This is a genomic window from Chitinophaga sp. YR627 (assembly GCF_900114995.1).
In the GTDB taxonomy this organism is placed as follows: domain Bacteria; phylum Bacteroidota; class Bacteroidia; order Chitinophagales; family Chitinophagaceae; genus Chitinophaga.
The window spans coordinates 633,278-1,016,911 of the sequence record NZ_FOUX01000005.1 but is presented as its reverse complement, the minus strand read 5'-3'; the positions used below and the strand labels follow the sequence as shown (position 1 = coordinate 1,016,911).

The window sequence follows — 383,634 nt, the reverse complement described above, 5'->3', positions numbered from 1 at the left end:
TTGGAACTGTAAAGCGCTCACTGAAACAATCTCCAATCTGTAAAGTCAATTCTGCATTCAATACATCCACTGTAAGGTTTTTCTGTACTAAGACAAATAATCTGTGTATAGTAGATATTCCATAGGGAAGTTATAGATAAGCCGTATATAATCCGTAGATAACCCGTATCTATAAGAATGGGTCATATACGGCTTATCTACGGATTATATACGGCTTATCTACCAATTATCGTAAATATCTCTACCTGTTATAGCGCTTATAGCGCCACCTCCCTCATATCAGGAAGGAAACTGGTCTAACTGATAGTAAATCAGCCTAAATATTCCACTGAAAAGTAACATATGGTAAAAAAGTACCTTAATAGGGTAATTTAACATGCCTTTTAAAGAGCAGCATATCCTAATTTCGGTTAACACGTTTTCGAAAACCAAAACAGCACTACCAAGAGGGGACAGATTTGTGTTAACGCATTTTATCAATAACGACCAACGGCTGGCAGCACGCCTGCGCAATAGTGATCATACCGCTTTTGAGGAATTATACGCTACCTATCACCAGTTACTGTATGGTACTGCCTATAAATACCTGAAAAGCGATACGGCTGCTGAAGATGCTGTGCATGAAGCTTTTGTTAAGGTCTGGGTACACCGGGAAGAGCTCGATCCTGTACAGGGGGTACGTAATTTCCTGTTTAAATGCCTGAAATTTCATGTACTGAACCTTATCAGGGACCACAAACGCAGCCTTTCCAAACAATACGAAATATTATACAACGCCTCTGCTGATCACCGCGACGCAGAATCCACGGTTATCCTGAATGATTATAAAAAGGTGGTGGAGCGTGCCGTTGAAAGTTTGTCTGCCCAAAAGAAAAAGATCTTCCGTCTTCGCTCCTATGAGGGCCTGAGTAATGAAGAAGTGGCGGAAAAACTGGGTTTGTCCATCAATACCGTCAAATTCCAATATGCCCAGGCCAGCAAAGCCCTGCGCCAGGTCCTCAAGATCATGATGAGTACCTTCTTCTGCCTGGTTCTTCTCCTTGTTATCTTTTTTTAAATTTTTTTCTGCAGGTATAATACTTTTCATTTTCCCAGGTGTAGTATTATACAGAACGTAACTATTTACTCGTTGATTTTATCACTGTAATCCACATTATGGAGCTATTCGACCAAAGTCTGCTACATAAGTATGAGCATAACCAGTGTACTCCCGAAGAATACGAAAGAGTACTGGAATGGTTTACCACGCCCGAAGGACGGGAATATCTGGAAACTGCTATGACGCGGGAACTGGATGGTGAAAAACCAGACATGCTGATGTCTACATCACAGGCGGCAGACCTCTACCAGCGCATACTGGATACTACAGGTCAGGAACAGTTACGGCATCGCCGGAACCGCCGGTTTACAGGTCTCAAAGTGGCAGCCATATTATCGGGCTCGATCCTGCTCGCCTATGGCGGATGGAGAATGTTCGGTAGTCAGCGCGCTACTGTTTTTCAAACAGCTTACGGAGAAGTACGTACTGTGGTATTGCCCGATCAGTCGGTCGTGACACTGAATGGCAACAGTACCTTACGCTATGCCGGCAAATGGGATGGTAACAGCAATCGCGAAGTATGGGTAGAAGGAGAGGCTTTTTTCTCTATCAAACCATCCGCTGTTCCCCGCTCATTCATGGTACACACCGCCAGTAAAATGGATGTGGAAGTACTCGGCACCAGCTTTAATCTCGTCGATCGTCATGGTCGTATGCAGGTTGTACTGAACAGCGGAAAGGTAAAATTGCACAGCAGCAGAACGCCGGAAGAAGCGATCATTATGCAACCGGGAGATCTTGTTGAATACAAAGAACAGGTGCGCACAAAAGTCAGGAAGAACACCAACGCACAGAGTTATTCATCCTGGAAAACTAACAATCTTCATTTTGAAAACGCCAGCTTCGCAGAACTGGCACAATTGTTAGAAGACACCTATGGCGTAACTGTAGAGATCAAAGATTCTGCTTTGTTACAGCAACAATTCACAGGAACTGTACCGGGACAACAGATCGATATGTTGCTGGAAGGGCTTTCGCAACTATTTCACCTGAAGGTGAGCCATGTTGACAACAGTGTTATTATTGAGAAGGAAAACTAAATAGTAAAAACAAAATGCAGTAAAAACTGCAGGCTGGTGTACAACGGCAGGCAGTGACCGCAGCAGAGGTAATCACTCAAATTTAAATCTCATGAACAAGTTCATTAGTGCCTTTATGGCTGCTATGGGCATGGCATGCTATTGCCATATGCCAGCAGAAGGGCAGGACCTGGCCTCGCTGGGAAAACCCCTACGCCCTCTTGAAAGATCACAGACAAAGTCATTGAAAAATGTGCTGGATGGGCTTGAAGTAAAATATAATGTGCACTTCATGTACAAAAGCAATCTTGCAAAATTGCAGTTGTCACATGTGGAGAACACAAAAAAATCTTCTCTGGAAGAAGAACTGAAAAATATCACCAGTCCTAATAAGCTTCGCTATAAGAAGATGGGTGATAGTTTCTATATCGTATTTTCTGAGGATGATGAACCTGCCGATGCCCCGGCTCCTTCCGGTGAAAATGCGCCTGCTCAGCTGGCGGAAACACTGGCTGTAGCAGCATCGGCAGCGATCCCGGTAAAAGGTATAGTAACCGACGATAAAGGACAGCCAATACCAGGTGCGACCGTACTCGTAAAAGGTACTTCCAATGGAACAAGCACTGGTACTGATGGCTCCTGGTCTTTACAGGTGCCTGATGAAAATGCGATACTGGAATTCTCCTTCATTGGTTATACCAAACAGGAATTGAAAGTTGGTAGCCGTACTTCTTTTAGTGTAAAATTGACAGCTGATGTTACCGCCATGAATGAAGTGGTAGTAGTCGCTTATGGTACACAAAAGAAAATAAATGTTACCGGCGCTATTGCTGCGGTGGATGGAAAAGACCTGAACTGGAAACCTGTAGGACAGGTATCTTCTGCACTCCAGGGGGTTGCTTCCGGTGTAACTGTTACGACTACCAGTGGTCAGCCGGGTGTGGACCAGGGTACAGTACGTATCCGTGGTGTCGGTACGATGAACAGTACAGATCCATTGGTACTGGTAGATGGTGTGCAGATGAATATGAACGATATTGATGCAAATGATATCGCTTCCATGTCCGTCCTGAAAGACGCTGCTTCTTCTGCTATCTATGGTGTAAGAGCTGCTAATGGCGTGATTCTGATCACCACAAAAAGAGGTGCTTCCGGTAAACCGAAGATCACCTATTCCAACTACTTCGCATGGCAGACACCTGCACGTCTGGCAAAATATGTAGGTGCGAAAGATTTTATGAATCTGGCGAACCTGACTGCATCCAATTCCGGTGGTTCTGCTTCCTATACAGCTGCGCAGATCGCTGCATATGACAATCCTAATCGTGATAATTTCGTTAATCCGGATAACTACTGGCTGGATGCCATTCTTACCGGTAGCGGTTTCCAACAGGAGCATAGTCTTGGTATCAGCGGTGGTACTGAAGATGTGAAATACCGTTTCTCCACCAACTATTTCGATCAGACAGGTCTGATCAAAAACATGGACTTCAATCGTATCACAGTACGTTTGAATACAGATATCAATGTTTCAAAGAAACTGACCTTCAACGCTGATATCGCTGCACGTCTTGGTGACAGACAGGAACCACAGGGTGCTTCCGGTTCGGCATGGTATCAGTTCGGACAGGCAGCTATTATTAATCCGCTGTACCCGATCAAATATGCAGATGGTACCTGGCCGGTGATCAGAGGGGGACAGAACCCGATCCGTCTGCAGGAAGAAGGTGGTCTGTATCAATACAAAAGCAATCTGTTTACTGGTAACTTCAAAGCCACTTATAACCTGGTAAAAGGTTTAAAACTGACCGGTCTTACATCCGTTAACTACAGATCCGATTATAACAGTACCCGTGAGAAAACACTGATCTATTTCAAAGATCCGGGAACAAACCAGGATCCGCTGCCACTCGGACAAAACTCTGTGAAGAAATCTTATCAGGGATATTGGTTCCGTAACTATCAGGGATTAGCTGAATACACCCACAACTTTGGTAAACACAACTTTACTTTATTAGGCGGTGCTTCCCGTCTCACAGAAACTACTGATGACCTCAGCGGTTACAGGGTAAATCTGGCTGGTGGTCTGAATCAGATCGATGCCGGTGAACAGAACGGACAGATCACAGAAGGTAATGCAGTAGCCTACTCGCTGGTGTCTTTCTTCGGCAGATTAAACTACTCTTTTGATGATAAATACCTGTTTGAAGCAAACCTCCGTCGTGATGGTTCTTCCCGCTTCTCTGACGGACAGAAATGGGGTATATTCCCTTCTTTCTCCGCAGGATGGCGTATCTCCGGTGAAGAGTTTATGAAAGAAGTATCCTTCATCAATAACCTGAAACTGCGTGGTTCATGGGGTAAACTGGGTAATGACGTGATCCTGGACAGAGATAAACAGACCACTAACTACCCTTACCAGTCACAATATTATTACAATAGCTATCCTTTCGGTGGTGTGCTGAAACCAGCTGCTGGTATTACGATCTATCCTAACTCCGGACTGACCTGGGAAACCACTGTGATGACCGATGTAGGTGTTGATGGTACCATCTTCAAAAACCTGGATTTCACCTTTGACTATTATGTAAAAAATACCAACGATATCCTGTTGTTCCTGCCGATCGCTCCTTCCATTGGTCTGGATCCTTCCGCACAGAATGCAGGTAAAGTGAGAAACAAAGGATGGGAATTTGCACTGAACTACCGGGGTAAGATCGGTGAACTGAATTACAATGTAGGCGCTAACTTATCAGATGTACGTAACAGGATCATTGATATTAAGAATACAGACGCTATTTCAAGGGACAACAATTACATCTACACCGGACTTGTAACCGGCAATTCTATCGGTAGTTTCTATGGCTACCAGGTAGAAGGGATCTTCCAGAACGCAGCGCAGGTAGCAGGACATGCAACACAGCCATTCCCGACCACAGGTGCAGGCGATCTGATTTACAAAGACCAGAATGGTGACAAACAGGTAAAAGAAGGTGCTGTCGATAAAGGTGGCGACATGGTATACCTGGGTAGCAATATTCCAAGATATACTTATGGTATTAATCTGGGGGCAGACTATAAGAATTTTGACTTTACCGCCTTCTTCCAGGGAGTAGGTAAAGTGGATATCCACACCTTACCAATAGAAAGAGCACCTACCAATACCGATGGTAATTTCAGAGAAGAACACCTGAACAGCTGGACGACGACTAATACCGGTGCTGATTTCCCAAGACTGGTGAGCACACTGCAAAACTATCAGTCTTCTTCCTACTGGGTAAAAAGTGGTGCGTATGTACGTCTGAAAAGTGTACAGCTGGGTTATACACTGCCTTCTAACCTCATGAAACGCGCAGGCTTTGACAGATGCCGTCTTTATGTGAGTGGCCAGAACCTGCTGACCTTCTCTTCTCTTGCAAGTGATATCGATCCGGAATCTCCGAATGATAGCAGGTACTACCCGCAGGTGAAGACCTTCACTTTTGGATTAAATGTGCAATTCTAAACTAAGCAGTCATGAAGAAATTATCAATAATACTCGCACTGGCAGGTCTGGCATCGGTGTCAGCCTGTAAAAAAGTACTGGATGAACAGCCGCAGGATGCTGTCAGCCGGGAAACGTTTTGGTTGACGGAAGATGATGCGGTTAACGCAGTTAATAACTGCTACCGTCGTCTGGGAGATGTGGATAACCGCATGTTTATTTCCTGTGTTACAGATGATAGCTATGCCTGGAGTAACTGGCCCAGCGATGCGATCTATGTGGGAAATGGTAGTGCTTCTATCAGTACCGGCATGTTCGACAACTTCTGGAGCAACTTCTATAAGATGATCGCTTCCTGTAATGATGTGCTGGAAAATATCGACAGGGATAAAGCATTATCTGAAACAATGCTGGCCCGTCTGAAAGGAGAGGCCCGTTTTATCCGGGCGTATGCTTATCAGCAGCTCATCGGACTATACGGAGATGTGGTATTAAGAACCACTATTCCGCCTACCAGTGAATTCGTGATGAAGCGTACTCCCCGTGCAGAAGTAGCTGCATTTATCGTAAAAGAACTGGATGAGATCAGTGCTGATTTACCTGTGTCATATGAGTCTGGTGATGAAGGTCGCGCAACCCGTGGTGCTGCGCTGGCCCTGAAATCCCGCGTATTGCTCTATGAAGGCCAATATGCAGAAGCAGCTACAGCGGCGCAGGCTGCTATGACCCTGGGTGCTTACACTATTGATCCTAACTATCTGAGTCTTTTCGATGGTACCAATAAGAACAGCAAGGAGATCATCTTCTCTGCCCGTTATGTGAAAAACACACAGCCTAATGCCATGGCAACATGGGTAGGCGGTCCTTCACTGGGTGGCTGGTCTGAGATCACACCACTGCAATCTCTGGTAGATGCATATGAGTGTACAGATGGTCTGACAATAGACAAGTCAACTACCTATGACCCGGCACATCCGTTTGATAACCGTGATCCACGTCTGAAAATGACAGTGGTGGTGCCAGGTGTACAGGTGAATGGTGTAACAATCGATGTGACCAGGCTGAATAGTCTGGATGCATTGGGTAAAGGAAACGCGTCTTTCACCGGTTATTATTATAAAAAGTATATCCCCCGCGATATCCAGGGTAACTGGGATAATAACTCCTACAATGATGTGGTGTTAATGCGTTATGCAGAAGTATTGCTCAATTATGCAGAAGCTAAAATTGAGGCAAACCAGATCGATCAGTCTGTATATGACGCGATCAATCAGGTAAGACAAAGAGCTGATGTTATGATGCCATTGCTGACAACAGCCAATGCTAACGGACAGGTAGCCCTTCGGGAAGCGGTAAGAAGAGAAAGAAGAGTGGAGTTCCCGGTAGAAGACAACCGTCTGTTTGATATCCGTCGCTGGAAGATCGCAGAAACGGTGATGAAAGGCCCGGCATATGGTATCCTGAACAACTTTGATCCTAACAGGACAGATGATTATGGCAAACATATACTGGCGGAACAGCGTAGTTTCCAGGTGCCACGTGATTACCTGTGGCCGGTACCGCAGCGTGAAGTATCCCTGAATGCTGCTGTATTGCCTAATAATCCGGGCTGGTAAAAATAGTGGCCGTTTCCGGCGGAAGGAGCGGTTATGTTCAGAGAATGGAGGCCGTTCGTCTTTTGACGGACGGCTTTTTTATTGGTACCAGGGCCTTAACTTTTTTTTAACCCTTTGCGTGTAACTTCCGGTTATCTTTGTCCGCTTAATTGTAAAATACCTATAATGGCCCGCCTATTACTGACCTATGTACTGTTAATTACCTGTTTTTTGTTGGGGGGATGTTTTGACGATCGCTGGGAACGTGGTTACATCGATGCTTATGTACCCGTATACAGCAACAATCCTACCCTGCGACAGATCAGTTATCTTCCCGCCCGTGCATTCCGTACTCTTGGTAAGTTGTATACTTATGACGTGTATATCTTACAGGAAGAAGCTGATTCCGGATTACATATTATCTCTTACCAGGACCCTGCACATCCGGTTAAATCTGCTTTCCTGCGTATTCCCGGGTTTAAAAAAGCTTTGATAGAGGGGGATTACCTCTATGCAGATAACTACAATGACCTGGTGATCATTCCGCTGAAGGAACTGCCTTCCCTTACGCATGTGGGCCGTGTACCCGGTGCCTGGTCGCGTAAGGATTTCCCGCCTTTCCGTAGTGCGTATTTCGAGTGTCCCGACCCATCAAAGGGCACCGTGATCGGATGGACACTGACGAAAGTAGACAATCCGAAATGCCGCACGAACTATGCTTATTACGATGACTTTGGTGAAGCCAGACCTTATCCGAATGCAGGTATCGTGGCCAATGACAAAAATCTTTATTTCGCAGATAACCTTGATCTGGTATCTTATTCTATCGAACAACCACTTGCACCTGTGTTTAAAACCAGGTATGAGACGGGTAACTTCATGGATAGCCTCTGTGTGATCGGCAATAAGCTGATAGCGACGAATATTAAAGGCGGTAACGGTTCCTGGTATGATATTACAGATCCAACGCAGGTCGTATTTAAAAACTATCTGGACGCTTTTGGTTCCTGTCATTTGTTTTTACCTACGAGTAATTATATCTATGCCATCTCGAATCCACTCAGAAGAGATTGTTATCCACAGACGTCCATACTGACAGCATATGCAATAGAAGATGGTTATGATCTCAAGGCGATGAACTCATTTCCTTTTGATACGACCTATGCATTGGCCTTATCTGGCACTAATCTTTATGCAGCAACAAACAAGGGCGTGAGTATACTGGATGTTTCAGCACCGCCGGCATTGAGTCGTCTGGTAGATAAAGCGGCTGTCCCTTATACAGACGTGGTGATCAGGGGAACGGAATTGTTCTGTCGTGGTAGAGCTACGCTGGACTGTTACGACATATCTTCTCCGGCCGCTATTAAGCTCATCTCAAAACTTGTTTATTAATGAAGCACCTATACACTGCATTTGTCTGTCTGTTAATGGCGGTACCCGCCTTCGCGCAACGTAAACCCAAACCTGATGAAAAGAATGGTGAACCCGGCATCACTACACATCTGGTGTCTTATGCACATAGAAAACATAATGATGCAAAAGCGGAAAAGAAGGCCCGGCCCTTACCTGATTCTATTTTGACAGGATGGAGAGTGAGCAGCAACCTGCTGACCCTGCACCATCCTGATGGCGGTATCTCTGCTGCAGTTGAATATCGTTTTCGTCCATCGTGGGGTGTGTTGTTAGAAGGTGGATGGATCTTCATCGATGAAAAGAAATTATACAACATGCGGGGAAAGTTCACCCCGAAAGCCAAAGGCTATTATGTACGTCCGGAAATCAGGTATTATATGCCCGGAAGACATGGGAAGTACCGTTTGTTCTTTAGTCAGGATTTCTTTTACAGGAAGGTCAGTTTCTATGAAGAACGTATCGAAAGGATCAATGCCGACCCTACCGGTGGAATGTATAACTATGAGAAGTTATCTACTTATGGAAAGACGAAGGAGACTTTTGGTACAGATACCAAATTCGGCTTCCAGACTTACTTTGGTAATGATCACAGGGTGATGTTCGAAGTATATGTCGGACTGGGCGTGAAGTACAGGAAGTTTACCTATGACAGGCCGGTGCCTGTGAACAGTTACGTGGAAGACAGGAATTATAATTTTGATGATGCACCTGACAGGAATAATATATGGGACGGCGCTTTTCCAGTGGGGCTGAAATTAGGCTACCGCTTCTGATTAAATATCCGTTAAAAACTCCATTATGAAAAAAACTGTACTGTTAGCAATTTCTATACTGTTTATATCTGGCGCGGCATTCGCGCAGGAGGAAAAGGAAGCCGCTGAAAAAAAGCTACCCAACCGGAAAGGACTGATCCTGAATACCACGCTTAGCTCATTGACAGAGCCGGAAGGCGGTCCTTCTGTGGGACTGGAATACCGCCTGTCTGAGAGCGTGGCTATTGGTGTGGACGCTACGGCTATTTTATACACTTTGCCTGAAACCTATGAAGGTGAAAACGGGCGACGGGGTTTTCGCATCAGGCCTGAGATAAAACTCTTTCCTTCCTGGTGGAGCAACCAGCACCGTAGTTTTTATCTGAGTCTGATGGGGACTTATAGACAGACCAGTTATGAAGACATCCACTATCGGATGCCGGATGCAGTCGAATATCTGGTAAAATATAAAAAACGGGTTTACGCCGGGTCTGCCAATCTGGGTTTACAGCGTTATTTCGGGGCAGAGGGACGTTTTATAATGGATATGTACGTAGGTGTCGGATTACGGCATCGTCGTACTACACCAAACGATTCGTATTATTCTGAATCCTGGGAAACGCCGTTTTTCCGTATTGATGAAGATGGATTCAATCCGCAGTTCGCATTTGGGTTTAAGCTGGGCTACCGTTTCTGAAATTCCGTTATATTTGGTGAAAACCAAACAATCTTAACAGCCCCGCCACCTGGCGAGACTTAAATTTCTACGGATGAAAGAAGTATTTATAGTTTCAGCAGTGCGTACCCCCATTGGTTCTTTTAATGGCGCACTGTCAGCCCTGTCTGCGACACAACTGGGATCCATCGTCATGAAAGCTGCTCTTGAAAAAGCGGGTGTACCGGCAACTGCGGTTAATGAAGTATACATGGGTAATGTGCTTAGTGCCAATCTGGGGCAGGCTCCTGCCAATCAGGCGAGTATTTATGCGGGCATTCCGAACAATGTACCTTGTACTACTATTAATAAAGTTTGTGCTTCCGGTATGAAAGCCATTATGTTGGGTGCGCAAAGCATTCTCTCCGGTGATAATGATGTAGTGGTAGCCGGCGGTATGGAAAGCATGAGTAACGTACCCTACTATCTGGATAAAGCCCGTAATGGCTACAGACTGGGACACGGCGCTGTGACCGATGGTATTATCAGAGATGGTCTGTGGGACCCTTATAAAGATTTCCACATGGGCAACGCGGCAGAGCTTTGTGTAACGGAATATAAGATCACCCGCGAAGAACAGGATGCCTACGCTATCCAGAGCTATAAAAGATCAGCCGAGGCTACAGAGAAGGGATATTTTAAAAATGAGATCATCCCTGTTGATGTGCCTGGGAAACAGGTGGTTACTGTGGCGGAAGACGAAGATTATAAAAAGGTGAACTTTGATAAGATCCCAACATTGAAGCCTACTTTCCAGAAAGATGGTACGATCACGGCTGCCAATGCGTCTAACCTAAACGATGGTGCCGCCGCCGTATTACTGGTAAGTGGGGAGAAGCTGAAAGAACTGGGTCTGAAGCCATTGGCTAAGATCATCAGTTTTGCGGATGCTTCTCAGGCGCCTGAATGGTTTACCACCACACCGGTAAAAGCAGTGACCAAAGCGCTGGAAAAGGCAAAACTGACCGTTGCGGATATGGACTTTGTGGAAATCAATGAAGCATTCTCCTGCGTACCGATTGCAAATGAGCGTGATCTGGGTATTCCGGAGGAAAAGGTAAATGTATGGGGAGGAGCCGTTTCTTTGGGTCACCCTATCGGTTGTAGCGGCGCCCGTATCGTGGTGACCTTGAGTTCTATCCTCAGTCAGCATAACGCCCGTTATGGCGTGGCAGGTATTTGTAATGGAGGAGGAGGGGCGAGTGCGATTGTGATTGAAGCGGTAAAGAATTAGGATCAGCAGGATATTGTCAACAGATTCTTAAAGTCTATAAAAAGAGAAAGGCGTCTACCACTGGTGACGCCTTTCTCTTTTATATGATCGGGTTTGTTATTGAATATCAATGTCTTAATCTTACAGATCTTCGCTTTAATTCCTTAGTGAGATCGTTGTATCCAATTTCTTTCTATTGTCTACCTCATCTACTAAATTGATATAGAGCCTTACGCTATCTGTCCCTGCTCTTTCTGATTTAAAAGCAGCCGGCTGTCCTTCCGGTTTGATCACGTCACCTGAAATCTTCTCAAACAACCAGTATTTATCTTCAATCAGGCTATAGCTTGGATAGCGGGATACGATATCGATGGATTTGGTCTGTATGGCATAGTCGTCGTCAATCTGGTAGCGTTTCAGGTCTCCGTCAGACAGTAATCCCATACCTGTGATCATGGTAATGATCCGTAACGGGGGGAGCAGGAGGCCGAAGAGCAGCGCAAAAGGGAAGCCATAAAAGGAGCAGAGGTAAACCCATTTTCCCGATACTTCTTTTGGCGTCAATCCATATAAAAGAATACCGGAGCCGGCGTATAAAGTGAAAAATACTCTTTCCGTATAGGTGCCCTTGAATCCATAACCGCTGATCAGCAGGAGGATGCACAGGATGGAAAATACACACATGGCCAGGTGAAAATACCAGATCAGACCGGTGATCAGAGGTGCTTTTACCTTTTTGATCTTACACGAGATGGCCGCCAGAAAACAGATACAAAGGACTGTGATCGTAAACATAGGATAGGATATTAACTTATAACAGGCAGTGTTTGTGCTAATATATGTAATATTTTATATATAGTATTTAAAATCTGAAAGGGCTTCCTTTGAAGTTTCCTTTGCTTTTTCAGCAACAAAACAATAATTTTGCCCCTGCCTTAATATAAATGAGGCAATTAACTTTCAAACTTTAAGAGTAACAGCATGCGTCAGATAGCTTTCAGACAAGCCTTACGAGAAGCCATGCAGGAAGAAATGCGCCGTGACGATCGCGTTTTCCTGATGGGAGAGGAAGTAGCAGAATACAATGGAGCCTACAAAGTTAGCCAGGGAATGCTGGATGAGTTTGGCCCTAAGAGAGTAATAGATACTCCCATCGCCGAGCTGGGTTTCACTGCTATCGCTGTTGGTGCAGCACAGAATGGTCTTCGCCCGATCGTTGAATTTATGACCTGGAACTTCGCCGTACTGGCACTGGACCAGATCCTGAATACAGCTTCTAAAATGCTGGCAATGAGTGGTGGACAGGTAGGTTGTCCTATCGTTTTCCGTGGACCTAACGGTTCCGCAGGTCAGCTGGGTGCACAGCACTCCACTGCCTTCGAAAGCTACTACGCGAACATACCGGGTTTAAAAGTTATATCAGTATCTAACCCATATGATGGTAAAGGTCTGCTGAAAGCAGCTATCCGTGATAACGACCCGGTTGTTTTCATGGAAAGTGAAGTAGGTTATGGCGATATGGGTGATGTTCCTGAAGAAGAATACATCATTGAAATCGGTAAAGCAGATATCAAACGTGCTGGTAAAGACGTAACCATCGTTTCTTTCAACAAAATGATGAAAGTTGCCCTGGCTGCTGCTGAAGAACTGGCGAAAGAAGGTATCGAGGCTGAAGTGATCGATCTGCGTACTATCCGTCCGCTGGACTGGTTCACTATCCTCCAGTCTGTTAAGAAAACTAACCGTCTGGTGATCGTTGAAGAACAGTGGCCATTTGCCAGCGTTTCTTCTGAGATCTCTTACCGTATCCAGAAGGAAGGTTTCGACTACCTGGATGCTCCGATCCGTCGTATCACTGCTGCTGATGCGCCAATGCACTATGCGCCTAACCTGGTGAAGGGTTACCTGCCAGACGTTGAACGCACTGTGAAACTGGTGAAAGAAGTAATGTACATGAAGAAGTAAGTAATTACTATAAATAGAAATGCCGGCCTGGTTATCAGGCCGGCATTTCTATTTTATAGTAATTCAATTAAGAATTAAAAATTAAGAATTGCTCCAGGAGTCTTTAGCAAAAGGAAAGCGGCATTTCATTGAAATGCCACTTTCCTTTTGTTTTTTATGATGATCCGCGGCGATCTCCGCAGCATTCCAATTCTTAATTCTTAATTTCTAATTCTTAATTTCTACTCTCTGTTCAGCTTCCAAATAGGTCAGACGACAAATACCTGTCTCCTCTGTCACAAATAATACACACCAGTACCCCTTTTTCCAGTTCTCCTGAAATCCGGGCTGCTGCTGATACCGCACCTCCGCTGCTCATTCCGCAGAAGATACCTTCATCCTTTGCCAGCCGGCGGGTCATGGCTTTTGCTTCTTCCTCGGAAATATCCATGATACGGTCTACTCTGGAGCGGTCAAAGATCTTGGGCAGATAGGCTTCCGGCCATTTCCGGATACCAGGGATCTTACTGCCGTCAGTCGGCTGACAGCCCACGATCTGTACGTCGCTGTTTTGCTCTTTCAGGTATTGGGAGACACCCATGATCGTGCCGGTAGTGCCCATTGCACTCACAAAATGTGTCACGCCATGGTGGGTGTCACGCCATATTTCCGGACCGGTGGTTTTATAGTGCATGCCGTAGTTGTCGGGATTGGCGAACTGATTCAGCATATGATAACCGCCCTTCGCTAGCTGCTCATTGGCATAATCAATAGAGCCTTCCATGGAGGCTTCCTTTGGCGTCAGTACGACTTTCGCCCCAAAGGCTTCCATGGTCAATACCCGTTCCCGCGTAGCATCTTCCGGCATGACCAGTTCTATTTCCACACCAAACAGACTGGCGATCATGGCCAGGGCAATACCTGTATTACCGCTGGTTGCTTCGATCAGTTTGATACCCGGTTTGATCTCCCCTCTGTCCAGTGCCCCCTTGATCATTCCATAGGCGGCTCTGTCCTTCACACTTCCTCCCGGATTATTTCCTTCCAGCTTTGCATAAATAGTAACGTCCGGATTGGCGCTGATACTTTTAAGCGCGACCATCGGGGTGTTACCAACAAGATCTAATATCGAATGCATTTAATAACTATTTTCTACTACGTTAACACTGCCGTCAGCCCGGTAATAGATCCGGCTGAAGGGGGCAGTACTTTTAATAAGCCATACATTACCACCGATGATGCTATGGTGTCCTACCACGGTATCGCCTCCCAGGATGGTAGCTCCGGCATATATAATGACATGATCTTCAATGGTAGGATGGCGTTTACTGCGGGCCATATCCTTGTCCACACTCAGTGCTCCCAGTGTAACACCCTGGTATAGCTTGACATTGGAGCCGATAACGGTCGTTTCTCCAATGACGATGCCGGTGCCATGATCGATGCAGAAATATGGTGCGATCACTGCTGCAGGGTGGATATCGATGCCGGTACAGCTATGCGCCCGTTCTGTGATCATACGGGGCAGCAGCGGTATCTTCAGCTGATGAAGCGCGTGTGCGATACGGTAAAATGCGATGGCGTAGAAGCCGGGATAAGCCCGGATGACCTCATACATGCAGGTGGCGGCAGGATCGCCTTTATAAATGGCTTCTGCGTCTTTCTGTAAGGCGTCATAGATGACAGCTGCCTGGTCCATGAACTGGCGACTCAGGTCTTCTGCAGCAGCAGGCAGTTGCTGTTGCATGGGCGACAGCAATTGCTGCAGTTCGCTCTGCAGCATGTGTGCGTATTCTTCCAGTAACACAATATCAGATATCACCTTTCCGGTATATTCAGGAAAGAGCCAGTTTATAAAGTTGTTGGCAAAGTCGTTCACCGCACTGGTAGGAGGATAAGCAGTAGCCGCAGCCAACTGGTGTCTCCGCCTTAATTCTTCTAAAAGTTGTTGCATATCCAAGTGAATTACAGGATTGAGGGAAAACGATCATTGAAATTACGTATTAATGTCGAAAGTCCATAAGGACTGTAGACAAATAACCGGGTTTAACAGCATTTGTTATCTTGTCTACGATCAAGTATTTTGCCGTAATTTTGTTCGTTGTTCACTAAAATAATGATATGGCCAGCATTCTGATAATTGATGATGAGAAAAGCATACGTAAAACGCTATCCGAAATCCTGAGTTATGAAGGGTACAAAGTAGAAGAGGCAGCAGATGGTGCTGAAGGCTTCAAAATGTTCAGGGATAAGCAGTACGATGCCGTACTCTGTGATATAAAAATGCCCAAAATGGACGGGCTGGAATTCCTGGAAAAAGCCAGGGAAATCAATACGGATGTACCCATTATCATGGTATCAGGTCACGGTAATATCGATACGGCCGTAGAAGCAGTAAAAAAAGGTGCATACGACTATATCTCCAAACCGCCGGATCTTAACAGGTTGCTGATCACCCTGCGTAATGCAATGGATAAGACAAACCTGGTGACAGAAACCAAGACCCTGCGCCGTAAAGTGAACAAAACCCAGGAAATGATCGGGACTTCTGCGCCCATCCTGAAAATAAAGGAAACGATTGAAAAGGTAGCGCCAACTGATGCCCGCGTACTGGTAACCGGTGAAAACGGGGTGGGTAAGGAACTGGTAGCCCGCTGGCTCCATGAGCTGAGCAACCGTGCTTCCGGACCAATTGTGGAAGTGAATTGCGCTGCTATTCCAAGTGAACTGATTGAAAGTGAACTGTTTGGTCATGAAAAAGGCTCCTTTACATCTGCTGTAAAACAGCGTATCGGTAAGTTTGAACAGGCGAGTGGTGGTACACTGTTCCTTGACGAGATTGGCGATATGAGCCTCAGTGCACAGGCAAAAGTACTGAGAGCACTGCAGGAAGGGAAGATCACCCGTGTAGGTGGCGACAAAGAGATCAGCGTTGATGTACGTGTGGTGGCAGCGACCAATAAGGACCTGCTGAAAGAAGTGGAAGACAAAAACTTCCGTCTGGATCTTTACCATCGTCTGAGTGTGATCCTGATCCATGTACCTTCCCTGAATGAGCGTCGTGAGGATATTCCGGCATTGGTAGAGCATTTTCTGGATAGCGCCTGTCAGGAATACGGTATGGCAAGAAAATCGATCGATAAGGAAGCTATGAAGGCTTTACAGCAGCATAACTGGTCCGGAAATATCCGTGAGCTGGGTAACGTGGTAGCCCGTCTGGTGATCCTTTCCGGAAAAACCATTATGCCGGAAGACGTATATGACTATGTATTGCCGGCAAGAGACAAGAAGAAAGTAAACGCATAATATATAAAGGCTGTTCTGCAAGGGACAGCCTTTGTTTTTCCCCGTCCATTTTTCGTAAACTATCATGGAAAGACACCTGTACCTGCTCAGTGGCATGGGAGCAGACGAAAGAATCTTCAAAAACCTGCATTATCCCGCAGGATATACTGTCCACTATCTTGAGTGGCTGACACCCTCGCCAGAAGAAAGTTTTCCCGAATATGCGGCCCGTATGGCAGAAAGGATCGAACACGAAAATGTGACCCTGATGGGGGTGTCATTTGGTGGTATGCTGGCGGTGGAAATTGCCCGTCAGCGTCCTGTCAGTAAAGTGATCCTGATCAGTAGTATCAAACAGACCAGTGAAAGACCGCCATATCTGAGCTGGGTGAAGAAGACAGGGCTGCTGGCATTGCTCCGTCTGCCCGATTCCATCATTTTTACCCGCAGGAAAGGGGTGGTGAAGCTGTTCCTGAATGCCGAGACGGAGGAGGAGTTCGCGCTGTTGTCAGACTACATGAAGAAGACCTCCTATGGTTATCTGCGCTGGGGGATCCGGGCGATCGTGCACTGGACCAATGACTTTATTCCCTCCTCCATTGTGCATATCCATGGTGGCCGGGACAAGGCTTTTCCACTCCGGTTTATCAAAGCCGATTATACGATCCCGGATGGCGGGCATTTCATGGTATATAACCGGGCGGCCGAAATCAGCCGGATATTGAGCCAGGAACTGGTCTGAAGCCCTCCTGTATTGTCTTGCGGGGGATGAGGCGCTGCAATATCACAACCCTGGCCCATACAGAAAGGTATCGATTTCAAGGGCCTTACATGTAAAAAAGTTTATTAAATCAACCTAATCCACTTATTTTAGCAAAACTTTTGATTACTATTATTTAGCTTGCAGCACACAGTATCTTATATTTGATCTTTAAAATATCTTAAACGAATCTTAATGAACCTGGCTTTTTGGAGAAGAAATAAAGAGGGTCAGCCAAAGAAGAAGAAATCTGCCGTAAGAGAGTGGTTTGATGCTGCGATTTTCGCGATCATCGCCGCTACCCTGATACGCACTTTTATTTTTGAGGCGTACACAATCCCAACCCCATCTATGGAAAAGACCTTACTGGTAAACGACTTTCTGTTTGTCAGCAAGATCAGTTACGGTCCACGTATTCCTATGACGCCGCTGGCTGTTCCGTTTACCCACCACACGCTGCCATTTACCAAGTACAGCAAAGCTTATTCTGAAGCAGTACAATGGAAATACAGACGTCTGCCAGGTTTCTCAGATGTTGAGCGTTACGATGTCGTTGTATTTAACTTCCCTGAAGGTGATACCGTGGCCCTGGAACAACAGGAACAGAGCTACTATCAGCTGATAAGATATTACGGACGTGATAATGTATGGGAACAGAACCATGTTACTTCCCGTCCTGTCGATAAACGTGAAAACTACATCAAGCGTTGTATGGGTGTACCTGGTGACACGTTATCCATCAAAGAAGGTGTTGTTTATATCAATGGCGTACAGGCGCCTATCCCACCTGAAAGTGAGCGTCGTTACTGGGTGAAAACCACCGGCGATCCGCTGAATCCAACCCGCCTGGATGAACTGGACATCGATCCTAATCCGGCTGGTGTGTTTGATTCTGCACTCTTCCGTTATGACCTGACTCCTGGCATGGCTAACATGCTGAGCACATGGCCGGTTGTAAAAGAAGTAAAACCTTACGTAAGAGCAGCTACGCAGGAGATCCAGGTTTTCCCGCATGATACCGCTCACTACAAATGGACAGAACATAATTTCGGTCCGATGTACATTCCGAAGAAAGGCGTAACTGTTCAAATCGACAGTACTAACATCGCTTTCTACGATCGTATCATCAGCGTATACGAAGGCAATAAACTGGAGGCTAAAAACGGCCAGTTCTATATCAACGATAAACCAGCTAATAGCTATACCTTCAAGATGAACTACTACTGGATGATGGGTGATAACCGTGATAACTCACTGGATTCCCGCTTCTGGGGTTTTGTTCCTGAAGATCACATTGTTGGTAAGGCATGGCTGATATGGATGAGCTATGGACATGGCAGCATCCGTTGGAACAGATTGTTCAAAACAATTAAGTAATGACGGTTACGAATCAGATCTGATACACATCGGGTCTTAAAATAATAAAGAAAAAGGCGTTTCATTGAAACGCCTTTTTCTTTATATTACTGAACACGGAGATCTTCGCGACATCCTATTTTTAATTCGTAACTCCTAATTCATCGTTTCACTTATGGACATCCGCAAACACTCTTTCGAATATCATACTTTTCCTGATAGTGCAGCTTTACCCACTGCTGATCTGCGTTTACTGGAAGAAGCCCGTGAAGTGACCGCCCAGGCTTATGCCCCATATTCTAATTTCTATGTAGGTGCTGCTATATTACTGGCCAATGGCATTGTAGTAAGGGGGACCAATCAGGAAAACGCCTCTTTCCCTGCCGGTATCTGTGCGGAGAGAGTGGCACTTTCTACAGCGGCTTCGCTGTACCCTGGGGTACCTATCCTGACAATCGCTGTCAGTTATCACAATCCAAATGGCAGCAATGACGCCCCGATCTCTCCCTGTGGCATCTGCCGCCAGACCCTTCTGGAGTATGAAGGCCGTCAGCAACAGGCTATCAGGATCATTATGGGCGGGCAGACCGGAAAAATATTTGTTATTCCTACAAGCAGACATCTTCTTCCCCTGGCATTCACAGCAGAGGATATGCAATAAATTTACTATATTTGTTGTAGTCCGTACGATGCCCTATGCTGAATATCCGTATCTTATGTCCTTTGTTATGGGCTATCCTATTTGCGCAAGTTGTTATGGCTTTTCCTGGAAATAAATTAAAGAGTCTTTACAAAGAAGGTATCAGTTACCGGCATGCCGGCGAGCTTGATGCTGCAAAGAAGTGCTTTAAAGAAATTTTACGTCGTGACAGTGGGTATGCGTTAGCTTACCTGCAACTGGCAGAGATTTCTGTGCTGGAAGAGGTCTATCCGGAAAGTATTACCTGGTACAGGGAATACCTGCGGCTGGAAGATGACCAGCCTGTAGCCTGGTATGCCATAGGCGTACTTTATTTCAATACAAAAGACTTTCCCGCTGCCGTTCATGCATTTGAAATAGCCATGAAGAAGGGGCGACGGCAGGACGCGGATTATTGTCTGACACTCGGTACAGCATATTTGCACATCAAAGACACGGTCAAAGGGATACAACACCTGCAGACCTGTCTTGAACTACGTCAGGACGATCCCCGGGCTTTACAGGCACTGGCACATCATTATTATCTGGCGGGTGAATATGTGGCGGCTGTCACTTACTGGGACCGTTTACTGCGGATACAGCCTGAGAATGCATTTGCCATGTTCCTGTTGGGTAAATCGTATATCGGTAAAGGAGAGATAGCGAAAGGAGAGGCCTTGTGTGATAAGGCGTTACTGGTTGTTCAATAGATAGCTATTATAAAAGCAAAAGGGTTCACCATTGGTGAACCCTTTTGCTTTTATAACAAGCTGTGGATTACATTCTTTCCGGCACTTCGATACCCAGCAACTTCATGCTCTTCGCAATAGTGTTTGCAGTCAGCTTGATGATCTGCAAACGCAACTTTTGCTTTTCAGGTGTTTCTGCCTGTCTTACGGAATGAACAGGTATACCATCTTTCTTCTCCGCATAGAAAGAGTTGAAAGTCTGTGCCAGTTGATAAGCATAGTTGGCAATCACAGACGGACTCATTTCTTTGGCTGCTTCTTCCAACACATTGTCATACTGTTCGTTGAGTACGATCAGGGCCTTCTCCAATGTTGTAAGGCTGCCCTTATGACAGTAACCTTCCAGTTTATCTATATCTGGCGCTACTTCACGGAGAATGGATTTAATACGTGCATATGCGTATTGTACAAATGCACTGGTGAATCCCTGCAGACTGATAGACTCTCTCGGATCGAAGACCATCTTCTTTTTCGGGTCCACACGTAACAGGAAGAATTTAAGACCACCGAGACCGATCATGTTATACAGTAATCCTTGTGCATCCTCGGTCATATCATCGAGTTTACCGGATTCTTTGGTCTGTTCAGCTGCTGTCGCGATCATCTCATCTATCAGGTCGTCTGCATCGACAACGGTACCTTCACGGCTTTTCATACGGCCGCTTGGCAGTTCCACCATACCATAAGACAGGTGGTAGATACCGTCAGCGCAAGGCTCCTGTAACTTCTGGAGAATCAGCTGCAGTACTTTAAAGTGGTAGTTCTGTTCATCCGCCACTACATACAGACTTTGATCCATCTGATAGTCAGCGTATTTCAGACGGGCAGTACCGAGGTCCTGTGTCATATATACGGAGGTACCATCGCCACGCAGTAACAGCTTTTCATCCAGGCCGTCGGCAGTGAGGTCAATCCATACGGAGTTGTCCTCTTTTTTGAATAATATCCCTTTTGCCAGCCCTTCTTCTACCAGGTCTTTACCCAGAAGATAGGTCTCGCTTTCATAGTACATTTTGTCAAAGTCAATGCCCAGCCGCTTGTAAGTCTGATTAAAACCTTTGTATACCCAGCCGTTCATGGTCGCCCAGAGCGCTCTTACTTCAGGGTTACCGGCTTCCCACTGCTGCAGCATGATTTTCGCTTGCTGCATGATTTCTGTCTGCTTACGTGCCAGTTCCCTGATCTCGTCATTCAGCTTATCCAGTTTCTCCTCGTCAGCCTGAATTTCAGGTTTATGGAAAACAGTCACCAGTTTCTCCATGCGTTCTTTATCAGCCCCTTCAAAGTCTTTATAATCATGCTCTAACGCACGGGCAATAATAGGTTCTGTCTGTTCTTTCAGAATAGATTCAAACTTCACATAGTAGTCGCCCACCAGGTGATCGCCTTTGATACCGGTTGATTCAGGGGTATCACCATGGGCGAACAGCTGCCATGCGAGCATGGACTTACAGATGTGAATACCTCTGTCATTTACCAGGTTGGCTTTGATCACCTCATAACCATTGGCTTTCAGGATCTCAGATACGGCATAACCCAGGAAGTTATTACGCAGGTGACCCAGGTGCAAAGGTTTGTTGGTATTGGGAGAAGAGTACTCCACCATCACTTTCTTACCATTGGCTGGTTTCTTACCGATATTGCGGTTATTGAAGTGTTGCTGGAGGTATTGTGCCCAGTATTGTTCATTCACCTGGATATTCAGAAAACCTTTGATCACATTGTATCCTGCCACGAGGTCAGGATTGTGTTCCTGCAGGTATTTACCCAGTCGATCAGCAGTTTCTTCGGGTTTTAAGCGGCTGAATTTAGTGAAAGGGAACACCAGGATGGTGTATTCACCTTCGAATTCAGGTTTCGTAGTATTGATGGCAATATCCTTTGCAGGAATTGTCTGGTCAAAAAGCGCCTTAATTGCTGCGGCAGCAGCAGATTTTATGGATTGTACAACACTCATGCTGATAAACGGTTAATGCAAAAAGTAACGTCAAAGGTATAAAAAATCTGGCGGGGGAGAGGAAGGAGGCAATAATATAATAAAGAAAAAGGGCCGGCTTTATAAAGCCGGCCCTTTTTGGAGAGATTATCTTTTACGCTTTCCGGAAGCCGTATGCTGATGTTTGAATGTGTAGAACATACCGATCTGTGCGACGGAGTTCTTGTAGCTTTCATTACTGTTTTCGGCTGTATTGGTCAATCCGAACATATAACGGGCGGCCACACCCACTCCTACCGGAAACTGATATCCCAGACCAAAACCAAGTCCGAAATCTACGCCTTTGGTAGCATCGCCAACGTCTATAGTCACCTTACCGGCATGTGTTTTAGCCGAAACAAGGAAACCTGCCTGCGGTCCTGCTTCCAGATAAAATTCCGGTACAATACGGTACTGGAACATCACCGGTACGTTGATGTAATTAAAGCGATAAGTGATTGTCTGGGTCAGGAGCTCGTACTTCGTTCCCTGGCCGGAATATAGTAATTCAGGTTGCACTGACATGCTCTCATTGAAAGCGATGTTAGCGAAGCCACCCGCGAAAATAGACGGACGGACTTTGCTGTCGTCAAAATTGGTCAGTTTAGAAAGGGTCAGACCGCCTTTAACACCAAAAGAGAGTGTCTGGGCATTGGCTGTAAATGCCGCACAAGCTGCCAGCATTACAGAAAGGATGAGTTTTTTCATATTAGTTTCATAGAGAATTTGCCAGTTTGCGCAAAATCTATGCCTATATTCTTTAATATATGGTGAATTCCACCCTTCTGTTTTTCTGTCTGCCTGCAGCTGTCTTATTGCTGGCGATCGGCTGATTGGCGCCATAGCCTACGGCTTCAATCTTCGATGGATTCGCCCCATGCTCAACAAGGTACTGTTTAACAGATTCAGCTCTGTCTTTTGACAATGCCATGTTTTTGGTGGCATTACCTACATTGTCGGTATGACCGCCCAGTTTCAGGCTGAAGCCTTTAGTGCGCAACATTTCTGCCACCTTATCCAGTGACGGGTAGGAGTTGGCTTTGATGCTGGATTTAGCCGTTTCAAATTCCAGGTTCTGGATCGCATCCTTGATCAGTCGGCGGTCATCTTCTGTGATGGTGACTTTAGTAATGATCTGTTTAGGCGTCGTATCTTTTGGTAATTCACAGCCACTGCCATCTACCTTGGTACCGGCAGCCGTACCCGGACATTTATCAAAATAGTCAGATACGCCATCCCCATCAGCATCTGCCATCAACTTATCCACATCAGCGGTTAGTTTGGTGTTAAGTGCGCGGGAGGCTTCCAGTTCGGACTGCAGATTGGCTTTCTGTTGTGCCATTTCATCGTACATGACCCTGGCCGGGTTTTGCCAGTTAAGGGCTGGTTTAGTTCTTTTACCCAGCGGAAATTCGAGACCTGCGTAACCGTAAGAGAATTTATCCCTGTTGGGACCATAATTAAAACCATCCAGGTTATCACCATCCACATAGTGCATGGTATATCCCAGATCCAGGTTGACAGATTCTGAGAGTTTGAACTTCAGACCTGCACCGATTGGCACATAGAATTCTTTAATAATGCCTTCCTTTTTATATTCTTCCATGGTGCCGCCTTCTACCTGTGAACTGATCCTGGGAGAATAGCCTGCCAGACCACCACCCGCAGATACATATATCTGTACGGCATTCTTTTTATACATCCAGTTAATAGTTGCCACATTGACAACCGCACTCAGACCGGCAGACCACTTCAGACTGGTTTCAAATGAGTTAACATCCCGGTCGGGCATCTTACCATTCCCCAACTTGCGGTCATTATTGCCTGCCAGCTTGCCACCTGTATAGTTGGCCTGGATGCCCAGCGAATGTAAAATCTGGTACTTTACGTAGGCGCCATAACCGGCCTGAGCTTTCCATTTTGTGAAATCGTTGCTGCCACCCGTTGGTGCTACCGGAGCCAGCAATCCCCCGTTTACACCTACCGAAAAGCGGCGGTAACCAGGGCCATCAGTAAAAATAGGACCAGTAACAGAAGTCTGGGCTATACTGCATAAGGGGGTAAAAAGGGCTACCATACAGGCTGCCCGGAAAAAGGAGGAGTTTTTCATAATTTGTTCAGGGTTAGATATAAAATTGAATTTGCATTACTCGCCCGGGCATGGTTGGTGCCGTGGGTTACCTTACAAACCTTTTTTCATGAAAATTGTTCAGTCGCCTGGTCGCTTTTGCCAGTATTTGGCGGTTAACTGACATTGGAAACTGACATAATTGCATGACGGCTCCATTGGCATAATCATTGACATTTGCTAGTTCGGAGACAAAAAATCTATCTACAACTACAAGCGAGAATATTTATAATTATGGGAAAGATAATAGGTATTGACTTAGGTACTACCAACTCATGCGTTGCCGTTATGGAAGGTAACGAACCGGTAGTAATTGCCAATGATGAAGGACGCAGAACTACGCCCTCCGTTGTGGGTTTCTTAAAAAATGGTGAAAGAAAGGTAGGTGATCCTGCAAAACGTCAGGCAATCACTAACCCGGTAAACACTATCATGTCAGTGAAACGTTTCATGGGTCGTCATTTTGACGAATTATCCAATGAAATTCCTCACTGGAGCTACAAAGTAGCACGTGGCGAAAACAACACTACACGTATCGATATTGACGGGAGATTATATACTCCACAGGAAATCTCTGCAATGATCCTTCAGAAAATGAAGAAAACTGCGGAAGATTATCTGGGTCAGGAAGTAACAGAAGCGGTTATCACTGTACCTGCTTACTTCAATGACGCACAGCGTCAGGCTACTAAAGAAGCTGGTGAGATCGCTGGTCTGACAGTACGCCGTATCATTAACGAGCCAACTGCTGCGGCACTGGCTTACGGTCTGGATAAAAAACATGCTGACAGCAAGATCGCTGTATTCGACTTAGGTGGTGGTACATTCGATATCTCCGTGCTTGAACTGGGTGATGGTGTATTTGAAGTAAAATCTACCAATGGTGATACACACTTAGGTGGTGATGACTTCGATAAAGTGATCATGGACTGGCTGGCTGAAGAATTCAAGAAAGATGAAGCGGTTGACCTGCACAAAGATCCAATGGCATGGCAGCGTCTGAAAGAAGCAGCAGAGAAAGCAAAGATCGAACTGTCTTCTTCTCAGGAAACTGAAATCAACCTGCCTTATATCACCGCTGTTGATGGCGTGCCTAAACACCTGGTGAAAAAACTGAGCCGTCCTAAATTCGAACAACTGGCAGATAACCTGGTTGAAAGAACACTGGAGCCTTGCCGTAAAGCGCTGAAAGACGCTGGCATGAACCCTTCTGAAATCGACGAAGTGATCCTGGTAGGTGGTTCTACCCGTATCCCTAAGATCCAGGAAGTGGTAGAAAAATTCTTCGGTAAAAAACCGAACAGAAGTGTAAACCCGGATGAAGTAGTTGCAATCGGTGCTGCTATCCAGGGTGGTGTACTGACTGGTGAAGTAAAAGACGTATTGCTGCTGGACGTTACCCCGCTTTCTCTGGGTATCGAAACCATGGGTGGTGTGTTCACTAAACTGATCGAGTCTAACACAACAATTCCAAGCAAAAAATCAGAAACATTCTCTACTGCTGCTGATAACCAGCCAAGCGTTGAGATCCACGTACTGCAGGGTGAGCGTCCTTTAGCAAGCCAGAACCGTACACTGGGTCGCTTCATCCTGGATGGTATCCCACCAGCACCACGCGGTGTACCTCAGGTAGAAGTTATCTTCGATATCGATGCGAATGGTATCCTGCACGTAACTGCAAAAGATAAAGGAACTGGTAAAACACAGAACATCCGTATCGAAGCAGGTAGTGGTCTGAGCAAAGAAGAGATCGAAAAAATGAAGGCTGAAGCGAAAGCGAACGAGTCTTCAGATAAAGAAGCACGCGAAAAGATCGAGAAACTGAACCAGGCAGATAGCCTGATCTTCCAGACTGAAAAACAGCTGAAAGAATACGGTGACAAGATCCCTGCGGATAAGAAGAGCACGATCGAAACTGCGCTGAACAAACTGAAAGAAGCACAGAAGAGCGGTGATGTCGCTCAGGTAGATGCAGCTGTTACAGAAATGAACAACGCATGGACCGCTGCTTCTGAAGAACTGTACAAAGCAACACAGGAAGCACAGGCTAACGGTGGTGCAGGTGCAGAAGGTCAGCCACAGGGTAGCGCTGCCGGCAACGAAGGCGTAACCGATGCTGAATTCGAAGAAGTAAAATAAGCAAATAGCTTAGGGATATTTAGGATAGAGAAGCCGTTCACCTTTGGTGGACGGCTTCCTGCATTATAGGCGTTTCATAAAAGAAACAGCCGCCCACCAAAGGCGAAACGGCTGTTGAACGGTTGGTTTATGACTGTATATAAGAAACGGTGATTAATGCAGGATCTCCGATAGCTTGTTCATCAGCTCTTCATCTCTCAGGCTTTTAGCAATGATCTTACCATCCGGGCCTACCAATATATTCCATGGAATACCACGCACGCCATAATACTGGGCAACCTCGTTTTTCCAGCCTTTCAGGTCAGATAACTGTGTCCATGGCATATGATCATCATGGATGGCTTTTTTCCATTTAAAGGCATCCGTATCAAGGGAAATGCCTACTACGGTAAATCCTTTGGCCTTGAAGGCATCGTATGCTTTCAATACGTTCGGGTTTTCTGCACGACAGGGACCGCACCAGCTGGCCCAGAAATCCACCAGTACATATTTGCCTTTGAAATCAGCCATAGAGATGTTCTTACCGGTACTGTCAGACTGAGAGAAATTGGTCACTGCTTCACCAATAGCCTGTCTTTTTATAACCGGCATCTTTTCAGCTACCATTTTTCCGGTAGGCGTTCCGCGAATCACTTCCGGTAACCGCATAAAGAGCGGATTGACTTCTCCATATTCCGGTCCGGTCAGATCTTCCGCCATATCTTTCACCATCTGCAACGCATACAGGCTGTAGAAATTCTCCTGAATGTATTTCCTGACACGACCGTTATATTCATCCTGTAAGGTCTTCATTTGTGCTTTATAAGGACGCTGTGCCTCTTTACTGTTTGCAGCGTAATATTTCGTTACTACTTCTGTCTGCTGATCAGTGATTGTCTTTACAGAGGCCTTGAAGAAGTTCGCTTCATCCTGCAATGCGGAGCCTTTCAGGGTAAATGCTGCCAATGAATCGGCTTTTGCAGAGAATTGCAGGTACCCGATATCAGAATAGAAACGGAGCATGTGATGATTGGGCAGACTGATCGCCTGTACCGCCTGTGGTTCCTTCATTAAAGCCAGCCAGTTGAACTGTCCGTTCTGAATGGAAACCGTATCATGTATCTGTGCATTATCCCTGTTATAGGTAAAGATAATGATGCTGTCCTTAAAGCCTTTGATATCGCCTTCCATACGCATGTTATAGCCCTTATCGAAGATTTCAATCAGTTTGTTCATCAGTTCCTTATCCCGCAGGTTCTTGCCTACTATAACGCCATTAGGATCTATCAGCACGTTTTGCGGAATCCCCCTGATGCCATACTGTATAGCCGCCATATTATTCCTGCCTTTCAGGTCTGATACCTGTTGCCAGGGCATGTTATCTTCTTCGATCGCCTTCAGCCATTTCTGGTGCTGGGTAGAGTCGTCGAGGGATACGCCCAGTACGGTGAAACCTCGGTCTTTAAAAACATTATAGGCACGCAGTACATTCGGGTTCTCCATGCGGCAAACGCCACACCAGCTGGCCCAGAAGTCTACCAGTACATATTTACCACGGAAAGAAGACAGGCTGATCTGATTCCCTTTTACATCTGACTGTGTAAAATCAGGCGCCGGAGCACCCTCCATGACTTTTCTGACATTGGCGATCTGCGTAGCCAGCTCTTTGCCTTCCGGCGCATTTTTTAGTCTCGGACTCAATGCATCAAACAGCGGTGTTATAAAGTCCGGGTCCATCCCTATACGGCAGTTATAAACGATATCCCATGAAGCATAAGCATCTGCATTTTCCCTGATCAGATCTGCCAGTTCACTGACGTATTGCTTTTGCGCTACCGCCGTCTCCGCTTTTACAGCATCCAGGGTATCCTGATTACCCCGGTTGAAAAAGGACCTGTTACGTAATCTGGCGAAGACACCGGCATAACTTTCCCGGAACGCAGAGAACCTGTCCTGTATGCCTGTATTCGGGCTACCGCTGACAATAGCGCTATCCAGTGAACCGGTGGTATTTACTTCTATGGTACCCGGTTGCAGATAAAAATGCCTGTAGCCTGGTTGATTTTTGAATATCAGTCTGGCGGCCAGCGGTCTTTTAAGGTTGCCCTTAAATTTGAAATGTCCATTTTTCAGAATAACAGAATCTTTTATCCAGTTCTTGCTGTTCAGGTCATAATCAAGATAGAGTACTGCCGGATAACTATCGGCTACTACCTGTCCTTTTAAGATAAATGAACCTCCTCCTGACTGTGCTTTCACGGAGGCTGATCCTATCAGCATTGAGATAAGAGGGAGTGTATGTTTGAATAAGTGACAACGCATGGTAAACAATTGAATTTTTTTAATGATCAGTATCCAGGGTTTTGATGAAGGTTTAAATTGGCATTGATCTGTGATTGTGGAATAGGGTAAAACGCATCGGTTGCCTGCCACTGATCGCCTTTTAGTGCTGACAACACTTCGTCTGCACGTTTAATCGCAGGATTCGCTACACCCGGCCAGCGTTTCAGGTCAAGCCAGCGTTGTCCCCATTCGCAGAAAAATTCTGTTCTGCGTTCCTTTTCAATGGCAGTTGCCAATGAAGACGCGTCTGTTGCTGTTGTTTGTGAGAGGCCTGCTCTTGCACGCACAATGTTGATATCTGCTGCTGCGTCGCTAAATTTCTGTTGTTGCATCCTGGCTTCCGCACGGATCAGGTATTGTTCTGATAAACGCAATACCTGCATGTATTCTACTGCACCAACACCTGACATATACCGGTATTTAGCAGGATACGGGTAATCAACACCGCCATATGTTTTGATGCCGATCCAGTTGTTTTTACGTTTATCGCCGGTTTCGAAGGAATTATACAATCCATCTTTCAGTACGAATTTTGGCGTCGGACTGGCGGGAAATGGCACAAAGTTGTTGGCCAGCCAGGAGCTGGTGATCCCATTTACAAATTGCAGGATACCTTCTTCATTATTCGCCAGAAAGACCTGACTCAGGTCTTCTTTCATATGGAACAAGCCGGGGTTATTGATGACGGTAGTGGCCATGTTTTCCGCCTGCTGCCATTTGCCTCTGTAGAGATATACTCTCGCCAGCAGGGCAGTAGCCGCCCAGGTAGTGGCGCGTATCCTTTTACCGCCATATAGGTCCAGTGTAGCAGGAAGCGCCTGGTTTGCTTCAGTAAGGTCCTTTTCTATCTGATCGTATACAACATTGGCGCTGTCGCGTGGCTGCCGGGTAGTATTGTGTACATCTGTAGACATGACCAATGGGGCTGCGCCAAACTCATTTACCAGATAGAAATAACTCAATGCACGCATGAACTTTGCTTCAGCAGTACAACGTGTTTTATATCCCTCCGGAAGTGGAGAACCACTGAGTCCTGCGATGACCGAATTAGCCGTGAAGATGTTATTGTACAAAGTACCCCATAATGCATCCACATAATAGATCTGTGGTGTCAGGGCATTATTGGTAAAATCATCATAGAAGTTATAAATGTAGCAGTAGGTTTCATCGGCAGACATGCTATTGAACATACTGGTCGCTGTCCCCATATCTGTACCCGGATTAGGATTGGCTGCTCTGGAATACATGCCTGTCATCGCTGCATCTGCTGTTAGTGTATCCAGAAATACACTGCTGGTCACCAGCTGATCGGCGGGTGCGTCTATCTCGATCAGTTTTTTACAACTGGTCATGACAGTTCCGGTGAGGAGTAAAATGTAAGTATATATAGAAAGCTGTTTTTTCATTCCCGGATGTTTAAAGTGAGCAATGAATACCGGCTGCTATCTGTTTCAGCGGAGGCAATACGGAACCTCCTGTCTCAGGATCAAAGCCGAAATAACTGGTGATGGTAAAGAGATTCTGCGCCCTGATAAAAGCGCCTGCTGATTTCAGCCTGGCAGCTGCTGCCCATGATGCTGGTAACTCGTAGCTGAGATTGACATTTTTCAGTCGTATAAAAGCGGCATTTGAATATACCCCATCAGAATAGAGATAATAATTCTGATATGCATTTGCTGCCGGACCACCCACTGTTACAGTTGGTTTGAATCCGTCCTTAATAATATCTGCGTCCTGGTTAGCCAGTGCGCCAGGGAATCCTCTGGTTGCACTACGGAAGTCAGGTTTAGTCTGTTTGGCGAACTGCATAAAAACATCCAGCTGGAACTTTCCATACCGGAATGTATTACTGAATCCTCCATAAAAGTCAGGGCTGGCGCGTGCAATGATATTGTAGTCTCCATTCATGGTCTGATGCAGACCTTGTGTGAACTTACCATCCTTATTCAGGTCTTCCACGGTCGCTATGCCATCCTGCAGTCCTGTGTAATGAAAGCCATTATCATTGCCAATAGGTTCTCCGACAATAAAGACGTAAGCGTACGCGGTACTGGACAGTCCGGGAAATGAGAGCAGCTTATTGCGCGGAAAGGTGATGTTAAAGGAGCTGTTCCAGGAGAATTGCTGCAGATTGATATTGGTCGTCTTCAGTTCGAATTCCCATCCTGAACTTTGCAACAGCGCAGGCATATTACCGGTATAAGAAGAGAAACCAGATTGAGAAGACAGTGGGATATTCACCAGCTGATTGCCGGTACGGCTGGAGAACCAGGAAGCTGTAAACAGGATATGATCTTTCAGCAGACCTGTTTCCAGTGCGATATCCACTTTTCTGCTGGATTCCCATCCATAATCCGGATTAGCACTTCGTACCGGATAGATACCGGAGCCATTATAGGAATAAAACGTGTTGCCATAGGTGGACAGATAACCATAGTCCTGGATCTGGTCATTACCAATGGTACCATAGCTACCCCTGATCTTACCATAGCTTAACCAAGGTAGGGATGTTTTCATCCAGGGCTCGCTGCTGAATATCCAGCCTGCACCAACGGAGCCAAAGTTACCGAACTGACGTCCCGGACCGAATCTGGAAGAACCGTCCCTGCGACCGGTGAAGTTGAACAGATAACGGTCGCTCAGTACATAGTTCAGACGGCCAAATGCGGATACATATTTGTATTCTGTAAAGCTGCTGCTTTTGAAGAGGATCGTAGATGCAGCCACCCAGGAGCTCATTAGTTTGTCATTGGAGAAACCGCTTGCGGTGATATAGTAAGGCTGTGCATAGTTGGATTGTTGCCAGGTGCCACCCAGCAGTACATTCAACCGGCCACGTCCCAGCGCTCTTGTATAGTCCAGTTGCGGTTCAACGATATAACTTTCTATGTAGTTGGATGAATAGGAGGCCATTGACTGTCCTGAACCACTGTTAGGGTTGAGGGACGCTTTAGGCTGATAGTTTTCGGTGGATTGTGAGATCTTATTATAACCTACGCTGACCTTTGCATTTAATCCCGGAATGATCGTGTAACGTAAGGCTGCATTCGCCAGTAAGTTATCCGATTTGAATTTAGAGGATTGTATCAGATAGGACTCCGGATTGGTAAAACCACCAGCCCAGTTTAATGTACCATCGTTGTTATACAGCGGATAGTTAGGCGACAGTTTTACAACTGTGGATGTAAGATCTGTAGCTGCCTGATTGTTGGATTCCTTGGTGTACAATGCGGTTGCGGTTACAGAAAACTTACCATTACGCGAGGTGTTATCTACACTGAGATGCGATGCATAACGGTTGTAGCCCCAGTCGCCCGGAAATACGGTCGACTCATGCCGCCAGGTATTTGAAAAACGATATCGCAGATAAGGGCTACCACCCGAAAGTGCGCCGGTGACCTCTGTCTGATGTGCTGTATTCCCTAAATATTTTTTCAGAAAATCTGTTTCCTGATTCGTATCCCAAACTGTAAGGTCCGGAGCATTGGATGGACCAGGTTGTACATTATCGTTAACAAATGCTGCACGCCGCATAGCCAGGTAATCCTGCAGATGCATCATTGGCATCAGTTTAGTTACCCTGCCCGCGCCGGTATACGCATTCACATCAAATCTTGTATCGCCTGCTTTCCCCTTTTTGGTAGTGATCAGCACGACACCATTGGCTCCTCTTGAACCATAGATAGCGGTTGCGTCGCCATCTTTCAGTACAGAGATGCTTTCGATGTCAGCCGGATTGATGGAGTTCATCGGATCGACATATCCTGTAGCACCGTTTGCCTGAGAAGTAGAACCACCCACCAGGTTGATCGGCGTTTCTACAAAAGGGACACCATCGATGATAAATAAGGGGAGTTTACCACTGGTGATAGATTGTTGCTCACGGATAGATATTTTCATCTGACTGCCAGGTGCGCCATTGGACTGAGAAATAAACAGTCCCGCTACATGCCCTTCCAATGCTGCCAGTACATTGCTGACAGGTTGTTTTTCTATTTCTTCTGCCTTCACACTTACCACACTGCCGGTATTGAAACGCTGTGTAGTGGTGCCATATGCGACTACCACACTTTCATCCAGGTTGCTGGTACTTCTGGCAAGATAGATGATGATACCGCCTGTATTCAGTTTGAAGATCCTGATGCCATTCGCTGCATAAGTATCTCCCGCCGGTAAAGCGGCCACTTTTTTATAAGGAACTTCCAGCGGCGCATAACCGACTGAAGAGATACTTAGTACGGCTTCCTCTGTGAGATCGCGCAGAAAGAAACGTCCTGATGCATCTGATGTAGTACCCTGCCCGGAATGTTTCATGCGGATCGTTACACCGATGACCGGTTCCCTGGTTTTCTCATCCAGTAACTGACCGGAAAGCGAAGGTTTCTCCGGCGCTAAGATCATGATTGTGGGTGTGTTTGGCGAAGGAGAGGTGTTGCGGGATAGCACGATGGTCTTATCCTGGATAATGTATTTCAGTGACTGATCGCTGGATAGCTTGTCAAGAAATGTTTTCAGGGGCATGTCAGTAGCAGACACGGAAAAGGTCTTGCTTTGTGCAGACAATTCATTGTTGGTGAGGACCACATACCCTGTTTGTTTTTCGATGACGGTAAATACCTGTTTTAATGTGAAGGCTTTGCCGGAAATAGTAACACGCTGTGCAACCCCGTTCCCATAAGCAGTGATAAAAGCTACAAAAAGCAGCATGCCGGTTAATCTCATGACCCTCCTGATTTGGTTGATGTTAATACCCCGCCATCCCCCCGGACGCGCAGACGGGCAATAGCTCCGCGGTATGCGGAACACACATTTTTTTTGCATAAATTGCAACGATTTGGTTGTTAAAAAAGTGGTTAGTGAACCGTTTTTTGAATCAACTGAATACCTGACCGTCGCGGTTGCCCCCGTGACGGTTTTTCTATTAAAGGTTGATCCTTGTTTATATAAAAGCGGTCAGTATACTACCTGCTTTGATCCTGATTCTGGCATTGTCCGTTATGTCGCTGTTCACTGCAGGGATGGCCTGTTTACGACAATTGGTGCATATCATTTTGCTGTTATCGTCAGCGTATTAGCTTCCAGTTTGCAATGTACGCCCAGTTCTTCCAGCACGATCAGTAATCCACTGAGCGTTACCTGTTTAGTCATTTTTCCTGCGAGCTTAATATCCGGTACGTCTTTTTCATATACGATGCGGATGTCATACCAGCGTTCTAACTGACGCATAGCTTCCTGTAATGGCACATTGTCGAAATTGAATAAACCATCTTTCCAGGCGACTGCTTTTTCCACATCTGTATTAACTACTTCTATTCCTGTATTGTGCTGATTGCCCTGTCTGGCAGCTGCATTGGCGATCTGTGCCTGCTGGCCGGGTTTGATAATTACCCCCTTATTCCTGTCTGATACTACACGTACGGAGCCTGTTAATAAGGTCGTACTGATCGTCTCTTCATTATTGTAAGCATTCACATTGAAATTTGTACCAAGCACTTCTATTTCGGCTTTATCACTAACCTTTACCCGAAAAGGCATATCTGCATTGGCGGCTACTTCAAAGTAGGCTTCTCCTGTTACCATTACGAGACGTTCCTTCCCTGAAAACAGGGTGGGATAGCGGATAGAACTGGCTGCATTCAGCCAGACTTTTGTTCCGTCCGGCAGTACCAGCTGAAACTGTCTGCCGTTCGGCGTGCTCATGGTATTATAAACGTTCTCCCGTCCGTTTTTGTCGTATACCAGACTATTACCTGATATACTGGCGGTAGCGCCACCCTGTTGGGTGATCTGTCCGATGTGCGCACTATCCAGTGTAATGACTGAACCATCGGCCAGTGTGAGTAAGGCACCTTCTTTACCCGGGGCGATATCTGTTGTTTGCACTGCCAACCGGGCCTCTGCCGGTTGCGGCTGGCGTGCTTTCCAGAAATAGATGCCAGCTCCTAACAATAGAGCTACGGCTGCCACCTGGCTCCATCTGCTCCGGTATATACGTCGTATCAGCGGTGTTGGCTGATCCACTTCCTGTGTTGATATTTCCCGGTGGATAGCAGCTAAAAGGGCTTCATCCGCAGGTGCAGTCGCCGGATCTATATGGACAAGCATTTCTCCATATTCATCCATCAGCGCTTCTACTTCCGCAGGTGGAAGTGTCTGCAACCATGCATAGAAGGCTGCGCGCTCTTCTGCGCTTACCTCATTACGGGCAAATCTGGCTAATATCTCCGATTTGTTGATCATATACACTATATAAGACGAATGTCGAAAAGTAAAAGGGATGGGGGGACGAAAAAAAATTAAAAAGCTGGCAGCAACAGTATAGCAAGACAGATAGCACCGGGAAGATCCCCGTTTTTTGATATATAATCTCTGACGAATGTTTTGGCCAGCTGCAGCTGTTTTTTAACCACATCTTTTGATACCTGTAGCTGAGTGGCAATCTCATCGATGGACCATCCTTCCAATACATTCATAGAGAAGATGATACGACGGCGTAAGGGAAGCCGGGCAATGCCCTCTCTGGCGATGTTCAGATATTCCTTTAGTTGAAGCTGTTCGCTGATATGATCTCCCGCATCGGTCTGGAGATCGGCATAGGTCCTGGCGTGTTTTTCCCTGATATCGCGGAGCTTCAGGTGATCCAGCAGCCTGTTTTTGGCCATGCGTTGCAGGTAATATTCCAATACTGCTACTCCGCCGAGCTCTTTCCTTTTCAGCCACAGCTTTACAAACACGTCCTGGAGTACGGTGTCAACGAGGTTACTATCCCCTCCCGTAAAAGGGGACAGATATAGTTTTAGCTTTTGCTCGTAACGATAATAGATCGTGTCGAATGCTGATTTGTCGTCAGCTTCCAGACGTAGAAGCAGCTCTCTCTCGTCGTATGGTTGGTTGATCGGCAAATGACGATTTTATATAACACCTGAAAAACGTAAGCTGATACAATGATAATAAACGTCCGGGAAGTTTTAGCCCCTTTTTTTATGACGCTTTATTTTTATTTTGTGGTATGCAATTGACACTATACCCATTTGAACTAAAGTTTAAACATACATTCACTATTTCGCGTAAATCCAAAGATGTACAGCCATTACTGGTGGTCAGACTGGAGCAGGATGGTCTTAGCGGACTGGGGGAAACAGCCGACAACTCATACTATAATATGACGGTGCCGCGTCTGATGGAAGATATCAATGCACACAGAGATCTGATAGAAGGATATACCCTTGATACACCGGAGGAACTGTGGAATACGCTGTTCCCTTTATTTAAAGACAATCTGTTCGCCCTTTGCGCGATCGATCTGGCAGCGCATGATCTTTATGCCAAAAAGCAGGGTAAGAAGTTGTATGAAGTGTGGGACCTGGATATCTCTCATAACCCTATGACGGATTATACCATCGGTATAGATACGGTGGAGAATATGGTCAGCAAACTGAAAGAGTTTCCCTGGCCCATTTATAAGATCAAACTGGGTACAAAAGAGGATATTGCTATTATTGAAGAACTGAGGAAGCATACTAATGCTATCTTTCGTGTAGACGCCAATTGTGCCTGGGGAGTGGAAGAAACCCTGCGAAATGCAGCCGCGTTTAAGTCACTGGGTGTCGAGTTTATCGAACAACCCATGCCGGCAGCGGATATCGATGGAATGAAACGGGTGTATGAACAATCAGCCTTACCGCTTATTGCGGATGAGAGCTGTATCACGGAAGCAGATGTCGCCTTGTGTAAAGGACTGTTTCACGGCATTAATATCAAACTCACCAAATGTGGTGGTATTACGCCTGCCCGTCGTATGATCGCGGAAGCCAAACAACTGGGTATGCAGGTCATGACCGGTAGTATGAATGAAAGTACGGTGGGTACTTCTGCGGTAGCGCACCTGTTGCCGTATCTGGATTATGTTGATATGGATGGTCCGCTTTTGCTGGCAGAAGACACTGCGGATGGTGTAAAGATCGTAGACGGCCGTATTATATATGCTGACAGGCCCGGTACCGGCGCCTTATTGAGATAAAAACCCATTACCCTCAAACAATCACTGTTATGAAAAACGAATGTAAGTGGCGTACACTGACGCTCCTGCTATTGCTTGCAACCCTGTCCACCCATGCACAGGTCATGGCACGTATCAGCGTAAAAGCAGGTGCTTCCAGGCGGCTCAATACCGCTGTGTACACCGCTCTGAAAAATGCCAACCAGCCTGGTCTGGATTCCCTTCAATTATTGGAAATACGTGGTAATAAGCGTTCCCCTGTGCCTTTTCAGCTACTGAACGATAACCTGTACTGGATCATGGAGGGAATTACGCCGGCAGGCAGTACCCGTGTATACGAACTGGTAAAAGGCCCATCTGTTGCCAGGGATAATGTCATGCAGTTAAAGGATACTGCGGGCGCCTTTTTACTTCGTCAGGGCAGCAGGAAGCTGCTACAGTACAATTACGCCATCGTAGCGCCTCCGGCCGGATTAGATACCGTATACCGTCGTAGCGGCTTTATTCATCCCCTTTGGGCGCCTGACGGACAGGTCATCACCAATATCCATCCCCAGGGACACTGGCACCATGTAGGTATCTGGAATCCCTGGACACATACTTCTTTTAAAGGTAAGGAGACGGACTTCTGGAACCTGCAAAAAAAGGAGGGTACGGTACGCTTTAAAGGAGTGGCTGGCAGAGTACAGGGCCCGGTGGCCTGTGGTTTTACTGTTTTACAGGATCACATTGCTTTTACAGGCGGGAAGGAAGTGACCGCCATCAATGAGGAATGGGTGGTAAAAGCCCTTAACTGCGGAACAGATACTTCGCGTTTTGTATGGGACTTTGCCAGTACGCTGAACTGTGCGGATCCTGCGGGTATTACTTTACTCCAATACCGTTATGGCGGTGGTTTTGGATTGCGTACAATGGAAGCATGGACCGCAGCTACGAGTGCTGTACTGACCTCTGAAGGCAAGACAAGGAAAGACGCGGACAGTACACGTGCCCGCTGGGTCAAGATAACCGGACGTACAGAAAAAGGACAGGCTGGTATCCTCATAATGAATCATCCCGGCAATTTTGACTCTCCGCAGCCGCTAAGGGTATGGCCGGAGAATTCAGAAAGAGGGGAGATCATGATGAATTTCAGTCCGACGAAAATGAAGGAGTGGATCCTGCAATACGGCAGATATTACGCCCAGCGTTACCGGGTAGTGACCTTCATAAAAGATCTCAGCAAGGAAGAAATAGAGAACTATTACCAGGACTATGTAAAACCGCCGGAAGTTACTGTTGCCTGGAACGGAGCGATCTAAAGGCTTTAATGGCATTATAAAGCCCGAAAATGCCCATAATGATGAAAATGATGACAACACCCCACTGTCCGGTAGCACGGTAAATATAAAGCTCTATACGGGTCAGGCGGAGGCCTCTTAAAGGATGTTCCAGTTGTGTGAACTGAATAAAACGGGTGATCGCAAAGCCGAAGCCGATCAGGGAGATAACAAGCATCCAGATAACGGTGGACCAGGAAGCGGGTTCTTTTTCGTCAGACGTGGGTTGTTCCGGGTTAGTGTACATGCTTCAAGATACAAATAAAAAAGCGAAGGCCCTTTCTCTGTAAAGAGGACGGGCCTTCGCTTTTTTATTTGCTCAATATTTTAGATCGCAATACCATGTGAGTCCTGGTGACTCGCATCATATACTGCAGATAATACCTCTCTTTTGTTCAGTGATTGCTCCATGTACAGGTCCACTGAGCTGTAAGCTATTTTCAGTGATGGCGTCAGTACATAAACAGCCGGTGTTGGTACATCTTCGTTTACTCCGGATAATCTGTCCCAGATCGGATCAGAAGGAGAATAGTTACCCGCTTTACGTGCTATCTGGAACTGCTGGTCCCAGATGCTGGCGAAAGGCAGTTGTAATGAAGCTGTCGCATAGTCAAAGTATTTCTTTTCTTCTGCGGTTACCAGTAACAGCTGTCCGCCCATTACGCGGATATCTGCATAGATATCTTTCAGGTCTTCCAGCAGTTTTTCACCGTAACCATTCCAGTGAATGGAGTGAAAAACAAGTACCAGCGGACGGTCCAGCAACTGCTCTACAGGCTGTGCACCATTCACTGATTTTAATATATCGGAAGTGGCAATGATATTTTTTCTGTTGATGTTAAAAGAAGGCAGTCTGTCTCCAGCATGTAAAGGGCTGATCGGGGTTCTGTCCTTGTAAGACTTTTTCACATACTCAAGTTCATATTCGGGGAAGAAATCTGCGTATCTGTTGATGTTGTTAGACATAAAATAATTTTTAAGGGATGGTTGGTGGACAGTGATTAATGAATGGTTGTAATGATTTTTAGAAACGTTGCCGGTTTAAAAGGCCAGCCGGGAATCAGTTACAGCAGCAACAGACGTTCAGCGCTACAGTCATTGTACATTCAATCGTTCTCTTGATAGCATTAGGCATATAAACTTGATTTATTTATGTGATTGCCTGTTATTAACAACACAAATATAGTGATATTTTCTTAATACCCTACAGGTTTTGTAGGGTATTTATTAAGTTGTTGATTATCATGGCTGATATTTTATAAAATTTGAAAAGTTCTATATTTGATGCTTCTTTGTTTATTAAATAAATACCACATGAAAGGAATGTATACAAAAATCATCGCTGCTGTCAGCTTCCTGGCCCTGACCACAGCGGGATGCAACAGCAGTAATGCCGGTAAGGAGGAAAAAAAGGAACAGACAGTAGCCGCTGCAGAAACAGTGACCATTAAGAATGATGAACTGTATCCGTTTATGCTGGCAGGTGTTTATTTTGTGCATGGTTACGGCGGACCTACCCATACCTTCGATGGTCTGATCAGGCCAGCTGTAAAGAGTGAACCGGGAACACCGGATTTCTCAAAAGAAATGCAGGCGGCCTATAGCCGTTATTTCATTTTCCCTTTTAAACCGGGAGACGCTGCAGGCGAGAAAGATGCAAAAGCCACACTGGCGCAGTACTGGGATATTCACAATGTAGCCGGACTGGAAAAATCCCTGACCTGGTTACTGGATGAAGGTCATCAGGCACAATATGCCCAATACCGTAAAGTCCTGGATGAAAACGGTGGCGCTACTGCCGACCTTAGTACGATCGATCTTAATAAATATAAACTGACAAAGGAAGACCTGGGCGGTATCCAGTTCATTAAAGATCACTATACAGCATTCAGCAGTGCCGGTATCAAGGCATGGGATCTTGCACGCTATATTAATAATATATGTGTAGCCTATCAGGCAGGTTATTTTAACAGGGGAGAAGCAATGGCATGGCTGATGAAAGCACCACAGGTCGCACAGGCCCGCTATAGTGACTGGAAAGCCTATTTTAATGACTTCCTGCTCGGACGTGAGTTCTGGGGTGGCGGAGAGGCTGATAATGCCAGATTTAAAGAAGAAGTGGCAGGTATGCTGGAAGGAAAGTACAGCATCTATAGCTATATGCCGGTGAAATAATTAAACCTGACTTTATAGCAAACGCCCGTTGCAGCTTTTCTGCAACGGGCGTTTTATTTATACATCGCTTGCCATCGCGGTTTTATATAATTGTGTTGTGCCGGATCGTTATAGCTGGCAGACGGCATATACCTGCACTGGTATGCTATCAGGAATATTTGATGTCTAACAGTTCAAAATTCTCCGGCAGGAACTGATCCCTGATCTTCTTAAACGGCTGACCGCAATTGAGGAAGAATAAACTCTTCAGTTTTTTGCAGTCCAGCAGTGCTTCCAGATGTTCTATTTTTTTGGAATTGAGTACGTTGACTTCCAGTAGCGCCGGTAAGGTGGTAAATACTGTACAGTCAATCGGTGCTTTGATACTGTTCAGCCATACCATCTGCAATTGTGGTAATTTACTGAGATCATTCACCTCGAAATTCTTCTCTGCACCGAGGATAGATAACGCTTTTAATGGGCTGTTGATGTGAGCAATAAGATCTGTATTCCAGGCAAACTCCACTTCCAGATGCTGTAAACTGGAAAACTTAGCCAGATCATTCAATATGTTTCCTTTTTTGTCCATCCGGAAGTCAAGGTATTCCAGGGCAGGAAAGTGCTCCTGGGATATATTCAGTAAAGAAGGAAGTTCTTTAGATGTAAAAGAGTTAAAAAATGTGAGTGCTTTTAGTGCTGGTAATACAATATCTGGCCATAATGGTAATTTTTTTGTAACCCATTCCCCATGTTCTTCATCATTGGTAATCATCAGTGCTTTTAGGCCCACAGGAAGATCTTCCTGTTTGATTATGGAAAGATATGGTAATGGTATTTCCAGGAAATGTAATTGCTTTAAGTCTTTCACAAATTCCGGAAACTTAAGTTTACTGAGCTGTGCTTTAGTAGGCAATAATCTCAATTCACCAATTTTGTCATAAACAGATGGATCAGGTACCTCATTCCAGGAAAGAACAGTAGCACCATCTTCTTTAAAGACCGATGCTTTTTCCTTACTGCCTATACAATAGACCTCTCTTCCCGAAATAAAATATTCAGCTTTACTTTTTACAATAATGCTCTCTTTTTTTTGCATGTGTCGATGATTATTTACACTTAACAGTTACTCTTCGTTTAGATGCTTTTACATTATATTTTTTAATAAGTTCTTCCGCTGGTACCTTTTTATTACGCGCCTGTATACGTTTGGTAAGGTCATTCAGCATGGTAAGATGTTTATTCTTGGCCTGTTTATCAAACTCCCGCTGTTCATAGTATCTCAATATGTTATTTCGTTCGCTGGGGTCGGTACAGTCTCCAAGGTCTACTTTAACGTACTGCACTTTAGTACCATCCATGTCAAGCAATCGCTGCGCATTCGAATGCCCAAGATCTGAAATACGGGACCTCATACCCTGTTCACCAATCCCCGAACTACCTACATAAGATACATTACCATTGGTGAGAATATAAATACCGGGTGAGTCTGGCAATCCGGCAGGACCAGCCACTAATCCCAGCAGGTCAACCCATGCATTAGGGTCTTTGACATAACTATAGAACTGTAAACCAGCCAGCGGCGCTATGGGGTCCTGACTGATATAAATACCTTCTTCGGGGCTGTAATACCGGTATCTGTTATAATATAGTCCGGTTTCTACATCTTCATACTGTCCCTGATAACGGAATGGTATGAAATCGATAGGCCCTGCTAACTTACGTACCTTTCCATAAATATCCAATTCGCAGGACCAGACCATGTTTCCTTCATCATCATATGCCTGACAGGGCGTACCTAGATGATCTGTGATGACGGAATAGCTGGCGCCTCTACAGATCTTTGCCAGCAGCAGATGTGATTCCGGGTCAAATACCCATGTGGTCAGGTTTTCCGCAGGCACCGGTTCAGGGTCTCTGTACACATTTCCGGTGTCATCGATCACGGTCAGTGGGCGTTCTGCTACATTATAATGCCATTCGTGCAAAGGTTTACCGCCATTCCATACCCAACGTGTGATCTGTTGTCCGAATATTTTGGCCGTTCTTCTTCCCAATGCATCATATTCAAACTGTACCTCCCGCCGGTCAGGACGTATCACTTTTTTCAACATGCCATTACCATACCACTCATATTTCCACAAGGAAAGGTCACGCATCAGTTTTTCTGTAAGATTCCCTTCTGCGTCATAGGAATACCTGGCATCGGCCGTTTCTTTCAGTTGACCACCGCTGGTGTATTTGCGGTCTTTTCTTTCTGTGCTCTTATATAGATTCCCTGTCTTATCAGGCAGGCGATAATCAAACTGTCCGTCTTCATATTGTGCCCAGGCCAGGTTGCCAAAATCATCATGCCCGTATTTGATGCCGTTGCCGCTTTCCAGCGCATTGACAATACTTTTAAGTCTGTCGTTCACATCCCAGCGATAATGCCGGCTACGGGTAATATTTGCGCCGCTGCTTACGGTATGTGTAGCGATCAATCCGGACTGATGATAGGACCGCTTGCTTTTTACGCCACCCGGCAGGGTCCTTTCAATCTCCAGACCCATCAGGTTACGCTCGATATGCATAACCCAGGGATTGATATTACCAGCTGTCTCTGCATGTATACCGGTCAGGTAGCCCGTCTGATCCCTTTGTACTTTGATATCTGCGCCAATAGAACTGCTCACGGCAGTACGCCGGCCCTGTTTATCATATATACTCATGACCTGGTGGCCATCCTGCCATTCTTCTACAATCCTGCCCAGCGCATCTCTTACAAATTTTACGGTGCTGTTTTCGTTCGTTGCTTCTGTAACATGACCATTTCGGTCGTAGCTGTAGATCTCCCAACTGCCATCACTTTGCTCAATGCGGGTCAACAGGCCGATCGCATTGTATTCATAATCGGTATGTTTTCCGCTGTCATAATGGGAATGTATCAGTTTTCCTGTTGCATCACGTTTATAGTGTTTATTCAGACCATCAAAACGTGTTTCTCCGATAATATCTCCCCGCATATCACGTTTGAACCGGAACGTCTCTCCATGCTCGTTTACAATGGAGCTGAGCAGGTCTTCCGTATCATGGATGAAACGAATGGCGGTATTGTTTTCCTCTTTTGATTGCAGATTGCCCAGGGGAGTATAAGTGTACCTGATATCCCGCTGTTTGTCTGTCAATCTGGTCACGTCATCGTATGCATCGTATTGTAAATTGGTACGATTGCCGTCAGCTGCCAGTACTTCAATTATGCGGCCCAGGTTGTCATAACGAAACAACTGTTCCTGTTCTAAAGGATTCACCGTTTTAATACACTGTCCCCATGCATCATATGCCCAGATGGTAGCGCCTCCTTCCGGTAAGGTAAGCGTTGTGAGGTTACAATCTTCGTCATATGCAAATAAGGTAGAGCCGCCCCTGAAGTCTGTTACCTTACTGAGCAGGTTCCGTTCGTTGTATTCAAATAGTTCCAGTGAACCATCTGCGGAAGTCAGCGAGTGCAGCAAGCCATTATGCTGATAATACACATAAGAAGTGCTATTCCCCTGCGCATCTGTTGATACGGCCATATAGCCGTTTTCATCATAGCTGTAGGTGGAAGTACTGGCATCAGGTTGAACGACCGCTGTGAGACGTCCATGTTCATCATAGGTGTATCCTGTCATATCACCTTCTTCATCTATCTCTCTGTATATTTCGAAGTCAGGCGTATACTCTGTGAAAGTGGAATAGCCTAATGGGTCTTTGATCTGATGTACGACATGATCAGGCGTGTAGTAATAGGTTGTTTGCTGATCGAGTGAATTCGTTACAATGTTAAAACCATCTTCAGGATAGTATTCGATATAGCCTTCCAGTAAACCACCATCTCCCCAGGTATGAATACAGCGGTGTTTTTTATCATATGCCCAGTAAAAAGACTGTCCGTTACGGTCTGTCTTTTTAATCATCAGGTGATTGGCGTAAGTAATATGCATGGTTTGTTCCAGTGCGTCTGTTACGGCGATCAGATCACCTTCTTCATTATATGCATAAGAGACCAGGCGTTTTTCCTGTCCTTGATGATGTACGCTGACACTGATGATACGTCCTTCCGCATCACTGCTTATGTGCAGATGTCTGCCGACGCTGTCTATTACCCGTACAAGACTTCCCCGATGGTTATAATGAAAGCTGATGATAAACTGTGCTTTATTATGGATAGCGGACAGGTGATACTGGCGTGCGCCTTCATGTGTCTTACGGAAGGTATAATACAGCCCGTTCTCATGATTGTATACCTGGTATTCGTCAATGTCTGTCCGTTTGAGCGTTAGCCGCTCATGGCGGTTATAATCGCTGTTGCCCACCGCGATCAGCAGATCGAATACAGCGCTTCTGCCATCGCCAAGTAATACGACTGCTGCATCTTCCTGTATAAACTCTTCAACACGCATGTCATAGCTCAGATGTGTGGCATGGCCCAGCAGCCCTTTATGTGGACTATCACTATTCCAGGATCTTTCCCATTTCAATGGAATAGGACCGGGCAATTCAAAGTCCACGCCTTCATTGACCACAATACCCTGTACCAGGTCAACCGGTTCAAACCCCATTTTACAGAGATTCTTACTGAGTTTATTACTACCTATTTTACCTTTTAAGGCATGATTGAATTTAGTAACGGCTTTCCTGCCTAATTTCCCCAGACCTTTCATCAGTGCACCAAATCCGAAGGAAGTGATCAGGTTCATGAGTACACCTGCCCAGTCAGGGATGTATGGTCCGCCGACCATCACTGGTTTCCCGAAGGATAAGGGGATTGAAAATGAAGTAGGCAGATACATGCTGGGGATCGGCTTCAGTTTCTTGCCTGGCTGTAAGGACAGCGGAATACCGATATCGTTGCAGGTCATCAGCATATGTCCGGTAGGACTTAATAGCCTGCCTTCTGCTTTTACTGTTTTACTGCCAAAGAAGTTTACGGAGTCATGTCCGATCATGGGCGCCAGCAGCCAGGGACCACCCATTGGAATATGAAAGAGGATAACAATGATACCACTGGTATCGCTGACACCACGCGGTACATGATTTACTTTTGTGGTCGCACCAAGGAAAGGAATGTAGTCCATGGGATCGATGACGAACCCGATGTAGGGGTGGGGTAGTGGAATGGGAAATCCCAGCAGGATAACAATGTGGATATCAAGCCCGATGACGGGTATGAAATGTTTATTGCTGACCAGCATATGTAATTATTTTTGAGAGGCTACAATGCCTCGGGTTCTTCCATTTCTAATGGCAGGATCAATGGTTCTTTTTTCTTGCGGATATTGTCTACGTCGGCTTTCCAGTCTTCGCCGAAGAGTCGGCCCATTCTTTCGTCTATGTCCCTTATGATATCTTGTTTCCTGTTTACATGTGCATAATCATAGTAGTCCCGCAACAGATAGATGTAGATGGAGGCAGTGATCTCGTCATCCGGCAGATGCCATCCTGCCAGGTAGCCTTTTTCCAGTACATCATAATAACGGCTGCTGTCCTTTCTTCTGCACAATTCAGCAGCCTGGTACCAGGCATTCAGTGCCTGTTGTGAAAATTTATGTTGTTCAGCCAGTTCGGCCTGTTGTATAAACCAGTTGATCGCTTCTGTGAAGCGGCGGCGTATCTGTGCATAAGCGCCATGATAGCCGTAGAACTGTACCATCAGCGGCAGACAGGCTCCGTCTCCCTGCTGGACACCCTGTTTGGAAATGCGTTGACCGCGTTCCAGCAGTTCGGGTATTTTGGGGTCTTTTTTAAAGTGAAACAGCATCCCTGCATACATGATGTGCGCGGTGGCAAACAGTCCTTTGTTCCCGCTGCGTTGCGTGGAGTCCAGTGCCTGTTGTCCCCAGCGATGCAGACGTTGCACGTCCTTATCTTTCATGGCTGCACCCATTTCAAATACACATTTGCGCAGCATGATCTCCGGATCATTTGGATTGCCGGCGGCGGAGAGTTTTTTTATGGCACTGTGCAGGTCTATCGGTACATGGATGCTCAGGAGCATATCCGGAAAATACCTGTCCTGCAGGGCAAAATGATCAGCACCCACGTGATCGATAACCAGTAATTTTACCCCTGCCGGAATTCCTTTTTTAAGCAGGTTACTGATCCAGTTCTTCATGTCTTTTGTACTGCTGACCTGCCGGGGGATCAGTGCCAGTACCAGCTCTTTCCGTTCCTGTGGTAATGCCTGTTTAAAGCTTTGCAGCAGGGATAACAGGGTGTCATCCATCTGGAAGCCCTGTTGCTTTTTCAATGCTTCTCTGTAGGGATCCGGGGCCCATTGAAAAGAAGCTTGTTGCTGTACCTGTGCCAGCAGTTCGGTACTTTTATCGTAAGTATCCAGCCAGTCGCTGATCAGGGCTGCGCTGAAAGTATCTTCATCTTCGAAGGAAGTGAGGTGTGTAACAAACACTTCCGGCAGACTTCCGTGTTCAGAAGATTCCAGTTTGCAGAAACCTTCATAGACACGTGCTTCTTCCGGTTTAATAATGAACCGTACAAATCGCAGGGATGGTTTACCTGCTGTTTTCTCCCGCCATTGCTGCTGTATCTTATTGACCAGTTGCGCTATAGGATTGTGTTCATTCATAGTGATTAATTAACAGTTCAGGTTCAGCATACCGCCAACGATATCCGTGGTCACTTTTCCGTTTACTTTGACGTTGCCTTTGCTACTGTCAATATTCACCACATTTTCACCTGCAGCATAAAAGTTTTTAGTGTCGATATAGAGATTAGAACCACTGGAAACAGTGTTGGCTGATTCTGCCGCAGATGTAATGGTCTTGGCGCCGCTTTCAATATTGTTGGCTGCGTTATCCACCAGGATACTGGCATTCTCTTCACCAATGAATACTTTCTCTGTACCGACGATATGGATTTCTTTGGATTTGAATTCAATTTTATTCGGTGCTTCTACTACGATATGATCTTCCGTTTTCACCGTGATCAGTGTCTGGGAACTGACAGTGATATTGCCTGCACCATCCATGGCCATGCTACTGCCGTTTTTATCCGTTACTGTAATACTTCCGGCTGCATCATTCAGCAGGATGGTATTGCCACTTCTGGTCTTCAGGGCTTTCATATCATTCCCTGAGTTACCATAACTGCTTTTAGCGCCGCCATTATAGGTAGCACCAATGACGAATGGTTGTTCCGGATTACCGCCTTCAAATTCGGTGATAACTTCTTCCCCTACTTCCGGCATGATGAACATACCCTTATCGCCACCCCCTGAAGCGGAGACAACTCTTATCCATGGCGTTGATCCCTGTTGCATCCAGCGGAAACGAACACGTATACGGCCAAGTCCTTTCGGATCGTTGTTTTCAGTCACAACGGCGGATTGGGGTTCTGTGTAAGGAATATTTCCGAGATTGATATGTGGTGTGGCCACATCCGCAGGAATACCCTCAAACATGTTATGGTAGCTACCATTGGCGCCGCAGTAGTGTCTGATATTGGTGATCATGAATTCGCCATGGTGTTGTTCTGTGCCCATGGCAGCTTCTTTGATGCTGACAGTATCACCTATGCGGAAGGATGGATTGGTGCTGCTGCCTTTGATGGTTACCATCTTGGCGAGTTTACCCTTTTTCTGCAGGGTGGTCAGTTTATCCAGCTGCGCTTTGGCACTGCTGTTAAAAGGGTAGTTCATTTTATACAGACCTTCACGACTGTATAACTTGCTGCTCACATCACTCGCGTGTTGTGAGTAAGCATTGAGTTTACCGGTTTCCTTTGATTGTGTGGTATCTTCCACCACTTTATCCTGCCGGTAATCATAGCCATTCAGTTTGGCGTTATTAGGCTTTACAGACAGGGCGATATTGAATTCCAGCAGATCTACCTGATGGGTCAATGTTGCTTTCTGCGGAGCGTATTTACCAAATACTACTTGCTGGCCATCATAGAAGAACCATTCTCCATGGCGTTCAGACAGGCGGCGAATGAATTCGTAGGAAGTTTCCTTGTACTGGACCACGTATTTCTGCGTCTCTTTGGTCTCCGGATTGATAGCTGTTTTCAGCACATTCGGCGGATAACTTTTTACAGTTGCAGATACGATGTCAGACACTGATTTATTTTCGTAGAAGGTGATATGTGGATCATCATCCAGGAGGATACTCGGACTATGTCCACGGATGATACAATGGCCATGCGTGCCATCGCCCATTTTTCCTGTGGTGATGTTGGTAACGACACCTTTAAAGATCAGGTCTTTCACACCAGGCAATTGCTCTGCGGGCGCCACGGTGATCTCGATTTCTTCTCCCAGGAATTTATTCGCAGCGCCGGAGATGCCGCCGCCCAGTTTTTCAAACCAGTCATAGCTCACATATATTTCAAACTCATGATGGTCGTCCAGATACTGTCTCAGTTCGATCGTGTTGAAGGTCTGAAACTGTTGTCCGGCTATGGAGAATGAGGTACTTGTATTCAGTGCCATAATATAAAAATTTGGAATGCAGCGTTGATATCAGATGACTGTGAAAGGTGTGCATCAGCTATCAGCGCCTTAATTTTTATTATGTTTTTCCTTTAGTAACAATGGTCTGTTTAGTTCGCCTTCTACCTGTTGTGGTTGAAGGGCGATATTTTCTCCTTTGAAACTGACATTAAAACTGGAAATGCTGGTGGTTCCCTGTTTATCGGCTGTGACCTGGAACATATTGGATGAGGTGATATTCCATGATCTATAACCGGGTAATCCGTTAATAATGCCATTGGTATCAGTTACTACATCATTGTACAGTAAGGCGCCTTTATCATCATACACGTCAAACTGTTTGCCTTTGAAATAGTAGGAGAGGTAATTATTGGAATGCATCCATAAGGGCGCATTTTTTTCTTCTTTGGGGACAGTAGCCATCTGTATGGAATCTCTTCTGCCATCCGGATAAGCAAGACCTACCCAGAGATCCTGCGGATCGTTATTATGACTGATCAGACTGAAATGTACACTGTCGTATAGTGTTGATTGTCCGCCGGTAAAAATAGGCTTATCCAGCAGCCATTCTTTTCGCTGTCCGGCGTGACTGGTTCCCTTTACAGCAATGGGGAAATTTTCTGCACCATAGGTATAAACGCTGACTTCCTGTTGCTGATTGATCGTCCTGGTACGCAGTGCACTGACCGGACTGAGGTATTTTGTAAAGTCGACTGTTTTCCAGAATGTATCCTGCGGAGGATGTGCTTTACGTGCATCCAGGTATTGTCTGGGCATCCACACGGCGTCTTTCACCGCCACTTTTCCGGTCTGGTTTTGTGCGCAGACGCTGGCGGCTGTGTAGAATAGTGAAAGACATATCAGATAGCATATTTTCATACAGTATTAGTTTACTTCCCAGAACCAGATTTCTTTTACGCGGCTGTCATTGGTATAATCGCCGGTGGCGGTCATGATCTGTGTGTTGACATGATACAGGAGATCGATGTGGTCGCCTGTATTATTGGTACCATAGAAGTCTTTAAAAAAAATGATGCCATTTTTTGACCAGTACTGGTTGGTGAGAAAAGCATTCTTCTGTGTTGCATTGCTGCTCACTACCTGCACTGGTTTACCAAAGTTGCGCCATAGCCAGGTGGCCAGACTTTCTGCTCCTCTGGCGTATCCATGTTTACATTTTGGATCTGTATAGTTTGACAGGGTGATACCGGCTTTGATGAGGCAATAAGACATACGGATGGCGCACTGATTTTCATAGTGATAGAATCCGTTCTTATCCTTTTCATCACATGGCATGGCATGTGCACTTCCGGCCGGTGCCTGGGAATCGTGTGGATAACTGCTCCATAATGTACTGAAAGCAGGGAATTTTTTCAGGGCCATGAGTACAATGTTTTAATCAGTGATCACATGATATATCGGGGTAACAAAACAGCCGGCAGGATCCTTATCAGGACTGCGGCCAGGGGTTTTTAAACACGGAACTGCCCAGCTGTACTTCTCTGGCTGACAGTACCATTTTGATCTGCATCGGAACGTCGCCTGCTGCTTTGAAATGCTCTTCATATTCTACACAGTAGGCATCAGTGAATTTTAATTCCTTCATTTTTGACATGGCGTCACGGCGATAAAAAACAATGCTGCCACTTTTGGTCTGCGTGTTGGATACCATCCAGTCGAAGAGGTTTGTATTACCATCTGATTCAACCAACACGGTTACAGCGCCTCCTGTCGGACGGGCAGCGGGTTTTCCGTTGTGGTCTGTGTGTTGTGCAAAAGAAAAGTGGCAATCCAAAACATTGAGTTCTTCTCCGTCTATACGCATAACTGCTTTAAATGACATATCCTTGAGGTTTTGCTTGATTAATATGGTATTAGTAATGAAATTTTTATGGGCAGCAAATGAAAGTGTACATGGAAATTGGGGACCGGATTAACTGCTTCAGCAAGCGGCAGGTTTTTCCATAGTTACTAAAATTCAAGTGCCGGATTAACGTTTATAACTATTCAATTAAAGATACATGGTCAATGCGAAAATAAATATTCCGGGACATATTGTGAATTATTTTATCAAAAAAAACAGATTAAAAAAGATGTTACTGTTCTGTTTGCTGAGGTTGTGGAAGTTCGCGTACCGGGATTTTTACTAAGCAGAAACTATAGGGTGAGTGTGTTGGGGAAACATGTAATTTAGTCTATATTGGGTAAGGATTCGGTTTGATATTGTTTAGATATTTATTATCCTTCGTTAATCCTTCGTTCCATGAACGAAGGATTAACGAAGGATAATAAAACATAAAAGAAGATCAGGCCATTATCCGGCTATCGGAAAAGAGTATCCGGGCGATCTCTCCGCCCACCAGGTCTGCCATTGTTTCATTACCAGCCAGTATACCTGTGTCCGTTTGCAGAGAATAGGGAAACCCTTCCATAGTTCTGACAACTCCACCGGCCTCTTCCACCATCAATGCGCCAGCCAGCCAGTCATAGGCATCATCTCCCAGTTCCCAGAAAGCATCTATCCGGCCTGCGGCAACATAAGCCAGTTGCAAAGAGGAGGGACCCATCATCCGCACAGCCCCTGCCCGCGGTAACAGGGTTTCCAGTGTATAAAGGAGCTGTCGCACTTCTTTTTCGGCTTTATCCGGTTGATTGGGATGGGCAGTTACCAGGATCGCATCGCTGAGTCTGTTACGTATATTCACAGACAGCTTTTCTCCATTCATCCAGGCGCCCTGCCCCCGGAGCGCAGTAAATAATTCATCTCTTACGGCATCGTAGATCACAGAGAATACTGCCAGTCCGTTTTCAATCAATGCAAGGGAGATACACCAGGGAGAGAATCCCTGCAGGAAATGAATGGCTCCGTCCAGCGGGTCGGATACCCAGTAACGGTCACCCAGGGCAGGATCTTTTTGCTGATGGGGATCAAACTCCGCCTCTGACCAGGGGATATCCGGTGCGATGGCCAGTAAGCCCTCCCGGATGATGTTGGTGCAAAGGGTGTTCACTTTCTTAAACTGGAGCAGCATTTCCTGTTTATTCCATGCCTTCACGGAGGGGACCTCCTTTTTTATGCTGTTTCCGGCCTTTTTAATGACCTCACTGCTTTGTATAAGTAAAGTATTCATCTTTCTTTTTAACAGCAAAGAAAGGCAGGAAAAAAGGGTAGGAATTGGAGTTGGGAAGGAAGGTATTGGACTATTCGTGGAATTTGCTCCTGAAGTTGCCCGGGGTATCACCGGTCAGTTTTCGGAAGAGGCGGGAAAAATAGGTATGGTCCTCATATCCCAGTTCCCAGGCGATGGTCTTGACAGGTTTGTCCGTATAGTACAGGAGGCGTTTGGCCGCATTTAACATGGCGTACTGTCGCCAGTAGGTCAGTGGATAACCGGTGGTTTCTCTGACACAATCATTCAGATGGGCAGGCGTAATATGCATCTGCTGGGCAAAGAAAGCGGGTGTCTGCGCCGCATTTTCCTGTTGCAGCAGTTGCATGAACTGACGGGTGATGGCGGCAGCCTGACGGATGTTTGGTGCCCCGTTTTCCAGGATACATTCAAATTCGGGCAATATCCGGTGAAAAAGCGCATCGCTCAGCCCTTTCATAATAGCTGGCTTATAACGGGCAGGACAGGCGGTAGTATTAAAAGCAGCCTGTAACGTGATCAACATCTGTATCAGATCCCCGGCATCATGGAGCGGTGCATATTGCTGCTTTATCTGCAGGCTCTGAAAAGCAACTGCCAGTGTATCCGGTATCAGAAAGGGCGCGGTAGAAACGATCCATCCTTTTGCCTCATGCACTTCATGTGCAAAATGCACCTGTAAGGGTTTGATCACCATCATGGCCGGGGCCGTGCAGTGAAATACTTCGCCCTCCAGCTCCATTGTGCCGAATCCTTCCGTCAGGATCATTACCAGGTAATGATCATCCTGATGGGGCATCGTGGCATAGGAAATATCCTCCGGGATATCTTCGATGACCAGACCGCCAATATTGGATGGCTCCAGTGAATAGAAAGGAAGCTGATTTTTCATGCCTGGTAAAAATAGGCATATTCATCGGGGAATCGGGGTCGGATCGGGAAAAAGAAAAGCCGGACCATGAAGATCCGGCTCTTTTCAGTTGCTATGTTGTGTTATTACGGTACGATAATCGTCTTCGTTTCCTGGGTATGCGCACTGAAATAACCAATCGCATTTCCCTTGATATTGCTCACAGGATTCGCTGGTGTAGCGGAATTGCTTTCACCGGTTGCACTGTTGCTCAGACTGAAGAAATATTTATAAACATCCGCATCAATGTTCATCATGTCCACGGTCACTTCATCTTTAGAATGGATCTTCAGCGTTTCGTCATCATCATCCTGGCCCAGGATGTAAAGACGTGCGTTGATCTCATTGCCATTGGTCAGATCATCATTTCTCACCCAGTAACTCTTGATCATTTTGCCATTGATATACTGACGGAAACGGTAATAGTTAGTCTCCGCTGCGGGATCTCTGAAGTTGACATTGGCGATCTTTGTCATATCGCCAAAGAGGTCTTCTTCAACAATTGATAATGCATCAAAAGGGACTTTTGAAGGCATCTTTGAAGTAGCCGTATATTGTTCTCCATCCACCGTAACCAGCAGTCCGTAGGTAGTACCGCTTACGCCTGACAGCTCAGAGGCAATGTAAACACCTGTTTCTGCCGTCTCTGTCAGCAGGGTGGTATCTGTACCACTCCAGATCTGTACTCTGGCGCCGGATACACCGTTGAAGTCATTATTTGAATCGAACGTTTTTGTACGACTGATCTTTACGCTGCATGCGCCTTTGCTGTCAGTCAGCACACCTTCGATCACCAGCTTGTTGTCATTACCGTTCAGGTTGAGATCGATCTCTTTTTCACAGGCTGTGCCCAACAACAGCGCCGAGCCTAGTAAAGTATATATTAAACTGTTACGCATGGTTATTAGAACTTAAAGTTGTAAGAGATAGAAGGAATGAATTTGAATAATGCGGTCTGTTTAGCCACCGTCTTGGTCGGATCATCCTTGCTGTCTTCAAATGTGATGGTATATGCATTCTCTCTGCCATAAGCATTATAGAGACTGAAAGCGAGTTCAGAAGACCAGCGTTTACGTTTCTTCAGCTGTAAGGTAGCGCCGAGGTCCAGACGGTGATAGTTTGGCATACGGTAAGCATTACGGCCGGTATAGTAGTAAACTGTTTGTCCGTCTACATTGTATTTACCGGAAGGATAGGTCACTGCATCACCGGTATAATAGATCCAGTTAGCAGAGAGTGTCCATTTAGGGCTCAGCTGATAGATCGCAACGATCGCAACGTCATGCGTTCTGTCCTGACGGGCATTGTACCATTCGTTGTTATTGATACCGTCGATCTTTCTTTCGGTTTTTGACAGCGTATAGCTCACCCAACCATTGAACTTGCCCACTCTCTTTTTGAACAACCACTCAATACCATAAGCGCGTCCTTTACCAAACAAAAGTTCAGATTCGATCGCATTGCTGACAGAGTTTACATTAGCACCATCACGGTAATCTATCTGGTTCTGCAATGATTTGTAATAGGTCTCAACTGTCAGTTCATAGTCGCCACCAAAGAGGTCTTTGTAGTAACCGATGGAGAACTGGTCAGAGATTTCCGGTTTGATAATATTGGTGCTGGCCACCCATTTATCGGTCGGACTGCTGGTGGTACTGTTGGAGATCAGGTGCAGGTTCTGTGTATTACGTACATAGGAACCTTTCACAGAAGAGGTCGCATTCAGTTTATAGCTGATTGCCAGTCTCGGTTCCAGGTTGACATAAGTTTTTACGAAATCACCTTTCTTATAGTGCAGGGTATCCAGGATCTTACCATCCTGGTCGATATTGAAGAAATCACCTTTACCCAGGACACTGAAAGAAGATACGCGCAGGCCGTAGGTCATGCTAAGCGCTTCAGACATTTTCCAGCTGTCAGTTGCATATACGGCATTCTCCCAGGAGTAGCGGTCTTCCAGAGATCTGGCGTTGATCTGAGAGGTCTCAGAGGTTGTTACCTGACCTGGAGTGATCGTATGATAGATGGTGTTGAAACCAAAACGGATGTTATGACTGGAAGAAGGATACCACTGGAACTCCTGTTTCAGGTTATAATCCCTGATCTTGGAATAGATATCTGCATTTACCGAACCACTGTTGATAGATACTGTATAGTCGTAGTTACTGTATATCAGGGAGGTGTTGGAGAATAACTTGTTACTGAAAATGTGGTTCCAGCGGAGAGTACCGGTGGTATTACCCCATGACAGACCGAAGAGGTCACCTACACCCAGTTTATCCTTTCCGAAATAACCGGAGAGATACAGTTTATCCTTATCGCCCAGTTCATAGTTCATCTTGGCGTTGATATCGTAGAAGTAGAGCTTATTGTTATTGATACTGGAGTCGTTTGACAATTTCAGGAACACGTCCGCATACGTTCTGCGGCCGGTTACCAGGAAAGAGGATTTATCCTTCTGGATAGGACCTTCTACGTTCAGTTTAGCGGAGATGAGGCCGATACCGCCACTTACGCCAAAATCCTGGTTATTACCATCATTCATCTTGATATCCAGTACGGAAGACAGTCGGCCGCCATATTGTGCAGGCATACCACCTTTATACACAGCGATATCCTTGATAGCGTCTGAGTTGAATGTGGAAAAGAAGCCCAGCAGGTGAGAGGCGTTATATACGGGTGCTTCATCCAGCAGGATCAGGTTCTGGTCGGCAGCGCCACCACGAACGTACATACCTGCGTTACCATCACCGGCTGATTTGATACCGGGTAGTAACTGGATAACTTTAATCGCGTCTCTTTCACCGAGGAGAACGGGTACATTCTTCATCTCCTTGGCAGTCAGCTTCTCCAGACCCATCTGTGGGGCGGCGAGGCTTCTTTTGGTGCTGGTGCCGGTAATGGTTACAGCGCCCAGGGCAACGGATTCATCTTCCAGAGATATGTTAATGATGGTGTCTTTCCGCAGGGTAAACTCCAGGCTGTTTGTCTGAAGGCCCATAGAAGTAAATTCGAGCTTGTGTTTGCCATCTGTGATGGTGATGGAATAGAACCCATATTCGTTTGTGGTGGTTCCTCCGCCACCGCTGACTCTTACGGTAGCGCCGATCAGGGTTTCTCCTTTGGCTTTGGATTTAATGGTTCCGCTAATTGTGTGTTTCTGCTGTGCCGTGGCTTGCAGGGCCATCAGCGAGACAGCAATCAGCAACAATTTTGATTTCATCCGGTTTAAAATTTAGTGCGAAACAAATAATAATTATCTGATATGCAAAAAGTAGTCGGGCTGAAACAGACAAATTTACCGCTGAATCGGACAGGGAAAAGTTGAGCCGTCCGGTTTGTAGTGTGTAATTTGCAGTCTGAAGCACATGAAAAATATACCTGTCAGAAGCCTTGTACGCGTGAGCCTGATCGCACCTTTATGTATTGCCATTCTGGTGGGGCTAACTTCGTCTGCCAAAGAATACGCCCTTAACACTGTTCTGCTTAAGTCTGCATTGATGTACATCGTGATTTTTTTTATGGGGATGTACAATTTAGGGCTTATGTTATGGCTGGCTTCCCGTTTACAATATGGTTCCCGTAACTACAAGATAATCAGAATCATCCTGAGTTTCACCGGAGCAGCATTATTTAATTATTTGTTGTTCAGAGGAATACTGTATTCGAGCCTGCATACCTACCTGATACCGGACTGGTACGATCAGGTCAAAAATAAGATGATCTGGCCGATGTTGTTCCTGTTACATGGCCTGGTAGTGAACGTGCTGGTATTCATTCTCCATAATTATATCACCTTACTACATGCCAAGAACCATACAGAACTGGAAAATGCCCGTCTGAAGTTTGCTAATACGGAGGCGATCAACCAGTTATTACGGCAGCAGATACACCCGCATTTTCTGTTTAACGCATTAAATACGTTGAAGTCGCTGATCCGCCGTCATCCGGAAAAGGCGGAAGAATACCTGATCCACCTGTCTGATTTTTTAAGGGCGAGTATTTCCAAGGGGCAGCGGGATATTATTTCATTAAAGGATGAGCTGAAACTCAGCTCTGATTACCTGGAAATGCAGAAGATGAGGGTGGGAGAGGCGTTGCGGTTTGAGATAAGAGTAGATCAGCAGTCATTATCCAACAAATGGCTACCGGCGTTCTCATTACAACCTTTACTGGAAAATGCGATCAAACATAATGTACTGACAGCGGAAGATCCGCTTTATCTTTCGGTGATACAGGAAGGAGAATATCTGAAAGTGGTGAATAATCTACAGGTCAAGCACCAGACGGAGGCATCAACAGGCAGTGGACTGATGAATCTGACAGAACGTTACCGGATGCTGGCAGGAGAGGATATCATGATTGAGGATGACGGGAAAACATTCACCGTAAAAATTAAAATTTTGCAACATGCAGGTAGTCATCATAGAGGATGAGGAGTTGACAGCAGAGGACCTGCGGGAGAGTATCCAGAAACTGGATGATACGGTACAGGTAACAGCTATGCTGAAATCAGTCAAGGAGGCGGTCGCATATTTCAGAACGCACGAAATGCCCGATCTGATATTCAGTGATATCCAGTTGGGCGACGGGGAGAGTTTTGATATTTACAGGAATGTGGAGGTAACGGCGCCGATCATCTTTTGCACAGCGTATGATGAATATGCGTTGCAGGCATTTAAAGCGAATGGTATTGAATATATTCTGAAACCATTTACGGATGCTACTATTGCGGATGCACTCAGAAAATACAATACCCTGCGTCGTAGTTTTACCATAAAAGAAACCGGCGCCGGCAATGCGCTTGACGTTGTATATGAGCATGCGCCCAAACCAGCAGCAATACTTGTCCACTACAAGGATAAGATCGTCCCTGTAAGACTGGATAGTATAGCGTTGTTTTATATCGAAAGGGAGACTTTATGTCTGATGACTTTCGATCGTCAGCACTATTATCTCAAGAAATCACTGGAGGAGGCTGAGCAGCTGTGCGGAGATATTTTCTTCCGTGTGAACAGGCAGTTTCTTGTGAACCGTAAAGCCATAAAAGATGCGTCACATTACCTGTCGCGCAAGTTATGTGTTAATCTGAACGTGTCTTTTAGGGAAGTGATTACGGTCAGCAAGGAAAAGACCCCTCAGTTTTTATCCTGGCTGGGAGAGCGTTGATATTATTTCTTAGCGGCTCTTTTCTTTGGCGTTGCTTTTTTAGCAGCGGCCTTTTTCTTAGGAGCAGCTTTTTTAGCAGCGGCCTTTTTAGGAGTAGCTTTTTTAGCGGCGGCTTTTTTAGGAGCCGCTTTTTTGGCAGCCGCCTTCTTAGGAGTAGCTTTCCTGGCAGCGGCCTTTTTAGGTGTTGCTTTTTTAGCAGCAGCTTTCTTAGGAGTAGCCTTTTTAGCAGCGGCCTTTTTAGGCGTTGCTTTCTTAGCGGCAGCCTTCTTAGGAGTGGCTTTTTTAGCAGCAGCTTTCTTAGGCACCTTTGCACCGGCTTTGCGGGCTTCAGATAAACCTATGGCGATGGCTTGTTTGGGGTTGGTTACTTTCTTACCGCTTCTGCCACTTTTCAGTTTACCCTGTTTCATTTCTTTCATGTTCTCTTCTACCTTGTCCTGGCTCTTTTTTGAATACTTTGCCATGGTGTGGAATTTAAAGGTTAATAAATAAAAAATAAATGATCACGGCTGTATAGACCGTAGTATCTTTTTGATGTCAATGCCTTTGCCGAGTACCGGTTTAAAGATGTCCCCCATTTCGTTGATACGGGCGATGGCATTGGTAATATTGAAGTCTTTCATTTTAAGACCTTTCTTCACTTCGTCCCAGTGTAGCGGCATTGAGACCGTTGCACCTGGTTTCGGACGCAGGGAATAAGGGGCTGCCAGTGTAGCCTTTGGCCTGTTCTGCAGATAATCAACATATATTTTCCCCTTTCTGTTCTGCGTCATGCGTTCAATACTTGTAAAAGAAGGAAGCTGATGATGTACCTGAGAGGCAATCCATTTGCCGAATAACTGACAATCTTCGTATGTATATTTTGCGTTTAAAGGAATGTAGATATGTATGCCGGTAGAGCCGGATGTTTTACAATAGCCTGGAACTTTAATGCTGTCTAATACCTCTTTTGTAATCTGTGCGGTTTTGATTACCTGCTCAAAGGTATTCTTTTCTGTTGGATCCAGATCAATAATACACCAGTCAGGATGATCAGGTTTGCTGATCTTACTGTTCCAGGGGTTCATTTCAATGGCGCCCAGATTGGCCATATACAGCAGACTGGCTTCATCAGTGGATACCATAAAGTTTTTGTCTTCCCCTTCGCTGGTGTGATAAGGAAAAGTTTTGATCCAGTCAGGCGCTTTACCCGTTACGTCTTTCTGATAAAAGCTTTTGCCTTTAATACCATTGGGAAATCTGTTGAGTGATTGTGGGCGGTCTTTCAGATAGGGCAGTATGTAAGGCGCTACCTGATAGTAGTAATTCAGCATATCCCGTTTGGTGTACTTTTCTTCCGGCCAGAAGATTTTATTAAGATTAGTGAATTTCAGTTCGTGTTTACTGACCTTTCGTACCTGTGTCGCTTCAGAAGGATTCAGTAGGGTTTTACGATCACCACCGACGACAGGTGTCAGCATTTGTTGCGTAATAGAGCCGGCAGCTTCTTTTACCGCTTTGGCTACGGGTATGGCTTCTTCTTTTCCAACGTCCTTTGCTGCCTTGTCGATGCGCATGCCTTCAAAAGCAGGATGACGCATGACACCATCAGCAGTGATCTCCGCATAACTCACCTCACATACGAGCTTAGGACTTAACCAGACGGCTGTCGCCTTGGGTGGATTGGGGCGGAAACGGGAAGGTTTGTTGATATCAGGCACAGTATTGAAGGGAGATGTTTTTCTGATGAGTGGTTTGAATGCCTGCATCATCTCTTTTTGTTGCGCACTGGTAAAACCGGTGCCTATCTTTCCCGTGTATTGTAGTTTTCCTTTTTCGAATACGCCCACCAGCAGAGAACTGAATGTTTTGGAGGAGTTTTCATTACGCGTATAACCACCAATGACCACTTCATGTCGTTTATTGATCTTGATCTTTAGCCAGTCCCTGCTACGGGTGCCGGTATGGTAGCTACTGTCTTCTTTCTTGGCGATGATACCTTCCAGTCCGAGTGACCTGGCTGCAGAAAGAAATTCTGCGGAGGAGGTATCTTTGAAAGCTGTGCTGAGCCGGATGATATCAGGGGCGGGGAATAGTCGTTCCAGTAACTCCCGTCGCTGAATGAGGGGAAGTTGTGTAAGATCATACCCATTCAGCCACAAAAGATCGAATACATAGTAAATCAGTTCACCGTCAGCTTCACTACGCCAGTTCTGCAGATCAGCGAAGCTGGAGATACCGTTGGGCGACAGTACGACAATTTCGCCATCTGTGACGGCATTGATCTTCCAGGCTTCCAGCGCGTGGAAGACCGGGTAGAATTTATCGTCGAATGATTTGTTATTACGGGAGATCAGTTGGACGGCGCCTTTGTTTAGGAAGGCGATTGCGCGATAGCCATCCCATTTTACTTCATACAGCCAGCCAGGTGTATCAACAGGATGATCGACCAGTGTGGCCAGCATGGGAGACAGGGTAGTGGGGAATTTGGTCCGCTTACCTGTCGAAGGCTTTATATCCGAAGACTTTCGGGGCATGTTGATATCAGAGCAAAGACCTTACCAGTCAGCGAAGCAGTCTCATGTAAAATGTTTTAGCCTGAAATTTGAATAGGATTTTTAAAAGCTTTAAGAGACATGGTGAAACCGGATTTTTTTATAGCAGGACTGGGGTGTTCTGCGGGATGTCTGGATGTATTGAAGACATTTTTTGCGCATGTGCCGGAGCGGACGGGGATCGCTTTTGTGGTGGTGCAGCATTTATCGAGGAATTATGTGAGTATACTTGACAAGTTATTGCAATCGCATACGAAGCTGCCGATTATAAGGGTATTGCAGGATATGGAGATCAAACCTGATCATATTTATCTGCTGCCGGAGGGAAAGTTTTTGTTGATCAGGGATGGGATTTTACGTTTGATACCACGTACCACGACACAGGTGGTCAATTATGCGGTAGATATATTTTTTACGTCACTGGCGGCATATGCCGGTAATAAGGCGATTGGTATTATTCTGACGGGTATGGGGACAGATGGCCTGGAAGGGGCGAAGGCGATAGAGGGTGTGGGAGGGATTGTGTTTGTACAGGATCCAGCGTCGGCGGTGTTCAAGGGGATGCCGGTATCGGTGATTACGGGGGATGAACCGGATGTGATATTGCCACCAGCGGAGTTGGCGCAGTCGCTTGCGAAGTATTACAAAAACGGTGAGATGCAGGATGATGAAGGGTTTGAGGCCGCGGGGTAGTATTTAGTTCAGTTTATTCACTGTCTTTTTATCTTTATTCACATTGTTCAATGTCATTCATTTTATGTTGGCTGTATGAAGATCTGGGGAAAGTGATATTTTTGTGGTGAGCAGTTGAGGAAGTGGTTATAGGGTATCTGTGTTACGTTCTTTAATACCTGCTTTTCTGGCGATGCGATAGTAGGCAGCGGGGAATAATATCCTTAACCAGTAGAGGTAGCGCTCCTTTCTGGCGATGAAGATGTGTTTCTTTTTGCGGATGATAGCATCACAGATTTTCTCTGCACAAACTTCCACAGGTATACCATTGAGTTGTGCATGATCCATTTTATTGTAAGGCTGACCATCTGCCGTGAGGGCGGATAATGGGAGTGGGGTATTGATTCTGCCGGGGCTTATAATTGTTATATAAAAGTCAGGGATGTCATGTTCTACCTGCAAAGTTTCAAAGTATCCTTTTAATGCGTGTTTGGAGGCCACATATCCACTGCGGCCGGGGAATCCCATTAGTCCGGACATGCTGCTGACAGCGACTATATGTCCTTTGCCGCTTTGTTTAAAGTGAGGGAGGAGGTATTGTGTGATTGTTAGTGGGGCAAAGAAATTGACTGCCATTAGCTGGTCATAAACGGCCAGACTGGTATCGGCTGCCATTGACCGTTGTCCGATGCCAGCTGAGTGAATGAGGATGTCAATATGCCCGAATTGCCGGAGAGAGTCTTCCACTATACTGTGTAGCGTGTCCCGGCGGGCTATGTCCGCCGGAAGCACTACGCAGGTCGTCAGCTGCGTCAGTTCGTTAGCCAGTGATTGCAGTTTGTCGGTATTCCGTGCTGTGATGATGAGTAATGCTTTTTCTCTGGCGAATTGTTTCGCCAGTGCGGCGCCTATGCCAGAAGATGCGCCTATGATCCAGACTACTTTATTTTCAAAATGCATGTTAGTGATAATGGTGTGCAAAGCTACGGTTTATGATGCTGGCAGGGGATGCTAATTTATAAATTGGTAATTATTATTTATTCATTGATATAATACGATGTTATATGGATGCTATAATTGAAAGCAAGAATGCTTTAATTAAAGGTAAAGATGTCATAATTGACACCAAACGTGCTGTAACAGGGGCTGAGCATGTCATCATGGAAATGAAGAAACAGCAAATGCTGGAGCTGTTTGAGGAAAGTGGGGCATATTTTTGGAAAACCTCGCGGGAGATCGCTGCGGAAACCCAGATTCAGCTGGATGATGTGGTAAAGATCCTTACTGCTTCCTGGGAATTTGTAGAATCCCGTTCGAAGCGTAAACAGGGAGACCTTGTTTTTACATCGCGTAAGGTGTATGAGAAGAGGACACCTTACTGGCGCCTGGTACTTGGCATACTAGCTGATCGGATTGATTAGGTCAGTCTGATATGGAGCATAAGCACAAGGTTCTGCGCTATAAAGCGTGGAAGATATTTATGTGAAAGTGGCCATTTTTATAGCTGTCGCATTCGTATTGTAATGGGGCAGAGTTGATTTATTTATTGATACAAAACCATTGTTTGTCATGCATTTTCTTCAGTCGCCGGTATACTTTTGTATGCTGGGTGCGCTTGCAGTACAATTACTGCAGATCGGGGAGTATTCCGGTATAACGGGATCCAGACGGGTTAACTACCAAACCTTACAGTTTTATATCTTTTCCTTTGTGTCAGTGCTGATGGCATTGATAGTAGGGTATGTTTATTTTGGAGATGAGCTGGTCGTACATAGCCGGATGCTTTATTTCCAGACAGGGGCGTCTTCTCCAATTATAATAAGATCATTGGCAGAAAGTGTAGCGGCGGGTGTTATATCAAATAGGGTCAGGGGAAAGCCTGAGATAGGTTGAGGAGAGGGCTGTTGTTAATCAGGGTTGGGTGATATTGTTTTTAGGGGAATGATTGCAGATGATGATTGTAGGATGACAGCGGATAATTGATGATAAAGGGAGAATGATAAAGAATAGTGGTAGGGCAGAGCGGTAAGTATTGGTAATGGGTAGCTAGATGATAAGGGGAGAATGATAAAGAATAGTGGGAGGGCGGAGCGATAGTAAGTATTGGTAATGGGTAGTTAGATGATAAAGGAGAATGATAAAGAATAGTGAGAAGGCAGAGTGATAGTAGATATTGGTAATGGGTCGCTTTGGGTGATGGTTTTACTGTTGATGATAACGATATGCTTTTGAAAGATTACCCTTACAGAACTGTATTAACAATAGACAATTAAGGATGATAGCGTGATTTTGACCGGCTGGTATATATTTCGTATATTCCTTTTAAGATCATCCGCGTTATGCAGGAGATAAACTATCATGATACAGAACTGCTGCAAAGCATTGCCGATGGCAATGAAAGTTCGTTTGCCCGTTTCTTCAGGGCAGTGGCGCCAATAGTGCAGGCTGACATTGCAATTATACTGAAAGGGGATAGCCATTGTATTCAGGCAGTATTACAGGAAACTTTTATCATTATCTGGTTACACAGAGACAAGCTGCCTCATGTAAAGGACATGGATGCCTATCTGCGCTCTGTGTCATTACATGAATGTTACAGCTATTTGCAGGATACGGCAGCAGATGAGCTATTGCCGGTGCCGCAATATGAGGAAGAACTGCCCCCGGAAGTACAACACTATAAGGCCTACCAGACGCTGATACATGATACGATCATGTCTTTACCTGAACAGCGGAGACTGATTTATGAGATGCATCGACTCAAAGCTATGCCACCTGCCCGGATAGCAGCTGCCATGAACCTGTCTGTAGATACAGTAACTGGTGCGATTAACGCGGTACACCAGTCGGTCAGGCAATGCCTTAAGGATGTTGCGCATAGCAGTGTATCGTCCCGCCATAATAACTGGGTAGTGGAAAAGACAAGGTTGCTGGATGGAAATCCTCCGGTTGTCAGACCTTATGACGAACACTGGACGCCCATGATATCCAGGGCGACGGCAATAGACCGGCCCATACCGGCAGACAGTACGCCTGCCATCCGGAAGATCTATTCAGAAAGGCTGAATTATCTCTATGCCGTCGCTGCATTGGTATTCCTGATAGTCGGGCCGGGCATCTATCTGATCTTTATGCGTTCAGAAAAGTCTGCTTCCTTCCGCATGTTGTCAGCAGCTTCAGATCATAAATCAAAAGATACCTTACCTGACGGTACACAGGTCTGGCTGAATAAAGGTAGTGCGGTAAAATATCCCGCTTCCTATACCGTGACAGACAGAGACGTCGAGGTAAACGGCGAAGCAAGTTTCCGGGTAAACAGCGATAGTGACCGTCCTTTCCATATCCGTGCACACCAGCTCTCTGCGGATGTGACCGGTGCTTCATTTAATATACAGACCTTTCCTACGCCAGCCCGATTGATCATCACAGCTATTGGAGCAACTATCCATCTCCAGGCAGGGAGTAAAAGGTTATCTATTCCCGCTGGGCAGCAGGCAGAACTGTCCCACGAAGGGAAAGTCTCTGTTAGTAAAGCCGATACGGCTACTATCGGCGCCTGGAAACAGCAGGTAGAATAGGAATAAGCTTATTTTTGCGGGGAAATGTAAGAAAAGGAAATCCGGGGATTTTCGGGGGAAAGCGTGTGTGTCTTGTACCTGAGAAGGGGGCATGGAAGGTTATTGTAGCATTTGAAGAGAACTATACCAGAAGGGAAGGAAGAGTGTCAGTTGAGGTCAATAAAGGTCAATAAAGGTCAATAAAGGTCAATAAAGGTCAATAAAGGTCAATAAAGGTCAATAAAGCAGTATCAGCAGATCGCTTACATGCTGCTGAGGGACCTATATCGGAAATTAAGCATGTGTGTGATTTCGATGCATATAGGCCTGTCTGTGGCCTTTATTTACCCTGGAAAGCCCTCTGCCGACCAGCTAACTTAATTGCTTTCAGGGAAATTGTTCTTTCAAATTAATTGATTATTAATATTTTACGTACCTGTGAAATCTTATTTGAAAAATATTTTTCACCCGAGGCAACCTTTCTCTACAGCTTCCGTATTTATAAGGTAAGGACATATGTGAGCCTATTGAAAAAACATTGGAACAACTTTCTACCATAATACAGGGGTGCATTAATAAACAGCCCAGATGCCAGAAGTTATTGTATGAGCAATACTATGGCTATGCTTTTAAAATTGTGTTCCGGTATATTTACAGGTACGAAAATGCCGCAGACGTTGTAAATGATGGTTTTGTGAAGGTATTTACCCGTTTTGATAAATTCAGTTGCGAGGATACCGAAGACCAGGAAAAAGTGCTGATGGGGTGGATCAAGCGTATTATGGTGAATACGGCAATTGATGAACTCAGGCGGAAAAATATGATACCGGAGATCGGCGGTATACCGGAGGAAGTATGGGAAGTACCGGACGTGGGACAAACAGCAGAACAGAAACTATACTATAAGGAGTTAATCATACTGGTAAAGGAACTGCCACCGTCCTATCAGGTGGTGTTCAATATGTATGTAATAGACGGATTCTCCCACCAGGAAATTGCTGATAGACTGAATATCAGTATCGGCACTTCCAAGTCCAACCTGGCAAAGGCAAGAGCTTATTTGCAAAAAAAATTAAACACAGATATACCTGAAATTGACGTATGCAGCTCCTAGATGACGATATGGACGAACTATTCCGCAATGCGGCCTCAGACTATCCCCTGAATACGGGTGGTGGTGACTGGGAAGCTATGCAGAATAAGTTGCAGCAGGCTGATAGCAATCAGCAGGGGACCGCTACACGCAGGTTAAAGGATCGCTGGTGGTTCAAACGTGGGTTATGGGTGCTGGTAACCATCCTTTTTTTAACAGTAGCTATAAGCGGATTATTTACCGGTAACCGTAAGGATACCGGGAGGAAGGGTATTACAGAAGACAATACGGCAGCAATAAAAGCAGCGGATAATAAGATATTAGCTAAGAATAGACAGGGAATTCATAACGAAAAGGATATAGTTACTTCTGATCACACAACAGGAAAGAATGAAGATGCCGGTATCGCATCAACAGATGATGAGAAGTATACAAGGGAAGGCACCGCCGTTCCTGATAAATCAGATAGCAGAAAAGGATCATCTTCAGCAACAGCAGACAACACGGATAAGACCAATACGCCTGCTACCGGTAATACTGGTAGAATAAATGAAGGCATTACTAAACCTGCAACTGTTGCGGCTGAAAATATAAATAAAGGAAATACGGACAAAGCTGTTACAGCTTTAGATGCTACGGCAGGGAGAAGAACCGGTGAAAATGCAAATAGTACCAGCGGCGCAGGTGTTGTTCCAGGAGCAGTGGCAGGAAAGAAAAATGCAGGAACTACTAATAGTGCAGTAACAGCTGATAATGCTGCCGGAATTGCGGGAGGAAAGAAGAATACAGGGAATACTGTTGGTAATGTGCCGGTAGTGAAGGCTGAGACGAAAGGAAAAGGCAACAATAATAACGTGCTGACAGCTGGTAGTTCTTCAGTAGTTGCAGCAGGAAAGGTAAACACTGACCGAACAGCAATCGGAGTCGCTAAACCGTCAGCAAACAACAAGCCATCAACAATCAACAACATTAGTATTATAAAAGGAGGCAGATCTACTATTGACGAAGATGATCAACTAAACACGCGTGAACGTGTAGCTTCGCAGAAAGGCCGGAAGGTTGCAGCAAATGTTGCAGAACGCGATGAACGTTCGTCCGCGGCGGACAGTGAACAATCCATCGTGAACAGGAAGAAAGGGAATATACCTGTACGCACGGGCGAAACACAGGATATCCCCAACAACAGCAGTTATCCTGCTGCGAGGCCGGGGATAACTGCTGTCATTGTAAGTCCGCTGAGTATTGAACATATTGACGGAGCCACAGTAAAGAATACACCACCGCAGACAAGTCTCTTACATGTGGATAGAAAGCGCAATATACCGGTCGTTGCATTGGCAGACAGCAGTGCGGCGAGTGCGACAAAAGTTAAACGGGAACCTGCTTCATTGAAAAAAGGACTGTATTATGGTCTGGTCTTTAGTCCGGACCTTACAACGGTAAAGTTCCAGCGTACCTCCAATGTCGGATATAATGTGGGACTACTTGCCGGATATCGTTTTGGTAAAAAACTGGCAGTAGAAACAGGGGTGTTGTACGAACGTAAATTCTATTATTCTACCGGAGAATACTTTAATACAAAGAAAACACCATGGCCTGCGGACATGGACCTTATCAATGTGGATGGATGGTGTAATATGTATGAAATACCTGTGAATGTGCGGTTCACTTTTGCGACAGGTGAAAAAAGCAGCTGGTATGCAAATGCAGGGATGTCATCGTACATTATGAAAAAGCAGAAGTACGATTATAGTTATAAATACTATGGCCAGTATGGAGAAAGGAACTGGACCTACAGGAAAACGACTGCGGACTGGTTCTCTATTATACATCTGGGCGTTGGTTACGAACGGCCAGTAGGCGTGTTAGGTACACTGCGGGTAGAACCATATGTTAAGATACCTTCCAGAGGTATCGGCATTGGTGATCTGCCTGTGACAAGTGTGGGTATGAATATAGGCCTGACCCGGCCTTTACGCCTGAGATAAAAACAGCATTTTAATAAGCAACGACATGACGCGAAGAAAATTGATCATTCTCGCAGGGGCATTGCTTTGCCTCATAGCAGCGGGAACAGGATATTACCTGTATAACAAACCGAGAACTTCCGCCGCAGCCGCGCACACAGATAAGCATATCTCCGCGCTGAAACTGTATGAGGAGTTTTCAAAGAATGAGCAACTCGCAAATACGAACTATGTGAATAAAGTGGTAGAAGTAGCCGGTACAGTCACAGATGTGCAAAAGACAGGAACGGCCGTTTCTGTTTTGCTGGCCGGACAGGTAGATGGTATGGGCGGTGTGAATTGCAGCATCGCACCGGGAGAAGAGATACAACTGCCGAAAGTTGGACAATCAGTATTGATCAAAGGGATGTGCACAGGGCTACTGATGGATGTAAGCATTGTTGACGCAACTATTATAAATAACAAGTAACAACTCAGACTATGAAAAAAGTGTTTTTCTCTTTAATAGCAGTAGCTATTGCATGCAGCACCATCATTGTGTCCTGTTCCAAAAGTAATGAACAGGATATCACTAATCCTCCTGGTAATGGCGGCGGCGGTGGTGGCGGCAATACCTGTGATACAGTTAATATGAAATATGCAACTGACGTACTGCCAATCCTCCAGTCTAGCTGTTACAGCTGTCATGGTAACGGTAACGTTAGTGGTGGTGTTTCCCTGGGTAGTTATGCTTCTGTAAAAACACAGGCAGACAATGGCAACCTGGTAGGCGTAATCACACATGCTGCCGGATATCCTGCAATGCCACAGGGTGGAGCTAAACTGTCAGATTGTAATATCAATAAGATCAAAGCGTGGATTGCACGTGGAGCACTGAACAATTAAAAATACGGATATGAAAACCATATGCTTTATTGTGCTGGCCTGTCTGATGTATCTGCCGATGAAAGCACAGACATATATGACCAGAAACGGGAATGTTAGTTTTTATTCCAAGACACCACTGGAAGATATTAAAGCACAAAATAATCAGGCGTTTGCAGCTGTCGATCTCACGAAAAAGTCGCTTGCATTTACACTCCTGCAGCGCAATTTCCTGTTTGCCAAAGAGCTGATGCAGGAACACTATAACGAGAATTATGTAGAGAGCGAAAAGTTTCCTAAAGCACAGTTCACAGGCACCTTTACCGGTGATGTGGCAAATAAACCGGGTACTTATAAGGTACAGGTAAACGGACAGCTGACTATTCACGGCGTGACTCAGCAGGTGCAGAATCTGCCCGCTGAATTACAGGTCGAGGAAGGTAAAATGACAGCTAAAGCTGCTTTTGCAGTGAAACCTTCTGATTATAACATTAAAATACCATCGCTGGTTAAAGACAAAATTGCGTCACAAATCAACATACAGATCGTAGCGGTATGTCAGCCGGCAAAATAGTTTGAATATGCAAAAGATCGCCTGTTATATCATATTGTGTTTATTACTTGGAAATGTAGCTGCCATGGCGCAGGATACCAGTCTGCTGAAAATGCTGGATGAATCCCAGAACTCTTCGGATCAATCCCATGTAGTGACGGGTACGTTCAAAGCTACTCAGCTGATCAATGTTCCTACTGTAGAATCGCCTGGTAAACAAAGCTTACAATTCCTGATCATGCACCGTTTCGGAAAACTGAATGAAGGTGCGTATGAACTGTTTGGACTGGATAATGCCTCTATCCGCTTTGGTCTGGACTACGGCTTTACCGACAGGTTATCTGCAGGTGTGGGCAGAAGTTCTGTAGACAAGGCATTTGATGGAAATATCAAGTATAAGATATTGCAACAATCCACAGGTAAGGGCGCAGTGCCCATTTCACTTAGTCTGTATGAACTCGTGACTCACTATACACAGCGATATACGGATAAACCTTATCTCAATTCCCGTTTCCGTACCAGTTATACTTCCCAGTTACTCATAGCCCGGAAGTTTTCACGGAACCTGTCGCTGCAACTGGCGCCATCCTGGACACATTACAACCTGGTAGCTACACCGGAAGATAATAACGACTTGTTTGCCATTACGGCAGGAGGCAGGATGAAGTTTACAAAGAGAATGAGTGTTACTGCAGAATACAGTTATCTGTTGCCTGACCAGGTAGTTTCAACAAAAGTGTATAATTCACTTTCACTCGGAGTAGACATCGAAACGGGAGGACACGTGTTCCAGCTGGTCTTTACTAATTCAAATGGTATGATCGGGCCTTATTATCTGTCCAGGACAAATGGTAGTTGGGGTAAAGGAGATATCTTTTTCGGATTCAATATCTCAAGATCATTCAATTTCAGGAAGTAAGCATAAGGACACAACGCTTTTATCAACAAACCTACGCCAACAGGGTTTGAACCGGCGGGTTGTGGAAAGTGGCTTTGGATAAAACCGCTTTCCGCAATCTGTCCGGTTTATCATTTATTTTTTATCCACGGGTCCATATTGTTGTACGACCAAGCATGGAAATACCTATATATCCTCTGATCTGTAAGGACGCACCTTTGAATTTCATGACGCAACTATATGTTTTTCCGCTCTTTGGATCATAGATCTTTCCGCCTTCCCACTCCTCATCGTCATAGGTGAAATTTGTGAGTATCACGAGGTCCTGCAACTTACGACTGCGTAACTTAGTATCAGGATTCTTGATATCTGTACGGGAACTTCCATCCGGCTCATACATGTTTTTACCCCATACGAGCTTGCCAAAGTATTTATTACCAGATTTATAGATCTCTATCTTACCGTCTTTTTCCTCATTCAGCCAGGTACCCAGTATCTTATCTGCCGTATTGTTTTGAGCTAACAGACTGCCAGTGGCAATGATCATTGAAAAGAAAAGAAGCATGAGCGTTTTCATCATGGAATGTTTAAAGTGTTTGTGTCCATAAATCAGGACCTATAATTAGCGTGCAATATTCAGGCCGGTCCGTTTATAAGGCCTGTCCCTTAATTTACATTTTTTTTGAATCCGGTTGTCAACTGACTGCAAAAACGGAACACAATAAAAGTCAATGATTTCGTGTATACCGTAACGATGGAAGGCATATTATTTTACCTTCATATTATATTTATATCATAAATATATCTAAATTACGTACCGGATTGATGTATAATAAGTGGATTACCACCTACAGTTACCTGTAGTTCCCAAAGAACCTATGAACCGAATTGCCATTAGATTATTGAAAATCTTACTGATCGTACTATCTTTTGTCTCATCAGCCACAGCACAAAACGGATACATCTACGTACATCTCAGCACGTTAAATGAAGCCTCGTCTCCTGATTTTCAATTCTCTGTAAACGGAGGTCCGACTACCATACCCGATTATTACCTGAATGATCAACCCTTTGCCACAGACGCTATCAGTGATATCGGCGCAAGTCATGGTATAACTGCTACCGGTCTGGGGGACGGAGAGTTATGGGTCGCATTGATCAATACACAGATCTATCATCGTCTGGCCGGCAGCAGCGAATGGATATTGACCGCATGGAACGGTATCGCATTAGACGGCGCAGGCCCCGGACAGTTTGTCAGTATCGATGCTAACGGTGATGGATACTTTATGGATGGTAGTAATCAACAACTTATTTATTCATCTGCTGCACATGGAGGAATAAAAGCAACTGATATCAGTTATGGTGATGGTCGCATTGCGATCGTTGCAGCAGATGGTACCATCTGGAAGAATAACGGAATATCAGCACCTTATACAGATGACTGGAGTATGTTGGCAGGGCCAGGTACCAATGCCGGCCGCTTAGACATATTGCCTTCTTCCGGAGACATCGTTTATTATAATGCCGGCAGTGGTAAGGTATTCACACTTCCTTTTGCCGGAGGTACGACACTTGATCTGGGTGCACCTGGTACAACAGATGTTGCTTTTGGTGATAATGGTACTATCTATGCAAATGGTTATAGCTGGAATGGTAGTAACTGGATTGCCGATATCACACGCTATACGATGTTTAATCGTATAACAGCAGCACAACAGGTATGGTGTGCAACCAATGTTCCTGCTGGTAGTGGTATACTTTTCACCCGCACGGAAAACGGGATCTGGATAGATGATGAAAGAATTACTGCAAAAGGAAATGCCATTGTATTACCTGTAAATGCAGGTGCTTATAACTTATCATCTGTTGTACCTGCGGGCTGGAACCTTGTAGGATTCACCATATATGATCCAGGGGCAAATTCCACTAATACAGCTGGTCAGACAAACGCAACAATCGACGTTTCAGCGGGAGAAACTGTACATGTGATTGCGCATCTGGCATTACTGGATCCTCTGGCTATATCGCAGGCGTGTGGTGTGATATCGACGGAAGATTTTGGTGTAGCGGCACCTTTCACCGGTACTTCTTATCACTATCACAATAGCAACGATATCAGTGATGGGTATTATGCTATTCAGGCTGCTGATAAAAATGGTCTGCTGACAGATCATACCACAGGCACAGGTAATATGATGTTGGTAAAAGGAGGTTTTCACCCGGAATATTTTTACTGGAAACGCCTGACAAATTTATTGATCGGACAACCTTATAAACTGAGATTCTGGGCAGCCAACACCAATCCTGCCGCTCCTGTGAAACCGGATATACTGGCAGGCATGGTGGCCACTGACCGAAGTAGTGTCGTGACATTCAGCACCGGTGCAATCAACAGTAGCAGCTGGACGGAGTATACATTTACTTTTATTGCACCTGCCAATACCGCTGATATCTTCCTGCAAAATAATGCTACCGGCATCAACGGGAACGATCTCGCACTGGATGATATCGCGGTCGTTCCAATGGCTGGTATATTGCCTGCCAGTACCATGATTCCTGCTACAACGGGCATCTGTGAGGGAACATCAGCTACTATTTCAAATGGTACGCCGGCCGGTGTATGGACGACCAGTAATGCTGTTGCTGCAACAGTCGATACAGATGGTAAGATCAGGGCCTTGAGTGCAGGATATACTGACATTACCTATACTGTAACTGATGCAACGGGCTGCAATGCAACGGCTATTAAAACACTGCAGGTATATGCATTGCCCGATATGATCGCTTTGGCAGACAGCAAAACTGTTTGTCCTGGTACAACACTGAATTTATCTGCCACCGCCAGTAATACGCCCGGTCCGTATATTTTTAAATGGACCGCTATTCCGCAGATAGGTAGTGCTATTGCAGATGATCAGTTACAACAAACAACAGCTGCACCCAGATTAGAAGGCAGTAGTTTTGTGTATATCGCTACAGCGATAGATGCACGTGGCTGTACGGCGTCAGGGATGACAGATACCATCACCGTAAATAAACTACCGGAAGCGGTAATTAATTATGCGGCTGATCTCTGTAAATCAGGAACAGCGACAGTTAATCAGACAGGTACCACAGGTGGCACTTATGCCGGAGGTAGTGGTCTGGTGATCGATGCCGTAACAGGGACAATTGATCTGGAAAACAGTACAGCAGGTACACACACGATCACCTATACTTTCAGCAACGGACAATGTACGAATACAATTACTACCAGCGTAAATATTCATGAACTGCCGGTAGTACCTGCTATCAGCGGTGCTTCAGCAGTTTGTGAGGGAGAACAGCTGTTATTGCAGAATACAGTTGCCGGTGGCATCTGGACGACCGGTAATTCATCTGTCGCTACGATAGACACCAGTGGTTTATTAAAAGGAATTGCTGCTGATACGGTTGAGGTGTTGTATGCGATCAGAGACAATTATGGTTGTGAGAATACGATCAGCAGAAATGTCATCGTCAATCCTTTACCACAGGCGGGCATAACATATAATAAGCCGGTATTTTGTACAGTAGGTACAGCCAATGTTGCTGTTACTGGTACAGCAGGTGGTACATTCTCAGCAGGTGCGGGATTAACGATCGATAACCATTCTGGTGTGATCGATCTGGCTGCAAGTCTGCCAGGCAATTATACAGTCACTTATAGCTTTAACAATGGCAAATGCGCTAATACTGTTACGACGCCGGTTATTGTGGAAGGTCCTCCTGTAGTAGCGCCGATAAGCGGTAAGAACATGGTATGTATCGACAGTCAGGGAACTGATCTGCAGTGTATGACTCCCGGAGGCGTTTGGAGCAGCAATGATGTGAATACGCTGGAGGTAGGCACCGCAGGACATATCAATGGTATCAGACCAGGTACAGCGGTCATTACCTATGAGGTAACAACAGCAAATGGTTGCCGTAACCAGAGAGACTTTACAGTAGATGTGCCACCAATGCCGGTATTTACCACAACAACAAAAAGTGCTACCTGTAACAGCAGCAGCGATGGCAGTATTACGATACCAGTGCCAGGCACAGGTTATAAATATAGCCTGAATGGTGGCGCCTGGGTAGATGAGAATATATTCACCAATCTGAGAGGTGGTGATTACAGTGTGCAGGTGATGAATGAAAAGAACTGTGTATCTGCTGTATCGATAGTAAAAGTACCTGCTCCACTGGATATCGCATTGATCATTCTTCCAAAAGATATTACCTGTCACGGTGATAATTCAGGTTCATTGACGTTATCAGCGACAGGCGGTACGCCGCCTTACCGTGTGGCATGGAGTACAGGTGCTACAGGTAATAAGATCACGAATCTGCCGGCAGGCAATTATTCCGTTACCGTAACAGACCAGAATGGGTGTTTCTCGACAATGAGAATGCCGCTGACAGAATTATTCCCGGTGTTTCTGGTGAATGATCCTGTAAAGCAGGAGGGCGGTTTATTGAGAATTACCGGTACTGCTATGTCAGGGGCGGATATCCTGGTGACCTATCCGGATGGGAGTATCACAACAACACATACCGATGGAAAAGGCGACTTCAGTACGTTGTCATCTCGTGTAGTGGGAACAGGCAGGATCATGGTGACAGTAACTGATCCTTCCAGTAAAGGGAATTGTGTGAAATACATCGACTACAACAACAGTACTTCTGCCGACCTTTCTATTATCAAGAGTGTAACGATCGCGAAAGCGCCTACTGTAGGTGATCCGGTGACCTTTACGCTGACGGTTAACAATAAAGGTCTGGACCATGCTTCACAGGTAATAGTGACGGATGATATTTCAGATATGCTGGATGAGATCACGGACATGACGACAACAGGTGGACGTGCTTTCTTCAACACACGTACGCATCAGGTAGTGTGGAATATCGATACGCTTTATGTGAATAAGCCGATGCAATTATCATTTACCACACGTATTATCTATGGTGGTATGCTGGAGAATTCGGCTACTGTTTCCGGTCGTGAAACAGATCCTGATCTCAGTAATAACGAAGCTGCTATCCAGCCTTTGGAAATCTCGCCCGATCTGTTTATTCCGAATGTGGTGACAGCTAATGGAGATGGTAAGAATGATTATTTCGTAGTGAGAGGTATTGAGCAATATCCTGGTTCTGTGCTGGAGATATTTAATCGCTGGGGTAGTGTGGTGTACCATGCGGTCAACTATTCCAATAACTGGGGCGGTGTGGGGCTTTCTTCCGGCATCTATTACTATGTGCTGAAGATTAACATGTCACGTACCGTAAAAGTATATAAAGGATACATAGAACTGATCCAAAAATAGTGTTATGAAGAATGGCCTTTTACTGTTCATCTTTTTGATGCTGATAACCTGCTCGATGCAGGCGCAGCAGGATGTGCAGTTCAGTCAGTATGTGTTTAACGGCTTAAGTGTAAATCCTGCTTATGCAGGGTATAGGGAGGAGTTGTATCTGCACAGCGCTTATCGTCAGCAATGGGCAGGTTTTCAGGGAGCGCCGCAGACGGGCGCGATTGCGTTAGACGGTGTGACGGATGTATATAGCAAGAGAGTAGGTCTTGGCGCACAGATCACCTGGGACCGCCTGGGACCACAGGAGTCATTATCGTTGTATGGCTTTTATGCCTATCGTATTCCGTTGGAGAATGACCGCCGTTTATGTTTTGGTCTGGGTATCGGCGCTACGCAGTATGCGGTGGATGGTAGTTCACGGAAATATGTAGATGCGGATGATCCTGCCCTGATCCTTGGTAAACAAAGTACGCTGGCACCGGATGCACGATTTGGTATTTACTATAATACTTACAGAACATTTATCGGTTTTTCTGTCATGGACCTCTTTTCTGCGTATACAGGCGGAAAGATCTATTTTGGGAATGGTACTTTGTATTCCACTTTACGTAAATCCCGTCATTTTTATCTCAGTGGCGGAACGGTGGTGTATCTGTCTAACGATGTTAAGCTGAAGCCTTCAGTGATGATCAAAGAGGACCTGAAAGGACCGACGAACATAGACTTCAATGTATTTATGCTGTTACAGGAACGGTTGTGGATCGGTGCTTCATACCGGGCGGGTTTCAACCTCTGGGGAAAGCCGGCTTTACCGGATGAGCTGTATAAGGGAAGCGCGATCAGTGCAATGGCGGAGATCTTTGTGTCCGACAATATGCGCCTGGGGTATTCTTATGATCTTACAACAAATGGCATGTCCAGGTACCAACGGGGCTCACATGAGCTGTCCATCGGTATTTTATTTCCTCATAATAATAAAGTGGATAACACACGCTGCGCGCGGTATTTCTAAAGCATTTAACAGAGTTTTCCCTGTTATAACCCATTATATCCCAGATTAAAGGACTGAAAAATAGTTGTATGTTTAACTAATATCCTTATTTTAGCATAGTGAAATCATCCGACAATATCATTCATATCAAGGCACTGGGCGAAGTTGTATCGAATCTCAGGGATGCTATGCGCCATTTTGTACAGCGCAGACTCCGGGAACAAAACATCGATCTGACCTTTGAAATGTTGCAGGTGATCAATACACTGTCGGAAAAAGGAGAGATCAATCAGCAGGAAATTGCCAATCTGCTGAATAAAGACAAAACAAGTATTACCTATCTGCTGGATAACCTTTCCAAAAGAGGATTAGTGCGCAGGGTAGAAGATCCGGGAGACAGAAGGAATAAGATCATTCATCTGACAGAAGCAGGCCGTAAGATCACTGATCTGCTGGCTCCAATAGTAGAGGAATTGCATGAGAAAGCCAGCAAGGGACTGTCAGTTGATTACCTGAAAAACGTCACCAGGTCTTTGCAGGTGATCAAAGGAAATCTTGAAGTAGAATAGCTTTTTTTTGTCCTAATAGTTAAATGTTTAACTGTTTTGGACAATATTCATAAACGCTTTGTTACTAACAGTGTAACAGTTGTAGGTTTATAAGCCGCCGGCCTAATCTTAGGCCGGTGTTTTTATTTAAAAAAGCCTCATAATACCTCTGAAAAACACCCCAAAAAGAAAAAACCGTGATTTGTCCAATAAATTCCAGACTTCGTACAGCAGCGGTGCAAAAATGCTCCCGTACTTTTGTTGCAGTAAAAATATTTGATTACAGATAATGTAACAGTTGTAGGTTTAAGCAGCACACCGGAATAGTCCTATTCCGGTGTTATTTTTTTTAGTACAGTCCACTTCATTCATCACTCCATTTCCAGTTACTGATATCAGGCATATCTTCAAGGCACTCCCTGATGTAGATGTTATGCATACTCAGTTTATCTTCAAAATATCCGATCACTTCTTCCGCTTTTTCCAGCGGCCTTTCTGTACGCTGGATCGCCGCAATGGCCAGATGGAATCTGCTCATTTTATTGAGTACAACCATATCAAACGGGGTAGTGGTAGTTCCCTCTTCCATGAATCCCCTGAGGTGGAATCTTGCCGGATGCGGACGTCCATGTACCAGATCATGTACAATTCTTACATAACCATGAAAGGCGAATACAACAGGCACATCATCCGTAAAAAGTGACGTAAATAATGTCGATTCCAATCCATGTGGATGGTAATCTTTCGGAGAAAGCGACATCAGATCCACTACATTCACGACCCTTACTTTTAAGTCGGGTAAATGCTTCCTAAGTAACCATGCTGCTGCAATAATTTCAAGTGTAGGCACATCTCCTGCACAGGCGAGCACCACATCAGGTTGCTGACCATTGTCGTTACTGGCCCATTCCCACACAGAAGCACCCTGTGCACAATGTCTGGCAGCATCATCCACACTGAGCCATTGTAAGGCTGGTTGTTTACCGGCTACCACGAGGTTAACATAGTTTCTGCTTTTCAGACAGTGATCCATGACAGAGAGCAGACAGTTTGCGTCAGGCGGCAGATAAATGCGGATCACGTTACTTTTCTTATTGGCAACGGTATCAATAAAACCTGGTCCCTGGTGACTATATCCATTGTGATCCTGTCGCCAGCTATGAGAAGTAAGCAGGTAATTCAGGGAAGGCAGGTCCTTTCTCCATGGAATTTCCCTGCATGTTTTTAACCATTTTGCATGCTGGTTGAACATAGAATCGATAATGGTAATAAAGGCTTCATAGCAGGGAAAAACGCCATGTCTGCCGGTCAGCAGATACCCTTCCAGCCAGCCCTGACAGAGATGTTCGCTCAGCACTTCCATCACCCTGCCGTCAGGTGATAAATGATCGTCTATGTCAATCAGGTGCTCCATGAAGCAGCGTTTGGTGACTTCAAAAACAGCGTTCAGTCTATTGGACGTTGTTTCATCAGGACAGAACAGGCGAAAGTTCTGTTGTCGTTCATTCAATTCGAAAATATCGCGTAGCATCTTTCCGAGTTCACGTGTGCTCTCGGCGATCGTAACACCAGGTGTATCGACGGCAACCGCATAGTTTTTGAAGTCCGGCATTACCAGTGCCTGAATATCTTTACCACCATTGGCATAGGGTGTTGCGCTCATTCGTTTATCACCGGCAGGCGCGAGTGCAGTGAGTGCCGCCAGTGGTGCACCATTTTCTGTAAAGTGTTTTGCCGGTGTATAACTGCGGAGCCATTGTTCCAGCAGTGCCAGCTGGTCCTGATCTTCCCGGACGTCGGGTAATGGTACCTGGTGGGAACGGAAAGTGCCTTCTACGGGTTTACCTTTCCACATGACAGGCCCCGTCCAGCCTTTAGGCGAACGTAGTATAATGAGTGGCCACAAAGTACGCTCATCTGTTTTCTTTCCTTCCCTGGCATATAGTTGTATTTCTCTGATCTGTTCATAAGCCGTATCGAGTGCCATCGCCATTTCCTGATGTGTGCTGATCGTATCCGCTGCGCGTACAAATAGCGGTGAATAGCCGTATCCGTTAAACAGGGTAGCCAGTGCATCATCTGGCATACGGCCCATTACTGTAGGACCAGATATTTTATAGCCATTGAGATGTAGTATCGGCAATACAGCGCCGTCGCGTGCAGGGTTGAGGAAGCAGTTTAATTTCCAGCTACCTGCCAGCGGACCGGTTTCTGCTTCTCCATCGCCGACCACGCAGGCAGCAATAAGATGAGGATTATCCATTACAGCGCCTGCTGCATGTGCCAGTGAATAACCCAATTCGCCGCCTTCGTGAATAGAGCCGGGCGTATGTGCACTCACATGACTGGGAATACCTCCGGGTGTGGAGAACTGCCGGAAGAACTGTCGCATACCTTTTTCATCCTGTGTAATGTCAGGATAGGTCTCGGTATACGTACCTTCCAGCCAGGTCTGTGCAAGAACGGCAGGTGCGCCATGACCGGGACCACAGATGAACAGGATATCGGCATCGCTTGATCTTATCAACCTGTTAAGATGCACATAAATGAAATTCAGGCCCGGGGAAGTGCCCCAATGACCCAGGAGTCTCGGTTTGATATGATCGGTCAGCAATGGGTCTTTCAGCAGCGGATTATCCTGCAGATAAATCTGTGCTGCTGCGAGATAGTTAGATGCTTCCCAGTAAGCCTGTATGTCGTGTAATTGTTCGTTGGTGAGTGTTGCCATGTCGTCTGATTTAATGTGTCTGCAGGCATTGCTGCGTGTGTTGTGCAATAATGATCTCTTCATTTGTTGCCATCACCCTGACCTTCACAGCTGCGCTTTCCGGAGAGATGATGTCACGGTTGTCATTGTTCAATTCAGGTTCTGTTTGTATGCCGAGGTAAGTGAGACCATCACAGATTCTTTCTCTTATCTGTGGGGCATGTAAGCCGATGCCACCAGTGAATATCAAAGTGTCAATACCACCTGTGGCGGCTGTTAAAGCACCGATATATTTTTTAGCCTGATAGCAGAATAGTTGTACGGCCTCTGCTGCTTTAGGATCGGTTTTCTCTTTTTCTAGCAGGGTCTGGATATCACTTACAGTACCGGAAACGCCTTTTAAACCTGATTGTTTGTTAAGCAGCTCATTTAATGCTCTTTCGCTGATGAATTGTTTTTCTTTTAATAGGTAGAGTATGACACCCGGATCGAGGTCGCCGGAGCGGGTACTCATGACGAGTCCGCCTGTGGGCGTTAGTCCCATAGTGGTATCGATACTTTTACCATCGCGTATAGCGGCCATGCTGGCTCCATTGCCCAGATGAGCGATGATGATCTTTCCCCGGGCTTCCTGTGGTGACGATTGCTGTAGTTGTTGATAAATATACTCATACGAAAGACCATGAAAACCGTATCGGATGATGCCATCGTCCCACAGGTGCCGGGGAATGGCAAAATATTTTGCAGTGAATGGCATGTCTTTGTGAAAGGCAGTATCAAAACAGGCTATTTGCGGAATAACCGGATAAGCCTCCTCAAATGCGCGTATCGCGGTGATTTCAGCCGGCAGATGTCCCGGAGCAAGTGGTATCAGTGATTCGAATGCATCAAGTAATGCAGGCGTGATTAACTCAGGTAAGTAGTGTTCTTTACCACCCTGTACAATCCGGTGTCCGATCGCCTGTATTGTGTAAGGCGCATAACTGTCTTTGAGTAGTCCGGTAAGTAGTTGTATAGCAGCTTTCAGGTCAGGAACAGGTTGTGCAGCCCGTTCTTCATGGCCGGCAGCATCTTCTATGTGAACGCTGCTGTCTGCACCGATGTTCTGTATATTTCCTTTGCTGATCAGCGTTAAGGAGATGGCGTCGAACAGGGCAAATTTTAAACTGGAGGAACCGCAGTTAATGGTTAAAATGACGGTATTTTTTTTATCCATATCAGCTGTGTTTGTTCTGGCATAAAATTTTACAGTTATCTTATATAAATTCAATTGTATGCCAGATCATATTTCAGCACCCTTTATCCCCGTGCAGTATACGGGAGAAGAAACGGAAACATCAGCAGAAAAAGAGAATGGCAATGAACAGGCCGCTATTGCTGTTTTTCAGCGTGCCGTAAAGAGATTGCGACACGTGAATGAATGGGGAAAATTGTGTGGAGCTTTATCTTCATCATTTCAACTGGTGGACAAGCTGGGAGAGGAAATTGATGAAACTGCCAATGCGGGTTTGTTCATACGTATTGATATACCCGGACCCGGCAATAGTGCAGGAAAAGGTTATGACTGGGTATCGATAGAACAGGTGGAAGAGATACAGCTGAGTGAACACCAGCAATTGTTTTTTATACGGGCCCGTCCTTCAGGTCATCCGCAGCAAAAACATGCCGGAACAGCACATTTCCTCAAAGAAGAAGCGACCAGTTCTTTTGTGGTGACGAGAGATGAAACCCTCGTAACTGCCACTGTTTATGGCAGAAATGAAATGCCCAATATGGAAGCGGAAGAGACGATGGATAAGATGCGTAACGCTGTTATCGGGGCAGCTGGGGCGATAGGTATTTCGAAGCTTCAGTGGAAAGCACTGGTGAATGCATTGTTAGAAGATGAGTAATAAAAAAGGTACTGTCAGACGACAGTACCTTTTTTATTACTCATAATAAGATGATTAGTCTTTGTATCCAGGAATATAAACCTCACCTGTGGTTTTATCCATATATCCTCTTGTACCACTGGCAGTTTGTACCAGTAATGCCTTACGGTTGACGTCTTCATCGATCACCTGTGCCAATACCGGCTTTTTCAGTTCTTTCATGGTTTCGATAGGAATGATCCCTACACGGTTACCTACTCTTGTTTCAATGAAGGCATAGTGACCGAAGTTATCTTCTCTGTATTTCACATCATCGTAGATCAACGGAACGATCACATTACCTTTCAGGTCGATCACTCCCGTATTGTTATCTTTCACCGCTTTGATCATACCCGGGATGCGTTGTGCTTCACGATAAGAGAGGTATTCCAGTGTTGAGTATCCGGAAAATTCAATGCTATCCAGTGCTCTGCCCGGACGCTGGAATTCACCAATTTCGAGCACGACCCTCCATCTGCCACCAGGGATCTTGTAGATACGCATATCTTTTTTCTCTCCGGATTCGTCAAGGGCAGCAGCATCATGGTTACTGCTTTCTTCCACCTTTTGGGCCGCTTTGGCTACAGCCGCAGGAGCGACTTTACCACTGGCGTCAAAGTATACCACACGTTCGTCATCGGTAATGGCTTTGATCAGGTCCTGTGAGCCATCGGAGGCGCTTTTGATCTCGCCGTAGGTAGCAGGGATCACTTCTTTACCGGTGGATGCTTCTATTACACCGTATTTACCATCCAGTGCAACGATCAGGAAATTTTTAAGAGATGGTTCCTCAAAGAATTCACCATCGTCAAATTTGAGTGTTTTATTGACCAGGTTACCGGTATTCATATCTACGAGACCGATAGTACCTTCTTTTTTTACAACAAGCAGATTGGTCGCTTTGGAAAGCGGATTGATACCAGGTATCTCATCAAATACCAGGGAGCCTTTCTGTTTACCGGTCGCAGGGTCCAGCAGGATATAACCTTTGATGGTTTTTGCGACAGCCATACCATTGGGTGCAACGATCGGCATATCACTGTATGTACAAGGATAGATGACTTTGCCGGAGCCATTGATCAATCCTACCCTTCTGTTATTTTCCACACGTGCATAGTCACCCTGGAACAGCTGGATACTGTCAAACTGTGGTTCGAGTACGACTGCATGTTTCTTGTTGGTAAGTCCCCATTTTCCTTTTTCAGCATAAGGATAAAGACCGTCCTGAGCCTTGCACCATAAGCTGATCAGCAGGACCGGGAGAAAATATACGGTTTTCATAGAGTACAGGATTGATGTGTTAGCAAATATAACGTTTTTAATAAATATATCGATCTTCTCCACAATATGTTGGAAGGTTAGAGAGGGAACGGTATATTTGCGGCGAAAATGTATCGACAAATATGAGAACAAGTGAACAGGCTTTGTCCATCATTGAACAGGTAAAGCAGGCGATTAACGACACAGCAGTAGAGGCGATAGTATTTGCAGCAGCAGAAATAGCGTCCAACAAAAAGGCACTCTTTGAGCAACTGGAAGCGCTCATTGGTAAGATCTCTCCTCTGGAATGTACCAGCCAGGAATGGCGTAATTTCCGGATTGCCCGTATCAATTTCAGTAAATTACTGATGCGGGAAGCAGCGACCTGTTAAACCAGGTCTACCGCGGGATGGCAGCCAGTATGTGCCTGACCATCTCGTCCATCGATTTATTTTCTATCCATCTCACCACTGCAACGAGATCATGACCCGGATCTACGTAGATGAAATTTGTGCCATTACCTATATGCACAAACGCATCTGCGGGGGCGCCGGGCAATAATTCTTTTCCTGTATTCAGGAACCAGTTCATATATCCATAGGTCGGTTTGGCTGTAGTGGGTGTAAGGGATTGTTTCACCCACTGTTCGGAGATCAGCTGTTTTCCGTTCCAGTTACCTCTGTGTAATGTCAGCAGGCCAAAACGCGCCATGTCATAGGCATGGATGAACATTCCACCTCCCCAATGTCCGCCACCGCTCACAGACTGTACAGGACTACCATCCAGTACGATCCAGGAATTGCGGTAGCCGTTCCATCTCCAGGTATCTGAAGCACCTATTTCGTCCATAATATTCGTTTTGAGTATCTGCGGTAATGGTTTGCGCCAAACACTGGTAGCAGCCAGCGCAAGGGCATTTACCCGTACGTCATTATATTTCCATACCGTACCGGGTTTGTTTCGTTTTCTGGTCATCCAGTCGGCAGCATTCCCCTCCGGTCTGTCAGCCCAATCAGGTTTTCCCCATAAGGTGCCTTCCCAGTCGCTCGTTTGCCGCAACATGACATCCCATGTCAGGGTACTATTGTGTGCGCCTGCGAAAGGGTAGAGTAACTGTGGCTGTCCCAGTTGCTCTGCGCCGGGTCCGATCGCCGCAGGATTATATACTTCTATGGGTGGTACATAGCTGGCCACTGTATCCTGTACACTGTGAATAAGGCCTTTGTCCACCGCCAGTCCTACGACAACTGACAGAAAGCTTTTTGTCACACTGTGTGTCATATCCACTCTGAATGTCTCTCCCCATTCCGCCACGATATATCCTTTATAAATAATTACACCGGTGGCATCGCCACGTGTGGAAAAGGGGCCAACACCATTGCTGAAAGGCTCTTTTCCGAAGCTGAGTGCCTGTGCTACTTCCATGTTGCGGGGCGCTTTTGTTTCATTGTCTTTTGCAAACTGTATGGCAGCTGCCAGTTTTGCAGCGTCCAGGCCGAGTGTTGCCGGCGCACGATGCTGCCAGTTATCTTTTGCAGGAAAATAGACAGTGTTCTTAGTGTTTTTGGATTGCGCGAAAACCACTGTGGCAGCGCTCAGGAATATGATGCAGGAGAGCAGGCGTTTCATGCAGGTAAGATAGTCATCTTTTCTATATGTTATATATCGCGAAATTGTCAGAAATGCACGAAATATAGCCAGAATGTCAACTTGACGTTTTGAAAATGTATTGTTTGTCAGTGATTTGCAAAATGGAACACTTTTAGCATAGGCAAAATCTATTAGGAAGCTGACAGTTTAATATTGCCTGGCGGGCAACATCATTTGCCCATTTAGCCAATGACTGTGAATATTTCGTCGTGTGTCCTTTACTATTAAGATAATAAACAGCACAATAAAAGATTAACCGACTAACTATGAGTAGTGAGCACATGCGTGCGCTAATCCTGGAGGATTATGGCGCTCCGTTCGTATATCGCGTAATAGACAGGCCAAGACCGGATTTTGGAGAGGTTCTGATAAGAGTAAAGGCGAGTGGTGTAAATCCACTGGATGCAAAAATTAAAGCTGGAGAAGCGGAGCACGCAAAGCAACCATTACCGGCTGTACTGGGCATTGATATGGCAGGTATCGTGGTAGAAGTGGGAGAGGGCGTAACAAGTTATGCACCCGGTGATAAGGTATATGGTATGACAGGTGGCGTGGCTGGTTTACAGGGCTCTCTGGCAGAGTATGTAGCTGTAGACGCAGAACTCATCGCACGCAAACCAGCCAATCTGACCATGCGTGAAGCAGCAGCCATACCCTTTGGTTTTGTTACCGCATGGGAAGGCCTGGTAGATAAAGCAAGGATCGAAGAGGGACAGAAAGTACTGATACATGGTGGTTCCGGTGGTATCGGACAAATGGCCATTCAGATCGCCCGTGCATTCGGTGCGGATGTTTATGCCACTGATACAGATGATAAACAGGCGATCATCGAGTGGTTTGGCGCCACATATATCGACGCAGATACAGTTAGTGTTGCGGATTATGTGAACAAATACACCCGTGGTGCTGGTTTTGATATCGTTTTTGATACTGTAGGTGGCGCAACGCTGGACGCTTCATTTGAGGCTGTAAAGCAGTTTAATGGCCATGTGATCAGTTCCCTGGGATGGGGCTCTCACAGTCTGGCTCCATTATCCTCCAAAGCGGCTACTTATTCCGGCGTCTTCACCTTACTGCCCATGCTGACAGGAATGGGCAGAGAGCACCACGGTGCGATCTTAAGAGAAGCAACAAGAATGGCAGAAGCAGGACAGATACTGCCACTGCTGGACCCGCGCCATTTTCATCTGCAGACAGCAGATCAGGCACTGACCCTGATCGTACGTAGAGGCGAAACGGGTAATATCGTCGTTGAGATTTAAAAGATTACTCCATATGGAGAATAAGCAAAGGGACTTCAGAATGAAGTCCCTTTCTGTTGCGGGAAGATAATCGATGCGGCAGCTGTACTCAGGTCTGCGCATCATGAAAAATGATACCCAGGGTATGCCTGTTCCCACTATGTAAAGGACTGACTCCATGTTTCATATTCACCCTGTAATACCCCCTCGTACCTTTTACAGGCCGGAAGTTGGTCGTAAATAATAACATATCGCCTTTATGGGCGGATATCACGCTGGCTTTGGACTGTGCACGGGGAATCTGTTCTGTCAGTACAAATTCACCTCCATTATAGTCCTCGCCAGGTTCATTCAGGAAGAGGACGGCCTGCATGGGAAACCATATGTCGCCGTATAGATCCTGGTGCAGGGTATTGAAACCACCGGCGCCATATTTCAGGATGAGGACGGTTGGTTTGTCCTGTCCCTTTTCGCTGCATTGTTCTCTTAACGTGGAATGGGCGGAAGGAAAGCGGTGATCAGACTGCAGGACCTCCATCCATTTATTGGCGATCGTTGCCAGATAAGGATAGACCGTTTCCCTGACAGTCGTGATCAGATCCGGTAGCGGGTACCGGAAGTATTTATATTCTCCTGATCCGAAACGGTATCGTTCCATGGAGATCGTTTTTCGGTAAGACGCTTTGTCATTATACAATTCAATCAGTTCCTGGCATTCCTGAGCGGTCAGCAGTTCCTGTATCAGGGCATAACCGCGCTCATGCATATTATCGCTGATCTGCTGCCAATCCTTGCTATGCAGGCGTTCCGCGATATTTTTCATCATCTTTTTTTTGTAAAAGTAGGGAAGGGGGGAGGGCCGGAAAACCCGAAACTTGCTATTCCGGGAAAGTGAATTGTTTGAATTTTATAAGTAATCCTTTGTTTATCGTAATGAATGACCCGATACATCGCCTTAATTTTGCAGGGTATGAAAAAGTATGGGCGTTTTTAAGACAGGTATTTCCCCGCAAGATCATATCTCCAATTTAAAATATCGCATTTAACAATAGCACGCATGCTAACAGAAACACTCGAAGATTTTTATCAGAATAAGATCAAAGAAGTGCCGGCCAACCTGAGTAAGGAAACAGGGCATTTCAATGTATTCAGTCTGGAAGGTCATGTGGGAACCACGCCGCCCCGTTACAGCCGTAAGACCTTTTATAAAATAGGCTTGTCCAGGGGACATGGTTTCTATCATTATGCAGATAAAAGCATAGAAGTATCAGGTACTACCCTGATGTTCTTTAATCCGAATGTACCCTATACCTGGCAGTCGCTTGCCCCCGATCTGAGTGGCTTTTTCTGTATTTTCAGAGAAGGCTTTTTTACAGAAAGGATCCGCGGCAGCATGACCGATTTTCCCATGTTTGCACAGGGTGGAAAACCAGCCTATTTCCTGAATGATATACAGGACCAGCAGGTGACGAACATCTTTGAAAAGATGATGGAAGAGATCCGGTCAGACTATGTATATAAATATGATCTGCTGAACAACTATGTGATGGAGATCATTCACTATGCATTGAAACTATCTCCCTCAGAAAAACTGTATCAGCATAGTGATGCAAAGACACGTATTACTTCTGTCTTTACAGAACTGCTCGAACGCCAGTTTCCTATCGAATCACCACATCAGCGTTTTGAGCTGCGTTCTGCCAATGATTTTGCACGACAGTTGTCTGTGCATGTGAATCATTTGAACCGTGCGATCAAGGAAACAACCGGACGTACTACTACGGAACATATATTTGAAAGACTGGCCAGCGAAGCAAAGTCCTTATTGAAACATACAGACTGGAATATCTCTGAGATCAGCTATGCACTTGGGTTTGAAGAGCCCGCGCATTTTAATAAGTTCTTCCGCAGACAGGTAGATACAACGCCTACTGCCTTCAGAAATATCTAAAAAAAGGGCGCTGTTTGAAAGATACAAGTATCGCTTTGAATGGTGTAATGACGAGGGGCTTTTGTTGCCGTAGCTTTGTATCAACAACAAAAGAAACAAATTATGAAACAACAAAAAGTCTGGTTTGTAACCGGCGCCTCAAAAGGATTTGGGCTCTCTATAGTAAAGCAATTACTCGCGAAAGGTATTCCTGTAGCAGCTACCACAAGAAACCTTTCAGAACTGAATAAAGCAGTAGGTGAAGATGATAATTTTCTGCCGCTGGCAGTAGATCTTACTTCCGAGAAAAGTGTGGAAGATGCGATCGCTGCAACTGTCAGTAAATTTGGACGTATCGATATAGTAGTGAACAATGCAGGATACGGACTGGTAGGCGGTCTGGAAGAACTGTCAGATGCAGAAGGCCGTCAGAATTTTGATGTGAATGTCTTCGGTTTATTACATGTGATAAGGAAAGCATTGCCTTATCTTAGAACACAGGGTGCCGGCCATATTATTAACTTCTCTTCTATCGGCGGACTGGTAGGTGATTTCCCTGGATTTGGTATTTACTGTGCTACGAAGTTTGCTGTAAACGGACTGACAGAAGCATTAGCTGCTGAAGTAAAACCTTTTGGTATTCATGCTACCATCGTTTCTCCTGGTTATTTCAGGACAAACTTCCTGGCTTCCGATTCACTGGTGATACCAAAGCATCCGATCGATGCATATACCAACGTGCGTGACTCACAACGTGCACACCAGCAATCAATAGATGGCAATCAGCCAGGCGATCCTGAGAAAGCAGCAACCGCGGTAATTAAGATCACGGAAGTGGAAAACCCGCCTTTACACTTTTTCCTGGGTACTGATGCGTATGAGCTTGCGGGTAAGAAACTGGATTCATTGAGAAATGAACTGGAGACCTGGAAAGAACTAACTGTTTCTACAGCGATTGAAGCGTAGCATATGGGCTTCCTTTTATCAATCGTGATAGTGGTTTGTCTGACGACGAATATCAAACGGATAACGACGTACTGCCATCGTTTGTTTAAAAAACAACAGGAGCATCCGGAGCAACAGACAGGACTTTTCGGCGTATTCAGGCTGGAGGATGTATGGCAGTACAAGACAGGATGGACGAAACAATGCATGGATTATTATAAGATAGGACTGATAAGAGGAAGCAACCGCTCTCACTATGCTGACAACAGTATAGCGGGATCAGCAACCACACTGGTGTTTTTCAATCCACATGCGCCATATACATGGGAATCATTGGAAGCGGATAAAACGGGGTTCTGCTGTGTATTCAGCGCTCCATTCTTTACGACACAGATGCAGGAGAAGATCAATGCACTTCCCATGTTTATGGCCGGTGGAAAACCCGTGCAGGCACTAACAAAAGAGCAGGATAAAGCAGTGGCGGATATATTCGTTCGCATGCTGGAAGAATGGCCATCTGATTACAGATATAAGTATGATCTGTTAAGGAATTATGTTACACAGCTCATTCATCTTGCATTAAAAATGCAGATGAGTGAAGGGGCCGGTAAGAAAGGCGAAAGTTACAACAACAGGGAAATTCACAATTAATCTACAAAGTATGGACAACGTAAATAAATATCTGGGTATGTGGGTGACGAAGGACGGTTATATCCGGCATGAACTGTTACCCGACGGACGTTATGACGAAGCAAGAGGCAATAAGAAAAGCGCGTATCAGGGAAGCTATATTATCACCGGCGATCACATTGATTATAAAGACGATACCGGTTTCACCGCTGACGGCGATTTCAGGGATGGTATCCTGTATCATGCGGGCATGGTGCTGTACCGGGAGGATTAACAGGCCGATCTCTTTTTGACTTAAATTTGTAAGGTCTAAAAGAGCGAATCATGGAATGGAAAAATGAATTGTCGACCTTACTACATATTGACTACCCCATTATCCAGGCCCCGATGCTGGGCATTACGACTCCGGAGATGGTGGCAGCCGTTTCAGAAAAAGGCGGCCTCGGTTCTCTACCCGTAGGAGGCTTGTCTCCCGAAAGAACAAGGGAACTTATCCGCAAAACAAAATCACTGACAAATAAGCCGTTTGCTGTTAATCTCTTTACGAACGGCGTACCTGATTACAATCGTGCAGATGCAGAAGCAATGCAGGATTTCCTGGAAACATTTTCAAAGGAGAACCAGCTGGTCTTTGAGCGTTTGTCACTGGATGCATTAAGGTTTTATAGTTACAAAGAACAGATAGAGATCCTGATAGAAGAAGCGATACCGGTAGTCAGTTTTACCTTTGGTATTCCTGATGCGGAAAGCATGACCGCATTAAAGCAAAAAGGTATTGTGCTGGTGGGTACCGCTACTTCTGTACAGGAGGCGGTGCTGGTGGAAAAGGCAGGTGCAGACGCCGTCGCAGCACAGGGTATTGAAGCCGGTGGACACAGGGGGAGTTTCCTGGATGAAGAACCCTTACCAATGGTAGGTACATTCGTGCTGGTACCGGAAGTAGGGGCTCATGTCCGTATCCCTGTTATTGCAGCAGGCGGGATCAAAGGAGGTAGTACCATCAGGGCTGCATTCCAGTTGGGTGCAAAGGCGGTACAGATCGGAACGGCTTTTATTGCCAGTCTGGAGAGTCTGGCCATTGCTTCCTATAAAACGGCCCTCCCCAAAGCACAGGTGACCGATAGCGCCCTGACCCGGGCTTTCTCAGGTCGTTGGGCCAGAGGTATCAGAAATCAGTTTATGGACGCAATAGAGGCCTCCGGATTGGCGATCCCACCTTATCCTATCCAAAACATCATAACAGCCGGTTTAAGGGCTAAAGCGCAGCAGGCTGACCGGAAGGAGTTCACCAATATGTGGGCAGGTCAGGCGTCAGCGGGAACTGAGAACAGGTCTTCAGCGGATATTTTCCTGCAGCTGGTTGCCCAGACAGAAGGAATATGAGGTTTTAATCAGCGCAATATTGCATTTATAAGCCATAGATGATGCCTGGATCATCCATATACAAGCTATTGCTACAGATATGGATGATTTAGGCATTGCTTATGGCTTATGCATTCTCTAACAGTGAGTTGTGTCAGGTTTGTGGCTGTTGTTGAGGTGGACTTGATGTGGACATGACGTGGACTTGATCTGGATCTCGTGCGAAGTGGTGCTACACTTCGTCTACTATTGGGTTTGTCCTGAATGCCCCCTATAATACCAAAATATAGTCTTGACACGACGCATACACGACGCATATACGACGCATCTATACCTGAGCTCATGAAGTATCTCCGTATCAGCGTCTTTTTTGGACGGTTATGTTTTACGTCAGGCCGGTGCTGATTTGCCCCCAGGGGGATGATTATGGGCGCCTGATGCCTCATTTTAGTGACAATGCAACATCTCTTCCATTTGTATAATAAGTAAGAAAAATCCTTCAAAGAAAAAAGCAAAAGATATTTTGTACTGTATAGTACAAATTTGTACCTTCACATCGTAAACAATAGGAAACATGGCAGGCAGACCAAAAATATTTGATGAGAAAGAGGTAGTGGAGAAGGCGGTCGACGTATTCTGGAAGAAAGGATATGAGGCAGCGTCTGCAGATGAATTACTGGCTGCAATGGGTATCGGAAAGGGGAGCTTTTACCTGGCCTTCAAAGGTGGTAAAAAGGAGTTGTACGAGAAGTCCCTGAAGCAGTTTTCCGACACTTACGACAAACAGTTATCCCGCGATCTGGCGGCAAGTAAAGACCAGGTACAGTTCATCAGAGATTTCTTTATGTCGCTGGCAGATGATCCAACAGCGAAGATCATGAAAGGTTGTTATCTGGGCAATGCGCTGGTGCAATTATCAGATGGTGATAAGGATACAAAACTTGTGGCAGCACAGCTGCTGACAAGAACGGAGCACATCTTCACCGCTGTGATCAGAAAAGCACAGGAGGAGCAGGCAATCACAAACAAGGCAAGACCCGAGGTGATCGGTAAATACCTGATCAATCTCTGGAATGGTGTGAATATCACCAGAAGAAGCAACCCGGATCATGAAGACCTGAGAGAGATGCTTGAAATGAGTCTCCGGGTACTGGATTAAATTTTTTTACCCAATATTGTACTGAATAGTACATAATATTATAAGCAACATTACATTCAACTTAATACCTTATCAAAATGGCACAAGCAACAACTACACAGCCTGTTACAAAAGGCGTAGACATCAGCAACGTGGAATATAAAACGCTGACTATTGAAGGACAGGAAATCTTCTATCGTGAGGCAGGTTCTCCGGATAATCCAACCGTTCTGCTGCTGCATGGTTATCCGACTTCTTCCTTCATGTTCCGTAACCTGATTACAGCATTGTCCGGCAAGTATCACCTGATCGCTCCTGACTATCCGGGTTTTGGTAATAGCAGTATGCCACTGGTGACTGAATTCGAATATACTTTCGATCACCTGGCAGATATCGTAGATCAGTTTATCACCGCAAAAGGATTAACAAAATATAGTCTGTATGTAATGGACTACGGCGCTCCGGTAGGTTATCGTATCGCGACCAGACACCCTGAAAGAGTACAGGCTTTACTGGTGCAGAATGGTAATGCATATGAAGAAGGTTTATCTCCTTTCTGGGACCCAATCAGAGCTTTCTGGGCTGATCCGCAGAATGAAGAGCATATCAAAGGCATGAAAGCAACTTCACAGCTGGACTTTACAAAATGGCAGTACCTGACAGGAGTAAGAGACGTGACTAAGATCAGTCCTGATACCTGGGTACACGATCAGAGTAAACTGGACCGTCCTGGTAACGTGGATATACAAGTGGCTTTATTCTACTCCTACAGCAGCAATCCTAAACGTTATCCTGAATGGCAGGAATTCTTCCGCAAATATCAGCCGCCAACCCTGATCACCTGGGGTGCTAATGATGAGATCTTCCCGGCGAGTGGTGCGAAAGCTTATCTGAAAGATCTACCAGATGCAGAATTACATTTACTGGATACCGGTCACTTTGCACTGGAAGAAGATGGTACCGTGATCACTTCGCTTATCGATGATTTTCTGACAAGGAACGTAAAATAGTTTTTTAGTATACAATATTGTACCGTGTAGTACATTAATCGGGTGTCATAGCTAAAGGCGTCGGATCATTCCGGCGCCTTTTTGTGATTTGTACAATTCTGTCATTTATGTTAACTTTAAGGTATGATCAGAGAACAATTGTACGAGCCATACGCGATCTCCGTACAGACGATGAACGAATATCCGAAAGGAGCCAGACAAACGGCTTTTTTTGAACTGGTATATGTGCTGGGTGGAGAGGGCAGGCATTGTGTGAATGACAATCGTTTTGCCTATAAGCAGGGAGATATGTTCCTCCTGACACCCAATGATTTGCATGATTTTGCGATAGATACCACCACGGAGTTCTTTTTCCTGCGCTTCAATGATGTGTACCTGAAATCCAACGGTATTGTCAAGGACAATATCCAGCGGCTTGAATATCTGTTATACAACGCCAAACAGGTACCAGGTTCCATTCTTCAGCATGAATCTGACAAACCATTGGTCAAAGCCATGATAGAAGCCATTATCCGTGCACAGATCAACCGTGATTCCTGCTGGGATAAACTGATCCTCTCACTGGTGAATACCCTGGTAGTGGTCCTCGCGCGTAATATCGAAAAGAACCTGCCGCAGGTCTATGAAGATAATAAGGAAGAAAAGGCACAGGACATTATTCAGTATATACAAGCCAACATCTATGATCCGCAGCTGATAAAAGCCGAACATGTGAGTCATGAATTCGGTATTTCACTGGCTTATCTGGGCCGTTATTTTAAGAAACATACCGGCAAGACAATGCAGGACTACATTGCTTCCTATAAGACTAAACTCATTGAGAACAGACTTCGTTACAGCACGATGCGCCTGTCAGAAATAGTAGATGAGCTGGGGTTTGCTGATGAGAGCCATTTCAACAAGTTCTTTAAGAAGCAAAAGGGCATGAATCCATCAGAATATCGTAAGAACCTGGCAGTTTCTTAAAAAAGGGTTATGGTAAAAATGTACAAATTAACTATGTTAGATGTACAAAATTTACTGGCAAGTCCAATCCGGAAAAATATAAAGTCACTGGTTGCGACAATGACAGCTATTATATAAACGGTTTTTAGCCCGCTTTATCTGGTAAATTATCATTTTCTGATACAGAATTGATAAAAGACAATACCTGAATTCAATATTCTCTCATATTTAAAAATTCCCGAATCGATTACCTTCCCGCTACGACTGCCGTTACCTTTGCGGAAATCTTTGTCATGTCATCAATATTCAGACGTATTGTCCTGTTGGTAATGATCTGTTTACCAATAATAGCGCTTGGACAATCGGGAGAGCATACTACAAATGGCGGAGGTGTCGCCGGAAGGATCACTTCCAAAACAGGAGAGCCGTTGGAGCTTGTCTCCGTTTCCCTTATCCAGCTTAATAAAAGTACACTGACGGATAATGATGGCCGTTATCAGTTACAGGATATCGCTCCTGGCAAATATACCCTGCGTATCCAGTTGCTGGGTGCTGCTGAGAAGGATTTCCAGCTGGAGATCGTCAATGGTGAAGTAGCGACACTGGATTATCAGTTACCCAAAGAAAACATCCAGGCTTTGCAGGAAGTAAGGGTACTCGGTACGGTGAATAAGTTCTCTAAAAAGGAGAGTGTGTATGTGAGCCGTCTGCCGTTGAAAAACCTGGAGAATCCGCAGGTCTATAATATCGTACCAAAAGAATTGATACAGGAACAGATGGCACTGGACCTGGGGAGTATTTCCAAGAACGTTCCTGGCGCTGGTATTCCCATGCTGGCGAATCAGGGCAGGGTTACTTTCCGTTCCCGTGGATTTGAAACAGAGCCAAATGCGCGTAATGGTGTAGCGGGTGCTGCCTTCTCTTCTATCGATCCGGTGAATCTGGAAAGAGTGGAGGCTATTAAAGGTCCTTCTGCTACTTTATTTGGTACCAACGTTTCCAGCAGTTATGGTGGTCTTTATAACAGGGTTACCAAGAAACCATTCAATGGTTTTGGTGGTGAAGTGGCGTACTATGGCGGCAGCTGGAACTATAACCGTCTGACAGTAGATGTGAACACACCTGTGAATAAAGAGAAAACAATGTTGTTCCGTCTGAATGGCGCTACTACTTTTGAAAAGAGCTTCCAGGATATGGGCTTCACGAAGAATATCAGTCTGGCGCCTGGTTTCTCCTACCAGATTACTGACAGACTTGCCTTGTTACTGGACGTAGAATTTGGTCAGGCGAAAGGTACTTCTGTTGTACGCTTCAACCCTGATGCACGTACTGCCAGAAATGTCTCTATTGCTGATATGAAGTTCCCTTATGACAAGATGTTCCTCGGCAATGATATGCCTTACACCACACAGATGCTGAACATTTTCGCGCAGATGAACTATAAGATCTCTGAGCATTGGACTTCCCAGACGATTGTTTCCCGTGCAAGATCTTCCATCGATGGTTATATCACTGCACTGAACGGTGTGCGTGGCGACTCTACTTTACGTCCGAATGTGATGGTGGGTTATACAGCGTTTATCGCCACTGATATCCAGCAGAACTTTATCGGTGATTTTAAAATAGGTCAATTCCGTAACCGCCTGGTAGTAGGCCTGGATTACTATAATAACTCAAACTCATTTGACAGGATCTCTGTTACCGGTCCGACCGTTAATTTTGTTAACCTGGGCAGGACGAACAACGTAAGTCGTTATAAAATTGATTCTCTGTTGCCAACAGGTACGCCACGCAGAGAGAACAATGGTGACAACAGTTATGCGGCTTACGCATCTGATGTATTCAATGTTACGGATAATCTGATGGCGATGCTGAGTCTGCGTGTAGATCATTATCGTAACGAGGGTGTGTATAACATTGGTAGCGGTATCACAACCGGCCAGTACAACCAGACAGCATTATCACCTAAACTGGGACTGGTATATGAATTAGTAAAAGACAGGTTATCCGTGTTTGGTAGCTACATGAATGGTTTCTTCAACAGAGCTGGTTCTGATGCTGCTGGTAATCCATTCAAACCAGAACGTGGTAATCAGCTGGAATATGGTGTAAAAGCCGATGTATGGCAGCATAAATTAGTGGGTACGGTTAGCTACTATAACATTAAGATCAAAGATGTGTTACGTACAGATCCTAATGATCAGAACTATTCTATCCAGGATGGTACACAACGCAGCCAGGGGCTGGAAGCGGAGTTAACCGCAAACCCGGTAGAAGGATTGAATATCGTAGCAGGTTATGCACATAATGACAGCAAATACCTGAAATCCGATTCAACTGTACTGGGTCTGCGACCAGCATTGTCTGGTCCGGAAGATATGGTGAACTTCTGGGTAAGTTATCACCTGACGAAAGGGCCGTTAAAAGGTTTAGGTTTTGGATTTGGTGGTAACGCAGGTAGTTCTTCCTTCCAGACCAACACACAGACCGTGAAGATCACTATTCCTTCCTATATGATGTTGGATGCTTCTATCTTCTATGAGCAACGTAAGTTCAGAGTAGGTGTGAAGGTAGATAACCTGACAAGTGAAAAAGCCTGGTCTGTGCGTTTAACGCCACAGGCGCCGGCACGTTTCGTGGGTAGTTTTGCACTGAGATTTTAGTCGTTTTGTCTTTCTTTTAAAAAAGCCACCGGAGTACGGTGGCTTTTTTGTTTTTAATCTATTTTCAGACAGTAGTTACAGCGGTATCGCGTGGCGGAGTAGCTGGTCCCATTGAATGTCCCTGCCTGCTTATCATACCAGTCCAGGCGGATAATGTAAAGACCTTTTCTGTTGGGATAGAATTCTGTATTACCTTTGATAAACGCAGTGGTTGTTGTTGACTATCAGGATAGACGATAGACACGCTGAATACATCTGCTGCCGGCGTTTCCGTAAATGCCTCACGTTGTCGTACGCCGTATTTATCAATTTCTCCGAAGTAGATGCTGATCTTAACAGGAGTACCTGGTTTGCCGGTGCCGGTGATATCGAGCCAGTAACCGTGGCTGAAGGCCAATACAGGCATTAACAGCAAAAATAGGAGGAGGGTGTTGCGATACTTCATGATCGCGCGAAAATACGTATCGAATCTGTAAAAGTTCTGAAGTCAGGAAACACGTTTTGGAGGCTTAGTGGCCTCCTGATTTTGGTGCTATCCTGTAATCTTCATCTCTGATCCCCTTTACACCCCTGGCCTTCTTTTTAGGTATAGTATCTGGTGGTGGCGGTGTGGGAGGGACAACGGATGGTGTAATGATTTGTTCAGGCGGCGCTGTTGCAATACTATCCACCTCAGGTGTTATTACAACCGGATGAAACGCATTTACTGTATCCGGTTGTGTGGGTGTCTTCTTCTCAACAGCTTGTTTATCCGGTGGCGGTGGTTGGATCAGTGCCGGCGGTAGTTCATGCCATACGCTGTCTTTTGTGATTGTTTGTGGTGCGATTGCAGGCGGCGGTGTTACCTGTACAGGTGTTTGATGGAAGAATTCAATAAACAGGTAACAGGAGAGTGCGGTAAGCAGTACAAAAAGTGTGGCAATATTCAGCAATGCGCTGTTATCAGGAGGGGTATTATCAGGTGGTGTGGTCTGGGGCATTTCAATGTCCAGCTGTGCGCTTATCCGGTTCCAGATAGCGTCTTCCATAGCAGGAACAGGCAGCTGTTCCAGCTTTTGGGCGATGATGATCTCATATGTTTCTTTTTGGTTCATCCAGTTTGTAACTGTAATGTTTGTTTAAGGATTTTTCTTGCTTCGCTCAGGTGCCATTTACTGGTGCCTTCACTGATGTTGAGTTTGACGGCTATTTCTTTGTGGGTATGCCCCTCCATGACATATAGTATAAACACCGCGTGAGTGGCGGGTGGTAGTTTTTTAATGGTAGCCATAATATCTTCTGCTTCCAGTCTGGCGATAACGGAGTTATCGATAGACGGCGCCATTGCTTCTTCCAGTTCGGTGGGGTTGAACTTGCTCTGGCTTTTAATATAATCTATGCCTTCATTGGCGACAATCCTTTTAATCCATGCATACATTGTTCCTTTACTGGCATCGTAGGTATGCATGCTTTTAAAGATCTTCACAAATGCATGGCTCATAATATCCGCTGCATCTGCTTCACTTCTTGCATAGCGCATAGCGATAGACATAGCAAAGCTATAGAACAGCCGGTACAGCTGTTCCTGCGCCTTGCGGTTATTGGCAAGGCAGCCTTCAATAAGGAGTGATATGTCCTGCTCCTGGCTCTGCAATGTGGATCAGATATATTGATTATTGCTTTTCTATTTGTTTCAACAGGATAGCAGTACCCATGGCGGAGAGGATGAACTTGAGCTTTTCTTCCTGGTCATTGTACAGCCAGATCGCCTTATCCATTGAATCGATGATGCCGACAACGCCGTCCGTAGTACTCAGTTCATAACCGGAAAGTATTCTGGCACCCAGCAGGGTATTGGAGACTTTCCCGTTCTTGTTCATAAAGGTATTGAGATTGAGCGTTCTGATCTTAACAGTATCCCGGCCATTGGTCGCATAACCTTCCTCTTTCACATAAGGCGCATCGAAAATACGATGTGAGGTATCTTTGCTGATATCATAGTCCCGGGCCATCAGTAATGACCATAGTCCAGTACCGCTGGTGTCGTTGGGTACGATGGCAGCGGTATAGATATAACTGGAATTAAGCAGGGTAGAATATTCTCCTCCGATGACAGGGATACGACCTGCGTTCAATACCACATCATGGCTGTTATAGAACTCTGACCCAAAGATCTCTGCGCTGTTATGGGGATTGGTCAGGGTATACCTGATCTTGGCTTTTTCATTCTTTCCCTCTTCCATCACTTCCGCGCTGAATATATTTCCCAGTACTTCCGGAGCAGGGATCCAGATGTTATTATAACGTACGCTGGATTTGATATGCCAGCCCCTTTTGATCCTGGAGGTAGTGTAATCCCCGAAGCTCAGGTGCTGATTGATCATCCAGCCCTGTGCACCTTTTACAGGATAACGGGTGGATACGCTGCTGAACTGGTCGGGTACGGCCAGCTTTGCGGTGCTACAGGAGACTGTTACAGCGAATAATATAGGTAAGAGTATGCGTCTCATTCGTCTCATTTATCAATATTAATTAGTTTCAGTGATATAGGTAATACCCTGGGAGAGGGGGAAAGGGTTGGGTAAGATGGGAAATTTTTTTTGAAGCCGAAAACAGACTTTTGGAAATGGCGTATAAACACACAAAAAAGCCTCCCATATATGATCCAAAAAGCTTATTTTTAGTATAACACGCTGAGTCGTATTCCATGTTAATGAAAAAATTGCTGCTTCCACTATTATTGCTGGTAAGCTATGCCTATGCACAGCCATCCTACCAGTTCTCTTCTTTAGATGTGAATAACGGTTTATCCAATAACCAGGTGAATTCCATTTATAAAGATGCCAGGGGATTTATGTGGTTTGGTACCATGAGCGGATTGAACCGCTATGACGGATATGCGTTTAAAACATTCCGGCATAGTGCAGACCCAGGCGCTATTAACGACGACTACATCACCGGTATCTATCCTGCGCCTGATAATCAGCTTTTTATCAGAACAAGGAATGGGGATAATTTCTATAATCCGGTGACGGAACAATTCTCTGATGCCACCGTCTGGCTGAAGAAAAAAGGCCTGTCAGAATACGGTATCACCAGTGTCGCGCAAACAGGCCGCAACTGGTGGATCGCTTATAATGCCGCCGGCCTGTACAAGATAGATAGTGCCGGACGTACCACTAAGATATTACTGCCGGACAGGGCCAGTGCAGCTATAGCAGATCTCCAGCGTGAAGGAGAAAATCAGCTGGTGATCCTTTATCTGAATGGAGATGTGGAAAAGCTGGACATTGCCCGCAATAAGATCATCTACCGGAATACCAGCATCCGGAAATATATCGGTAAAACTCCCTTAGCCCTGCGCATCTTTATAGACGCCGCAAAAGACATGTGGGTGTATATGCCGGGAAGTGATTTTGGGGTGGCTTATCTCAGCCGGAAGGATGGTACAGTGAAAATGCTGTCCAGTAAAACCGGGGCTTTGAACAATGATATCGTCAATAGTATTGTAGAGGATGATAAGCATGTCATCTGGATCGGCACCGATCACGGAGGCATTAACCTGATCGATAAAAATAACAATTTTAAGTCGCGTTTTTTAGTGAATAAAGAAGGCGATCTGAAGACCATCGCAGAGAATGCCGTCTACGCTCTTTACAAAGATAATTTCGGTATCATCTGGTGCGGGACCTATAAAAGAGGGCTTAGCTATTTCACAGAGAATATGGTGAAATTCCCTTTGTATAAACACAGTCATGCGGATAATAACAGCCTCAGTTATAATGATGTCAACTGCTTCGAAGAAGATAAAAAAGGGAATATCTGGATCGGCACCAATGGCGGCGGACTGATTTACTTCGACCGCCTAAACCAGACCTTCAAACGCTTCCAGCATGATCCCTCCAACGACAACAGCATCAGCAAAGATGTGATCGTCAGTCTTTATGTGAATAACTATAATGATCTCTGGATCGGATACTATTTCGGTGGAATGGACTTCTACAGTAACGGGCGTTTTAACCATTACCGTCACGAGGATGACGATCCGAATAGTCTGGCGAATAAATCCGTCTGGAAGATCTACCGCGACCAGCGGAACAATTTCTGGGTAGGTACCCTGGGCGGAGGACTGGACCGATTTGATCCCGGTAATGGCATCTTTTATCACAACAATGTGAATATGCCGGCTTCTGTTCATTCCAATTATATTTCCGGATTCGCAGAAGACAACCGGGGTAATCTGTGGATCGCAACCGCCTATGGTATCGACGTACTGGATAATTCTAAAGGTGTCTTTGTACACTATCTCAGTTCCACACACCAGTTGAGCAATGACAATGTCAGTTCGCTGCTCTATGACAAAAGAGGGCATATGTGGGCAGGTACCCGTGCCGGTCTGAATGTCTTTGACGAAAAAGTACAGCAGTTCAGGTCATTTACAGTAAAGGACGGTTTGCCGGATAATAACATTATCACCATGCTGGAAGATAATGAAGGTTATCTATGGGTCAGTACTTCCAACGGACTTAGCCGGATTGCGGTGAAAGATGGTCCGGAAGGACTCAGCATCAGTTGTCGTAATTACGATGATAAAGACGGTTTGCAAAGCAAGGCGTTTAATGTGAATGCTGCCTTTAAACTCAGTACCGGCGAACTGATCTTCGGTGGCGCTGATGGATTTAACCTGTTTGATCCTTCTTCGTTACCACGGAATAATACGCGTCCTGATGTGGTATTCACCGGACTCCGCTTATTCGACCGTAATATTGAAGTCAATGCGAAAGTGCACGACAGGGTCCTGTTGCCGGAAGCCTTATCCGTCACCAAAGAAATTGTGCTTAAACACAATGAAAATGATTTCTCTGTCGAATTTGCCGCACTGAATTTTATCAATACCGAAAAGAATAAATATGCCTATCGCCTGGACCAGTTCAATGATAACTGGTTAATAGCAGATGGTAGCACACGCCGTATTACCTATACCAATATCAGCCCCGGTACTTACACCTTACAGGTAAAAGCCGCCAATGAAGATGGTTTCTGGAATGATGAAGGTATATCGCTGAAGATCGTTGTGAAACCTCCATTCTGGAAAACGCCGCTGGCCTATGTTATCTATGTACTCTTAACAATTGCTATATTATTATTGCTTCGCCGCAGTGTGATCAGAAGGGCGCATAAGCGCTTTACGCTGGAACAGGAAAGACAGGAAGCCAGACGTATGCATGAAATGGATATGATGAAGATCCGTTTGTTTACGAATCTCAGTCATGAGTTCAGAACACCCGTTTCCCTGATCCTGTCACCATTGGAAGAGATCATGCAGCAAAGCGGTGAACAAAAAGATAAAGGCAAATTCCAGCTGATCTACCGGAATGCGAAACGCCTGTTGATACTGGTGAATCAGCTAATGGATTTCCGGAAAATGGAAATGCAGGAACTGCGTTTAAATCCGACCTGGGGCGATATGGCGGTGTTTATCCGGGAAGTGACCTTTTCATTTGCGGACCTGGCAGAAAGGAAACAGATCCTATTCTCCTATAAAAGCAATACCCCGCATATCTATACCTATTTTGACAATGATAAAATAGAGCGGATCCTGTTCAACCTCTTATCAAATGCCTTTAAGTTCACCCCCAGTGGTGGAGCCGTACATGTGGAAGTAAACAGTAATAAGGACGAAGATGGGAAGACCTGGCTGGAAATGAAAGTAAGAGATACCGGTATTGGTATTCCGGTGGAGAGACATGAAAAGGTATTCGAGCAGTTTTTCCAGAGTGATATGCCGGGAGGACTGATGAACAGAGGGAGCGGTATCGGACTGGCCATTACCCGTGAATTTGTCAAACTGAATAATGGAACCATTACGGTGGAGAGTGAAGTGAATAAAGGCAGCTGTTTTACGGTAATATTGCCATTAGAGACCTGTGAGCAACCCGAGGTGGCCAATGAACCGGAGGAAGAGACAGAAGAGTCATTATTGACCAACGAAGCCCTGTTAGCGGAAGAGCAGCCGGAAGAATTGTCAGAGGAGCTGATGGAGGCTGATGCCCAACGGCAAACCATCCTCCTGATAGAAGACAATGAAGACTTCCGTTTTTACCTGAAAGAGAACCTGAAGGACTGTTACCATATTTTAGAAGGAGCAGACGGTCTCTCCGGTTGGCAGAAAACCCTGTCAGGGCATCCGGACCTCGTCATGAGTGACGTGAATATGTCAGGAATGAACGGGATTGACCTCTGCCGGAAGATCAAAAGCGATGCCCGTACCAAACATATCCCTGTCATCCTGGTAACGGCAGCAGCCGGAGAACAGGAGCAGCTCCGCGGACTGGAAGCCGGAGCAGCCGATTACCTGGTCAAACCTTTCAATTTTGAGATCATGCTGTCCCGGGTACGCAATCTGCTGGCCAGACCATTGCCGGCGAAACACCAGGTTACACTGCCGGAATTACAAAGTGCTGAAAATGAAGTGTCTCCTAATGAAAAGTTCCTCCGCCGGGTATTGGAAATAGTAGAACAGAATCTGTCCAATGCCGGGTTCTCTGTAGAAGAACTCAGCCGGGAGCTGTTTATGAACCGGGTTTCCCTTTACCGCCGTATTTTCAACCTGACCGGTCAGACGCCGGTAGAGTTTATACGCATGATCCGTATTAAAAGGGCTGCACAGTTATTATCCAAGACCGAAATGAACGTTACCGAGGTCGCTTATGAGGTAGGTTTTAATAACCCGAAATACTTCGCCAAGTACTTCAAAATGGCTTATAATATGCTGCCCTCTGCCTATGCAACTGCGGCCCGCAAGTAGCTATTGCAATAAATGATGCCGGTAAAGCAACATTTGATACCCCTCCTGCAACATTTTATCCTATTTAATAAACATTCGACAGCCCTCTTTCTCAGGGAGGGATGATACTTTTATCATACAAGGGGAACACGATATGAGCAATGATGACCAAAATCAAACGAATCGCGCATTAATCTAAAAACTTAATTCTTCCACGCTATGAAACGAGCCAGTATTACTGGAAAATCGTACCTGACGGTATGGGTAATGATTTTCTTTTGGGCTGTCACTATGCCTGCGCAAGCACAAACCCAGTCTGACCCGGGACGAAAGATCTCCGGCAGCGTTACCGCCGGAGAAACAGGCACGCCTGTTCCGGGGGCTTCAATTACTATTAAAGGGACAAAAAAAATGACCACTACTGACGGAGCAGGGAATTTCAGCATTCCTGCTAATCAGGGTGAGGTCATTAACATTGCCTCTATGGGCTTCATCACCCGGGAATTCAAGGTAGGTACTTCCACCACTATTAATATAGTGATGCAGGAAGATTACCGGAAACTGAATGACGTGGTAGTGGTAGGGTATGGTAAAATGAAGAAAACAGACCAGAGCAGTGCGCAGGTCTCCATTACCTCCACAGAAGTCAACCGTACCATCAATACCACCATCGACCAGGCCATACAGGGCCGTGCCGCCGGTGTGTATGTTACACAGAACTCCGGGCAACCGGGGGGTGGTATTTCCGTGAACATCCGCGGCGTCAATACCCTCAGCGGTACCAATGAACCGCTGTATGTCATCGATGGGGTGCAGATGCAACCAGCCACTGTTTCTTATGGGGCTACCAGTTCTGTCAATCCGCTGGCAGGGATCAACCCCTCTGACATCGAGTCATTAGAGATCCTGCAGGGCCCTTCTGCAACCGCTGTATATGGTTCCAGGGCGACCAACGGGGTGATCCTGGTGACTACGAAGAGAGGGAAGTCCGGACAGATGAAACTGTCTTATAACTACCTCTATTCGCTGCAGGACAAACCGGAAGCAGTAAACACTATGACCTTGCAGCAGTTCGCCATCATGAACAATGAAATCGCCCAGTTGCTGAACCGTACGCCTACGCCGGAATTTCAGAATCCCAGTGTATTAGGTAAGGGAACGAACTGGCAGGATGGCCTGTTCCGTACCGCGTCATTACAGAAGCACCAGGTGAATATCAGCGGTGGCGCCAGCAATACGACCTATTATATGTCAGGTGAGTATTTTGACCAGGAAGGGGTGGCCATCGGTTCCGATTTCAACCGTTATTCCTTCCGTCTTAACCTGGATAACCAGGCCTTCAAATGGCTTAAACTGAGTACTTCCCTGAATTTCTATCAGACAAAGGAAAAGCTGGCTTCTACCAGTGAAGACGTGATCAGAAATGCCATCAACCTGGCGCCTAATATTCCGGTGAAAAATGCCGACGGCAGCTGGGGGGGCGCTACGGAGAATGAATATGGATCCAACGCAAAATATGCCCCGCTAAATCCGGTTGCGATCGCCAGTCTCGTAAGCAATGATTATAAACGTACCGGCGGCCTGGGAGGTGCTACTGCCGAGATATCGATCATCAGGGGACTGACCTTCCGTACCAGCTTCAATGGGAACTTTGAATACACTGATGGCAGTAAGTTTATTCCTACCTATCAGTTAGGCTATAACGTCAATGAAAAAGCATCACTCGCCGTTTCCAACGGTAAGAACTTCTACTGGAACCTGAACGAGTTGTTACAATACTCCAGGGATATCGGTAAGCATAGTTTCAGTGTGATGGTCAGCCATGAAGCGCAGGCCTGGAACTACCAGGGTTTCTCTGCACAACGTGTAGGATTCGCCAGCAACAGCATTCCTTCTCTCAACCTGGGTAATGCATTAGGACAGACAACCGGTAGCTACAAAGGATCGGGTGCACTGGAGTCTTATCTCGGTCGTGTGAACTACACCTACGATAACAAGTATATCGTTCAACTGGCTGGTAGGGCAGATGGTTCGTCCAATTTTGGTGCAGATGACAGATGGGGTTATTTCCCTTCTGTATCGGTAGCATGGCGGCTGACAGGAGAAGAGTTCATGAAATCATTACCCTTTATCAACGAACTGAAGATCCGTGCGGAATATGGTACGACCGGTAACAATGGTAGCGGTGGGGCACAGTTCTCCTCCCTGACATCTGTGACTACGCCATGGGGTGCAGGTTTCCGTACCGGACAGTATGGTAACTCCGGACTCAAATGGGAATCTACCGAAACAAAGAACATCGGTTTTAACATGAGCGTGTTAAAAGACCGGATACAACTGGAAGGAGATTTCTATATCAAGAAGACAGATAACCTGCTGATGCCAAATCCGCTGCCTGCCTATATGGGTACACAGGGCGAAGGTGCGATCAATGCACCGATCGTAAACATCGGAGCGATGCAGAACAAAGGTTTTGGTATTACACTGAATACGGTGAATATAGATAACAGACAGGGTTTCAGCTGGAAAACCAATTTTAATATCTCTTCTTTCAAAACAAAGATCACGAAGTTCTATTCTGATGCTGCTTTCCTGTCAAGGTCTGCCTGGTTCATGAATAACTTTACTTCCCGTTCTGTGATCGGTGATGCGCCGTGGCAGTTCTATGGTTATGTCGCAGAAGGATTGTTCCAGTCTGTCGATGAGATCAACAGCAGCGCCATTCCCGCACAAGCTGACGGTACCCGTTTACCTGTTGCAAAAGATGGTGGTGTATGGGTTGGCGATATCAAATATAAAGACCTGAATGGTGATAATATCATCGATTCACGCGATCAGACATTTATCGGAAATCCATGGCCGAAGCTGACCTTTGGTTTGACCAATACTTTCTCCTGGAAAGGATTTGACCTGAGTGTACTGGTGACAGGTGCACAGGGTAATGACATCTTCAATTATCTCCGTTTTGAGAATACGAATCCCAACAATATCAATCTCGGCCGGAACTTGTTACAGGAATCATTCAATTATGCACGCGTCGGTGATGTAGGTGGAAAGACCATTTTAGAGAATCCCGGCGCCAATGTACCCAGGATCGTTGGTACAGATGTAAACGGTAATGGTAACCGTTTTACAAACCTCTATGTAGAAGACGGATCTTATATCCGCATCAAGAATGTACAGCTGGGATATAATATTCCGCATGCATTGCTGAGACAACAGTCTGTCGTTAAAAACATCCGCCTGATCGCAGGTGTGCAGAACCTGGCCACTTTCACCAAATACAAGGGATATGATCCTGAAGTCGGTTCTTATCTCGGTAAGGAAGTACAGCTGAGCAGTCAGCTGATCGGTGTGGATGCAGGTCGCTATCCGTTGACCCGCCTGTATAGTGCAAGTGTAGCGGTTGATTTTTAATGCCCTTTAAAACTGACAGTATGAAAAAGACAAATTATCATATATATCTGATCGCCCTTGCCTGTACGCTTTTTGCATCAGGCTGTAGTAAAGACTTCCTGAACAGACCACCGGAAGACGCTATCGTAGATGTGAATTTCTATCAGACCACTGATCAGATCCTCGCAGGAACGGCGCCACTGTACAACATTGTATGGTTTGCCTACAACGATAAAGCCTCTCATGGTATCGGAGATGGAAGAGCGGGCGTACTAATGTCTGGTTCTTACCAGGTGGATAATATCCGTATGCAGACGACAGACGTTACACCGGAAGTATACAGTTCCTGGACGTCCTTCTTCAATGTAGTGGCACAGGCCAATCAGATCATCAGTAATCTGGTGACCTATACGGCATCAACAGTACCTGAGAATGTGAAACAGGCAGGTATTGCAGAAGGCCGTTTTATGAGAGGCGTGGCTTATTCTTACCTGGTGCAGAACTGGGGAGCAGTGCCGATCATTGCAGATAACAAAGTATTGCTGACAGATACTTCTATCAGCCGTAATACAATAGCATCTGTATGGGAATTTATCATCCGTGATATCCGTTTTGCCGCAGAAAATCTTCCCGCTGCACCGATGCAGAAAGGCCGTTTGACCAAATGGGCGGCGGAAGGTATGCTGGCGAAAATGTACCTGACACGCGCCGGTATCTCCGGTTCAAAGAATCAGATAGACCTGGATAGCGCCGCCTGGTATGCCAATGATGTGATCATGAACAGTGGCGCCGCTCTGATGGATAATTATGAAGATCTCTTCCTGATGAAGAATAACAATAATCCGGAGAGCCTGTTTGCCTTACAGTGGAAGTATGATGGCGACTGGGGTACACAGAACAGTGTGCAGGCATTCCTTGCCTATGGTTCTGAAATAACAGGTTTTGGTGATGGCTGGGGTGGTGATCTAGGTGCTTCACTGGATCAGCTGAAATTATACCGGATAGATGATAAACGTCGTAAAGGAACGTTTATGTTCCCCGGTGATCATTATTCCTATATCCATCAGTCAGTAGATGATCCTAATAATCCGGGCAAGAAGATCGTACAGGAATTACAGGTACCATGGAACTATGTGGGTACTGAACGTTATAATGCCAGGGCATGGGTGAAGAAGTATGTGGTGGGTCGTCCGGAAGATAACGATGGTAAAGTGACACAACAGCATACTGAGATCAATACCTATATGCTGCGGCTTGCAGATGTATACCTGATCTATGCAGAAGCATTGCTGGGTAAATCCACTTCTACTACCAATGCGCAGGCATTGTTATACTTCAACAAGGTCAGGAAAAGAGCGGGTGTACCTGAAAAGACAGTGCTTACCTGGGATGATATCTATATCGAAAGAAGACTGGAGTTAGCGATGGAAGGACAGGCCTGGTATGATCTTGTAAGGTTGTATTACTATGATCCGGCGAAAGCGATCGCATTGATCAATGCACAGGACAGAGGGACTTATCGTATTGCGGCGAATGCGGCTACGAATGCCACTTCCTGGACGATCACTTCTGATGTGCCGGCATTCTATACCGTGACACAGAGCAATTTCCTTTTACCGCTGCCTGCCGCTGAACTGACTGCTGCGCCTAATCTGAGGAAGCCCCCGGTACCTTATCAATTCTAATTAAAACTGACTGATCATGACCCGTAATATATTCACGTTTATCCGTTATATGAACAGGTTGCCGTTGTATCTACTGATCCTGTTCACCGTGTGCTGTGCTGCCTGTTCCAAAGACGACAGCACCAGTGGTGCGCCGCCTGTCGTGACAGGTGTCAGTCTGCTGGACCCTACTAAGACAGACAGTGCCTTTACCGGGACATTGCCCGGTACCTTAATCCTGATCACAGGACAAAACCTGGATGGTATCGTTAAAATAGCTTTTAACGGACAGTCAGCGTACTTTAATCCGACTTACAACACCAGTACGCACCTGATCGTCACCATCCCGGATAATGCGCCTACAGAGGCGACAGATCCGGATGTGCCTAATACCATCCATATTATCACCAGTCATGGTGAAACAAGTTATTCATTCACCCTGGAAATTCCTCCTCCATCGATCGCCGCCATATCGAATGAAAATGCGCTGGCAGGAGATTCCCTTATCATTTATGGTTCCAGCTTATGGCTGATCGATAAGATCGTGTTCCCTGGAGGTAGAGAAGTGACCGATTTTATCGCAGACGATGCAGGCACCAGAGTAGGGATGATCATGCCAGCGCTGGGGGATGATACCGGCAGACTGGTCATACATGCGAAATATGGTAACGCGGTATCAGATGGTCCGCTGAATGATCACCAGAGCGGGAATGTGATCAGTAATCTGACGGCTGACGGGGAGACTGGTGAGAAGGCTGTTTTCAACTGGGCCTGGTGGGGCGCTAACAGAACGACGGATGCGACCTTGTTCCCGGGTACACGAGGTGCATATCTGCAGAACATTTTCGGCGGAGTGGGCATCAATGATGGCGCGTGGTGGAATGGCAACCGTTCGGGTAACTTCAATGACGTACCGATGTTCACAGCTGCGATCATGACAGAGCAGGCAGCCAGTTATGCGCTGAAGTTTGAGATCAATACTAAAGAACCCTGGACGGCTGGTATAAACGTGTTGCGTTTCGGAGATAACTATGCTTATCGTTATATGCCATGGTCGGGTGCTGCCGGTGCAAAGTTTGAAACGAAAGGCGCATGGCAGACCGTAACTGTTCCTTTATCTGCTTTCAAAACAGTGGCTGATGGTAAAGAGGGGACCGGTGCAGGCGCCCAGACAATGGGAGACCTGCTGAAAGCGGGTGGTGTGGTAGCCTTTGGTTATCGCTTCATTACAGAAGATGCACCTGTAGATGTCTACAATGCTGCATATGACAATTTCAGGATAGTGAAGATCAGATAGAAATATCAATGATAGGTCCGCAGTAGTTTTACTGCGGACCTGTTATAGCACAAACTTATTAATACGTATTTAAGAATGAAGCGCATATTGGTCCTGTTTTTTTTATGTTCGGAAATATTGTTGTGCACGGCCTGCAACAAAAACAGCGGTGAGCCATACGAAGAAGAAGAGACGGATACTTCCGGTACTACGGTGATAGTACCTGAAGACCCGGCGCTGTCTTCCAGTATAGGTTTCTTTATGTCGTCATGGGCGCCAAAGACCTTTAAGGCAGGTACTTTTACAGAAGCGACACTGCCAGCATCTGCACCTTATAGTGTTACAGTGGATGCATCTACGATCACCACCAAGATCTCTCCCGCACTGTTTGGTAATAACAGTAATCCCTATATGAGTCAGATGGTGAATCAGCCAAAACTGATGGGACACCTGACGAATCTGCGTCCGGGTATTATCCGCTTCCCCGGAGGGAATATCAGCAGTATCTATTTCTGGAACGGACAGGTAGGCGTGCCCCCTGCGGATGCGCCTGCACAGCTGACAGATGCAGATGGGAATAAGATCGATCCGGGATATTGGTATGGGAACAATACGGCTGACTGGACATTGTCTCTGAACAACTATTATAGCATGTTACAGCAGACAGGTAATGAGGGGATGATTACAGTAAATTATGGCTACGCCAGATATAGTACTGCTGCGAATCCGGTGGCGGCTGCGGCACACCTGGCGGCAGACTGGGTTCGATATGATAACGGACGTACCCGTTACTGGGAGATCGGTAATGAAAGTAATGGCACCTGGCAGGCCGGCTACCGGATAGATGTAACACAGAATAAGGACGGGCAGCCACAGGTGATCAGCGGAGAGTTATATGGCCGTCATTACAAGGTATTTGCTGACTCCATGCGGAAGGCAGCAGCAGAAACAGGAAAGACAATTCACATCGGCGCTCAGTTGCTGGAGCATGAGCCGGCAATCTGGGCGACCGATACAGATAAAAAGTGGAATGCCGGTGTATTACAACAGGTCGGCGCTACAGCTGATTTTTATATTGTACATAGTTATTTTACGCCTTACAATACGAATTCAAATCCGCAGGAAATACTGGCATCTGCTGCTACTGTGACAAGAGCGATCTATGATCATGTGCATAGTTCTTTTACTGCGAATAGCGTGGCGGCGAAGCCTATTGCGCTGACCGAGTGGAATATATTCGCTGTAGGTTCTCAGCAGATGATATCGCAGGTGGCAGGTATGCATGCGGTGATGGTATGGGGAGAACTGATCAGTAATAAGTTTGGTATGTCCAGTCGCTGGGATCTGGCGAATGCATGGGAGAACGGGAATGACCACGGTCTGTTCAGTCAGGGCGAATCGCTTTCCGGTGAGACAAAATGGACACCACGGCCGGCGTTTTATTACCAGTATTTCTTTCAGAAATTCCTGGGCGACCGGGGCATCAATGCGATTGTGACAGATAGTAATTCGAGTATCAGTGCCTATGCTTCGACATTCAGTTCCGGAGAAGTGGGGTTGACCCTGGTGAACAGGGCTAATATGACACGTAGTGTAACAGTGAACTTTAAGAATTTTAATCCAGGTACGCGTTTTTACTGGTTTGTGCTGACAGGAGGAGAGGGCGTGACCGGCTTTTCCCGGAAGGTATTTGTGAATGGTGCAGGACCGGCAGGCGTATCCGGAGGCCCTGATAACTATGCTGCACTGACCCCCTATGGCGCAAATGCGGCAGCCGGAGTGAAGGTCTCCTTACCGCCAATGGCAGTAGTGAATATGGTGATAGAAAAGAAATAGAGTTATATTTGAGAAATCAATAATATAACTCTATGCCATGAAATGGATAAAAAATGTCAACATATTTATCCTGAGCACTTTAGGTGCGTTTGCAGCTGCCGGTTGTATCTCCCAGGCAAGCAGTCCGCCTCCGGCCGATAGCATAATGACTGACAGTGCCGTCGTGGCTGTTGACAGTATGATTGCTACAGCCGATATGATGGAGGAGCCTGATTCTTTACAGCGGGAAATGTATGTTATCGATGGGCTGATCGCATTGATCTCTGAGCCGTCCTTACAGCTGACAAATGCGAGTTTGCTGCCTGTAGCCGGGAGAGATACCCTGAACGCAACGCTTTATCATGATAACGGGATTCCGGTTGAAATGAGTTATACGCTTTTTGAAGATGGCGGTGCTGCCGCCGGGATAGGTAACATGTATTTCTTTGCCGACTATCCGATCGTTAGTGAACTGGCGTATGGAGATACACATATCTACAATGTGCTGAGAAAGGATAGTACTTTCTTTTCCTATAGCAGAAGCGGACAGGATCATTTTAAACTGATCGCATTGCCGGAAGGGGCAGAAGATTCACGCATAGCGCATCTTATCAGGGAGGCGAGTGATCTGCTGCAATTATATCCGCGGAACAAGATCAGGTTTAATGTGCCTTCCGTCCCTTTAAAAGGCGATCTGCAATTACTGGCAGTGTCGGATGTGCCGATGTTTGAAGCACCGGATTCCACGTTGCGGCCGATCCTGATGATCCCTGAAAAAGCAGTGCTGGGATTTATGGGAGCGAACATGCAACAGGTAATTACAGACGGTAAGCAGTGGATCTGGTACGAGGTGATGTATGATGGCGTACGTGGGTGGATCAATGGACATCCTGCATTTGTGCAGGAGCGTAATGATGAAGTTTATTAGTTGGTTGTGTATATAAAAATAAAAGCCTTTCAGTGTAATGCTGAAAGGCTTTTTTAATGTGATTAGAAGTCAACGTCGTCAGCGATATTGCCGCCATTCTCATCGGCAAATTTTCTGGCGTATTCCTGTCTTTTCGCGTCCATGTAGTTGGTGTACTCCAGGATTTCTTCATCGCTTAAAGACGATTGTATCTGCATCCACTGCATAGCTACTTCCTGGAAGTCGCCCAGAGAGATACCGTAGTTCGTCTGTATCCATTGTGCGCCGTCCATACCTGCTTCATATGCAGCGGTACGTGCACCACACAGTTCTTCGTAGAAGTAACGGTCTGAAGCCAGTCTTTGCAGATTAGCTGCGTTACCCGCACCACCTGCAGCCTGCAGGCCACCTAATTTAGGGTGTTCTCCAGCCTGTGCAAAGTAGGTACCCATCTGCGTGATCACGATGAAGTCGGAATCTTCCTGCATACGCTGTGTCCATCCCTGGCTTGCGTCTTCCCATACCGGAATTTCTACTCCGAGAGCAGCACAGATCGTATCAACACCTACACCGTTTGCCAGTTTTGCGTTGGCTGCGGAATAATCAAATAAGCTGATACCGTGAATAGGTTCGAAAAGGGGGTTGTTCTGACTCATGGTTCTGTTGTTTTTTATATTATACTAAAGGTTTATGCTACGTTTACTGTCATGTCGCTGGTAGTTATTCTGGAGCGATATGAAGAATTTTTCGTGATGTTCTTTCAGATCGGGGAGTAAGCCGTTCAGTTCATCGAAGATGTTCCTGTAATATTTATCCAGCTGTACCGGTATCTCGTCTTCTGCTGCCACGCGTTGCTGATTCAGTGCGAGCAGTTGTGTATATAGCGGACCACTTTTTGCCTGCAGTTCCTGGAAACTCATTTTCAGTTGCAGGGTATGCATCTGTTGATAGAGTTCTTCTTCTTCCGCTCTTTTCTGCTCGTGAGCATCCATGAAATGTTTGCTACGCTGTTCTGCGAGTTTACGGGCGTTTTGCTCGAGATCACGTGCGATAACACCAGGTTCAAAGATGTTCTGTGTATTACAGGAAGGACAGTTAACATAGGCACTATGATAATAGACCTGTGCGATCTGCAGATTGTCTCCGCATTGTGTACAATGAACTGATTTACATTGCTGCATGTATTGATTCACCATGTCCTGAAAGATCGGTTCATAGTCCTTTCTTTCTACCTGTTCGGTGGCAGTGTCCATCCGGTGTTGCAGCTGGTCTTCCCAGTCATTGGCTTTCTCAGCGCAACGATGACGCCAGTCGTGTACGAGGCGGTATGCGTCTGTACCAGCAGACAGGATATCAGCATAACGGCTGTAAGCAGGCTCTATCTGTGTTTCCATTACTTCTCTTACTTTCTCCCGCATGTTGGTGGCCTGTCCTTTAATGCCGGAAGAGAAGCGGTAATAGGCTTGTCCGAAACGGTCATCAGTCGCCATCACAGCAGGCGCTTCAGCAATGAATCCGGCGATCAGGAGGTCAACCCGATCATTCAGTTTTGCAAGGAAATTGTCCAGCCTTGATTCGAGGGCTGCCAGTTCACTTTTAATTGTTTCGGTCTGGAGTTTGTCTTCCTGTGATTGTCCGCGGTTAAATAAACCCATAACTAAATTGTAGAATTATCAGATCCTTTGATGTAATGTCCGTCGCTGAGCGTTGTGTTAATGAAGGTATGTCCGCAGTAGGCGCAATGTGTCAGTCCGTCCTGTCTGGCACGTCCTGCACCACAGTTGGGGCAGGCGGATTGATTAGTGCCGGGGTTAAAGTCTTCGGCTTTTCCACTGTAAGGTTCCTGTGATACGGCGCGCTGCTTCATACGTTCTATGAACGACAGCTTTTTATTGTCATTCTCCATCCGCTTATAGTTTGGATAAGATGTCGGCTTTTTTTGCTTTGTATTCTTCAGCATCGATCAGTCCGTTGTCATGCAGTGTTTTAAGCTGTTTCAACCTAGACTCCAGATCATCTGCGGGTTTTTGTTCCGTCTTCTGTGCATGCTGTGCATTCATGGCATTCATCATATAGGCCATGGCAGCACCCTGCTGAGCGGCATCGTTGAGGGCGGTTCCCGTTTGACCAACAGCGTTAGCCTGATTGAATTTAAGATAAGCGTCCATGTCCTTCACCATGTTCATGTTGGTCATGGTGTCGAAATGTTTGGCCACTTCATCAGGCAGGTTGACACTGCTGACAACAAACTCCGTTACTTCGATGCCGAAGGCTTCAAAATAAGGCTGAATGAGTGGTCTTATCTTATTGTTCAGGAGAGACAGATTACCTGCAATATCGAGTACCTGAATGTTGGCGGAAGCTAATGCTTCACCGAATTTCGGCGCGATGAAATCTCTCAGTTTGTTTTGCAGGTCCATTACAGATAACCAGGGTAGCGTGCCGGCGTATTCCCGGAAGAACTTCGCTGTATCAGCAATACGTACGTTATAGCTACCGAAGGCTCTTACACGTACCTGGCCGAACTGTGCGTCAGACAACATGATCGGAGCAGGGGTACCCCACTTGAGGTTGACAAATTGTTTGGCGGAAAGATAATAGACATCTACTTTAAACGGTGCCTGAAAGCCATACTTCCATCCTTTTAACCTGCTTAACAGGGGGATGTTTTCTGTACTCAGTGTATGCGTGCCGGCTTCAAATACGTCTGCCAGTTTACCTTCACTTAACAGGAGTGCTTTTTCGGATTCACGTACAATCAGTTTTGCGCCGTTTTTAATGTCTGCATCCCGGTGAGGGAATTTCCACATGAGCAGATTTGGGTCTTTCTCGGTCCACTCAATGATTTCAATAAATGGTAAGTTCATGGTTTTCAGTTATAACTAATAAATGCTGGGGCATCGGTTTATTAATTATGCTACAAAGATATATAGATAACGGGCCGAAAGATATAACTGAAAATCGGGATTTTCTATATAAAAAATGTTAATAATGATTTAAGTCTCTCCGGATAAAATCAACCCATTCAGTATGAGGTATTTTGCTTAAATCTTTTTCTGGTTGCAAACCGGTGGCGTCAATCGGAGCGGTATCTGTCCAGCTGGATTTTGTATCCGGTATTATCTCAGCAATAGCCCGTGGCGTGTTTTCGGGACAGAGCCGCAGGTAATTATTCCCCTGATCGATCGGCTGTGTCATCAGGTAGGGCAAAAGATATACCCATCCCGTGTTACCGCCACCGTTACTTCTCAGGTCAACGATCAGGTATTCCTCCGGATATACTTTTCCCCATAGTTTGGTGTTCCAGAGTCTTAATCAATAGGGTGCGGGTATGTTGTTGTTCCCATTACAACGGTATTATACCTTAATTACGCCGTTAGTGCTTCGTTCATACACGGAGCATTAACGGCGTAGTTGCGGTATAGTAACGATATAATACGAAGCGTGAGTCGATTTGCTGTTTACCCATGCACATGTTTTTGCGTCCTGTGCACACGAAAATGCGTCCTGTGCACATTGTGCTGATTTGCCTTAAAACAGGTCGTAAATTACAGTTGAAACAAAATAAAAATAGCATGTCAGTAACAAACAGCGATACATTTATCAGTGTGTGGTGGCGTTTTCAACGCTCACTTTTGCGTAGCAGCAGGCGCACGCACTGCTTCCATTTTTATATTAAATATTTTGCTTGCGCCTTTGTCATTGTCTGCCACAAGATGGAGGTACCATTCATTGTTGTTCACTGCAGAGATGCAGATGCCTTCCATCTTTTCACCTTTGAAAGCCGGATCGACTTCCGACAGATTAGTGATGCCATCCAGAGATATATCTCTGATGCTTAGTTTTTCATTGAAACGGGTCACCCATCCAATATAACTGTCGCCGATAGTACCGTCGTCATAGGCATTCCCGGTAGCCTCGCTGGACAGCAGGACTAACAGCATGTCTTCCTGTTCGATATAGCATAATTCTGATATGCCGGCAAATCCTGCCAGAACAAAAGGAATGTTGATGCTGGAAATATTGATAGGTACTTTTTCGGGATGTTGCCAGAAATCGGGTGTAGTGATGATGAGGTGGTTGATGGGGTTGCTTTCATTACCGCGGTTGCTCAGGATGAGGTGTTTGCCTGCCAGTGTTGCGCCTTCAATATTGATTTCAGGTATTTGTTGCAGGCGCCGGATAAAGGAAGTGGAGGAAATATAGTCTGGCTGGGCATTCGCAGTATCAAGTGGATATAGTATGATCTGTTCTCTTTCTCTGGTGGCTGCAGAGCCCAAAGCAAGCAGATTTTTGTGGCCATCTTTGTCGATGATGACTGCGGTTTCAAGATCCGCTTTTTGCGCCTTTGGAATCCGTTTTTCACTATAATTAAAGAAACGCACGGTACGTACCTCGTGATAGTTACTATCGAGCACCAGGAGTGTGCTGGCGTCATCACCGATAATATACAGCTGATCGTTATAGTAACTGATGGCAGAGCCGGAGGGGTATTCGCTCAGCAGCAGGAATTTTAGTAAGGTGATAATGGTTTTCAAGATGATCTTATTTTCAACTAAACTACAAAGGTTTCGGGGAATAATGGTAAGCCTGCCTCATCGGTATCTGCAATATGACCTATGTTGGCAAATTGGGTTAAGCGCATGGCATCGTTGTTGTGACTGATAGGGTTATAAACTGATGCTTACTCATGATGATTTACCGGACAAAAGCTATTGATGCAGCTGCTATTCTGATGATATTAGCACTGATCGTACTGATCCTTGTTTATGGAAAACCCTTCTTTGTGCCTATCGCATTTGCAGGCCTTTTAGCGATGTTGTTACTGCCTGTGAGCAGGTGGCTCCATGCAAAAGGCATTAACAACGCAGTGGCTATTCTATTGTCTATACTGCTTTTTGTGGGATTTCTGGCTTTGGTCGTGTTGTTTGTAAGTTGGCAGATATCGGACATTGCAGAGAATGCATCACAACTGGAGCAACAATTGATGGAAAAGTATCAGCAGTTGCAGGCATGGTTAAGTACAGAATATGGGATCAGCCAGGAGAAGCAGGCGCAGGTGCTTAAAGAGCAGCAGGAATCTTCTTCAGGTAAGGCCAGTGCGGTGGTGACGGGTATTATCAGTGGATTTGGCGGCTTTCTGACTGATTTGTTGCTGGTGCTGGTATATGTGTTTCTATTTACTTTTTTCAGAAGCCGTATCAAAGGGTTTATAGTGCGGTTGGTGCCGCATAGTGAGAAAGAAAAGGCAATAGCCTGTATTCATAAAACACAGGAGACTGCACAGAAATATCTGAAAGGCTTGTTGCTGATGATCATTTTTTTGTGGGTGATGTATGGTATTGGATTTTCTGTTGTTGGTGTGAAAAATGCTTTCTTTTTTGCAATCCTGTGTGGTTTGCTGGAGATTATTCCATTTGTGGGTAATCTTACAGGAACAGCACTGACCTTGTTAATGTCTCTTGTGCAGGGCGGAGACATGACGCTGGTAGTAGGTATACTTGTAACATACGGGCTGGTGCAGTTTATCCAGTCTTACCTTTTAGAACCTCTGGTAGTAGGTTCAGGTGTAGATATCAATCCAATGGCGACCATTGTGGGACTGGTAGCGGGGGAATTATTGTGGGGCATTCCAGGTATGGTGATGGCTATTCCATTGATGGGAATGATGAAGGTGGTTTTTGACCATATTCCAGTGATGCAGCCATATGCTTATCTGCTGGGACAGGATAAAAAGGACAGCGGCGGCTGGAAGAAATTCCTGAAGATCTTTAAAAAGGGATCCTGACGAGTTGATACCGGCTAAATGGGTGGCCACAAATTTCCTTACTTTTGATGTGTAATACTCAGCAATGAAATTTGACGCCTACATTCCCTGTGAAATGTTGCAGCCATATATCAGAAAATTTGTTGTTTCTGAGGCGGAGGTGTCATCGGTGTACAAGGTGTTTCCTGATACCAGTCTGGTGATCGGTTTTCAATATAAAGGGCATTTGTCGGCGATTGCGGGCGATACATCGACGCCCCTGGCCAAAGCAGGTATTACCGGATTACAGGATGGATACCGGCTTTTTAAGAACACGCCGCATATCGGTACGATACTGGTGTATTTCAAAGAGGCGGGTTTACCGGCTTTCTTTAAAGCGCCGGTGCATGATTTGTTCAGGCAGTCGGTATCCCTGGATAATTTTGTCACACAATCAGCGCTGGCTGTCCTGGAAGAGCAGCTGGCAGCAGCAGCAGGGGATGTGCAGCGGGTGAAACTGGTGGAACAGTTTTTTGTGGCACGTTTACAACAGACCAGTCCTGATCCATTGGTAAGCGCAGCCTTGAGTCTGATATACAGTTATAAAGGCAATATCCGGATCGCAGACCTGGCAAAGGCGTTACATACGAGTGCGAGTCCGCTGGAAAAGAGATTCCGTAAAATAGTAGGCGCTTCCCCGAAAAAGTTTGCATCCCTGGTACGTCTCAAAACGACCATTCAGCAATATTCACCGGATACCTCTCTCACAACCCTGGGATATGATGCCGGTTTCTTTGACCAGGCGCATTTTATCAAAGAGTTTAAACGTTTCACGGGAGAGACCCCCGATCAGTTTTTCCTGCATCACCCCGATGTGCCGGTTTCCTGAAATAAACGGTTTTTTACAATTCTCCAGCTGGTGATGTGGATATTTTTGCAGCATAATCATTCACATATGTTCACATTACAACAATTGAAAGCAGCACATGCAAAAGTTAAAACAGGCGCAGATTTCCCCAGCTATGTACAGGAGATCAAAGGACTGGGTTTACGGCGTTATGAATACCTGGTACAGGACGGGACCACTGTATATTACGGCGACAATGCCCACCAGGTAAAGAGTTTACCGATCTATGCGGATAAAGAGATCAATACGACTTCTTCAGCGGCAGCTTTACGACACACAATCGTTATTCATCAGCAGGGGCAGACGGATTTTCTTACTTTTTGTCAGCAGGCAGCCGAAGCCGGCGTAGAAAAATGGGTGATCGATACGGAGCGGATGGTTTGTACTTATCTGGATAAAAACGGCGTTGTACTGGTAGAAGAGCCTATTCCTCAGGGTGATTATGCCTGAGTGGCGATATAGGTGTTAAGCCCTATTTACGCTATCGTTATCCCCTGCAACAGATATTTTATTATATTGTAATAAAATATATACCAGATGCACCTTTGGAAGGAAATTTACCGGGATGCGTACACCTCTGCCCAAAAAGAAATATTCTACAATGAGCAAAAGCAGATCATTGGCATATTAGAAAAGATCAAAAGTGAGGAGAATGATGGGGGAACCTTACAGGTTTACGATTATGCGGGAGATGGTCTGCGGATCGCGAGATACCAGCATGGGACAAACACTTACAATACTTTTCTTTTAAAGGGAAAACAGTTGCTGGGCACAGCGAACTGGCACAGGCTGGATGAGGCGTGGCATATCCGTGAAGAGAAATATGAAAACGGGGAATTAATATATGAGCAATCACATAACGTCCTGCATAAGATCACAACGAGTGCCAGTTATGAGTACCGTGACGGACGCAAAGTGGCTGAGAAAAGCGTAACAGAAGACGGTACGGTGCTTAAGAGTGTGTTTACTTATCAGCAGGGTATACTGGCATCAAAGACCTCATTCACTGATGAGCAATTTACTGAACAGGTGATCTATGTCTATGGAGAGAACAAACTGTTGGCAGAAGAGCAGATCATACATAAGTATAAGGACACGCAATACCTTTCCCAGCAACGGAAATACTTTTACAATAATGATAAAAAGTTGCGGAAGACGGAACATTATGGACGGTATGATGGTCGTATGATCCTGTATAAGGTGGATGAAAATATCTGGGAGGGAAATGTGGTGACAGAGCTGGGAGCATTTACTTCGAATGCGGATTTTCTCATCGGATATTATGATATGGAGGCATTATATGCTATGCTCAGGGATGCACAGATGGAATACGAGATTCCTCACTTTGATAAGCAATATCTGGATAGATTAGGTCTGGATATTAAGACAAAGACAGTGAAGGGCTATGATCATATGAATAAGGAAGTGGCAGTGGAGTATTGGCATGCTGAGTTTAATGAGTTGTTGAGTAAAATGGTCTATCGTAATGAATACAATGAACAGTCAGAACTGGAATTTGTGATCAGTTACAGGGTGGAGGAGGGAATATTCGAAGAGCGGGATATCCGGAAATATTATTACGCATAAGTTGCGATAATCATTATAGCCTGCTGGTAATCAATACCGGCAGGCTATTTTATTTGTGTTACTATTTGTAAAGTTTGGTAACTTTAGGATAGATGGACTTTTAGTTTCCCCCAAAATAAAACCCCAGTCTATGGTCCGCATATCCTGTACAGCGCATGTACCACGTTATCTCCTGTTTGTCATTGCTGTTTGTTTACTGCAATTTTCCTGTACACCTGACGAACCCGACAATCCGGATGATCCGACGGAAGAAGATACGCCATTGCTGAAACATATTGGTTCCGCCCGTTTAAGTAATGACAGGGCTGGGGTACAAGGCATTGGGTTAGGGAATAAGGCATTTTTTGCGGGAGGGCAGGACTTTATATTTGTAAACGTACCAACTGTTTCTCCGCCTGAAAATCATGTTGATACTGTAGATATTTATGATGATCAGTCTGGTAGCTGGAGCAGGACTAACTTAAGTATCGGCAGGTCGCAGATGGGTTTGATCGCCGCGGGAAACAGGGTCTGGTTTGCCGGTGGAAGATACTGGACTTACAATGAAGATCTTCAATGTACGCAGGTTATCGATATATACAATACTACTACCAATACATGGAGTCATGATTCCTTAAGTGAGCCGAAGTATGACTTTTCTGCAGTGATGTATGGCAGTAAGATATTTTTTGTGGGTGGTTTGTCTTATGAATCTGATCAGTTTTGCCGGACGGCTGATGTGTATGATACACTGACCAATAGCTGGGAGCACCGGGTACTTGACAGACCTTTGTTCGGGCAAGGCGCTGTATCCGGCAATGAATTGTTTGTTCCCCGTTGGAATACAGATATCGTCGATGTATATAATCTGACAGACAATAGTTTCAGAACGCTCCAGTTAGGACAAGCCAGGGTACAGATAGCGACGGCTGCAGCAGGAAACCTGGTATTGTTTGCCGGAGGGTCGAGCTACATGGCGCCTGGCTATCATAGACGGGTTGATATTTTTGATACGCAAAGTGGTACCTGGAGTGCAGATTCGCTGAGTGAAGGAAGATATGAGCCGACGCCGGTCGTGATTGGGAATAAAATAGTATTTGTGGGAGGAACAAATACTAAAGGTCCGTTTGATGCAAGCAAAAGGATCGATATCTATGACGTCAGTACACGGAAGTGGAGTATAGACTCTCTGACATTTGGAACGAAGAAGCCAGCGGTAGCAGTTGTGGGTGATAAGATGATCGTGGCCAGTGCTATGCAGGGTATAGAACTGGGAGGAGAGGTGGATATTTTTGAGATATTGAGATAGATGGTTAATGGGATTTGCCTGGAAGGGAAGCATTGATGATCTCAGCGTTTGAAGACAAGCGCACAATATTTTCAATAGTGCCTCCGAACAGTTCTCTGTGTCCTTTGGAGGATGCATTGAATGTACCCTTGATAGTAACATACTTATTATTAAATGATTTGGGGTTCAATTCACTCATTAATTGTGGAGAGAATGCTACCCAAAAGCCATTTTCGGGAATAAAATTTTTGCAATCATCCTCATGCAGATAAATGGCATTCCCTTCAAATTCCAGGTGTAGATAGCCGGTTACATGTATTTTTTTGCCGTCGTACTTTTGCGGATTGGCGATCAGGTTGACAAGGGATACCCTTTGCAGGAGGCCTCGTTGCTGGCGTATTTCTTCCCGTTTGTTCGTGTTGCTGGTCTGGGAGCATGCCTGTGTAGAGAACAGGAGAAAGATGAGTGCGAAGGTGCTCGGATGCATAAATGAGGTATATAGGTTTGGGAGGTAAATGTAATGCAGAGAATGTTAAAGAAATGGTAAGTCATTGAAGGGCTTATTGAAACTAAAAAGGCATCGGTTTAACCGATGCCTTTTTAGTTATATTGATGAAGTAGGAAATGATGTTCTCTGATACGTCCAGTTGACTGACGCGGGACGAATGATATCCACTATCTGATAACTAAAGACATACACGGAATACCTATTTGAGTAATTTTTAACAAAGGGACTTAAAAATTAACAATGTTGCTTTTGCTAAAGCATGATTTTTCATACAAATCATATATTTTCACTTCCTGAATATGCCATTATAAAACCCTATATTCATTAAGTACATAAAACAATGATAGACAACGATAAGTTAAAGGTCATAGCTTACAAGGACCTAAAAGAAATGTTGCCAGCAGGTAATAAACTGGAAGCACTCTACGAAAAATCAAAAGACAAGGCGCTGTTTGATGAAAGCCTCTTCCCCGTTTACGATGGAGATATCGTAACAGATACCCTCGGGCTGCATGATGAAATTTACTGGGGTGTTTATTACAAATATATTGCTGAAAGGGATAACCTCCTTTTATCTTCGCCGGTAGTGCTGGGAAATGTGACATGTAAGGTGTTGAGTTTTTATGAAGGGCTGATCGCAGGTAATGTGGAGACGAAAAATATGTGGACACGACACCCTGATCATAAAGACAACCTGGCGCAGATCAGTGGTAGTCTGAAAGTGGAGGAAGTATTTTTTATACGGGGAAAAGGGATGAAAAAGAGTACCTGTCTGTCGGTGTTGGGAGAAGCAACTATTCACACCCTCATCAATGACTCGGAAGCGGAGATAAAGGCTGGTAAGCTGTTAATACAAAAGGAATTTTCGTTTCCGTTTATTTATGCCACGGAAGACAGGGGCAAACATGCACTTAAGAAAACAGACTGGAGCAGACATACACGGGAGGAGCTGACTGGTTATTTTAATGAGGCTGTGTTGAATATGGAATATGAGAACGAGGACGTGGGGATTTATTTTAAAGTTGGGACGATATTATCAAAGAAATATCAAAATTATCTCAGGACCAGTTAGTATCTGGATGGTCCGGAAATGTAGCCGTTTATGACAAACCAGGAGATGATCGCTTTTAAAAATGATTTAAAGAAAGCAGGAGAGTTGCTGATCACGGAGCGCATTGCAATGACCAAAGCGGCCATTGACAATGCGCAGGCGGCAGCTAACGGAGAGGAGAAAAGCTCGGCGGGCGATAAGTATGAAACAGGCAGAGCGATGGGGCATCTGGAAAAGGATATGTATTCCCGGCAACAGGCGGAGAATATGAAAGATCTGGATCAGCTGCAGAAGATCAATACGAATGTCGTGTATACGACCGCTCAGGCGGGCGCTTTTGTAAAGTGTTCGGAGTATTCATTTTTTATAGCGACGGGCTTGGGTAAACAGGAAGTAAATGGAGCCCTGGTGTTTTTTCTTTCACCACAGGCGCCGCTGGCAAAGTTGCTGCTGAATAAAGGAGTTGGGGAGCGGTTTATGTTTAATAAAAAAGAGACGGTGATCCTGGAAGTGTATTAAAGTTGCGTCATTAAGTACCGATAACACATTTTACAGCAATGGATGGGCATATGTTGATGGTTAAACATCCACCAGTTTATTTCTGATGGCAAACATCACCAGACCCACCCTTGTTGTTACTTCCAGCTTTTTAAAAAGGGCATCCCTGTATCCATCTACTGTACGTTCGCTTACAAACATTTCCTTTGCGATCTGCTGATAGGTTTTTTCGCTGCAGGCCAGTTTAAGAAACTGGATCTCTCTGTCTGTGAGTTTAGCAAAAACGGGCAAAGGATTCCTATCATCTACCAGTTGATGGATAGACTGCATCACTTTCCTGGTGATAAGTTCATTGTAATAATACCCTTTGCTCAGGATTTCGTCGAAAGCGATCTTTAGTTCGGATGGATCAGCATCTTTCAGTACATAACCTCTTGCGCCATGTTTGATCATTTTAATGATCGCGGCTTCCGATTCCAGGGTACTTACCGCCAATACGTTAATCTCAGGATAATGTTCTTTCAGGTATTCAGTGGTCTGGTAGCCGTCTTTTCCTGGCATGCTGATGTCCATTAACACGATGTCCGGAAGTTGATTGGGATCAAGCTGTTTAATGAGGTCATCACCATCTGAAGCTGTAAAGAGTACCTGATGGTTTGGGAACATATTAATTACCACTTCCAATCCTTTTCTAAGCATAGCGTGATCATCAGCTATAGCGATGAATCTGGTATCTCTCATACTGAAATTGAGTTTTTAAATTAGCTTGTTAACAGTAAACAATTTATAAAGATCAGTTGTCCGAATTGGGGATCAACTGAAGATATGGTAAATAAAGCAGATTACGGTCTTTTTGCCGCAATCTGCTTTTGTCTGATAGGTTGTTAGTTGCCAATATTGGCGGTGATGGCAAACATCCCCAGAAAGTTGCTGTTTTCAGGGTCATACCGTAGAGTAAGCGGCAGCCATAAAGATTTAAATACATTAATTCTTATTGTTGAGTTGAAGGTAAAGAGATGGTCTGGTGTATCCGGAGGCACATCTCCGAGCTGTCTGTCGTATTGTGTGAATAACTTGAATTCCATCTTAGAGACTTTCTGTTCATCCTGTAACAGTATTTTATTGACGCCCAGACTGGCAGAAAACAGTTTGTTATTGTAATTGCTCCCTTTGAAGGAGGAGTCTCTGCCAATCTTAAAAGAGGCATTTGCTTCCAGCTCCCACGGTCTGCGTCCGATCGTATTACCGATACCTCTGATGAAATAGGTGGAGAATTCGTACTCGGCCTGTTTATCTACCCTGTCATAGGAGACATTACCGGTGGCTGTCCAGAGTGGTTTTTGCCGGTAGTTTTCGGCAATGTCTGAGTAAACAGTCTGAAAGGCATCTTCACCTCTTTTAATGCGCCCTACGTAGGTGGTAATCTCTGTTTCATCCATTGTGAAAGAAGCGTTCTTCTGAGCAATAATGTCAGTTATGAATGCGGGATCGTTCATCGCTTCTGCGATCAGTGGATGTACGTTTGTATAATCGTTGGCAGCATCTGCTGCCTTCAATGATGCGGTAACGGCCTTGTTGAGGGTTGTATCATCAAAAAATCCGGCGTGATGCTGTGTAATGACGTTTTTGATGCTTCTTTTAAATGCGCTCATAAAGAAGCTCAGTTGTTGCAGTTTCGTCTGATCAGCTGTCGCCATTTTTGTTAACATGACATCTTTTTTGTTGAGGATGGTTACACTGAGTCCGCCGCCATATCGGGTGATATTATTGGCACTGTCACCCGCAATATTGAGGTTGACAGAAGTGCCTCTCAGTCGTTTTTCTGTACCGTAACTATGAGGAGGTACGCCTCTGCGGCGGAAAATCGAATCAATACCATAGAGGGAAGAATTGAATGTAAAGCTTCTGTCGCTACCCAGCAGGTTATCTATACTGGCACGAAAGAAGCTGGTGAGTACGTCTTTGGAGTTTGCACTTCTTTGTTTGTTTATTTCCTCACTAATTTCTTTTGTTTGTCCTACGGTAATGATCGTGCAGGACAGGAAAAGGATTGTTGCGCAAAGAAACTTTTTCATATAGCTGGTTTTAGTCGTTAGTGTGGATAACATAACCGGGGGTGAAACTGCTGTCTTCAAACGAGTCGGTTATTGGATTTTCTCCTACGAAATCGCCACTGATCTCGAGGTCAAATGTGCCTGGAGTAAAACCTGAGAAGTCGATACTATAGGTGGTATCTGGTTCCAGGTCAGATAAAGTTTCAGTGAATGACCTGGTATAGGTCTTTTTGAAATCATAAGGATGATGGAGCGTGTTGGGACGGAACACGTCCAGTACAACGAAGTCGTTTGGGGTACCGCTGAATATGCCGTTGATAGTGATCGTTTTCATAAAAGTGAACGTTTATGGGATTATTAAAACAGATGTCGAAGAGTGATTGGATAATGCTTACCTATAGAGGAGAGGTAGCGACCAGGCTGTCTTTTTTTGGGTTGTCGTTTTGAGGATGGCTCTACCAGCCAGTTGTATTTTAGTGATATAAGTCCCGATCTGTTCATCTATACGGGAGGTCACAAAAGACCGGGGAGAATATTCAATTTCATGAAAGATGGAGTGTGGGGAGGCAACAGAGTGGCAGTTGCCGCAAAAAACGATGAGAAAGCCGGTAATAAAGCCGATCAGGCCTATAATGGACAGGTAGCCTAACCTATAGTCAGATGTGTTGTGATTATCAGAATTTGGTGTCATGGGGCGCTATTTAGGCCCCTAAGTTCCCTCATGAGGCATGCGCCCACAAGCGGTAAAAGACCCAAAATAACGGGGGGATTTCCCCCTTCAGTCTATTTACGGCGCATGGCATACGGATACGGAGGATTTACAATCGTCCGGAAAGACCTGTTGTGAGTTACAGTTTATCTTTTTTTCGTTGTTGTTCATCGATCTCACCCTCTACCGGATCATCTTTTAACAGCTTTTTTCTGTCTTTCCGGTTCCGGATAATCACAAAAGCGATTAACGCAATGGCAAAGAGGATGACAATAAACACCTGGGTGACGTTAATATGCTGCATAAGCGGGAACAGTTGTTTCAGACAATTTACCTGATAGGCGTGTGATAACAATATTATGCTTATATGACCAACTGCAGGCCCTGCTACTTGTTTTTCCCTGTCTCCTATGTAAAATGGGGCGTCTGTCATGTAACTTCATAACAGACCCTCATTAATACCTTATGCCATGTATTCATTCATTGTTAGCCTCTGTTGTCTGCTGAGTATTTCAGCTTTTGCACAACCTTCCAGAGATACCCTTCATGAACAGCAAATGAACAAGATCTTCCATGGAGAGGTCATTCCTTATCTTAACGGTTGTGACAGCACACCCGACTGGAGCACATTGGGAAAACGTCTGATCAGCCTGTACGGTGATGCCGGTGAGGAGGTGTTATTGCTCAGTCAGACGATATACAGCATGCAGCAGGATGACTGGGCTAATTTCTCCATTTCAATCATCCCTTATGCAAAGAAATTTGGTCCTGGTATTCCGGCGAAGCAGCGATATGCATTTAGTGATTATATGAGCAGGAATGCGCAGTTATTATATCAGTCCGGCCATAAAGAGGAGGGAATTCGCTGGCAGATCCTTGCTTTACCGCTGGCAAGAGAAGCGGATCATCCCGAGATGCTGGAGACGATAGAAAGGATGAAAAAGGGTGATTAGAAACTCGGTACTGACAATATGTAAGTTCTGACAAAAAAAATGACAGGATTTCTGAAAAAATTTCAGTGTAAATAGCAGTGGCATTGGGTTTGAAGACTTTTGTACAAAGGTTGGCCAAACCTGAAACTTAAGTTTTTAACTGTTATTTGTTAACTTATTAAAAGGAGGTTAATTATGTCACTCGTTAAAAAAACAACAAACGCTTTTCCTGTGTTCCCATCTCTGTTTGATGACTTTTTCAGCCGTGAATTCTTTAACTGGGGCAACAACAATTATTCGTCCACCAGCACCACCGTGCCGTCTGTGAACATAAAGGAAACTGCGGACAGCTATGAAGTGGAGGTTGCTGCTCCAGGTATGGACAAAAAAGATTTCAACATTACGCTTGATGGCAATACCCTTACCATCTCTTCGTCTAAACAGCAGGCACAGGAGAAAAAAGAATCTAATTATACCAGACGCGAATTCAGCTACCAATCTTTCCAGCGTAGTTTTGAATTGCCGAAGAATGTGGTTGACGAGGATAAAATAAATGCCCGCTATGATAACGGCCTGTTACATCTGATAATTCCTAAAAAGGAAGATGCTAAACAAAAAGCGCCCAGAATGATTGAAATTGGTTGATTTAGACATGGGTTATAATTTTAGGCTGCCCGCTATCGGGCAGCCTTTATTTACGATCGCCTATTATTTTAAAAATTAATTCAAAAAAATTGGATAACTATTTGGTTAATTAGAAACAATCCTTATCTTTGCAATCCCAACGAAAAAACAATGGTTCTTTTGAAGGGACGAAGTTCTTAAAATAAGCGGAAGTAGCTCATTTGGTAGAGCACGACCTTGCCAAGGTCGGGGTGGCCGGTTCGAGCCCGGTCTTCCGCTCAGTACAAGATTTCCAAATTGCGGAGCAGTTTGGATTTTTTGTTTACAGGATACCTAGGTGGTGGAATTGGTAGACACGCCGGACTTAAAATCCTGTGAGCCGCAACGCTCGTACGGGTTCAACTCCCGTCCTGGGTACGAATTATAAAAGCCTTTCAAGTGTGAACTTGGAAGGCTTTTATATTTTATATCGTTCCAGATTGCTTACTTTTCAATTTGTGGAACAGTGTCCCATAAATTGAAATTTACCATACAATCAATTTAGCCGTAATTTCTTTTCCAACGCTTCAAACAGCTCACGATGTTTATTGGGATTGTTCTCTTTGAGACTTTGTAAATTCCGTAGCTTCCAACGGATTGCCGGAAACTTCTCAAAGTTATAAATACTCCAATCTGGAGTTCCATTTTTGATGCTTAATAGAAATTTCTTATCACCCTCCGTTAGGTTACTATGTATGGTTTGAACTAAATTTTCGCGTATGCTTTCATACTCCTCATAACCGAATGCATCGACTGTCATTCCTGTAAATTGATTATCCATTGTTGCCCGATGATCTTGAAAATTAGGAACAATGATTTCATTGATCGGTCTATCACTACAAAGTAAATAGTGTAGAAAGCCTTCTTTTATTTCTTCAGTGAAACCTTCCATTTCCAGCAAATATTTCACATCAAATAGATCCCTAGGATGTTGTCTATCCAAAGCAGCAATAATTTTACCGCCGAAAAGCTGTCCATTTGTAACAACAGGCATAACACAAAAGACTTCAAATTCATTCTGAGCTTTTTCGCACAATTCCATTACCCTTGGAGCTGCTAAAGCGCCACGATTAACCAAATTGACTTCCAGCTTTATATCAACTTTGTATGCTGATATCTGGAGTTTAGCTGCATCCCGCCGATGGGCCACTTTAACACCAGGGATAACTTTTTCAATGTTTGCTCTTATTCTTTCCAAGGCCTCTTCAATGCTTTTGAGTGAGGCCGCTCTATCTTCTATCGGTAAATAAGTTAGATCAATATCAACGGACAAACGAGGCATATTCCGCACAAAAAGATTGATCGCTGTGCCACCATGAAGGGCAAAGCATTGTTCCTTTGCCACTTCTGGCAATACTGACAATAAAAGCGATACCTGCTTTTTATATATTTCTTCCATGTTGCTTCAACTCCGGGGGGACTGTGATTTTGTATTTATCGATGTAAACCCCATTACTGACAATGCTGCGTTTGCCAGAGCCTAGCTTAATATGGTTTAAGTTCAAATAGTTAAACCAGCTATGACCCGCCTTTTCAGCCATGTAAAGGAACAAGCGATTTACTTTGATTGAATTACAATTCTCAAGCAAAGTCTGAACTTGCCTGGGAGGAAGGTTATTCAGTCCTTCCATTAGTTCGAAGCATTCAATGAGTTCTTGGTTTTGGGGAGCCAAATATAAGCATTCCAGCATTGCGCGGATGGCACCTGATATTTTTATGGAGAAATTTTTTGTCTCGATTTCCGTAAGCCCTAAGTCGGGAGGTAAAAAAGATGTTTCATGATAATCAATATGACAATCCCACTCATATTGTTTAAACCATGCAGGAAGATTGTCTTTTGTGGCACTAAATAAGATGATTCGTTTTGTAGCCAATTCCAGATAATGAGCCTTACCTAAAAGAGATAAGGCTGTCCGGCCTCCTGGATGAATAAACGAACCAGTTTGTCGTTGTAATGCATATATGGCACCTTCGTATGTGACTTGCTCACCCATACGGATAAAAGCGCCTATACCGATTGGCTTTAGCCATTTACTCTTCTTGTAACGCTGCTGCAAGTCATGGCTATAGCCTTGTTTTACAAGCCATGAAGATTGAAGAACAACCCCTGATGGTTGCAGCGAGGCCAGTCGGTTTATTTTTCTTTCAATTTCCGTACTCATAGTACTAATATAAGATATTATCTAAACCAAAGCAGTAAGAAAGTTTATTAAATATCAAATTTAAGTACTTATAGTACGACAATAGTATATTTTTTAAACCAAGTATGAGTAAGATTGACATTTTAAGCCGCAATGGTACATATTGGAACTATTCACAGAACCATTAAATCCTGTTAGCAACTGGTTCGCTAATTGTCCCGTCCTGGGTACAGACAAGAGCAGACGCTCTAAAATTAGTAAAGGCATCGACGCAAGTCGGTGCCTTTTTTGTTATAGGTATATTATTTAGTAACTTCAGTAAGTGAATAAGGCAATTAAAATATCATCTATTTTTCCAAAACACCTGTTTTGGGATGTTAAATTGGATCAATTAGATGCTGAAGCTGATCAGGATTTAATTATTCCAAGAGCCTTATTTATGACTAACGAAAAAACGTTTTCTGAGGATATTGAGAAATTAGAACTTATTTATTCAAGCACTGAAATTATCGGCATCCTAAAGACCACCAAAGAGCGAATTAGTAACAAAGTTTGTGAAATGGTTGCCAACAGATACCACATGCCAGCATTTCATAGATATTCCCGTTAATATATGTCTGATGAATCTATGGAGAAAGCTGTTACACCAGCGCTAATCCATTCCATTGTTGAACTTCAATCTATCGCCTGCCTTTCTTCTTTTGCATTAGCAGGAGGTACTAATCTCGCCTTTCGTTTTAATCACCGGAGGTCCATAGATATAGATCTATTTTCAAGTCAAGTTATAGGAAAAACTGGCTTTGAATATATCCAATCTGAATTAGAGACATTTTATGGCAAGCGCCTGATAAATTGTGAAATTATTGACCCTGAAATGGGAGAACAATATTGCTTTTTAAGAGCATTCATTCTTAAAAAAAAAGATGACCTCATCATCAAAGTAGAAATTATTCAAAATATTCCTCTGATTGACCCAATCGAATATAAGGATGGCATCAGGATGCTTTCACTAAGAGATATTGGTCTTCTGAAGCTAATGAGTGCAAGTAGCCGGAAAGCTAAAAAAGATATTTACGATCTGGATTTTATTACTGACCACATTCCATTACCTAAACTTTTTGACATGTTATCCGATAAACTCAATAAGTTTAGCGGACAAAAGTTTGAATCATTGTTTGATCTGGATAAAGACCAAAATCCCATTGAAAATATCTACCTGCTACTTGCATTTGATGAGATAAAATATAATGCGCTACCATCTAGGCCTAATTATTCTCATGATAGTATTGATATCTTGCCTTCTGGTAAAAACTGGCCATCTGCGAGAGCAGGATGGCGCAGAAAAGTAATTGACTTACTTCGCTCTCGCGGGCTTAAACCTCCTCCTGTAAAACCCATAAATTAATAAATAACTATAATTTCTTCCACCTGTATTAGAGCCTTCTTCTTTTATAATGATATCCTGCCCAATAAACTCCTTATTCCCTAACCTATACAGAAACTTTTATATAATAAATATTATATTTATTTTTACTTAATTTAATACTTATTGGGACTTCTGTATTCCTTTTATACCTATTGAAATATTAAACAAAAACACCAATGAACACCACCCCGTCGTTGTCAATTATTACGACCGTTTATAATGGGTTGCCATATCTGAAAGAATGTATAGAATCTGTATTAAAGCAGGATTTCCAGGATTGGGAATTATTAATAAGTGATGATTGTTCTAAAGATGGATCCCGTGATTATTTAGATAGCCTTAACGATAGCAGGATAAAGCTATACAAACAGGAAAAGAACCTTGGTATTTTCGACAATCTGAATTTCCTTTTTTCGAAAGCTGGCGCGGATGTTAGTCTGATACTGTGTCAGGATGATTATCTGGTGGATAATTCTTCCCTGGACAGAGTCGTTGCTTATTGGAAAAATGCAAGAAAGGAAGTTGGATTCGTTAAATTCAATCATGCGCCTAAACGACACATTATCCCTACGAAAATCAAAGCGGGAGAGGCGGATGTATGGTTTTACAGTTTCGGTAACTTCCCGGGGAATTTATCGAACGTTTCTCTGAGAACGAATATAGTGGAAGCCAGCGGCTGGTTTAATCAGCAATTTCCCTATGCGGGAGATTTCGAATTCTGGAGCAGGGCTGCCCGTATTTATGATGTCGAAATTGAGAGCACAAGTGTAACATATGTCAGAAGACACGAAGGTGTGGCTTCTAATTTTCTGAATAAAAAAGGTGAACTGCTTTCACAAAGGGACTTTATAGCTTCTGACCTGTATGAAAGACTTTTGAAGCAGTATCCTGGTACGAACTTTTATCTGAAACTCCATGGTACATTAAATTATGATGTACTGCATAGGGATTCTGCCATGAGGGCGTTGCTTCATAAGAACAAGCAGTTTTATAATGAGTTTAAGATGGTGTCTGAAAAGTCAAAATATACGTTTTCCGGTTTAGTGAACTGGATGCTTTTTGTTTTGTCTGTTGGTGGCCGTTATGGTAGAATTACAACTACTAAAATGCTATTAAAAACATGTCGTTTATTACCTGCCTGATCAAGATAGCGCAGACGTCCTAAAATTAGTAAAGGCATCGACGACGGTCGGTGCCTTTTTTCTTCCCCTCGCAAAATTCAGATAGCTGGGACTGGCTCCTGTCTAAAGGCTTCACGGTTATTCAGACAGACAGGCCGGCTATGCTGTTGGCCTATCTTAAGAAAAAAAGGTTGCACAAATAGTGCAACCTTTTTTTGTAATATCAGACGACCCCTGATTCCTAAAACTTAAGGCCCTTTATCGTTTTCGCCAATATCTCAGCGATAATAGCACATCCTTTATCTGAAGGGTGTATACCATCATAAGTCACATCCATTGCTTTGATAGGGTAAGGATATTTATCCCCGACAGTATATGGTATGTTTATATAATCAGGGTAAGTGTATTCTTTGTATTCGCGTGTCTGAGGATCTCTGAGGTATTTAAACTTTACAGCCTTGCTGATCTCCAGTCTGGGCTCACTATAGAGGTCCACTATCTCGAAGTTTTCTGCCTTACCTATTGCTTTTACGATATTTACAAAAGCTTCCAGACTTTGTCCTTCCTGATCTTTATACGATCCCCAGCTATTCACCTTGTTATTGAGAAGGTATACAAAGTCGCCGCGCTGCATAGGTGTCATCAGTATAATATGCGCCTTCGGATTAAGGCTGCGTAATTTATCAATGATCACCCTGAAAGAACCGCTCACGGTATTAATACCAGTGTTGTTAGTGTAGTCTTCCAATGTACCTGGTTTCACACCCAGCCACCAGTCATTGGTGCCCAGAAATATCGTATAGACATCTGAAGGCTTCAGGTCAAATTGATCTATTTTGTAGGCAATTTCAACACTTGTCCAGTAATTATGTCCGTGGTTGATATACGTCAGGCCAGGCACCAGCTCAGTAGTTCTTGTTATCCAGCCTTTTTCAACCCGGTTGTCAGTTTCCTCGAGATGGTCATTAAAATAGGTAAAGGAATCGCCAATTGCAGTCCAGGTAATCCCTTTCATTGGCATAAAGGAGCCTAGTACCACTGGTAACAGCAGTAATAATAGTCTACGAACTTTCATATCTATGTTTATAAATATATACGAAAAACAAAGAATATGGTTTCCAGGTTCGTTCTGCTAACTATTGTCTAAGATTATCTGCTATATGATGAATGCTTTATGCGTTATGTTGGTGATAAAAGCAGCTGAAATATCGCTCAGATATTATATGTGCCAGATCTATTAAATTATGTTAATTCTGGACTTTTTTTATGATCTTATCATGTGCCTGTTACAACAGGGAGGGGTGTGATTTTAGTAAAACAGCGACTCCTTGGCCAGGAACCGCATTGATCTGTACTTCATAGTTGATCTGCTTTGCGCGATAGTGTATATTTTTGATGCCGTTGCCCCTGATAATGTTATCTGACGAATAGCCTTGGCCGTTATCCTGTATTAATACGGTAATATTGGCGCCTGATATATGGAATTCAATGATGATTTTGTTACACCTGGCGTATTTCAGACTGTTATTGACCGCTTCCTTGGTGATCATAAGGAGATTTCTCTTTTCCTTTTTACCCAGCTTAACCGGCTGCGTATAATTTTTTATGATGAGTAGCTCTACTGCACTTGCATTGGCTACTGGTAACAGCAGGTATTGTAGTCTGTTGAGTAATTCGTCTACAGAGTCATTGTTGTCATCCAATACCCATATCATATCTCTCAGCCCTTCAGACGCCTGTTTGAGTGAATCTTTGATATTCAGAAAATACGGTTGTTTTTCCTGTGCATGTTCTGCCATATGGGCAAATAGCTTTATGGCATTTAATACGCTGCCGATATCATCATGCAGGTCTCCGGCAATTTCCTGCCGCATTTCCCTCAATGCTTCCTGTTGCCGTTTTAATTGTCTGATACGCCAGGCGTAAAGGCTGTAGGTGATCCCGATGATCAGCAGCGCTACTGCCAGGTAGAACCACCAGGTCTGAAACCATCTGGGCTGTACCGTCAATGCCAGTGTCCTGGATATACTCAGGTAGCCGTCTTCGTTGGCGGCTCTGGCTTCGAGATGATAGGTGCCTGGTCCCATACCTATCAGGTTGATGAAGTCCTGGTTACCTAATGCAATCCAGTTGGTATCCCGTTCTTTGATGCGATATGCATAGGTGAGTCTGTCAGCGTTGCTATAGTTAATACCCCTGAAAGAAAGTCTTGCCTGGAGCCAGTTATCAGGGATGCTGATCTTGTTTAGAAAGAGATTGCCCGAGTCTATTTGTCTCGTTTTGTCTTTCGTCTGAATAGCTGCATGCAGGATATAAAAACGCGGCTGGAACGGATTTTTCTGCACGAGTGCAGGCGTGATCTTCGTAAAGCCATTGGCGCCACCGAAATAGATGTAGCCATTCGCATGCAGACCACTATATTCTTCAAATTCATTTGCCTGTAAACCTTCTTTTTTTGTGAATAAACGCATGCTTTTCTCATCTGTATCAAACAGGATAATTCCTTTGTTACTTGATACAAACAGACGTTTGTCAATGGGAATGATCTTATAGATCTCAGCAGTGGGAAGTCCTTCTTTTAATCCATATATTTTTACAATCCTGAACTGCCGGTCTATTTGCACGATCCCTGTTCCATAGACAGCCGCCCAGAAATAGCCACCCGATTCACAGATATCCAGTATGATATTAAGCGGGAGGGTGGTAATAGGGTTTAGGAGTGTAGGGTGTGTGATCGTCCCTGTTTTGATATGGTAGACAGAAAGCTGGTTGTCGCATAATATGATAATCTGTTCCCCATTACTGGCAGGGTATAGTGTATTGAGTGTATTGGATTTCAGTGAGGGTGATTTTGATCCGGAGTTAATAATCACCAGCTTTTTCTTTTGTGGATACCAGCAATAGATACCATTTGCATTGTCACTGGCAAAAAGATACAGACTATCACCAATATTCGTGCTGCTGATAATAAGATCATGTGCAAGACCTGATAACTCAGGGAATCTTTTCGTAATACTGATTTCCCGGAAGTTCTGGTCGAGCAGGAATGTTTTACCTGATTGTGAGGCGATCTGCAGATCGTCCATAAAGGGAGCTATGAAATTCACATTCTGTCCTGTATACACCTTCGATAAATCATCATGATACTCCCTGTAAATGCCATCTGTGGCTGCAATCATGATGGAGGAATCACTACGACTGCACATCGCATAAGCAAGCGGAATCTTTACTTTGCCATCAGAAGATTTATAATAGGCGGTGAATGGACAGTCAATATTTGCAATGGTTGATAATCCTTTCCCGGAAATGATATATAAGCTGTTTTCTGTCTGAAGCGTGCCTTTTGCTTCGCTTATCCAGGACTGCATCTCCGGATCTCTGGCCGCATTATATGCGGTGATCTCTCCTTTGCTGATAGTATATCGCCATAAATGATTATCACAGATCAGCCAGAGATTATCACCATAAAGCTGAATATCCCTGCAATTGCTATTTTGAAAGGAGAGGGGCAGTGGTTTATAAAAAGAAGGCGCTTTGGTAGCCTCGTTGCTAAGTACATTGTAGTAGCGCAAGCCTTTGTTGGTTGCCAGTACACAGATGCTATCGTTTATTGGAAGGATCTTATTTACGTCAACCCCCTGAACCGCATCTGCCTGTATATTTAAATGTCCTTTGCTAAGTAGTTTGAGGTCGGTTGAACAGTTATAAACATCTCCGGATGATAGAAATATACTGAGTCTTCCATTGAGGAATGTATAGTTGGATATAATGTAGGCGAGTTTTCCATAAGTTTTAAAAAAGACCTGTCTGACTATTTTTTGCTTCCGGGTGTCGTATTTCAGGAAATGTCCTTCATCCGTACTTATATACAGGAAATCACCATCGGCAATACATTTTGTTACCGTGACAGGTCTGCCATCCGGCAGACTGGCTAAGGGACATTGTTGCCTGACCAGCCCTGTTTGCAGGTCTATGATGGAGATACCACCATAGGGTGTTACTGCAAACAGACTGAGACTGTCTTTAGAGAATGAGATGTCAGCAACATCATTATTCAAAATACTGTATCTGCTATCGGGGCTGAGTGGACGGTAGTTTGTAAAGTTATGTCCATCGAAGCGGCTTAAGCCTCCTTGTGTTGCCAGCCATATAAAACCGAATTGATCCTGAATAATTTTTCTTATATTTAGTGACGCCAGGCCATCATCCTGGTTGAATGTATTTAGCGGGACAATTTCTTTTGACTGACCACACATTTCTTTTACACAACCCAGCAACACAAACAATAAAAAAAGTCTGATTATGGCTCGTTTTGATGTGACCATTGTGGTAATAGTTCAATTTGTAGGGGATGGGGCGGACGTATTTACTAAAGAAATTTTTGATGCTATTGATCTTTCCTCAAATATCAGATACGCTTTCTTATGTATAGATAAGGATAATTCCTGTAAAATAGAAATATTCCACAACAGGAAGAAGCAGAAAGAAGTTGAACTGGAGGATAAAGATTTTTATGATACTGACCCTGAAAAAGGCGCACTTCCTATCTTTTTAAGAGAATATGTACTTACTGATGACAAGGAACCTGTCATTTCTGATCGCTATATGATGTTTACTATTGGTCACGGCGCTGGTTTTGGTATTATGACCAAACCTGGAGTAATAAACAAGATCAATATGGCAGCGGCCAGGAATGGTTTCGTTAAAAGTAATTTATTTATCGAAGAAATAGCATCTGTTCAGGAAGATCAGAATCATCTGCTTGAGATTCTGGCTAACAGTTTTAAGAGCAATAAATACAAAATTAAGCGACTAACTTCATATGATTTTCTAAAAAGAAGTAATACCGGATTTGCAAGAAAAAATAGGCATCTGATAGCTGAAAAGAAAAAAGACAATTTAAGTTCGCCTGACGTCAACTACTTAACCAGTTTTCAGTTTGCTTTAATAATAGAGCGTGAATTTAGTGAAGCAAAGCGAAAATATAATTTCGCATATAATGATAATATTCCTTTTGACCTGATTCTGCATGTTAATTGTTATATGCAGACGATTGAAAATGGTTATGCATTGAGAAAGGTTGCAAAGTATCTTTGTGCTACAGAAGTTGGCTTTCCAACATATGGGATCTCATATAAGATGGTTTTTAAGGCAATTGCGGGAAATCCGACGCTCGATATTGAAACTACGTGTTTTGATGTAATAAAGGAGGCTTTTTATACACGCAGGCAGACGGCGATCACCTCTGCATATGGAGATCGTGGGAAAGTGGCTTTGTCCTTGAATAGACTATCAGAGTATAAATTAGTGTACGACCAGCTTTCCAAGATGTCTGTAGTATTCGACAAAGCGTTTGAAAACAAACTGGGTAAAAGATCCTTATGCTGCCATGTCTATCAGGTACGTGAGGATGGGAGATTTGGAAATTTTAAAGGCCCGCAACTTGATGACAAACTTTCATTTCTTGATATAACAAATTTTTTGTCAGATCTGGTTGATGACATTAAAGATTATTGGACACCGGAACTTCAGATCGCTATAGAGGAGTTGATGAAGTTGTGTAAACGTGCAAAAGCTGCTATCCCTTTCGCTACTTATGAAGTGGGGTCGCCATTTTATCCGACATCGCTTGCTATTTTCTTTCCACGAAGAAACCGCTCATTGCCAGAAGATGATGAATTTCAGTTACAGCAGATTTTGAAATTTTATTCAGACAATGAATTTTCAAAATGTCAATTCTGGGATGAATTTCTCAAAAGGTATCTTGATGAGAAATTATCTTTAGACAAAAAATGCAATCAAAAAGTAAAAGACGCTGATACTTTTTGATTGCATCCCTGTTTTAATTGGGAATATTATATTCCCCACCTTGTTTTTCCAATATCGGGAACCCCCATTGTAAATAACACTGCGTTACTTCCTTCAGAGCGGCTTACTTGTATCATTTTGTTAAAAACTTTATTAGTAAAAGATTTTTTGTCGACGTTGTCGAATTTTATGTAGACTACTTCATCTCCCATAGGATTGTGAGTCTCTTCTGGCTTAAAGTTGCTGGTTTTGATGATTCCTTCTACTTCAATTTCGAATTCTACTTTTAACCTAATTTTTCCTTCACCATTTTCTAAACAAGTTGCGTTAAAACCAAGCGTCTTACTGGGAATTATACTGGTGGTGTCAGATAGGGGAATGACGTCTATAATAACGCCTGGATTCATTTCAATACCAGCAAGATCTTTCTGGAGGAAAGTTGATGGTCTTGCGGGCGTTATTGGGGTTGCAGTAGTTACAGTAGTTATAGTAGTTACAGTAGTGACGGAAGTTGCAGGCGTTGTAGTAGTTTCGTGAGTTACATTTTCTTTCATAAAATATATTTTTGGTTGAAAATATCGTGAGGACTATCATTTAATTGAGGTAAGTAAAGAGCGTAACAGCACGTGTTGATAACAAATTTCCTAAAACAGGCCTCCATCCACAATGTGTAAAACACGTCATTCCGGGAGGGGGATTTCCCCGGGGGATGTAGCATTGTGCTATCAGCCGTTGCCCACCAGGCAGCCCCCCAATCATTCCCCACCGCTTTTGAAGGGACACAATTTAATATACGCTTAGTGTGTTTTGAGGAATGCTTCTTCATATTGTGGGATTAATGGTGGAATAATGACGTCCATATGTTGCTCCGGACGATCAGGATTGACTTAAAAGTAAGCATTACGCATCCTTTCAAAAATACCAACTACTTTGTATTTTTTGGAAGGATGCGTAATAGCGTTGTTATAAAGGGGATGGAAATACAGGGGACATGACAATCCCTTTACCTGTTAGCACAGGTACCTGACATGCATACAGATGGAGACATTGAAAGTTGGTTGGCTACAGAGAAAGAACGTTGTGCTTATCAGGCTGCGGCTTTTTTGCCAGCTATTTTCTTTCTGGTTTTAGTTGTCTTCGTAACGGGAGCCACAGTTGCCTGTGCCGGGATATGTTCTTTTACATACGCTTCCAGCGTAGTCTTCAGTTCAACCTGCACGGTGCCTTTCTTTTCAGGTGCTGCCTTACCGGAGATGACAGCCTGTGTCATTTCAACGAAGTTTCTGATCGCGTCCGGCGTAAAGCCGATACCATGTAAAGTGCTTTCCCAGTCTTCTCTGCGGATCTGTACTGCCTTCACCTCCTTACCCAATACGGCTGAAAATGCTGCTGCCACATCATTGCTGCTGTACATTGCGGGACCGGTGAGTTCATATATTTTGCCATCTTCTTCCTCTTTTTGTATAACATTGGCAACAAATGCAGCCACTTCTTCAGGTGATACCATCGGAAGCGCTAAATCTACCGGGAAGAATGTTGGTAAAATTCCTTTCTCCTGTACTGATTCCAGGTACATCATCCAGTTGCTGAAATAGTATGAAGGACGTACAAATGTCTGTTTGACAGGCATAGCAGTAAATGCATGTTCCAGCAGATAGGACATTACCAGGTTACCGGTACCTGTTTCATATTGCGCACCGATGGAGGATAAACCCACAAGTCTCTTGATAGGGGAGTTGGCCAGAGCCTTTCTATAGTTATCGAGAATGTCGATTGTTTCTCCTATCACATTACGTTCATGATGTGTCTCGGGAGTAATGGCAAACAGGGTACTGCCATCCTGAAAGGCTTTTACCAGTGCGGGAAGATCATTGGCGTCAGCTATGGCTACGTCTGCGCCGAGTGCTTTCAATTGGGGAGCCTTCTTTTCGTCTCTGATAATACCTTTAACGTGTTCTCTGCGTTGGATAAGATGGGATACTATGCCAGAACCGACCCGTCCTGACGCGCCTAATATAATATGCATAAAACTTTGGGTTTTTTGGAGATACACCAAAAATTAGTCCATACATAACAAAACAGGCTACTGTTTTTACAGATAGCCTGTTCCCGGATAGGAATAGGGCATCTTATTTTTAGTTCTGGTTAAAGGTCAGGTATTCTCCGCTGTCGTCGTTATCGTCCTTCAGCTTGATTTCAGTAGCACTCAGAGAAATAATTTCCCAATCATCTGTCAATTCTCCGAGGGGTTTATTGGCGTCTGATTTTATTCCAAAATTTAAGTTAAATTTTTTCGAACTGCTGCTGGCACTCCAACTGCCATTTTTGCTTGTCCCTGATTTTGTTGCCACGGCCGTTCCATTACTGTCAAAAGTGAAGGTATAACCACTGAAATCGCTGGTTTCATCTTTACCGCTGTCGGTAAACAATGTCACCCGCCATGTGCCCGTTGTAGGGGCATCCGGATTGATTGAAGGCGTCGGATTATTATCATCATTGTTACTGCATGACATGACACATGCACAAAAGAACATAGCTAGTATCCAGCTGCTTCTCTTCATATACGTGAGTTTTATTGGTTTCGATGGGGCTTCTAACTTATTAATACGGATATATCAGACATTTGGTTGCCTTGGGGAATAATAATTTAATTTGGCACTGTCCGCCGGTATGACGAACTTTTATACAACAATATCATTGTATGAAAAATCTCCACACTTTATGGACCACGGCCATACTTAATGTTATTGCTGTGAATGCTTTCGGGCAGACTATCAAAGGCACTTATGCCATTCAAAATGTTCAGACCGGCATCTATCTGCGGATAAAAGATGCAGATACAAGAAATGGAACGCCTATCGTTGCTTACACGCCGGTGAACTGGAAATGTGTCACCTGGGACTTCCAGCAGGTAAATGGGGATACCTATGAGCTTAAAAACCTCTTCTCCGGTAAAACCATGCAACCTGTTGATGAAAAACCATCCGCAGGTACTACCCTCGAAGAACAACCCGTGGCAGCAGGGAAATCCAGTCAGCAGTATGAATTTATACCTGTTGACAAAGGTACCTATCTCATTCGCCTGAAAGGGTCAGAACTGTACCTCACGCCTGCCGACGACAATGGGACTGTCAACGCAAAAGTCCTCCTCGCAAAGAAGAATAACTCAAAACTACAGCACTGGACGATCCACGAACAGCAGCCTACCATGTAATAATGTCATTCCTGCCGGTTCTGGTGCGCTTACAAGCCTGCCTGAGCTGGCAGGGATGTTATGCTATTGTCCGGCTTTCGCGTATTTCCTGGTTGTCTGATCCGAGGTCGCTTTAACCCCATTCTGTTTTCTGTTGTAGCAGGCTTCCCATATCTGCCACCTGATTCCCATTCGCCCAGACTATTTTCCAGATACCCTTCCAGGGCGCTATAAACCCAGGAACCCTCCCTCATTTACATCATCAACTAAATTTTTCTTTTTAAAACTAAATATTTAGTTTTAGCCTCAAATGCTATAAGATGAATTACCTGCAATCTTTACTATGCCTGCTTTTCTTATGCACAATGACAGACAGACTGGCGGCACAATCCACCCTGGACAGGAACCGCGTAATGGAATACCTCCAGGACCTGCAGTACGACGAAGCCATTGCCTACCTTCAACCCACTATTGACAGTAATAATGCGCAGCACGTTTCCCTGCTCGCCTATACCTACTACCAGGCCGGAAAGGTCTCAGATGCCATTAATCAGTATCAGCGGGTATTACAGCTCGATAGTAATCATATCACTGCCCATCAGTATATCGCCTCTATGAACATGCAGCAGGAGCAGCCGTTTTCTGCTATTGCACACTATAAACGGATCGTTCAGCTGCGTCCGCAGAACGCAGCCGCATGGAAACAACTGGGGATGGCAGGCTTTACTGCCAGACAGTCCGACTCTGCTTTTATATGGCTGACAAAGGCCTATGAACTCAATCCCACAGATGCCAGAGTAGTATCCAGACTGGCGGAAGAATGGATCGACAGAAAGCGCCTGGGTATGTCAGATACGCTGATCAATACCTACCTCGCCAAAGACTCCGGCAGTGCTTTCGTACTGATGACAGGCGCCCGGGTATCTTTCCTGCTAAAGGATTATAAACGCACGTTGACAATGGGAGATAAGCTGAAAACGTTCAATGTTGCCTCTCCTAATGCATTTCTTTATGTCGCCGCAGCAGCATTCAACCTTAACAGATTTAAGGACTGTATTGCCGTGCATGATTATCTCGCCGCCCGCATGTCCAGTTCGGAAAATATCATGTACTACGCTGCCATGTCCTATACACAGCTGGGGAAATACCAGGAAAGTAACGACCTGTTGCAGACCTGTATTGATATGGCAAAATCGGCCAGTCTGGATAACTATTATACCGGTATGTCCATCAACTATGAAGCCATGAAACAATATAAGCCGGCCATTGCCAGTCTGGATACCGCCTATTACATGTTCCATCAGCCTTTGAAACAGTATAGTATCGGTCGTATCTATGATGCGCATCTGAAAAATGAAGCAATGGCTACCCGCTACTATAAACGATATATTCAGCTCTATAAAGGAGAAAGTACCGAAGAAAAACAGATCTACGATTACCTTAAAACCCGCTTCCAGAAATAACCTGACATTCTGTACGGGGCATAATCTTTGTGCGGTTCAGGCATGTCAGATAAATCTTTACAGCCTGACCGCTCTCCCATGAGTGGTTTTGTACAGGTAAGGGGTGCAAGGGAACATAATCTCAAAAATGTAGACCTCCTTATCCCCAGAGATGCCCTTGTGGTATTTACTGGTGTATCCGGCTCGGGTAAGTCTTCACTGGCTTTCGGTACCCTGTATGCGGAAGCCCAGCGCCGTTACCTGGAATCCGTTTCACCCTATGCCCGCAGACTGTTTCACCAGATGCCTGTTCCGGAAGTGGATGAAATTGATGGTCTGCCGCCGGCGGTTGCCCTGCAACAGCAACGGGGTACACCAACTACCCGCTCTTCTGTAGGTAGCGTAACCACCTTATCCAACCTGCTGCGTATGTTATACTCCCGCGCAGGAGATTACCCACGCGGACAAGCTATCATCTACGCAGAAGCTTTTTCTCCCAATACTGCCGAAGGGGCCTGTCCGCAATGTCATGGACTGGGTCGTATCTATGACGTCACAGAGCAATCTATGGTGCCGGATGATACACTGACCATCCGGGAAAGGGCAGTTGCGGCATGGCCTACTGCCTGGCAGGGCCAAAATCTGCGGGATATCCTCACCACCCTTGGTTATGATGTGGACACCCCGTGGAAAGACCTGTCGAAAAAAGACCGTAACTGGATCCTTTTCACCGACGATCAGCCTGTCGTTCCTGTTTATCCGGGATACTCGCCTGAAGAGGTTAAACGTGCCCTCAAAAGAAAAGAAGAGCCGAATTATATGGGCACCTTTATGAGTGCCAAGAGATATGTCATGCACACCTTTGCCAATACGCAGAGTGCTATGATGAAAAAGCGTGTCACGCAGTACATGCTCAGTACTGCATGCCCTACCTGCGATGGTAAAAGGCTGCGGAAGGAGTCACTTTCCGTCAAATTCGCGGGTCTCGATATTACCGAAATGTCAAGACTGCCATTAGCGCGTCTGTATAGTACGGTAAAGCCTTATGCAACCAGTAAGACACCATTGAGCGCAGATCATGATCACCCGGAAAAAGCGATCGTGACACAGCGTATTGCCGTAGATCTGGCAGCTCGCCTGGAAGTATTGATGGAACTGGGATTAGGATATCTCACGCTGGAACGCAGCACGCCTACTTTATCTCCTGGTGAATTGCAACGTCTCCGGCTGGCTACACAGGTCCGCTCTAATCTTTTCGGAGTAGTGTATGTACTGGATGAACCCTCTGCTGGTTTGCACCCTGCCGATACGGAGGCTTTATTAAAAGCGCTCGACCGCCTGAAAGTTGCCGGTAACTCGCTCTTTGTGGTAGAACACCAATTGGATGTAATCAGACATGCAGACTGGATCGTGGATGTTGGTCCGGCAGCCGGAGAGCACGGCGGACAAATACTCTATAGTGGTCCGCCGGCAGGACTGGCAGAAGCTAAAGAATCTGTTACCCGCAAATACCTCTTCGAAGAAAATACAGGGATCTCTCACAAACCGCGTACGCCTAAAGCGACGTTGCAACTGAAGGATATTACCCGTAATAACCTGCATCAGTTGTCAGTGGATTTCCCATTGGGTGTATTCACTACAGTCACCGGTATATCCGGTTCGGGCAAATCCAGTCTGGTGAGTCAGGCACTCGTAGAACTGGTGCTGGAAAAATTAGGGCAGCAGCATGCTACAGAAGAAGAAAACGCCGACCTGCTGGAACAGGAAGCCCCTGCCACTCTTGAAGGCTATATCGCAGGCGGAATGGAACATATCAAACGACTGGTGCTGGTGGATCAGCAGCCCATCGGGCGTACACCAAGATCCAACCTGGCGACTTACACCGGATTGTTTGATCATGTACGTAAACTTTTTGCTTCCACTAAGGAGGCTAAAGCCCGTCGTTATGATGCAGGCAGGTTCTCTTTCAATATCGCTAAAGGGCGTTGTGAAAACTGTAACGGGGAAGGTTTCGTTATGGTCGAGCTGTTATTCCTGCCCAGTGTATATGCGCCCTGTCCTGTTTGTGAAGGATCGAGATATAATGCCAAAACACTGGAGATTAAATACCGGAAGAAATCCATCGCCGATGTGTTGCAGATGACCGTGAATGATGCCTGGGACTTCTTTAGTGATGAAGCGACTGTCCATCATTCGCTACACGTATTGCGGGAAGTGGGATTAGGTTATCTCCGGCTGGGGCAACCGGCAACCGAGTTATCAGGAGGAGAGGCGCAACGTATCAAACTGGCGACAGAACTGCAACGTATGGGCCGTGGTAATGCACTCTACATACTGGATGAACCTACTACCGGTTTACATCCTGCGGATGTGGAAAAACTGATGTCACAGCTGAATCGTCTTGTAGATGCCGGTAACACGGTTATTGCGGTAGAGCATAATATGCGCGTACTGGCAGGCAGTGACTGGGTCATTGATATCGGACCCGGTGCAGGAGAGGAGGGCGGTAAAGTGGTGGCCAGCGGAACACCGGCAACCGTAGCCAGAGACCGCAACAGCCGTACCGCCGCATATCTTGCACGTCATCTTAAATAGGCTTAATTTCACGCCACTTTGATAACCGGCAGGATCAATGACTGCCGGTTGCCATTTGTATAAATAATGAATCAATGAGTATTAAACAACCCGACCTGAGAACGGTCAATGTGACCAGGTATGTGACGCCTCTGCGTGAAGGAGGTTCCCTGCCGGCCATTGCCGAAGCGGATGATGGATTCCTGTATGTACTGAAATTTCGTGGCGCCGGCCAGGGTATTAAAGCCCTGATCGCAGAACTGATAGGAGGAGAAGTAGCCCGTACCCTGGGCATGAAGATACCGGAGATCGTATTCGCTAACCTTGATACCGCCTTCGGACGTACAGAGCCGGACGAAGAAATACAGGACCTGCTGAAGGCCAGTGTAGGCTTAAACCTGGCGCTGCATTATCTCTCAGGCGCCATTACCTACGATCCTACTGTCGCCGTAATAGACCCGCTGACGGCCTCTCAGATCGTATGGATGGATTGCCTGCTGACCAACGTAGACCGTACGCCCCGTAATACAAATATGCTGATGTGGCACAGGGAACTGTGGCTGATCGATCATGGCGCATCCCTGTATTTCCATCATTCCTGGGATAACTGGGAAGAACAGGCCAAACGTCCTTTTGTGCAGGTAAAAGATCATGTGCTGCTGCCACAGGCATCAGAACTGGAAAAAGCAGACGCTGCCTTCCGTGCTATACTGACAGAAGAACAGATCCGTGCTATCGTTGCCGTAGTGCCGGACGAATGGCTGCTGACCTTATCGCATCATGGTACACCGGAAGAGATCAGAGAGGTATATGCCCGTTTTTTAATCACCCGGATAGCCAATGCCGGAACATTCGTAAATGAAGCGCAAAATGCAAGAAAAACACTTATTTGAGTACGCCGTGATCCGCGTTATGCCGAGAGTGGAACGGGAAGAGTTTCTCAATGCCGGTGTCATTCTCTATTCCAAACAACAGAGATTCTTACAGGCGATCATTACGCTGAATGAAGAACGGCTCCGGGCTTTCTCTCCTGAAACAGATATAGAAGAGGTAAAATCCTACCTTGAGGCATTTGCCTGCATATGTAAGGGTGGTAAAGAGGCAGGACCTATCGGACAACTGGATCTGGCTTCCCGCTTCCGCTGGCTGACAGCTACCCGTAGTACGGTGGTACAGGCAGGGAAGGTACATCCCGGCTTCTGTAGTGATCTGCCGCAGGCACTGGCCAGATTACATGAACAGCTGGTGTTATAACTGGTGATATATAGCAGTTTTCTACCTGCTGATCGCTTCTAAAGACATCCTTTTAGGTATAACTTCACTTTTGTACTATATCCGGCTATTTATTAGTTAAACTATAGTCATCTATCATTCATCCTTGGTTGCTGATCGAAGCATGAACGATGGATGACTATAGCCTGAGTATGATCAGGATAATGCAGGCAGACAGGCTTTCAACACACCAAAGGTCGTTCATAATACTGCACATATACGTCTCCGGAATGCTTATGTTAAGTTTTTTGTATGCTCTTTTTTGTATGTACTTTTTGGTTAGATTTACAACAAACAACCCCGTAGCCCGATGTCTTTACACGTAAGCACCTTACAACTGTTCCGCCGGAAAGAAGCAGATTCCCTGCCTCGTTTTCTTGATCTTGTACAGACTTGTAATGATCATAGTGAAGCCACCAGGCTCCAATACATCTATGATGGGAACGCTTACAATGCTTATACTTCCCCTGCTGCGCTGGAAAAGGCTTTTGCCGATCTGGAGCAATACTGGGATAAAGGCGATTATGATAAAGACGTGATCCTGTTCACCGACAGAGAGCATCCATTATTCTCTCTCGTACATACGGACCCGTTTGAATATACACATGAAGATACAGCTGCCTTTACCTTTAATGGTGGCAGACCATTATTACAACCACAGGGACATTTCTCCTACTATACCTTCCATGACTTCTTTGTGGCTGTTATAGCCGCCTATAAGGCGACCTATGCTGCCGTATATGATACGGACCTTGAAACGCTTATTTCCTTTGCTTCTTTTTATGGTGAAGTGGAAATAGATGAAGAGATCTCCACACCGGAAATTGTATTGGAAACACCGGAACACCTGACTGCCCGTATCGGCCGTGTCATCTCACCGGAATTGTTTAATCCGCTGGAAATTCCACCGGCTATCTATTGGTTCAACTATTGGAATGAGGCGCAGGTAAGAGCAGTGGGAGAAGAGAAGATAAAACAGGCGCCATTCGAAGTGATAGAAAAAAGAGCAGATGGTGGTTATATCCTTGTTGTACAGAAAGAGAACTTTGATACCCATAATACAGCACACCTGGAAAGATTAGCGGCTCTTTACGATCACTTTGATCTGTATAGCCTGCAACAGGGAGGGGACTGACCGATTCGCTGGCGCAGATCTTGTATACTGTTATCTATAATAGTATCATATGCCAGAAGGTCCATCCATTGTTATACTAAAAGAAGAAGTACAATCTTTCAGGGGAAAGGAGGTCATTGATGTGGCCGGATATGCAAAGATCGACCTGGAAAGACTCCGCAATAAAAAGATCATTGCCTTCAAAAGCTGGGGCAAACACTTCCTGATCTGTTTTAAAGGATTTACTGTGAGGATTCACCTGCTGATGTTCGGCACCTACAGGATCAATGAGCAAAAGAACAGTAATCCGGTATTACATCTGCAATTTGCGAAAGGCGAACTGAATTTCTACACCTGCGCTGTCAGGATCATAGATGAACCGCTGGATGAGGTCTATGACTGGAGCGGCGATATCATGAATGAAGCCTGGGACCCCGGAAAAGCCATGAAAAAACTGAAGGAGGTACCTGACATGCTGGTAGCTGATGCCCTCCTGAATCAGGATATTTTTGCCGGTTCCGGTAATATTATCAAGAATGAGGTCCTGTTCCGTATCAGGGTACATCCGGAGACCAGCGTCGGGGAGCTGCCGCTAAAAAAGAAACGTGAATTAGTGAAGGAAGTGGTGAACTACAGCTTTGATTTCCTGCACTGGAAGAAGGAATATAAGCTCAGGGACCACTGGCTGGCACATACAAAGAAGATCTGTCCCCGTTGTCATATTCCCTTTCACAAAGCATATATAGGCAAGACAAAGCGACGTACCTTTTATTGTACCAATTGTCAGATCAGGTATTACGATACTAAATAAAACGGCCGCATCCTGTAATGATGCGGCCGTTTTATTTAGTATTTACGGTACTTATACCGGACTGTTCCCAATAGTTCTTTTTTCTTTCCGTAACATTCTTCCTGTGTAGGCAGACCTTTCTCATCATAGCTATATCTCCAGATGGTATAGGTTGCCGTTTCTCCGTTTACTGTGGTCATTGCCCCAAGACGGTTCTGCGCGTCATAATCGAAGATATAATCAGGCAGCATCTTTTTACGGGTAGGCGAGTAACGCACGATGTCGCTCAACAGGCCCTGGTCATTGTATTTGTAGTAAATACGGCGGCCTTTAGAGCCTTTTCCGGTTTCAATCTCTTCGGATACCTGTCCGAGAGAGTCCAGCGTAAAGGTGACCGTTGTAGAGTCTTCTATTCTATCTCCATGAAAATGAATCATTTGAGATAAACGACCCTGTTGGTCGTATGAATAGCGGCGGGTCTCCGTGAATTTATACTTAGTCTTGGGCTCGTATGAAGTCAGGTATACCTCCTGGATCTTACCGCTCGTATCGTTGGTATTACGCATGTAGATCACGGTGGTAATGATACTCCTGGTGCTATCTATGGTCTTGGTCAGCTTTCCCTTTGTGTTGAAATAAGAGGTCATTGCTGAATACCCTGTGGACCGGGATACCGTTACAGATCGGATCTGGCGAAAGTTAGGTGATAGCTCCCGCGTACAACGGAAATCATTGTCGCTATTGCGATCCTCATCAAAACTTTGCACAACCTGGGCTACTATCTTATTGTCCTTCAGCAGGGCCATATTTGCCTCGGTACGGGCAGTATTAACAATGTCCTGGTAGTAAAATTGGGCGGAAACAGACAAGTTTAACCCAAAAAATGCCATAACAAGCAAAAAAATGGTTCTTCTCGTGTACATATTAGATACAAAAATAATGATTCAGGAACATTCAGCAGTTCATTTCTGTAAAGATAATTTTTATATTTACCTTCTATAACCTATCAACCACCCATCAACCAGTCAACCGCTTTGAAAACACAGCCACTCAGAATAGAAACGAACTGTCTGAATTGCGGGACGGATGTACCCGGCAGATATTGTACGAACTGCGGCCAGGAAAACATTATCCCCCATGAAACTTTTGGTCATCTGGTAAAGGAATTTGCGGCCGATATCGTCCACTATGATTCTAAAACCACATTGACTTTCAAGTATTTATTTACCCGTCCCGGACATATTACCAAAGAATATACAGCCGGTAAGCGCGTCAAATTTGTACAGCCCATTAAGTTGTATATTTTTTCCTCATTTCTGTTCTTCCTGTTATATTTCGCGCTGACGCCGAAAGAAGATAAGGTGAAAATTGACCAGGAAACAAAAGTGCAACTGGACGCCAACCGGGAGAAAGCAAAGGAGTCTTTTGCCAGTCTGCCGGATTCCTTGAAAGCCGGCGACCTTTCTACAGAAAACTGGTTCAGAAGGTTATATACCTTTGAGGCCAGGGAAAAATATGACTCCTTTCAGTCTACATTACCCGATGAGTACAGGGACGGTCTCTTAGAACGTAAAATGGCCAAATATTATTTTAGTGCAGCCAATAGAGTGGATGATAATGATGAAGAAAGTCAACATGCGGAGGAGGCAGAGGAGGAGGTGTTCCATCACAATTATCCTAAAATGATGTTTGTGCTGTTACCACTTTTTGCACTCTATCTCCGATGGATGTACGACAAAAAGAAATGGTTCTATGCCGATCATGCCATTTTCTCCATTCACATCCATGTGTTCTTCTTTATCTTTTACCTTTTCTGTGCTGCAATGGACCGCCTGTTCGATACAGAGGCGGTCACAAGTACAGGGCTGTTGGTTATATTTGCATATCTGATCATTGCGTTGAAAAATACCTATGGTCAGTCATGGGGAAAATCGGTGCTGAAAGGCTTCCTGCTGACGCTTACCTATCTGGTGACATTGCTGATCGTTTTTATCGGATTTATGGCAACTATGACGCTATTAAATACGTAAATTAGGGAATGCAACCACAATTTATAATCATACACCAGCAGGTAGCCCCGTATGTGGCTCATATACAGTTGAACCGCCCCAAAGAACTCAATGCACTGAACCTCGAACTGATGATGGAGCTCAGAGATGCATTAAAGCTATTAGATGCGGATGACAATGTTCGTGCAATCGTCATCAGCGGTAATGAAAAAGCATTCGCCGCAGGCGCCGATATCAAACAGATGGCAGGGAAAACTGCCATGGATATGTATAACATTGATCAGTTCAGCACCTGGGACACAATAAAAAAAACTAAAAAGCCGTTGATTGCGGCAGTAAGCGGCTTCGCGCTGGGAGGGGGATGTGAGCTGGTGATGCTATGCGATATGATAGTAGCCAGCGAAACAGCGCGGTTCGGACAGCCGGAAATAAAAATTGGCGTCATGCCCGGCGCAGGTGGTACACAACGCCTGACCCGCGCCGTAGGTAAAGCCCTGGCCATGGAAATGGTACTGACGGGTCGCTTTATCACCGCAGAAGAAGCTGCGCGTGCAGGTCTTATCAACCGGGTCGTACCGGTGGAACTTTTCCTGAATGAAGCCGTCAAACTGGCGACTGAAGTAGCTGCTCTGAGCCCGCTGGCGGTAAGAATGGCGAAAGAATCTGTACTGAAAGCATTTGATAGCTCCCTTGAGGAAGGGCTGCATTTTGAACGTAAAAACTTTTATCTGCTGTTTGCCTCTGAAGATCAGAAAGAAGGCATGCAGGCTTTTGTTGATAAGAGAACACCTGTTTTTAAAGGAAAATAAAGCTGCGTATTACGAGCCGAAGCATGCTCAGGAAGTTTCTTCGTAATGCGCAGCAGCAATTCGTAATTGAGACCATGACCATGAACAAAAATCTGGCAGCAGTATACGTCGTAGCTGCCTGTATGCTAGGATGCAAAGAACCGGCTGCTAATAAAGACAGTCAGCAAACAGGAGCTAACCCTCCGCCCACCACAGACACCATGATGACCATCGCAGATACGATTGAACCCACGCAGGTCGCTTCATGGCACTCATTTGAAGCGTTTGAAGGGAAATATATTGCTGAGACAGGCATGCTGCAGAAAGAGCCGCTGAGATCGCGTATTAAGGCACTGTTGGAGAACGAAAAACAGGACCCCCTGTTTGCTGAACGCTTTGATGTGACGCCGCCTGTAGAACTTGAAAATGAGATACTGTATAACCAGGGTTGCCGCCGCCACTATTGTGGTGTGGACGAAGCAGCACTGGCTGTTGATATGCGCCGGGATGTGATCTATATCGGTATTGCCGTAAACGGCGTCGTAAAACTGTTCAGCGAACGGGGAGATTCCACTTTCCCGGAAAAGCTGAGACGCTGGAAACTGAAATTTCCTTCCATGAACTGATACAGAGACGTTATTGACCTGCTCACATAAAAAAAGCTGTCCACCTTCGGCGGACAGCTTTTTTATATTATTGCTTCAAACGTTTAGTTGAACTTCTTCTTCAGCTCAGCCAGTTTCGCCTGGAAATCATTCAGCGGCGCTGGTGCACCCTGTTTTGCATTCCTGTTACCGCTGTTGTTGCTGTTATTGTTTCCACCACCTTCTCTTCTTTCTCTGCGCTGTCCGCCGCCTGCCTGTGGCGCTTCATTGTCTTTCATAGACAGGGAAATACGCTTACGGGAAGGATCTACCTCGAGTACGGTTACAGTCACTTTCTGGTTCAGTTTTACCGCTTCATTAGGATTGCTGATAAAACGGTTGCTCAGGTGAGAAATGTGTACCAGACCATCCTGTTTTACCCCGATATCCACAAAAGCACCAAAGTTGGTAATGTTGGTCACCACGCCTGGCAGTGTCATCCCTACTTTCAGGTCTTCCATTTTGTGAATGCCTTCCGCATATTCGAAGATAGCGATCTCGTCACGAGGGTCACGGCTTGGTTTGTCCAGCTCTTTCAGGATGTCCTCCAGGGTCAGCAGACCAACCTCTTCGCTTACATATTCCTTCGCATTGATTTTCTTACGCAGGTCCTCTTTCGCCATCAGGTCCTGAACGGTACAGGACTGTTTGGCAGCCATATTTTCGATCAGGGAATAACGCTCAGGGTGTACTGCGGAGTTATCCAGCGGGTTATCGCCATTTTCGATACGTAAGAAGCCCGCACACTGTTCGAATGCTTTATCACCCAGACGGGTTACTTTCTTCAGCTGTGTACGGTTTTTGAATGCGCCGTTTTCCTTGCGGTATTTTACGATGTTTTCCGCCAGGGAAGGTCCCAGACCGGATACATATGCCAGCAGATGTTTGGAAGCTGTATTCAGGTTTACGCCCACGTTGTTCACGCAGCTGATCACAACCCTGTCCAGGCTCTGTTTCAGGCTGGATTGGTTCACATCGTGCTGGTATTGACCCACACCGATCGCTTTAGGATCGATCTTTACCAGCTCTGCCAGTGGGTCGATCAGTCGGCGGCCGATGGATACAGCGCCACGAACGGTCACATCGAAATCAGGGAATTCCTCTCTTGCTACTTCGGATGCAGAGTAAACGGAAGCACCGCTTTCGTTCACCATGAACACGTTCACTTTCTTACCGAAGTCCAGTTTCTTTACAAACTCTTCGGTTTCACGACCTGCGGTACCATTACCCACGGCAATAGCGGCAGTGTCATATTTCTCAGCCCATTTTTTCAGCAGGGCTTCAGCATCATCTCTTTTGTAGTTCTTTTCCAGCGGGTAAATAACGTCATTGTCCAGCATGTTACCCTGGTTATCCAGCGCTACCACTTTACAACCTGTTCTGTAACCCGGATCGATCGCAATAACTGCTTTTGGACCCAGTGGAGCTGCCAGCAGTAACTGACGGAGGTTTTCTGCGAATACCTCGATCGCCTCTGCATCTGACTTTTCTTTGGTCAGGGCACGGAATTCGTTTTCCAGGGATGGACGCAGCAGGCGTTTGTAGGAATCAGCTGCTGCCTTTTCTACCTGTTTACTGCTTTCGTTATTACCGGTTACGAATTGTTTGTTGATGATCTCAGCTGCGTCTTCTTCTGCCGGATTGATCGTTGCATACAGGAAGCCTTCAGATTCTCCACGGAGGATCGCCAAAGCTCTGTGAGAAGGGATCGCGTGAATTTCTTCGCTGAAATCGAAATAGTCTTTGTATTTGGCGCCTTCTTCTTCTTTTCCTTCTATCACTTTGGATGTCAGTACGGAAGTATGGGTGAAGAGCTTACGCAGTTTGTCACGTACCTCTGCATTTTCATTGATCCATTCTGCCATGATATCACGGGCGCCTTTCAGAGCCTCGTCGGTAGAAGCTACCTGTTCGTTCAGGAATCCTTCCGCAGCGGTCAGCGGAGCAGCTTCCTGCTGTTCGAAGAGCAGTTTGGCCAGTGGTTCCAGACCTTTTTCGATTGCCTGTGTACCTCTGGTCTTACGTTTCGGTTTATAAGGCAGATAAATATCTTCCAGTTCGGTGAGTGCCCAGGTGCCTTCAATTTTCCCCAGCAGCTCAGGTGTCATTTTCTCCTGATCTGTAATGGTTTTGATAATGAAAGCGCGGCGTTCATCCACTTCCTTGTAGCGTTTTTGCAGGTCCTCGATCTTTCCGATCTGTACCTCATCCAGACTACCGGTTACTTCTTTACGGTAGCGGCTGATGAACGGAACAGTGGACCCTTCCGCCAGCAAATTCATGGTGTTCTCCGCTTGTCGCGCTGAGATGTTCAGCTCCGCTGAAATTAGCGCAATGTGTTTGCTATTCATGAACTAAAAATTAATCGTTTTCCGGTTAACCAAAACCGGCGGCAAATGTAACTAAAATGCCCTATCTGTCAACAAAAAGAAATTAACATAAATCCCATACAAACGTCCCCCCTGCGGGAATTCTTTATATTTGACAGATGGAAAATAATTCGGCCTTTAACCGCCTGCTGGAAATCATGGACGATCTGCGTGAAAAATGCCCCTGGGACAGGAAGCAAACCATTCAGACACTTCGTCAGCAGACTATCGAAGAATTGTACGAACTCACAGACGCAATCACTGACCAGGACTGGAAATCAATCAAAGAAGAACTAGGCGACCTGCTGCTGCATATCGTTTTCTATGCCAAAATCGGTAAGGAACAACAACAATTTACCATAGATGACGTCATCAACGGCGTCTGCGAAAAGCTCATTTACCGGCACCCGCACATCTACGGTGATGTGAAAGTGGAAACCGAAGAAGAGGTAAAGCAGAACTGGGAAAAGCTGAAACTGAAGGAGGGTAAGACCTCAGTACTCAGCGGTGTACCCGTATCCCTGCCCGCCCTGGTAAAAGCTATGCGCCTGCAGTCCAAAGCACGGAAGGTGGGATTTGAGTGGGACGACGCTGAACAGGTATGGGATAAGCTGAAGGAGGAGATGGATGAGCTGCATGAAGTGGTACAGCTGGGGCAGCCGGACAGAATGGAGGACGAATTCGGGGATGTGATGTTCTCCCTGGTCAATTATTCCCGCTTCCTGAAAGTCGATGCGGAGAACGCACTGGAACGCACGAACAAGAAATTCATCCGCCGTTTTCAGCAGATGGAACAGATGGCGACCGCACAGGGCAAAGCCCTCGATGAAATGTCTCTCACAGAGATGGATGCGCTCTGGAATGAAGTGAAAAAATCAGAAAAATAAAGAACTTGCTGGATATCAAAGAAATAAGGATTTTTTTCATCCGCCACGGCTATCTCCTGATCATCGCTGCCTGGTTATTCACTTTTTCTTTCCTTTTCAGCAATTACTGGTCTTACTATTCCTCTCCGCAGGGGGTAAAACGCAGTCTGGAGAAAAGTATCAAAGAAAGGGAACTGGCCTTTCAGGAACTGTCAACAGATACCACGCTGATAGAGCATATTTTCGCACGGGACCATGATGAGAAAGAGGAAAAACTGCTCTCCAAACAGGGTTTCTATGTCTTTGCATACGATAGCAGTACCGCCAGCCGCTGGCTGGTATACTGGAGCACCAACCTCGTATTGCCGGACGAATGGCAGGCGCCCCTGCAACCCGGTATCCGTTTTCTCAAACTGAAAAACGGATACTATGAGGTGATCTGTAAAAAGGTCCCGCAGCAACAGGCCGGGCACGAACGTTATCTGATGGCGGCCATCCCCGTCATGATGGAATACAACCTCAGTAACAACTATCTTGTCGATCATTTCTTTGATAAACCCGCCCTGGGGATGGAATATACCATCCACCTGAAACCGCCGGGCATACCGGTATTGAATGGACAAAATCTGATCCTTTTCTATCTCTATTACGATCGTGCGCTGGATACCGGACCGCCAAATCTGCTCAGTGTTATACTGCGTGTACTCGGTTGTATCTGTGTGCTGATATTCGTCAATCTCTTTGCCACCACACTGGCCAGGCAGAAGAACCCACTATATGGCTTCTTTTTTCTATTTACCATCATCATCGTCTGTCGTACGCTGAGTTATCTCTATCCTTTTCCATTCAACCTGCGTTCGCTCAACATATTCACACCGCTGATCTACGCAAAGGATGAGGTGTTCCGCTCATTGGGTGACCTCCTGCTCAACGTATTACTTGGCTTCTGGTTGTTGCTGTTCTTCCGTGAACACGTAAAGACCATTAAAGCGCCACGGGTAACCAACCGCGGGCAACAACGTGTCGTGATCATCCTGGCCAGCTTCATCATGTACCTTGTAGGGGAGTTCCTTTCCCAACTCATTCAGAGTCTGGTAATTGACTCCAGGATCTCATTTGACGTAGCGAACCCCTTCAGTCTCAATGAATACAGTATTATCGGCTTTATCATACTCGGATTTATCTCATTCAGTTTTCTGTTTTTCTCACAGATCATCAACTACCTGCTGAATGAACTGACCAACTTCCGCCACCGTACCAAATATCTGTTCCTGGGCATTGTCGGCATCATCTGGCTGGCTTTCCGCGTACAGAATCCGGATATCTACTACTCGGTGGCCATGGTCATCTGGCTGATCATTTATGTGGTGCTGCTGGATGCATTATCCTATCGCTTTGAGAATAGTCTGGCCACTGTTCCATTCCTGTTCTGGCTCTTCCTGCTGACGATCACCACGTCTGCTGTACTCGTGTATTATAACGACAAAAAAGAGGTCAGTCTGCGGGAACGTATGGCCGTTGAATTGTCCAAACAAAAAGACCCTTACGTGGAAATGCTGCTCACCGATGTGACGCGGCAGATGGAAGAAGACGAACTTTTACAAACCTTCTTCCAGCAAAGCAGCGGCGGGAGATCGACACAAAGAGGTATCCTGGATGAACTGAAACAGAAATATTTCAAAGGATACCTTGCCAGATTTAACGTTAATTTTTATCCCTTTAACGAGTATTTCGAGCCGCTGTACGGCGGTGATACTTCCTCATTTCCGACGCTTAGCCGGCGTATGCTGATGGGCTCAGAACTGATAGGAAATGAGCTGTATTACAATGAGCGCAGTTATAACGATTACAGCTATATCGGACGTAAAGATTTCTACAGGAATAATGCGCCTGCGGGCTATCTCATCTACGAACTTACGCCTGCGGTGGTCAATACCCAGCGTTTATACCCGGAACTGCTGGTAGACGGGGATATCTACGACCCGGAGAAAGAGTCTTCCACTGCTTATTCCTACGCGATTTATGACCAGGGAGAACTGGTGAGTAATAACAACGATTATGCTTTCCCGGTCAAATTATACGCGTCAGATATACCCAGAGATGAGATCACACTGGACTATCATAAAGGCTTCTCCCGTCTGATCTACAAGGCTTCGAAAGACAAGGTTGTAATAGTGGTGAAGGAGAGCAGGAGTTTCGTGGAATTCATCACCCTGTTTGCGTGGATGTTCTGTCTGTTCCTGCTGATCATCGCGATCTACAGGGTACTGGATCTGATGGTAAAAGCGAGGATGCGTATCGGTAATCTGAAAACACTGATCAACATCAGCATCCGTAAAAAGGTGCATGGTACGATCATCTTTATCGTTGTCTTTGCGTTTATCATCCTGGGTCTGACAACGATCCTCTTCTTTATCGACCGTTCGGAAAGAGAAAATAAAGAAAGACTGAGCCGTACGATCAATGAGGTGTCCAGAGATGTGGAAAAGGTCTTCGAAAACCAGCGTATGTTCGATGACCTGGAAGACCTGTACGATCCGATATTCCAGGCGGGGCTGACAACCGAGATGGCGGAAATAGCAGATGAAAGGGCACTGGATATCAATATCTATGACCGGGACGGCAATCTGCAGGTTACCACACAGCCATTGATCACGGAGAAGGGGCTGTTATCCAGGAAGATCAATCCGGATGCCTTTCTGCAACTCTACCGCGAACCCAAAATCCAGTGGATCCAGAAGGAGAAGATTGGCGGCATGAAATATCTTTCCGGCTATAAACCTTTACGGAGCAGTACCGGAGAGATCTTTGCCTATCTGAATGTGCCTTATTTCGCGACCCAGACGGAGCTGAATCAACAGATCTCCAACTTCCTGGTAGCCCTGATCAACTTCAATGCCTTTATCTTCCTGATCGCAGGTTTGCTGGCATTGCTGATTACGAATTCTATCACCAAATCCTTCTCGCTGGTAACAGAAAAGCTACGGCACGTGAACCTCGGTCAGCAGAATGATGAGATTGAATGGGAAAAGGATGACGAAATTGGCGCACTGGTAAGGGAGTACAATAAAATGGTACGTAAACTGGAAGTCAGTGCCGCCAGGCTGGCAAAGAGTGAAAGGGAAGGGGCCTGGAGAGAAATGGCCAGACAGGTGGCCCATGAGATCAAGAACCCGCTGACGCCCATGAAGCTTAGTATACAATACCTGCAACGGGCGATCGACAATGATGCGCCAAACGTAAAACAGCTGTCTAAAAACGTGGCGCATACACTGGTAGAGCAGATAGAACACCTGGCGAATATCGCTTCTGATTTCTCGGCGTTCTCGCGTATTGACGAGGCTAACAGTGAGGTATTGTTACTGAATGAGGTGTTGCATTCCCTGAAGGACCTTTACCAGATGCACGACAATTTCAGCATGCATTTCCCGCCACCGGGAAAGGCCTTTTATGTCTTTGCAGATAAAACGCAGATGAACCGCCTGTTTACCAATCTTTTGCAAAACGCAGTACAGGCATTGCCGGAAGGACGGGAGGGGAATGTGACGATCGCGATGACAGAGCAGGAGGAAGGCTGGGTTGTGGTGAGTGTGGAAGACAATGGAGAAGGTATTCCGCCGGAAATACAGCCAAAGATCTTTGTACCGAATTTTACCACTAAAAACTCTGGTACGGGCCTGGGACTGGCAATGTGTAAAAACATTGTAGAGCAGGCGAGGGGAGAGATCTGGTTTGAGACACAGCTGACAGTGGGAACGACTTTCTATGTACGGCTGCCATTGGAAAAGGTATAAGTCAGTTAAGAACACTGTCGATTGATATGCTTCAGACTAACATATTGACTAACTAATATTTACATCATAAAGTAAAAGGGCTCTTCCGGTTAGCGGAAGAGCCCTTTTACTTTATGATCGTTTCTGTAATATTTCAGTTCGTCCTTCTTAAATAAAAAAATACCGTCTCAAAGAAGAGACGGTATCAATACCTTTCATTTTCGATAGGATGTAAATTATTTTACAAAGCTTTCGCGGATCTTATCCAGCAGCTTCGTTTGAATCATCTGTTGAGCCAGTGAGATCATGTTCTTAAAGGCAACGCCTTTAGAGATACCATGACCAATGATTACCGGTCTTGACACGCCCAATACAGGGGTACCACCATAGCTTTCGAAATCGAACTTTTTCATGTAATCATCGTTGATGTTGCGTCTTAACGCAATATCGTGGAATGATTCAGCCATTTTCAAAACTACGTTTCCGGTAAAACCTTCACACACAATCACATCTGCTTTGTTGGTGAGGACATCACGTCCTTCCACATTGCCGACGAAGTTCAGTTGCTGATGTTCCTTGAGTAAGGGGTAAGTTGCCTGCGCCAGGAGATTTCCTTTTCCTTCTTCTTCACCGATATTCAACAGACCCACGGTTGGATCGTTGATTCCCAGGATGTGTTTGGAATAAAGGGAGCCAAGGACAGCAAACTGTACCAGATTCTCTGGTTTACAATCAGCGTTGATACCAACATCCAGCAGGAGCCCGTAAGATCCATCTTCCCTTGGAACGGGAGTGGATATAGTTGGCCGTTGTACACCTTCTATTGCTTTGATGGAGTAGAAAGTACCAACCATCATAGCGCCGGTGTTACCGGCACTGATAAATGCATCGATTTTGCCACTCTGTAACAGATGGAAGCCAATGCCAATAGAGGACTGCGGTTTTTCCTTCAGTGCCCTGGTAGGATGTTCATTCATCCCAATTACCTGAGATGAATGAACAACTGAATATTTTGATTGGTCTAACTGTGCGTCTGCTAACAAGGGCGCCAGAGCTGCCTCGTCACCGATCATCACCAGGTGTGCATCAGTAGCAACAGTGTCGAAAAATAATTTTACTCCTTTTACTGCTTCGAGAGGGGCGAAGTCGCCACCCATCATATCAAGCCCGATTCTCATGAACGTTTAGGTTTGTCTGTTTGGTCGGGGGTAAAAATAGTAAAATTATTTAGTGCTGCTTTGTTTTTCCAATACTACTTTTCCTCTGTAGTACAGTTTGTTCTCTACCCAGTGAGCACGATGTCTCAGGTGCACTTCACCAGTTGCGCTATCAGTGCTTAAAGTATCCGCAAAGGCCTTGTAATGCGTCCTTCTCTTAGCTGATCTTTGCTGAGAATGTCTGCGTTTCGGATTTGGCATTTTATTTAAGTTTTAATTGTCCGTGTTTAAGTTTAATAAAGTTAGTATCAATCTCCGCCTTCGACGTACACTGAATGTTTAGTTCTCACGAAATTTATCCAGACCTTTCCAGATCGGATTCTCTTTTTCGTTAGCCTGCCGGTTCATTTGGTCCAGCATCTCAAGGATCTTTGGATCACAGCCGCTTTTTCCTGTACTGTCTGCCGGGTGAATACGCTGCATAGGGATGCTGAGATTTATAAACTCATAGATCCAGTCAGCCACATTCAGATGTGATTCCGTTAAAGATATAAAGGAAACATCTGTATCATCCTCCTCATTTAGCTCGTCCGGATTGTTCACCAGTTTTACAACATGTTCAAAATCATCCCATAGTTGTAATTCGTATGGCTGTCCGCAACGATCGCAATTCACAGTAACAGTTCCGCCGATCTCAAACTTCAACAGGAAAAAATTATTTTTCTTGTTTAACAGCAACCTGACAGTTGCGTTGCAGTTGCTGAAATCCTGCGGGCCGTAGTTTTCAAAGAAACTATCCGTAATTTGGTACTCAAATGTATGCTCTCCGGGCTTCAGTCCCACAAAGGCAATATCAAATTGACGGAGTGCTTTCATAATAAAATCCTCACTTTTAGAGGGATGCAAAGGTAACCAAATATTTGCAATTGCAAAAATTTCCTAATTTTGTGATTCCCAACATAATATTTATATATTGTATACTGTATAAAATTATGTACAGGAGCGCCAACTTACGCGCCAACTTCCAACCAGTCCTATAAAGAATGGCCAAAGCCCGGATCAAAGGTACGAGAAAACATCCCACAGCCCGTAGTTTATCTGCGGACAATCTCGCTATATTTTCACTTCCCATCAGCGTATTACTGCAAAATAGTAATGCTGGTGTACTCGTAACCGATGGAAATCACCGGGTTATCTGGGTCAATACTGTCTTCGAACAGAATGCCGGTCCGGAGGCCATGCACATTTTCGGCATGTCCTACACTGCTATCATCCGCTATTTCAGCCGGATGGTCGAGCATGTGGAAGACTTTGAGCTGAAAATGAGGGACCTCCGCCTGAAAAAGAAACCTTATTTCGGCTGGGAGATCATTCTCCGGGATGGACGCATATATGAAGTCAGCTACAATCCTTTAATAGAAAAACGTCGTTTTATGGGCAGCGTCTGGCAGATCGTCGACGTTTCCCGCCATAAAATGCCACGTTCACAGCTGGACCTGGCCCGCCGGCAGGCAGAAGAAGCCAGGGGCGCCCAGAAGGAATTCCTGGCCAGTATGAGCCATGAGATCCGGACACCCCTGAACGTCATCGTCGGGATGACCCACCTGCTGGAAGAAACGAACCTCGATACCAAGCAACGGGACTATATTAATATACTGAAACACTCTTCGGGCATCCTTATGGGCCTGATTTCCGATATTCTGGACCTTTCAAAGATCGAAGCCGGCGAATTGCAGGTCAACCAGCGGGAGTTCAATCTCACCGAACTGGTCCAGTCGCTCCGCCATACCTTCGAACTGAAAATAGGCCAGCGGCCGGTCAGCATTACAGCGGTGATCGATCCCCAGATAAAGACCTGGCTGGTAGGAGATGATATGCTGCTGAACCAAATACTTATGAACTTGTTAGGTAATGCAGAGAAATTCACACGCGAAGGTGAAATAGCCATCAACGTGAAACTGGATTCCTGGCAGGAAGATAAATGCTGGGTTACTTTTCAGGTATGCGATACCGGTATTGGCATTCAGAAAGATAAACTGGAACTGATCTTCCAGAACTATAAACAGGCAGAACAGGAGATCCGGGAAAATTATGGTGGCACAGGATTAGGATTAGCCATATCCAAACAGTTGGTCGAACTACAGGGCGGCAGCATCGTTGTCGAAGAAGCCGACGGCTTCAGCACCTGTTTTTCTTTTACACTGCCCTTTATTGATACCCGCAAACCCTTTGTTTCTAATGCAAGGTCAGGACATATGAAAAGGCAACCCAACTTTTCAGCAGCCAAAGTACTGGTGATTGAGGATAATCCCATGAATCTCCGGTATATTATCAGTCTGCTGGAAAAATATAATATCCAGCACCAGCTCGCGACCAACGGGCCGGATGCATGCTATTTTCTGGATTCCCGTTTATATGACCTGATTTTACTCGATATTCGTATTCCGGGTCTCAATGGACTCGAACTGGCTGTAAAGATCAGACAGGACGAATCTAAACCCAACGTAGCCACGCCGCTCGTTGCGACCACCGCCCTGGCTATGGAGAGCACTTTTACACAGGCCAGGCAGGCAGGGATCACGGATATATTAACGAAACCTTATACACCAGACCAATTATTGCAGGTGTTGAATAAATACCTGAATGATGACGAAACAGAATTAATAATGGAAGAGCCTACAAACATTTCCGGATTTGAGTTCCATAACGAGCTGGATGTAAAGTACCTGAATACTTTATACGAAAACAATATTTCTTACGCGGCCGACCTCTTTGAGATCTTTCTCAAAACGATCCTGGACGAAGTCGTGAAGATCAAAAAACTGGTCGAAGACCGTGACTGGGAACAGCTCAAATTCCAGGTACATAAGCTGAAGCCTAACTTCGCTATGGTGGGTCTTACCTGGATCACCAGCAAAATGCAGCAGCTGGAGAATACCCTGAACAGTAATACAACTACGCCGCCGGAAGAAGTAGAAGCTGTATTTGCAGGCATCTCGCGTGACCTGGACAAGTTCTATCCGATTATAGAACAGGAATACGAAAGGATGAAGCACATGCAGTAGAAAGAAATTAAGAATTAAGAATTAAAAGTTAAGAATTGAGTGCATAGTGCCGTACAATGGCTTAATAAATGGTCATTTCATATTGACTGATTAATTCTTTCTCCTGATAAAAAGGGCGTCTACCTAATGGTGGACGCCCTTTTACTATCATTTAATCCGGAATATGCTTCACCGAAACAACATTCCTTCCAATTCTTACTTCTTAATTTTTAATTCTTAATTGAAATTGTCCAGTATGTCCTTCACACTATTATAATAGCTTCCGCCAAATAACAGCAAATGCACCAGTAACGGGTACAGCTGACAGATCCCTATACGTTGCTGCCAGCCTTCTGCCAGCGGATACATCGTCTGATAACTGAAGAAGAAACGGGTATCAAATCCGCCAAACAGTCTCGCCGTAGCCAGATCCATCTCCCGGTTGCCGTAATACACCGCCGGATCATACACACAGGCCCTGCCATCACTACCTACCATATAGTTACCCGACCAGAAATCTCCGTGTAACAGGGACGGCTGTTCATCCGGGAAGATCTGTGGCAGATGTTTCCACAAATTCTCCATCTGCATCACCATTTGTTTATCGATCACCTGACGATCATATGCTTCTTTTGTCACCGGTTGCAGACGGTTGAATGCATAGAAAACAGACCAGCTGCTGTAAGGTGTATTATATTGTTTGATATTGCCTATATAGTTTGCCTGCGGTAAACCGAAATGCTGCTGCGTATGACGATGCATACGTGACAGATTCGCACCAAAGTTCTCCCAGAAATCCGGATTGATACGGCCTTTCTCCATAAATTCCGTTACCAGGAATACTTTACCTCCCGAACGGCCGGTAGCCAGCGGGCGCGGTACAGACAGGGTATTGGTCGCGGATAAGGTCTCCAGGCCCATGAACTCACGTTCAAACATATCTGGATAGTTATGCGCGTCATTCATTTTAAGGAATAGCAGACCGTTGTCCGTATTCAGCTTAAAAACTTCATTTATATCTCCTCCGGGTATTTTTTCTGCGTAATTAATGTGTATTTTCATTCCCGACTGACAGGAAAGTGCAGATGTCAGCTCACCCATTAATATTTCATCGGTCATTCTTTAGCAGGTTGATATGGATTTTAAAATAAAGGTAAAGGGCATTGGTATACGTATACTGATCACCGTGGTTTGCATCTTGTTGCTGCACACTCTTTTCGCATTCAGCCATAGGTTTGCTGAGTTTTACTTTCATAGGTTATACGTTTGGATCAGTTTACTACTCCGAAAGGTACTGGGGAAAGTTCCTTTCAGTATCGGCGACGTAATTTATGCCGCCTGGATTATTACTTCTTTCATTTATCTGTTAAAGATATGTTATAAAATTTTAAAAAAGCAATGGAAGCTTTTAGGAATCCAGTTCCTACAGGGAATTCAGGCATTATTATCTGTCTATCTGATATTTATGTTGTTCTGGGGATACAACTACGACCGGAACTCCCTCGAAAGCGACCTCTCCCTGGAAGTCAATGACTATAATACCGACCAGCTCTACCGGCTGACCGATACTTTGTTGCAACAGGTAAATCAGTATAAGATCGCCCTGGGCGATACTATCCACGCTACTCACCCCGGTACAGACAGTGCTGCTATGTTCAGTCAGGCAGTAAAAGCCTATGATGCCGCTGTGGAAAAATGGCCGGGGCTCCGCTATAACAGCCCCTGTATCAAACCTTCTTTATATGGTCACTGGATCAATTATATGGGTGTCGGCGGCTATCTGAACCCCTTTACCGGGGAAGCCCATGTCAATGTCACCACGCCCGGATTCCTCCAGCCCTTCACCATTTGTCATGAAGTGGCACACCAGCTGGGATATGCCCCGGAGGAAGAAGCAAACTTTGTTGGCTATCTTGTGGCCGGGAATTCTCCCGATATTCGTTTCAGATATGCCGCTAACTTTGAGATGTTTATGTATAGCGTCAGACAATTGCGCCGGCAGGATACTACCCGTGCCGGGGAACTCTGGCGGAAGGCTGTGCCAGGCATAAAGGCCGATATGCGGCAGATCAGGGACTTCTATGACCAATACCGCAGTCCTGTGGATGATTATACTGCCATGATCTATGATCAGTATCTTAAGGCGAACAATCAGGAAAAAGGCATCCGCAGCTACAGTGAAGTAGTCGGCTGGCTAATTGCTTATTTCAAGATCAGATAAATTATGAACAAGGAACAACAGAGATTACAGCAGAATGGATGGAAGAAATGGGGATCTTATGTGAGTGATCGTCAATGGGGGACCGTCAGGGAAGATTATAGCGCTGACGGTAATTCCTGGGACTATACTACGCACGATATGGCCCGTAGTAAAGCCTGGAGATGGGGTGAAGATGGTATCGCCGGTATATCTGATGAAAAGCAGTTGTTGTGTTTCTCGCTCGGACTCTGGAACGGGAAAGACCCCATTCTGAAAGAGCGTTTCTTTGGCCTCACCAACGCCCAGGGCAATCATGGAGAAGACGTAAAAGAACTGTACTATTACCTCGACGCCACGCCCACACACTCCTATATGAAAATGCTGTATAAGTACCCCCAGCGGGAATATCCTTATCAGCGCCTAATCGATGAAAATGCCCGCAGAAGCAAACAGGAAGAAGAATTTGAACTGCTCGATACCGGCATCTTCAATGACGACAAATACTTTGACGTCGTTGTTGAGTACGCCAAAGCGGGTCCGGATGATATCCTGATCAGCATTACTGCCCATAACCGGGGCCACGAAGCGGCCGACCTCCACCTGCTCCCTACCATATGGTTCAGAAATACCTGGGTATGGGGCAGACATCCCTATAAACCGGCGCTCTGGGCAGAAGGGGATAAGGCAGTGCGCATCTCGCACGAAAAAATAGACATTCAATACCTCTACCAGGAAGGGGAAGGTGATATCTTCTACTGTGAAAATGAAACCAACAACCGCCGCCTGTATAATGTAGACAGCAATACGCTCTACCCGAAAGATGGGATCAACGACTATCTGTTGCATGATGCCAATACCATCAACCCGGAAAAGAAAGGCACCAAAGCCGCTGTACACTATAACTTCTTTGTACCGGCTAAAAGTCTGGCTACCGTACGTCTGCGGCTGACCAACAAAAAATCAGACGCCCCTTTTGCCGACTTTGACAGCATTTTCCAGACCCGCCTGGCCGAAGCAGACGAGTTCTATAACGATCTGCAGACAACTATCACAAGTACGGACGAAAAAATGGTACAGCGCCAGGCGCTGGCCGGTATGTTGTGGAATAAACAGTTTTACTCCTATAAAGTGCAGCAATGGATGGATGGCGACCCTGCCGGTCCGCCGCCACCGCCGGAAAGACTCAACGGGCGTAATAAGAACTGGAAGCAGCTCAACAACGAAGACATCATCTCCGTGCCCGATAAATGGGAATTCCCCTGGTACGCTGCCTGGGACCTCGCATTCCATTGCGTGACCCTGGCGATGGTCGATCCGGATTTCGCCAAGCAACAATTACGCCTCCTGACAGAGGAATGGTATATGAACCCCTCCGGGGAGTTTCCGGCCTATGAATGGGCTTTCGGGGATGTCAACCCGCCCGTACATGCGGGAGCTACCTACAGGGTGTTCAAACAGGACGCCGCTATCACCGGACGAAAGGACTATGAGTTCCTGGAAACGGTCTTTCATAAACTGATGATCAACTTTACATGGTGGGTCAACAGGAAGGACAGCAGTGGCAGTAATATATTTGAGGGAGGTTTCCTCGGACTGGATAATGTCGGCGCCTTTGACCGTAGTATGCCGCTCCCCAGTGGTATCCGGCAGGAACAGGCCGATGCAACCAGCTGGATGGCCATCTATGCCCTCAATATGCTGCATATCGCCCTGGAACTGGCCAGCTATAACAAGGTCTATACCGGGATGGCCACCAAGTTCTTTGAACATTTCCTTTACATCGCCGGTGCAATGGCCAGCATGGGGGATGTGGAAAACGGCCTGTGGGACGACAAGGACGAATTCTATTATGACCAGATCCGTACCGCCGATAACAAGGTGGAGCGCCTCCGGCTCAGAAGTATGGTCGGTCTGATACCACTGTTCGCCGTAGAGGTGATCTCCACGGAGACCCTCAAAAACAACCCGGCATTCGAAAAACGGATGTCCTGGTTCCTGCGCCACAGACCTGATCTCGCACAACTGGTGTCCCGCTGGAATGAAGAAGGTCAGGGCAATAAACACCTGCTCAGTCTTCTCCGTGGTCATCGTATGAAAAGACTGCTCAGCAGAATGCTGGATGAAACGGAGTTTCTCAGTGAATACGGGGTACGCTCCCTCTCCAAACAATACGAACATGATCCTTTTGTGTTCTGTAAGGATGGGGTGGAACTGCGTGTGAATTATCTGCCTGGTGAAAGCGACAGCTATACCTACGGCGGTAACTCTAACTGGAGAGGGCCGGTATGGATGCAGATGAACTTCCTGATGATCGAGAGTCTGCGCAAATTCCATTATTTCTATTCAGATGATTTCCGGATAGAATATCCTACCCGCAGTGGTGAATACTATTCTCTGAAAGAAGTAGGAACCAAACTGGCGGAAAGGTTACTGAAAATATTCCTGAAAGATGAAAATGGCAGAAGGGCCGTATTTGGGGCGAATGAAAAGCTGCAGACAGACCCTTATTTCAATGATCTGATACAATTTCATGAATATTTCCATGGCGATAACGGGAAAGGACTGGGGGCTGCCCATCAGACAGGATGGACAGGGCTGGTAGCAAACCTGATCAAGATGAAGAATAATCCATGATCAAAAGGGGATCAAGTCCACCTTTTCCCCGGGATAAATGAATAAAAAAGACCTGTTTCGGCAAGAACTTACTGTTCTCCTGAAACAGGTTTTTTTTATGTAAGAAGGTCTTAGTTCAGCAATAATACATTGACGCTGCGCTGTAATATGTTAAAGGCGATTTCCGCCATTAAATTCTCTTTATCAAGCGTAGGATTTACCTCTGTAATCTCAAAACAGCAGACTTTCCGGTGCTGCATGAATTTAGAGATCAGGTCTTCCACCTCACGTTCCCGCAGGCCGTTGGTCACCGGAGTACCGGTTCCTTTGGATATAGAGGCATCCAGGCTGTCCACATCAAAAGAAACATAGATGTATTCACAGTCGCTGAGATAACGGAATACAGAACGGGCAATCTGTTCAGGACCTTTACGGCGTACCTCATTGGTGGAGATCACTTTCATACCGTATGATTTGATCAGGTGCTCTTCTTCTTTCTCGTAATCCCTTAAGGAGATGAAGACAATATCTTCAGGTAAGATCTTAGGGGCAATACCGCCAAGATTCTTCAAGGCATCCCAGGTTTTGATGGTATTGGCATCTACATCATGCACCTTGCATTCCAGGTTGTCCTCCGCGATGGAGATGGCGACAGGCATACCATGCATATTACCGGAAGGCGTTGTAAAAGGGGTGTGCAGATCGGCGTGGGCATCGATCCAGATAGCGCCCAGTTTAGCTTTCGGACGGGCCATTTTCAGTCCCGCGATAGTAGCGCCGGCTGTACTGTGGTCGCCCGACAATACCACCGGGAACCAGTTCGTTTTTACCGTCTCGCAAATGCTCTTGCTGATCCTTTCATATAAGGTCAGGGTACCTTTAATACGTTTGGCATAGGGAGATTCAATCGGTTCAAACAGCAGCTTATTTTCTGTCTCTATGGCCTCGGTAGGGAAGTGTACAAAGAAGTTGCTCATAAAGTCCAGGGCAGCTATTTTGATGGCTTCTACTCCCAGACTGGCCCCGCGGGTACCAGCCCCAATCTCCGATTTCACCTCAATGATCTTGATATTTTTCATAAAAGAAAGTTATCCTGCTACAAGCTACACGATTTTAACAGAACGGATACCGCACCTTATTGTCGAGGCGTATATCCACTTGCGGTAAAACCTAAAACAATTGCAATAAGGACGCTGTATCTTCAAATAATCTTTAATGTTTTGCATAGAATGATGGATAACAATGAATTTTAAAGCACCCATTTTTTTACATGATTATTAAAAAATAGCTTTGAAAGACTGATAAGTCATAAAACCCGTAAAACACGTAAAAAACACGATTCCATGGATTTTCAACTTACTGAAGAACACCTCATGATACAAAAGGCGGCCCGTGATTTCGCCGTGAATGAATTGCTCCCCGGCGTAATAGAGCGTGACGAAAAGCAGATCTACCCCGCAGAACAGATCAAAAAACTAGGCGAATTAGGGTTTCTTGGCATGATGGTAGACCCCAAATATGGTGGCGCCGGACTGGATACCGTCTCCTATGTACTGGCCATGGAAGAGATCTCCAAAATAGATGCCTCTACCTCCGTATGTATGAGTGTGAACAACTCCCTGGTATGCTGGGGACTGGAAACCTACGGTACAGAAGAACAAAAGCAGAAATATCTCGTTCCCCTGGCCAAAGGTGAAATCACCGGTGCATTTCTGCTGAGTGAACCGGAAGCAGGTTCTGATGCGACTTCTCAACGCACCAAAGCAGAAGACAAAGGAGATCATTACCTGGTGAATGGTACCAAAAACTGGATCACCAACGGTAGCAGCGCCAGCGTATACCTGGTCATCGCACAGACCCACGTTGAGAAAGGCAGCAAAGGTATCAATGCCCTGATCATCGAAAAGAATTCTCCGGGTGTGGTAGTAGGCGCTAAAGAGAATAAAATGGGTATCCGCGGTAGTGATACACACAGTGTCATGTTCCAGGATGTGAAAGTGCCAAAAGAGAACAGGATAGGAGAGGACGGTTTTGGTTTCAAATTCGCCATGAAAACACTGGCAGGCGGCCGTATCGGTATCGCTTCCCAGGCACTGGGCATCGCCAGCGGCGCTTATGAACTGGCCGTTAAATACGCGAAGGAAAGAAAAGCCTTTGGTAAAGAGATCAGTCAGCACCAGGCCATTCAGTTCAAACTGGCTGATATGGCCACCCGTATAGAAGCTTCCAGACTGTTATGCCTGAAAGCAGCCAGAGAGAAAGATCTGCATCTGGACTATACACTCAGCGGTTCTATGGCAAAAGTATTTTCATCGGAAACTGCCATGTGGGTAACCACAGAAGCGGTACAGGTACACGGTGGTTACGGTTATGTGAAAGAGTATCATGTGGAACGCCTCATGCGTGACGCTAAGATCACACAGATCTATGAAGGCACCAGCGAAGTACAGCGTATCGTGATCGGCAGAGCGATTTTAGGTTAATTACTTACACCAGAACAATCTTAACGTCCCGGGGCATCGCTTCCCGGGATGTTTTTTTGTATACATGAGCCACTCAGTCTCCTTTCCGGCTATAGCGTCTGTCTCGCGATACCGTCCGGCACTCCATCTTTTCACCGGTTACATCCTCGCCAACTTATTTGCAATTCGCTCCTGATTGCGATACTTTTGCAACTATGTCAGTTAATTTACCCGCTTTTCAGAAAATAAACGAACAGCTAAAGCCTTACAATGCAAAGCTGGTAGCTGTTTCCAAGATCAAACCAGCCTCAGATATACAGGCACTTTATGATGCCGGTCAGCGTATCTTCGGAGAGAACTATGTACAGGAATTGCAGGAGAAACAACCCTTACTGCCTGCTGATATCGAATGGCATTTCATCGGACATCTGCAATCCAATAAAGTAAAATACATCGCGCCTTTTGTTAGTATGGTGCATGCGGTGGACAGTCTGAAACTACTGGAAGAGATCAGTAAACAGGCAGCTAAACATAACCGTATTATCCGTTGTCTTTTGCAGGTGCATATCGCTGCAGAAGAAACAAAATTTGGTCTGGATGAGAAGGAGCTGCTGGAACTGCTGGAAGCATATAAGCAACAGGAAACACGTTTCGCAAATATTCAGATCGCGGGGCTGATGGGGATGGCAACGAATACAGATGATATGCAGCAGGTACGGAATGAGTTCCGCCATCTGCATGAACTGCAGCAAAACATGCAACAACGCTTTTTCGCTGGTACGGATGCATTGACTGAATTATCGGTCGGTATGAGCGGCGACTACACCATCGCCCTGGAAGAAGGCAGTACGATGGTACGTATCGGGAGTATGCTTTTCGGCGCAAGATATTGATCAGTATTTCCTTCGGGAGTCCTATAAACAGCGGGTGTCCACCATATGGTGGACACCCGCTGTTGTATTAATAAATGGCAGAAGAAAAGTGAACCTTATTTTCCTATGTTTTTTAACTTATCCGGATCCAGTACCGTGGAGATCTGCAGGATCTTATTATCCTCCGGAGAAATAGTGAATACCTGGCAACCATACAGCTTTTCGCCAAGATAGAACAACAGGGCCGGTTGGTGATTGATCATGGTAAATTCAAATTCAAACTCGCGTTGGTACTTATTGTATGTAAATACGAGCAGTTCGGATACATCCTGTAAACCAGTACAGATCTTCCTGGCTACATTCAGATTCTTGCCGCCATCCGCATAGAAGACAATATCCTGTGACAGCATATTCTCCAGTCTTTGCGTATCTCCTTTACGGATCGCATGGAGGTACTGATCGAGTAAGGCAGCAGAGACGGTCTTGTTGTTCATCGGTGCTCCCTGTTTGCGCGCATCCAGTTTTGCCTTTGCACGGCTGAGCAGCTTACGGGATTGTTCCACCGAACCGGAAAGTACGTCCGCTATCTCGTCATGAGAATAACCAAAACCTTCCTTCAGTATAAAGACAGCCCTTTCTTTGGGGTTGAGTTCTTCCATCAGTATAAGCATTGTGTAGGAACCGATATCTTTCAGATGCAGCGCTTTGTCTGCCTCCTCCGTAGCTACCGGTTCCGGTAACCATACGTCTTCGTAATAGACAGTTTTACGCTTATTCTTTGCATTGATCGACTGGTTAATAACACTGCGTACCAGGTACGCTTTTTCATTCCCGATGTCTTCTCTGTTTGCGGTAACATAATTGGATAATACATCCTGTATGGTGTCTTTTGCATCCTCTACAGAACCAAGAATATTATATGCGTATGGAAACAGTGTGTATTGATAATCTTTCAACATAATATACCGTGTGATCGTTGCTGAAAATAAACAGTTTTATTAAGCGTACTGGCCTACTTTATAATGACCGGGTGTCGTTCTGAAGGTTTTATTCAGTCTGTTCCAGGTATTGACAGTTGCAATGGCCATGGTTAGTTCTGTGATTTCCTCCGGAGTGAAATGCTCAGTCAATGCATCGAAGATGCTGTCGTCAATATCCTGCTGATTGGCATTGGTAAGCGCTTCTGTGAATGCCAGTGCCGCACGTTCCTTTGCATCATAATAAGGGGATTCCCTCCAGGCGATCACGCCATGCAGGCGTACCTGTGTATCGCCAAGATGGATGGACTCTTTATGATGAATATCCAGGCAACAGGCGCAGCCATTGATCTGTGATGCCCTGTAATACAACAATGATAACAGCTTCTGATCAATATTACAGGTTTTCAGATAAGCGCCGATCTTTCCTAATGAGGTCATCAGTGCTGCGGGCATTTCCTGGAGAGAGATTCTCTGTGTCATATTCGTTTGTTTTTTTGTGATTAAGATCGTGTACGGTAATATGACAAGCTGGAAAATCAAAACGTGACAGAAATGCTAGAATATTTTTTTTGGACGGTCAAGATGAACGATTATGGTGTCCCAGTCTGCATCTTTATTAATGTAAATCAATTCAATATGCTTCTTGCCGAGTTTACGCACCAATCCTTTGAAATGCCGGAGACTATCCTCATGCGGATAAGGTAACTGTAATTCGCTTATCGGGAAGCTATATAACTCCCTCCATTGATGCTGCTGCCAGGTCATGATGTACCAGCGATTAATGGCCGAATAATCTGCTAATGCAGGTACATAAGATAATTCGTCCTTTCCATCTCCGTTCAGATCGCCTTCATTTTTCATAAATTCAATTCCCATACAGGGAGCAGCCATTCGTAAGGTGTCTATTGCGGGGTTGTCACTGCTGATGAACGAAGCCGTTTTACCTGACCATATTTCTTTAGAGATGCTGTCAAATGAATCGTCTACCCAGTTTTTCCTTGCTTCCTGCTGACTATCCTTATACAGGAAATGTTCAGTCAGCGTCTCTTCCCGTCCGTCGCCATCAAAATCGCCTTTTACGCTAAACCGGTGTGTGGCAACCAGATCATCCGTCGCAACTAAAGCAGTGGGTGAATCTATCGCTGTGCCTGTACTGTCTTTTTGAGTACGCATGTTTGCGGGGCCGCAACTGGAGAACAATGTGGCCATACAGGCAAGGGAGATATAAAGTTTCATATGTTTTGAAAGAATAGCAGCTTATTTATTCAGATAGTCAATGATCTTTTCCAGTACCCGCGGATCCCTGATGATCCTGTAATGTCCTTCACCCTTTATTTTGAATCCTTCTACATCCGGATGTTTTGTCAGAAAATACCGGGATTGCTCCGGAGAAATGATCTCATCATTTTCATCATAGATGAATAACATGCCATCGGTCTTTACAGCAGAGAACTGCTGGTGCATATCCATGGTAGAGATATCATCCTGTAAAGTCTTCTGTACAATATCGGGGATGGCTTTCCTCACTTTCTGACCCAGTCCCATCTGGTCATATGCATCATCAAAAATGGCCGGCGCCGAAATAGACGCTGCGATGATGATCAGTTTAGGCATATGTACCTGTTCTCTGGCGAGTGTCAGGGTTGCGGCCAAACCGCCGAAAGAATGTCCGATAATGCCATAAATATCAGGATGTAATTCCAGGAAGGCCCTGATCACATGCATCCACTGGATCAGATTGCTGTTTTTGCCTGTGGAAAATCCATGTGCGGGTTGATCAAATGAGATCACCTGATAGCCGTTTGCAACCAGTGTGTTGACAATATGCCCGAAATCCAGCGCACTGCCTCCCCAACCGTGTAACAACAGGATTTTAGGCCCGCTGTTGCCCCAGGTATATGTTTTCACATTGATCTGTTGTTTGCTGAATGCATAGGCTGTCAGTGCAGTATTACTTTCCGTTGCTGCCTGTCTGAGGTTCAGATGGTGAGAGCGGAAGGTTCTCCTGGGCGGTTTACTGAAAAAATGAAGGAAAGTTTTGGCCGCCATCTGTGGAGATATACTGCCGATAATAGAAAAGGCTAACTTATATTTTTTCATGACCTTGCTTTAAAGGCTTGATAACTATGTAAAAATCCGCTTTATCCGCCATCTCAAAGGTAAATCTATGTGGGCATAGTTTGCATTTACTGAATATGTTTTTTACTTTAGGAAGGCACATTAAGGAAGTTTAGGAATTATGATACAATTAAACCTGGTAGTTATTAAGACCAGCAGACAGGAAGAACAGGTCAGATTCTACAGCACAATAGGCATTACATTTGAATCGCATCGCCATGGCAACGGACCTTATCATTACGCAGCCACGCTGGACGGCCTGACCTTTGAGATCTACCCTTTACCAAAAGGCACAACTGAACCCGATACCACTACCCGACTGGGATTTACTGTGGAAAATCTGAATAACACCCTTCAGCGTCTGGAAGAACTGGGCGTGGAAACGGTGCAGGCGCCTGCCAGTACCGAATGGGGATATGCCGCTGTGGTAAAGGATCCGGACGGTCGCCGGATCGAGCTGGTGGAGAAATTAATAAAATAACTTTTGTTAATTCTAACATACTCTACTAATATTGTAGGATATTTGACGAGTACCACAATTGACGTAAACTTTAATATGAAGAAAATTTGGCTTTTATTATGCCTCCCGGCATTTATCTTCGGCACACAACTGGAAAAATGGGATCTGGAGCCAGGCGTCTGGCAAGCCAGTCTGCATAGAAAAGACGGTGCGGATATCGTTTTCAACTTCGAAGTAAAGGATAGCGCACGCAAAAAACTGATCTACGTACTGAACGCCAACGACCGCCTGCTGGTGGACGACGTGAAAGTCCAGGGAGATTCTGTATTTATCAAAATGCCTTTCTTTGATTCTGAGTTCAGGGCTTCTTTCACCAAAGGAGGTAAGATCGAAGGTAACTGGATCCGTCACCTGGCTGACAGGGATGTGAGCATTCCATTTACTGCAGCACACAACGTAAAACAACGTTTCGAACAACATACGCCTGCAAAGGGCAATGTAACCGGCCGCTGGTCTACCTGGTTCACTTCTCCCGGAAAGAGTGATTCTTCCTTTGCAGTAGGTGAATTCAAACAACAGGGTAATATTGTACACGGTACTTTCCTGACATCTACGGGCGATTATCGTTTTCTGGAAGGGATTGTAGACGGTGATACACTGAAACTCTCCACTTTTGACGGTTCTCACGCGTACTATTTCACCGCTCTGGTAAAAGATAATGCACTGGAAAACGGGGTGTTTTATGCTGGTATCGGTGATGGAAAAGAAGACTGGACCGCTGTGAAAGATGATAAAGCGGCGCTGCCGGATGAAACTTCCCTGGCTTCTGCAAAACCAGGAAGCGGCCGTCCGACTTTCTCTTTCCCTGATATTAATGGTAAAAAAGTAAGTTTCAGCGATAAACGCTTTGAGAATAAAGTGGTAGTGATCACGATCATGGGTTCCTGGTGTCCGAACTGTATGGACGAAACCGGTTTCCTGTCAGAATGGTACAAAGCGAATAAGGCACGTGGGGTAGAAGTGATCGGCCTGGCTTATGAGCGCACGACTGATTTCGGAAAATCGCAGAAAGCCCTGCAGGGTTTCCTGAAAAGGTTTGACGTGAATTATCCTGTACTGATCACTGGCGTGACTGTCAGCGATCCGGAAAGAACAGAGAAAACAATTCCGCAGATCACCAAGATCAAAGGCTTCCCTACGACTATCTTCATCGATAGAAAAGGAAATGTAAGAGAAGTACATACCGGCTTCTCCGGTCCGGGTACAGGCGAACACTATGAAACCTTCAAGAAAGATTTCAATAGCCTGGTAAACGGTCTGCTGGAAGAAAAATCATAAACCGGCTACTTACTAACCCGGTAAAAGAAAAGAGGCGGTAGCAGCTATAGCTGTACCGCCTCTTTTCTTTTATTGCTGGTCATCCGTTGTCAGTTATTTCATACAGCTTCTTTCGCATCTTTCTTAAAGCTGTTGAACGTTTCAATAGATTCGTCCAGTAATGTCAGGATACGCTCCTTGACATCGTCTTTGAGACCTGTTACCTCATGTTCGAAAATATATTTTAACTCGGTCAATCCATCTGCACCTCTGCCTAATATTTTCTTCACGCGGCCCTGTAACTGATGGGCGGATTTTCTGATCTTTCTTCTTGTTTCTTCACCGCTATCAGGAGCAGTTAATAATCCGATAGCCAATCCTGCAGCGACACCAGCCAATGCTCCACATAAAATTTTCGCAGTGCTCATAAAAAATGATTTTTAAGGTGTAACAAATACTTGTACTTAATTTTTTCAAATATCAGGCCAGTCAGGCGGTAATCTCTCCGGTTTCTACATAATGTTTGAAACGCATTACATCTTTTTCTACCATCCTGTGGAAAGCACTGTTCAGTAACCAGGCGAGTCCGGTACCGACATATCCTGCCGGCGGACGATAAGCGATCACCACCTCTATTTCTGTACCACCGCCCAATGCATCTGAGAACGTTACCTTACCTGCTGTGGCAATATTTGAGCCTGGTGCAGAACGCCAGCCGATGAGGGCTCCTTCTTCATCTTTGATGATTTCGGCGTCCCATTCCAGCGTCCCGATACCACCAGGACCTTTCACGATCCAGTGGGAGTGATGGTCATCATGTTCTGTGATAGACGCCAGATGACGCATGAAATGAGGTAGATTTTCCAGTCTGCGCCAGAAACTATACACCTCATCCCGCGGTTTATCTACGATGAATTTAGCCCGTACATTGACGGTACTGTTGTGTCTGTCACTCATTCTTCTGCCGGCATAGGCAGATACCGGACAATTCCCGGATATACCTCTATATAACAGGTAACCACCTGCTATCAGTCTCAGCAGACTTCTGATAGGATGTTTTGTAACATTGTTGATACCGGAATTTGTCAGCAGCGCGCCGCCGACGATAGACGCAATACGCCCCTGCTTGCTTACATTCAGGACATTCGACTGTTCATAGAGCCAGGTAGCGCGGGGCTCGCCGTGTCCGTTTAAACTTCTATATGTACTCATAAACAATGGGTTTTAAATCAGATAAAGCGAAAATCTTGCTTGAATATAAATGTATTGAAAATCAGTTATTTATAATACTATGCGATTGTAGAACTGCGTATAAAATTTCCCACCTGAGCACCTGGTTTCCATGTGCCTTGTATTATCCTATATTATTTATTCTCTTTCTCATTTTCCTTGCCCAGCATCCGCTCTTCCAGCTCATGAAAGATCTCCTTTCCCCATCTGGGAGAAAGCTCATCTTTGGGCTTAAAAGCGGCAAAACGCTGTCCCGCTTCTTCCGCAATAGGGGCAGCCTTCTTTTTGCCGCCGCCAAACAGGGCAGGCGTATGGTAAATGATAAGGGCTTTCATCAGATAAGCTCTGGGATTGGCGCTGTCGGCCGCAATGGCCTTATCAGAGTAATTACGGCTGTCTCCGCCCAGTGTTACCCCTCTGGAATTGTTGGCATTGATACGGGCGGACAACCAGTAGGCCATCAGTGTCAGTGTTTCTGTATTGTCAGGTTGCAGGTCCAGTGCTTTCTTTACAAAAGGTTCCGCTTTCTCCGTACTTGGATCTGCCTGTCCCTTTGGAGCCCGGAAGGACGATTGCGTATATGCCCAGCCGGTGTAATATTGTAACAGCCATTCCTCCGGATGTGCCGCTGCCAGTTTGCCCAGTTTCTCTGCACCCTGTTGCCAGGTGTCAAAATCACCGGTAGCTTCCAGTTGTCTGATCTCCGCTTTTAACGGCTGGTGCCAGTCCTCCGTCTGCGCTTTTGCCATAAAGCCTGTGAGTAACAGCAGTGTAGTAAATAATTTCATAAATATGCTTTGGAGTGAGTAATCCTAATTACATGCCAACTAGTTACACTGCACGACTCAGCATAATAACAGCTAACTGAGCATACTGGTTCTGTAATATTTGCATTTTACTCCCTATCTTAAGGCGATAAATAAACTGACGTATGAAAAAACTATTCACGTGCGGGCTGCTGCTGCTCTCACTCTCAGGAATGGCGCAAAAGAAGGCGAATAAGGGTTGGGTTCAGCTTTTCAATGGTAAAGACCTGACAGGCTGGGATATCAAGATTAAAGGCCATGATCTGAATGACAACTTTGGAAACACCTTCCGCGTAGAAGACGGACTTCTGAAAGTACGTTATGACCAGTACACCAACTTTGATGAACAATACGGTCATATCTTTTATAATAAGAACTATTCCGCTTATGTGGTCATAGCGGAATACCGTTTTGTCGGCGAACAGGTAGCCGGTGGTCCCGGATGGGCACTGCGCAACAGTGGTATCATGCTGCACGGACAATCAGCTGCCAGCATGGGTAAAAACCAGGATTTTCCGATCTCCCTTGAGGAACAGTTATTAGGTGGAAATGGTACTGATCCCCGCTCTACGTCTAACCTCTGTACACCAGGTACAAACGTAGTCATGAACGGTAAACTGATCACCGAGCATTGTATCTCCTCGACTTCAAAAACCTATCATGGCGAACAGTGGGTGAGAGCCGGTGCGCTGGTACTGGGCGATTCCGTGATTAAACATTTCGTGTTCAATGATACAGTAATCGTGTATAATAAACCGCAAACCGGCGGTGGTAATGTGGAAGCTGCAGATAGTACGCTGGTAGCAGCAGGCCGTCTGCTGAAAGAAGGCTCCATCTCATTGCAGAGCGAAAGCCATCCCGTTGATTTCAGGAAAGTAGAATTGTATGACCTGTCTCCTTATGTAAACGATCCGGTAAAACTGGAAGCCGTTTTAAGACAACTCCAGAAACAGGGTGTGAAGAAGAAAAAATAAAAAAGCCGGACACCACGGCTCAGGCCATAACGGTTCTCTGGAACGTGGTGTCCGGAATATTGAATTGAACAGCGCCATGTGGCGGCTTCGGAGGTCTCGGTGGTTTTGGTGGACGCGGAGGAGCATGATGGGGTGGAACACAACTAGCACCAGCCAACAATAAGCCCACTACCACAGTAAATAGTCTTTTCCGTTTCATGTTGTATTATTTGGATACGTTATAGCAGAAACAAAATACATGCCGTAACGCCCTCAGCATTCCTACTGAACATTGACCGCATTCCACGCTTTTATAACCACTCATAAAGGGACTTTTTGCAGATGTGCAGAACTGCGTAATTTTATATCCCTGCCGCCCAAAATCCGCAGCCACTCATTTTAATGTCACAAGTATCCGCCCCTGGTAAACACTTTACCGGATTAGACCATTTGCGCGCCTTCGCAATCGCCTTCGTATTTCTGTACCATTACCGTATTTTCAAACATCCCGACTGGATAGATACCATCGGCGGCTTCGGATGGACAGGCGTTGACCTGTTCTTCGTACTCAGTGGTTATCTCATCTCTTCACAGTTATTTGCACAGATCAACCGTAATGAAAAGATCTCCTTCCGGGAATTTTTCCTCAAACGTTTTTTCAGGATCATTCCTGCCTATCTCACTGTACTGTCTTTGTATGTGTTCCTGCCGGTATTCCGCGAGAAAGAAGCCATGGCGCCGCTCTGGAAGTACCTCACCTTTACGCAGAATATTGGTCTGCACCTGAAGGATAGAGGCACCTTCTCGCATGCCTGGTCGCTCTGTATTGAAGAACAGTTCTATTTTGTCCTGCCCTTATTACTGATCATGTTAGTGCGTTGGAAAGCACTGAAAGCAGGTCCCTGGCTGATAGGGCTGATCTTTATCGGTGGATTTGCCATCCGTCTGTTCTCCTGGCATACGATTGTTGAACCGGTACTGGAAAGAGATGACTCCTGGGTCACCTGGTATATGTGGATGTATTATCCCACTTTTACCCGTCTCGATGGCTTGTTAACGGGCGTCGCTATAGCAGCGGTATTCACCTTCCTGCCTGCGTTGAAACAGCAAATCACTTCGCTCGGAAATAAACTGTTACTGATCGGATTGATCCTGCTCACAGGGGCATGGTTCCTTTGTGAAGATCCCATGAGCTTTGGGGCTTCCATTTTTGGCTTCCCGCTGATCGCGTTGGGTTATGGTTGTATGGTGGCCGGAGCAGTCAGTGAAAGCAGTTTCCTGTATAAAAGAAAACTGGCTTTCACCGCCACATTAGCAATGTTATCGTATGGTATTTACCTTTCTCATAAAGGTATTATCCATCTCACACAGCTGGCGCTGGAAAAGATGGGTATAGCACCTGATGGTAATCTCTCTCTTGTGATCTGTATCACAACATGTGTGTTAGCTGCATTCCTGTTGAATATCATCGTGGAGAAACCTTTCCTGAAACTGCGTGAGCGTGTTTTATCCAGACTCACTTCAGGTAAGGGCTCTGGAAATCAAGTTTCTTCAAACCAGCCTGTACTTCAGGACAACTCATGAACAGTTTCCACAGCAAACCACTACGATAGTTCTCTATCATCACAACGATAGGACCCTGATCTATTGCCAGGTATTGCTGTGGATACCAGTTCTCCGTTTCACTAAACGCATCATAAAAGCCATATTTTCCAAAGATCTTCGTCCGCATATCATTGTACCAGTGTACCATGGCCTGTTTGGAATACTCCGGTGTATAAGGCATTGAAGACAGTGCCGCCGTCGGGGATATAACACCCAGGTCATTGTGTTCACCGGGTGCATGTGCTGCATATCCTTTTACAGAATAACTGGCTGTCAGTCCCCAGCTATCAGGACCATAGCCCTTATAATGTTTCGGGTTCTGTATACACCACTCTCTGTTGATCAGTACATGATTGAGGTTATTTTCCCAGTAATCCGCATAGCGGTCTTTTAATCCATGCGGGTCGAGTCCGAGATAAGAATAGTGTGACCAGAATAAGGGACCGCCGTATGCTTTCGCAAAGTTGTGCGACAACCTCAACGTATGTCCATAGGCGTTGATGCTGTCCTTTATTGCCCCGCTTTTTGCCCATCCTTCGTGATATACTTCCGCAGGAATACCATGCGTAGGAGAGGAGGCTGCCAGGATATACATGATCAGGCACTCATTGTAACCGGTCACAGGGAAGTTCATTTCCCATTTATACTCAGGAGACCAGTGCCAGTAGAGCACATTCTTACCGTTTCTGTACCAGCTGAATTCTACGGCTTTCCATAGCTGATCGATCTTTGCCGCCAGCGCTTTTTCGGCTTCGTTTCCATTCGCAAAATATTGCCTCACACATAACAAGCCCTGTATCATAAAAGAGGTCTCTACGAGATCTCCGCCATTGTCTTTTTGTCCGAAAGGCTTCACTTTCCCTGTTTCTCCATATAACCAGTGTGGCCATGCGCCATGGAATCTGTCCGCCTTCTCCAGGAAGGAAACGATCTTCGTCAGTCGTTCCAGTCCCTGTTCCCTGCTGATATATCCTCTTTCAATACCTGCCAGTAAAGCCATCACGCCAAAACCACTACCTCCGGATGTCACCACGTTCATGTCATTTTCCGGATAATTACCATCTACATGATAACGTTCCCTTGCCATACCACTACTGGGTTCTGCGCCATCCCAGAAGTACTGGAAGGTATGTTCTTCCACAATATTTAAAATGGAATCTGCTGATAAAGCCAGGGTATCTGTGGCCGTGCTGTCTTTGGTAGACTGGTGGGAGGAGGAACCTCCACATGACATCATCGCTGGTATGCTTATCACCAGCAAACTGAAGAATAGTGAGTTTCTCATAAATGTAATTTAACAAAAATACTTACCTTCGCATCCAATTATAAAAAACAGACAAACCTTGCGTCATGTAATATCACAGGCATATTAAACCTTGAATCCGCCACCTGCGTTCTGCAGGACTGGCCTGTGAATCTTTTTGCTTATTAAACCACCCCGATATGGCTATTTCTGAGAAATATGGCCGTACCTATCATTTTCCGTTCTCGCCGGGTACTACCAGCGATGACCGTATTCAGCATGATTACTGGCAGCACGTCACCGCCATACCACAGCTGATACACACGGAAAAACTGGACGGCGAAAATAATTGCCTGTCCCGCTATGGTGTATTTGCGCGCTCACATGTAGCGCCCACAACATCTCCGTGGACAGAGAGCCTGCGCCGTTACTGGCAACTGATAAAAAATGACCTGGGCAGTCTGGAAATATTTCTGGAAAACCTGTATGCGGTACACTCTATCACTTACGGTCAACTGGACCATCATTTTTATGTATTCGCAGTGAGAGAGAACGGTCACTGGCTCAGCTGGGAAGAAACCTGCTTTTACGCAGCCATGCTTGACCTGCCGACAGTACCTGTTATCAGACAGTTGACAGTGCCACAGCACAAAGCAGACTTCGAAAATGAGATCCTGCATATTGTAAAAGGACCCGGCAGCTTCGATGCACATGATGCTGCCACGGGTGCGCCCGCTACGATGGAAGGAATCGTCACGCGTAATGCCGCAGGCTTCCCTGTGTCTGCATTCGCAGAAAATGTATTTAAATATGTAAGAAAAGGGCACGTGAAAACAGATGTGCACTGGACGCGCAACTGGCACAGAGCAGCCCTTAAATATGAAGGAGGTAATTATGTGGACCATCACCGATAATAAATCATGGGCACACCTGGAAGAGCGTTACGACTGGGTCCGCGACATGCAGCATGTTCCCCAGGACCCTATACACCATGCAGAAGGCAATGTGGCCATACACACGCAGCTGGTGCTGGAGGCATTGCAGGAACAGGCAGCTTATCAGGCATTGTCTGCACAGGACCAGGAAATACTCTGGGCAGCGGCATTGCTGCACGATGTGGAGAAACGCAGTACTACGATCATTGAGCCCGACGGCCGTATCACTTCTGCTGGTCATGCCCGCAGGGGAGAAGGTACCGCACGACAGATCCTGTACGGCGAAATAGCAACGCCTTTCCACATCCGCGAACAGATCGCTAAACTGGTAAGGTTTCATAGTCTGCCGTTATGGCTACTGGAAAGAAGGGATCCTTTGCATACCATTATCAATGCAGCATTACAGGTAAACACTGCCCATCTGGCATTGCTGGCCCGCGCCGATATGCTGGGCCGTATTGCTGCTGATAAAGAAGACATGCTATATCGTATCGATTGCTTTGAGGAATATTGTAAAGAGCATCAATGCCGGGGCACAAGCTGGCCATTTGAAAACGCAGCAGCGCGGATGCACTACCTGCAGAAAGGCGACGATGCGCCCGGTTATGTACCTTATCATTCACCAGCTGTGAAAGTGGTGATCATGAGTGGTCTGCCCGGAGCGGGTAAGGATACATATGTACAGCAACACTTTAAACAACCGGATTGGGAGATCGTTTCGCTGGATGAGATCCGTGTGAAAATGAAGATCAGTCCGACGGATAAAAGCGGGAACGGCACCGTTGTACAGGTTGCCAAAGAACAGGCAAGAGTATGCCTGCGCAACAAGCGTTCTTTCGTATGGAATGCTACTAATACCACGCACCAGATGCGGGAACAACTGATCGCACTCTGTCTGCAATATGACGCACACGTCACGGTAGTATACGTTGAAGTACCCTATAAAGAACTATTCCGGCAGAACGGCGGGAGAGAGGCGATTGTCCCTGCTCCGGTCATGCATAAGCTTATAGGGAAACTCGAAATTCCTGATCTTACAGAAGCGCACGAGGTAGTGTACCACGTACGCTAAAAATAAACAAAGGGCCGGTATAACTTTACCGGCCTTTTTATTGTTATCTATCATATACGGTAACAATGAAAGGTCTGATATTCCTGCTGATCGTTGCCTTCATCTGGATCGGCAGTATCGTCTGTACAGCATGGCGTCCTCCTGCTGTATCACAGGAAATGCCCGCATTCGCCGGTTCGGAAGCCTGTAGATCCTGTCATCGCGATATCTTCAATGATACACGCCATACGGCCCACTATCTCAGTTCTGCCTTACCGGATGATGCACATATTAAAGGGAGCTTTGCACCCGGCAAAAATGAGTTTGTGTATAACCAGTGGATGGTATTGGTACTGGAAAAGAAGAAAGACCTTTTTCTGCAGACAGCCTACATGAATGGTATTCCTACCGAACAACGCAGTTTCGGCATGGTGATCGGTTCGGGTCGGAAAGGGCAGACCTATCTTTATTGGGATAAGAATAACCTGTATCAGTTGCCCGTCTCTTATTACGCCCCTGCTGATGACTGGTGTAATAGTCCAGGATACCCGCTGAATTATATTCGTTTCGACAGACCAATTCCCGCCGCTTGCTTAGAGTGTCACGCCAGTTATGCAGCAGCGCATGTAAAGAAAGACGGTAGTACGAACTTCGACAGGAAATCCATCATCTATGGCATAGACTGTGAAAGATGCCATGGTCCGGCGGCTGCTCACGTAGCTTTTCACATACAGCATCCGAATGAAAAAACACCTAATAGCATCATCAGTACCAGACACCTCACAAGACAGCAACGCCTTGATGCATGTGCCTTATGTCACTCCGGACTCAGAAAACAATTACAACCCGCTTTTTCATTTACAGTCGGACAAAGACTGGATGACTTTTCAGTTCCTAACTATGATGTAGATACTGCCGGCGGACTTGATGTACACGGTAATCAATACGGTCTGCTGACTGCCAGCAAATGTTTTAAAATGTCCGCGGAACTTGATTGTGGTTCCTGTCACAAAGTACATGTCAACGAAAGACATGAGATGGCGACTTTCTCGCAACGTTGTCTTAATTGTCATGGTACGCATGATACCTGTACGGTCAAAGCACGGGCGGGTGTAATGTTAAAAGATAATTGCATAGACTGCCATATGCCGCAGTTACCGTCAAAGAAGATCACATTGAAGCTAGCCAGCGCAACTACGGTTACGCCGGATCTCGTGCGTACGCACCGTGTAGGGATCTATCCATGATCCCGGAAATAAATATAACTGCTGCTCAACTATTATCATGTATTTGCTGTTGTTTCAAAAAGTCCTTTTCATGGATAATGATCTACTCTATCTGACAGCCAAACTTGATAAAAATCCCCCGATAGATAAGGATAGCTTCGACAAAGCTCTGGAGCTGATCGATTGTAGTTTCCCACCAGATTATTTATCATTTATGCGTAAACACAACGGATGTGAAGGTGCTGTACTCAATGGGCAGTGGCTGGTACTTTGGCCCATACAGGAATTGTTGCAATACAATGAAATGTACGGAGCTTCAGTATTTGCTCCCGGGCTTTTTCTGATCGGGTCTAATGGGGGAGCGATCGCATACGGCATAAAAAAAGAACAGGGCATTTTCTTCGAAGTAGAATTCGTTTACATGGAAGAAAAAGAAAGCATAGTGATCGCAAAAGATTTTGAAAGCTTTTTATGGAGCCTGGCTGAATTCACAGAAGGCTCCTGCCAATATTCCCTTGCGAGGGTTGCTTCAGATAAGGATAACAGGAAACGACATGAACAGGACCCTTCATTAAAAGGAATGCATCTGCATGAAGTACATCCTATCTTACTCGGAGGTGATCCAATAGCAGCAGCTAACAAAGTACCGTTGAAAAGTGATGCGCATAGCCAGTACACCCGCTGGTGGAAAAAGAAAATTGAGGAGATCAGTAATTAACTGGCGCTAGCGCGGTTTGTTATGACTTGCTGTATTTGTTTCATTTTTTATGAAATAAAAGGATTTATTTCATAAAAAATGAAACAAATTAAACTCTTTCCTTATGAAATAAGATCAGCCGATGCGTTAATATAAGCAGGTATGCAAAAAGGCGATTCTTAAGAACCGCCCTTTTTTATATCAATTACCTGATGAATTAAAACCTGTAACTCAGCGTCGCCCTCACATTAAACGGCGTCCTTGGTGTAAAATGTATCTCCGTCACCGGCGCAGCTTCATCCTTCAACCTGCTTTCTGTCGCAAACTGTGTCTCATTCCACGCCGTATTAAAGATATTCTCCGTGATCACGCCAATCGTAAACTGTTTATACTGATAACTAACATTCGCATCAGTTACACAATATCCTTTTGCCACAATGCTGTTATCTTCATTCGCAGGGCGATGTCCCAGATAACGGGTATTGATCCCTGCATTGATGCCGGAAGGATGATGCAGACTAACACCACCTGCTGCAGTTACCACCGGTGCTAAAGGAATATAGTTTTCTCCTTTTGCTTCCTCTGTCGCACGACCATGTGTATAAGTAAAGTCGCCATTGATAAAGATCCATTTACCCAGCTGATAACGTGCGCCAACATCAATCCCTTTACGACTGGTCTTTCCACTGGGTTCTACGATACCTGCATCTCCCACATAGACAAACTCCTGTTGCAGATAAAGGTACCATACAGCAGTATTCACCACGAGTTTAGATAATGGTTTCCAGATCATACCCAGATCAGCGCCATACGCAGCCGGTAATGTGGATAACCCTTTTTGTTCAACCACTACACGGGTATCATTGCTATGAAATCCTTTACCCAATTTCAGGAAGTACTGAATTTTATTATTCGGATTAAACAGGAAGTTCAGCTTCGGACTCACGATCGACTTTCCCTGTGACTGCGTGGTATATGTAGCCGCGAGTTTATCCACATAATCAAATTTGAAATGATCAACACGCACAGCCGGATTGATCAACCATTTACCTAATTTATAATCCGCGCTGACATACGCATACAGGTTTGTTTCATTTACATCGCCCAGTTTCAGCTGCTCCAGCGTCGTTTTTCTGTTGACGGTGTGTGACAGTTCAATATCATTGACATCGTCATTACGTAGGCCGACAGCGCCTTTCAGTTCGATGGTATTGTTACCTGCATAAAGGGTTTTGTTCAGTTCAGATTCAAATCCGAAAATGCTTCTGTTCTCTTTCTGCCTGATCTGATCACCGTTTACCGGGTCTTCCAGGAAGAAGGTAAAGTTGGAATACAGCTCAAAATTATAACGGCTGTAGAAGGCGGTATTTTTGATAAATGTATTGGCGTCGATATGTTTCAGGTATTGCAGATTCACATTGGTACGTCCGGTGTTACCACCTTCTGTGTTGTCGATGGCACCAAAACGGGTGATGATACCTGCATCTACCGCCCGCTGTGGGATTTGTCCGCTGGCATCCCATTTACTGTTGAAGTGAGAGACTGCTACAGATACTTTATCATTGTTATCAAGATAAGCAGTGTACTTTCCGATCAGATTAATACGGTTAAAGTTCTGCGGCGTGATAAAATACCCGTCAGTCATCTGGTAATCAGCTGCCACATAGGCGGACTGCTTACTGTCATTGACAAGATTGAACATACCCATTGTACGGTAGGTATTGAACTTACCACCTTCAACGGTGATACTGCTGTTGTCCAGTCTTTCTCTTGTTTTGAAAGCAACATAACCTGCGGTGGCGAGGTTGCCCTTATCTGCGTGATAAGGTCCTTTATCAAAGTCGATATTCTCGATCGTCTCCGGTATCAGGAAGTGCAGGTCTGCATAACCCTGACCATGTGCATGGCTGACCATATTCACCGGCATACCATCCACACTGATGTTGATATCGGTGCCGTGGTCAATGTCAAAGCCGCGGAGGAAGATCTGTTCTGCTTTACCACCACCGGCGTGCTGACCGATGAACAGGCCCGGTACTTTGCGCAGCAGCTCCTGTGAAGACTTCACAGGGTTGGTTTTCAGATCGATGTCTGAAATGATGTTCAGGTGTTTCAGCGAAGTAGTGATAGCCACTTCGTTCAGTTGCAGGTCGGACGGCGCCATGATAATACGCTGGTTCGCATCTTTTAAAACGACCATTTCTGTTTTAAAAGCCATCCGCGAAACTTTCAGCGAGTCGCCGGTTTGCGCGTCCTTCAAACGGAATACGCCTACCTCGTTGGTGTGCGTATGGGTACCGGTACGCTGATTGTAAATAGTGACGTCCTGTAAAGGGTTTCTCTCCCGGTCATAAACGGTTCCGCTGAATTGTTGTGCGGACACGCCAAGCGTTAACAGACAAAGCGCTGATGTAAAGATCTTGTGCATATAGTTGTGTGATTTTGGAGGCGCCTGGGAGGAACAGCGCCTTTGAACGCGCGAAGATATGAAAAGAGTTAACAATCCGTTAAAGATTTCAGCCATAAAATATTTCCGTTCATCCCATTTTCTTAGCATTTGGTTTGTGTTCGCGATAAACTATCTCTATATTAGCGCCTCGTCAAAAGGTCTCAACATTCTATTATTTCCTCTTTTGACTTAATTTATTATAACGTTATGTTACTTAGATCGAAGAATCATGCAAGCCGGTCTCTGATGGGCATCCTGTGTCTCTGTGGTGTGGGTATGACTGTAGCCCATTCTGCTGCTGCGCAGACAGGCAAACTGCCATTGCAGGACCTATCCGCTTTCCGCGAGCCCGGCCAGAGCTGGAGTATCACCAGTGATGCCTCCGCAAAACTGGACAATCCGCACGTACTGGACGCTGTAGCTGGTACAGGAGTATTATTCAACATGCCGGATAAAAAACGTCCGGGAAAAGACCTTTTCTCCAGCGCCGAATTTGGCGATGCAGATATTGAACTGGACTACATGATGGCGCCCGGTTCAAACTCTGGTATTTATCTGCAGGGCAGGTACGAGATCCAGCTGCTGGACAGCTGGGGTACCAAAGCCCCTAAAGCAGGCGACAATGGTGGTATCTACGAACGTTGGGACGATAGCCGTCCGAATGGTCTGCAGGGATACGATGGCCATGCGCCCCGCGTAAATGCCAGCAAAGCGCCAGGTACATGGCAGCACATTAAGATCTCCTTTATTGCTCCCCGTTTTGATGCTGCCGGCAAAAAGATCGCGAATGCGCGTATGCTGCTGGTAGAACTGAATGGTGTGACCATCCAGGAGAACGTAGAACTGATGGGCCCAACCCGTGGCGCTATCGGTGGTGGCGATGAAAAAGCGACTGGTCCTTTACGCCTCCAGGGCGATCATGGCGCTGTTGCTTTCCGCAATATCGTTATCAATAAACCAGACGTTTCCCGTCCGTCTAATGAAAGAGACAGAGGGGTAGACCCTATCCTGGTAGATGCACCAGTAAACACTTTACTGCGCAGCTTCATGGATGTAAAAGATAACTACCGTGTCGTTCACGCGATCTCTGTAGGCTCTCCTGAAAAAGTACATTACACTTACGACCTGGATAAAGGTATGATCGCGCAGGTATGGCGTGGCGAATTCCTCGATGCTACCCCAATGTGGCATGAAAGAGGTAATGGCTGCTCCCGTCCGCGTGGCGCCGTACAGTTCCTGGGTAAATCTTACTTCACACTGGGTAAACTCGCTTCTCCGCAGGCTGCCTGGACGACCGATACCACCGGTTCCGGTTTCCGTCCTAAAGGATATGTCCTGGATGAGAATGATCTGCCTACTTTCCGCTACCAGGTATACGGTACTTCCGTATCTGATGTGGTACGTGTAGTAAGCGAAGGACGTGGTATTCACCGTGAACTGTCAGTAGCTGCTCCTGTTGAAGGACTGTACGCTAAACTGGCGGAAGGTGCTGCGATAGAAAATCCTTCCAAAGATTTGTATGTAATAGATGGTAAATCGTATTACCTGCAACTCGAAGATGCAGGTGGTGAGAAACCTGTGATCCGTGACGGTGCAGGCGTAAAAGAACTCATCATCCCTGTTCGCAGTAAACTGAGTTATTCCATCCTTTTCTAATTCCTTTCGACTATTACAATGAAAAACATTTATAAGGCAATCATAAAAAAGACCACCCTGTATTCGCTGCTGATAGCTGCGGCGACGGGTGTTACTTCCGGGGTACGTGCCCAGGAAACGCCTAAAGAAGAAGACTTTTATAAGATCCTGAAGGTTTCTTCTCCGGAAGGTACCCTGCTGGAAGTAGGCGGTCTGACTGTATTACCTAACGGTAACTTAGGTGTATCTACCCGCCGTGGTGAGGTATATATCGTGGAAAATCCGACCAGCCGCAAACCTTACTTCCGTAAGTTTGCCACCGGTCTGCACGAGATCCTCGGTCTGGTATGGAAAGATGGTGCTTTTTACTGCGCACAGCGTGGTGAACTGACCAAACTGGAAGATACCAACATGGATGGTAAAGCAGATGTATACGAAACAGTATTCGCATGGCCGCTGTCTGGTCACTACCATGAGTACAGCTTTGGTCCGAAACTGGCGCCTGATGGCTCCTTCTTCGTATCCGGAAACGTAGCTTTCGGTAACCAGGAATGGTGGAGAGGTGAAAGCCGCGTTCCATGGAGAGGCTGGATGATGCACATCTTCCCTGATGGTCATATGGAACCATATGCAACAGGTTTCCGTTCTCCTTGTGGTCTGGGTATGATCAATGGTGAATTGTTCTATACCGATAACCAGGGTGACTGGTTCGGTTCCGGTGGTGTATGGCAGGTAAAACAAGGTGATTTCATCGGTCACCCTGCTGGTTTACGCTGGACAAATCAGCCTAACTCTCCGGTGAAGCTGACTGCTGAGAAATTCTACTCTTTTGTAGATGAAGGTCGTCCGAAAGACGCAAACGGTAACTATACCAAACCTGAAAACAGCACAACCGCTCCATTCGTAACACTGATGGATGTGAAAAAGAATATCCCTGAACTGCGTCTGCCGGCAGTAGTACTGCCTCACGGTATCCAGGGTATCTCTAACTCTGAGATCGTACAGATCCCTGAAGGTTCTTTCGGTCCTTTCGCTGGCCAGTTACTGGTAGGCGATCAGGGTCAGAGTAAGATCATGCGCGTCGTGATGGAAAAAGTAAAAGGTGAATACCAGGGTGTATCTTTCGATCTGCGTAACGGTTTCCAGTCTGGTGTACTGCGTATGGCATGGTCTAAAGACGGTTCTACTTTATTCGTAGGTGAAACCAACCGTGGCTGGGGTTCTGCCGGTGAAGCAAACGAAGGTCTGCAACGCCTGGTATGGAACGAGAAAATGCCTTTCGAAATGAAAACGATCAAGGCAATGCCGGACGGTTTTGAGATCGAGTTTACCTTACCGGTAAATAAGAAATCAGCAGAAGACCTGGCTTCTTACTCCGTAGAAAGCTTCACTTATAAATACCACTCCGTTTACGGTAGCCCTATGGTGAATATTGCTAAATGTCCGGTAAAAGGTGTGAAAGTATCTGAAGACGGATTGAAAGCAAGGATCATTGTAGATAGCCTGCGTAAGGATTATGTGCATAATATCACCCTGGAAGGTGTACGTGAAAAAGACAATTCTTATTCACTGGTTCACCCAACCGGTTACTATACTATCCACAACTTCCCTGACGGTGACAAACTGCCTTTAAGTCAGGCAAGTACTTTCAACTCTGCGAAAGTACAGGCTGCTGCTGCCGCTGAAAAAGCAAAAGCAACTGCAAAAGATGCTGCTAAAGGAACGACCGCTGCTGCAAAAACAGCTGCTGCTGCCGCTCCTGCTGTTGCCAAAGTGCCTACTTACGATGAAGTGAAACCACTGCTGGCCAAATATACCTGCGTGGCTTGTCATACTGCAAACAAACGCCAGGTAGGCCCGGCTTTCGTAGATGTAGCGAAACGTAAATATACTGGTGAACAGATCCTGAAACTGCTCGCTAATCCTAAGCCACAGAACTGGCCTGATTACGCGACTGAAATGCCGCCAATGCCACAGGTACCTCGTGCCGATGGTCTGAAGATCGCTGCCTGGATCAATTCATTGAAATAATCAGGGGGACTATACTCCGGTTGCAAGCGCCGGGTAATTTAACCTTTAAAAGGGCCGTCGCATTCAGCGTACGGCCCTTTTACATTTCCAGGGGGATAATAAAGTATTAGTGGGCAAAGGGTGTTCCGGCAGAGATGAAGCATGTATGCGTCGTGTATACGCCCTGTATGCGTCGTGTATGAAGTATGAAACCACTTCCGGGGATATAGACTTGATTCGTAAGTGATTGTTATTCAGTTAATAGAATAAAAAATAAAAGGCCTCACGGATGCTCCGTGAGGCCTTTTACCATTATTTTCTGATACTATATTAACAGTATAGTCTTAGAACTGATTCTTCCACATCATACTCTCCACCGGCTTGATCGTGCGGCCATTATATTTGGCGTTGCCTTTCTTGTTGTAGAGCGTTTCCACATCGCCTTCCACCACAAAATAGATCAGCTGTCCGATCGGCATACCCGCATACACACGTACCGGCTGCGCACAGGAGATTTCCAGTGTCCAGGTGTTACAGAAACCTACATCGCCTTTACCGGCAGTAGCGTGAATGTCGATACCCAGACGGCCGGTGCTGGATTTACCCTCCAGGAATGGCACATGGGCGTGAGTTTCGGTGTATTCGAGGGTTACACCAAGATAAAGCGTACCGGGCTGCAGCACATACCCTTCTTCCGGTATTTCGAAATGCTCGATCTCGTTGTGTGCGCGGGCATCCAGTATTCTGTCCTTGTAAGTTGCCAGGTATTTGCCCAGATGTACGTCGTAAGAGTTGGTGCCGAGATATTTCCGGTCATAAGGCGAAATAACAATAGTGCCTTTTTCAATTTCCTCCAATATCCTTTTGTCTGACAGGATCATAGATCGGGTGTAATTAGTTTTGTTGTCTTAATGAGTTGTAAGGTTAATGCATTCTGCATTCAGCTTTTTGCATTAATTTGGCAAGATATGCCATTAATACGTACCATACAAATAAACCCCGGCTGCCGGCTGGGGGTGTGGAGAATAGAAGAGGATGAGGCTTTTTTCCGGGAGAAGGTGAATATCTCTTCCGCAATACATCATCCGCACAAGCGATTACAGCACTTTGCAGGCCGCTACCTGCTGCAGGAATTATTCCCGGGTTTTCCGCTTTCAAACATACAGATCATGAAAAGCCGGAAACCTTACCTGGAATGCGACAGCCTGCATTTTTCGATCTCCCACTGCGGGGATAATATCGCTGCCATCGTCAGCAGCAACGGTGCTGTAGGGATTGATATTGAAGATGTAAAACCTAAAATAGAAGCAGTCTCTCATAAGTTCCTGTCACCGGAAGAGCGTGCTTTTATTGATCCTGTGAACGCCCTGCCCCATAAGACGATCTGCTGGAGCGCTAAAGAGGCCGTTTACAAGTGGTACGGGCTGGGAGGGGTTGATTTTAAAGAAAATATGCAACTTGCACCCTTTATTTTTCAGCCAAAGGGCTTTCTAACGTGCAATTTTAACAAAGCGGATAAAAATGCACGGTTATATTTGCAATATCTGATGGAAAATGAACTGTGTCTGACCTGGACAAACGACGTCGAAGATCTCACAGTTCCCACCATAGCAGAGAACACAGCTTCAGGACATTAATGTTTAAAAACTGGTATTTTGAAAATCTTCCTACTCGGCTTTATGGGCGCCGGCAAAACTTACTGGGGAAAACAGCTGGCAGAACATCTGTCGCTGCCCTTCTATGATCTGGATGATGTAATCGTCGAATCAGAAGCAATGTCCATCAGCGATATCTTTGCGACTAAAGGAGAAGACTATTTTCGTCAGCAGGAAAACTACTGGCTGAAAGAACTATCCCGCAATGAAAGCTTCGTAATTTCCTGTGGCGGCGGAGCTCCCTGCTTCCAGGATAATATGGACATCATGAACGACAACGGCGCAACCATCTGGCTCAATCCCAAATTATCCCTGATCGTGGACCGCCTCAAACGTAAAAAGTCCAAACGTCCCCTGATCCAGGATCTCGACGATGATGAACTGCTCGCTTTCGTTGAAAAGAAGCTCGCAGAACGTGTTCCGTTCTACGAACAGGCACAGATCACCATCGCAGAATCTGAAACGATCAACCTCGACTCTTTCACACAAAGACTTGCTGATATCAAAGCATAAGTGAAAGCAGTTCCCAGGTCTGGTCAGTTTCCTGCAAAGCCTTTGCTATGCACATCCGTAGCGCTCCTGAAGCTATGTTTGTAAGTACGGAAAAGGTTGCAGATCACTGCGGACCAACGGGTGCAGTAACATAACAGTATAGCCGGGACCGGCAAGACAGGATACCATACAGTTTCAAAATACCACAACCGTAATTTCTAGTAGTCCCATTGCAGTGAGCCTTACCGGATATCCTGACTAATGTCATAGTCCCCCTGCCCGGAAAGCACTAATATCGCGTTGCTTTCAGCAATGAAAACAACATTGTAAAAGCGGCACAACACCAGGCAATACTATTATCACATAACAAACATCAATCTATCAATGCATAAGGGATTTCTCATCATCGCATCGGTATTAGGCGCGCTGGCCGTAACATTGGGCGCTTTTGGCGCACATAAGCTGAAAGAGCTTGTACCACCGGAAACAGTCGGCACATTCCAGACAGGCGTTACTTATCAGTTCTATCATACCTTCGCCCTCCTGGCAGTAGGTATCCTCTTTGCACACCTGTCGCCTGCAGCATCAGGTTTGCTCGAATGGGCAGGCCGCTGCTTCTTCATCGGTGTAATACTGTTCTCCGGTTCACTTTACATCCTGACCATGCTGAAAGCCACAGAAACCGTAGGTCTCAGCAAGATCGGTATTGTGACGCCTATCGGTGGACTCTTCTTTATCGCCGGTTGGGTTTGTCTCATCCTGGCCTTACTGAAGAAGTAAGTATCGTTGATACAACACCACATATTCAGCATAAACGACACTATCCAGGGGCTGGCCGCAAAGGCTTAGCCCCTGTAATTTTAACATCCGCTCTACACTTGACAGCACGATAATTGCTGCATACCGGATCATCAAAAACACAAAGCTCAAACCATGCTCAGATATCTGATTATCATTTGCCTTTTTATTACAGGAACAGTGACAGCACAGGACATGAATGGCAACTGGTACGGCGTTTTTACCACTCCTCAGGGTCAGAAACAACGTTTGCAGCTACAGCTGACGCGTGGTGTCGGTTATCAGCTGAAAGGCATGCTGAAAAGCCCCGACATTGCAAAGGATGGCATCGAACTGGACACCATCTGGTACAAAAACGGATACCTGAATTTCACGATCAATAAGATCAGTCTTAAATACAGCGGTAACTGGAATTCCATCAGAAGCCGCTTTGAAGGCGCCTTCGAACAGGTGGGTAATAAAACCTCCCTCAACTTCTCCCGTGATGATGTGAAAGACCTGACCGTTACCCGTTTCCAGGATCCTTCTGTTAATACCGTCTATGATGTGGAAGAGGTAAAATTCGTCGATCCGGTGGATAAGGTCTTACTCTCCGGTAGCTTCAGCCATCCCGGCGTAAACGGACCGTTCCCGGTGATCATTCTGATCTCCGGCGCCGGACAGCAAAACCGTAACAACGAAATGCTGGACCATCGTCCTTTCGCCGTACTGGCAGACTACCTGGCAAAACGTGGCATCGCCACGCTACGTCTCGATGACCGTGGGGTAGGAGAAAGCACCGGCAATTATGACTCCTCCGGTATCTTCAACTTCGCAGAAGATGTAAAAGCTGCCGTTTCCTGGTTACGTAAGAACAAACTTGCTGATACTGCCGCTATCGGATTACTCGGTTATGCAGAAGGTGGCGCTGTCGCACAGATCGTTGCCGCAGCAGATTCGAATATCGCGTTCATTATCAATATGGCGTCTCCGGGGCTGGATGGCCGGGAAGCATATAACCGCCGCCTTGTACAAACCGCCCTGGCATACGGTGAAAAAGAAGCTTATGTGGAAGGATATGTCAGCAGTTATCAACGCTACCTGAACGTGCTCGCACTGACCAATGATCCTGCCGAAAGACAACGTAAAGCCTTTGCCGAACTTACCGCCATCTATAACCACTTCGGAGATAGTACCAATACCTCTGGCAGACAACACTTTATAGAAACGACCTACGCGGTGGACACAAAAGCGGAAGCTTTGTCCCTCTTACAATACGATCCCGCTGCTTATCTCTCAAAAATAAAATGTCCTGTCCTGGCCATTAACGGTTCAGAAGACATCTTCAATGAAGCAACCTCCAACCTGAAAGGCATCGAAAGCGGTCTGGTAAAAGGTGGTAATCAATTCGTTACTATACGCACATTCGCAGGTCTTAATCACCTGTTTCAGCGTTGTAACACCTGTAGCACGGAAGAATATGCCACCCTGGACGAGACAATAAACCCCGCTGTATTGGAGTTTATCACAAGATGGGTACAGTTGTTGTACTAACGGCGCCTGTATGCTAATTCCTAACCAAGAATTAATTTCTTAAATATGATTAAGCGTCCGTAATTTTGGGACGGCTATAACGTATGTCAAAAAATAAACTGAAAACAGAAAAACCGGAGAGTAAGAAACCTCGAAGCAGTGACCCCAACGTACTAAAGCAGGACAAAGAAGCAGAGGTAAAAGTAAAAGAATTAGTCAAGGACGAGAGAACCCATAAAGTTTTAGGGGTGATCTGCTTGTTGTTATCGCTCTACTGTTTTATCGCATTTACATCTTATCTCTTTACCTGGGAAGAAGACCAGGATAAGGTATTTCGCTATTCCGCCAGCATCCTGCTGATGGATCTGGATAGCGTAAGGGTGGAAAACCTCCTGGGGAGGTTAGGGGCCTTCGTCTCTCATTGGTTCTTCTACAAAGGTTTCGGTATCGCATCTTACCTGTTTTGCTACCTGTTCTTCATGCTCGGCGTCAACTTCGTAGTTGGTCGCAGGGTATTCCGTGTGTGGCGAAACCTCAAATACATTCTTTTCGGTCTGCTGTTTATCAGCACGACCGCCGCTTTCGTATCCTCCTTTTCTGACTTCCCATGGGGAGGCGCGATGGGGGATGCTGTCAATCACTGGATGATCGGTTTCCTCGGAAGGGCAGGAGCTGCTTTGTTGTTACTGGTGGCCGGACTGTCCTGGCTGATCTGGAAATACAACCTCGACTTCAAATGGCTGGAGCAAAAGTTAAAAGCAAAACCTAAGCCTGCTGTAGCGCCAACGGCTACGCCGGAACCTGCGGTGATAGCGGTGACGCCGATGGCGAATAATGCTGCTGCCGCTAAAAACAACGCAAAAGAGAAGGAGAAAGAGAAGGAAAAAGAAACCAGACGTACGAATACACTGAAGGAGTCAAATGTAGCAGTGATCCCTCCTCCGGATGAAGATGATGAACTGCCGGAAATGCAGCTCATTGAACGGGGCAGTGCTTCCATCACCCTGATCCCGCCGGCACATGCGCATATACCGGAAGAAGTGGAAGAAGAAGAGATCGAAGAGGAACTGGAAGAGGAAGAAGATCCGGGGCCATTGTTGTATATCGAAGAAACGGTTGAACAGACAAACGCACGCCGTAACAAGAAACCAAATGCAGAAGATGTTGCCTGGGAAATCAAACCTTCTGTAGAAGAAAATGAAGATGAAGCAGAAGAGGCGCCTGTAAGACCACCTGTACAGCTGGACCCTTACGAACCGACCCTCGATCTGCGCGATTATAAATATCCTACACTGGAATTGCTGGATAGCCATAACACCGAAAAGATCGTACAGGATGCCGGAGAACTGGACAGAAACAAAGACCAGATCATCAATACCCTGAAGAACTACGATATCGCTATCCAGAAGATCAGCGCTACTGTAGGGCCGACCGTAACCCTGTACGAAATCGTACCGGCCGCCGGGGTGCGTATCTCCCGTATCAAAAACCTGGAAGATGATATCGCCCTCAGCTTGTCAGCACTGGGTATCCGCATCATCGCGCCAATCCCGGGTAAAGGTACCATTGGTATCGAGGTGCCTAACGTGAAGAAAAGTATGGTGTCGCTGAGAAACCTGATCGCTTCCGAGAAGTTCCAGCAAAGTACCATGGACCTGCCGATCGCTATCGGTAAAAAGATTGATAATGAGAACTTTATAGCCGATCTGGCCAAAATGCCGCACTTGCTCATGGCGGGTGCTACCGGTCAGGGTAAATCGGTGGGTATCAATACATTATTGGTGTCTCTGCTCTATAAAAAGCATCCTTCCCAGCTGAAGTTTGTACTGGTCGATCCGAAGAAAGTGGAACTTTCCCTGTACAAACTGATTGAAAAGCACTTCCTGGCCAAATTACCGGGTGAAGAGGATGCCATCATTACAGATACCAAAAAAGTGATCCATACCCTCAATGCCCTCTGTATTGAGATGGACCTTCGTTACGACCTCCTGAAAGAAGCAGGTACCCGTAACATCAAGGAATACAATAATAAATTCGTTCAGCGCAGACTGAACCCACAGCGTGGACACCGTTATCTGCCATTTGTCGTACTGGTGGTGGACGAGTTCGCCGATCTGATCATGACAGCAGGTAAAGAGGTGGAAATGCCGATCGCCCGTCTGGCACAGCTGGCCCGTGCGGTAGGTATCCACCTGATCATTGCGACACAGCGTCCTTCTGTAAATATCATCACCGGTACTATCAAGGCCAACTTCCCGGCCCGTATCGCGTTTAAGGTATCTTCCAAGATCGACTCCCGTACCATCCTCGATACTGGCGGCGCCGAACAGCTGATCGGTCAGGGTGACATGCTGGTGTCTTTCAACGGCGAACTGGTACGTCTCCAGTGTGCCTTTGTAGATACACCGGAAGTGGAAAGAGTGGCAGAGTATATCGGTGAACAGCGTTCCTATCCGGAAGCCTACCTGCTGCCGGAATATGTGGATGACAAGGATATGGAAGGAAAAGAGATCAGTCTGCAGGATAGGGATCCGCTCTTTGAAGAGGCTGCCCGTGTCATCGTTCAGAACCAGCAGGGGTCTACATCACTTTTGCAACGCCGTATGAAACTGGGGTACAACCGTGCAGGCCGTCTGATGGACCAGCTGGAAGCAGCAGGCATCGTCGGACCGAACCTGGGTAGCAAAGCGAGAGAGGTGAATGTGAAAACAGAGGCTGATTTAGAGGAGATTCTGAACGATCTCGGCTGATAGTCGTACTTTTGGCTTTATATTAACTTTAGAAATAAACCTATCGGCACAACATTTGTCAAACTAACAGCAAGAAACAAAACTTACGAAAAATGAAGAGAATTTTATTACTGGCCATGTTGACGGGCGGAATTGTAGTGAATGGCATGGCTCAGACCAAGACGCCAGTGGGTAGTCTGGGTAAAAACGATCCTAAAGCAAAAGCAATACTCGACGGGGTGAGCAAGAAGTTTTCCCAGTTGAAATCAGTAGTCGCTAACTTTGTTTTGAAAGTAGAAGGCGCTAATAATAGTGTAACTGACTCTAAGAAAGGTACCGTTTACCTGAAAGGAGCCAAATATAAAGTGAACCTGGATGGTCAGGAGCTGATCAGTGATAACAAAACGACCTGGACATACACAAAAGATGCTAACGAGGTAACAATCAACAATGTAGACCCTAATAGCACCTCCCTGTCGCCAGCTAAACTGTTCACCAATTTCTACGATAAAGATTATCTGTACCGTCTGGATGGAGAAACTACCGAGAAAGGTAAAGTGCTCCAGAACATCGAAATGACACCTACAGATAAGTCAAAGAACGTTTTCAAAGTGATGGTTTCTATCGATAAGAAAGGCCAGAACATCGCTAAGATGAAGGTTTACGAGAAAAACGGCAATCATTATACATATGAGATCACTAACTTCACACCAAACGGAAGTGTGACCGATGCTACCTTTAGCTTCGATCCTAAAAAATACCCTGGTGTAGAGGTGGTTGACCTCCGTTAAAATATTGATGGGTCTTCGCGACCGAAGACGAGAAAAGCCTGGCTATTTTTGGCCGGGCTTTTTCCATTTTATTGTTACCTTTGGCAAGTTTAAATTAAAATTAAGCAATATGGCATACGACGTAATCGTAATTGGTAGTGGCCCTGGTGGATATGTGGCTGCTATCCGTGCTTCTCAGCTGGGATTTAAGACGGCAATCGTTGAAAGAGAGAGCCTGGGCGGTATTTGTTTGAACTGGGGCTGTATTCCCACTAAAGCATTATTGAAGTCCGCACAGGTGATGGAATATATACAGCACGCCAAAAATTATGGAATTAACGCAGGCGAAAGTACTGCTGACTTTGATGCCGTAATTAAACGTAGTCGTGGTGTGGCTGATAAGATGAGTAAGGGCGTTCAGTTCCTGATGAAGAAAAACAAGATCGACGTACTGGTAGGTAACGGTAAGCTGAAATCCAAAACGCAGGTAGAAGTAACTGATAAGGATGGTAAGGCTTCTGTACATGATGCGAAATACATTATCCTGGCAACCGGTGCTCGTGCCCGCGAACTGCCTAACCTGAAAATAGACGGTAAAATGGTAATTGGCTACCGTGAAGCAATGGTACTGCCAAAACAGCCTAAATCCATGATCGTTGTAGGTTCTGGCGCAATCGGCGTTGAATTCGCTTATTTCTACGCAACCCTGGGTACTAAAGTAACCATCGTTGAGTTCATGCCGCGTATCGTTCCGGTTGAAGATGAGGATATCTCTAAAGAACTGGAGAAGATCTACAAGAAGAAAGGTATCGAAATCATGACCAATGCATCCGTTGAAGCTGTTGAAGCAAACGGTGAAGGCGTGAAAGCGAAAGTAAAAACTGCAACCGGTGAAGTATTCCTGGAAGCTGACGTTGTACTGAGCGCTGTAGGTATCGCTGCTAATATCGAAAACCTGGGCCTTGAAGCACTGGGTATCAAAACTGACAAAGGCAGAGTAACTGTAGATAAATACTACCAGACAAATGTTCCTGGCGTTTTCGCTATCGGTGACATGGTTCCTGGTCAGGCACTCGCACACGTTGCTTCTAAAGAAGGTATCATTTGCGTAGAAGCAATTGCTTACGGAGAGAAGAAATATGCGCACAAACCTGAGCCTATCGACTACATGAACATTCCTGGCTGTACTTATTGTGCACCTGAAATCGCTTCTGTAGGTTACACTGAGAAAGCAGCAAAAGAAGCTGGTTACGAAGTGAAAGTAGGTAAATTCCCATTCTCTGCTTCCGGTAAAGCAACTGCTGCAGGTGCTACTGAAGGTTTCGTAAAAGTGATCTTCGACGCTAAATACGGCGAGTGGTTAGGTACCCACATGATCGGTGCGAACGTTACAGAGATCATCGCGCAGACAGTAACTGCACGTAAACTGGAAACTACTTACCAGGAAGTACTGGATTCAATTCACCCGCACCCAACTATGAGCGAATCTGTAAAAGACGCGATAGAAGTGGCTTACGGCGAAGCGATCCACCTGTAATCTGCAGTATTGAAATAAGTTTATAGAAAGAAAGAGCGTGCCATGAGGTACGCTCTTTCTTTTTCAATCAACAATCAAGAATCAACAATCAAGAATTAACAATTAACAATTACGTTTCAAAGTGCATGCTATACATATACATCCTATAACTCAACAACACCTAAACCCAAAGAAACGCAGGAATAAAGAGCAGGCTTTCAGATGGTAAAGCGGACCTTAGCCCGTCCCCTGCACACAGCTAAAGCGCACCCAAGCCCCCAACCCATAGCCCATTACCAACGCTCAATCATGTACTTAACGGGCACCAGTCCGCGACACCATCTGAAACCGCAGCGTATCCCCCTGCCTTCAACTCACCAACCCAATAAATAACTAATAAACTTAAAGCTCTGATAACAATTTGTCCATCCTATCTCTCATTTCGCCTTTATTCACCTCATTTTGCATAAACCTCCAAGCCCCTCTCTGCGTCATTCTCTGTTCTTTTTTTAACCCCCGACTTTTTTTTTCTGAGAATCATGGAATGTTGTAATATTGAACGTCGAGCAACTGAAATCTAAACAAACGAGCACTAAGTCACCAGAAAATCTACTTCCGGAACACCCGGAGTTAACCAGAATTATTTATTAATTGAAAATCCGGCAATGACGCGATAAACCGCTAGTATCTGCGTGTCTTGCAATGACAAAAAACCAAAGCATGAGTTAAGTAATTATCTGTCAGGTTAGCTATATCTACTGATGAACAATGTAATTATTCCAACGGAATAACTCGCTGCGTTTGCCTGCTGTAACGGCGGGTAAAAAGGGTGCAGTCTGCCACGAGCTGTTATACAGCTATGCCCATTGCAGACGCAGGTACCACAACATCTGTCATCAGCTGATCAGCTAATAATATCTTCATTTTATCAGAACCCAAATCTTAAAATGTATGAGCAAACACACATTAACAGCACTCGCATGCCTGCTGGCAGGAGCTGCTATCTGCATTGTTTCCTGTAAAAAGGATACCACTCCGGCTGCATCGGTTAATCAGGCCGGTGTATCACAAGCCACATTGGATAAGATCAGTGCACTCGGTTTCAGCACTGCTGACGTCCGCAAATTCGATGGTAAATATCTCGTGGAAGGAGATATCCTGTTGAGTGATGCAGACCTGAACACCAAAGCAAACAGTCCTTTTCTGACCACTGCCAAAGAAGAGCAATACCGCACCAATTACGTGGTGACCGGCCTCCCGCGTCAAATAACTGTAAGAGTTGCATCCAGCCTCGGTAGCGCTTTCGTCGCCGGTACGGATACCGCTATTGCACGTTACAACAGACTGGGTCTTACACTGACTTTCAGACGTATTACCAGCGGTACAGCCAACATCACGATCTCCGGCTTTAACCAGGGTCCAAGTGGTGGCTTTATCACGCTCGGTTCTTCCGGCTTCCCAACCAGCTCCGGTAATCCGTACAACTCTATTCTCATGAATACCAACTCCGCAGCATACGGCAGCAATCCGAATGTGCTGTATGTAGGTTCTGTTATTCAGCACGAGATCGGTCACTGTATCGGCTTCCGTCATACTGACTACTTCAACCGTGCGCTCAGCTGTGGTGGTACTGCTACCAACGAAGGTTCAGCAGGTATCGGTGCTATCCTGATCCCGGGTACACCAAGCGGTAACAGCGCTAACTCCTGGATGCTGGCCTGTTCTAATGGCGGCAACCGCACCTTCAACGCAAATGATATCGTAGCACTGAACTATCTGTATTAATCGTCTGAGTAAATAAGCAACTACCGGCGGCATTCTCTGTCAGTCGCCGGTTTTGCATGAGCACTATCTGTAACCCAAAATCAAACACACATGCGTAAGCACGTATTATTTGCCCTATGTTGCCTTTTTGCCGGCGCCCTTATCACTTCCTGTAGAAAAGAAGCAGTAAAGTCAACAACTGCTGACAGCGAAATCTCTGATGAAACCAAAGCAAAGATCTATGCACTCGGTTTTGGTACTGACAATGTCAGAAAAGTAGCTGGCGGATATCTGGTAGAAAATGATATCGTACTGACTGAAGAAAACCTGAACACCAAAATCAACAGTCCTTTCTTACGGATTGCGGGTGACGAACAGTATCGCACGACCAACGTCGTGTCTGTATCTGGTACACGTAATATCACCGTATTGGTAACCGGACTGGATACTCCTTACATCAGGGGTACAGATACTGCTATCGCCCGTTATAATGCCCAGGGCCTGAGTCTGACCTTCTCCCGCATTACCAGCGGTACGGCTGACATCACTATCCAGGGCTTCTATCAGGGTCCAAGTGGTGGATTCATCACACTGGGATCTGCCGGTTTCCCGACTGCTGCCGGCAATCCGTACAACAGTATCCTGATGAACACCCATCCACAGGCGTATGGCGCCAATCCGAATGTACTGTACATCGGTTCTGTTATCCAGCATGAGATCGGCCACTGTATCGGCTTCCGCCATACAGACTATGCAACCCGTTCCAGCTGCGGACAAAACGTGAACGAAGGACAGGTAACAACCGGTGTGGGCGCTATCCAGATTCCAGGTACACCATCAGGCGCTGATCCGAATTCATGGATGCTGGCCTGCTCGAACGGTGGTAACCGCACCTTTAACGCAAACGACGTTATCGCACTCACCTATTTGTATTAATTAATAAGATCCCTTATTAGCTGATGCATGAGCAAATGACGATAGCCCGCTGACAGCATCCCTGTTATGGCTATCGTCCCTAAAGAAAAAAAGCAGCGATAATAACACTACGTTATTATCGCTGCTTTCTATTTTGAGTGAGCATGTCTGTCTTTAATCTGCCTTACATTCGTAGACTACAGAGCTGCATCTGTCTACATTTTTCAGTCCTTTTCTGTAAGACCTGAATCCGTTCCAGAAGCCCTTGATCAGGCCATTTCCACCTGTTTTGTATTTCTCGCTCAGCAGACTCACATAAAATCCGTCAAACACCATCGGATGTTTCCGTACGATCCTGATCTTGTGTTGTTTCAGCAACTCTTCCATAGAAGAAGGAGAGAAGTGATACAGGTGACGTGGTACATCATAGGCTGCCCACAACTCTTTGTAATGCTCTGCATCAGGAGAGGTGTAGTTAGGCACAGCAATGATCAGCGCACCTTCCGGTTTCAGTAATGTTCTGATCTGTCGCAGATAGTCATGCAGTGAATGTACATGTTCCAGTACATGCCACATGGTGATCGCATCATATTGTTGTGCCGGGAGATGGAACAGTTCTGAAGATGGCAGCGGTTCGATACCATAGAGTGTCTTTGCATTACTCCTTGCCGTATCATCCGGTTCAAGTCCTGTTACGTCCCAGTTTAACTGTTTCATATAGTGGAGGAAAGCACCTGTGCCACAGCCAATATCCAGCAAAGAACCCTGTTTCAGACCGGTGGCAGCCTTTACCCAGTTTTGCTTGGAGCGCATGGTGATTTTCCTCACGCTGTGATATAAACGATTGATTAAGCCCTTTTTAGTCTCGGAATGTGAAATGTATTCCTGTGATTGATAATAACGGCCAATCTCTGCACTGCCCGGTACATGCTGCGTAAAACGTCCGCTGCAATGTCCGCAATGAAAAATGTCAAATGTTTCGCCCGATACTGTATGATCTTTGGCCGCAAGTACTTTGTGTATATTGCCTGATCCGCATATCGGACAGGCTTTATAATAAATCGAAGACATGGCCCGAAAATACAATACAATTACGAATTACGGATGACAATTGAGAATGAATTGATAATTAGCGCACTATATGCCCTTATGCTCTCCCCATACCTTTCTCAGGGTATCTGCGATCTCTCCGAGTGTGCAATACTGTTCGACTGCTTCCACTACGATCGGCATCAGGTTTTCTGTAGTATGTGCCGCTGTTTCCAGTCGTTGCAACAGGGCTGCTACTGCCGCATTGTCCCTTTTGGCCCGTAAGGCCTGCAGGCGATCTGTCTGTACCTGTCTGATACTATCATCGATACGGAATACTTCTTCTGTTGTACTTTCTTTGACGGCGAACTTATTCACACCAACGATCACTTTTTCTCCTGACTCAATTTCCTGTTGATAACGGTACGCACTACGTGCAATCTCGTCCTGCATGAATCCCTGTTCGATAGCAGCTACAGCACCGCCCATCACATCGATCCTTTCTATCAGTTCCCAGGCCCTGGATTCCACTTCATTGGTCAGTGCTTCCACATAGAAGGAACCTGCCAGCGGATCCACTGTATCGGCAATACCACTCTCATATCCTACGATCTGTTGTGTACGTAATGCAATACGCGCCGCTGCTTCTGTTGGCAGAGACAGGGCTTCATCATAGCCATTGGTATGCAGCGATTGTGTGCCGCCCAAAGTGGCTGCGAGCGTCTGTACAGTCACCCGTACGATATTGTTGTGTGGTTGTTGTGCGGTAAGCGTACTACCGCCGGTCTGTGTATGAAAACGCAGCATCTGTGCTTTGGGATCTGTAGCACCCATCCCTTTGGTGATATGCGCCCACATCCTTCTGGCAGCACGGAATTTAGCTACTTCCTCAAACAGGTGGTTGTGTGCATTGAAGAAGAAAGAAAGACGGCGTGCAAATACATTGATGTCCAGTCCGCGGTCCAGCGCTGCCTGTAAGTAGGCTTTTCCGTTGGCAAGGGTAAAGGCCAGTTCCTGTACGGCATTGGCGCCCGCTTCGCGGATATGATAACCGGAGATGGAGATCGTGTTCCATTTAGGCACTTCCCGGCTGCAGTAATCAAAGATATCGGTGATCAGCCGCATGGAAGGTTTGGGCGGATAGATAAAGGTGCCACGCGCAGCATATTCCTTGAGAATATCATTCTGGATAGTGCCGGACAGTTTTTTCAGATCGGCGCCCTGTCTTTTGGCCAGTGCGATATATAAAGCGAGTAGTATAAATCCGGTAGCGTTGATGGTCATGGAGGTGGAGATCTCCTCCAGTTTGATGCCTTTGAAGAGGCGCTCCATATCCTCGATACTGTCGATGGCGACACCTACTTTACCGACTTCCCCCTCTGACATGGGGTGGTCGGAGTCATAGCCGATCTGGGTAGGCAGATCAAACGCCACGCTGAGGCCCATTACGCCCTGTTGCAGGAGATAGTGGTAACGTTCGTTGGAAGCTTCTGCCGTGCTAAAACCTGCATACTGCCGCATCGTCCACAGTTTATCCCTGTACATAGAAGCATGAACGCCTCTTGTAAATGGGAATTCGCCGGGCAACTCCTGCATGGGTACAGTTTCCGTATATACTGATGCAATTGGGATACCGGCATCTGTTTTGATGATATTTTCCATAATGTGTTTTTCGTGGAATAAATGTAGTAGTAAGAGCAATGTTACATAATTATTACGTTATTGCCGTTGAGCTCAAATTATTGATAATTTGCAAAAAGTTTTTTCTGATAAGCTATGTTTATTTACGTATTGTTATTACTCACATTTGCCCTGGCCTTGCTCAGTATCTTCTTTGTTTTCAGGGCCTCCGGAAGGGGGCTGCAGCATAGCTGGTCAGTGCTGCTCTTAGGTTTATCCCTCGGTGTATTTATTTATCTCTATGGAACCTGGATTTACCTTACTGTGGATGCCAAATGGGGTTTTGGTATCTGTTTATTGTTAACCCTGCTGGGGGTGCTTTTCCGCAAAAAGAAAAACAAACCGGCCCCCCGTACATGGCGATATGTTGGCAATGTGTTCTTTTCTGCCCTTTTTATCACCTTATCCATCCTTTATTTTACCGGTACGACCGGGAAGGCAAGAGCGATCGATCTGGCATTTCCGCTGAAGACAGGGCGTTATTTTGTCTTACAGGGAGGGAAAGGTCTGCCAACAAACCTGTTTCATTTTAGTCTGCGTGGCGCGATCTACGCCATGGATATTGTGAAATTAAAACCGGATGGCAGCAGGGCGAATAAGATCTTCAGTCCGAAGCTGGAGGATTATGAAATATTCGGCGATACCTTATACAGTCCGTGTGACGGCCGTATCGCAAAAGCGGTGGGAGATGACCCGGACAATATCCCGCCAAATATGGCCAGAGGTCCGCACAATACCAATCAGGTGCTGATCGAAACAGCAAATAGCTACGTGTTCCTGGCGCATCTGAAGCAGGGAAGTGTGGTCGTAAAAGAAGGGGATATTGTAAAACAGGGAGACCCTTTGGGATGTGTGGGGAATTCGGGGTTCAGTTCAGAGCCGCACCTGCATATACAGGCGCATGTGAAGGTACCGGGGGAGCCCTGGTTCCGTTCTCCGCCAAGATATATTCATTTCAATGGCAGAGGATATCTGCTGTATGAGGTGATCCGGCCACAACGGGTGGAAATGGTACAGAAGTAAACGGTTAAAATAACCGTTTAGCTTCTGCATTTAATATCTGTGAGGTCAGTTCGGAAGGAGATGTTTCCGCCTGTAAGAATACTTCTAATATTTGTTTGTTCAGATCCATCGCGGTCGCGTCCGGAGGCAGTTGACTGGCTACCTGGTTAACGATGGTGATGGTCTGTTCTTTCAGCGTTTTTACAGCTTCCCAGGCTGTAGGAGATACGTAGATCTGCTGCGCTATATTATGTTCAAATTCTGCTTTAATGGTCTGTATGAGTCCTACCTGCATATCTACAGCGGTTAAGCCCGGCTGAAAAATGCGGCTGATCATGTTTTGCAGATTGATACGTTCTACCAGCAACACGAGGCGCTCGTAAGCCGCCAGTTGTAAGGGCCGGATGCTTTTGTCAACAGGCGTCTGTGCCGCAGCATCGGGGGCAGGTGTGGCGTCTTTTGGTTTACGGATGGTGTCTTTTACCATGGTATACGCGATGTAAATAGCGCCGGCCGCCAGCAGAATAAAGAGTAAGGTACGATTTGAGAAGTCCATTCGGATTGATTATTACTGACGCAAATATATGAAAATGAATTAATATGCAAAGGTGCATCTAAAATAGTAGTGGGCAAAAAAAGAGTCAGGCTATACTTATCTTACGTTGATGCTTCGTTTATAAAGGGAGCACTAACATAAGATAAGTATAGCCTGACTATAGTTATATACCGGCAGCATTAGCTGAGTTGCGCTAATCCTGCTTTCAGGCGCTTCATACCTTCTTCCAGTTTTGCCATGGAAGTCGCGTAGGAGAGGCGGATACAGTTCGGCTGTTCAAATGCAGCGCCGGTTACGGTAGATACGTGCACTTTGTGCAGCAGGTACATACACATATCGTCTGCATTACTGATAACGTTTCCTTCGTAAGACTTACCGAAGAAGGCGCTTACATCCGGGAACATATAGAAAGCGCCATCCGGTTCGATCAGTTGCAGACCCGGTGTGCTGCTCAGTTGTTCAAATACAAAGGCACGTCTTTTTCTGAATTCTTCCAGCATGGCGTGCGCAGTGCTCAGATCACCTGTCAGTGCGGCTACGCCGGCTTTCTGGGTAATAGAGCTGGTGGCAGATGTGAACTGGCTCTGGATATTTTCAGCTGCTTTTGCTACTGCTTTAGGAGCTGCCAGATAACCAAGACGCCATCCGGTCATAGCAAAACCTTTACTCAGACCGTTGATAATGATGGTGCGTTCCTGCATGCCTTCAAACTGGGCGATGCTTTCATGCTTACCAACATAGTTGATATATTCATAGATCTCATCCGCCATGATGTAGATCTGTGGATGTTTTGCGAATACGTCTGCCAGTGCTTTCAGTTCTTCTTTACTGTACACTGAACCGGTAGGGTTGCAGGGAGAGGAGAACATGAACAGTTTGGTTTTCGGCGTGATAGCCGCTTCCAGCTGTGCAGGTGTGATCTTATATTTGTTTTCGATGCTGCATGGAACGAATACCACCTCACCCTGACACAGTTTTACCAGTTCAGAATAAGTCACCCAGTAAGGAGTAGGGATAATGACTTCATCGCCCGGATTGATTACACTTAATACAGTGTTGGCAATGCTCTGTTTCGCGCCTGTGGATACGATGATCTGTTCGGGCGTGTATTCCAGTCCGTTATCACGCTTCAGCTTATGCACAACCGCCTGGCGCAGGTCAGGAATACCCGCAACAGGTGTATAATGTGTAAAGCCATCGTCGATAGCTTTCTTAGCAGCCTCCCTGATGTGGGCAGGTGTATCAAAGTCAGGTTCTCCTATGCTCAGATCTACAATGTCTATACCCTGGGCTTTCAGCTCACGGCTTAATTTAGCCATCTTAATCGTTTGAGGCTCGGATATCCTCGACAGCCTTTCGGCGAGTTCCATTTGCATCATAAACAATAACAGTTTTATAGGGTTAACTGGGACAAACCTACAATAAATTTGCAAGTGTTATAGCACAAATAATGGAAAGCTATAATGGAGAAGCCAGGTTTACGGGAATACACTGCATTAAAAAAGCAGCCGGGGTCAATTTGAACATTGACCCCGGCTGCTGCTATGTGGATAAACGTAATTATTAATTAATACAGGCTGTACATGTTATTCACGCGCAGTTTCTTCACATCTGTGAATGACTTGTCGCCTGACAGAACGATCGTGTACACTTTATTAGCCGAGAAGCTCAGGGTAGGAGCAGTATTTTCAACCAATACAGAATCCGTACCTGCCAGTTTTACTTTGATATTGTTAGAGAACAGAGCGTTCTTAGGTTGTCTGAAAGAGAAGTCAAATCCGCCATTGCCAACATATACACGGTTGCTGTCCACCTTCTGGTTGTCGAGGTACAGGTCAACTGCCGGAATATTTGGGCTCAGGTGGAAGAAACGGAAGTTTACGAAGTTTTCCTTTGCAGTGGTGAAGTCATCTTCAACTGCTCTCATGATAGGAGCGGTTGAATCACCGTAAGCGATAATGGTATTGTAGGTCAGTGAATCGAATACGTTCACCACTTTTGCGTAATCATCGGTCTGACCGGTCTTTTTGAAACTGAAGGTACGCGGACCGCCATAGATCACATAACCGGCGAACAGGAAACCTGTGGTCAATGGATTCTGATTCACTTTCTGTGAATTGTCATAAAAGTCCATATTGGCGGTGGTCAGGATACCATTAATAATAGAAACACCAGCCTGGGGTCTTGAAGGAGTAACCGGATCAGTCTTCAGACAGGAGCTTAAACCTGTTACCAAGGTCACAAGGGCGAGTAATGCCCACACACGGATTTTTTTAGTTGTCATTGTGCTATCTTTTAGTGCAATTGAGTTTTTATAAAGATTATTCGATTCTGGTGTAATCAGACCTGAATCTGGACAGGTCCGGAAGATGTTTTCTGGTACGTTGCAGTTCATATTCATATATAACCTGTCCTAACGCTTTTAAAAATGGTTTCCCTGTTTCTTCAAACTGATAATGCTCGTCGTTTAAAATACCGTCCTTATTAACATATACAGTGGCTGACAACATGAATTCTACCTGATGTGTGAAATCCGCAATATAGGCCGCATCAGTCAGAAATCCGTATGCCCAGCCGGGTTTATTAAAACTTCGCAGGTCTGCATCCGGTCTGTTATGTGGCTGTCCCCCGAATAAAAGGAATTTCACATAATTGTGGTGGAATTCCGTGGTATCGTAGGGGGGATGCGCTGATTCTTCCGGCTGCGCTGACATGCAATGATATAAAAAACTGTAATCTTCTTCCTTTAAACGGAAACGTCCGGATTTTGTTACAGCTTCCGGAAAAATTATGCGGCGCAGTATTTCATGGAGGTCGGCCAGGGGAAGCCTGTTCTTCTGAGAGGCATCCATAGGGGTATGCACAAGTTGATTGTCCTTATTATAATAGGCCTTCCCGATGCTGTCATGCCTTGGAGAGAACTGCAGCTGGCTGTAAGCTGCCGGTTGGTGGTACAGGACCTTTCCATCCCTGCGGAAGGTAATGGCATTGGTATGCCGGTTCTGTTCCGGACTGATGCCGCTGACACCCACCCGATGCAGTATTTGCGTATTGTGGAAACCATTCTCCCACAATCGTTTATTAAAGGTCTCCTGTCCAATAAACTCATATAAACGATTAAATGCATCATTATCACTCACCAATAGTATTTTTTTAATATATTGCTCAACAGAAGGCCGGCCATCAGCAGCTGAGCTGTCGCTCAGTACGGCAGGGCTGATCCCTTCCAGGCTGTCGGTATACATAGGTGTATGCCGATCGAGGCCTGCGATGGCGAGGTCGTTCAGTTTTTCGAGTGCGAGTGCGGTGGCGGGTAGTTTTACAGTGGAGGCAGGGTAGAAGTAGCTGTTGGTATCGGTGTGATAATAATAATGAGTGAAGTGCGGTTGGTTATCAGCGTCTCTGTCTATTCTTGTGTAAATGATCTGTAAACCAAATGCCTGTGGATGCTGGTATATCGGCCCCAGCTGTGCGGAATGGGATGCTAAAAGAGTATCCAGAAAAGAGTCCTGAGATTGATAATGCCTTGTTCCCATATTTTTATTAGTATTGCAGGCTGCAAAGAGTAGCATCAACCATAGATAAATACACCGGAGCATAGTTAAAGAATAGTTTTTTGAAGAAAAAGTAAGGGTTTATTAACTGAATATCAATTATTTCCACCTTTTTCCTTTTCTACCTTTGATCGGCTTTAATATATCAATTTAAATTCTATCTTTGCAACTCTTAAAAAATTTTTATAAACCCGAAACAATATGCAACTTAAAGGACTGGTTAGATTTTTTGCCGGTGCATTGATCCTTATCTCTGTGTATTATTTGTCGTTTACGTTCCTGGTACGTAATTACGAGAAAAAAGTTGCTGCGCAAGCCCAGAGTGACGTTACGAAATCACTTCCATCTGCGGAGCAGCAGTATCCTGGAAATAAAGAGCTGCAGGCTGTTTATTCGGATTCACTGGCTGAACTGGTGAAAGAGAGAAGACAAAGGATCCTGGATAGCACCAGCAACAAAGAAATGGCGGGTTTTCCTTGGTACGTAACCTATGACAAAGCCAAAGAAAAAGAGCTGAACCTGGGGCTTGACCTTCAGGGTGGTATGAACGTCGTTCTTGACGTGAGTGTGGAGGATGTGATCCGTGCATTAAGCGGTCAATCCCGTGACGCGGCTTTCAACAAAGCCCTGGAACTTGCAGTACAGCGTAAGAAAACCAGTCAGTCAGATTTTGTAACATTGTTCGGGCAGGCATATGAAGAAGTACAGCCACAGGGCCGTCTTTCTACCATCTTTGCCAATGCTTATCAGAAAGATATCGACTTCAATACAACAAATGCGAAAGTATTAGATGTGATCCGTCGTGAGGCAGGTGCAGCTATCAAAAATACTTACCTCGTATTGCAGAAACGTATCGATAAATTCGGTGTGGCTTCTCCAAACATCAGCCTGGATGAAAACAAAGGTATCATCTCTGTAGAGCTGGCCGGTGTTGACAATCCTGAGCGTGTTAGAAAATACCTGCAGGCCAGTGCAAACCTGGAATTCCGTGAGGTATATAAAAATGATGAGCAGTTCATCGCTGGTGTTATTCAGCCAATGAACGAAGCTATCAAAGCTGCTGTAGGTGTTGCGCCGAAAGCTGCAGCTGACAGCACTAAAAAAGATTCTGCTGCTGTAGCAAAAACTGGTGCTGATTCTTCTTCTACAGGTAGCCTTGCTGCTATCCTGGATGGTAAAGACAGTGCTAAGTCCGGCAAACCTGATTCCCTGAAATCAGACGCTGAGCGCAGAGCTGAGCTGGCGAAAGCTGAGCCTTTCTTCAGCATCTTCTTCCCAAGATATGATCCAAGACAAGGTGTTGCTTTCGGTCCGATCGTAGGCCACATCCTGCCTTCAGATACTGCAACCTTCAGACGTTACACCGAGATCCCTTCAGTGAGAAATGTACTGCCTAAAGATCTGGTGTTCGTATACGGTGCAGAAGATAAAGAAAACAAGCGTGCTCCACTGCCGGTTTACGCAATCAGAGTAAACCCGATCAACCCTACTCCACGTGTAAGTGGCGAAAGAGTGATCGACGCTAAACAGGATTATGACCAGAGCGGCCGCCCTGAAATTTCTATGACGATGGACCAGGTTGGTGCCAAAGAATGGAAAAAACTGACCGGCGAACTGGCTCCTACTGATCCTTCTAATATTGCTTCCCTGAACTACGTTGCCGTTGTACTGGATAACATCGTTTACTCTGCTCCATCCATCCAGGGTGAGATCGCAGGTGGCCGTTCTTCTATCTCCGGTAGCTTTACCCTGGAAGAAGCAAATGACCTGGCAAACATCCTGAAATCAGGTAAAATGCCGGCTCCTGCCAAGATCGTTCAGGAACAGATCGTCGGACCAACCCTGGGTGCTGAATCCATCGCTGCAGGTGCTAAATCTTTCGCGATCTCCTTCGTTGTGATCTTCGTACTGATGCTGGTATATTATAATACAGCTGGTTGGGTTGCGAACATCGCCCTGATCCTGAACCTGCTGTTCACCTTCGGTATCCTCGCTTCCCTCGGCGCTACGCTGACAATGCCTGGTATCGCAGGTCTGGTACTCACCATCGGTATGGCTGTGGATACGAACGTAATCATATTTGAACGTATCAAAGATGAACTGAGCCGCGGTAAGACCTACCAGCAGGCAGTAGAAGACGGTTACAAACGTTCCTACGCTCCTGTACTGGATGGTCACATCACCTCCCTGCTCACAGCGATCATCCTGTTCTACTTCGGTCTTGGTCCGGTACTGGGCTTCGCTACCACTCAGATCCTCGGCTTGCTGCTGTCTCTGTTCTGTGGTATCATGATCTCCCGTATCGTTACTGACTGGTGGACTAACAAGAAAAGACACTTCGAATACTTTACACCGGTTTCCCGTAAAATATTCAAACACGCTGCTTTCGACTTCGTAGGTAAAAGAAAATACGCTTACATCGTATCATTCGTAATGATCGCTTTAGGTGCATCTTCCTTCTTCCACGGTTTCCGTCACGGTGTTGACTTCGACGGTGGTCGTAACTACACTATCCGTTTCGAACAGCCAATGAAAGCGGACGATGTACGTGATGCACTCGAGCATGAATTCGGTACTGAGCCTTATGTGAAAACAATCGGTAACAGTAACCAGCTGAGCATCACTACCAACTATAAGATCGAAGAACAAAGCGAAGCGGTAGACAGAGAAGTAACACAGAAAATGTTCGACGGACTGAAGAAATTCTACGAACCAGGCCTGACTTTAGAAGCTTTCGCTTCTCCAAGGTTCATCGTAGCATCTCAGACAGTATCTCCGACCATCTCTGATGACTTACGTGCAGGTGCGATTAAAGCAACTGTATTGTCCCTGATCGTGATCTTCCTGTATATCCTGCTGCGTTTCAGCAAATGGCAATACTCTATCGGTACTATCTTCTCCCTGTTGCATGACGTGATGGTAACACTGGCTGTATTCTCTTACTGCCGCGATATCGTTCCGTTCGCACTGGAAGTTGACCAGCACTTCATTGCGGCTATTCTGACCGTGATCGGTTTCTCGATGAACGATACCGTGATCGTGTTTGACCGTATCCGTGAATACTTCCGTACAGGTTCTATGAAGGGTGCAAGCAGAGACCAGGTGATCAACAAAGCGATCAATGATACATTGAGCCGTACTGTAATGACTTCCCTGACTGTGTTCCTGACCATCCTGATCCTGTTCATCTTCGGTGGTGAAGTAACCCGCGGTTTCGCATTCGCGATGCTGATCGGTGTGATCACTGGTACTTACTCATCTATCTTCGTAGCAGCTCCAGTCTTGGTTGACTTCGATAAGAACAACCAGCTGGCTAACGAAAGCGAAGCACTTCCTGTAAAAGAAGCTGCTGCTCCGGCTAGTAAATAAGTGTTCAACTAAAATGTTTGATATGAAGAGCCCTTCGGTTTAACCGAGGGGCTTTTTCTTTTGGGACTATTAACCCCCCAAGGACATCCTAAAATGACCAGAAAGCAGCTTTACAGCCCAAAATCTGACATTTCTGGTGGGAAATGTATCGTTAACCAGGTAGATATGCTGATCGAAAAATCGGGTTAAAAAGAGAGTTTAGAGGGATGAAGTGAGCTAAGGAAGAAAAAAAGTGAAGAAAAGGATAGCGATACTGACGGATGCATAAATCACGTGCTGTAACGTGGAATTTTAGTACTTCTCGGTTATAAGCCCAAAAAGAACCGGGACTATCTGCAGGCCCTGAGCTTACTGATAGTCCCGGAACCGGGTTTGGGTTAGTTATGCTAATTAATCTCTTGTCAGCAACTTGATCAGCTTATCATCTTCTTCACCATTGTCCTGAATAATACCAAAGCTGCCTTTGTAATCCCATACGCTCCAGGAGATATTGTTTTTATCCAGCGCTTTCTTCACGTCTTTATACCAGTGCAAACGGTCTTTACGGTACACACTGCTCAGACAACCGAATTCCCCGCAATACAATGGTAACTTCAGTTTCTGTGCCACTTTAACAGCCGTCATGATCTGCTGCTCGATCACATCGGCATTATACTCCTCAGTGGCACCAGCCAGTATATTGCGGATGGTAGCCGGTTGCTGTGCCATCTCTTTCTGGGAGATTGTCGCGCCGGGATAATGTACCGGTCCGCTGAAGTCCTTATGAGCCGTCCAGCTGGCCTTATAATGTGTAAAGAAGAACGGATTATAGTAATGGAAGCTCAGGATGATCCTTTTGTCATTCGCCGGTATTTTCAGCAACGGAAAGGTCGCGTAAGACTGATAGCGGTTGCTGCCTACAATGATCACGCGTTTGGGCTCCAGTTCCCTGATCAGACCAACACCACGGGCCAGCAGATCATTCCATTGGGAAGCACTGTCAGCCACTGGCTCATTCAGTAATTCATAAGCTACCAGGTCAGTCGGATACTTTTTCAGTTCTCCACTCAGTTCTCTCCAGCATTGCAGGAAACGTTCCTGTGAAGCAGATTCTTCCCAGAGGCGGTTCTTTTTGCCATCAAAATGATGGCTACGGAGGATGTGCATGTCTACAATCGCCCGTATATGGTATTGTTTACACCATCCTATTGCTTTGTGCAGCAGGACGAATGCGTCTTTGTATTTTTCTTCTTTGTAGTCCCATAATTCTGCTTCTTCAACCGGGATACGGATATGGTCAAATCCTTTGGAGGCCAGCAGGGCTACGTCTTTTTCTGTGAAATACTCATTCTGGGCTACTCCATTGCGGCCACCAGACTGGGACAACCAGTGGCTGATGTTCACTCCCTTATGGATGTCAAATCCTTCAGGCATTCTCTGGGTCTGGGCAAACACCGCTGACGAGGGAATAGCCAGCAGACTCACGATCAATGTGATAATAGGTAGTTTGTAGATATTTAACATGACGCAAATATTCAAAAATTAGTCTATAAGGGCAAACCTCTTCGCCGGAAATGAACCGTCTTTGATTGAACAGGCAATGTCTGTGGCCGAACAGTCTGTTAGCTGAACAGGAAAGCGACGTCGTCTTCTGTCAGCTTTTTCACGAAGCCGGTATCCTCACTGATCAGGTCATCCGCAATCATCTTTTTCCTTTCCTGGAGTGCCAGTATTTTTTCTTCTACACTGTCTTTACAGATCATTTTGTAGGCAAAAACTTTATTCTGCTGACCGATACGGTGTGTACGGTCAATCGCCTGTTGCTCTGCGGCCGGGTTCCACCATGGGTCTACCAGGTAGACATAGTCAGCGGCGGTTAATGTCAGTCCGACACCTCCCGCTTTCAGACTGATCAGAAAAACCCGCACTTTCTCGTCTGTCTGGAACTGCTGTACCAGTTGCTGTCTGTTTTCTGCTTTGGTACTACCATCCAGGTAAAGGAAAGGAAGACCTTCGCTTTCCATGGACTTCGCAATCAGCTGCAACATGCCGGTGAACTGTGAAAAGACGAGCACTTTGTGCGCGCCGGTGTTTTCGCTGATCTCGCGCATCAGTTCATCCAGTTTGACAGAACTGGTTACATGTGATTCCTGTTCTACCAGTTGGGGCGCATTACAGATCTGCCGTAGCCTGGTCAGACCTTCCAGCACGTAAATCGTACTGGCAGCCATTCCTGCCTCGTTGATCTGTTTGAGCAGCTTTTCTTTGTACATATCGCGTATGCGATTGTATGATTTCCGCTGTTCTTCGCCCATCTCACACCACATGATGATCTCTGTCTTATCCGGCAAATCCTGTGCAATTTGTTCTTTGGTACGTCGCAGCAGGAAGGGATATATTAATCTGCGCAGCCGGCCGGCCTTTTCTGCGTCGGCATATTTGTCAATTGGCATGGCAAATTCTGACTTAAAGAACGCCTGATTACCTAACAGTCCGGGGTTCGCAAAGTTCATTTGCGCATAAAGATCCATGGTATTATTTTGGATAGGCGTACCGCTCAATATAAGTCTGTTGCGGCATTGCAGTACCTGTAGTGCTTTGGTGGTCTGCGAAGAAGGGTTCTTGATCACCTGACTTTCATCCAGTACCACATAACCGAATACATGATTGTTGAAGATCGCAGCATCACTGCGCACGGTACCATAACTGGTGATGATCAGTTGCTGTTGTTTCCAGGCAGCTGCGTCATATTGTCTGTTACCTCCATGGTACACTGTGTAGCGCAGACCGGGTGCAAATTTCTGCAATTCGGCCTCCCAGTTATAGATCAGTGAGGTTGGACATATGACAAGGTGTGTCTCACCCGGATACTTCTCTGCGAGGTGTTGCAGAAAGGTGATCGTCTGTAAGGTTTTACCAAGACCCATATCATCTGCCAGGCATCCACCCCAGCGCATCGCATCCAGAAGGCACATCCATTCAAATCCTGCCTGCTGATAATTACGAAGTGTGGCCTGTACGGCGCTGGGAACAGGGAATTGTCCGGCGGCGTGTGCCTGTAAGCGGCGCAGTTTCTCCAGCGTATTTTCCTGTACTGGCGTTTCCCTGGTTTCCAGCATTTCCTGGGCTACGGTAAAATGCAGTCGTGATAGTTTCAGTCTGTCTTTATTGACCTGTCCGAGTTTCCACAACAGATCATGTTTATGCAGCCATTCATCAGGAATGACGCCGATGGTCCCGTCTTTCAGCAGGAGGTGTGGTTGCCGGTGTTGTAAGGCTTTCTGTATATCGGTGAGGGCAACGGGAATATCGCCGTAGTGTATATCTATTTCGAGATCAAAAGTGTCCTTGTCATCACTGTGCCAGCGCACATCCATTACAGGGATATTGGTGTTATAACGGAAGTGTTTCAGCTGATCCATTCCATATACGCCAATGTTCTTATCTGTCAGTTTGCGATAACATTTCACCAGCCACTGGCTTTTCTCTGCATCTGCGAAAGGCAGATAGAAATACCCGTTACGCTGTTGAGTAAAACGTGCATGCAGACTACGGATGAAGGTGATCATTTCTTTTTCCGCGTCCATATGCCGGCGTATCTCATACTGGATATCACCTTCTGCTCTGAGCACAACAGGTTCGCTGCTGTCTTCAATGGAGAAGTTACCGTATTGCCATTGCGGCGTCAGTACCAGAAAGGCCTTATTCAGTTCGCTCAGCCAGATGTTGCATTCCGGCGGTGTATCGATCACTTCTTTTTGTAACAGGATGCTTTTGTCTACAGTGTATTGTTCACTTAAGACAGGCAGTTCATCCTGAATAAACGCGGCTTCTTCTGCAGCAGGGATCTCCTTTACACCAGCGGGAAACTGTTCCAGCGTAGCCGCAGCAGCAGGAGCGAGGATAAATAATTCACCTTCTCTGCGCAACAGAAATCCGTAGTGTTCAAAACCGGAAAGCGGTGCTATCTGTCCGTTGATCGTCACGATGGCGACCATGCGTAAGGCGCCGGTAGTCGTACGTTTCAGTTCGAAGGAGAGGATAGGTGTGAAGTTGCTGACGGTCACCGGACGTGTATGTTTCATCAGCATACTGTCGTCCGTGATCATGGTATACCAGGGCAATACAGGCGTCAGTGGCCGTAATTGCTGTAGTGTATGATAGAGGTATTGTTGCAGGCCTTCCTGTATAAACTGCTGCTGGGTGAGTTCTTTCACGGGATTGTCGCGAAACTTCTCTTTCAGCTGCAGTTCTTTATAGACCATAGCTTCCTGCGTACAGGGCTGCAGCAGGTGTTGTACGCCTGCTGGTAATGTGTTGAAGATAGATAATGATTTTTTATCACTCAGGGGGACACGCTGACAGGTACGTCCGGCCGCATCTTCTTTTAACATTCCTGCACTGATCTTCACCGGTTCGGGGTGATTGGATTGTAACTCCAGCAATAATACGGGAGTTACTTTATTCTTATTGTTACTGCCTTGTGTAATGGTTTTACCCATGTAATAGAATGGTTATAATAAATCGGGTTACTTATTGCTGATCTATAGTAATCTTGTTCAGATTTTCGCTTCTGAAAATCCAGTTCAAACATAAAATCGTTCGGACTCAAAAGTATTGTATATGTGTTAATTCAAACACGCTTTATCATTATTTCTTTGTTCAACATCTTTCGGATGCTTTTCATTATTCAGCGTTAATATGTTTCTTTTCTTTTGCTCAGACTTCTTCACAATTCCTCTCTTCATTCATTCCTCCTCATGATTCTTTTATCATTCAACTCCATTTCAACTTTTCTCTCTTGTTCAGACCTTTTCACAGCTCCTCTCTTCGTCCAATCCTCCTCGCGATTCATTCCACCATTCAGCACCACCACAACTTTTCTCTCTTGTTGAGACTTCTTCACAGCTCCTCCCTTCTTTCAATCCTCCTCACGATTCATTCCACCATTCAGCACCACCACAACTTTTCTCTCTTGTTCAGACTTCTTCACAGCTCCTCTCTTCATTCAATCTTTCTGACAACTCGCTTCTTCTTCCAGACACATAACGCTCCGCTATATTGCTAATTCTTACTTTCTGTTGCGCCGGCCAATTGCAACAGTTGTTCATGTAAGGCCAGCACCTGCGGAATGACCATTTCCTGTTCATCATTTTTGATAACATAGTCGCACAGTTTCATCTTAATACTATCATCGATCTGTTTATACATCCGGGCCAGCACATCAGCGCGGCCGATATTGTCCCGTTTCATGACACGATGTATACGTAGAGGCTGAGGGGCGGATACGCCGATGCATTTATCGAGAAACTGAAAGGAACCTGATTCGAAGAGGAGGGCAGCTTCTTTCAGTACGTAAGGGGCGGTCTGGCGGTTGGCCCATTCGTCGCTGTGACGGATGGTGGCGGGGTGTACCAGGGAGTTGAGCAGTTCCAGTTTATCTTTATCGTTAAAGACGATTTTACCCAGGGTTGCTCTGTCGAGGACGTTTCCGGCGCTGTAGATCTGTGGTCCGAAATGTTCTTTCACCTGTTGTATCAGCAGTTCATCTGTCTGCATAATAGTTTTGGCCGCATCATCTGCATAGTAAACAGGAACGCCCAGCAGGGCAAAGATCCTGGCAACTGTACTTTTTCCCGAGCCTATTCCGCCTGTAATACCGATTTTTAACATAGCACCAAATTCCAAAAAAAATCCCAAACTCCGCGGGGGAATTTGGGACTTACTGTCGGAAGACAGCAAATTATTTTGCAGGTGTCTCGGCAGCTTTCTGCTGAGCAGAGGTATACTCCATGCTGATCGCAGAGCGTTCAACTGTAAAGTATGTACCTGGGCTTACCTCGATCTGGAGGGTGTTATTATCGTTGATCTTTTTAACCTTGCCATGGATACCTGCGATAGTAACGATTTTATCGCCTTCACGCAGATTGCTGATAAAGTCTTTCTGCAGTTTTGCTTTCTTGGTCTGAGGGCGGATCATGAATAACCACATTACCAGGATCATACCCCCGATAAATATAAACTGGAAGCCAGCGCCACCCTGAGCACCAGCTGCACCACCACCCATCAGTAGAACGTTCAGCATGTTAGTGTACATCGTATTAAGTTGTTATTTGTTGTTTAGTTGTTATGATTTCTGCTTCATTATCGTACACTGGATCTTTGGTCCCTGCACCTGTTCAGGCTTTGTATTGGCCCTGATAATGATTTCTTTTTCAGTATATCCGTCTTTTCCTGCGCTGTTGAAAACCACTTTCATGTAGCTGCTCTTTCCTGGCTTGATTGGTTCCTTCGGCCAGTCCGGAACGGTACAACCGCAACTGGAGGTTGCATCTGTTATCAGCAGGTCTCCGTTTCCGGTATTTGTGAACTTGAAGGAATATTCCACTCTTTCGCCTTCAGTGATGTTACCGAAGTTGTGGACCATTTCATCAAAGGCGATCACAGGTGTACCTTTTGAAGTGTCTGCGGCAGCGCTTGTCTCCTGAGCTGCTTTTTTGCCGGCATCTGAGCTATTACAGGCGCCTGCCAAAAGGCTGCCGGCGATCAGGTAGAAGAATATCTTTTTCATAATTGTATCGGGTTCGATCCAAAAATAGCTATTTTTTTGTACGATCGACCTTCTTTATCTGATTGGCCTGGTCCAGGTCTTTCAGGATATTATCCAGAATACCATTTACGAACTGACCACTCTGAGGAGTACTGTAAGCCTTCGCCAGATCAATGTATTCATTGATTGTCACCTTGGTAGGTATGGTCGGGAAATACAGGAACTCGCATACGCCCATCTCCATTAACAGCATATCCACTGCGGCGATACGTTCAGGGTCCCAGTTCTGCAATTTTGGCTTGATCAGCTCCAGGCAGTATTCTTTCTTATCAAGTACGGTCAGCAGCAGTTCACGTGCATACTCCAGTTTCTCCCGGCTGATCAGCTGAAGGAAATTGAAGAGGTGCGGTTTGTGCATGTAATTGGCTACCAGGAGGTCCATCATTTCGGCGTCATCGCTCCAGTGCAGGAAGCTGTCTTCCATGTGCTGCAGGAAAAGCTCATTTTTAATGAGGATCTCTTTGTATACATACTCCATGATCTCCTTTTCGGCCGCTTTATTGCGGCCTGGCTCCTGAATGTATTTCTGGTAAATGTCTGTGGCTGTGAGCGTGTTGTACAGTTTTCTGATCAGGTCTGGTTCCGGAAGGTATTTGAGCTTCCATTGTTCCAGGTTCACCTGAAAACCTTTGTCATTGATTATCTGGAAAATGAACTCATTTCCCGCTATTTTAGTGTTTACCTGCAGGTCGGCTGCTGAGGGAAGGTGTTTGGAAGCACGGGTCTGAGCGTCAATTTCTGCATATTGTGCTACCTGCGTGAGGCAGTATAACATGTATGTAAAGAGCTGACTTGTCTGGTCCAGTTTTTCGTTCAGCAAACTGGTAGCCGTGCCCGGCTTAATAGCACCCGGTTCCATCGTTTCGAGCGCATAAAGGGTCTGCATGACCTTCACCCGGATATTTCTTCTGCTAATCATCTTATAATCAAGAACTGTATGAGGGCGCAAAGCTATGGAAAATTGACCAATTAGGCATTGGCAATTCATAATTAAGCAGCATTTACAGCTGTGTTTATTTCTATCTTATTGATATTCATATGATAATGATATTTTTATAGAGAGGGGACCAGGGAAATATGACAATTTGCTGCGTTAATGCGTCAGACAATAAGGAAGATATGTCGGTATTTTAGGATTTGCACATTGATTCTGTCAGGTTTTTTCTGAAAAAATGGCATTTTTGTCAGTGTAGGCAATATGCCTATCTTCGGTGACTGAAAATTTGACCAGAAAAATGCCTTGGCACAATTATCGAAGTGCCAAGAGCACAATAAACCTTCATATTACCTTTTTAAAAAGTATAATTATATGGCACAAGATTTAAGTATTAAACCCTTAGCTGACAGGGTGATCGTAAAACCCGCAGCAGCTGAAGAGAAAACAGCTGGTGGTATCATCATCCCAGATACTGCAAAAGAAAAACCACAGAGAGGTACTGTAGTTGCAGCAGGTCCTGGTAAGAAAGACGAGCCGGTAACTGTAAAGGTTGGAGATACTGTATTATATGGTAAATACTCCGGTACTGAGATCAGCATTGAAGGTGGCGACTACTTAATCATGCGTGAATCTGACATTTTAGCGATTGTTTAATCGATCCAGCTGAACTGACGGACAAAACCAAAACACTCAACAGAAAAACACAAAGCTATTATGGCAAAACAGATATTTTTTAGTACAGACGCCCGTAACAAAATGAAGAAAGGCGTGGATACCCTGGCAGATGCAGTGAAAGTAACCCTGGGTCCTAAAGGTCGTAACGTTGTAATCGAGAAAAAATTCGGTGCTCCTTCTTTAACTAAAGATGGTGTTAGCGTTGCTAAAGAAATCGAACTGGAAGATCCAATTGAAAATATGGGTGCTCAGATGGTGAAAGAAGTTGCTTCTAAAACCGCTGACATCGCAGGTGACGGTACAACTACTGCTACCGTTCTGGCGCAGTCTATCATCGGCGAAGGCCTGAAAAACGTTGCCGCTGGTGCAAACCCAATGGACCTGAAACGTGGTATCGATAAAGCTGTTAAAGTAGTTATCGAAAACCTGGCTAAACAGGCTGAAACTGTTGGTAACGACAACAAAAAAATCGAACAGGTTGCTGCTATCTCCGCTAACAACGACTTCGAGATCGGTAAACTGATCGCTGAAGCGATGAATAAAGTAACCAAAGATGGTGTTATCACCGTTGAAGAAGCGAAAGGTACTGATACTACTGTTGAAGTAGTAGAAGGTATGCAGTTCGATCGCGGTTACCTGTCTCCGTACTTCATCACCAACAGCGAAAAAATGCACGCTGAGCTGCAGAATCCTTACATCCTGATCTACGACAAAAAGATCAGCACCCTGAAGGATATCCTGCACATCCTGGAAAAAATCGTTCAGAACGGCCAGCAGCTGCTGATCATCTCTGAAGATCTGGAAGGTGAAGCACTGGCTACACTGGTAGTGAACAAACTGCGTGGTCAGCTGAAAGTTGCTGCAGTGAAAGCTCCAGGTTTCGGTGACAGAAGAAAAGAAATGCTGCAGGATATCGCAACCCTGACAGGTGGCGTTGTAATCAGCGAAGAACAAGGTTACAAACTGGAGAATGCTGACCTGAGCTACCTCGGTCGCGCTGAATCCGTAACTATCGATAAAGACAACACGACTGTTGTTGGTGGCAGAGGCGAGAAAGAAGCAATTCAGGCTCGTATCAACCAGATCAAAGCACAGATCGAAGTAACGACTTCTGACTACGATCGCGAAAAACTGCAGGAACGTCTTGCTAAACTGAGCGGTGGTGTTGCTGTACTGTACGTAGGTGCTGCTACTGAAGTAGAAATGAAAGAAAAGAAAGATCGCGTTGATGATGCCCTGCACGCTACCCGCGCTGCTGTTGAAGAAGGTATCGTTCCTGGTGGTGGTGTAGCTTACATCCGCGCTATCGAAAGCCTGGATTCACTGAAAGGTGAAAACGCTGACGAGCAGACTGGTGTTGCTATCGTTAAACGCGCTATCGAAGAGCCACTGCGTCAGATCACTGCTAACGCTGGTATCGAAGGTTCTATCGTAGTACAGAAAGTAAAAGAAGGTAAAGGTGATTTCGGCTTCAACGCCCGCACTGAAGTATACGAAAACCTGCTGGCTGCTGGTGTTATCGACCCGGCTAAGGTTACCCGTATCGCACTGGAAAACGCTGCCTCTATCGCAGGTATGCTGTTAACCACTGAGTGTGTAATCGCTGATAAACCAGAACCTAAATCTGCTGCACCAGCTCCTCACGGCGGTCACGGAATGGGTATGGACTATTAATATAGTATCCAAAAATATAAGTGAAAGGGTATCTGTCTTCTGGCAGATACCCTTTCCTTTTTTGTGCGCTTCCTGTAACTTTAGGGAATTATCTCCGTTATAACTGTATGAACGCATATTTACGCGCCGCTTTTAGTCTTTTATTATCACTTGTCCTGATGACCGGTTGTTCAAAAAGTGAACAGTCCGAAACCTACAACGATGTCACCGACTACGAACGAACAATGAGAGAACAGGATATTGCCATTCAGCAATATATCAGTGCCAATAACCTGAGACTGGAGCATGACTTCAGTGGTATCTATTATAAAATAGAAACTCCGGGCGACCAGCGCGCCTTTATGAACCTGAATTCTGTCCCTACACTGAGTTATGTACGCCGTAACCTGAAAGATTCTATCCTGGATGCCTCTTTCGGCAGTACGAACTTTGATGGCCGTGCCCTTAAAGACCATATCGTGGGCTGGCAGGTAGGATTACAGAAAATAGGAAAAGGAGGGAAAATATTCCTGATCATTCCTTCTCCGTTGGGCTTTGGTAATATCGCCGTAGGTAATATTATACCGGCAAATACCGTTCTTGTCTGTGATATGGAACTGGTAGACTTTAAATAACCCACCCGTAATCAATTATTCAATATTATAAATTAGAGCACTTCATGAAAAGATTTCGCATGAGACACCTGCTTTTTATCGGAGCAGCGATGATGATGGTTTTTTTTGCAGCTTGTAGCAAGGACAATACTGAACCTTACGACCCGACTCCTCAGTTCAATAAGGATGTTGACTCTATTAAGGCTTATCTGAAAGCTAAGAACCTGACCGCTATACAAGATAGTGTCAGCGGTATTTTTTACAACATTTCTGCACCAGGTAATGGCGTGGATAGCGTGAAATACAATACCACAAAAGTAAATGTTTTGTATACCGGTAAACTGTTGAACGACATGGTGTTTGACTCTACCACAGGTACTACCACACGTGAGTTCTATGCAGGACAGGTAATTGTGGGCTGGCAGTTCGCACTAACCAGGATCTCCAAAGGTGGTAAGATCAGGGTATATATCCCTTCTTACTACGGATATGGTAATCAGGCGAAAGGTAATATTCCGGCAAACTCTCCGTTGATCTTTGATATCGAACTGGTAAATCTGACCAACCCAATACAATAGTATCGTACTTTACACTTTATACTGAGGGCCTGTTCCGTAATGGAGCAGGCTTTTTTTATTAGTGAAACCGGATAAGCTAAATTGATAATCAGGTACTGAAGAAGAGAAGGATTACAATTTTATTACACGAGTTTGCTACAGGCGTGCTATGCAGGAAAGCCCTGTAATGATATTGTAATACGCCTATATATAACAAGGCGGTATGCAAAATCCGCTTACATTTGTTCAAATTCTATGTCGTGGCACACGAATGTATATCGGTTTTTGATATTTTTAAGATAGGCGTAGGTCCTTCCAGCTCACACACGTTAGGCCCATGGCGGGCAGCCCTGCAGTTCCTGAATGAAATTCAGGCTACAGGACGAAAACTCAGCTCCATCGAACATGTCAGCGTTTTGTTATACGGTTCATTAGCCAAGACCGGTCATGGACACGGTACGGATATCGCGGTGCAATTAGGTCTTTGTGGTGATGATCCCGTTACATTTGACGTGAATCAGATCAATAGTAAAATGGATGATATCCGCAGAAGTAAGGAAATGATGATTGGTGGTACCCACCGTATTGCATTTGATCCCCTGCAGGATATCTCTTTCCTGTTTGAAGAATCACTGCCTTTCCATCCCAATGCACTGACCTTCCTGGTTACATTTGCAGACGGTGAACAACAGGCTGCTACCTATTACTCTATCGGTGGCGGATTTGTCGTAAAAGAAGGTGAAGCATCCGGTGGCGGCGCCGCACAGGTAGACCTGCCTTTTCCGATAGATACCGCCCGTCAGTTACTGCAATGGTGCATCAAAACAGGCTATTCCATCTCCGAACTGGTAATGGAAAATGAACAGGCCTGGAGACCGGAAGCAGCGACCAAAGCAGGTGTTATGAATATCTGGCGGGTCATGAAAGAATGTATCTATCGTGGTTCGCATACAGCAGGTGAACTGCCCGGCGGACTCCGTGTCGCCAGACGTGCCGCCGCCCTGAACAAGAAATTATTAAAAGGACGTACCTATAACGATTATGACTCCTGGATCGCAGCGATCAGAGAAGGTGGTAACCACTTCGCTTATACGCTGGACTGGGTAAGCTGTTTCGCACTGGCTGTTAATGAGGAAAATGCCTCTTTCGGTCGTGTTGTAACCGCTCCTACCAATGGCGCCGCTGGTGTCATCCCCGCTGTACTGCAATACTTTATTGCCTTCTGCGATGGCTACCAGGAAGAGAAGATCATGCAGTTTATACTCACGGCTTCCGAAATCGGCAGCATCTTCAAAAAACGCTCTACCATCTCCGCAGCTATGGGTGGTTGCCAGGCAGAGATCGGCGTATCTTCCGCAATGGCGGCAGCTGCACTCACCGAATGTCTGGGTGGCTCTCAGCGGCAGGTGCTCATGGCGGCAGAAATCGCAATGGAACATCACCTCGGATTGACCTGTGATCCTATCGGCGGACTCGTACAGGTGCCCTGCATAGAAAGGAATACGATGGGTGCTATCAAGGCCATCACCGCTTCACAGCTGGCCTTACAGAGTAACCCCGAACTGGCGAAAGTATCGCTCGATGCAGTCGTGAAAACCATGTGGGATACCGCACTGGATATGAATAGTAAGTACAAGGAAACTTCTGACGGCGGATTAGCCGTAAATATACCTATCAGCCTTCCGGAATGCTGATTCAATTAAGGATTAAAAATTAAGAATTAAGAATTATGCCTTTATTAAAGGCTCGATTCTTAATTCTTAATTTTTAATCCTTAATTTGTTTGATATACCTGCAATTGATATGAAAACTATCTCGTGCCTCCTGATATCCATTCTGTTCCCCTTTGCCTTAATGGCACAATCATTTGGAGGTAATCCACCTTCCGTGAAATGGCGCCAGATCAATACTGATACTGCCCGAATAATATTCCCTGCCGGTCTGGAGCAGCAGGGACAACGTCTAGCTAACCTTATTCACTATATTGACAGGTATACCCGTTCCTCTATTGGAGACAGGAATAAGAAGGTCAGTATCGTACTGCAGAACCAGACGCTGGAGTCCAATGGTTATGTTGCCATGGGACCTTTCCGTTCTGAATTTTATCTCACACCGCCGCCGGCTTCCGCTGATCTCGGATCACTGAAATGGGAAGACCAGCTGGCGATCCATGAATATCGTCACGTATTACAATACCGCAATTTCAACCAGGGGCTGACCCGTGTTGCCTATTATGTAATGGGTGAGTTGGGAATGGCTGGTCTTTCCAGTATTGCGGTACCCAACTGGTTCTGGGAAGGAGACGCTGTTACCATGGAAACAGCGTTGAGTTTGCAGGGCAGGGGCCGTCTGCCGGCTTTCTTTGATGGATTCAGGGCCTTATCCCTGGAACATCGTGACTACAGTTATATGAAGATCAGGAATGGTTCTTATGTTGACTTCACACCGAACCATTACCCGCTGGGATATCTTATGAGTATGTATGGCCGTGAACATTATGGCCGTACTTTCTGGAAAGACGTAACGACTGACGCCGTACGTTACAGAGGATTGTTCTATCCTTTGTCTCATAGTCTGAAAAAACGCACAGGCTACAATACCGAGGGTTTCTATCATGCCATGCTGAAGGAATATCAGCCGCTATGGAATAACTATGCAAAGGAGCAGAGCAAACCAGGGAAAGCCTTACTGGAAGCGCCCCATACTGTTACCAATTATAAATACATTTATCCGGTGAAGCCTGGCGAATGGCTGATCTATAAAGATTCCTATCAAAAGTTAGCAGGTTTTTATCTGCTGGATAGCAGTGGGCATCAAACGCTGGTGACCCGTCCGGGTATGAACTTCGACGACTATTTCAGTTATCGCAATGGCCGCCTGGTGTGGACAGAAGCCCGCTTCCATCCACGTTGGTCCTGGAAAGATTATTCCGTCGTAAAGACATATGATATGTCCACCGGAAAGACGTCGACCGTCACGCATACAACAAGGTATTTCTCTCCTGATATTTCTGCTGATGGTAAGCGCATTGTGGTGGTCTCCACATTGACTTCACAGCGATATGGTTTGCAGATACTGGATGCGCAGACAGGCGCATTGATCGATTCATTACCCAATCCTGATAACTGGTATTATACTTACCCTAAATTCTCTGCTGATGAACAATGGGTGATCAGTAATGTGCGTAATAACCGGGGCGAGATGGCCATGTTACGGCAGTCACTGAAGACAGGAGAGCGGGAACTCCTGACGCCTTTCTCATTCACTGTATTGGGTATTCCGTCTGTCAGTCAGGATACGGTGTATTACACAGCTGCCTATAAAGATGTGGATAACGTGTACGCACTGACGCTATCGGATAAAAAGATCTGGCAGGTGACAGCGCATTCCAATGGTGTGTTACATGCAGCTGTTGATAATAGTTCGCAGCAGGTGATCTACAGCGCATTCGGTGCAAAAGGATATGCGCTTTATGCAACTCCGCTGGCACCGCAAGAATGGCAGCAGATAGATACCGGACGTAGTTACCATAGCGCCTGGTTACGGCCGGATTTTCAGGAAGGTGGCAGCATCCTGGACAAAGCTCCACATGAGCAGTATGCTGTAACAAAATATGAGAAGAGCAGCCGTCTGTTTAACTTCCATAGCTGGCTGCCTACATTTGATGATCCTGATTATAGTGTGACCTTATATGGAGACAATATTCTGAACACAGCTACTACAGCCATTGGATATACCTACAACCGTAATGAGGGAAGCTCTGGTTTTACCGGCGATTTCATTTATGGCGCCTTGTTTCCGTACCTGCAGGCAGGAGCGAAGTATACCTTTAACCGTTCGGACTTCTTTACCGGTAAGGGACGTCTATACTGGAAGGAAATGGATGTACACGGCGGTTTTACAATTCCGCTGAATCTCTCTTCCGGTTTGTATAGCCGTAGTTTATCTGTGTCTTCCATGTATCATTATCTGGAGCGGATCCCACAGGGTAATTTCCGTTTTACACATCCAAGTGTGCAGTATATTGGTAATACCCTGGTGTTTAACAACCAGCGCCTCAGAGCCAGACAGCATATTTATTCTCATTTCGGACAATACATCGCTTTACAGTATAACCGCTCGCTCACCAATGTATTTGCAGAGCAGTTGTTCGCCCGACTGGACCTGTATCTGCCGGGTATCCTGCCGAGTCATAGTCTTGTCTTACAGGGTGCATGGCAGCAGAGAGATACGATGCGTAATTACTCCTTCACGGACAACTTCGCCTATTCCAGGGGATACAATGAGCCATTCTATGAGCACGTGTATAAACTGGGTGCGAACTATCATTTCCCGATCATCTATCCGGACTGGGGATTTGCACAGATCCTTTATCTGATGCGTGTCAGAGGTAATGTCTTTTATGATTACAGCAGGGCCTATAATTTTATCAGCAAGGTAAACAGGGAATATAAATCTACCGGTGGGGAGCTGTTCTTTGACACGAAGATAGGCAATGAAATACCTTTCACCTTTGGTTTGCGGTATAGTCACCTGTTTGACAAGGATCCTATTGATAACGCAACACAAAGGTTCTCATTCATTCTGCCATTACAGCAGTTATTTAATTATTAGTATTCCATCAGCGCGGTGATGCGCCCGGTCATTTATGTAGTTACATCAATATCAGGCTATTAACGAACGTTGAAACGGAGTTTAGGAGCTCTGTACAGTTTATTGCCGGTATAGTTGATGATGATGTTATCGAAGTAAAACACTTCATTTCTCTCAAGCATTTCCTTAATACGCTCCACCCAGAAGGCAGGGAGTCTGTCGCCTTTGAAGTCGTCTCCTACAAATTCGGAATAGAAGCCGGGTTTACCGGTAGTATCATTCAGATAGGGTTCCTTTCTTTCGTAGGTGAACTGGAAAGATACCACAGGGTATTTGTTATTCTTTTCGTCCCTTACTACGAGCGGAGAATCAAGCAGTTTGATGATTTCCGGACGGGGGAGGGTATCCGGCAGGAAAATGCCCCAGGTGCTACGGAAGCGGGTGGTAGTCGTGGTCGTTTTACCAGTAGCAGTAGCAGCAGTTGCAGGTTTCTTAACGGCAGGTTTCGCCGGCTTTGCAGTTTGCGCCAATACTGGCATGCTGGCCATGAATAAAAGGATTCCCGAAATCAAATAACATTTACGCATAGTATAAACAGGGATATAAGCAATCGCCCGGAGTAGTTAACGTCCGGGCGATATTGAAAATTATAGTGATTTCAAACTTTCCGTAATGGCGGCAATTTTTGCCTCAGCGTCTTTCTTCTTATTCCGCTCTATCTCTACCGCTTCCGGTTTTGCATTCTGGACAAACTTTTCGTTGCTCAGCTTTTTCTCAACTGACGCCAGGAAGCCCTGCAGATAAGCCAGGTCTTTTTCCAGTTCTTCTTTCTGTGCCGTAACGTTTACTACTGTTTCGGTACCCAGGTAGAATTTGTCTTTCTGTACTACCAGTGTGATACAGCCAGCTACCGGTTCTTTGGTATAGTTGATCTCTTTTGCATTCACCTGTTTGGAGAGCATGCCTTCGATCTGTTTGAAAGCGGCTTCCTGCAGGGTATCAATATGCAATACTATTGGATCTTTAGGCTTGATCTGATGTTTGTTACGTGAGTCACGGATGCTGGAAATTACTTCTTTAGCCAGTTCGCCTTCTGCCAGCATATTGGCATCAACAGCGCCTGGAGCAGTATACTGTCTGATGATCAGGTCATCTCCAGCTTCACGGTCTTTCAATAACTGGTAAACTTCTTCTGTCAGGAATGGCATGAACGGATGTAACAGTTGCATCAGTTCTTCGAAGAAGTAAACAGTTTTTGCATAGATGCCAGCATCGCAAGGTTGCTCAAAATCAGGTTTTACCCATTCTAAGTACCAGCTACAGAAGTCGGTCCAGATCAGGCTATATAATGCTTTCAATGCTTCGCTCAGCTTGAAATCGGTAAACTGGCCAGCTATCTGTGTTTTAACCTCATTGAGTCGGCTTTCAAACCATCTTACTGCGAAGTGATCTACAGGTGCATTTGCATCTCCAACGTTATTGGCCTGCCACATTTTCACCAGTTTCAGGGCGTTCCAGATCTTGTTGTTGAACTTACTACCCTGTTCCAGTGCAGCTTCGTCAAACAGCAGGTCATTACCCGCCGGGGAGGAGATCATGATACCGAAACGAACGGCATCAGCACCAAAACGTTCGATGAGTTCCAGCAGGTCCGGGGAGTTACCCAGCTGCTTACTCATTTTACGGCCCTGTTTATCTCTTACCATACCAGTGAAGTATACATCACTGAATGGTTTTTCGTTTCTGTATTCCTCACCGGCCATGATCATACGGGCCACCCAGAAGAAGATGATATCCTGTCCGGTTACCAGTACGTTGGTTGGGTAGTAGTAGTTGATCTCTTCGTTATTTGGCTGAGAGATACCATTGAATACTTCCATTGGCCATAACCAGGAAGAGAACCAGGTATCCAGACAATCTTCGTCCTGACGGAGGTCGGCGGCAGTGTAGGTTGCACCTTTTGCCTTGAACTGGGCGATAGCGGCATCAGCGTTCTGTGCTACTTCGAATGTGCCATCAGGCGCATAGAAGGCAGGGATCTGCTGTCCCCACCAGAGCTGACGGGAGATACACCAGTCTTTTACGTTCTCCATCCAGTATTTGTAGGTAGCGAGGAAACGATCGCCCGGGTGGATCTTTACGTCTCCGTCTACTACTGCATTCAGGGCAGGTACAGCCAGTTCGGACATCTTTACGAACCACTGGGTGCTGATACGTGGTTCTACCACGGTATCAGGGTTACGTTCGCTGTAGCCGAGACGGGTGGTGTATTCCTGTTCTTTTACCAGGAGGCCCTGTTCGTCGAGCGCAGCGATCACCTTTTTACGGGCTTTGAAGCGGTCTTCGCCGATGAATACGCCTGCAGCAGGACTGAGGGTACCGTCATCGTTCAGGGTATCTACTACTTCCAGGTTGTGTTTCAGACCCAGGTTATAGTCATTGATATCGTGTGCTGGCGTCACTTTCAGGGCGCCGGTACCGAATTCTTTATCTACGTAGGTATCGAAGATGATAGGTACTCTGCGGTTTACCAGTGGTACGATCGCGTAGTGACCTGCCAGGTGTTTATAGCGTTCATCATCAGGGTTTACGCAGATAGCGGTATCGCCCATGATGGTTTCAGGACGCTGTGTAGCGATGGTGATGCTTTCGCCGGTAAGATTATTTTCAGAATCGGTGATAGCGTATTGAACGTGGTACAGTTTACCGTTAATGTCTTTGTACTGTACTTCCTCGTCACTCAGGGCCGTTTTTGCTTTCGGGTCCCAGTTGATCATACGCGCGCCGCGATAGATCAGTCCTTTACCGTACAGGTCAACGAATACTTTGATAACTGCCTGATAGTAATGGTCATCCATGGTAAAGGTTACCCTATCCCAGTCGCAGGAGCAGCCAAGCTTTTTGATCTGGCTATAAATGATGCCACCATATTTATCTTTCCACTCAAACGCGTATTTGAGGAACTCTTCACGGGTAAGCTGTGATTTCTCAATACCTTTTTCGGTTTTGAGCATGTTCACCACTTTTGCCTCTGTTGCGATGGATGCATGGTCAGAACCAGGGACCCAGCAGGTATTATATCCGCTCATACGTGCACGGCGCACCAGGATATCCTGGACGGTCTCGTTCAGGGTATGTCCCATGTGCAGCACACCGGTGACGTTAGGAGGAGGGATCACAATGGTAAAGGGGGGACGGTTGTCCGGTTTACTACGGAAATAACCTTTGTCCATCCAGTGCTGGTACCATTTGCCTTCAGCAGCAGCAGGCGTAAAATTTTTAGAAAGTTCCATGCTTGCGATATATCATTTATATAAGTGTGCAAAAATAAGAGAATAACCGATTAGAATCATCTCCGTTTTAGGGAGGAGAGTCACCTTTCCTCACTTTTCAGCGTAAAATGACCGGTTACAAAAAAAATGCGGCCGGGTATACAATCCCGGTTGTGCCTGCCGGCGGGTCGGGCTAGTTTTGACCAGTTTTAGAGACGATTGCCAACAGATACTCCAGTAATATATTGTATTAACCGAATCACCTTTGCCGGCTTATCTCCGAAAGATAGTACTGAAAATTCAAAGTCATTTGCCGTATCTGGACAATTGGTTAACGGCGCGTGCCGCAAAGAGACCAATCTCCCTGATCCCGGTAGGTAACAGAGTGGCTGAATTAAGAATAAGGAGAAAGGGCTGTTCGCCGTAAAGCGGACAGCCCTCTTATTCTGTTATCCGGAAATAATTCCATTCTCCGGAATCAGTTTATTCCATGTGAGCAATAACAGCACAGGTTTTTTCCACCATTTCGGCTGTAATATCCAGGTGTAGTACCATCCGGATCTGTGTATCGGAGATGGGGGTAACCAGAATGCCTTCCTGTTTCATATAGTCGGTAAACAGTTTAGGCGTCCAGTTGTCCTGTACATCAAAGATGAGGATATTAGTTTCTACCGGCAGCATGTGTCCGACGAAGGTTTTCTGTAACAGGTATTTAGCGATCTGCTTGGCATTCAGGTGATCTTCTGCCAATCTGGCAATATGGTGTTCCATGGCATAAAGTCCGGTTGCTGCCATATAGCCAGCCTGTCGTAAACCACCACCTAATTTTTTTCTTACCCGGCGGGCAGATTTAATAAATGCAGCGCTCCCCAGCAGCACAGAGCCCATAGGACAGCCCATACCTTTGTTGAGGCAGACAGAAATGGTATCGAACAGCTCCCCGAATGTTTTCGGATTTTCCCCGGTCGCCACGAGCGCATTGAACAGTCTTGCGCCGTCCAGGTGAAGTTTCAGCTGATTGTCGCGGCATACGTTCTTTATCCTGGTGATCTCTTCCACATCATAACAACAGCCGCCTCCGCGATTGGAGGTGTTTTCCAGGCAAACCAGGCTGGTAGTGGCTTTGTGCACGTCGTCAGGATTGATGGCAGCGGCTACCTGTGCAGCGGTGATCATACCACGGTCGCCTTCGAGTGCACGTACCTGTGCGCCTGCATTAAAGGCGATACCGCCGCCTTCATATATATATACATGGGCTAAATCACTGCAAATCACTTCATCACCCGGCTGGGTATGTACTTTGATCGCAATCTGGTTGCTCATTGTGCCGGAAGGGCAGTACATGGCAGCTTCTTTGCCAAAATATGCTGCCATCATGGCTTCAAGCTGGTTTACGCTGGGGTCTTCGCCAAATACATCATCACCGGTGGCTGCTTCAGTCATCGCTTTAAGCATTCCGGGAGTTGGCTTTGTGAAAGTATCGCTCCTGAAATCAATTATCATCATTGAAGAATTTGCAATGTATCGAATAATAAATTAGTGAAGTTAATAATCTGAAGTTGATTATTTTTCAATTGTTAAAATTTAACTAAAGCCGTGAAAATACCTAATAAAGGGTTATTAAATATCGTTTATATAGAGTACTTTGTTATAGCAAATTGAAGGCTTGAAAAGTATTTGGCGGTGTGGGGTATTAGCACGATCTTTGCAGGCTAATTTGTTAAAACGATAATGTTAGAGGAGTGGAATAGGTTGTAAGATAATTATTTAAAATATCTCAACAAAAAAATTCTTTTGATGTTATTCAATTTATAAACTAATAAACTTTCAATATGAGGCAACTTAAAATTGCCACCCAGATCACAAACCGTGATTCGCAGGCGGTAGAAAAATACCTGCAGGAGATTTCAAAGATCCCTTTGTTAACACCTGAGGAAGAGACCGTTTTGGCGCAGCGCATTAAGATGGGTGACCAGAAGGCTCTTGAACGTTTAACTACAGGAAACCTTCGTTTCGTAGTATCAGTTGCAAAGCAATATCAACACCAGGGCTTAAGCCTCAGCGACCTCATTAATGAGGGCAATTTAGGGTTGATCAAGGCTGCGCAGAGATTCGATGAAACGAAAGGGTTCAAATTCATTTCTTATGCTGTTTGGTGGATTCGTCAATCCATACTACAGGCTTTAGCAGAACAGGGCCGTCTGGTTCGTCTGCCGCAGAATAAAATCGGCACTTACAATAAAGCTAACAAAGCCTACATGGCATTTGAACAGGAGAATGAAAGAGAGCCTTCAACAGAAGAGTTAGCAGAGATCCTGGAAATGTCTGAATCAGAGATTAACAATATCTTCCAAAGCAATACCCGTCACATGTCACTGGATGCTCCGGTTCACGAAGCTGAAGATGTGGCAATGGGGGACCTGCTGGAAGGTGGCGATATCACTGATGATGATGTGATGCGTGATTCATTGCGTGAAGAGATCCGTCGTGTGCTGAAATCACTCAGCCCTCGTGAAGCGGAAATCGTAAACGCATACTTTGGTCTGGATGGAGAGAATGGAGCAACGATCGAACAAATCGGTCAGAAGTACGACCTGACAAAAGAAAGAATTCGTCAAATCAAGGAACGCGCCATCAAAAGGCTGCAAAAAGCCCGCTACAGCGGAGCACTGAAATCTTACCTGGGTTAATCCCCTTGTTAAGATGGAGGAGAAGAGGATAAGCATTTAGTTGCTATTCAAATCATAGATCTATAACTTTTATATAGACGCACCGGCTGTAATTTTATAGCCGGTGTTTTTTATTTTATGGGGATACGTATTTTTGCAGGCCATATGGTTGGGCGTCGTTCGTCTACTTGTCATGTGAGCCGGTAGCGAATACGGACATTCATACGATCATTATACCTTATTAATATTACATAGTAAGCATGGAAACTAACCAACAGGAACATGTACATTTATTGATAATAGGTTCCGGACCGGCAGGCTACACTGCCGCTATATATGCCGCAAGAGCAAATCTTAAACCTGTACTTTACCAGGGCATTCAGCCAGGTGGTCAGCTGACCATCACAACAGAAGTAGAAAACTATCCAGGTTACCCGGAAGGTATTCAGGGGCCTGAAATGATGGTAGACTTTGAAAAGCAGGCTGCCCGCATGGGTGCTGATATCCGTTTCGGTCTGGCTACATCCGTAGATTTCAGCAGCAAACCATATAAAGTAACGATCGACGAATCCAAAGTGATGACAGCTGACGCTATCATCATCGCGACAGGTGCTTCCGCCAAATGGCTGGGAATGCCTTCCGAGCAGCGTCTGAACGGTAGCGGCGTATCTGCCTGTGCTGTTTGTGACGGATTCTTCTTCCGTGGTAAAGAAGTGGCTATCGTAGGTGCTGGTGATACAGCTGCCGAAGAAGCACTGTACCTGTCTAAAATGTGCAGCAACGTTCACATGATCGTTCGCCGTCACGAAATGCGTGCTTCCAAAGTAATGCAGGATCGTGTACTGAAAACTTCCAACATCATCGTATACTGGAATACTGAAACCCAGGAAGTACTGGGTGAAAATAAAGTGGAAGCAGTAAGACTGCTGAACACTGCCAAAAATGAAGAAACCACCGTTCCGGTGAGCGCCTTTTTTGTGGCGATCGGTCACCAGCCAAACTCCGCTATCTTCAAAGATTACCTGGAGCTGGACGAACAGGATTACATCAAAACTGTACCTGGTTCTTCCCGTACTAATCTGGAAGGTATCTTCGCTTGTGGCGATGTACAGGACAAGATCTATCGTCAGGCAGTAACGGCTGCGGGTAGTGGTTGTATGGCCGCATTAGATGCAGAACGTTATTTATCTGCTCAGGGCTTCTAAGAACTGGCAATTAAGAATTAGGAATTAAGAATTAAGAATTGAAAAGTCAATTGCTTGATTCTTAATTCCTTTTTCCTTTCATAAGCTATCATGGCATGTTTGGGTCGTCATGCCTGCACATTATTTTAAGAGGCGCTCAACTCTTATCCTTAATTTTTAATTCTTAATTTCTTCTCATGCTTACCGTTGGATTAGAACAAGCTACCTTTCGCGCATTTCATGGTTTATATCCGGAAGAGCGGGTAATAGGCAATGAATTTGTAGTAGACATCTTTGTGACTATTCCCGGCACACATCATATTGACAGCATTGCTGAAACAGTTAATTATCAGGGACTTTATAATATCGTGAAGAAGATCATGGCCGTCCCGCAACCCCTGCTGGAACAGGTTGTATATAATATCAGCGACGCTGTGAAGGAGAAGTATCCTGAAGTCCAGCGCTCTGTTATCTCCCTTAAGAAAATGAATCCTCCTATGGGAGCTCCTATACGTAACTCCATCGTAACGCTCGAAAAGAATTACTAAAACAGGGACATTTCCCTGCGTTCACAGATAAATACATATACGGTATGGGTTATCTGTCGATAAAGCGTTAAATTTAGTTAAATTAATATGTGTAAAATTCCGCCCTATGTTTTATAAGGTATTTACATCTGCTGCTTTATTCCTGGTATCTGCATTCACGTATGCGCAAACTGCTGATGAGATGGTTGACCAGGCCAGACAACTGGAGAAACAAATGAAAGAACCAGCTGCCCTGTCCCTTTACAAAGATGCACTCAAAGTTCAACCTGAGAACATTGCTGCACTGACAGGCGCCAGCGAACTCAGTGCCCGCGAAGGCAGCAGGTCCGCTGACAAGGATGAGAAGACACGTAACTATACCGAAGCAAAAAATTATGCGGATCAGGCAATCAAACTCGCGCCTGAGAATGCGGAAGCTAACTATGCAATGGCTGTAGCGCTGGGCCGTGTTGCCACTACCCAGGGTGCGAAGGAAAAAGTTGCTGCCTATAAAGAAGTAAAAAGATTCGCCGAACTGGCTATCAAGTTTAACCCAACCTATGCTAAAGCCTATTACGTACTCGGCAAACTCAATTACGACATGGCGAATATGAACACCCTGGAAAAAGCGGCAGCAAAAATGCTGTTTGGCGGTTTACCGGAAGGTTCGCTGGACAATGCTATCACCAGCTTTGAAAAATGTCGTAAACTGGATCCATCTCTGCTGGTCAACTACCAGGATCTGGCGAAAGCCTATAAAGACAAAGAGGAACTGGAAAAGTCCATCGAAGTGCTGCGGAAGGCGGTAACCCTGCGTCCGGTATATCAGGATGATCCGGGTATCAAATCCAACTGTAAAAAGATGCTGGAGAGCATGGAGTGATCTCAGATAGACTTAGCTTTCCATTTTCCGCTTCGCAGATAGAAGAAGCAAAGCACGAAAATGATGGTCCAGTAGAAGAAATCGGCCAGCCAGGCTACATACAGGGGGCTGCGCCATTGTTCCACTACAATACTGCAATATAACAGATAACCCACTACTGCGGCGAATTCAATGCCGAGGTTGATCTTTGTATTGCCGGTACCCGTTACGGCGCTCAGTACTACCCCGGATATTGCCATCAGCAGGGTACTCAGTGTAATAATGCGGACAGACGGAATGGCTTCTCTTATCAGCGCCATATCTGTTGTGTAGATCCGCAGAATATTATAGGGGAACAGATTCACCAGTATACACACTGTCACTGCACACAATAAACTGATCATGACGATTTTACGGATCACCCCAAATACCTGTTCCGTTTTACCCTGACCAATGATATTGCTGACCATCGTGTTGCAGGTAGCCGCCAGGGACCAGGTGAAGACGCCAAAGAATCCGAAGATACTTCTAAGCATATTGGAGATGGCGAGGGGCCGTTCACCCAGGTGTTCGATAAAAATGAAGAAGATAAACCAGCTGCCGATACTGAACAGAAACTGTACGATGAGCGGGGCCGAAATGGTCAGGATGCTGCGCATAATAGACCAGGAGGGGCGGAGGTATTTAAATAGCAGGAAGCGCTTGTGAAACCTCAGGCCAAAGAGAATGGTATATGCAACGGTCATACCTGTGCCTTCTGCAATGACAGAAGCAACGGCAGCACCGTTTAACCCCAGGGCAGGCAGTCCCAGTTTGCCGAATATCAGGGTATAATCAAAGAAAATATTGATCACTTCCTGACATAAAGAAGTCACTGCCAGTACTTTGGAATTACCGCTGCCAATGTAGAAGGCATTGGCCATACTCAGCATCATGAGGAAGGGGAGTCCCCAGATACGGATGCGGATAAAGGATAATGCAGCTTCGTATATCTGTTGATTATGAAGGCTTTTGGAGAAGAACCAGGGTGCTAAAAGCAATGTAATGGCGATCACCAGAAAGGAGGAACATAAGCCAAGCAACAGGCCATTGGAGAAGAGGCGGCCGATTCCTTCAGTGTTCAGCTGACCTGCCCGGCGGGCGATCAGGACCTGCAGACCGTTATTCAGACCATAGGCTACCATGTACATCACGAGATAATAAATACCGGCAATACCGTTGGCTGCCAGCTGAAACTCCCCCAGGCGGCCCAGGAAAGCTGTATTTGTCATGTGATTTATCTGTGGAATAATGAGAGCCAGGCATATAGGGGCGGCAATTTTTATTATTTGCCGCGTATTTACTTCGAACTGCATAGCTGCAAAAGTCACGTTTTTTGAGTATTATTGTGCCATATCTAATGTATTAATAATGTCTGTGTCCTATAAAATTCATCCTGCCTTTGCTGCGGATGATGCATCTCTGCTCGAGACGGATCTTACTTCCTGCCAGCTGCTTGTTCTAATCGGAAAAGGAACCTTCAGTTACGTAGTGTATAATCCGGCCGCGAAAAAGTTCCTGGCATTGAAATCCTATCATTTTCTGCCGCAGAAGACTGCTACCGCAGATCTGCAGATGATTGAACAGATATTCGATGCAGACAAGCTGTTATTCACCAACTTCAACCTGGTGCAGCTGGCCTTTGATGGCGTAAACAGTACATTGGTGCCCGAACAGCACTACAATCCATCCCTGAAGAAGGACTATCTGCATGTCATTTACCCTGAACAGACCCAGGAACTGGTGCTGGCAGATGTATTGACAGATCAGCAGCTGGTCAATATCTACTCAGTGGATAAAGATGTGATGGGCTTTTTAAGAAAAGAATTTTCGACAGATAAAGTGATCCATGCTAATTCAGGATTGCTGAAGTCTTACCGTTTTGATAATGATTTCCTGGAACTGAATGGTGTGGCCTATGTTGATATTCAGCAACATAAGTTCTCACTGACCATTTTCAGGTTTGGCAAACTGCTGATTCAGCAGGATGTGTCCAGTCAGACAGGCCTGGATGTAGTGTATCACCTGGTGAATATACTGCGTCAGACGGGTCTTGATGAACAACTGGTGAAGGTGAAAGTAGGAGGGGCGGTAACATCTGATTCTCAGATACATGAGGAGTTACGCCGTTTCATTCCCAAGCTGGAATGGATGCCTCGCCTGCCGGGTTTCTGGTACATCCCGAAAATGGAGGAGATCCCAGGCTATTATTTTAACAATCTTTATGCGATGGCATTATGCGTATAATCGGAGGAGAGAAGGGAGGATTGCGGTTCCAGCCGCCAGCAAACATGCCGCATACCCGTCCCACAACAGACATTGCGAAGGGCGGGCTATTTAACATCCTTGAGAATAATCTGGAGTTCAGCGGGCTGAAAACACTGGATATTTTCGGAGGAACAGGCAGTATCAGTTATGAGCTGGCGTCCAGGGGCGTGACCGACCTGACCATTGTGGAGAGAGATCCGAATATGGCGGACTTCATACAGAAGACGGCCAAATCACTGGAAGTGCCCGTGAAGTTGCAGCGTATGGACGTGTTCAAATATCTGGAACAGTGTACAGAAAAATTCAACTTCATTTTTGCTGGTCCGCCGTACGCGCTGACGACCATTGACCAGTTACCATTGATCGTCTTTGAAAGACAGTTGCTGGAACCGGAAGGTTGGTTTGTACTGGAACATACCCCTCGCAATAACTACAAGAATTATTCATACTACCGTAGTGAACGTAACTATGGTACCACCATCTTTTCGATCTTCATTAACAGGGAGGAGTTGAAAAAATAAACAGGCATGAAACGTATTTGCTTATTCCCGGGCACTTTTGATCCGATCACGCTTGGGCATACTGATGTTATAGACCGTTCGCTGGACCTTTTCGATGAAATAGTAGTAGGTGTTGGCGTGAATGCAGCCAAGACGCCGATGTTCCCTCTTGAGCAGCGTATACAGTGGATCCGTGAGATCTACAGTGACAGGCCGAAAGTAAGGGTAATCTCTTACGAAGGACTGACAGTGAATACCTGTAAAGAGATCGGTGCGCAGTTCATTTTGCGCGGCATCCGCAGCATTGGTGATTTCGAATATGAAAAAGCGATCGCTGATGTAAACAGGATGATGGATGAAAATATCGAAACTATTTTTCTGAGCTGTTCGCCCCGTTATTCCACACTGGCTTCTTCGCTGGTGAGGGATGTGCTGCGTTATGGTGGCGACGCTTCTCAGTTGTTGCCGGCAAATATCATCAGGCAACTCAAAGCATAATCTTTTTTCACTTTTAATGCGTCTTTACCCATGAAACCAATATGGCATTCTCTGGATATATCCCTCGACCAGCTGAACGAATATGGTAACAATACTTTGTCGGGCCATCTGGGCATGGAATTCACGGAGATCGGCCCTGATTATCTGCGGATGATCATGCCGGTGAATGCACAGACGAAGCAGCCGTTCGGGCTTTTACATGGCGGGGCCTCTGCGGCGCTGGCGGAAACGGTGGGTAGTGTAGCTTCTTCATTGATCATCGATCCGAAGAAACAGATCTGTGTCGGACTGGATATCAACGCTAATCATCTCAAGGGCGTATCTGAAGGGTATGTACATGCGATCGCAAAACCATTACATATCGGGTCAACAACGCATGTATGGGATATCCGGATCTGTGATGATGATAATAAACTGGTATGTATCAGCCGCTTAACGGTGGCTGTAAGAGATAAAAAAGCATAATGCCTGTACAGGCATTATGCTTTAAATATTATACTGCGTAACCATCTTTTGCGAAGACGTCAATAATATTCTGATAGGAGAACTTCAGGTATTTACCCAGGTGCTCCGGTTTAATCCACTGTATATCTACAATATCTTCTTCTATCTGCGGAATAGTCAGTTCTGTACCGGTGAATTTCATTTTATACCAGTAAGTGTGCTTCAGCGTTCTCTTTTCTTTCCAGGTATAGAAATGGAAGGTTTCCCCGATCTTATGCTCCAGTGTGACATTATGCAGGCCGGTTTCTTCTGCAACTTCCCTGAGGGCAGCTGTTTCCAGGTTTTCTCCCGGGTCCTGTTTACCTTTTGGCAGGTCCCATTTACCACGACGGAACATCAGTAATACTTCTTCTTCCTGATTGGTGATCAGACCGCCGGCAGCTACCAGCACATGAAAGTATCCTTTTACCTGTTCCAGCAGGGCAGGCGCGTCCGGATGGATGAAAATGGCAGATTCAGATTTGCCGGTCTCGAGGGCCTGTAATACCGATTCTATAGTAGCAGCGTCCGGCTCTGTATACAAAGTTGCATCCCTGTATATTTCGGGGATTCCCTGATGGGTAGCCGTGATCAGCAGTGGACGTTCATTGAGATAAATAACTGTATCTGTTTGCATGGCGCAAATGTAATCTGTAATTAACTATTTTTGCTTACTATGAGTAAGATCAGCGAAAAACAGGTGGCAGAGAAACTGCTACAGATACAGGCGGTAAAATTGCGTCCGTCAGAGCCATTTACATGGGCATCTGGCTGGAAATCTCCTATTTACTGCGACAACCGTAAGATATTGTCTTATCCTTATGTGCGCGACTATGTAAAGTCTGAGTTGTGCAATGTGGTATTTGAAACATTCCAGGATGCGGCGGTACTGGCCGGCGTGGCTACCGGTGGTATTCCATTGGGCGCATTGGTGGCAGATCAGCTGAAGCTGCCGTTCATATATGTGAGAGCAAAGGCAAAAGAACACGGTATGGGTAACCTGATCGAGGGTGTATTACAGCCGGGTCAGCCAGTGGTGGTAGTAGAAGACCTGATCTCTACCGGTAAGAGCAGTCTGGAGGCAGTGAATGCGATCCGTGCAGCCGGTGGTGAAGTGATCGGTATGGTTTCTATCTTCAACTATGGATTTGATATTGCGGTGAAAGCATTCGAAGATGCGAAGGTGCCATACTATTCACTGAGCAACTACAGCGCGTTGATCGAGCTGGCTGTTGAAAAGGGAATGGTATCTGCTGACGAGCAGGCTACACTGGAAGCCTGGAGGAGTGCACCGGATAAATGGAATGCGGCGCCAGCTCTTTAAACCGTTCTTCCCAAATCAACTTTTCAGTTAATAAGTATTCGTTATATTAGGGTCTGTAAAAAGAAAATTATGCGTATCATCAAATTAGTATTGGTATTATTATTTACGGGTATCGGTGTTACAATGGCCCAGACTAAAAAAGGTACATTGGTAACTGCCAAGGTGAATACCCCTACGGTGCAGTGCGAGCAATGTAAAAATCGCATAGAAAGATACCTGTCAAGAGAAGAAGGCGTTCAGTCTTCCAAAGTAGACTTCAAAAAAGGCATCACTACTGTAAAATTCTTCAGTGATCGTACTAATATAGAGAACGTTAAAACTGCTATTGCGAATGCAGGGTACGATGCGGACAACGTGACTGCAAATGAAGAAGCTTACACTAAGCTGCCAACCTGCTGTAAGAAGCCGGAAGATGGTGGTCACAGTGATAAAAAGCACTAAGTGCGCAGACAAAACGTATTTTAAAAGAAAAGGCCTCGGTTGCATCGCAACGAGGCCTTTTTAGTTTTTACACGGTTATGATCAGAAAAACTTGATTGGCTGTTTTGTTTCGCATTTGATAGGGAATGGGAGGTATACGCCGCCTTTACCTACTTTACAATTGCCGGTTGCTTTGATGGTCACCTCTTTATTCATGAGGGCGCCTAAAGCATTTTTGAAGACGTTTTCCATATTTACTTCCAGTTTTACGGGAAAGTAGAAGGTGTCTTTTGCCGGGATCGCGATCATAGTGTCCTGTAGAGAATGGCCGACCAGGTTGTCATCCATAAAAAGATCAAAAGATGCGTCCTTCAATTTGAGTTTAAAATTGTTAGGATTGTAATAAGCCAGGGTCAACCGTACAATACTCTTAGAAAAGCCGAGGTTGTCGAAATTGATGCCCGCCACTCTTACAAATTCAAGATCTTTAGCTTTCTCACATGAACTCGCTACGCCCCAGATCGCTAAGATGATAATGCCGAGTCTGAAAAACTTCATGAAAGATTTTTGGCAAACCTACGCCAAAGGGTAGAGATGTCAAAAGTGATGGTCAGGAATTAGGAAAGTTTTAACCTCTTTAAAACCATAGGTTAATATTTTACTTGAAGTAAAACGATCCGTAAAAAATGAACAAAGAAAGCTACTAAATAGTTTAGTAAATTTGCGCCTTCCTGAAGAAGGAGTTAAAAGGCAGCAATACTAAAGGGACTAGCATATATATAATGCTTCTATGAACTGTGGGTCAGTTATTTAGCATAGTTTATCAGAGAATTTAGAACAAGCCTTTTAACTGATTGAAACATACTGGTTTAGCTATTAAATACCAATTTTGACGACATGGCAGCTGATGCAAACAAGAAGACACTACTCATTGAATCACAGTATTTTCCGAATATTTCCTTTTACAGAACTTTAATTAACCACGATAACCTACTGCTGGAAAGGCATGAACACTACCAGAAGTTAAGTTTTCGTAACCGTTGTTATATTGCCGGACCAAACGGACGTATTTTATTAAGTGTGCCGTTAGCCCGTGGAAAAAATCAGCGGACGGTAATGAAGGATGTGCGGATCAGCAATGACGAGCGCTGGCAGGCTTTACACTGGAAAACCCTTGTGTCTGCTTACCGTCGTTCTCCATGGTTTGAATATTATGAAGACGAAATGGGCCTTTTATATAAAAAACCGGTATTATTTCTGCTGGATTGGAACATGCTATGTTTTGAGTTGGCCAACAAGATCACCGGCGTGAGTATGCCATTTGCATTTACAGATGAGTATCATAAAACATATGAGGCGCCAGGCATCAATGATATGAGGGACATTATCCGGCCGGAAGAGAAGGAAGTGGAGGAAGACACGGTACGGTATACCCAGGTGTTCCAGGATCGCGTTGGTTTCCTGCCTGATCTGAGTATTCTGGACCTGATTTTCTGTGAGGGAAAACGTAGTCTGGAGCTGATTAAATAGGGATAAAATATTACATACATTACGTGATAAAAAGTTGAAACGTAATGTTTTAGCGTAATATTTAACCGTTTAAAAAAAAAAGAAACTTTTTACCCAGCCAATAACACAAAATATTTAGCTTTGCAACCAATTTTGCTGGGCTTCGAACTGACGTAGGTGCATAAACCAGGAGTTTTCCAGCGAGGGTTGTGATAGCTTTTACTAATCCTTAAAATGTCTTATAGGTTTAAATGAACAGTACCTACACAGATCTCGTGCACCAAACCTTCGAATTCCCACAGGAAGGTTTTGACGTTCAGGATAATTACCTGGAGTTTAATGGAGTGGATATCAAGGCTTTGATAGACAAGTATGGGACACCCTTCAAGTTGACTTATCTGCCGAAGATCGGTATGCAGATAAACAAGGCGAAGAAAATGTTCCAGGATGCAATTAAGAAGAACAGGTACGACGGGAACTATTACTACTGTTATTGCACCAAGAGTTCGCATTTCTCCTTCATTATGGAGGAAACGCTTAAGCATGGTATTCATATCGAGACTTCCTTTGCGTATGACATCGACATCGTTACGAAGTTGTATGAAAGGAAAAAGATCAACAAGGATACTTTTGTGATATGCAACGGTTACAAGACCAAGCCATATACAAAAGCTATTTCCCGTCTGATCAACTCAGGTTTCCGCAATGTGATTCCAGTATTGGATAACAAAGAGGAGCTGGAGGATTACAAAAAATTCATTCGTACAAAGGATAAGGTGAAGCTGGGGCTGCGTATTGCGGCTGAAGAGGAACCTACCTTTGACTTTTACACATCCAGATTAGGTATCCGCTCCCGTGACGTACTGGAGTTTTATGTAGATAAGCTGAAGGGGAATGAAAAATTTGAGCTGAAAATGCTGCACTTTTTCATGAACAAGGGTATTAAAGATGATATCTATTACTGGAGCCAGTTCAACCGTGTGGTGAACCTGTACTGTCAGTTAAAGAAGATCTGCCCTGAGCTGGATAGCATTAACGTAGGTGGTGGATTCCCGATCAAACACTCCCTTGGTTTCGATTATGACTACAATTACATTGTAAATGAGATCGTTGCCAACATTAAGAGCATCTGTAAAAAGAACAAGGTACCAGTTCCGGATATCTACACTGAATTTGGTTCTTTCACAGTAGGAGAGAGCGGCGCTGTGATCTATAGCGTTGTAGGTGAGAAGATGCAGAACGACAGAGAGAACTGGTATATGATTGACAGTTCCTTTATCACCACCCTGCCTGATACCTGGGGTATCGGGGAAAAGTTCCTGATGCTACCCATCAATAAATGGGATCAGGAATACCAGGAGGTCCATCTTGGAGGGCTGACCTGTGATGGATATGACTTTTACACTTCAGAAGAGCACATCAATGCGGTGTTCCTGCCGAAGCTTGCCGGAGAAGAGCCTTTATACATTGGCTTCTTCCATACAGGCGCTTACCAGGACCAGTTGAGTGGATATGGCGGTATCAAACACTGTCTGATCCCTTCGCCGAAACATGTGATCGTTGGATATGACAAAAACGGGCAGCTGAAAGACTGGCTGTATGCCAAGGAACAGACGGCTCAGAGTATGTTAAAGATTTTGGGTTATTAAAAAAATGGGTTAGTAATCCACTGAAATGCCCCGCGATTTCTCGCGGGGTTTCTTTTTTTATGATTATCCGTTTTATGAAAAAAAAAGGCTCCCCTTATGCAGAAGAGCCGTTCACGGCATAGGTTTACCATCTAAGCATAAAGGAAAATAAGAACAAGAAGGGATAAAAGGTTGTGGTGTATAGGGAGAAAGTGGACTCAGTCGGTGTATAGGGAGAATAGGACCCTGTTTGTTTACATTGCAAAGATAGGGCGCGGCTGAAAGGTGGGAAATACCCGAAAGTTGTAATTTTTTTAACAGTTATTTACCATTTCAGAAAAGGTCTCACACAGAAGTGTAGGCGGCGAGCATGGCCGTTTTAATTTTCTGTATGGGTTCCATTGTCGAGGTAGCTGATAGCAGTTTCACATTGTTTTTCGATCTCTCCCAGGCAGGCTTCCAGTAATTCCTTGTTGCCATCCAGGTATTTGGATTTCCCTGAGCGGGACAGTCCTTTCAGTATAATGAATTGTTTTGTAAGATGTTGACTCAGCAGAGAGGAGTGTTGCTTCTGTTTCTGCAGGGTACGTTCATGTTCAGTAATGAAGATGTTCTTATAATGAGCGCCCAGCACCCTGATCAGGAATAGTATATAGAATGCGGTGAGGATCGGATTAAAGATCAGGCTTTGCTCCGGACTAAAGCCTGCTGTGCTGAATACGGGGATGTGATTCATCTGGATCCAGGCTACCAGACTGAGGTATCCGCATAATACGGCACCCAATGTCAGGGTAGCTGTGATATTGGTAGCGATATAACAGAACAGGATACTCACGATCCAGACCATAGAATATCTGGGAGAAAGGTCCTGATTGTTTAGGAAAGAGCAGGCCGCCGGGAGTATTAAGGTGAGGAAGGCTGCCAGAATACTGATCGATTTTACGGGAGTGCCTTTTCTTACTAATAACATACAAGTTACCAGGGTGATCAGGAATGCAGTGCTTAATAACAGTTCCGTTGTATTATGTGTGTAAAGACCGATCAGGTATTTTGGTATTAATAACAGTAAATGGAAGAACAGATAATCAAAAAGCAGCCGCGCATTACAACGGTCCTTCGAGTCCGTCGTAATGTGTAAGACATTGCCAATCACCGCATTTTCCAGGTTTTGGTACGTCTTAAGAGCAACTTTGTATATTTTTTTGATCAACTGCGGCATAGCCATACGGTTATATGAGCAAATTATCTTTAAAAAATATTTCTGCCCTTAAACGTTTGTGTGAATTATTGGGTAGCTATGCCATAGAATTATAAAAAAAATCCCCTCCGGGAGGGAGGGGATCTTCACACGTTATCCAACCTTTCTACTTATTCAACTACAATTGCTTTTGCTGCATCCTGCACTTTTTCTTTCTTCGCCAGCTGCAATTTCAGTATACCGTTTTCATATTTCGCCTGGATCTTTTCAGCATCCACCTGTTCATTCAGGGTAAAGGAACGTTTGAATGAACGGAAGCTGAACTCTCTGCGTAATTGTTTCTGATTTTCATCCTTGCTCTCAGGAGCTTTTTCTGCGCTGATAGTCAATACTTTGTTTTCAAGATTGATCTTGAAGTCTTCTTTTGCCAAACCTGGTACGAGCAGATCTACCTGGTAGCCTTCTTTGTTTTCTGTGATGTTCACTGGTGGATAAGCACCGTAGAAGTCGTTGGTGTGAACGTCATCTTTTAAAAATCTGTTAAAGCCATTGTGGTTAAAGATATCTTCTACTAAACCACCGAAAGATTTTACTGCTGGAGCCTGGTTGAATTTTACGAATGTCATGATTATAAATTTTTTGAGTTTGTTTTAAAATTTGAACGATTAGGTATAAGCAAACAGAATACCATGGCATAAAACCTGCTAAAATGCTATGAAACACTGTTATTGATCAGACTTTTTGTCTGTTTACATTGTTTTACTGTGACATATAGTCATATTCATTCAAGTTTTTCTATTTAATCTGCTGAATCATTAACTTTGTGGAAAGTATCGAACAAAAAAAATTGTAGTTATATGTATCCAGCAGAACTAGTAATGCCCATGAAGGCAGAATTGACAGATAATGGTTTTCAGGAACTGCTTACACCTGATAAAGTGGATGAGATATTAAAGCAAGAGGGAACAACCCTTGTGATGATCAATTCAGTTTGCGGTTGCTCTGCAGGTAGTGCACGTCCTGGTGTACTGATGGCCGTTGCGCACAGTGAAAAGAAACCAGACAGATTAACAACCAGCTTTGCGGGTTTTGATCTGGCAGCGGTTCAGCAGCTTCGTTCTCACCTGCTACCTTATCCTCCATCTTCTCCTGCGATCGCTTTATTTAAAGACGGTCAGCTGGTGCATTTCATTGAGCGTCACATGATTGAAGGTCGTCCTGCACAGATGATTGCAGCGAACCTGGTTGACGCATTTGCGCAATACTGCTAAAAACTTATTCCGGATCGTAATCCTTTCTGCTGTTGCTTGTTAATATATTATTTACACAATAGAAAAAGGGATTATGATTTGGAATTTGTAATTTTTACAGCTTACTTTGGTGGTTTGATTTTCCATTTGACTAATTCGGCTTTGTTCATAGGAAAATTCAGATCACCAATTTTTTTTGGCTATGTATCCTAATCTATATTACGCTTTTAAAGACCTTTTTGGTCTGGATTTCCGGCTGCTAAAGCTTTTACAAACCTTCGGTTTCTTTGTTGCCATCGCTTTTCTTGTGGCGGCGTATGTGTTGACCATAGAATTGAAAAGACGGGAGAAGCTCGGCTTACTGACTGGTGTAAAAGGGAAAGCAATTGTTGCGAAGCCTTTTAATATGACTGAGGTGCTTGTGCACGCATTGCTTGGTTTTGTGTTAGGATATAAGATCCTTGGTTTAGCCATTGAATGGGATGAAACGGTGCAGGATGTACAGGCATATGTATTTTCCATGCAGGGAAACCTCCTGGGCGGTGTCGTACTGGGTGCTATTCTGGGGTATTTTAAATATAAGGATGCCAGGAAAAATCATGCACCTGAAATAAAAGAGGAGATCGTTACGATCATGCCGCACCAGCGTGTACCCGACATTATTGTAATGGCTGCTGTTGCCGGATTACTGGGCGCCAAAATATTTCACAACCTGGAAAACTGGAGCGATTTCGCCCATGATCCTATTGGTGCTTTGTTTTCCTTTAGTGGTCTTACCTTCTATGGTGGTCTGATCGTTGCTTCCTATGTTATTATACGCTATGCAATAAAGAAGAACATCAACGTATGGCAGCTGATTGATAGTGCAGCTCCTTCACTGATGCTGGCTTATGGTGTTGGCCGTATGGGATGTCATTTCTCCGGAGATGGTGACTGGGGTATATATAATAGTGCTTATGTCACCGATGCGGCGGGTAAGATTGTACCAGCTGATCCGGCGAAGTTCCAGGAAATGGTCAAGGCGAGTGAACAGTTTTTTGTAAGACAATATGGTAGTCTTGAACATATTCCGCATGCCGCTTTTACAAAACCTTCCGGTCTGAGTTTCCTGCCTGACTGGTTCTTTGCATACGGTTATCCACATAACGTTATCAATGAAGGTGTACAGATGGCTGGTTGCGCTGGTAAATATTGCAGTGTATTGCCGGTATCTGTCTATCCTACCGCTTTATATGAGATCATCACCTGTCTGATCCTGTTCGCCGTGTTATTTGCGTTGCGTAAAAAGGTGACTGTACCAGGTGTTCTCTTTGGTATCTATTTGATAATGAACGGCATTGAGCGTTTCTTTATTGAGAAAATCAGGGTAAATACGAAATACGATATTTTTGGTTTCCATCCTACACAGGCTGAAATCATCTCTTCATTAATGGTAATCGGTGGCGCAGTGTTGATCTGGTATTGCCGCAAAATACATAAAGCAGCAAAACCAGCTATCTGATAATATGCAACGTCATCCGGTCCTGATTCCATTATCACAGGAACATCAACGTTTACTGTTCGTTTGCCGGTATCTGAAAAATGATGCCGCCGCTTATGAAGGTTTTCCTCTTGAAACAAATGCCAAGCTGGCCTATATTGTAAAAGTATTCCAGGAGGTGATGGTACCACACATCCAGAAAGAAGAATATCTCTTTGAAATGTGTACGGGACAGCACCCAGAGATCGATCAGCTGATACAGGAGCTGATACTGGAACATCAGCAGATCTCCCGTATGTACAGCGCCCTGGCGGAAAATACTGATATGATCGCCGCCATGGATCTCCTGGCCCGCAGCCTGGAAGAACATATCAGAAAAGAAGAGCGGGTATTATTTCAAAAGATCCAGGAGCAACTGCCCGATGTACTTGAGCGCATCAAGTGGGCATCAGAATGATTATCATTACTTTATTATAAAGGCGTTGCCGGCAGGCAACGCCTTTTTTTGTGAATATATCGCTCCACTGCAACGAAACCATCACTGAGTCGTCTTTATTATAGGTTCCTGATCCTTTTATTGAACTTTTACCAATCATCCCTAACTGGATACCGTTTGTGTAAAACTATGTACTATGCAATGCAAACTACCTATCTTTGCACTGTAGTTGTTTAAGAAAGGAACTGTACTAAGAACGGTTCTATAAAAATAAACAGTTAGAATAAAGCCTATAATAAATTTAAATCCTCCTTATATGAAATCGACCACTACATTGTTGGCCTCTTTTTTAACTATTTGTAGCATCAATACCATCCAGGCACAGCAAATAGAAACAGCCCGGATCTCTGGCCGGGTATTACAAACAGGTGCAAAGCCTGTGGAATTTGCCACTATTACTTTACTGAAAGCAAAAGATTCATCCCTGGTAAAAGGTGCTATTGCAGATATCAATGGCCAGTATGAATTTGAACAGATAAAACAAGGTAAGTATCTGATCGCTGCTGCTTATGTGGGCATGACGAAGGCTTACAGTAAACCTTTTGAAGTAAAAGGCAGTGCGCCGGTATCCATGGAAACATTGACACTGGGTGCAGATGCTAAGAATCTGAAAGAAGTGAATGTCACCGCTAAGAAGCCTTTCATTGAGCAGCGGGCTGATAAAATGATCGTAAATGTTGAAAACAGCATTATCGGCGCCGGTGGTACCGCTATGGAAGCACTGGAAAAATCGCCTGGCGTATCTATTGATAAAGACGATAATATTAGTTTAAAAGGTAAGAGTGGTGTTGTTATCATGATTGATGGCAAGCTTACAAATATGAGTTCCCAGGACGTTGCGCAGCTGCTTAAAAGTATGCCCAGTAGCAATATTGAGCAAATCGAACTAATCACCAATCCTTCCGCCAAATACGACGCGGCTGGCAACTCCGGGATCATCAACATTAAACTGAAAAAGAATAGAATGGTGGGTTCCAATGGTAACGTATCACTGTTTGGCGCTTATGGTCTGACACCAAAATATGGTGGTGCACTGAACCTGAACCATCGTAATGAAAAGTTCAACCTTTTTGGTTCTTATAACTACAATCACCGTGAAAACCAGCAGCACCTTGGTTTATACCGTACCGGTACTACTGAAGGAAGACCTACTGTTTTTGATCAGGACAACGAAAGGAAAAGAAAGTCCGACTACCATGGTGTTAAAGTGGGTATGGACTACTTTATCAACAAGAACAATACAATCGGTGTCATGGTAGATGCAGGGTTCAGAAGCAATACAGAGCCTGCTGATGCGCTCACTAAGATCGGTGACGGACAGCGTGTGGATTCTACCCTGAAAACACATACCAATGCTGATGGTACCTGGAGAAGATGGGCATACAATGTGAATTATAAAGCTATCCTCGACACGACAGGTAAAGAACTGAATATCGATCTGGATTATGCGCGTAACAGTGAAGAGCGTGGTAATGATATCTTCTCTACTATCTGGGATTCTGCGGGTAAAAACTACATGCGTGGCGATACCTCCCGTAACAGTCAGCCAAACAGCATTGACATCAAAACCATCAAAGCCGACTACGTACATCCGCTGCGTAACCAGGCTAAGCTGGAAGCCGGTTTTAAACTGAGTTTTGTAAAGACAGACAATGACGCAAAGTTTGATTCACTGCGTAGTGGTAACTGGGTATATGATAAGAACCGTTCTAACCACTTTATCTATAAAGAGAATGTGAACGCTGCCTATATCAATTTCCAGAAGCAGTTCAAAAAGCTGAATGTACAGTTAGGTCTGCGTGCTGAGCAGAGCAATATAGAGGGTAATTCTATCACGATGAATCAGGTGACAGATACCAGTTATTTCAACCTGTTCCCAAGTGTGTTTGTAAGCTATGATGTGCATAAGAACCATCAGCTGGGATTGTCTTACAGCCGCCGTTTGCAGCGTCCTGACTACGAAGACCTGAACCCGTTTCAGATCTATCTGGACAGATATACGCTGATCTCAGGTAACCCTTATCTGAAACCATCATATGCAAACAGTGTTGAATTCACCCATACATTCAAACATTTCCTGACCACATCTGTCGGTTATACGCATACGAAAGACAAGATCACGCAGATCGTGGAAGCTGACAAGGATGTAGTATCCGGAGATACATTGAATATCCGCTACAAATACCTGAACGTTGCAAAATCTGATATCGTCAATCTGAATATCTCTTTCCCTGTTACGATCACCAAATGGTGGAGCAGCTTTACTTATCTGTCTGCTTACTACAACAAATTCCAGACGATCGTGGATAATCAGTCAGTGAATATCTCAAGCGGTGGATTCATGGGACGTACGCAGCAGACGTTCACTTTACCGAAAGACCTGAGTGCTGAAGTAAGTGTATTCTATCTGTCTCCGCAGATCGCCGATGAAGGACTGTTCAGAATGAAACATATGTGTGCGGTTGATCTGGGTGTATCCAAACAGATCCTGCACAAGAAGGGAAGTCTGAAACTGAATGTGAATGATGTATTCAATATTCAGCGCTTCCGTGGAAGCTTTGAAAATGGTGGCCGTTACACTGGTGTAACCAGTAAATGGGAAAGCCGTCAGGTACGCCTGACCTTTAACTACCGCTTTGGTAACACCAATATCAAAGGTGCCCGCAACCGTAAAACCGGCCTGGAAGACGAACAGGGCCGCGTGAAAGACGGTAACTAATCTGACCTGTTTTTAGGTATATATAAGGATGGAAGGGACGCGACCTATTCTTGGGTTGCGTCCTTTTTTAAAATGTTAAATATTGATTGTTAGCTTATTGTGAATCCTGAGAATGGTTGTTACCCCTTATCTGCAAAAATTATTCTCTTTCCGTGCAACCTTTTTCTAAAATATTGTCTTTATAATGCAAGCATCAGCCAACAACTTGAACAATACATCCATAACAGACCACCTGGTGTCCCGGTGTAAGAAAGGTGACACACTCGCATTTCGTGAGTTATACAATGCATATTCTGCTGCAATGTATAATATCTGTCTGCGTATGACGGGGAATCCGGCGGATGCCGAAGATACCTTGCAGGAGGCTTTTATGCAGGTGTTTAAAAACATCGAACGGCTGGAAAATGCGGGCAGCGTAACAGCATGGATCAAACGAATCGTTGTGAACCATTGCCTGAGCCACCTGCGTAGAAAGAAAGTATATTTTGAAGAAGTAGACAATATAGACGTAGAAGAAGAGACAATCGTAGACGAATCGGATTTTGCCTGGACGGTAGCTGCTATAAAAGAGGCGATACATGTGTTGCCACACGGCTATCGTACCGTTCTTAACTTGTACATATTTGAAGAGTACTCACATAAAGAAATTGCTTCCATGCTGGACATTTCTGAGTCAACAGTGAAAACACAGTATATGCGTGCAAAAGATAAAGTGAGACAGATCATAAAACAGAGAAAATCAATACGCTGATGTCAGAAAGTAGTTTTGAAGATTTTGTCCGACAGCATCGTCAGGAATTTGAAGCACCCGGTCCTGGTCCGCGGGTATGGGCCAACCTGGAACAGCAGCTTAATCCACCCCGTAAAAACAGGGTCATTCAGATGATCGGCCGTCACTGGCTGAAAGCAGCTGCTATCCTGGTATTGCTGGTGAACAGTGTCATGATCTATCAGTTCCTGCAAATGAAACAATCGCAGCACCTGATCAACGTGGCTCCTGAAATGCAGGAAGCGAAGATGTATTATACTTCGCAGATAGAGCAGCGCCTGGAGACGATTAAAAAGTATCCGAACTCCGTATTAGGACTGGATAGCGTAGGTCGTAAGGAACTGGAGCTGCGTAATGAGACCTACCAGATGCTGGAAGCGGAACTGGTCCAGAATCCAGGCAATGAAAGAATTAAAGCAGCGATGGTCCGCTACTACCAGATGAAGCTGGACCTGCTTGATAAAATATTAGAAGAGCTGAGAGAAAAACAGCCCGTAAGCCAAAAGCAATCTAATTATGAAAGAGAGATTTAGTATCCTGTTATTGTTATTGCTACCTATACTCACCTATGGTAAGAAAGGAGACAGTGAATTTAAAAAGGTTATCGTAAAGGAATTCAGTACGAATCCTGGTACAACGCTGAGCGTTAGCAATAAGTACGGTAAGATCATCGTACATACCTGGAATAAAAATGAAGTAAAGGCAACTATTACTATTACAGGTTTCGGCAAAAGCGTGGAGGAAGCCACCTCCATCGTAAATATGGTGGATATTGCGCAGAATAATTCCGGTAATAGCGCCAGTCTGCAAACGGTGTATAATCCATCATCATCCGGCAGCAAATGGTTCTCCTGGGGCGGCAAAAAAGATTCAAAGGATTATGTGAACATCGACTATGAAATGTATGTTCCTGAAAGACTGGCGCAACTGGTGCTGGACAATAACTTCGGGGATGTGATCACAGATGTGCTGTCGTTCCCTGCGTCCATCAAAATGAACTATTGCAATTACGATATCAAGGAAGCGGAGAGAACGCTGGAACTGAATATGAATTACTGTGACCGCGGCCGTATCGGTAAAGCGGAGACGGTAAATATCAGGGCTAACTATTCCAATCTTAAAAGCGATGCGATCGCTTCACTGACCACGCGTTCCAATTACTGCGAATACAACCTGGGGACAGTTACCCGTCTGGCCACAAACGGAAACTATGATGAATACAACATCAACAAGGTGGGTTCATTCAATGGCAGAAATACTTATACCGATTTTCGTTTTGCGGAGGTGCAGTCAGATATCAATTCAAAACTGGTTTATGGCGATCTGTCTGTAAAAGCGCTGGGTACAGGTTTTAAGAGCGCTGAACTGCAACTGACATATACCGATGTAAAACTGGGTGTACCACAACGACTCGGTCTGCAGATAAAAGCACAGCTGAACAACGGGGATGTCAGGACCGGCGAAATTTCCCTGAAGAATGTTTCCAGCATTAAGAAGAATTCACAATTAATATACTCGGCTTCCACGTCTGCTGCAGATGACAGATCTGCCACCGTTACGGTGAACGGCGTGTACAGTGATATCAGCTTTGAAAGCCGTTAATTAAAAGCATCTGCAAAAAATCCTTCACCGTTAAATCTCATGTATGAAAACATTACGTTTAAACTGGGTACTGCCAGTAGCACTATTGCTGTTCACTATCACCGCGTCTGCCTTTAAAGTCCTCAATGAAAAAGTAAAGGGCAGTGGCAACATTAAATCAGAATCCCGTACGGAAGGACCGTTCAGGAGTATCAGCACTTCAGGTTCCTATAATGTGTATATCACGCCGGGTGCTAAAAACGATATCAGGATCGAGGCAGATGATAACCTGCTGCCGTATATTGAGACAAAGCTGAGGGGGAACGATCTGGAAATCGGTACAAAAAGAGGATATGATATCAAGCCATCTAAAACCATCAACATATATGTGACCATGGATCAGCTGGAAGAGTTGAGTGCCAGTGGTAGCGGCGGATTCTACAGCAAGGGCAAACTGAAGGGAAATAATGTGAAATTCTCTTTCAGTGGTTCTACCAACACAGAACTTGAGCTGGACGCCAGCAACCTGGAAGTGGAAGTATCCGGTTCCGGTCACCTGAATCTGAAAGGAAATATTCCATCTACTAAATATGAGATCTCAGGTACTGCGGATGTGGAAGCGCTGGATTTACAGTCTTCCGATGCGAAGATCGCTATCTCCGGTACCGGTAAACTGGATATTGCCGTGGAAAAGAAGCTGGATGTAAGTGTTTCCGGTATGGGTAAGATCCGTTACAAAGGAACACCGGTGATCAACCAGTCTTCTTCAGGCATGGCCAAGATCACTAAAGTGGACTAAAGATAGTTGTTGGCTGCTTGTAGCAGATACAATGCAGCCTGTTACCGGAAGGCATTCCGTTAACACACCCCGGGTATGGTCCCGGGGTTTTTTTTATATAAGGTAGTATTCATTTATATTTGTAGCCCTTAAGTAATTAGTAGATAATTAAAATATTTCAGCATGCCATCCTTTGATATTGTTAGCAAAGTGGATACACAGACACTTGACAATGCGATAAACACCGTTAAAAAGGAGATTACCAACAGGTACGACTTTAAAGATTCGCATGTAAGTATTGAATTGAATAAGAAAGAACTGGGCCTGACCATAGAGGTAGGCAGCGAGATGCAGCTGGGCCAGCTAATTGACGTTCTGATCAGCCGTACGATGCGTCAGGGGCTGGACGGTAACATTTTCGACCTGAGTAAGGAACATTACCAGAGCGGAAAGGTGGTTAAAAAAGAAGTTCCTATCAGAAATGGTATCAAGCAGGAAGATGCCAAGAAAATTGTCAAGTTGATCAAGGATTCCGGCGCAAAGGTACAGGCAGCTATTATGGACGATATTGTAAGGGTGACCGGTAAGAAGATCGATGATTTACAGGAAGTTATACAGAAGACGAAAGAAGCGAACTTAGGTATTCCTTTACAATATATAAATATGAAGAGCTAAAATTTAGTCTTCAGTTGGTATTTTTAGAAAAATTATTTTACCTTTGCACCCTGTCTAATAATATTGGTATGAAACCAAGCATGGCATTCATCATGCATCAGAAGAATGAATATGCGGGGTTGCATCTGGTAACAAAAAGAAAATTAACATTCAGATGAAACAGGGAATCCATCCAGAAAGCTACAGATTTGTAGTATTCAAAGATATGTCAAACGGTACTAGCTTTTTAAGCCGTTCTACTGCTCCTTCCAAAGAAACTATCACCTGGGAAGATGGTAACGAGTACCCGGTAATTAAGCTGGAAATTTCTAATACTTCTCACCCTTTCTATACTGGTAAGAACGTATTGGTGGATACAGCAGGACGTATCGACAAATTCAACAAACGTTACGCTAAGAAAGCCTAATCAGGCCTCTAAAATATTTTCAAGAATCCCATCGGCATTTTCGATGGGATTTTTTATTTTTATCCCCTATGAAGCGGAATTACATTCTTTTAGACACGCCCGCGCGAGAGTTGTTATATCCCTTCACTCATACAAGACCGGTGGCAGCCTGCCGTATAGGTATTCTGACGATCCGGGAGAAATGGGAGCATTGGCTGAATACCGCTATCAGTCACTACACTGTCCCTTACTTACAACAAAAATACCCGCTTAAAAAAGATGAGACTGTGCCGGCCGTCCTTATTGCAGGAAATGTGCTGCCGGATAAGGCATTGGTGCAGGCTATAACTGCGTTAGAGCCTGGTCAGGGGCTTTTTAGGTCGCATGAATTAATTGCTAAGGTGACGCCGGGAGACCAACCCGATGCAGCACCTATAGAACGAAAAGAGTATCTTGGCGAAATATCGGTAGTGAGGAAGCCCTGGGATTTCTTTTTACTGAATGACAGGGCGCTTCGCAGCGATTTTTCCCTACTGACAGCGGGAAGGGTATCAGCGCCTATCAGTGATACCAATAAGGTGAGTGGCGAGGAGCAGATCTTCCTGGAGGAAGGAGCGGTGGTCGAGCATAGTATATTAAATGCGCTTACCGGACCTATCTATATTGGCAGGAATGCGGAGATCATGGAAGGTTGTCTGGTAAGAGGGCCGCTGGCGATGGGAGAGAAGGCGGTACTGAAAATGGGTACCAAAGTATATGGAGCGACCACCCTGGGACCTGGCAGTGTAGGCGGCGGAGAGATCAAGAATGTGGTGATGTTCGGCTATTCCAATAAAGGACATGACGGTTATCTGGGAGATGCAGTGATCGGGGAGTGGTGTAACCTGGGTGCTAATGCGACCTGTTCAAATCTGAAGAACAACGGGAGTGTGGTAAGAGTATGGGTGGAAGCTTTGCAGCGGGCGGAGCCGGCAGGGACCAAATGTGGATTGCTGATGGGGGATTACAGCCGTTGTGGTATTGGTACGATGCTGAATACCGGTACGGTGATCGGGGCCTCCTGTAATATATTCGGCGCGGATTTTCCGCCTAAATTTGTGCCTTCCTTTTCATGGGGTGGTGCAGGAAAGATGGAACGTTACCGTATTGAGCAGGCGTTACGCGATATAGAGACCTGGATGCGCTTTAAGGGACAGGAGATGACTGAAACAGACAAACAGGTACTGGAAGTTTTGTTTACGAAGCTTTCAGATGATTAATAAACCTTTTTAAAAATCAATATAGCGATAGACATGAGAAAAAAAATCGTTGCTGGAAACTGGAAAATGAACCTGACCATCGGACAGGCAGAACAGCTGATCAATGACATTCTGCAGGGTGGCATGCGTTTGACAGAAGGACAGGAAGTGGTAGTTGCCACCCCTTTTCCATACTTGTTGAAAGCAAAGGCATTATTGAAAAATACGCCTGGTTTTTACGTGGCAGCTCAGAACTGTGCATCTGAGAAATCTGGTGCATATACCGGTGAGGTATCTGCAGAAATGCTGGCTTCTATTGGTGTTGACTATGTAATACTGGGTCACTCTGAGAGAAGAGAATATTTCCAGGAAAGCAATGCTGTACTGGCAAAGAAAATTGATCTGGCGCTGGCAAACGGCATCAAACCAATCTTCTGTTGCGGTGAGCCACTGGAGGTTAGAAAGGCTGAAACACAGAACGAATATGTTGCAAAACAACTGGAAGAGAGTCTGTATCACCTGACTGAAGAGCAGCTGAAAAATGTCGTTATCGCTTATGAGCCAATCTGGGCAATTGGTACTGGTCTGACAGCCAGCGCTGCGCAGGCACAGGATATGCATGCTTTTATCAGAGGACAGATCGCTGCTAAATATGGCAGAGAAGCGGCTTTACGCCTGACTATCCAGTATGGAGGCAGTGCAAAACCTTCTAATGCAGGTGAACTGTTTGCTTGTCCTGATGTGGATGGTGGTCTGATCGGCGGTGCTTCACTGGTAGCTGCTGATTTCCTGGCTATCGTTAGTCATCTGGGATAATCTATTCAGAAAATATATTGGGGAAGCGGGCCGGAAGGTCCGCTTTTTTTATGGGGGTACTATGCTGGCTTTTAGGTGAAAAAGGTGTGTTTTGACGCTTTATACTAAAAAAATAAGCAGCTTGTTTTTTATTTAAGTTGTTTATAATCAGTTTTATATATTGAGAAGCAAAATTAATTAGTATAAAATGCTAAAAATATTAGTATTTCAGTGAAAGATCAGTATATTTGTATTGTCAATATTCAAGTAACCAGTACATCTTAATTAAAAAACTACTTGGTTATGCATACAGATAACACACTTGCATTTGAACAGGAACCATTGTTTGATTACTTGTTGGTAGTAAGTCCAGGTACTAGTATTGCCAATGATGTAACCGCATTAAAGCAGTTAGTAGCCCAGGAACTGGGAATGTACGGTAGTCGCTTTTCAAAGGCGCATATCAGTCTTTTCAGATCTGTATTCCCTGAGAGATTCCAGGAAGATTTCGTTCATATGCTGGATGATATCGCCAGAAAACAATCAGGCTTCACGTTATATACCTCAAAGTTTGACCATTTTGAACACGGACCGGACAAGCGAACCATCTATGTCAATGTAGCAAATCCCAAACCACTTGTTGAGCTACATAAGAAAATACTACATGAGTTTGATATAAAGCCGGGATCATTCAAGCCGCATATCACTATTGCCAGGGCTATCAGTACACCTGAATTTGATAAAGTGTATGATCATTTTTATAATCAGGTTTTTGTACGGAGTTTTCAGTGTAAAAGCTTTATGCTATTACGTAAGCCTGCAAGTGGTGGTCACTACGAGCCTGTAAAAGAATTCATATTCGGAGATGAGGCGGTTCAGCAGGATATTAACCTGTTTAATTACGCAGCATAACCTATGCAACTTTACTTTTCCTTATTGGCTTTTATTCGCTGTTTGTTAACCTGATTTTCGTTGTTTTATTGCGTGTATTCCATTATTCCATTGTGCTGGCAGGAGGCGATGCTGGTAGCGTGTCTGCTTGTTGGTCTTGCGAGGTGAAGTGAGTGCCGATTATAGTCTTCCTTATGTTTTATGTTGTTAGAGATGATACTTGTATACCTTATGGGGTATACCGGACGGGGGAATGCTGTTTGGTGTTTTCCGGTTGTTTGGAGAAGGGTTGAGGGACTATTTGCTTGTGATGATATGGAAAGAACCAGATCTGAATGTATGCCTGTAAGCCTTTTAGCTGCTCAGCTGATTTTAATTTTTCCTTTTACCGGGCTGTTTGTAGTTTTGGATAGTAAGTTCATTACTCATCCACTATTAAGCCGCTTATATGGAAAAGATACATAAGGAAATCCTGGTGAAAGGCAGGGTACAGGGCGTATATTTCAGAGCCAGTGCCAAGCATACTGCCGATGATCTTGGTATTACGGGCGAGGTAAAGAATTTACCTGACGGAAATGTGTTTATTACCGCGGAAGGAGATGAACACAAGATGGAGTCATTTATCGCCTGGTGCCGGCAGGGGCCGCCTTTTGCAAAGGTGACTGAACTGGTGATCACAGTTGCGCCTTTGCAAAATTATAAAGCGTTTGAGGTGGTGAGGTAAAGCAACTTTGGGTTCAGTCCCATTGTTGTTAAAGAAGTAGGGATGGTATGGCTGCCTCAGGCCCATTGAAATAATAATGATCTGCACCGGCAGTGAGTGATCATCAATCACTGTTGTGAGCAGACACGATATAAAGGATTTTCCCCGATAGCAATATTGTAAGTAGCATTTTTAATACGCTGTTTCCCTCAAACAAATGACCATTAAAAAGGGCAGTCTTGTGATTTCACAAGGCTGCCCTTTTTAATATATACGATCTGTATCGATCGGTTACGTGTATGTTATCTGAAGCGGTCCGGCAGCTTTTCACTGCGTTCCCGGCTTACTTACTTTACTGCCAGTTTACCACTCAGGGCCTTTTCCAGCGCGGCTTTCGGAACAATGATCGTAATCGTATTGATCGCGAAATACGGTACTGATACCTTGATGAAACCATCAAAAGGGCCTGACTTGCTGCCGTATGAGTTTTTCACGATAAAGAATTCCTTGCCTTTCCCTGTTTTACCGATGCCGGTAATGTGCATCAGGTGGTCATCTTCTGTAACGAGTTCGTCGAATAACTGCTGACGCTCTTCCTGTGAATACGCTTTCTCTTCCACATCAGGGTTGATCATGGCGCCATGGGTGAGTGAATCAGCCACAGGCCTTAATGCATATCCTTTTCCTACCATGAAACCACGATTGCTTACATCAGCGTCCCATAGTACGGTATATCCTTTTTCTACAGCAGTTTTAGCGATGTCGATCAGTTCTTTCAGGGGGATGTTATAGTAAGCGCCGTTGGAAACGTTGTCAGGTACTTCGATAACGAAGGAACTGTAGAAGGGGTGGTGCGTAAAGGAGGTCAGACTGACATAGTCATCCGCATTGAACTTTACGACCTCTTTTGCAAAGGTTTTAGGCGTGTAGGAGCGGCCCTTGTAGGTGAAGCTGGCAGGTACAGCACCGAGGTATTTATCCATAATAGCACTGAAGCCATCTTCCCAATTCGTTGGAATAGGCCTTTTAAGCTTCAGGATGCTGTCAAGGTAAGTACGCAGCTGTCCGACCATCTCAGCATGATCATGCCATTCCTGACCTTCTTTTAGTCCACTGTAGGCATCTTCCGGAACGATACCGTAGGTGGCGATGGCATGCAGCACATCGTGTCCCAGTCCGCCTTCATCAAAACGGGTAAAGCCCTGTCTGTGGATATAATTTTCTGCCTTTTCGCGATAGATGTTGCGTACGGTGAACATTTCGGAAAGGTCCAGGGCCTGTTGTCCTTCGTGCAGGCAGGCTGATTCGATCATCGAAGTGGTGGAGAAACACCAGCAGGTGCCGGTGTTGGCCTGGTTTTTTACAGGCGTGTAGGGGTTGTTCCTGATGATCTTAATTTCTTCCAGAGACCTGTTTGTCTCCTGTGCCTGGCTTTGTATGGTAAAGACCAATGCCAGCACTGTAACAGCTATTCTCATATGTAAAGTGAGGTTTGATACCTAAAGATACGGGGGAATAGCATAAAAAAAGCGCTACTGCTATATGAACGGCAGTAGCGCATGTAATGGCGGAAAAAAGTATGTTTAGTGTTCGTTCACGTTGATTGACAGGTTACCTTTTTTGCCTTTGATGGTCAGTTCGTCAGCACTGCCGATCAGGTCAGCGTATTTTTTCAGTACATCGTCTGACTGGCGTACGCCGTTGATGGTTAATACGTCGTCATTCTTTTCGATGCTGAATTCTCCGTCGGCGTTGATGAGTTTATCATCTGCCATACGTTTGATCAGCTTTTTGTATTTATCGGAAAGGGTCTGATCAACTGTTACTTTTGAGTCATCCATGTTTATTTCTTTGATGACGCCATTGCTGTTTTTGATGATGATCTGTTTTTTGATCTGTTGCTGGGACTGCTCGATTTCTTTCTGTGCATTGATGATTTCCTGACGGGTCTTTTCCATCATTTCTTTCATTTCTTTGCTGTTGAGCATCTTCTGAGATTCGTCGATACTTTTCTGTATCGTCTGACGCATCTCGTCGGAGGTAGCCATGGCCAGTGCCAGCTTAGCGCTTTCCATGCTTTTGCGAACCTCTTCCTGTATCATGTCCGGATCTATCTTCACACCCTGCGCTGCTGCTTCTTTCATGCTGCTTCTGATTGACTGGCGCATTTCATCCCAGTCGATGTTTTTTATTGCGTCTGTTGCATCTTTGTTGACCTGTTTCCAGTCAATATTTTTCATGGCCTGTGATACTTCTTTGTTGATCTGATCCCAGTCAATATTCTTCATCGCCTGTTTTACCTCTTTGTTGATCTGATCCCAGTCAACGTTTTTCATGGCATTGGCTACTTCACTATTCATCTTGCTCCAGTCAATGTTTTCCATGGCTTTTTTGGCGGCTTCCATGCTGGTGTTATAGTTTTCCATCAATATCCTGTCACGTTCCTTTTCACGTTCTTCCTTAGTGGCATTAGCAGGAACGGTGTCGGTCAGGATCGTGTTGATATTGGCGGCATGGAACACGATCGGTTGACCAGTAGTTGGTGCCAGGGGAGCCGGTATGATATTGTTGTCAGCGGCTTTCTGCTTGTCAGCCTGTTTTTCTTTACGCGGAGGGTTTAACCAGGCAATGGATACAAGGCCGACGGCGATGATCATGACAGCTAATAACTTTTGCGTATAGTTAATATTTTTAGTTTTCATTTCCATTATGCGTTTGATACGGTGAAATAAATGTTGTTTGTTGTCGGCTGCTGCCATGGCGAGCGAGTTGACTGTTAACCGGTATTCTTCTAACGCGACCAGGGCTTTAGCATAATGCAGCGGCTGTACCTGATTTTTTAGTACAAGATCATCGCAGCAGTGTTCCCTTTCCAGGCGGATGTTTTTAGAGATCCACCATACAAAAGGATTAAAAAACAGAATGGTTTCAACGATTGATTGGAAGATATTCAGTAGATAATCATTGCGTTTGATGTGTGCCAGTTCGTGCAGCAGGATGGCTTCGAGCTGTTCTGCCGTCAGATTGCTGAACATGGCGATTGGTAGCAGGATAACAGGTTTCAGGAAACCTATCATCACGGGTACCTGGATGTACTGCGAGATCAGCAGCTTCACCCTGCGGGGAATACGGAGCTGATTTTTCAGTTTGGTCAGGTGTTTTTCCCATACTTCATCAATGGGGAACACCTGTTTTTTTCTGATCTGTTGCAGCTGAACAAGATCAACTGATAATTTGATGGTCATGACTGCCACGCCGGCCACGTAAATGGCGACCAGTACGGGAAACCACATTTCCAGTGTGGGAAACAGCGTAGTAAGTTGTGACTGACTTTTATAGATGACCGGAACGTCCACAGCGGAAGGCTGTCTGATGCCGGTTTCTATCATGAACTGAGCGGCTGCATGTACCCTTCTCACTCCTTCTATCTGTTGCCAGAGGGTAACGGAAAACCAGGTAAAAATGCCTGCCAGTGAAATGTATGACAGGTTGTATTTTATGCTGGAGCCCGCCTGAGGCCAGAGATACAGTACAAGACGTAAACAGGCAAAAATGAAGAAGGCCTGCCAGAATGAGTGCAGTAGTGCCCAGCCGAAAGCCTGGATCACATCTGCAGTGAAGGGGAGTTGTGCAGTCATGATAGTGGTATTAGATGCGCCAGGAGCGCCGGGTTTACTTTTTCTGTTGTTGCTCTATGTCATTCAGGTACTGTTTGATCTTATCCAGCTCCTCCTGTGAAGAACGGTGATTACCCAGTGCCTGCATCACCAGCTGCGTGGCTGATCCGTTAAACACTGTATCGATCATTTTATTCAGTAACTGTTGCTGTGTACTTTCCTGGGAAATCGCCGCTTCATAGACATGCGTCCTGCTGCTGGTATCCCTTTTGAGCAACCCTTTCTCATGCATGATCTGCATCAGTTTAAGGGTAGTTGTATAACCGGCGTCTTTGCTTTTTTCTAATACCTCATGCACTTCCCTCACAGTACCTGTGCCTTTTTCCCATAATATCCCCAGGATCTCCAGTTCACTTTCTGTAGGCTTGTAATTTTTTGCGGTACTCATTTGTTTTCAATGATTATATGATCTACGAATATCTTCGTAAACAAATGTACGACAAGTTTCGTAATTGCCAAATCCGGAGGGAAGTTTTTTTGAAAAATTAGGGATTATGAGAGCGTGGAGGTGCTTAAATGATTGTAAATGATAGCGTTGGGAGAAGATGATTGCGAATTGCGAATTTTGGGGACTGGTTTGCCCTGGGGGAGTGAGATCCTAATTAAAAAAGGCATGTTGCTCATTTCTGCATGAATCGTTCAGCGAAATGGGCAACAATGCCTTGTAGAAAACATATCGGGAAGCAATGTTAGAACTTACCTGCTTTCAGACCGATATTTAAAGATGGACCGCCTATCTTACCATCTGTAATACCGGCTGTGCTGGAACCGGCGATGTAACGGTAGGATGCTCCGACATCCAGACGCAGGAATTTGGTGATGTTGACTTCCAGATTAGCGAAAGGTTCAGCCACGAAGAAACCACTCTGATCATATACACTGTTGTGATCCCAATCGTCATTTTCCCATCTGTTTTTGTCCCGGCGACCTACACCGCCTCCACCTAATAATGCACCTGCTGTCCAGTGTACCAGTTTGTCTGAATTGTGGATATATTCAGCTACAAAACCGGTGTACCAGAGGTTTACATATTCCTTGTATCCTGCGGTATTCATTGTTGGCGTTTCCACGTTGTTCACCAGTGAGTAAGCACCCGCGCCCAGCATGATCTTACCGTTCAGTAATACACCACCGTAACCGCCTGTCAGCAATCCAAATTTACCATCAATGGGTGTAAATTTGGCTGCAGGCACCCCATATGCCCCTATAGTTGTTTTTTTACCATTTTTTTTCGCAGAAAATAATGTTTCCTGATTGGATTGTGCAAACGTCTGCTGTGCCGCGAGCACCAGGAGTGCTGCCAGAATCTTTTTCATAAAATTGTATTAGTGTTGTTGGGAAGAATGCCGGCTAAGAGACAGGCTCTTAGCCAGCTATTATAATAGTGAGAGATTTACTCTATTGTACGCTCTTTGCTGCTTACTGCGGAAGTACCGAACCAACCGAGGATCCTTGTTTTGCCCCCGCTTGTTTTATTGATAACATTACTCTTTACATTTTCCAGCACCTTTGCAAACAGACCGCCTGAGTTGATCTGCTCATCTACCTGTGTCAGGAAGAAATGGCTCTGATAGGTGAGTGAGCGCAGCTTTACGATCACTTTTTCATTTTTCTGGAAAGGTTTGTCAAAGTCGGTCACCGCTTCCTGTATCGGCAGAATGAAAGAAGAACCATCTTTTACGCTCTGGTCGAAATAACCATCCACAGAGAAAGCATCGCCTACCTTATGCTGCAGATCATTTCTGTAGGAACGCATCCAGTAGTAGTCCACACCGCCTTCGATATCTTTTGCATGGAACTTTGCTACATAACCATCTTCAGAGACAAAGTTTTCTTCTTTCGTCTGGAACTTGTAGGAAATAGAATCGATCACCGTATTTCTTTTGATCGTATCTATCGCTTCAAATACTTCTGTTCCGTATTCCACTTTCAGTCTGTATGCATGTCCTATGATGCCGATGGTTTCATTGTCTCCCGGATCGTAGGTATAACTACCATCTTTAAAAGTGAATGGATACGATTTATTCGCTGTTTCATCGAAGAGGGTGATCACAGCATCTCCAATGATCGGAGAGGGCGTCTGATCTGTATATGGAACTGATTTTGTAAATCTGATCTTCTGTACACCTGGCTCTGTCGTGATCCATGCATCCAGTACCGGATAAGAAGTACCTTTTGCCACATCAATATCCACTACATCCTCGCAGGCTGTAAAAGCGGCTGCTATCACGAGTAATATGCTGAGTCTGATCTTTTTCATCTGTATTGTGTTTTGCGGCTATTTTTAGAATTTGAAGTTATAGGTGATACCAGGGATGATAGAACCTATGATGGAAAGACGAACAGCTTCTTTTTTGGATGGATCGTCTTCGTTCTGTCTGAAGTACACGGTGTAGGCATTTCTGCGGCCGTATACATTGTACAGGGAGAATACCCATTCACCTTTCCAGCGGTGCAGCTGTTTTCCTTTCAGCGTTAATGACATATCCAGACGGTGGAAAGAAGGCAGTCTGTAGTTGTTACGTTTGTCAGTGCTGTTGTAAGGAATATCCCAGTCCTGGAATTCCAGACGGCTGTCAGCAAAAGTGGCTGGTGTTCCTGACGCATATACCCAGTTGGCGGAAAGAGAGGTGCGTTTTGATAACTCGTGTGTAATAACCAGGTTCAGGTTATGTGTACGGTCGTAACGGTTCAGGAACCATTCATCTTTGCTGATACCGGTTGTTTGTCTTTCGGAACGGGACAGTGTATAACTCACCCATCCTGTCGTCTTACCTACTTCTTTTTTCGCCATCAGTTCCAGACCATAAGAGCGGCTGTGTGACTGCAGGAGGTCTGCTTCGATCTGCTGGTTCAGTTCCAGGTTGGCGTTGTCGATATAATCCAGCTGGTTTTCCATGTTCTTATAGAACGCTTCACCAGAGAGTTCAAAAGCGCCGGAAGGTGCATCGTATACATATCCGATAGTGTACTGATCAGCCACCTGTGGTTTAATATTGTTGGTGCTTGGCGTCCAGATATCCAGTGGTGTCGGAGATGCGGTGTTGGACAACTGGTGCATGAACTGTGTAGTGCGTGCATAAGATGCTTTCACGGCATGATTCGGCGTCAGCGCATAACGGGCAGTGATCCTTGGTTCCAGGAAATTGTATGCTTTGATCAGTTCATTAGCGCCATATTCTTTTGTACCGGTCAGTGTTCTGCGGATGCCTGGTGTGGTATCATTGTAGTAGTAAGCGGTTCCTTTACCGAGATATTGGTAGGAAGAAAGACGCACGCCATACTGTACACCGAATTTATCGCTTGGTTTCCACTCGTGATCCAGGTAAGCCGCTGCTTCCAGACCATGCTGCTGTGTCAGTTGTTTTACAGAGGTTTCATCGCCTTCCACACCGGTACCTGTACCTGGTTTGAAGGTGTAATAAAGACCCTGCAGACCGAAGTGTACGCTATTGTGTGTATTGATGTAGTAAGTAAAGGCTGGTTTCACACCATAGTTGATGATGTTGGAGGTCCATTTGTAACGCTGTGAATCTTCTCCTGCGCCTTTCTGACTTTCATTGTTGAAATCCAGGGTATAGTCGTAGTTACTATAGAAGGTGGTCAGGTTCAGGAATGTTTTGTTGGTGAACACATGGTTCCAGCGTACGGTCGCTGTTTTATTTCCCCAGTTCATATTCACCTGTGTACCGAATCCGAATACATCGCGGCCAAGGTAACCACTGGCGAAGAGCGTATTGTTCTTGTTGAGTTTGTAGTTCACCTTTGCGGTCAGATCGTAGAAATTCAGCTTGGTATCTTTCATGTCACCTTTCAGGAAAGGTTTCATGAGGATATCGATATAAGAACGACGGGCAGCAATAATAAAAGATGATTCATCCTTCTTCAGCGGACCTTCTACCGCGACTCTGCTGAATACATTGCTTATACCGCCATTTACGTTGAATTTCTGGTTGTTTCCATCCTTCATGCGTATATCAAGTACAGAAGAGGTACGACCGCCGTATTCAGCCGGAAAACCGCCTTTAATGAGATTGATAGTTTTTACTGCATCCGGGTTGAATACTGAGAAGAACCCGAGCATATGTGTGGAGTTATATACAGGGGCTTCATCCAGCAGGATGAGGTTTTCGTCAGCCGCACCACCGCGTACGTTAAAACCGTTGGCGCCTTCGCCTACCGTATTTACACCCGGCAGTGTCTGGATAGAGCGCAGTACATCAACTTCTCCCATGAAAGTGGGCATCTTTTTCATCTGGGCGATGTCCAGTCTGTTCAGACTTGTTGTTAGTGTATTAACTGCTTTCTCCTGTTTATTACCGGTTACGGTGATGGTGCTTAACTGAGAGCTGGATTTCTCCAGTTTCATATCCAGTGTTTTGTTGGCTTTCAGCGAAACATTCATTTTGATCGTTCCATAACCAATATAAGAGAACTGGATCTCATGATCACCTGCGGGGAGTGTCAGGGAATAGAATCCATATTCATTGGTCACGGTACCCAGGCTGGTGCCTGCTTTTGCTACAGTGATGCCGATAAGGCTTTCACCATTCTGCTGGTCTTTTACATAACCACTGATCGTGTATCGTTGTTGTGCATGTACATAGCTTACCTGCATAAGCAGCAGGCATATGCCCAGCAGCATAAGTAATCTTGTCTTCATATAAGGTACTTGTGTTGTTTAGTAGCGGATAGCTGGCTATAACATTTTTGTTACGCATATATGACGTGGAGTGATGAGATTACCCCTAGAAGTGCCCTTAAATTTTTTTAAAATATATAAATTAATCGAGTAGCTCGCAGCGAAAGCCCATGTTTCCGACAAATTGTATAATGTCGTTTTCGGCCACAGGTAAGGATCCGGGTACAATGCGCATTACTTTATCGCAATCTTCAATGTCGATGGTGCAGTCACTGTCAAACTGGGTACGTATCGCGTTAATTATTGCAAGCTTATCCTGTTGGGTACATATATTTGTACGGAATATTCCGACCACCATGACTATAATTATTGAACGTTATGGAATATTTTTGTGCAAAATTGCAGGTCTTTGTCCGTATAGCTGTTACACGAAAAGGATTAAAATTTATATTTAAAGGATTTTTATGGACATCCAGATCAGAAATGACGCCAGTGAGCTAATCTATAATGACCAGCAGGAGTTTCCGCTGGAAAAGTTGCGTTCTGCCTCCCTGATAGAAGATAAGCAGCGGGTCGATCTGGAATTTGTCGAAGCCGATTTCCAGGAAATATACTTTGACGGGTATCATATAGCTATCGGAGGCGCGAATGTTCATCAGAACCTGCATATCACTGCTACTGAACACATTTCCACTATATCGCTGATGTTTGTGCTGAACGGAGAATTTGAGTCCGGTCCGGGACAGGATGGGGATTATGCTAAACGTAGGTATAAGTCGCTGGAACACAATCTTTTTTATAATCCTACGGATGAAGAAAATATTGATGTGGAGAAACAGCGGGATTTTGAAATGATGGGGCTGAGTTTTTCCAAGGAACGGTTTCTGGAACTGGCGGTGAACAATGGCAGGGTGCTGGAGCAGCTGGCGGATAAAGTAGCAGGGGGGAAGATGATCTACCTGAACAGAAAGAAGAATCCGCCGATCACGACGCGGATGATGATGGTGCTGGAGGAGATCCGTCAGTGTAAATTCAATGGTGGGATCAAGAAGCTTTATTTACAGTCTAAAGTGCTGGAGTTGCTGGCACTGCAATGTGAACAGTATGAGCGGGTGGAGAATGTGCGGAGTACTTCTTTGGGACTGACGCCGTCAGACAGGGAGAAATTGCATTATGCGAGAGAATTGTTACTGAAGAATATACAGCATCCGCCATCTTTGCCTGAGTTGTCCAGGATGGCAGGGTTGAATGAGTTTAAACTGAAGAATGGTTTTCGTCAGTTGTTTGATAATTCGGTGTTTGGTTATCTGAATGACCACCGGATGGAATATGCGAGGAATATGATCACCCGGCAACAGTCTTCTATGACTGAAATTGCGGAAGAACTGGGCTTTTCTTCTGTCCAGCATTTTAGTGTAGCTTTCAAAAAGAAATTTGGGGTGAGTCCTAGTAAGATCAGGGTTGTGTAATAGTTATCCTACGTTCGTGTTTCGTTTTTTAATGAAGGATGAGTGAAAGATGGTTATTGTGTGACTATGGGTGAAGAGGGTGTGGCTGCTTCTGCTGTGGTTTCAGATACCTGGCGGACTGACGCCCGTTTTTAAGATGATGGGGCGGTGGGTGGTAGGCTGTGCGGTGGGAGCTTTGGGGGAGGGTAGCTGGATGCAGGGGACGGGCTAAGGTCCGCGCAGGCATCTGAAACCTCCGCTGTAAGCACCTGATGAGAGGAGAATGAGGTGGTGGTGGGTATTGTGATACTGTTTTGTGATATTGTTTGTGAGGTTATTGGGGGATATAATTAAAAATGGGGACCGGTAATGTACTGGTCCCCATTCTTATATGGGTGGAAATAGGTTTGTTTATCCTATTTCTGTTGTTTGTGCTGTATTACTATTGTGTTTTATTGGTTGTTCGCTAATACGGGTGTTTTAGCGGTTTCCTGTGTCTCTGTCTGTGCCTGTGTATGTGTGTGCGCTACCTGTTCGGTGGGGGTTGCTTTTTTTGCTGCAACGACAGTTGTTTTACCATGGATCTCAGCGAGGGTAGGAGCGATCACCAGGGATACAATGGACATCAGTTTGATCAGGATGTTCATGGATGGACCGGAGGTATCTTTGAACGGATCGCCTACGGTGTCTCCGGTAACGGATGCTTTGTGTGGTTCTGATTTTTTGTAGTAGATCTCTCCTTTGATCTCAACGCCTTTTTCAAATGATTTTTTAGCGTTATCCCAGGCGCCACCGGCATTGTTCTGGAACATACCCATCAGTACACCGCTTACGGTTGCACCGGCGAGGAAGCCGCCCAATACTTCGGGGCCGAAGATGAATCCAACAAGGATAGGGCTGAGGATCGCGATACTACCTGGCAGCATCATCTTTTTAATGGATGCCTGGGTGGAGATCGCCACACATTTATCGTATTCAGGTTTGCCCGTACCTTCCATGATACCTGGAATTTCTTTGAACTGACGGCGTACTTCTTCTACCATGCTCATAGCAGCTTCACCTACTGCGCGGATGGCGAGGGAGGAGAAGATGAAAGGGATCATGGCGCCGATAAAGAGGCCGGCCAGTACGTCGGCATGATAAATATCGATACCACTGATGCGGGCCACGCCTACGAATGCGGCAAAGAGGGCCAGTGCGGTCAGTGCTGCGGAAGCGATCGCAAAGCCTTTTCCGGTAGCGGCAGTGGTGTTACCTACTGCATCGAGGATGTCTGTTTTTTCACGTACTTCTTTTGGCAGTTCGCTCATTTCAGCGATACCACCTGCGTTATCGGCAATAGGGCCGAAAGCGTCAATGGCCAGCTGCATCGCCGTAGTCGCCATCATACCGGCTGCTGCGATAGCAACACCATAGAGACCTGCACAGGCATAAGAACCATAGATACCGGCTGCGAGTACGATGATCGGCAGCAGGGTGGATTCCATACCAACCGCCAGACCAGCAATTACGTTCGTCGCATGACCGGTGGAAGACTGACGGATGATAGACAGCACCGGACGTTTGCCCATTGCGGTATAATATTCCGTGATGATACTCATCAGGGTACCTACTGCCAGACCCACGAAGATGGCGCCTACAACACCGTTTTGTGTGATCGCTTTTACGTTTTCCCTCAGGGCGCCGGTACCATCTTCCACGTAATCACGTTTCAGGTAGATGGCTTCAGCAGGAAGGATATAATATACGAGTGCTGCACTGGCGATCGCTGAAAGCACAATAGAGCCCCAGTTACCCATATTCAGCGCTTTTTGTACCACGCTGGTATTCAGTGCTGCACTTTCTGATATTCTGACAAAGAAGGTGGCTATAATGGAGAATACGATACCAATACCGGCGATCAGCATCGGTAAGATGATAGGAGCAACACCGCCGAAATTATCGTGGGAGGTTACTTCACTGCCTAATACCATGGTAGCGAGCACGGTGGCTACATAAGACCCGAAAAGGTCAGCGCCCATACCGGCTACGTCACCCACGTTATCGCCAACGTTATCGGCAATGGTAGCAGGGTTGCGCGGATCATCCTCCGGGATGCCTGCTTCCACTTTACCTACGAGGTCAGCGCCTACGTCGGCTGCTTTTGTATAGATACCACCACCTACGCGTGCAAACAGGGCGATACTTTCCGCACCCAGCGAGAAGCCCGTCAGTACTTCAATGGTTTTGATCATTTCTTCTGAATTGGCGCTTGCGCCGAAATATGCTCTGAGGAGAATAAAGAGTCCGCCGAGACCTAACACGGCCAGACCGGCTACGCCCATTCCCATCACCGAACCTCCTGTAAAGGATACTTTCAGTGCATTGGACAGACTGGTACGTGCTGCCTGTGCAGTGCGTACGTTTGCCTTGGTTGCTATCTTCATTCCAATGAAACCTGCGGTAGCAGAGAATACGGCGCCGATAACAAAGGCAATGGAGATAATCCAGTCAGAATTGTGGTTTGTGGCGCCCATATAACCGAGGAGGAGAGCGGCAATAATTACAAAGTAAGTAAGGATCTTGTATTCAGCTTTCAAAAATGCCATCGCTCCTTCTGCAATGTGCTGGGCGATTTCTTTCATTTTTTCATTGCCGGCGTCCTGGCGGGATACCCAGGCACTTCGGATAGCAGTAAATAACAAGGCTAGTAATCCAAAACATGGAACGAGGTAAACGATATTCATATACGTGATTTTAACAATTCCTATAAATATAACCTTTTATCGAGTATTTATCATGGGGTTTTGGCGCCGGAAAAAGGGCAAAAAAGGGGTTAACAGGACAGCTGTCTGCGCAGCTCCAGGAAGCTCTTTCCAAGGAACTCAACAATATCTTCCGCTATCATGGCTTCTTCTGAATGTGCTGCTGCGGCGTGGTCGCCGGAGAGTCCGTGCAGCCAGACGCCCATGAGCATCGCATCCCTGGGTGTATAGCCCTGCGCCAGCAGGGAGGTGAGTATTCCGGTGAGTACATCACCGCTGCCGCCGGTAGCCATACCAGGATTACCGGTGGTATTGAACCAGATGGAGCCATCCGGAAATGCCATGGCTGTGTAACGGCCTTTCAGTAGGATGTTCAGTTTTCTTTTAACGGCATTTTCTGAGAGTACTTCAAGTCGTTCCACATCATTGGCCGTTTTACCGAACAGCCTTTCAAATTCCTTCGGATGTGGCGTCAAAAGTGATCCTGCGGGTACTTTATCCAGCATTGCGGGGGAGGATCCTAATATATTCAATGCGTCGGCATCGATGACCATTGGCTGATGAAAGTGCTCCAGTAGTTTTTCGAAGGCCCAGCAGGTACCTGCGGCTGTGCCGAGTCCGGGGCCGATACCTATTGTTTTATATTTAGCGGCGGCTTCTGCATCAGGTAAATGCGTGTGGAAGCTGGAGCTATGGTCTTTCTGTTCGTCAGTAAAACACATGGCGCCGGGGGCGGATATTTGTATGATATCATATCCACATCTGGGTACGTGACAGGAGAGCAGTCCTACGCCTGTACGGAGACAGGCTTTAGCGCTAAGCACGGCGGCGCCCATTTTCCCTTCGCTGCCTGCGATCAGCAGGGCATGACCGAATGTGCCTTTATGGGAGAAGGGTTTCCGGGGACGGTAGATATTCTTTATCTGAAATCCATCCGTAATATGGAAACGGGAGGGCGTCTGCGCAATATAATCGGGTGAAAGATCTATTGGAAGAATGCAGGTCTCTCCTACAAATGTTGCGTTTTCCGGCAGGAGGAAGGCCAGTTTATAGAATTCAAAGCTAAGTGTATGATCTGCCCGGATAACGGTGGTGTGGAGTGAAGAAGCATCTGCCTGCAAACCGGAAGGAATGTCTATAGCGACTACTTCATGCGCTGCCTTCAGGTCATTGATCTGTCCGATCACGGTGGCGGTCCAGCCTTCGACCGGACGACTCAATCCTGTACCCAGTATAGCGTCTACGATAAGGGCGTTCGCATCTGGCTGGGGCAGCAGGCCATTCTCGGGAATATCATGTATAGCCGGCGGATATTGCTGTTGTAACGCATTCCGGTTGGCCGTATGATCGGCAGAGGCTTTGGAACTGTGATGCAGTATGTAAGCATGTGCGTCATAACCACGGTTGCGGAGCAGGCGGGTGATAGCGAGACCGTCGCCACCGTTGTTGCCCAGTCCGCAGAAGACATACACAGGGGTATACTCGCTGTAATGCCGGCAGATCCAGGCAGTGCAGGCGATGGCCGCTTTTTCCATGAGATCCAGGCTGCTGATGGGGGTTTGCCGGATCGTGTAAGCATCTGCTTCGCGAATCTGTTGTGCTGTGAATATTTTCATGGGTTATTATCTGCCGTAAGGCATAGCTTATAAATATAAGCAAAAAAAAACGACCACACCGCACTGCGGTATGGTCGCCTGATATTGGTACTGTAAAGTGAGCGATTAGAAAGTGTATCTAACTGATGCACCACCGATCTCTTCTCCTACGAAGTGAGTACCACCGTTGAAGTTGAAATATGGTTTCAGGTCAGCACTCACCACCAGCGGAATGTTTTTGAATTTGTATTCCAGACCTACGATACCGTCCAGACCAGCGCTTACATAAGTACCGTCGCCATGTCTCCAGTAATTGTCATAGTCGTAATCGCGGCGATCGTAAACACCTACGTGCGCACCACCACCAAAGTACAGGTGAAATTCTGGTTTAGGGAATGGGGCGATATGGTATTCATACAGACCGGTGAAGGTTACGTTCCTTCTGTTGCTTACGTTGGTAGTTACCAGACCTTCAATGGCGTGAGGACCAGTGAAGAAGTGTTTAATGGTTCCACCTACCAGCCATGGGTTAACTCTTAAGCCCACTGCGTTGTCGTAGCCAAAATCTCCGGAGCTGCTGCGTCTCTTTTGTGCATTTGCTGTCACTGCCATCAATGTGATCAAGCCAAATAGTAACACAATTTGTTTCATAATTATAACTGTTTAAAAGAATGCTTAATCAGGTTTTTCCTCTCTTACCTTCCGAAGGTATATCGTACGGATAACGCAAAATCCGTGAGATCGGAAGAGGTGTTGAAGTGAATAGCCGGTTTCCAGTCAAGACTCAGGTTCAACGGCAGCGAAGGGAAGGTGTAATCCATGCCTCCTATGCCATCCACGCCTGCTATAAATTTCATATTCCCATCCGTTTTGCGGGAGCCCAGATGTGCACCACCTCCGATAAACCATCCCAGTCCTGCCGTCGTTTGCGGCGAGAGATCGAAATGGCGTTCATAGAGACCGGTCACAGTAAAAGTCCCGGAATAAACGCCGGCTATACCTTCGACGGCATTGGCATCGCTAAAATAATAACGTGCGGTAGCGCCGAATGGCAGGCCAAGACGTAATCCTAATTGCGGATTACCTTTTGTTTGTGCATTCACTGTTTGAATACACACTCCAAGTAGCAGGGTTATGAACAGACGCTTCATAAATTATTGCATTGCTTTGCAATAACGGTGCCAAGATACAGATTATTATTTTTGCTATAGTAAATTAAGGTTACACCGCCCGTTTGAGAAAGATATAACCGATCAATCCCGATAAGAGGGAAGCCGCTATGATGGCTATTTTAGAGGTGATCTGCCAATCGGCTGCCGTATAAGCCAGGGTCGCAATAAATATAGACATGGTAAATCCGATCCCCGCGATCATGCCTATACCGAGCATCTGACCCCAGTGTGCGCCATCGGGCAGTGTGGCCAGTCGCAGACGGGTAGCCACGAATGAAAACAGGCAAATCCCTAATGGTTTCCCGATTATCAACCCGGCCAGTATCCCATAACTGATGCTGGTATTGAGGGATTGCCAGATATCCGCCGGAAAAATAATAGCCGTATTTGAGAGGGCAAAGATGGGCATAATGACAAAGTTCACCGGATCATGCAGCTGATGTATCAGACGGGAAATCTTTGGTAGCGGAATACAGGTCGCCAGCAATACACCGGCGATCGTCGCGTGAATGCCTGAATTATAGATACAATACCATAAGAGTATACCAGGGATAAAGTAGCACCATAAGGGGCGTACTTTAGTCCTGTTCAGGATAATGAGCAGGATCAATATAGCCGCAGCAGCCAGCAGATAACCCAACTGTAAACCAGCTGTATAAAAGATGGCGATGGTGATAATAGCACCCAGGTCATCGATGATGGCCAGGGCGGTGAGGAAGATCTTTAAGGAGAGTGGGACCCTGTTCCCCAGCAAAGAAAGAATACCGAGTGAAAAGGCGATATCAGTAGCCATCGGAATGCCCCAGCCATTGGTGTAGGGGGTATGTCCGTTGAACAGGGAGAAGATCAGCGCGGGGCAGATCATACCTCCCAGGGCGGCGAATACGGGCAGTAAGGACTGGCCGATGGAGGATAATTCACCGATAGTGACCTCCCTTTTAATTTCCATACCGACCAGGAAAAAGAAGGGCACCATCAATCCGTCGTTGATCCAGTGTAAGACGGTATGCGGCAGGTGCAGGGCTGGTACAGGTATATGTACAACCGTGTCCCAGCAGGCAAGATAGGCTTGCTGCCATGCTGAATTAGCCAGTATTAAAGATAAAGCCGTGCAGATGATCAAAATGATACCTACTGCACGGCTATCCTGTAAGAACTGGTAGATCGGTGATAATAGTTTTCTTATCAAAACTCGTCTTCCTCTTTTTTAGGCGCCTCCTCTTCCTTCTTCTTAACTTCTCCGGCAGTACCAAACAGTTCATACTTACTCTTCGGTCTGCGTTTGATATCCCAGTGGAAGTTTTCCAGTTTCATCTGGTCCATCGGGCGCTGTCCGAACGGATACATTGTTCCCTCCGGATCTTTGATAAATGAAATAGTATGCAGTTGTCCTTCTCTGAAATAAATATTGATCACACCACTCAGGGTCCTGTTCACACTCACATATGCACTGTCATCGTCCTGGACGTAGTAGATACTTTCGGCGTTACCGTCGACGTGCATCCAGTCAATGGCCTGTCCGGTAAAGTAGCCGGTGATCTGGTTACCCTTGATCTGGTTGTACATATTTCGTCCTGCTTCTTTTACGAGCAGTCCGTTTTGATCCAGCAGCAGTTTGTCTGCTTTCTGGTTTTTGGTATACATAAAGATGGTATCTCCGCTCAACTGTGTTTCATTGGCCCATAATACCGGGTTTCTGTAGAAGCGGAAGATGGAATCTTTGCCGGAGTAGTACAGGCTATCTGCAACACCCTGGAGAGAGTCAGAATAGATACGCACATTGTGCCATGCACGGATAAACCTGATTTCGGTAGTATCCTGTTTCTGTGCGCTGGTATCGGCAGGCAGTGTCAGGGCTTTGGCCATACCGCTGGTATCAGTTGGCAGCGACAAGGCTTTTGCTTTCAGGATGCCGAGCGAATCTTTTGCCAGTACGATGCCTGCCGGGTGAGGCAGTTTGCTGGTATCGTTTGCCAGTGCGGCTGCTTTTTCTTTGAAGGCCAGCAGAACTGAGTCTTTTGATAATACGATACTATCCGGTTTGAGCGCTTTGGTACTGTCGATCAGTTTCGCCAGTGCGTTTGGTAGTTTCGGGATGGTATCAGGTCCTGGTGGCGCGACCATGACTGGTTTCCCTTTGGTACTGTCCGGATTTATAGCGTTCTGCAGTCTTTTGGCGAATGCGGAAGTATCGGATGGAATGTCTGGTATTGAATCTGGCAGTGCTGTTTTGACCGTGTCCGGGACGACTGGCGGACTCACTTTCTGCACTGGCAGGGAGCGGCGGCCACGGGTTACGGGTTTTACGGTATCAGCAGCTACTTTCACCGCAGGTGCAGCGGTATCTTTCTTTACGATACCGGAGTAGAGGCTATCTGCGGCGAGGAACAGGGTATCTTTTTCCCTTTCCAGGATCATCAGCGGGTGCTGGGTGGCCAGTACGGTTTTCTCGATCTGATTAACGGTGCCATAGTTGGAGAGCAGGGTCATTTTCTGCGCGGTATCGCGGTAGACCATGTTCCCTACAGCGTAGGCCAGACCGGTCCGTTTATCCATCGTGATCCTGTCGGCGGTAATGGTCGCCGTGCTATCCTCGATGGTCGGGCGGCTGTCGAAATTACCTTCGCCGGTTTCGGTATTGTATTCACCGGAAGTCGTATACATGACGCTTTTACCATCATTGATGGTAGTAGGCGCGAGGATCGTGGCTATTTTAGTGCCGGTGTTATATAATAAAGTATCGGTGGTGAGGGTGTATTGCGGATCGACCAGTAATACGTTGTAATTGAAGTAGACGTCTTTGGTATCCGCGTAATAATAACCTTCCTGGCTGGTGAGTACACTTTTGCCGTTGACCAGTTTTCCTCCTTTTACATAAGTACCGATACGGGCATTCATGTCATAGAGGAGTTCCGGACCGGAGAGGGTGACCTTCCCATCGGTGAGCCGGGCGTTATCACGCAGGGTGGCCAGGCGGGTATTTCCTTCATAGTGAAGGTATTCACCATAGATATGAATACTATCGGCCTGGTTAATATGTATATGACCATAGGCATCCAGTACGTTGGCTGCCCTGTTGATCAATGCACTGTCACAATAAAATAAAGTATTGCCCTGACGGAAAATGGCATTACCGATAAATCTGTTCAGCTGTAAGCTGTCTTTTGTGAGCACATTCAGTTTATCAGACTGAATGATGTGAATAACCTGTGTGGTGTCTTTCTGCGAAGGTTCTGCTTCCTGCGCCCTGGCAGTGAAGATACCTCCCAGAAATAGTCCGGCAAGGAGAAGCCCGCATTTTGCTAAGTGCTGCATTTTCAAGATTATAGTGCCTTCGCGGTGTCAGATGGTATGGGCTGTACTTTCGCTTTTTTACCGAACAGGGAGAAGTGTACGTAACGTTTTGGATTCACGCGCAGATCTTCCAGCAGTTTGTTCAGGTTACTGAGTGAGTTTTGCAGGTTATTATATACCTGTTTGTCGTTCAGCATGAGGCCTACGGAACCGTCGGTACTATTTAATTTGGTAATTGTTTCGTTCAGGCGTGTGGACAACTGGTGTAATTGTACCAGTGTTTTATCGAGTTCACCATTTGCGAGGGCAGCAGTTGTTTTTTCTGCGTTACCAAGTATGGCGGTGATCTTATCGTTATTATTCTTAAGATTAGCGGTCAGTGCTTCCAGGTTATCGAACGTCGCTTTTACATTTCCGTGCTGAGGATCCAGCATACCATTTAAAGAAGCGGAGGTACGGGTAAAGTTGTTCATGGTGGTATTCAGGTGAGCGATGGCTTCACGCAGGTTACCTTTTGTAGACGGATCGAAGATGGAATTGACAGTCAGCAGCACGGAGTCTACGGAACCCAGGGTACCCTCGAGTTTTTTCACGAGTGGGTTCAGTTGTTCTTTCAGTGCGTCGGTGATGGAACCATCGACGGCGGCGTAGATAGTATCGCCACTTTGCAGATAGGCATTGGCGTTACCGAAGTCGATCTGTACGGTTTTGGTACCTAACAGGTCGCTGGAGATGCGCGCTACTGAGTTTTGCGGAATTTCGATCTTTTTGGTGATACGCAGTTCCACCAGGATCCTTCCGGCATTCTTATCCATGATTTCCAGGTTAGACACACTACCTACCACGAGTCCGTTCACCTGAACGGTCGCGGATGGTTGAAGGCCATTTACCTGGGTATATACGGCGTAAATTTTCTTACTGGTTGAAAAAAGGCTTTTTCCCTTTAACAAATTAAAACCCAAAATCAGCAATGCAATTGATACAGCTGCAAGGACGCCTACTTTGGTTTCGTTAGATACTTTAAGCATAGAATACGTTATACGTTGCTACAAAAATAATCAAAAAAGGTTGCGGGCAATCACAATCGGGATGCCGGGCGTCTATACCAAATCTGATACCGTTTTCGATGACGGCAGGCAAATATGCAGCTTTTCGGGAGAAATTAGTCTAATATATTGTTAAAGGAGATCTTGGGGCGGGTCAGGTAACGGGAATGTGTGTGGTGTATTGGCCAGGTCGGAGTGGTTTATCTGCTGGCGATACGGTTATTATCTGCGGTTACTACGGTGGCATTCCAGAAGCCTGCTTTTTTTGCTTTGCTGAGTGCGACGTTGGCTTCTTTTTCGGTTTTGAAGTTCACCCAGGTATATTTATTTAATGTTTTGCGGTTAATAACGACTGATTCCCGGACGATTGTTCCGCGTAAGTCTTTGAAGACAGGAGCACCGCGGGTATATTTTTTATCGGTAACGACCAGTTGGATATCATATTGAAGGGTGACTTTGGGAACAGAACGGGGGGCAGCAGGAGCAGATTCGGCTGCTGCCAGCTGGCCTTTTGTATTACCCTGTCCCATCAGTACCGCTTTCCGGAAGCCAAGCTGCTTTGCCTGACGCAAAGCAGCATTGACTTCTGCCTGGGACCGGAAACTGCCCCATATATATTTATACTTATTGATCTTTTTACTGTTGGTGACCATCTGTTCTTTCCGGATGGTCCCCCTTAATTTATTAAAGATGGCAGCGTCGCGGGTGTACTTTTTGTCACTTACGAGCAACTGGATATCATATTTATAGGCAGGCGCTTCAGGTTCTTTCCGCGCAGCAGCTACCTGGCGGGTAGCTGTTTTTGTCTTTGAGCTGGAAGAAACTGCAGCAGGCGCTGGTGTTTTTGTCTTTGCCGCAGCAACCGCATTCCGGGAATCGTTGTTCCGGGATTTAGGAGAACGGTAGCTGACAGGAGTGGACTGTTCGCTGGAAGCGGGAGCGGCAGACTGTCTGTCTTCCGGCGCACTGTAACGGCCCAGTTCATCTTTATAACGTTTGATGGCTTTGAAGATACAGTTGGCGGCTTCCTGCTGACCCTTATCGGAGTTCAGGTAGTCTTCTTCTTCCGGGTTGCTGATAAAGCCCAGTTCCACCAGTACGCTTGGCATGGCGGTGGCCTGGAGTACCCAGATACCTTTTTCATCACGCTGACGGGCGCCACGGCTGATACGGCCTACATTGGTGAATTCGTCTTCAATGAGGGTGGACAGGCGAAGGCTCTGATCGAAATAGGCGTTACGAAGGGTATTTAATAATATAAAGGTTTCAGGATCAGACATATCCAATACGGAATTTGCATCTTCCGAGTTGGCGTCCAGCATGATTACTGAGCTTTCTTTCAGGGATTCGGTTTTGGCATTGTTCTTACCGGTCGCCCATACATAGGTCTCGGTACCCTGAGCGGTGCTTGGGGAGGTAGCATAGATGGCTCTTTTTACAGGCACCTTCTTTTTACCTTTTTTAATATAGACTGTTTTGTAGCCGGTTACCTTACGGGTAGGACCTGCTGAGTTACAGTGAATTGAAATAAAAAGGTCCCCTTTTTCCCTGTTGGCGATGATCGCTCTTTCATTCAGATCGGCACGGAGGGTAGAGCCCAGGGCATTCCTCGTTTTACGCGTATACACTACACGTACATCCTTCATGTTTTCCTCGATGATCTTCCCCAGTTTCAGGGCCACGTCCAGCACGACACCCTCTTCGGTAGAAAACTTACCACGGGCGCCAGGTGTCTGCGCACTATGGCCTGGATCGATAACGATGGTCCGGAGCGGAGGATTTTGTTTTTTGCCAATAAGAGGTCGGTTCGTCGCGTAAAGTAGGATAGTCCCCAGGAAGATGGCACATCCGAAAAATATCCAAAATCGGTTCCAGCGCATGATTCAGTTTTTATATAATTTAATGGGCGTTAGTATTCTGTTAAATTGTTTAGGGAGCGCAGCGTTCGCTTTGTTCCTTGAATTGTCGTTCGTATTTTGTCGTCCGATAAATGACTGGATGCTTTGTTTGGCCTGGTGCTCATTTTCGTTTTACAATTGATAATAATTTGTATAAAATCTTGTAGGTTTGTGCCCGCTTAACACATGCACCTGAATTACAAAAATAATTATAAAAAGTTTTTGCGACAGATATACCTGACTTTTGCAGGTATATTAATTGTCATTCCTTTTATAATAAACGCAGTAGCAACTCCCGCGCCAAATGCCGGAGGACGTTTTAACAAAAGTTTCACAGATACCGTACCAAAACCTGTTACGCAACCTGCTGTTCCCGATACTAACAAACTGCCAAAGAAAGCAGCGCCGGTAATTACGGAGGAACCTAAGGTGAACGAAGAAGGTTTCCCTGAAGAAAACACCGGTACGGATAGTCTGGATTTGCCAAAGGTATCGAAAGATAGTCTGGAAGCGCCTATTACCTATAAGGCAAAAGACTCTATCGTGCTCCTCGTGCCGGATAAACGTTTCTATTTCTATGGTACCGCAAATACCAAATATCAGAAAACGACACTGAATGCGGAGCGTATGACCTATAACCAGGCTACGGGTATTATGGAAGCTACCACAGCAACCGATACCTCCGGAAAACCTTATGGCCGCCCGCAGCTGGAAGATAATGGACAGGCTTTCGACTCAGACACACTGAGAGTGAATATCGCAACACATCGTGCAAAGATCATACATACCCGTTCCCAGTATGGGGAAGGATATGTGTTGAGTGAGCAGACCAAACGCGAACCTGACAACAGCATCTTTGGTTATAAAAATGGCTACACTACCTGTAACCTGGATACGCCTCACTTTCAGTTCAGGGCCAATAAGATCAAGGTAATTCCTGATAAACTGGTCATATCCGGTCCTGCAAACCTTGAGATCGAAGGTGTACCAACACCATTATTTATACCTTTTGCAATATTCCCGATCACGCACGGCCAACAATCAGGGATCCTGGTACCGAGTTATATCGTGAATGCGCAAAAAGGGATGGGTTTACAGAATGGTGGTTATTATATAGGTCTCGGAGATAATTTTGATATGACCCTGCGTGGTGAGATCTATTCTTATGGTAGCTGGCAGCTGATGGTCAGTCCTACTTACCGCAAGCGTTATCATTACAATGGTGGTTTCACCCTGAGTATTGCCAATACCCGTTTCGGGGATCCGGCAGTAAAAACAGAGTTTACCAAATCCCGCGACTTCCGTCTGACCTGGAACCACAGCATGGACAGTAAGGCCCGTCCGGGTGTTACTTTCGGTGCAAGTGTGAACTTCGGTACAGCAAAGTTCAATACCTATAACGTATTTGACTATGCTTCCCGTGTGACCAATACCTTGTCATCTTCCATTAACTTTTCAAAGACCTGGCAGGGTAAGCCTTTCAACTTTACTTCCAGCCTTTCTCACTCACAGAACCTGACCACGCGTGATGTGAACATCGCATTCCCGTCAGCGACATTCACAGTGAATACGATCTATCCTTTCCAGCCAAAAGAAGTGGTGGGTAAGGCGAAATGGTATCATAAACTGGGGGTAGGTTATAATGGTACATTGAATAACAGTGTGACCTTTAAGGATTCTGTGTTTGGTAAGTCGAAGATGTTTGACGCGTTACAATCCGGTGTAAAACATTCCGTACCTATTTCGTTCTCTATTCCGGTGTTCAAGAACTTTACCCTGTCACCGGGTGTGAGTTATTCAGAATACTGGTTCACCAAGAAGACGATAAGAAAATGGAATGCTAATAAGCGTATCAGCATTGACTCCCTTGGTGGTATTGATACCACTTATGAATCCGGATTCTATAGTGCCAGACAGGCCAGCGCCAGTATTTCACTGTCTACCGCCGTGTATGGTATGTACCAGTTCAGCAAGACTTCCAAGATCAAAGCCATCAGACACGTGATGCGTCCGACGATCAGTATGAGTTACCAGCCTGACCTCGCGAGAAACGCTTATTATTATCTGCAGTATAACAGGGACGGGGATAGCTTAAGACAGTCTTACTTCCTCAGTTCTTCGGTGGGTGTGCCTTCGGATGGGCGGGCCGGATCGATCTCCTTTGGATTGGATAACAACCTCGAAATGAAGGTCTTCTCGAAAAAGGATACCTCGGCCAATCATGAGAAAAAGATCAAGCTGCTGGATGGTTTTGGTATCAATACATCGTATAACCTGCTGGCAGACAGCTTCAAACTGGCGCCGTTCAGTATCTATGCGCGTACCAACCTGTTTGATAAACTGAACATTACCGCCAGCGGTAGCATAGACCCATATGAGGTTAACTCCCGTGGCCGGAGACTGGATAAATATGTATGGAATGCCGGTAAACTGAGCCTTGGCCGTTTGACAAATGCGAGCATTGCGATGAGTACCTCTTTCCAGTCACAGGACAAGAAAGCAAAAGATAAAGAACAGCAGATCAATAACATAGAAAACGAACAGAGTACGGATGCGGCTTTCCAGGCACAACAGCGTCAGCTGGAGCAGGTAAGAAGAAATCCGGGTGAGTATGTGGATTTTGATATTCCGTGGAAACTCGATCTGTCTTATAGTATGACCTATTCCAAACAGATCCTTGTTGACTCGGGTGGGGTAGTAAATACTTTCAACCAGTACCTGAGTTTTAACGGTGATTTCAGTCTGACGCCAAAATGGAAGATCGGTGTAACCAGTGGTTACAACTTCAACGAGCAGAAACTGGCCTATACAAACATGTATATTTCCCGTGACCTGCACTGCTGGCAGATGTCGATCAACCTGGTGCCGATCGGTACCTACCGTCAGTTCAGTATTACGATCAGTCCGAAGTCCGGTATTTTAAGAGATCTCAGGATCAACCGATCGCGAACGTTCTACGATTTGTAGCTACGCGGTTAGTAAAAGATATAAAAACGAAGAAGGCGCATATGATATGCGCCTTCTTCGTTTTTATATGGTCTGGTATAATCGTATTGTCTATTTCTTCCAGTATTGTTCGATATGCTCCCACATCGTTTTAAACACCCTTTCTTTCAATGATTCCAGGTCGGCGGGAGTTAGTGCTGTTGTATCTATTGGCGCCAGAAAATGGATATCTATTGCGTGTGGAAGGGCATAAAATACCTTACCCGGCGGCATGATCTTACGCGTATTAAAAATAACGGTGGGCAGGATTGGTTTGTGGGTTTCGATGGCCAGCGTAAATGCGCCATCGTAGAAAGATTTCAGCGGATCGTCCGTTTTGTTGCGGGTACCTTCGGGGTATAGCAGCATATGTACGCCCTCACTCAGTACTTCTTTCATTTCTGCTACACTCCGTTTGCGGCTTTCCGGGTCATGTCTGTTCACCAGCACGGAACCTACTTTATACATGATACCGAAGATCGGCGCTTTCTTCATTTCTTCCTTGGCGAGGCTCTTGCTGGCGGCTGGAATGGCGTAGGTAGTGGTGGGCACGTCCATCATGGAATTGTGGTTACACACGATGATGTAGGGCTGGTCAGCATCGAAGTACGCCCTGCCTTTCACCCTTACCGGACAAAAGATCAGGGGCATATATACATGCATCCAGGCACGCCCGAGGGCCATAAAGTAACGGATGTTCCCCGGAGCAGGAAGTAATGAGACCAGCCACATAGGCAGCAGCATGATCAGCATAGTGCAGATAAAGGCGATCAATGCATAGGTAGCGTATAACCTGGCCAGGAGGTTCGTAAGCCATTTCATATCTGTCGGAGTTATTCTTGAGACCCTGTATTTACTATATAAATATAGGGACTATCTCCTATATATGCGTACATGCCTGCAGGGACGTACTAAAAAAAGCTTATTTGCTCTCAGGGTGCTCGCGTTTCCAGTCATACCGGAAATAACGGCCAAGGTCTTTGATGTATCTGAAGTAATCGTATTCGGTGTCGTATTCCAGGATCTGGTAGTAGCTGGGGCGGTAGCGTTGCATGAAGGCTTCCAGGGCAGTGGAATCGCTGATGCCGGTCAGTTTCTTTACGAGTGCTTTATTGAAACGGTGGTTGACATAATTTTCCTGTTCGAGGTCTATCAGATGATCTCTGAACCGTTCCATTCTTTTGATCTTCCGCATGGAGAGCAGGGCGTCGAGATTGAAGCCTACGACCGTACTACCGGTACTGATATATTCAGGACTGTAGTTAAATACTTTCTGGTATTCCATACGGTTAGCGATGGAGTCCATCTGGTAGGTCCTCCTTTTTTCTTCCACGACAACAGTAGGCAAGGTCGTAACGTCCACATGAATTTTCGTATCAAAAGGACGGTTACGCGGGATCTCTGCTACCGGGATCTTCATGGTCGCTTTTCCCTGGTAGGAGAAGCTGAGGGAATCTGCAGGTGCCATATTGAGACTGTAGCGGCCAAGGGAGTCGGTGACAGTCCCACCGCCGCCGGAATTCATAACGCTGACATAGGGCATACCAAAACGGCCGGACCGATCGTATACTGTACCGTATACCCGTACCTGCGCTGTGGCGATTCCGCCTGCCAGCACCAGTATAAGAAACAGGACCGTTTTTAGTATAAGGGTAGAATTACTCATTATGGGCTAAGCTAAGGCAGCTGAAAAAGATAATCAAGAATACCGTAAATATTAACATTTCATTTTAGATGAACGGTCGTCTGCCGGGGATGGACAGCTAAAAAGCCTTGTTTCGTCTGATCCTGCTGAGAGATTGCGGGGTGATGCCCAGATAGGAGGCAACATCAGCTAATTGCACCCTTCTGGCAATGTCGGTTTGTTTTTCCAGGAAGACCTGATAGCGGGCTGTGGAATCGAGACCCAGGTAGGCATTACGTATATTGATCTTTTCCAGCAAGGCCTGTTGTATACGTTCGTCTATCATGGGTTTTAACAGTGGATATGTCTTGTAGAGATCCTGTAGTGCGGCTCTGTCAATGATCAGTACTTCCAGTTCGCAGGCGGCTACGATTGATTCGTGTGCGAGCGTCTGTGTGGTGAAGCTTTTCAGGATCGTACAAAAGTGATTTTCATTGACGAAAAAGTAGGTCACGTCATTACCATTCTCTCCCTGTACCAGTATTCTGATCACGCCTTTACAGATAAAAAACAGCTGGCGGCAGACATTCCCGGAATGGAACAGGGTCTCTCCTTCTTTGAAGGTCTTACGGCTAAAAGCCTGCAGGATCTCTGCCTGTTCTGCTGCAGAAAAGGTATTCCCTGGCTGGAGATAATTGAATAGCTGGCTGTCCATACCGCAAATATCCGCAATTTGATGCAGTTATTCCGTTTTTACCATTTGTTCAGTGCCATGAATCCGGCCGGGGCGACCTTTGACATATCAAACGAATAATCATGGAAAAACAGATTAAGAAACAAACGTTGGAAGGTCAGCGGGTGATTGTACTGGGAGCAAGTTCCGGTCTGGGATTGGCAACAGCTATTGCCGCTGCGGAAGAGGGTGCAAAGGTAGTTATTGTGTCAGGCAATCAGCAGCGTATTAACGAGGCGCTGAAATTACTGCCGGCTGACAGTGAAGGCTACGCGGTTGACCTCTCACACGAAGAGAACATCCGTTCTTTCTTTGAAGGTGCGGGTAGTTTTGATCACCTGATCTATACGGCAGGAGAGAACCTCACTTTACAGGAAATCAGTAAGACCAACATCGCAGATGCACAGCGTTTTTTTAACGTGCGTTACTGGGGGGCTTTTGCCGCTGTAAAATATGCCGCTCCGCATATCAGAAAAGGAGGCTCTATTAATCTTACCGGTGGTAATGCGGGCCAGCGTCCAAATGCAGGATGGGGTGTAGCATCCAGCATCTGTATGGCGATGGAAGGATTTACCCGTGCCATGGCAGTGGAACTGGCGCCTGTGAGAGTGAACCTGGTTGCACCTGGTGTAGTGAGGACCAATTTGTGGAATGGCATGCCGGAAGCAGACAGAGAGAATATCTTCACAACGCTGGGAAATGCATTGCTGGTGAAGAGAGTGGGTGTATCGGAAGATATTGCGCAGACCTTTGTGTATATGATGAAGCAGGAATTTGCCACAGGACAGGTATTGACCGTTGATGGTGGTGGTGTGCTTATTTAATTAAGAATTAAGAATAAGAATTAAGCAGTAATGTGTTGCTGTGGAATAAAAGCGGACGATTCTTCCTGTTGAAAGGGTTGTCCGCTTTTTAATTAATAGCGGGAGGATGTAGTTGGTTTGGTATTATAATATTTGTGTATATTTAGTGCTTCCCAAATGGCAGCAAGTGGCCGAAAAACCAAACTGATCTTATTCCATGAAGACTAATTACAAACTATCAACTGCGGACAAAGAATTCATTGAAGGACATCTAAACGGGGATCTTTATAGTAAAACCGACCCGGAAGATCAGATCCGGCCAGAGATATCCCCGATTGACTATTACAGATTACATAATATGGATTTTAACTGGGCTGTATTGAGTCCGTTGTCGAAAATGGTTGCTGTACATCTGGAGAAAAAACAACAGGACCTGACTGAAGCGATCGCAGTCACATCACCCGAACAAAAGTTACTATTCTTCTGGTGGTATCTGGATGGTCAGGTTACAAATGGAGGTTTCAGCCAATTCATTGACAATGGCTATGATAAATACTTCCCACCGGTTTTAAATGGTTTAAAGCGATTACCTAATAAAAAATATTATGAGCTGGTTGAAAAGGTGTATTTCCTTTATCTGAAGGATAAACACGACATTATTAACAAAAACAACATTCCTTATTTCAAGATAAACGCACAGTTATATAAGGACGTTGAAGCTTTTATCAGAGCGCATCAGGAACAATTTATTAAACCGATAGATAAAAAGTATACCGGCCGGGTAGAACATAGGACCAATAATGTTTTAGAAGTCTTAGAAGTAAAGAAAGGAGTGCCGGAAGGAAAATATGAAAAATATGTGGACGATGTTCAGGTGGAGGAAATAGTCTATCGCAAGGGTAAGCAGGTTGCTGAAAAGAAATTTAAAGAAGGACAGCCATACGAGGAGAAAAGAAGTGACGACAGTATCAGGAACATGGAACATATACTGAAATACTATCCTAACGGGCAATTGGAATCGCACACAAAAAGAATAGTAAAAGACAGCTATAATTCGAATATGGTGTTCAGGGATAGATTTTACGATACCGGCACTATAAAAGCGCAATACTGGGAGGACGAAACAGAAAAGATTCACATCAGGAGATATTTTGATGATGGACAGATAAGAAGTTACCACACGCTTAAAAAAATTGAGAATGAACGCTTCAATAAATTGAGTGAATACCTGATTTGTTTTGACGAGAATAAAAAGGAAACATTAATTAATGGGAATGGTGTTTTTTATGATTATGATTTTGAAGAAGAAAACAGCAGGTTTTCATTTTATAATTACGTGGTGAATTGTGAAAATTATTTATCTAATGGTGAATCAATTGGTTACAAGGATGGAAAATTGTGGCTTAAAAGGACCTATGTTAATGGGGTGGAGCACGGTTTGAATATTGAATATGATGACAGTGGTAATGAAGAAGCTGTAAGGGAATATGAAAATGGAAAGTTTGTGCGGGTGGTAAAACAAAAATAAAATCAATAAACTGTATGATAATAATGGGCCGGTCTCTTCATTTGTGAGGCATGGCCCATTTTAGATAATTTGACTGACATCTCTTCTCAGCCGCCGAATTAAATCGCTTTCTTTGCTGAATAAATAGTTGTAACATTGATGAAACCCGAATCTAAATCTGTCAGCCTGAACTAAATCGTATCAATCAAATTCGCAGAACTTTTTTTGAGAGCCTAATGTATACCGACGTTTAAAGTGAACGCTGTAGCTATTGAATAACTTTTCCTGTGGTATCCTATGTAGCAAGCATGCATGGTGATGATGTTCTGCGCCCGGATAATGCTTTTTTATTACCCTAATCTTCACTTTTAAAACCTAAATGCAACAACATGAAAAACATGTTTCTTCCGCTGCTGCTCCTCCTGACCATTTGTTTTGCAGCCTGTAAAAAGTCAGCCGAAGGTCCCGGTGAGACGCCACAAACAGAGTATGATAATGCAGCAAAAGTACGCGCTTACATTCGCGACCTGGGATTCCCTGACAATGCGGTTGTCGAAAATGCAAAAGAGTTTATTGCTGAAGGCGATATCGTCTTCCCTAAAGACATGGAAGTGCCTTCCGGCAAGCCAAAGACAGAACAGTATTATACGGGTAGTCTGGTGTCTTCGACCAATGTGACAAACATTCGTCTGCGTATCGATGCTTCCATGACTTCCATGACATCAGAGATCAATTCTGCTATCAGCCAGTGGAATGCTATTTCCGGTTGTTCTATCAACTGGACAGTGACCACAGGCTCCTCCTATGATGTGATCATCATTGACAGCAATCTGGGCAGTGGTGTATGCGGTTCCGGTACATTCCCTTCCGGTGGCCGTGCAGGGGGTACTATCCGTATCAACAAAGCCTATATCGCTGGTAATAGCTTTGCACAGCGTGCACGTACCATCTGTCATGAGATGGGACATAATGTGTCTTTCAGACATACGAACTGGTCTTCTATCGGTGAATCAAGCGCTACTGCTGTTCCTGGTGTAGGTGGTACTGATGCCTCTTCATTGATGAATGGTGGTCAGTGTGGTAGTGGTGCGACCGTATTGTCTACAAAAGACAAACAGGCTGCACAGGTATTGTACCCGTGATAGAAATTAAGAATTAAGAATTGAATTATTATTGGCTTCATGTGGTATCAAATGAGGTGTCTTCTAATTGGGAACGAACTTCGCTTGTACAGATGACCAGCTATAATTGATAATTGTCTTAATACTATTTAAAAGAGCGACTTTCCTTATGAGAAGAGTCGCTCTTTTTGTATAACTAAGTGTTTTATTATTTGGCTATGAATAATAGTCTGTTTATTGATTTATGACAGGATGTTGCTGCAATTCTTAATTCTTAATTTCTAATTGTTCTGAACGCTTTCGGCGACTGTCCAGTTTTGTTCTTAAAGATCTTTGTAAAATGCGATGGATGTTCAAATCCCAGATCGTAGGCGATTTCGCTGATCGGTTTATCGGAACTCCAGAGTAAGGTTTTAGCCCGGTCTACCAGTTGCAGGTGAATGTGTTCCTGCGTTGTTTTACCTGTGTATTTATTGAGCAGGTCGGAGAGGTAGTTAGGCGAAAGGTGTAAGCGGGTTGCAAAGTATTTTACATCCGGCAGACCTGTTTCGATCAGTGAGTCCTGTGAGAAATAATCTTTCAGGAGGTGTTCGAAACGTTCTACGGTATCATTGCTGATATGGGCCCGTGTGAAGAACTGACGATCATAGAACCTGTTGCAGTAGTTCAGCAGCAATTCCAGATTGCTCTGGATGAGTCCCTGGGTATGTTTGTCGATGTTCTGTGCATATTCTTTTCTGATGTTATTGACGCACTCACCAATTGTACGTTTTTCCTCTTCTGATAAATGCAGTGCTTCGTTTACATCATAGTGAAAGAAGCTATACTCATTGATCTTTCTGCCAAGGGTGGTGTTGTTAATAAGATCGGGATGGAAGAACAATCCCCAGCCTTCTTCTATCTGTATGTCTCTGCTGGAGGCGGTTACCTGGTGGGGCGCTGTGAACATCAGGGAGCCTTCGCTGAAGTCGTAATGGGACCTGCCATACTTCAGGAGTCCTTTGAACTGCTTGCAAAAAATACTGTAAAAGCCCAGGCGATAGAATGATCCATCTGCGGGAATGTGCTCCCTGTTTACCGCCAGCAGGTCGATAACAGTGATCAGCGGATGCTGAGGTTTGCCGCATCCGTAGAATGCGTGCAATTCACTGATCGTGTTGATATCTACATATCTGTTCTGCATAACCTAAAGATACGGCGGAGAATTATAAACCAAAGTGTCCTGGTACCAGCTGTTTAAAGGCTACATCACCTTTTTCCAGTTTGTAGCTGATCATATTTGCAGCATCGGCGCCTACTACATAGCGTAACTGTTCCGCATTATCCGTCGCTGCCAGATAGATGGCGTCGCTGACTTCTGTGATATTGGTATTACCTCTGCCTGGGCTTTTGGCGATGGTGGTGAATTTCTCAAACATCGCCTGATAGTCTGCTATATCTCCTGTGCCAAAGAAGTCCATGGAACTGCCATTGAAGTTTGTGCGGTAACTGCCGGGTTCAATGAGTTTCAATTTTATACCAAGTGGATTCAGTTCATACTGCATGGCTTCTGTCAGTCCTTCCAGCGCAAATTTGGTTGCGTTATAGAGTGCGCCGAAAGGAATGGTGATACGGCCCCCCATGGAAGAGATATTAATAATAATGCCCTGTTGTTGTTTACGCATGGCAGGTAATACTGCTTTGGTAACAGCTATTACGCCGAAAAGGTTGACTTCAAACTGGCGACGGATGATTTCATCTGAAGCGGCTTCAATCGTTCCGATAGCGCCATAACCGGCGTTATTGACGAGTACGTCGATACGGCCGAATTTTTCGAGTCCGCCGGCAACAGCCTGTGTAATACTTGTTTTATCTGTAACATCCAGACGAGTGATCCATACATTCTCCAGCGCTGAAAATGTGCGCTCTTTTTCCGGGTTGCGCATGGTCGCAATAACGTTCCATCCTTCGTTGTGAAATCGTAACACTGTTTCTTTTCCAAAACCAGATGAGGCACCGGTGATTAATACTGTCTTTTTCATTTGTGATTGATTTAATTACAACACAAATTTCCGGCGTTGGGAAGGCCCGGACTTATACATATCTACGCTTGATTTGTACAATTTCCGGATTGATTGGTTATGCGATCTTTAATAGGTAAATTTGTGTATATAAAAACAATCACCATGGACAAGAAAGATACGATTCCGGTTGGCGGTACGTTTTATCCATATGTAGTGGAGCTTTTCGAGAGCAAACAGAAGGTAGGGATTTTATACGAAGATAACGGTGTTACCCGTGCCAACGGTCTTATTGAAAGCGTTTTTGAGCGGGACGGATTTCAATGGCTGAAGCTGGAAGACCAGACAGAGATCAGGATTGATAAGCTGTATGCTATTAACGGAAAGTTCTCTTCTGATTATTCAGAGTGTTGATCAGTATTATATGTATTATAACAGGCATAGTCGGATGTAGTCAGTCAATGACCACAGGGCTATGCCTGTAGTTTTTTCAGGAGGTCACGGGCATAGGAGGCCCCTATAGGGATACTGTGCGGGCCTATTTCTATCTGTGTGGCAGAGTAGGAGCTGATGTGGTCAAATGAGATAATAAAAGAACGGTGTACGCGTGCGAAATGATTGGCAGAGAGTTTTTCTTCAAAATAAGTCAGCGTCTGGTAGGTGGTAATGGTTTTGTCTGTTGTATGCAGCTGAACATAGTCTTTCAGTCCTTCAATGTACAGAATATCCCTGAGCAGTACCCTGACCATTTTCTTATCTGATTTCACATAGATAAAAGCGGGTGTTTCGTTTTTAAGTTGTTCTTTTAAAGAAGGCATTGGTGTTTTACCGGTTATGCCTGTTAGTGTTTCGTACTTGCTGATCGCTTTCAGAAAACGTTCAAAAGAAACTGGTTTTACGAGATAGTCGATCACGTTCAGTTCATAGGCTTCCAGTGCGTATTCTTTATAAGCGGTGGTCATAATGACGACTGGGGGTTGCTTAAGTGTACGCAGTAGTTCAATCCCGCTGAGTTGCGGCATTTTGATATCCAGAAACAGGATATCGGCCCTTTTTTCTCTCAATACATTATACACTTCCATTCCATTCGTGCAGGAGGCGATCAGTTCCAGCTGAGGTAGCCGGGAAAGGTAGTTTTCTATAATTTCCCTTGCCAGTTCTTCGTCATCAGCGACAATACAGGTGATATTGCTCATAGATCTATCTTTAAATCAGCTTCAAAAGATTCTGTTGTTTTATGCAGCAGTAGTGTGTGGCGTCCGGGATAGGTCAGTTCCAGTCTGCGCTGTACGTTCCGGAGTCCGAGACCGCCGCCGTTTGCTTTATAATGTTTCGGATAGCTGTTTTCCACTTTGAGAAACAGCCGGTCTTCACTGACTTTCAGGTTGATGGTGATCCAGCCGGCATCTTCCTCTATACCGTGTTTAAAAGCATTTTCTATAAAGGGTAACAGCAGCAGTGGCGCGATCATTTTACCGGAGATATCGCCGGAGTATTCGAAGCTCAGGTCCAGTCGGTCGGCGAATCGCATCTGTTCTATGCTGATGTAGTTTTCCAGGTGATCGATATCGTCCTGTAACAACACTTTCTCCGCTCCGGTTTCATAGAGCATATAGCGCATCAGATGCGAAAGTCTGAATACTACTTTGGCTGCCAGGGCGGAACCTTTCAGGGTGAGTGCGTACACACTGTTGAGCGTATTGAAGAAGAAGTGCGGATTGATCTGTGCCTTCAATAAAGCTATTTCCGCGGAGAATTTTTCTTTCTCCAATGCCCGGAGGTGTTTTTCCTGTATGTAGGCTTTGCGCATTAGTTCCAGCAGAGAAGCGGCTGCGATAACCGGATAGGTTTGTAGCGACATCCGGAATATGCGAACGGGTATCCAGAAGTTTTTATTCTCTCTTGCATAACGTAGCGGATCGTGTACCTTTTCCCAGGGTAGTATGAAGGTATGCGTCAGCAATCTGATGGAAAGGCCGCTTAACAGGAGGGTCAGCAGGAGCATCCCGCCGTATGCAATATACTTCCGCCGGTAGTAAAACAGCGGCATCGTAATATATAGATTGACATAGGTCATGACAATGGTGACAGGGATGGATACATATATCACCTGTGGCACCAGTTTGAAGCCCAGTTGATCGGTGTTTTCCCAGTCGTAACTCACCGCCTGATACAGTATCAGCAGCGACCAGAACAGCAGGTGCATAGAGATCGTCTGCCACGGTATTTTCCCTATCAGTTTCATCCCGCTAAGGTGCATATTCTTTTGCTGTTTTTATTATTTCCCGATAAACAGGTAATCTGTTGCCGTCAACGCTCTTTTCTAAACCGCGTAACTGTGCAGCGTGCAAAAACAGCTATCTGCGGTATCGCTCGTCGTGCTGGTCTAAAATACAGTCGCCCGTTTTTCCCGTTTGATATATTTGCGGGTATGAGATATACCATAACGATCCTTTTGCTGATGTGTATGGCCGCATCAGTAAGCTTCGGACAGAAAGCCGATAAGGAGCAGCTTTTACAAATAAACCATTTGAAAAAGACGCCGCCCTATGACACTACGCAGCAACAGACATTTCCGGTCTTTACTTATCAGTCTCCGGATGATTCTGCGCTGGTAACATTGCGTGAGATCTATCACCTGGATAGTATTGCGGGGCAGGGTTCCGAGACGGAACGCGCGATCCGTTTACTGGAATGGTTTCATAACCAGGTACCGCATGAAGATGTACGGTCGCTGCCAGTGCTGACAGCCCGGTACATTATTGACAGTTACAGAGAGAAGAAGGTAGGCCAGGGATGTTATCCCTTGTCCATTGCTATGAATGAGATCTTTCTTTCGATGGGGTTCAAATCCCGTTCTGTGATCTGTTTTTCCGGCAAATACCCGGAGCCTAACGGCGGACATGTGATCAATGCTGTTTATATGCCATCACTCCGGAAATGGATCTATATGGACCCGCAGGATAATGCTTATGTGAAAGATGAGAAGGGTAATTTCCTGAGTGTGGAAGAAGTGCGGGAGCGGCTGGTGAATGGAAAACCGATGTACCTGAATGCAGGCGCTAATTATCATCAGGTGCCGACAAAGAAAGAACAATACCTGTATACATTTATGGCGGAGCATATGTACCGGTTGATATGTCCGGTAAACAGCACCTATGATTCACAGACACGCTCAGCTGGAAAGGTGTTGCAGTATGTGGAATTACTGCCTGCAGGTAGTAAGGACCCTGCGGTGGATATGTTTGAGACTTCTGTAAGCCGTAATACGAATGTCATCAGTTACCATACCAATAACAACCGCGCTTTCTGGCAACTACCTTCAGACAGGTGAGCCATACAGGCAAATAAATTGAGCCATTGGGGCAATCGGGTGGGGCGTATAAAGCCTCACCTTTGTAGCTCTAAATCAATCGACAATGGCAACAATAACAACAATGGCATTGGGGAAAAATGGTCCGCTTGTGTCTAAACTCGGATTAGGCTGTATGCGTATGTCTTCCACCTGGGGAGGACGTACAAATGATGAAGCAGAAAGTATTGCCACCATTCAGGAGGCATTGGACAATGGTATTAACTTTTTAAATACCGGTGACTTCTATGGTAGCGGTCATAATGAGCTATTAGTGGGAAAAGCGATCAAAGGCAGACGGGATGATGCTTTCATCAGTGTGAAGTTTGGCGCTATATTCCATAACGGACAGCTGCTGGGACTGGACATACGTCCTGTAGCGATTAAAAACTTTATAAATTATTCACTGGTGCGTTTAGGGGTGGATACTATCGATCTTTACCAGCCCTGCAGACTCAATGACAGTGTGCCGGTGGAAGATGTTATCGGTACTGTGGCAGATCTGATAAAGGAAGGCAAAGTGCGTCACCTGGGTGTTTCTGAGATCACAGCAGATCAGCTGAAGCAGGCACATGCTGTTTATCCGGTAACTGCGCTGGAAATAGGTTATTCACTGGCGGACCGCCAGATAGAAAGTGCGCTTCTTCCAACGGCGAAGGAACTGGGTATCGGTGTCGTTGCTTTTGCAAATACGGCCGAAGGTCTGCTGACAGGAGAAATGAAGGCGCCGGTTGCAGCGGAAGATTACCGGTCACACTTTTCGCGTTTTCAGGAGGATAACCTGATCAAAAACCTGGAGAAGGTCGAACTGTTGAAACAGCTGGCCAGGGAGAAAGGTTGTACGCCGACGCAACTGGCTATTGCCTGGGTAAACAGACAGGGTGAGCATATTATGCCTTTGGTGAGTATGAGCCGGAGGTCCAGACTGCCTGAAAACATGCAGGCGATGGATATTTCCTTTACCGCGGCAGAGATCGATCGGTTAAATACAGACTTCGCCCCCGGAGCGATTCTTGGCAGTACTTATCTGCAACGTTAACTGATTGTAGCAGCAAACGTTCAGCTTTCATAACTTTATGTAAATGGAGAATCCAGTCGTTATCATTCCCGGGGTATTATTTTACTCTTATCTTTCCAGTCAGCGTAAGGATGATGTTGCCTTTCTGGAGCATAATGTACTGGTACTACAGGTGTCCGGGCAATTTACATTGGAGACTGCCCGTCAGAAAATTTCATTGCAGAAAGGGCAGATGTTACTGATCGGTAAAAATCAGCTGGGGCAGATCACAAAAATGCCATTACCGGGTGAAAACTATCAGACGATCGTTATTACGCTACAGGAAGATCTGTTGAGGAAAGTAGCGCTGGAGGAAAAAATAGTTGTGAATAAGCCTTATGCTGGTCCGCGTAATATTCTTGTGCCGGTCAATGATTTTCTGAAGGGGTATTTTGAATCGGTGATACCTTATGCGCGTAACCGGGAAGCGAACATTCCTCCGGCGATCGGGATATTAAAGGTAAAGGAGGCGGTGGCATTGCTTTTACATGCGATGCCTGCACTCAGTGATCTTTTATTTGATTTTTCGGCACCTCATAAGATTGACCTGAAAAAGTTCATGCTTAGTAACTTTTACTTCAATGTTCCGGTTACCAAGTTTGCGGAGCTGACAGGGAGAAGTCTCGCTGCCTTTAAACGCGATTTTAAGACCGCATTTGGCATGGCGCCCAGGCATTGGTTACAGGATAAGCGATTGACAGAAGCACGTCATCTGATAGAAAAAAAGAACAGGAAACCTTCTGCTATTTATCTTGATCTGGGCTTTGAGAGCCTGGCGCATTTTTCAAATTCTTTCAAAAAGAAATTTGGTAGGTCACCTACTGACTGGCACTGATCCGGTTGGTAAATGATTTCTGTTGGATATAGCTCCCTTATTATGATAGGGGGCTATTCCTTTTTTATGCGTTTCTTTTTACCGGTGTGTTCGTAATGTTCCCAGAGATAAGCGGAGACTTTTCTGATCAGGTTTTCAGCTTCGTTTTCATTGGTCCAGCGTTGGTCTTTGTTGTTTTTAGTACCGACGTAGAACACGTATTCACCGTGTGGCGCATTGACCAGAATGACCTCCGACCTGGATGCATCTACGGAGCCTGATTTATGGGCTGCCTGTGTATAGGGTGGGATCTGCGACAATCCAACTTCATCATAATAACCGTGTGTCATTAGTCTGTACATCCGGGAAGAAGCGTTCTCACTGATCACTTCTCCCTTACGGATCTTTACCAGCAGTTCTGACATTTCACGCGGCGTGGTCATTCCCCAGCCATATACATTTCTTATTGCTTCCCGGCCCGGTGTGCGGGAGTTCACGCGGGTGTTATTCAGTCCGTATTGGGTCATGAGTTCATTGATGCGTTGTCCGCCGCCTGCAAGGGCCTGATTCCAGAGCGAGGTGGTGTTATCGCTGTAGGCCATCATTAAGGCGACTAATACGCTCAGGTCAGTCTCTGTGCTGTCTTTGAAGAACTGCATTAGTCCGGAACCGCCGTATTTAATAGAATCGCGGTACATGAGCGGTTGATGGTAGCTGAGTTCTCCTTTTTCGATCTTATCGAATACACCGACCAGAATAGGGATCTTCACGATACTGGCGGTAGGGAAGATAGTATCGGCATTGATATCCACATAACGACCTGTTTTCAGGTTCCTGACGTAAATACCCACTTCACCCTGAAAGCCGGTAATGATCTCTTTTAGCCCTTTTTCCAGTTTGCGGTCCTGTTGTGCAAATACAAGAGAGGGCAGCAGCAGGAATAAAAGCAGGTATCGTTTCATGATAAGTAACCGTTTTTACCAAGATAAAAAACGATGACGAGATTTTCAGCATATTGGTAAAGCGGTTGCTTTGTATTACTTTGTATAGTACAAAATATACCCCAGCCATGAAGACAACTTTCACGTTTTTGCTTTTACTCTGTTGTAATGTGTTATTTGCGCAGCAGACGGACGCCGAATTATCCGCTTTGATCATCCGCCAGGATAGTCTGTTCTGGGATGCATATAACCGTTGTGATACCAGCGCGATGGGCTCCTTCTTTACCCCGGATGTGGAATTTTATCATGATAAGGGAGGGCCGACTATTGGGTTGCCTGCGCTTGTCAGATCATTCAGTAAGAATCTGTGCAGTAACAGTAACTGGCACCTTAAAAGGGAGCCGGTACCCGGATCGTATAAAGTGTTTCCATTGAGGAAAGACAATGCGATCTATGGGGCTATATTATCGGGAGAACATGTATTTTATATTTTGGAAACAGGAAAGGGGCCAATGCTGGATGGACATGCCTCATTTACCCATCTATGGTTGAAACAGGCGGGTGTATGGAAGATGAAGAACTTATTGAGTTATGACCATGGTCCTGCTACTTATCAGAACAAACGGCAGGAAATATCATTACCGGAAAAGGTATTGTCCGCCTATGTGGGAACGTATCAGGGACCGAATGTAGGAGAGGTGCAGATTACAATAGAGAAAGGAGTCCTGGTGATGAAGGTCAAAGGCAAATTATATCGGCTGTATGCGGAGAAAGAGGATGTTTTCTTTGATAAAGACCGTGATCTGGTGTTTGAGTTTGAGAAGGATCGGAAGATGACGGTGAAGGAAAATGGTGTGGTTGCAGAGGTGCTGCCGAAGATAAAATAAAAACGATAGCTGGAAGACCAGAGATGAATTGTTAATGGAATTTAAATAGAACTACCTGTGTTTCAGTGACTAGTACTTTTTAAAACATTTGATTAAATTTAGCCTCTACAATCTATCATGTATGAAAAAACTAGTATCCTGTCTGCTGTCATCTGTGTGTCTCGCTACGGCAGCAAATGCCCAGCAGCAACAGTGGCATCTGATCAAAGACAGAATTGTAACCCAATGGGCTGAGAAGGTAGATCCTAAAGCACCTTTGCCCGAGTATCCACGTCCGATGCTGGTTAGAAGTAATAACTGGCAAAATCTCAATGGTCTCTGGAGTTATGCAATTACAGGTAAGTCTCAACCGCAACCATCCACTTATGATGGAAGCATCCTTGTTCCTTTTGCTGTGGAATCAGCATTGTCAGGCGTAGGCCGCAATGTTGGAAAAGACAGCTTGTTGTGGTATAAAACCACTATCAGTATTCCTGCTTCGATGAAGAACAAGGAAGTACTGCTGCATTTCGGTGCTGTAGACTGGCAAACAGAAGTTTTTGTGAATGGTGCCAGCGTGGGTAAACACGAAGGTGGTTACGATCCTTTCAGCTTCAATATTACGTCTTTCCTGAAGAAGGGGGGTAAACAGGAAGTAGCTGTACGCGTGTGGGATCCAACGGATGATGGTCCGCAACCCGCAGGTAAACAGGTCGTAAAACCGGAAGGTATCTGGTACACACCTGTGACAGGTATCTGGCAGACAGTATGGCTGGAAGCCGTTCCGAAGACATACATCGCTTCTACCAAACAAACGCCTGATGTGGATAAACACACGCTCACGCTTTCTGCGGATGTGCAGAACGTGCAGGATGGCGATAAGCTGAAAATCGAAGTGCTGGAAGGCGATAAGGTGATTGCACAGCAGGAAGCGAATGCAAAGGAAGCAGCCGTTATTTCTATGTCCAACGAGAAGCTATGGTCTCCTTCCAATCCTTATCTGTATGATCTGAAAGTGACACTGGTGCGTAATAACAAACCTGTAGATGAGATCAGAAGCTATTTTGCAATGCGTAAGATCTCCATGGCGAAGGACGCGAAAGGGGTACAGCGTATGATGCTGAATAATGAGTTCTTATTCCAGTATGGTCCGCTGGATCAGGGCTGGTGGCCTGACGGTCTGTATACACCACCTACACATGAAGCGATGGTGTACGACATCGATCAGCTGAAGAAAATGGGCTTTAATATGATCCGTAAACACATTAAAGTGGAGCCGGCAACGTATTATACCTATTGTGATAAAGCAGGTATCCTGTTGTGGCAGGATATGCCAAGCGGTGACAGAGGCAACGGATGGGAAAACCGTCCTGGGATCTACGATCATCAGACTGACAAAGACCGTACTGCTGCATCAGAAGGCTACTATCGTAAAGAGTGGAATGCTATCATGGATGCTTTACATAACTATCCAAGTATCGTTGTATGGATTCCATTCAACGAAGCATGGGGTCAGTTCAAAACTGTTGAGATCACAGAGTGGACGATGAAGAAAGATCCATCCAGACTGGTAAACAGTGCAAGTGGTGGTAACTTCTACATCACCGGTCATATCCTGGATCTGCATAACTATCCGCATCCTGCGATGCCAAGTCCGGAGCTGTTTGGCGAAAAACAGATCCTGGTATTGGGAGAGTTCGGCGGATTAGGTTTACCTGTAGATGGACATACCTGGCAGCAGAACAAGAACTGGGGTTATCAGTCATTCAAGACCTCAGAGGATATGTTCAAACGTTACAATGAATTTACACAAAGGATCGCGCAGCTGATCCCATTGGGGTTATCTGCAGCGGTGTATACACAGACGACCGATGTGGAAGGTGAGATCAATGGTTTTATGACGTATGATCGTAAGGTGGATAAGTTCCCTGTGGATAAGATGAAAGAAGCGAATACGAAACTGTATAATCCGGCACTGGCGAAGTAAGTTGTGTGGAAGGAATAATATTAAATTAAAGCCGTCTCAGGTAACTGAGGCGGTTTTTTTATTAAATTTAGTGAGAGAAACCGTGAGAATGCAGTAACCCCGATTTGTTTTACCCCGTCATTTAAAAACCCTCAAATATAATTGCTATGAAAAAAGCCAGCTTTCTGTACGCATGCTATGTCATGATGTTCTTTTCATTTTATGCATGTACCAAGCCTGAAACAACCCCCGGCCCCCTTTTAAATAAAAACACACTGGGGATTAATCAAAACCCTTCTGCAGACTCTGTAGGGTTAAACGGTATTTATGTACTCTGCATGGACCAGGCTACCGACTTCAGCGGGACCATCGCTTATTATGATTTCAATACCGGTACTTTTGACAGGAACCGCTTCCTAAGCGCGAACGGATATAACCTGGGGTTCTATCCTTATGATATGAAACGCTATGGCAATAAGATCTATGTTACCGTAAGAGGTACAGGCACCAGTGATGCGTATGTGGAGGTACTGGACGCATTTACATTGGTCTCGCAGGAGCGTATCCCATTTTTTGCCAGTGGCCAGGACCCGGTATATCCGACATATATAGCCGCGGCAGCGGGGAAAGTCTTTGTCTCCTGCGGGGATGGTTATGTCCGTCGTATAGATACCACATCCCTTTCTATCGATGGTAGTTTATTCACAGGAGGGGAACATTTACAGATAGCTGCCAGCGGCAATAAATTGTATGTAACAGGTTATCAGAGTTACGGTGAGCCGGCAGATACTTTCAGATTGCCGGTAATAGATATGCCTACATTCTCTCTTGATACAACATACAAATTTCTGAATCAGCCTATTCTTGCTAAGACAGGCAACGATGGTAATGTATACTTTCACCTCACGTCATACTGGGGAGTGGGAGGCGCCAGGCCGGCACGTTTTATAAAAATCGATCCTGCAACCGATATTGTCACTGATCTTGGATATAGTGCAGGTATGTATGATATGGCAACCAGGGGTGATTCATTGTGGATAATTGATCCCTATGAACCGTTGAGAGTCTACAACACGGTCACTGCGTCATGGCAGGCGATCAGTTATAATACGCCATCGGATATGAAATTTACACCAGTAAGTGTAGAGGTGAACAGGAATAATGGTGATTTTGCCATCCTTGATTCACAGGAAATGAATGTATGGGATGAGACGAAGTTTTACTATTATGATCATAGTGGCAGCTTGTTATTCTGGTATTGGATAGACAAGTACCCGATGGAGATGATATTTATGTATAAGTAACAGCAACAACAGGGCTGCTCAATGTACAGAGCGGCCCTGTTGTTTATTTAACATGAATAGTATGACTGGCTGGTTGCAGCCCATCAGCTTTTACAAGCGCTTTCACATCGCCTGCTTTTTCACCTGATTGCACAATGAACACCAGTTTACCACTAAACGCTTTCATCTGTGGTAAATGAAACGCTTCCAGACAGGTAGGATCACCATTGGCGACTGCCTTAAACCTACCCGCACCTGTCACTTCAAATTGCAGGAGGTTCGTAGCCGCAGGACAAAGATTCCCTTTTGCATCTACTACACTGGCGGTAATATAGGACAAGTCTTTACCATCGGCGGATAAAGCATCGTTATCCGCTTCCAGCCGGATGTGATGTGGCGTGCCTGCTGTTGATACACTATCTTCCGCAACGGCTCTGCCGGTGTGATCATAAGCCACTACGCGGATGGTTCCCGGTTGATAAACCACATCATTCCACATCAGGCGGTAACGGCTTTGATGTGTGGTGGTGTCTTTGTTCAATCTGCCCATGCTTTTACCATTGACAAAGAGTTCTGCTGAAGGATAACTGGTGTAGCAGAATACAGGCGTTATCTGTCCCTCTCTGCCCGGCCAGGTCCAGTGGGGCAGGAGGTGTAGCGTGGGCTGTTGTTTATTCCAGTGACTTCTGTACAGGTAGAACCGGTCTTTAGGAATACCCGCCAGATCGAAGATGCCGAAATAGGAGCTATGGGAAGGCCATCTGGAATCGTAGGGGGTGGGTTCGCCAAGATAGTCAAAACCGGTCCAGACGAATTCACCGATGGTATAATCCAGGTCTTCCTGTTGTACGAATTCGTCATCAGGCACCTGCGACCAGGAGCAGACTTCGAAGTCATAGGAAGAGCATTGGTTATCGTCGTACATTTTTCCTTTGTAGAAGCCTGCCGGGAATTTGTAAATTCCTCTGGAACTTACCGTAGACGCTGTTTCTGAGCCCATGAGAAAGCCCTGTGGTAATTTACTGTGTGCTTCCGCGTAACGGGCGGGTTTATAGTTAAAACCAGGTATATCCAGCACAGCAGCGAAGCCTTTGTTGATGGCATCGTCAAAACGGTCCATACCCGCCGTTACCGGACGCGTAGGATCTTCCCGGTGACAGATATCCTGGAGGCGACGTGCGATGTCTTTGCCATTGGCAGAGCTCTGGTCCGGCACTTCATTGCCAATGCTCCACATGATATTGGAAGGATTGTTCCGGTAGTGATGCAACATGTTCAGCAGATCCTTTTCCACCCATTCATCGAAATAGAGGCTGTAACCATTTTTTACTTTTGGCGCTTTCCATTCGTCAAAAGATTCTACCATCATTAGGATACCCATTTCATCGCAAAGCGTTACCAGTTCCGGAGCTGGCATGTTATGCGAAGTACGGATCGCATCGCAGCCCATGTCTTTGAGCAGACGGATCTGCCGGCGTAAGGCGGCGGTATTGATAGCAGCCCCCAGCGGACCGAGGTCATGGTGATTACAGACACCTCTGAATTTTCTCGGCTGACCATTCAGCAGGAAGCCTTTGCCAGCCTTGTATTCAATGGTACGGATACCGAACGGTGTTTCGTATTGGTCTTTTAACTGTGTGCCTTCATATATCTGTGTGATGGCTTTGTACATGACGGGCGTTTCCGGGGACCATAGTACAGGTCGTGCGATGGAGAACTGTTGCGTGACAGTGCTACTGTCTGCTTTCAGCGGCGTGGAAGCAGTAGCGACCACTTTACCGGCTGCATCGAGCAGATCGGTCTTTACGCTGAGCGTGGCCTTTTTATTACTTCGGTCGATAGTGGTCTGAAGTTGTACCGCCGCGTTTTCTTTTGTGACTATAGGCGTGGTGAGGTAGGTACCCCAGACAGGTACATGTGCATCGTTGGTGACGATCAGGTGTACGTTGCGGTAGAGTCCTGCACCGGGATACCAGCGCGATGCCTGTTCGAAGTTCTCCAGCCTTACAGCAAGCGTATTTTGTCCTTTTGCATGCAGGAAGGAGGTGATATCAAAGGAAAATGAATTATAGCCATAGGGCCAGGCGCCTACTTTTTTACCATTGACATATACTACTGCGTTGCTCATCGCGCCGTCGAAGAGGAGGACGGCTTTTTTGCCTGTGCGGAATTCCGGAACGGAGAAAGACAAACGGTACCAGCCGGCGCCAATGAATGGCAGACCACCTGTACGGCCTGCCTTCATTGTTGCTTCCTGTTCATTGTTCTGTACGATCTGTACTTTCTGTAAATCGTTATTGCCGTCAAAGGGGCCTTTTATGGCCCAATCGTGCGGTATGCGGACTGTCTCCCAGCTTTTATCATTAAACGCCTCTTTTAAGGCCTCGGGATGGTCGCCTTTGGCAAACTTCCAGTTCTTCTCCAGCAGATACTCCTGACGTGCCTGGGACATCCCTTTTACACTCATGAGTACCATGGCCAGTAATGCTATTTTACACTTGTTCATACGCTATTTAACTTTTAACCAGACGGATTCTACTTCTATGGTATATGGTGTGGTGTCCGCAGTGGGTATGTTGGTGAGTTCTATTTTATCGAGCTGGCTGATATCGAAAGGCGTAGCCGTTGCTGCTTTGAACCATAAAGGCATGAAGCTGGGATAAGGTCCTGGCAGCAACAGGGCCTTATCCGCAGATAAACTACTCAAGGGGACTTCGATATCGCTGTATGTTTCTTTAAGTGCGAATGCTGCAGCAAAAGCATTCGCATCAGCAGTGACCAGTGCAATCCTGGCCTGTGCGTTTGCAATGCCCTTCACCCTTGCACGGATCACGATGGTGTTGTATGCTTTCAGTTCGGATGCCCTGTTTTTGAGATCTGCAGCGACTCCTCTGCTCACCCCTGTGATGGTGTCTGATCCTTTACCATGTCCGGCGATGCGGAGTGCCAGTTGACCAGCGCTGCTACCGGTGGTATAAGCGCCCTGTGTATAAGCAGGGATGGTGATGAGATCCTTATGATCAGTTATGTTGAGCAGGGATAGCATGGTATTGGGAGCAGCGATAAAGGTCTGCCAGGTATCCCGCTGATAGTTATCCCATGCATAAGGATCACCTTCATGTCCGCCCGGGAAGCTGGTGTAATGATCTCCCTGTTGTATGATCAGTCTGTATTGCAGCAAGCCTGGTTGCAGTATTTCCGTTGAGAGCGTAGCGGTATAGGTGGCTACTCCTGTCAGATGCATGTCTGCTTTGAACCATTGTCCGCCGAGACGATTCCCTTCCAGCCATACACGCGCATTTGTATCGATGCCTGCGATAGTGGCGGTGACAGTTGCCGGTTGATCAGCGGATATTGCCGTCAGTGGCTGGTGATAGACCGCCAGTGTCGTATGTACCGGTTGCGGTGCGGCAAACTCCTGTAAAGCGATAACACCATTGATATGACTGGTGCCTGCCGCCGCGGTTTTTCCCTTTCTGGTCAGTAAATAGGTACCAGGGTACAGTGTGCAGGACTTACCTGATACCTGTGGCTGGTGATGATTACCGGCGTTCACTGGTGTGATGCTGAATGTTTCACCCAGGTCAGGTAAGTTGATGCTGATAGATTGATTATTCCATTGTACCCGGCGGACTTCTTTTGCCAGCGAGGCTTTTTCAAAAGGATCATTCAGTGCAATGACGTCGGGCATAATTTCCAGTCGCCAGTTACCTTCCGATATTTTATCCAGGAAGTAGGCGCCTGTACCACTGTATTGTACAGCAGGAGAATTGCCGGTACCTGCCAGGTGTTCCAGTTGCGTATTGTTCAGCGGTTCGGTGGAGGTGTGACTGGTATAATAAAATTCCGTCGCGGTATTCCACTCACTGAGTTGTTGTGCATAACTTAGTCGTGTGTTGCCGAAAAGTGTATCCGCAGGATAAGTACCATAGTTTTTATTACGCGGTAACTGATGGAATGCTTTGTTTGCTATCAGGAAACTGATTGCCTTTTCGGGCGTATAGATCATGTTCAGGTAATGCGTCTGGTATTCTGTATTGGCATACGCTGTCGCCATCGGGTCATAGGCAAACTGTGTTGCCCATTGAAAACCGGCGCTTCTGAAGCTTCGGGCCATAGCGGGGTACATGACAGGTTGCAGCACATCTCCGGCATCAAATTCATATACCATCCTGGCTTTGTTATGAAAGGCAGGAATGGTATCGAATGGTATCCGGTAGTAATCAACATTCGGCAGGAGGTTGCCCTGTAAGGTACGATTGGCCACCAGTCCTGTTGGGTACCATTGAAAACTTACCCCATCGATATTTGTTTTTGCGACAGCAGCGGCATAATAAGGGGACTCACTGATATTATAGAAGACGGGCTTTTTCCAGCCGGTGCTCCTGATCGCAGCTGCGAGTCTGTTGACGTAGTTTGTTGCGCCCTCCAGCGGTCCGCTATGGTGTGGCTCATTGTTGATCTCCGTTGCAATGATATCAGGATCGTTCCTGTAGGTCAGGCCAGTATATGGATTGACATGTACGAAGAACTGTTTTACATAGTTCTCCTGTGCGCGGATCGCTGTATCATTCACCAATGCTTTTTCCTTTCCATAGATGTAAGAAAAGCTGCCGGTATTTTCATCTTTCTCCGGATACCCATTTCCCCAGAAGGCAATGGGCGTCAACAGTATTCTGATCTTCCGTTCTTTTAGTTTGCTGATGAGATAGTCAAAGAGGTCGAGATGTTCGTTTGTCAGCAGATTGCCTTGTGCGTCTGTGATCTCTGTATCCCATACATGTACCCGGAAAGCATCTACACCCAGGCGGGCCAGGTGGTAAACATCATCGTCTATCGCCTTTTTCAGATCTGCGCCTACTGCTTTATGCGAACGGTATCCATATGCGAAGGGCGCTGTGTAATTGACGCCAAAGAAAACGGCTTCTTGCCGGTCTTTTGTATAACGTAATACGCCTGTTTTGTCCACATAGACCAGTGGACGCTGGGCCAGGGCCTGACAGGTTAGCAGGAGTGTTAGTAGTAAAAGGGTAGTTCTTTTCATTATCCCGAAATTGAGTGGAATTAAGAATTAAAAATTAAGCGTAGTATAGATGCGCCTTAATCCTGTTAATGCGTTCAGGTTTACAAGTTGTAATAAGACAGTAAACAATTTTTTGCTGAAGTCTCCATTCTTAATCTTTAATTCTTAATTGTTAATTATCTGAAGGCGTCTATCGCGAATGTAGGCTTACCGGTATTATCAAATGCGCCGAGCAGATAGTTCTGCCATCTGTTGTATGCCTGTGGTTCCCAATAAAAGATTCCGAGGCCTTTGCCACCCGGTAAGTTATGGATTCTTGTGTAAAGGTCACGGATAAAGTAATTTGTGGCAACCGGTGATGTGGCCGGCATGCCTATTTCGCAGAGCAGAATTTCTTTATTATAACGGGATACCATGTCGCGCATATTAGCTTCGCATTGCTGATTGGGTGTCTGCCATTCCACGGTAGAAGGGTAGAGCGACATACCGATGATATCAAAATTGGCTTTGTTGGCAACCAGACCATCGAATATCCATTTATAGAGTGCATTGTCGTATCCGTTTGAAAGATGGACAATGACTTTGATGTTGCTGTCGATTTCCTTTACTGCTTTATAGCCTGCGTTGATCAGCAGGGCGAAATTATCCATGTGTTCGGATGCTTTGCCTAAAGGCCATAACATACCGTTGTTGGTTTCGTTGCCGATTTGTACCCATGCAGGGATGATGTCTTTTGCTTTCAGGGCGGTCAGGACTTCATGTGTATGATTATAGACGGATGTTTGTAAGCCCGCGATATCCTGGTTGCTCCAGGCAGCCGGGGGATTTTGTTGTCCGGGATCCGCCCATGAATCGCTGTAGTGGAAATCTATCAGCAATTGCATGCCGAGTGCATGTGCGCGTTCTGCTTTGGTTAATACATCAGCGAGGTTGTTGTACCCATTGGAAGGGTTCACCCATACACGCAGCCGGATGGCGTTCATGTTGACATTTTTCATCAGCTGCATACCATCCGTTTGTTTACCGGTGGTATCATAAAATTTCATGCCTGCTGCTTCCATTTCGGTGAGCCAGCTGACGTCAGCGCCGCGTATCATCTTCTCAAGGATCGGATTTGTGGCAGGCGTGTTGCCCGGCATTTCATATTTTTTGCAACCTATCGCTGCCACTAAGAGCAGACTGGTTGCTATGATCAGTTTTTTCATTTCCAGTGTTTGATTTACAACTTCGTGAGCGTATAGGTGTAATTGCCCGCCTGACTCAGGTTCAGTACCACTTTGTAATTGCCTGCCACACCACCTGGTGCAGAGATATTACCACCATCCTGTACCAGTTTGCCGTCTGTCGGACCGTAGTTGAGTGTCCAGCCTTTATTGGCCCTGAACTTGAATCCACCGGCTCCTTTGATCGCCACTGAATTGGCAATCCATGTACCGGAGGCAACGTCGAATGTCATGGGGATATCTGTCTCCCAGTCACTGGCGACTGCATCACCTACAAGCGCCCAGGTGGTGAGTGTGGTACTCCAGTCCCTTGAATTGACATTCGCTTTTACCAGGAAATAGCCTTCACCAGGTGTATAGAGATTCCCTCCGCCTTTTACCATTTTAGTGGTGCTTTCATAGCCCCATGCAGGATCATTCCAGTTAGGTGCTGTTGTGATCTTGAAGGTGTAGTTGCCACCGGCATTGTTGGGAAAATAAATATAGCCTTCGTAAGCTCCTTTACCTGCTACGTCTGCAATGGTAGGAGCGGTGGCTGCATTCCATCCCTGGTATTCACCCGGTACCCACAGGAGGGCTATATTACCCGGTGCATAAGCTGTGACGGTGATGGTCAGGATATCAGAATAAGTAACCGGAATAGTGGATGGGTTGGTAGCAGTACCATTCTGGCGGACTTCCCCTTTCATGCGTACATAGAGCGGAGCGGCCTTGTTGCCTTCCAGTCCTGTTTGTAATGCGATGGCATTCAGTTCTGTTACCGTGTAATGTTTAGCAGTATCTGCATTCATTACAAATGTAACCGCATGGCTCATGGTGCTGCTGGTGTCAAATTCAAGTGAATAAGTGACGTCTGCGTTGATGCCATAGCTAAGTGCGGACCATTTTAAGTTTACCGCTACATCATCACGGTGCGTACTATCCAGTACGATGGATGTAATGCTGCTGGTAAAGGATGGTGTACCTGCCGGAAGCGTGTACACAGATTTTATTTCGTCCTTTTTACAGGAAGTAAAAAGGAGGGTGAGCAGGAGATAAGCAAAGATTCTTTTCATACAATCATTTTACAGTTGGACATATTAGTAGCCATCATTCTGGACAAGGTTAGGATTGGCGATCCTGTCTGTCGTGGGAATCGGAAAGACATTGTATTTGTCCTGTACAGCTGTACCCGCGGCAACGCCACCTTTGAACGGCCACAGATAACTGCCGCTGGTCAGTTTACCAAAGCGGACCAGGTCAGTCCTTCTTTTCGCTTCCCAGTACAGTTCCCTGCCTCTTTCTGCGAGTATGAAATCCAGTGTGAGCTGTGTTGCACTGATGTCACCATTGTTATTGCCGTATGCTCTGCGGCGTAACAGATTGACATAATTCACTGCTTCTGCGATAGAGCCGCCACTACCTCCGCGTACAACTGCTTCAGCATACATCAGATATGCATCACCTAAACGGAACATCGGAAAGTCTGTGTCCGTGAATCTCCTGGTAGGATCGGAACCTGGCTGACCGGTAGAGCTGATGTTCTTAAACTTTGGTACTGCATAGCCATCATTGAAACTGGCGATATCGGTGATGTCGAGGTTTTGTCCGGTAGCATAAAACATCGCGCGTTTATCTGTTGTACCAAAAGGATCAGGGAAGAGGTCTACAATGGCTCTTGTCGTTCTCATACCGCCCCAGGCAGTAGATACGCCATAGTCAGCCACATTCATAGAACCGCCAATGGAGCCTAATACGATGAAGGTGGTATTACCATAAGACTGTGAGGTTACACCGTCAGCCATGACAGGAAAGATGATCTCCGCTGTTTTATCATTATCTGTTTTGAATAATTGTGAGTAGTCTGCTGCCAGTGAATACGGACTATTCGTCATCAATTTGTTACAGTAGGTGATCGTCTCGCTATTCTTCTCAGTGCCGGTATAGACTCTTGCGTTGAGATAGAGTTTTGCGAGCAGCATCCAGGCAGCGCCTTTGTCTACGCGACCGTATTCATTGGTGCGTGGTTCAGGCAGGAGTTGTTCCAGTGCTTTTAATTCTGTTTCCAGGTAAGTGAACAGGTCTGCTCTTGAGATCTGTTTTGGCTGGAAGGCGCCTACAGGATCGGCTTCTGTTACGAAAGGTACTTTGCCATACATATCGATCGCTGTCCAGTAATAAAAGGCACGCAGGAAACGTGCTTCGTTACGATATTCCTGAATATCGGCTGCCACATCCGCGGGAAAACTGCTCATTTTCTCTTCTGTAGTCTGCCGCAGGAATTCATTGCAGGCTGCGACGCCGAAGAAAATACGGTCATAGAGCACTTTTACATACTTACCATCAGGTGTGAAGTTGAGGTTGTGAAAACTCAGCAGGTCGCCGTCATTCCAGCCGATGACTGCTTCGTCAGTTGTGAGTTCCTGTAGTTGCCAGTAGTTACGGAGAAACACATTTGTACCGGTGTTGTCGGTAACGATATCGGAAAGACTGTTGTCTTCGTAGTGTTGTCCGCTGAGACAAAGACTGCCATATAGTTTTGCCAGTACGCCTTTGATCTTTACGGGATCTTTATATACAGTTTCGGATGTTTCCTGTACATAAGGCAACCGGTTCAGGTCTTTGGTACAGGAGGCTGTGGTCGCCATTATAGCGGCACAGGCAGTTATGATTGATAGTGATTTGATAGTCATGTTCCTTCTTTTCAAGGTTAATAAGCGATGTTGATACCGAGAGAATAGATGCGTGGTTTTGGATAAGGATTGTTGTCAATACCACTGAAGATCTCCGGATCGAGTCCGCTGTATTTTGTAACGACAAATACATTCTGCACGATGGCATTCACACGCAGGGAGGCGGTATTCCGCAGGATCTTTCCGAAGTTGTAACCCAGGGAAAGGTTATCCATCCGCAGGAAAGAAGCGTTTTCCACGTAGTAGTCGGAAGAATACTGGCTGTTACTAAACCCTGAATTCAGATAGTCCCTGTTCACGTTACCCATGTAGCCCATGGATGTTCTGATACTGTTGTAGGCGCCGCCGGCAGAACGGATGTTGTTGTATACATAGTTGCCGATATTGCTGCGCAATACGAAAGACAGGTCCCAGTTGTCGTAATTGAACTGAGAGGTAAAGCCCATGGTCAGTTTAGGGTTTGCAGATTTATATCTGTAGAACATATTGCTGCCTTCACCTGGTTTGTCATATACGCCTTCGACAGGACGGCCATCCGGGCCATACACCTGTTTGTATACATAGAAGGTTTGTGGTGCATAACCTACGGTGTTGATCTGGATACTGTTGCCTGTGCCACCGGAGATACCACCTGTGAGAATACCTTCAGAGCTGGAGTCGGAGACATTAGACAGTTTCAGGATCTTGTTCTGGTTGTAGCTGATATTGAAACCCGCTTTCCAGTTCAGTTTTTGTTTTTCGATGATGGTGGCATTGATGGCCAGTTCAACACCTTTACTTTCGATATTACCGACGTTGGTCAGCACGTGGTTACTGAGATTCGCACCGGCGGCGGTAGGAATATCAGCCAGCAGGTCTTTGGTCTTTTTATAGTAGAAGTCGAGCGTACCGGTGATCCTGTTATTGAGGAAGCCATAGTCCAGTCCTGCGTTCCAGGCAGCCGTCTGTTCCCATCTGATATTCGGGTCATAGGCTTCTGCACGGTAGGTGTAATAAGCGCCGTTGCCGAAAGGATATTGCACGTTATTGGCGCCCTGGGTATAGATCGGGAGGAACGGATATGCCAGACCAATATCCTGATTACCTGTGACGCCGTAGCCTACGCGTACTTTCAGATCAGAGAAGAGATTGACATTTTTCAGGAAGCTTTCTTCCTTGATCCGCCAGGCCAGTGCGATGGAGGAGAAGTCTCCCCAGTGATTGGCCGGGCCGAAACGGGAAGAACCATCCCGACGGAAGGAGGCCGTCAGCAGGTAACGGTCCAGTAAGGTATAGTTGGCACGGGCGAAGAATGATACCAGTGTATTGCGGCTGGAATCTGCCACCGGGATGTTGATCACGTCTCCGTTGGCGTTTCTTACGGGGTAGGCAGGGCTACCTCTGAAGAAATCCTGGTAGGAGTAACCGGCAGTGACGTCGAACTTACTGGCCAGTTCTTTCAGTTCCCTGTTATAAGTCAGGTAGAAGTCAAAGAGTTTGTCTTTTCTACGCTGGGAGTATTCCGTTATGGAACCACCCCGCTGATAGGAGAGGGCAGCATAGGCTGGCACAAAGCCGTTTCCTTCCGTTTTAGAGATATCATAACCGGCGTTGGCGGTTGCGGTCAGCGCAGGCAGGAAAGGCAGTTTGTAATCTACTTTGATATTACCGATACTCCTGTATACATCGCTGAGGCTGGAATTTAACAGCAGCTGGCCCAGTGGATTTTTGGTGGCCAGTTCGATAGGAATGCCGGTAGAAGCATTCAGCCATTCGAAGAAATTACCATACTTATTGCTGGCGTATACCGGCTGGGTAGGGTCAAAGCCAATGGCTGCCCCTATAGCGCCTTCGTTGGCAAAACGGGATTTCTGATAAACGCCTTTCAGGTTGATGGTGACTTTTAAGGTGTTGTCGAAGAAGGACGGATTCAGGTTCAGGGAAGCGGAAGTCCGTTTAATGTTGCTGGTTTTCAGGATACCGTCCTGGTAGGTATGGCCGATAGACAGGCGGTAAGGTAGTTTTTTAATACCACCGGAGAGCCCAAGGTTATAGTCCCCTCCAAAGGCTTTCTGGAAGATCTGGTCCTGCCAGTCGGTATTGGCGGTGCCTACAAGTGCTTTTTCTTCGTCGTTACCCTTTTGGGCGATCAGGTTACGGAATTCGTCGCCGTTCAGGACGCCGATCTCGTTCCTTCTGACAGATTCTGACAGGACGGTATTGAAAGTGACTTTCAGTTTACCGGAGGAGCCGCTTTTAGTGGTAATGATGATCACCCCGTTGGAAGCCCTGTTACCATAGATGGCGGTAGCGGAGGCGTCTTTCAGGATATTGAAGGACTCAATATCGTTTGGGTTGATCAGACTAAGCGGATTGGCAACGCCAGATACCCCTTCGCTGGTCAGCGGTACCCCATCTACCACGATCAGTGGGTTGTTACTGGCGTTGAGGGAGGTACCTCCCCTGATACGGATGGTACCACCTGCACCCGGAGCGCCGCTATTGGGTGTGATGACCACGCCGGCTACTTTACCGGTTACCAGTTGGTCGGGTGTGGTGATGGCACCCTGCTGGAAGTCTTTCGAACTGACGGTAGCAATGGAGCCGGTCAGGTCTTTCTGTGCCCGGGTACCATACCCGATCACTACAACGTCACTGAGCGTTGATACGGATTCCTGGAGAATGATGTTTAATGAACCGGCGGAAGGTACCCTGACCTCCTGCCTTTTAAAACCCACAAAGCTCACGACAAGGGTATCGCCTGTCAATGCTTTGATGGAAAAATGGCCTGCCGAATCGGCAATGGCGACAGTGCCTGCTTTTTTAACTGCAATAGTTGCCCCCGGAATAGCTTCTCCGGTGGCAGACCGGAGTGTCCCCCTGACAGTTTGCTGGGCTGATGCTGAAAGTCCGGCAAGCAAGGCAACAATAAGATAGATGATACCGTGGAATCCCCGTTTTGTAATTTTCATCGTGGCATTTTTTATTTTGGCCGTATTTTAGGTTCGCAAAGTAAAATAGATGGCCTCGGGGCTGTTATTCTATCGGACATTTTTTTGGTTCTATTGATCTAATTTTGACGCTGTGTGTATGTTCCACGCTTTATCCCGGGCGTATTTCCGCTTTTCCGTTCATTGCCTGACACGTTATGCAGTGTACTTTCGCTACGCCTTTTTGGGTTGCTTATTGTTGTCTGTTGCGCCGGTATTTTCACAGGCGCCGGTTCTGCATTTTCGTCACCTGACCAATGAACAGGGGCTGTCAAATAGTACGATTGAGACCATTTTTCAGGACAGCAGGGGTTTTATGTGGTTTGGTACCCGGGATGGTCTGAATAAATATGATGGTTATCAGATCGTTGTGTATAGATATAGTGCTACGGATAGCACCAGCATCAGTGATAACTACATCCGGTGTATCTATGAGGATAGGGATGGCGTCATTTGGGTAGGGACTCAGAATGGGTTGAACAGGTTTGACGCCGGGAAGAATAGTTTTACCCGCTTTCGTACCCGGTCGGGCGAACCGGGAGTGTTGAGCAATAACCAGGTAACCTGTATCTATGAAGATGCACAGCGCCGTTTATGGATCGGCACCTATGGAGGTGGGCTGAATTTGTATAAGCGGGAGTCAGGTACCTTTTCCAGTTTCCGGCGCAGCGGGGATGAAGCAGGGCAATTTTCTGACGATAGAATAAATGCCTTTTGTGAGGATGCCAAAGGCCGTTTCTGGCTGGCAACAGGGACCGGATTGGTGGAATTTGACCGTGCTAAGCATCAATTGATCGAACCGCCGTCTTACGACGGAAAAAAGCGGGCTATCCGGACCATCCGGAATGATCATCAGGGAAATCTGTGGTTAGGTACGGAGGAAGATGGCCTACTCTGTTATCACCCCGACAACGGTACCTACCAGTTGTATAGTCACCGGGAACAGGAACAAAGCAGTATTTCCACTAATCAGATCCGGGCGATCCTGCCTGACCGCCAGGGGAATATCTGGATAGGGGGCGTCAACGGCGGACTGAACCTGCTGAATACGGAAAGCAATACCTTTTATCATTATCAGAATGAACCGGAATATCCCAGGAGTTTGTCACAACGTACGGTGTCAGCCCTGTTTGAAGACAAACAGGGGATCATATGGATCGGGACCCACCGGGGAGGTATTAATATATATGTGCCCGGTGCAGAGAAATTCAGACTGTACCAGCAGCAGGTGAAACAGAACAGTCTGAGTTACAATGATGTGAAAGCTTTTTGTGAGGATAGGAAGGGGCGGATCTGGATAGGAACGGATGGCGGCGGACTGAATCTGATGGATCGTAACAGTCAGACATTCCGGCATTATCAGTACGACGCATTTAATAAGCATACGATCGGGTCAAATGAGGTGTTGAGTATTACAGAAGACAGGGCGGGTAATCTCTGGGTTGGTACCTGGGGCGGTGGACTCAACCTGTATCATCCCGGCGAAGAAAACTTCACCCGTTTTGTCAATAATCCGGCAGACCCGCAAAGTATTTCTTCCAATTATGTGCAAAAGATACTGGAGGATAGCAGGGGGCAGTTATGGATAGCAACCTATTATGGCGGCGTGAGTATTTATGATCGCAGCCGTCAGCAGTTTACCCGTTTTACCGGAACGGGGAAGACGCGTGTGTCAGGTAATAATGCGGTGTCCATGACAGAGGATAAAAAAGGGCGGATCTGGATCGGTACAGATGATGGAGGACTGAATTGTTATGATCCCGCCAGCGGAAAGATATCCTGGTATTTTACTTCGGGTGAGAAAAAGCCGGATCTGCGGGTGTTGTTTACAGACTCCCGTGGCCGATTGTGGGCCGGACAATCAGGATTATACCTGTATAATGAGGCAGCGGATAGTTTCGCCTTATATACCAGTGAAGCCGGCCTGGGGACTGCCTTTATCAAAGGCATGACTGAGGATAAGGCAGGTAATTTCTGGATTGCTACTTCGGATGGGATCACCTGTTATCATCCGGATCAGCATCAATATAAACAGTATAATACAGGGGATGGCTTACAGGGACTGGAATTTGAAGCGAATGCCTATTTGCAGACCAGGGACGGTCTGATGTTATTTGGCGGTATTAATGGTTTTAACGCGTTCTATCCGGGGGAGATCCGCACCAATACCTATATGCCACCTGTCTATCTGACCGACTTACAGGTGGCCAATCAGCGAATGTTGCCAGGTATGAAGGGCTCACCACTCTTACAGGATGTGAGTGTGACAGATAAGATCCGGTTTGATTACCGGCAGTCTTCTTTCTCGTTTAGCTTCGCCGCATTGGATTATACAGCGCCGGGTAACAATCAGTATGCCTATAAGCTGGATGGCTGGGATAAGGACTGGAATTATGTAGGTAATGAGCGTAAGGCGGCTTATACGAATCTTAATCCGGGTACCTATGTATTTCATGTAAAAGCCTCGAATAGTGATGGGGTATGGAATGAGAAAGATACGTCGGTGATAGTGGTTATTGAACCGCCGTTCTGGCGAACCTGGTGGTTCATTTTACTGCTCTCTGCTGCCATTCTGTATGCAGTATACCGCATACTGGCTTTTAGAAGAGCGTCTGAATTAAAGAAGATCAGCGAGAAGAAAAAGGAAGAAGTGCACCAGCTGAAGCTCCAGTTCTTCACGAATATATCCCATGAGTTCCGCACACCCCTGACATTGATACTGGGGCCGCTGGAGAAGATGATCAGGGATGCGAAGGACAATGGTCAGCTGCATTATTTCAAACTGATGCAGAAAAATGCTTATCGTTTGCTGGATCTGGTAAATGAGGTGATGGATTTCAGGAAAGCGGAATCCGGTGTATTGCAGTTGAAAGTGATGCCGGCTAATCCGGTATTGTTCCTGGAAGAGATCGCAGAGGAGTTCAGGGAATGGGCGGTTGAAAAACAGATCAGCTTTACAATGAATACGGTACAAGCGCCGGAAGAGGCCTGGTTTGATAATCAGGTACTGGAGAAGATCATTTACAATCTCCTGAGTAATGCATTTAAATACACGCCTGCGGGCGGAGCGATCACCCTGGAGATGCGCAGTTCGCTGGAAGAGCTGAAACCTTCTTTCCCACATGAACTGGTGGTGCAAAATGACTACAAAGCAAGTGCATATTTACATATCAGGGTGGTGGATAATGGTATCGGTATTTCAAAAGAGTCGATCGCGCATTTGTTTGAAAGATACTTCAGGGTAAATGAAAATCATCTGGGGTCAGGTATCGGACTGGCATTTGTAAAGAGTCTCACTTTTCTGCATAAAGGCAGTATACGTGTATACAGTGAACGGAAGCAGGGAACGGAATTTATCATATCGATCCCTTATCAGAAGGTGGATTACGCTGAAGGAGAAAGATGGATGGGGGATCCGGCAAAGACTGCGCGGCAACTGGAAAGTCTGATCTCCAATCAAAGATATACGCTGACATCACCAGTGGTGAATGGCGCCAGCGAAGTACAGGAGGAGGGCGGTCATTCGCAGTCATCACTGGCCACTATACTTGTGGTAGATGATAATAGTGAGTTAAGGGAATTCCTGAAAGGTGCGTTATTGCCGACATATAGTATCATAGAAGCCTCCGACGGGCAAATGGGTTTTGAAAAAGCGAAATCGGAGATGCCGGATATTATCATCAGTGATGTGATGATGCCGGTACTGGATGGTATTGCTTTTTGTAAACTGGTAAAGGATAATCTGGAGACAAGTCATATTCCGTTTATCATGCTGACGGCGAAGACGGCATTGTCTTCTAATATAGAAGGAGCTGCTTCAGGTGCTGATTTTTATTTCGGTAAACCGCTGAGTATTGAATTGTTACTGATCACGATCAGGAATACCCTGGAGCAACGCAGAAAGTCCAGAGAAAGATTCCTGAAAGATTATTACTATGAAGCAAAGGAACTGGTGACATCTGCAAAGGATAAAGAGTTTATGGATATGCTGCTGGAAAAGATAGAAGAGCATCTGATGGACCCGGATTTTGATATCAGCGTGTTGTGCAGCAGTATGGGGATGAGCAAAACGAATCTGTATCAGAAGATCAAGCAGCTGACGGGGCAGTCCACTGGTGATTTCGTACGTACTATCCGTCTGAAGAAAGCGGCGCATATCATGTCGCATGAAGATGTACCCTTATCAGAGGTGATCTTACGGATAGGGATACAGACGCAGTCTTATTTCACGAAAGCGTTTAAGAAGGAATTCGGGAAGACGCCTACGCAGTTTCTGCAGGAATTGAAGCAATAGAGGGAGGGTTAAAAAAGTATCACTTCTGAGGATTGTCTGTGGTTGTAACTGCTTGATAATTATATGTTGTTAATCTGGGTGAAGCTGGTCCGGATAATGGACGAACAAGTGACGGTATAGCGACGAATCTGCGACGAACAAGCGCAGGCATTAATACATATAAAGTTGGTAGTATTTTAACTGCTTATCCACGAACTTATCTATTCCAAAATAGAGAGGATAAACGGCACTTGCTGGCAATAAATTTGATGCCTGTAGGGTGAACTAAAACCATTGTTATGGAGTCCATTCTGAAACCATTGTTAGATTTACTACACGAACTGTATATCGGCACAAGCGGTGAGCAATCCTGGGTTATTGATCGGAAGCCAGGTCAGGGCTTTACAGCTGCTATTAAAACCATTAGTGCTCAACAGGCGTCTACACCTATTGTGGAAGGTGGCTCTACCATTGCAGCACATACGGAGCACCTGAGATGGAGTATCTATTTCGCCCTGGAATTTTTTAAAGGAAAGAAGCCCGAAGGGAACTGGGAGGAAAGCTGGAAGATACGTCAGGTAGATGAAGCACAGTGGACGAAGTTACAGCAGGACCTGCTGGATGCATATGAAAAGCTGGTAGTGGCCATAAAGGGCGTGACAGATTGGTCTAATCCTTTTTTCGTACAGGGGGTGTTGGCATTGGTGCCACATGCGGCTTATCATCTGGGTGCAGTGAAACAGCAACTAACAGTTGTGCAGGCTTAATAAATAAAGGTCTTAAATACGGGTATTGTGTTTAAGACCTTTATTTATGTGGGCCGGAGATCTTTGGCGAAGTCAGCATAATGTTTTGAAATGCGGTTTAAAGTGGTTAAGTTTGGTATTATTCCCTATCTATGCTTAAATCCTTATTCCTTGTATTGTTAGCTGTTTGTTTATTCCCGGTATCCTTGTTTGGACGGACGGATTCGCTACCCGGAAAATACCTTAGTCTGGGAACCAGAACAGCAGGTATCTGTTTTGGTAATGCACCTGTTTATACCGGTTTCAAATTTAATCTCATCAACAGATATACAAAGAGAACGAATATCCTGGATGTCTGCTTCTTCAGCCTGGGCAAGGATAGTTTGTATACCACCAATGGGCTTTCGCTGATGCTTACAGCCGGGGCACAGCATAAAAGTAACGGGATGATTATTACTCCCATTGGCAGTCTGACAGATATAGAAAATGGTATCGCGCTGAATGGACTGGTAAACATATTTGATAAGCTGAATGGTTACGGATTTAGCTATGTAATGCTTGGAGATACAATTAACGGGTTGGCTACATCATTTATACTCTTCTCGCGAAAACGCAGCGATATTCAGCGTAGCAGGATCAATGGTGTCGCGATTGGTGTGTGGGTGATCTCTTTCGGAGAAGTAAGAGGACTGTCTGTTTCCATGCAGAATAGCACGAAAGTACATAAAGGTCTTTCTGTCGGAGTGTATAATAAAACAGAAAAGCTTAAAGGGATACAAGTAGGTTTATATAATGTAGCGATGAATAATCCCAGGGGCCTGAGGCGATTACCTTTGCTGAATATGCATTTTGGAAAATGAACGTACTAATATTCATTAGTCTGAATACGGGACTGGTGTCAGTGAGCATTAAGGGGTGAATGCTGCTAGCGAGTGTATTAAAGGAGGCATTCACAACTCGTGGATGCCTCCTTTATGTATAGGAATACCTTACTTACTTCTCCAACAGATTCGCTGGTATCTTACCATCGGTCTTCATTGACAGTTGCAGTAATTTCGCCAGCGCCGGCGTAATATCCCTCAGGTTCATTTCTGCAATCACACCACCTTTTTTAATACCAGATCCACATGCCACAAAGCCGGTACGTATTTCCTGGAAATCAGGATAGTAACCATGTGAACCACCATGACCAGGTTTCACCGCGTCTCCTTTCATTGCATTCCCGAAGGAAGCACCATTCTCACCGCTCAGCGCTAATGCTACTTCCGGATTACCACCTACTTTGTCGATCTGTTTACGATCAATGATGCGGAAGAGCTTTTTCTCTTCCGGAGATAAGTCCGCCAGCAGATCGGTTACCTGTTTCAGTGTTTTAGTATCGTTTTTATCTTTCAGGTAGAGGTAGCTGGAACCGCCTACTGAACAGAATTGCGCTTTCCAGTCATCCGTTTTTACATCATTGATCAGTCCTGCTTTAGCCAGCCATACATTGGGGTTCACGCTTGTTTTTACATCCAGGAAGCCGTGATCGCCGGTAACGATAAGTACTGTGTTTTCCCAGATGCCTGCTTCTTTCAATGCATCAATAATGATACCTACGCTGCTGTCTGCGTCTGCAATGGCGGCACGTACTTTGTCGCCTTCACGTCCCTGCTCATGCTGATAATGATCCACAGAAAAGAAGTGAATGGTCATCAGGTTAGGTTGATCTTTTTTAATCACATAAGAGGCGATCTTAGCGATATTATGATCTTTTCCCCATTCGATGCGGTCTGTATTGTCAAATACATTCTTTTTCAGATCAGCGATGAAACCAGCCGGTTTTGAATAGACCTCACGCACACTGTCGCCCATTCCACCGATATCAGGAATATTATACATCACCGGTGCATCCGCAGATACGGGCCACAGGAGGGCCGCTACTTTCAGTCCTTTCTCCTGTGCCACGCTCCATACGGTAGGCACTTTAATGGAACTGTACTGCCAGTACGACTCATTGGAAGGGCCATTCGGATTGAATTGATTGTTGTAGTAGATACCATGTTTTACTGGCTGCACACCACTAACGATGGCAGTGTGGGAAGGGTAGGTCATGGACGGGAATACGCTGTTAACACCTTTTGCATAAACGCCGTTTTTAGCTATTTCACGCAAATGAGGTGTCTTCCAGGTGCTATCCATATAGAAGTTAGGACGGAAGCCGTCAATTGTAATCAAAACCACATGTTGTGCCTGTTGGGCAAAGATGCTGTGTGTCAACAGCAATAACATCATAAATACAAATCCCTTTTTCATTATTTCTGATTTACTGACAGGAGTATAATACCGGCATAAAGATATTCAGCACCACCATGGAGGTGTGTTAATTATTTATTACCTGGGATGAGCGGTTATTCGGCTGTATCAGCGATAAAATACCTGGTTCCGGGTATTTCCTGAAAGCTGCTGCTATGTTACTTTTGAATTCGCTTATAGCGATTCTGACCAAAAAGTTTAACTATGTCTTTTAGAAAAATTACGGACCTGTTTGGGGTGCTCGTAGGTGTATTTGTTGCCCTCGTTTCTTTTTCTGCGTGTTCTAAAGATGATGATGGAGGACCAGGTAAAAGCAACGACTATTATTTCAAAGCCACTTTCAATGGAAAGGCGTTTGATTTCACACATACTGCAAAGTTTCAGGGCGGTGGTAATGATGGCCGCTGGGAACATATCGTACTGGGTGGTTATGAAGCGAAATTTCCGACAGATGGGAGTCAGTTGCCACCATCATATGACATTGAACTGTGGAGAGTAGGAGGAAATATTGGAGTGGGTAAGTATGAAAGCGCTTTAGAAAAGGAGATGATCTCCCGTTATGCTATACAAACGAATAATGGCACATTGTTGTACAATACTTTACAGGACGGCGATAATTTTATTTTAAATATTGAATCAATAAGTGATAAAGGTATCAGGGGTACTTTCGGGGGCACAATCAGAAATTACGCCGGTGCGGCGATAGAAGTGAAAGATGGCAGTTTTAATCTGCCGTATGATGAGTTAGTAAATCCATAGGGGAAAGTAAGAAACCGGGCTTATAAGGTCCGGTTTCTTAATTGAAGACGGGTACTATTGATGATTCCCCGCATCCATTCATATTCAGGTAAAGCCTGCAACTGTTTTCTCAGAACCGAAGGAATACCGTTTAACCCGACTAAAGCCCCTGCTATCTGACCCGCAATAGCTGCATTGGTATCAGTATCTCCACCTGCATTGATGATTGCCGTAAACATGCTATTTATCCCGATCTCCATTGAGTGGGACGCTGCGAAGATGGCAAAGGGCACTGAGTTCACAACATATCCATTCACGCCCAGCCGGGCAATGTCCTGTATAGTAAGATTTCCACTATATTGATCGATTTGAATCATCCTGTCCCGGACGTTAGTATCGGGTAACTGCTGTATGATAATATCCAGTAGATTTTGAGTACCTGTCCAGCTGCCGTTTAGTATCGCTCTGATCGCTAATACGACTGCGAGTGCTCCGGCATAGGCTTCATCATTTCTGTGTGTGATCCTGCTGATCTCCCTGATATCATCCCTTGTGTAATTTTCAAAGAAAGCAAAAGGCGCTATTCGCATAGCAGCTCCATTACCGGCAGCATAATCGCCACTTCGGCCTACCTGACTCCAATGACCGCCTGCTTCAAGCTCTCGTATGGCTTTTAGCGTGCTGGCGCCAATACCGCTAAGTCGTTGCTGATGATAGTATTTTACAAAATAGGTAGATAAGGCATCCGGACGGCAATGTGGGTTTTCTGCCAGTGCTTCACAGGAAGCCAGCGTCAGCTGGGTATCGTCTGTCAGCGACCATATACGGACCGGCTCTTTAACAGGATGGAGATAGAATGTTTTTGGCTGTATCGGAGATACGTAATTTTCATAGCTGCTACCCCATGCATCGCCTATGGCGCCGCCGATAATACAGGCTTCAAATCTGTCACCGATGGACAGGATAGATGGATCGTCAGTAGTCTGCACCTTATCAGTTTAGTGAGGTCAATTTAGTAAAGGCAACGCATAATACATGATAATTTTAATATGAACATTTGTTCATGTTATAGCTATTGCTGACCAAAGATTGACATTCTTCATCGATAAACATAAAATGTCAGAAATTGCTGTTATTTTCACACGTATTACCGTCACACATTTCCGCTCTCCTTACAAACAAGACCCGTTATCAGCAGGAAGATCCCTGCTGACGTGCATTTAGTGTCCGTTTCCACGTTATTTTTTAACAACCATATATAAACCCTCAAATTAGCGAAGATGAAAAAACTTCATTTGTTATGCCTTTCCGCGTTTATGCTGTTATTACCAGGTCTGGGTTGTAAAAAAGCAGCAGACAAACAAGACCCACTGAATGGTGCTGCAGCTTTCAAAGGAGTGACCGCCCTCGCCGCATCTCCCATTTTTACTAATGCACTACCCTCCAGTGACAACGGCAGCTATTATGATCCATGGGTCATCCGTGTAGGTGGTTATTATTACTATTGCGGCTCTGACGGCGGTCGCTTGTGGATTACGAAATCTGCTACCCTGCAGAACTTATTACAGCAGACTAAAAGCTACATCTTTACGCCTCCCGGAGGGACGTTTTATTCCTCTAATCTATGGGCGCCTGAGCTTCATTACCGCAGCGGAAGATGGTATGTTTATTTCGCTGCTGACAATGGCGACAATGCTAACCACCGTATGCACGTACTGGAAGGTGGTACTGATGCTAATGACCCTTTAAACGGCAGTTATGCGTACAAAGCGAAATTGACCCCTACTACCGATCGCTGGGCAATAGACGGTTCTCCTTTCGATTTTAACGGCCAGCAATACTTTGTCTGGTCTGGCTGGGAAGGTACCTCTAATGTCTCCCAGTACATCTACATCGCCAGAATGAGTAATCCTTATACAATTTCAGGCGAGAGGGTAGAGATCTCAAGACCTGACTATGGTTGGGAGCAGGTCGGTTCACCAACTGTCAATGAAGGTCCTACACCATTGATCAGCGGCAGTACGGTGAATATTATCTACTCCGCAAGTGGTAGCTGGACCAACGATTATTGCCTGGGCCGCCTTACCTGTACAAACGGCAACCTGATGTCCAAGTCCTCCTGGAATAAACCATCTTCTGCCGCCTTCTCAAGATTCGGGAACGTATTTGGCCCGGGTCACGCTTCATTTGTTAAATCACCTGATGGTATACAGTCCTGGATCGTTTACCATGCTGCCAACTATGATGGCGCTGGTTGGGACAGAAGAGTGATGGCACAGCAGTTCTCCTGGGATGGAGATATTCCTTTCTTCGGATATCCGATTGAAAAAGGAATTCCGATACCTTCTCCTTCAATTGGCCCTGAATATGCCATGCCTGTCGCGAATGGTACATACAGGATCAAATCCAAAGTCACCTCACAATGCATCGATGTACCCAACGCTGCTAATACTGCCGGATTGCAAATACAACAATGGACAGACAACAATACAAACGCACAGAAGTGGACATTTACCAGCCTGGGGAATGGCTATTATAAGATCACCAATGTGGCTTCAGGCTTAAACCTTGATAATGCTGGTGGTTCTACAAGTGCAGGCAATATCCTTATTCAGTGGACAGACAATGGCAACATCGCGCAGCACTGGCGGGTACAGGATATGGGCAATGGTTATTTCAAACTGATCAATCGCAGAAGCCTGCTCGCAATTGATGTGCCCAACAGTAATCAGACGCCTGGAACGAAACTACAGCAATGGTACGAGAACCAGTATGACGCAGAGTTGTGGCAGATTATACCTTAGATAAACAAAAAAGCTGCGAATGATCTTCGCAGCTTTTTTATTATTGTCAAATAACAGATTAATGTTTAGTATCCGGTTGATATACCGCTACCGCTACTCTTGAATCAGCACAGCCGTAATACAGGAAATATTGTCCCTTATAATATACCAGGCCCTCAATAAACACCGTCCCCGCCGGATACTGTCCGCTCTTCTCAAATGACTCGGTTGGCACCATAAATGGCTTATCCAGTCTGCTGATCAGTTTGGAGGGATCAGCTGCACTAAACAACATTTGCCCTGCGCAATACGAGTTAGCCGTATAATTAAGATCACCATCTGCGCCGGAGCGGTTCTTACCATTATAGAGGAGTACAATGCCCTTGCTGGTCAGTATAGCCGGAGGACCGCATTCCGTCAGGTGACTATCAAAATATCCTTTTCGTGGAGAGGCCAGTTCCTGTAATGCGCCATTGGCGTCCACCAATGGTGTCCAGTCGACAAGATTATCGGAGGTAGCAGCATACACGTGGTTCTCTCCCCAGTACATCCAGTATTTCCCCTTGTATTTTGTGATCCGCAACTGGCCGTTTTTGAGTGTGGTCAGTACAGAAGCTGACTTGGAAGCAATATCATGGAATTGACCATTGTAGGCATCCTGGAAGATAGGACCATGCTTTTTCCAGTGTATCAGGTCTTTAGAAGTAGCAGCGCCCAGGCGTGGTACTTTCTTGTTCCATTGTGTGTATAACATCAGATAAGTGCCATCTTCGGTCACTGCTACCCGTGGATCCTCACAACCGCCTGTCCATTCAAATGCCTGCTGATCGTCCGTGTCGGGGAATAATACCGGTTTACCGGTACGCCTCATGGTGATCCCATTGGCGCTTTCTGCCAGTCCGATACGAGAGGTACGGGCGCCTATTCCTACACCGGATTTGTCTTCCGCCCTGTACATGACATAGACTTTGTTATCCTTTACGGCAGCGGCCGGATTGAAGGTGTCATTGCTTTCCCAGTCCAGTAGTTTTTTCTGCATAGGATCGTAAAAATGGGTCGTAGAATCGGGTGAGATGATCGGGTTGACACCTGCGGGTCTGACAAAGGGACCTATCGCCCAGTCCGGGTATTTGTTGATGGACTGCTGCCCATAGCTGCAAAGGGCGCCTGATAGGAGCATGGTAAATAAGAGACCTGATTTTTGCATATAACGAGGATTTGTAGAATATGACTGGTATAATACAACATTTCCTGCGGAAGGCAGTGCTATAATTTTCCCATGAAAACAATTACTTTTATGCAGTCATGGTTCCTCCATTAGATAATGAAATTTTATTATTCAGGCAGATTGGGGAAGGAAATGAGATTGCATTCCGTAAGGTTTATTACCACTATTACAGGCAATTATATGGTTTCGTGCTCAAGACTGTAAAGTCCGACCCTGTCACAGAAGAAATTGTGCAGGAGACGTTTGCCCGTTTGTGGGAAAACCGGGCTGCTCTTGGAGAAAAAGGATATTCCGCCCCCTGGCTTTTTCGTGTTGCAGCTAATCTGTCCTTTGATTATATGAGGAAAGCCGCTCATGAAGCAAAATATTTTAATCTGTTGTCATCCTCTCCGGGTGAACCTTCCGCTAATAATGTATCCGACTATATAGAGGGTGTCCAAAGTAACCATCTTTTACACGAGGCCATCGACCGCTTACCTCCACAGCGCCGTACTATTTTCCAGTTATCAAGATTAAAAGGGCTCAGTCACCAGGAAATTTCCCAGTACCTCAATATCTCCGAAAATACCGTCAAAAACCAGCTGGTTACTGCTTTGAAGGCCGTTCGTCAGTTCATGAACGATGCCACCCGACTCTTTTTTTAAGTTTTTTTCCAACCGGATAGTCCCTCGTCTTTCTTCAAACGTTATTAAATGTAAAGGGGACCTTTACCTCCTTTCAACCACAACCGAAATATGGCAGAAGATACACGCGAAGAGCGGATCAAATATCTTATCAATCAATACTATGCAGGCACGGCAACTGTTGCAGAGTCCAGCGAACTGAGATCATTTCTCCTGCAGGGAGATGATAGGGAGCTGATAGTGGCGCAACTGGAAGAACTGGCGGGTACAGCACCTGAAGCTACGCACATCAGTGACGAACGACTGGATACCGTATTTGGTTCGATCGTATCATCGCGTACCAGACAAATGCCTGTCCGCCGCTATGTATATGGCGCAGCCGCTGCTGTACTGGCATTGGTAGTGGCAGGTAGTATTTACTTCTTTACGGGTGAACAACAGGGGGTACCGACACAACAGGTCGCTGTGGCAGAAATACTGCCGGGACACGATGGGGCAGTGCTCACACTTGCCAACGGAAAACAGGTCGTACTGGATAACCAGGCCGATGGCGTTATCGGAAATACAGAAGAGAATATCAGCAAAAAAGGGGGAGAGCTGATCGTCGATGCAGATGCACAGCCACATAATAATACAGCATTAAATACGCTTACTACGCCTCGTGGAAGACAATTTGCACTGGCATTGCCCGATGGTAGTAAGGTATGGTTGAATGCCGCTTCAGCTATTAAATTTCCTGCTGCTTTTGCACAGGAAGAACGCACTGTTTATCTCTCCGGAGAAGGCTATTTCGAGATCGCTAAAAAAACAGATGCCAAAGGAAAGAGAGTACCGTTCAGGGTTGTGGTCAACCAGAAAAGCACCATAGAAGTGCTTGGAACACATTTTAATATTAATGCTTATGAAGATGAAGAAAGTATCCGTACTACCTTAATTGAGGGTGCTGTAAAGGTCAGCGCAAGCACAAACAATGTAACACTGGTACCCGGTCAGCAGGCAGCTGTTACCGCAGATCACATCACTGTTGATAAACATGCCGACCTGGAGGAAGCTACCTCCTGGAAGAACGGACTATTTGTTTTCAACGGCAGAGCTGATCTGCGCGAAGTTATGCGCCAGTTGTCAAGATGGTACGATGTGGAAATCATTTATAAAGGAGAAGTGCCGGATATTGCCTTTACCGGTGAAATGCAAAGAAATCTAAACTTACAGCAGGTGACCAAAGGACTTGCTGCGATGGGGGTCAATTTTAAAATAGAGGGACGAAAAATTATCATCTATCCTTAATGTCAAAGGACTAAAAGAAAAAACCGGAAGTGTTCCAGCACTCCCGGCAAAGTCTCAGGTCCGAGTAATTTAACAGCAAGTAGGTCCGATACCACTTATTTGTCATTATCAACCAGAAACCGTTACAAAAGTATGTTTTTTTACGCTTTATGTAACCGGAAGGGGCATGCTATGTCCAGTGCCAGACGGCAGTCTTTCCGGTTATCACCACAAACAGTGAAGACAGTGAAACTGAATGTTCTATTCATGTTTGCATTTCTGATGCAAGTTAGTGCCAGCGGCTGGTCACAGGTCATCAACTATTCCGGGAACAATGTTCCGCTTACGACGATCTTCAGCATTGTTAAACAGCAAACCGGCTACGTAGTACTCTACAATCCGGACCTGGTAAAGAAGACCACACCTGTAACGGTGCATGCCAGCAATATGCCGCTGACCACCTTCCTGGACAGAGTCCTGGCAGAACGGTCACTGGGCTATTCCCTGGAAGATAAGACCATCTTTATTACCAGGCGCGCTATGCCTGCGCGCCCGGCAGTCAGTGAAGCTGCCGTTGAGAAAGCGGAAGTCATTCTGCCGGTAGTAAGTGGTTTCATTAAAGATGACAAAGGACAGCTCCTGCCGGGTGTCTCTGTAAAAGTGAAAGGTTCAGTTTTCGGCACGACCAGCAGTGAATCAGGTTACTTTAAGCTGAGCGGCGTCCCTGCTGACGCTATCCTGCTCGTTTCCAGTGTCGGTTTCGAATCTGTCATGGTTCCTTTGCAGATGTGCTGTAACAAGGTCATGGTGAAGAACGTCAATTCGACGATGGGCGATGATGGAAGTCTCGCATTGACCATTACCCTCAAACTCGCCGTGAAATCACTCGAAGAAATTGCTGTCACTAATACGGGTTATCAGGAGCTGGTGAAAGAACAGTCTACCGGAGCAACCTCAAACGTCAGCAACAAAGAACTGAACGCACAACTGAATACCGACCTTTCTGCTGCGCTTGAAGCAAAAGTGCCAGGTCTCAGCCTGTACCAGGGCGAACCAATGGTAAGAGGGCTCAGTACCTTCTCTACTGCGGTAGGTACCTATCCGCTTATTGTACTGGATGGATTACTGACAGAGACGACACTGGATATGATCAACCCTTACGACGTTGAATCTGTAACCGTACTGAAAGATGCGGCCGCAGCTTCTATATACGGCGCAAGAGCAGCCAACGGTGTGATCGTTATCAATACAAAAAAAGGGAAAAGAGGACAGGTGAGCCTGACCGTTAACGCTGATTACTTTATCACAGAAAAGCCGGACCTGAGCAAAATGCACTACGCTACCAGCGCCCAGATGGTAGACTATGAAAAGGACATTTACGCAAGTGAATTAAGCCGTTTTGCCAACGCGACAGAATTGTTCAATTCATATGGTAGTGTGGGTGGTAACTCCATCAAATATTTCTCTCCCTTATACAACCTTTACAGAAAGGAGAATATTGGGGCCATTACCGCTCATGAAAGAGATGCGGCTATCGAGCAACTAAAGAACTATGATTACTATCAACAGTTCAGCGATAATGTCTGGCGTAACGAAGCGCGTAAGCGTTTCAATATTGCCCTGAGCAGCGGATCTGAGAAGAGTAATACTTACTTCTCCATCAACTACGACGGAAACAATGAACTGGTAAGAACAAATACAAACGAAAATCTGAATGTCTATCTGAAAAGCGCCTTTACGCCACGTCCATGGCTGACAGCTACTTTCGGTGCAAACGGCGCCTATTCAAAAGCAATGACTTCAGAAGGCACTTATTCCGATTACCTGAATCAACCGCGTTATGCACGTATTGTGGATGAAAATGGTAACCGTGTATATGCTGACTATACCTCCTTCAAAGATGGATTCAGCTCTTCTGATAATGTGAACGGGACCGTGATCGATCAGCTGGCTGGCAATACTCAGTTTAAGTCATTCCGTTTCAACCTGCTGGATGAACTGGAAAACAGCAGAACAAAAGACCAGGAAATGAGACTGCGCACCTTCGCGGATGTCGGTATAAAACTGATCGATGGATTGAAATACGGTCTGAAATTTCAATACGAGACGGCTAAAAAAGAAACAGAGAGTTTCTCTGATAAGAATGATTACAGCATGAGGTATCTGTACAATGCGATGACCAGTTACAACCCGACAACTGGTATCTACACGCATGAGATCCCTTATAATGGCCGTCTCTATCAGCTGAACCGTTCTTCTGATAACTTTACCTTCAGACAACAACTCGATTACAATAAATCATTCAGCATATCCGGCAGACAACATGACGTATCAGCGATCGGTGGTTTTGAAATGAGACAGTCACGTACGCCGGTAAGTGTAGGCGACCTGAGATATGGTTATGATCCGGTGACATTGACTTCTTCACAAACTGACTGGTACCGTCTGGGTGACGCCGGCATAGACAGTTACCTGTTTGGTTACACCAGCCTGGGTTACCAGCCGGGTAAGACTAAAACTGAAGTACGTCATCGCTTTGTATCCTACTATGCTAACGTCAACTATACATTCGACCGTCGTTATAACCTGTCAGGTAGTGCGAGAGTAGACCAGACAGACCTCTTTGGTACAGACCCGAAATACCGTAACCGCCCGCTGTGGTCAATTGGCGCCGGCTGGAACGCTACCAATGAAGCATTCCTGAAAGATGTTGCCTGGCTGGACTTCCTGAAAGCGCGTGTGACCTACGGTGTGAATGGTAACGTGGATCAGTCTTCCTCTCCGTATATCACCGCAAAACTGAAAAGCGATAACCTCTTTACAGAGCTGCAATATATTGATATCTCCACTTTGCCTAACCCTAAACTGCGCTGGGAGAAAACAGCTACCACCAACTTTGGTATTGATTTCGCTGTGCTGCACGGTCTGCTGAATGGTAGTCTGGACCTCTATCGTAAATACAGCTCTGATCTGATCGTTAAAACAGACCTCGATCCAACAGTAGGTACTGCGTCACTCACTATCAATAACGGTGCGATGAGCAATAAAGGTATCGAACTGGGCCTCTCTTCAGATTGGGTGAGAAAGAAAGACTTCGGTATAACCTCCGCTGTCGTGTTCGCATACAATAAAAACCGTATTGAAAAGATCAATAGCGGCGCTACGGATGCTTACTCTTATATCGGTTCTCCTTCTTACTATTATTACGCGAATACACCTTTTAACTCCCTGTATGCTTACCAGTATGGTGGCACTATCAATGGATATCCATATATCCTCGATGAAAAAGGACAGCCAAATGTCACCTTTGATGCAGATGGTAATCTGACTGCTATCAGACAGGTTAACAGCCCTTCCGCTATCAAGAGAGTTGGTACGATGCTGCCTAAATTCAACGGATCCTTCCGCCAGAGCTTCCGTTATAAAGGAGCAGAACTGGGTGCTATGTTCGCCTTCTATGGTGGGCACCAGATGAGACGTGATCGTATGGATTTTGCTGGTACCACGCAGAACAACCGTGCACTGGCTGATCGTTATACAGACGCACACCCGAATAGTAATCCGAGAATGGAAATAGACTATCCTGATGCGTTAAAGAGCAATGCATACATCCTGTCTTCTTATTGGAGATATGCTGACATACAGGTCGTAAGCGCTACCAGTGTACGCCTCCGCAATCTGTATCTGTCATATGTACTGCCAAAGCATTTATGTAATCTGATCGCTGCTAAGCAGGTGAAATTCACCGCACAGGCGAATAACCTGTGGATGTGGAGTAAGGCCGGTGATGATCTGGACCCTGAAACCTCCAGTCTGAACGGCGGTACAAGGAACCTGCCATTGCAACGTTCCTTCCTCTTTGGCGCAGCAGTTAGTTTCTAATTCTTAAAACATCAGCTCATGAAATCTATTCATCACTTCGCATATATCTTCCTGGTTGCCGCGCTTATGTCGTGCAACAAATACCTGGACCTCGTACCAAAAGGACAGCAGGTAGTAGAAACAACGGATGACTTCTACAAAATGGTTAGCTATCCCAACAGGGCTTATCCGATCAATAACTTCCAGTACCTCGTGGATGATCAGTGGATCAAAGAATCCTACGTGATCGGTGTACTGAAGGACATCAATGTGATCAACTTTACTTTTGATACAACGGAGAACCGTGTCAGCAAAATGGGCTCTTCCACCCTCTATAACCGTACCTACGAGTATATCAACCGTTGGAATATGATCATCACGCTGGTTGACCAGAGTAAAGGGGATGAGCATATAAAGCAACTGGCAAAGGCAGAAGCGAGAGTACTGCGTGCTTTTGACTACTTTGTATTACTGAATACTTTCGGCAGACCATACGTGCCAGAGACCGCTGCTACCGATGGCGGTATCTGTATCATGGATAAATACGACCTGGAAGCTACGCCTAAGAAATCATCTGTAGCAGAAGTATATGCCTTCATCGAAAAAGACCTCGACGAATCCATGCAATACCTGCAGGCGAAGCCAATTGATGTGTACCATCCTTCCCTGGCTTTCGCATGGGCATTAAAAGCGAAAGTACACCTGTTTAAAAGAGAGTTTGATAAGTGTATCAATGCTGCGCAGCAGTCATTAGCCTATAATGATCAGATCTTTGACCTGGTGACTTATGCTGCCAATGGAGGTCCTTCCAGACTGCCTATCACTGCAGGGAACAATCCGGAAGTATTGAGTTACCAGTACATGACCGGCCGTAATGAACTGAGTATCGGTTATACTTTCTGCATCAGCCCGGAGCTGAGACAGTTGTTCACACCTCATGACGCCCGCTTCAACCTGTTCTTTAATACAACCAACGCATCCTTCCTCGATATTGGTGCAGGTACTGCCTACTGGGGAACTAAATACACCAGTTTCTTTACGGTAACGGTAGGAATGAAAAGCACGGAGACCCTGCTGATGCTGGCAGAGTGTTATGCGCGTAAGAACAATATCGGAGGCGCCATGGACCTGATCAATAAACTGCGCGCCAAACGTATCACTGACGCTACAGAAGCAAAGCTGGAAACACCTGCTACTGTAAAGGAAACCATGGATATCATCATCAGCGAAAGAAGAAAAGAACTGTTGTTCGGCTTCAACCGCTTCTGGGACCTGCGCCGTCTGAATACAGAACCTGAGTACGCAAAAACAGTGGTGCATAAATTCCCGCTGGTCAATACATCAGTACCACAGGTGGAATATAAACTGCCGCCAAACTCAAACCTGTACATTATTCCTTTTGCACAGGATGTATTGAAGAAAAATCCTTCGCTGACATTAAACACGAATGAACCACTTCCCTGGTAAGGAGATCTAACCTAATTATATCAATTCCAACATGAAGAGAATTACGATGGGGCTGTCATTACTCACGATGGTAATGGCGGCCCATGCTCAGGACAAAAGCAAACCGGCCGGAGATTCTGCAAAGGTGAGCAAAAGCATGCCTTATGAGAAAGTTATTACCAAAGACGCTGTTACCCGTCAGGGTATGTTTACTGTTCACCTGGTAGATAACAAGTACTACTTTGAAATACCTGATTCCCTCCTTAAAAGAGATATCCTGGTAGTGACCCGTTTTGTCGGTACACCGGAACTCTCTGGTGTATATGCTGGTGAAAAGGCTAATGAACGTACGATCTATTTCGAAAAAGGACAAGGCAACAAACTCCTGATGCGTGTGGATGTGTTTTCTGTGAGGGTGAAAGATGAAAATCAGGCTTTAGCGAAAGCAGTACAGTCATCCGCCATAAAACCTATTGCAGCAGCCTTCGATATCAAAACTGTCAATAGCGCTAATGGTAATATGGTGATCGATGTCACTGATTTCCTTAAAAAGGATAACAATGCATTATCCATCGATGCAGAAGTAAAGAACGATATGAAGCTGGGTAGTATCGCGGATGATCGTTCCTTTATCACCAGTGTGAATGCATATCCGATCAATATCGAGGTACGTACTACGCGTACCTACACGACTTCAGGCGCTGCTATTCCGGCTGCGGCTTTGTCAGGTGCTGTTACCCTGGAGATGAACGTATCTATGGTACTGTTGCCGAAAGAGCCGATGCGTAAGCGCTTATTCGATGAAAGGGTAGGCTTTATGGCCAATAAATACATCCTGTTTGATGAAGACGCACAGGTGTCGCAGGAGAAATACCTGATCCAGCGTTATCGCCTGGAACCTAAACCGGAAGATCTGGAAAAATACAAACGTGGAGAACTGGTAGAACCTGCTAAACAGATCGTGTACTATATCGATCCGGCTACACCAAAGAAATGGCGTCCGTATCTGATCGCTGGTGTAAACGACTGGCAGAAGGCATTCGAACAGGCGGGTTTCAAAAACGCCATCGTTGCAAAGGAATGGCCGGAAGGAGATACTACCATGAGCCTGGAAGATGCGCGGTTCTCTGTAATACGTTACCTGGCGTCTCCGATTCCAAATGCGTATGGTCCGAGGATCAGTGATCCCCGTAGCGGTGAGATCATAGAAAGCCATGTAGGATGGTACCACAACGTCATGAAACTGATCCATGACTGGTATATGATACAGGTAGGTCCGAATGATCCGCGTGCCCGTAAGATGGTATTTGACGACGAACTGATGGGAGACCTGATCCGCTTTGTATCCTCTCATGAAATAGGACATACGATTGGTCTGCGTCATAACATGGGCGCCAGCAGTCAGACGCCGGTGGAGAAACTCCGTGATAAAGCCTGGGTGGAAGCCAATGGTCATACCGTATCTATCATGGATTATGCACGTTTCAACTACGTGGCCCAGCCGGAAGATAATATCGGTAAAGCCGGTCTGTATCCGCGTATCGGCGCTTATGATAAATGGGCGATACAGTGGGGGTACAAACAGCTCTTCAACACCAGCGATGAGTATGAGGATAGCAAAATACTGAACAAATGGATCGTAGACAGTCTGGCGGCTAACCCACGTCTGTGGTTTGGTGGTGAAGGTAAAGGAGAAGATCCGAGAAGTCAGACAGAAGACCTGGGTGATGATGTGATGGTGGCTAACGAATATGGTATCAAGAACCTGAAAAGGGTGGTACCCGAACTGGTGAAGTGGACAGCGGAAGAAGGGGATATGGATGATAACCTGGAGCGTATCTATAAAGGCGTGGTAAAACAGTATACTAAATACCTGTACCATGTCATGAAGTATATCGGCGGACAATACGTTACGCGTAAGAGTACCGAGCAATCAGGTGATGTATACGAGAAACTGCCAAAGGCGAAAGTAAAGGAAGCGATCAGCTTCATCGGCCGTAACCTGATGGAACCGCCATTGTGGTTATATGACAAGAGCATTACTACCCGTCTGAACATATTTGAGATGGATGAGATCATGACCATGCAGAATAACATGATGACCACCATCCTCAATGCAGGAATGATGTACAACCTGGTACAGCGCTATACCAATGGTAAGGAGCAGTACACAGTGACAGAATACCTGAACGATGTGAAAAAAGCGATCTGGAAACCGTTGACAGGCGACCAGGTGAAAGATACGTACTACAGAGGAGTACAACGGATGTATGTTGAAAAACTCGTAATGGCGATCAATACCTCCAAATTAAAAGAAGGCAAGCTGTTGAACAATCTGGAAAGGAGTGATGCGAGTCTGTATGCCAGGACCCATCTGCAGACTATCAAAAATGAACTCATGATCAGCAATGTGCCGGGAGCACTAAATCAGGCGCATAAAGCGATTCTGATCAGGGAGATAGACAAGGCCCTGAAGGGAGATGATAAATAAAGGTTTTGAGTGATGAATGCAAATCGCCGGTGCTGGTTTTCCAGCCCGGCCTTTTTTATGCGCATCCGGCACCGCTATATCCGGCTTCTTTTTTTGCTGCGGATCCTTTGTTACCTGTATATCTGCCTTATTTAAGGAGAAATCTCCATAAGGCCGGCAGGGCCCGTGAAATGTTGCATAGTATTGGGTAACTTTGCACTACGTATGAAGCTGATTAAAAAACTAAAAGCACTTTTTTCCACGAAAGAAAAGACAATCGGAAGCTATGCTGATTTCTGGAAATGGTTCCTGCCAAAGGAAAAAGGATTTCATAATGCCATCAGGACCGGTCAGCGGGTGGATGAAGATTTCCTTGATCCCATCTTTTCCAAATTGCAGGAACTGAGAAGCGGCGTCTATCTGCTGGCAGGTATGACGGATAACAATACCGTCGAACTGGTCTTCACCGCAGAAGGTAATTTCCGGAACATCTATTTTGTGGAAGAACTGACCGCTGCCGCACCAACCATAGCCGGCTGGAAATTTACTGCTTCCAAACCACCGACAGATATCACCAACTTTGTGATCGAAATGGGTGGATATAAATATGATAAAGGCAGTCTTTCCTTTTATCCGGAGGAAGACGCCGATTATCCTGATGAGATCCAGATCACTATCATTCATAAGGATTTTAACAACGAAAACAGCCGCGATATCACCCTGGGGGTATATAACTATCTCGATAACTATCTGGGCGAATTAAACGCCATTACAATCATTGATTCACTCGCCGTAAAAGGTCCCGCTGAAGCTGAGCAGGAACTGATAGCCATTGAGAAACTGGAAGGGTACCTGAAATGGCGGCAGAAGGAATTTGTGGAAAAGTACGACGCTGTACGCCATAATGTGAAAGAAGATATGTATGCTTCCCTTAACGGTGAACTGGAAGATGGCCGGCCACTGGTGATGATCGTTAACAGCACCCTGCTGGAATGGGAAGGCAAGGCTTCTCATCCCTGGATCATCGATTTTACCATGGAATATAATGGGGAGCAGACCAATGGCATGCCCGATAAGCCTACCTATCAGCTGATGGATACGATCGAGGATGAAATGACGGTTAAACTGCCCGACCTGGAAGGGTATTTAAATATCGGCAGACAAACCGGTGGCAGTAAACGCAAGGTCTATATGGCCTGTCGTGATTTCCGTAAGACATGCAAAGTCTTTGATCAGCTGAAAGAACAATATGGGAGTAACATTAGCATGAACTTAACGGTTTTCAAAGACAAATACTGGCGGTCTTTTGATAAATTCAGGGTTTAAAATCACCACATCGTCCTGCTGCAGGAAGGAATCTATAAATAGTACACAATGATCAGACACGTTGATATCCTGGATACAAAGATCCTCTCAGATAACTGGTATATACTCAAGAAAGTTACCTATGAATACACCATGGCCGATGGACGGAAAGAAACGCAATCCCGTGAAGCCTATGACAGAGGTAACGGCGCCACCATACTACTGTATAATAAGGAACGTAAAACCATTATTCTCACCCGTCAGTTCAGGCTCCCGACTTATATCAACGGTAATCCGGACGGTATGTTGATAGAAGCCTGTGCCGGTTTGCTGGACAAGGACAATGCGGAAGACTGTATCCGCAGAGAAACAGAAGAGGAGACAGGCTACAGGATCGAAAATGTGCAGAAGGTATTTGAAGCATATATGTCCCCGGGTTCAGTAACGGAGATCCTTTATTTCTTCGTGGCGGAGTATAAACCGCATATGAAAATAGGTGATGGCGGCGGACTGGAGCACGAGCAGGAAAACATCGAGGTGCTGGAGCTACCATTCGAAAAGGTCCTGGAAATGGTGCGTTCCGGGGAAATCAAGGACGCCAAAACCATCATGCTGATTCAATATCTGCAGATCCAACAGCTGTTATCCTGAGCTTCCTGAAAGGGTATTGGTCACCTGACAGCCGGAATACGTTCCGGCTTTACTCACTTTGGTAATATCTGATATGTATAGTACATTTATACGTCAGGGTACTGTAAATTTAAAAACTGTACGGTTTGTCAGGTGAACAATTATTATGGGATGCGGTCAGAAATAGTGATGTAAAAGGCCTTGAAGCATTATATAAAAAGTATAATGAAGCTTTATACAGCTATGGTAAGAAGTTTACCGGGGATACCCACCTGGTAGAAGACGCCGTACAGGAAACATTCATCTCTATCTGGAAATACCGGGAACGTCTCTCCGTGACGTCCATGTTTAACCTCTATATCTTCAAATCTTTCCGTAACCACCTGTTTCGTCTTATTAAAGAACAACAAAACACCTCCTACCAGGAAGATGACCTTTCCTTCTCATTTGAACTGGGTTTTGACGCCCGCTTTATCGAAGGAGAGGAGGCCGCTATATTGTCTGCCCAGATCCGGCAGGCGCTTTCCAGACTGACCAGCCGTCAGCGGGAGATCATCTGGTTCCGTTTCTTTGAAGGCCGCTCTTTCGAAGAGATCGCAGAGATCATGGATATGCAGGTAAGGGCCACCTATAAACTCTCCGCCCGTGCCCTGGCTTCCCTGAAAGAAATTATGGAGGGGCCCGCCCTTCTACTGCTGCTTTCTTTTCTAAGAAATTGATAATTAATGTAGTATATCCTCTTTTCTACCTGCCCGTTTGACGTTTCTCTGCCTGTTTTAAAAAAAACTGAAAAAAAGTTAAAAAACGTGGGGCACTTTTAATGTAATATCTTCTTTTATATACAAACGCTTACCAAAATCGAATCTTAAAGGATGAAACGCTCCGTTCATTACTATGCCAGCTTTACTGCCATCCAACTGGCCGCAGATCCTTACTTCCTGGAATGGGTAAGGTTCCCTGATGCAGCTGGTAACCAGTTCTGGGAGCAATTCCTGTTGACTTATCCGCATAAAGCTGCCGATATCGCCCGTGCCGGTGAGATCGCACGTAGTATGTATGTATTGGCTGACAAGCCTTCCACGCAACAGCAGCAAGATAACTGGAAGCGTATCCTGGCAGCCTTACCGGATACACAACTGGGCCTGCCACGTCGTTCTATACTGCGCACGATACGTCCGGTATGGACAGCCGCCGCCGCTGTAGCTGTAGCCGCTATTGCTGTATGGCTGATATTCCGTCAGGAAACTAAAGAGATCAGTATCGCCTCCGGTTATGGTGAGGTAAAAGGTGTATTGCTGCCAGATGGCACACAGGTAAAACTGAATGGTAATTCAAGCTTACGATATAGTGAACAATGGAAAGCCGGATCACCCAGGGAAGTCTGGGTAGAAGGGGAAGCCTTCTTTGACGTAAAACCGGTAGCCAGTAACGATGCTTCCCAACGCTTTGAAGTGCACAGTGGCGATATCGATGTACAGGTCCTTGGTACATCATTCAATGTGCGCAGCCGCAGAGGGATCAGCGATGTTATGCTGACTACAGGAAAGGTCATGGTGGCGGCCGACGGGAAACAGCAACTCCTGTCCAGCCCCGGAGAACTGGCCACATTCAATCAGAAAAAACTGGAGAAAAAAGTAGTACCGGTCTCTAATTACACCAGCTGGCAGGAACAGAAACTGCAACTGGAACAAACCAGCGTAGCCGATCTCTTCGCAAGGCTGGAAGATGACTGGGGATATAATATCCAGTTGAACGACACTTCTCTGCTTCATAAGAAGATCAGCGGAGAAATAGACATGAAGGATAAACAGGTATTAATTAATGCGCTTGCTTTGATACTACATGCAGATGTATCACAACAGGGAGAATCAACCATCATAATCACACCCAACTAACATTCTGACAAGAAAGGGGACAAGTTTTTAATTCAAAATCACAACAGGCATGATCAATCTGAAAAAGGTTGCGGCCTTCTGCTGTCTGCTCTTATGCAGCTTGCAGATATTTGCTGCCGTAACCCGCCAAAATCAACCGGGAATTTCGCTGAAAGAAGCGCTTAAAAACGCCTCTTCCAGGTTCCATGTATCCTTTATCTATGAAGATGAACTGGTAGCCAATAAGACCGCTAAGGTGCTGCCGGACGCCAGTTTTAAGAACGTGGAAGGATATCTTGCTATTATTCTGAAACCTTACCACCTGCAATTCAGGAAACTCAGCAATACACAGTACGCCGTATTCGCTAAACAACCGGATGCAGCTGCAAAAGACAAAGAAAGATCAAAAACCAACCAGATGGCTCCGGAAGAAGCTGCCCCATCACAGGCAGCTCCCGGTCAGCCTGTCCGGACAATACAGATTGAGATCAATAACGGTGACAGTGAGCAGGATAATGCACGCTTCCTGTTTGGTATCGTTACTGATGAGAATGTGGCGCCTATTACCTCCGCTACTGTAAGAGTGCCTGGTACAAATACGATGACGCTGACCAACGCGCAGGGTGAATTCAAAATAAAAGTGCCTTTGAATACACGTAGTCTGCAGATCTCCTGCGTAGCTTATGAAACACAGGATGTCCAGCTCTCCAGAACTACCTATTACGATGTAAAACTAAAAGACAAAACCGGTTACCTGAAGCCTGTTGAAGTGGTATCCACCGGTTATGTCAACCTGCCTAAAGAACGTGCAACCGGCTCTTTCGGTGTCGTGACGGCAAAAGAACTGGAGAAAGTACCTACAGCCAACGTATTACAACGTCTCGAAGGACAGGTGCCCGGTTTACAGTTGCAGGTTACCGCTGGCGATAACAGTTTTGTATATGATAATGTAACCCCGGCTATTAATAGTAATACAAGGACTATCGGCCGGAATGACTATGGGGTGAATATCCGTGGTACGACCACTATCCGCAGTGAAAGTATGCCATTGGTGGTAATAGACGGTTTCCCTACCGAAATGGACCTGAAAACGCTTAATCCGAATGATATTGAGCAGATCACTTTTCTGCGAGACGCGGCTGCTGCTTCTATATGGGGCGCCCGCGCAGCCAATGGTGTGATCGTAGTGACCACCAAGAAAGGCAGAATGCGTACACCGGCGGTCAACTTCTCAGCAGGTTTCGGTACACAGGCCAGACCATCCGTAAACTATTTGCCATTAATGAACTCCAGCCAGGTACTGGCCTATGAGAAAGAACTCGTAGACAAAGGAGTGATACTGGCTTCTACCTATAATCCCTATACCTCCGGTATTAAGTATTTCGTCAATGAAGGCACAGATCTGGCCTATCAGCTGCGTAGCGGCAGGATCACCCAGGCAGAATATGACGCAGCTGCTGCCCGCCTGGGAGCCATTAATAACTATGGTCAGATAGAAGACTATTTGTTACAGCGTGCCACCAGTCAGAATTATAATCTGTCTGTCAGCGGTGGTTCCGATGTACATACCTACTTCGTATCAGGGTCCTATGCGAAAGAAAGTCCCAGTAACGTAGGTAACGTGGGTGAAAGAATTACCCTGACAGCCAACCAGGAACTGAAGATCATTAAAAAGATCACATTGTCATTGAGTCTCAAGGGATCCTTCTTTAATTATAAACAGAATGGAAAAGGCGCCAGCGCATTACTGAACGGCGGCAATACATTCCTGCCATATAATTCGATCGTTGATGCCAATGGTAATCCCACAAGGTATTACTATGGTATAGGACAACACTATGCTGATTCCCTGACGGCATTGGGATATAAAGACTGGTCATATAACTATATCGATGAAATGAAGCTGGTGAATAACAGCGCGTCAGATAATAATTATTCCGGTAACCTGAGCCTTAATATACCGATCTATAAGGGCCTTACTTTTAATGGTTCCTATGCGGTAGAACGTGTAAACTTCAAAAATGAGATCCTGAATGATGTGAATTCATTTTATACACGTAATTTTTATAATCAGGGCACAGTCATGCAGAACGGTCAGCTTATTAAGAATGTACCGGACGGGGCCATCTTTTCCAATAACTATACAACACAGGATAACCATAGCCTCAGAGGCCAGTTTTCCTTTAATAGGGGCTTTGGCGGCATTCACGAACTGAATGCGCTTGCAGGTGCTGAAATACGCGAAACCAATGCAGGTTCCTCCACATTCACATTATACGGTTACAACCCTGAAACAGGGATATCCCAGAATGTGGATTATAACACACCTCATGCGACTATTCTGTATAACACTGCATTCTCGGGAGCACCTGCACAAACAGATCGCAGGAACCGTTTTCTGTCTTACTTCGGTAATGCAGCTTATACACTCATGAGCCGGTATACTCTTTCTGCCAGCGTACGTTACGATGATTATAACAACTTTGGGCTCGACAGAAAGTTCAGAGCAAAGCCTTTCTGGTCTGCCGGCGCCAGCTGGAACGTCACCCGGGAAGACTTCATGAAAGACCTGTCCTGGATCAGTAACCTTACTTTCCGTGCAACCTATGGTGTGAATGGTAACATCAACCGTGAACTGCGTCCTTTCACCAATATCGGACTGGGTACCTCCGACTTCCAGACAGGGCTGCCATATGCTACGATCATTGCTTACGCCAATCCTGCGCTTCGCTGGGAAAGTACCTATGTTACCAACATTGGTATCGACTACTCCCTGTTCAACGGAAGACTGAGCGGTATGTTTGAAGTATATAACAAGAAAGGAAAAGACATCATCTATCCGCTGGAGATCAATCCGACCTATGTAGGTAGCAATAATACACTCAGCAGGAATGGTGTGAGTATGTCTAACAGAGGTATAGATGTCGCTGTAAATGGCGCTGTAATAGATACTAAACACTTCGGATGGAGTGTTGGTGTGAACTTCTCTTACAATAGCAATAAAGTGACAGATAACCGTTTCGGCCCAACCACTTCTTTGTATTCCAGTCTGTCTAATACCGTACTGAATGGTTATCCACCGGATGGTGTATGGGTGTATAAAAATGCTGGTCTGAGTAGCACTGGTCTGACGCAGATTTACAATGAAAAAGGAGAGAAATTACTCCCTTCTCAGAACGTAACAAGTGTGGATGCATTAAAATATGCGGGTCGCCGTTCCGCACCATACTATGGTTCAGTAAATAACACCTTCCGTTATAAGAACTGGTCATTATACGCGCTGATCACTTATAATTTCGGTAGTGTGTTCCTGAAACCAGCAGTGTCTAATTATCCAAGCACAAGGGTATTCTCCTATAGCCTGCTCTCTGATATTGCTGATCGCTGGCAAAAACCTGGTGATGAGGAAAAGACAGTCGTACCTGTTGTCGGCAATGCTTATTCACCATTAGCAGCCTTCCGTTATGCTTTTTCAGATGTGAATGTGCAGCCGGGTGACTACATCCGTTTCCGTGAACTGTCTTTAGGTTATCAGTTACCTGAAGCCTTTGCCGGAAAAGTATTTGCAAAGAACATCAAGGTAAGTGGTGTGGTACGTAATCTCGGTCTGATATGGAAAAAGAATGACGTCGGACTGGATCCTGACTTTGTTCCGGCGCTGAGCAGCACTGTTCTGCATCTGCCGCCTACTACGAACTACAGTCTGATGATCAACATTGGTTTATAACAACTGAAAAAACGGGATGATGAAAAAGATCAATATAGCAGCAGCGGTACTGGGCACAATGCTCCTGGCCGCAGGTTGTACAAAATATACAGATATCAAAACCCAGGGGTCACTGATTCCTGGTCAGATAAGCAACTACCGTTATCTGCTGAACTATACAAATACTTATGAGTATGGGGGATATCTGCCGGATATTGCTGCCGCAGATATAGACATCACAGACAGCGTACAACAGGTATCTATCAATAATACGATCAGCAGTGCTTTCTTCAGAAATACCTATACCTGGCGCACACCGATCTATGAAAATACGCTGGACAGAGACCGCGACTGGGATACTTACTATGGCTGTATCTATAACTGTAACGTGATCATAGATGAAGTACCCGGTGTTACCGATGGTACCGCCGCTGAAAAAGATGAACTGATAGCGGAAGCACTGACACATCGTGCAGATGCATATCTGAACCTGGTGAACGAATACGGGAAGCCGTATAATGCAGGCACCGCTGCATCTGATCTGGGGGTGCCATTACTGGTAACGCCTTCCCTTGACCAGTCACTGAGCCGTGCAACAGTTGCCGCCGTATACAACCGTATAGAAGCGGACCTGAAAGCGGCTATAGTGTCATTACCGCGTACTACCCAGTATAATACACTCCCGGGTAAAGCAGCGGCTTTTTCTCTCCTCGCCAGAATGTACCTGTTGATGGGTAATTATCCCGCAGCAGGATCCTATGCAGACAGCGCTTTATCCATCAAATCCACATTGCTTGACCTGGCAACTGGCGTAGTGCCTTTGCGCAGAGACAATCCGGAAACCATACTGGGTAAAATAGCAGGTACTTCTTTTGCCTGGGCGCCTACTACAATGCGCTTAAGTCAGGAACTACTTGATCTGTTGGGTACAAAGGATATGCGCTACCAGCTGTTTACTGCTGATGCACCGTCTATGCTGGGTGCCGGTTACACAGGTCGTTTCTTTTCTTATGAAAGGATCAACTATGAGAACCGCAGTATCGGGACTTCAGTACCCGAAATGATGCTCATCAAAGCAGAAAGTTTGGCAAGAAATAATAATACGGGTGGGGCGATGGAACTGGTCAATAAACTGAGAGAAAAGCGTTTCCAGGCAGCTGACTATACAGCACTTTCCGCTGCAGATGCAAACGATGCTATTGTAAAAGTAGTACAGGAACGCCGCCGCGAATTCTTCTGCCGCATGTTACCATGGTTTGATCAGCGTCGTCTGAAAGATGATCCACTGTTCAGAAAGACATATACCCGCACCTGGCAGGGAACTACTTATACGCTGGAGCCAGGTAGTAACAGGTATGTGTTCCCGATCGGACAATACTATGTTAACCTGAATCCGGAAATTCAGCAGAACCCATAATTAAAATATCTGGAGTAGTAGCGTTGACTATTAGAAAGATCGCCAATGATGATGATGGGCTTAGGTGCATACAATAGCTGACTTTATAAGAAATAGATTTTATCATAAAAAGAGGATCAATGAAATTATTCGGAAATGCACTGGTACTGCTGGCATCCATAATGGCTGCAGGAGCAAGTGCACAGAAGAGATGGGAACTATCACCAGAGAGACCTGCACTGGGAGATAAGGTACATATAACCTACCGGCCCGACAGTACCCTGCTGAGAACTGGCAAAGAGGTGAAAGCGGTCGCTTACTACTTCGATACATTATATCGCTGGTCAGCAGTTGATCTGCCGCTTAAACAGACTGCAAAAGGAGTTTATGAGGCTGATGTGAAACAGGATTCCAGCTGGGGCTTGCTTGCCTTTAAATTCAGAGCAGGTGAAATAACCGACAGCAATGCAGATACCGGTTATATCATTATGAATGCAGTACCAGGCAGACAGTATAAAGGCGCTTATGCAGGTTATGGTATGTTGCGTGCCGAGCGATATGGTATGGGAATACCGGGGTATTACAAAAATTTTCAGATCAGCGATACTGCCTATTATTTCTGGTTGAATCAGGAGATCAGCTATCATCGTGGCGCCTCCCGTGCGCTGGCATATCCTTTCATCATATCTTATGCCAACATGACGATGCCTGAAGGCGGACCTACTGATACCTTACCACGCATACAGCGTGCGGCTGCTTATCTCATGAGTCTTCCCGATCAGACAGAGAAGGAAATGTATGAGATTGCTGTTATTGCCGAACGGTATCTGAAAAACAAAGGGAAAGCTGACTCTGTCCGTAATGTCATGCGTCAGCGTTATCCCAAAGGTATCCTCACTAAACAGGATGCTTTCCAGGCTTTCATTCGCGAACGCGATCCAAAGAAAAGCTTTGAGCTGGCAGAACAGTTTGTAAAAGATTACACGCCGGATGCAGAGATGGACAAGCTGGCAGATGTTAGTTTTGACCGCGTATACAGAAGCATCTTTGCCAACTATATTGCTAAAAACGACAGCACCTTACTATCCCGTTATGGTGCCAAAGCACCGCTGAGCGCATTGGCCCTGGCTTACTACAAACTGGTTGAAATACCATACGAGGACTGGAAAAGTCTGACAGCAAAACAGGTATATCCTGTCGCCGCTACCATTATGGAACGGGTGGCTTATATGAAAACACACCGTCCGGACGAATACTGGTACTACTCTCCTGAACAATGGGCAGAAGAATGTGACAGGATGTTTGCGAATGACAACATCACACAGGCCCAGATCCTGTATGAAACGGGTCGTGATAAGGAAGCGCTGCAACTGGCGAACCATGCACAGGATCGTTATCAGTACAGCAGGGCAAAACTGAACGAACTACAGGCAGAACTTTTCCTCAAGGCAGGTAAGAAGAAAGAACTCTCTGACGTACTGCACAATAGTGTACGGCTGAATCAGGCTTCAGCACGCATCTTTGAACTCCTGAAAAAAGAATACCTGAGCACACATAAAAATACCGATGGATTTGATGCATGGTTGTCTGCTATGAAAGATGCACATACCATGGAACTGTTGGTAGAAGATGTGAAAAAAGCAATGATCGATCGTCCTGCTATTCCTTTCACACTTGATCTCATGGATGGGAAACCTGTATCCCTGTCTTCACTTGCAGGAAAGGTAGTTATACTTGACTTCTGGGCTACCTGGTGTGGTCCCTGTAAGGCGGCTATGCCAGCCATGCAGATGGCGCAGGAACGTTTTAAGAACGACACCTCTGTTGTGTTTTTATTTGTAGATACACAGGAGAGAGACCCTGACTACAGAGCAAAAGTGAAATCTTTTATCGCACAGAAAAAGTATCCGTTCAAAGTGCTGTTTGACAAAGGCGAAGAGGCGTATGCCGGTTATGCCAAAGCCATCCAGACCTCCGGTATACCTTTCAAGGTAGTGATCGATGGAAAGGGTAACATCCGCTTTGCACAGGTGGGCTATTATGGTAGTCCGAGTGCTTTGGCTGATGAGATCAGCACCATGGTTTCACTGGCACGCGAAGTAAAATAACGGTTGATAATAACAAAGTAAAGAGATATGATGGAGAGTAGTTTACTGCACTCCTGCAATTTTAACACCATGAGTTTCTTACATACATTACTACTGACGCTGCCTTCCTTTTTTCATCCAGGTACGCAGGCGGTTGCCATAGATACACCTTATCAGTCCGTAAATGTCGATTATTACAATGCCGACAGTACCATTCATTTTGGTGCGACACTGACGATGCCGCATACAAGAAAGCCTTGTCCGGCAGTCGTATTGTTATCCGGTACAGGTAAACAGGACAGAGATGGTACAATGGCAGGGCATAAGATGTTTCTGGTCATTGCAGATTATCTGTCCAGAAATGGTATCGCTGTGCTGAGAGTAGATGACAGAGGAGTAGGAGCTACCAGTGGTAAATATGAAGATGCCACTACAGCTGATTTTGCAAATGATGCACTGACTGGTCTGCACTGGCTGATGGCGCATAAAGGGATCAATCCGCATAAAACAGGATTGATCGGTCATAGTGAAGGCGGTGCAGCGGCCTATATCGCAGCTGCTGAGAGCCGGGACGTGGCGTTTATTATCTCGCTGGCAGGATTGGCTACACCCGGATTACAGGCGCTGAAAAAGCAGAATGAAATGATCGTAAATACAGCGCCTATATCCGAACAAAAGAAATATCGCTATAACAGTGTCAATGAAGTGATGTTTGACACTGTATATGCATATGCGCAGTCGCCAACCCTGGAAACGCACATGCGGAACGCCTATAAGATCTGGCAGACTGCAGATAGTGCGTATATGGTGGCGCATCCACAGGACCCGTCGGATAAAGGCCGTTTCTTCTTCCCAATGGAATCATATGTGATGATGGCAACCGGTCCCTGGTATCGTTATCATATACGTTTTGATCCGGCGCCTTTTCTTGAAAAAGTAGAAGTGCCTTTCCTGGCCATCAACGGCGAGAGGGATATTATGGTCGATGCAACAAGCAGTCTGGCTTATATCACGCAACATACTACTGACAATAAGAACGTCACAACGCTGAAAGCGCCGGGATTAAATCACCTGTTTCAGCATTGTACAACATGTACGAACAGTGAACCATCGCAGCTAAAAGAAGACTTCGCTCCTGAAGTCCTGCAAACCATATCCGAATGGATCAAAAAAAATACCGGCACGCATTAAGCGGCCGGTATTTTCCCTTTAGTCGATAGCTTATATTGTTATCTTCAGCCATTTCCGGGCTTCTGCAATATCAACGACTTCTGTACCAAAACTGGAACGTATTTCCATTCTTTTCAGATTCGGCCGGTTAAGGATCTCCTGCTGCAAGGTGGAATCATCAATAGACCCCTGCACACTCAATACGGACCATTGCGGCGCCTCCAGCAATTCAAGGAAACGCTTACGTGACGTATGACTGGCATACCGTACATTCACTGTTTTCAGCTTTGGCAATGTGGCCAGCACTTTCACATTCTGAAATCCCTCATGCAGATTGAAGGTGATTTCTTCCAGTTGCTGGAAGACGGACAGATCATCCGGGAATCCCGCCAGACTACCCGCATTGGCAATATCCAGTTTCTTCAGCTTTTTACAACCCATGACTGCCTCCGGTAATTCCCTTGTACCAAAGCCGGCTATAACCAGTTGCTCCAGTTTAGGGAGTACTGTCAGTAACTTTCCTCTCAGGCGTAATTCCTTCAGTGACTGGAAGCCACTTTCCAGGGTCAATAGGGCGTCTTCCTGCTGATAGTCGACATCAAGTACTTCCAGGGCTGGAAGGTCCTTTAAAAAGGCTGGAATGGCTGTTAACTGACAGTTGAACAGCGACAGCTTCTTAAGACCCTGCAGTGAAGCAAATGCATCCGGAATAGTGCTGATGTTATTATAGGAAAGATTCAGTGACTCCAGTTTGGGCATCCGGGATAATACTTCCGGGACCTCCTGCAGGTAACAGTTCGACAATTCGACGGTAGTCAGCTGTTCCATCGCAGCCAGTTCTTCACCAAGACCTTCCAATGGATTATCCGAGAGATTCAGCTGCTGGATCTCCTTCAGTTCGAACAACTCTTTTGGTAGTCTTTTGAGTTTCATCTTCGACAGATCGGCCCGTTTGTTCTTTGACAACAGGGCTTTTTCCAGTCTTTTCAACACCGGTGAAGCAGCGGAGTTGGGCTTCAGGATAGAAGTTCCTTTTGCCATCGCCTTCAGTATATTGCCAGTCTGAACACTCTCTTCTGATTTGCTCCAGTAGCCTTTATTCAGCACGTCCTCAGCTTCATGCGCTGGTGCATCCTTCAGTTCAATATCCGACAACCAGACACCTTTTTTCACCTTGTCTGAGTGGAAGTTGAAACTATGATCGGAAGAAAGGATCACTTCTGCAGAGATATTCCCGTTGATGTCTGACATACCATGGTTATAGCAGCCTGCATATAAGGTCTGTGCAACGGTAACATCCCCCTCAATGCGTATATAGCCACCACCCATGAAGATGTTTTGTGCTGAGACGTTACCCAGTACCAGTGTAAATGGACCATAGTCCGTTTCCGGTTGCGTCAGTAAGCCATCAACCGTAAGGTTTCCACGGAAAAGCACGCCACAGCGATCTTGGGTATAGAACATTTTGTCAAGGTCCAGGCTCCCGAAATGTGCATCATTGTCAAAGACATAAAAGTTCCCTGTTAAGCCTTCGAGCATCAATGTTGACACTCCAGGTGTTTTGTATTGTTCCAGGGCTTCCTGCAGCGTCATGATACGTGCATCGTCAATGGTTGTGTAGGATTTGGGATGATCCATAAAGGTTTTTTCAATCAGTGTTTTTAAAAATCGGGATAAATATACAATCCCAGATGCAATTATTTAATATATGTTGATGGGAGGCGTCTCATCCCTGGATACCGGAAAACGTACACAATGCATTGGGAGCTCAGTGTGAAAGGGTGGTGAGTGATTGATAGTCATGTTGTTATGGGGGTTCTACGCTCAAAAATAGCTTAAGTGTATGGATATCAGTAGCTTATTGGCCTGTTCTTCGATGTACAACGAAGGTATACCGTCATTATACCGCTATTGCTACGCTTATGAGTGTAGCAATAGCGGTGTAATGACGGCGTAATGGCGGTATAGTACGAAGAAGTATTGATAAGATGCCCATTAAACAGCGGTTTCCGGGGAATCTAACAATTGTCAGGAAATAGGTGGAGATAAGTGGATATTTTTATGCATATGAATCAGCGTTCGATATTCCTGTACCTTCTTTTATTAATGTCTTTTCCTGCATTTTCCCAGCAACAGGATTTTACCCGTGTGGATAGTTTCGCCAGGAAGGTGGCATACCATAAAGATATCTTCCGGCTTACTAACGAACTTACGGCTCCCTATTCTACACAGATGGAAAAGACCCGCGCGATCTTTATCTGGATCACGGAAAACATCAGATATGATGATAAGCTGGCTAATCAGGATGATCGCAAGATACCAGATAACCTATATGATTATCTGAAGAAAATACTGAGAAAGAAAAAGGCGATCTGTGATGGTTATGCCAAACTGTTTACAGAGATGTGTAAAATAGCGGGTGTCCGTTGTGATAAAATATCAGGAAATGTTAAAAAGGAACCCTATCAGATAGGGAGTGCGGCGGGCCCTTCGCACGCCTGGAATGCAGTTTGGATCGATAGTACCTATTACCTGATGGATGCTACCTGGGCAGCGGGTTTTGGCGAAAAAGATGAGAATACAGGAAAAGTCGGGCGCTTTCAGAAAAGGTTCAATGACTATTATTGGTGTACCCTGCCGGAGGACTTCTACCGGAACCATTATCCGAAAGATACCAATTGGGTGGTGAGTGCAAATGTGCCAAAGGAGAAGTATATCAACACACCTTATATCGAGTCTGGTCATATGAGCACCCTGCATATAATTGCGCCGGAAACCGGCTTTATACAGCCCTGTAAGGGAGACACCATCCGCTTTGATATCAGATATACGGAGGGCGCAGAAAAGCTACAGATCAACACGAACATCCGCCGTAACATACCGTTGGGCTATTGGAAGAAAAAGAAATGGATAGAGAATCCGAATGCACTGCTTAAACAGCGTTATATACCATTTACCCGGGTAGGAGACGACTATTTATTTGAATATGTCGTGGCAGACAACGGGCTTGCCTATATTGATATATTGTTTGATTATAACCGTTTAGTCCGCTTTAAGGTCCGTATCCGGGAAGACTGATCACCCGTAACTACTGTTGTATAATGAAAATCTCCTGTGCACTATTTGCCATTTGGCAAATGATATGAAAGGGAAGAGTCCCACCTTTGAATCGTCGGAAATGAATGACGACATACAAATTTCTAAAGCACAAAAATTATTGAGATGAAAATAGCATTAGTTACAGGAGCAAATAAAAGTATCGGTTTTGAAACAGTCCGCGTACTGGCAGGACAAGGTTACCATGTTTACCTCGGTAGCCGGGATTTAGAGAATGGAAAAGCGGCAGTAGCGAGCTTAAACGCACAGGGATTACAATCCATTACCCCGGTGCAGATAGACGTAACAGACCCTGCTTCTGTTGAGCAGGCAAAAGCATTCATCGCAGAACAGTCTGGTCACCTGGACATCCTGGTGAATAACGCCGGTATCCTGGGTGATTTTCCACAGACAGCCGTATCTGCTCCGATAGAAAGTATCCGGAAAGTATTTGATACCAACTTCTTCGGTACCATCAACGTTATACAGACCTTCCTGGAACTGATGTACAAAAGTCAGTCACCTGTTATTGTGAATGTGACCTCCGGACTGGCTTCACTGACATTACACAAAGATCCGGACTGGATTTACTATAAATATAAGACGGCCAGCTATGGTCCTTCCAAAACAGCGTTGAATGCCTATACGATCACACTGGCTGCCGAGTTGCAGGAAAAAGGATTTAAAGTGAATGTGGTAGATCCGGGTCATACCGCGACAGATTTTAATCACCATACAGGTACCGGTACCGTAACAAGCGCAGCTGAATTCGTGGCACAATATGCGATGCTGGATAACGATGGCCCGACCGGTCAGTACTTTAGCAAGGATATTCAGGATGAGAGTAAGGTAAGTCCGTGGTAACTGATTTAGTGTAGACATCACAGAGAGCTGAGGGAGTAAGTATCCTCAGCTCTTTTTATTTATTGCCCGATCCAAAGAAGGGGATTTTTCCTGTTTTTTACTCATAGAATCTCTGCTACTTTTGACAGCAGATAAAATGACCACAGTAAATATCCCCCCATGAATAAAGAAAAGTTTGGTTTCCACGCCCTCATCAAAAAAAGTCTTGCTGTTATCACAGCTGCTATTGGTACATTGACGACGACGACAACCGTAGCAAACAATAACAGTTATGAGCTGGAAAATGATAATAATATCAGCTTTGAAGCACACCGGAATGTGCTAAAGCCTAAGCTGGTATTAAAACTGAATATGGCGAACCCGGAAAATAGTTTCGTTTTAATGCATCGTTCCCATAGCTCACACCGCTCGCATTCTTCACACAGATCACATTCATCTCATTATTCTTCTTCGTATAGTTCCGGACGCAGTTACACGCCATCGTCTACTCCTTCATATAGTTCCTCGCCTTCTTATTCTTCCGGCAGCTCACATAGTTCCACCACCAGATCATCTTCTGCAAATAACTCACTGTATAAGTCTTCTCCAACAACTTACAAAACAGCTGTTGCAGATTCCAGCACGCTTGAACTGGGGGATCGCATATTGAAATGGGGTTGTAACGGAAGCGATGTTACAGCGTTACAACAATTGCTCACCCGGTATAACAGTGAGTTGTCTGTTACAGGACACTTCAGGAATCAGACCAAAAGAACGGTGAAGAAATTCCAGCAGGAGCATCATCTTGCGGCAACCGGTATAGTAGATGCACAAACATTAACAGCCATAAGAAACAGATAAGATGGACGTACAGGTTACAAATAATGTTTTGACAGTTACTGTTGATGAAAGTATTTATCCGGAGAAGGTCCTGCTAAAGTGTCTGTATTGGTATAGTGATACCTGGCAGCTGGAAATAGACCGGGTACATCAGGGAAGGCTGCAAATAACCATACATGCAAAAGATGACGCCATTGTTGCATGGGAACCTGTGTCCGCCAGACTGAAACGGGACCTCATCGATTTTAAACTCCGGCAGATAGTGGCTGATGAAACAAGGACAATCCGGGAACTGATTGTCGCTAAAGCATTTGCTTATTATGAACCGGAAGAAACGCCTTTATCCATCGTATCAGACCCGGTTGGTTTTGATCCGACAAGTGTTTAATATATGGAAACTGCAATTATTAAAGAACGGCAGACCCGGAAATTCAAAGACGTCGCTTATTTCCGTTCTGAAGAGACCTATACATTACTGCCCTTCAGGTTTCACCGGATGCCGGATGGCCGTGAAATACTGGTGAACGAGATCGGTGATTATATGGTAGTTCCGTCGGGTACTACCGCCCGTATCATCAATAGGGAAATCAATAACAATGATCCGGAAGACGCAGTGCTTTATGAAGACCTGGTAGCGGCTTTTTTTATAGCTGAACAGGCAGTCCCGGATCTGCTGGAAGTGATGGCCACCCGGTATAGAACAAAGAAGTCATTCCTGGATAGCTTTACGTCCCTGCATATTTTTGTCATCAGTCTCAGGTGTGAACATACCTGCCATTATTGTCAGGTATCAAGGGTGACAAGTGATAAGAATAAATTCGATATGAGCAGGGTACATATCGATGCGGGTATTGACATGATGATGCGATCTCCGGCCAGGCAGCTGACGATGGAATTTCAGGGAGGAGAGGCGCTACTGGCTTTCGATAATATTATCTATGCTGTTGAAAAGGCAAAAGTAGCAGGAGAACAGCATAATAAACAGATTACTTATGTCATCTGTACCAACCTTGCGCCGCTTACGGATGACATGCTGGTTTATTGTAAAGAAAACAATATTCTGATATCTACTTCGCTTGATGGGCCTGTTTATGTACATGACAAAAACAGACATAAACCTGATGCCAGCAGCTATAGACTGGCAGTAGACGGCATTCACAGATGCCGTGAAATATTGGGAGAAGAGAACGTGTCCGCATTGACAACTACAACGAGGTTATCTCTGGATTATCCAATTGAAATAGTGGATGAATATGTTGCACTTGGTTTCAGGAATATATTTCTACGACCGATCAGTCCTTATGGATTTGCGACAAAGAGCGTAAACAAGAACAAGTACGAAACAAGTCGTTTCCTTGAATTTTATAAAACGGCCCTGCAACGGATCATCCGGCATAATCTGGATGGATATTTCATCCGGGAAGATTATACCGCCATCATTCTGAAGAAATTACTGACTCCTTTCCCGGTCGGATATGTTGATCTGCAATCACCTGCAGGCCTGATCAATAGTGTGATCGTATTTAACTATGACGGCGCTATCTATGCTTCTGATGAAGCAAGGATGCTGGCAGAGATGAAAGATTTCACCTTCCGGCTGGGCACCCTGGGAGAGACGTCTTATGAAGAGGTGTTTTATGGAGAAAAAGCACAGATAATCAGTGAAGCAATGTTGAATGAATCTTTACCAGGATGCTCGGAATGTGCTTTTCAGTCGTACTGTGGAGCAGATCCCGTATTTAACTACGCCACACAGGGGGATATGTATGGTTTCAGACCGGATAATGCATTTTGTCAGCGGAATATGGAACTCATTCAATATATCATTACGCTGATGGAGGATGATAAACAGGTTGAAAAAATATTTAGAAGCTGGATAACAGGTAAAAGCTGATGTTACTAAAAACCAAAGGTATTGCACATGGTATTGATGCGCCTGTTGTAGGACGTGTTACCTATACAGGTGCGGAAAATGCAGAGATATTGATCAGTAATGATAGTACACCGGATATATTTCGCAGGTACAGGGCTGTTTTATCTACGCAGCCAAAAGCGTTTCCGGATGATATGCCAGGTGTGTTTTCCATACCCGGTTTCGAACATCTGGGGGAAGGTGATATCGTAGTGGCTCATTCCGATGGGGTTGTGAATACCGCTTATCGTGTAAATTCCAATCATAATTTTCTGCTTTTTACTGAAAGGTGTAATAGTAATTGCCTGATGTGCTCCCAGCCACCGAGAGATAAAGATGACACAGATTATTTATACCACCTGCACAGCCAGACTATTCCACTTATACCAAAAGACTGCGTAGAATTGGGGATCACCGGAGGAGAACCTACCTTGTCAGGCGACCGTTTTTTTAAGCTATTGGGGCAGGTCCAGCAACATTTACCCGAAACAGAAGTGCATTGTCTGACGAATGGGAGATCATTTGCCTGGCCGGAAATGGCTGGCAGAATGGGCGATATGAACTATTCAAGACTGATGTTTGGTATACCGTTATATTCCGACTATCCGCATCAGCATGATTACATTGTGCAGGCAGAGCAGGCTTTTAATCAGACGATTAAAGGACTGTATAACCTTGCTAAGAGAAATGTCAGGATTGAATTACGGATAGTATTACACCAGCAGACAATTCCCCGTCTGGTAAAACTGGCGAAGTTTATTTACAGGAACCTGCCTTTTGCAGAACATGTCACTTTCATGGGACTGGAACATCAGGGATATACGCCGTTCAATATAAATAAGTTATGGATTGATCCTGTAGACTATGCCCCCGTTTTGTCAGAAGCAGTGACATATCTGGCGGATATGGGAATGAATGTTTCTGTATATAATTCCCAGTTATGCGTTACTCCCCCTGAAATATGGGACTATACGAGGAAGTCAATTTCTGACTGGAAGAACGTTTATCATGAGGCCTGTAAAAGCTGTAGTATGACCGACAGATGTGGGGGATTCTTTGCATCAGGGATGGCCAGACATAGTAAGGCCATTCATGCCATATAGCTGAAAATCAATGACCCCGGATGTGTTTTAGTGTATAAATACCCCTTCCCCGGATATCCGGGAACGTTATCAGGTATAACTACTGGCAAGAATATAAAAAGTACTGTATCTTGCCGTCCATTGTAAACCATACTATGGACAAGAAAGCCTTTTATGCGGCACTGACCGCGAATAACCTCGACCAATATACCCCGCAGTTTGAGAGCCTGATGCAGGACTCCATCCGTTATCACCTCACACCGCTGGAAGACGAATCCGCAGAAATACCTGGTATCTCAAAAATGGGTGGTACGCCTGATCTGCCGGCAGCGATCGAATGGCCAGGCGATGTCTATGAGAATCCTTTATCATTTATCGCGCAACTGGACTTTGCGGAGGTAAAACCTTTTGATACCTATAACGTATTGCCGGAAACGGGATACCTGTTTGTATTCTACGATCCTTACCAGGAGATGGGAGGCTATTCCCTGGATGAAAAACCGCTGTTCAGGGTACTGTATTTTGATGGCCCCAGAGAGGAATTGATACATACACCATTCCCTGAAGGACTGGAAGATTTCGGGCAATATAAGCCTTGTCGTCTGACAGGAGAATTGCAATTATCCATGCCATTCAAATGGGGAAAACATTTTTCCTTTTTAAGTAAAGAAGAAAGAGATATCTACGGAGAGAAGGTATGGCTGAACGGCTATATCAACAAGTCCCTTGGAAGGGCAGATAATATGCAGGGGGAAATGGAAGGGCTTTGCCAGATGGTAACCAGCGGGTTCTATCCTGACAAGAAAGAAGCATACGAGGCGCCGGAGAATGCTGCATTGAGAGAAGGTGAAAAAGACTGGATATTGCTTTTACAGGTAGACAGTAATGAAGCTGCCAACGGTATGCGCTGGGCGGATATGGGCAGACTGTACTTCTGGATCAAAAAACAGGACCTGCTGAAACGGAATTTCGATGATTGCTGGTGTATCCTGCAGTCTTATTAATAAACAAAAGGAATAAATAATAACCCTGATTAGTACTACCATCATGACCAACGCTGAGAAAATAAATCGCCTGAAACACCTGTATATAACTGCAGAAGAACTGATTAATGGTGTAGAGGAAATGATAAACGAGAATAGATGGAATGAGGAAGAAGTAAACCACGCCATTGCTGTGGTGGATGAAATGCTGGCCTTGTTTCCGCTTACATTCACCAAGGGCGCGTTGCAATCTACAAGTCAACCGGCCCTGATGATTAATCTGGCCGATGCAGATGATGAACCGGTGGAAATTGTTACCAAAGAAAATGGGCTGACGACTTATCAGCAACCAGAGAACACGACTGTACTATATCAGGCTTCCGTACAGACAATACTGGAAGATAAAAAGTTCTGGGTGTTGAATTATGTAGCTAACTACGCCAGGGATGAAAAGGTGCAAGCGCAATATAGGCCCCTGACACTTGCGCAGGGAAAGAAATGTATAACAAATTTTCCTGAAGGATCTTATGTTGCAAGCTGGCAGGAAGACATGATGGCAATATATGCCAATCAGGTTGGCTGGTTTTCCTGTCTGGATGAAGAAGATCCTGTTAAGCTGGAAGAAGCGCTCGCACTATTGGAAAAAGGATATAAGATCTATGATCCTAATAGACATAAATACCTGGAAGATACCAAAACGCGTTTGCTGTTAAAATTGGGTAAGACAGACGAGGCTTACAAAATTGTAGCGGTAGCGTTGAAGAGGGATCCGAAAGATCCCGATTTCCAGGACCTCAAAAAGGATCCAGCATATCTCGCCTGGGCGAAGAAAGCAAAAAGTGCCGCGAAAGAAGAGGAAAAGGCATATCAGCAAGCATTAGCAGAAGAGATGCAAAAAGTGACAGACAATTTCAGGCATCCTGATCATCCGCTCGTACAGCAACATGCTGCTGCATTAAATCTGATCAAACGACTGATGGTGACTGTCCGTATGGATGATCTACGCGATAAAGATCAGCAGGGAGAAACTGTTTCCAGTGAATATCTCGACGGATTCAAACTTCGTACCTGTTCATTGAAACAGATAGAAAGTTTTGAACAAAAGTCGGGTATTGTGCTGCCAGACGAATACAAAGCTTATCTTCTGGAGATCGGTAGTGGCGGAGAAGGTGTTTACTATGGAAACGATGGCGTGCCTGCGCTGAGCGATCTGCCTAAATCTGATTATAAAGAAATCGCAAAGCCTTTCCCTGCCGTTGGTGGTAAAATAAAAGCGCCTTACAAGCTACCGGCGGGAGTCAAATTTACAGATGGATGTATTCTCCTGGGCTATTCCCATGCACAGAATGCACTTTACCTTGTTACAAATGGCGATTGCGAAGGCGAAGTATGGTTTGATACGCTGCAATATGGCGCAGAGGCAGGAGGGAAGTTTGCACCGGCTTCTAACAAGCGCCTGAAGCTGCTGGCATTCCTGGCGGAAAGTATACAGGCGACTATCGACGGCATATGGGATGCTTCGGAAGAAGGCGATTGGCTGTAACAATCACCGGAAGTCATTATCTTCGTCTGACACCTGTATTAAAACGATCTGACATGAATCCTGAAGTAGATGCCTATTTAAGCGAACTCACACAATGGCGGGATGAGTCTGAAAAGTTAAGAAAGATCATTCTTGCTACTGAGTTGACCGAAGAACTGAAATGGGGTAAGCCCTGTTACAAGTACGGTAACACCAACCTTGTGATTATTCAGGGCTTCAAGGACTATTGTGCATTGTTGTTCTTCAAAGGCGTTTTATTAAGCGATCCGGAAGGCGTACTTGTTAAAACCGGAGAGAATACAGAGGTCGGCCGGCAATTAAGGTTTACCAGCGTAAAGGAGATCACAAAATTAGCGACGGTGATCAGGGCTTATATCTATGAAGCAATAGAGGTGGAAAGAGCTGGTCTGAAAGTAGAGGTGAAGAAAAGTACCGAACTGGATATACCGGAAGAATTTCAGCAACAATTAAAGGCGAATGCTGCTTTGAAGAAAGCCTTCTTTGCATTGACCCAGGGAAGACAGAAGGCATATATTTTTTTCTTCTCCGGTGCTAAACAATCCAAAACGAGAATGAGCAGGGTGGAAAAGTGTATACCGCAGATCCTGGAAGGAAAAGGCTTGAATGATTAATCCGCTGAGATTGTAGCAAAGTATTATAAATAAAGAAGAGGCAGTATAAGCTGCCTCTTCTTTATTTTATAAACGATCCATAATGCCCTCCAGGTCTTTTTCCCCTTCTCTTGTCTGTGCGCCGGCAGCTAATGCTGCTTTGGCTAACTGCACAGTTGCTGGTCTCAGGAAAAGATCCATACACAACTTGTTTTCTGTTGCAAGACCCTCATATCTGTCACCATTAGCTGCATCTACAGCCCTTACTGCAGCAGCTGCTACACCATCAGGTAATCCGGCGATCCGGGTGGCCAGGGTCTCTACATAGGGATATAATTGCTCCTGTGGCATAGCCCGGTTCACCACACCATACAATTCGGCAGTCTTAGCATCCAGTAATTCAGCGCCCAATACCAGTTCCAATGCCCTGGCTCTTCCGATCCTGCGGGTAAGGTATTGTGTACCACCGCCACCAGGAATAATGCCCATCAGTGTTTCAGGTTGTGCGATCTTGCCCTTTTCAAATGAGGCAAAACGCATATCGCAGGCCTGTGTAAACTCATGTCCGCCGCCACGTACGAAACCATCGATGATAGCGATGGTCACTTGTGGCAACTGACTGATTTTTTCATGCAGCTGCTGCATCGGATTGATAAGCGGGTCCATCTCCGCCGGATCAACTAATCCTGCAAATGAAGAAGGATCCACGATATAGTTCATATCTCCATGCGCAATGAAGTAGTCAGGATCTGCACTCTGAAAAACGATTACTTTTAAGGTGTCATCTGATTGCACAGTTGCTGCGAATGCAGCCAGATCAAGCATCATGGTGGCATCCAGTACATTCATCGGTGGATTGTTGAATGATACGTAGGCAACGGCATGTCTTACGCTTACCTGAAAAGCTTTGTATACACTATAACGGACTGTTGCCTCCTGGTCTATGGCTGTGATTTGTTTGTTCTTCATTTCTTCTTTAGTTTTGAGATAACAAAGGTCCTGGCTGCCGGCATGAAGAAAAAAGTCATTTGACGCAAAATATTCGCCTGTTCCACCAGGGCATTGTAGAAGGGACTAAAAGTATGTTTACCACACTTAGCACATACCTCAGGGAAAAAACAGACCTTACGCCACAGGAACTGGGGCTGATTGAACAATACTACATTACCCGTCATTTAAAGAAGAAAGAACACCTGTTACAGGAAGGGGAAGTCTGCCGCCACAGTGGATTGGTGGTAAAAGGATGTTTGCGTACTTATCGTGTGGATGAGGAGGGGAGAGAACATACATTTAAATTTGTCATAGAGAACTGGTGGGCCTATGAACCGGAGAGTTATAGCAATGGTACCCCTTCGGCATTTAATATTCAGGCACTCGAAGATACTGAGCTGATACTTTGTTCTAAAGAAGATTTTCAATACCTGCTGGAAAAGATCCCCAATCTCCGGGTACTTACAGAAAAACTCCAGTCCAATAGCTTTAATGCCAGTCAGCAGCGGATCTATAACCAGATCGGGCATAGTCCGGAGGAACGCTATAAGCTGTTTATAGAAGAATATCCGGATATCTTTAACCGGGTGCCACTACACATGCTGGCTTCCTATCTGGGAATGTCCAGAGAGACGATCACCCGCATCCGGGCGCATTACGCAAAGAAATAGTCCGCAGGGAAACTCAGTTAAACCCTGCCCTGAATGCCAGGGGAGACTGATCCGTCTTAGCCTTGAACAACTTACTGAATGATTGCGAATGCTGGAATCCCAGTTGATAGGCAATTTCACTGACAGATAGATCCGTAGCAGATAACATCTCCTTTGCTTTATCAATCAGCTTATCATGAATGTGCTGTTGCGTGGTTCGTCCGGTATGTTCCTTGATCAGATCACTGAAATACCGGGAGGATAGATGAAAAGCAGCGGCAATATCAGCTACATTGGGCAATCCCTTTTCTGCAAGGGTGCTCTCGGCAAACAATTCATCTAACAGTGCTTCGAACTTTACCAGCAGATTGTTATAATGCTGCTTGCGGGTAATAAACTGCCGGGTATAAAAGCGGTTGCTGTAAGTCAGTAACAGATCCAGGTTCGACAAGATAACATCCTGACTCAGATGGTCGATCGCCCTGTTGAACTCTTTCTCAAGTTGTATGAAAATATTTTGAATAAAATCTTCTTCTTCGGCTGACAGTATCAGTGCTTCATTGACCGCATAATCAAAGAAACCATAGGATTTGATCTTACTTTCCAGTGCATGTCCTCTGAGGTATTCCGGATGGATCAGGATAATAAACCCGGTATTGGACAGCTGATCCGGTTCTTTAATGACAACCTGTTTAGGGGAGAAGAAGGACAATACCCCTTCATCAAAATCGTATAGGGACTGACCATATATGATCTTGTTACCACAGTTCTTTTTAAAGGTGATCTGGTAGAAGTCCATGGTCAGCTTGATGGGACCATCTGCCGGCAAAAGCGGAAAGTCTTCAAAGCGCTGGATACTGAATAAAGGGTTTCTTGGTTTCGGGAAACCCAGTAAGTCATTATACGTCTTAAGTGTGTCGATATGAATATGAGGAATCGCCTTCTTTTTCACGTTGTTGGATTTAGTCTTATTGCAACATCCTTTTCCGGTAAGTCTTTCCCGTCTGACGTGCAATAGTGGCATCAGACAGTATACTTAAGATCTTGGCACCAAAGCGGTTGAAGCCGCCTGATATGGCAAATTTCCGCTTTTCTTTGTAAGCTTTGATAAATTCAGCAGCAACCTGTTCAGGCGTTTGTGCGCGGACACCGGCTGTAAGCGCATGTGCCGTTTTATCGTCTACATACGAACCCTGGATGAAATTACTGTCAGTGAGTCCCGGACAGAATAACAGGACATGTACGCCATGCGTTTTGGCTTCCTCATGCAAAGCACGGGTAAAAGAACGGACAAATGCCTTTGTAGCGCAATAGACAGCCATGTAAGGGGCTGGTATAAAGGAGAGTAGTGAGCCAATATTAACAATGTTACCCCGTTTCCTTACTGCCATATCTTTGAGGAAATAGTGTGTCAGACTAACCATCGCGTTCATATTTAACAGCATCATGTTCAGTTCATGCTGCAGGTCACGCGCTATCAGTTCCCCGCCTGAACCCATACCGGCATTGTTAATAAGGGACTCGACTTCGTATCCTCTTTCCCTGCAGGTCTGGTAGACAAACGCCACACTCTCCGGTTTGCAGAGATCAGCGGCAATATAGTCGGCTTTGATACCGAACTGCTGCGTAAGTGTTTTGCACTGCAATTGTAGGGATTGTTCACTTCTGGCTACAAGTACCACATTTTCTTTTTGTCCGGCGATCTGTCTGGCAATAGCTTCTCCTATACCAGCAGAAGCCCCTGTAATAAGCGTTACTTTCATTTATCCTGGTTTTATTCCGGGAGTAAAGGTCGCTTACGCGGGACTGCCGCCTGTATCTGAAAGTGCGTTAGTTGTAGCCAAAAGTAGTTTAACCGGATTGTTTACATATGAAAGACATTGAATTTATGCCCATCCGGATCAGTAAAGACGAAGCCATAGTAGCCTTTACCAAATGCTTCAGGTGGAGAAACCACTTTGCCGCCAGCAGGTTCGACTTCTTTCGCCCAGTTATCCACATCCTCTCTGCTCTCCGCAGAGATAGTGAATACGATCTCATTAGCGGCATGTCCGTCGGACATCTGGCCTTTGATATTAGGTTCTATGATGTCTTTCAGAAAAAAGTGTATGACGAAGTTTGCATCACCAAAGAAGAAACTTACCAGTTCTTTGGATGTATGCGGCCCATTAGGTGTAAATCCGAGCTGGGTATAAAATTGTGAAGTACGTTCCAGATCGCTTACGGCATAATTAGCCCAGATCTTTTTAGGTTTCATGACGTTGGAAAGTTTAAGGGTGTAAAAATGAGTGTATGGATCAATTTACATGATGTGAGTCAAAGATACAATATCAAATCGCAGACCACTTATTAAACAGTATGGCTGAGCGGTCAGATCATTTGTCAGTTGCGGCTGTAAACTTCGAAGGTATGTCTGCCGGGAGCGATATTACGTATTTCATAATAAGCGCCGTTATACACTGCTTTAATGACCTTACCATCCATGCTGACGGTCGCTTTATCCGTAGCAAAAGGCAGATAGATGTGACCTGTCATATTCCCTGGTAAGGTAAGCTGAAGCCGGCATCTGGCCGGGGTGTTTTCAATCTCCTCTTCAATAGTACCGCGTATCGTTTTGTAGCGGAGTTGTATGGGCCCCGTCAATCCGGGTTGTGGTCTGATCTCCACTTCTCCGAAACCTGGTGTGATGGGCTGAATACCTGCAATATATCTGATAATACAGTTTGCCGGTGCGGCACCCCATGCATGGCCCCAGTCCTGATTGGGTTTATATTCCTGTCCCCAGGCTTCCATTGTCATGGTAGCTCCTTCTCTCATCATGTTAAACCAGCTTCTTTTATCTGTGGAGGTAAGCAGTTGCAGCGCATAATCAGCGTCATTCACTTTATACAATCCGTCCAGCAGGAATTGTGCACCATATACGCTACAGGCCATACCCCGGGAATGTATAAAAGACAAGACACCGGGAACTTTATTATGAGGTATGAGTCCGAAGGCCAGCGCAAAGAAATTAGCATGTAAAGAACTGTGACTGACTCCTTCGCCGTCTACGACCAGGTTGGTTTGCTTGTCAATAAATACGCGTTGAAAAGCGGTCTGTACCCTGGCTGCTTCACGCTTATAATGGTCCGCATCAGCGGTATTACCCATCGCCTTTGCCAGTTTAGCCATTGCTTCCAGTCCTGCATAATAATAGGCATTAACAACCGCATTATAATCCGCAAAAACAAAACCGTCGGTTTCTCCCATGATATCTGTGCCGCCAAATTTAGGCGGAGGCCAGTCTGTAATATCTTTCAGTTGTGCATTGGCATCAAAAGCTGCGTAATGAATGGACTGCAGAAATGCAGGTGTTTGTTTACCCGTACGGGTGCTGATCAATCCATCTTCCCTGGCGAGGGCGCTTAATAATTTAGCTTTGAGATCGGGATACAGCTTTTTTGCCAACCGCAGATCACCCGAATATAGATAGTCATTCCATGCAATGAGTACATTCTGTAAAGACCATTCAGTGGGCCAGGTTGGATGATCGATCAGATAGTTAAGCGTCCGCTTGGCCATGGTAAATTCGGCATCAGTTGCATAGTGGGAGAGCTGGTTGATCAATGCATCTGCTTCATAGGGAATACGTTCCCTGTCCCCGTCCACGTAATACCCGGAAAACGAAGTCGCTTTGATCGTGTATTTACAGAGATCCCATATCTGATTAAGGCTTTTGTACCCGCTCTGAAACGTAGTAGCTGTATCATCAAATGTACTGCTGACCATATATCGGGATACATTGTCTATCGTATATCCGCCCCGGACTATTTCAACATAACGGAAGGGGAGTACTTCACCGATAGCAGCAGGCATTAAAATGGCGTTCTTTTTAGTATTGCGTGCATCAGGTGTGATGTCAGGCTGGTAGACATGTTGTCCCTGCTGCAAGGGGATCTTTATCATTCTATAGCGTACGGAACCCGGGGGGTGTTTATTGACATGTCCATCCGGCGTAACCGCTTCACCAAGATGTAAGATCAGTGTATCATCGTGGTGTTGCGCATTAACAGACAATTTTATCTGACTGAAAGCATCCTTACCAAAGTCATACAGGACGTTATCGGCATCAGGGGTGCTAGTTTTTAATGGCTGTTGAGGTGTTCTGATCAGCACAAAAGAAGGCAGCCGATAATCATCCGGTTCTTTTCCTGTAGAAAATACCTGGATGGCAGCATATCTGCCGGGTTTGCCATATTGATCCCAGGTACGTACTTTCCAGTAATAGCAGGTGGATGCCTGCAAAGCAGGGCCACTGTATAAAACACCTGTACTGTTGTTACTTTTGATTTTCCCTGAATTCCATATATCTGCGGAGTCGTTTTGCAGCATTTGTCTGTTACTCGCAACAAGGATCTGATAAGCAGATTGGTATTGAGACGGCAACACCCAGGAGAACATCGGATAACGGCTGTTTACCTGACAGAACTGGAATCTGCCACCAGATAGGACTGCCTGTTCTAAAGGAATATCCTTACTGATGCCGTGTTCATATACCTGTGAGGGATTCTGTAGCAGGTCTGCTCTTAATGAGAAAGGGGCTGTTTGCTCCTGGGCAATGGCAGACAGGCAGATGAATAGTGTCGGCAGAAAAGCAGTTGTAATTTTCATTCGTGGTACTAATTGTTGATAGCGCCGGTGATGCAGCAATAGTAAAATACTATCTTATGCGTTCTTTTTTAAACATTTTTAATGGCTATCTTTGTCCGCATGAAATGGTTCGTTTATTTATTTTCACTATATGTCCTGGTGTTATCGGGTATCCACTGTGATGCCGATGAAGACTGCTGTAGTGATGAAATAACACATACCACTTCATCCCATGATCAGGAATCTCCGAAGGATCATAAGCCGGTATCTCCCTGTTCTCCCTTTTTTGCCTGTGGCGTATGCCATGGCGTGGTGATACCGGAATCCTATACGATAAAGCCGGTTGCTTTAACCTCTGATCAGGAACTGCATAGCCAGTATATCGAACCGCAATTAAGGGATTTCTTTCCCGCTATATGGCAACCGCCCAAACAGGTTTAAGCGAATACAAGAATTTTAAAATAGTACAGGGCCATGTCCTGTGCTGTCATTGCTATTGCTTAAATTTTCCATGTACAACATGAGACTTATATTTACGATCATGCTGCTTTGTACCACCAGTTTATGTGTGGCGCAGCATACATTTACTGCCGTTGTTAAAAACGCGGACACCCGATTAGGTTTGGCAGATGCCACCGTCACGCTGTCAGATATAAATAAAAGTGCCAGGACAGCTGCTAATGGTCTTGTCAGCTTTACCAATATACCAGCAGGTAAACACCCGCTCACGGTTAGCTTTGTTGGTTTCGAAACATATACAGCTAACCTGACTTTCCCTTATAGTAACGATACATTGATCATACTGCTTGAACCTGCAGAAGAGGAAATGGAAGAAGTAGTGATCAGTTCGACCCGTAGTACCAGAACGATCCGGAATATCCCTACCAGGGTAGAATTGATCGGAGGCGAGGAACTGGAAGAAAAAGGGAATATGAAACCGGGAGACATCCGTATGATGCTCAATGAAAGCACCGGTATCCAGACGCAACAGGTGTCAGCCACCTCCGCTAATTCCAGTATCCGTATCCAGGGACTTGACGGGCGTTATACACAGATCCTGAAAGATGGTTTCCCCTTGTATGCCGGCTTTTCAGGAGGACTGGGACTGTTACAGACACCTCCATTAGACCTGAAGCAGGTAGAGGTGATCAAAGGCGCTTCTTCTACCTTATATGGGGGCGGTGCAATCGCCGGACTGGTTAACCTGATCTCCAAAGTACCGACGGAAGAACGGGAGCTCCGTTTTCTTATTAATGGTACGTCTGCCGGAGGACTCGATTTAAATGGTTTCTATGCCCGGAAACTGGAGAAAGTAGGATGGACAGTATTTGCTTCCAGAAATAGCAGCAGGCCCTACGATCCTTCAGAAACCGGCTTTACAGCGATTCCTAAAACCAGTCGCTATGTGTTCAATCCAAAGCTGTTTGTCTATGTTAGCCCAAAGACGCAGCTGATGGTGGGGGCCAATACCACTTTTGAGGACCGGACGGGTGGAGACCTTGCCTATATCAAAGGGAATGGGGATAACGTACACCGTTATTTCGAACAGAATAAAACCACACGCGTTTCCACGCAGTTCTCACTGGATCATCAGTTCAGTAAAACCAGCAGCCTGTCCGTTAAAAACTCTGTAAGTAATTTTAAACGGACCATTACCATACCTGATTATATATTCGATGGTAAACAATGGTCGACCTACTCAGAAGTCAACTACCATAAAGAAAGTGAAAAACTGGATTGGGTAACAGGCGTAAATTTTTACACCGATCAGTTCCTGGAATATCCGAAGGATAACTTTGAAAAGAGGAATTATACACAGCAGACTGCCGGCGCATTCGTGCAGAATACCTGGAAAGCGGCCGACTGGCTGCAACTGGAAACCGGCGTTCGTGGCGACTATGTGATTGACTATGGCTTTGCTTTCCTGCCGCGTATTTCAGCACTGTTCCATCTTTCTGAAAAACTGACTTCACGCTTAGGTGGCGGACTGGGATATAAAACACCTACAATCTTCACAGAAGAAAGCGAACGCCTGCAATATCGTTATATACTGCCCATTAACAGTCAGGATAATAAACTGGAAAGATCCCTGGGCGCAAATGTGGATGTTAATTACCGCACTTCCTTCCTGGACAAGTTTACATTTAGCATTAACCAGCTATTCTTTTATACCCGTATCAATGATCCGTTACTACTGCAAAGTAGTGGGACTAACCTGTATGCCCTGGTCAATGCCAATGGCTATGTTGATACAAAAGGGTGGGAAACCAACATCAAACTGGGATACGAAGATTTCAAGCTGTTTGTCGGGTATACTTTCACAGATGCGACACTCCATGAAGGTGCAACGAAAAGACAGAACCCGCTGACTGCGCGTCATCGTCTCAACAATGTACTGATGTATGAGGTGGAGGATAAATGGAAGATCGGACTGGAGGCCTACTATTACAGCAAACAGATGCTGAATGATACCCGTACCGGAAAGGCATACTGGACCTGTGGATTTATGGCAGAGAAGTTATGGGAACGGTTTTCATTGTTTGTGAACTTTGAGAATTTCACAGATACCCGTCAGACGAAGTTTGATAATATCTATACCGGTACGGTAAGCAATCCCATCTTCAGGGATATTTATGCACCGCTGGATGGCTTTGTGGTAAATGGAGGCTTGAAGATTAAGTTATAGTATGATACAGTACGAGCCATAGATCATATGGCTCGTACTGTATCAGTTATTTTAATCTTATTTCACTGATACTGGCTCCCTGAGGTACCATAGGGAAAATATTGTTTTCTTTGCCCACCATCACTTCCAGCAGATAAGGGCCATTATGACGGAACATTTCCGCAATGGCATCCCGCAGGCACTCCCGCTCAGATACACGTTTGCCGGCAATACGATAAGCGGCAGCAAGCGCTACAAAGTCAGGGTTCTCCATGTCAGAGAACGCATACCGGCGGTCGTTAAAAAGCTCCTGCCATTGGCGTACCATGCCTAAAAACTGATTATTCAGGATAATGATCTTGATATCCAGTGAATGCTGCATAATGGTACCCAGTTCCTGAATATTCATCTGAAAACCACCATCACCAACGATCGCCAGTACCGTTTTCCCTGGTGCACCATATCTGGCACCGAGGGCCGCAGGCAATGAGAATCCCATTGTTCCCAGACCACCACTGGTAATATTACTCCTGGTATGGTTGAATTGAGCATAGCGGATCGCTGCCATCTGATTTTGTCCCACATCAGAAACAACGATCGCATCTCCTGAAGTGAACTCGTTCAATATATTGATCACTTCTCCCATGGTCAGTTCGCCGGCCGCCGGGTTTAGCTCAGGCTGGATAACGGTATCATATTCCTCCTGATAGAGCGTATTAAATTTCTCTATCCATGTGGCGTATTCTTTCTTATTAATTAAAGCCGTCAGCAGTGGTAAAGTTTCTTTACAGTCACCTAATACGGACACAGTAGACTTTACATTTTTATCTATTTCAGCCGGATCGATCTCCAGATGGATCACCTTCGCCTGTCTGGCATATTTATCCAGACGACCAGTTACCCGGTCATCGAAACGCATACCGATGGCGATCAGCAGATCACATTCATTGGTAAGTACATTGGGAGCGTAGTTGCCATGCATACCCAGCATACCCATATTCAGCGGATGCGCTGAAGGCATAACGCCCGCACCTAATACCGTCCACGCTGCCGGAATGCCGCTTTTTTCTATAAAGATTTTAAACTCAGTGACTGCTCCGCCCAGTATAACACCCTGTCCCCAGATGACAAATGGTTTTTGAGCCTGGTTGATCAGATCCGCTGCTGACTGAATGTCCTTCTCCCGGACGATCGGTTTGGGTCTGTAACTCCGGATATGGTTACATTTTTCATACCCTGTATATTCAAAAAGCTGTAGCTGCGCATTCTTGGTGATGTCGATCAGTACAGGTCCCGGACGGCCACTACGGGCAATATAAAATGCTTTTGCCAGCACGGATGGAATTTCTGCAGCGTCAGTGATCTGGTAATTCCATTTGGTGACCGGCGTTGAGATATTAATGATGTCAGTTTCCTGAAAAGCGTCTGAACCCAGCAGATGCGCAAATACCTGTCCGGTGATACACACCACCGGTGTACTGTCGATCATTGCATCTGCAATGCCCGTTACGAGATTGGTAGCGCCTGGGCCGCTGGTGACGAATACCACCCCTACTTTCCCTGATGCACGCGCATATCCCTGTGCCGCATGAATGCCTCCCTGCTCATGTCTGACGAGGATGTGTTTCAGTTGCTGATCATAGTCAAATAACGCATCGTACATGGCAATGTTGGCGCCGCCAGGCACACCGAAGATAACCTCGGTTTCTTCCGCTATCAGTGCCTCCATAATGGCAACGGATCCTGGTATTGTTTTTATTTGATCCTGAGAAGTTGTTTTGTCTTCTTTTACATGTGGACTTTCCATACCTGTAATTAATTTGCCTGATTCAGATGATTGTTTTTGCTGCCTGGACCGGTGGTAGTTATTATTCTTTTATCAGATAGACCAATGGCAGTCCCAGATCATTTACACCGCTGATAGCTGTGCTCCTTATGAATCCATTAGCTGTGAACAGGTCCATATCAGCAGTGCCTTCATGTTCACTTATCCATATAACCTGTTTTGTCTTGCAGATACAGAGGCACTTTTCGAATAACTGTTTTCTGGTAGCTGTTTCATGATATCTTTCCAATACTGAGAAATCAGCAATACGAGCGACGCTTTTCCCCTGGAATATTTCCGGCCGCTCACCCTTTGTGGTGACACGTGCATACCCGGCGACCTCTCCATCCACAAAAACGACCAGTATCTGATTAGAAATATTATTCAGTTCCCCACGTAATGTATGATCGCTGAAGTTGCGCTCGATGTATGCTGTTATTTCAGTTTCCGGAACCTTACCACTGAACTTTTCCCTTGCGGTGGCCCTGCCGATAAATGATAGGGTACGACGGTCCTGTTCTGTACCAATACAGAAGTTGATCACTATCCTGTTCGCCATAAAATCTTCGATTAAAATATGATGCGGTTACAAAAAATATTTGTTTGCATAGCAGTTATCGCTGGTAATAAAGGTTTCCTGTTTTTTATGAAGCCTCTTGTAACCAGGAGATATTGTCTGCATAAAGGTAAACCGAACATAGGGGCTTTATTAGCTGGAATGCGCCAAAGGTTAGAGGAAATGGGTCAGAAAAGTTAGCTGATATAATTGCGTAATGCCTGATAGTGATTGATCAGCATGGGTAACGTGAAACCCCGGTTGAGTCCACTGGGATTAGGCAATACCCAGACGGTCGCATTGCAGAAAGGCGCTTCCTGCAATCCCCATTGAATATTCTTTTGGCCCGAAAAAGCCTGATAAGCGGGCTTCCCGAGGAAAGCCAGGTAGGTAGGTTTATATCGTTCCATCTTGCGCTTAAATGTCTCGATGGATTGATCAAATTCAGCTTTGGATAATTCATCTGCGCGTACGGTGGCACGTGCAACGGCTGTTGTCAGACCATAACCATAATCAAGGATGGTGCTGTCGAGTATGGGCTGTATCTCATGGGGAGTGAATCCTGCCTGATGTAATACTTTCCAGAATCTGTTACTGCGTCCGGAGAAATGGTGACCCTGCACTGCAGACTTTAATCCGGGATTGATTCCACAGAATAGTATCGTCAGATTTTCAGCAATAATGTCCTGTAAGTAATTATCCATATGGTTACTTTATAACAGCTAATATAAAACAGGATAGCCTGACTTTCGTTGTGCACCGGCCGGATGGATTCGTAACATCTGTGCCGGTGCATCGTTAAAGCCAGGCATTTACTCCTGTATAGGGAAACGCAATGCAAAGCTAGGGAACTTTGTGTCGTGGCATTAGACAATTTGCGCCAGATATTAGCCCTTTCCGGCCAGGGGTAGTAACCGATTTAAATTTAGATATGAACAGAAGGGGACAATTAAGCCATGCTGTTGAGATGAGCGAATTCAGAAGGCCGCATATTGGTCACCTGGTAGAACGTATAGCTGAATGACGCGAGACTCTGATACCCCGTAAGATAGGCGATCTCACTGAGTGAGTGCGCCTTTTGCTGTATTAACTCAAAAGCCTTTACCATCCGTAATAACTTCAGATATTGTAAGAAGGATATTTTCAGCGTATTCCTGAAGAAACGGGAGAGCGTTCTGTCACTCAGGCCGAAACGCTTGCTGATGGTCTCCAGGGTATGTTTATCTGCTATATTTTCTTCTATATAGGCAATGATTTGTAGCATGCGTTTATTTTCCGTATACGGTAATGCAATTGGAAGATGTTTGATACTTACTTTCGGAAGAATCGTTTTTATGGAGTGTAGGAAAACATAGCGATCATCATCCGGAAGAATGTGTCCATGCCATTGTTCTGTATACCGCATCATCTCGATCAGCAGGTCATTGATAGGATATATGCCCACCTCATTGTAGAATACATATTTATCATCTCCTTCGGTAGTGAAGAGAATGGACCGGAGATGTGTTCCGTTTTGTCCGATGGTCAGACTGTGTGGAACGTCTGCCGGTATCCAGCAATAGTGACGGGAGGGGATGACCAGCAATTGATCTGCCAGTCGTATGTATGCGATCCCGCCATCTACATAGAACAGCTGACCTTTTGAATGCTGGTGAAGAGGAATATGTTTTTCACATTTTTCGTGTATCACAAAAAATGATGCTGGTTGTTGTTCTATTTCCGGTAAAGAAGCTATAAGTCCCATTGTCGTTGATTTAATAAGCAATGCCACTAGCGGTCGCTCTCCATTGCGGATGTGCTGTTCAGGTATTTACATGTTTTACGGATGGCAGGGATGATCAGTACAAGCAGTGCAATACTCAGCATCAGTAGGGCAAAGGTCATGAAGACAGCCCGGTTGGTGAGTAATTGACTTTGTTGTCCCAGGCTTTGCCAGATAACTGTTTTAGCGATGTATGATCCCTGCTCGGCGGAAAATCCTTTCGAAGTATACAGTGACTGGTAAGTATTCAGCCGGTTTGTTGTATTAGGATTGTCCGGTGTCAGATAACTGAGAAACCCTTCTTTAAAGTATTGGTTATGGTATAGCTGAAGATTATAGAGTCCTGCTATTGATTGTAATGTCGCGGTAAACCGGGTACAGGCTGCCAGCACGATGCCGCTGGTACCACTGAATCCGGCTGCAGATGTCAGGATGTATATAATGATCGGCACAAATAACAACCCCGAGGCCGCACCCTGGATAAATATAGGGAACAGCAGATCTGTGAAAGACAGGTCAGGTGTCATTATATACCACATCCAGAGATTGAATAACGCCATTAGCCCAAACCCTGCTGTGAGAAAGAACTGGAAGTTATGTTTCTTCGCGATGATCAGCCGGGTGGAAAATACTGCCAGCGAAACAACACCTGCAATGTTGCAGCAACCAAGCGCCGCCACCTGGAAAGGGGTCCATTTAAGTGTCACGAAGGCATAGTTATAAACCAGATTGATACTGTCCTTACCGCCGTAATAAAGTCCCAGCAGACAAAGTCCTGTTACAAAATGTACCGACTTAAACACACCTGGGTGTATCAATGGCCGTTTCAGCAGACTTTGTCTGTACAGGAACAGTATAACACCGGCGCCCGCGATACAGCTGCTATAACAGATACGTCTGTCATCAAACCAGTAATACCTGGAACCATAGATAAATGTATAGGCCAGAGCTAATGCACTAAGCGCGAATAGCAGGAATCCGACCCAGTCGATCTGGTACAGCGGCAATCGCCTGTGGCCCGAACTCCGCCGCAATAGTAACATGGTGATCAGCAGGGAGAATAACTGTATACCAATCAGACAATAATAGCTTGCTTTCCATTCCGAGATGTCTATGAATACTGCAGCTATTGAGGCGGCTACCACGATATTACCAAGAATGGTTGGATAAAACACGGCGGCGCCGATCAGTTGTGCACGGTGAGTAGGTACCCTGGAAAAGATCAGTATCAGGGTGCTGACACATATTCCTCCTGTTAGAATACCCTGCAGAAATCTGATCACCAGCAGGATGTTAATATCCCTGCAATCAATACAAAGCCAGTTCAGGAGGATTGCCAGCGCAACATTGGCAGCGAGATAATTGCGCATCTCAAAGCGCCGGATAAAACGGAACTGCATAGGAATGGAGGCAATAATGCCCGCATACGTGGACATCAGGCAAAAGGAAATATCTTCCTGCTGCACACCCAGATACGCAACGATATAACTGCCGGTTAGCGCAAACAATCCCAGTTGCATCAGGGAAGAAAGCAATAACAGCAGTAATGCGATCCGGATACCCCAGTCCCAACCCTGTACCCATGGTTTAAAATATGCTTGTTTCATGATCAGACTCTTTTTTAACAGCTACGGTGACATTCATACCAGCGACTACATTGCCCGTACCGGGACCTTCAAATGCGATCTTTACAGGGACGCGCTGGATGATCTTGACAAAGTTGCCCGTTGAGTTATCCGGCGGTAATAACGAAAACCTTGCACCAGTAGAACCGGCAATTGCCATGATCCTGCCATGAAATACCCGTCCATCTATTGCATCCAGCCGTATTTCTACTAATTGTCCCACATACATATCGGCTACCTGTGTCTCTTTGTAATTGGCTGTGATCCACTTCTCTTTTTCGTTGATGATACTTACCAGTGGCTGTCCCGGTTGTATTTGCTGTCCATCCAGTATGTTTTTCCGTCCCAGTCGTCCTGAGTAGGGTGCGCGGATAACCGTATAGGAAAGGTTAAGACGGGCCAGCTCCAGGGCTGCTTCTTTTCGTTTGATATCGGCTTGTAAGAGCGCAAAATGTGTTCTTAGTTCTACGATACGCGCTTCATTCGTTTTCAGACTATTCCTGGCAGCGCTATAGTCACTCTCTGCAACATCGTATCGTGCCTTCACCTGTTCCAGTTCAGCACCTGTAGCTGCTTCTTCTTTTACCAGATTTGTATAGCGTTTAATATCCAGTTGCTGTTGTATGTATTTGGCTTCGGCGCCTTTTATCTGGTCCTGATTAACGCTGGTGCCGGTTACGGCTGCGGCAATATTGGCCGTAAGGACTGTGAGCTGGGCATGCGCATCTTCGGTGGCGGCTTCGGCAACCTGTAACTGTGCACGGTATTCTCTGTCATCCAGTATGACAAGCGTATCACCTTCTTTTACCAGCTGATGTTCTTCAAAACATACCCGCTGAATATAGCCACCGGCACGTGCAGATACCGGATTGATATAGGATTCTACCTGCGCGTCATTGGTTTCTTCGTATTCCTGACTGTATCGCCAGTACCTGGTGATATAGTATATTCCCGCAAAGAGAAGCCCTGCGGCAATGACTGATATTACAATATTGCCCGGGTGTATTTTTTTCGCTGTTGCTTTCATTTTTTCTGATGTTATAGATTATAAGTTTCCACTGGTATAAAGCAGGCGATAGTAAATAACGAGTGCCTCAGTTTGTGCTTTCACCAGATTGAATTGCGATTCCTGGTATAGATTGTCTGCATCCAGCAGATCTGTCAGGAGGGCCAACTGATTTAAATACTTATTGTTGACGATCCGGTAATTGACTTCCGTCTGTTCGACAGAATGTTCGTTAACACTGATCCGTGTTAATGCCTCTGCGTATTTTGCATAATAGGCTTTGGCTTCTGAACGTATATTATCCGCGGACGCCTGTTGCCGCAGTTCGAGTTCTTTTACCCGGAGTTTAGCAGCTGTTACTTTGCTTTTATTGTGATAGATCGATGAAATACTATACTGTGCTTTCAATCCGACAAAGCCGATCGCATAGGCCTGGTCAACAGGAGGGAAGAACAGATAGTTAGGGTAATTGAGGCCATAGCCGGAATAGAAGCTCAGGTTAGGTTTATTGTTGCCCTGAATTCCTTTTACCTTTTCCTGTTGTATTTCGACGCTCTTCGCGGCTTTCAGCACACTATAGGAGGATGTTTCAGCTGCATCGCTGATCGGTAACAGTGAATGAACATCCGGCTTTGGCATATCCGCAGAATCGAGCGGTATGATGTGTATGGCGTCTGGCACATTCATTAGTACTACCAGTTTCTGATTGGCAATCGCAATATCATTTTCATTTTGTTCCAGGGAGAGTCTGACGTTTGATAGATTTACTTCTGCACGTAAGACATCACTCCTGGTTACCTTCTGGTTATCGTAGAGGGCATGAATGTCTTTTACGCGTATCGTAGCCCGGTTCACCTGCTCCAGAATGAACTTTTCCTGTTCATTCAGTCTGACCAGTTCCAGATATTGTGTGGCGGTCTGATAAGCGATAATTCCTGACTGATTTTTTGTATTTAACTGTTCCAGCTTTTCCCGGAAGGTATACTCACGTTGTAAGGCTTTTTGCTTACCGCCGCTATAGATATTGAACAGGGCCTCAATACCCAGGGTAGCTGAATTCGAGGTAGGCTTTCGGGCTGTTGTATTCGCATGGCCAAGGCCATCAGTGAATAAGGTAAGTCCGCTGAATCTCTGATAAGAGCCATTTACGCGGATATCCGGTAATGCTGCTTTGTATACGTCCTTTTTATCTTCACTCATGGCAGTTTCTTCAACAATCGCTGCCTGAACGAGCTTGTTCTGGATCTTTGCAAATTCCACTGCTTCGTTAAGACTGATCTTATAAGTGTTATTGTTTGTTGTTTGTCCGTTTGCGATTGTGATATGCATCACTAAGATGGCAATAGACAGAAAGCTGCATAACAGGCAGCTGTTTCCTGTATTTGTATGTTTGATACGCATTTTTCATTATTTAAATTCAGGTCAATCGGTACCTGCGGCGCTCTTTGTCATATCCATCTTCCCCCCGGATCGTTTGGTAAGACAAAACATATCCGCCCTCAGCCGCTTTGCAGCGCGCTGTAGCAATACATGTAATATGTCCGATGGATAGCTGAATTACACGTGTCAATATGAAGCCGGGATTGGCTGCTGACGTGTGCATTTGCCGTTAGTACAGGTCTGGGTCACTGATTCGTTGTATGATCATTTTTCAACGGTTCATTGATTTCGACAACACAAATGTCTGATTTAATAATGCCATGAATTGGATGGAAATGCCTCAATGTTCGTCGAAATGGCTGATGTGGACAGTTTCGCTGATGTAGGGGTGGCTTTTAGTTGAACTTTTTACGGTATTCAATAGGAGACATACCGGTATTGGTGCGGAAGAACTTTCCGAAGACAGACTGCTCTGAGAAGTTCAGCATATTGCTGACCTGTGCAACAGTAAGGGTTTTATTCTGGAGTAATACTTTTGCTTCAAGAGCGATGGCGTCATCAATCCATTTTCCGGCGGATTGCCCGGATTGCTTTTTGATAGCTGCTGAAAGTGACTTGGGCGTCAAATGAAGCTCGCGGGCATAAAAGTCAAGTTTGTGCTCCTGAATATAATGACGCCTGAGCAACTGCTTGAACTTTGTGAACAGTGGATCTGGTTCCTGCGAAGCTGGTACATTCGAAGTATACAACCGGCGATAAGCATCAATTTCAAATATAAGGGCAAAGATGTAACTGCGGATGATCAGACGCTGGGCATAACTGTTGGCGTCCTGCGCCATCTCCAGCAGCTCATAGATCTTACTGAACTTGGCGACATACGGTTCTTTCAGCGGCAGTACGTGCAGATCATTGTTATCGAAAAATTCATACCTGGATAGAAAAAAGACGTCGGCATGATTCTCCAGTTGAAAAGTATCTTTAAAGAAGATAACGTCCATATTCAACTGGTCGCTGCTTTTCGTGAAGAAACGGACGACCGAAGGCCCAAGCGTAATAATGGATGGTGCCTGCACATCCCACGACACAAGTCCTGTATTGAGTTTTACACCGCCTTCCTTTATAAATACGATCGCATAACTTTCTGCCCGGTAAGGTTCTTCGTGGTATGGATGCTGACCTGATCTGACAAACAGATATTCTCTGCTCGTGTCAGGAACAGAGAATAATCGGCTATGTCTGGAAAGTGAAAAGGTTTTTATATCATCCATCATTATGAATTTACGACATTTGGCGGGGAAAAATCCCTGCTTTCGGCTGCTGCAGCTGAATGCTTAAGGTGTTTCGCATTCACCCTTTCTGAAATAATAACTACGGATAATGCGCCGGTTCCCCATAGTAACATCTGCCAGGTGGACAGACTCCATCCGCCGGTCTTCCATGAAAGCAGCCCAAAATAAGTGCCTATGGCAGCACCGATGAAATAGGTGGTCATGTAAATGGTGTTTAAGCGGCTGTGTGCATGTTCATGCAGACTATAGATCCGGGCGAAATTGGTGATCTGTGTGGCCTGTACGCCAATGTCCAGGAAAAAGATACAGACGATCAGTGCCACGAAAGAATAGGGGAAGATCTTGATCAGTATAACACTGCCAATAACAAGTCCGACTGTGATCAGCAAAGATTTGTATATATTTCCCTTGTCAGCCAGTTTGCCAAAATACGGTGCAACGAGCGCTCCGCCTATGGCGATGAGACCAAAACTGCCAATAGTTCCCGGTGAATAATGCAATGGTGCAGATACAAGGTGGAATGTGAGCGTAGTCCAGAAAGAACAAAAGACGCCAAATGTAAGGGAGCCCAGTAGGGCAGCCTGTCTTAAAAGCCTGTACTCTCTGATAAGCGATAAGGTGGATTGTAGTAGTTTAAAGTAGTTGCCTTTAAACTTAGGTGCTACATCCGGCAGAAAAAGCTTTAATAAAATAGCGACAATGCTTACCATCATTGCGGAAATGCCATAAACATACCGCCACCCCAGCCACTCGGATATTAACCCGCTCAATACCCTGGCGCCCAGAATGCCTACCAGGATACCACTAAAGACCCTGCCTACCGTTTTTCCGCGGTTGGTGCTGTCTAAGGTAGCTGCCATGGGTAAGATGATCTGCGCAGGCGTGGAAAACAGACCAATGAAAAAGCTGAGGACATACACCTGGGCAGGAGTACTGGCAAATGTAAATCCTGTCAGGGTCAGCGCAAGGCATGCAGCAAGAAAGATAATAAGGTTCTTGCGCTTTAGCTTGTCACCCAGCGGAAGCAGGAAAAACATGCCGAGACCAAATCCCAGCTGTGAAAGCATTGCGATTTTGCCTATAGCAGCCTCGCTGGTGTTAACAGAAACACCGATCTCTTTAAGAATTGGCTGGTTATAATAGATGTTTGCTATCATAACACCTCCGGAAATAGCCATCAAAGGAATGATACCGGAATGTAATCTCGTTTTCTCCTGATTCATCTAAACGTAGTTTACTGATACAACTGGTTCTTTGCGTTTCCCTTTGATGGCGCGAAAGTAAATAAATATTGAGAGTAATAGGTAGACCTGTCTATCTATAATATCTATCAGCTGGGAGAGGTATGATAAGGTTTTTAAATAAGGGGAATATTGGTATCATCGTTAGTGTATGTTTATATGGCGGGGGATGTGCAAAACTGCACATACGTAGTGAGATACTCCGTATATAAAGCATGGATAAAGCATGTGTACTTCGTGTATGAAGTATGTTTCGGGTTTCTCCTGTATGGCAGATCTTATCTGTCTGTTTGCGGTATGTGCCTGATATAGGTTTACACCTTTATAAAAGGATCACCCGTCCGCTGCCGGAACAGGGGACGGGTAATAGGGCACTGCATCTGGCAATGTGAATAAAAAAGCGGGAGCCAGATACAGAGTAAAGAACGCGTTGGTTTTTAACTGGCCGGCTGGATATTCTTATACTTGTCTATATGATCAAAAGCTCCTTTTAGGGTTTCCATATAAACTTTCACGATCATCTGTTCCTCCGCTTTGCTGTATGCTTTTTCTCCTTTTACACCCGCCCTGCATTTGCGATAATAGGTGGGAATGCTCCAGTTGCATTCTTCACAGATCCTGTCGCGGAGTACGATGGGGAGATGTGTCATTATTGCATGAAGATCATTGAGTACATTAAGCGATGATTGGTTGGTTTTGGACTTTGCCTGATTGTTTTGCATATCATTGGGTCTTTAATTTTTGTCTAGTCTTTTTAATGCCTTTTGGGGCGATTTTCATCGCTGATCTCCGATTTTCTTGTATATACCGGCAATAAAGGAATGATTCATATTTCCTGGCTTAAAATGCAGGAAACGCGTATATCCTCTGAGCTATCGCCCAAAGTGCATGATGGATGGCAAAGATAAGTATAAACATTCTAAATAGTCTATTATAATAGACATATTTATTTATACCTTAATAAATAGGGTTATTTAAAATATGGATATTATATTAATTGCAGAATGGCTAAAAATAAACGCAGAGAGGAACGAAAGAAGGCTACGTTAGGGCATTTTGATCATGACGATTTCATAGAGAAATTAAGCAAAAGAATTAAAGCTTTGCGTAAACAGCAGGGATTTAGCTCTTATGAGTTATTCGCTTATGATATTGAAATTTCCCGCGCTGGTATGTCAAAGTACGAGTCAGGGGCATTTGATGATATCAGAATGAGAACACTGCTGAAAATTATCGATGGATTAGGAATTAGTCCGAAAGAGTTCTTTTCAGAGGGATTCGAGTAAAATGTACTATGGTTATGTACTATAGCAAGATAAGCAATTGTAAAGC

Annotated in this window: 316 protein-coding genes and 2 tRNA genes; 180 read left to right on the top strand and 138 right to left on the bottom strand. The window is 45.5% G+C overall.

Going from position 1 to position 383,634, the window contains the following annotated elements; all coding sequences use genetic code 11:
* The first annotated feature begins 460 nt into the window (after positions 1-460).
* The 8 genes from BMZ72_RS29280 to BMZ72_RS29245 all read left to right on the top strand — a co-directional run bounded on the left by BMZ72_RS29280 (position 461) and on the right by BMZ72_RS29245 (position 11,314).
* Positions 461-1,057 carry an RNA polymerase sigma factor gene (locus BMZ72_RS29280; protein WP_218155292.1) on the top strand — a complete coding sequence of 199 codons (597 nt, stop codon included), beginning with the start codon at positions 461-463 and terminating at the stop codon, positions 1,055-1,057.
* Between the two features lie 98 nt (positions 1,058-1,155).
* Positions 1,156-2,139 (top strand): FecR family protein, encoded by a 984-nt coding sequence (locus tag BMZ72_RS29275; protein WP_089813788.1) that lies wholly within the window; start codon positions 1,156-1,158, stop codon positions 2,137-2,139.
* Between the two features lie 91 nt (positions 2,140-2,230).
* Positions 2,231-5,623, top strand: coding sequence for a SusC/RagA family TonB-linked outer membrane protein (locus tag BMZ72_RS29270; protein WP_089813786.1), 3,393 nt, complete (start codon positions 2,231-2,233; stop codon positions 5,621-5,623).
* Positions 5,624-5,634: 11 nt separating this feature from the next.
* Positions 5,635-7,218 (top strand): RagB/SusD family nutrient uptake outer membrane protein, encoded by a 1,584-nt coding sequence (locus BMZ72_RS29265; protein WP_089813784.1) that lies wholly within the window; start codon positions 5,635-5,637, stop codon positions 7,216-7,218.
* Between the two features lie 165 nt (positions 7,219-7,383).
* Positions 7,384-8,592, top strand: a complete 1,209-nt coding sequence (locus BMZ72_RS29260; protein ID WP_089813782.1) for an LVIVD repeat-containing protein — start codon at positions 7,384-7,386, stop codon at positions 8,590-8,592.
* Entirely contained in the window at positions 8,592-9,386 is a 795-nt protein-coding gene (locus BMZ72_RS29255; RefSeq protein ID WP_089813780.1) for a DUF3575 domain-containing protein, read from the top strand. The genes BMZ72_RS29260 and BMZ72_RS29255 overlap by 1 nt, the downstream gene beginning before the upstream one ends.
* A gap of 25 nt (positions 9,387-9,411) precedes the next feature.
* A complete protein-coding gene (locus tag BMZ72_RS29250; RefSeq protein ID WP_089813778.1) occupies positions 9,412-10,062 on the top strand; it encodes a hypothetical protein in 651 nt (216 codons plus the stop codon).
* Positions 10,063-10,135: 73 nt separating this feature from the next.
* Positions 10,136-11,314 (top strand): acetyl-CoA C-acyltransferase, encoded by a 1,179-nt coding sequence (locus tag BMZ72_RS29245; RefSeq protein ID WP_089813776.1) that lies wholly within the window; start codon positions 10,136-10,138, stop codon positions 11,312-11,314.
* Between the two features lie 135 nt (positions 11,315-11,449).
* On the opposite strand, the gene BMZ72_RS29240 is transcribed toward BMZ72_RS29245, so the two are convergent.
* Positions 11,450-12,088 carry a hypothetical protein gene (locus BMZ72_RS29240; protein WP_089813774.1) on the bottom strand — a complete coding sequence of 213 codons (639 nt, stop codon included), beginning with the start codon at positions 12,086-12,088 and terminating at the stop codon, positions 11,450-11,452.
* Between the two features lie 186 nt (positions 12,089-12,274).
* On the opposite strand from BMZ72_RS29240, the gene BMZ72_RS29235 reads away from it, so the two are divergent.
* The gene (locus BMZ72_RS29235; protein WP_089813772.1) at positions 12,275-13,258 is read left to right on the top strand and encodes a pyruvate dehydrogenase complex E1 component subunit beta; all 984 of its coding nucleotides are present in this window, start codon (positions 12,275-12,277) and stop codon (positions 13,256-13,258) included.
* Between the two features lie 232 nt (positions 13,259-13,490).
* Here the strand turns inward: BMZ72_RS29235 and cysM are convergent, their stop codons facing one another.
* Together cysM and BMZ72_RS29225 are read right to left on the bottom strand one after the other, a co-directional pair.
* Positions 13,491-14,375, bottom strand: coding sequence for a cysteine synthase CysM (gene cysM / locus BMZ72_RS29230; protein WP_089813770.1), 885 nt, complete (start codon positions 14,373-14,375; stop codon positions 13,491-13,493).
* Complete coding sequence (locus tag BMZ72_RS29225; protein WP_089813768.1) at positions 14,376-15,191, bottom strand: serine O-acetyltransferase; 816 nt, start codon at positions 15,189-15,191, stop codon at positions 14,376-14,378.
* Positions 15,192-15,358: 167 nt separating this feature from the next.
* Between BMZ72_RS29225 and BMZ72_RS29220 the strand changes: the two genes are divergently transcribed.
* The 5 genes from BMZ72_RS29220 to BMZ72_RS29200 all read left to right on the top strand — a co-directional run bounded on the left by BMZ72_RS29220 (position 15,359) and on the right by BMZ72_RS29200 (position 20,027).
* On the top strand, positions 15,359-16,543 hold the full coding sequence (locus tag BMZ72_RS29220; RefSeq protein ID WP_089813766.1) for a sigma-54-dependent transcriptional regulator: 1,185 nt from the start codon (positions 15,359-15,361) through the stop codon (positions 16,541-16,543).
* A 64-nt stretch (positions 16,544-16,607) separates the two neighbouring features.
* Complete coding sequence (locus BMZ72_RS29215) at positions 16,608-17,264, top strand: alpha/beta fold hydrolase (RefSeq protein ID WP_089813764.1); 657 nt, start codon at positions 16,608-16,610, stop codon at positions 17,262-17,264.
* A 213-nt stretch (positions 17,265-17,477) separates the two neighbouring features.
* Positions 17,478-18,659 (top strand): signal peptidase I, encoded by a 1,182-nt coding sequence (gene lepB / locus BMZ72_RS29210; RefSeq protein ID WP_089813762.1) that lies wholly within the window; start codon positions 17,478-17,480, stop codon positions 18,657-18,659.
* A 154-nt stretch (positions 18,660-18,813) separates the two neighbouring features.
* Positions 18,814-19,299, top strand: coding sequence for a cytidine deaminase (locus BMZ72_RS29205; RefSeq protein ID WP_089813760.1), 486 nt, complete (start codon positions 18,814-18,816; stop codon positions 19,297-19,299).
* Between the two features lie 95 nt (positions 19,300-19,394).
* Positions 19,395-20,027, top strand: coding sequence for a tetratricopeptide repeat protein (locus tag BMZ72_RS29200; RefSeq protein ID WP_177222968.1), 633 nt, complete (start codon positions 19,395-19,397; stop codon positions 20,025-20,027).
* Positions 20,028-20,094: 67 nt separating this feature from the next.
* Here the strand turns inward: BMZ72_RS29200 and BMZ72_RS29195 are convergent, their stop codons facing one another.
* The 3 genes from BMZ72_RS29195 to BMZ72_RS29185 all read right to left on the bottom strand — a co-directional run bounded on the left by BMZ72_RS29195 (position 20,095) and on the right by BMZ72_RS29185 (position 24,151).
* Positions 20,095-22,023, bottom strand: coding sequence for an arginine--tRNA ligase (locus BMZ72_RS29195; RefSeq protein ID WP_089813756.1), 1,929 nt, complete (start codon positions 22,021-22,023; stop codon positions 20,095-20,097).
* Positions 22,024-22,149: 126 nt separating this feature from the next.
* A complete protein-coding gene (locus tag BMZ72_RS29190) occupies positions 22,150-22,749 on the bottom strand; it encodes a porin family protein (protein WP_177222967.1) in 600 nt (199 codons plus the stop codon).
* 52 nt (positions 22,750-22,801) lie between these two features.
* Positions 22,802-24,151, bottom strand: coding sequence for an OmpA family protein (locus tag BMZ72_RS29185; protein ID WP_089813752.1), 1,350 nt, complete (start codon positions 24,149-24,151; stop codon positions 22,802-22,804).
* Positions 24,152-24,403: 252 nt separating this feature from the next.
* On the opposite strand from BMZ72_RS29185, the gene dnaK reads away from it, so the two are divergent.
* A complete protein-coding gene (dnaK, locus tag BMZ72_RS29180) occupies positions 24,404-26,308 on the top strand; it encodes a molecular chaperone DnaK (protein ID WP_089813750.1) in 1,905 nt (634 codons plus the stop codon).
* Between the two features lie 153 nt (positions 26,309-26,461).
* On the opposite strand, the gene BMZ72_RS29175 is transcribed toward dnaK, so the two are convergent.
* The 5 genes from BMZ72_RS29175 to BMZ72_RS29155 all read right to left on the bottom strand — a co-directional run bounded on the left by BMZ72_RS29175 (position 26,462) and on the right by BMZ72_RS29155 (position 35,532).
* On the bottom strand, positions 26,462-28,567 hold the full coding sequence (locus BMZ72_RS29175; protein ID WP_177222966.1) for a redoxin domain-containing protein: 2,106 nt from the start codon (positions 28,565-28,567) through the stop codon (positions 26,462-26,464).
* Between the two features lie 68 nt (positions 28,568-28,635).
* Entirely contained in the window at positions 28,636-30,036 is a 1,401-nt protein-coding gene (locus BMZ72_RS29170) for a RagB/SusD family nutrient uptake outer membrane protein (RefSeq protein ID WP_089813746.1), read from the bottom strand.
* A gap of 10 nt (positions 30,037-30,046) precedes the next feature.
* Positions 30,047-33,352, bottom strand: coding sequence for a SusC/RagA family TonB-linked outer membrane protein (locus BMZ72_RS29165; RefSeq protein ID WP_177222965.1), 3,306 nt, complete (start codon positions 33,350-33,352; stop codon positions 30,047-30,049).
* Between the two features lie 324 nt (positions 33,353-33,676).
* A complete protein-coding gene (locus BMZ72_RS29160) occupies positions 33,677-34,870 on the bottom strand; it encodes a FecR family protein (RefSeq protein WP_089813743.1) in 1,194 nt (397 codons plus the stop codon).
* Positions 34,871-34,926: 56 nt separating this feature from the next.
* Positions 34,927-35,532: a sigma-70 family RNA polymerase sigma factor gene (locus BMZ72_RS29155; protein WP_089813741.1), complete on the bottom strand. Its 606-nt coding sequence runs from the start codon at positions 35,530-35,532 to the stop codon at positions 34,927-34,929.
* Between the two features lie 107 nt (positions 35,533-35,639).
* On the opposite strand from BMZ72_RS29155, the gene BMZ72_RS29150 reads away from it, so the two are divergent.
* Positions 35,640-36,650 (top strand): dipeptide epimerase, encoded by a 1,011-nt coding sequence (locus BMZ72_RS29150; protein ID WP_089813739.1) that lies wholly within the window; start codon positions 35,640-35,642, stop codon positions 36,648-36,650.
* 29 nt (positions 36,651-36,679) lie between these two features.
* Positions 36,680-37,930, top strand: a complete 1,251-nt coding sequence (locus BMZ72_RS29145) for a DUF6807 domain-containing protein (protein WP_089813737.1) — start codon at positions 36,680-36,682, stop codon at positions 37,928-37,930.
* Here the strand turns inward: BMZ72_RS29145 and BMZ72_RS29140 are convergent.
* Complete coding sequence (locus tag BMZ72_RS29140; RefSeq protein WP_089813735.1) at positions 37,902-38,195, bottom strand: hypothetical protein; 294 nt, start codon at positions 38,193-38,195, stop codon at positions 37,902-37,904. The two genes, BMZ72_RS29145 and BMZ72_RS29140, sit on opposite strands and share 29 nt — an antisense overlap.
* 80 nt (positions 38,196-38,275) lie before the next feature.
* Positions 38,276-38,914 (bottom strand): redoxin domain-containing protein, encoded by a 639-nt coding sequence (locus BMZ72_RS29135; protein WP_089813733.1) that lies wholly within the window; start codon positions 38,912-38,914, stop codon positions 38,276-38,278.
* 348 nt (positions 38,915-39,262) lie between these two features.
* On the opposite strand from BMZ72_RS29135, the gene BMZ72_RS29130 reads away from it, so the two are divergent.
* On the top strand, positions 39,263-40,123 hold the full coding sequence (locus BMZ72_RS29130) for a DUF1266 domain-containing protein (RefSeq protein ID WP_177222964.1): 861 nt from the start codon (positions 39,263-39,265) through the stop codon (positions 40,121-40,123).
* Between the two features lie 148 nt (positions 40,124-40,271).
* On the opposite strand, the gene BMZ72_RS29125 is transcribed toward BMZ72_RS29130, so the two are convergent.
* From BMZ72_RS29125 to BMZ72_RS29075, 11 genes are all read right to left on the bottom strand, one after another.
* Positions 40,272-41,198 (bottom strand): hypothetical protein, encoded by a 927-nt coding sequence (locus BMZ72_RS29125; protein ID WP_089813729.1) that lies wholly within the window; start codon positions 41,196-41,198, stop codon positions 40,272-40,274.
* Between the two features lie 10 nt (positions 41,199-41,208).
* Entirely contained in the window at positions 41,209-45,315 is a 4,107-nt protein-coding gene (locus tag BMZ72_RS29120) for an RHS repeat-associated core domain-containing protein (RefSeq protein WP_089813727.1), read from the bottom strand.
* A gap of 20 nt (positions 45,316-45,335) precedes the next feature.
* Positions 45,336-46,706, bottom strand: coding sequence for a hypothetical protein (locus BMZ72_RS29115; RefSeq protein ID WP_089813725.1), 1,371 nt, complete (start codon positions 46,704-46,706; stop codon positions 45,336-45,338).
* 9 nt (positions 46,707-46,715) lie between these two features.
* Complete coding sequence (locus BMZ72_RS29110) at positions 46,716-48,569, bottom strand: type VI secretion system Vgr family protein (protein WP_089813723.1); 1,854 nt, start codon at positions 48,567-48,569, stop codon at positions 46,716-46,718.
* 69 nt (positions 48,570-48,638) lie between these two features.
* Positions 48,639-49,448: a hypothetical protein gene (locus tag BMZ72_RS29105; protein ID WP_089813721.1), complete on the bottom strand. Its 810-nt coding sequence runs from the start codon at positions 49,446-49,448 to the stop codon at positions 48,639-48,641.
* A 6-nt stretch (positions 49,449-49,454) separates the two neighbouring features.
* Positions 49,455-49,952 carry a type VI secretion system amidase effector protein Tae4 gene (locus tag BMZ72_RS29100; RefSeq protein WP_089813719.1) on the bottom strand — a complete coding sequence of 166 codons (498 nt, stop codon included), beginning with the start codon at positions 49,950-49,952 and terminating at the stop codon, positions 49,455-49,457.
* 67 nt (positions 49,953-50,019) lie between these two features.
* Positions 50,020-50,412, bottom strand: coding sequence for a type VI secretion system tube protein TssD (gene tssD / locus BMZ72_RS29095; protein ID WP_089813716.1), 393 nt, complete (start codon positions 50,410-50,412; stop codon positions 50,020-50,022).
* Between the two features lie 463 nt (positions 50,413-50,875).
* On the bottom strand, positions 50,876-51,700 hold the full coding sequence (locus BMZ72_RS29090) for an inositol monophosphatase family protein (RefSeq protein WP_089813714.1): 825 nt from the start codon (positions 51,698-51,700) through the stop codon (positions 50,876-50,878).
* 70 nt (positions 51,701-51,770) lie between these two features.
* Positions 51,771-52,610: a helix-turn-helix domain-containing protein gene (locus BMZ72_RS29085; RefSeq protein ID WP_089813712.1), complete on the bottom strand. Its 840-nt coding sequence runs from the start codon at positions 52,608-52,610 to the stop codon at positions 51,771-51,773.
* A gap of 104 nt (positions 52,611-52,714) precedes the next feature.
* The gene (locus BMZ72_RS29080; RefSeq protein WP_089813710.1) at positions 52,715-53,527 is read right to left on the bottom strand and encodes a DUF4249 domain-containing protein; all 813 of its coding nucleotides are present in this window, start codon (positions 53,525-53,527) and stop codon (positions 52,715-52,717) included.
* A gap of 5 nt (positions 53,528-53,532) precedes the next feature.
* Complete coding sequence (locus BMZ72_RS29075) at positions 53,533-55,851, bottom strand: TonB-dependent receptor (RefSeq protein ID WP_089813708.1); 2,319 nt, start codon at positions 55,849-55,851, stop codon at positions 53,533-53,535.
* Between the two features lie 145 nt (positions 55,852-55,996).
* On the opposite strand from BMZ72_RS29075, the gene BMZ72_RS29070 reads away from it, so the two are divergent.
* Positions 55,997-57,064, top strand: a complete 1,068-nt coding sequence (locus tag BMZ72_RS29070; RefSeq protein ID WP_089813706.1) for a sensor histidine kinase — start codon at positions 55,997-55,999, stop codon at positions 57,062-57,064.
* Positions 57,039-57,797, top strand: a complete 759-nt coding sequence (locus BMZ72_RS29065) for a LytR/AlgR family response regulator transcription factor (RefSeq protein ID WP_089813704.1) — start codon at positions 57,039-57,041, stop codon at positions 57,795-57,797. The genes BMZ72_RS29070 and BMZ72_RS29065 overlap by 26 nt, the downstream gene beginning before the upstream one ends.
* Before the next feature lie 2 nt (positions 57,798-57,799).
* On the opposite strand, the gene BMZ72_RS37045 is transcribed toward BMZ72_RS29065, so the two are convergent.
* Both BMZ72_RS37045 and ligD read right to left on the bottom strand, forming a co-directional pair.
* Entirely contained in the window at positions 57,800-58,261 is a 462-nt protein-coding gene (locus BMZ72_RS37045; protein ID WP_255373321.1) for a DUF6496 domain-containing protein, read from the bottom strand.
* Between the two features lie 39 nt (positions 58,262-58,300).
* Positions 58,301-60,313, bottom strand: a complete 2,013-nt coding sequence (gene ligD / locus BMZ72_RS29055) for a DNA ligase D (protein WP_255373320.1) — start codon at positions 60,311-60,313, stop codon at positions 58,301-58,303.
* 99 nt (positions 60,314-60,412) lie between these two features.
* Here ligD and BMZ72_RS29050 point away from each other — a divergent pair, with 99 nt between their 5' ends.
* Positions 60,413-61,024: a chemotaxis protein CheB gene (locus tag BMZ72_RS29050; protein WP_089813700.1), complete on the top strand. Its 612-nt coding sequence runs from the start codon at positions 60,413-60,415 to the stop codon at positions 61,022-61,024.
* 126 nt (positions 61,025-61,150) lie between these two features.
* Here the strand turns inward: BMZ72_RS29050 and BMZ72_RS29045 are convergent, their stop codons facing one another.
* Positions 61,151-61,984 (bottom strand): SDR family oxidoreductase, encoded by an 834-nt coding sequence (locus tag BMZ72_RS29045; RefSeq protein ID WP_143087812.1) that lies wholly within the window; start codon positions 61,982-61,984, stop codon positions 61,151-61,153.
* A gap of 83 nt (positions 61,985-62,067) precedes the next feature.
* Between BMZ72_RS29045 and BMZ72_RS29040 the strand changes: the two genes are divergently transcribed.
* The 9 genes from BMZ72_RS29040 (at position 62,068) to BMZ72_RS29000 (ending at position 69,956) form a co-directional block, all read left to right on the top strand.
* Entirely contained in the window at positions 62,068-62,424 is a 357-nt protein-coding gene (locus BMZ72_RS29040; protein WP_089813697.1) for a hypothetical protein, read from the top strand.
* Between the two features lie 148 nt (positions 62,425-62,572).
* Positions 62,573-62,896: a hypothetical protein gene (locus BMZ72_RS36710; protein WP_089813695.1), complete on the top strand. Its 324-nt coding sequence runs from the start codon at positions 62,573-62,575 to the stop codon at positions 62,894-62,896.
* Positions 62,897-63,342: 446 nt separating this feature from the next.
* Positions 63,343-64,581 (top strand): FecR domain-containing protein, encoded by a 1,239-nt coding sequence (locus BMZ72_RS29030; protein ID WP_089813693.1) that lies wholly within the window; start codon positions 63,343-63,345, stop codon positions 64,579-64,581.
* 517 nt (positions 64,582-65,098) lie between these two features.
* The gene (locus BMZ72_RS29025) at positions 65,099-65,674 is read left to right on the top strand and encodes an RNA polymerase sigma factor (protein WP_089813691.1); all 576 of its coding nucleotides are present in this window, start codon (positions 65,099-65,101) and stop codon (positions 65,672-65,674) included.
* Positions 65,662-67,641, top strand: coding sequence for an outer membrane beta-barrel protein (locus BMZ72_RS29020; protein WP_089813690.1), 1,980 nt, complete (start codon positions 65,662-65,664; stop codon positions 67,639-67,641). Before BMZ72_RS29025 ends, BMZ72_RS29020 begins: the two co-directional genes overlap by 13 nt.
* 25 nt (positions 67,642-67,666) lie before the next feature.
* Positions 67,667-68,089: an OB-fold protein gene (locus BMZ72_RS29015; RefSeq protein WP_089813688.1), complete on the top strand. Its 423-nt coding sequence runs from the start codon at positions 67,667-67,669 to the stop codon at positions 68,087-68,089.
* 11 nt (positions 68,090-68,100) lie between these two features.
* A complete protein-coding gene (locus BMZ72_RS29010) occupies positions 68,101-68,505 on the top strand; it encodes a c-type cytochrome (RefSeq protein WP_089813686.1) in 405 nt (134 codons plus the stop codon).
* 10 nt (positions 68,506-68,515) lie between these two features.
* Positions 68,516-69,058, top strand: a complete 543-nt coding sequence (locus tag BMZ72_RS29005) for a YceI family protein (protein ID WP_089813683.1) — start codon at positions 68,516-68,518, stop codon at positions 69,056-69,058.
* Positions 69,059-69,065: 7 nt separating this feature from the next.
* The gene (locus tag BMZ72_RS29000) at positions 69,066-69,956 is read left to right on the top strand and encodes a DUF5777 family beta-barrel protein (protein ID WP_089813682.1); all 891 of its coding nucleotides are present in this window, start codon (positions 69,066-69,068) and stop codon (positions 69,954-69,956) included.
* Positions 69,957-70,077: 121 nt separating this feature from the next.
* On the opposite strand, the gene BMZ72_RS28995 is transcribed toward BMZ72_RS29000, so the two are convergent.
* Positions 70,078-70,512, bottom strand: coding sequence for a DUF2147 domain-containing protein (locus tag BMZ72_RS28995; RefSeq protein ID WP_255373319.1), 435 nt, complete (start codon positions 70,510-70,512; stop codon positions 70,078-70,080).
* Between the two features lie 325 nt (positions 70,513-70,837).
* Between BMZ72_RS28995 and BMZ72_RS28990 the strand changes: the two genes are divergently transcribed.
* From BMZ72_RS28990 to BMZ72_RS28980, 3 genes are all read left to right on the top strand, one after another.
* Positions 70,838-75,265, top strand: a complete 4,428-nt coding sequence (locus BMZ72_RS28990) for a T9SS type B sorting domain-containing protein (protein WP_177222963.1) — start codon at positions 70,838-70,840, stop codon at positions 75,263-75,265.
* A 4-nt stretch (positions 75,266-75,269) separates the two neighbouring features.
* Complete coding sequence (locus BMZ72_RS28985; RefSeq protein WP_089813676.1) at positions 75,270-76,265, top strand: PorP/SprF family type IX secretion system membrane protein; 996 nt, start codon at positions 75,270-75,272, stop codon at positions 76,263-76,265.
* 98 nt (positions 76,266-76,363) lie between these two features.
* Positions 76,364-76,813: a MarR family winged helix-turn-helix transcriptional regulator gene (locus BMZ72_RS28980; RefSeq protein ID WP_255373318.1), complete on the top strand. Its 450-nt coding sequence runs from the start codon at positions 76,364-76,366 to the stop codon at positions 76,811-76,813.
* Positions 76,814-77,156: 343 nt separating this feature from the next.
* Here BMZ72_RS28980 and BMZ72_RS28975 read toward each other — a convergent pair whose 3' ends face one another.
* Both BMZ72_RS28975 and BMZ72_RS28970 read right to left on the bottom strand, forming a co-directional pair.
* On the bottom strand, positions 77,157-79,520 hold the full coding sequence (locus BMZ72_RS28975) for a phosphoketolase family protein (RefSeq protein WP_089813674.1): 2,364 nt from the start codon (positions 79,518-79,520) through the stop codon (positions 77,157-77,159).
* A gap of 10 nt (positions 79,521-79,530) precedes the next feature.
* The gene (locus BMZ72_RS28970) at positions 79,531-80,715 is read right to left on the bottom strand and encodes an acetate/propionate family kinase (protein ID WP_089813838.1); all 1,185 of its coding nucleotides are present in this window, start codon (positions 80,713-80,715) and stop codon (positions 79,531-79,533) included.
* A gap of 58 nt (positions 80,716-80,773) precedes the next feature.
* On the opposite strand from BMZ72_RS28970, the gene BMZ72_RS28965 reads away from it, so the two are divergent.
* The gene (locus BMZ72_RS28965; RefSeq protein WP_089813672.1) at positions 80,774-81,391 is read left to right on the top strand and encodes a hypothetical protein; all 618 of its coding nucleotides are present in this window, start codon (positions 80,774-80,776) and stop codon (positions 81,389-81,391) included.
* A 54-nt stretch (positions 81,392-81,445) separates the two neighbouring features.
* Here BMZ72_RS28965 and BMZ72_RS28960 read toward each other — a convergent pair whose 3' ends face one another.
* Positions 81,446-82,690 (bottom strand): WG repeat-containing protein, encoded by a 1,245-nt coding sequence (locus BMZ72_RS28960; protein ID WP_089813670.1) that lies wholly within the window; start codon positions 82,688-82,690, stop codon positions 81,446-81,448.
* 122 nt (positions 82,691-82,812) lie between these two features.
* Here BMZ72_RS28960 and BMZ72_RS28955 point away from each other — a divergent pair, with 122 nt between their 5' ends.
* The gene (locus BMZ72_RS28955; RefSeq protein ID WP_089813668.1) at positions 82,813-83,061 is read left to right on the top strand and encodes a hypothetical protein; all 249 of its coding nucleotides are present in this window, start codon (positions 82,813-82,815) and stop codon (positions 83,059-83,061) included.
* A gap of 7 nt (positions 83,062-83,068) precedes the next feature.
* Here BMZ72_RS28955 and BMZ72_RS28950 read toward each other — a convergent pair whose 3' ends face one another.
* Entirely contained in the window at positions 83,069-84,298 is a 1,230-nt protein-coding gene (locus BMZ72_RS28950; RefSeq protein ID WP_089813666.1) for a serine hydrolase domain-containing protein, read from the bottom strand.
* A gap of 287 nt (positions 84,299-84,585) precedes the next feature.
* On the opposite strand from BMZ72_RS28950, the gene BMZ72_RS28945 reads away from it, so the two are divergent.
* Positions 84,586-85,581, top strand: a complete 996-nt coding sequence (locus tag BMZ72_RS28945) for a zinc-dependent alcohol dehydrogenase family protein (RefSeq protein ID WP_089813664.1) — start codon at positions 84,586-84,588, stop codon at positions 85,579-85,581.
* 88 nt (positions 85,582-85,669) lie between these two features.
* On the opposite strand, the gene BMZ72_RS28940 is transcribed toward BMZ72_RS28945, so the two are convergent.
* The gene (locus BMZ72_RS28940; protein ID WP_089813663.1) at positions 85,670-86,383 is read right to left on the bottom strand and encodes a 2OG-Fe(II) oxygenase; all 714 of its coding nucleotides are present in this window, start codon (positions 86,381-86,383) and stop codon (positions 85,670-85,672) included.
* Between the two features lie 234 nt (positions 86,384-86,617).
* Here BMZ72_RS28940 and BMZ72_RS28935 point away from each other — a divergent pair, with 234 nt between their 5' ends.
* The 9 genes from BMZ72_RS28935 to BMZ72_RS28895 all read left to right on the top strand — a co-directional run bounded on the left by BMZ72_RS28935 (position 86,618) and on the right by BMZ72_RS28895 (position 96,183).
* On the top strand, positions 86,618-87,511 hold the full coding sequence (locus tag BMZ72_RS28935) for a helix-turn-helix domain-containing protein (protein ID WP_089813661.1): 894 nt from the start codon (positions 86,618-86,620) through the stop codon (positions 87,509-87,511).
* 102 nt (positions 87,512-87,613) lie between these two features.
* Entirely contained in the window at positions 87,614-88,456 is an 843-nt protein-coding gene (locus BMZ72_RS28930) for an oxidoreductase (RefSeq protein WP_089813659.1), read from the top strand.
* Positions 88,457-88,459: 3 nt separating this feature from the next.
* A complete protein-coding gene (locus tag BMZ72_RS28925; RefSeq protein WP_143087811.1) occupies positions 88,460-89,086 on the top strand; it encodes a hypothetical protein in 627 nt (208 codons plus the stop codon).
* 10 nt (positions 89,087-89,096) lie between these two features.
* Positions 89,097-89,339 carry an Atu4866 domain-containing protein gene (locus BMZ72_RS28920; protein WP_089813655.1) on the top strand — a complete coding sequence of 81 codons (243 nt, stop codon included), beginning with the start codon at positions 89,097-89,099 and terminating at the stop codon, positions 89,337-89,339.
* A gap of 50 nt (positions 89,340-89,389) precedes the next feature.
* On the top strand, positions 89,390-90,448 hold the full coding sequence (locus BMZ72_RS28915) for an NAD(P)H-dependent flavin oxidoreductase (protein ID WP_089813653.1): 1,059 nt from the start codon (positions 89,390-89,392) through the stop codon (positions 90,446-90,448).
* Positions 90,449-91,001: 553 nt separating this feature from the next.
* Positions 91,002-91,586: a TetR/AcrR family transcriptional regulator gene (locus tag BMZ72_RS28910; protein ID WP_089813651.1), complete on the top strand. Its 585-nt coding sequence runs from the start codon at positions 91,002-91,004 to the stop codon at positions 91,584-91,586.
* Positions 91,587-91,663: 77 nt separating this feature from the next.
* On the top strand, positions 91,664-92,575 hold the full coding sequence (locus BMZ72_RS28905; protein WP_089813649.1) for an alpha/beta fold hydrolase: 912 nt from the start codon (positions 91,664-91,666) through the stop codon (positions 92,573-92,575).
* A gap of 123 nt (positions 92,576-92,698) precedes the next feature.
* Positions 92,699-93,541 (top strand): AraC family transcriptional regulator, encoded by an 843-nt coding sequence (locus BMZ72_RS28900; protein ID WP_089813647.1) that lies wholly within the window; start codon positions 92,699-92,701, stop codon positions 93,539-93,541.
* A gap of 272 nt (positions 93,542-93,813) precedes the next feature.
* Positions 93,814-96,183, top strand: coding sequence for a TonB-dependent receptor (locus tag BMZ72_RS28895; protein WP_218155291.1), 2,370 nt, complete (start codon positions 93,814-93,816; stop codon positions 96,181-96,183).
* 64 nt (positions 96,184-96,247) lie between these two features.
* Here the strand turns inward: BMZ72_RS28895 and BMZ72_RS28890 are convergent, their stop codons facing one another.
* The 4 genes from BMZ72_RS28890 to BMZ72_RS28875 form a co-directional block, all read right to left on the bottom strand.
* A complete protein-coding gene (locus tag BMZ72_RS28890; protein ID WP_143087810.1) occupies positions 96,248-96,628 on the bottom strand; it encodes a hypothetical protein in 381 nt (126 codons plus the stop codon).
* Positions 96,629-96,692: 64 nt separating this feature from the next.
* The gene (locus tag BMZ72_RS28885; protein WP_089813641.1) at positions 96,693-97,277 is read right to left on the bottom strand and encodes a hypothetical protein; all 585 of its coding nucleotides are present in this window, start codon (positions 97,275-97,277) and stop codon (positions 96,693-96,695) included.
* Entirely contained in the window at positions 97,274-97,816 is a 543-nt protein-coding gene (locus BMZ72_RS28880; RefSeq protein WP_089813638.1) for an RNA polymerase sigma factor, read from the bottom strand. The genes BMZ72_RS28885 and BMZ72_RS28880 overlap by 4 nt, the downstream gene beginning before the upstream one ends.
* Positions 97,817-97,835: 19 nt before the next feature.
* Positions 97,836-98,672 carry a hypothetical protein gene (locus tag BMZ72_RS28875; protein WP_089813635.1) on the bottom strand — a complete coding sequence of 279 codons (837 nt, stop codon included), beginning with the start codon at positions 98,670-98,672 and terminating at the stop codon, positions 97,836-97,838.
* A gap of 203 nt (positions 98,673-98,875) precedes the next feature.
* Between BMZ72_RS28875 and BMZ72_RS28870 the strand changes: the two genes are divergently transcribed.
* From BMZ72_RS28870 to BMZ72_RS28845, 6 genes are all read left to right on the top strand, one after another.
* Positions 98,876-102,970, top strand: coding sequence for a hybrid sensor histidine kinase/response regulator transcription factor (locus BMZ72_RS28870; RefSeq protein ID WP_255373317.1), 4,095 nt, complete (start codon positions 98,876-98,878; stop codon positions 102,968-102,970).
* Positions 102,971-103,168: 198 nt separating this feature from the next.
* A complete protein-coding gene (locus BMZ72_RS28865) occupies positions 103,169-106,366 on the top strand; it encodes a SusC/RagA family TonB-linked outer membrane protein (RefSeq protein WP_089813628.1) in 3,198 nt (1,065 codons plus the stop codon).
* Positions 106,367-106,386: 20 nt separating this feature from the next.
* Entirely contained in the window at positions 106,387-108,030 is a 1,644-nt protein-coding gene (locus BMZ72_RS28860; protein WP_089813836.1) for a RagB/SusD family nutrient uptake outer membrane protein, read from the top strand.
* Between the two features lie 16 nt (positions 108,031-108,046).
* Complete coding sequence (locus BMZ72_RS28855; protein ID WP_089813625.1) at positions 108,047-109,306, top strand: glycan-binding surface protein; 1,260 nt, start codon at positions 108,047-108,049, stop codon at positions 109,304-109,306.
* Between the two features lie 75 nt (positions 109,307-109,381).
* On the top strand, positions 109,382-111,121 hold the full coding sequence (locus BMZ72_RS28850) for an alpha-L-arabinofuranosidase (RefSeq protein ID WP_089813623.1): 1,740 nt from the start codon (positions 109,382-109,384) through the stop codon (positions 111,119-111,121).
* Positions 111,122-111,158: 37 nt separating this feature from the next.
* Positions 111,159-112,028, top strand: coding sequence for a hypothetical protein (locus tag BMZ72_RS28845; protein WP_089813620.1), 870 nt, complete (start codon positions 111,159-111,161; stop codon positions 112,026-112,028).
* Positions 112,029-112,090: 62 nt separating this feature from the next.
* On the opposite strand, the gene BMZ72_RS28840 is transcribed toward BMZ72_RS28845, so the two are convergent.
* From BMZ72_RS28840 to BMZ72_RS28815, 5 genes are all read right to left on the bottom strand, one after another.
* Positions 112,091-112,663 (bottom strand): DUF6620 family protein, encoded by a 573-nt coding sequence (locus BMZ72_RS28840; protein ID WP_089813618.1) that lies wholly within the window; start codon positions 112,661-112,663, stop codon positions 112,091-112,093.
* Positions 112,664-112,687: 24 nt separating this feature from the next.
* The gene (locus BMZ72_RS28835; protein WP_089813617.1) at positions 112,688-113,662 is read right to left on the bottom strand and encodes a hypothetical protein; all 975 of its coding nucleotides are present in this window, start codon (positions 113,660-113,662) and stop codon (positions 112,688-112,690) included.
* Between the two features lie 2 nt (positions 113,663-113,664).
* The gene (locus BMZ72_RS28830) at positions 113,665-113,913 is read right to left on the bottom strand and encodes a hypothetical protein (protein WP_089813615.1); all 249 of its coding nucleotides are present in this window, start codon (positions 113,911-113,913) and stop codon (positions 113,665-113,667) included.
* 4 nt (positions 113,914-113,917) lie between these two features.
* Complete coding sequence (locus BMZ72_RS28825; RefSeq protein WP_089813613.1) at positions 113,918-114,874, bottom strand: SPFH domain-containing protein; 957 nt, start codon at positions 114,872-114,874, stop codon at positions 113,918-113,920.
* A 762-nt stretch (positions 114,875-115,636) separates the two neighbouring features.
* A complete protein-coding gene (locus tag BMZ72_RS28815) occupies positions 115,637-116,545 on the bottom strand; it encodes a DUF6929 family protein (RefSeq protein ID WP_089813609.1) in 909 nt (302 codons plus the stop codon).
* A 152-nt stretch (positions 116,546-116,697) separates the two neighbouring features.
* On the opposite strand from BMZ72_RS28815, the gene BMZ72_RS28810 reads away from it, so the two are divergent.
* The 5 genes from BMZ72_RS28810 to BMZ72_RS28790 all read left to right on the top strand — a co-directional run bounded on the left by BMZ72_RS28810 (position 116,698) and on the right by BMZ72_RS28790 (position 121,535).
* Entirely contained in the window at positions 116,698-117,795 is a 1,098-nt protein-coding gene (locus tag BMZ72_RS28810; RefSeq protein ID WP_255373316.1) for an AI-2E family transporter, read from the top strand.
* Positions 117,796-117,859: 64 nt separating this feature from the next.
* Complete coding sequence (locus BMZ72_RS28805; protein WP_089813607.1) at positions 117,860-118,642, top strand: helix-turn-helix domain-containing protein; 783 nt, start codon at positions 117,860-117,862, stop codon at positions 118,640-118,642.
* Between the two features lie 66 nt (positions 118,643-118,708).
* A complete protein-coding gene (locus BMZ72_RS28800; RefSeq protein ID WP_089813832.1) occupies positions 118,709-119,110 on the top strand; it encodes a DUF1398 domain-containing protein in 402 nt (133 codons plus the stop codon).
* Positions 119,111-119,197: 87 nt separating this feature from the next.
* Positions 119,198-120,247, top strand: coding sequence for a hypothetical protein (locus tag BMZ72_RS28795; protein WP_089813605.1), 1,050 nt, complete (start codon positions 119,198-119,200; stop codon positions 120,245-120,247).
* A 130-nt stretch (positions 120,248-120,377) separates the two neighbouring features.
* Positions 120,378-121,535, top strand: a complete 1,158-nt coding sequence (locus BMZ72_RS28790; protein ID WP_089813603.1) for a Kelch repeat-containing protein — start codon at positions 120,378-120,380, stop codon at positions 121,533-121,535.
* Between the two features lie 4 nt (positions 121,536-121,539).
* Here BMZ72_RS28790 and BMZ72_RS28785 read toward each other — a convergent pair whose 3' ends face one another.
* A complete protein-coding gene (locus BMZ72_RS28785; RefSeq protein ID WP_089813601.1) occupies positions 121,540-122,001 on the bottom strand; it encodes a hypothetical protein in 462 nt (153 codons plus the stop codon).
* 361 nt (positions 122,002-122,362) lie between these two features.
* Between BMZ72_RS28785 and BMZ72_RS28780 the strand changes: the two genes are divergently transcribed.
* Together BMZ72_RS28780 and BMZ72_RS28775 are read left to right on the top strand one after the other, a co-directional pair.
* Complete coding sequence (locus BMZ72_RS28780; RefSeq protein WP_089813599.1) at positions 122,363-123,094, top strand: hypothetical protein; 732 nt, start codon at positions 122,363-122,365, stop codon at positions 123,092-123,094.
* Between the two features lie 30 nt (positions 123,095-123,124).
* Positions 123,125-123,592, top strand: coding sequence for a hypothetical protein (locus BMZ72_RS28775; protein ID WP_089813598.1), 468 nt, complete (start codon positions 123,125-123,127; stop codon positions 123,590-123,592).
* Between the two features lie 60 nt (positions 123,593-123,652).
* Here the strand turns inward: BMZ72_RS28775 and BMZ72_RS28770 are convergent, their stop codons facing one another.
* The 4 genes from BMZ72_RS28770 to BMZ72_RS36705 all read right to left on the bottom strand — a co-directional run bounded on the left by BMZ72_RS28770 (position 123,653) and on the right by BMZ72_RS36705 (position 126,638).
* Positions 123,653-124,312: a response regulator transcription factor gene (locus BMZ72_RS28770; RefSeq protein WP_089813596.1), complete on the bottom strand. Its 660-nt coding sequence runs from the start codon at positions 124,310-124,312 to the stop codon at positions 123,653-123,655.
* 143 nt (positions 124,313-124,455) lie between these two features.
* A complete protein-coding gene (locus BMZ72_RS28765; RefSeq protein WP_089813594.1) occupies positions 124,456-125,646 on the bottom strand; it encodes a hypothetical protein in 1,191 nt (396 codons plus the stop codon).
* Between the two features lie 10 nt (positions 125,647-125,656).
* Complete coding sequence (locus BMZ72_RS28760; protein ID WP_089813592.1) at positions 125,657-125,959, bottom strand: hypothetical protein; 303 nt, start codon at positions 125,957-125,959, stop codon at positions 125,657-125,659.
* Positions 125,960-126,473: 514 nt separating this feature from the next.
* Positions 126,474-126,638 carry a FeoB-associated Cys-rich membrane protein gene (locus tag BMZ72_RS36705; protein ID WP_177222962.1) on the bottom strand — a complete coding sequence of 55 codons (165 nt, stop codon included), beginning with the start codon at positions 126,636-126,638 and terminating at the stop codon, positions 126,474-126,476.
* 166 nt (positions 126,639-126,804) lie between these two features.
* On the opposite strand from BMZ72_RS36705, the gene BMZ72_RS28750 reads away from it, so the two are divergent.
* The 4 genes from BMZ72_RS28750 (at position 126,805) to BMZ72_RS28735 (ending at position 128,307) form a co-directional block, all read left to right on the top strand.
* Positions 126,805-127,287 (top strand): hypothetical protein, encoded by a 483-nt coding sequence (locus tag BMZ72_RS28750; RefSeq protein ID WP_089813587.1) that lies wholly within the window; start codon positions 126,805-126,807, stop codon positions 127,285-127,287.
* A gap of 174 nt (positions 127,288-127,461) precedes the next feature.
* Positions 127,462-127,911, top strand: coding sequence for an Hsp20/alpha crystallin family protein (locus BMZ72_RS28745; RefSeq protein ID WP_089813586.1), 450 nt, complete (start codon positions 127,462-127,464; stop codon positions 127,909-127,911).
* Between the two features lie 185 nt (positions 127,912-128,096).
* Positions 128,097-128,169, top strand: a tRNA-Gly gene (locus tag BMZ72_RS28740).
* A 52-nt stretch (positions 128,170-128,221) separates the two neighbouring features.
* Positions 128,222-128,307, top strand: a tRNA-Leu gene (locus BMZ72_RS28735).
* 118 nt (positions 128,308-128,425) lie between these two features.
* Here the strand turns inward: BMZ72_RS28735 and BMZ72_RS28730 are convergent.
* On the bottom strand, positions 128,426-129,328 hold the full coding sequence (locus tag BMZ72_RS28730) for a nucleotidyl transferase AbiEii/AbiGii toxin family protein (protein ID WP_089813584.1): 903 nt from the start codon (positions 129,326-129,328) through the stop codon (positions 128,426-128,428).
* Positions 129,312-130,091, bottom strand: a complete 780-nt coding sequence (locus BMZ72_RS28725; RefSeq protein WP_089813582.1) for a type IV toxin-antitoxin system AbiEi family antitoxin — start codon at positions 130,089-130,091, stop codon at positions 129,312-129,314. Before BMZ72_RS28725 ends, BMZ72_RS28730 begins: the two co-directional genes overlap by 17 nt.
* 301 nt (positions 130,092-130,392) lie before the next feature.
* Between BMZ72_RS28725 and BMZ72_RS28720 the strand changes: the two genes are divergently transcribed.
* The 4 genes from BMZ72_RS28720 to BMZ72_RS37230 all read left to right on the top strand — a co-directional run bounded on the left by BMZ72_RS28720 (position 130,393) and on the right by BMZ72_RS37230 (position 132,820).
* Positions 130,393-130,680 carry a DUF6922 domain-containing protein gene (locus BMZ72_RS28720; RefSeq protein WP_089813580.1) on the top strand — a complete coding sequence of 96 codons (288 nt, stop codon included), beginning with the start codon at positions 130,393-130,395 and terminating at the stop codon, positions 130,678-130,680.
* A gap of 3 nt (positions 130,681-130,683) precedes the next feature.
* Positions 130,684-131,475, top strand: coding sequence for a nucleotidyl transferase AbiEii/AbiGii toxin family protein (locus BMZ72_RS28715; RefSeq protein WP_089813578.1), 792 nt, complete (start codon positions 130,684-130,686; stop codon positions 131,473-131,475).
* Between the two features lie 197 nt (positions 131,476-131,672).
* A complete protein-coding gene (locus tag BMZ72_RS28710; RefSeq protein ID WP_089813576.1) occupies positions 131,673-132,638 on the top strand; it encodes a glycosyltransferase family 2 protein in 966 nt (321 codons plus the stop codon).
* Positions 132,639-132,688: 50 nt separating this feature from the next.
* Positions 132,689-132,820 (top strand): hypothetical protein, encoded by a 132-nt coding sequence (locus BMZ72_RS37230; RefSeq protein ID WP_143087809.1) that lies wholly within the window; start codon positions 132,689-132,691, stop codon positions 132,818-132,820.
* Positions 132,821-132,858: 38 nt separating this feature from the next.
* Here BMZ72_RS37230 and BMZ72_RS28705 read toward each other — a convergent pair whose 3' ends face one another.
* Positions 132,859-133,692: an SGNH/GDSL hydrolase family protein gene (locus BMZ72_RS28705; protein ID WP_089813574.1), complete on the bottom strand. Its 834-nt coding sequence runs from the start codon at positions 133,690-133,692 to the stop codon at positions 132,859-132,861.
* Between the two features lie 211 nt (positions 133,693-133,903).
* Positions 133,904-136,675, bottom strand: coding sequence for a triple tyrosine motif-containing protein (locus BMZ72_RS28700; RefSeq protein WP_177222961.1), 2,772 nt, complete (start codon positions 136,673-136,675; stop codon positions 133,904-133,906).
* Positions 136,676-136,919: 244 nt separating this feature from the next.
* Between BMZ72_RS28700 and BMZ72_RS28695 the strand changes: the two genes are divergently transcribed.
* Positions 136,920-138,446: a clostripain-related cysteine peptidase gene (locus tag BMZ72_RS28695; protein ID WP_143087808.1), complete on the top strand. Its 1,527-nt coding sequence runs from the start codon at positions 136,920-136,922 to the stop codon at positions 138,444-138,446.
* Between the two features lie 26 nt (positions 138,447-138,472).
* Here the strand turns inward: BMZ72_RS28695 and BMZ72_RS28690 are convergent, their stop codons facing one another.
* From BMZ72_RS28690 to BMZ72_RS28680, 3 genes are all read right to left on the bottom strand, one after another.
* Positions 138,473-138,979 (bottom strand): hypothetical protein, encoded by a 507-nt coding sequence (locus tag BMZ72_RS28690; protein ID WP_089813568.1) that lies wholly within the window; start codon positions 138,977-138,979, stop codon positions 138,473-138,475.
* A gap of 533 nt (positions 138,980-139,512) precedes the next feature.
* Complete coding sequence (locus BMZ72_RS28685; RefSeq protein WP_089813566.1) at positions 139,513-140,451, bottom strand: NmrA family NAD(P)-binding protein; 939 nt, start codon at positions 140,449-140,451, stop codon at positions 139,513-139,515.
* Positions 140,452-140,560: 109 nt separating this feature from the next.
* On the bottom strand, positions 140,561-140,986 hold the full coding sequence (locus BMZ72_RS28680) for a lipocalin family protein (protein WP_089813564.1): 426 nt from the start codon (positions 140,984-140,986) through the stop codon (positions 140,561-140,563).
* A gap of 140 nt (positions 140,987-141,126) precedes the next feature.
* Between BMZ72_RS28680 and BMZ72_RS28675 the strand changes: the two genes are divergently transcribed.
* From BMZ72_RS28675 to BMZ72_RS28640, 7 genes are all read left to right on the top strand, one after another.
* A complete protein-coding gene (locus tag BMZ72_RS28675) occupies positions 141,127-141,639 on the top strand; it encodes an RICIN domain-containing protein (RefSeq protein WP_089813562.1) in 513 nt (170 codons plus the stop codon).
* Positions 141,640-141,938: 299 nt separating this feature from the next.
* The gene (locus BMZ72_RS28665; protein WP_089813558.1) at positions 141,939-143,081 is read left to right on the top strand and encodes a tetratricopeptide repeat protein; all 1,143 of its coding nucleotides are present in this window, start codon (positions 141,939-141,941) and stop codon (positions 143,079-143,081) included.
* 42 nt (positions 143,082-143,123) lie between these two features.
* A complete protein-coding gene (gene uvrA / locus BMZ72_RS28660; protein WP_089813556.1) occupies positions 143,124-145,655 on the top strand; it encodes an excinuclease ABC subunit UvrA in 2,532 nt (843 codons plus the stop codon).
* Between the two features lie 74 nt (positions 145,656-145,729).
* Entirely contained in the window at positions 145,730-146,527 is a 798-nt protein-coding gene (locus BMZ72_RS28655; protein WP_089813554.1) for a HipA family kinase, read from the top strand.
* The gene (locus BMZ72_RS28650) at positions 146,505-146,888 is read left to right on the top strand and encodes a DUF3037 domain-containing protein (protein ID WP_089813552.1); all 384 of its coding nucleotides are present in this window, start codon (positions 146,505-146,507) and stop codon (positions 146,886-146,888) included. Before BMZ72_RS28655 ends, BMZ72_RS28650 begins: the two co-directional genes overlap by 23 nt.
* Before the next feature lie 328 nt (positions 146,889-147,216).
* Entirely contained in the window at positions 147,217-148,041 is an 825-nt protein-coding gene (locus tag BMZ72_RS28645) for a DUF5953 family protein (RefSeq protein WP_089813550.1), read from the top strand.
* 49 nt (positions 148,042-148,090) lie between these two features.
* Positions 148,091-148,831, top strand: a complete 741-nt coding sequence (locus BMZ72_RS28640; RefSeq protein ID WP_089813548.1) for a DNA-formamidopyrimidine glycosylase family protein — start codon at positions 148,091-148,093, stop codon at positions 148,829-148,831.
* A 35-nt stretch (positions 148,832-148,866) separates the two neighbouring features.
* On the opposite strand, the gene BMZ72_RS28635 is transcribed toward BMZ72_RS28640, so the two are convergent.
* On the bottom strand, positions 148,867-149,679 hold the full coding sequence (locus tag BMZ72_RS28635; protein ID WP_177222960.1) for a hypothetical protein: 813 nt from the start codon (positions 149,677-149,679) through the stop codon (positions 148,867-148,869).
* 165 nt (positions 149,680-149,844) lie between these two features.
* Between BMZ72_RS28635 and BMZ72_RS28630 the strand changes: the two genes are divergently transcribed.
* From BMZ72_RS28630 to BMZ72_RS28620, 3 genes are read left to right on the top strand one after another with little or no spacing between them, the layout of a single operon-like run.
* Positions 149,845-150,840, top strand: a complete 996-nt coding sequence (locus BMZ72_RS28630) for a DUF3667 domain-containing protein (RefSeq protein ID WP_177222959.1) — start codon at positions 149,845-149,847, stop codon at positions 150,838-150,840.
* Between the two features lie 8 nt (positions 150,841-150,848).
* On the top strand, positions 150,849-151,628 hold the full coding sequence (locus BMZ72_RS28625; RefSeq protein WP_089813542.1) for an enoyl-CoA hydratase-related protein: 780 nt from the start codon (positions 150,849-150,851) through the stop codon (positions 151,626-151,628).
* A gap of 23 nt (positions 151,629-151,651) precedes the next feature.
* Positions 151,652-152,233 (top strand): hypothetical protein, encoded by a 582-nt coding sequence (locus BMZ72_RS28620; protein WP_089813541.1) that lies wholly within the window; start codon positions 151,652-151,654, stop codon positions 152,231-152,233.
* An 83-nt stretch (positions 152,234-152,316) separates the two neighbouring features.
* Here BMZ72_RS28620 and BMZ72_RS28615 read toward each other — a convergent pair whose 3' ends face one another.
* Entirely contained in the window at positions 152,317-154,602 is a 2,286-nt protein-coding gene (locus BMZ72_RS28615) for a Tex family protein (RefSeq protein WP_089813539.1), read from the bottom strand.
* Between the two features lie 137 nt (positions 154,603-154,739).
* Here BMZ72_RS28615 and mazG point away from each other — a divergent pair, with 137 nt between their 5' ends.
* Together mazG and BMZ72_RS28605 are read left to right on the top strand one after the other, a co-directional pair.
* Positions 154,740-155,507, top strand: a complete 768-nt coding sequence (mazG, locus tag BMZ72_RS28610) for a nucleoside triphosphate pyrophosphohydrolase (RefSeq protein ID WP_089813537.1) — start codon at positions 154,740-154,742, stop codon at positions 155,505-155,507.
* Between the two features lie 5 nt (positions 155,508-155,512).
* Entirely contained in the window at positions 155,513-159,280 is a 3,768-nt protein-coding gene (locus BMZ72_RS28605; protein ID WP_089813535.1) for a sensor histidine kinase, read from the top strand.
* A gap of 215 nt (positions 159,281-159,495) precedes the next feature.
* Here the strand turns inward: BMZ72_RS28605 and plsX are convergent, their stop codons facing one another.
* The 3 genes from plsX to BMZ72_RS28590 form a co-directional block, all read right to left on the bottom strand.
* The gene (gene plsX / locus BMZ72_RS28600) at positions 159,496-160,437 is read right to left on the bottom strand and encodes a phosphate acyltransferase PlsX (protein ID WP_089813533.1); all 942 of its coding nucleotides are present in this window, start codon (positions 160,435-160,437) and stop codon (positions 159,496-159,498) included.
* A 45-nt stretch (positions 160,438-160,482) separates the two neighbouring features.
* Positions 160,483-160,677: a 50S ribosomal protein L32 gene (gene rpmF / locus BMZ72_RS28595; protein WP_012793868.1), complete on the bottom strand. Its 195-nt coding sequence runs from the start codon at positions 160,675-160,677 to the stop codon at positions 160,483-160,485.
* A 78-nt stretch (positions 160,678-160,755) separates the two neighbouring features.
* Positions 160,756-161,292 carry a YceD family protein gene (locus BMZ72_RS28590; protein WP_089813531.1) on the bottom strand — a complete coding sequence of 179 codons (537 nt, stop codon included), beginning with the start codon at positions 161,290-161,292 and terminating at the stop codon, positions 160,756-160,758.
* 167 nt (positions 161,293-161,459) lie between these two features.
* Between BMZ72_RS28590 and BMZ72_RS28585 the strand changes: the two genes are divergently transcribed.
* A complete protein-coding gene (locus tag BMZ72_RS28585) occupies positions 161,460-163,481 on the top strand; it encodes an ATP-binding protein (protein WP_089813529.1) in 2,022 nt (673 codons plus the stop codon).
* A 216-nt stretch (positions 163,482-163,697) separates the two neighbouring features.
* Here BMZ72_RS28585 and BMZ72_RS28580 read toward each other — a convergent pair whose 3' ends face one another.
* Positions 163,698-164,579, bottom strand: coding sequence for a fructosamine kinase family protein (locus BMZ72_RS28580; protein WP_089813527.1), 882 nt, complete (start codon positions 164,577-164,579; stop codon positions 163,698-163,700).
* Between the two features lie 16 nt (positions 164,580-164,595).
* Here BMZ72_RS28580 and BMZ72_RS28575 point away from each other — a divergent pair, with 16 nt between their 5' ends.
* Together BMZ72_RS28575 and BMZ72_RS28570 are read left to right on the top strand one after the other, a co-directional pair.
* On the top strand, positions 164,596-165,681 hold the full coding sequence (locus BMZ72_RS28575; protein ID WP_089813524.1) for a DUF3810 domain-containing protein: 1,086 nt from the start codon (positions 164,596-164,598) through the stop codon (positions 165,679-165,681).
* Positions 165,682-165,684: 3 nt separating this feature from the next.
* Positions 165,685-168,294, top strand: coding sequence for an MGH1-like glycoside hydrolase domain-containing protein (locus BMZ72_RS28570; protein ID WP_089813522.1), 2,610 nt, complete (start codon positions 165,685-165,687; stop codon positions 168,292-168,294).
* A 110-nt stretch (positions 168,295-168,404) separates the two neighbouring features.
* On the opposite strand, the gene BMZ72_RS28565 is transcribed toward BMZ72_RS28570, so the two are convergent.
* Entirely contained in the window at positions 168,405-169,352 is a 948-nt protein-coding gene (locus BMZ72_RS28565; protein WP_089813520.1) for an arginase, read from the bottom strand.
* A gap of 264 nt (positions 169,353-169,616) precedes the next feature.
* Between BMZ72_RS28565 and BMZ72_RS28560 the strand changes: the two genes are divergently transcribed.
* Complete coding sequence (locus BMZ72_RS28560; RefSeq protein WP_089813518.1) at positions 169,617-170,756, top strand: acyl-CoA dehydrogenase; 1,140 nt, start codon at positions 169,617-169,619, stop codon at positions 170,754-170,756.
* A gap of 194 nt (positions 170,757-170,950) precedes the next feature.
* Complete coding sequence (locus tag BMZ72_RS28555) at positions 170,951-171,628, top strand: YggS family pyridoxal phosphate-dependent enzyme (RefSeq protein ID WP_089813516.1); 678 nt, start codon at positions 170,951-170,953, stop codon at positions 171,626-171,628.
* Between the two features lie 95 nt (positions 171,629-171,723).
* Here BMZ72_RS28555 and BMZ72_RS28550 read toward each other — a convergent pair whose 3' ends face one another.
* The 4 genes from BMZ72_RS28550 to BMZ72_RS28535 form a co-directional block, all read right to left on the bottom strand.
* Complete coding sequence (locus BMZ72_RS28550; protein ID WP_089813514.1) at positions 171,724-172,566, bottom strand: sigma-70 family RNA polymerase sigma factor; 843 nt, start codon at positions 172,564-172,566, stop codon at positions 171,724-171,726.
* Between the two features lie 39 nt (positions 172,567-172,605).
* On the bottom strand, positions 172,606-173,067 hold the full coding sequence (locus BMZ72_RS28545) for a carboxymuconolactone decarboxylase family protein (RefSeq protein ID WP_089813512.1): 462 nt from the start codon (positions 173,065-173,067) through the stop codon (positions 172,606-172,608).
* 75 nt (positions 173,068-173,142) lie between these two features.
* Positions 173,143-173,823, bottom strand: coding sequence for a hypothetical protein (locus BMZ72_RS28540; RefSeq protein WP_089813510.1), 681 nt, complete (start codon positions 173,821-173,823; stop codon positions 173,143-173,145).
* Between the two features lie 21 nt (positions 173,824-173,844).
* Positions 173,845-174,687, bottom strand: a complete 843-nt coding sequence (locus BMZ72_RS28535) for an alpha/beta fold hydrolase (protein WP_089813508.1) — start codon at positions 174,685-174,687, stop codon at positions 173,845-173,847.
* Between the two features lie 139 nt (positions 174,688-174,826).
* On the opposite strand from BMZ72_RS28535, the gene BMZ72_RS28530 reads away from it, so the two are divergent.
* Positions 174,827-175,186, top strand: coding sequence for a VOC family protein (locus BMZ72_RS28530; RefSeq protein ID WP_089813506.1), 360 nt, complete (start codon positions 174,827-174,829; stop codon positions 175,184-175,186).
* Between the two features lie 75 nt (positions 175,187-175,261).
* Complete coding sequence (locus BMZ72_RS28525; protein WP_255373315.1) at positions 175,262-176,503, top strand: TlpA disulfide reductase family protein; 1,242 nt, start codon at positions 175,262-175,264, stop codon at positions 176,501-176,503.
* Positions 176,504-176,601: 98 nt separating this feature from the next.
* Here BMZ72_RS28525 and BMZ72_RS28520 read toward each other — a convergent pair whose 3' ends face one another.
* The 3 genes from BMZ72_RS28520 to BMZ72_RS28510 form a co-directional block, all read right to left on the bottom strand.
* Positions 176,602-176,910: a YtxH domain-containing protein gene (locus BMZ72_RS28520; RefSeq protein ID WP_089813502.1), complete on the bottom strand. Its 309-nt coding sequence runs from the start codon at positions 176,908-176,910 to the stop codon at positions 176,602-176,604.
* Between the two features lie 61 nt (positions 176,911-176,971).
* Positions 176,972-177,694, bottom strand: coding sequence for an SRPBCC family protein (locus tag BMZ72_RS28515; RefSeq protein WP_089813500.1), 723 nt, complete (start codon positions 177,692-177,694; stop codon positions 176,972-176,974).
* Positions 177,695-177,846: 152 nt separating this feature from the next.
* Positions 177,847-178,500: a hypothetical protein gene (locus BMZ72_RS28510; RefSeq protein WP_089813498.1), complete on the bottom strand. Its 654-nt coding sequence runs from the start codon at positions 178,498-178,500 to the stop codon at positions 177,847-177,849.
* 143 nt (positions 178,501-178,643) lie between these two features.
* On the opposite strand from BMZ72_RS28510, the gene BMZ72_RS28505 reads away from it, so the two are divergent.
* Both BMZ72_RS28505 and BMZ72_RS28500 read left to right on the top strand, forming a co-directional pair.
* Positions 178,644-179,492, top strand: a complete 849-nt coding sequence (locus tag BMZ72_RS28505; RefSeq protein WP_089813496.1) for a 3-keto-disaccharide hydrolase — start codon at positions 178,644-178,646, stop codon at positions 179,490-179,492.
* A gap of 381 nt (positions 179,493-179,873) precedes the next feature.
* On the top strand, positions 179,874-181,055 hold the full coding sequence (locus BMZ72_RS28500) for an acyltransferase family protein (RefSeq protein ID WP_089813494.1): 1,182 nt from the start codon (positions 179,874-179,876) through the stop codon (positions 181,053-181,055).
* On the opposite strand, the gene BMZ72_RS28495 is transcribed toward BMZ72_RS28500, so the two are convergent.
* The gene (locus BMZ72_RS28495; RefSeq protein ID WP_089813492.1) at positions 180,988-182,361 is read right to left on the bottom strand and encodes a glucoamylase family protein; all 1,374 of its coding nucleotides are present in this window, start codon (positions 182,359-182,361) and stop codon (positions 180,988-180,990) included. The genes BMZ72_RS28500 and BMZ72_RS28495 overlap by 68 nt on opposite strands.
* Before the next feature lie 158 nt (positions 182,362-182,519).
* Here BMZ72_RS28495 and BMZ72_RS28490 point away from each other — a divergent pair, with 158 nt between their 5' ends.
* The 4 genes from BMZ72_RS28490 (at position 182,520) to BMZ72_RS28475 (ending at position 186,249) form a co-directional block, all read left to right on the top strand.
* Positions 182,520-183,233 (top strand): RNA ligase family protein, encoded by a 714-nt coding sequence (locus BMZ72_RS28490; RefSeq protein ID WP_089813490.1) that lies wholly within the window; start codon positions 182,520-182,522, stop codon positions 183,231-183,233.
* Positions 183,199-184,326, top strand: coding sequence for an AAA family ATPase (locus tag BMZ72_RS28485; protein WP_255373314.1), 1,128 nt, complete (start codon positions 183,199-183,201; stop codon positions 184,324-184,326). The genes BMZ72_RS28490 and BMZ72_RS28485 overlap by 35 nt, the downstream gene beginning before the upstream one ends.
* 65 nt (positions 184,327-184,391) lie before the next feature.
* The gene (locus BMZ72_RS28480; RefSeq protein WP_089813486.1) at positions 184,392-185,552 is read left to right on the top strand and encodes a multiheme c-type cytochrome; all 1,161 of its coding nucleotides are present in this window, start codon (positions 184,392-184,394) and stop codon (positions 185,550-185,552) included.
* Positions 185,553-185,622: 70 nt separating this feature from the next.
* Positions 185,623-186,249, top strand: a complete 627-nt coding sequence (locus BMZ72_RS28475; RefSeq protein ID WP_177222958.1) for an SMI1/KNR4 family protein — start codon at positions 185,623-185,625, stop codon at positions 186,247-186,249.
* A 196-nt stretch (positions 186,250-186,445) separates the two neighbouring features.
* On the opposite strand, the gene BMZ72_RS28470 is transcribed toward BMZ72_RS28475, so the two are convergent.
* On the bottom strand, positions 186,446-188,656 hold the full coding sequence (locus tag BMZ72_RS28470) for a TonB-dependent receptor (protein WP_089813482.1): 2,211 nt from the start codon (positions 188,654-188,656) through the stop codon (positions 186,446-186,448).
* 228 nt (positions 188,657-188,884) lie between these two features.
* Here BMZ72_RS28470 and BMZ72_RS28465 point away from each other — a divergent pair, with 228 nt between their 5' ends.
* Both BMZ72_RS28465 and BMZ72_RS28460 read left to right on the top strand, forming a co-directional pair.
* Positions 188,885-190,333: a 3-keto-disaccharide hydrolase gene (locus BMZ72_RS28465; protein WP_089813480.1), complete on the top strand. Its 1,449-nt coding sequence runs from the start codon at positions 188,885-188,887 to the stop codon at positions 190,331-190,333.
* 18 nt (positions 190,334-190,351) lie between these two features.
* On the top strand, positions 190,352-192,343 hold the full coding sequence (locus tag BMZ72_RS28460; protein ID WP_089813478.1) for a c-type cytochrome: 1,992 nt from the start codon (positions 190,352-190,354) through the stop codon (positions 192,341-192,343).
* Between the two features lie 323 nt (positions 192,344-192,666).
* On the opposite strand, the gene dcd is transcribed toward BMZ72_RS28460, so the two are convergent.
* Positions 192,667-193,203 (bottom strand): dCTP deaminase, encoded by a 537-nt coding sequence (dcd, locus tag BMZ72_RS28455; protein ID WP_089813476.1) that lies wholly within the window; start codon positions 193,201-193,203, stop codon positions 192,667-192,669.
* An 87-nt stretch (positions 193,204-193,290) separates the two neighbouring features.
* On the opposite strand from dcd, the gene BMZ72_RS28450 reads away from it, so the two are divergent.
* From BMZ72_RS28450 to BMZ72_RS28410, 9 genes are all read left to right on the top strand, one after another.
* Positions 193,291-193,959, top strand: coding sequence for a 4'-phosphopantetheinyl transferase family protein (locus BMZ72_RS28450; RefSeq protein ID WP_089813474.1), 669 nt, complete (start codon positions 193,291-193,293; stop codon positions 193,957-193,959).
* 18 nt (positions 193,960-193,977) lie between these two features.
* The gene (locus BMZ72_RS28445; RefSeq protein ID WP_089813472.1) at positions 193,978-194,490 is read left to right on the top strand and encodes a shikimate kinase; all 513 of its coding nucleotides are present in this window, start codon (positions 193,978-193,980) and stop codon (positions 194,488-194,490) included.
* A 363-nt stretch (positions 194,491-194,853) separates the two neighbouring features.
* The gene (locus BMZ72_RS28440) at positions 194,854-195,249 is read left to right on the top strand and encodes a DUF423 domain-containing protein (protein ID WP_089813470.1); all 396 of its coding nucleotides are present in this window, start codon (positions 194,854-194,856) and stop codon (positions 195,247-195,249) included.
* A gap of 153 nt (positions 195,250-195,402) precedes the next feature.
* Positions 195,403-196,800 (top strand): alpha/beta hydrolase family protein, encoded by a 1,398-nt coding sequence (locus BMZ72_RS28435; RefSeq protein WP_089813468.1) that lies wholly within the window; start codon positions 195,403-195,405, stop codon positions 196,798-196,800.
* 83 nt (positions 196,801-196,883) lie between these two features.
* Entirely contained in the window at positions 196,884-199,529 is a 2,646-nt protein-coding gene (locus tag BMZ72_RS28430; RefSeq protein WP_089813466.1) for an FtsK/SpoIIIE family DNA translocase, read from the top strand.
* Between the two features lie 92 nt (positions 199,530-199,621).
* On the top strand, positions 199,622-200,299 hold the full coding sequence (locus BMZ72_RS28425) for an outer membrane lipoprotein periplasmic chaperone LolA1 (RefSeq protein ID WP_089813464.1): 678 nt from the start codon (positions 199,622-199,624) through the stop codon (positions 200,297-200,299).
* A 109-nt stretch (positions 200,300-200,408) separates the two neighbouring features.
* The gene (gene lpdA, locus BMZ72_RS28420) at positions 200,409-201,815 is read left to right on the top strand and encodes a dihydrolipoyl dehydrogenase (RefSeq protein ID WP_089813462.1); all 1,407 of its coding nucleotides are present in this window, start codon (positions 200,409-200,411) and stop codon (positions 201,813-201,815) included.
* 930 nt (positions 201,816-202,745) lie between these two features.
* Positions 202,746-203,579 (top strand): M57 family metalloprotease, encoded by an 834-nt coding sequence (locus tag BMZ72_RS28415; protein ID WP_089813460.1) that lies wholly within the window; start codon positions 202,746-202,748, stop codon positions 203,577-203,579.
* A 90-nt stretch (positions 203,580-203,669) separates the two neighbouring features.
* Positions 203,670-204,494 carry a M57 family metalloprotease gene (locus tag BMZ72_RS28410; protein ID WP_089813458.1) on the top strand — a complete coding sequence of 275 codons (825 nt, stop codon included), beginning with the start codon at positions 203,670-203,672 and terminating at the stop codon, positions 204,492-204,494.
* A gap of 153 nt (positions 204,495-204,647) precedes the next feature.
* On the opposite strand, the gene BMZ72_RS28405 is transcribed toward BMZ72_RS28410, so the two are convergent.
* On the bottom strand, positions 204,648-205,286 hold the full coding sequence (locus BMZ72_RS28405) for a class I SAM-dependent methyltransferase (RefSeq protein ID WP_255373313.1): 639 nt from the start codon (positions 205,284-205,286) through the stop codon (positions 204,648-204,650).
* Positions 205,287-205,610: 324 nt separating this feature from the next.
* Positions 205,611-207,164 (bottom strand): acyl-CoA mutase large subunit family protein, encoded by a 1,554-nt coding sequence (locus BMZ72_RS28400; protein ID WP_089813454.1) that lies wholly within the window; start codon positions 207,162-207,164, stop codon positions 205,611-205,613.
* Positions 207,165-207,278: 114 nt separating this feature from the next.
* Between BMZ72_RS28400 and BMZ72_RS28395 the strand changes: the two genes are divergently transcribed.
* Entirely contained in the window at positions 207,279-208,205 is a 927-nt protein-coding gene (locus BMZ72_RS28395; RefSeq protein ID WP_089813452.1) for a M23 family metallopeptidase, read from the top strand.
* Positions 208,206-208,209: 4 nt separating this feature from the next.
* On the opposite strand, the gene BMZ72_RS28390 is transcribed toward BMZ72_RS28395, so the two are convergent.
* From BMZ72_RS28390 to BMZ72_RS28375, 4 genes are all read right to left on the bottom strand, one after another.
* Positions 208,210-208,740, bottom strand: coding sequence for a DUF7935 family protein (locus BMZ72_RS28390; RefSeq protein WP_089813450.1), 531 nt, complete (start codon positions 208,738-208,740; stop codon positions 208,210-208,212).
* Between the two features lie 179 nt (positions 208,741-208,919).
* A complete protein-coding gene (locus tag BMZ72_RS28385) occupies positions 208,920-210,059 on the bottom strand; it encodes a pyridoxal phosphate-dependent aminotransferase (RefSeq protein WP_255373312.1) in 1,140 nt (379 codons plus the stop codon).
* 248 nt (positions 210,060-210,307) lie between these two features.
* The gene (locus BMZ72_RS28380) at positions 210,308-211,024 is read right to left on the bottom strand and encodes a DUF4397 domain-containing protein (protein ID WP_177222957.1); all 717 of its coding nucleotides are present in this window, start codon (positions 211,022-211,024) and stop codon (positions 210,308-210,310) included.
* A gap of 37 nt (positions 211,025-211,061) precedes the next feature.
* On the bottom strand, positions 211,062-212,276 hold the full coding sequence (locus tag BMZ72_RS28375) for a serine hydrolase (protein ID WP_089813444.1): 1,215 nt from the start codon (positions 212,274-212,276) through the stop codon (positions 211,062-211,064).
* A gap of 219 nt (positions 212,277-212,495) precedes the next feature.
* Between BMZ72_RS28375 and secDF the strand changes: the two genes are divergently transcribed.
* Complete coding sequence (secDF, locus tag BMZ72_RS28370) at positions 212,496-215,663, top strand: protein translocase subunit SecDF (protein ID WP_089813442.1); 3,168 nt, start codon at positions 212,496-212,498, stop codon at positions 215,661-215,663.
* Between the two features lie 390 nt (positions 215,664-216,053).
* Here secDF and BMZ72_RS28365 read toward each other — a convergent pair whose 3' ends face one another.
* From BMZ72_RS28365 to nusB, 6 genes are all read right to left on the bottom strand, one after another.
* Positions 216,054-217,166, bottom strand: a complete 1,113-nt coding sequence (locus tag BMZ72_RS28365) for a glycoside hydrolase family 5 protein (protein WP_089813440.1) — start codon at positions 217,164-217,166, stop codon at positions 216,054-216,056.
* A 98-nt stretch (positions 217,167-217,264) separates the two neighbouring features.
* On the bottom strand, positions 217,265-220,144 hold the full coding sequence (locus BMZ72_RS28360; RefSeq protein WP_089813438.1) for a DEAD/DEAH box helicase: 2,880 nt from the start codon (positions 220,142-220,144) through the stop codon (positions 217,265-217,267).
* Positions 220,145-220,706: 562 nt separating this feature from the next.
* The gene (coaE, locus tag BMZ72_RS28355; RefSeq protein WP_089813830.1) at positions 220,707-221,315 is read right to left on the bottom strand and encodes a dephospho-CoA kinase; all 609 of its coding nucleotides are present in this window, start codon (positions 221,313-221,315) and stop codon (positions 220,707-220,709) included.
* A gap of 70 nt (positions 221,316-221,385) precedes the next feature.
* Positions 221,386-221,727, bottom strand: coding sequence for a preprotein translocase subunit YajC (gene yajC / locus BMZ72_RS28350; RefSeq protein ID WP_044220102.1), 342 nt, complete (start codon positions 221,725-221,727; stop codon positions 221,386-221,388).
* Positions 221,728-221,769: 42 nt separating this feature from the next.
* On the bottom strand, positions 221,770-222,213 hold the full coding sequence (locus BMZ72_RS28345) for a DUF1573 domain-containing protein (RefSeq protein WP_012793819.1): 444 nt from the start codon (positions 222,211-222,213) through the stop codon (positions 221,770-221,772).
* Between the two features lie 28 nt (positions 222,214-222,241).
* Positions 222,242-223,171: a transcription antitermination factor NusB gene (nusB, locus tag BMZ72_RS28340; RefSeq protein WP_089813437.1), complete on the bottom strand. Its 930-nt coding sequence runs from the start codon at positions 223,169-223,171 to the stop codon at positions 222,242-222,244.
* Between the two features lie 390 nt (positions 223,172-223,561).
* Here nusB and groES point away from each other — a divergent pair, with 390 nt between their 5' ends.
* The 6 genes from groES (at position 223,562) to BMZ72_RS28310 (ending at position 231,302) form a co-directional block, all read left to right on the top strand.
* Positions 223,562-223,843: a co-chaperone GroES gene (groES, locus tag BMZ72_RS28335; RefSeq protein ID WP_012793817.1), complete on the top strand. Its 282-nt coding sequence runs from the start codon at positions 223,562-223,564 to the stop codon at positions 223,841-223,843.
* A gap of 60 nt (positions 223,844-223,903) precedes the next feature.
* A complete protein-coding gene (gene groL, locus BMZ72_RS28330) occupies positions 223,904-225,538 on the top strand; it encodes a chaperonin GroEL (protein WP_089813435.1) in 1,635 nt (544 codons plus the stop codon).
* Positions 225,539-225,645: 107 nt separating this feature from the next.
* The gene (locus tag BMZ72_RS28325) at positions 225,646-226,152 is read left to right on the top strand and encodes an FKBP-type peptidyl-prolyl cis-trans isomerase (protein ID WP_089813433.1); all 507 of its coding nucleotides are present in this window, start codon (positions 225,646-225,648) and stop codon (positions 226,150-226,152) included.
* Between the two features lie 44 nt (positions 226,153-226,196).
* Entirely contained in the window at positions 226,197-226,709 is a 513-nt protein-coding gene (locus tag BMZ72_RS28320; RefSeq protein WP_089813431.1) for an FKBP-type peptidyl-prolyl cis-trans isomerase, read from the top strand.
* A gap of 221 nt (positions 226,710-226,930) precedes the next feature.
* Positions 226,931-228,382 (top strand): L-serine ammonia-lyase, encoded by a 1,452-nt coding sequence (locus BMZ72_RS28315; protein WP_255373311.1) that lies wholly within the window; start codon positions 226,931-226,933, stop codon positions 228,380-228,382.
* Positions 228,383-228,491: 109 nt separating this feature from the next.
* Positions 228,492-231,302: a TolB family protein gene (locus BMZ72_RS28310; protein WP_089813429.1), complete on the top strand. Its 2,811-nt coding sequence runs from the start codon at positions 228,492-228,494 to the stop codon at positions 231,300-231,302.
* Between the two features lie 59 nt (positions 231,303-231,361).
* Here BMZ72_RS28310 and BMZ72_RS28305 read toward each other — a convergent pair whose 3' ends face one another.
* From BMZ72_RS28305 to BMZ72_RS28295, 3 genes are all read right to left on the bottom strand, one after another.
* Positions 231,362-231,829 carry a hypothetical protein gene (locus tag BMZ72_RS28305; protein WP_089813427.1) on the bottom strand — a complete coding sequence of 156 codons (468 nt, stop codon included), beginning with the start codon at positions 231,827-231,829 and terminating at the stop codon, positions 231,362-231,364.
* Positions 231,830-231,928: 99 nt separating this feature from the next.
* Positions 231,929-234,574 carry a valine--tRNA ligase gene (locus BMZ72_RS28300; protein ID WP_089813425.1) on the bottom strand — a complete coding sequence of 882 codons (2,646 nt, stop codon included), beginning with the start codon at positions 234,572-234,574 and terminating at the stop codon, positions 231,929-231,931.
* Positions 234,575-235,036: 462 nt separating this feature from the next.
* Complete coding sequence (locus BMZ72_RS28295) at positions 235,037-236,059, bottom strand: threonine aldolase family protein (RefSeq protein ID WP_089813423.1); 1,023 nt, start codon at positions 236,057-236,059, stop codon at positions 235,037-235,039.
* A gap of 326 nt (positions 236,060-236,385) precedes the next feature.
* On the opposite strand from BMZ72_RS28295, the gene BMZ72_RS28290 reads away from it, so the two are divergent.
* The 4 genes from BMZ72_RS28290 to BMZ72_RS28275 all read left to right on the top strand — a co-directional run bounded on the left by BMZ72_RS28290 (position 236,386) and on the right by BMZ72_RS28275 (position 239,816).
* On the top strand, positions 236,386-237,243 hold the full coding sequence (locus BMZ72_RS28290) for a sigma-70 family RNA polymerase sigma factor (RefSeq protein ID WP_012793808.1): 858 nt from the start codon (positions 236,386-236,388) through the stop codon (positions 237,241-237,243).
* Between the two features lie 239 nt (positions 237,244-237,482).
* On the top strand, positions 237,483-238,427 hold the full coding sequence (gene trxB / locus BMZ72_RS28285) for a thioredoxin-disulfide reductase (RefSeq protein WP_089813421.1): 945 nt from the start codon (positions 237,483-237,485) through the stop codon (positions 238,425-238,427).
* A gap of 176 nt (positions 238,428-238,603) precedes the next feature.
* Positions 238,604-238,954, top strand: a complete 351-nt coding sequence (gene folB / locus BMZ72_RS28280) for a dihydroneopterin aldolase (protein WP_089813420.1) — start codon at positions 238,604-238,606, stop codon at positions 238,952-238,954.
* 106 nt (positions 238,955-239,060) lie between these two features.
* Entirely contained in the window at positions 239,061-239,816 is a 756-nt protein-coding gene (locus tag BMZ72_RS28275; RefSeq protein WP_089813417.1) for a tetratricopeptide repeat protein, read from the top strand.
* Between the two features lie 2 nt (positions 239,817-239,818).
* Here the strand turns inward: BMZ72_RS28275 and BMZ72_RS28270 are convergent, their stop codons facing one another.
* Positions 239,819-241,150 (bottom strand): MATE family efflux transporter, encoded by a 1,332-nt coding sequence (locus tag BMZ72_RS28270; RefSeq protein WP_089813415.1) that lies wholly within the window; start codon positions 241,148-241,150, stop codon positions 239,819-239,821.
* A 61-nt stretch (positions 241,151-241,211) separates the two neighbouring features.
* On the opposite strand from BMZ72_RS28270, the gene BMZ72_RS28265 reads away from it, so the two are divergent.
* The 4 genes from BMZ72_RS28265 to BMZ72_RS28250 are packed head-to-tail and all read left to right on the top strand — an operon-like array spanning position 241,212 to position 243,565.
* Positions 241,212-242,081, top strand: a complete 870-nt coding sequence (locus BMZ72_RS28265) for a DUF3822 family protein (protein WP_177222955.1) — start codon at positions 241,212-241,214, stop codon at positions 242,079-242,081.
* Positions 242,072-242,623 (top strand): RsmD family RNA methyltransferase, encoded by a 552-nt coding sequence (locus tag BMZ72_RS28260; RefSeq protein WP_089813411.1) that lies wholly within the window; start codon positions 242,072-242,074, stop codon positions 242,621-242,623. The genes BMZ72_RS28265 and BMZ72_RS28260 overlap by 10 nt, the downstream gene beginning before the upstream one ends.
* Positions 242,624-242,629: 6 nt before the next feature.
* Positions 242,630-243,100: a pantetheine-phosphate adenylyltransferase gene (gene coaD / locus BMZ72_RS28255; protein WP_012793801.1), complete on the top strand. Its 471-nt coding sequence runs from the start codon at positions 242,630-242,632 to the stop codon at positions 243,098-243,100.
* 30 nt (positions 243,101-243,130) lie between these two features.
* On the top strand, positions 243,131-243,565 hold the full coding sequence (locus BMZ72_RS28250; protein WP_089813409.1) for a hotdog fold thioesterase: 435 nt from the start codon (positions 243,131-243,133) through the stop codon (positions 243,563-243,565).
* A 28-nt stretch (positions 243,566-243,593) separates the two neighbouring features.
* Here the strand turns inward: BMZ72_RS28250 and BMZ72_RS28245 are convergent, their stop codons facing one another.
* Entirely contained in the window at positions 243,594-244,220 is a 627-nt protein-coding gene (locus BMZ72_RS28245; RefSeq protein ID WP_089813406.1) for an NUDIX hydrolase, read from the bottom strand.
* A 39-nt stretch (positions 244,221-244,259) separates the two neighbouring features.
* Here BMZ72_RS28245 and pyrE point away from each other — a divergent pair, with 39 nt between their 5' ends.
* The gene (pyrE, locus tag BMZ72_RS28240) at positions 244,260-244,907 is read left to right on the top strand and encodes an orotate phosphoribosyltransferase (RefSeq protein WP_089813404.1); all 648 of its coding nucleotides are present in this window, start codon (positions 244,260-244,262) and stop codon (positions 244,905-244,907) included.
* Positions 244,908-244,976: 69 nt separating this feature from the next.
* Complete coding sequence (locus BMZ72_RS28235) at positions 244,977-245,348, top strand: heavy-metal-associated domain-containing protein (RefSeq protein WP_012793797.1); 372 nt, start codon at positions 244,977-244,979, stop codon at positions 245,346-245,348.
* Between the two features lie 81 nt (positions 245,349-245,429).
* Here BMZ72_RS28235 and BMZ72_RS28230 read toward each other — a convergent pair whose 3' ends face one another.
* Positions 245,430-245,885 carry an LEA/WHy family protein gene (locus BMZ72_RS28230; RefSeq protein WP_089813402.1) on the bottom strand — a complete coding sequence of 152 codons (456 nt, stop codon included), beginning with the start codon at positions 245,883-245,885 and terminating at the stop codon, positions 245,430-245,432.
* 339 nt (positions 245,886-246,224) lie between these two features.
* Here BMZ72_RS28230 and BMZ72_RS28225 point away from each other — a divergent pair, with 339 nt between their 5' ends.
* Together BMZ72_RS28225 and BMZ72_RS28220 are read left to right on the top strand one after the other, a co-directional pair.
* Positions 246,225-246,857, top strand: a complete 633-nt coding sequence (locus tag BMZ72_RS28225; protein ID WP_089813400.1) for a WbqC family protein — start codon at positions 246,225-246,227, stop codon at positions 246,855-246,857.
* A 230-nt stretch (positions 246,858-247,087) separates the two neighbouring features.
* The gene (locus BMZ72_RS28220) at positions 247,088-248,485 is read left to right on the top strand and encodes a type III PLP-dependent enzyme domain-containing protein (RefSeq protein WP_089813398.1); all 1,398 of its coding nucleotides are present in this window, start codon (positions 247,088-247,090) and stop codon (positions 248,483-248,485) included.
* A 358-nt stretch (positions 248,486-248,843) separates the two neighbouring features.
* Here BMZ72_RS28220 and BMZ72_RS28215 read toward each other — a convergent pair whose 3' ends face one another.
* Together BMZ72_RS28215 and BMZ72_RS28210 are read right to left on the bottom strand one after the other, a co-directional pair.
* On the bottom strand, positions 248,844-249,683 hold the full coding sequence (locus BMZ72_RS28215; protein WP_143087806.1) for a hypothetical protein: 840 nt from the start codon (positions 249,681-249,683) through the stop codon (positions 248,844-248,846).
* A 149-nt stretch (positions 249,684-249,832) separates the two neighbouring features.
* Positions 249,833-250,288, bottom strand: a complete 456-nt coding sequence (locus BMZ72_RS28210; protein ID WP_089813395.1) for an Hsp20/alpha crystallin family protein — start codon at positions 250,286-250,288, stop codon at positions 249,833-249,835.
* Between the two features lie 231 nt (positions 250,289-250,519).
* Here BMZ72_RS28210 and BMZ72_RS28205 point away from each other — a divergent pair, with 231 nt between their 5' ends.
* From BMZ72_RS28205 to BMZ72_RS28140, 14 genes are all read left to right on the top strand, one after another.
* Positions 250,520-250,933, top strand: a complete 414-nt coding sequence (locus BMZ72_RS28205; RefSeq protein ID WP_089813393.1) for a BrxA/BrxB family bacilliredoxin — start codon at positions 250,520-250,522, stop codon at positions 250,931-250,933.
* A 181-nt stretch (positions 250,934-251,114) separates the two neighbouring features.
* Positions 251,115-252,413 carry a prolipoprotein diacylglyceryl transferase gene (locus BMZ72_RS28200; protein WP_089813391.1) on the top strand — a complete coding sequence of 433 codons (1,299 nt, stop codon included), beginning with the start codon at positions 251,115-251,117 and terminating at the stop codon, positions 252,411-252,413.
* 4 nt (positions 252,414-252,417) lie between these two features.
* Positions 252,418-252,849, top strand: a complete 432-nt coding sequence (locus BMZ72_RS28195; protein WP_089813389.1) for a hemerythrin domain-containing protein — start codon at positions 252,418-252,420, stop codon at positions 252,847-252,849.
* Positions 252,850-253,144: 295 nt separating this feature from the next.
* Complete coding sequence (locus tag BMZ72_RS28190) at positions 253,145-255,607, top strand: TonB-dependent receptor (RefSeq protein WP_089813387.1); 2,463 nt, start codon at positions 253,145-253,147, stop codon at positions 255,605-255,607.
* Between the two features lie 184 nt (positions 255,608-255,791).
* Complete coding sequence (locus BMZ72_RS28185; RefSeq protein WP_012793787.1) at positions 255,792-256,358, top strand: RNA polymerase sigma factor; 567 nt, start codon at positions 255,792-255,794, stop codon at positions 256,356-256,358.
* Complete coding sequence (locus tag BMZ72_RS28180; protein WP_089813384.1) at positions 256,358-256,909, top strand: hypothetical protein; 552 nt, start codon at positions 256,358-256,360, stop codon at positions 256,907-256,909. The genes BMZ72_RS28185 and BMZ72_RS28180 overlap by 1 nt, the downstream gene beginning before the upstream one ends.
* Positions 256,893-257,978 carry a hypothetical protein gene (locus tag BMZ72_RS28175; protein ID WP_089813382.1) on the top strand — a complete coding sequence of 362 codons (1,086 nt, stop codon included), beginning with the start codon at positions 256,893-256,895 and terminating at the stop codon, positions 257,976-257,978. Before BMZ72_RS28180 ends, BMZ72_RS28175 begins: the two co-directional genes overlap by 17 nt.
* A 43-nt stretch (positions 257,979-258,021) precedes the next feature.
* Complete coding sequence (locus BMZ72_RS28170; protein WP_089813380.1) at positions 258,022-258,756, top strand: head GIN domain-containing protein; 735 nt, start codon at positions 258,022-258,024, stop codon at positions 258,754-258,756.
* A 162-nt stretch (positions 258,757-258,918) separates the two neighbouring features.
* On the top strand, positions 258,919-259,410 hold the full coding sequence (locus BMZ72_RS28165) for a YajQ family cyclic di-GMP-binding protein (protein WP_089813379.1): 492 nt from the start codon (positions 258,919-258,921) through the stop codon (positions 259,408-259,410).
* A 154-nt stretch (positions 259,411-259,564) separates the two neighbouring features.
* Positions 259,565-259,816, top strand: a complete 252-nt coding sequence (locus tag BMZ72_RS28160) for a type B 50S ribosomal protein L31 (RefSeq protein WP_012793782.1) — start codon at positions 259,565-259,567, stop codon at positions 259,814-259,816.
* A gap of 68 nt (positions 259,817-259,884) precedes the next feature.
* The gene (locus tag BMZ72_RS28155; RefSeq protein WP_089813377.1) at positions 259,885-261,054 is read left to right on the top strand and encodes a putative sugar nucleotidyl transferase; all 1,170 of its coding nucleotides are present in this window, start codon (positions 259,885-259,887) and stop codon (positions 261,052-261,054) included.
* A gap of 33 nt (positions 261,055-261,087) precedes the next feature.
* The gene (gene tpiA / locus BMZ72_RS28150) at positions 261,088-261,849 is read left to right on the top strand and encodes a triose-phosphate isomerase (RefSeq protein ID WP_089813375.1); all 762 of its coding nucleotides are present in this window, start codon (positions 261,088-261,090) and stop codon (positions 261,847-261,849) included.
* Between the two features lie 282 nt (positions 261,850-262,131).
* Positions 262,132-262,740 carry a 2'-5' RNA ligase family protein gene (locus BMZ72_RS28145; RefSeq protein WP_089813372.1) on the top strand — a complete coding sequence of 203 codons (609 nt, stop codon included), beginning with the start codon at positions 262,132-262,134 and terminating at the stop codon, positions 262,738-262,740.
* A gap of 427 nt (positions 262,741-263,167) precedes the next feature.
* Entirely contained in the window at positions 263,168-263,443 is a 276-nt protein-coding gene (locus BMZ72_RS28140) for an acylphosphatase (protein WP_089813370.1), read from the top strand.
* A gap of 326 nt (positions 263,444-263,769) precedes the next feature.
* On the opposite strand, the gene BMZ72_RS28135 is transcribed toward BMZ72_RS28140, so the two are convergent.
* The 6 genes from BMZ72_RS28135 to BMZ72_RS28110 form a co-directional block, all read right to left on the bottom strand.
* Complete coding sequence (locus BMZ72_RS28135; protein WP_089813368.1) at positions 263,770-264,900, bottom strand: C1 family peptidase; 1,131 nt, start codon at positions 264,898-264,900, stop codon at positions 263,770-263,772.
* Positions 264,901-265,005: 105 nt separating this feature from the next.
* Positions 265,006-267,060, bottom strand: coding sequence for a M56 family metallopeptidase (locus tag BMZ72_RS28130; protein ID WP_089813366.1), 2,055 nt, complete (start codon positions 267,058-267,060; stop codon positions 265,006-265,008).
* 34 nt (positions 267,061-267,094) lie between these two features.
* A complete protein-coding gene (locus BMZ72_RS28125) occupies positions 267,095-267,487 on the bottom strand; it encodes a BlaI/MecI/CopY family transcriptional regulator (protein WP_089813365.1) in 393 nt (130 codons plus the stop codon).
* Positions 267,488-267,788: 301 nt separating this feature from the next.
* Positions 267,789-268,415: a hypothetical protein gene (locus BMZ72_RS28120; protein ID WP_089813363.1), complete on the bottom strand. Its 627-nt coding sequence runs from the start codon at positions 268,413-268,415 to the stop codon at positions 267,789-267,791.
* A gap of 77 nt (positions 268,416-268,492) precedes the next feature.
* Positions 268,493-269,359, bottom strand: a complete 867-nt coding sequence (locus BMZ72_RS28115; protein ID WP_089813361.1) for a DUF4249 domain-containing protein — start codon at positions 269,357-269,359, stop codon at positions 268,493-268,495.
* A gap of 24 nt (positions 269,360-269,383) precedes the next feature.
* Complete coding sequence (locus tag BMZ72_RS28110) at positions 269,384-271,762, bottom strand: TonB-dependent receptor (protein ID WP_089813360.1); 2,379 nt, start codon at positions 271,760-271,762, stop codon at positions 269,384-269,386.
* A 443-nt stretch (positions 271,763-272,205) separates the two neighbouring features.
* Here BMZ72_RS28110 and BMZ72_RS28100 point away from each other — a divergent pair, with 443 nt between their 5' ends.
* Positions 272,206-273,210, top strand: coding sequence for a helix-turn-helix transcriptional regulator (locus BMZ72_RS28100; RefSeq protein WP_089813356.1), 1,005 nt, complete (start codon positions 272,206-272,208; stop codon positions 273,208-273,210).
* 431 nt (positions 273,211-273,641) lie between these two features.
* Here the strand turns inward: BMZ72_RS28100 and BMZ72_RS28095 are convergent, their stop codons facing one another.
* The 8 genes from BMZ72_RS28095 to BMZ72_RS28060 form a co-directional block, all read right to left on the bottom strand.
* Positions 273,642-275,915 (bottom strand): sodium-translocating pyrophosphatase, encoded by a 2,274-nt coding sequence (locus BMZ72_RS28095; protein WP_089813354.1) that lies wholly within the window; start codon positions 275,913-275,915, stop codon positions 273,642-273,644.
* 89 nt (positions 275,916-276,004) lie between these two features.
* On the bottom strand, positions 276,005-277,549 hold the full coding sequence (locus BMZ72_RS28090; RefSeq protein ID WP_089813351.1) for an NAD(P)H-hydrate dehydratase: 1,545 nt from the start codon (positions 277,547-277,549) through the stop codon (positions 276,005-276,007).
* Between the two features lie 105 nt (positions 277,550-277,654).
* Positions 277,655-278,179 carry a hypothetical protein gene (locus BMZ72_RS28085; protein WP_089813349.1) on the bottom strand — a complete coding sequence of 175 codons (525 nt, stop codon included), beginning with the start codon at positions 278,177-278,179 and terminating at the stop codon, positions 277,655-277,657.
* Positions 278,180-278,223: 44 nt separating this feature from the next.
* Complete coding sequence (locus BMZ72_RS28080) at positions 278,224-278,679, bottom strand: hypothetical protein (RefSeq protein WP_089813348.1); 456 nt, start codon at positions 278,677-278,679, stop codon at positions 278,224-278,226.
* Between the two features lie 70 nt (positions 278,680-278,749).
* Positions 278,750-279,889, bottom strand: coding sequence for a Na+/H+ antiporter NhaA (gene nhaA / locus BMZ72_RS28075; RefSeq protein ID WP_089813346.1), 1,140 nt, complete (start codon positions 279,887-279,889; stop codon positions 278,750-278,752).
* The gene (locus tag BMZ72_RS28070) at positions 279,886-282,015 is read right to left on the bottom strand and encodes an OstA-like protein (RefSeq protein WP_089813344.1); all 2,130 of its coding nucleotides are present in this window, start codon (positions 282,013-282,015) and stop codon (positions 279,886-279,888) included. The genes nhaA and BMZ72_RS28070 overlap by 4 nt, the downstream gene beginning before the upstream one ends.
* 8 nt (positions 282,016-282,023) lie before the next feature.
* A complete protein-coding gene (locus tag BMZ72_RS28065; protein WP_089813342.1) occupies positions 282,024-283,022 on the bottom strand; it encodes an MlaD family protein in 999 nt (332 codons plus the stop codon).
* A 218-nt stretch (positions 283,023-283,240) separates the two neighbouring features.
* Entirely contained in the window at positions 283,241-284,920 is a 1,680-nt protein-coding gene (locus BMZ72_RS28060) for an N-acetylmuramoyl-L-alanine amidase family protein (RefSeq protein ID WP_089813341.1), read from the bottom strand.
* A 240-nt stretch (positions 284,921-285,160) separates the two neighbouring features.
* On the opposite strand from BMZ72_RS28060, the gene BMZ72_RS28055 reads away from it, so the two are divergent.
* Positions 285,161-287,905, top strand: a complete 2,745-nt coding sequence (locus BMZ72_RS28055; protein WP_143087805.1) for a putative LPS assembly protein LptD — start codon at positions 285,161-285,163, stop codon at positions 287,903-287,905.
* A gap of 90 nt (positions 287,906-287,995) precedes the next feature.
* Here the strand turns inward: BMZ72_RS28055 and BMZ72_RS28050 are convergent, their stop codons facing one another.
* The 3 genes from BMZ72_RS28050 to BMZ72_RS28040 form a co-directional block, all read right to left on the bottom strand.
* Positions 287,996-288,745 carry a lysophospholipid acyltransferase family protein gene (locus BMZ72_RS28050; protein WP_089813336.1) on the bottom strand — a complete coding sequence of 250 codons (750 nt, stop codon included), beginning with the start codon at positions 288,743-288,745 and terminating at the stop codon, positions 287,996-287,998.
* A 100-nt stretch (positions 288,746-288,845) separates the two neighbouring features.
* Positions 288,846-289,589, bottom strand: a complete 744-nt coding sequence (locus BMZ72_RS28045) for a peptidase associated/transthyretin-like domain-containing protein (RefSeq protein WP_089813333.1) — start codon at positions 289,587-289,589, stop codon at positions 288,846-288,848.
* Positions 289,590-289,686: 97 nt separating this feature from the next.
* Entirely contained in the window at positions 289,687-290,262 is a 576-nt protein-coding gene (locus BMZ72_RS28040; protein ID WP_089813331.1) for a Crp/Fnr family transcriptional regulator, read from the bottom strand.
* 101 nt (positions 290,263-290,363) lie between these two features.
* On the opposite strand from BMZ72_RS28040, the gene BMZ72_RS28035 reads away from it, so the two are divergent.
* From BMZ72_RS28035 to BMZ72_RS28025, 3 genes are all read left to right on the top strand, one after another.
* Complete coding sequence (locus tag BMZ72_RS28035; protein ID WP_089813329.1) at positions 290,364-291,104, top strand: SDR family oxidoreductase; 741 nt, start codon at positions 290,364-290,366, stop codon at positions 291,102-291,104.
* 196 nt (positions 291,105-291,300) lie between these two features.
* Complete coding sequence (locus BMZ72_RS28030) at positions 291,301-292,611, top strand: DMP19 family protein (RefSeq protein ID WP_089813326.1); 1,311 nt, start codon at positions 291,301-291,303, stop codon at positions 292,609-292,611.
* Between the two features lie 368 nt (positions 292,612-292,979).
* Complete coding sequence (locus BMZ72_RS28025) at positions 292,980-293,732, top strand: M57 family metalloprotease (RefSeq protein ID WP_089813324.1); 753 nt, start codon at positions 292,980-292,982, stop codon at positions 293,730-293,732.
* A gap of 253 nt (positions 293,733-293,985) precedes the next feature.
* Here the strand turns inward: BMZ72_RS28025 and BMZ72_RS28020 are convergent, their stop codons facing one another.
* Together BMZ72_RS28020 and BMZ72_RS28015 are read right to left on the bottom strand one after the other, a co-directional pair.
* The gene (locus BMZ72_RS28020) at positions 293,986-294,894 is read right to left on the bottom strand and encodes a helix-turn-helix domain-containing protein (RefSeq protein ID WP_089813322.1); all 909 of its coding nucleotides are present in this window, start codon (positions 294,892-294,894) and stop codon (positions 293,986-293,988) included.
* 22 nt (positions 294,895-294,916) lie between these two features.
* Positions 294,917-295,732: an SDR family oxidoreductase gene (locus BMZ72_RS28015; RefSeq protein WP_089813319.1), complete on the bottom strand. Its 816-nt coding sequence runs from the start codon at positions 295,730-295,732 to the stop codon at positions 294,917-294,919.
* 144 nt (positions 295,733-295,876) lie between these two features.
* Here BMZ72_RS28015 and BMZ72_RS28010 point away from each other — a divergent pair, with 144 nt between their 5' ends.
* On the top strand, positions 295,877-296,125 hold the full coding sequence (locus BMZ72_RS28010) for a hypothetical protein (RefSeq protein WP_089813317.1): 249 nt from the start codon (positions 295,877-295,879) through the stop codon (positions 296,123-296,125).
* Positions 296,126-296,184: 59 nt separating this feature from the next.
* Here the strand turns inward: BMZ72_RS28010 and BMZ72_RS28005 are convergent, their stop codons facing one another.
* Positions 296,185-296,907, bottom strand: coding sequence for a LytR/AlgR family response regulator transcription factor (locus tag BMZ72_RS28005; RefSeq protein ID WP_089813316.1), 723 nt, complete (start codon positions 296,905-296,907; stop codon positions 296,185-296,187).
* Positions 296,904-297,971 (bottom strand): sensor histidine kinase, encoded by a 1,068-nt coding sequence (locus BMZ72_RS28000; protein ID WP_089813314.1) that lies wholly within the window; start codon positions 297,969-297,971, stop codon positions 296,904-296,906. The genes BMZ72_RS28005 and BMZ72_RS28000 overlap by 4 nt, the downstream gene beginning before the upstream one ends.
* Before the next feature lie 171 nt (positions 297,972-298,142).
* Here BMZ72_RS28000 and BMZ72_RS27995 point away from each other — a divergent pair, with 171 nt between their 5' ends.
* From BMZ72_RS27995 to BMZ72_RS27985, 3 genes are all read left to right on the top strand, one after another.
* Positions 298,143-299,045 (top strand): transglutaminase domain-containing protein, encoded by a 903-nt coding sequence (locus BMZ72_RS27995; protein ID WP_143087804.1) that lies wholly within the window; start codon positions 298,143-298,145, stop codon positions 299,043-299,045.
* A gap of 85 nt (positions 299,046-299,130) precedes the next feature.
* The gene (locus tag BMZ72_RS27990) at positions 299,131-300,102 is read left to right on the top strand and encodes an aldo/keto reductase (protein ID WP_089813310.1); all 972 of its coding nucleotides are present in this window, start codon (positions 299,131-299,133) and stop codon (positions 300,100-300,102) included.
* 43 nt (positions 300,103-300,145) lie between these two features.
* Positions 300,146-300,955, top strand: coding sequence for a helix-turn-helix domain-containing protein (locus BMZ72_RS27985; RefSeq protein WP_089813309.1), 810 nt, complete (start codon positions 300,146-300,148; stop codon positions 300,953-300,955).
* 53 nt (positions 300,956-301,008) lie between these two features.
* On the opposite strand, the gene BMZ72_RS27980 is transcribed toward BMZ72_RS27985, so the two are convergent.
* Positions 301,009-301,896 carry a serine hydrolase gene (locus BMZ72_RS27980; protein ID WP_089813307.1) on the bottom strand — a complete coding sequence of 296 codons (888 nt, stop codon included), beginning with the start codon at positions 301,894-301,896 and terminating at the stop codon, positions 301,009-301,011.
* Between the two features lie 107 nt (positions 301,897-302,003).
* Between BMZ72_RS27980 and BMZ72_RS27975 the strand changes: the two genes are divergently transcribed.
* The 3 genes from BMZ72_RS27975 to BMZ72_RS27965 all read left to right on the top strand — a co-directional run bounded on the left by BMZ72_RS27975 (position 302,004) and on the right by BMZ72_RS27965 (position 306,011).
* Positions 302,004-302,762 carry a nuclear transport factor 2 family protein gene (locus BMZ72_RS27975; RefSeq protein ID WP_089813305.1) on the top strand — a complete coding sequence of 253 codons (759 nt, stop codon included), beginning with the start codon at positions 302,004-302,006 and terminating at the stop codon, positions 302,760-302,762.
* A 121-nt stretch (positions 302,763-302,883) separates the two neighbouring features.
* Positions 302,884-304,728 (top strand): glycoside hydrolase family 2 protein, encoded by a 1,845-nt coding sequence (locus BMZ72_RS27970; RefSeq protein WP_089813303.1) that lies wholly within the window; start codon positions 302,884-302,886, stop codon positions 304,726-304,728.
* Positions 304,729-304,874: 146 nt separating this feature from the next.
* On the top strand, positions 304,875-306,011 hold the full coding sequence (locus BMZ72_RS27965) for a YncE family protein (protein WP_089813301.1): 1,137 nt from the start codon (positions 304,875-304,877) through the stop codon (positions 306,009-306,011).
* A gap of 43 nt (positions 306,012-306,054) precedes the next feature.
* Here the strand turns inward: BMZ72_RS27965 and galB are convergent, their stop codons facing one another.
* The 6 genes from galB to BMZ72_RS27935 all read right to left on the bottom strand — a co-directional run bounded on the left by galB (position 306,055) and on the right by BMZ72_RS27935 (position 317,859).
* Positions 306,055-308,496 (bottom strand): beta-galactosidase GalB, encoded by a 2,442-nt coding sequence (galB, locus tag BMZ72_RS27960; RefSeq protein WP_089813299.1) that lies wholly within the window; start codon positions 308,494-308,496, stop codon positions 306,055-306,057.
* Between the two features lie 3 nt (positions 308,497-308,499).
* Entirely contained in the window at positions 308,500-311,034 is a 2,535-nt protein-coding gene (locus tag BMZ72_RS27955) for a cellulase family glycosylhydrolase (RefSeq protein ID WP_089813297.1), read from the bottom strand.
* Positions 311,035-311,189: 155 nt separating this feature from the next.
* A complete protein-coding gene (locus BMZ72_RS27950) occupies positions 311,190-312,218 on the bottom strand; it encodes a glycoside hydrolase family 53 protein (RefSeq protein ID WP_089813295.1) in 1,029 nt (342 codons plus the stop codon).
* 14 nt (positions 312,219-312,232) lie between these two features.
* Positions 312,233-313,291 (bottom strand): SusE domain-containing protein, encoded by a 1,059-nt coding sequence (locus BMZ72_RS27945; protein WP_089813293.1) that lies wholly within the window; start codon positions 313,289-313,291, stop codon positions 312,233-312,235.
* Positions 313,292-313,315: 24 nt separating this feature from the next.
* Positions 313,316-314,908: a RagB/SusD family nutrient uptake outer membrane protein gene (locus BMZ72_RS27940; RefSeq protein ID WP_089813291.1), complete on the bottom strand. Its 1,593-nt coding sequence runs from the start codon at positions 314,906-314,908 to the stop codon at positions 313,316-313,318.
* A 17-nt stretch (positions 314,909-314,925) separates the two neighbouring features.
* Positions 314,926-317,859 carry a SusC/RagA family TonB-linked outer membrane protein gene (locus BMZ72_RS27935; RefSeq protein ID WP_089813289.1) on the bottom strand — a complete coding sequence of 978 codons (2,934 nt, stop codon included), beginning with the start codon at positions 317,857-317,859 and terminating at the stop codon, positions 314,926-314,928.
* 118 nt (positions 317,860-317,977) lie between these two features.
* Here BMZ72_RS27935 and BMZ72_RS27930 point away from each other — a divergent pair, with 118 nt between their 5' ends.
* The 3 genes from BMZ72_RS27930 (at position 317,978) to BMZ72_RS27920 (ending at position 323,756) form a co-directional block, all read left to right on the top strand.
* Positions 317,978-322,171: a two-component regulator propeller domain-containing protein gene (locus BMZ72_RS27930; RefSeq protein WP_089813287.1), complete on the top strand. Its 4,194-nt coding sequence runs from the start codon at positions 317,978-317,980 to the stop codon at positions 322,169-322,171.
* Positions 322,172-322,449: 278 nt separating this feature from the next.
* Positions 322,450-322,917 (top strand): DinB family protein, encoded by a 468-nt coding sequence (locus BMZ72_RS27925; RefSeq protein WP_089813285.1) that lies wholly within the window; start codon positions 322,450-322,452, stop codon positions 322,915-322,917.
* Between the two features lie 131 nt (positions 322,918-323,048).
* Positions 323,049-323,756 carry an LA_2272 family surface repeat-containing protein gene (locus BMZ72_RS27920; RefSeq protein WP_089813284.1) on the top strand — a complete coding sequence of 236 codons (708 nt, stop codon included), beginning with the start codon at positions 323,049-323,051 and terminating at the stop codon, positions 323,754-323,756.
* A gap of 133 nt (positions 323,757-323,889) precedes the next feature.
* Here BMZ72_RS27920 and BMZ72_RS27915 read toward each other — a convergent pair whose 3' ends face one another.
* A complete protein-coding gene (locus BMZ72_RS27915) occupies positions 323,890-325,191 on the bottom strand; it encodes an alkaline phosphatase family protein (protein WP_089813282.1) in 1,302 nt (433 codons plus the stop codon).
* A gap of 204 nt (positions 325,192-325,395) precedes the next feature.
* Between BMZ72_RS27915 and BMZ72_RS27910 the strand changes: the two genes are divergently transcribed.
* Complete coding sequence (locus tag BMZ72_RS27910; RefSeq protein ID WP_089813280.1) at positions 325,396-325,950, top strand: hypothetical protein; 555 nt, start codon at positions 325,396-325,398, stop codon at positions 325,948-325,950.
* Positions 325,951-325,970: 20 nt separating this feature from the next.
* Here the strand turns inward: BMZ72_RS27910 and BMZ72_RS27905 are convergent, their stop codons facing one another.
* Entirely contained in the window at positions 325,971-326,918 is a 948-nt protein-coding gene (locus tag BMZ72_RS27905) for an ADP-ribosylglycohydrolase family protein (RefSeq protein ID WP_089813278.1), read from the bottom strand.
* 291 nt (positions 326,919-327,209) lie between these two features.
* On the opposite strand from BMZ72_RS27905, the gene BMZ72_RS27900 reads away from it, so the two are divergent.
* On the top strand, positions 327,210-328,733 hold the full coding sequence (locus tag BMZ72_RS27900) for a family 43 glycosylhydrolase (protein ID WP_089813276.1): 1,524 nt from the start codon (positions 327,210-327,212) through the stop codon (positions 328,731-328,733).
* Between the two features lie 58 nt (positions 328,734-328,791).
* On the opposite strand, the gene BMZ72_RS27895 is transcribed toward BMZ72_RS27900, so the two are convergent.
* A complete protein-coding gene (locus BMZ72_RS27895) occupies positions 328,792-329,919 on the bottom strand; it encodes a glycoside hydrolase family 130 protein (RefSeq protein WP_089813274.1) in 1,128 nt (375 codons plus the stop codon).
* 98 nt (positions 329,920-330,017) lie between these two features.
* Between BMZ72_RS27895 and BMZ72_RS27890 the strand changes: the two genes are divergently transcribed.
* The 13 genes from BMZ72_RS27890 to BMZ72_RS27830 all read left to right on the top strand — a co-directional run bounded on the left by BMZ72_RS27890 (position 330,018) and on the right by BMZ72_RS27830 (position 351,795).
* Positions 330,018-330,584: an RNA polymerase sigma factor gene (locus BMZ72_RS27890; RefSeq protein ID WP_089813273.1), complete on the top strand. Its 567-nt coding sequence runs from the start codon at positions 330,018-330,020 to the stop codon at positions 330,582-330,584.
* Between the two features lie 90 nt (positions 330,585-330,674).
* On the top strand, positions 330,675-331,850 hold the full coding sequence (locus BMZ72_RS27885) for a FecR family protein (RefSeq protein ID WP_089813271.1): 1,176 nt from the start codon (positions 330,675-330,677) through the stop codon (positions 331,848-331,850).
* 171 nt (positions 331,851-332,021) lie between these two features.
* Positions 332,022-335,711, top strand: a complete 3,690-nt coding sequence (locus BMZ72_RS27880) for a SusC/RagA family TonB-linked outer membrane protein (protein WP_177222954.1) — start codon at positions 332,022-332,024, stop codon at positions 335,709-335,711.
* 18 nt (positions 335,712-335,729) lie between these two features.
* Positions 335,730-337,157, top strand: a complete 1,428-nt coding sequence (locus BMZ72_RS27875; RefSeq protein WP_089813267.1) for a RagB/SusD family nutrient uptake outer membrane protein — start codon at positions 335,730-335,732, stop codon at positions 337,155-337,157.
* 31 nt (positions 337,158-337,188) lie between these two features.
* Positions 337,189-339,627: a zinc-dependent metalloprotease gene (locus tag BMZ72_RS27870; RefSeq protein WP_089813265.1), complete on the top strand. Its 2,439-nt coding sequence runs from the start codon at positions 337,189-337,191 to the stop codon at positions 339,625-339,627.
* Between the two features lie 204 nt (positions 339,628-339,831).
* A complete protein-coding gene (locus tag BMZ72_RS27865) occupies positions 339,832-340,932 on the top strand; it encodes a DUF695 domain-containing protein (protein WP_089813263.1) in 1,101 nt (366 codons plus the stop codon).
* Positions 340,933-340,980: 48 nt separating this feature from the next.
* On the top strand, positions 340,981-341,562 hold the full coding sequence (nudK, locus tag BMZ72_RS27860) for a GDP-mannose pyrophosphatase NudK (RefSeq protein WP_089813261.1): 582 nt from the start codon (positions 340,981-340,983) through the stop codon (positions 341,560-341,562).
* Between the two features lie 125 nt (positions 341,563-341,687).
* The gene (locus tag BMZ72_RS27855) at positions 341,688-342,260 is read left to right on the top strand and encodes an RNA polymerase sigma factor (protein ID WP_177222953.1); all 573 of its coding nucleotides are present in this window, start codon (positions 341,688-341,690) and stop codon (positions 342,258-342,260) included.
* 153 nt (positions 342,261-342,413) lie between these two features.
* Positions 342,414-343,436 carry a FecR family protein gene (locus BMZ72_RS27850; protein WP_089813257.1) on the top strand — a complete coding sequence of 341 codons (1,023 nt, stop codon included), beginning with the start codon at positions 342,414-342,416 and terminating at the stop codon, positions 343,434-343,436.
* A gap of 49 nt (positions 343,437-343,485) precedes the next feature.
* Positions 343,486-347,142 carry a SusC/RagA family TonB-linked outer membrane protein gene (locus BMZ72_RS27845; RefSeq protein ID WP_089813255.1) on the top strand — a complete coding sequence of 1,219 codons (3,657 nt, stop codon included), beginning with the start codon at positions 343,486-343,488 and terminating at the stop codon, positions 347,140-347,142.
* 19 nt (positions 347,143-347,161) lie between these two features.
* On the top strand, positions 347,162-348,538 hold the full coding sequence (locus BMZ72_RS27840; protein ID WP_255373310.1) for a RagB/SusD family nutrient uptake outer membrane protein: 1,377 nt from the start codon (positions 347,162-347,164) through the stop codon (positions 348,536-348,538).
* A gap of 119 nt (positions 348,539-348,657) precedes the next feature.
* The gene (locus tag BMZ72_RS27835) at positions 348,658-350,625 is read left to right on the top strand and encodes a TlpA family protein disulfide reductase (RefSeq protein WP_089813251.1); all 1,968 of its coding nucleotides are present in this window, start codon (positions 348,658-348,660) and stop codon (positions 350,623-350,625) included.
* Positions 350,626-350,694: 69 nt separating this feature from the next.
* Entirely contained in the window at positions 350,695-351,795 is a 1,101-nt protein-coding gene (locus BMZ72_RS27830; RefSeq protein WP_255373309.1) for an alpha/beta hydrolase family protein, read from the top strand.
* Between the two features lie 30 nt (positions 351,796-351,825).
* Here BMZ72_RS27830 and BMZ72_RS27825 read toward each other — a convergent pair whose 3' ends face one another.
* Complete coding sequence (locus BMZ72_RS27825; protein ID WP_089813246.1) at positions 351,826-353,412, bottom strand: leucine-rich repeat domain-containing protein; 1,587 nt, start codon at positions 353,410-353,412, stop codon at positions 351,826-351,828.
* Between the two features lie 429 nt (positions 353,413-353,841).
* Between BMZ72_RS27825 and BMZ72_RS27820 the strand changes: the two genes are divergently transcribed.
* The 9 genes from BMZ72_RS27820 (at position 353,842) to BMZ72_RS27780 (ending at position 362,705) form a co-directional block, all read left to right on the top strand.
* Entirely contained in the window at positions 353,842-354,852 is a 1,011-nt protein-coding gene (locus tag BMZ72_RS27820; RefSeq protein ID WP_177222952.1) for a transglutaminase domain-containing protein, read from the top strand.
* Between the two features lie 144 nt (positions 354,853-354,996).
* Positions 354,997-355,734 carry an SDR family oxidoreductase gene (locus tag BMZ72_RS27815; RefSeq protein WP_089813242.1) on the top strand — a complete coding sequence of 246 codons (738 nt, stop codon included), beginning with the start codon at positions 354,997-354,999 and terminating at the stop codon, positions 355,732-355,734.
* Between the two features lie 159 nt (positions 355,735-355,893).
* Complete coding sequence (locus BMZ72_RS27810) at positions 355,894-356,574, top strand: peptidoglycan-binding domain-containing protein (RefSeq protein ID WP_089813240.1); 681 nt, start codon at positions 355,894-355,896, stop codon at positions 356,572-356,574.
* A 1-nt stretch (position 356,575) separates the two neighbouring features.
* Positions 356,576-356,941: a His-Xaa-Ser system protein HxsD gene (gene hxsD, locus BMZ72_RS27805; protein ID WP_089813238.1), complete on the top strand. Its 366-nt coding sequence runs from the start codon at positions 356,576-356,578 to the stop codon at positions 356,939-356,941.
* Between the two features lie 3 nt (positions 356,942-356,944).
* On the top strand, positions 356,945-358,447 hold the full coding sequence (hxsB, locus tag BMZ72_RS27800) for a His-Xaa-Ser system radical SAM maturase HxsB (protein WP_089813236.1): 1,503 nt from the start codon (positions 356,945-356,947) through the stop codon (positions 358,445-358,447).
* Positions 358,447-359,568, top strand: a complete 1,122-nt coding sequence (hxsC, locus tag BMZ72_RS27795; protein ID WP_089813234.1) for a His-Xaa-Ser system radical SAM maturase HxsC — start codon at positions 358,447-358,449, stop codon at positions 359,566-359,568. The genes hxsB and hxsC overlap by 1 nt, the downstream gene beginning before the upstream one ends.
* 134 nt (positions 359,569-359,702) lie before the next feature.
* On the top strand, positions 359,703-360,551 hold the full coding sequence (locus tag BMZ72_RS27790; protein WP_089813232.1) for a YwqG family protein: 849 nt from the start codon (positions 359,703-359,705) through the stop codon (positions 360,549-360,551).
* A gap of 43 nt (positions 360,552-360,594) precedes the next feature.
* Entirely contained in the window at positions 360,595-362,073 is a 1,479-nt protein-coding gene (locus BMZ72_RS27785; RefSeq protein ID WP_089813230.1) for an SMI1/KNR4 family protein, read from the top strand.
* A 53-nt stretch (positions 362,074-362,126) separates the two neighbouring features.
* On the top strand, positions 362,127-362,705 hold the full coding sequence (locus tag BMZ72_RS27780) for a YdeI/OmpD-associated family protein (RefSeq protein ID WP_089813229.1): 579 nt from the start codon (positions 362,127-362,129) through the stop codon (positions 362,703-362,705).
* Positions 362,706-362,771: 66 nt separating this feature from the next.
* Here the strand turns inward: BMZ72_RS27780 and BMZ72_RS27775 are convergent, their stop codons facing one another.
* Positions 362,772-363,653 (bottom strand): enoyl-CoA hydratase/isomerase family protein, encoded by an 882-nt coding sequence (locus BMZ72_RS27775; RefSeq protein ID WP_089813227.1) that lies wholly within the window; start codon positions 363,651-363,653, stop codon positions 362,772-362,774.
* A 59-nt stretch (positions 363,654-363,712) separates the two neighbouring features.
* On the opposite strand from BMZ72_RS27775, the gene BMZ72_RS27770 reads away from it, so the two are divergent.
* Entirely contained in the window at positions 363,713-364,345 is a 633-nt protein-coding gene (locus tag BMZ72_RS27770; RefSeq protein WP_255373308.1) for a Crp/Fnr family transcriptional regulator, read from the top strand.
* 13 nt (positions 364,346-364,358) lie between these two features.
* Here the strand turns inward: BMZ72_RS27770 and BMZ72_RS27765 are convergent, their stop codons facing one another.
* From BMZ72_RS27765 to BMZ72_RS27750, 4 genes are all read right to left on the bottom strand, one after another.
* Entirely contained in the window at positions 364,359-365,276 is a 918-nt protein-coding gene (locus BMZ72_RS27765; protein ID WP_255373307.1) for a helix-turn-helix domain-containing protein, read from the bottom strand.
* 16 nt (positions 365,277-365,292) lie between these two features.
* Positions 365,293-366,087 (bottom strand): SDR family NAD(P)-dependent oxidoreductase, encoded by a 795-nt coding sequence (locus BMZ72_RS27760; RefSeq protein ID WP_089813221.1) that lies wholly within the window; start codon positions 366,085-366,087, stop codon positions 365,293-365,295.
* Between the two features lie 101 nt (positions 366,088-366,188).
* Positions 366,189-366,581 carry a VOC family protein gene (locus BMZ72_RS27755; RefSeq protein WP_089813219.1) on the bottom strand — a complete coding sequence of 131 codons (393 nt, stop codon included), beginning with the start codon at positions 366,579-366,581 and terminating at the stop codon, positions 366,189-366,191.
* A gap of 125 nt (positions 366,582-366,706) precedes the next feature.
* Positions 366,707-368,974, bottom strand: a complete 2,268-nt coding sequence (locus tag BMZ72_RS27750) for an alpha-L-rhamnosidase-related protein (RefSeq protein ID WP_089813217.1) — start codon at positions 368,972-368,974, stop codon at positions 366,707-366,709.
* An 81-nt stretch (positions 368,975-369,055) separates the two neighbouring features.
* On the opposite strand from BMZ72_RS27750, the gene BMZ72_RS27745 reads away from it, so the two are divergent.
* Positions 369,056-369,394 carry a hypothetical protein gene (locus BMZ72_RS27745; protein WP_089813215.1) on the top strand — a complete coding sequence of 113 codons (339 nt, stop codon included), beginning with the start codon at positions 369,056-369,058 and terminating at the stop codon, positions 369,392-369,394.
* 79 nt (positions 369,395-369,473) lie between these two features.
* Complete coding sequence (locus tag BMZ72_RS27740) at positions 369,474-371,639, top strand: TonB-dependent receptor (protein ID WP_089813213.1); 2,166 nt, start codon at positions 369,474-369,476, stop codon at positions 371,637-371,639.
* 46 nt (positions 371,640-371,685) lie between these two features.
* Here the strand turns inward: BMZ72_RS27740 and ilvB are convergent, their stop codons facing one another.
* From ilvB to BMZ72_RS27685, 10 genes are all read right to left on the bottom strand, one after another.
* Entirely contained in the window at positions 371,686-373,425 is a 1,740-nt protein-coding gene (ilvB, locus tag BMZ72_RS27735; RefSeq protein ID WP_089813211.1) for a biosynthetic-type acetolactate synthase large subunit, read from the bottom strand.
* A gap of 61 nt (positions 373,426-373,486) precedes the next feature.
* Positions 373,487-374,002 carry an N-acetyltransferase gene (locus tag BMZ72_RS27730; protein WP_089813209.1) on the bottom strand — a complete coding sequence of 172 codons (516 nt, stop codon included), beginning with the start codon at positions 374,000-374,002 and terminating at the stop codon, positions 373,487-373,489.
* A 194-nt stretch (positions 374,003-374,196) separates the two neighbouring features.
* Positions 374,197-374,703 carry a G/U mismatch-specific DNA glycosylase gene (mug, locus tag BMZ72_RS27720; protein ID WP_089813205.1) on the bottom strand — a complete coding sequence of 169 codons (507 nt, stop codon included), beginning with the start codon at positions 374,701-374,703 and terminating at the stop codon, positions 374,197-374,199.
* A gap of 245 nt (positions 374,704-374,948) precedes the next feature.
* A complete protein-coding gene (locus BMZ72_RS27715; protein WP_089813203.1) occupies positions 374,949-375,743 on the bottom strand; it encodes an AraC family transcriptional regulator in 795 nt (264 codons plus the stop codon).
* Positions 375,744-375,769: 26 nt separating this feature from the next.
* Positions 375,770-377,368, bottom strand: coding sequence for an MFS transporter (locus BMZ72_RS27710; RefSeq protein WP_089813201.1), 1,599 nt, complete (start codon positions 377,366-377,368; stop codon positions 375,770-375,772).
* Positions 377,349-378,413 (bottom strand): HlyD family secretion protein, encoded by a 1,065-nt coding sequence (locus BMZ72_RS27705; protein ID WP_089813199.1) that lies wholly within the window; start codon positions 378,411-378,413, stop codon positions 377,349-377,351. Before BMZ72_RS27705 ends, BMZ72_RS27710 begins: the two co-directional genes overlap by 20 nt.
* A gap of 18 nt (positions 378,414-378,431) precedes the next feature.
* A complete protein-coding gene (locus BMZ72_RS27700) occupies positions 378,432-379,793 on the bottom strand; it encodes a TolC family protein (protein ID WP_089813197.1) in 1,362 nt (453 codons plus the stop codon).
* Between the two features lie 374 nt (positions 379,794-380,167).
* Positions 380,168-381,040 carry an AraC family transcriptional regulator gene (locus tag BMZ72_RS27695; RefSeq protein ID WP_255373306.1) on the bottom strand — a complete coding sequence of 291 codons (873 nt, stop codon included), beginning with the start codon at positions 381,038-381,040 and terminating at the stop codon, positions 380,168-380,170.
* Positions 381,041-381,042: 2 nt separating this feature from the next.
* Positions 381,043-382,284, bottom strand: a complete 1,242-nt coding sequence (locus tag BMZ72_RS27690; protein WP_089813193.1) for an MFS transporter — start codon at positions 382,282-382,284, stop codon at positions 381,043-381,045.
* A gap of 455 nt (positions 382,285-382,739) precedes the next feature.
* Positions 382,740-383,024 (bottom strand): hypothetical protein, encoded by a 285-nt coding sequence (locus BMZ72_RS27685; RefSeq protein WP_089813191.1) that lies wholly within the window; start codon positions 383,022-383,024, stop codon positions 382,740-382,742.
* A gap of 282 nt (positions 383,025-383,306) precedes the next feature.
* Between BMZ72_RS27685 and BMZ72_RS27680 the strand changes: the two genes are divergently transcribed.
* Complete coding sequence (locus BMZ72_RS27680; protein WP_089813188.1) at positions 383,307-383,588, top strand: helix-turn-helix domain-containing protein; 282 nt, start codon at positions 383,307-383,309, stop codon at positions 383,586-383,588.
* The last annotated feature ends 46 nt before the right edge of the window (positions 383,589-383,634 follow it).

Excerpts from the sequence above, each read along its gene's own strand:
- BMZ72_RS28910 (WP_089813651.1), top strand. The coding sequence starts at position 91,002 with ATGGCAGGCAGACCAAAAATATTTGATGAGAAAGAGGTAGTGGAGAAG.
- BMZ72_RS29020 (WP_089813690.1), top strand. The coding sequence starts at position 65,662 with ATGCAGCTCCTAGATGACGATATGGACGAACTATTCCGCAATGCGGCC.
- BMZ72_RS28565 (WP_089813520.1), bottom strand. The coding sequence starts at position 169,352 with ATGAAAAATATCAAGATCATTGAGGTGAAATCGGAGATTGGGGCTGGT.
- BMZ72_RS28615 (WP_089813539.1), bottom strand. The coding sequence starts at position 154,602 with ATGAATAGCAAACACATTGCGCTAATTTCAGCGGAGCTGAACATCTCA.
- BMZ72_RS28950 (WP_089813666.1), bottom strand. The coding sequence starts at position 84,298 with ATGAAACGCCTGCTCTCCTGCATCATATTCCTGAGCGCTGCCACAGTG.
- BMZ72_RS28325 (WP_089813433.1), top strand. The coding sequence starts at position 225,646 with ATGAACGCATATTTACGCGCCGCTTTTAGTCTTTTATTATCACTTGTC.
- BMZ72_RS28510 (WP_089813498.1), bottom strand. The coding sequence starts at position 178,500 with ATGAAATTATTTACTACACTGCTGTTACTCACAGGCTTTATGGCAAAA.
- BMZ72_RS28995 (WP_255373319.1), bottom strand. The coding sequence starts at position 70,512 with ATGAAAACGCTCATGCTTCTTTTCTTTTCAATGATCATTGCCACTGGC.
- BMZ72_RS29090 (WP_089813714.1), bottom strand. The coding sequence starts at position 51,700 with ATGAATACTTTACTTATACAAAGCAGTGAGGTCATTAAAAAGGCCGGA.
- BMZ72_RS27895 (WP_089813274.1), bottom strand. The coding sequence starts at position 329,919 with ATGCAAAAATCAGGTCTCTTATTTACCATGCTCCTATCAGGCGCCCTT.
- BMZ72_RS29115 (WP_089813725.1), bottom strand. The coding sequence starts at position 46,706 with ATGAATGAACACAATCCTATAGCGCAACTGGTCAATAAGATACAGCAG.
- BMZ72_RS28245 (WP_089813406.1), bottom strand. The coding sequence starts at position 244,220 with ATGCAAACAGATACAGTTATTTATCTCAATGAACGTCCACTGCTGATC.
- BMZ72_RS28570 (WP_089813522.1), top strand. The coding sequence starts at position 165,685 with ATGAACAAGGAACAACAGAGATTACAGCAGAATGGATGGAAGAAATGG.
- BMZ72_RS28900 (WP_089813647.1), top strand. The coding sequence starts at position 92,699 with ATGATCAGAGAACAATTGTACGAGCCATACGCGATCTCCGTACAGACG.
- BMZ72_RS27740 (WP_089813213.1), top strand. The coding sequence starts at position 369,474 with ATGAGACTTATATTTACGATCATGCTGCTTTGTACCACCAGTTTATGT.
- BMZ72_RS28290 (WP_012793808.1), top strand. The coding sequence starts at position 236,386 with ATGAGGCAACTTAAAATTGCCACCCAGATCACAAACCGTGATTCGCAG.
- BMZ72_RS28715 (WP_089813578.1), top strand. The coding sequence starts at position 130,684 with ATGTCTGATGAATCTATGGAGAAAGCTGTTACACCAGCGCTAATCCAT.
- BMZ72_RS29050 (WP_089813700.1), top strand. The coding sequence starts at position 60,413 with ATGGTGAAACCGGATTTTTTTATAGCAGGACTGGGGTGTTCTGCGGGA.
- BMZ72_RS28875 (WP_089813635.1), bottom strand. The coding sequence starts at position 98,672 with ATGAGACGCATACTCTTACCTATATTATTCGCTGTAACAGTCTCCTGT.
- BMZ72_RS28960 (WP_089813670.1), bottom strand. The coding sequence starts at position 82,690 with ATGAAAACCGTATATTTTCTCCCGGTCCTGCTGATCAGCTTATGGTGC.
- BMZ72_RS28805 (WP_089813607.1), top strand. The coding sequence starts at position 117,860 with ATGAAATTTGACGCCTACATTCCCTGTGAAATGTTGCAGCCATATATC.
- BMZ72_RS29185 (WP_089813752.1), bottom strand. The coding sequence starts at position 24,151 with ATGAAAAACTCCTCCTTTTTCCGGGCAGCCTGTATGGTAGCCCTTTTT.
- BMZ72_RS28905 (WP_089813649.1), top strand. The coding sequence starts at position 91,664 with ATGGCACAAGCAACAACTACACAGCCTGTTACAAAAGGCGTAGACATC.
- BMZ72_RS28970 (WP_089813838.1), bottom strand. The coding sequence starts at position 80,715 with ATGGATAAAAAAAATACCGTCATTTTAACCATTAACTGCGGTTCCTCC.
- BMZ72_RS27940 (WP_089813291.1), bottom strand. The coding sequence starts at position 314,908 with ATGACTATCAAATCACTATCAATCATAACTGCCTGTGCCGCTATAATG.
- BMZ72_RS29225 (WP_089813768.1), bottom strand. The coding sequence starts at position 15,191 with ATGCAACAACTTTTAGAAGAATTAAGGCGGAGACACCAGTTGGCTGCG.
- BMZ72_RS29170 (WP_089813746.1), bottom strand. The coding sequence starts at position 30,036 with ATGAAAAAACAGCTTTCTATATATACTTACATTTTACTCCTCACCGGA.
- BMZ72_RS27870 (WP_089813265.1), top strand. The coding sequence starts at position 337,189 with ATGAAGAGAATTACGATGGGGCTGTCATTACTCACGATGGTAATGGCG.
- BMZ72_RS28490 (WP_089813490.1), top strand. The coding sequence starts at position 182,520 with ATGGCTATTTCTGAGAAATATGGCCGTACCTATCATTTTCCGTTCTCG.
- BMZ72_RS27865 (WP_089813263.1), top strand. The coding sequence starts at position 339,832 with ATGAAGCTGATTAAAAAACTAAAAGCACTTTTTTCCACGAAAGAAAAG.
- BMZ72_RS28095 (WP_089813354.1), bottom strand. The coding sequence starts at position 275,915 with ATGAATATCGTTTACCTCGTTCCATGTTTTGGATTACTAGCCTTGTTA.
- BMZ72_RS28375 (WP_089813444.1), bottom strand. The coding sequence starts at position 212,276 with ATGGGAACAAGGCATTATCAATCTCAGGACTCTTTTCTGGATACTCTT.
- BMZ72_RS28965 (WP_089813672.1), top strand. The coding sequence starts at position 80,774 with ATGCCAGATCATATTTCAGCACCCTTTATCCCCGTGCAGTATACGGGA.
- BMZ72_RS28725 (WP_089813582.1), bottom strand. The coding sequence starts at position 130,091 with ATGAGTACGGAAATTGAAAGAAAAATAAACCGACTGGCCTCGCTGCAA.
- BMZ72_RS28465 (WP_089813480.1), top strand. The coding sequence starts at position 188,885 with ATGTTACTTAGATCGAAGAATCATGCAAGCCGGTCTCTGATGGGCATC.
- pyrE (WP_089813404.1), top strand. The coding sequence starts at position 244,260 with ATGAGTAAGATCAGCGAAAAACAGGTGGCAGAGAAACTGCTACAGATA.
- BMZ72_RS28480 (WP_089813486.1), top strand. The coding sequence starts at position 184,392 with ATGAAAGGTCTGATATTCCTGCTGATCGTTGCCTTCATCTGGATCGGC.
- BMZ72_RS28040 (WP_089813331.1), bottom strand. The coding sequence starts at position 290,262 with ATGGACAGCCAGCTATTCAATTATCTCCAGCCAGGGAATACCTTTTCT.
- BMZ72_RS28250 (WP_089813409.1), top strand. The coding sequence starts at position 243,131 with ATGAAACCAATATGGCATTCTCTGGATATATCCCTCGACCAGCTGAAC.
- nudK (WP_089813261.1), top strand. The coding sequence starts at position 340,981 with ATGATCAGACACGTTGATATCCTGGATACAAAGATCCTCTCAGATAAC.
- BMZ72_RS28765 (WP_089813594.1), bottom strand. The coding sequence starts at position 125,646 with ATGAAAAAGTTTCTTTGCGCAACAATCCTTTTCCTGTCCTGCACGATC.
- BMZ72_RS28770 (WP_089813596.1), bottom strand. The coding sequence starts at position 124,312 with ATGAGAGATACCAGATTCATCGCTATAGCTGATGATCACGCTATGCTT.
- BMZ72_RS27945 (WP_089813293.1), bottom strand. The coding sequence starts at position 313,291 with ATGAAAAGAATCTTTGCTTATCTCCTGCTCACCCTCCTTTTTACTTCC.
- BMZ72_RS29030 (WP_089813693.1), top strand. The coding sequence starts at position 63,343 with ATGCAGGAGATAAACTATCATGATACAGAACTGCTGCAAAGCATTGCC.
- BMZ72_RS29205 (WP_089813760.1), top strand. The coding sequence starts at position 18,814 with ATGGACATCCGCAAACACTCTTTCGAATATCATACTTTTCCTGATAGT.
- galB (WP_089813299.1), bottom strand. The coding sequence starts at position 308,496 with ATGAACAAGTGTAAAATAGCATTACTGGCCATGGTACTCATGAGTGTA.
- BMZ72_RS27750 (WP_089813217.1), bottom strand. The coding sequence starts at position 368,974 with ATGAAAATTACAACTGCTTTTCTGCCGACACTATTCATCTGCCTGTCT.
- BMZ72_RS29250 (WP_089813778.1), top strand. The coding sequence starts at position 9,412 with ATGAAAAAAACTGTACTGTTAGCAATTTCTATACTGTTTATATCTGGC.
- BMZ72_RS28825 (WP_089813613.1), bottom strand. The coding sequence starts at position 114,874 with ATGAACTTACCATTTATTGAAATCATTGAGTGGACCGAGAAAGACCCA.
- BMZ72_RS28300 (WP_089813425.1), bottom strand. The coding sequence starts at position 234,574 with ATGGAACTTTCTAAAAATTTTACGCCTGCTGCTGCTGAAGGCAAATGG.
- BMZ72_RS27980 (WP_089813307.1), bottom strand. The coding sequence starts at position 301,896 with ATGAAACGATACCTGCTTTTATTCCTGCTGCTGCCCTCTCTTGTATTT.
- BMZ72_RS28005 (WP_089813316.1), bottom strand. The coding sequence starts at position 296,907 with ATGAGCAATATCACCTGTATTGTCGCTGATGACGAAGAACTGGCAAGG.
- BMZ72_RS28270 (WP_089813415.1), bottom strand. The coding sequence starts at position 241,150 with ATGCAGTTCGAAGTAAATACGCGGCAAATAATAAAAATTGCCGCCCCT.
- BMZ72_RS27710 (WP_089813201.1), bottom strand. The coding sequence starts at position 377,368 with ATGAAACAAGCATATTTTAAACCATGGGTACAGGGTTGGGACTGGGGT.
- BMZ72_RS28160 (WP_012793782.1), top strand. The coding sequence starts at position 259,565 with ATGAAACAGGGAATCCATCCAGAAAGCTACAGATTTGTAGTATTCAAA.
- BMZ72_RS28920 (WP_089813655.1), top strand. The coding sequence starts at position 89,097 with ATGGACAACGTAAATAAATATCTGGGTATGTGGGTGACGAAGGACGGT.
- BMZ72_RS28020 (WP_089813322.1), bottom strand. The coding sequence starts at position 294,894 with ATGCAGAACAGATATGTAGATATCAACACGATCAGTGAATTGCACGCA.
- rpmF (WP_012793868.1), bottom strand. The coding sequence starts at position 160,677 with ATGCCAAATCCGAAACGCAGACATTCTCAGCAAAGATCAGCTAAGAGA.
- BMZ72_RS28705 (WP_089813574.1), bottom strand. The coding sequence starts at position 133,692 with ATGAAAGTTCGTAGACTATTATTACTGCTGTTACCAGTGGTACTAGGC.
- BMZ72_RS28310 (WP_089813429.1), top strand. The coding sequence starts at position 228,492 with ATGAAAACTATCTCGTGCCTCCTGATATCCATTCTGTTCCCCTTTGCC.
- BMZ72_RS29110 (WP_089813723.1), bottom strand. The coding sequence starts at position 48,569 with ATGGCACTGAATACAAGTACCTCATTCTCCATAGCCGGACAACAGTTT.
- BMZ72_RS28895 (WP_218155291.1), top strand. The coding sequence starts at position 93,814 with ATGTCATCAATATTCAGACGTATTGTCCTGTTGGTAATGATCTGTTTA.
- dnaK (WP_089813750.1), top strand. The coding sequence starts at position 24,404 with ATGGGAAAGATAATAGGTATTGACTTAGGTACTACCAACTCATGCGTT.
- hxsC (WP_089813234.1), top strand. The coding sequence starts at position 358,447 with ATGTTACTAAAAACCAAAGGTATTGCACATGGTATTGATGCGCCTGTT.
- BMZ72_RS28110 (WP_089813360.1), bottom strand. The coding sequence starts at position 271,762 with ATGAAGACAAGATTACTTATGCTGCTGGGCATATGCCTGCTGCTTATG.
- BMZ72_RS27820 (WP_177222952.1), top strand. The coding sequence starts at position 353,842 with ATGAATCAGCGTTCGATATTCCTGTACCTTCTTTTATTAATGTCTTTT.
- BMZ72_RS27965 (WP_089813301.1), top strand. The coding sequence starts at position 304,875 with ATGAAAAAAGCCAGCTTTCTGTACGCATGCTATGTCATGATGTTCTTT.
- BMZ72_RS27925 (WP_089813285.1), top strand. The coding sequence starts at position 322,450 with ATGGAGTCCATTCTGAAACCATTGTTAGATTTACTACACGAACTGTAT.
- dcd (WP_089813476.1), bottom strand. The coding sequence starts at position 193,203 with ATGATCCTGTCAGACAAAAGGATATTGGAGGAAATTGAAAAAGGCACT.
- BMZ72_RS27900 (WP_089813276.1), top strand. The coding sequence starts at position 327,210 with ATGAAAAAACTTCATTTGTTATGCCTTTCCGCGTTTATGCTGTTATTA.
- nusB (WP_089813437.1), bottom strand. The coding sequence starts at position 223,171 with ATGATTAGCAGAAGAAATATCCGGGTGAAGGTCATGCAGACCCTTTAT.
- BMZ72_RS28380 (WP_177222957.1), bottom strand. The coding sequence starts at position 211,024 with ATGACAACTAAAAAAATCCGTGTGTGGGCATTACTCGCCCTTGTGACC.
- BMZ72_RS28790 (WP_089813603.1), top strand. The coding sequence starts at position 120,378 with ATGGTCCGCATATCCTGTACAGCGCATGTACCACGTTATCTCCTGTTT.
- BMZ72_RS29125 (WP_089813729.1), bottom strand. The coding sequence starts at position 41,198 with ATGCAAAAAAAAGAGAGCATTATTGTAAAAAGTAAAGCTGAATATTTT.
- BMZ72_RS28795 (WP_089813605.1), top strand. The coding sequence starts at position 119,198 with ATGCACCTTTGGAAGGAAATTTACCGGGATGCGTACACCTCTGCCCAA.
- BMZ72_RS29275 (WP_089813788.1), top strand. The coding sequence starts at position 1,156 with ATGGAGCTATTCGACCAAAGTCTGCTACATAAGTATGAGCATAACCAG.
- BMZ72_RS28835 (WP_089813617.1), bottom strand. The coding sequence starts at position 113,662 with ATGGGTTTATTTAACCGCGGACAATCACAGGAAGACAAACTCCAGACC.
- BMZ72_RS28440 (WP_089813470.1), top strand. The coding sequence starts at position 194,854 with ATGCATAAGGGATTTCTCATCATCGCATCGGTATTAGGCGCGCTGGCC.
- BMZ72_RS29265 (WP_089813784.1), top strand. The coding sequence starts at position 5,635 with ATGAAGAAATTATCAATAATACTCGCACTGGCAGGTCTGGCATCGGTG.
- BMZ72_RS28030 (WP_089813326.1), top strand. The coding sequence starts at position 291,301 with ATGAAGACTAATTACAAACTATCAACTGCGGACAAAGAATTCATTGAA.
- BMZ72_RS27680 (WP_089813188.1), top strand. The coding sequence starts at position 383,307 with ATGGCTAAAAATAAACGCAGAGAGGAACGAAAGAAGGCTACGTTAGGG.
- BMZ72_RS28425 (WP_089813464.1), top strand. The coding sequence starts at position 199,622 with ATGAAGAGAATTTTATTACTGGCCATGTTGACGGGCGGAATTGTAGTG.
- ilvB (WP_089813211.1), bottom strand. The coding sequence starts at position 373,425 with ATGGAAAGTCCACATGTAAAAGAAGACAAAACAACTTCTCAGGATCAA.
- BMZ72_RS28180 (WP_089813384.1), top strand. The coding sequence starts at position 256,358 with ATGTCAGAAAGTAGTTTTGAAGATTTTGTCCGACAGCATCGTCAGGAA.
- BMZ72_RS27810 (WP_089813240.1), top strand. The coding sequence starts at position 355,894 with ATGAATAAAGAAAAGTTTGGTTTCCACGCCCTCATCAAAAAAAGTCTT.
- BMZ72_RS28200 (WP_089813391.1), top strand. The coding sequence starts at position 251,115 with ATGTATCCTAATCTATATTACGCTTTTAAAGACCTTTTTGGTCTGGAT.
- BMZ72_RS28655 (WP_089813554.1), top strand. The coding sequence starts at position 145,730 with ATGAGTATTAAACAACCCGACCTGAGAACGGTCAATGTGACCAGGTAT.
- BMZ72_RS28320 (WP_089813431.1), top strand. The coding sequence starts at position 226,197 with ATGAAAAGATTTCGCATGAGACACCTGCTTTTTATCGGAGCAGCGATG.
- BMZ72_RS28775 (WP_089813598.1), top strand. The coding sequence starts at position 123,125 with ATGACAAACCAGGAGATGATCGCTTTTAAAAATGATTTAAAGAAAGCA.
- BMZ72_RS28065 (WP_089813342.1), bottom strand. The coding sequence starts at position 283,022 with ATGCTTAAAGTATCTAACGAAACCAAAGTAGGCGTCCTTGCAGCTGTA.
- BMZ72_RS27825 (WP_089813246.1), bottom strand. The coding sequence starts at position 353,412 with ATGGATCATCCCAAATCCTACACAACCATTGACGATGCACGTATCATG.
- BMZ72_RS28870 (WP_255373317.1), top strand. The coding sequence starts at position 98,876 with ATGAAAAAATTGCTGCTTCCACTATTATTGCTGGTAAGCTATGCCTAT.
- BMZ72_RS28800 (WP_089813832.1), top strand. The coding sequence starts at position 118,709 with ATGTTCACATTACAACAATTGAAAGCAGCACATGCAAAAGTTAAAACA.
- BMZ72_RS27780 (WP_089813229.1), top strand. The coding sequence starts at position 362,127 with ATGAATCCTGAAGTAGATGCCTATTTAAGCGAACTCACACAATGGCGG.
- BMZ72_RS29245 (WP_089813776.1), top strand. The coding sequence starts at position 10,136 with ATGAAAGAAGTATTTATAGTTTCAGCAGTGCGTACCCCCATTGGTTCT.
- BMZ72_RS28650 (WP_089813552.1), top strand. The coding sequence starts at position 146,505 with ATGCAAGAAAAACACTTATTTGAGTACGCCGTGATCCGCGTTATGCCG.
- BMZ72_RS28230 (WP_089813402.1), bottom strand. The coding sequence starts at position 245,885 with ATGAAGTTTTTCAGACTCGGCATTATCATCTTAGCGATCTGGGGCGTA.
- groL (WP_089813435.1), top strand. The coding sequence starts at position 223,904 with ATGGCAAAACAGATATTTTTTAGTACAGACGCCCGTAACAAAATGAAG.
- BMZ72_RS27685 (WP_089813191.1), bottom strand. The coding sequence starts at position 383,024 with ATGCAAAACAATCAGGCAAAGTCCAAAACCAACCAATCATCGCTTAAT.
- BMZ72_RS28485 (WP_255373314.1), top strand. The coding sequence starts at position 183,199 with ATGAAGGAGGTAATTATGTGGACCATCACCGATAATAAATCATGGGCA.
- BMZ72_RS29130 (WP_177222964.1), top strand. The coding sequence starts at position 39,263 with ATGAAAGGAATGTATACAAAAATCATCGCTGCTGTCAGCTTCCTGGCC.
- coaE (WP_089813830.1), bottom strand. The coding sequence starts at position 221,315 with ATGTTAAAAATCGGTATTACAGGCGGAATAGGCTCGGGAAAAAGTACA.
- BMZ72_RS27995 (WP_143087804.1), top strand. The coding sequence starts at position 298,143 with ATGAGATATACCATAACGATCCTTTTGCTGATGTGTATGGCCGCATCA.
- BMZ72_RS28050 (WP_089813336.1), bottom strand. The coding sequence starts at position 288,745 with ATGAAATGGCTTACGAACCTCCTGGCCAGGTTATACGCTACCTATGCA.
- BMZ72_RS28560 (WP_089813518.1), top strand. The coding sequence starts at position 169,617 with ATGGATTTTCAACTTACTGAAGAACACCTCATGATACAAAAGGCGGCC.
- BMZ72_RS29165 (WP_177222965.1), bottom strand. The coding sequence starts at position 33,352 with ATGAGATTAACCGGCATGCTGCTTTTTGTAGCTTTTATCACTGCTTAT.
- BMZ72_RS28545 (WP_089813512.1), bottom strand. The coding sequence starts at position 173,067 with ATGACACAGAGAATCTCTCTCCAGGAAATGCCCGCAGCACTGATGACC.
- BMZ72_RS27885 (WP_089813271.1), top strand. The coding sequence starts at position 330,675 with ATGGCAGAAGATACACGCGAAGAGCGGATCAAATATCTTATCAATCAA.
- BMZ72_RS27975 (WP_089813305.1), top strand. The coding sequence starts at position 302,004 with ATGAAGACAACTTTCACGTTTTTGCTTTTACTCTGTTGTAATGTGTTA.
- BMZ72_RS28185 (WP_012793787.1), top strand. The coding sequence starts at position 255,792 with ATGCAAGCATCAGCCAACAACTTGAACAATACATCCATAACAGACCAC.
- BMZ72_RS27985 (WP_089813309.1), top strand. The coding sequence starts at position 300,146 with ATGGAGAATCCAGTCGTTATCATTCCCGGGGTATTATTTTACTCTTAT.
- BMZ72_RS27695 (WP_255373306.1), bottom strand. The coding sequence starts at position 381,040 with ATGGATGATATAAAAACCTTTTCACTTTCCAGACATAGCCGATTATTC.
- BMZ72_RS27930 (WP_089813287.1), top strand. The coding sequence starts at position 317,978 with ATGTTCCACGCTTTATCCCGGGCGTATTTCCGCTTTTCCGTTCATTGC.
- BMZ72_RS28890 (WP_143087810.1), bottom strand. The coding sequence starts at position 96,628 with ATGAAGTATCGCAACACCCTCCTCCTATTTTTGCTGTTAATGCCTGTA.
- BMZ72_RS28915 (WP_089813653.1), top strand. The coding sequence starts at position 89,390 with ATGGAATGGAAAAATGAATTGTCGACCTTACTACATATTGACTACCCC.
- BMZ72_RS29255 (WP_089813780.1), top strand. The coding sequence starts at position 8,592 with ATGAAGCACCTATACACTGCATTTGTCTGTCTGTTAATGGCGGTACCC.
- BMZ72_RS28260 (WP_089813411.1), top strand. The coding sequence starts at position 242,072 with ATGCGTATAATCGGAGGAGAGAAGGGAGGATTGCGGTTCCAGCCGCCA.
- BMZ72_RS28760 (WP_089813592.1), bottom strand. The coding sequence starts at position 125,959 with ATGAAAACGATCACTATCAACGGCATATTCAGCGGTACCCCAAACGAC.
- BMZ72_RS29200 (WP_177222968.1), top strand. The coding sequence starts at position 19,395 with ATGGCTTTTCCTGGAAATAAATTAAAGAGTCTTTACAAAGAAGGTATC.
- BMZ72_RS28460 (WP_089813478.1), top strand. The coding sequence starts at position 190,352 with ATGAAAAACATTTATAAGGCAATCATAAAAAAGACCACCCTGTATTCG.
- BMZ72_RS28085 (WP_089813349.1), bottom strand. The coding sequence starts at position 278,179 with ATGAAACAAATTGTGTTACTATTTGGCTTGATCACATTGATGGCAGTG.
- BMZ72_RS28730 (WP_089813584.1), bottom strand. The coding sequence starts at position 129,328 with ATGGAAGAAATATATAAAAAGCAGGTATCGCTTTTATTGTCAGTATTG.
- BMZ72_RS29075 (WP_089813708.1), bottom strand. The coding sequence starts at position 55,851 with ATGAAATCAAAATTGTTGCTGATTGCTGTCTCGCTGATGGCCCTGCAA.
- BMZ72_RS28100 (WP_089813356.1), top strand. The coding sequence starts at position 272,206 with ATGGACATCCAGATCAGAAATGACGCCAGTGAGCTAATCTATAATGAC.
- BMZ72_RS27775 (WP_089813227.1), bottom strand. The coding sequence starts at position 363,653 with ATGAAGAACAAACAAATCACAGCCATAGACCAGGAGGCAACAGTCCGT.
- BMZ72_RS27840 (WP_255373310.1), top strand. The coding sequence starts at position 347,162 with ATGAAAAAGATCAATATAGCAGCAGCGGTACTGGGCACAATGCTCCTG.
- hxsD (WP_089813238.1), top strand. The coding sequence starts at position 356,576 with ATGGACGTACAGGTTACAAATAATGTTTTGACAGTTACTGTTGATGAA.
- BMZ72_RS29085 (WP_089813712.1), bottom strand. The coding sequence starts at position 52,610 with ATGAAAAATCAGCTTCCTTTCTATTCACTGGAGCCATCCAATATTGGC.
- BMZ72_RS29175 (WP_177222966.1), bottom strand. The coding sequence starts at position 28,567 with ATGCTGATAGGATCAGCCTCCGTGAAAGCACAGTCAGGAGGAGGTTCA.
- BMZ72_RS28140 (WP_089813370.1), top strand. The coding sequence starts at position 263,168 with ATGGAAAAGATACATAAGGAAATCCTGGTGAAAGGCAGGGTACAGGGC.
- mazG (WP_089813537.1), top strand. The coding sequence starts at position 154,740 with ATGGAAAATAATTCGGCCTTTAACCGCCTGCTGGAAATCATGGACGAT.
- trxB (WP_089813421.1), top strand. The coding sequence starts at position 237,483 with ATGGAAACTAACCAACAGGAACATGTACATTTATTGATAATAGGTTCC.
- BMZ72_RS28405 (WP_255373313.1), bottom strand. The coding sequence starts at position 205,286 with ATGCGCTCCAAGCAAAACTGGGTAAAGGCTGCCACCGGTCTGAAACAG.
- BMZ72_RS27755 (WP_089813219.1), bottom strand. The coding sequence starts at position 366,581 with ATGAAACCTAAAAAGATCTGGGCTAATTATGCCGTAAGCGATCTGGAA.
- BMZ72_RS29215 (WP_089813764.1), top strand. The coding sequence starts at position 16,608 with ATGGAAAGACACCTGTACCTGCTCAGTGGCATGGGAGCAGACGAAAGA.
- BMZ72_RS29220 (WP_089813766.1), top strand. The coding sequence starts at position 15,359 with ATGGCCAGCATTCTGATAATTGATGATGAGAAAAGCATACGTAAAACG.
- BMZ72_RS29270 (WP_089813786.1), top strand. The coding sequence starts at position 2,231 with ATGAACAAGTTCATTAGTGCCTTTATGGCTGCTATGGGCATGGCATGC.
- BMZ72_RS27835 (WP_089813251.1), top strand. The coding sequence starts at position 348,658 with ATGAAATTATTCGGAAATGCACTGGTACTGCTGGCATCCATAATGGCT.
- BMZ72_RS27990 (WP_089813310.1), top strand. The coding sequence starts at position 299,131 with ATGGCAACAATAACAACAATGGCATTGGGGAAAAATGGTCCGCTTGTG.
- BMZ72_RS29195 (WP_089813756.1), bottom strand. The coding sequence starts at position 22,023 with ATGAGTGTTGTACAATCCATAAAATCTGCTGCTGCCGCAGCAATTAAG.
- BMZ72_RS28710 (WP_089813576.1), top strand. The coding sequence starts at position 131,673 with ATGAACACCACCCCGTCGTTGTCAATTATTACGACCGTTTATAATGGG.
- BMZ72_RS28695 (WP_143087808.1), top strand. The coding sequence starts at position 136,920 with ATGGCTCGTTTTGATGTGACCATTGTGGTAATAGTTCAATTTGTAGGG.
- BMZ72_RS29015 (WP_089813688.1), top strand. The coding sequence starts at position 67,667 with ATGACGCGAAGAAAATTGATCATTCTCGCAGGGGCATTGCTTTGCCTC.
- BMZ72_RS27745 (WP_089813215.1), top strand. The coding sequence starts at position 369,056 with ATGGCTATCTTTGTCCGCATGAAATGGTTCGTTTATTTATTTTCACTA.
- BMZ72_RS27815 (WP_089813242.1), top strand. The coding sequence starts at position 354,997 with ATGAAAATAGCATTAGTTACAGGAGCAAATAAAAGTATCGGTTTTGAA.
- BMZ72_RS28505 (WP_089813496.1), top strand. The coding sequence starts at position 178,644 with ATGAAAAAACTATTCACGTGCGGGCTGCTGCTGCTCTCACTCTCAGGA.
- BMZ72_RS28395 (WP_089813452.1), top strand. The coding sequence starts at position 207,279 with ATGTTTATTTACGTATTGTTATTACTCACATTTGCCCTGGCCTTGCTC.
- BMZ72_RS28345 (WP_012793819.1), bottom strand. The coding sequence starts at position 222,213 with ATGAAAAAGATATTCTTCTACCTGATCGCCGGCAGCCTTTTGGCAGGC.
- BMZ72_RS28520 (WP_089813502.1), bottom strand. The coding sequence starts at position 176,910 with ATGAGCACTGCGAAAATTTTATGTGGAGCATTGGCTGGTGTCGCTGCA.
- BMZ72_RS28745 (WP_089813586.1), top strand. The coding sequence starts at position 127,462 with ATGTCACTCGTTAAAAAAACAACAAACGCTTTTCCTGTGTTCCCATCT.
- BMZ72_RS36705 (WP_177222962.1), bottom strand. The coding sequence starts at position 126,638 with ATGCAGCATATTAACGTCACCCAGGTGTTTATTGTCATCCTCTTTGCC.
- BMZ72_RS28470 (WP_089813482.1), bottom strand. The coding sequence starts at position 188,656 with ATGCACAAGATCTTTACATCAGCGCTTTGTCTGTTAACGCTTGGCGTG.
- BMZ72_RS28685 (WP_089813566.1), bottom strand. The coding sequence starts at position 140,451 with ATGCATATTATATTAGGCGCGTCAGGACGGGTCGGTTCTGGCATAGTA.
- BMZ72_RS28130 (WP_089813366.1), bottom strand. The coding sequence starts at position 267,060 with ATGACTGCACAACTCCCCTTCACTGCAGATGTGATCCAGGCTTTCGGC.
- BMZ72_RS28555 (WP_089813516.1), top strand. The coding sequence starts at position 170,951 with ATGTCAGTTAATTTACCCGCTTTTCAGAAAATAAACGAACAGCTAAAG.
- BMZ72_RS28675 (WP_089813562.1), top strand. The coding sequence starts at position 141,127 with ATGAAAAATCTCCACACTTTATGGACCACGGCCATACTTAATGTTATT.
- BMZ72_RS28955 (WP_089813668.1), top strand. The coding sequence starts at position 82,813 with ATGAGAACAAGTGAACAGGCTTTGTCCATCATTGAACAGGTAAAGCAG.
- BMZ72_RS28430 (WP_089813466.1), top strand. The coding sequence starts at position 196,884 with ATGTCAAAAAATAAACTGAAAACAGAAAAACCGGAGAGTAAGAAACCT.
- BMZ72_RS28305 (WP_089813427.1), bottom strand. The coding sequence starts at position 231,829 with ATGGCCAGCATGCCAGTATTGGCGCAAACTGCAAAGCCGGCGAAACCT.
- BMZ72_RS27970 (WP_089813303.1), top strand. The coding sequence starts at position 302,884 with ATGAAAAAACTAGTATCCTGTCTGCTGTCATCTGTGTGTCTCGCTACG.
- BMZ72_RS36710 (WP_089813695.1), top strand. The coding sequence starts at position 62,573 with ATGCATTTTCTTCAGTCGCCGGTATACTTTTGTATGCTGGGTGCGCTT.
- BMZ72_RS28620 (WP_089813541.1), top strand. The coding sequence starts at position 151,652 with ATGCTCAGGAAGTTTCTTCGTAATGCGCAGCAGCAATTCGTAATTGAG.
- BMZ72_RS28275 (WP_089813417.1), top strand. The coding sequence starts at position 239,061 with ATGTTTTATAAGGTATTTACATCTGCTGCTTTATTCCTGGTATCTGCA.
- BMZ72_RS28135 (WP_089813368.1), bottom strand. The coding sequence starts at position 264,900 with ATGAGAATAGCTGTTACAGTGCTGGCATTGGTCTTTACCATACAAAGC.
- BMZ72_RS28120 (WP_089813363.1), bottom strand. The coding sequence starts at position 268,415 with ATGAAAAAGATTCTGGCAGCACTCCTGGTGCTCGCGGCACAGCAGACG.
- hxsB (WP_089813236.1), top strand. The coding sequence starts at position 356,945 with ATGGAAACTGCAATTATTAAAGAACGGCAGACCCGGAAATTCAAAGAC.
- lpdA (WP_089813462.1), top strand. The coding sequence starts at position 200,409 with ATGGCATACGACGTAATCGTAATTGGTAGTGGCCCTGGTGGATATGTG.
- lepB (WP_089813762.1), top strand. The coding sequence starts at position 17,478 with ATGAACCTGGCTTTTTGGAGAAGAAATAAAGAGGGTCAGCCAAAGAAG.
- BMZ72_RS27910 (WP_089813280.1), top strand. The coding sequence starts at position 325,396 with ATGTCTTTTAGAAAAATTACGGACCTGTTTGGGGTGCTCGTAGGTGTA.
- BMZ72_RS28575 (WP_089813524.1), top strand. The coding sequence starts at position 164,596 with ATGGATTTTAAAATAAAGGTAAAGGGCATTGGTATACGTATACTGATC.
- BMZ72_RS28385 (WP_255373312.1), bottom strand. The coding sequence starts at position 210,059 with ATGGCTAAATTAAGCCGTGAGCTGAAAGCCCAGGGTATAGACATTGTA.
- cysM (WP_089813770.1), bottom strand. The coding sequence starts at position 14,375 with ATGCATTCGATATTAGATCTTGTTGGTAACACCCCGATGGTCGCGCTT.
- BMZ72_RS28010 (WP_089813317.1), top strand. The coding sequence starts at position 295,877 with ATGGACAAGAAAGATACGATTCCGGTTGGCGGTACGTTTTATCCATAT.
- BMZ72_RS29190 (WP_177222967.1), bottom strand. The coding sequence starts at position 22,749 with ATGAAAAAACTCATCCTTTCTGTAATGCTGGCAGCTTGTGCGGCATTT.
- BMZ72_RS28070 (WP_089813344.1), bottom strand. The coding sequence starts at position 282,015 with ATGCAGCACTTAGCAAAATGCGGGCTTCTCCTTGCCGGACTATTTCTG.
- BMZ72_RS28205 (WP_089813393.1), top strand. The coding sequence starts at position 250,520 with ATGTATCCAGCAGAACTAGTAATGCCCATGAAGGCAGAATTGACAGAT.
- BMZ72_RS28225 (WP_089813400.1), top strand. The coding sequence starts at position 246,225 with ATGGCAGCTGATGCAAACAAGAAGACACTACTCATTGAATCACAGTAT.
- BMZ72_RS28115 (WP_089813361.1), bottom strand. The coding sequence starts at position 269,359 with ATGAAAAAGATCAGACTCAGCATATTACTCGTGATAGCAGCCGCTTTT.
- BMZ72_RS28175 (WP_089813382.1), top strand. The coding sequence starts at position 256,893 with ATGAAAGAGAGATTTAGTATCCTGTTATTGTTATTGCTACCTATACTC.
- BMZ72_RS37045 (WP_255373321.1), bottom strand. The coding sequence starts at position 58,261 with ATGGCAAAGTATTCAAAAAAGAGCCAGGACAAGGTAGAAGAGAACATG.
- BMZ72_RS28985 (WP_089813676.1), top strand. The coding sequence starts at position 75,270 with ATGAAGAATGGCCTTTTACTGTTCATCTTTTTGATGCTGATAACCTGC.
- mug (WP_089813205.1), bottom strand. The coding sequence starts at position 374,703 with ATGGATAATTACTTACAGGACATTATTGCTGAAAATCTGACGATACTA.
- BMZ72_RS29100 (WP_089813719.1), bottom strand. The coding sequence starts at position 49,952 with ATGGCCCTGAAAAAATTCCCTGCTTTCAGTACATTATGGAGCAGTTAT.
- BMZ72_RS27690 (WP_089813193.1), bottom strand. The coding sequence starts at position 382,284 with ATGAATCAGGAGAAAACGAGATTACATTCCGGTATCATTCCTTTGATG.
- BMZ72_RS28220 (WP_089813398.1), top strand. The coding sequence starts at position 247,088 with ATGAACAGTACCTACACAGATCTCGTGCACCAAACCTTCGAATTCCCA.
- BMZ72_RS29145 (WP_089813737.1), top strand. The coding sequence starts at position 36,680 with ATGAAAAACGAATGTAAGTGGCGTACACTGACGCTCCTGCTATTGCTT.
- BMZ72_RS28435 (WP_089813468.1), top strand. The coding sequence starts at position 195,403 with ATGCTCAGATATCTGATTATCATTTGCCTTTTTATTACAGGAACAGTG.
- BMZ72_RS28495 (WP_089813492.1), bottom strand. The coding sequence starts at position 182,361 with ATGAGAAACTCACTATTCTTCAGTTTGCTGGTGATAAGCATACCAGCG.
- BMZ72_RS27875 (WP_089813267.1), top strand. The coding sequence starts at position 335,730 with ATGAAATCTATTCATCACTTCGCATATATCTTCCTGGTTGCCGCGCTT.
- BMZ72_RS28170 (WP_089813380.1), top strand. The coding sequence starts at position 258,022 with ATGAAAACATTACGTTTAAACTGGGTACTGCCAGTAGCACTATTGCTG.
- BMZ72_RS28930 (WP_089813659.1), top strand. The coding sequence starts at position 87,614 with ATGAAACAACAAAAAGTCTGGTTTGTAACCGGCGCCTCAAAAGGATTT.
- BMZ72_RS28295 (WP_089813423.1), bottom strand. The coding sequence starts at position 236,059 with ATGATGATAATTGATTTCAGGAGCGATACTTTCACAAAGCCAACTCCC.
- BMZ72_RS28750 (WP_089813587.1), top strand. The coding sequence starts at position 126,805 with ATGTATTCATTCATTGTTAGCCTCTGTTGTCTGCTGAGTATTTCAGCT.
- BMZ72_RS28885 (WP_089813641.1), bottom strand. The coding sequence starts at position 97,277 with ATGAACCAAAAAGAAACATATGAGATCATCATCGCCCAAAAGCTGGAA.
- BMZ72_RS28590 (WP_089813531.1), bottom strand. The coding sequence starts at position 161,292 with ATGAAAGCACTCCGTCAATTTGATATTGCCTTTGTGGGACTGAAGCCC.
- BMZ72_RS28550 (WP_089813514.1), bottom strand. The coding sequence starts at position 172,566 with ATGTTGAAAGATTATCAATACACACTGTTTCCATACGCATATAATATT.
- BMZ72_RS28025 (WP_089813324.1), top strand. The coding sequence starts at position 292,980 with ATGAAAAACATGTTTCTTCCGCTGCTGCTCCTCCTGACCATTTGTTTT.
- BMZ72_RS27850 (WP_089813257.1), top strand. The coding sequence starts at position 342,414 with ATGAAACGCTCCGTTCATTACTATGCCAGCTTTACTGCCATCCAACTG.
- BMZ72_RS28415 (WP_089813460.1), top strand. The coding sequence starts at position 202,746 with ATGAGCAAACACACATTAACAGCACTCGCATGCCTGCTGGCAGGAGCT.
- BMZ72_RS28060 (WP_089813341.1), bottom strand. The coding sequence starts at position 284,920 with ATGCGCTGGAACCGATTTTGGATATTTTTCGGATGTGCCATCTTCCTG.
- BMZ72_RS28535 (WP_089813508.1), bottom strand. The coding sequence starts at position 174,687 with ATGAAAAAATATAAGTTAGCCTTTTCTATTATCGGCAGTATATCTCCA.
- BMZ72_RS29135 (WP_089813733.1), bottom strand. The coding sequence starts at position 38,914 with ATGTCTAACAACATCAACAGATACGCAGATTTCTTCCCCGAATATGAA.
- BMZ72_RS28165 (WP_089813379.1), top strand. The coding sequence starts at position 258,919 with ATGCCATCCTTTGATATTGTTAGCAAAGTGGATACACAGACACTTGAC.
- BMZ72_RS28840 (WP_089813618.1), bottom strand. The coding sequence starts at position 112,663 with ATGAGTCAGAACAACCCCCTTTTCGAACCTATTCACGGTATCAGCTTA.
- BMZ72_RS27830 (WP_255373309.1), top strand. The coding sequence starts at position 350,695 with ATGAGTTTCTTACATACATTACTACTGACGCTGCCTTCCTTTTTTCAT.
- BMZ72_RS27790 (WP_089813232.1), top strand. The coding sequence starts at position 359,703 with ATGGACAAGAAAGCCTTTTATGCGGCACTGACCGCGAATAACCTCGAC.
- BMZ72_RS28640 (WP_089813548.1), top strand. The coding sequence starts at position 148,091 with ATGCCAGAAGGTCCATCCATTGTTATACTAAAAGAAGAAGTACAATCT.
- BMZ72_RS27935 (WP_089813289.1), bottom strand. The coding sequence starts at position 317,859 with ATGAAAATTACAAAACGGGGATTCCACGGTATCATCTATCTTATTGTT.
- BMZ72_RS27920 (WP_089813284.1), top strand. The coding sequence starts at position 323,049 with ATGCTTAAATCCTTATTCCTTGTATTGTTAGCTGTTTGTTTATTCCCG.
- BMZ72_RS27715 (WP_089813203.1), bottom strand. The coding sequence starts at position 375,743 with ATGGGACTTATAGCTTCTTTACCGGAAATAGAACAACAACCAGCATCA.
- BMZ72_RS28940 (WP_089813663.1), bottom strand. The coding sequence starts at position 86,383 with ATGAAAAATATCGCGGAACGCCTGCATAGCAAGGATTGGCAGCAGATC.
- BMZ72_RS28845 (WP_089813620.1), top strand. The coding sequence starts at position 111,159 with ATGAAATGGATAAAAAATGTCAACATATTTATCCTGAGCACTTTAGGT.
- BMZ72_RS28780 (WP_089813599.1), top strand. The coding sequence starts at position 122,363 with ATGATAGACAACGATAAGTTAAAGGTCATAGCTTACAAGGACCTAAAA.
- BMZ72_RS27730 (WP_089813209.1), bottom strand. The coding sequence starts at position 374,002 with ATGGCGAACAGGATAGTGATCAACTTCTGTATTGGTACAGAACAGGAC.
- BMZ72_RS28475 (WP_177222958.1), top strand. The coding sequence starts at position 185,623 with ATGGATAATGATCTACTCTATCTGACAGCCAAACTTGATAAAAATCCC.
- BMZ72_RS28390 (WP_089813450.1), bottom strand. The coding sequence starts at position 208,740 with ATGGACTTCTCAAATCGTACCTTACTCTTTATTCTGCTGGCGGCCGGC.
- folB (WP_089813420.1), top strand. The coding sequence starts at position 238,604 with ATGCTTACCGTTGGATTAGAACAAGCTACCTTTCGCGCATTTCATGGT.
- plsX (WP_089813533.1), bottom strand. The coding sequence starts at position 160,437 with ATGAGAATCGGGCTTGATATGATGGGTGGCGACTTCGCCCCTCTCGAA.
- BMZ72_RS28680 (WP_089813564.1), bottom strand. The coding sequence starts at position 140,986 with ATGAAGAGAAGCAGCTGGATACTAGCTATGTTCTTTTGTGCATGTGTC.
- BMZ72_RS27705 (WP_089813199.1), bottom strand. The coding sequence starts at position 378,413 with ATGAAAGCAACAGCGAAAAAAATACACCCGGGCAATATTGTAATATCA.
- BMZ72_RS29010 (WP_089813686.1), top strand. The coding sequence starts at position 68,101 with ATGAAAAAAGTGTTTTTCTCTTTAATAGCAGTAGCTATTGCATGCAGC.
- BMZ72_RS28830 (WP_089813615.1), bottom strand. The coding sequence starts at position 113,913 with ATGGAGAATGACAATAAAAAGCTGTCGTTCATAGAACGTATGAAGCAG.
- BMZ72_RS28000 (WP_089813314.1), bottom strand. The coding sequence starts at position 297,971 with ATGCACCTTAGCGGGATGAAACTGATAGGGAAAATACCGTGGCAGACG.
- BMZ72_RS28945 (WP_089813664.1), top strand. The coding sequence starts at position 84,586 with ATGAGTAGTGAGCACATGCGTGCGCTAATCCTGGAGGATTATGGCGCT.
- BMZ72_RS29000 (WP_089813682.1), top strand. The coding sequence starts at position 69,066 with ATGCAAAAGATCGCCTGTTATATCATATTGTGTTTATTACTTGGAAAT.
- BMZ72_RS28860 (WP_089813836.1), top strand. The coding sequence starts at position 106,387 with ATGAAAAAGACAAATTATCATATATATCTGATCGCCCTTGCCTGTACG.
- groES (WP_012793817.1), top strand. The coding sequence starts at position 223,562 with ATGGCACAAGATTTAAGTATTAAACCCTTAGCTGACAGGGTGATCGTA.
- BMZ72_RS28975 (WP_089813674.1), bottom strand. The coding sequence starts at position 79,520 with ATGGCAACACTCACCAACGAACAATTACACGACATACAGGCTTACTGG.
- BMZ72_RS28410 (WP_089813458.1), top strand. The coding sequence starts at position 203,670 with ATGCGTAAGCACGTATTATTTGCCCTATGTTGCCTTTTTGCCGGCGCC.
- BMZ72_RS28035 (WP_089813329.1), top strand. The coding sequence starts at position 290,364 with ATGGAAAAACAGATTAAGAAACAAACGTTGGAAGGTCAGCGGGTGATT.
- BMZ72_RS29005 (WP_089813683.1), top strand. The coding sequence starts at position 68,516 with ATGAAAACCATATGCTTTATTGTGCTGGCCTGTCTGATGTATCTGCCG.
- BMZ72_RS28665 (WP_089813558.1), top strand. The coding sequence starts at position 141,939 with ATGAATTACCTGCAATCTTTACTATGCCTGCTTTTCTTATGCACAATG.
- BMZ72_RS28785 (WP_089813601.1), bottom strand. The coding sequence starts at position 122,001 with ATGCATCCGAGCACCTTCGCACTCATCTTTCTCCTGTTCTCTACACAG.
- BMZ72_RS28925 (WP_143087811.1), top strand. The coding sequence starts at position 88,460 with ATGGGCTTCCTTTTATCAATCGTGATAGTGGTTTGTCTGACGACGAAT.
- BMZ72_RS27845 (WP_089813255.1), top strand. The coding sequence starts at position 343,486 with ATGATCAATCTGAAAAAGGTTGCGGCCTTCTGCTGTCTGCTCTTATGC.
- BMZ72_RS28935 (WP_089813661.1), top strand. The coding sequence starts at position 86,618 with ATGCTAACAGAAACACTCGAAGATTTTTATCAGAATAAGATCAAAGAA.
- BMZ72_RS29260 (WP_089813782.1), top strand. The coding sequence starts at position 7,384 with ATGGCCCGCCTATTACTGACCTATGTACTGTTAATTACCTGTTTTTTG.
- BMZ72_RS28850 (WP_089813623.1), top strand. The coding sequence starts at position 109,382 with ATGAAGCGCATATTGGTCCTGTTTTTTTTATGTTCGGAAATATTGTTG.
- BMZ72_RS29120 (WP_089813727.1), bottom strand. The coding sequence starts at position 45,315 with ATGCTGGTCAGCAATAAACATTTCATACCCGTCATCGGGCTTGATATC.
- BMZ72_RS28155 (WP_089813377.1), top strand. The coding sequence starts at position 259,885 with ATGAAGCGGAATTACATTCTTTTAGACACGCCCGCGCGAGAGTTGTTA.
- BMZ72_RS27760 (WP_089813221.1), bottom strand. The coding sequence starts at position 366,087 with ATGAAAGTAACGCTTATTACAGGGGCTTCTGCTGGTATAGGAGAAGCT.
- yajC (WP_044220102.1), bottom strand. The coding sequence starts at position 221,727 with ATGCTGAACGTTCTACTGATGGGTGGTGGTGCAGCTGGTGCTCAGGGT.
- BMZ72_RS28690 (WP_089813568.1), bottom strand. The coding sequence starts at position 138,979 with ATGAAAGAAAATGTAACTCACGAAACTACTACAACGCCTGCAACTTCC.
- BMZ72_RS28145 (WP_089813372.1), top strand. The coding sequence starts at position 262,132 with ATGCATACAGATAACACACTTGCATTTGAACAGGAACCATTGTTTGAT.
- BMZ72_RS29040 (WP_089813697.1), top strand. The coding sequence starts at position 62,068 with ATGGATGCTATAATTGAAAGCAAGAATGCTTTAATTAAAGGTAAAGAT.
- uvrA (WP_089813556.1), top strand. The coding sequence starts at position 143,124 with ATGTCAGATAAATCTTTACAGCCTGACCGCTCTCCCATGAGTGGTTTT.
- BMZ72_RS28235 (WP_012793797.1), top strand. The coding sequence starts at position 244,977 with ATGCGTATCATCAAATTAGTATTGGTATTATTATTTACGGGTATCGGT.
- BMZ72_RS28855 (WP_089813625.1), top strand. The coding sequence starts at position 108,047 with ATGACCCGTAATATATTCACGTTTATCCGTTATATGAACAGGTTGCCG.
- BMZ72_RS28540 (WP_089813510.1), bottom strand. The coding sequence starts at position 173,823 with ATGAAACTTTATATCTCCCTTGCCTGTATGGCCACATTGTTCTCCAGT.
- BMZ72_RS28585 (WP_089813529.1), top strand. The coding sequence starts at position 161,460 with ATGGCCAAAGCCCGGATCAAAGGTACGAGAAAACATCCCACAGCCCGT.
- BMZ72_RS29080 (WP_089813710.1), bottom strand. The coding sequence starts at position 53,527 with ATGCGTAACAGTTTAATATATACTTTACTAGGCTCGGCGCTGTTGTTG.
- BMZ72_RS28530 (WP_089813506.1), top strand. The coding sequence starts at position 174,827 with ATGATACAATTAAACCTGGTAGTTATTAAGACCAGCAGACAGGAAGAA.
- BMZ72_RS28045 (WP_089813333.1), bottom strand. The coding sequence starts at position 289,589 with ATGAGTAATTCTACCCTTATACTAAAAACGGTCCTGTTTCTTATACTG.
- BMZ72_RS28210 (WP_089813395.1), bottom strand. The coding sequence starts at position 250,288 with ATGACATTCGTAAAATTCAACCAGGCTCCAGCAGTAAAATCTTTCGGT.
- BMZ72_RS28515 (WP_089813500.1), bottom strand. The coding sequence starts at position 177,694 with ATGAGTACATATAGAAGTTTAAACGGACACGGCGAGCCCCGCGCTACC.
- BMZ72_RS28215 (WP_143087806.1), bottom strand. The coding sequence starts at position 249,683 with ATGCCGCAGTTGATCAAAAAAATATACAAAGTTGCTCTTAAGACGTAC.
- BMZ72_RS28810 (WP_255373316.1), top strand. The coding sequence starts at position 116,698 with ATGATGATTTACCGGACAAAAGCTATTGATGCAGCTGCTATTCTGATG.
- BMZ72_RS27955 (WP_089813297.1), bottom strand. The coding sequence starts at position 311,034 with ATGAAAAGAACTACCCTTTTACTACTAACACTCCTGCTAACCTGTCAG.
- BMZ72_RS28360 (WP_089813438.1), bottom strand. The coding sequence starts at position 220,144 with ATGGGTAAAACCATTACACAAGGCAGTAACAATAAGAATAAAGTAACT.
- BMZ72_RS27785 (WP_089813230.1), top strand. The coding sequence starts at position 360,595 with ATGACCAACGCTGAGAAAATAAATCGCCTGAAACACCTGTATATAACT.
- BMZ72_RS28125 (WP_089813365.1), bottom strand. The coding sequence starts at position 267,487 with ATGAGTACCGCAAAAAATTACAAGCCTACAGAAAGTGAACTGGAGATC.
- BMZ72_RS27880 (WP_177222954.1), top strand. The coding sequence starts at position 332,022 with ATGTCCAGTGCCAGACGGCAGTCTTTCCGGTTATCACCACAAACAGTG.
- BMZ72_RS28450 (WP_089813474.1), top strand. The coding sequence starts at position 193,291 with ATGCCATTAATACGTACCATACAAATAAACCCCGGCTGCCGGCTGGGG.
- tpiA (WP_089813375.1), top strand. The coding sequence starts at position 261,088 with ATGAGAAAAAAAATCGTTGCTGGAAACTGGAAAATGAACCTGACCATC.
- BMZ72_RS27700 (WP_089813197.1), bottom strand. The coding sequence starts at position 379,793 with ATGCGTATCAAACATACAAATACAGGAAACAGCTGCCTGTTATGCAGC.
- BMZ72_RS29105 (WP_089813721.1), bottom strand. The coding sequence starts at position 49,448 with ATGAAAATATGCTATCTGATATGTCTTTCACTATTCTACACAGCCGCC.
- BMZ72_RS28865 (WP_089813628.1), top strand. The coding sequence starts at position 103,169 with ATGAAACGAGCCAGTATTACTGGAAAATCGTACCTGACGGTATGGGTA.
- BMZ72_RS28090 (WP_089813351.1), bottom strand. The coding sequence starts at position 277,549 with ATGAAAATATTCACAGCACAACAGATTCGCGAAGCAGATGCTTACACG.
- BMZ72_RS28400 (WP_089813454.1), bottom strand. The coding sequence starts at position 207,164 with ATGGAAAATATCATCAAAACAGATGCCGGTATCCCAATTGCATCAGTA.
- BMZ72_RS28525 (WP_255373315.1), top strand. The coding sequence starts at position 175,262 with ATGAAGAAAATTTGGCTTTTATTATGCCTCCCGGCATTTATCTTCGGC.
- BMZ72_RS29240 (WP_089813774.1), bottom strand. The coding sequence starts at position 12,088 with ATGTTTACGATCACAGTCCTTTGTATCTGTTTTCTGGCGGCCATCTCG.
- BMZ72_RS29070 (WP_089813706.1), top strand. The coding sequence starts at position 55,997 with ATGAAAAATATACCTGTCAGAAGCCTTGTACGCGTGAGCCTGATCGCA.
- coaD (WP_012793801.1), top strand. The coding sequence starts at position 242,630 with ATGAAACGTATTTGCTTATTCCCGGGCACTTTTGATCCGATCACGCTT.
- ligD (WP_255373320.1), bottom strand. The coding sequence starts at position 60,313 with ATGCCCCGAAAGTCTTCGGATATAAAGCCTTCGACAGGTAAGCGGACC.
- BMZ72_RS28080 (WP_089813348.1), bottom strand. The coding sequence starts at position 278,679 with ATGAAGCGTCTGTTCATAACCCTGCTACTTGGAGTGTGTATTCAAACA.
- BMZ72_RS28580 (WP_089813527.1), bottom strand. The coding sequence starts at position 164,579 with ATGACCGATGAAATATTAATGGGTGAGCTGACATCTGCACTTTCCTGT.
- tssD (WP_089813716.1), bottom strand. The coding sequence starts at position 50,412 with ATGTCATTTAAAGCAGTTATGCGTATAGACGGAGAAGAACTCAATGTT.
- BMZ72_RS28015 (WP_089813319.1), bottom strand. The coding sequence starts at position 295,732 with ATGAAAAAGACAGTATTAATCACCGGTGCCTCATCTGGTTTTGGAAAA.
- BMZ72_RS28365 (WP_089813440.1), bottom strand. The coding sequence starts at position 217,166 with ATGTTAAATATCTACAAACTACCTATTATCACATTGATCGTGAGTCTG.
- BMZ72_RS27890 (WP_089813273.1), top strand. The coding sequence starts at position 330,018 with ATGGTTCCTCCATTAGATAATGAAATTTTATTATTCAGGCAGATTGGG.
- BMZ72_RS28625 (WP_089813542.1), top strand. The coding sequence starts at position 150,849 with ATGCAACCACAATTTATAATCATACACCAGCAGGTAGCCCCGTATGTG.
- BMZ72_RS29235 (WP_089813772.1), top strand. The coding sequence starts at position 12,275 with ATGCGTCAGATAGCTTTCAGACAAGCCTTACGAGAAGCCATGCAGGAA.
- BMZ72_RS27950 (WP_089813295.1), bottom strand. The coding sequence starts at position 312,218 with ATGAAAAAACTGATCATAGCAACCAGTCTGCTCTTAGTGGCAGCGATA.
- BMZ72_RS27915 (WP_089813282.1), bottom strand. The coding sequence starts at position 325,191 with ATGAAAAAGGGATTTGTATTTATGATGTTATTGCTGTTGACACACAGC.
- secDF (WP_089813442.1), top strand. The coding sequence starts at position 212,496 with ATGCAACTTAAAGGACTGGTTAGATTTTTTGCCGGTGCATTGATCCTT.
- BMZ72_RS28500 (WP_089813494.1), top strand. The coding sequence starts at position 179,874 with ATGTCACAAGTATCCGCCCCTGGTAAACACTTTACCGGATTAGACCAT.
- BMZ72_RS29150 (WP_089813739.1), top strand. The coding sequence starts at position 35,640 with ATGCAATTGACACTATACCCATTTGAACTAAAGTTTAAACATACATTC.
- BMZ72_RS29065 (WP_089813704.1), top strand. The coding sequence starts at position 57,039 with ATGCAGGTAGTCATCATAGAGGATGAGGAGTTGACAGCAGAGGACCTG.
- BMZ72_RS29160 (WP_089813743.1), bottom strand. The coding sequence starts at position 34,870 with ATGATCAACAAATCGGAGATATTAGCCAGATTTGCCCGTAATGAGGTA.
- BMZ72_RS29140 (WP_089813735.1), bottom strand. The coding sequence starts at position 38,195 with ATGTACACTAACCCGGAACAACCCACGTCTGACGAAAAAGAACCCGCT.
- BMZ72_RS28645 (WP_089813550.1), top strand. The coding sequence starts at position 147,217 with ATGTCTTTACACGTAAGCACCTTACAACTGTTCCGCCGGAAAGAAGCA.
- BMZ72_RS28195 (WP_089813389.1), top strand. The coding sequence starts at position 252,418 with ATGCAACGTCATCCGGTCCTGATTCCATTATCACAGGAACATCAACGT.
- BMZ72_RS28190 (WP_089813387.1), top strand. The coding sequence starts at position 253,145 with ATGAAATCGACCACTACATTGTTGGCCTCTTTTTTAACTATTTGTAGC.